Raw genomic sequence first — 461,373 nt, 5'->3', positions numbered from 1 at the left:
AAATAGAGGCCGAACATGGAACCGCAGCGGTTGAGGACCAGGGGAACTCCGGCCATTTGGGCGGCCTGACGCAATCCTTCTTCGAGTTGGGCTCCCAACTGCTCCAGCCGCTGGTAAACCGGGTTGGTGGCCGGGGGATGGGTTTCCACCCCCAACTCTTCCAGGGCGGTGATCCCGGCGGCCATGGCGAGCGGGTTGCCGCTGAGGGTGCCGGCCTGATAGACGGGCCCCAGCGGCGCCAGATGATCCATGATTTCGGCCCGACCGCCAATGGCCCCCACGGGCAGTCCGCCGCCGATGATCTTGCCGAGGGTGGTCAGGTCCGGTCGAATGCCGAAGCGTTGCTGGGCTCCGCCCGGGGCCAGGCGAAAACCGGTCATCACCTCGTCAAAGATCAGTAGGGCGCCTTCTTTTTCAGTGATTTGACGGAGAAACTCCAGCCAGCCGGGCCGGGGCAGGAACAGGCCGGCGTTGCCGGCCACGGGCTCGAGGATGATGGCGGCGATCTGTCCGGGGTAGGCGGCGAAGGCCGCCCGGACGGGTTCGGTCTCGTTGTAGGGCAGCACCAGCGTGTGTTTGGCGAAGTCGGCCGGGACGCCGGCACTGTCGGGATGGCCGAAAGTGAGCGCGCCGCTTCCGGCCTTCACCAGGAGCGAATCGACGTGGCCGTGGTAACAGCCGGCGAACTTGATGATTTTGTCCCTGCCGGTGAAGCCGCGGGCCAACCGGATGGCGGTCATGCAGGCTTCGGTCCCGGAATTGCACAAGCGGACTTTTTCGATGGTCGGAACGCTGCGGCAGATGAGCTCGGCCATGCGGACCTCGGCGGGGTTGGGGATCCCAAAGCTGGTCCCGCGCGCCGCGGCCGCCTGAACCGCGGTGACGATGCGCGGATGAGCGTGTCCGAGGATGGCCGGGCCCCAGGTCAGCACGTAATCCACATACTCATGACCGTCCACATCCCACACGCGGCATCCGGCGGCGCGCTCCACGAAGAACGGGTTGCCGCCCACGGCGCGGAAGGCGCGTACGGGCGAGTTGACCCCACCGACCAGCCATCTTTGTGCCGCGGTGAACAGTTCATCGGATCGGACGCGTGATCGCATAGCGAGCGCCAGACTACCCGTGTCGGCGGCGCAACTCCACGCCGAAAGGAGGTGCCGGCCGGCGCGGCGACTGAGTTGCCTCACCCAACAGGACCGGTATTCCGGACTTGCGCCCCCCGGCTGCGTCGGGGTAGAGAGCGACCGGACCAGTTTCCAAACAACCGCCAACCAACTGCGAACCCTGCGTGCTTGAGCTTATGGCTTCACGTGTGACCCCTTCCGCGGCCCGCGGCATGCGCCGGCGGGAATTCTTGAAACTGGGCGCAGCCGGCCTGGGGGCGACCGGCGTTCTGGCAGGTGCCCCGGCAGGATGGGGCGCGGCGCAGCCGGTGGCGCGTCGGCCGGACCGGCAGGCGGGTTGGACGCTGGTTTACGAAGGGGAGCGACTTCGTCGTGTGGCCTTTCCCCTGGGGGGCTTTGGCGCGGGAATGCTCTGTTTGGAGGGGACCGGCGCCCTGTCGCATGTGTCGCTGCGGCATCGGCCGGAGATCTTTCATGAGCCGGTCACGTTCGGCGCCGTGTGCATTCGCGGGGAAAAGCCGGTTGCGCGGGTATTGGAAGGGCCGGTGCCGGACTGGAAAAAATTCGGGCAGCCGGGCTCGGGCAACGGGGCGGCGGGCACGGCGTTTGGTCTGCCACGGTTCCGGGGGGCCCGGTTCGAGGCGCGGTTTCCCTTCGCCAGGGTGACCCTGTGGGACGCGCAGGTGCCCTTGCGGGTGCAGATCACGGGTTGGAGCCCGTTCGAGCCGGGGGATGCGGACGCCTGCAGTCTCCCCGTGGCCGCGTTGGAGTATCGGTTTATCAACCCAACGCGTCGGCCCCTGGACGTGGTGTTCAGCTGGAGCGCGCGGAATTTCATGGCCGTGGGACGGAATCCCCACGCCGTTCGAGCGGTGCCTGGCGGCTTTCTGTTGGAAGGGATCGCGCCCAAGGAACGAGGGTGGGAGTCCGGCGCCTTCACCGCCACGGTGGACGAGCCGGAGGTGCATGTGAACCATGCATGGTTTCGCGGCGGTTGGTTCGATCCGCTGACGATGGCCTGGAAGGACATTGCGGAGGGACGTTGCGTGGACCGGCCGCCGGTCACGGACGGCACACCGGCGCCCGGCGCCACGCTGTTCGTGCCGTTTCGACTCGAGCCCCGAGCGACTCGCACCGTTATCCTCCGGTTTGCCTGGTACGTCGGCGAGACAAACCTTCGCTACGGACGCGACCCCGAGGGTGCACCGCCCGTGGATCCCTACAGGCCGTGGTACGCCGCGCGGTTCAGCGGCATCGGCGAGGTGACGGAATACTGGCGGCGGCACTACGCCGACCTCCGCGAACGGTCGCAACGGTTCAGCGACTGTTTTCATGCCTCGACCCTGCCGCCCGAGGTGATGGAAGCTGTGGCGGCCAACCTCACCATCCTGAAGTCCCCCACGGTGTTGCGGCAGGCCGACGGACGGCTGTGGGCGTTCGAGGGCTGCAGCGACAACAGCGGGTGTTGCCACGGCAGTTGTACGCACGTCTGGAACTACGCGCAGGCCATCCCGCACTTGTTCCCGGCTTTGGAACGCACCCTGCGCGAAACGGAGTTCGGCCCCTCGCAGGATGAACGCGGCCATCAACAGTTTCGCAGCAACCTGCCCATCCGGCCCACGGTCCACGATTTTCATGCCGCCGCCGACGGACAGTTGGGCGGGATCATGAAGGTGTATCGCGAGTGGCGCATCAGCGGGGACACGGAGTGGCTGCGCCGGCTCTGGCCGCGCGTGCGCCAGTCGTTGGAGTATTGCATCGCGACCTGGGACCCGCACCAGCGCGGCTGGCTCGAAGAACCGCATCACAACACCTACGACATCGAGTTTTTCGGACCCGACGGGATGTGCACGAGCTTTTACCTGGGCGCGCTGCGGGCGGCGGTCGAGATGGGGCGGGCGTTGGGGGAGGAAGTGCACCGCTACGAAACCCTGCTGGCGGCGGGTCGCCAGCGCATGGAAACCGAGCTGTGGAACGGCGAGTACTTCATTCAAAAGGTGCAATGGTCGCCGGGGGCGGTGCTGCCGGGGGCCGACTCGCCCGAGGCGGCCGAACTCATCCGGCGCGAGGGGCCGAAGTACCAGTACGGCACCGGCTGTTTGTCGGATGGTGTGCTGGGGGACTGGCTGGCGCGGATGTGCGGAGTGCCGCCGGTGCTCGACGAGGCCAAGGTACGCCAGCACCTGCTGTCGGTGTACCGTTACAACCTGCGGGAGGATTTGACGGATCATGCGAATCCGCAGCGGCCGAGTTATGCCTGCGGTGCCGAGGGCGGTTTGCTGCTCTGTACCTGGCCCAAAGGAGGCATGCCCTCGCTGCCGTTTGTGTATTCCAATGAGGTCTGGACCGGGATCGAATACCAGGTGGCCTCTCACCTGATCCTGCTGGGCCATGTGGCCGAGGGCTTGCACATCGTGCGCACGGCCCGGGCGCGCTATGACGGCCGGGTGCGAAACCCGTTCAACGAGTACGAGTGCGGCCACTGGTACGCGCGGGCGTTGTCGAGTTATGGCCTGTTGCTGGCGCTGAGCGGGGCCCGATACGATGCGGTCACGCGAGTGCTGCATCTGCGTCCGCGGCTGCGCGGGGATTTTCAATGTTTCATCGCCACGGCCACGGGCTACGGCCTGGTGGGTGTACGCCGCGGGCGGCCCTTCCTGGAGGTGCGCGGCGGGCGCATCGACGTGGCCGAGATCAGGCTGGAGCGATAGAGCGACCCGGACCAGGGCATTGCGGCAGGGCGCAACGCCCCCCGGGCCGCCGGCCCGGCGATTGGTGGGCAGGGACCGCGGGGTGGCGACGGCGCGGGGAGACAACCCCCAGCGCCCGGCGGACCTTTCGAGTCCGGGCGCCGGAGTCGTGGGTCCCAATCCCCAACCGACCCCCGGACCTCTTTGAAGCGTCCGGGCGGGTGCGAAGGCCGGACTGGGCTGCCTGGTTCGCCGGGACGCGCGGCCGGCGACACAGGGGTGGACGAGGAAAAGCGGGTTGACCGGCGCGGTTCGTCGGCTAGCATGCTTGCTTAAGTTTCTGGCAAGGACAACAAGGAAGACAAAACGAAACCTATGGCAGTCAAAGTTGCGATCAACGGATTCGGCCGGATTGGACGGCTGGTGTACCGCGCGCTGGTGGAGCAGGGCATGGTGGGCCGGGACATTGACGTGGTGGCGGTGGGCGACATTGTTCCGGCGGACAACCTGGGCTACCTGCTGAAGTACGATTCCACCCAGGGGCGGTTTCAGGGCACCATCGCCTCGGAGAAATCCAGCCCGGACCGGCCGGATGACGACATTCTCATTGTGAACGGCCACCGGATGCAGGTGGTGAGCGCCAAGGATCCGTCGCAGTTGCCGTGGAAGGATCTGGGGGTGGACGTGGTGATCGAGGCCACCGGCCTGTTCACGGACGTGGAGAAGGCCAAGGGTCACCTGACGGCCGGGGCCAAGAAAGTGATCATCACCGCGCCGGCCAAGGGGGATTGCCTGACCGTGGTCATGGGGGTCAACCATGACAAGTACGACCCGTCCCGACATCACATCGTTTCCAATGCTTCCTGCACCACCAACTGTCTGGCGCCGCTGGTGTACGTGTTGCTGAAGGAGGGCTTCGGCGTCGAAGAGGGCCTGATGACCACGGTCCATGCCTACACGGCCACGCAGAAGGTGGTCGATGGCCCCAGCAAGAAGGACTGGAAGGGCGGCCGCACGGCGGCGATCAATTTGATTCCCTCCAGCACGGGGGCGGCCAAGGCGGTGGGTCTGGTGCTGCCCGAGGTCAAGGGCAAGCTGACCGGGATGGCGTTCCGGGTGCCGGTCCCGACGGTGTCGGTGGTGGATCTGACCGTGCGCACGGTGAAGGAGACCAGCTATGCCGAGATCAGCGCGGCCATGAAACGGGCCAGCGAGACCTACCTGAAGGGCATTCTTGGTTACACCAACGAGGAGGTGGTCAGCACCGACTTCATCCATTGTCCGTTGTCCTCGATCTACGATGAAGGCTCGGGCATTGAACTGAACAAGCGCTTCTTCAAGCTGGTGAGCTGGTACGACAACGAGTGGGGCTACAGCTGCCGCGTGGGCGATTTGCTCAAGCACATGATCCAGAAGGGCATTTGACGCGGGGCACACCCACAGCCTGCGATCCGCCGGCGGTCCCCCGGGGCCGCCGGTCTTTTTTCCTCCGGGCCGGCCGGAGATTCGGAAAGGGGGCCGGGGCAGTCGGAGTGTTCCGGACGGGCGGTTTGAGAGGCTGCTCCGCCCGGGCGCGGCATGCTGAGGCGGCGCGTGCGAAAAGCCTTGGCATGGGCGGTTCGGCAGCGGTATCAAGTGCGCCGTCCGAATCGTTCGGATCTCGCCCGTGAAGATCCGGACCGTCGTCACGTTCCGCCCGGCGCATCGGTTCCTCTACGACCTGGAGCGGTAGTGAAGGACGTGTGGGCATGAAAGAACCCCTTTTTTTTGCAGCTGCGGTGGCGCGACCGCTGTCCACCGAGTGGGAGCTGGTTTACATTTGGAGCCAGGCCCGGCCCGAGGGCAAGGTCATCATCATTTGCCTGTTCCTGTTTTCGATCATGGCCTGGTCGGTCATGATTTCGAAAGCCCTGCAGATGCGGCGGGCGCGGAAGCTCAATCAATATTTTCTGTCGGCCTTTCGATCGCAGAAGCGCTTGTTGGAGTTGTTCGATCGGCGCGTGGAGGCGGAGGGATGCCCTTTGTTTGTGGTGTATCAGGCCGGTTGTGCCGAACTGGATGCACGCCTGCGGGGGGCCGATGGGGAAACGCGGCGCCGGCATGTGTCGCTGAAGGGCATGGAACATGTCAAACGCGTCCTCGAGAATGCGGTGGCGCAGGAGGCCTTGAAACTGGAATCGGGTTTGATTCTGTTGGCCATTGCGGTGAGCGGGGCCCCGTTTCTGGGGCTGTTGGGCACGGTTTGGGGCGTGATGAGCACCTTTGCCGGCGTGGCGCAGCAGGGCACGGCCACGCTGACGGCCATGGCGCCGGGGGTGGCGGCCGCGCTCATCACCACGGTGGCCGGTTTGTTGGTGGCCATTCCCTCGATGTTTGGTTACAACTGGCTTTTGCATCACCTGCGGGTGCTGACGGTGGAGCTGGACAATTTCGCCCAGGAGCTGGCGTCGAAGATGGAAACGGAGTTTTTGGCCGAGGATTGATGCGGGGCCGGAGGAGCCTGCCATGCGCCGGTTCAGTCAACGAACGCACCTGGTCACGCTGAGCGAGATCAACATCACGCCCTTGCTGGATCTGGCGTTCGTGTTGTTGATCATCTTCGTAATCACGACCCCGTTGCTGGAGCAGAGCATTCCGTTGAAACTCCCGGAGGGCGGGCAGCCGGACCGGCCGCTGGATCCGCGCCAGGTGCGCACCGTGGAGATCACCGCCCAGGGCGTGTATTATCTGGACCGGAGGCCGGTGCGACTGGATCAGCTGGAGGCGCAGTTGGCGCAGGAGTTTCGCGTGAACCCGAACCTGGTGGTGTACATCCGGGCGGACGAAAGCGGGCCGTATCGACATGTGGCGGCCCTGTTGGACCGGTGCCAACGGCATGGGATCACGCGGTTTTCGCTGCGGACCGAACCGGTACGACGATGATGGATCGGTGGCAAAGGCGCGGTTTGATCGTGTCGCTGGTGCTGCACGCCCTTTTGGCGGCAGTGCTGGTGTTCGGACCCGCCTTCCGGGCGCGGGGTCCGTCCGTGCCGGATTTGCCGATCCTGGAGATTCTGCCGGCGCGGTTGGTGGACGAACCTTTCTCGGGCGGCGGCCAGCCGAGGGCGCAGCCTCCGCCGCCGGCCCCGCCGGTCCCCGAGCCCCAACCTCCCCCACCCCGGCCTGCGTCGCAAACTCCGGTTCAGCCATCGCGGCCGACTTCCCCGCCGGAACCCTCGCCCAAACCTCAGCCGACGCCGCCCGCGCGGCGGTTGCCGGAGGTGAGCACCAAGCTGGTCACGCGGCCGCGGGCGACTTCCCAGGCAGAACGCAGTGTTCGCGACGCGGCGGCGGAGCAGGCACGTCGCGAGGCCGAAGCCGCGGCCCGCGCACGCCAGGAGGCCCTCAATCAGGCGCTCAGCCGCCTTCGCGATCTGGCCAGTTCCGGCGCCGAGGTGGCGGTGCCGGGTCCGGGGGGAGAGGCCTATGCGAATTACGCGCAGTATGTGAAGACGGTGTACACGCGGGCCTGGTTGGTGCCGCCGGACCTGGACATCGAGGATGCCACCGTAACCACGTCGGTGACCATTGCCCGCGACGGTACGGTGGTGTCCGCGCGCATTGTGCGCGGGTCGGGTCATCCCGCCGTGGATGCTTCCGTGCAGCGGACGTTGGAGCGGGTGCGCACGATCGGGCGTGAGTTTCCCGCGGGGGCCAGGGAGGACCAGCGGACTTTCACCATTCATTTCAATCTCAAGGCGAAGCGTTTGACCGGATGAAGACACGCACGAACCAGGGATGGTGCAGTGGGTGGGGGCTGGCCGTCTTGTTTTGTGTGACGGCGGCAGCCCAGGAGATCGAAATCCGCAGGGAGTTGTTGTGGCAGCCGGGGACGGCCCGGCCCGTGCCGATTACCCTGACCGGATTCGAAGGGGAGGTTGCTGCGGTGTTGCGGTTCGATCTGGAGGTGGCGGGTTTCCAGATCGTCGGTCCCGATGCCGCCCAGTATGAGTTGCGGGGGAATCGGACGGGGACCGGGTTGCAGGGCACGCTGGTGGATCGGGTGTCGCAGGCGGCGTTGTTTGCCCGTGCGTACAGTGGGGCCTCGTTGCGTCAACAGGCGCATGCTCTGGCGGATGATGTGGTGTTGGCAGTGACGGGTCGGCCCGGGATTGCGCAGACGCGGATTGCCTTCAAGGTGGAGAGCGGGGGGACCAGCGAGATTTACGTCAGCGATTATGACGGGCATGGTGCCCGGCCGGTGACGCGGGACCGGAGTCTGGTGGCTGCGCCCTGTTGGGTGCCGGGTCGGCCGGTGCTCTACTACACCAGCTATAAAAGTGGCAGTCCGGATATTTTGCGGCATGACCTGACGACGGGGCAGCGCCAGGTGGTGGCGGCTCATCCGGGTTTGAATACGAGCGCGGCCATTTCACCGGACGGTCAGCGCATGGCCATGATCCTGAGCAAGGACGGGGCGCCGGAGCTGTACGTGGCCCGAGCGGACGGCAGCGATTTGAAGCGCCTGACGTTCAGTCGAGAAGACGAGTCTTCGCCGACGTGGTCGCCGGACGGGCGCTGGATCGGCTTTGCCACCCGCCAAGCCGGGCGCCGGATGCTGGCGCGGATTTCGCCGGGTGGTGGGGAGCTTCAGCGGATTGGGACGGCCGGGGTGGCCAATCCGTCCGAGCCGGACTGGTCGCCGGACGGTAAATGGATTGCTTTCACCGCACAAATGGGGGGGTTCGAGATCTGTGTGGTGCCGGCGGAGGGCGGGGCCGCCACCGTGCTGGTCAGCGGGGAGGATCCTTCCTGGGCGCCGAACTCGCGCACGTTGATTTTTACGAGGCGACAGGGCGATCGGCGCGTCCTGTCTTTGCTTGACGTGGCCACCCGGCAGGTCAAGGATGTGGCCCGGGTTTCGGGTAACAGTTCTCAGCCCAGCTGGGCGCGGTAGGTCGGCTTTGAACCAAACACACATGAAAACGGCGAAATTTTTGCAGATGGGGGTGGCGGCCCTGGTACTGGTGGTCGCGGTGGCGGGCTGCAAGCAGAATCCGGCAGGGATCACACCCCTGCCCCCGCCGGCCCGGGTGGGGCCGAGCGAACCGGCGCCCGGTGGGATCATTGGAGGGCCGGTCGGGCCCGGGGTGACGGAAACCGAGCTGCCCAGTCCGGTGGGTACTCCGTTGCCGCCACGAGGTTCGTACGACGGCTGGCCCGAAGACCGGGAGACCTTCAAAGCGCAGACCGTGTACTTTGACTTTGACAGCTCGGTGATCAAGACCTCGGAGCGGCCCAAGATTGACGTGGTGGCCGCCCACTTGAAGGCCAATCCCTTCCATGCCGTGAAGGTGGAGGGCCACTGCGATGAACGGGGCACCGAGGAGTACAACCGGGCCCTGGGAGAGCGACGGGCCCTGGCGGTGCGAGAGGTCCTGCTGGCCGCGGGCATTGCCCCGGAGCGTATCGTCACCATCAGTTACGGGGAGGATCGTCCGGTGGACCCGGGACACAACGAAGAAGCGTGGCGGAAAAATCGTCGGGCGGAATTTGTGTTGCTGACGCCGCCGCGGTGAGTGGGGAAAGGGCGGGGTTGGCCGCGGGGGGCCGAATGCGGTTGCCCCTTTACAAGTGGCAGGGTTGATCTAGAGTGCGTCCGGGGACGCAGAACGGTCCTGCACCTTCCCATTCGTGCGGAGGCTTGCAGGGCGGCTTCGCGTCGGACTCAGCAAGGGCAACGCAGAGCGAACAGCAGAAACCGGGTCGCAGGCAAAGGGAAAGCACGGTGCAGATATGACGAACGGGATCATGTTGGCGTTCCTTGGATGGCCCGAGATTGTGGCCATCCTGGCGATCGTTTTGCTGCTGTTCGGGGCCAAAAAGCTGCCGGAACTGGCCCGCGGCCTCGGCAAGGGCATTCAGGAGTTCAAGAAAGCCACGCAGGATGTGCAGAGCGAGCTGGAGCGGGCGATCGAGGAACCGCCTCCGCCGCCCCGGCCGGTCCCGCCGCCGACTCCGACTTCCACCTCCGGTCCCGCCTCTCCGACTTCGCAACCGACACAACCGCACAACCCGCCCACGGCTTGAGTCCGGGCAACTGTTGGTGCTGACAGGCTGCGATGGCCGACGAGGCAGACGAGACGTTTTACGACGAGGAGGAAAGCGAAGGAGGTCCGGTCAAGCCCTTTCTGGAGCATCTGGAAGACCTGCGCTGGACACTGATCAAGGTGTTTACCTCCTTGGCGGTGGCCATGCTGGTCTGTCTGGTTGCAGGGGATCATCTGGTGCGGTTTTTGACCTACCCGCTTCAGGCGGCGTCGCGTTTCTACACGCCGCCGCCGGGTTCGCTGGTCACCGTCCATTGGGGCACCAATGTGCTGGCGCGGCTGGACCGATCCACCCTCGGCCAATGGTTACCCGGTTGGTCGACGAACGTGCAGGCCCTGAACGTGGTGCCCATGCACGTGAACGGCCAGTGGGTGCTGGCGCTGCAGCCCGAGGCGCAGTCCCCCGTGCCCGAACAAGATCCGTTCGTCCTGCTGAAGAACTACAGCCCGATCAGCGCCTTCATGGTCGCCATCAAGTTGGCGTTGTACGGAGGGCTGGTCCTGGCCCTGCCGTTCATGTTGTACTTCATCGGACAGTTCGTGTTGCCCGCCTTGAAGGTCCACGAGAGACGTTTCGTGCTGCGCGCGCTGGGCGTCGGGGGCTTTCTGTTCCTGCTGGGGATGGCCTTTTGTTACTTCGTGATGTTGGAGGTGGCGCTGGGGGCGACGGTGCAGTTTTCCGCCTGGTTGGGGTTTCGTGCCGACGAGTGGCGGGCCGAGGACTACATCACCTTTGTCTGCATGTTCATGTTGGTGATGGGCGTGAGCTTCGAGTTGCCCATCGTCCTGCTGGCCCTGGTGAAGATCGGGCTGCTGGATTATGAAAAGCTGCGCAACTTCCGACCCTACTGGGTGGTGGCGGAGCTGGTGATTTGTGCGTTCCTGACTCCCTCGGGCGATCCGTTCACGATGTTCCTGATGGCCATTCCGGTGCACATCCTTTACGAGATCAGCACCCTCATTGCCTGGTGGTGGGCGCGCCGGGAACGGCGTCTGCAGGCCACCGGCGCGGAATGACCGGCCGGAAAGGGGGTTGACGGCGGCCGCGGCCGCGGGATGGCCCAGGGCCCGGGGACCCGAACTCGAACCTTGCCGGTTTTGGTGGGACAGCAGAGAGGCCCGACGGATTTGCCTCGATGCAGCCCTCCTTCTGTCCATTGTTTGGACGGAGCTGCCCAAGGCCTGAGGGAAAAAAGTGCCGGTCGAAGCAGCGGCCCGGAGCGGCTTGCAGCGGGACCGGCAGGATTTCCTGGCGGGCGAGGTTCTGCTGTTTTTGCGAGGAAATGCTCCCCCGGCTGCGTCCGTGGCTTCCTGTGGCTTGCACCCCGGAGAGTCGAAAAGGCTGCGTGGCGTTCGCACTCCGAACGAACGGCGGCCAGCGTCCTGCACACAAGCGGGTTGGAACGCGGGTTGCTGCGTGAGCTGACACTGAAGCGACGTGTCTAGTGCCCCGCGGCCGGGCGTGACTCGGGTCGGGCCTGGCCCGGGGCGGAGACTTGCGCAGACGAAAGACCCGTTATGCCGGCGTATGTGTACGTGGCCCGGGACAGTGTGACCGGGAGGGAAGTTCGAAGCGTGGTGGAGGCAGCCTCGGAGCAGGCCGCGATTGCTGCGTTGCTGAACCGGAACCTGTTGGTGCTCTCCATTCAGGAGCGCGTGGGCAAGAAGGGGCGCACCGCCGGGGGACGCGTGGCGTTGCAGGACCTGGTGTTGTTCACGCGCCAACTTGCCACGATGATCGACGCGGGCTTGGCGATGGTGCAGTCGCTGCAGGCACTGGCGGAACAGACCACCAACAAGGTGATGCGGGATGTGATCCGGGACGTTTGTGCCCGGGTGGAGAGCGGCGACAGTTTTTCCGAGGCGTTGCAGAAGCATCCCAAGGTGTTCAGCCGCCTGTACGTCTGCATGGTGGCGGCCGGGGAAAAGGGCGGGTTGCTGGCGGAGATTCTGGCCCGTTTGGCCACCTACCTGGAGAACACGGCGCGGCTGCGCAAAAAGGTCAAATCGGCCATGATGTACCCCACGGTGGTCACCATTGTGGCCATCCTGATCACGATCTTCCTTCTGGTGAAGGTGGTGCCGGTATTCGGCGAGATTTACAGCAGCTTCGATGCGAAACTGCCGGGCCCCACCCAGTTCATGATCGATCTGAGCCAGTTTGTGAAACGCTACATCCTGCTGTTGCTGGTGGGCGGGGTCGCGCTGGCCTATGGGTGGTTGCATTTCATCAAGACCCCCGTGGGCCGGCGCTTTTGGGACGCGTACCGGATTCGCATGCCCATCTTCGGGGTGTTGGCCCACAAGATCTGCCTGGCCCGGTTCACGCGGACGATGGCCTCGCTGATTCGCAGCGGCGTGCCGATTCTGGAGGTGCTGCAGATCGTGTCGCAGACGGTGGGCAACGTGGTGATGGAAACCGCGATCAAGGCCGCCGCCGTGGACATCGAGCGGGGCGAGGGCATTTCGGCCGCCCTGGCGAAGCACCCGGTGTTTCCCGCCATGATCATCCGCATGATGACCGCCGGGGAACAGACCGGCAAAATCGACAACATGCTGGAGCGGGTGGCCAACTTCCTGGACGAGGAGGTCGAGACGGCCCTTTCCGGCCTGACCTCGCTCATCGAGCCGATTCTGATTGTGTTTCTCGGCATCGTCATCGGCGGGATGGTGATCTGTATGTTCCTGCCGATCTTCAAGATGTCGGAGATCGTCAGTGGCACCGGCCGCCGTTGAGCGGGGCGAGCGACCGGAGACCCTGCGGCGCGGGGCGACGACCCTCCGGCAGAGAAGGTGGGAAGAGGAGCCGGGCCGAATTTACCCCGCCAGCTCCGGTCGGGCCAGGGCGCGATCCAGCCGTTCCAACACCCGGGACCGACCCAGCACTTCCATCAGGTGGTACAGGCTGGGACCGGCGGTGCGCCCGGTACAGGCCAGGCGGAGTGGGTGCACCAGCACGGCGGGTTTGACCCCCAACTCGGCCGCCACGGCTTTCAGGGTGGACTCCAGCGTGGTCGCATCGAAGGCGGGTGCATCCGCCAGGGCTTGTCGCAGCCGGCGCAGTCGGGGCCCGTTTTCGGGCACGAAATGTTTCGCCGCCGCTTCCGGGTCGTAGTCCACGACGTCCCGGAAGTAGAATCCCCCGTAGTCCGGCAGTTCGCAGAATCGTTTGATCTTGCCGTAGCAGGTGTCCAGGGCCGCCTTGACGTAGGCAACCGGGTACCGGGTCGTGTCCAAGCCTGCCCGGGCCAGCGCGCGCACCCCGAGTTCATAAAACCGTTCCACGGGCAACTCGCGCATGTATTCGCCCTGCAACCAGAGCAGCTTCTCGGGGTCGAAGCGCGCGTTGTGCCGCAGGACCTGGGGAAGGTCGAATCGCTCGATCAGTTCGGGCAGGCTGAGCTTTTCGCGATTGTCCTTGGGAGACCAGCCCAGCAGGGCCAGGTAGTTGACCAGGGCTTCGGGCAGGTAGCCCTCGTCGCGGTAAAAGTGCACCGCAGCACCCCGGTCGCGTTTGCTCATCTTGGAGCCGTCGGGATTCAGGATCAGCGGGATGTGGGCGTAGTGCGGTGGCTTGACCCCGAAGGCTTCGAACAGCGCGATGTGTTTGGCCGTGTTCACCAGGTGATCTTCACCGCGAATCACGTGGGTGATGCCCATCTCCAGATCATCCACCACGTTCGTGAGGTGGAAGACGGGCTGCCCGTCGGATCGCAGAATGACAAAGTCCGGGTCTTGTTCCTCCCGATCGGTGAGGCGGCGCACGACCTCTCCGACGATCAGGTCCCGGATGACCACCGGCTCGCGCTTCATGCGGAACTTGACGGCGCCGTCCTGTTCGTAGGCCAGGCCGCGGGACAACAGGGCTTCCACACGCTGCAGGTAGAGGTGCTTGCGCTGGCTCTGGAAGTAGGGTCCGCGATCCCCCTTGCAGGGGCCGGTGGCCTCGCCGGTCAGGGGCCCCTCGTCCCATTCCAGGCCCAGCCAGCGCAATCCGTCGAGGATCACCTCCACGGCCTCCTGCGAGTTGCGGGCGGCATCGGTGTCTTCGATCCGCAGGATGAAGACGCCGCCGTGGTGCCGCGCAAACAGCCAGTTGAACAGGGCGGTGCGCGCACCTCCGATGTGCAGGTACCCTGTGGGACTCGGTGCGAATCGGACTCGTACCTTCATCGGGGCGATTTAATCATGCCGGCCCCGGGGGCACACTTCGAAAATCGGAGCTTTTGAGCGCGGTGAAGTGCTGCGCCCCGGTCCCCTGCGCAATCAGCGGCTCAAGAGGTTTCAGGCGCTCTGCGGCTCCCTGCGGGGCAGCACCCGCCGGGGGATGCACCGCCCGGGGACAAATCCCGGCCCGCTTGTGCACCGGCTGTTGGTGCGGTGAGCTACAACATTACGGTCGAAAACGACCGCAGGTTCGATGGCCAGGGGTGCCCTTGGCATCCGATGCGGGCCCGAGCCTGCCCGCGTGCCTACCCGCCGGTGACGCACACGTCGGCACCACGCAAAAACGCAGTTCTTTCGGTTCAAACGCCTCGCGACCCGGCTTCCGCAAGGGTCACATCGGGGGAGGTCCAGACCCCGGTTCCCCATCCGACCTTCCGTGGTGACTCCCGCGCCAACGGACAATTGGCGAATACGTTCGCCTTTTGATCGAGCAAAATCTGGCATTGACGGCTGGCCGACGTGGGCTAAGGTTGGCTCGGTGACCCCGCAGGCAGGTCACGCGCGAACCATGTCAATGCAACCGGCCAACAGCCCGGACCGCCGGTGCCGCAGGGCGGCCTTCACCCTGCTGGAATTGTTGCTGGTCATCGGCATCCTCGGCGGTTTGACGGCCCTGCTGTTTCCGGCCCTGGTGCGGGCCCGGCAGCAGACCCAGGCGATTGCGTGCATGAACAACAGCCGTCAGCTTGCGCTGGCCTGGCAGATGTACGCGGACGATCACGACGGGGTGTTGGTGCCCAATCTCCACGGTTCGGAGACCCGCCGCGGCCGGAATCCCAACAACTGGGTGAGCGGGTGGATGGATTGGACCAGCAGCAGCGACAACACCAACACCACTTTCCTAACCGATCCCTATTATGCGCGGCTGGCTCCCTACACCATGCGATCGGCCCGCCTTTACAAGTGCCCGGCCGATCAGTACCGCAGCCGCCAGAACCCGGGCCCGCGCGTCCGCAGCATTTCCATGAACGCGGCCCTGGGCGCGGGCAACAAGACCAATTTCGCCGGTTGGGTGCCTCCCTTCTTTTTTGCCCTTCGGCTGACGGACATTCAGACACCTCCGCCGGCCCTGGCCTGGCTCTTCGTGGATGAGCATCCCGACAGCATCAATGACGGCTGTTTCTTCCTGAATCCCTGGCAGAGCGGCAGCGACGCCTCCTGGCGCGATCTGCCGGCCAGTTATCACCGCGGCGCCGCCGGGTTTGCCTTTGCCGACGGACACGCCGAAATCAAAAAGTGGGTGGACCCGCGCACGCCGCAGCCGGTGCGGATGGGGGACTTCCCGGGCCTGGCCGTCCCTCACAGCGAGGACTACGAGTGGATGGCGAATCGGACGCCTCGCCAGTAGGCGCGCCCGGAGCCGTATTGGGCCGGTTTCTGACGGATCCGGGGTTTTTGGTTCGAACGCGTTTCTCCGGCTGCTTTTGGCCTTGCAAGTGCGGGGTGCATCCTTTTGCCGCGGACACGATGCCCGGTTCATCGAGTGGACCGGCCCGGGCCGGTGTGGGCAGCGTGGGAGGGAGATGGCCGGGCCCTCCACGGGCTTGAAATCGGCGGGGCGATCCCTATCGTAAAGTTCGCCGGACCGGGCTGAGGCGATCGACACGCCCCCGCTCCCGAACGGGTCCGGCCCGGCGCCTCGACGATCATGCCCAAACGGGCCAAAGTCTGGTTGTCCATCGAGCAAGTCCGGCAGGCTGCGGAGGCCGGCGATCCGGAGGCGCAGTGCTATTACGCCATCTGCTTTCAGACGGGCCACAACGTGCCGGTGGATCATCGCGAGGCCGTCAAGTGGTTCCGGCGTGCGGCCGAACAGGGCAACGCCACGGCGCAATGTTACCTCGGGTACTGCTATCAGACCGGTCAGGGCGTGGATCCGGATCCGGTGGAGGCGGCCCGATGGTTCCGGGCCGCGGCCGAGCAGGGGGATCCGGCCGCCCAGTTCAATTTGGGCGTTTGTTACGAGACGGGCAGCGGGGTTCCGCAGAGCGACGAGGAGGCATTCAAGTGGTATTTGGCGGCGGCGGAAAAGGGCGAGCCACAAGCGCAGTTCAATGTGGGGGTGTTTTACGAACAGGGGCGCGTCGTCAAACAAGACTATCGGCAGGCGGTCAAATGGTACCGATTCGCCGCCGAACAGGAGTGTGCTCCGGCCCAGTGCAATTTGGGCCTGTGTTACGAATTGGGACGCGGCGTGCCGCAGAACACGGATGAAGCGGTGCGATGGTTCATTCGGGCCGCGCGCCAGGGCGACAAGACTGCGCAGCACAACCTCGGGCTTTATTACGCGCGCGTGGAAGCGATTCCGGACCTTGACGACCCGCGTTTGAAGGAACTCTGGAGCGGCTCGGGCGAGGGTGGCTCGGAAAGCGGTCAGTGATCTTCCGGTTTTCTCGGCCGCGGGCGAGCGGGTCCCTGCGGTGCTCACCAGGCTGTTTGCCTGTTGATTCTGAGAACGACGCGTGGTGGGGAGCTGTTCGCTTTTCAAAACCTTCCCCGGCTTGCGTGGCGATGACTCCGGCGGGTTGGGACCCTGGGGGACGCTTACGGGGGAGCTCGGCGTGCGTCAGAGTGTCAGTCGATGGACCCGGGGCTTCGGGCGGTCAGAAGGGCCGAGGGGACAAGGCTGGAAGGGAGGGGCCACCGCAGCATTGAATCCGGACCGCACGCTTGGTTTGCTGGGCCGGTACGGGACATGAAAACCAGACGGGTAGCCATAGTGGGAGCGTCGGGGTACTCCGGCGAGGAACTCGTTCGACTGTTGTTGGGGCATCCGGGGGTGGAGCTGGTGGCGGTCACGTCGCGCCAATACGCCGGCCAGACCCTGGCCCAGGTCTTTCCACGGTTTGCCCACCTGGCCCGGGCTCGTGAGTTGCTGTTTCAGGAGCCGGATGTGACCCGACTGGCGGCGGAGGCGGAGGTGGTCTTTTTGGCACTGCCGCACGGGGTCGCGGCCGAATTTGCCCGGCCTCTGCTGGAGGCCGGTCGGGTCGTGATCGATTTGAGCGCCGACTTCCGATTGCGAGATCCGGCGGTGTACGAGGAGTTTTACGGACACGCCCATCCCGCGCCGGAGTTGCTTTCCCGGGCGGTATATGGCCTGCCGGAGCTTTACCGGGAGGCCATTCGGCAGGCCCGTTTGATCGCCTCGCCGGGCTGTTATCCGACGAGCATCCTTCTGCCCCTGGTGCCGTTGCTCAGGGCCGGACTGATCCGGTCCGACGGGATTGTGGTGAACTCGCTCAGCGGGGTGAGCGGCGCGGGCCGAAAGGCCGAACTGGAGTATTTGTTCTGCGAATGCGCCGAAAGCCTGCGGGCCTACGGTGTGCCCAAGCACCGGCACCTGTCGGAAATCGAACAGGAGCTGTCCCTGGCGGCGGGGTCCCGGGTGACGATCCAGTTCACGCCCCATTTGGTGCCGGTGCGGCGGGGCATCCTGACCACAATCGTAACGACGCCAACCGCTCCGGTGGGCACCGCCAGCGAGGTCTTTGCGTTGACGGGACGGATCGCGGCTTGTTACGCGGATGCGTACGGGGCCGAACCGTTTGTCCGCGTCCTGGAGGGCAAGGCATTGCCGGACACGAAGAACGTGGTGGGCACCAACGTCTGCGAGCTGGCGTGGCGACTGGATGGGCGCACGGGCCGGCTCGTCCTGATCAGTGCCGAGGACAACCTGCTCAAGGGCGCCAGTGGTCAGGCGGTGCAATCCATGAACCTGGTCTGCGGATTCCCGGAGACGACCGGGTTGATGTGAATCCTGCGGTGCGGTGGGATCCGGCGGATTACGCCGCGCATTCGGCGATCCAAGAGGCCTGGGGGCGCGACCTGCTGGCTCGTCTGCCGTTACGCGGAGAGGAACGGATCCTGGACGTGGGTTGCGGCGATGGCCGGCTCACGGCCGAGTTGGCGCGTCGGGTGCCCCGGGGCTTTGTGCTGGGTGTGGATGCCGCCCCGGAGATGATCGCCTGGGCGCGGGCGCACCATCCGCCAGAGGCGCTGCCCCAACTGCGCTTCGAGCGTCGCGACGCGTGCGATCTGAACGGGCTGGGGCTTTTCGATCATGTGATCTCCAACGCCACGTTGCACTGGGTGACGGACCATTCTGCGTTCCTGCGTGCCGCTGCAGCCTGTCTGCGGCCGGGCGGCGGACTGTGGGTGTTTGCCAATGCACGGGGCAATGCGCAGGTCGTCTTCGAGGCCCTGTGCCGGGTGATGCGACGCAGGCCCTGGCGGGCGTGGTTCTGGCCGGTGCCGCGCCCCTGGGTGTTTCACGAGCCCGCCCGCTACGAGACCTGGCTGAGAGAAGCCGGCTTTGAAGGGATCCGCGTGGCCGAAGTGCCGCGGCTGGAGCGGTTCCCGGGCGCAGCGGAATTGGCGGCCTGGTTGCGGACGACGTGGCTGCCGTACACCCAACGGGTCCCGGAGCCCGTTCGAGCCCCGTTCATCGAGGCCGTGGTGGAGGAGTACCTCCGCCGTTGCCCGGTCGGGCCGGATGGGTCGGTCTCCGTGGCGATGAGGCGGCTGGAACTGGAAGCGGTTCGGCGGTGTGGGCCGGACCAGCCCGCGTAAGCACGAATCAGGGCGCCGGTAGCGATTCCAACAGCCGGGCCAAACCTTCGCGCAGGCCGACACGGGGTTGCCAGCCCAGTTGGCGCAGGCGAGTGACGTCGGCCACCACGAAGTCGAAGGGATCGGGTGCGGCCGGCTCGTTCCAGCGCAGCAGCTCGGGTCTGCCCACCAGATCCGCCGCGGTGCGCGCAATCTCCAGCACCGTGACGCCTTGGCCCGTGCCCCAATTGATCGGACCTTCGATCCCCGACTCCAGCGTCAGCAGGATTGCCTCGGCCAGGTCCGTGATGAAGATGTAATCCTTCCGACTCTGCGGCGTTTTGAGGGTCACGGGCTGGCCGCGGCGAAGCTGTTGCAACAGCCAGGTGCACAGACGAGCCGGATGTTCGCCCGGTCCGTAGGGATAGAACACCCGCCCCCAGACGAATCGCCAGCCGGATTCTCGGGCCCGGGCTTCCAGGGCCTCGCGCAGGGCGTTCTTGGCACGGGCGTACGGGGTTGTGGGGGCTATCGGCGTGTGGACTTCGGACAGCGGGGCGTGGGTGATCTGGTACTCGATGCATGTGCCCACGCCCACCAGGTGACGCGTACCCCGCTGTGCCAGCTCCTGGAGAAACGCCAGGCTCTCGCGGAAAAGCACCTCGTTCTCAGGCGAGTCCAGGTACACCCCCGGTGTGGCCACCCACGCGGCGTGCAGGCAGACCTCGGGCGCAAAGGTTTCGATGGCGGCCCACGGGGGGTCGGCCAGGGTTCCCTCCAGCCAGCGCAACCGGTCCGAAGGCGGCAGGTCCGCCGGCCAACGGCGCCCCGGCCGTTTCAATCCGGCAACCGTGTGGCCCCGGGCCAGCGCGGCGCGAACGCAGGCGGCCCCGATGAATCCGTTGGCGCCTGTGATCAACAGCCTCATGCAAGTTCGGCCAGCAAGGGCAACTGACGGTCGCGCTCGGACAGGATGGGGTCGGGCAGGGGCCAGGGGATTCCCAGCTGCGGATCGTTCCAACGCACGCCGCGGGCCAGCTCGGGCACGTAGAATTCGGACATGTGGTAGAAGACCTCGGAGTTATCCTGCAGGCACTGGAATCCGTGGGCGATGCCGCCGGGCACGTAGAGCATGCGCCGGTTTTGTCCGGTCAGTTCGAAGGCTTCCCACTGGCCGAAGGTGGGCGAGTCCCGACGCAGGTCCACCAGGACGTCCCAGATGGCGCCCACGGCGCACCGGATGAGTTTGATCTCGGGTTTGGGCTCGGCCTGGTAATGCAGGCCGCGGATGGTGCCGCGGCGGCGGGTCAGCGTGAGGTTGCATTGGGGCCAGCGGGTGTTGAGGCCGCGCTCTCCGAATTCGCGCTCGCAAAAGGTGCGGGCCAGGAACCCGCGTTCATCCTCGCGCGGTTCCAGGTCGATGATCCACACGCCGGGCAACCGTGCAGGTTGGAACTTCATACCGTCAGACCACGCGCACTTCGGGGACGGGAAGGATGAACCGACCGCCGGCCTGGCGGTAGGCGGCCTGCTGGGCCAGGATTTCATCCGCAAAATTCCAGGCCAGCAGCAGGGTGTAATCCGGGCGCTCCTCGAGCAATGCACTCGGCGGCCGGATGGGCAGATGCACTCCGGGCATGAGCCGACCCTGTTTGTAGGGGCTGCGATCCGCCACAAAGTCGAGGGTCTCTCTGCCGATGCCGTAGTAATTGAGCAGCGTGCTGCCCTTGGCCGCGGCGCCATACGCCGCCAGCCGTTGTCCGCGGGCTTTCAAGTCCCGCAACAGGCTGCAGAGCTCCGTCTTGAGCCGGGCCACGCGCCCGGCAAAACCTTCGTAGTACCCGAGCGAAGCCACACCGCGCTGCTGTTCATCCGCCAGCAAATCCGCCACGCTCCGGCTGACCGCATGGTCCCCGCGTCGGCCCGCAAACAACCGCAGCGACCCGCCGTGGATGGGGATGCGCTCCACATGAAAGATTTCCAGTCCATGCCGCTGAAACAGGGGGATCAACGGGGTGAGCGTAAAGTAAAAGACGTGCTCGTGGTAGATCGTGTCGAACTCGGTGCGTTCGATGAAGTCCACCCCGTAGGGAAACTCCAAAATGACCCGGCCGCCCGGCCGGAGCAACGTGGCCAGCCCGGCCACAAAGTCGTTGGTATCGGGCGCGTGGGCGAACACGTTGTTGCCCAGCACCAGATCGGCCGAGCGACCCTCGGTCACCAGGCGCCGTGCCAGGTCCAGACCGAAGAAGGCTTCCAGCGTCTCGATCCCTTTTTGTCTCGCCACTCGGGCGATGTTGGAGGCCGGTTCGATCCCCAGACACGGTACCCCGGCGGCCACGAAGTTTTGCAGCAGGTAGCCGTCGTTGCTGGCGATTTCGATGACGAAGCTGTGTCGACCGAGGTGAAACTCGCGGATGTACCGCTCGGCGGCCTGCCGTGCATGCTGCAGCATCGCATCCGAGAAAGACGAAAAGTAAAGGTACTCGGAAAAGAGGGTCACGGGCGGAACCAGGTCGGTGATCTGGAGCAGCCAGCAACGAGGACAGACCGCCAGGCGCAGGGGAAAACGGGGCTCCGGTTTGTCCAGGTCTTCGGGCCGCAGCAGGTTGTTGGCCAGCGGCTGGGTACCGAGATCGAGGATCAGCACCCGGTCCGGGGCCCCGCAGGAACGACAGCAGCGATCGGTCGTGTTCATGGGGTGCGTGCCCAGGCCAGTCCGAGCCGGTGAGCGTCGGCTTCGTAGGCGGCAATTTGTTCGAGGCTGAAGCCGGCCATGTCGGTGTGGCCGTCCACGTGCCGGCGCCGGTACCACCGCACGGTTTCCTCCACCGCCCGGGCAAACGTCCAGACCGGGCGCCAGCCCAGGAGCGCCGCCGCTTTCTCGATGGCCAGGCTCAACAGGGTTGCCTCGTGGGGGGCGGCCGGGTCAGAAGCGTCCACCCATTGGCCGGGCCAGTGCCGGAGCAGGGTTTCGACCAGTACCTGCACCGGCTGTTGGGCGGTGGGGTCGGGACCGAAATTGAAGGGACCGATGAGCGGGGAATCCGGCGGGGTCTCTGCGAGTCGAGCCGCCAGCCACAGGTACCCGCTCAGGCATTCTAGGACGTGTTGCCAGGGCCGCACGGCCCGGGGGCGCCGCACGGGAATGGGCCGGCCCTCCAACAGGGCTCGTACGCAATCCGGGACGATCCGATCCGGTGCGTAGTCCCCGCCGCCGATCACATTGCCGGCGCGCGCCGTGACCACCGGACCCAACCGGGGGTCGGGCCGGAAGAAGGAGCGGTACCATGCCAGGGCCACCAGCTCGGCCGCCGCTTTGCTCATCGAATAGACGTCGTGGCCGCCCAACGGGTCGTTCTCGCGATAGGCATACACCCATTCGCGGTTTTCGTAGCACTTGTCGCTGGTGACCACTACCGTGATGCACCGTTGACCGCACATGCGCACGGCCTCCAGCAGGTGCGCCGTACCCAGGGCGTTGGTTTGGAACGTTTCCAGGGGCTCCGCATAGGAGCGGCGCACCAAGGCTTGGGCCGCCAAATGAAAAACCACCTCCGGCCGAACCTGTCGCACCACGGCGACCACGGCCTCGGCCTGCCGGACGTCGCCCCTCGTCTCACTGGCGAAGGTCTCCGGCGGCAACAGTTCGTAGAGATTGGGTTGGGTGGGGGGCGGCAGGCTGAATCCGTGGACTTCGGCCCCGAGCCGCCGCAGCCACAGGCAGAGCCAGGCGCCTTTGAATCCGGTGTGTCCTGTCACCAGCACGCGTCGTCCGGCGTAAAACCCGGCAAACATTTCCGCCGACTCCTTCACGCCGTCACCAAACCTTCCAGGGGGCGCGCCCCGAATTCCACAACTGCGTCAGCAGTTGCTGTTCGCGGTAGGTATCCATGCACTGCCAGAATCCGTCATGCCGCCAGGCCGCAATCTGCCCCTCGGCGGCCAGTCGCTGCAGCGGCTCGCGCTCCAGCACGCAGTTGTCGTCGGTCAGGTATTCCTCGATGCGGCGGTCCATGACGAAGAAGCCGCCGTTGATGTAGCCGGTTTGTTTTTCGGGTTTTTCGTTGAAGGCGACCACGCGGTCGCCCTCGATCTCCAGGTCGCCAAACCGTCCCGTGGGATGGACGGCGGTGATGGTGACGATTTTCTTTTGCCGGCGATGGAAGGCGATGGAGGCGTTGATGTCACTGTCGGTCAGGCCGTCTCCGTAGGTGCAGAGAAAGGTGTCCTCTTTGATGAACCGGAGGGCACGTTTCAGGCGGCCTCCCGTCTGCGTGTGCAAACCGGTGTCCACCAGCGTGACCACCCAGTCCTCCTCGTCGTGCTGGTTGTGGTATTTGATGCGGGGCCGCGGTCCCAGCCGCAGCGTGACATCGCTGGTGAACCACTGGTAATTGCGAAAGTACTCCTTGATGATCTCCCCCTTGTAGCCCAGGCAGAGGATGAACTCCTTGTGCCCGTAGTGGGCGTAGGTCTTCATGATGTGCCAGAGGATCGGTCGATCCCCGATCGGCACCATGGGCTTGGGACGAAACTCCGTTTCTTCGCGCAGTCGCGTGCCCAACCCGCCGCAAAAAATCACCACTTTCATGGATGCTGCTGTTGCCCGCCCGAACCATTGTCGGGCCGGGGCACAAGGTTCAATACTCGCCGCCGCCCGGCGAAACAATCCCGGAAATCGCGCCGGGTCCGCAGGTGGCGGCCCGGTTGGCGCATGGTACCGCACGCAGGGCCACCGGGGCAAACCGCCTGCGTGAAAGCGCACCGACTGCCCGGCCACGGGACTCGCGCCCCATTCGGTCCATCCGATCGGGCGCACTCCATGGGAGAGCGGGCGTTCTGCCCGGGGGGCTCTGGCGGGCCGGATCTCCACGTGGCTCGGTCGGACTGTCTTGCGGCGGGCTCCGACCCGCTCCGCCCCGGGTAGCGCCGGCTTGACCCTGCCCCGGGGTCTCGCCTCCACTGAGCAACGTTCACATGGCAACCGCAGCCTCAGAGCCCGGGCCGGACCGATCCCGCTTGGCATTTTGGATGCGACGCCTCTGGCAGTCGGCCGTTGCCTGGTCATGGGTGATGAACGGCTTGCGCCTGACCGCCGGACTGGTGGTGTTGCCGTTGCTGGCCACGCGGCTGTCCAAGCCGGACTTCGACACCTACTTCGTGTTCCTCAGCCTGGCGGCCCTGGTTCCGATCCTGGATCTGGGGTTTTCCTCCAGCGTGGGTCGCGCCGTCAGTTACGCCATGGGGGGGGCCCGGCAGCTGCGCGCCCAGGGGTTCGTCCCCGAACCCGGTGCCGTCGGCCCCAATCGAGTGCTGCTCTGGCAACTCTTGCACACCACCCGGTGGTTGTACCGGCTGCTGACCCTGGGCGCCCTCGCCTTTCTGGCGGCCCTGGGGACCTGGGCCGTCAGCAAAGCGGTGGACAAGACCAGTTCCCCTGCCCTCACCTGGGTCGCCTGGGGCCTGACCCTGCTCTCCATTCTCTGGGAGATCTACAGCGGCTGGTGGAATGTCTTCCTGCGCAATCTGGATCGTGTGCTCAGCAGCACGCGGCAGGTGGCCCTGGCCCAGACCATCAAGATTGCCCTGAGTTGCGGTTTGTTGGTGGCGGGGGGCGGCTTGCTCAGCGTTCCTCTGGCGGGTTTGGTGGCGGCCTTGGTCCAGCGGTACCTGGCGCGGCGGGAAGTGTTGGCCATCTTGGGCCCCGAACCCGGGGGGACCGATTCCCGGACGGTGCGGGAGTTGATCGCGGTGCTGTGGCCCAACAGCTGGCGCGTGGGCCTGCAGCTCTTCAGCAATTACCTGGGCAGTCAGGCCAACACCCTGGTCTGCCTGCCCCTGCTCGGGTTGGCGGCCAGTGGTCAGTACGGGTTCACCTTGCAGCTCATCACCCTTTGCTCAAGTATGGCCCAGGTGTGGACCACCGTGAAATGGCCTTACCTGGGACAGTTGCGCGTCCGCCAGGATCTGCCCGCCATGCAACGGGTGGTCTGGCCCCGGCTGTGGTTGCAATATGCAACCTACCTCTTGTTGGCCGGCCTGGTGATCGGATTGGTGCCCTGGCTGTTGCAGGTGGCCCAACCGGACAAGAGCCTTCTGCCCATGCCATGGTTGGCCCTGCTGGCGCTGCACGGCTTTTTGGAGATGAATTACGTGTTCTGGGGCACCCTGATCAGCACGGAAAACCGCACCCCCTTCACCTGGCCCATCATCGTCTCGAATTTGAGCAGTTTCGTCCTGGTGTTGACGCTCTTGAAGACCACGTCGCTGGGCCTCGGGGCTCTGGTGTTGGCACCGTTGATCGTGCACGGTCTCTACAACCACTGGAAATGGCCGAGGGAGGGCGCCCGCAGCCTGGGAACCACGTTTTGGCGCTTTCTGCTGGGCGGTCCCGGCGGGGTGGACCGGGCCCCGCAAACTGCGAGTTGGACCACGGTCGGTGGACCGGACAAACTTTGATCGTAGATTGGCAAAAAACGGCAGGCCACCGGAGCGCCCTGGGGTAGGTTGAACCGTGCAGAGAACGGCATCCGCTGCCCGCACAGGGCCCCGAGAGCCCGCAGCACAGGGCCTGCTGGGCGGGCCGGCGGCCGGGCCCCGTTTTTCGTTTGGAGCGACCCATGAGCGAAAAGAAATACATGGCGGTGGACGGCAACGAGGCCGTGGCCTACGTGAGTTACCGGCTCAACGAAGTGATGTGCATCTATCCCATCACGCCCTCCTCACCCATGGGCGAGTGGTGCGATCAATGGGCCGCGGAAGGGAAACGGAACCTCTGGGGGACCATTCCCACGGTGGTGGAGATGCAGAGCGAAGCGGGCGCGGCCGGGGCCCTGCACGGGGCGCTGCAGACCGGCGCCCTCGCCAACACCTTCACCGCCTCGCAGGGGCTGCTTTTGAAGATCCCCAACATGTACAAGATCGCGGGCGAACTGCTTCCGACCGTCTTTCACATCAGTGCCCGCACCGTGGCCACCCACGCGCTGTCCATTTTCGGCGATCACAGCGACATCATGGCCGCGCGGGCCACGGGGTTTGCCATGCTGGGCTCGGCCTCGGTGCAGGAGGCCATGGACTTTGCGCTCGTCGCGCAGGCGGCCACCTTCCGCGCCCGGGTGCCGTTTGTGCATTTCTTCGACGGCTTCCGCACCTCGCATGAGGTGCAGAAGATCGAGGTGATTCCCGACGAGGTGATGCTGTCGCTGATGGACATGGAGGCCATCGAGGCCCATCGCCGGCGGGCGCTCTCCCCGGATCACCCGGTCCTGCGCGGCACGGCGCAAAACCCGGATGCCTACTTCCAGGCGCGCGAAGCCTGCAACCCCTTCTATCTGGCCTGCCCGGACATCGTCCAAACCGTCATGGACGAGCTGGCCCGGAAGGTCGGCCGGCAATACCACCTGTTCGACTACGTCGGGGCGCCGGATGCCGAACGCGTGATCGTCTTGATGGGGTCCAGTTGCGAAACGGCCCACGAAACCGTCGACTATCTGGTGGAACGGGGCGAGAAAGTGGGCATCGTCAAGGTGCGGCTCTTCCGGCCGTTCGACATCAAGCGTTTCGTTGCTGCTTTGCCGCCGACGGTACGGGCCATTGCCGTGCTGGACCGCACCAAGGAACCCGGCTCGGCCGGTGAGCCGCTCTATCAGGATTGTCTGGCAGCCCTGCTGGAGGCTCAGCAAAACGGTTGGGCACCTTTCCCGCAAATGCCCCTCGTCGTCGGGGGCCGCTACGGGCTTTCCTCCAAGGAATTCACTCCGGCCATGGTCAAGGCCGTGTTCGACAACCTGGCCGCGGCCCGGCCCAAGAATCACTTCACCGTGGGCATCCACGACGACGTCACCCACACCAGCTTGGACTACGATCCGAACTTCTCCACCGAGAGCGACGACGTCGTGCGCGCCCTCTTTTACGGTTTGGGGGCCGACGGCACCGTGGGCGCCAACAAGAACTCCATCAAGATCATCGGCGAAGAGACCGACAACTACGCCCAGGGTTATTTCGTGTACGACTCCAAGAAGTCGGGCTCCATGACCGTGTCCCACCTGCGTTTCGGTCCACGGCCCATTCGCTCGACGTATCTGATCAGCCGGGCCAATTTCGTGGCCTGTCATCAGCCGGTGTTCCTGGAGCGGTATGACGTGACCGCCCCGTTGGTGGAGGGGGGCACGTTCCTCCTCAACACGCCCTACTCGAAGGAAGAGGTCTGGGATCATTTGCCCCGGGTGGTGCAGGAGGGGCTGATCCGCAAGAAGGCCCGTTTTTACATCATCGATGCCACCAGCGTGGCCCGCGCCAGCGGCATGGGCGGCCGCATCAACACGATCATGCAGGTTTGCTTTTTCGCCCTGGCCGGCGTGCTGCCCCGGGAACAGGCCATCGAGAAAATCAAGGAGGCCATCCGCAAGACCTACGGACGGAAAGGCGAGGAGGTCGTCCGCAAAAACATTCAGGCCGTCGAAAACACGCTGGCCAACCTGCACGAGGTGCCCGTGCCCGACCGCGTCACCAGCACCCGGGAATTGCTGGGCGGCGTGACCCCGGACGCGCCCGATTTCGTGCGGAATGTCCTGGGCAGGCTGGCCCTGGGCCGGGGCGATGAACTGCCGGTGAGCGCCTTCCCGGTGGACGGCACCTTCCCCACCGGCACGGCCCGCTACGAGAAACGCAACATCGCATTGGAAATCCCCGTCTGGGACGAGAAAGTCTGCATTCAGTGCGCCAAGTGCGTGGCCATCTGTCCCCATGCCACCATCCGCATGAAGGTGTACGACGCCAAGTACCTGGAAGGTGCGCCGCCCACCTTCAAGAGCACGGATGCCCGGAACCCGGACTGGAAAGGTCTCAAGTTCACCTTGCAGGTGGCCCCCGAGGACTGCACCGGCTGCGCCCTCTGCGTGGAGGTTTGTCCGGCGCGCAACAAACAGGAGCCCAAGCTCAAGGCCATCAACATGCGTCCGCAGGCCCCGCTGCGGCTCCAGGAACGCGAAAACTGGGAGTTTTTCCTGCGCCTGCCCGATCCCGACCGGCGCACCGTCAAGCTGGGGCAACTGCGCAGTCAGCAGGTGCTGCCGCCCCTGTTCGAATTCAGCGGCGCCTGTGCCGGTTGCGGCGAGACGCCCTACATCAAGATGCTCACCCAGCTGTTCGGCGACCGCCTGCTCATCGCCAATGCCACGGGTTGTTCCTCCATCTACGGAGGGAACCTGCCCACCACCCCGTACACGCAGGATGCCCACGGGCGCGGACCGGCCTGGTGCAACTCGCTGTTCGAGGACAACGCTGAGTTCGGCTTCGGTTTCCGCATCAGTCTGGACAAGCAACGCGAATTTGCCTGCGAACTGGTGCAAAAGCTGGCCCCGGTCTTGGGGGACGATTTCGTGCAGGCCCTGCTCGAGGGCAGCAGGGCCCGGGACGAAGCGGGCATCTACGAGCAACGCGAGCGCGTCGCCGCCCTCAAGGAAAAGCTCAAAAGCCATCCCTCCCCGGAGGCGCGCCTCCTCCTGCCCATCGCCGACACCCTGGTTCACAAGAGCGTCTGGATCATCGGCGGCGACGGCTGGGCCTACGACATCGGCTACGGCGGCCTGGACCATGTGCTGGCCATGAACCGCGACGTCAACGTCCTGGTGCTGGACACGGAGGTTTACTCCAACACCGGCGGTCAGATGTCCAAGGCCACCCCGCGCGGTGCCGTGGCCAAGTTCGCCGCCGCCGGCAAGTCCACCCCGAAGAAAGACCTCGGACTCATCTGCATGACCTACGGCCACATTTACGTGGCCAGCGTGGCGATGGGGGCCCGCGACGAGCACACCCTGCGGGCCTTCTTGGAGGCCGAATCCTACCCGGGTCCCTCGATCATCATCGCCTACAGCCATTGCATCGCCCATGGCATCGCCCTCGACATGGGGGTCGGCGCCCGCCAGCAAAAGCTCCTGGTGGATTCCGGCCAGTGGCTGCTCTATCGCTATGACCCGCGCCGCGCCGCCGCCGGAGAGAACCCGTTGCAGCTCGATTCACCGGCAGCCCGGGCCAAACTCGAAGAATACCTGTTGAGCGAAACACGCTTCAAAATGCTGCTCAAAAGCAAGCCGGAAGAAGCCAAGCGACTGTTCGAACTGGCCCAGAAGGACGCCGAGGCGCGTTGGAAGTTCTTCGCCTACCTGGCCTCGCGCAAGGTCAACGGCAACGGACATGTCGAAGAACCGGTGGCCCCACCGGCCAAGGTTTGAGCGGATTCGCAGGGACGGCTCCGGTGCTGCCGGAGCCGTTCCGAGGTTTGGACCCCCCCGCCCCAACACACGCCTATGGACCTGAAAACCACCTACCTCGGTCTGTCGCTGGAACACCCCCTCGTTCCGTCGGCCGGACCCTTGACCGAGAAACTGGAGGACCTGAAACGCCTGGAGGACGCCGGGGCGTCCGCCGTGGTCCTGCACTCGCTGTTCGAGGAACAACTCCGTGCCGAAAGCGCCGAGCTGGACTATCACCTCTCGCATGGCGTCGAGTCGTACCCTGAGGCCCTGACCTATTTCCCGGAACCCGCCGAATTCCGTCTGGGACCGGAGGATTACCTCGAACTCATCGCCCGCGCCAAACAGGCCCTCCGCATCCCCGTCATCGCCAGCCTCAACGGATCCACCCTGGGCGGCTGGACCGAATACGCCCGCAAAATCCAGCAGGCCGGCGCCGACGCCCTGGAACTGAACATTTACAACATCCCCACCGATCCGGACCAGAGCGCCGAGGAGATCGAAAACACCTACGTCGAGATCGTCCGTGCCGTCCGTGCCGCTGTCAGCATTCCGGTGGCCGTCAAACTCAGCCCCTTCTTCACCAACTTTGCTCACGTGGCCAAACGCCTCGTGGCCGCGGGCGCCAATGGCCTGGTGCTGTTCAACCGCTTCTATCAACCCGACATTGACCTGGAAACCCTCGAGATACGGCCCAATGTGCTCCTCAGCACCCCGATGGCCATGCGCCTGCCCCTGCGCTGGATTGCCATCCTGTACGGCCGCCTGTCCGCCAGTCTCGCCGCCACCAGCGGCGTGCACCGGGCCACCGACGCCATCAAACTGCTCATGGCCGGGGCCGACGTCACCATGATGTGCTCGGCCCTGATCCGGCACGGCCCCCAGCACCTGGCCACCGTCAAACGCGACATGATCGCCTGGCTCGAGGAGCACGAGTACGAGTCCGTCGCCCAGCTCAAGGGCAGCCTCAGCCAAAAGAACTGCCCGGACCCGACGGCCTTCGAACGTGCGCAGTACATGCGCGCGCTGACCACGTATCCGCTGCCTCCCGCCAGGCTGAGTTAGCCGCTGCTCGGTAGCCGCCGCGGTAACGCGGCGGACTTCTGCTGGTGGAATTTCCGCTGACTCTCTTCGGCGGCTACGGAATCCGCGGTAGCCGCCGCCGTCAGGCGGCGGACCTGGACTCCGAGCGCGAACCTCCCGCGGCAGACGGAAGCCATCGCGGGAACCCAGTGGGCGATGGGTTGATCCGCGGAGTTCCGTCGGCGGCCAAGCAAGCGGGCGGCGGCCACGGAGTCGGGATTTGCTCGCCGCCTCTGTCAAGGGAGTCGGCCTGCGCAGCCTTGCTGGCAGGCCGGACGTCTCTTCCGCATCGCAGACCTCCCCGGGTTGTGCTTCCATCCACCCCGTGGAAGTCATCTTGCGCCCGACGGCCGAAGACGCTGCCCGGCTCGTGGCTCACGTGATTGCGCACGAGTTGCGCGCCAATCCGCATCTTGTGCTCGGCCTGGCCACGGGCCGGACCATGGAACAGGTGTACCGCGAACTGGTGCGCCTGCATCGCGAGGAAGGCCTGGATTTCTCCCTCTGCCGGACCTTCAACCTCGACGAATTCGTCGGACTGCCCCCGGACGACCCGCGCTCCTACCGGCATTACATGCGCCGGCACCTGTTCGCGCACGTCAACATCGATCCCCGCAACACGCACCTGCCGGATGGCATGGCGACCGATTGGGAGGCCGAGTGCCGGCGGTACGAGGCCCTCATCCGCCGCGCCGGCGGCATCGACCTGCAACTGCTCGGCATCGGCCGCGCGGGACACATCGGGTTCAACGAACCCCTCTCGGCCCTGCAGTCCCGGACCCGCGTCAAGGCCCTCACCCCCGTTACCATCGAGCAAAACGCTCCCCTCTTCGGCGGAGCCGAACACGTGCCCCGCCGCGCCATCACCATGGGCGTGGGCACCATCATGGAAGCCCGCCGGTGTCTCCTGCTGGCCACCGGCGCGGAAAAGGCCGAAATCATCGCCCGCGCCGTGGAGGGCCCCATCACCAGCATGGTCACGGCTTCTGCGCTGCAGCTGCACCCCCGTTGCACGGTCGTGCTGGATGAAGCGGCCGGCGCGTTGCTTTCCCAAAAGGACTATTACCGCTGGCTCTACGAAAATGAGCCGGAATGGGAGTGGTACCGCACCCATGGATTTGCCTGAGACCGGCGGGGCTCATCTCGGAGGCGGACGCTGCTGCAGCAGGTGATGCGCTCCCGCATGCGCGGGATCCAACTCCAGCACCCGTGCGGCGGCGGCGCGAGCCTCGGCCCATCGCCCGATCCGGGCCAGGACGGTGGCCCGGGCATAGGGAATGCGTGGATCCCGGGGCTCCATGGCTTCCGCCCGGCTCAGGCACTCCAGAGCCGCGCCTTCGCGCCCCATCCCGGCATGAGCCAGCCCGAGATTGTACCACGCCGCTGCATGGCGGGGGTTGAGTTGCGTGGCCCGCTCCAGCGCCTCCGCACTGCGGTCCGGACGCCCGGCCTCGTTCCATGCCAACCCCAGGCGATACCACCATTCCGCCTCCCCGGGCGCCAGCCGACAGGCCTCCTGCAACTGCTCCACCGCCGCTTCCGGTTGTCCGAGCGCGCTGCAAACGACGGCCAATGCGGCCCGCGGGGCAGCCGAATGCGGGTCCCAACGGATCGCGCGGTGCAAGGCCTCCCGCGCCAACTCCCATTGGCCGCGGTCCAACCAGAACAAGCCCTGCAGGAACTGTCCGATGGGTTGATCCGCGTGATGCGCCAGAGAATCCAACAACTCGCGCCCGGCGGGTTGGTTCGTGTCCAACGTCGCCCGGAGCGCCCACGCTGCCGCGATGCGCACGCTGCGTGCCGGATCCACCAGGGCCCTTTCCAGCAACGCCCTCGCGCCTGCTGAACCTCCGGCCAGCCCCTCCTCCAACACCCGCACCGCCGCGGCACGCACCAACGCAGCCGGGTCGTGCAGGCAATTGGACGCCACTTGGAAAACCTTCTCATCCTGCGCTGCGGCGGTGAGAAACCCCAGGAGGACCGCGCGCCAATAGGCGTTGGTTTCCCTCTGCACCCACTCCAGCACCCCGGGCAGGACGGCCGGATCTCCGGCCCGGGCCCCCGCGATCAGTTCGGTACGACGTCGCTCGGGGCGCGCCAACCGGATGCCGTACCACCGTTCCGCATGTTCGAGGGCCCAGGCGGCGCTCTGATTCGTGTGACACCGGTTGCAGGTATTCGGAATGCCGAAACGCACGGTCAGCCACGGATCCGGAATCGTGAAACCGTGATCGTGACGCGGGTGCCGTTGCATGTACACCGTCTGCGGCATGTGACAGGCGACGCACTGATCGCCGGGCGAACCCGGCGGATGCCGGGAATGGGTCGTCACATCCACGGGCGGCGCCCGGTGATGCGCCCCGGGTGCATGGCAGCTCAAACAGAGCAGATTGCCCGGGCGCCGCAGCCGGCCGCTGTGGGGATCGTGACAATCCACGCATCGCACCCCGGCCGCGTGCATTCGGCTCCCCAGAAACGCCGCCCACTCGAAATTCTCCTCCCTGACCTGGCCATCCGGATGGAACACGTCGGATCCATCCACCGTCGCCAGCCGGAAATGGTCCTCGTAGGAATCGCCGGGGCGGAAACGCCCGGTGAGATCCGTGTGGCGCGCGTGACAACTGGCGCACGTCTCCATCTGGCGCCGGGGCGATGTCTTGCGCAGAGTGGGGTCCGGGGATGCGCCCGGCCGTTGTTGCTGCCACAGCACGTGCGCACGCATGGGGCCGTGACAGGCTTCGCATCCCACCCCGCGTTCCGCCATCACCGTGGCATACCCGTCCTGCGCCGGATCGTAATTCTTGCGCACCGCCGTGTTGTGACAGTGCGCGCACATCGAATTCCAGTTCATCCCGCGGCCCGTCCAGTGACCCCACTCGCCCGGCTGACGATCTTCCGCCCCGAAGACATGAAACCATTCCTGCCGTGCCGGGTCGTACGCCAGTTCCGTGACCTGCAGTCGGCCGCCGGGGAAAGGCACGAGATACTGCACCAACGGGCGAACGCCGAGGGCGCGACAGATGGCAAATCGATTCGTGGTGCCCTCGGGACCCTGCACCAGCAACCAAAGACCGTTGCTGGCCACAAACCCCGAGACCTGCGTTCCGTGCGGCAGCCACCGGGGAGGATCGAACGGTTCGCGATCCCGCACCGGATGCAACTCCCGCTCTGCCCGTGCGTGATGCGAGAAATACCACGCGTCGTAGATTTCGCGGTGACACGACTGGCACGCGGCCGAACCCGCGTACGGCGCCAGCGCAACCCTGTCGGCCGCTGACAACCGGGCGGGCGCCTCCGGCGCCCCGGAAGTTGTTCCGGCGAATCGCTCGGGCAGCACCGGCACCAGCAACCATCCAAGAGCGAGGCAGCCCGCCGGCAACCAGCGCCACCCGCCGCTGGCCCGCCTCCTCTCCTGATCCTCATGCCCCGGACGTCGCATCCGCTGCGCCGAAGAGTCGGCCTTGCCACGGCCGTGCTGCTCCGCGGCGTTCCACCTTACGGCCCGCGCGGGTGCTTTTCCAAGCCCGGGGGTGAAGATTCATGCCGCGGGAACGATCCGATTCCTTTGCCCCTGCTCGCGGCTGCGCAAATGTTCCTGCGCGGTTTCTGGGCGCGGCCCCGGGCGGAACGACCGCGCCCGCGGCGGGAGTGAGCGCGGTTGCTCTGGGGTGCTCGGCCAGCAAATCCGCTGACGGTGCGCTCCCTGCCCGCGACCGTTTTCCGGCGCGGCCCAGGAGCCCCGCTGACACGAGAAAAATTTTTTTGAGCCTACCCCAGTATTTGACCGACCCCCTGAGGTAGGCTCGGAGGCATGAAAATGCGAAAACGATGGTTGGGAATGTGGAGTTGGCACCCGCGTGTGATTGCGTGTTGGGGCACTGCAAAGCTCGTGCGCGAGCCCGATGGACGATATCGCCTCCACGGCGGCACGCCCGCCGACCGCCAGGCCGCCCTGGAATGGATCTCCTTCTTTCTCCACGAAGCGTTGGTGGCGGTGGAGCACGGGAGGCGGGCGCACTCGAGCACCGCCTCCTCTTGGGCGAAGGTTGACAACGTGCGGAACCTTTCCTAATCAACCTGTTGTACATGGCGGCCAGGGGAGACAACCCGGCCACGGACCGCCCGGCACCTCGCGGGGCTGCCGGCGGATTGCGCAGTTTCAGCCTCTCGGTTCCCGAACCCCCCGTCTATTATGCGCACACCGCCGTGGACGCCGAGGGACGGCCGTTGCCCGAGAGCTCCGGACGCTGGCAGCCGCTGGCCGACCATCTTCGCAACGTGGCGGCCCTGGCCCGCCGGTTCGCCGAACCGCTCGGCCTGGCCGCCGAGGCCGAACTGGCCGGGCTGCTGCATGATCTGGGAAAATACCGGCCAGAGTTCCAGGCCTACCTCCGGGGCGAACGCGCCGGCAGCAACGAAACGCAGCATGCCGTCTTCGGTGCGTCGTGGGCTTGGGCGGCGGAGTTGGTGGCCGCGCCGTGCGCCGTCGCCGGCCATCACGCTGGACTTCACAACCGCCACGAGCTGGAACCCAATGTCACCAAGCCGCAAGTGACAAGCGCGGTCCAGACGCTCGTCGAAAGACTCCAAACTGAACTCGGCCCGCTGCCAAAACCTCCCGGAATCCCCGCTTTTCTGGAAAACTCTGCCCAACCCGAACTCGCCGCGGACGTTTACGTCCGCTTCCTCTTCTCTTGCCTCGTGGATGCTGATCGGCTCGACACCGCGCACTGGCCCGACCCGGTGCCGGAGGATCGTCCTCTCGACGCTTCCGCGCTTCTCGCCCGCGTGTTGGAGGAGCGCGACCGTAAGCAGGCCGCTAATCCCAACAGTCCCCTCGCCGTGCTGCGCAACCGCGTTTTCGACCGGTGCCTCGCCGCCGGCGCAGAGCCGCCCGGTTTCTTCTCGCTCACCGTCCCGACCGGCGGGGGCAAGACGCTTGCCTCGATGGCCTTCGCCCTCGCGCACGCCCGGGAGCACGGGCTGCGGCGCGTTATCGTCGTCATACCCTACCTTTCCATCATCGAGCAAAACGCTGCCGAATACCGCCGCATCCTCGGCGATGACGTCGTGGCCGAACTGCACTCTGCCGTGGAACCGCCCGCCGACGTTTCCGAGCAGGAAAAAGACCGCCTCGAGCTTGTCGCAGAAAACTGGGACGCGCCGATCATCGTCACCAGCTCGGTTCAATTCCTCGAAACGCTCTTCGCCGCGTCGCCTGCGCGCTGTCGCAAGCTCCACCGCATGGCACGCTCGGTGGTCATCTTTGACGAAGTGCAAACGATGCCCTTGCACCTGCTTGCGCCCACGTTCAGCGTCCTGCGCGAGCTGCAGCGCAACTACGGCGTGAGCTTCATATTCAGCTCCGCAACCCAGCCCGCGTTCCGCAAGTCCCCCAGCTTGCCTGACGGCTTCGGCCCGGACGAGCTCCGACCAATTCTGAGCGAAGCCGAACAGCGTGAAATCTACCGTGCACTGCGCCGCGTCCGCTACCACCTCCCCAGGCGTAACGAGCACGGCCGACCTGAATCCCTTGACTGGCCTGCTCTGGCAGAACGTTTGGCCGCTACGCCCCAGGTGCTCTGTGTCGTCAACCTTACCCGCCACGCTGCCATGCTGTGGGAGGAACTCTGCGGCCGCCTGCCGGAACGCGAACGTCCCATCCACCTCTCTGCGGCCATGTGCCCGGCCCACCGGCTGGCGCTCATCTATCTCATCAAGCGCCGTCTCAAATCCGGCCAGCCCTGCCGTGTCGTGTCCACGCAACTCATCGAAGCCGGCGTGGACGTGGATTTTCCGGTCGTCTGGCGTGCGTTCGGCCCGCTGGATGCCATCGTGCAGGTCGCCGGCCGCTGCAATCGCGAAGGCCGTCTGGCCGCTGGCGAAATGCACGTTTTCCAACCCGTCGAAGCCAAGCTTCCCGGCTTCCTTTACGAAGCCGCCGCCGGCCAGGCCGCGATCCAACTCGACCGCCTCGCGTCGCGCGGTGATGTTGAGGAACTGCTCGCTACCGACCCCACTGTCTTTGCCGAATACTTCCAGGCCCTCTGGCAAAGCGTCCCAACGGACAAGAAGAACATTCAGGAAGATCGAAAGCAGCTGCGCTTCCGCACCGTGGCGCATAATGCCAAGGTCATCGACGATGACAGCCGCCCGGTGATCGTGCCCATCGGCAAGGCCCGGCGCATCATCCGCGAACTACGCGACCGGCAGGACCGGCCCGGCCACCCGCGCTTCACCCGGGACGACCTCCGCCGTCTTCAGCGTTTCATGGTGAACGTGCGCTCGCACCGCTTTCGCGAGCTCAAAGCTCGGCAACTCATCCGCCCTTTGCTGCCGAACCTCGACCTCTTCGTCCTCAATGAGGGGCTTTACCACCGCGACCTCGGCCTTGTAATCGAGCACCGCCCGCTGGAAGACTTCTTACTATGAGACCACACAACCGCATCACCCTCCGGGTCTGGGGCGATTTCGCCTGCTTCACCCGCCCCGAAATGAAAGTCGAACGCGTCAGTTACCCGGTTATGACGCCCTCCGCCGCGCGCGGCATCCTCGAAGCCATCTTCTGGGAGCCGCAGATGTTCTACCTCATTGACACCATCCACGTCGTCAAACGCGGCAGATGGGTCTCCTTCCGGCGCAATGAGGTCATCAAGGTCATCAGCCTCGACAGCGCGAAGACCTGGATGAAAGAGCCAGAAAAGACGACGCCCATCCAGGCGGGTGGCGGTGCGGATGACGGTACCCAGCGGAACATGCTTGCCCTGCAGGACGTCGAATACCTCATCACTGCAGAAGTCCGCACCACACCACTCGCCGACCGGCCGGAGGACAAATGCGAGAAGTACCTCGACGAAATCGAGCGCCGTGCCCGCAGCGGCAAATGCTTCCACCGCCCCGGATTGGGCATGCGAGAATTCGCCGCCGACTTCGAGTGGGAGGACAACGCCGAAGCCGCCTACGAACGCCGCCTCGCCGAACTGCGCGACGAAGCCCGACGCGCGTCCCTGCCCGAACCGCAGCCGATGACCGAGGACCTCGGACTCATGCTCTATGACGTCTTCGATCCCCGCGAACGCGCCCAAGGCTTCCGCTGGTTGCGGCCCGACGAAATCGCCGCCCGCGAGCGCGAGTTTGAAGCCTCACTCGCCGGCTTGACAAAAGGCGAGCAGACCAAGCGCCGCAAAGAATTCGCCGCCAACCCGCCGCGCTGGTCCCGCCCGCCCATTCAACCCCGCGCCGCCTTCTTCCACGCCCGCGTGCATCATGGAGTCATGCGCTGCCACCCCGAAGACCCCGAAGTGAAGATCCTCTTCCCCAGCAAAGGAGGACGCTGACCATGCTGCTCAAACATCTCTACGACTTCGCCCAGTCCAGAAAGCTGCTGGATGATCTCGCGTTCGCACTCAAACCCGTTCGCTGGCTTATTCACCTTGATCAAAACGGGAATCTGTTAGGCCAAGGACCGCAGGAAACCGAAGGCCAACGAAAGAACAAGGGGCGAGAATACAAGGTGCCCAAGACCAGCCGTGCCACGAATTCCGGCACAGTCGCCGATTTTCTTGTGGACGACATCGGGGCCATCTTTTGCCTCAGCACCAAGCCTGGCGAACCGCCAAACGAACGCGCCGCGGAGAAGCTGAAGCAAAAGCACCAAGACTTCTGGCGGCAAATCGAAGAGGCAAAGGAAGCAACAGGGGATGCCAGATTCGAGGCATTGTTGCGCTTCAAGAAATCTCTGGCTGGAGGTCCACCTACCTTTCTGCGTTTGAACGACGAGGGCACAGGGTGGCTGGTTCGCACTGCCAATGGAATCGAAAAGCCGCTCGGAGACGACCTCTTCAGTTTCGTAGTGTCCGGCAAAGGGGCGGAACCGCTGTTCGAAGACGAAACCGTTCGTGACCACTGGAGAAAGGTTTTCGCCGTCGAGATGCAGAACGCTGAGCAGGAAGCGGAGCGCGGTCTGTGCTTGGTGACTGGTGAGCTTGACGTGCCTCTTGCCCGGACTCACACACCAATGGTCACCGGCTTGCCCAAGCCCGCGAAAGGCACCGGCGCCGGAATCGTTGGCTTTGAAAGCCCGTCATTCCGGTCTTATGGCTTCGAGAAGAGCTACAACGCGCCTACATCCATAGCCGCTTCAAAGGGTTACCTGTTGGCCCTTCAGTTCCTGAGCAAGCATCAAGATCACTGGCTTTCGCTCGGTCCGGCGTGGCTTTGCTTTTGGGCGGTTGAATCGGAGCAGGCATCCAGTCTCTTTGCACGGCTGCTTCGGCGACCGGACCCGCTTACGGTCCGGACGTTCATGTCGTCACCGTGGAGCGGGCTGGAGAAGCCACCACCGGCGACCGATAAGTTCATTGCCATCACCCTGACGGCAGCCGGACCGCGCATTGTCATCAAGGACTGGCTTCAGATGCCCCTGGTCGATGCCGCAGAGAATTTTCGAAGGTGGTTCCAAGATCTGACGATTGGCGATGACGCCGATACGCCCCGGACGCCCGTCGCTGACGAAGAACAGCCCGCCCCTTTGGCCGTTAGGCGGTTGGCCGGTTGCGTGGCACCGCTGACGCTCAAGGACGGACGCTTGGTGCCGGATTACGAGGTGTTGCAACCTGACATTGCCGCCCAACTCTACCGTGCCGCCCTCGAAGGCACCGCACCCTCGATTTCCCTCATCAAACCCATCCTCGATCAACTTCACTCCAAACTCGTTGGCGATAAAAACTATCAACTCGTTTACGACCAGAGCCGCTTCGCGCTGCTCAAACTCATCCTCAACCGCAACCGAAAGGCAAACACCATGACCATCGAACCCAAACTCATTCATGACACCGACGACCCGGCTTACAACTGCGGTCGCCTGCTCGCCATCCTTGCCGCAGCCCAGGACAAGGCGCATGAGTACAAACTCGAAGGCCCGGGCGTGGCCGAGCGTTATTTCGGCACCGCCTCGGTCTCCCCCGCCAGCGTTTTCCCGCTCCTGTTGCGCTTGAACCGGCATCACCTCAACAAAATCGCGAAGTCCGAGCGCTTCGCCGGTCACGAGCGCTTCATCAGCGAGCAAATCCAGCAGGTGCTGACACTTTTCAAACCCGAGAAACCCGGCCAGCCGCCGGCTTTCCCGCGCACTCTCGATCTCCAGGCCCAGGGCCGGTTCGCCCTTGGCTTCTACCAGCAACAAGCAGCCGACGTTGCCGCACGTCAGGCCGCCCAAGCCCAGAAAAACAACAGTTCAACATCCAACGCCGAAACCACCTAACCGATCCGCATGAACACAGTCATGAACAACAACATCCTCACCAATCGTCACGACTTCCTGCTCCTGTTTGAAGTCGTCAATGGCAACCCCAACGGCGATCCCGACGCCGGCAACCTGCCGCGCCTCGATCCCAACACCAACCGCGGCATCGTCTCCGACGTCTGCCTCAAGCGGAAGGTGCGCAACTACGTCGAACTCTTCCCGCCCAAACGCGTGAGCGACGCCGCCAACGGCTACAACATCCTCATCAAGCAAGGTTCTGTGATTGAACGAGCCCAGCAGGATGCGATCAAGGCAGCCAAAGACGAAGGCTCCATCGCCGGGTCTTCGCACGCTGAACGTGCCAAGAACTGGCTCTGCCGCGAGTTCTACGATGTGCGCACCTTCGGTGGCGTTCTCTCCACCGGCGACGACGTCTTGAAAGGCTCCGCTTACGGTCAGGTGCGAGGTCCGGTACAGTTCACCTTCGCCCAGTCCTTCCACCCCATCACGCCCTTGGAGGTCACCATCACCCGCTGCGCCGTGACCAAAGAGGAAGATGCCGGAAAAGAACGGACCATGGGCAACAAACACATCGTCCCCTATGCCCTTTACGCCGCAAAGGGCTACGTGTCACCTGCCTTCGCCGAGCGCACCGGCTTTACCAACGCGGACCTCGAACTGCTCTTTCAGGCCCTCCTGAACATGTTTGAGCACGACCGCTCCGCTGCCCGCGGCGAAATGATCGTGCGCGGTCTCTACGACTTCGAGCACGTCGGCACGCAGCACCCCAACAACGCCGAGCAGAACAAAAAGGAAGCCCGGCTCGGCTGCTACCACGCCCACAAGCTCTTCGAGGGGATCAAGGTCACCCTGCGCGAAGGCAGGGCCTTCCCCGAATCCTTCGCCGACTACGAGGTCAAATGCGAATGGACCGAGCAGAACCTGCCCAGAGGGATTGTTCTTCACCTCCGCCACGAAATCGGCCCGGACGGCAAACACCGCACCATCGGCCCCAAACATGGTTGACGTGACCGGTCCATTGCCGGCGCGGATCCCTTCTGGTGGAGAGCGGGAGTTCATCCCGCTCTCCGCCGTCAATCAATACCTGTTTTGCCCTCGCCGAGCAGCGCTGATTCACCTCGAGGGTATTTTCAAAGACAACGAGCACACCCTCCGCGGCGACATCGTCCATGAGCACACCGACCTGGCCGGCTACGAGGTCGCCCGGGGCGTCCTGCTCTGGCGCGCCCTGCCGGTGTGGTCCGAACGGCTCGGCCTTTCCGGCCGGTGCGACATCGTGGAGGTTGAGCTGCGCTCGACCCCGGCGTCTCCGAACGCCGAACTGCCGAACCTGAAATCGGACGCCATCGCCGCCCTGAAACCGGTGGAATTCAAGCTGGGGAAACGACGCCGTTTCGAAAACGACGACGCCCAGCTCTGCGCCCAGGCCCTGTGCCTCGAGGAAATGTTCGGCATCCCCGTCCCCCGCGGCGCCATCTTCCACGCCGACAGCAAACGCCGCCGCGAGGTCGAGTTCACCCCCGAACTGCGCGCCGCCACCGAACAGGCCGTGGCCGAGTTGCACGCACTCTTCGCGGCCTTCCACAGCCGCGGTCCCAACACCCCGATGCCCAAACTCCCCGCCGCCGTCTGGCGGCCGGCCTGCGAGGAATGCTCCCTCTTCGACCTCTGCCTCCCCCGCGCCGTCGCGGAACCCCGTCGTTCCGAGCGGCTGCTCCGCGACCTGTTCGAGACGCACGATCCGAAAAGCTGAAACGCACGCTGACCCATCGCTTCCACCCCGAACCCGCAAAGCACCCGACCGTGGACGTTGCCCAGAACACCCTCTACCTGACCACCCCCGGCAGCTACGTTGCGCGGGATCACCTTACCCTGCGGGTGGAAGTTCCGGTGTACCCGGAGGATCTTCCCCCCGAAGAACGCGTCCGCGAACGCGCCTCCGACTGGAGGAAGGTCTCCATCCCCATTCACCACCTCGAATCCATCTGCGTGTTCGGCTCCAGTACCATCAGCCCTCCGGCCCTGCAGCTCTGCTGGGAACAGGGCGTGGCTGTCAACTTCCTGAACGACCTTGGCCAACTGCAGGCTCGCAGCGTGGGCGTGCCCGACACCAGCGTCACCCTGCGCCGCACCCAGTTCCGCGCGGCGGATGACCCGGGCCGCTGCGCCTCCATTGCCCGCCAGATCATCGCCGGCAAAATCCAAAACGCGCGCAACAGCCTTTTGCGGGCCGCCCGGGAATCCGATCACCCCCGGGAGCAACAGCGCCTCGGCCAAACGACCGAAGCCCTCGCCGCCCACCTCCGGGCCCTGGGGCAATGGCCGCAAGACCAGCTCTGCCGGCCCGACGCCCTCGATCGCCTGCGCGGCGTCGAGGGGCAGGCCGGCGCCCTGTACTTCAACGACTTCTCGCTCATGCTCAAACAACAACGCGACGCCTTCACCTTCATCACCCGCAGTCGCCGCCCGCCCCGCGACCGCATCAACTGCCTGCTTTCGTTCCTCTACGCGCTGGTCCGCCACGACTGCGTGGCGGCCCTCACCAGCGTGGGACTCGATCCCTTTGTGGGCTTCCTCCATGCCGAGCGACCCAACCGACCCGCCCTGGCCCTCGACCTCATGGAAGAATTCCGACCCTGGCTTGCCGACCGTCTCGCCCTCACCCTCATCAACCGTCAACAAATCGGCCCGGAGGACTTCGTTCAGCGCGACGGTGGCGCCGTCGAACTCACCGACGCCGGTCGAAAACGCATCCTCAAGGCCTACCAGGAACGCAAGCAGCAACGGCTCACCCATCCGCTCCTGGATCAGGAGTTCCGGATTGCCCAGATTCCATTCGTTCAGGCCCGCATCCTCGCACGCCACTTGCGGGGCGACCTGCCCGACTACGTTCCCTTCGTGCCCAGATAACCCCCGGCCCACCACCGCCATGCTTGTCCTCATTACCTACGACGTCTCCACCGCCGAAAAGGCGGGTCTGGCCCGCCTGCGCCGCGTCGCCCGCGCCTGCCAGGATTACGGTGTGCGCGTCCAAAAGAGCGTCTTCGAATGCCTGGTCGGGCCCAGAGAATGGACGGAACTACGACACCGACTTCTGCAGGAGATCGATCCAAACCAGGATTCCTTGCGCTTTTACTTCCTGGATGAGGCTGCCAGGACCCGCATCGAGCATCACGGGGTGGACAAGCCCCTCGATCTTGCCGAGCCCCTGATCTTTTGATTCTCATCACCCACGGGCGTGAGCGCGCGTGCTGTCAGAATCCGGGACGGCAGCCTGTTGGTTGCGTGCAGGGACACGCACGGGTGGCCCGGGCAGGTCCGGAAGCAAGCGGTGGCGCGAACCCTCAGTGACGGCCTACCCCCTGCCGGTTCGCGAGATCCGATTTCGGGCCGTGCCACGGCCATCAGCGAGCGCTCCTTGACAGTTTTTGAAGAACCTTTCCTCATGAATGGGGAGGGTTCGCGACATTCTGCCCGGAACCTCTTGGGCTGGAGGTTGTTGGGCCTGCCAGAGTCGCCGCGCGTTCACGCGCGCGGCGCGGATTGAAACGCGCTGTGGCGGGCGCGGGTGCAGATGTCTCGTAGGGTCGCCGCGCGTTCACGCGCGCGGCGCGGATTGAAACGAAGCACTATGTCGCCAACGTACACGCTGCCGGGGGTCGCCGCGCGTTCACGCGCGCGGCGCGGATTGAAACCTCCTTGTACCACGCGACCCACGCGCGCGTGGTAGTCGCCGCGCGTTCACGCGCGCGGCGCGGATTGAAACCTGGAGGCTCCTGGGGCCTATGGTAGGCTCGCTAGTCGCCGCGCGTTCACGCGCGCGGCGCGGATTGAAACTGAGTGCATGACGCTTTCCATCGCGCTGGTGGCGGGTCGCCGCGCGTTCACGCGCGCGGCGCGGATTGAAACTTCGATGGCCGTTACGATCGCCACGTAACCCTTGGTCGCCGCGCGTTCACGCGCGCGGCGCGGATTGAAACTGGCAGCGAGAAGCTGATGGTGACGCTGGGCGTGGGTCGCCGCGCGTTCACGCGCGCGGCGCGGATTGAAACCGGGACTTCGCCCAAGACCTGTTCGACCTCGGCCCGTCGCCGCGCGTTCACGCGCGCGGCGCGGATTGAAACACCCCATTCCCGGAAACCCAGAATCCGGTCTCAGTCGCCGCGCGTTCACGCGCGCGGCGCGGATTGAAACTCGAAGACACCGGTGAGAAGAACGAACCGGGTGGGTCGCCGCGCGTTCACGCGCGCGGCGCGGATTGAAACACGCGGTGTTCCGTGGGATTGCGCAGGCAGTGAGTCGCCGCGCGTTCACGCGCGCGGCGCGGATTGAAACCGCCCAAATCACCGGCCTCATCTCGAAGGAGCCGGTGTCGCCGCGCGTTCACGCGCGCGGCGCGGATTGAAACTCGGCGGTTGCGGCCCTTGAGAATCAGGGATTTGCGCGTCGCCGCGCGTTCACGCGCGCGGCGCGGATTGAAACAGGCACCGCAACGAGATGGGCAAGCCGTTGACGGAAGTCGCCGCGCGTTCACGCGCGCGGCGCGGATTGAAACATGATCTGCAGGGCTCTGGAGGCGGAGGTTCGTCGTCGCCGCGCGTTCACGCGCGCGGCGCGGATTGAAACTCATGTCCTGATGCGCAGTTCATCAGTCGGGACACGTCGCCGCGCGTTCACGCGCGCGGCGCGGATTGAAACGCGATATGGTTGACCGTGCCCGACTGCCATTACGTGTCGCCGCGCGTTCACGCGCGCGGCGCGGATTGAAACCGATTTGCCAAGGGACGCCGCAAATGCGCGCATGGTCGCCGCGCGTTCACGCGCGCGGCGCGGATTGAAACTCATGGATCTTGAGATCTATGAGATGCGGGCCCAGTCGCCGCGCGTTCACGCGCGCGGCGCGGATTGAAACTAGCTTGCGCACTTGATCAGCAATTTCGCGCAGGCGTCGCCGCGCGTTCACGCGCGCGGCGCGGATTGAAACTCCAACGTTGCCACGGCGCGAAGCTGGTATCTGCCAGTCGCCGCGCGTTCACGCGCGCGGCGCGGATTGAAACCCGCAAAATAGTGGAACATTAGTCTCATCGCGGCGTCGCCGCGCGTTCACGCGCGCGGCGCGGATTGAAACTTTGAGGCTCATTGTGTTGACTCGTGGGTTCTTGCGTCGCCGCGCGTTCACGCGCGCGGCGCGGATTGAAACTTTTCGTAACGGCTTGTCGGTTGTTCAATAGAGAGGTCGCCGCGCGTTCACGCGCGCGGCGCGGATTGAAACCCTGGCCGGGCGTGTCCCGGATGCCACCCCGTGCGGTCGCCGCGCGTTCACGCGCGCGGCGCGGATTGAAACATGTAGTGGATGCAGTCTGCTTATGACCACAGTAGTCGCCGCGCGTTCACGCGCGCGGCGCGGATTGAAACTGGTGCCTGCGTGCGAGCCCCGGCGGACCGGGGCGTCGCCGCGCGTTCACGCGCGCGGCGCGGATTGAAACCCCTGGTAGTCGGACCGGACCGGGGCGGAGCCCCGAGTCGCCGCGCGTTCACGCGCGCGGCGCGGATTGAAACCGGCTGCACCATTGCAGCCGGAGCAGGTATTTGGGTCGCCGCGCGTTCACGCGCGCGGCGCGGATTGAAACTCCCACAGGCACCATTGCCTGTGAGGCAGGCCTGGTCGCCGCGCGTTCACGCGCGCGGCGCGGATTGAAACTTGGCACGGTTGGCGGGCGGCACAGACCGTACCAGGTCGCCGCGCGTTCACGCGCGCGGCGCGGATTGAAACTGTCGGCCCCTGCGGTCAACGGGCAGCCATTTCTGGTCGCCGCGCGTTCACGCGCGCGGCGCGGATTGAAACTGTCGGCCCCTGCGGTCAACGGGCAGCCATTTCTGGTCGCCGCGCGTTCACGCGCGCGGCGCGGATTGAAACCTAACGGCTGCAGAAATGCCATCGATGCTAAACGTGTCGCCGCGCGTTCACGCGCGCGGCGCGGATTGAAACATTCGGGCTGTACGCGCTCCAGGCCACCCGTCGGGTCGCCGCGCGTTCACGCGCGCGGCGCGGATTGAAACTCATGCGACCTCCAGATTCAGTTCGATTGCTTGTGTCGCCGCGCGTTCACGCGCGCGGCGCGGATTGAAACCCCGTTGGCACGGGTGCATTTCCAGATCAGTCGTTGTCGCCGCGCGTTCACGCGCGCGGCGCGGATTGAAACACCAGTGCGTGCGGCTCGATCGAGGGTGGTCGGGAGTCGCCGCGCGTTCACGCGCGCGGCGCGGATTGAAACTGCTGGATCGACGAGATCGAAAAAGCGCTTGCTGGGTCGCCGCGCGTTCACGCGCGCGGCGCGGATTGAAACCGCACCACCACCGCCGCCACCGGCAGGAACGCGCCAGTCGCCGCGCGTTCACGCGCGCGGCGCGGATTGAAACGTCAGCGCGCGGCGGATCCGCATTTCGGATTCACCGGTCGCCGCGCGTTCACGCGCGCGGCGCGGATTGAAACGTATTCATGCGGCCCGTAGGCAAGGTCCAGTCGGGTCGCCGCGCGTTCACGCGCGCGGCGCGGATTGAAACAAGAGAAAATGTGAGAGCCGGCGCAATCTCTTCTTGTCGCCGCGCGTTCACGCGCGCGGCGCGGATTGAAACCTTGTCGCCTCCTACTGGCTACCGGCCCGCGGCGGGTCGCCGCGCGTTCACGCGCGCGGCGCGGATTGAAACCAAACTTTCCACAAGCGCGGCCATCCTTTGACCGAGTCGCCGCGCGTTCACGCGCGCGGCGCGGATTGAAACCTTATGGGATGGGGGCTTTTGCGGCATTGGACCGGTCGCCGCGCGTTCACGCGCGCGGCGCGGATTGAAACCAGAATCGCATCCAACTCGACCAGATTGGGATGCGTCGCCGCGCGTTCACGCGCGCGGCGCGGATTGAAACGCTGACAAGCACGAACTTCCCGTCGCCGTACATCAGTCGCCGCGCGTTCACGCGCGCGGCGCGGATTGAAACGATTGCGTTTTGATCGGGCCGTGGAGCGCAGGCACGTCGCCGCGCGTTCACGCGCGCGGCGCGGATTGAAACTTCCCCATTCCGGATGAATCCAGATCCAGGGGGAGTCGCCGCGCGTTCACGCGCGCGGCGCGGATTGAAACCTGGACTTCCTGCTTCAGCAACTTGGATCGACTGGTCGCCGCGCGTTCACGCGCGCGGCGCGGATTGAAACCCATCCGGCAAGTCGTCATTCGTGGCGCAACCGCAGGTCGCCGCGCGTTCACGCGCGCGGCGCGGATTGAAACGTTCTCGACCGGCAGACCGATGCCGGGCACCGTGAGTCGCCGCGCGTTCACGCGCGCGGCGCGGATTGAAACTGGGGGAGGGGCTCTCGAATGATGTTCCTTTCGCGTCGCCGCGCGTTCACGCGCGCGGCGCGCGCATCCAGCTCAGCTGTTGAGGATTTCGAGCGCGATGTCGTTGCGTTCGTCGGTGATGAAGGGGATGCCCGTTTCCCGCTCCGTTTCGCGGTTGGCGGAGACCAGGTCGCTGCGATCCAGCGCGGCCAGAGAGAATTTCCGGGCACCGGCCATGAGTTGCTGGAGCCCCGCGGCCAGTTTGTCGGACAGGGTCCAGATGGCGATGGCGCCGAACGGGATGTTTTTCATTTCCTCTTTGCCGACCTTGCGTTCCACCTCGTAGTAGCCGGCGAAGATCTGTTCGGGGGACTGGCCCAGGTCGCGGACCGAGGCGGGCAGTTTGTCCCAGTTGCCGTGGACCTTGTCGGTGCGGACGAGTTGACCGTCCACGATGACTTCGCGTTCTTGACCCCGCAGGACGCCCTCGATGTTGGAGCCGAGGAAGCCGGGGATCATCAAGGCGCGGCCCATGCAGACGAGCCTGGTGAACGGCGCGCCCAGGGCGAGGGCTTTGAAGATGTGATCTTCGCGCGCCAGGCCGCCGGCGAAGGCCATGTCGACGGGCCGCTGGCCCTTGTCGGCGAGGATCCTGGCATATTGCCAGGCCTTGGCGTGAAGGAGGAGCGAGGGCACGCCCCAGGTTTCCATCATGTTCCACGGGCTCATGCCGGTGCCGCCGCCGGAGCCGTCGATGGTGAGGAGGTCCAGGCCCGCGTCGCTGGCGTATTTGATGGCCATGGCGAGTTCCTCCATGCCATAGGAGCCGGTTTTGAGGGTGATGTGCCGGTAGCCCAGGCGGCGGAGGTGGTCAACGGTGGTCATGAAGTTCTCGCGGACGGCCTCGCGACTGTGGCGGTCGGTGTAACCGAGTCGGCTGTGACGGGCGAAGGCGCGGATGGCGCCACGTTCAAAGGCTTCCTTGACGCCCGGCTGGTTCGGGTCCGGGTCCAGGACGTAGCCGCGGTCGGCGAGCAGTTTGGCGTATTCGTAGGTGGTGACCTGGATTTCGCCGCCGATGTCCTTGGCGCCCTGACCCCATTTGAGTTCGATGACGATTTTGTCCCCGTACTTGTCGATGAGGTATTCGGCGACGCCATTGCGGCTGTCTTCGACGTTCATCTGGACGATGATGGCGCCGTAGCCGTCGTAATAGCGGAGGAACGTGTTCACGCGGCGGTCGAGTTCGGGGGAGTGCTTGACGCGGCCATTTTCGAAAACGGCCTGGCGATCGACGCCCACGACATTCTCGCCCACGACGATGGGGAACCCGACGAGGGCGGCACCGACGGCGAAGGATTCCCAGTATTTTGCGGCGATGAAGGTGGAGCCGAGGGCGCCGGTCATCCATGGGACACGGCAGCGGATTGGTTGGTGACGGCCGAAGCTGGTCTCGATGTTGACGTGGGGAAACACGCAGTCGTCCACGGTGTCGCTGAGACCGGGGGCAGGCCGTAGGCGCCGTAGAGGCGGCCCTGGATGCGCAGGGAGTTGTAGCCCACGCCGATGTGCCAGGTGTTGCCGCTGCCGGCGGTGACCATGCCGAAGTCGCGGGGATAGAGCAGTTTGCGGCCGACCATGCTGGCGAGCCAGGTCTCGCACTTGCCGGTACAATCGGCGCGGCAGAGCGTGCAGAGACCCGATTCGGTGGGATTGCCGCGGTTGGCGGTGCCGAGGACGTCGTTGCTTTTGCGCCAGTCGATCATGGCTGAAGGTTCCGGTTGGGGTTTCTGGTTTCGAAAGCTGCCAATGCAGATGAGCCGACTCGCTCTGGCTGGTTGGGCTGCCAAACGAGCTGCCCTTGGTGATTCGGATTCAAACCCGGACGTTGCATCAGTTTCGGCCAATGACCTTTCGGCAAGGTCGTTCGAGGGGCAACGCACGTTTTGGCCATTTTCTTGACATTTTTTGCGAAATCGTGCGGATGCGACGGGCAGGGCCGGCTGGGGCCCCCAGCGTCTTTGGGCGACGGGTGGTGAGCAGCTTTCTGGAGAATGCGACGATGGGCGGGCCGAGCGGGCCTGCCGCTGGCCTTGGCGGAGATCCGAAAGGGTGTGCCGGGGACATCGGCGCTCCAAGCCGGGGCGGCGGGCGGTCCCAAGGATTCGGGGCCGGCGCTGAATGCGATGGCCTCGAACCTGGCGGGTGCGAGGCTGCGCATTCCCCGGGCCGGGGCGGCGCGGGATCGTTGGAAATGAGGACGTGACAAGCCGAGCGGCCTTGCGCAGATTCAGAAGCGGTTATGAACACGAAGAGCTCTCAACCTCGCCGAATCAGCCGACGTGAATTTCTTTCGACTGCTGCAGCAGCGGTGGCCTTTCCGACCATCATCCCTGCCAGTGCGTTGGGCGGGGCCGGGCGGCCCGCCCCTTCGGAACGGATCACCATGGGCATCGTGGGCTGGGGCATGCAGGGGCCCAGCAACACGCGGGCGTTTTTGAACGAAAAGGACTGTCAGGTGGTGGCCGCGTGCGACGTGCACAAGGGACGGTTGCAGGCGGCGGTGGACACGATCAATCGCCACTACGGGAACAAGGATTGCAAGGCTTACACGGATTTCCGGGAGATGTTTGCGCGCAAGGACATCGATGCGGTCATGCTGGCGGTGCCGGATACCTGGCACGGGGTCATGTCCGTGGAAGCCGCCCGGCAGGGCAAGGACATCTACGGGGAGAAACCGCTGGCGCGGACCCTGGCCGAGCAACAGGCGATTGTGCGGGCGGTCCGGCAGCATCAGCGGATCTGGCAGACGGGCTCGTGGCAGAGGTCGGAACGCCATTTCCGGTATGCCTGCGAGATTGTGCGCAACGGGTTGATCGGCAAGATCCGGCGCGTGGAAGTGGGGTTGCCGGCCGGGCATACGGATTTTGCGCGGACCCTGGAGGCGTTCCAGCGGAAGATGGCGGCCATCCCGGGCGCGCCACGGAATCCCGCCGAGGTGGTGGAGGGCACGGAGGCCTGGAAGGCGGCGGTGTCGGATCCGCCTCCGGAGCTGGATTGGGACATGTGGCTGGGGCCGTCCCAAATGGAGCCCTACATCGAAGTGCGGGTGCACATGAACTGGCGCTGGAACTACAATGTGGGCGGTGGCCAGTTGCTGGACTGGATCGGGCATCATTGCGACATTGCCCACTGGGGGCTGGGCGACGACGACCGCATCGGTCCGCTGGAGATCGAGGGCGTGGGCGAGTTCCCGCCGGCCAAAGCGATCTGGAACACCTGCACCCGCTACCGTTTGGTGGCGAAATATCCGGGGGACATCGAGGTGGTGATCGCCGGCGGGCATCCCGATATCCGCAGCGGCACCAAGTGGATCGGCACGGATGGCTGGGTGTGGGTGGACCGGGGCAACCAGTTCGATTCGTCGAATCCGGAGTGGAATGACCGGCGTTCCCTGCCCGAGGATGTGCGGAAGGTCAAGTTGTACGAGTCGCCCGGCCATTTCCGAAACTTTTTGGACTGCGTGAAATCGCGCAAGCCGACCATCACGCCGGTGGAGGTGGCGCACCGCTCGGCCATTCCGGGTCACTTGGGTTTGATTGCCCTGTTGGTCGGGCGGAAGATTCGGTGGGACGGAAATCGGGAACAGATTCTGGGCGATTCGGAGGCAAGCCGGCTCATGCGGCGTCCGCTGCGCGAGCCGTGGAAGCTCTGAAGGCCGGTCGGCGTGAGGCGCGGCGCGATTTGGGTGGCGATTTTTTGGTGGTTCACCGCGCCAGGGGGTGTGCGCCCCTTTCGGTGATCCTGGCGCCGGCGGGGCGGGGCCGCTGGTCCCGGGAAATTGCGCACGGCCGTTGACGGGACCCCTCACCGGCTCGTCTCGAATGCTGTGTCCGCCTCCTGAGGGCGGCGGCACCCCGGCTCCGATCCGTAGCCGCCAACGTGAGTTGGCGGATGCCCCCTGCTCCACCGCCTCGCTGCATGATCCCCGCTTCAGGGTGACGGTCGGGCCAAGTCCGCCGCCTGACGCCGGCGCCGACCGAGCTCCAACTCCGTAGCCGCCGACGGGAGTCGGCGGAGAGTCCTCCTACAGAGCCTCCGCCGCCTCACGGCAGCAGCTGCCGGAAGCGCCAAAAAGACTTCTGCGGGGTTCGGGCATCGAGGGCACGGGCAGCGAGAGGCTTTGTTTCTGTGAGTGCGGGGATCCTGGTAGAGAGCGGGGTTACAGCCAGGGTCGGAGTCCCTCGTGGCGGATGCGCCAGCGGCCGTTCGTGGGGAAGCCGGGAGCGTGGACCGGCGGTGCACCGGTCCAGCCGGCGGCCATCAATGCCACTGCGGCCAAGAGGCCCCCGTTGCCGGGAAGGTAGGCGGTGAGGCCGGGGCGTTGGTAGTTGTGGCCGTTGGGATGATACCGATTCTTGACCACGGGCAGAAGGAGGGCTTCCACGGCCAGCTCGGGTTCCCCCGAACGGGCGGCCGCCATGGCGGTGAGAGGAAAATCCCAGCCCCAGCAGCGTTCCCACTGCCAGGTTTCCATCACGCGACGAACGGTGCGACGCATCATGTCGCGGTCCACGCCTTCGCCGGGCAGCATGCCAAGGGCACCGAGGAGGGCCGGGTGTTCCCAGTTCCAGCGGGTGTAGGTGTCGGTCATGCCTTCCTGCATCAGGTAGAGCCCGTCCGCGCTGGGGAGCGGAGCCAGGCCGTGAAGCACCGCCTGCCAGCGCGGCTCGCGGGGCAGGCCGAGTCGGCGACGCCAGAGCTGCGCGGTTTGCAGGCCCCAGCGCCAGTAGGCCAGCTCGAAGGTAGGGTTTCGGGTCGTGCGCGGATCGGTGTTTTCCGAGACCGTTTTGAGCGGGGGCCCGAGCACGTAGCGACCCGTGGCCCGGTCGCGTCGGGCAAAGGAGGCCATGAACTCGGCGGTTTCGAAAACGATGTCCCGCCAGGTCTGCAGCGTGCGCGGATGGGGATGCTGGCGCCAGCAGAGCTCGGCGTAGTAGATGGGATGGGGCTGCTGCCAGATGAGCAGGGGGCCGACCGGCGAGGGGCTGTCGCGACCCTCGGGCCCGACCATTTTGGGCCAGCGCGCGCCGCGGTAGCCCTGTCGTTGGGCCAGGGCACGGGCTTCAGGGAGGATGCGATGATAGAAGTCCAGACTGCGGGCAAAGAGGTCGAAGCGATTCCAGGCGACGAAGTGGACGGCGTGCCACCAGTGCATTTCGAGGTGGAACTTGCCGTACCAGCTGTTGAAGAGCAGGCCGGTTTCGGCGGGCGGCAGGGGTCCGGCGCAGTGCAGGGCGGTGTTGTACTGGGAGAGGATGATGCGGCGTTCGAGCTCCTCGGCGCGTGGATCGGTGCTGCCGTCGAGATCCACGGCGCCGCCGGTGGGCCAGAATCGCGTCCAGTGACGGGCGGCAGAGGTTTGGGTCGCGAGGACCGTGGGCAGGCGGCGGGGCAGGGGTTGGGGACTGAAGGCCAGCACGAAGCGCAGGCGCGGGCCGGCCGGTCGAAGGAGCCATGAATGATCCCCTGCGGGGCGGAGTTCGGCCGGGTCCTCCCAGGCCCACACCACGTGGTAGCGCGCGTCGTCGAGGGTGCGCAACAATCGCAGTTGGTTGGGGCGCCGGGCCTCGACCTCGGTGAAATGCCGATCGGGCGCGGACCAGTCGGCCATGGCGACGGAGGGGGAGCCGTAGGGGAAGCGGAGGCACAGGGCCAATGCGCCGCGGGTGAAGGCCGGGGCTTCGATTTCAAAGGCCAACGCGTCGAGCTCGGGATGGCAGCAGGAGCGGACGAGAACGGGTTGTCCGTTCCACTCGAAGCGGCTGGTGAGCAGACCCTGCCAGAGGTCCAGGTGCTGGTGGCAGTGGTGCAGGTCCTCGGGCGCAAAGGGCGCCTCGGGGCGGTCGGGGCGGCTGAAGCTCAGCTGGCCCAAATGGAGCCGGTGGGGATTCTCCCGCAGCCAACGGTAGAGGGTTTCCTGCCCGGTCGATCGGGTGGCGTAGGGCACTTTGCGGCCGTCGGTTTCGTATTCCTCGTAGAGGAAGTCGTCCGGGTTCACGCCGGGCGGGGGCGGTGTGGTGTGCCAGGCCCAGTGGGCGGTGGTGCAGAGGGGAAAGTCTTTCTCGCATTGGGGTGCGAACGTTTGCAATCCGGTCAGATCGGCGGTGAACGCAAACCGGCCATTGCCCACGCTCAGTGCGGCAAAGGGATCGAACCGGTGCACATGAGGTTCGTGCCGGCGCACGACGGCGCGGCGGTCGATGGATTCCCCGGCACTCGCGGAGCGTGCCAGCGTGGCCGCCCAGGCGGTCATTCCGGCCACACCCCGAAGAAAGTCGCGTCGGTTCCAAAGCGGCATCACGGAGCCAACATGCACGACCGAGCATGGCCGGCCAAACCGGAAATGCCGAACCCCGGTCGAGCGAGCCACGGGTCGGCTCGGTTTGGACTGTGCAGGCGCCTGTACAATGGACGCAGCCGGGACAGGGCCCCTGCGATGCGGTGGGTGGGGAACCGGCGCCCGCTGCGGCGCCGGTGGCGGCTGTGGAATGCAACCCTGTTCGGCGTCGGCAGCGGGACTTGCCGTGTTCGGAGCCGGTGGTGCGTGGCGAGGACGGATGCGGGTTTGGAATTGAGCCGGGATCGGCGGCTGCGTATGGGAACGGGCTTGTGACGGGAGACTACGAGGCACGATTTGGTGGAATCCGGCGCCTGCTGGGCGCAGCGGCGCAGGAGCGGCTGCGGCGGGCCCATGTCTGTGTGGTGGGCGTGGGCGGGGTGGGCTCATGGGCGGTGGAGGCGCTGGCGCGAAGCGGTATCGGGGGGCTGACGTTGGTGGATTTCGACGAGGTCTGCATCACGAATGTGAACCGGCAGTTGCCCGCTCTGAGCGGCCAGTTCGGCCGGCCCAAGGTGGAGCTGTTGGCCGAGCGGGTGCGGTTGATTCAACCCGAGGCCGAGGTGCGGCCCTGGCAGACGCAGTTTACGGCGCGGACGGCGGCGGAGATCTTGGCGCACCCGTACGACGTGGTGTTGGACGCGATCGACCGGCCTGCGCTGAAGGCATTGCTGATTGCCGGTTGTCGGGAGCGAAATCTGCCGGTGGTGAGCTCGGGCGGCGCTGGAGGGCGGCGGGACCCGACACAGGTGCGGGTGGAAGATCTGGCGCGGGTCACGCATGATCGGCTGTTGCAAGCCACGCGCAAGTTGTTGCGCACGCGACACGGGTTTCCGCGGGTGCCGGGTCGGCCCATGGGCGTCTGGTGTGTCTATTCGCCCGAACCTCCGGTGTTTCCCCAGCCGGACGGCTCCGTGTGTGGGCAGCCGGCACCCGGCGTGGATTTGCGTTTGGACTGCCGCAGCGGCTACGGCACGGCCTGTTATGTCACCGGCGCGTTCGGGTTTGCCGCGGCTTCCGTCGTGGTACGGTTGCTCGTGGGCGAAGTGTGGGGGACGCACAACGCGCCGAACAGGCGATGAAAGTTGGCCTCCACCTGAGCGGCGAGGGTTTCCATCGGCATTTCTCGGAGCTCCGCAGCAAATTGGTAAACGGCGGGCAGATTGGCCGGATGATTCAGGAGCCGCCCGGTTCGAGGATCTGTCCACGCGTACCGTTGGCGCTCGGGAGGAAGCGGTTGGTCCGGAGCGTCGGTTTCGATGAGTAATCGCTCCAGGGGCACGAGGCGGAAGACTTCCTGCTGGCGGGTCTTGCGCGGGTGGGCGAAGTAACCGGGCAAGGAAAAATACGCGCCCAGGTCGGCCAAAGGCTTCACCATTTCCGCGGGCCCGCCGTAGCTGTGCAAAAGGAACCCGCAGGCCGGCCGGCGATGGCGTCGGAGCAGCTCGTAGAGCCGTCCCCATGCCTGGAGGCAATGAATACTGACGGGCAGGTTTCGTTCGGCCGCCAGCTCAAGCTGGGCGAGAAACACCTCCTCCTGACCCTCGTACGGCAGATCGGATTTCCAGCGATCGAGCCCGATTTCCCCGACGGCCGACGGGGCGGCGTCGAGGTGCCGTTGAAGCGCCTTCAGCCAAGCGTCGGTTCGCTCTGCCACGTACCAGGGATGATAGCCGAAGCTGGGCAGCACTTCGGGGTAGGTCCGGGCCAGGGCGAGAACGTCCGGCCAGTCCTCTTCGCAGGATCCGTTGACCACCATGCGGACCAAGCCGGCCTGCCGGCAGGCTTGCAAGAGGTCGGCCTGGCGGCCGGCGAAGCGCTCGTCTTGAAGGTGATTGTGGGCGTCGTACAGGCGCATGGTGGTGATTGCCCGGCCGCGCCGCTCCGGGCCGCCGCGGTCTCATCCCCCATTCACTGGGGCACCAGCGTGACCTGGAATTCCAAGTGGGCGGTCAGCGGAGTGTCCGGGCGGATCAACACATTGGTGACTTCACAGGTCAGGCGCACGGTGCGTTGGCCCTGGCGATCGGCGGCGCGACCGCGCACTTCGAGCAGGGCCACGCGTCCGGCCGGCAGACGAAGTTCCCCGGGAAATGCAAGGTCCGGATCCTCGGCGCGGAACCGGAGCTCGTAAGGAATGTCCGAATCGTTTTGGATCTGGACATAGGCCCGGCCGGTCCCGCGGACGCGCACTTGCGGGGTCAGGATGCGGAGGGAGCGTTCAAAGATGGGCCGGACATGTTCATCGCGCCCGATGAGCCGGTGGCCGGCCAGGACGGCCGTGCGACGGGCAAAGAGCGCTTCGCGGATGGCGTCGAGGCTGCGTTCCCGGGCGAAGACCAGCGTGACGGGCCGACGGTCTCCGAGGTGCAGGTCATAATCGAGGCCGATGGGGTTGTGGATGTCCGAGTTGCTGAGCATGGTGAGGTTTTTCTCCAGACACCAGGCGTGGGCCTCGGGGTAGTAGTCGCGCTCGTTGACAACCTCGATGCCGTGGAGCTGGTCCTGAGCCAGAAGCTGGTCATGTTCCGGGTACCACCGGGCGCGGCCGTCGGGCTGTTGAGCGCGCCATCCGGGGTGATTCCAAAAGATAAAAGCGCCCTGCCGACGCGCCTCCGCAAGTGCGTCCCGCCAGTCGGGCACGTCCAGCCTGGTGGCGTCCTTCAGGAAAATGGCGTTCAAATGTCCCGGCGGCATGGAGCGGGTGATTTCGGACCCCGGGATCACGAGGAGCTGAAGGGCCTCGCCGTGGCCGCGGGCAATTTGGTAGGAGCGGTTGTGGGCCGTGGGGAGGTCCTTCTTGTGAGGCTGATGTTCGATGTGGTCCGTGATCGCGATGGCATCCAGGCCCTCCCGCCAGGCCTCCTCCGCGCGGATGTCCGGCCAAACCTTGCCGTCGGAAAAGACGGTGTGGGTATGGAAGTCACACTTCAACGTGAGGAAGCCGGGCAGGTCGGGGACGCGCAGCGGCGCGCGGGCGCGGTCGTGACCGTGGGATGGGTGCGTGAGACCGAAGTTCAGGAGCAGCAATGAGAGGCAAAGGAGTCTTCGCATAATCGCTCGGCCGCAAATTACACGGGATCCTCGGACCGTCAACGCGCGAGGCCGGCAGTCGAGAGAGGTCGGCCCGTTTCCGGTTTTCGGGCATCCTCGACATCGATGGAGTTTTGGACCTGCTCGGCGTGGAGAAGAGAGCGTGGAGAAGAAATGAAGGCAGAGGGTATGTCGTCGGAATTCCTGAATCCGGATCTCCAAAAACAGATGCAGCCTGCGCGCTCTGCGGATCGCACCGGTCCGTCCACGCGCCAAAGTTGGATTTCCATCGGCGGCCCGGGGCAACGCTCTGCGAATGCAGGACCCAGGGAACCACGGCGTCCTGAATGGACACGACCCGGTGACCCCATCGCGCGGACCGGACGTGCCCATACCGAATTCCGCCTCGTCAGGGCGGAACGAATTGGGGAATCCGGTTCCCCGACGCGCTGCCTCGGGCGGGTGGATGGACAGACAGGGCGTCAAGAGCGCCGCAGGCTCACCCATTCGCCCCGGAACGAAGCGGTTCGGCTGCCCGAGGCGCCTCTTTGAATCGGCGTCTCTGCGCCCGGTTGAGGGAAAATCCAAGGTGCGCCGAGGAGGGCGAAACGTTTCCGGTCCTGAAAGGATTGCGTGGAGAAGCAATTGCAGAGGCGGCGTGGGACAATTGTCGTTTGCCGCGTTGGTGCAGGCAGGACCCCGACGCCGCAGATACGCTCTCGAAGCGCATTTCAGTTTTTGAACCCTGCGGAGGCTCAGTGGCCTGTCGGGCCTCCCGGGTCCGGGGAACTCTGCGGAAACCGGCATTTGCTTCGGGCAGTCCAATCCCCGGGACCAAAAACGGAAATGCGCCCAAGAGGGGTCGAGGCGGATCGGTTGTTGGGTTGTCACCGAACCGTAACAAAATCGTCAAAAAGCTGTCATCTTGGCGGAGGAGGTTGGGGTGGGATCCGGAAAGGTCCCGGGCTGCGGGTTGGTGCCCGTGCGGGAGTTGGTTCCCGGAACCAATCCCTCGGCCGTGGCCGGCCGGGTCCCAAGCCCAACTACGTGGCAAGGAAAGGTGACATGATCATGAACACGATTCGATCCGGCACGGTTCACGCAGTGAGGACGATGCCCTCGTTTGTTTCGCCCTCCGCTTGGAGGCAGCGCAAATCCCGGGCCTTGTGGGCGTGGGGTTGTTTGATGGTGGCCGTGCATGCGATGGCGGCGCCGGTGAAGGTGGATCCGAACCTTCCCGAATACGAGCGGGTCCCCGGGGTTTCGGGCAATCTCAACTCGATTGGCTCGGACACTCTCAACAACCTCATGACCCTGTGGGCGGAGGGGTTTCAGGCGGTGTATCCGAACGTGCGCATTCAGATCGAGGGCAAGGGCTCGTCCACGGCACCCCCGGCATTGATCGAGGGCACCGCGCAGCTCGGTCCGATGAGCCGCGAAATGAAAGGGACGGAACGCGACGCCTTCGAGCGGAAGTACGGCTACAAACCCACCGAGATTCGCGTGGCCATCGACACCCTGGCCATTTATGTTCACAAGGACAACCCGCTGGCCAGTCTTACTCTGGAGCAGGTGGACAGTTTGTTTTCCAGCACGCGGAAGCGCGGTGGGCCGCCCATCGAACGCTGGGGAGACCTGGGGCTGACCGGCGCCTGGGCCAGTCGGCCCATCTCCCTGTACGGCCGGAACAGCGCCTCGGGCACCTACGGCTTCTTCAAAGACCACGCCCTCCTTGGCGGCGACTTCAAGCCCACGGTGAAGGAACAACCCGGGTCCTCGTCGGTGGTACAGGGCGTGGCCAGTGACCTTGCCGGGGTCGGGTATTCGGGAATCGGTTACATCACCAGCGGAGTGCGGGCCGTTCCGCTGGTGGGGCCCGACGGCCAGCCGCATCCTCCGACTTTGGAAAGCGCGCTGAACGGGACTTATCCCCTGGCGCGCTTCTTGTACATCTATGTCAACAAGCCGCCGGGGCGGCCGTTGGATCGGTTGACCCTGGAATTTCTGCGGTTCGTCCTCTCCAGGGCGGGGCAGGAGGTGGTCGTCAAAGACGGTTACTACCCCTTGCCCGCTGCGTTGGTGCAGGAAGAGCTGAAAAAACTGATGGACTAATATCTCCGGGCGCCACCTCGCAGGGGTGCCTTTCCCGAGAATGCCCGAAGCCGTTCTGCCACCCCCGACCCGGGCGCCACTGCCGCAGCGCTACGAAACGGCGCGGAGCACACTGTGGTGGGACCGGTTCATGAACCGGTTCATCACCGTGGGGGGCGTGGCCATCATCACGGTGGTGTTGGGCATTTTCGTTTTCATTCTCTGGCAGGTGCTGCCGCTGTTTCGCGGGGCCACTGTGCAGACTCTGCAAGTGGTGCCCGCGTCGGACACTGCCGAGTATCTGGCCCTCGGTTTGGATGAGTATGGCGAGATGCCGTTCCTGCTGGACCGGCGGGGACGGTTGCATTTTGTGGAGTTGAACCGGCCGGGGCAGCACCGGGTGCATCCGCTTTTTCCGGAAGACAACGTGGAGGTAACGGCCTGGCGTTATCACCCCGGCCGGCAGGAACTGCTCTGCGGGACGCGGGATGGGCGTCTGGAACGGATCGAAATCCGGTATCGGACGGTGCATGGTGGCGGCGAACGTCGGTTGGACCCCGACGTGCAAGTGCAACTCCTGCCCGCCCTGGCCAGGCCGGGCCATCCGGTGCGCGCGGTGGACTACGGAGACAGCGGGACGGACAAACTGGTGGCCCTGGCCCAGGAAGTGGAGGGGCGTTTCGAGGTCCGTGCCGCCCTGTTGACGCAGACACGCGGCCTGCTTGGCGCGGGCCAGGTGCGCGTGGAGGCGACCTTCGATCTGACCGACCAGGTCCCCGGCCGCCTCACTCACCTGTTGGTCAACCGGATGGCCGATGCGATTCTGATGGCCACGGCGGAGGGGGAGATTCTCTACTTTCACCGCGAGGGGAGGGCCCTCCGGTTGCGGCAGCGATTCCGTCCCTTCGAAGACTGTCTCCGTACCGAGATCGTGTTGATGGACTTTTTGCTGGGGGACGTAACGCTGGTCCTGGGCAATGCCGAGGGGCGCGTGCGGTTGTACTCGCTGTTCCGGCCCGGGGCCGAGGGCGACCGGGTCTTCGGGCGCACCAAGCAGTTTCCCGATCTGGCGGGCCCGCCGGCGTTTTACTGTGCCAGTCAGCGCAACAAGGCTTTCGTCATCGGTCAGGGAGCCGAGGTGCGTCTCTGCTATGCCACCACGGAGAAGGTACGGTGGCACACGGACCTGGAGGTGCCGGTCCAACTGGCGGCGCTCAACAGCAAGTACGATCGGCTGGTGTTGCTGGATGCGCAGCAGAATCTGCGTGTGTACCGCCTGGAGGATCCGCATCCCGAGGCCAGTTGGCGCGCCTTTTTTGGCAGGGTTTGGTACGAGGGGGCGGATCGGCCGCGGTTTGAATGGCAGTCGACGGGCGGGTCGGATGCATTCGAGCCGAAGCTTTCGATGGTGCCGCTGATGGTGGGCACCTTGAAAGGGACGTTTTACGCGATGTTGTTTGCGGTCCCGGTGGCGCTGCTGGCGGCGCTGTATGTTTCGCAGTTTGCGCCACCGGAGTTTCGGGGCGTGGTGAAGCCGACGATGGAAGTGATGGCCTCGCTGCCGTCGGTGGTGCTCGGTTTTCTGGGGGCGTTGTGGTTGGCCCCGCGGTTGGAAACCCGCGTGCCTTCGGTGTTGTTGATCCTCGTCCTCGTGCCGCTGGCGGCCCTGGCGATGGGGGCGCTCTGGTCGCGTTTGCCCGTGGTGTGGCGGGCCCGGGTGCGGCCGGGGTACGAGTTTCTGGCCCTGGTGCCGGTGCTGGGTCTGGCGGGTTTGGCGGGTTGGATGTGGGGGCCCGTGTTGGAGCGATGGTTGTTTGTAGTGACCGACCCCGCGACCGGCGAGCGGGTGGCGGATTTTCGGCTCTGGTGGCCGGCGTTTACGGGGGCGGATTTTCAGCAGCGCAACTCGGTGGTGGTGGGATTTGTCATGGGATTTGCCGTGATTCCCATCATCTTCACGCTGGCGGAGGATGCCCTGTCCAACGTGCCGGCCACCTTGCGCAGCGGATCGCTGGCGCTCGGGGCGAGCCGCTGGCAAACCGCCCTTTACATTGTGCTTCCCACGGCCTCCGCCGGCATTTTCTCCGCCCTGATGGTCGGGTTGGGCCGGGCCGTGGGCGAGACGATGATCGTGGTGATGGCCACGGGGAACACGCCCATCCTGAGTTTCAACCCGTTCTCCGGGATGCGGACGTTGTCGGCCAACCTGGCTGTGGAGCTGCCCGAAGCGCCGCATCACAGCACGTTGTACCGCACCCTGTTTCTCGGGGCGCTGCTGTTGTTCGTGTTCACGTTCGTCATCAACACGGTGGCCGAGATCTTGCGCCAACGGTTGCGGGATCGATTCAAGACGCTCTGAGCGATGCAAGGCCGAGGTCCATGGCAGGAACGCGTGCGGGCACCCGGGGAGCCGTGGGTTTGGTTTACCGCGGTCGGGCTGACCGTGGGATTGGTAATGATTCTCGGGTTGCTGGGCCTGGTGCTGGTGCAAGGGCTCAAAGCCTTTTGGCCCCGGCGCGTGGTGGAAATCACCCTGAAGGCGGACAGCTCGCCCCAGTTTCGGGGCTCGCGGGTACTGGCGGGCGAGCGGGTGCTGGAGCGGCGCAAGAGGCACCCGGCGGTGGAGGTGGCGGGGCCGTCGGAAGACCGCGAGTGGCAGTTGTTTTTGGGCAACAAGGACGTGTACGGCCAGGCCTTCCGCTTCGTGGACGTTGCGGACGTGGAGCGGGTGCGTATGCCCTCGGGATTGCTGCGGCTGGAGCGCACGGAGTACGGACCGTTGTTGGCCTATCCGGTGGCACTCGAGAGTCCGGGGGCCGAACCGCTTCCGGCAGAACACCCGGCCTTTTTGGCCACGTTGCAGCAGAGGATCGAGGAGGCCCATCAGCGCCGCGGCGAGATCCGGCGGCTGGAGAAAAGGGAGATCGGCGAACTCAATCGGCAATTGGAAAAGCTGCACTGGCGGCTGAGGGCGCTGGAACGTCGGCAGGCCGGCGGCGGGGACGTGTCCGCGGAGCTGGCCGGGATTCGTCAGCGTCAGCGGGAACTGGAGGCCGCCTACGAAACGTTGGCCGGCCGTGCACGGGAACTGCGTGCGGCGCAGGAGCGGGATCGGCTGGTATGCCGTCTGCCCACCGGGGAAGAGCACCGGGTGCCGGTGGGACGCCTCCTTTCGTTTTACGCCCCGAACGATCTGGGGTGGTTCGGACGGCTGCAGGTGTTTGCCACCAGGCTGCGGGAGTTTCTGACGCAGGAGCCGCGGGAGGCCAACACGGAGGGCGGCATTTTCCCGGCCATTTTCGGCACGTTTGTGATGACCGTGCTGATGAGTCTGGCCGTCACGCCGCTGGGCGTGGTGGCGGCGTTGTACCTGCGCGAGTATGCGCGGCAGGGCTGGTTGACCCGTGCGGTCCGGATTGCGGTCAACAATCTGGCCGGCGTGCCCTCCATCGTGTTTGGGGTATTCGGGCTGGGGTTCTTTGTGTACGTGCTGGGGGGACAGGTGGACCGGCTGTTTTTTGCAGAGCGCCTGCCGACTCCCACCTTCGGCACGGGGGGCCTTTTGTGGGCCAGTCTGACGCTGGCGCTGATGACGGTCCCGGTGGTCATCGTGGCCACCGAAGAGGCTCTGGCGGCCGTGCCCCGCAGCACACGCGAAGGTTCCCTGGCCTGTGGCGCTTCGCAATGGCAGACCATCCAGCGGGTGGTGCTGCCCGCGGCTGCTCCGGGCATCCTCACCGGCCTGATTCTGGCCATGGCCCGCGGGGCCGGCGAGGTCGCGCCGCTGATGCTGGTCGGGGTGGTGAAACTGGCGCCCGAACTGCCGATCAACACCACGTTTCCCTACGTCCACCTGGACCAGAAATTCATGCATCTGGGTTTTCACATTTACGACCTGGGGTTTCAATCGCCGGACAGCGACGCGGCGCAGCCGATGGTTTTTGCCACGACCCTGTTCCTGTTGGCCCTGGTGGTGGTGCTGAATCTGACTGCCATCGGCCTGCGGAATCATCTGCGGCGGAAGTATGCCTCCGGCGCCTTTTGATTTGAGATGGTTATGCCGGTTCTGACATCGTTGACCCAGCCACAAGCCATGGATGCCGATTCTTTCCAAGGGACCGCCCCGGCCGGAGGCACGGCCGTGCGTTTGCAGACGGCGGAGCCCCGGGGCCAGGCGGATACAGCCCCGGGTTACGACCCGCGGTTGATCGAAATCGAGCACTTCGACTTTTTCTACGGGCCGCAGCAGGTGCTTTTCGATGTGAATCTGACGATTCCCGAACGGCACGTGACGGCCCTGATCGGTCCGTCGGGCTGTGGCAAGACCACGCTGTTGCGCAGCCTCAACCGGATGAACGATCTGATCGAGGGGGCGCATCATCGCGGGGACATTCGCATCCGCGGCCGCAGTATTTTCGATCCTCACCTGGAGGTGATTGCACTGCGCAAACGGATCGGCATGGTCTTTCAGAAATCGAACCCTTTCCCCAAGTCGATTTTCGAGAACGTGGTTTATCCGCTCCGCGTGGCCGGGGTGCGGCAGCGGGCGGTGTTGGAGGAGGTGGCGGAGCGGAGTCTGCGAGCGGCCGCGCTCTGGGACGAGGTGAAGGACCGGCTGCACAGCAGTGCCCTGGGGCTGTCCGGGGGCCAGCAGCAACGCCTTTGCATCGCCCGCGCCATTGCCAATCAGCCCGAAATCCTGTTGATGGACGAGCCGTGCTCGGCACTCGATCCGGTGGCCACGGCGCGGATCGAGGAGCTCATTCTCGAACTGAAGCGCCAGTTCACCATCGTCATCGTCACGCACAACATGCAGCAGGCCGCCCGGATCTCGGATTTCACCGCCTTCTTCTATCTCGGTCGGCTGGAGGAAGCCGGCCCCACGCACAAGATCTTCACCAGTCCCAAATCCAAACGGACCGAGGATTATGTCACGGGCCGATTTGGCTGAGCCGGAGTCCATCCATGGAGGTTCCTTTTGAGCGCGAATTGCAGGAGCTGAACGAACGCCTGTTGACCATGGGCAGCCTGGCCGAGCAGGCAGTCCACCGCGCTTTGCAGGCCTTCGAGCAGCGGGATCCCGAGCTGGCCACGCAGGTGCGCGATGCTGATACGGTTCTGGATCGGTTGGAGATCGAGGTGGACGAACGCGCCATTGTTTTGTTGTCCAAGGCTCCGCTGGCGCGGGACCTGCGGATGGTCACCATGGCCATGAAAATCTCCCAGAACCTCGAACGCATCGGGGACGAGGCGGCCAAAATCGCCAAGCGGGCGCGCGCACTGGCCAGCGAGCCTCCGGTGCGGATCGACGTGGACCTCCATCCACTGGCCTGGGAGGCGCGCACGATGCTCAAAAACGCATTGGACGCATTTGTGCGACGGGATCCGGAGGCCGCCCGGGCGCTGATCCCCCGGGATCAGTCTGTGGACGCCGCTCACAAGGCCGTGCGCGAGAAACTGGTGAGCTACATGCAGGCCCATCCGGAGGCGGTTCCCCAGTGTCTGGAGGTGCTGACGGCCGCCAAGTGCCTGGAACGAATCGCCGACCACGCCACCAACATCGCCGAGGATGTCGTCTATCTTTGCGAGGCCAGTGACATCCGTCACCTGCCCAAGACGGGAGCTCCACCCGCCCCGACCGAATCATGATCGGATCATGAGCGCCAAACCGTGCATCCTTGTCGTCGACGACGAGCCGGAGACGCTCGAGTTGGTCAGTTTGCATCTGCGCCAGGCCGGCTTCGAGGTCCTCACCGCGGAAGATGGAGCGGCCGCGTTGGAAAAGGCTCGGGCTCGTCTGCCGCAACTGATCGTGCTGGATCTCATGCTGCCGGAAACGGATGGTTTGGAGGTGTGCAAACGGCTGCGGCGGGATCCGGCCACGGCCGGCATCCCGATTTTGATGCTGACTGCCCGCGCCACCGAGGTGGATCGCGTGCTCGGCCTCGAACTGGGAGCGGACGACTATGTGACCAAGCCGTTCAGCCCGCGGGAACTGGTGCTGCGCGTCCGGAAGCTCCTGGAACGGAAAGGCCCGGGCGAGCCCGCCGAGGTTCTGCAGTTCGAGGACCTGGTGATCGACGTGCCGGCGCATCAGGTGACCGTGGCGGGGCAGGTCGTGCATCTGACGGCGACCGAGTTCAAGCTGTTGGCCACCCTGGCGCAGCGTCGCGGCCGGGTGCAGAGCCGGGAACAGTTGTTGCGCGACGTCTGGGATTACGCCCCGACGGTGGACAGTCGCACGGTGGACACCCATATGCGGCGGCTGCGCGAGAAACTGGGCCCGGCCGCGCACCATCTGGAAACGGTTCGTGGAGTCGGTTACCGGTTCGCCCCTTGAGCACCTCGATGGCGTGGGCCATGATACGTCCATGGGGCTTGCCGTCCTGTGTGCGGGCTTGCTCGTGGCGCTGGTGCTGCTGCACCTGGGCTGGCGCCGCCGCTACCGCGAGCTCCGGCAGATCCATGAACAGACCGTCCAACGCTGGGCCCGGTCCCACACGGAGTTTGTTCAAGAAGCTCAGACACGCTTGACCGCGGTGCTCAACACGCTGGCCGAAGGCATTCTGCTGTTGGATGAACATCACCGGGTTTTGCTTGCCAATCCCGCCTTTCGATCACTGTTCCAGCCGCCCGCCGCTCCGGAGGGCCAACCGCTGCTGGCGGCCCTGCGCTGGCACGAGCTGGATGAACTGTCCCGCGCGCTGTCGCCTGAACAGCCCGCCCTGACCCGGGAACTGGCCTGGAGCGGTCCTCCCGAACGCTGGCTGCGGGTCAGTGCCGCCGCCCTTTTCGATGCCGCGGGGAAACGCCTGCACACCATCCTGGTGTTCAGTGACCTGACCCGGCTCAAACAACTCGAACGTGTCCGACAGGAGTTTGTGGCCAATGTGAGCCACGAGTTGCGAACCCCGCTCTCGCACATCAAAGGGTATGTGGAAACCCTCCTGACCGGCGCGGCCAGCGATCCCGCCCTCCAACAACGCTGCCTTCAGACCATTGCACGCAACGCGAACCGTCTGGAGCTGCTGATCGAGGACCTCCTCACCCTGGCGGAATTGGAATCCGGTCAGGTGGCCCTTCAACCCCGCCCGATCTCGTTGCCGGATTTTGTCGGCAAAATCCTGCAGGACTTTCAGCCGCGGGCGTCTGCCAGGCAGATCCAATTGGAATCCCAGGTTCCCCCTCTGCGTGTCCGGGCCGATCCACTGCGCCTCGAACAGGTGCTGGCCAATCTGCTCGACAACGCCATCAAGTACGGCCGGCAGGGCGGCCGTGTGTGGGTCCGAGCCCGGACCTCGTCGGACGAATGGGTGGAGGTCGCCGTGGCCGACGACGGCCCCGGTCTGCCACCGGAGGCCTGCGAACGGGTGTTCGAAAGGTTCTACCGGGTGGACAAGGCCCGTTCCCGCGAGCAAGGCGGTACGGGGTTGGGCCTGGCCATCGTGAAACACATCGTGCAGCGGCACGGCGGTCGCGTTTGGGTGGAAAGCCAGCCGGGCCGCGGCGCGACCTTTTATTTCACCCTGCCGTCTGCGCCGGAACCTGCGGTCGCGGTTACGGAGTCCCCTGCTGTCGCCGCCGCCCCTTCTGCAGCTTCAAAGGTCGCCGGTAATGGGGGCCTTTCCGGGGGCGACACTCGCGAATAGCCACCGGCAACGCGGTGTCGGCCCCAACCGGGGGCGACCTCGCAGTCCACTTCCCGGGAGGCCGGCACGGAAGGGGAGCTCTTCGAGGGGGTCGAGTCCCGGGCTGGCTTCGCGGAAGCAACGGGTTCATCGTAAAAGTGCGGAGTGCGGGACCGGAACATGGGGAGGGCCCATATGTACTCGGTGTTGGCCGATGCGGTGTTGGCGGTGCACCTGGCCGTGGTCGTGTTCGTGGTCGGCGGGTGGCTGGCCGTTTGGGTGGGGGCGTGGTTGGGCTGGAGCTGGATTCGGTCTCCGGCGTTTCGCTGGGCGCACGCGGTCATGCTGGGTTTGGTCATCGTACAAGCGTGGTTGGGCCGGCTATGTCCCCTGACGCAGTTGGAATCCTGGCTGCGCCTGCAAGCCGGCCAACCGGCCTATCAACAGACGTTTATGCAACACTGGGTCCACCGGTTCCTGTTTTACGATGCGCCGTTGTGGCTGTTTGCTGTGCTTTACACCGGGTTCGGACTTTTGGTGCTGTGGACCTGGTGGAAGGTTCCGCCCCGGGCCCGGGTGGAGCCACGCCCTCCGGACGCCCCTGGCCGGAGAACTTGAGTCTCTTGGGCGCGCATTCGGTTTTTGAGCCGCGGATTCCAGCGCTCCGGGCAAAGGCCCGTTTCCCCGGGTGTGCCATGCCGGGGATGCCCGGAAATTCCGCCGCGCTTCCGGGACTGTCTGAAATGCGCCGGCCGGGGGCAGCCGCCGGCCGCGTATTGGCAAGAGACTGAATCATTTGCTACGGTCCGGACGATGACCCGGAAGCCTCTGGTGCTGGTCACCGCCGATGTCGATCGGCGCGGGGTGGAGTTCGGAGACCCTTCGCTGAGTTTGTCGTGGGCCTATGGACTGGCCCTGGAACAGGCGGGGGCGCTGCCGATGGCCCTGCCGCCCGTGGCGGAGGAATCCTCCGTGGTGGAACTGGTCGCCCGCTGTGACGGTGTGCTGCTGACGGGCGGCTACGACATCAACCCGAGGCTCTACCGTTCGCGCGTTCCTTCCGCTTTGCAAAAGACCTTGAAACTGACGCCTGATGGCGGGCGGCGCGACTGGGCGGAATTGTTGGTCCTTCGCGAGGTCTTTCGACAGCGCAAACCCTTGCTGGCCATTTGCCGGGGACACCAACTGCTGAACGTGGCGTTGGGGGGGACGTTGGTGCTGGACCTGCCCACGCAGCGACCGGGCGCGTTGAGGCATTACCAGAGCCGGCGCAAGAACGATGTGGCGCATGACGTGCAATTGACACCCGGCTCGCTGCTCCACACTATAACCGGTACGCAGGTGCTCGGGGTTAACAGCACCCATCACCAGGCCGTGGACCGCGTCGCCGGCCTGTTACAGGTAACGGCCACCAGCTCCGATGGTGTGATCGAGGGCTTGGAACTGGCAGGGACGTACCGCCATGCCCTGCCATTTCTTCTTTCGGTCCAGTTCCATCCCGAGCGGCTGCAGGACCGTTACCCGGGTCACCGGGCGATCTTCACGGCCTTTGTGCAAGCCTGCGCGGCCAATGGAAACCGGATGCTATGAAGGCAAGAATCCTCCTGGTGGATGACGACCCGGACATGCGGGAGCTGGTCGGCTCCTTTCTGTCCCAGAACGATTACGAGGTCCAGACCACCGACAGCGCCGCCGGCCTGCGCAGCCTGCTGGACGGGGAGGCGCCGGACGTCGTTCTGCTCGATTACAAGTTGCCGGAAACGCCCGGAGCCGTTCCCCAGGACATCGGCCTCACCCTCATGCCGGGCATCCGGCAGCGCTGGCCCGAAACCGAAATCATCATCTTGAGCGGTCACGGCACCCTCGACGTCGCCGTCGAGGCCGGCCGCCTCGGTGCCTACACCTTCATCAGCAAGCCGTTCGAGCTGGGCAAGTTGATGGCCGACCTGCAGTGCGCCCTGGAACACAAGGCGCAGCAGGCTGAAAACAGTGCCCTCCGCGATGCCCTGGCCACCTTCAGCGGCCTCAATTCGCCCATCTTCAAGAGCGCCGCCATGCAGGCGGTCATCCGCACCGTGGAACGCATTGCCCCGACCGATGTGACCGTCCTCATCACCGGCGAGAGCGGCACGGGCAAGGAAGTCATCGCCGACCTGCTCCACAGCCTCAGCAAGCGCAACAAAAACCGCATCATCAAGGTCAACTGCGCCGCCCTGCCGCGCGAACTGATCGAAAGCGAACTGTTTGGCTCCGTCAAAGGGGCCTACACCGGAGCTCACACGGACCGCGAAGGCCTGTTTCGCCAGGCCGAGGGCGGCACCCTTTTCCTCGACGAAATCTCCGAGATGCCCGTGGACACGCAAAGCAAACTGCTGCGGGTCCTGCAGGACCAGGAGGTCCGGCCCATCGGAAGCAAGGTCACGTACAAAACCAACTGCCGCATCATCACCGCCACCAATCGCAAACCCGAGGAGGCCATCAAAGAGGGCAAATTGCGCGAGGACCTCTACTACCGCATCAGCACGGTCTCCATTCACCTGCCCCCCCTGCGGGAGCGCCGGGACGATATTCTCCCGCTGGCGCAGGCTTTCCTGCGCCGGTTCAGTGCCCAGGCCAACCGTGTCATCAATGGATTCACTCCGGCGGCCATCGACAGGCTCTTGAACTTCGACTGGCCCGGCAACGTCCGTCAGTTGCAGAACGAGATTCAACGCGCCGTGCTGCTCAGCGACGGCCCCATGATCGACGCCGCCGATTTGTCCATTGCACGGTCCCCGGACGACACAGCCGTCTCCCCCGACACCAATTTCACCCTTCTGGAGGGCGTCGAGCGCAACGCCATCATCCAAATGCTGAAAGCCACGGGAGGGAACAAGGTCGAAGCCGCCCGGCGGCTCGGCATCGGCCGCCAGACCCTCTACAACAAAATCAAGGCCTACGGGATCAAGATCTGAGTCCCTGCTTGTTTTCGTGGTTCACGACCTGTAAGCCCCCTCTGAAATACTTCCGATGGCCGGCTGGTGCACAGGGCGCAACATCGAGCCGGGGCCACTTGACTCTTGACCCGGCCGGAGCTCCTGCCGGAACGGCTGCGCGGCGCTTTCAATGCGCGCATCCGCGCTTGCGCCGCGTTCCGTGGCCCACATCTCCAACCTGTGGCGCCCGTTGCGCCGGGGACCCCGCCTGGTGGCAAGGATGGCGCGGCGGCACCCGGCGGTCGCAAACAAGCGACTCCATGCGAACCAAGGTCAGCGAATGCGCAGGCTTGTCTGCTCCGGCGGATTACTTTTTGGACCGCAGGAACTCGGACAACTTCTGTGCGTCGCTCACCTGGGTCTCGATCTTCAGGAGGCGCGTGATGAAGTAAACGACCGCAATGGGGATCGTAATCACGAAGAAGCCCAGCAGCGTTAGCAACAGCCAGCTTCCGTGCCATTCGTAGCGGGTGACCTTGTCCATGGATGAGTTTTTGGATTTGATGAGCTCCCGGGCGCGCCCTGTCGGACTCGAGCCGACTTCCCGCAAGGCGGCCTGGTGCCCCCACGGGCGCGGGCCAGGTGTCTGACAGGGATCATTCAATCGTTCTCCGCCATCGTCAATATCTTTAGTCCCGGAGTCCGGGAAAGCCCGCGCGCCTCATGAGCCCGGCTTGGGAGCCTCGGGGTCATGAGCCCCAAAAACGCAGCTCCGACACCTCCTGCAGGTCCGGCGTCGACGTCCCAAAGCCCTTGGGCGATCCCTCCGGCCGGGGTGTGCCCTGGTCTGAACCTTCCCGTATGCACACCGACCGCCACTGACGCCGCCAGCAGCTGGTCGCCCTTGCCCGCCACGGCCCTGAAGGCGCCGTCCGCCACGGTCCAAGGTTTTGCCAGGAAGCAGGCGACGCGATGCGGGGCGACAGACATCGGCCGGGAGCTCCGAACGTGAAAGGGAATTGACCGGGAAATGGGGGCGCCCCAGTCTGGCGTCATGAACCGAGTCCTCTCCCTTCCGGTTGTCCTGACACTCCTTTTCTGGGGACATGCAATCCTGACCGCGTCGGGAGCCGCGCAACGGCTGAGCCGCGCTGCCTTGCTCGACAAAATCCGCGGCGGCTGGGCGGGCCAGATGATTGGTGTGGCCTACGGAGCGCCCACCGAGTTCCGGTCCTGCGGGCGCATCGGCGAGTGGGAACTGCGATGGGAGCCGGGGATGCTGGAGAACGCGCTCCACCAGGATGATCTCTACGTGGAGATGACATTTGCCAAGGTCTTGGACGAGGTGGGGCTGGACGCGACTCTGCAGCACTTTGCGGAGGCCTTCAAGACTTCCCGGTATCACCTCTGGCATGCCAATGCTGGCGCCCGACGCGCGCTGAATCAAGGGATCGCCGCGCCCTGGTCGGGACATCCCCGGTACAACTTTCACGCCAATGACATCGATTTTCAGATCGAGTCGGACTTCATCGGGCTGATGTGCCCGGGCTTGCCCCGGGAAGCGATCCGGTACTGTGATCGCGTGGGCCGGGTCATGAACTACGGCGACGGCTTGTACGGCGGGATGTTCGTTTGCGGGATGTACGCGGCGGCCTTCTTCGAGCAGGACCCACGTCGGGTGGTGGAGGCCGGACTTCGGTGTCTTCCGGCGCGGAGCGAGTATGCCCGCCTGATTGCCGACGTCCTCCGTTGGCATGCGGAACATCCCGCGGATTGGCGCCGGGTGTGGCATCGGATCGAGGAGAAATGGAACCGGGACGATCCCTGCCCGGATGGCTTCCAGCGGGATTTCAACATCGACGCCAAGCTGAACGGGGCGTACATCGCCCTGGGACTGTTGTACGGCGGAACTGACTTCGAACGCACGTTGGAAATCAGTACCCGGTGCGGACAGGATTCGGACTGCAATCCGTCCAACGCCGCAGGCATTCTCGGGGTCATGCTCGGATATGAACGCATTCCGGAGAAATTCAAGGCGGGCCTGGAGTTGCTGGTGGACCGGAAGTTTGACTTCACGGACTACTCTTTCAACGACATTGTTCGATCCACCGAGGCGCGGGCACTGGAGCTGATCCGCCGCACGGGCGGGCGGGTGACGGAGACCGAGGTCGTGATCCGAACCCAGCGCCCGCGCGCCCCGCGGCTGGAGCAGTGGTCGCCGGGAATTCCGGATCGGCGCCTGTCCGTGCAGGATGCCGCATGGACCTGGTCGGGCGGGTGGCGGGACGGGGACGGCGCCCGGGTGAGTGTAGAGGCGGGCGACGAAGCCGTGTTGCAGTTCGAGGGCGTGGCCGTGGCGATTCTGGGCCGACTGACGCAACGCGGAGGTCGCGCGGAGGTGTATCTGGACGGCAAGAAACAGGATCTTCTCCTGGACGCGTACATCGTACCGAACACGCACGACAATGTCCTGTGGCAAATCCACGGCTTGCGGAACGGGCGTCACACACTGCGGATCGTAACCACGGGCGCGGTCGATCCGCGCTCGCAAGGCCGGGAAGTGGCCATTCGGGAGGCCCTGGTGTACCGGGCGCGGTGACGGCCGCCGGCGCGGGAGCCGGTTGCCGGGACGGGCGCAGGGCGGGATCGATCTCTGACGGGGCGGGGAGCATTGCCCGGAGACTTTCGCGGGGGCCTGACCAGGGAGGACCTGGGTTTTGCAGCCCGTGGGACGCTTGTCCGGAGGCTGTTCTTCACCCGGGCTTCAAGGGTCGACTCATCAGATTTGTACCGCGGAATCGCCATGGGTTTGTAACCGGGGACCGATTCGCGGCTCTAGCCCCGTGACTCGAGCAGAAAAAAAGCCGAGGAAAGGATGAAGCGTATGGTGCGCGAAGTGAATGAGATGGAGTTCGAGGCCGAGGTGCAGGGCGCCGACCGGCCGGTGGTGGTGGATTTCTATGCACCCTGGTGTGGGCCGTGTCGGATGCTGGCCCCGGTTTTGGAGCGTTTGGCGGCCGAGTGGTCCGACCGGATTCGCTTTCTCAAGGTCAACGTGGACGAGGCGCCCGAACTGGCGATGCGGTATGGCGTGACTGGCGTGCCCACACTGATGATGTTTGCCGGCGGCCGCCCGGTGGATCAGATCGTGGGCCTGGTCCCGCCGCGGGCCCTGGAGCAGTGGCTGGCTCAGGGCGTGTTGGCGCATGCGGCACGGTCGTGAGGTGGGTTTGGAGAACCCCATGATCTGGCGTGTTTTCCTGGGCGCGGGGGTGGGGGCCCTGCTGGGCTACGGCTGGTACAAGCTGGTGGGCTGCAGCACCGGGGCCTGCCCCTTGACGAGTCACCCGGTCATCAGCACGGTTTATGGTGCAGTGCTGGGTGCCCTCGTGGCCACCAGCCTGCATTGAGCAACCCCTTCAGACGGGAGGAACGGGTTATGGAACGAATCATTCGACGGTTTGCCGGCAGCTTCATTTTGCTGAGTTTGCTGCTGGCGCAGTACCACAGTCGGTACTGGCTCTGGTTCACTGCCTTCGTGGGGCTGAACCTGCTGCAGAGCTCCTTCACGGGGTTCTGTCCGTTGGAGAAGCTGCTGCGGCGGCTCGGCGTGGGCAGTGAAAAACCGGCCGGTTCGACCGGCACGCCGGCGACCGCCACGGCTTCGGCCGGCGCCGGCGGAGACTGCTGCAGCCGATAAAAAGGAGTGACGCGCGTGCGGCCCAAGCTTGTCCTTGGGCCGCACATTATTCCCGAGAGTTATGGAACGAACGACGTCAACCCCGAGGCTTTTGTTGTTGTTCGCCCTGGTCGGGGCGTGGGTCGGATGCGAGAAGCCACCGGCCGCCCCGGGCGACGGAACGACGGAACTGCCGGTGGTGGAGGTGCGCACGCAACGGGTGGAACGCCAGCGACGCTGGGCCACGGAAGAGGTGGTGGGCACGGTCCGACCCAGATTGCGCGCGGTCCTGGAGGCCAAGGTGAGCGGGCGGATCGAAGAGATGCGCGTGGTGCCGGGGCAGTTGGTTCGGGCGGGGGAGTTGCTGGTGCGTTTGGAGGATCGGGAGATTCGAGCCCGACTGGAACAGGCGCGGGCACTGCATGAGCAGGCCGAGCGGGACTTTCGCCGGCGCGAGACGTTGTGGCGGGAGCAGACCATTTCAAGGGCCGAATATGATGCGGCGGAGGCACAGTTGCGGGTGGCCGTTGCGGCCCTGCAGGAGGCGGAGACGCAACTGGCCCACACCCGGATCGTCGCGCCCTTTGACGGTCGGATCACGGCCAAACATGCCGACGTCGGGGACCTGGCGGTTCCGGGACGGCCGCTGGTGGAAATCGAGGATCCCCGGGCGCTGCGGCTGGAGGCGGATGTGCCGGAGGCTTTGCTGGAGAAGGTTCAGTTGGGGCAGCGCCTGGAAGTTCGCATCCCGGCGGCGCAGGTGACCCTGGAGGGGACGGTCAGCGAGATCACGCCGGTGGCGGATCCGCGGACGCGGACGTTCCCGGTGAAGGTGGACCTGCCGCCGCAACCCGGGTTGCGCAGCGGTCTTTTCGGCCGTCTGGTGATTCCGGTGGCGGAGGTGGAGGCGATCCGGGTGCCGGCGCGGGCGGTCCTTGTGCGAGGGCAGATGGAGTTGGCGTATGTGGTGCGCGGGGAGCGTGCGGAACTGCGGCTGGTGAAGACGGGCAAACGCCTCGCGGAAGAGGTCGAGGTGGTCTCGGGCCTGGCGCCGGGCGAGGTCCTGGTGGTGGAGGCGGATCAGCCCTTGCGGGACGGCCAGCCGGTGAGGGTCAAGTAGCGGGTCGATCGCGGAGGCGGGGAGTGCGTCGGCGGACTTCTGGGTAGAGCCATGGCAACGCAGCAATCCAAACCCACACCTGCGGTTCACTCGGGTCCGGGGCTGGCCGGCGGCCTGGCGCGGGCCTTCATTGATTCGAAACTGACGCCGCTGTTGGTGCTGACGTCGGTGTTCCTCGGCGTGTTTGCCGTGGTGCAGCTGCCGCGGGAGGAGGAGCCGCAGATCAAGGTGCCGATGATCGACGTAATGGTCTCCATGCCGGGCGCTTCGGCCAAGGAGATCGAGGAACGCGTCACGCGGCCGATGGAGAAGCTGCTCTGGGAGATTCCCGGCGTGGAATACATTTACTCGACGTCGCGGGAGGGGGAGAGCCTGGTGATCGTGCGGTACAAGGTGGGGTCCGACCCGACCGAGAGTCTGGTGAAACTGACGGAAAAGCTGCGGTCGAATTTCGATCGGATTCCGCACGGGGTCACGCAGCCGCTGATCAAGTTGAAGTCGATTGATGATGTGCCGATTCTGGCGCTGACGTTCCACAGTCCGCATTACGACCACCTGACGCTGCGCCGGTTGGTGGCCCAGGTGGATGACGCTGTCAAGCAGGTGGAGCAGGTGGCGGAGACGATGATCATCGGCGGGGCGCGGCGTCAGGTGCGGGTGCTGTTGGATCCGGTGCGGCTGGCGGCGCGGAATCTCAGTCCGGTGGGTTTGATTCCGATGCTGCAGCAGGCAAACCGGCAGTACCGGGCCGGCGGCCTGACGGGGGAGGATCGGGAGATCCTGATCGAGACGGGTGGATTCCTGCGCAACGCCGAGGAGGTGGCGCAGGTGGTGGTGGGCGTGCACGGGGGCAAGCCGGTGTACCTGCGCGACGTGGCGGAGATCGTGGACGGTGCGGAGGAGCCGAGCCAGTATGTGTTGTTCGGGTACGGGGCGGCGGGGCGGCCGACGGGGGCCTCGACGGAAGAGGAACCGGCGGTGACGTTGACGGTGGCGAAGCGCCCGGGGGCCAACGCCATCACCGTGGCGCGGCGGGTGCTGCGGAAGGTGGAAACGTTGCGGGGCACGCTGATCCCGTCCGATGTGTCCATCACGATTACGCGGCACTACGGGGAAACCGCGGCGGAGAAGTCCGATGAACTGCTGCTGCACATGGCCATCGCGGTGTTCGGCGTGTCGCTGTTGATCTGGCTGACGCTGGGCTGGCGGGAGGCGGGGATTGTCGGAATCGCCATTCCGGCCACGCTGGCGTTGACCTTGCTGGTGTTTTATCTGACCGGCTTCACCCTGAATCGCATCACACTGTTCGCGTTGATCTTCAGCATCGGGATTCTGGTGGACGATGCGATCGTGGTGGTGGAGAACATCGTTCGCCACTTCCATTTGCCGCAGAACCGGGGCCGTTCCTGGAGTGCCATTGCCATCGAGGCGGTGCAGGAGGTGGGGAATCCGACGATCCTGGCGACCTTTGCGGTGATCGCGGCGGTGCTGCCGATGGCGTTCGTCGGCGGGCTGATGGGGCCGTACATGCGCCCGATCCCGATCGGCTCGAGTGCGGCGATGTTTTGGTCGTTGCTCATCGCCTTCATGGTGACGCCGTGGGCGAGCGTGCGGATTTTGCGGTGGGGGCGGAAGTATCGGCAGTTGACCGAGGGCGCACCCGTGGGGTCGGGGCCCGCGTCGCATGCCGGGCATCCGGAGGACCTGTTCACGCGGCTCTATCGGCGGTGGATGGGGCCGTTGATTGCGCACGCTTCGTGGCGGCATGCGTTTCTGGGGCTGGTGGTGCTGTTGCTTCTGGCCGCCATGGCCACGGTGCCGCTGGGATGGGTCAAGGTGAAGATGCTGCCGTTCGACAACAAAAGTGAGTTTCAGATCATTTTGAACATGCCGGAGGGCAGCTCCCTGGAGCGGACCGCCCGGGCGGCGCGGGAGATTGCCGCGGCGATCCGGAACGAACCGGAGGTCACCGATTACCAGATCTATGTCGGGACTGCCGCGCCTTTCAATTTCAACGGGCTGGTGCGGCATTACTTCATGCGCCGCGGGGCGCACGTTGCGGATCTGCAGATCAATCTTCTGCCGAAGGGCCGGCGCCAGGCGCAGAGCCATGACATTGCGAAGCGGGTGCGGCCCCGGGTGGCGGCCATCGCCGAGCAATACGGTGCGCGGGTGGCGGTGACGGAGGTGCCCCCCGGGCCGCCGGTGTTGCAAACCCTGGTGGCGGAGATCTACGGGCCCACGGAGGAGGACCGTTTGCGGCTGGCGGAAGAGGTGCGGGCCATTTTCAAGCAAACGCCCGGGGTGGTGGACGTGGATGCCTACATCGAGGCCGACCAACCAAAGGCGCGGTTTGTGATCGACAAGGAGAAGGCCGCGCTTCACGGCATCAGCGCCGAGACGATTTCCCGAACGCTGCAAATCGCGGTGGGAGGGCTGTCCATCGACCTGGTCCATCAACCCCGGGAGAAGGAGGATGTGAATCTGGTGTTGGAGTTGCCGCGTTCGGCCCGCACCTCGCCGGAGGATCTGCTGGCGTTGTGGGTGCGCTCGGGGGACGCGAACGCGTTGCCGGAGCCCGGGGGCACGGCCGGACCGCCACCGTTGATTCCGTTGCGGGAGTTGGTGCGGATCGAATCCACCGTGGCGGACAAGAGCATTTATCACAAAAACCTGTTGCCGGTGACGTACGTGATCGGGGACGTGGCCGGCGAGGCGGAGAGCCCGGTGTACGCCATTCTCAAGATGAACCGGGCCCTGCGACAGCTGGATACTCGGGCCTTCGGCGGCGACGGTTCTCCGCTGCGCATCTACAATGCGACGTTGCCGTTCACGGACCAGCAACCGGCGATCAAATGGGACGGCGAATGGCACATTACCCTGGAGGTCTTCCGGGATCTGGGCCTGGCCTTTGCCGCGGTGCTGGTGCTGATTTATGCCCTGATGGTGGGTTGGTTCCGGTCCTTCCTGACTCCCTGGGTGGTGATGGCCGCCATTCCATTCTCTTTGATTGGGATCCTGCCGGCCCACGGGGCCATGGGCGCGTTTTTCACGGCCACCTCCATGATCGGGTTCATGGCCGGGGCGGGCATCGTGGTGCGCAACTCCATCATCCTGGTGGATTTCATCGAGCAACGGCTGGCGGAAGGCATGCCGCTGGCGGAGGCGGTGGTGGATGCCGGAGCCGTGCGGTTTCGGCCGATGCTGTTGACGGCGATGGCCGTGGTCGTGGGCGCGGCCGTGATTCTGGCGGACCCGATTTTCCAGGGGTTGGCGATCTCGTTGATGGCGGGCGAGATTGCGTCGCTGCTGGTCAGTCGCATGGCGGTGCCGGTGCTTTACTACATGGCCTACCGGCACGTGTATGAGAGGCCGGCTCCGGTGGACGCGTAGGCATCGCGGGAGAGCGACGGTCCGGAACGGTGGCCAACCTCACAGCTCGGGCAGCCACCGCAGGCGGGCTTCCAGTTCGTCGGGGGTCAGCCAGCGCAGATGCGGAGGCGAGGCTGCGCCACCCGTGACGGCAGCCCGTGGGGACGCAGAAGCGGGTTGCAGTTCGTACCAGGCTTGTCCGCTCAGGCGCTGGACGCGCACGGGGCTGCAGCGGCAAATGAGCGCGGTGATTCGGTTCTGGTGGGACACGTGCACGATCGGACCCATCGGCATCGGCGCGTCGTCGAATGTCTCCACCACCACGGCCCGCGGCGGGGAGGACAGAGGCATATCGGATTCTGCGGCAAAATGCCGCGGCGGGGTGGCCGGGCCGAACGACTGCCGGGCGGCTTCTTCCCAGTGACGCGCCACGAAGAGGCGTGAGGGCTGGTCTTCGGTCCCGGGCAATTCCCAGAGCACGGGCTGACCACGTGTGCCCAGGAGAATGCGAAAGGCCAGCCAGACCGTTGCGGGTCTCCCGGCGCCTTCCCGGCTGCGCGGGCCGGGGGATTGCCAGAAATAGATGAGCTGCGGCCAGGGACGTTGATGAATCGTCAGCGATTGTTCCTCGACCCAGAGGACGCGCGGCGGGTTCGGGGGCCGGCCTCGCGCGGGGTCCGTTTCCAACACCAGAAGTGGCGCGAACAGTCCCGGCAAACCGCCTTCATTGGAGGCTTCGACCGGCTTGACCAGCCAGGCTTCGGCGAAGGTTTGGCGGGCTTCCTGTCGCGCAGTTTCGCTCGGATCAGATCCGCCCAAGGGCGGTCGGGACGTCTGACATCCGGCCGCGCTGACGAGGAGGAGAAGGGCCGTGGCGGCGGCGGCGATCCGCATGGGGGCTCGGTTCGCGCTCCTCATGGGGCCTGGACGTAGCCGTGGGCGCGAAACCAGTCAATGGCTTCGGCGAAGGCTTCGCGCGGGGGTGTTTGGGGCAGTCCCAATTCCCGGATGGCCTTGGCCGGATTGAAAAACATTTTGTACCGGGCCATGCGGACGCCGGCCAGGGGAGCCCGCGGGGGTTGGCCGGTAAAACGAGAGCGCACCTCTTCTGCACAAGCGGCCAGGAAGGCCACCCACCAGGGAATGCGCCAACGGGGTGCGGGTAATCCCGTAAGTTCGGACAACACCTGCAAGGTTTGCCGCAGTGTCCAGTTGCCCTCCGCGTGCCCCAGGATGTAACGCTCGCCCACCCGGCCGCGCTCGGCGGCCAGGATGTGGCCCACGGCGACGTCGCGCACGTGAACCCAGTTCAGCCCCGTGTCCACGTAGGCGGGCAGCGCACGGTTCAGGAAATCGAGGATGATGCGGCCGGTCGGTGTGGGTTTGACGTCGCGGGGACCGATGGGCGCACTGGGATTGACTATCACCACGGGACTTCCGGCCCGGGCGAGTTGGAGGGCCAGTTGTTCCGCCTGCCATTTCGAGAGTTTGTAGGGGTTGCTCATTTGGCGGATGCTGACGGGGGTGCTCTCGTCGGACGGCACGATGGAACCGTGGCGCGGTCGGGGCAGACCGATGCACCCGACGGTGCTGGTGTAGACGATGCGTTCGCAGCCGGCCCGCGTGGCGGCCTCCAGCACGATGCGGGTGCCTTCGACGTTGGTGGTGAACATGGGTCGGTAGTCCCGCATCCAGAGGGCGTAGGTGGCGGCCACGTGAAAGCACCAGTGGCAGCCCTGGACGGCACGCGTGACGGCCTCGCGATCGGTCACGTCGCCTTCGACCAGCTCGCAAGCGGCGCCGTCCAGGCCCCTGCGGTTGCTGCGCGGGCGGACGAGGGCCCGCACGGTGTGGCCCCGCGCCAGCAGTTCGTGGACGAGGTTGGCACCGACGAACCCGGAAGCCCCTGTCACCAGGCATTTCATGCGATGGGCAGTGTGGCGCAAACGCCCCTGTGAGACCAGCCGGAGCCACCGGCGTGGACACGGCGGGGCGGTGTGGGGCTGGAACCGCCTCAGGCGTTGCTCTTGGAGGGCGGGACCTGGAGGGGGGCCCCGGGCTGGCCGGTGGCACCGTGAGTCGGAGAGACCGTGCCGGGAGCCAGGGGCGGCGGCAGGACAGCCCCACCCGGCTCGGTTTGCCGTGCGGGATCGAGCAGGGCGTCCAGCTGGCGTTCGTCCAACCCGGACAGTTCCAGGGCCACTTCGCGGACGGTGCGACCTTCTTCCTGGGCGATGCGCGCGATTTGTGTGGCTTTGTCGTGGCCCAGGACAGGGGCCAGAGGCGCGCAGAGGGCCAGGCTGCGCTCCAGGATCTCGGAACAACGCTGGCGGTCGGCCTCGATGCCGGCCACGCAATGTCGGGCGAAGGCCTGGGCGGCAGGGGCAAGCAGTTCGATGCTCAGGAGCAGGTTGTAGGCGGCCACGGAAATCATGGTGTTGAGCTGGAACTCTCCGAAGGTGCCGGCGGCGGTGACGGCGGCGTCGTTGCCAATGACCTGGATCCCGACCTTCAGGACCGTCTCGCAAAGGACGGGATTGATCTTGCCGGGCAGGGTGGCGGTGCCCGGGGTGGCGGCGGGCAGCTTGATCTCGCCCAGGCCGCTGCGGGGACTGGAGCCGAGCCAGCGGAGGTCATTGGCGATCTTGATCAGTGTCACGGCCACGCTCTTGAGCGCGCCGCTGGCCTCCACCAGGGCATCGAGGTTGGACTGGGCATAGAAGTGATTGTGCGCCTCTTCCAGGGCCAGTCCGGTCTCGCTGGCGATCCCGGCGATGGTCAAACGAGCGAACTCGGGATGGGTGTTGAATCCAGTGCCCACGGCGGTGCCGCCCAACGGCAAGGCTCCCAGGCTTTCCTCCACGTTCCAGAGGCGATCCACGGCGTGTTCCACTTGCGCGGCGTACCCGCTGAATTCCTGGCCCAGCCGGATGGGGGCGGCGTCCTGCAGATGGGTGCGCGCGATCGTCAGGATGGGATGAAACTCCCGCGCCTTGCGATCCAGGACGGTGTGCAGCTCGTTCAAGGCCGGGATGACCTGATGGACAATGCCGTCCAGGGCGGCCATTTGGACGGCGGTGGGGATGACGTCGTTGCTGGACTGGCCGCAGTTCACGTGGTCGTTGGGGTGGACCAGTTTGTCCCCCAGTTTGCCACCCAGCAGTTCGGTGGCACGGTGGGCGATCACCTCGTTGGCGTTCATGTTGACCGAAGTGCCGGAGGCGGTCTGGAAAATATCCACCACGAATTGGTCGTCCCAGCGGCCCTGGATGACTTCCTGGGCGGCGTGTTGAATGGCCTGGGCGATGCGCTGGGGCAGGAGCCCCAGCCTTCCGTTGGTGATCGCCGCGTGTTTTTTGATCAAACCGAGGGCGCGAATAAAGGACCGTGGAAACCGCAGTCGGCTCACCGGAAAACAATGGAGGGCCCGGGCCGTGTGCGCGCCGTAGTAGGCATTGGCAGGAACCAACATTTCCCCGAGGGCATCCGTTTCCACCCGATACTCCGTGTCCATGCCCCGGACTTTAGCGGCTTCCGAGTCCCTGAGCGAGCCGAATCGGGCCGGACCGGTCTCTCCCCCGTGTTTTCACCGAATCCATCGAGGGGCCGAACGGGATCGCGCCTTCAGCGCGCCGTGGGTTTGTCCCTGCGGGGCGCGTGCACCTGCCCGGGGCAACGCCCCCGGGTGACCGGACTCTGCTTTTTCCCTGCCCTGAAGGGGCGCAAGTCGGTGTTAGTACGGCCGGCGTTCCCGACGGGATCGCCGGGTGGCACCCTCTCAAGGCGCGGGGCATTTTCACGGGACCGGGTTCTTGCGGCGTTGCCCCGGGCTGACGGAGTGGCCATGCGCCTCCGTGCCGCGGATGGGCCCCCGGGATCCGTCCACCGTGAAGGGCGCACATTTATTGAGCCGCCGATTCGAGGATTCGAGGGAAGCCCCGTGCCCTTCGCCCCGGGCCGATCCGTGTCGATGACGTTCGGATTTCTCCCGAGCTTTCGGAGGTTTTCAAACCGGAAACGCGCCGGCAGTTTGGGGCTCCGGGGGTTTGCTGTTTCTGGCCGGACCGGGATGTGGTACATGAACGGCGTGTATCTCGCATATTACGGGCTGAGCGAACCGCCGTTCGACCTGACGCCGAATCCGCGGTTTCTGTTTTACAGCGCGAAACACCGCGAGGCGTTCAATCATCTGCTGTACGGCATTCGCGAGCGCAAGGGGTTCGTGCAGTTGACGGGAGAAGTCGGGGCCGGCAAGACCACCCTTTGCCGGGCGCTGCTCGACCAGTTGGATTCCCGCCACTACTCGACGGCGCTGATTCTCAATCCCGTGCTGAGTCCGGATCAGTTGATGCGGGCCATTGCGACGGAGTTCGGGCTCGATGTACACGGGGGCGATCGACTGGACGCGCTGCAGGCGATCAATCGGCATTTGCTCGAACTGACGGCCCAGGGGCGGGAGGCCGTCCTTTTCCTTGATGAGGCGCAGGATTTGACGGACGAGCTGCTCGAGCAGGTGCGGCTCCTCTCCAACCTGGAAACGCAGGATCGCAAGTTGCTGCAGATCGTGCTGATGGGACAGCCGGAGCTGCGGGACCGCTTGAACGACCCGCGGCTGCGGCAACTGCGTCAGCGGATCACGGTGCGGTATCATCTTCGGCCGCTGACGCGGACCGAGGTGGCACGGTATGTACAGCATCGACTGACCGTGGCCGGAGCGAAAGGAACGCCCTACTTTACCCTGCCGGCCCTCTGGCGGGTGTATGCCTACAGCCGCGGCATTCCGCGCCTGGTCAACGCTGTTTGTGACAAGGCGCTGTTGGCCGGTTTTGTGTATCAGACGCACCGGATCGACCTCGCTTTGGTGGGACGGGCGATTCGAGAACTGGAAGGTCACATTCGCGCATGAGCCTGATTCACGATGCCCTGCGCCGGGCGCAGGCACAGCGTCCGGGCGGTGCCTCCGGAGCCCCGCCGGAGCCGTCGTGGCAGCCCGTGCCGCCACCGCCGCCGCGGCCGCGGCCCTGGGGCTGGGTGCTTTTGGGGATGGTGGCCGCGTTTGGAATTGTGCTGATCTGGGAGGGTTGGCGGGGGGAACGCTCCGACCCAGGACCGCCACGGCCCGATGGCACCGGCGAAACCGACGGAGCCCGGTTTGCCCCGACAACCGCGGCCAGTCCGAGCCCTGGGGACCGGGGATCGGGCGCGGTGTCGCGTCCAACCGGAGCCGGCGGGGTGGAGGTTTCGGGAGCGATTCCCGACTCCGGTGGAACCGGGCCCGGCGGAGCCGAACGGCCGGTTTCCGTGGAGGTGGCGGGTTCGGAACTTGCCGCGCCCACCAATGTCGGCACCGGGGCCGCAGCGGTTTCACTGCCCGAGGCCGTTTCCGTCCGCGACCTTCCGGGCACCTCTGCCATTCCCGCGCTGCGGCTGCAGGGGATTCTCTATCATCCGCAGCGGCCGCTGGCGGTGATCAATCAACGCACGGTGGGCCCCGGGAGCGAACTGGCCGGCTGGCGGGTGGAACGCATCGAGCCGGAGCGCGTCATTCTCGTCGGACACGGTCGGACCAACGTGTTGGAACTTCCCTGAAAGGAAGGGACGGTGCAGGCTGGGGCCGTATGAAGCTGTTGCAGAGTTACTTGGAACGGTCGCCCACCACGGCCCGGGTCATGCCGTTTTTCATCTTTTTGCTTTTGACCGCGGGGCAGGACTTTTTCGGCAGCGAAGGACGCTACTGGATGTACCTCTTCAAAACGCTGGTGGGCGCGTGGATGATCTGGGAAATGCGGCCCCTCGTGGCCGAGATGCGATGGGCCTTCAGCTGGGAGGCCGTGGTCGTTGGCGTCATCGTGTTCGTCCTCTGGGTGGGGCTGGATCCTTGGGTTCCCAAGAATCACCTGTTCTTCAAGCCGAGCGAGGGCGGATGGAATCCGCACGAGGTCTTTGGTCAGGATTCCTGGCAGGCGTGGGTGTGCATCGTGGGACGGATTCTGGGCTCGAGTCTGGTGGTGCCGCCGTTGGAGGAGGTGTTCTATCGGTCCTTTCTCTATCGGTGGTTTGTGCGGGTGGACTTCTGGAACCTTCCGCTGAACCATCGGCACGTGCTTTCCTGGGGGGTCACGTCCCTGGTGTTCGGCCTGGTGCATTATGAGTGGCTGGCGGGCATTTTGTGCGGCTTGTTGTATCAAGGGTTGGTGTTGCGCAAGAACCGGTTGGGGGATGCGATGACGGCCCACGCGATCACCAATTTCCTCCTGGGTTTGTGGGTGGTGAGTCGGGGCGCGTGGGGGTTCTGGTGAACGGTGCGGGCCCGGCCGGCAGTTCGATCGACCGGATGAATGGGTGCAATTCCTCCGGCACTCTGGATTTCGACGGGCCACCGGCCCCGGGCAGGTGGCCCACTCCGCCCTGTGTGCTTTACGAAGACGAGCACATTCTGGTGGTGCACAAGCCGACCGGCTGGAGCACGCACGCCCCGTCGCCATGGTCCGGGGAGGGTTTGTATGAGTGGCTGCGGCACCGCGAACCGCGGTGGGCGAACCTGGCCATTGTGCAGCGCCTGGACAAGGACACCAGTGGCGTGATGGTCTTTGGCAAAACGGCCGCGGCCAACCGGAGTCTCACCGAGCAATTCGTCGAGCATCGGGTTCGGAAGCGCTACGTGTTTTGGAGCCACCGGCGCCATGCCCGCCCGAGTGTGACGATTCGTTCGAGTTTGGTGCGTTCCGGTGCGCGCTATCTCAGTGAGCCGCCCCGGCCGGGTCAGCCGGTGGCCGAGACGCGGTTTGAATGGACGGAGCCCCCACTGCGGGTCTCCACACCCGCCTGGGCCGAAACGGCGCCGGGGTCGGACCTGGAGGTCTGGCCCGGAACCGCGTGGCCGGTGACGGGACGGACGCATCAGATCCGCGCACAGGCGGCCGCCGCGGGCTTTCCCATACTGGGAGACCGTCTCTACGGGGGGTTGCCGTGGCCGCGCCTGTGTCTGCACGCGGCGGGATTGGAGTTCCGCCATCCGGTTACGGATCGGCTCATGAAGTTCGAGGTGCCGGCGGATTTCTCGAGCTGGCCGGCCCTGGCATTGCGGCAAGCCTGCATCGAGCCCGTTCTGACGGACGCCTACCGGTTGGTGCATGGTGCGGCCGATGGCCGACCGGGTTGGTACGTGGACCGGTTGGGCCCTTACCTTTTGTGCCAGAGCGATCAGCCCGTCGCGGGAGAGCCGTGGCCCTGGCTGGCCGCCTCGGTGGGCGCTGCCGCCGTGTATCACAAGCTGCACCGGCGCCGGCTGGAGGGGCTGGGACCGGCAGAAGCCGCCCCGCGTCCGTGGTGGGGCCGGCCGGCCCCCTCGCGCTTCGTCATCCGCGAGAACGGACTGCGGTTCGAGCTCAGCTTCGAGGAGGGTTACTCGGTGGGACTGTTTCTGGACCAGCGCGACAATCGGCGGCGGATTCTGACGGGTCATGTGGCCGCGCATTTCCCGCTGTGGGGATCCGGCTCCGGCAGTCCGGAGGAGGCTCGGGAGGTTTTGAACACGTTTGCCTATACGTGCGGTTTTTCGGTGGCCGCGGCCCGCGCCGGGACGCGGGTGACCAGCGTGGATTTGTCGCGCAAGTATCTCGACTGGGGCCGACGCAATTTCGAGCTCAACGGGCTGGACCCGACGGGTCACGAGTTTGTGAATGGCGATGTGCGCGACTGGCTGCGTCGGTACCGGCGCCGGGGCCGGCGGTTTGATCTGGTGTTGCTGGATCCGCCGACGTTCTCGCGCTCCAAGACGGGGGGAGTGTTTCGTGTGGAGAAAGATCTGGCGGCGGTCGTAGCTGCCGCCGCCGGGTTGGTGAGGGCCGGGGGCGTGCTGTTCGTTTCTTCGAATGCGGCCCAATGGCCGGCCCAAGAATTTGTCGAAGCCGTCCGTGCGGGCGTGCAAGCCACGGGCCGGCCCATTCGGCAGGAGCACTATGTGTCGCAGCCTCCGGATTTTCCGGTGCATCCGGAGGAGCCGGCTTATTTGAAGTGCCTCTGGCTGCGCCTGGATTGAGCGAAAAGCCCGCCCGCGGGTTATGGGACGGCCCGCCCTTCTCCGGAGTGGATGAGGACAGACTTATTGCCGCTGTCGCAGGACCTGGTTCTCGTAGGCCCGCACCTCCTCCAACCAGGCTTCGCCCACGGGCACGCCCTGTTGGGCGCAATAGTAATCCCACACGGCGCCCCAGGGCAGGTGTTTGGCCTCCTCCATGAGGGCCAGGCGGCCCGTGTAATCGCCCGCGCGTTCCAGGGCCTGATACTGGGGCCACGGTTCCAGCAGCGCGAACAACAGGGCCCGTAACAGACTGCGTGCGCCGATCACCCAGGCCGCTACGCGGTTGATGCTGGCATCGAAGAAATCCAGCCCCAGGTGGGTGCGATCCAGGTACCGCCCCCGGACGAGCTCCTGGGCGATGGCCAGCAGGTCATCGTTCACGATGACGACGTGATCGCTGTCCCAGCGCACGCCGCGGCTGACGTGCAGCAGGATGCCCGGCACGTAGCACAGCACGGACGAGATTTTGTCCGCGAGACTTTCCGTGGGGTGATAGTGACCGGCGTCCAGGCAGAGCAACTTGCCCCGGCTGACGGCGTAGCCCAGGTAGAACTCGTGCATGCCGACGGTGTAGCTCTCGGCGCCGATTCCGAAGAGTTTGCCCTCCACGGCATCCAGGTTGTGCCGCGGGGACAACGGCTTGCGGAAGACCTCGTCGAGGGCCTCCAGGAGCCGCTCGCGCGGACCTCGTCGATCCGCGGGCAGGTCCTTCATCCCGTCGGGGATCCACACGTTGGTCACGGTGGGGGTGCCCAGCGCGCGGCCCATGGCCGCGCCGATTTCCCGACAGCGCTGGCAGTGCTCGATCCAGTATCGTCGGATCGACCGGTCCGGATGGGACAAGGTAAAGCCGTCTGCCGCCAGCGGGTGAGCGAAACAGGTCGGATTGAAATCGAGCCCGATGCCCAACTGGCGGGCCCAGTCGATCCAGCCCCGAAAGTGCCGGAGTTCAATCTCGTTCCGTTCCACCTTGCGTCCCCCGAACTCCCCGTAGATGGCGTGGAGATTGAATCGGTGGCGGCCCGGGATGAGGGAGAAGGCTTTCTCGGCATCGGCGCGCAATTCGTCCGGCGTGCGCGCCCGGCCGGGATACGCCCCCGTAACCGCCAGGCCTCCGCCGGGGGCGTCCGCGCCGCCCTCGAAACCGCGCACGTCATCTCCCTGCCAGCAGTGCAGAGAGACGCGCAACTGTGAAAGGGTCTTCAGGGCTTTTTCCGTATCCACGCCCAGGGCTGCATAACGTTCCCGGGCCAGCCGGTATGCCTGTTCGACGCGTTTCTTCGGTTTCATGAACGCATTCTTCCTCCAATCCGTCGCGGCTGTACGCGCTCGAGGGTCCCTGAGGCGCCGGGGGGCTGAACCCGCCCAACCCCTTGGGACCGGAATCGGACCGTTCGGGCACGGCACACCAACGTTCCCGTGCCCTTGGGCCAAAGCCAGCTCAAAGTTTGGACTCTCGGAACCCCGGAGCATTTCCGTTTTTGCGCCCCGAATTGAAGGGTCCCGAGGAAGGGTCGTTTGCCATCGGTTTTGCCCTCGCAAGACCTGAGGATCCGCCGGGCTTTCGAGGCTTTTCAGAGCCCGTAGTGCACCATGGGACGTCCGAGTGCCGGAGCCCGAGGGACCCACGCCCAAGAGACATGTGGCCCGGCCGGAGTTGTCCACAGTCCGCTGCCTTGTACGGTCCGGCTGGTTGAATGAGGAATCCTCCACACTCACCGAGGAGGAAAGACAGGGCCGGGCCCGGACGAGAACCCTCGGCGCGGCCGCAACACCGGTTGCGAGGGCGCGGTGTTGGCGCCTCTTCTGGGAGCAAGGTGGAGAACCGGGGCCCGTGCGATGGCAGCGGGAGATTCGGCTCGTCACTCGTTGAGCCCGGATCGGGGAAGGCGTCCAGACCGTCCACCGGCCGGCGGATTGCAAGCTGGTGTCCCGGGCACCCAGAGCTCGGAACCATGCACGAAACGTGCGACTGAACAGCGGCCCCATAGGTGGACGGCTGGCGGGATTTCTCCGGGGCCCGAGTTGCAAGACGCTCGCATCAGGGACATGCATTGCAGGTATGCGATGGCTTTGGTGCTGGGTTGGCTTGTGGACCGCAAGCGCCCTCGGCGGCGGCGCGGCGTCGGTGCGCTTCGAAGCGCAAACCGTGGACGATGCGATTCGCATCGGCTACGGCGTGGCGATCGCGGATGTGGACGCGGATGGGCGACCGGACCTGATCGTGGCCGATCAGCACAGGGTGCTTTGGTATCGGAACCCGGATTGGACACGACACGTGATGGCGGAGCGTTTGACGGAGCGGGATCACGTGTGTGTTGCGGCGGCCGACCTGGACGGGGACGGTCGGGCCGAGGTGGTGGCCGGTGCGGGCTGGAATCCGTCGGACACGGTGGGCGCGGGAGCGCTGTTCTGGCTGGAGGCCGGGGCGGAGCGGACCGGTCCGTGGCGGCCGCATCCGTTGCCGGCCGAACCGACGCTGCATCGGATTCGGTGGGCGCGCGACGAACAGGGGCGACAGACTCTCGTCAGCCTGCCCTTGCACGGCCGGGGCAACGATCCGCGCAGCGGGGTCGGCGCGGGGGTTCGGGTGCACCGGTACACGCCGTCCGGTCCCGGCTCAGGAGGTTGGTCGCGGGTCCTGTTGTTCGAAGCGCTCAACAAGACGCACAACTTCGATGTGGTCGCCTGGGATGCCGATCCGCCGGATGAACTGGTCGTGGCCTCGCGTCAGGGACTGTATCTCTGGGATCCGGCTCCGGGGCAACCATCCACGCTGACGCTCCTGGCCACGAATGACCTGGGTGGCATGGGCGAGGTTCGCGTCGGCCATGGGGCGGATGGCAGCCGCTTCCTGGCGGCGGTGGAGCCCATGCATGGTCATTGTTTGAGCGCGTACCGGTGGGCGAACGACCGCTGGGTCCGGACGGTACTCACCACGAACCTGGTGGAGGGGCACGCACTGGCGGCGGCGGATTTTTTGGGATTGGGGAACGACCAGATTGCCGTGGGGTGGCGGGGTCGGCCGGGTCCGGATTCGACCGTCGGCGTGGCCTTGTGGGTATCGCGCGACGCTCGGGGCCGCCAGTGGGAGATGATCCTCCTGGACGATCGAATGGCCTGCGAAGATTTGGCGGCGGCAGATTTGGACGGGGACGGCGACGTTGACCTGGTGGCCACGGGTCGGGCCACGCGGAACGTGAAGGTTTATTGGAACCGTCGTCGGTGAGACAGCGGTTGGAAGGGCGGATTCCATGCCCCGAGCGTGGCGGGGTGTTCGGGTAGCAGCCATTCAGCCAGCTCCGCCCAGGAACGGACCACGCGTTGGACGGCAGGGTTGTCCGGGACGGAACGCCCCTCCGGATTGAACCAGCAGGTGTGCACGCCGAAGGCGGCGGCGCCCGCGACGTCGGCGTTCCAATTGTCCCCGATCATGAGCACGCGTTGGAGGGGCGGTCGGCCGGACTGTTCCCAGGCGATTTGGTAGAAGGTCCGGCTTGGCTTGGCGGCGCCGATTTCCTCGGAGATCAGGACCACGTCGAAGCAGATCAAGAGTCCGGCCCGTTCCAAGCGGGGCTGCTGGACGCGCAGCAGTCCGTTCGTAAGAAGGCCGAGTCGGTATCGGCTCCGGAGCCGCGGCAGGAAGGTCTCGCACCCCGGCCACAGCATGTGCATGCGGGCGAGGGCCTCCAGGTAGCGTTCCCCGAACTCGGCGCCGTTGCCCGGCAGTTGGGCGGCGGACAGAAAACGTTCGAAACGCAGGGTTTTAAGTTCCGCCGCGGAGATCTCCGATCGTTCCAATGCCGCCCAGAGTTCCTGGTTGATCGCGCGGTAGGTTTTCAACAGCCCCGGCGTGAGCGAGTGACCGAAGCTGCGAAGGGCGCAGGCCAGTGCCTCTTGCTCGGCTCGGTCGTAATCGAAAACCACGCCGTCGGCATCGAACCACAACCACTCGTAGGGGATCTCGGTTGCGTTTCCCATCGCCTCCCTCAGGCAAGCGGTTCCGCAGTCCGTGGGCAATACGCATCAAGGGTGGGATGGGGTGGCCCGGAAAGGCTGCCGTGCGGGTTATGGCCCTGCAGGGGGATGTGGAAACGTGCGCCGCGGATCAATGGGCGAGGGCACTTCCCGTCGGGTGAGAGGTTCTGGCCGTCGGAGATGTTTAAGGAGACCCGGGCCAAGCGGGCTGGGCCCAGGTTTGGATCCCGGGATTGGAGGATCTCCAGAGACTTTGCCATTCTTTCCCATGGCTGGAATGGCCGGGCTTGGAGAAGCGGTATCGGCTGGTGGCCATGGCCGAGAAGTCGGCCGGGCTGGGGAAGGTTTTGCGCGGTCGGCCAACTCGTTTTCGAGGAGGCGGTGGACGGTTTGGACGTTGCTCTGCCGAGGGGAGCATATGGGTGGGATGGAACGGTGCCGGGAGCCCGAGGTGCGAACGGTGGCGGGCAAGCCGCACCGCTGCAAGTTTTCGGGGAGTTCACTGCCGCTGTTGGTTTGCCACACGTTTGCCGGGGTGGTGGTGTCGGGTTCATCTGCGCACGGTATTGGGGGAGCAACCGGAATGACGTGCGGCGGTTTCATGGCCGTGGGGCGGGCGCAGGCGACGAACCACTGCCAGAGCCAGTGGCGGTGGCGCGCGGCCAAGCAGAGCGCAGAGCAGGTTCCGTGCACGCAAGGAAGATGTCCGGGGTGCTTTGCGGCGCCGACGCCACCCCTGCAGGAGATGTTCTTTGCGGCCGGGGGGCTGGTAACCTCGAGGTTTCCGACCGGGAGCACAACGTATCCAGGCCTTCCCAAAGAATCTGCGAGATTCTCCTTGACCCCGCCTGCCCAACCGCGTCAGGGTGCCCGCGTGGCCTCAACTGCTACGCGAACTGCCACGCTCTCTTGTGAGACAGGAGCGGGGCGTAGAAGCGTGAACGCAAGCACCGATCGGAAACTGGAACCCTCTACAAACAAGCCGAAAGGGTGGTCTGCGCCCGCTGTCAGTTGGGGTGGGCTGAAGGTGGATTGGGGTTGAGGGGAAATGTGGGGTCGGGGTGGCGCCAGCCAGACCAGCGCTGGAAATCGGGGGCCGGGCGTGCGGGTTGCAACAGCGGCCCGGCCGAAACCGGATAACAACTCCGGCCCTGTGGCCTGAAGCGACGGTTGATCCCGGCTTTGATGTTCTGCGGCAGCGCGCCCGAATTGGCCGTGAGAGGCGAGGCGCCGCGCCCCCAGGGGATCGGAAGGCGGGCCCGGACTTGACGCCAAACCTCGAGTTCCCCGCGGCTGTTCCCGCGGCAGGGGGACAAGGCATGGAACTCTGTGAGGCGCCGCTGAGGCAGAGGATTGCTACGAAGGGCCTTGCGGTTCGCCAGGCTGTCGGCCTGCCAGACCGGGCACAAGGGCCGGTGGAATGGCTCCTGGTCGGGAACGGTGAGAGCTCATCCCGCGCGGGCAATGGGGCAGCGGTCCCACACGCAGCAGCGGTGCGGGGAATCCCATGGACGCAGCCGTTCCCACTCTCCAGCGAGGTTGCTCCACCATCCGTAAAGTGCTGGAACAAAGAGCCGGTCGGCCAGCAGTTGGAAACAACGACCGGAGAGCCTCAAAGGCTCGATGAAGACCAGCTGGTGCTTGTTGTGCCGGCGCAGATCCGGGGAGCCGCCGGCCTGATGGCGGCGCCAGGGGCTGGTGTCAGGCTGACTCTGGTGAATCACGCAATCGGGAACCCGGGGGCGCCAGCCACGGGGTTGGGCTTTGGCCCGGATGGAATCCAGTTGGCTGATCGGGGCCGGGACGCTCATCGAACGACCCGGGGGTGGCGGGCCTTTGTCTTGTTCCCACAGCAGGCGGGTGTCGGGGTATTGTATGCAACCCCTGACCTGCCCCGGACCGTGGCGGGTGCCGACCCGGCGGAAGAGATCGCAGGCAGCAGAGCGCTGGTTCTGGTCGGTGGCCGCCGCGCTCATTTCCTGTTCCGCGGCCGGAGAAAGCGCGCGGGTGACGTTGTGACGGAGCCGGACTTTGGAGAACGTAAGCAACCGGAAGCTTTGTACCGCACCGCTTGTGCCTGCCGCGCCACCAGCCCGAAGGGGGTGACCCCGTGAACGGGGCGCCCATGCCGGGCCCGAAAGCCCGGGCAGTGTTGGACCGGCCAGAGCTCCTGCAGCGGGGCGGGGCCGCAGGCATACATCGCTCATCCTGCGACAAGGGTGGCCTCCGGAATGCTCCGGCTGAAGTCATCGACCTTTTGAAAGTCGCCGGTTATGCCGACCGTGCCACAAACGAAGGTGGCGGAACGAACCCTCCCTTGAGCAGGCGTAACTACAAGGACCAATCTGGGTGAGCCTTCACCTTTTTCCCGCAACTGGCGATCAGCAAACACCAAACAGAAAGGAGACAGACAATGATGATCACGAAACCCGTGCGCCGACTGTTCGCGGCCCTCGTAGGTGCGGTATTGTCCACGTTTGTGGCGACAGCGGCCGATCTCTCCACGCCCGTGCCCGAGGCCGATGTTACCCTGGGGAAGATAAAGACCATCTTTGAGACCGCCCTGATGAAGGCCGAGTTCGACGAGGATGGTGACCTGAAGATCGAGGAAAACGGTGTCAAGACCTTTGTCCGGGTCAACAAGGAAAAAAAGTTGATTACATTTTTCTCCCTGTGGCGCCTAAAGGCCGGCGTACCGGAGGCAAAGAAGCTTGAGTTTGTCAATACGCTCAATAATCGCCTGATCTGCGTGCGCTTCTCCATGCTGAAGCCCACCACGCTTTGTTGCGACTATCAATTTCTTTACGAAGGGGGAATCACTCCATACGCCATCCTGAACAGCTACCGGATGTTCATGAAGGTCACCACGGGCGCTGTATCCGCACACGACCCTGACGACATCATCGGGTCTGACTGACAGGCCAGAAGAGTGCACGGTGCCGAGGAGCGAAGGGCCCCTCCGAGGTTCGCCCTCGCGGGAGGCGCAACGCTCGACCTTTGGTATTCGGCCATCCCGCGGCCGCTGCGCGGACCCCGCGATCATGGGGCGTGTCCCTTGTGCCGGGTTGCGGAGGTCGGGGAAAAGGCGACCTTCAAGGAGACGAAATAAGGGTCCTGGCCGTCGCCAGCCGTCTTCAGAGCGGCAGCCCTTCCGGCAGTTCTGGATGAACCTGACCGTGGAGCAGAGCCATCGCCGGGCTCCGGCCCGGCTAAAGGATCATGGATGGTGAGGTCGGCGAACGACCCATGGCAGTGATCCGTCACAATGTGCCTGCCAAAACGGAGCCGGGCCACTAACCTCCTGGCTTTGCAGTCCGGTACGCCCTGTGGCTCGGTGCTGCTCTGGAGCGGGGCGTCGCCCGGGCTTTCCCCGCAGAGGGGGCAGCTCGGATTGCCGGCGTCTTCGTCCCTGGCCGATTGCACTTTTGCCGCAGCCGCGCTGTCGTTGCGGACGAAGGGCTTCAGGCTTGCCCACGACTCGTTGAGCAGGCTGCTGACGGTGGAGTAGTCATCGCGGGTCTGGCCCGTTGGGTGCGACGGCTTGTGGCCCTTAGCAGAGAAGAGCCCGGCCACGTCGGAGGAAGGCACGCGATGGCAGCTCTTGGCCGGGGAGCTGGGATCAGAGCTGCCCTCGCTGAACACGCAGTCCGGGACCCAGAGCCAGAGCAGGTTGTAGTCGATCGGCTCGCACCAGGACGCCTTGTTCGGCCGCCGTCGAGAGGGCTCCACCGGCGGGTCTTCAGCAGTTGCTCGGCGGGGGCAGGGCCGACCCTTCCGCTCGTCCGGCTTGTCCAACAGGGGCGAGCGTTCCTTGAGGCTCACGTCCACGCGGCGCTTGATGGCGCGCAATGGGTGATTCGCCCCTGCTGCGGCGTTGAGGTTCGGGACACCGAAGAGTTCGGGCTGGATCCTGGGGGCACCCATACCTGTTTGATGGCGCCTCCGGGCATGGGGGTCCACTTCTCGTGCGACTTATTCAACCACCTGCCCGGGGCGGGGACGACGGACCCGCTGCACGGCGTTGCGATCCTCGAACCCTGGCGGCGGGACCTGCCTCGTTGGAAGACACCGCCTGTGCGTCGGTGCTTCGGCCATCCAAGGGGGCGGGGCAGCGCAGGTGGGAAGGGGCGTTGCGGAGGCAGGGGCGCCCCTCCCGTGCGCCCCGAAGCCCCCGAACCGGTTGCCGGGGGAAGGGGCACTCCGGAGTCGGGAGGCAGACCTGCTCGTCCGACGGGCCCCACTTTTTCCTGCCCACAGGGACCGGGGGTTGGGTATGCTGGACCCGGGCTATGCACATTCAGGAGCATCGCAAAGCCATTGACCGGATCGACCAGCAGATCGTCCGGTTGCTGAACGAGCGGACGCGGCACGTGCTGGCCATTGGCGAGCTGAAACGCCGGGCCGGCCAGGAGGTGTACGCCCCGCATCGGGAGCAGGCGGTGTTGCAACGGGTCTGTCGGCTGAACAAAGGGCCCATCACCAACGAGCAACTGCGGGCGATCTACCGGGAGATCATGTCCAGTGCGCTGGCGCTGGAGAAGACGTTGATCGTGGCCTACCTCGGACCGGAGGCGACCTTTACGCATCAGGCCGCCATTCAACGGTTCGGCTCGAGTCTGAAGTACGTGCCGTTGAAGACCATTGCCGATGTCTTCCACGAGGTGAGCAAGGGCCGGGCGGACTATGGTGTGGTGCCGGTCGAGAACTCGACCGAGGGCGTGGTGACGCACACGCTGGACATGTTTGTGGACAGCGACCTCAAGATCGTGTCGCAGATCGTGCTGCCCATTCAGCATTGCCTGCTCAGTCGCTATCCGAAATCGAAGATCCGCAAACTGTTCGCCCATCCCCAGTCGCTGGGCCAGTGCCGCGCTTGGGTGCAGGCCAACCTGCCCAAGGTGGAGATCATCGAAACGTCCTCCAACGCCCGGTCGGCGGAGCTGGCCCGGCAAACGCGGTATGCGGCGGCCATTGCCGGCGTGTTGGCGGCGGAAAAATACCGGCTGCCGATTCTGGAGTACGACATCCAGGACAACGCCACCAACGCCACGCGGTTTCTGGTGTTGGGCCGGCAGACGACGCCGCCGACGGGGAACGATCGCACCAGTCTGATGATCAGCGTCACGCACAAGGTGGGCGCGTTGCACAGTGCGCTGGCGGCGTTTCGCCGCTGCCGCATCAACATGACCAAGATCGAGTCGCGCCCCAGCCGGCGGAAGGCCTGGGAGTATTTCTTCTTCATCGACGTCGAGGGCCATGCCGAGGAACCGCGACTGGCGCGGGCCCTGAAGCTGCTGGCGGATCATTGCAACTTCGTGAAGGTGCTCGGGTCGTATCCCAACACGGAGTAGGGAATTCCGCGGCGCCGCGCGAAGGCCGTGCCGGGCTTCGCCGGTTTGCGGGAAACGGTTTGACCGTGGCCCTCCGCGCCGCCGGCACCGGGAATGCACGGCGCGCGAGCGTTTGCCCCGCCCGGCGGTTTCGAAAAACTCGCAGATCCCGCGGTTGTCCCCGGCACGGGGCCTGCGCTCGGCGGGAATCAGAGCCCGGTGGGTTCTTGAATCGAGGGTGCGGGCGCTGGGCGGGCGTCGGCGACCGGGAAGGCCGCCTTCGGATGGGTGAACACGCCCGGTGACCCGGGAGGAGCGTGGGTCGCGCAGCCTGCCCGCGCCGGAAGGTTTCCGTGTGTGCGGTGGGTCGTTCTCGCGGCACTGCGCAGCGGACGCGGCTCAATCGCGGGCGTTCGCCGCATCCATGGGGCTCGATTCTCCACTTTGCACGGATGCCCAGGAGCACGTAGCGTGGTCCGATGATGTTTGCGTCGCGAGAGGAAGCGGGACAGAGGCTGGCGGAGTTGCTGGCCGCACGGGGGCTGGAGCCGGACTGGGTGCTGGGACTGCCGCGGGGTGGTGTGGTGGTGGCCGCGCCGGTGGCAGAACGCTTGGGGGTGCCGCTGGACACGTGGGTGGTGCGGAAAATCGGGCATCCGGCGAACCCGGAGTTTGCATTGGGGGCCTTGGCGGAGCCGGATGTGTTGTGGTTGGACCGGACCCTGGTGGGACTGGACCCGGCGTTGCATCGGGCCCTGGCCGGGGTGGTGCGTGAGGAACAGCGTCGCCTGGAGGAGTACCGACAGCGTTGGCATCCGTACGGGGTGCCGGCCCTGCGGCGGCGTCGGGTGCTCTTGGTGGACGACGGCTTTGCCACGGGGGCGACCGCGTATGCGGCGGCCCTGGCGGTGCGCAAGCAGGACGCGGAGCAGGTGATTCTGGCGGCGCCGGTGGCCGCTCCGGACACGGTGGAGCGCCTGGGTCGGGTGGTCGACCAGGTGCATGTGCTGTGGCAGGATCCCGCATTTGCCGCGGTGGGGCAGTATTATCAGTCCTTCGAGCCTCCGGGGGAAGAAGAGGTGCTCGACTTGTTGCGGCGACTGGGGCAACGGTGAGGCGATTCTCATGCCGGAGCTGCCCGAGGTGGAAGTGCTGGTGCGGTTTCTGCAGCCCTGTTTGGTGGGCTCGTGGATCCGCCGGTGTCAGGTGCTCCGGGCGCGGGCGGTGCGGCCGGCGGCCCCGGAGGAGGTGGCCCGACGCCTGCGAGGAAAGCGCGTGGCGCGGGTGGGACGTCGCGCCAAGTACATCGTGATGGACTTGACCACCGAGGACAGCAAACCGGCGGGCCGGGTGCTTTTGCATTTGGGGATGTCCGGACGGGTTTGGGTGGAGGCGGCGGGTGGTCCGTTGCCTCTCCATGCCGCGATGGTCTGGGAGCTGGACGGAGACCGGCGTCTGGTGTTTTCGGATCCGCGGGGGTTCGGCCGGTGCGGTTTGGACGAGTCGGTGTTGACGCGTCTCGGTCCGGAGCCGTTGGATCGAACCTTCAACGGGCGGCAGTTGCGCCTGCGGTTGGGCGAGTCGCGGCAGGCTGTGAAAGTGCGGCTGTTGGATCAGGCCGTGGTGGCCGGGTTGGGGAACATTTACGTCAGCGAGAGTTTGTGGGTGGCGCGGATTTCACCCTTTCGGTCCGCCCGAGACTTGACCGAGCGGGAATGTGGGCGGCTGGCCTCCGCGATCCGGCGGGTGTTGCAGCGGGCGATCCGGTTGGGGAGCACGGTGCCGTTGGATTGGGCCCGGGGTCGGGGTGACCGGTTGTTTTACTTCGGGCGGGCCGAGGGGAGTGCGGTCGCGGTGCAGGAGCGGTTCGCGGTGTACGATCGGGAGGGGCAACCCTGTCGGCGGTGTGGCGGGGCGATTCGGCGGGCCGTTCAAGGAGGGCGAAGCTCGTATTATTGCCCGCACTGTCAGGTCTGAGGAGGCGCGACAGTTGGGGGAGCGGAGCAGGCTTCGGTTTCCGGCTCCACGGCCGGACGGGGCTTGGCCAGGCCGAGCAGTTCGGCCCGGTGTTGGATGAACTGTGCCAGGACGCTGACAGCGATCTCGTGAACGCCGATGGCGTGGATGGGCAAACCCACGGGACAAACGACGCGGTCCAGTTGTTCCGGAGTGGCAAGCTTTTGACGGAGGAACTGCTCGCGGATGAGCCGGGCCTTGCGGCGGCTGCCGATCATGCCAAGGAAGGCGAAGGGCTGGTGGATCCATTCGGACAGCACGAGGGCATCATGTTGGTGGCCGCGGGTGACGATGAGACCGAAGGTGGGCACCTGCGGCAGGGGACGGCTGAGCAGTTCATGCCAGGGGCCGACTTCCAGGCGGGTGGCGGGCGGAAAGAAATCGTAATTGGCCAGGCCGGGCCGGTCGTCGAATACGGTCACCGTGAAATCCAGCTGGAGCGCCAAGGGGGCCACGGCCTGGGCCACATGGCCGGAGCCGGCGATCCAGAGGGCACACGGCGGGCTGACGGTTTCCTGGTAGAGCCAGGATCCTCCTGCTGCGTCGATGCGCTGGATCGAGAAGTCCTGGCGAACGCCCCACCGGACGGGGGTGGAAGTCTGGGCCAGCTCGGCCCACAAAGGGCCGGCCTGGCTGGCATGGGGCAGGATCAGGCCGAAGACACGGCCGCCGCAGATCAGGCCGTCGTCCCAACCGAAGTCATGGTCAAGGAGCAGGTCGAAGGTGTCGGGCTGACCGGTCTGAAGGGCGCGGCGCGCCCGGGCGTGGACTTCGGCTTCGAGGCAGCCGCCTCCGAGGGTGCCGATGATGCGGCCGTCGGGGAGGAAGAGGGCCTTGGCGCCGGTGCGTTGAGGGCTGGAACCCTTCACGCCGGCGATGAGGCCGAGCACGAAGGGTTGGCCGGCGGCGGAGAGCCGCGCCATTTCCTCGTAAATGCGTCGGGTGCTCATGGGGGGAATCGCAGGGGCGCAGGCGCGGGGTTAGAACAGGGTGTTGACCAGCATGCTGACGACGCTGAGGGGACCCTGGTCTTCGAGACCTTCGGTCGCCTTGTCGAGCTTCTGCAGGGTGAGGCGCGCGTTTTTGTAGAGGGCTTCGTCGTTGACGAGTTTCCCGACCGAGCCGTCCCCACGGTTGATCTTTTGCAGGATCTCCCGGAGTTGGACCACGGCGTTGGTGGTTTCCTGGAACAGGCTGGGATCGGTGACGAGTCGGCCCAGGGTGCCCTGGCCGGCGCGGACGTCGAGAACGATTTGACGGGCATCCTGAAGGGTGGTCTGGACCGTGGCCACGGTGTGGTTGAGATTGGAAACGGTCTCGAGCGCAGTATTGTGGAGGGTGTCTTCCATCACGAGCCGGCCCAAGGTGCCCTGGCCGGAGCGGACCTGGGCGGTGATGGACTTGAGGTTGGTGAAGGTTTCGCTCAACACGCCGCTGTTCTGGCGGACGAAATCGGTCAGCGGGCCAAGGAGGTTGTCGATGCGGTCGCCGGTGAAGCTCCGGGTGAGGTTTTCGACCCCGCTGGCCACGTTGTCGAGCCGGGCCATGAGGGCGGCGAAGTCGGGTTGCTCGGCCGTCTTAAGGATGGTGCCGTCCGCGGCCCGAGGGGCTTCGGGCCGCCCAAAATCCAGGGAGACGTAATTCTGGCCCATGAGCCCGGTGAACTTGATGGTGGCGACGCACTCGGTGTTCACCGGATGATCCGGACGCAGCTTCATGGTCACGCGGACCCGGTCGCCTTCGAGTTGGATGGCTTCGACGCGGCCGATTTCGACGCCGGCCATTTTGACGCGGTCTCCCACCTTGAGTTCGAGGGCGTTTTGGAAGAGGGCATGAATCCGCGGTCCTTTGCGGAAACGTTCGACGCCGCCGGCCATTTCCATGACCAGGACGCCGGCCACGATGGCCAGGGCCACGAACATGCCCAATCGAGTTTCCAGCGAGTCTTTCATGGTGCGACCTCCTGCGGTTGACGATGAGCACGGGCCTGCAGAAAGCGTTGCAACAAAGGGTCGGGATGGGCCCGGAGCTGATCCGGCTTCTCCAGGGCCACCAGACGGCCGTCGTGGAGGAACCCAATCCGGTCGGCCACTTGAAATGCCAGGGCGCTGTCGTGAGTCACGACGATGGAAGTGACGCCGATCCGGTCTCTGAGGCTCAGGATTTCTTCGGCGATCACCTGGGCGGACAGTGGATCCAACTCACTGGTGGGCTCGTCATACAAAATGAGCTGAGGTTCCATGACCAGGGCGCGCGCGATCGCCACCCGTTTGCGCATCCCGCCGGACAGTTGGCCGGGGAGCTTGTCCTCGGTGCCCTCCAACCCCACCAGGGCAAGCTTTTCCGACACGATGCGGCGGATTTCCTCCGGCGGCCGGAGCCGGTGTTCGGCCAGATAGAGCCCGACGTTTTCCGCCACGGTGAGTGAGTTCAAGAGGGCCGCCGATTGAAAGACCATGGCCAGGCGGTACCGATCCAGCACGTCGGAGCCCTGCACCGACTGGCCATTGAGCCGGATCTCGCCCTCGTCCGGCTGTTCCAACCCGATGATGTGCCGCAGCAGGACACTTTTGCCGCTGCCGCTGGGGCCCATGATCACCAGTACCTCGCCCGGCGCCACCGCAAAGCTGATGCCGCGCAGCACCTCCTGCGTGCCGTACCGCTTGCGAAGATTCCGCACTTCGACGGCCAGACCGGGAACGGAGGCGGACGAGGGGGCGTTCATGAGAGCAACAGCCGGGTGAGGATGTAATCCGAAATGACGATCAGGACGATGGAATTGACCACCGCCTTGGTCACGGACCGACCGATGCCGCGCGGGCCGCCCCGCGTGGTCAGACCCTGGTGACAGCAAACCGTGCCGACAATTAGGGCAAAGATGAGGCTCTTGAACAGGCCGTTGGCCACGTCTTCCAATGCGACGACGTCGCGCAGGTTCTCGAAGAACGCCTGGAAACCGATGGCGATGCGCTCGTTGTACGCAGCCACCAGGGCCCCCCCAAACCAGCCGACCATGATGGCAACGAGCACCAACAAGGGCAGCGCCACGGCCAGGGCCACCAGCCGGGGCAGGACCAGAAAATGGACCGGGTCAATCCGCATGGTTCGTAACGCATCGATTTCCTGATATACCTGCATGGACCCGATTTCCGCGGCCATGGCGGAGCCGTTTCGGCCGGCGATCAGGATGGCCATCATCACCGGAGCCAGTTCCTTGCAAATGGAAATCCCCACGATCCCGCCCAGCGCCGCGCCCAGCGCACGGTCCACCAGCACCGGGCCGGTCTGCAGGGCCACCACGGCGCCGATGAAAAAGGACAAGACGCAGACCATCAACAGGCTGGCGTTGCCGATGTCGTAAAACTGTTCGAACACCTTCCGGCGCTGCCGCCACACCAGGGGCAACGCACGCACCGTGCGCCCGAACAACAGAATCATTTCGCCCAGGTTCTGAAACATGCTCGTCGTCGGAATGCGTGCTTCACTCCGAGGCTGTTCCGCCCTTCCCGGGCCCGCCGGAGACCGCATCCGCCTGCACTGCGGCCGCTCCGGCTGCGCCCGGGCCTTGCAAGGGTAACCCGAGCAGGCGCAAACGCCAACTGCCACCGCGGGATTCGTGTTGCACCAGCCCGAAGAGCAGGGAGCACTTCTGCCCCTCGGGGTCCCGTTCACTGCGGAACAGGTTCCACAACAGCGACCGACTGGAGCGGCCGGTGGCGGGATCCCGCTCCATGCGCCAGAGCGACCACAGCGGGCTGTAATTGCGTTCGATGCCCCGGTTGGCGGGCAGAATCGGTTCCAAAGGGGCCAGCACCTGCAGTCGGGCTTTGCCATCGGGCTCCTGGCGATACGTCCCCAGGGGCCAGAGATCCCGCCGCAGGCGCACCGTCCCGTCGCGGGGATCTTCGCGAAGGTCCCGGTACAGAAACAGCCCGACGCGTCTGTCGTGCCGCAGCAGATCGGGGGACTCGCTGCGTCGGCTTTGCCACAAGGGCCACAAACAAAACTGGCGCTGTTGGTTGGTGGTGACAGTGAGCCCGTAGAACGGCCAGAACCGATGCGTCGAGCGATGGGGGCCATGGCCCCGGACCACGAACGGCCAGGGAACGGCCGTTTCCTGATATCCGGTGAGGCTGTTGGTGCTGCGGGTCAGGCCCAGGGGCCAGCCCCACGAAGTGGACTGGAAGTGAGGTCCGCGGGTTGTGGCGTAAAACGGCACGATTGCCCTCTGGTGCAAAGGGCGGTCGGTCCCCAGCCCGGTTCGATGATCCACATAGAACGGCCACAGCACGAACCGCTTCGAGTGCCCGGCCACAAGCTCTTCTTCGCCCCAAAGATTGGTCCGCCAGGTGACCTGCTTTTCCTCGCGGCCGTACAGCGGCCAGAATTGCCAACCCTGCAGGCCCTCGCCATGGCGGGTGTGGAACAGCGGATAAAGCCAGTTCTCTGTGACCACATCCCGTTTGCGGGTGCGACTCCAGAGCGGAAAAAGGACCACATCGATCTCGTCGCGGAACAATCGGCGTTCCAAGTGACCGTAAAGCGGCAGCACGGCAAAGGTGTCCCGTTCGGGATCCTCGGACCGTTGCCAGAAGAGCACCGGAAACAACGTGAACCGGTCGGTGCGCCGATCTTGTTGGTCGGCGCCGCCGCTGCTGCTGAGCAATTGCAGGAATTGCCACCGATATTCCGGGCCGGACCGGTCATACGTGAACAGCGGGTAGAACACATCCACCGAGATCCGGTCCACCTCCGGATGACGCTCCATGGAAAGCAACGGATGGACGGCCCAGCGGCGTTGCCCAGGTTGGCGCTCCCAACTGAACAAGGGCCCCAGGGCTTCGGTCCGCTGCCCCTCGTGCAAGGTCAGGGGGAAATCATCCAGGAGCGGACCACCGTCCCGGGCGGACGCCAGTCCGGCCAGGCAAACAGCGGCGCTCACCGCGACGAGGTGGATCCTGCCCTGGTGGGTCGTGCGCACTCCGCCGCGTCAATTAACGGACCGTCCCTTGTGCGTCAAGCCACCGGCGTGGAACCCTCCCGCCTTCTCCGTGTCCGACGCAGTGCCGGACAAGGGTGGAACCACACACGTTCACTGAACCTGACGCACCTGAAAGACGCCGGGAGCGAGCTCCGGACCGGGCGACCCAGCCCGGCAACGAAGGCTGCGCAGTGGGAGTGCGACCTGCGCTCGTTGGGCCCGGGCGAGGCGAACCGCCCAAATCGTGAAGCGGCGAAGCGCTCCCCGGGGCGGCTCGACCAGCCCCGGCTGGCCGTGCAGGCCTCTGCAAGCTGTGCCTGCTTCCCCGTGAATCCGGTGGCGTGCGAGTCGTCTGCTGAGGAAGCTCGAGTCCGGTGATTGCGGTGAAGCTGGGCTGACACGGGCTGGTCCGGCCGGCGCGCCCCACTCCACGGCCCGGGTCTCTCGAGGTCACGGCCCGGGTTGCCCGGTCAAGAAGGTTGTCGCCGATGCGGTTGCCGGGGGTGGGTTCGGTCGCGTGGCGCGCGGGAGCGAGGCAGATCTGACAAATCTTTTGGGACCTTGTTCTGCTGGCATTAGCGCCGCGCATGGGATTCAGGACCGGGCATTTCCGCACTTGCAAGCGGGCGGCCGTGAAATGGAACGACGCGATCCGCATCGGCCCCCGTCGGTTGTTGGTTCCCGAGCCGGTCGGATCCACGGCCTTGTTGCGAGCGCTGAACCTTTTGGCAGCGACGGACCTGTTGAAGCACCCGCGGGAGAGGGAGCCGCGGTTGGGCGTGGGCGATCCAGTGAGGCTTGCACGATGGGATCGTGGCGCGGACCGCGAAGTGACCAGTCTGGATCGGGCCTCGGCACTCGCGGGTCCTGGGCTGGAGGGCGTTTGTGCCCCGGGTCCTGGATGCTTTCCGCGGTTCCAGGACCGTGACTTCGGGATTGCAGAAGCGGGAGATCGCCTTGCACCTCGGCTTTGCATTGTGCGGATTTCCTGAAGGCCTTTCATGCCACCAGCAAGGACCCTCGCTTCCCGGGATGATGCGGCCTGCCCGCCCCCTGGGATGGAGGTACGGAAGCGTTGCCGACAGCGCTGCCGCAGGCTCCCCAGCGGGGTCGGGACCGCTGGCCGGCCGGGGAAACTGCGGAGACAAGTTCGAGTGCCCGTCGCCACGGCCTCGCTGTTACGAGAACGTAGCAGGCTACACGCGGAGATGTAACCGGGCCCGGGTAGCTGAACGGTTGTATGAACGGTGAGGTTTCGAGGCATTGGAAAGGGCTCGGGCTTTTCCTCTCCTGCTTGTGGACCACGTCCATGGCAATGGCCCAGCTGGCCATTACCGAGGTCATGTCTTCGGCGTCGACGAATCATTCCTGGGGTGTGGTTCAGGGCCCGGACTTCTGGGAATTGACCAACTTCGGGACCAACCGGATCGACCTGACGGGGTATCGTTGGAACGACAACTCGGGAGGTTTGGCCGGTGCAGACGCAACGCCTTTTGAAGGTCTGAACATCGGTCCCGGGGAGACAATTCTTTTCGTGCAAAACAACATTCCGGAGATCGACACTCCGGAAGAGTTTCGAGCCTGGTGGGGGTTGCCGCCCGCTCAGCAGGTGGTCTTCTACAGCGGCAACGGGCTGAGTAGCGACGGAGACAGCGTGATTCTGTGGGGTCCGGAGGCCAGCAGGGATGAAGAGTTCGTGGATCGCGTGGACTTCGGCCCGGCGACGCGGGGGCATTCTTTCACATATGATCGACAAACGGGGTTGTTGACCGTGGTGAGTTCCAACGGTCTGGCCGGCGCGTTCAGGGCCGCATTGTCGGATGACATCGCTTCGCCGGGTACCCATGCCGGCCCGGTATCCCTGCGGATCACGCTGCAGCCCACCAACCAGGTAGGGTACGTGGGATTCCCGGTTACATTTTCCGTGGCTACGCACGGTTTGCCCCGCCCGAAATATCAGTGGGTGTTCAACGGTGACCCGATTCCGGGTGCCACCGCGGCCACTCTGACGCTGCCGGCCGTCCGGGCCTCGGACGAAGGCTCTTATCGTGTTCAGGTCACCAACGGGCTCGAGTTCATCCTCAGCTCGGAGGCGCTCCTGATCGTGGACAGCTCGCCGGCGGCTCCGAGCTTTGTGGTGCCCCCCGCGGATGTGGACGCCTACCCGGGCCAAACGGTGAGTCTCGTGGCCATGGCACATGCGAATCCGCCGCCCGAGTATCAGTGGCTGAGCAACGGGATTCCTCTCCCGGGTCAGACGGCCAATCGCCTGGTGCTGCCCCTGTCGGAAGCGTTCGGCACGGCCGTTTACACCGTCGTGGCTTCCAATCTGGCCGGAGCCCGTACCGCGTCGGCCCGGGTCACCGTGACGCCGAAACCCCGGTTCCTGATTACCGAGGTGCACTCCACTGGATCGGCAGAGTTTCAAGATTGGTGGGAGCTCACCAGCTTTGACACACGACCGTTCAATCTTAAGGGTTACCGGTTTGACGACGATTCGCGATCTCTGTCAGCAGCCGCGGTCATCACGAACGACCTGGTGATTCATCCGGGGGAAAGCATTGTCTTTGTGGAGACGACCGCAGGCAGACCGATGACCGAGGCCCTGTTTCGCTCCTGGTGGGGACTTCACGAGGGCCCGCAAGGGAGCAGGGTCGTGATCTATGCCGGCCCGGGACTGGGATTGAGCAGCAACGGCGACGGTCTCTACCTGTGGAATGCTGCTGCTTCTGCGGACGATGACTTCATTTGCGGCGTGACGTTCGGCGCCGCGGCCACGGGGCCCCGTCAGACCTTTGTGTACGACCCGGATCAACCGACCGCTCAGACCCCCGTGCCCGGGCTTCTAACCCTATGGGCTGCCGCAGAGGTCAACGGGGCCTGGGTGGCGGCCAATGGCGACGTCGGCTCTCCCGGTCGCGTCATTGCGCCCACACGTTTGCTCCTCGCAGCACCCGCCGGGGAGTCGGTCCGCCTGAGTTGGCGAGCTGTCCCCGGCCGGCGCTACACCGTTGAACGTCGCGAGTCGCTGGGCTCGGAGACCTGGACGGTCCTCAGGGAGGTGGTGGCGGAGGCTGACCTGATGTCGATCACGGATGTCCGCAGCCCGGCCGGCCACTTTTACCGATTGAGCACCATCCTTCCGTTTCCGGCACCATGAAAGATGCGTTCGCCCAACGCCCTCGGCTGATCGGGTTCACGCTGGTCGAATTGCTGGTGGTCCTTGTCATTCTGGCCATCCTGGCAGCCATGTTGTTGCCGTCGCTCTCTCGCGCCAGGGCGGCTGCGCAACGGACCGCCTGTCTGCAAAAGCTCCGCCAGTGGGGCCTGGCGCTGACCTTGTATCATCAGGATCAAGATGACCATTTCCCACGCGAAGCCGTTGGCACCTCCTCGCGCCTGAACAACTGGGCGCAAGTCAGCGACCCGACCGCCGCGGACGTCTGGTACAACGCGTTGCCGCGCGTGTTGTCCCTGCGTGCCGCAGCCGATTATGTTCACGAGCGGGCCGGCTTTTACTCCCGCGACAGCCTCTTTCATTGTGCGGCTGCCCGGTTTCCGGAATCCCCGGAGACGCTGGGGAATGTGCTGTTCTCCCTGGCCATGAATTCCAAACTCAGGAGCGGTGCGGCCCCCGTGCGCGCCTCTGCCATCCAACGCCCCTCCCAAACGGTGGTGTTTTTGGAAAACCGACTTCCCCCCGAGCCCAAGGTCGATCCGGCCCAGGCCGATAGTGACCTGGGCCAGCCGTCGAGTTATGCCTCGCGATTTGTGGCGCGCCACCGGAATCGGGGCAATCTGGTCTTCACCGACGGGCATGTCGAATCCCTCCGCGGGGATCAGGTGGTGGAGACGACCCCCGGCAGCCCAAACAAGGGCAAGGCCATTTTACCCCAAACCCGCATTGTGTGGACGCCGGATCCGGCGGCGAATCCCAACTGACCGGGCTGTTGTCCGCCCTGGTGTGGGATGGTTCCCGTCCCGGTCCGGGACCCGGAAGGCCATGTCCGGTTCATGGAGCGGCTCGACACGGGGATGCATCCGAAAGTCTGCAGGCGCCGTCTGAATGGGCGCAGAAGCGCTTCCGGGGACGAGCAAGCGAACGAGTCATTGGAATTCCGACCTCGGGTGGAAAGCCTGCCGTGCCAAGACGCCGTGGGTGCGGGCACGGGCAATCGAAGGCCCTCGACAATGTCGTCCCACCAAACTGCTGCTGTTGGTATTGCTCTGCGCTGAACGCTGAGGACCACCAGCCCCGTGGGGCGATCCTCAGGGGGCGAAACGCCGGGAGGTCGGTTCTTCCCCGGTCATGACCACGGGGCGGATCCGGCCGTCCGGTTCGAACTCCACACGGTCAATGCAAATCTGGCGCGAGCCGCGGTAGGGGCCGTCGCCCATCTGATTCTCCCAACGATGATAAACAATGAGCCATTCCCCGGTGCGCGGATGTTGAAAGAAGGCATGATGACCCGGGCCCTTGCGCGTGGCGTCACTGGTGAGAATGGCGCCCTGATATTGCCACGGACCGGTCGGCGAATCTCCCGTGGCGTAATGCACGGAATAGGAGGCGTGTCGGAAACTACCGTGGCTGTAGGACAGGTAGTATTTGCCGCGCCAGAAATGCATGAAGGCGCCCTCCGTGAAACGGGGCGGGGTTGCCACCGGGATTTCGCGGGCCAGGGAGACAAGGTCTGGTTGCAGTTCGAACACACGCAGTCGCGCGCCGGCGCTGCCTCCCGCGTAGAGGAAAAACCGACCCGATCGCGGATCGCGAAACACCATGGGATCAATGGCCTCGAAGGTGGCGTCGCCGATCAACAGCGGCCGGCCCGAATCGCGAAAGGGCCCCTCGGGCCGATCCGCCACTGCCACGCCAATCCGGGAGGGCGTGGGGTTTTGGGGCCCCACCGAGTAGTAGAGAAACCAGCGACCTTCGTGGTGCACGACGCACGGGGCCCAGGCATAGTGCCGCGGCGCGCCGTCGTCTCCAATCCACCGGACCTCGTCGAAGCGCAGGATGGGCCCGTGCCTTTGCCAGTGATGAAGGTTGGTGGAAACAAACGCGTAAAAACGGTCCAGCGCACCGTCGCTCCACGTGGGATAAATCCACACGGCGTCACCCACCACAACTGCGTGCGGGTCGGCTCCGGGGAAGAGAGGGTTGCGCGGGAGCCGGCCGGCCGAACGGGTTTCTGTCACTTCCGGCGCACGTAAGGAACCGGTCTCCGAACCCTGGCCCGGGTACTGCAGCATCATCACGAGTCCGAGGCAAATCACGGTGCGCATCATGGCCCTGGGAGTGTGGGCCAGACCGCGTGCGCAGGGCCACACTTCTTTGCCCTGCGCCACAAGGGCCTGCGGGCAGGGGACGGTGATCTCAAACGTGCGATCGGGTTGACCCGTGGTCCGGGTGAACTCGTGAAGCCCGGCGGGTTGTTACGGATTTGTAACCGAGCTGTCGACAAGCTGTGACGCCCCTGCACCACGCTGGCGGTGGATGAAGGTTGTGTTTTGGCTTGCGATGGGACTGGCGGGCTTTTGCAGCGCCGGCGCGGGCGCCGCGGCAGAGGCGGATCCCGCGGCGGCCGAGTTCCGGGCTGTTCTCGAGCAATGGATTCAGACCCGACAGTTGATTTCGAAGGCCAAATCGGAATGGGCCGCCGAGCGCGAGATGCTGCAGCAAACCCTGGCGATGTTGCAGCGTGAGGTCGAATCCCTGGAGACAGCCCTTTCCCAGACGGAAACCCAGTCCGTGGCGGTCACGGCCGAGCGCGCATTGGTGAAGCGTCAGCAGGAGTCATATGACGCGGCGCTGACACTGTTGCGGGACCGACTGGCCGCCCTGGTGCCGCGGCTGCAGCGCCTGCAGCCGAGCTTTCCCGAGCCGTTGCAAAAGGCCGTGTCCCCCTTGTGGGACCGCCTGGCGGCAGGGGGGCAGGGTGCAACTCAGTCGGCGGGAGCACGGTTGCAGACAGTGGTGACGCTTTTGAACGAAGCGGAGAAGTTCGATCAGGGCCTGACGTTGCACGCCGAATTGCGGCCCGGGCCGGACGGCCAACCGGTCAAGGTCCAGACCCTTTATCTGGGGCTGGCGCAGGCCTGGTACGTGGACCAGAACGGTCGGATCGCGGGGCGGGGAGTGCCCACTTCGGAGGGTTGGCGATGGGTGGAAGAGCCGGGATTGGGTCCGCGCGTGCAGGAGGCCGTGGCTGTTCATGAGGGGCGGCGGCCGGCCCGTTATGTGGAGCTTCCGGTGGAGGTTCAGTGATGTCGCGTCGCACGTCAGAGATTCGGAGGGCCTCTTTCAGAGTGCTGGGTCTCCTGGGGTTGGGGTTGGCCGCCGCGGCGTTCGGGCAGTCCGGCGATTTGCCCACGCTGACGAGCCGGGCCAGGGCAGATTTGGAACAGGCGCTGCAGGAGCTGACGCGGACCCGCGAGGCGGTCGAGTCCGAGCGGAGTGCACTCGTGCGCCAGATTCGGGAGTGGGAGGAGCGACTGTCCCAGCGGCGCAGCGAGCTGGATCGGGCCAGGCGTCGGGTCGACAACGAGCTGGTGGAATTGAACGCGTGGAAGGCGGAGCTGCGGGCGCGCAGCAATGAGGTGGCGGCCATCGAGGGCCTGCTGGTCGGATACCAAGAGGCGTTTGCGGGCCGTTTGCACCCCGTCGAGGCCGGTCTTTATGAAGGGCCGCTGCGGGAGTTTCAGCGGGCTCGGGCTCTGGACGGGGCTGCTCCTGACGTCCGTCTGAAGCCGCAGTTGGACCTCTTGGACGCGGCTGTGCAGCGGCTGGAGCGGCGCATGGGAGGCGACCGCCTGGAGGGGCGCGCCCTGGATGAACGGGGCCAGTTGGTCGAGGGGCAATTCGTCCTGATGGGACCCCTGGCGTGGTTCGCTTCCACCGGCACGGTTCCGGTGGCCGGCGTGGCGCAACTGCGATTGAACGCCCCGGCGCCGGAGATGGGCCGGCCGGAGGGTGTCTCCGCGGCGGGCATCCCGCAGGTGGCGTCCACGGGCCGCGGCACACTGCCGGTGGACCCCACGCTGGGCAATGCCTGGAAGCTCCAGGCCACCCGAGACTCGCTGTGGACCCACATTCAAAAGGGCGGTCCCGTGATGATCCCGATCCTGGGGTTGGGGGCTCTGGCGCTGGGCATTTTTGCCTGGAAATGGGCGCAACTGGCACGGCTGCCGGAGGTCACGCCCGACCAGCTGAAGCCACTGGTGAACGCCCTGGAGCGGGGGGATCCGGAGCGCGCGATGGTGCTTGCGCGTCAACTGCCCGGGCCGGCGGGGCGCATGCTGGAAGAGGCGGTGCAGCACTGGCGCGAGCCGAAGGAATTCATCGAGGAAATCCTGTACGAGAAGATGCTCGCCCTTCGGCCCAGGCTGGAGCGCGGGGTGCCGTTTCTGGCCCTGACGGCCGCGGCGTCACCCTTGCTGGGCCTGCTCGGCACCGTCACCGGAATGATCAACACCTTCAACGTGATCACGGTATTTGGCACCGGCGATCCGAAGACGCTGGCCGGGGGTATCTCCGAGGCCCTGATCACCACGGAGTTCGGGTTGATCGTGGCAATTCCCTCCCTGCTGCTCCACGCGATGTTGTCGCGCAAGCTCAAGGGCTGGTTGGGCCGGGTGGAACAGTTGGGAGTTGCGTTTTTGAATGCCCTGCCGGAGCCGGCCGGGGCGCGGTAGTGACGAGGCGTGGATTCGAGGAGGAACGTATGATTCCAACGATTCTCGAGACCTGGGTGCGCGGGGGCTGGGTGATGCTCCCGTTGGTGGCGGTGTCGCTGGCGATGTTTGTCGTGGGCTTGCGTCTGGTCCTGCGCATGCGCCGCCTGCCCGATCGCTGGGGCTCCGACGGCGACTGGCAGAGTTGGGTGAGGGACACGAGCAGCGCGCCCCCGGAGGTGCGCACCCTTCTGCTGGAGACCGGGATGCATCGAACGTCCGTGCCGCAACTGCACCGGAGTTTCGCCGGTCTGAACCGTGCCTGGTTGGCGCCGCTGGACCGGCAACTGGCCCTGCTGAGCACCCTGGTTGCGGCGGCTCCGCTGGTCGGTTTGTTGGGCACGGTCTCGGGCATGTTGGTCACGTTTCGCGCCCTGGCCCTCGGGGGCGGGGGCCAGATCACCGAAGCCATGGCGGCGGGCATTTCCCAGGCACTGTTCCCGCCGGAAATCGGGCTGTGCATTGCCCTGCCGGGGTTGGTGATTGCGCACTGGTGTCGGCGCCGCCGGCATGAGTTCGAGGCGTTCCTGGTGCGGTTGGAAAGTCTGGGCACGCGACAGATCCGCTCCAGGACGACGGCTCGGCCGGTCCAGACTCTGAGCCGCGAGCAGGCGTGGGTGCGTCCGGAGGCGCTCGTTGAATTGTCCGTATGAGGTATCGTCGCGCGCTGGTGGAAGCAGACGAGCTCACCGAGATCAACGTTTCACCGTTGATCGACATGGTGTTCATCCTGCTGATTTTCTTCATCGTGACCACGGTGTTTGTGGAGGAAACCGGCACGGAGGTGGACAAGCCGCAGGCGATTTCGGCCGAAACCCTCGAGAAGAACAGCATTTTGCTGGCGGTCACGGCCCAGGGAAACGTGGTTTACGCCGGCAAGGACATCGGCGTGGGCGGGGTGCGCCCCCTGGTCAGCCGGCTGTGTCGGGAACAACCGCTGCCCGTGATCCTGCAAGTGGACAAAAACGCGAACGCCGGCTTGTTGGTGCGCGTTATCGACGAAGCCAAGCTGGGCAAGGCCAAGAGTGTCAGCATCGCAACCGATCCCGCCAGCAGCTGAACAGCGAGGCCGTTGGATCCCTTCCCAGTATGAGAATTCAACGCGAGGGGGGCGGGGACTGGTTGCGCATCTGGGCCGGTGCGGCGCTGCTGACGCTGGCGGTGTTTTTGGTGTTGCCGTTGACGCAGATGGCCTCGAGCCGGGTTCAGCGGTTGCGATTATTGACGGCCGTGCAGACGGTTGCCCTGGAGTCAGAGCCTCCTTCGGAAACCCCGCCGCCACCCCCGCCCCCGGAGCCCGACCCCACCGAACCGCCGCCGCCCGTGTTGGCCGAAGCGGCGCCGAGCCTGTCGCTCAACCTGACCCTGGAGGCCGTTCCGGGCGCGGGCGGACCCTGGGCCGGAAATTCTCTCGGGATGTGGGAGCCGGTCCAGGCCGTGAGCGCTACGGAAGCCTTCCGGGTGGAAGATTTGGAGCGGCCGCCGGAAGTGTTGTCTGCGGTGCCGCCCGTTTATCCGGCGGCGCTGCGGCGGGCCGGCGTGGAGGGGCGCGTCGTTCTCTTGGTGGTGGTGGACGAACAGGGTCGGGTGGAAGAGGCACGGGTGGAACGATCCACGCGGCCGGAGTTCGAGGCGCCCGCACTGGAGGCGATTCGAAAATGGCGTTTTCGACCGGGCATGAAAGACGGTCAGCCGGTCCGCACGTTCCTGCGTCAGCCCATACGGTTCTCCGTTTCCCCATGAAAAAGTCGAAACCGCAGTTTCCCCAGTGGTGGTCGTGGCTGCAGGGGCCGCGCGCGGTCGGCGGATCCCGCGCAGACCGCAGGGGCACCCTCCGGGTTATGGCGTTGCTCCTGGCAGGGATGGTCGGGATGATCGGTCCGGTCGGGGCAGCCGAGGCCGCTCCGCGCACGCGGAAAGACTCCTCCCCGGCAAAGAAGGCGCGGGTGGAGCCGCAAACCTCCACGGCTGGTCCGGTCAGCCCCGGTTGGATCCCTTTGCCGGAGGACCACCCGCTGGCTGCTTTTTGGAACGATCCCGAGTTTTTGCGGCGCGTGGTGGGATCGTATGGATTCTTGGGCCGGTTGGAGCCTCCCTTGACGGCCGAGGAACAGGAACAGTGGCGCCAGACGGTCGTGCCGGCGCTGCGGGAGGATCCGCACAAGGCCATCGAAGTACTCAAGCCCTTGGTGGGACCGACGGCCTCGGCCCTGTTCGACTTCACGTTGGGCACCGCATTCCTGCAGGCCGGTGATCCGACCAACGCGCAGGTGCACCTGGAAGCCGCGGTGGCAAAGCACCCGGAGTTCTTGCGGGCTTGGAAGAATCTCGGCTTTGTGCGGGCGCGGCTGGGCGATGCCGCCGGTGCAGCCCGGGCTCTGGGGCGGGCCTTGGAGTTGGGAGGCGCGGACGCATCCACGCTCGGTATCTTGGGCGCCATGTACCTCCAATCGGGCCGGCCCGTGGCGGCCGCGGCGGCCACGCAGCAGGCCCTGCTTTTCAAGCCGGACGATTTCACTCTGCAACTGCAGTTGCTCCAGGCGTGGTTTGCGAGTGCCCAATATGAGCCGGCGCTGCGGCTGGTCGACGAGTTGTTGAGCACGCGGCCCGACCGTGTGGCGCTGTGGCAGTGGAAGGCACAGTTGCATCTCCAGCGCAATGAACGCAAGGAGGCGCTGGTCGCGTACGAGACGTTGCGCCGGCTCGGAGGCGCGCGGGCGGAGGACCTCTTTGCCCTGGCCGACCTCTACGTCATGTCGGACGCTCCGGAAGAAGCCGCGGCCGTCTATCGCGAGGCGCTGGCCACCGGGTCTGCTGCGGCTCCCGAACGGGCGCTGCGCGCGGCCGAGGTTCTGCTGGCACAGGGGCAGACGGCCGTGGTGGGTGCGTTGTTGGACGCCATTCATCGGGTGGAGGGGGCGTTGCCGCCTGCCGTGCAAAACCAGCGGCTCCGGCTGCACGCGCGGTGGTTGTGGGCCGAGGGCAAGGCGGAGGCTGCGCTGGAGCGCCTGGAGGAGTGTCTGAGGCGGTTTCCCGCCGATGGCCAGGCGCTGTTGCTGGCAGGTGACTGGTATGCGCACGCGGGCGATCGCGAGAAGGCCGAGTTTCGTTATCAGGCCGCCGCGCAGATCGAGGCCGTGGCGCCGGATGCCCTGGTGAAGCATGCCCAGTTGTTGGTCCGCCATCAGGAGTATCGACGCGCGGCCGAGCTGCTGCAACGGGCGCAGCGGTTGCGTCCGCGGGAGCCCGTGCAGCGTTATCTGGATGAAGTGGTGAAGCTCGCCACGTCCCGTCCCGCTTCCTCGTGAACCCCGGCCGCACCCGCATCCGGCGCCGCACGGATTCAGGAGGGGAACATGCTTGTGACACGCGTCAGCGCGTGGATTCGAAAGGAGAAGGCGTTGCATCCGGAAAGGGATTTCTCACGTGGGAGGCGCATGCAGTGCCGCGGGTGGGAATGGTTGCGATGGCCGATCCTCGTGGTCCTGGGGGTTCTTCACATCGCCGGCGCCTGTTGCGGGCAGGACACGTTCTCCACCGGAGTGTTGGAAGGTCGGGTTTTGGACAACTGGGACGGCCGCCCGTTGAGCGGCGTGGTGGTGACCCTGCGCGGGACCACCCTGGCCACGGTGACGGACCACGAGGGGTTGTACCGGCTTCGCGGCGTGCCTCCCGGCCGGCATGAATTGATTTTTTCCCGGTCCGGTTACGCGCGAACGATGGTCACGGATGTGCTGGTGGCGGAGGGACAAACTTCCCGGGTGGACGCGGCGCTGCGACCGGAGTTCTACGAATTGGAGGAGTACGTCGTGACCGCCGCGGAGATGAGCGAACAGGTCGTGCAGTTGTTGGAGATGCGGCAACGCGCGACGGTGGCCATGGACGTCCTCGGGGCCGAGCAGTTCAGCCGGTTGGCCGCCAGTGATGCCGCGGACATTCTGGAGCAGGTTCCGGGCGTAACCGTGGTGGGGGGGCGGGAGCCGGTGGTGCGCGGTCTGAATGAACGTTACGTGGGCGTCTTGCTCAACGGGGCCGAAGTCCCCTCGCCCGACCCCTACAAAAAATCGGCGCAGCTCGACATGTTCCCCGCCGGCCTCATCGAATCGGTGACCGTCACCAAAACCTTCACCCCCGACCTGCCCGGGAACTTTTCCGGCGGGGGCGTGCTTCTCAAGACGCGCTCCTTCCCCGAAGAGTTTCAGCTCCGGCTTTCGGGGGGAGTCGAGGCCAACACCCGGGCGACTTTTCGGGATGATTTTCCCCGGTATGCCGGGGGCGGGACCGACTGGCTGGCCCTGGACGACGGCACCCGGGCCCTGCCGGCGGAGCTCTCCCGACCCGGACTTCAGATTCCCCGACCGCCGGCCAACAGCGGTCTTCCATCCAGCTCCACGTATGCCGCGAGAATTCAGCAGGCCGAAACCGTGCACCACCTGACACGGCTCCTGGGACCCACGGACTTTGCACCCCGCCCGGAACACGCGCTTCCCAATCACAACTTTTCCCTGGCCCTGGGGGATACCCGGGCCGGGAAAGCCCATGCCCTGGGGTACTTCGGCGGCATCACGTATCAGCGCAAGTTTCAATATCTCGACGGCGTCAACAACCGCTACGCACCGGGCCTCCATCAGACGATCCAGCCCCGAAAACAGTTCGAGGATGTACAGGGGATCGAGGAGATTACCTGGGCGACGGTGGCCAACCTGGCCTGGCGATACCAGCAAGAGCAAAAACTCGAGTTCACATTCTATCACAATCAAAGTGCGGAGGATCTGGCCCGAACCCAGCGCGGCCGCATCAGCGACGATCCCGGCTGGGAGTTTGTGCTGCACCGGCTGCACTGGACGGAGCGGCATCTGCAGTCCTTTCAGTTGCACGGGGAACACACCCTGCCGCGATGGAGTGATGCCAAACTCGAATGGTTGGCCGCACTGTCCCGGAGCGCTCAAGAGGAACCGGATGCGCGATTCTTTCACTACCGCACCGACGGCCACCTTTTTCAGCCCGATCACCAGTCGCTCCCGACGCCCAACAAACCAACCCGTTACTTCCGGGACCTGGAGGAGAACAACCGGAGTGCCCGCGCGGACCTCACCGTGCCGCTGCGATGGGGACAGGATCGCGAGGTGGTGTGGAAGTGGGGCGGCGCATGGCAGCAGGGGGAACGCACCTTCAAGGATCGGGAAGTGTTCTACGAAGGCCTGTATGCCCCCACCGACCGGTTCCCGTTCCTGGGAGATGCGAATGCGTTTTTACCTCCCGGGAGTCTCGGCTATCGGGCCACCACCAACGCCGCGGGCCGGATCTCCTATGTCTGGAACCGATACATTCAGTTGCGGGACAGCCGGTACACCGGGGAGCAGACGGTTCCGGCCGCATACGTGATGGCGGAAGCGCCCCTGACTCGTCGGTTGCGATTGATCGGCGGCGTCCGCTTCGAGCAAACCGAGATCGCCATGGATTCCCTCAGCTACGTGGCCAACGAGACCACGGGCCTTCCGGTGAACCAGACCTCCCTCGCACGCGAGGATTGGCTTCCCGCAGTCGGGTTGATCTTCCAGCCCCGGACGAACATGACGGTGCGGCTTCACTTCAGCCAGACCCTGGCGCGGCCCACGTTCCGTGAACTGGCCGCCTACCGCAGCTACGACCCGTTGACGGACGAACTGATCGAAGGCAATCCGCGACTGGGGTTGTCCACTGTGAAGAACTACGACCTGCGCTGGGAATGGTTCCCGCGCCCCGGCGAGGTTCTCTCACTGAGTCTGTTCTACAAGGACCTGCAAAACGCCATCGAGCGCCGGTTCGTCAACATCGGTGGCGACATCGTTTCCTTCATGAACCGGCCCGCGGCCGAGGTGTACGGCGTGGAATTCGAGTTTCGACGAGGGTTGGACGTGTGGTGGACCGCCCTCTCGGGACTTTCTTTGGGCGTGAATGCAGCGTGGATGGCGTCGGAAGTGCAATTGACCGAGGATGAAGTTCGCAACCGCACGGACTTTTTGGGAGACACATCGCGCAGCCGTCCCCTTTACGATCAATCCCCGTATGTCGTGAACGCGGATTTGACGTGGGACCATCCGCGAACGCAGACCAGTCTGACCGTGGGCTTCAACATCTTCGGACCGCGGATCGTCATCGCCGGGTTGGCCACGCCCGACGTTTACGAACAGCCGGCGCCGAGCCTCGACGTGGTCCTCCGGCAGGGTTTGGGCCGTCACTGGTCCGTGCGTTTCACGGCGCGCAACCTTCTGGATCCGGCCTGGGAACGAACCTACGGCGAGGACGGCGCGGCGGTGTTCAGCCGCTATCATCGCGGACGTCTCTTTGGATTGAGCCTTTCGCGCGAGTGGTGAGCCGGACCGCCCGCGGACACGGGATCCCGCACGGGTTGTGACCGAGTTTTCACCGACCTGCCATGGGTCCGTCACGTGCCGCGGCCATGGTGGGGCCCGACATGAGCGCAAGGAAACCAAATCCAATCGACAAAGCTGCTATGAAGAAGACACGCGGTCTGCGAATGTTCGTTCGGGGTACTGCCGCGCTGGCGCTTCTGTGCTCGCTGCCGGCGCGGGCGGCGGAGATCACCGTCAGCGGTGCGTTGCACGGGGTGCACCGGTGGTACAGCACCAATGTGTATTATTTGGACAGGTTTGTGTACGTGATGGAGGGGGCGGAACTGCACATTGAGGCGGGGACGGTGATCAAGGGCAAGGCGGGTCAGGATGTGAACGCCTCGGCGTTGATTGTGACGCGAGGGGGCAAGATTTTTGCGGAGGGGACGCGGGAGCGACCGATTATCTTCACGGCGGAGGCGGACGATCCGTCGGATCCTGCGGCGCTGCCGTTGTTTGAGCGCGGGCTTTGGGGCGGGGTGGCCATCATGGGTCGAGCGCCGATCAACACGGCGATCAACGCTGCGGGCAATGCGGCCAGTCCGAAGTACGACGTGTTCGAGGGTCTGCCGGATCTGCAGGTGGATGGTCAGTATGTGCACCGGTTTGGGGGCGGGGATCCGCATGATTCCAGCGGGGTGCTGCGGTATGTGTCGATTCGGCGGGCCGGGACGGTGTTTCAGCCGAACCGGGAGCTGAACGGGTTGAGTTTGGCGGGGGTGGGGGATGGGACGGTGATTGAGTTTGTGGAGACCTTTGCGACGGCGGACGATGGGTTTGAGTTTTTCGGGGGCACGGTGAACACGAAGTATTTGATCAGTGCCTTCAACGACGACGATGCGTTTGATGCGGACCAGGGGCACAACGGCAAACACCAGTTCTGGTTTGCGATCCAGGAGCCTGGACGGAAGGACAACGGGGGGGAGTTGAACGGGGAGCCCAACGAGTCGAATGCGGGCAATCCGCCGGTGTCGAACTTTCAGGTGTGGAATGCGACGTGGATTGGGGCCGGGACGAACACGTCGGGCAACCGTGGGTTTTTGATTCGGGTGTATTCGGCGCCGCGGTTTTACAATTCGATTTTCACGGATTTTGGGGGGCCGGCGATGCGGATTGCGGATGACAAGTCGGGTCAGTATGCGACCAACGGGGTGATGGAGTTTCGGGAGAATCTCTGGTATGGGTTTACGCGGGATCCGATTTGGGAGGATGCGTATTCGGCGTTGTTTTTCCAGACGCTGGCGTTTTCGAATCGTGTGGTGGATCCGAGGTTGCGGGGGATCAGCCGCACGACCGATGGGGGGCTGGATCCGCGGCCGCAGCCGGGCAGTCCGGCCTGGGGTCCGAGCAGTTTGACGCCGCCGAGCGACGGGTTTTTCACGCCGGTGACGTATCGTGGGGCGTTTGGGGAGTGGAACTGGGCGGCCGGCTGGAGCTTCCTGTCCGCCTCCGGCGTGCTGACCAGTGAAGGCGCCACACCGCCGGGCGTCGGAGAGCCGGTGCGTCTGGAGATCGGTCGCTCCGGCGCCGGTCTGCGCATCGGGTTCCAATCTCGGCCCGAGGCCCGGTACCAGTTGGAATCGCGCCCGTCGCTCACTTCGGGGACCTGGGAGGCCAGCTCGGAGATCGTAACGGGCAACGGGGCGAAGCTTTACTTTGACGCTCCGATGCAGGGAGACGCCCGTTATTACCGGGTGCGCACGCTGCCGTGAGTTTGTCCCGGGTCGCGTGCCCGGGTGCCACATCAGGGTTCGGGAACCCGAGCGAGGAGGACCACGACGCAGCCCCGGGAGAGTCAGGGCTCCCGGGGCTGTTTGATTGTGTTGGAAGCCGGCCTGCCGCCGTGGCCGGCAGCGCTGGGCAGCACATTCCGCAATTGCAGCGGCGCCCGCCGGACTGAAGAAGTCAAAGTTCGCCGGAACCCGGGCCGGGGCCCGCACGCTGCCAGAGCGCTGTTGACCGTGGCGGACCTTCGCGTGCGGCAAATCGTGACGTCCCGGGGCGCTCCGTGGCCCGAGATCTGCCGGGCCCGGACTCCAAGGTGGGCAGGCCCTGGCGGCTTCTGAAAGAGCGCGGAGGAGAGTCCGCCGACGCGTGCGGCCAAAGAAAAGGTTGCGGATTGTGCACGGCATGGGAGAGTGAGGGCATGAAAAAGCCTTTCTGGATTGCCGTCGGCGTGGGCCTTGCCGTGATCGTGGGTGCGTTGTTGGTGGCGGGCCTGTTTTTGGATCGTGTGGTGAAGAGCGGCATTGAGACGCTCGGTCCCCGGATGACCGGGGTGACCGTGCAACTGCGGGCGGTCTCCTTGTCGCCATGGTCGGGACAAGGGCGGATCGAGGGTTTGGTGATCGGCAATCCCGAGGGCTACAAAACACCGCACGCCATTCGAGTCGGCGAGGCGCGCATGGCGGTGGTGCCGGGATCCTTGTGGTCGGAAAAGCTGCACATCCGCCTGATCGAGGTGGAGTCGCCCGAGATCACGGTGGAGATCGGGCCCGGGGGCAACAATTTGAAGCGCATCCTCGCCAATGTGGAGGCTGCGGCCGGGCCGGGGGATTCCTCGGGATCCAACGAGCGCCAGGCGGGTGCGAGTCGGAAACTTCAAGTGGATCGCTTGGTGATCAAGGGAGCGAGTTTCCGGCTCGGGGCCACGGCGTTGGGGGGCTCCGTGCCGGTGCGGTTGCCGGACATTCAGTTGGAGAATCTGGGCGCGGGTCCGGACGGCATTACCCCGGCGGAGCTGACGCAGAAGATCTTCGCCGCCCTGGTGGAGGGGACAGCGGGGGCGGCACAGCAGGCGGTGGGGACACTGGGCAAGGAAGCCGTGCGCTCGGCGGAAACGTTGGGGAAAGAGGCTGGCGAGGCGGCCGGCAAGATCACCCGGGGCCTGGGCGAGCTGTTCAAAAAGAAGGACTAACCAGAAAGCGTACGGGAGCGCCGGGCGGCATTCCTCCGGCGCTTGCTTCGGCATGCCGGGGCCGCAGGGGTTCCGGCCGACGGCTCGGCGGAACCGGCACTTCCGGCTTGTGCGGGGCGCAGTGCACTGTCGGAAGCTCCGTCACGCGGCCCATCATCGCCGATCCAAGGGCCCGGCCCCGCGCAAGGAACGTGCGTCCTGCCTTGGCCAGAGTTCACACGGCGCACGGGGCCGAAGGCCGGCTGACGGATCGTCGTGGCTCCCTGCCCGCACGGTGATGGCCGCGAACGCCGAACTCGTCCCCGGGCATGGGACGCGCCCCGGTCCGCGGAGACCGGCCCGCAGCTCCTGCGCAGGGGGCGCCGAGTTTCCGATTCACGGTTCAGTGCGCGTGTCCCGGGGCGCCAGTGGCCGTGACGCAAGCCCGGCTCCATGCGGGGCTCAAGCCTCTGCCAATCTGAACCGATGAGGAGTCGCCAGAGGCTGCTCAGAGCACGACGGGCATGCTCTGGATGCCGTTGGTACTGATCCCGCGCGGGTCGAGGCCTTTGCACCGCCGCGGTGAATGGACCAGAGATGTTGGGATCTGCATGCCGGGGAAGCCAGGGTCGGTTGTCCGGAGGCTTTCCTTTCGGCGTCTGAGTCGTCATGCTGGGGCCGAGGGCGAAAGCCGGATCCGGGCAGGCAGAGGAGAGCAGCGCTGGATGGAACGAGTTGGTGAAGTTCGAGTTTTGCCCGTGGGGAACCGGAGGGCGTTGAGGTGGCTTGCCGGGGTGCTGGAGAACTCGGCACGGGTGCGCTGGTTGTGCGCCGGCGGGGCGGACTCCGGAAATGCCAGACGCCCCCACCCGGTGCGGGGTCCGAGGAACAGGGTATGAAGGCGCAGGAGATCGTGGGGAAGGTGCGCAATCTGCCGCCGGTCTCTCAGGCGGCGTTGCGACTGGTATCGATGCTCGATCAGCCGGCCATCAGCAACGACGAGATTGTCGAAGTGCTCAAGTGCGACAATGTGCTGACGGCCAAGCTGCTGCGGGCGTGCAATTCTCCGTTTTTCGGTCTCGAGGAGCCCGTGGCCTCCGTGGATCAAGCGGTGTTCCTGCTCGGGCATCAGCAAATCCTGCACATTGTGTTGACCCTGGCCTTTGGCGGGGCGATGTCCGTGACCCTGCCGCAGCACGCTTTGGAAGCGGAGGATTTGTGGCGTCACTCGGTGACGACGGCGCAGGCTGCGGAGACCGTGCTGGGAGAGGGCCTGGACCTGGAGGTGGAACCGTCGGTGGCGTTCACGGTGGGCCTGTTGCATGACCTGGGCAAACTGGTCATGAGCCAGGTGCTGTCGGTGGAACAACTGGCCGAGATTCGGGCCCGGGTGGCATTGGCGGGCATGGCGCGGCCGGAGGCGGAACAGGAGGTGGTGGGCACCGACCACGCGGAAGTGGGGGGCGAGCTGTTGCGGATGTGGCGCCTTCCGGAGGTCTTGGTCGAGGGGGTGCGGTGGCATCATCAGCCGAGGTTGGGCCCTCCGGCGGAGCTGTCGGTGGTGGCCCATGTGGCCAACGCCGTGGCGCACCGGGCCCGGGAGGATGCCGCCTCGGGTTCTGCGGCGACGCACCTGACGGCCGAAGTCCGGGACCGATTTCGACTGGACGATGCTCGCCTGGAGGCCATGGCTCAGCGGCTTCGGGAACAGTTCGAGCGGATCGAACACCTGATGCATCTGGGCTGAAGACGGAGGCGCGGCGTTCACAGCCGCGCCAAGCAGAGCCCGAACGGGCAGCGGCAGAAACGTTGGTTTCCATTCCTGACGAGGGCGAGGGTGAACGGGACAGGGGAAGGCCCTTGCTTGGGCGTGCGGGGCCGCGCCGCTTTGCATCGCCTGCTGATTCCGGGCCACGTTAGATCAGGGCGGCAAACCCTTCATGCATCGGCGCACCTGCAGGGCTCGAAAGCGTGCAGGCGCGCGTGGGAGGGGCCTTTCAGGGCTGCGTCCGGCACGCGGACGTGAGCGGAAGGGCCGGTTTCAGGACAAGCGCGGTTGTCGCGGGGCGGCGGGTCGGTATACTGCGTCGCATGGTGCGAGTGGGGATTGGCTACGACGTGCATGCGTTGGTGGCGGGCCGGCCCCTGGTGTTGGGCGGGGTGGAGATTCCGCACACGCACGGGTTGGAAGGGCATTCGGATGCGGACGCGCTGATGCATGCCATTTGCGATGCGGTGTTGGGGGCGCTGGGCGCAGGCGACATCGGACAGCACTTTCCGAACACCGATCCGCGTTGGAAGGGCGTGCCGAGCCGGATCTTTTTGGAGGAGGCGGCCCGGCAGGTGCGGCAGCGCGGCGGCCGGATTTTGAACGTGGACGCCACGGTGGTGGCGCAGCAGCCGCGCCTGGCCCCGCATGTGACGGCGATGCGCACCAACATTGCCGCGGCACTGGGGTTGAGTCCGGGTCAGGTCGGAGTCAAGGCCACGACCAACGAGGGACTTGGTTTTCTCGGCCGCGGGGAAGGCATTGCCGCCCTGGCGGTGGCCGCGGTGGAATTGCCCGTGGAGGGAGAGCAGAGGGGGACATCGGCGGTGTGAGCGAGGCGGGGGCCGTCCCGATCGCCCGGAAGGCGCAAGCCATGGCCAAGGCCGAGATCAGTTGGAAACGCAGGGCGCCCGACGGCACCAGGCTGCAGGTGTACGCCCACCTGGTGGGGGGTGAATGGCGTTTTTACATCCGCAGCCGCCGGTACGAGAGGTGGATGCCCGTCAAGGATCCGCCCCTGGAGGATTGGCTGGCCCTGCTGGACGCGGTGCGACGGCTCGTCCCGCGCCGACGTTACCAGCCCGAGGACGAAGCGCACCTGCGCCAGCGCATTCGCGAGCGGTTTCCGGAGGTGGACCTCTGAAAGGCCTGGAACGGACCGTCGCGGTGGCTGCAGGGTCCCGGGGTCCCGCTGCGGGCTCCCTCGACGGCCCAACGGATTCCGCAGGTTCTCCCGGGGCTGACGTCGGCGCGCGGGCACGGGGCGGGCGCCGGTCGGGGCGCCCGGCCCTCCGCCGGGTCAACGGCCCATCAAATGCTCGAGCACCATCTGATCGAGCGCCGCGTAGTTGCGGTCGCGGATCAACGCCCGGGCCTGTTTCTCGTCAAAGGTTCGCGCTTTCTCGACCAGTCGGAGGAAGGTGCGCCGGCTGTTTTCCAAATGGGCCAACCAGTGCTCGACCTTGGTGGTGCGGAAGGGGTGGACGTCGAAGCAGACGTATTCGCCCTTGCGCCCGTAGCCGTTGCGTTCGAGGGCGCGCACCTGGTTGAACGCCACGCGCAGGTTGGCGCTGCCAAAGGGCTTGTCCTGATCGAACTTGAGCCCGTTCTGGTCGTTGAGGTGAATCGACCAGAGCTTGCCAAAGGCGCAGGCGAAATCGATTTCGTCCGCCGGGTCGAGGCCGGCCAGGATGGCGTGTGCGGTCTCGATGAGGCAGCCGACGCGGTCGGGGTCGTCGGTCAGTTGGGCCAGGGCCAGGGCATGCCCGATGGTGGGGATGTAGGCCTGGTCCATCGGCTCGTTGGGTTTGGGCTCGATGGCGATGCGGATTTTCCGGTCATACGCGAGCATGCGGTTGATGGCCTCGACCAGGTAGTCCACACACCGCCGCGCGTTTTTGGACTCGCGCACGTAGGTCCCCTCGCGGGCCAGCCACAAGACGATGAGGTCGGTGCCCAGTTCCCGGGCCACGTCGATGCAACGGAGGGAGCGCTGGATGGCGTAGGCGCGGCATTTGGGATCGTTGCTGGTGTAAGCGCCGTCAATGGTGCGGGGATCGAACCACAGCCGCGGGGCGACCATTTCGGCGGCGATGCCGGCGTCGGACAGTTTGCGCCGCAGCGCGCGTGCCTCCTGGCGCACCTGCGCGTCGGTCTTTTGGTCAATGTCCGGCACGGCGTCGTCGTCGTGAAACATCATCGCGTCGAATCCGATTTTTTTCAGCGCTTCGAGTTTCCATTCGAAGCTTTGCGGGGGACGCACGGGTGGGCCGTAGGGATCCTGCCCTTCGCTGATGTTCCAGGGGCCGAAACAGAATTTGTATGGTTGAGGTTTCATAGGTTCGCGGCCCCACCTTAGCCGGACGGCATGGGCTGAGAAGTCCAAAGTGGAAGGTGGCCGTGCGCGCTGGAAGGCCTCCGGGCCTTTGTTGGGACGAAGAGGTGTGCGCGGCAGGGCGGCCGTGGCCGGCGGTCTATCGGATCTCAACAGCCCCGGGAGGACGTTTCCCCGGGACGGCGGTGGTAGCCTTGCGGGGCCGTGCCGGTTCAGAGGTCATGCAGGCCTTTGAGGTAGGCGAAGATGAGCTCGGGCAGGTCGCGGCTGTACCCCCCCTCCAACAAGCTGGCGGTGGGACAGTTCAGGGACCGAATCATGCGTCCCAGCCAGTGGAAATCCTCGACTTCGAGGGTCTCGCGAGCGAGCGGGTCCCGCACGTAGGCGTCGAACCCGGCGGAGACGATCAACAGCCCGGGCTGAAACCTGCGGATGTCATCGATGGCCTGTTCCAGGGCACGTCGGTATTCATCGGCCGGTGTGGCCGGGGGCATGGGGTAGTTCCGGCAGTTGGTGCCGCGATGCTCGGTGCCGGTGCCGGGATAGCAGGGATGCTGATGGACCGAGACGTACAGGGTGCCGGGCTGATCCAGCAAAATGTCCTCCGTGCCGTTGCCGTGGTGGACGTCGAAGTCGAACACGGCCACCCGGTCCACGCCCTCGGCACGGGCCGCCAGGGCGGCGATGGCTGCATTGTTCAGATAGCAGAAACCCATGGCACGATTGCGGGTGGCGTGGTGGCCGGGGGGGCGCATGAGGCTGAAGGTGCGCTCTCCCTGCAGCGCGCGTCGGGAGGCGGTGAGCGCGGCGGCCGCGGAGCGGCGGGCGTGTTCGGCAATGTCCGGAAACCATGCCGTGTCCAGATCGAAATCCCGCGGTTCGAGCAGCCGCTCGAGGTGGGCACGGGTATGGGCCCGCAGCAATTCCGCTTCGGTGACGTCGCCGGGCTCCGCCCAGGTCAACGAGAGGTCGGACTGGCCACGCAACCGTTCCAGCGTGGCGCGGATGCGCAGGGGTCGTTCCGGGTGGCCGGGCGCGTGGTAGCCGGTGCAACGTTCATCCGTGATGATCGTCATCGGGCCGGCATTTAAGCAGAAGGCCCGGGCTGAACGCAGGCCTTTTTCTCGGGTTTTTACTCTTGTGGGGTCCGGGCCTTCGTATCGGGCGGCCTGCCGGCTCCCTCGCGTCGGAGGTGTTGCAGGATCTTTCGGGTGAGCCGGGTCATGGGACGCGCCTGGAGCTGTCGCTGCGTGAGCCAGCGGCCCTCGGGCCAGGGGCCCTGCAGCCGGCCTTCCCACACCTCCACGCGAAACCGGTAGCGGGTGATATGATGGGTCAGTCGAAACAGTGGCGCGGCCCCGATCGCTCGAATCGGCGGGTCCCCGGGGTTCACGCGGGCCGCTCCGTCAGGCTGCGGCAGGTGCCGCGGCTCGAATGTGGGCAGTTCCCAGTAACCGCCGTTGACTTCTTGCGGGGGGCGGACTCGAACCAGCCAGTGCGACCCCTGTCGCACGAGCCAGACGAGCAGAGGTCGTTCTTCCGGAGCAGGCCTTCCGGAGTTGGCGGGGTGCAACGGACCCGGGTGACGCCGAAACCTGCAGGCGCGCTGCAGGGGGCAGCTCGGGCAGCGTGGCCGCAGCGGCGTGCAAATTGTGGCGCCCAGTTCCATGAGGGCCTGGTTGAGGGCGGAACAGGGAGGGCAGGCGGGCGGGCCGCCGTGGTGCGAGGCAGGGGTGCACCGTTCCAGACGCACCGGAGGGAATTGGACGGCGCATTCCACCAACTGGCGGGCAGCCGCCCAGGCCAGCGAACTGGAAGCCTCCAAGGGCCGGCCGAGCAACCGGCTCAGCACACGGGCCACGTTGCCGTCCACGACGGGCGTGGGCTGATTGAAGGCGGCGCTGCAGATGGCGCCGGCGGTGTAACGGCCCACGCCCGGCAGGGCCAGCACGTCCTCGAATCGTTCGGGAAACCGCCCGCCATGCTGTTGCAGGATTTGGCGGGCCGCAGCCTGGAGATGCTGCACCCGGCGGTAGTACCCGAGCCCTTCCCACAGTTTCCGCAACCGGTCCGGTTTGGCGCGTGCCACCGCGGCCACGTCGGGCAGACATCGCATCCAGCGTTCCCAGTACGGCAACACCGTGGCCACGCGCGTCTGTTGCAGCATGACCTCTGCGATCCAGATGGCATAGGGATCGCGAGTGCGCCGCCAGGGCAGGTCGCGCGCCTTCGCTCCAAACCAGCACAGCAACGCGCGGACAAGCGCCCGCCGTTGCCGCGCGGTCCACGGGGGTTGGGATGGGACCGACATGGACTTGCGGCAGCGTAACGGGTGTCAGTAGGTTGCGCCAGCATGGCCGCGCCTTTGAGTCATTACACCGTGGTGCTCACCGAACGCCAGGCCGAGGCCCTCGAAGCCTACTGCCGACAGCACGGCTTCACCTTCCGGGAGGTGCCTCACGCGCGTTTCGGGGCGTTTCGTGACGATGTGAACGTCGTCTGCTACCGCAGTGGCAAGGCCGTGGTCCAGGGCCGGGGTACGCGCGATTTTGTGCAGTTTGTGCTGGAGCCGGAGATTCTCAGGGAAGCGCGGCTTGGTTACGAATTGGAACTGCAGCCGGAGCTGAAACTGGCGCGGGTGGGCGTGGACGAATCGGGCAAGGGCGACCTTTTCGGGCCGCTGTGCGTGGCGGCGGTTTACGTGAACGAGTCGGTGGTCCGGGCCTGGCAGGAGACGGGCATTCGGGACAGCAAACGGGTGGGCAGTGACGCGGCCATTCGGGATCTGGCCCGGCAGATTCGCACCACGCCGGGCTGTGTGTTCGAGGTGGTGGTGATCGGCAACGAAGCCTACAACCGCTGCTGGACCCAAATGGGCAATGTCAACCGTCTCCTGGCCTGGGCCCATGCGCGGGCGGTGGAGAACCTGCTGCACAAGGACGGTCGGTTGGAACCGTTCCCCGTGCGGGTGATCAGCGATCAGTTCGCGCGGGATCCGCGGCTGGTGCAACGGGCTCTGATGGCCCGGGGGCGTCAACTGGAGCTGATTCAGCGGCACCGGGCCGAGGCCGACCCGGCGGTGGCGGCGGCTTCGATCCTGGCGCGGGAGGCGTTTCTGGATCGGTTGACCCAGATGAGCCGCCGCTGGGGCGTAGCTTTGCCGAGGGGCGCCGGCCCGGAGGCCCGGACGGCACTCCGCGAGTTGGTGCAGCGTCACGGCCCCGACGTCTGTCGCCAGACGACCAAACTCCACTTTCGCACCGTGGCCGAAGTGCTGGGTGAACTGGGTCTGCCTCTGCCCCGGCTCCCCGCTGCGGGCCGGGCCGGGGATGCCGACTCGGGTGCACCCTCCGGGACAGAAGGCCAGGAGCCCTCGGACCTTTTTGGGCGTGCGCCCGGGGGCGGGCCCCGGTAAATGACGGGCCGTGGCATCGCATCTGCGTTTGAAGGATCAGCTTCCGGCCGAGCGACCACGCGAGCGGCTGGCGCAGCGGGGACCGGACGCGCTGACCTCGGCGGAATTACTGGCCATTTTGTTGCGCACCGGCCACCGCGGCGCCAACGCAGTCGAACTGGGCCATGAACTGTTGCGCCGGTTCGGCTCTTTGCACGCGCTGGCCCAGGCAACCGTCGAAGAGCTCCGGCAGATCAAAGGCGTGGGCCGGGACAAGGCGGTCACCGTGGCCGCCGCATTCGCACTGGCGCGTCGGCTGGTCGAGGAACGGGTGGAGGAAAGCGAACCTCTCAATCATCCCGAGGCGGTGGCCCGACTCGTGCGCGAACAGGCCCGCCTCGCCACCGTGGAGACCTTTTGGGTGGCCTTGTTGAACACCCGTCACCGGCTCTTGAAGCTGGAAAAGATTTCCCAGGGCACTCTCGACACGATCCTGGTGCATCCCCGCGAGGTGTTTCGACTGGCCATCGCGGCCAAGGCTGCGGCCCTGATCCTGATCCACAACCATCCCAGCGGGGACCCCACTCCGTCCGAGGCGGATTTGCGGGTTACACGCGACCTGGTCCGCGCCGGCCAGATCCTGCGCATCGATGTCCTCGACCACATCATCCTGGGCCGGGCCACCGCCACCCGGACCCGGGACTACGTCTCGCTGCGCGAGCTGGGGGCGTTGCATGCTTGACCCCCTTCGGACCATGGCCTCCGCCGATTGCTCCGGCGAGCTTTGGCAGGTGGAAGTACGGTGTCCGCGGTCCTGCGCCGAGGCGGTGGCGCAGGTCGTGGCCGAAACCTGGCAGGTGACCCCCGTGGTGGAGTATCGCCCGGGCCGCTCCACCGCTTGTGTGCGGGCCTTTCTGCCTTCGGCCCCTCCGGCAGATCAGTGGCTGCGGGAACGATCCGCATTGCGGCAGCGGCTCGCGCAGCTCCGCAGCGCAGGGCGGCAGCCGTGTCGTTGCACAATCCGCGCCCGGCCCCTGGCGAAGGAGAACTGGGCGGAAAGCTGGAAGCGCCACTTCCACATCCTCCGCGTGGGACCCCTGGTGGTTCGCGCCAGTTGGCAGACAACGGCCCTCCAATCCAACCAGTGCGAGGTTGTCCTGGATCCGGGGCTGAGTTTCGGCACCGGACACCATCCCACCACGCGGTACTGCCTGGAAGAACTGGTGCGCCGGCGCACCCCCGGGCTGCCGCGACCGTTCCTGGACGCCGGGACCGGCTCCGGCATTCTGGCGATTGCCGCTGCCAAACTGGGGTACCGGCCCGTGGACGCCCTGGATTACGATCCGGTTGCCGTGGAGACCGCCCGGATCAACGCGAAGGCCAACGGAGTGGCCGACCAGGTTCGGGTTCGCCAGGTTGACCTGCTGCGACTGCCTTTGCGAGGGGTGCGGTACGGGCTGATCTGTGCCAACGTCACCGCCCCGGTGTTGTTGGCGGCACGGGAACGGCTCGCACGGCGGCTGGCTCCCGGCGGATGGCTGGCCGTGGCCGGGATTCTGGATCGGGAGTTCGGCGCGGTGCAGAGGGCGTACGAGGCCCTGGGGCTGGTTTGTGTGCGTTCGCGTCGGGATGGACGGTGGCGTTCGGGCACGTTTTACAGACCGGAGGCCTGAGTCCCCGGAATTCGTGGGGCCGGGCGGCCACGCGCGTCCGTGCGACCTCCCTCAGCCCGTGCACCCGGTCGGTTCCTTGAGCCGAGCCGCCACGGTTTCCCCCAGGGGCACCGGTTCCTTGATGGATCCCACGGCTTCTGCCCGGCGCACCCCTTCCACAAAGGAGATCGCGCGCAAGCGGAGCCGATCGCCCTCGGCCTCGGCATACGCGGCCACGGGGCTCTGGCAGCCGCCCCCCATGGCCCGGAGCAACGCACGTTCCGCAGTTACGGCCTGGAAGGTGTTGTAGTGATTGAGCTGGGCGCAGATGGCCTCCATGCGTTCGTCGTCCGCGCGGATTTCCAGGCCCACCGCCCCTTGGCCCACACAGGGCAACATCAGCTCCAGCGGCAAAATCACCGCCCGCAATCCCTCCGGAACGGCGTCCCCAACGAGTCGGCCCTCGGCCGTGATCTGAAAGTTCAGCCGGCTCAATCCGGCCAGGGCCAGGACGGTGGCGTCGAGACTGTCGCGGGTGGCCAGTTTCTCCAACCGCGTGGGCACGTTGCCGCGCAGCTCGACGAACTTCAGCCCCGGATGCAACGCCCGCAGTTGCGCCTGCCGTCGGGTGCTGCTGGTGCCGATGACCGCCCCTGCCGGCAGATCGGTCAGTCGCAGATTCGGTCCCCAGCCGCGCAGCGCCGCCTGGCCCGGCACCCATTCCTCCGCAGGGCGTTGCGCCAAACTCGCAAAGTAGGCGCCGTCCCGGTACACGAGTACATCGCGTACATCTGCTCTCCGTGTGACTGCGCCCAGTTTCAATCCGGCCGGCAACTCCGTGGGCAGGTCCTTGAGACTGTGGACGGCCAGGTCGGCCCTGCCCTTGAGCAACGCTACTTCCAGTTCCTTTGTGAAAAGACCCTTGGGCAGGGAACGTCCGGACTGGGCCAGGGAGGCGGTCTGAAGTTTGTCCCCGGTGGTCTTGATGATTTTGAGTTCGAACCGGAGCCGCGGAAACGCGGCCCGGCACTGGGCCAGCACCGCGTGAGCCTGTGCCAGGGCCAGGGCACTGCCGCGAGTGGCCACCAGGATGGGACGAGACGCGTCAGGCATGGGAGGGGGCCGGGTCGCCCGGCGTGGATGGGCGCGGCGGGGGATCGAGCAGGGCGCGCACCTTTTCGCGGATGATGGCTTCGCAGCGAGCAACTTCGGCCTGGCGCTGTCGGAGATAGTCATCCGCAATGCACTGCAAGTCGTCCACGTTGTACAGGTACACATCGTCCAGCTCGTTGACCGCCGGGTCGATGTCCCGGGGCACGGCGATGTCCACCAGCAACAAGGGTCGCCGCGGCCGTTGTCGCATCCACGCCTCCAGGCGCGGGCGATCCAACAGGTAATGCGGCGAGGCGGTGCTGCTGATGACGATGTCCACCTGGGGAAAGGCCTCGGGCCACTCTTCGAACCGAATCGCCCTGCCGCCCAGGCTCTGGGCCAGGGCCTCGGCACGTTCCGGGGTGCGATTGGTGACCCAAACACGCGTGACTCCGCGTGACACCAGCGCACGCGCCACTTTTTCACTGGTGTCGCCGGCGCCGATGACCAGCACGGTGCGATCCCGCAGGGAACTGAACAGCCGTTCGGCCAGCTCGACGGCCACGGCGGCCACCGAGGTGCTCCCCCGCTGAATCTGGGTTTCGGTGCGAATCTGCTTGGCCACGTGAAACGCGCGTTGAAACGCCTTGTTGAGACGCGGTCCGGTGAACCCGCGCTGTCGGGCCAGCTCGTAAGCCTGTTTCAATTGACCCAGGATTTCCGTCTCTCCCAGCACCATCGAGTCCAGCCCGCACGCGACCCGGAACAGATGTTCCACGCTCTGCGGCTCGGTGTAGCGGTAGAGGTGGTCGGTCAAGGGATCGTGATAGTCATGGCAGCGATGCAGAAACTCCTCCAGGTCGTCGAAGGCGAGTTCCGCGGGCAGCCGGGTGGCCACGTAAATCTCCACCCGGTTGCACGTGCTGAGGATCACGGCCTCCTCGGCCACGCCCGTTTCGCGCAACGTTTGCAGGGCGGCCGGGATCCGCGCCTCGGCAAAGGCCAGTCGCTCGCGGAGTGCCACCGGGGCGGTGCGATGATTGATGCCGATGACCAGGATGCCCATGCGCAAGGATCTCCCCGCCCTCTACGGATGATGCAGCGGGGACAGCAGGTTCGTCCCCCAGAACGTCAGCAGCACGAAGCCGAAGACGCCCACCAACCCCCACGCAAACCGCCGCGAGGAAAGTCCGCGCCAATGCCAGAGCAACAGCGCGGCATACGCTGCCCACAGGACCGCGGACCACACGACCTTGGGATCGCCGGCCAACCGGGTGCCCGGCGGCGGCGTCAAACGACTGCCCAGCAGGAGCGACACGGTCAAAAGCCCCCAGCCCGTTTGTGCCAGGCGCCGCGCCACGAGTTCCAGACGCTCGATGGGCGGCAGCCGCGCCATCAGAGCGCGCAGCTTGTGCCACTTCAAATCATGGGCCTGCATCAGGTACAGCCCCGCCGCAGCCGCCCCCAGTCCAAAGGCGCCATAAGCCAGCAGTGCCAGGGCCGCGTGCATGCTTTCCAGGGCCCGGTTGGCCTGCAACACCGGGCCCGAAGGCGTGTCGAGCGCCGGCATCAGGGCAAAGACTCCCAGCGCCAGTTGCAGCGGTGCCACCAGCGCCCCCACCGATCGCATCCGGGGCCACAGTCCCAGCCCCAGGTATGCCACCATCAGACTCCAACCCACGAACATGGTGGCCTCGTAAAGATTGCGCACCGGGCAGTGCTGCAAACTCAGACCCCGCTCCAGCAAAGCCCACGTGTGCGCGACAAAACCCGCCGCCATCAAGCCGTAGTTGATCCAGTCGTCCCGGCGGAACCCGCGGCGCCAGAGGAACACCGAATACACCGTGGCCAGCCCGTAGGCGACCACGGCCAGCAGAAACAGATGCCGATCGGTCCAGGGATTCACATCCACGGCTCCACGACGCCCTCAAATGCGCTTCTCATCGGCGTCAATGAAATCCACAAAGGTCCGAATGTCATCCCGATGCGCGAGCCCGGCCTGTTCCTTGCGCCAACGCAACCGGGCCTGGCCCTCGGCATCGTCCGGTTTCGGGTAACTGAGCATTTCCTGCCGATGCGCCTCCTTGACTTCTGGCGGCACCTTCACGTGTTGTCGCACCCAGTCGCAGACCTGCCCGTCAATGATCGAATTCTTCACCACCTCCACCATCTGCTCGTGCGTCAGGCCCGCATACTTCAGCCACAGGCCGTCGAAGCCCTTGCCCAGGTTGGGCAGGTAATCCGGGTGCAGCCGCCCGGCCAGAAACAGCCGGATCTTGTCGATGTACCGGGGCAGATGCATCCACCCGTCCATCACCTCACGGGGACTGCGCGGATAGATGATTTCGCTCATGGGCCTCATCATCCGGGCCCTGGTGCCTTGCTGTCAATCCTGCCGCCCTGATCCAACCGGGGGCCGGGGCCGGGTCGGGGGACAGGACTCCGAATCCACCGGAGTCCTGCCGGCGCCATTTGACCGTCCCGCCCGTGACCTCAGCAGGCTCCTGCCGGGACCTCCGACGGTCCGCTGGCACTTGCGCAGATGCAGGACCCGGGCTCGTTGCGGTATCGTCCCACGGTTTCGGCGGCTTGCAGGAGGCCGCAACAGGGGAAGCCCCGGCGCAGATGAGTTGAAGTGACGTCGGGAGAAACTGTGGACAAGCGGTTGTCCCCTCCCCGCACGGTCTGAAAGCCGGGCGGTTTTGATGAAAACCGGCCCCGCGCTCGGCGGCGCAGCTCTCGCTGCCCGACGCGAAAGGGGCTTCGACCCTCCGGGGGCCTCGCGGCGGCAACGTTGCGCGTGCGCCGGCCGGGCGGGTCACTGATCCCGGGCGCTGCTGCGGCCGCCAAACTTGCCAGCCACGCGTCACTGGCCTTAGTTTTGCGCGCAAATGAGCGCTGGGTCGCAATTTGAGCAATACTGGGGCGTCCTGGTTCTGTTGGTGCTCGCGGTCACCGCCGTCGGGGGCATGATCGTGCTGTCGTTTCTTCTGGGGAAACGGGCGCGACGCACCCGGATCAAGGACACGGCCTACGAATGCGGCATGATCCCGGCCGGTTCCGGGCCGGGTCGGGTGAGCATTCGGTTTTATCTCGTGGCGATGTTGTTCATCCTGTTCGACATCGAGGTGGTCTTTCTCTACCCGTGGGCGGTGGTGTACCGGGAGATGTTGAGCGATCCCGCCACACGCGCCCTGGTGTTCGGCGGGATTCTGCCTTTCCTGGGTTTTCTGGGCGTGGGCCTGCTCTACGAGATCAAAAAACGTGGGTTTGACTGGCAAACATAACCCGTCCGCGGCAGGCCCCGGACGCGGCGCAACGGGCATCCCTGTCGGAGACTCCCTTTCTGGTTCCGCACGATGTCAGGCAACAAGGCTATGACAACACCGATTAAGTTCGGTACCAGTGGTTGGCGCGGCATCATCGCCCAGGACTTTACCTTTGACAATGTGCGCCTGGCCACCCAGGGCATCGCGGATTATCTGAACGCGGAGCGCAAGCGGGAAGGATCGGCGCTGTCCCGGCGCAAGCCCGTGGTCATCCTGGCTTACGACACCCGCTTCCTGGGTCGGGAGTTCGCCCTGGCGGCAGCGGAGGTCCTGGCCGCCAACGAGTTGCAACCCTTGCTGTGCAACCGCGACACCCCGACGCCCGTCGTGGCCTACACCATTCGCAAACGCCGGGCCCTCGGCGGCATCAACTTCACCGCCAGCCACAACCCCGCCGAGTATCAGGGGTTGAAGTTCTCCCCGGCCAATGGCGCTCCGGCCCCGCCGGAGATCACCCGCCAGATCGAGGAAGCGATCGCGCGACGCCAGGCCGAGGGCTGGACGTTCCGTGGCGCGGTCATCGGCACCTACCGGTGCCCGACCTTCGATCCCCAGCCGGCTTATGTGCGTCATCTCCGGCGCCTGGTGCAGTTCGATGTCATCCGCCGCGCGCGACTCAAGGTCATCGTCAACGTCTGTCACGGTACCGGCCGCGGGTACCTGGACAAACTGCTGCAAGAGGCGGGGGCTCAGGTCACGGTCTTGAATGAACGACCCGACCCGCTCTTCGGCGGGCATCATCCCGAGCCCGACGCCGCCGGGATGGCCGAGGCCGCCGCACTCGTGCGAAAGACCCGGGCGCATTTGGGGCTGGGGACCGACGGCGACGCCGACCGGTTCGGGGTCGTGGACGCGGACGGCCGATGGCTGACGCCCAATCAAGTGTTGGTCCTGACGCTTTATCACCTGGTCAGGAATCGCGGCTGGAAGGGTTGCGTGGTCCGGTCGGTCCCCACCAGCCACCAGGTGGATGCCGTGGCGGCCCTGTTCGGCGTGCCCGTGCGCGAAACCCCCGTCGGCTTCAAATACATCGGCGCGGTGATGGAATCCGAGCCGGTCATCGTGGGCGGAGAGGAGTCCGGCGGGCTCAGCATCCAGGGACACGTGCCGGAAAAGGACGGCATCCTGGCCTGCTTGCTCATGGCCGAGTTGGTGGCCACGGAAAAACGATCCCTGGGCCGAATCCTCGCCGCCCTGGAGAAGCAAACCGGCCCGTTCTACACCGAGCGCCTGAACATCCGCATCGTCCCCGAGCAAAAGGATGCCATCCTGAAGCGTCTGGCCAGTGGCCTGGACCGCATCGGCCCGTTCAAGGTGGAGCAGTTCATCACCACCGACGGCTACAAGTTCCTTTTGCCCAACCAGGAATGGGTGGCGTTCCGGGCCAGCGGTACCGAGCCGATGGTCCGCTGTTACCTCGAGGCGCGTTCCGAGCGCAACCTGGCCCGGTTGCGCGCGGCGTGTCGGAAGCTCCTGGCCCTGTAGGGCAAAGCCGCACGGCTGTCCCCCGGGCCGTGGCAATCGCCCGGCAGTCGCCTCCGCAGGGTCACACGCGTGACCGGCGACCATTGCCTCGCGTTTGTTTCGAGACGGTGTGGTCCGGGTCAAGGCCGGCAACACCTCGCGTCGGCCCCCGGAGCCAGGAGGCGTTCGTTCGCCACCGAAGCCTTCACACAGAACCGAAACCGCGGGGCCAAACCAGCCGGGAATCGACCGCACCCACGAAACACGTCGGAAGGCCCGCCGTACCGGCAACACCACCAGGCCCGTAGCACCGTCCAGTTCCGGAATCCCTCCGACCGCGCGGGGGCCTCTTCCGGGTCACCGTTCCACCCTCGCCCGCGAAACCCTCACGGCCACCAAGAACGGGCTTGCTCGCTTTAGGTTGCTTGACAGGGGTTCCTCTTCGGTCTAATCAAGGGCTGGTTGACGAACCAGGACTATGAAACCTACTGACGCCTCCTCAACCGGCCGGCTGTCCCGACGCGACTTTTTCAAAGGTCTGGGCACCACGGCAGTGGCCGCCGCGGCCGCGCAGGCCGAATCCGTCGCCCAGGAGCTGCAAAAGCTCAATGCGGAAAAGGTCCTCGGGCCCGGTCCCGTCCCGGTGACGCTCAAGGTCAACGGAAAGACCCATCGGCTCGAGCTGGAGCCCCGCGTGACCCTGCTGGATGCGCTGCGAAATCATCTGGGCCTGACGGGCCCCAAGGAGGGTTGCGACCGCGCCGCCTGCGGCGCCTGCACGGTCTGGTTGGACGGCGTGGCCATTTACGCCTGCCAAAAGCTGGCCATCGACGCCCAGGGGCATGAGATTACCACCGTGGAAGGCCTCACGCCGGACGGCCGGCTGACCCCCGTGCAGCAGGCCTTCGTCGAGCGCGACGCCCTGCAGTGTGGCTATTGCACGCCCGGCTTTGTCATGAGCGTGTCGGCCCTGTTGCGCAAGAAACCCAAACCCACCGTGGACGATGTACTGCACGCGTGCGCCGGCAACGTCTGCCGCTGCGGCACCCATCCACGTGTGTTGGAGGCGGCTTTGATCGCTGCCGGAGTTCGCCCGGTGTCCATGACCCGCACGGAGGTGATTTCCCATGTCTGAGTGGCCTGCTCAACCCAAGGTGCTCGGCACCCGTGTGCCGCGCGTGGACGGCCCGGCCAAGGTAACCGGCCAGGCGCGTTACACATCGGACGTCCAGCTGGAGGGCCTGCTGATCGGCATGATCCTCCGCTCGAAATGGCCGGCGGCGCGGATCCTCCGCATCAACCTGGACAAGGCGCGCAAGATGCCCGGCATCAAGGCCGCCGTGGCCGTCCAGGACGGCCCCCGCATCGTGCGCTATTACGGAGAAGAACTGGCCGCGGTGGCCGGCGTAAGCCGGCAGGCATGCGAAGACGCCCTGCGGGCCATCGAAATCGAGGCCGAACCTCTGCCTTTTGTGGTGCGGGAAGAGGACGCACGCAAGCCGGATGCCCCGCGTGTGTGGGAACAGGCACCCAACGCACCGCCGCCCCGCGTCCAGGAAACGGGCAACGTGGATGCAGCCTTTGCCGAGTGCGCCGCCGTCATTGAGGGCTTCTACACCACGGCCGTCCAGCTGCATCACCCCATGGAAACCCACGGCTGCACCGTCCTCTGGAACGACGAGGGCATCACTGCCTGGGCTTCCACCCAGGGCATTTTCAGCGTTCGCGACGGTCTGGCCGGCGCCCTGCGCGTCGATCAGAGCAAGGTGCGGGTCATCACCGAACACATGGGGGGCGGTTTTGGTTCCAAGTTCGGCCCCGGCGTGGAGGGGATTCTGGCGGCCCGTCTGGCCAGGGAGGCGGGTGCGCCGGTCAAACTGATGTTGTCGCGGTTCGAAGAAGCCCTGGCCGTGGGCAACCGGCCCTCCAGTTTTCAACGCATCAAGCTCGGCGCGAAAGCGGACGGTACACTGCACGCCTTCGAGTACGAAAATTATGGTACGGCCGGGGTGGGCGCCGGTCAGGCCACGGAGGGCGGTGGCGGCGGAGCGGACCTGCCGATGCCCTACATCTACCGCGTGCCCAATCGCCGCATCAAACAAACCACCGTGGCCATCAATGCCGGATCCGCCCGCGCCTTTCGCGCGCCCGGACACCCGGTCGCCTCGTTCGGCATGGAATCGGCCATGGACGACCTGGCGGTCAAACTGGGCATGGACCCGCTGGAGCTGCGCATCAAGAATGATCCCAGCGAAATCCGCCAGCGCGAATACCGCATCGGCGCCGAGCGTTTCGGGTGGAAGGAGAAATACCGCAAGCCCGGCAGTTCGCCCGGGCCGGTCAAAGTGGGCGTCGGTGTGGCCAGTGCCACCTGGGGCGGCGGGGGCAGCCGCCGTACCCAGGGCGAGGTGCAAATCAACCCGGACGGCTCGGTCGAGGTCCGCCTCGGGGTCCAGGACATCGGCACCGGAACCCGCACCGTGGCCGCGGTCGTCGCCGCGGAAGTCCTGGGCCTCAAGCCTGAACAAATCACGGTCAAATTCGGAGACACGCGTTTCCCGCCGGGGCCCGGCAGCGGCGGCAGTGTCACCAGCCCGTCGGTGGCCCCCACGGTGTTCGACGCCTGCACCCGCGCCCTTGAACAATTGCAAAAGCAGACCGGTGTACCCGATGCCCGCGGCGAGAACTGGCGTGCCGCCTGCAAGAAGCTCGGCGTGACGCCCCTGGTCGTGCAGGGGCAATGGCGCGAAGGCCTTTCCTCCAGCGGCGTCGGCGGCGTTCAGTTCGCCGAGGTCGCCGTGGACACGGAAACAGGGCTGGTCACGGTCAAGAAGATCGTCGTGGTCCAGGACTGTGGTCTGGTCGTGGATCCCCTGACTGCGGAAAGCCAGGTCAACGGCGGCGTGATCATGGGCATCGGCTTTGCCCTGTACGAAGAACGGGTGATGGACTGGCAGACCGGCGTGGTCCTGAACCCCAACTACGAGACGTACAAGCTCCCCGGCCTGGCCGATGTTCCGGAGATCGACATCGTCCTGCTCAACATGCCCGAGCGCGGCGTCATCGGACTGGGCGAGCCCGTCCACATCCCGACCGCGGCTGCCATTGCCAACGCCGTGGCCAATGCGTTGGGCGTGCGGGTGCCCAGCCTGCCCATCACGCCCCGGAAAGTCCTGGCTGCCCTGGGCAAAATCCCCGCTCCCAAATCCTCTGCCGCATGAAACCGTTTGAATACGCCACCGCTCTCACCGTCGAAAGCGCGCGTCAGTTGGCCGGCGCCAACGGTCACTACCTCGCCGGCGGGAACGACCTGCTGGGCCGGCTCAAGGACGACATCACCGAGGCCTCACGCCTCGTCAACATCAAGGCCATCCCGGGACTCAACCGCATCGAGCCCGGACCTCAAACCTGGCGGATCGGCGCCCTGGTGACCATTGCCCAAATCGAGGATCACCCGGAAATCCGCAGGGTCTTTCCCGGACTCCATCAGGCCGCCGCCGAGGTCGGTTCGCAGCAGATCCGGAACGTGGCCACGCTGGGGGGCAACCTGGCCCAGCACTCCCGTTGCTGGTACTACCGGCATCGCGACATCCAGTGCCTTAAGAAGCGGGGCCGAATCTGTTACGCCCTCGAGGGCGACAACCGTTACCACGCCCTGTTCACCGGCAACGTCTGCATCAGTCCGGTGGTCTCGAATCTGGCCATCGCGCTGACGGCGTTGGACGCCACGGCGGTGGTCTGGCGCGACGGTCAGGAACGTCGCATGACCATGGCCGAACTCTACGAGCTGGCCTGGGACAACCCCACCGCCCATCACTCGCTGCGACCGGGCGACCTGTTGCTGCGTGTGGAAATCCCCACTGTCCGTCCGCGCAGCGCCTACCTGCAGATCAGCGACAAACACAGCTTCGACTGGGCCCTCGTCAGTTGTGCGGCGGCGGCCCGAATCGAAAACGGCCGAATCCACAATGCCCGGATCGCCCTGGGCTGTGTATCGCCCGTGCCCCACCAGGTGACGGCGGCCAACCAGTTCCTGGAGGGCAAGAACCTCGACGAGGCCACCGCGGATCAGGTGGCGGACCTTTTGCTGGCCGGGGCCCAGCCCCAGGAACACAACGCCTACAAAATCCCCATGGCCCGGGCCCTGATCCGCCGGACCCTGCTTCAACTCCGAGGCTAGCGCCATGAATCCCGTCTGCCAGCATCTGCGCACCAAAAAGCTTTACATCGAGGCCGTGCCGGACGATGCCTTCAGCGATCCCGAGCTGGAACAGGCTGCCCCCTGCCATTTCTGGTGCAACCTGACCCAGACGGTGGTGGGACCCGACCAGTTGCCGGTTCACAAGAACTCCTGTCAACCGGGCCGCGCCTGTTTTGAATCTTGAACCGGCCTCCCGCTGAGGCGCAGTCCTCCCCGCTTCATTGCTGCGGTCGGCGTTCCCCGGGACATGGGGACGGCTCAAACGTGAAGGCCGCGCCCGGCCCGACTCACACGGACCCTCCGGGCAAACGTCCAAACCCACCGGAGAAAGGGTCGCGTTGCCCGCCCCGCATCCGGTCGGTGCGTCGATTGCTGAAAGCACACCGTGTCTTTTGACCGGGACCGGCGCCCGAGCCGGGCCCTCTCTGGCACCCTTCGCTGCCCGCCCTACAAGCGCAACCGGAAGCCCCCTTCAAAAACCACTTCTGCCAACGTTACGACCAGGAAGACCACGCTGATCAGTGCGTTGAGGCGGAAGAACGCCGTCTGAACCCAGTTCAAACTCCGCCGCCGCGCTATCCAGTGTTCCAACAGCACGCAAAGCAGGATCAGAAACCAGCCCACCAGATACGCCAGACGGAATCGGCAGAGCAGCCCGAACAACAGCAGCAACCCGAGCATGAGCATGTGACTCAGGAAAGCTGCGGTGAGCGCGTTCCTGGGTCCCCAGGCCACCGGCAGCGAATGCAGTCCGTGCCGCCGGTCAAATTCGTAATCTTGAAGCGAGTAAATCACATCGAACCCGGCCACCCAAAACACCACCGCCGCCGCCAGCACGACCATCCGCAGCCCGTCGAGGACCGTCAGGTCACCTCCTTTCACCGCCAGCCAGGCCCCCACCGGCGCCAAACCCAGCGCCACCCCCAGGAACAGATGCGTGTAGTGGGTGAACCGCTTCGTGACGGAGTAGAAACAGATCACGAACAGCGCCACCGGCGAAAGAACGAAGCAGAGCGGATTCAGGAACCAGCTCGTCGCCACCAACCCCGCTCCGCTCAGAGCCCACAACGCCCAGGCCGCGGGCAGCCGGATCTGCCCGGTCGGCAGGTGCCGATGCGCGGTGCGTGGGTTCCTTGCGTCGATGTCGCGGTCCACAATCCGGTTGAACGCCATCGCACACGTGCGTGCGCAAACCATGGCCAGCAGAATGAGCAGGAACGTGCGCCAGCCCGGCCATCCCTGCTGATCCCGCGCTGCCACTGCCATACCGGCCAGCGCAAACGGCAACGCAAAGATGGTGTGCGAAAACCGCACAAACGAGAGCCACTTCTGCAGCACGGCCCAGGGCCGGAAACCTCCCCGGCGCCCGGCCCCCCCCGCGGGGGCTGTCGCAGATCCCGGCTCCACCGGAACAAACTCGGTTCCCCGGTTCACTCCAACTCCTCAGCCCAACGGGGCACCAGATGATGCGGTACCCCGAGATGATCCAACACCCGCGCCACCACGGTGTCCACCACCGCCTCCACCGTCGTCGGGCAGGTGTAAAACGAGGGATTGGCCGGCAGGATCACCGCCCCGGCCTGGAGCAAAAGCTCGAAGTTGCGCACGTGGACCAGGTTCAGCGGGGTTTCCCGCGGCACCAGGATCAGCTTGCGCCGCTCCTTCAACACCACATCCGCCGCCCGCAGCAACAGGTCCTCGCTGTAACCGTGCGCGATCCGGCCCAACGTGCCCATCGTGCAGGGAATCACCACCATCGCGTCCGGCGGATTGCTCCCACTGGCAAACGGCGCGTTCATGCTGCGCGGATTGTGCACGCGCACGCCATCGGACAACCGCAACCCTCCGGGCAGCTCCGCCTCGATGACCTGCGGCGCGTACCGGCTCAACACCACGTGGATCTCGTGCTGCCGGGGATCCAGATTGTCCAACAGCCGTTGTGCATACAACGCACCGCTGGCTCCCGTGATGGCGACCAGAACCTTCATGCATCCCTTTCGGACGGTTCCACACCGGGGCCATCCGTCCACGGACAGGCCCCACGCACGCCCCGTCTGCCCAACCGACGACAACTCCCGATGCGGGGCTTCGCCATGGAGATCACCTTGCGGAGCTCAGGAACCGGACCGACGGTCGCGCCGGCTCATTGCCCGACGAAGTTCCCGCTCCGTCTCCCGCCGCTTGATCTCTTCCCGCCGATCCACCTGCGCCTTCCCGCGCGCCACCGCCAGCGCCACTTTCACCCGACCGTTTTTCCAGTACAGGGCCAGCGGAATCAGTGTGTGCCCTTTCACCGCGGCCAGGCCCGCCAGCCGATGAATCTCGTTTTTGTGCAGCAACAGCTTGCGGTCCCCCTGGGGCGGGTGATTCAACCAGCCCCCCGGACGATACTCCTCGATCCGCGCATTGCGCAGCCACACCTCCCCGTTGCGCACCTCGGCGTATGCGTCCCGCAGGTTGGCCCGCTTCTCGCGCAGGGCTTTCACCTCGGTGCCCCGCAGGACAATCCCGGCCTCCACGGTCTCCAAAATGTGGTAGTCACGCCGGGCGGTGGGATTGGCCACGATCTGCTCCATAAACTACAACTGCCAGAAGGTTGCCCCTCTGGCCAGTTGCCATCTCCCACCCCGATGGGGCGCTGCCCTCAGGTCCGACGCACGCGCTTCCGGGGTTTCTCCACCGGGCTGGATTCCTCGGGCTCGGGCAGTTCCCAACCCAGTTTGCCCTCGGCAATCTCCAGCAGCGCCACGTCGGCCGCCCCCAGGTTCTCCGCGTTGGGGACCAGGGGACGACTCAGCCCCCCTGAGCCCGACAACAACTGCCGGACCCGGCGGGAGACGATGTTGACGAGGATGTACGGATCCCCGACTTTTTCCAGTGCTCGCTTGCAAAGTTCAGCGTTCATCTTCGGCTCTCGAACCGTCCAAAGCCCAATCAAATTACAGTGCCGTCCCCGTTCTGCAACCTCAAAAGTCCGGAGCTCCGCGAACTCCCGAATCCTCGGCGGAGGAGTTCGACGCGGTTTCTGATGTTGGTGGGGGAAGGCGGCCCAACGAAGTCCATCCCGCAAAGGGGCACCCAAGGGCCCAAGTTCATCCCTCCAACGGGCCCAAAGCGCCCGGTTCGAGGGCGGGTCCGGCCAAAGCCCGAGGTGCGAAGATTGTCCGGGCAGACTTTGGCCGCACATCACGACACTCCCTTCGCACCCGGACACCGGGCCCGAGCTTCCGGACCGCCAATGAGTGGGTCGGCCCCCGCCCGACCCGCCGCCACCCCGCGGGTCGACCCGCCTCCGGCTGCGGCACCGGCGACTCATCCCCGCATGCCATCCGCTCAGCCACACCGCCGGCACCTGCACCCGCGCCTGCCGCACTCGCGCCGCCGGCAGCAGCAACACCTGCCGCAGCTGCCTCTCGAGCGGCCAGGGCTCACAGCGGTCCGGCAGGTACGGAACCTTCAGCCCGATCCCTGCATTGGAGGCCAGCGCCGCAATCGCGCAGAACATCCGGTTGGCGTTCAGTTCGGCGCAGCGCGGAGGATGCAGGTCCGGTCGCCGCAACACTTCCTTCCGTGAGTTCTCCTTGTCGCCTTGGAGCCGATGCCGATCCAAGATCACCGCCGCCCCCGTCCGGCTCGGGTCACAGGCCACAAACCGATGGTCCCAGAAAAACTCGTCGGCCCGCCGGAAATGCACCGCGGCAAACGTCTGCGGCTTCTGACATTCCTCGGGTGGAGCCGCACCCGCCAGTGTTGCTCGACGATCGCCGAGCCGACCCGCCCCCGACGCCGGCCGGCCCCATCCGTCGCGTTCCAGCGCATCACCCGCATCCGGCGGGTTTCGGTTACCGAATCGTACATCCGTCGCGCGGCGCGAAGAAGGTTCCCGTTCCGCCCCGGACTAGGGCGGCGCATTTCAGGGTTTTTGGGTCGCCCGAAGGCCGGGCTGGATTCCGGGACCTCGTCGGCACGGAGAACCTGAGGGAAAACGGCATTCCCGTGGGGTTCGCGAATCCGGGACTCCAACAGTGGGCTGCGACCAGATCCAGGCCGTGCGCCACAAGACGGATGCGCGTCTCCAACCGGACCCCGTCCGAATTGCCTCGTGCCACCCCGAGGTTCATCGCCCCCGTACACCTCCGCGGCTCAGTACTCCCTCCAAGCCGATCTGGTCGCACGGTACCGGCTGGGCAGCACGACTGATCCACCCACAGAAAGCTGACGACCCGGTAGCCCACACCACTCGAAAAGGCCGTTTGAAGCCCGCGCGCTCGGCTCTCAACCCCACGGACCACGCAGATCCAAACAGACACGAGATTTCCATTTGAAGCCAGCACGACAGCCAGTTGGTCAAGGACTCGCTCCTGAAAAAAGAGATACCGAGGCCAACGTCCGCACGATCTCCGCTCATCATTGGTCTTCTATGTGCCCTGTGTGTTTTGTGGGCTTTCCGCAAACGTGGCCCGGGGCTGCTCTTCCGAGGGCGCCGAGAACGCCGCCCGATGCTCAGCCCAGGTTGCCCGGGCTGCCGCATGGCAAAGGTCCGGCCTGCGGGCGCTCCGGAAGTTCGCCAGAGCTGCGAACAGGAGATCCTGTAAACTCCGCCGGGTGAGCTGAACCTCGAAGATTCGCCGGCGTGTCGGACACGTCCCGAGCGTCGCGGCCTCCTGCGGGCGGGAAGGCCGCGGTCGGGCAGATTGGAACCCTGCGCCTCGAGCGGGGGCACAGCCCGGGGGCGGGGTGCATCATTCCCGTCGCGTGTTCTCCGCGGGACCGGAGAACCTGCGAGTGCGACCTCCCGAGCCTGCGCAGAGGGTCCGACCCCGGACGGCCGCGACACTGGGAGCCGCCCAACTCGGGGGAATGCCAACTCGGGGGAATGTTTCGCAGATGCGAGGTCGGCCCGCGGGGGTACGCCGGGGGAACGACAGACGCCGCGCACGAGAATGCACACGGGCCTGCCCTCCTCGGGGGCAATGGATTAGACTCGGGGGGAATGATTGCTCGGGTGACATTGGAGCTGGCCCTGGGTCGGGAGTTCGATTACGCCGTGCCCGACGAATGGGCCGGCCAGGTCGCTGTGGGCTCGCGGGTGGAGGTGCCGCTGGGCCGGCGCAAGGTGTTGGGTATCGTGACCGACCTGGCCGAGGCTTCCGGGCAGGTACATCTGAAACCGATTCTGCGCGTGGTGGGAGGGCAGGCCCTGGTCACACCGGTCCTGCTGCGGCTGGCACGCTGGATGGCCGAGTACTATTGCTGCCCCCCGGAGTTGGCGTTGCGCAGCGTCTTGCCAGAGGCGGTTCGCCGACCGGAGGCCGGCTGGCGACAGCGCCTGCAAGTGCGGATGGTTCCGGCGCAGGGGCCGTTGCCCAAACTGCCGAAGCGACAGCGGGAGGTCTGGCACGTGGTCGAAGAGCGGCGTTGCCTGCCGCTGACGGAGCTGCTGGAGCTGACGGGGGCATCGCTCAGCACCGTGCGACGTCTGGAAGACAAGGGGCTGGTGGAGATTGTTCCGCAGGTCGAAGAACGCGATCCCTACGGACGGGAACAGATTCTGCCCACGGAGCCTCTGCCGTTGAACGAAGCGCAGCGGCGTGCCCTGGCGGCAATTCGGGAGGCTCTCGACCGCTTGTGTGGGCTGCAGCTCAAGCCGTCCGAAGAGAGCGAAGCCCGGGAGCCGTCGGCCGCCGGGGCGGGGAAGGAAGGCGCCGCACTCTCCAGGACGTTCCTGTTGCACGGGGTGACGGGCAGCGGAAAGACCGAGGTGTATTTGCAGGCCATGGCCGCGGCGCTGGAACGGGGACGCGGGGCCATCGTGCTGGTGCCGGAGATCGCGCTGACGCCCCAGACGGTGGAGCGGTTCAAGGCCCGTTTCAGCTCGGGACCGCATCGCACCCTGGTGGCGGTGCTCCACAGTCACCTGTCCGCCGGCGAACGTCACGACGAATGGCACAAGATTCGGCAGGGCCGTGCCCGCATTGTGATCGGGGCACGATCCGCGGTATTCGCGCCGGTGCAAAACCTGGGCCTGATCATCGTCGACGAGGAACACGAGCCGACGTACAAGCAGGAAGAGGCGCCGCGGTATCATGCACGCGACGTGGCCGTGCTGCGGGGGCAGATGGAGGGGGCGGTGGTGGTTCTGGGTTCGGCGACGCCCTCGCTGGAGAGTTACTGGAACGCCCGCCGGGGCAAGTACCGGTTGTTGGTGCTCCCGGAGCGGGTGGATCAGCAGAAAATGCCGCGGGTGCGGGTGGTGGACATGCGGCAGGCGGCCCGGGCGGAACGGGGTGTGCCCGTGTTTTCGCCGCAGTTGCGGGAGGCGATCCTGCAGCGGCTGGAGAAACGCGAGCAGGTCATCCTCTTCCTCAACCGGCGCGGGTACGCCACCGCGCTGCAGTGTCCCCGTTGCGGTTACGTCGCCCAGTGCCCCAATTGCAGCGTGGCCCTGACCTATCACCGGGCCGGACAGCACCTGCTCTGTCACATCTGCGGCGAGCGCCGTCCGGCGCCGTCCGCCTGCCCCAACGAAACCTGCCGGGACCCGGCCATCCGCTACGCGGGCCTGGGCACGCAGCGCGTGGAGGAGGCGCTGCAGCGGCAGTTCCCCCGCGCCCGTGTCCAGCGGATGGACTCCGACACGCTGAAGCGCAAAGAAGATTACCGCCGGATCCTGGCCGAATTCCGCGCCGGTCGGATCGACATCCTCGTGGGCACCCAGATGATCGCCAAGGGACTGCACTTCCCCAATGTCACCCTGGTGGGCATTGTGCACGCGGACCTGGCCCTGCATCAGCCGGACTTTCGCGCGGCCGAACGAACGTTCCAACTGTTGACGCAAGTGGCCGGACGCGCCGGCCGGGGGGAGGTGGAAGGCGAGGTGATCATCCAGTCCTTCACGCCGTATCATCCGGCCATTCAATACGCGCGCCGCCACGATTTCGAAGGGTTTTACGAGCAGGAAATGGAGTTTCGCGCCCAGTTGGAGTACCCGCCCCTGACGCGCGTGGCCCTGGTGACCCTGCGCGGACGCAACGAGGACAAGGTCAGGTTCGTGGCGGAGCACGTGCGTCGGGACTTGTCCCGGCGTTTGGAGGGGTTCTCAGAGCTGAAAATGACCGGACCGGCACCCGCGCCCCTGGAGCGGGCTCAGACTTACTATCGCTACCATTTGATGTTGCGTACCCGCCGCATGCCGGCGTTGAGTCGCGAACTTGGCGCGTGGCTCAAGGAGACCACGCTGCCCGAGGACGTGCATCTGACGGTGGACGTGGATCCGGTGAGTTTGCTGTGAATGCGCGCCGGGCTTGCGGACCGCGGCCCGCGCGGTCCCGGCCCTACAAGGCCACGCCTGCGTCGGCCAGGAATTGCCGGAAAGTGGTCGGAGCGGGGGCGGTGAAGTGCCACCTCCGACCGCGCCAGCAAAAGGACAGCTCGGCCGCGTGCAACGCGTGGTGCGGCAGGATCAACCGTGCCTGCTGGATGGCGGTCAGTCGGCCCAGGACGAAATCGAGGTAGAGGGACGGATCGCCCCCGTAGAGTTTGTCGCCCACGATCGGGTGGCCCAGGTGAGCCAGATGGATGCGGAGCTGGTGTTTGCGGCCGGTGCGAGGCCGGAGGCGCAACAGGCTGAACGGCTGTGGCGGGCCGTCCGGTGCTGCGGGGTTCGCCCCGCCGACTTCCTGGGCGGGCTCGGAATCTTTCCACCAACGGGGATCAGGTCGGTCGGGCACCGGACGAACGAACCGGCACAACACATGGAACTCTGTAATGGCAGGCGCACCGTCCGGACGCACCGTGTCCTGGATGGCGACCAGGGCATCAGGATCGCGCCCCAAGGGGGCTTCGATCCGGCCCTGGTCCTGTGCGGGATGACCGTGGACGATGCCCAGATACGCCTTCTCCACCGCCCGCTGCTCGGTCAGCCGGCCCAGCTCGGAGGCGGCGGCCCGGGTTTTGGCCACCAGCACAAGACCGCTGGTTTCACGGTCGAGGCGATTCACCATGCTCGGGGTGGCGCCGGGTCCCAAATGGGCGCGCAGACAGGCAATGAGACTGGAGCGCCCGTCCGGCTTGGTCGGGTGACAGACCAGACCCGGTGGCTTGTTCACCACCAGCAGATCCTCGTCCTCGTACAGGATCTCGAGCGATTCGTTCATGTCCCGCTCCCGGGTACATGAGCCGCCCGTTTGTGCCAACCCGCGGCCAACCCCGGGCAGCACACCAGAGTGCAACAAGACCGGCGCCTTGCAAAGGGCACGCCCTGCGGTCGGGGACGCATTGCAGGTTCTGGACACGCGCCAGAGCGGGACGGAATCTCGGGCGTCCCCGGCGCGGGAAAACCAGGGGAAAACCGCATTTCACCGGAATTCTCGAATCCCGGGCTCAAAAATCGAAATCCGTCCTGTGCGGATCCACGGACCGCACGGGCTCATCCACGCACCGAAGGCGCATCCCCCTGCACCAGCTCGTGACGACGCCCCCGGACCTCGGTCCCCCAAAATCCGTCGCGCCCTGAAAGGGCGCAATTCGGTAATTCCAACCGCGAGGGGCGGGCATATGAGCCCAGCGAGTTCTGCCCCTTCAGGGCGCGGCATACTGCGGGATCCGCCTACCCAGGGCGTTGCCCTGGGCTGAAGCATTCCGCTCCGTTGGGGCGGACGTGCAACGCGCCGAAGGCGCAGCCGTTCGTCCGCTATGGAGCGATGTTCGTTGCCCGGGGTGCGCCCCGGCGGCCCCAGGGAAGATTGGCGCAACGCGCGATTCCATGATAGAGAAGGATGCGTGTTTTTTTGGTGGCCCAGGAAGGTGCGTCCCCTGTCGCCGATGGCCCGGTTCGGGCGTTTTGTTCTGCAGGAACGGGTCAAGAGCGGCGGAATGGCGGAGATCTGGCTGGCTCGCGACGAGGCGCATCATCATTACGCGTTGCGTGTGATGCATGCGGACCTGGAGCGTCAGCGGGCGGCCCGCCGCCGTTTCCGGCACGGATGCGAGGTGCTGGCGCAACTCCAACCCCATCCCTTCATCGTCCGGTACTACGAGCACGGTCGCTGGGAGGGCCGGCATTACCTGGTGATGGAGTACGTGGAAGGGGACAATCTCAAGGAGCGATTCGCGCGGCACGACCCGGTGTTGACGGAGAACGTGGCCCAGCTGTTGCTGGACATGGCGGCGGCCCTGGAGCACATGCACGAACGGGGCTACATGCACCTGGACTTCAAACCGGAGAACGTGCTGGTGACGGCCGGGGCGAGCATTCGACTGGTGGATTTTGACATCGCGCAGCCGATCCCGCCGGCCCCGCGGCGTCTGGACCGCAATCCGGGCACGCCGGCCTACATGGCACCGGAACAACTGGCGCGGCAGCCGCTGGATCAGCGGGTGGACATCTTTGCCTACGGCGTGACGGCCTACGAGTTGCTGACGAACCAGAAACCGTTCCGCGGCAGCACGCCGGACGAGATCCTGCGGGAACAACAGAGTCCGGGTCGATTGCGGCCGCCCCGGGAGTTGAATCCGGACATTCCGCCGGGCCTGGAGCGGATTCTGTTGCGGTGTTTGCAGCCGGACCCGAACCGTCGGTACGTCTGGATGAGCCAGCTGCGGCACGACCTCGAGACGGTGTTGTACCGGTAACGGGGGAGCGACACTTTGCATCGTTCCATCTTGATGAATTGATGAGTGCGCTTGTCTCCGCGGCCGGGTGTGTCTATGTTCGGTGCCATGGAAGCAGGACTGAGCCCGGCCGCCGCGGCCCTGACAGCGCTTCTGCGCCAGCGCATCGTCGTCCTGGACGGCGCCATGGGAACGCTGATCCAGCAGCAGCGCCTTTCCGAGGCCGAGGTGCGCGGGGAGCGCTTCCGCGACCATGCCGGCAAACCCCTCCGGGGCAATCACGACCTGTTGGTCCTGACGCAGCCGGACCTCATCCGGTCCCTGCACCGTCAATACCTCGAAGCCGGTGCGGATGTCATCGAGACCAACACGTTCTCGGCCACCACCATCGGTCAACATGAGTTCTTCGGGCCCGACCCGGAGGCAGGGCGCAAGGATGAGGCCTATTTCGAGCGGGTGGTGACGGATGCACGGCTGCGGGCGTTGGTGGCGGACCTGAATCTGGCGGCGGCCCGACTGGCGCGACAGGCGGCGGACGAAGTGGCGGAGCGGACCGGGCAGCCGCGGTTCGTGGCGGGGGCGATGGGCCCGATGCCGGTGACGGCCAGTCTGTCGCCGGACGTGAACGACGCGGGGTTCCGCGCGGTGAACTTCGATCAGTTGCGGCGGGCCTACCGGGAGCAGGCCGAGGCGCTGGTGGCCGGGGGCGTGGACGTGCTGTTGATCGAGACGATCTTCGACACGTTGAACGCGAAGGCCGCCATTTTTGCGCTGGAGGAACTGTTCGAGGCGCTGGGCCGGCGGCTCCCGGTGATGATCTCGGGGACGATCACGGATCGGTCGGGTCGCACGCTCATCGGGCAGACCCTGGAGGCGTTTTGGATTTCGGTGGCGCATGCGCAACCGCTGACCGTGGGGTTGAACTGTGCGTTGGGACCGCGGGAGATGCGCCCGTTTGCGGAGGAACTGTCGCGGCTCGCGCCCACGTTCACCTGTTTCTACCCGAACGCCGGGCTGCCGGATCCGCTGTCGCCCACGGGCTTTCCGGAGACGCCGGAAAGTCTGGCGGCGCAGCTGCGGGAATGGGCGGAGGCGGGGTGGTTGAACATGGCGGGTGGCTGTTGCGGCACGACGCCGGAGCACATTCGGCAGCTGGCGCGGGCCGTGCGGGATTGTGCGCCGCGGGTGGTGCCGGAGGTGCCGCGCACGTTGCGGTTGAGCGGCCTGGAACCGCTGGTGTTCACGCCCCAGACGAACTTTGTGAACATCGGGGAGCGGACCAACGTGGCGGGTTCTCCGAAGTTTGCGCGTCTGATTCGGGAGGGGGATTACGCGGGGGCGGTGGCGATCGCGCGTCAGCAGGTGGAGTCCGGTGCCCAGGCGCTGGACGTGTGCATGGACGAGGCGCTGCTGGACGGCGTGGCCGCGATGCGGCGGTTTCTGCGGCTGCTGATGAGCGAGCCGGATGTGGCGCGGGTGCCGATCATGGTGGACTCCTCGAACTGGGCGGTGCTGGAGGCGGGGCTGCAGTGTCTGCCGGGCAAGGGCATTGTAAACTCGCTGTCGCTGAAGGAGGGCGAGGCGCGGTTCGTGGAGCTGGCGCGGCGGGTGCGCCGGTACGGGGCTGCCCTGGTGGTCATGGCCTTCGACGAGCGGGGGCAGGCCGACACGTTCGAGCGCCGCATCGAGGTCTGCCGCCGCAGCTACGAGTTGCTCACGCAACAGGCCGGTTTTCCGCCGGAGGACATCATTTTCGATCCCAACGTGCTGACCGTGGGTACGGGCATCGAGGAACACGCCAACTACGCGCTGGATTTCATCCGGGCGACCCGCTGGATCAAGCAGCATCTGCCCCTGGCCCGCGTGAGCGGCGGCATCAGCAATGTGTCCTTCAGTTTCCGCGGCAACAACGTGGTGCGCGAGGCGATGCACAGCGTGTTTCTCTACCACGCCATCCGGGCCGGCCTGGACATGGGGATCGTCAACGCGGGTCTGCTGGCGGTCTACGAGGAGATTCCGACGGAGCTGCGCGAGCGCGTGGAGGATGTGATCCTGAACCGGCGTCCGGATGCCACGGAACGGCTGGTGGAGTACGGCGAGCAGTTGAAGGCCTCGGGGGCGGCCGGAGGCGGTGCGGGACGGGGGGCCGCGGCGGACCTGGCCTGGCGGCAGTGGCCGGTGGAAGAACGCCTGAAACACGCATTGATTCACGGGATCGACACGTACATCGAGGCGGACGCGGAGGAGGCGCGGCAGAAGCTCGGCCAGCCGCTGGCGGTCATCGAAGGGCCCCTGATGGAAGGGATGAACGTGGTGGGGGACCTGTTCGGCGCCGGCAAGATGTTCCTGCCCCAGGTCGTCAAGTCGGCCCGGGTGATGAAGAAGGCGGTGGCCTGTTTGACGCCGTGGTTGGAGAAGGAGAAGGCCGCCCGCCAGGCGGCCGGGCAGGCGGTGCAACCGCAGGGACGCATCGTGTTGGCCACCGTGAAGGGCGACGTGCACGACATCGGCAAGAACATCGTGGGGGTCGTGCTGGCCTGCAACAATTACGAGGTGATCGATCTGGGCGTGATGGTGCCTTGCGAACGCATTCTGGAGACGGCCCGGGAGAAACAGGCGGACATTGTGGGCTTGAGCGGCCTGATCACGCCGTCGCTGGAGGAAATGGTGCATGTGGCGCGGGAGATGGACCGACAGGGCTTTCATCAGCCGCTGCTGATCGGCGGGGCGACCACCAGCAAGGCGCACACGGCGGTGAAGATTGCGCCGGCCTATCGGCATCCGGTCATTCATGTGCTGGATGCCAGCCGGGCGGTCCCGGTCGTGAGCCAGTTGCTGAACCCCGAGCAACGGGAGGCCTTCATTCGTCAGATTCACGAGGAGTACGAGAAGGTCCGACGCTCGCACGGGGCGCGGCAGCAGCCGTTGGTGTCCCTGGCCGAGGCGCGGGCGCGGGCGCCGCGGCTGAGCTACGAGGATCGGCCGGTGCCCGAGTTTCTCGGGATCTGCGTGTTACATCCTCCCGGCGAGGATCCGGCCGCGCTGGCAGAGCCGGGCGTGCGACATGCCACGGTGTCGCTGGCCGATCTGGTGCCGTACATCGACTGGTCGCCGTTCTTCCATGCCTGGGAGTTGCGCGGGCGGTATCCGGCCATCCTGGATCATCCACGGCACGGCGCGGAGGCGCGGCAGTTGTTTGCGGATGCGCAGCGTTTGTTGCAGCGGCTGGTGGAGGAACAGCGGTTGCAGCCCCGCGGCGTGTACGGGTTTTTCGCCGCGCACCGCGTCGGGGACGATGTGGCATTGTATCGCGATGCCGGCGCCGGCGAGGTGTTGGCCCGCCTGCATTTTCTGCGCCAGCAAATGGTCAAGGAGGACGGATCGCCCCACTGGTGTCTGGCGGATTTCGTGGCGGGACGGGAGGACGGGCCGGGGGCGGGCCCGGACTACGTGGGCGCGTTTGCGGTGACGGCGGGGCACGGCCTGGCAGAGCTGGTCGCGGAGTTCAAAGCGGCGCACGATGATTACCATGCGATCATGGCCGAGGCGCTGGCGGATCGGCTGGCCGAGGCGTTCGCCGAGTGGCTTCACGCCAGGGTGCGTCGCCAGTGGGGTTATGGTCGGGACGAACGCCTCAGCCTGGAGGACCTGATCGAGGAACGATATCGCGGCATTCGACCCGCGGCGGGTTACCCCGCCTGCCCGGATCACACCGAGAAAGCGACGATCTGGCGCCTGTTGGAGGTGGAACGGCGCGCGGGAATCCGGCTGACGGAGTCCTATGCGATGTGGCCGGGCAGCAGTGTGAGCGGGCTGTACTTCGCCCACCCCCAGTCCCGGTATTTTGCCGTGGGCCGGATTGGTCGGGATCAGTTGGAAGATTACGCGGCGCGCAAGGGGATGTCGGTGGAGGAAATGGCCCGCTGGCTGGCGCCGTGGTTGGCGGAGGGTTGAAGGCTCGGGTCGCGTTTCCGGGCAAATCTGCGCGGGGGCCGGAGCCGGCGGGCGGCCCCGGTTTGCGCTTGTGCCGGCGGGTGGGGTGTCCTTCATTGGGGGCATGCGAACGTGTTTGCAACCAGTTGGTTCTCTGCTCACAGCAGCCTTGTTGGGGATGGGGATCCTTTTTGTCCAAGGGGCGGCCGAGGATTATGAGGGCCGGTTTGCGCTCACCTTGCCTGACGGGGGCGCGGGTTGGTTGGGGATCTCGCGCACGAATGGTCGGTGGGTGGGCCAGATCATGTGGGGCGCCGGCAGTGTGGTTCCCGTGGCTTCGGTGGCCGTGGAAGGGGACAAGCTGGTGGTCACGCGCGTCCACGAGCGAAAGGAACGCGGCCCGGACGGGCGGGAAACGACGGTGCAGGAGCGCGAGGTGATCGAGGCCCGCTGGGTGGGGGATCGACTGGAGCTGACGACGCGGCGCCAGACCCGCGACGGCTGGACGGAACCCCGGCGCTTCACCGGCAAACGCATTCCACCGCTGCCGCCGCGGCCGGATTTGAGCCGGGTCCGGTTCGGCGAACCCGTGGTGTTGTTCAACGGGCGGGACTTGACGGGCTGGCGGCCGTTTGGAGGCAGGAACGGATGGCGCGCGGCCGACGGCGTTCTGATCAATGATGCGCCGCAGCCGCCCGGCCAGCACATCAGCTACGCGAATCTGCGCACGGAGCGGGAGTTCGAGGATTTCAACTTGCAGTTGGAATTGCGCCTGCCGCCCAACGGGAACAGCGGCATTTATCTGCGAGGGATTTACGAGGTGCAGGTGGCCGATTCGTACGGCAAACCGCCCAGTGCTCACGGAATGGGGGCCATTTACAGTCGGATTGCCCCCACGGAGAACGCGAGCAAACCGGCCGGCGAGTGGCAGCAGTACGATATTACCCTCGTGGACCGGCACGTGACGGTGATTCTCAATGGTCGCAAGATCATCGACAATCAACCCCTGCTGGGCTGCACGGGGGGTGCGCTATGGTCGGATGAATTGCGGCCGGGCCCGATCTATTTGCAGGGCGATCACACGAGCGTGGAGTATCGGAACCTGGTTTTGCGGCCGGTGTTGAAATAGGCGCGGCGCCGGGTGCTCGGAGACCCGGCCGCCCGGGAGCCCGCGGCCGGTTTGCATGGTGACCGGGCAGACTTTGTGGCGGACCGATCGTGGCGCAACGCGACCGTTGGATCCGCAGGAACGACAAGCAAGGAGGGATCGACTTGCGCCTCTCCTTCCATCCATGCAGGTGGGGCGGGTGGGCAGGTGTGCTTGACAGGGAAGCAGGCCGGGCTGCCGGCGGAGGCCTGCGCCCGCGGTGGCTGGACCTGACGCGAGCCTGTCTGCTGCCGGTGTTGGTCGGCGGGCTGATGGCGTGTGCGAAGGTCCCGACGCGATCGGGTCCGCCCGCGGTGCCCGTGCCGGAGCGGTTCAGTCGATCGGGCACGGCGGCGTTGCCGGACCGCTGGTGGGAAAGCCTGAGAGACCCCGTGCTGTCGGCGCTCATCGAGGAGGCCCTTCGCGCACAGCCCGGGTTGCAGGCGGTGTGGGCGCGGCTGGAGCAGGCCGAGGCGTTGGCCAGAAAGGCGGGTGCCGGTTTGTGGCCGACCGTGGAGGCCGAGGCCGGGGGCGCGCGGCGGTGGGAACGAGCCCCGACCGGGCCGGGCGGCGCGTGGGACACCCGCCCGAGTGCCAGCCTGTGGCTGGGGCTGGCGACCCGGTACGAACTGGACGTCTGGGGTCGGGTGCGGTCGGGTCGCGAGGCGGCGTGGCGCGAGGCTCGGGCCACGCGTGAACAGCTCCAAGTGGCGGCGCTGACCTTGTCGGCCCAGATTGCGCTGACCTGGTTCGAGCTGGCCGAACAACGGGCGCAGGTGGCGCTGTTGGAGCGCCAGGCGGAACTGCAGGCCAGCATGCTGACGCTGGTGGAGGCCCGATTTCGCCGGGGTCAGGTGGGCGCGCCGGACGTGTTGCGGCAGCGGCAGGTGTGGGAGAGCGTCCAGGGCAGTTTGGGAGTGGCCCGTGCACAGGTGCAGGTCCTGGAGCATCAATTGGCCGTGCTGGTGGGGCGGGTGCCGGGGACGGACCTGCCGCAGGCGCCCGCGGAGCTGCCGGTGTTGCCGCCCCTGCCGGAGACGGGAGTGCCGGCGGAGCTGTTGCAGCGCCGCCCGGATCTTCGCCAGGCGTACGAACAGTTGTTGGCGGCCGACGCGCGCCTGGCCGCGGCTGTGGCCGACCAGTTCCCGCGCCTGGCACTCTCCGCCGAGGGCACGACCTCGGGGGCGAGCAGTCGGGACCTGTTCGATCGCTGGCTGGCCACCCTGGCAGCGAACCTGGTGGCACCGGTGTTCGAGGGCGGGGCCCGTCGGGCCGAAGTCGCCTATCGGCGGGCGGTGGTGGCGGAGCGATTTCACGCTTATCGGCAGGCGGTGTTGGAAGCGGTGGCGGAGGTTGAAACGGCGCTGGTGCAGGAGCAACAATACCAGCGGCTCTTGGAGAGTCTGCAGCGTCAGTTGGAACTGGCTGACCGAACCGTGGAACGACTGCGGGACAGTTACAGCAAGGGAGCGGTGGATTATCTGCGCGTGCTCGACGCCTTGTTGACGCAGCAAAGTCTGCAACGGGCGGAGCTGCAGACACGCCGGGACCTGGTGTGGGCGCGGGTGCGCCTGTGCCGGGCGCTGGCCGGGGGCTGGGATTTGGCCCGGTCGGACGGGCCGGGGGATTGGGACGCGACGGAATCGGGCAGACCGTCCGACCGGTCCCGCGGGGAAGTGCCTGCGTCATGAGTCCACCTCACAAGTCGCCATTGTCCGTGGAGGAGACCTCCCGCCGGTTGGGCCCCGGGCGTCGGGCCTGGCGCCTGGCGCTGCCGCTGCTGGTGATGGGGCTGGGGATCGGCGGAGCGGTGTGGTTGATCCGCACGGCGCCCCAGGCGCCGCGACAGCCGCCGGCGCCGGTGGCGCGGTTGGTGGAAGTCGTCGAGGTGCGGTTCGGGCCGCAGCAGGTGCGCATCCCGGCCCTGGGCTTGGTGCTGCCGGCGCGCGAGGTGACGTTGTATCCACGGGTCGCGGGAGAGGTGGTGGCGATCCACGACCAGTTCCTGCCGGGGAGCCGGTTCGCCGCCGGCGAGGTCCTGGTGCAGATCGACCCGAGCGATTTCCGGCTGGCGGTGGCGCAGCGGGAGAGCGAGCTGGTGCAGGCGCGCAGTGCGTTGGCCCTCGAGCAGGGGCAACAGGCTGTGGCGCGGCAGGAGTACGAGCTGTTGGGCCGCGAGATTCCCGAGGCGGATCGGGACCTGGTCCTGCGGCGGCCGCAGTTGGAGCAGGCGCGGGCGCGGGTGCAGGCAGCGGAGGCGGCGCTGGAGCAGGCCCGGCTGAACCTCGAACGGACGTCGGTCCGGGCGCCCTTTGCCTGTACGGTGCGGGCGCGGATGGTCAACGTGGGCAGTCAGGTGACGCCGGCGACACCCCTGGCGACGCTGGCCGGCGCGGAGGAGTACTGGGTGGAAGCGACGGTGCCGGTGGACCAGTTGGAGTGGTTGTGGATTCCGGGCCGCAACAGTCCCACCGGATCGGTGGCCCGGATCTGGCGTGCGGCCGGTTCTCGTGACGGAGCCGCGCGGGTCGGGACGGTCCTGCGGTTGTTACCGGACCTGGAGAAGGACGGTCGGCTGGCGCGCGTGCTGGTTTCGGTAATGGATCCGCTGGCTCTGCAAGCGCAGCACACGGCATTGCCGCCGTTGTTGCTGGGGGATGCGGTGCGGCTGGAGTTGGAGGGGCGGACGGTGGAGGCGGCGGCGCTGGACCGGCGCTGGTTCCGGGACGGGGACCAGGTTTGGATCATGAACGAGCGCAACGAGCTGGAGATTCGGCCCGTGCAGGTGGCGTTTCGTGCGCCGGAGGTTCTGCTGGTGACCGGCGGGTTGCGTCCCGGGGAACGGATCGTGATCAGTGAGCTGCCGGCGGCCGTGCCGGGCCTGCCGTTGCGGCTGGCGAATGCACCGCAGTCCGACGCACGGGGGCAGGCAACCGCCTCGGTGGTCCGGGCCGATTCGCGCGAGCACCGGCCATGACCCCTGTCGCTTCCACGTGCGAGAGCCCCGCCCGGGGTCCGGTGGCCTGGATGGTCCACAACCGGGTCACGCCCAATTTGCTGATGCTGTTTTTCCTGCTGGGCGGGCTGTTGATGAGCCTGCGCATCAAGCAGGAGGTGTTCCCCGAGTTCGAGGAAGACGTGGTGCAGGTGCGCGTGCTCTATCCCGGGGCCAGCCCGGAGGAGGTGGAGCAGGGCATCATCCTGGCGGTGGAAGAATCGGTTCGTGCGCTGGAGGGGGTCAAGGAGGTGCGCGCCACGGCGGCCGAAGGCCGGGCGGTGGTGGAGATCGAGCTGCGCAGCGGCGCCAACAGTCAAAAGGCCTACACGGACATCAAACAGGCCATCGACCGCATCGTGACGTTTCCGCGCGATGCGGAGGAGCCGGAGGTGGAGCTCTTGATGCGCCGGCGCGAAGTCGTCGTGCTGGCGATTCACGGTCAGGCCAGTGAATGGACGCTGCGGAACGTGGCCGAGGAGGTGCGGGATCGATTGTTGCAGGACCCGCGCATCACGCAGGTGGACCTGCTGGGGGCGCGGAATTACGAGGTGCACGTGGAGGTGCCGCAGGAAACGCTGCGGGCCTACGGGTTGACGCTGGGCCAGATCGCCGCACGGATCGCGGCCACCTCGGTGGAAGTGCCGGGCGGTGGACTGAAAACGCCGGCGGGGGAGGTGCTGGTGCGGTTCAAGGAGCGTCGGGACTGGGCGCACGAGTTTGCCACGATTCCGGTGATCACGACGAGCAACGGTACGGTGGTGCGTCTGGGCGACCTGGCGACGGTGAAGGAGGGGTTTCAAGACGTGGACGTGGAAGCCACGTTCAACGGGCAGCCGGCGGTGAGCCTGGCGGTCTATCGGGTGGGACGGGAGACTCCCATTGGCGTGTCCGACGCGGTGCGGGAGGTGCTGGCCGAGGTGCGGTCTCAACTGCCGCCGGGCATCGAGTGCAGCATTCGCAGCGATCAATCGGAGATCTACCGGCAGCGGCTGCACCTGCTGTTGAAAAACGGGTTCCTGGGGTTGTGCCTGGTGCTGCTGTGCCTGGGGCTGTTTTTGGAGTTCAAGCTGGCCTTCTGGGTGATGATGGGCGTGCCGGTGTCGTTCCTGGGAGCTCTGTTGTTCCTGCCCGGCCTGGGGGTGACGTTCAACATGATCTCGATGTTCGCGTTTATCATGGCGCTGGGGATTGTGGTGGACGACGCGATTGTGGCGGGGGAGAACATCTACGAGCTGCGGCAGCAGGGACTGGATTTTGTGACGGCGGCGATTCAGGGTGCCCGACAGGTGGCCGTGCCGATCGCCTTCAGCATTTTGACCAACATTGTCGCATTCCTGCCGCTGTATTTCATCCCGGGGACCTTTGGGAAGATCTGGAAGGTCATTCCCCTGGTGGTGATCACCACATTTGTCATTTCGTGGCTCGAATCCCTGCTGGTGCTGCCGTCGCATCTGGCCCACACGCGGAGTCAGCCGCGCACCGGGCTGACCGCATGGTTGCACGAGCGCCAGCAGGCGTTCGGGCGCGCGTTTGGCCGGTGGGTGCACGAGGGGTTCGGTCCGTTCCTGGCCGCCTGCCTGCGGCGGCGGGTTCTGACGGTGAGCGCGGCGCTGGCGTTGTGGATTCTGGTGGTTGCCTATGTGTTGAGTGGCCGGATGGGAATGATCCTGATGCCGCGGGTGGAAGCCGATTTTGCGTATGCGGCGGCCACGATGCCCTACGGAACGCCCCTGAGCCGGGTGGCGGAGGTCCGGGATCGACTGCTGCAGGCGGCCCGTGCGGTGGCGTCCGAACATGGCGGCGAGCGGTTGGTCACCGGGTTTCTGGGCTTGATCAACCAAAACGTGGTCGAAATTCGGGTGTTCCTGACCGACCCCGATCATCGGCCCATTTCCACCTCGGAATTCACGCGGCTCTGGCGGGAGCGGGTGGGCTCGATCGTGGGCGTGCAGGCGTTGCAGTTTTACGCCGACCGGGGCGGGCCGGGCGGTGGCGCGGCGCTGACGATCGAGCTGAGTCACCGCAACATCGAGGTGCTGGACCGGGCCAGCGCGGCCCTGGCGGCGCGTCTGGAGGAATTCCCGAATGTGCGCGATGTGGACGACGGCTACACCCCCGGCAAGCCGCAGTATGATTTCGTGTTGAAACCCGAGGGGCGACAGTTGGGATTGACGTCCCAGGAGGTGGCCCGCCAGATCCGGCACGCCTTCTACGGGGCGGAGGCTCTGCGCCAGCAGCGGGGTCGCAACGAGGTCAAGGTGCTGGTGCGGTTGCCCGAAGAGGAACGTCGCAGCGAGTTCACTCTGGAGAACTTGTTGATTCGCACGCCGGCCGGACGGGATGTGCCGCTCCGTGAAATCGCGGAGGCCCGACGCGGCCGGGCCTATACCACCATTACGCGGCGGGACGGTCGCCGCACTGTCACGGTCACGGCGGATGTGGAGCCCATCAGCCAAACCTCGCAGGTGAAGCAGGCGCTCGACACCATGATTCTGCCCCAGCTGATGCGCGATTACCCGGGGCTGAGTTGTCAGTATGCGGGCCGGCAGCAGGACATGGCGGAGAGTCTGGAAAGCCTGTACGGCGGTTTTGCGCTGGCACTGATGGCGATTTACTTCCTGCTGGCCGTGCCGTTCCGCAGTTATGGCCAGCCCCTGGTGGTCATGGCCAGCATCCCGTTTGGGATCGTGGGCGCCGTGCTGGGGCATTTGTTGATGGGTTACAGTTTGAGCGTCATGAGCCTGATGGGCATGGTGGCCCTGTCCGGTGTGGTTGTGAATGGTTCGCTGGTCTTGATCGCCTATGCCAACGAGCGCCGCCAACAGCTGGGGGAATCGGCGCTGGAGGCCATCTTTCAAGCCACCCTGCGCCGGTTCCGTCCCGTGTTGTTGACCACGTTGACGACGTTCGGCGGGCTGGCTCCCATGATCTTCGAAACGTCGCGTCAGGCGCGGTTCATGATTCCCATGGCGTTGTCGCTGGGATACGGGATCCTCTTTGCCACGGCCATCTGCCTGGTCCTGGTGCCGTGTCTGTACGTGCTGATGGAGGATCTGAAGCAAGGGCTGCGCGCGGTGGGTCCACGGGCCGCGCCGGCGTCCGGCAGGGTGGAGCCGACGCCACTCGAGCCCGCCGGACAACGGGCTTGACCCACCGAACGCCCCGGGCCCGGCAGGTTCAATCCGGATAACCTTCGGGATGTTTCTGGTGCCAGGCCCAGGCGGTGGCCACGATGTCTTCCAGTTTGGGGAAGCGCGGCTTCCAACCGAGTTCGCGCATGGCCTTCTGAGCGGAGGCGACCAGCCGGGGCGGATCGCCCGGGCGCCGCGGCCGCGCAAGGGCGGGAATGCGGCGCCCCGTGACCCGTTCGCAGGTGGCGATGACTTCGCGGACCGAATAACCGTCGCCGTTGCCCAGGTTGTAAAAGCCGCAAATGCCGGGCTGCAGGGCCAGGAGATGGGCCTCCACCAGGTCCACGACGTGGATGTAATCGCGAATGCAGGTCCCGTCGGGGGTGGGATAATCGGTGCCGTAGATTTCGACATGAGGTTGCTGGCCAAGGGCCACCTTCAGCACGTTGGGGATGAGATGGGTTTCGGGCCGGTGATCCTCCCCGTGTTGCTCGGTGGCCCCGGCGGCGTTGAAGTAGCGAAAGGCGACGAACTCCAGGCCGTGGATTCGGTGGTACCAGAGAAGGATGCGCTCGAACATGAGCTTGGCCTCGCCGTAGGGATTCACCGGCCTTTGCGGCGTTTCCTCGGTGATGGGGACCTGCTCCGGCAAGCCGTAGGTGGCGGCCGTGGAGCTGAAGATGAACTTGCGCACGCCGCAGGCCCGGGCGGCTTCCAAGAACTCCAGGCTGCAAGCGACATTGTTGCGAAAATACCTGCCGGGGTGCTGCATGGACTCGCCCACCAAAATGTCGCCCGCAAAATGGAGCACAGCCTCGGGCTGCACCCGCTGGAAGGCGGCCGCGATGTGCCCCGGTTCGAAGGGCTGCCCGTGAATGAAGCCGGCGCGGGGATCGACGGCAGAACGGTGGCCCCGGGCCAGGCTGTCGTACACGGTCACTTCGTGGCCGCGATCGCAAAGCAGTTCGGTGCAGACCGAGCCGATGTACCCTGCGCCTCCTGTGACCAGAATTCGCATGGGCGGCAAGCTATGCACGGGCCGCCTGTGGCTCAACGCAAAACGGGTCATACGACCGGCCGGGTCTACCCAGGTCCACAGGGAAGCTCCGCGGGCGGCGCGCCCCCGACATGCAGACCGGCCGGGGTGCAGGCCCTGGTTCCCGCCCCCCGGTCGCGAACGGCGATTGAAGGCTTCAGAACACGGCCACGGCGCCAAGGCGCGGAAAAGGGATTGCCTTCTGACGCGGTCCATGGCACGTAAAGATCGGACTGCACCAACGTCATGGCGAAAGAGGAACCGATCGAGCTGACCGGAGTGGTGACGCAGGTTTTGCCGGGCACGATGTTTCGCGTCGCCCTGCCCAACGGGCACGAGGTGCTGGCGCACATCTCCGGCAAGATGCGGAAGAACTTTATCCGCATCAGCGTGGGCGACAAGGTCAGCGTGGAGATGTCGCCCTACGACTTGAACAAGGCACGGATCACGTACCGGCATCCCTGAAAGCAGGGGACTGACCGGAGAGCTGGCAAGGGGCCCCGCGGGCGGGCAGGCGCGCGGGGCATGTTTTTTCCATTGTGGGATTCCGCAGCGCGGCTTCAGGGCTCGTCGAGGACGCGCCGCACCAGGTGGAGGAGTTCGTCGGGGGCAAACGGCTTGGAGAGGAAGGCCTGGCCGGGCTCCAGTTCCAAAACCCGGCCGGCCAGATCCTGGCTGTACCCGCTGACCAGGATGACCTTCAGGTCGGGACGCTCCTGCTGGAGCTGGCGGGCCAGTTCCCGACCGTTCATGGAGCCGGGCATGACCAAATCGGTGAGCAAAAGCTGGACGGAGGAGCCCCGTTGGGTCCACAGGCGGAGGGCTTCTGCGGCGTCCCCGGCTTCCCAGACGCGGTAACCGTGACGTTCCAGGGCGGCACGGGCGATCTGGCGCAGACGCTCGTCGTCTTCCACCAGCAGGATGGTTTCCGAGCCGCCCCGGGGTTTGGGGCGGACGGGGAGAGACTCGTGCGCTTTTGCTTCGGCATGGAGGGGCAGGTAAATCTCGAACGTGGTACCCTGGCCGGGCGTGCTCTGGACTTCGATCCATCCGCGGTGCTGCTCCACAATGCCGTACACCGTGGCCAGGCCCAGGCCGGTCCCTTTGCCGGGCTCCTTGGTGGTGAAGAAGGGCTCGAAGATGTGAGGGAGAACTTCCGGCGGGATGCCGCAGCCGGTGTCCTGGACGCGGAGCCTCGCATACGGACCGGGACCTGTGCCCGGGTGCAGGGCGGCCCGGGATTCGTCCACGAGGACCTCGCTGGTTTCGATCATCAGTTGGCCGCCGCGGGGCAGGGCGTCGCGTGCGTTGACGGCGAGGTTCATCAGGACCTGATCCAGCATGCCGGGGTCGGCGCGCAGCCAGAGCGGGCCGGGATGGAGGACCAGTTGAAGACGGATGTCTTCGCCAATGATCCGCTGCAACATTTTGGCCATGCCGGCCACGGTCTCGTTGAGGTCGAGCAGGCGCGGCTGCAGGACTTCACGGCGGCTGAAGAGTAGAAGTTGGCGGGTGAGATTGGCGGCACGTTCGGCAGCGGCATGGATTTGGTGAAGCCCCTCCCGGAGGTGGGCGGGCAATTCTTCCGTATCGGTCAGCAGCTCGGTCTGCATGAGGATCGCCGTCAGAATGTTGTTGAAATCGTGGGCCACGCCGCCGGCCAGGCGACCGATCGCCTCCATTTTTTGGGACTGCCGCAGTTGTTCCTCCAGTTGGTACTCCCGAGTGATGTCGCGCGTGACACCGATGAATCGATCCAATTCGCCCGTGGGGCTGTAGACGCGGTAGATCCGCGATCGGACCCAGCGCAGTTGGCCGTCGGGCCGCACAATGCGGTATGCCACGTCGTACGGATCCTGGGCCGGGGGCGAGAGGGTCGTCTGGCGGACGCGTTCCTGGTCGTCGGGATGGACGTACCGGAGCCAGGCGTTGGGATCCTCGAACAAGGTCTCCGGAGGTAAACCCCAGATCTTGGCAAAGGCGGGGCTCACATAGAGAAACTGGTGAGACCGCGCGGCCCTGATCCAAAAAAAGTCCTCCACCGTGGCGGCCAGTTGGCGGAAGCGTTCTTCACTGGACGCCAGGCGTGCCTCTGCTTCGCGGCGGGCCTGCTCGCGCTCGATGGTTTCGAGGGCGAACCCGAGGTCTTGCGCCAGCTCGTTCAGCAGTTGAACTTCCTCCGCATCGAAAAAGTCCTCCGTGGCGGCATACAAATGGAACACGCCCCGAGGCCGGCCGGAGACCGGAAGCGGGAAGGCGCCCATGGCGCGATAGCCTCGGGACAGGGCGGCCTCGCGCCAGGGAGCGGCCCGGGGATCCGTGGCGATCCGGTTGCAGACCGCGTGGCTGCCGGTGGTGTAAGCGGCCTCGGACAGAGCACACCCGAGGCCGGGATCTTCGAAGATTTCCTTGACGAGGGCCAGGGTGTCCGGGCCGGCCCCGGCACTGGCCACCACCCGCGGCCGTTGTCCGGGGTCATCCGCCACCGCAATGCAGGCCATGACAAAACCTCCGACGTCCACCGCGATGCGACAGGCGCCCTCGAGCAACGCCTGTCGGTCGCGTTCCCGCACGATGAGCTGGTTGATCTGACTCAGGACAGCGTAGGTGCGGTTGAGCCGGACCACGCGGGCTTCGGCCTCTTTGCGTTCGGTGATGTCCTGGGACGCGCCGTAAATCCGAATGACCCGGGCGCCACTGTCATCGAATACGGGCTCCGCGTAATCGCGCATCCAGCGGATCTGACCCGCGGGTGTGACCCAGCGCATTTCGCAGACATCGCGCTGGCCGCTGATCACCTTGCGGGCATGGGCCAGGGCGATCGGGAGGTCTTCCGGATGAACGAGGCTCTGCCAACCACCCCGGGCGTCGATCTCCGGAATGGTGAGCCCGAAAGCCTTGACGAACGAGTCCGTGACCCACTCGCCGCGGAGGGTGCCATCGGGCAGAACGCGAAAAATGTAGGCGTAATCCGAAACCAGGTTGGCGATAATTCGGTTGCGCGTTTCGCTTTCGCGCAACGCCTCCTCGGCCTGTTTGCGTTCGGTGATGTCGAAAGCGGTGCCAATGGCGGCGGGCCGCCCCTCCCACGTGACCTGCCCGGCGGTGAAGTCGATCCAGCGTTCGGTGCCGTCCTTGCGAAGGATCTTGAATTCGTAGCGGGCGGGCACCGCCTCGCCGCGTTGCCGGGCCGGCCCGCGCTGTCGGACCAGGTCGCGGTGCTCGGGATGGACGACCTCCCAGAACCGCATGGACAGCAGTTCCGGGGCGGTGCGTCCGGTAATGGCGCAGGTGGCGGGGTTGACGTAACAGAAATACTCGCCCGAGTACACGAAAATGGCGGTGCTGGTGGTTTCGGCCAGGCGGCGAAAGCGTTCCTCGCTCTGTTGGAGGGCGTCGAACAGCTCTAGCGTTTCGGTGATGTCTTCGAGCACGTTGACCGCGCCCACGGCGCGGCCGGCTTCGTCCAGGAGAGGGGCGGCGTGGGCCAGCGCGGTCCGGCGGGAACCGTCAGGTCGTTCAATGAGGACCACGCCGCCGTGGACCGTCCGCGCTTCCCGGAGGCAAACGGCCGTCCAGTTCTCTGCGGCGGGTACGGGGGTACCATCCGGGTGCAGCCATCGGGACGAGCCACAAAACCGGTCGGCGGGATCGAGCAATCGGGGTTCACGCCCGAGCAACGCGCGGGCCTGCAGGTTGTAGTAGGTCAGAAGTCCCTCGGCATTGCACGTGTAAGCCGCGGTGGGCAGCAGGTCCAGGATGCGTCGGAGATGTTCGCTGGCCAGGGTCAATTCCCGGTTGAGCTTCTCCAGCTCTGTGCGTTTCTGCTCGAGCTTGCGGATGAGAGCTTCGGCGTGCCGTGCGCTCAGACGGGTCCCCTCTTCGGCGCGGGGCAGGGCCACCGGCAGGGCCTTGCGGGCGGCCTGTTCCATGACCTGGCGCAGTCGGGCCAGGAAGGGCTCCGGCTCGGCCGGCTTGATAATGAAGGCATCGGCGCCCAGGTCCCGAACCAACCGTTCGTCCTCCGGATTCGTGTAGGTGGCCGTGTAAACCACAAAGGGAATGCGTTGCAACCGGGGATCGGTTTTCCATTCCCGGAGCAGGGCGAAGCCGTCCATCACCGGCATGAGCAGGTCGGAGATGACCAGGTCGGGCGGATGCTGTCGGGCTTTCCCCAGAGCCTCGGCCCCGTCTCGCGCTTCTTCCACTTCGTAGCCTTGACCGGCCAGGAGGGTGCGGAGCAAGTAGAGGTTGTCCGGATTGTCATCCACCACCAGCACGCGCATAGGCCAAGAGGAACCGGAGGGTTTGATTCGGCCCGAGGGCGTCGGGAACCGCCGGGCTCGGGGCAGGCTCCGACACCGGGTCCGGGAACCCGGGCAAGATGAGTCGGGGCCGTCGCGTGGACCGCACCCCGATTTCGAGCTTGTTCGAGCGCTCAGTCATCTGTGGAGGAAAAGGAGTTGGAGTCGGAGCAGCCGCCCGCCGCGGGCGGACGCTGCAGGCAGGCCTCGAGCTGCGACACGAACGTGTGCGGGTTGATCGGTTTCTCGATGTACCCGGTGCATCCGGCCGCCAACGCCTTCTCGCAGTCGCCGGGCATGGCGTAGGAAGTCACGGCGACGATCGGGGTCCTGGCAAGTCCCGGCAACTGCCGCAATGCCCGTGCCACTTCATAACCATCCATGCCGGGCAATTGAATGTCCAAGAGAACCAGATCGAACGATTCAACCCGGGCCTGACCAATGCCCGCAGGGCCGGTGGCAGCGTGGACGACCGTGTGCCCCGCCCGCTCCAGGAGATAAGTGGCCAGGTAACGATTGGCTTCGTTGTCTTCGATGAGGAGGATTTTCATGGGAGGTGGAGGTCGAGACCGCGGCCCGCGGTGGTCCGGGAGGGTGTTGGATTCCAGGCTGATTGGACCGGCAGCATGGGGTTCCGAGAGGAGGGTCCGTCCCATCCGGCCGGACTCTGCGGCTCGGACTTCGGGCCTTGGGCTGGGGTCGGTCATGCTCATGGACCCGGACTGGTTGAAGCGCCGTCGGACGCAACTGGAGCCGGGGCTTTCCCGTGCAAGGGGAGCACCACCGTGAAGGTGCTCCCTCGACCCGGTTGACTGTCCAGATGGATTTCTCCGCCCATCAACTCCGTCAGGCGTTTGCAGATGGCCAGACCCAAACCGGTCCCTTCCGCAGGCCTGGCCAGTCGTGTTTCCAACTGTTGGAAAGGTTGAAAGAGGACGGGCCGATCCTCGGCGGAGATCCCAATGCCGGTATCTCGGACCTGGAGCACAACCGCACGGCCGTCGTCCGAAAGACGAGCCGACAGGACCACCTCACCTTCCTGGGTGAACTTGATGGCATTGGACAGCAGGTTCAGCAGGATTTGCTCGACGCGGCGGGGATCCCCGGTGGCGGCGCCAATCTCGGGGCTCAGGGCAGCGCGCAACGCCAGCCCCTTGGCCTCGGCCTGGGGCCGCACCGAGGCCACCACACGTTCGAGCAATTCACGCAAATCGTAGGGAAGGCAGCCGACCTTCAGTTCCCCGGCCTCGATCTTGGAAAGGTCCAACAGGTCATTGATCAGGTTCAGCAAATGCCGCGCGCTGGCCTGGACCAGCCCCAACTGCTTGCGTTGCTCCGGATTGAGGGGGCCGGGCAACTCCTGCAAGAGCACGCCGGTGAAACCCAGGATCGAATTGAGCGGGGTCCGCAGTTCATGCGACATGTGGGCGAGAAACGAGGATTTCAGGCGGTTGGCGGCTTCGGCACGCTCGAATTCCTGTTGCCAGGCGGCACTCAGTTCGCTCAATCGCAGCTCTCTTTCCCGTCCCCGGACGATTTCGCGCTGGAGCCAGACAAAGGCAAGGACCATGCAGCCGAGGCACAGCAGGAAGCCTGTCTGCACAAGCACAATCCACAGGGTGTGTTCGGGATGCCGCCGCAGCAGCCAAAGGCCGGCTCCGAGGGTCAGGATCAGGGCAAACGACGCCAACAGGAAACCCGCAGTCACACGCCGGCCGCGGGCCGGGGAGACCCCAGAACGGCGCAACTCGAGGGCGGGCGTCCGTTCAGGAACCATGATCGACAAGGCCACTGTAAGCCCGCAGGAGGCGAATGCAAGCCGCGACACGGGGCTCGGTGGCAGCGCGTGCGGGGCAGAACACAGGCGGCCCGCGCGGGAGAACGACGTCCGGTGAACCAGGCCGTTGCGGTTGGAGGCCGTTCGTGATCGCTTGGCGTGCATCTCCCCCGACCCGTCGCCTGCCCGTCGGAGCGCATACCTCTTCGGCGGGCAGAGGCTTTCCCCGGCCGTCGAGGACTCGAGAAACCGGCGGCCCGGTGGTTCAGGTCGGCTGCAGAGGGAAGGTCATCTGTCCCGGAAGCAAAAAAAAACGGGGCGGCGGCGTCCCTCCGGCCAATCCCGCAAGAAGCCCGGGTGGATCGGGGCCCGGGCACAATTCCGGCCGCGCCCGAAGATCCGGGCGCGAACGTCATGTCTGTCGGGGCGCAAGGATGGCGAAAAACCTTACGCGGCACGGCGCCGTGTCCCAGAATGCGGCCGTGGCAAGGATGTGGAAGCTGTTGATCGCGTTGCTGCTGCTGCCCGTGTGCGTGGGGGCTGGTCGGGCGTTGTGGCGCCTGCTCTGGGCCACCGGGAATGCGACCACGGTGTGGATGCCGTTGTTGTGCGGCGCGGCTTGCTGGTTGGTCGTGTTTCTCCTGCTGCCGAGGCCGATGTGGCTGTACGTGTTCGGTCACGAACTTACACACGCGCTGTGGGTCTGGTTGTTTGGCGGCCGGGTGAAACGGTTCCGCGTCAGCGCGCGCGGCGGCCAGGTGGTGGCCACCAAGATCAACTGGTGCATCGCGCTGGCGCCGTACTTCTTTCCGGTTTATGCGGTGCTGGTGCTGGTCGTTTTTGGGATTGGCCACCTGTTGTGGGGGTGGGGCCGTCATCCGGAGTGGCTACATTTGTTTCTGGGCGCCGCCTACGCGTTTCATGTGACGTTGACGTGGGAGGCGTTGAAGACGGAGCAGACGGACATTACGCGGCAGGGCTGGTTGTTTTCGGCGGTGATCATTTATTTGGGCAACGTGCTGGTGCTGCTGGTGGGGTTGCCTTTGCTGACGGCCAGGGTGTCCCTGGGCACGGTGCTGGCGTGGTGGCTGGAGGAGACGGCCTCGGTGTGGCGTTGGTTGAGCCGGGTGTTTTGAAGAGGAATGCAGCCTTGGGCCTCAACGACGGCCGGCGGGCCAGTGACCGAGGGGATCGGAGACGTACTGCGACTGCCGCCGGTCCGGGCTTTCCAGGGTATAGATGGCAAACGTGAACGGTTCCTGTCGGTAACTGCCGCGACGCCAACGGCGCAGGCGGTGAAGCAGGACCCAGAGCGGGGCCAGCGCTCGCATCCACCGCGGGGCGGATTGCCGGAGTCGACGCCATTCGGCGCGAGCCGCCGCTTGGCGGCTGAGGTTGGTGCCGGTCCAAGTGAACGCGGCGACGAACCGGTCCAGAACGGCCATCGGCACCTTGGCGCGCAGAAGGCGCACCATCCATTCCCCGTCGCCGCCGTATCGCCAGGAGGGATCGAGCCACAGCCCGCCCGGTTCCAACAAGCGGCGCCGAAAGAACATGCCGCAACTGTAGGTGGTGAGATGACAGGTCCAGGTATGGGGCAGCCAGGGGATCTCGACCTTCCGATGGAACAGGTAGCGGCCGTGGACGTCCACCATGACGACATGCCCGAAGATTACGTCCACCTCTGGATGGGCCTCGAAGAATCGGGCCACGGCGGCGAGAGTGCCGGGCAAATACTGTTCGTCAGCGTTCAGCCAGGCACAGATGTCTCCAGTGGCACGGCGCAGGCCCCGGTTGATCGCATCGTACATGCCCTGGTCGCGCTCCACGTAAAGGTGAACCCGCGGGTCGTGCCGCAACCAATCCAGGGTGCCATCATCGGAGTCCGCGTCCTGAATGATGTGTTCCAGGGACACCCCCTGGTCCGCCACGGAGGCAATGCAAAGCCGCAGCCAGGGCCCGGGCCGGTAGCTGGGAGTGACGATGGAAAACCGGAGGGCGCTCATGCGCGAGGGGACGCGATGCGGATGGGTCTCATGCGCCCGGGGCGTTGGCCCGCTCCGCCGGGGGAGGGGCTCAAGGAACCGTGTCGGGCACCGGTCGCAACACGCGCGCGGGGTTGCCGGCGACGATGGTTCGCGGCGGGACATCCCGGGTGACCACGCTGCCGGCACCGACGATGGCGCCCTCCCCGATGGTGACTCCGCACAAAATCGTGGCGCCGCTGCCGATGGAGGCGCGGCGGCAGACCCGCGTGGGAATCACCTGCCAGTCCTTCTCCGATTGCGGCGTGCCGTCCGGGTTGGCGGCCCTGGGAAAACGATCGTTGATGAACACAACCCCGTGCCCGATGAAACATTCGTCCTCGATGACCACGCCCTCGCAGATGAAGGTGTGGCTGGAGATCTTGCACCGGGCCCCGATGCGCGCGTTTTTCTGGATTTCGACGAACGTCCCGATGCGGGTCTCGTCCCCGATCTCGCATCCATACAGGTTGACGAAACCGTAGATCTTGACGTTGCGCCCCAGTTTGACGTCGGGAGCGATCCGACTGAATTCGGGCATGGAAGGAGTGCTCATGGCCGTTCGGGAAGCAGCATTCGGAGGGGAACCCCGCATGCAGAGGGAGATCGGGCCGCGCCACGGCCCTGCGGCGCGCCGATGGGGCGGGCCGGAGCCGTAAACATTTCTGCGGCACGGATCGGATGCGGGCTGCCGGTCATGTCGGGCTCGAGTGTTACCGGCGCCCACCGGCGCGGCAACCGGAAATGCAGGCAATGCAGTCTGCGCCGACCGGGCCGCCCCGCGCATGCTCCACGGCTCGACGCCGCGACCCAAGCGCGCCCGGCGGGGCTCATCGGAACGCAGCCTTCACCGGCCGGCCATCGAGCGGCTCGAGCGGCGTCACGTCCAACAACCACAAGGCCGTGGCCGCAGTGTCACAGGTGTTGATCGGGATGTTGAGCTGCGTACCACTGCGCACATCCCGCCCCCACGCCAGCCAGGGGATCTGCACATCCGCCGGCGTGCCCTTGGAGTGGCCCTTTTCGTGTCCGCCGTGGTCGGCGGTGACGAGGACCACGGTTCGGGAGCGAAGGCCCGCCTGCCGCAGCCCTTTCAGGATCGTGCCCAGCGCGGCGTCCACCTCCTGCAGACTTCGACGCTGTTCCGGAGATCCCCAGCCGTACTGGTGGCCAATCACGTCCGGGTCGGCCAGGTGCACGAAGCAGAGGTTGGGTTGGCGCCGACGCAGGTAGTCTGCGGCTCGGGCGGCAACAGCCCGGGCACGGTTTTTGCGGTCCCGATCCGAGTACGCGTTGTCCTCTTCGCACGCAGCCTCGTGGCTGCTGGCGTTGCCGGCAAAATCGAAATGGTCCACGGTGCCGGGTTGGAGCAGATGATGAAACTTGATCTTGCCCACGAACATGGCGGTGCTCAGCCCGGCTTTCTTGGCCGCGGCAAAGATGGTGGGCACCCGCACCACCCCGTTCGTCGGTCGCCAGTCGTTCCACGTGATCTTGTGCCGGCCCGGTGTCACACCGGTGAGCATGGAGGTGTGCGAGGGCAGGGTGACCGACGGGCGAATGGTTTCCGCTTCCCAGCTGACGGCCCCTTCCCGGGCCAGTTGCTGGAGGGTGGGCATGGACGTGTCCCGGATCACCCACGGAGCCGCACCATCCATGCTGATGATCACCACGTGTTCGACGCGCGGGGCGGCCGCGGCGCAAAACGCCGCAGCAAGCACCCCAAGGAGCCAGAGGAACGACCAACCCTTGGTTCTCATGACGCGCGCAATTTCCGGAAAAAAGCGGCCCCCGGCAAGTGAAGCTTTCGTGACGAAATCGCCCGGGGCCGGAGTCCCGACGGTCCGCGCTGAAACGAGGATCCTCGGCATCGAGGCTGTGGCTCCTCGCGCGCCGCGCTGACACGGGAGGCAGCAAGAAGCAGCCCGGTTCGCACCCGGGAACGCAAGGCCACGAAACTCTGCGGCCGGGGACAGGCAACCGACCGGGCCAGGCCGGGGGCATTTCACTCGCCGGGCGGGCTGACGCGGGCCCACGCCGTGAGAGCCCTTGACCGACAATTTGAATCTGCGACTCCCTGCCGCCCAGAATCACGACCGCATCCTGCAGCGGCGGCCGGTTGCGCAAGAGCCGCCCACGGCCGCAAGGCCGCGACCGCACGGAAACGACACGGCCTGGTCAATCGACTTCCGCACGGGGCACGCGAGGCGCGGTCGCGGGCATCTCGGCTCGCCGCTGCGCATTCTTTCACTCCGACCCAAGACCCAGCCGGGCCGCGACTTCTTCCGGGGCGAGATCGCAAATCATCACGACCTTTTGCCGGGCGTGGTGGCCGCGGTGCAGCAGCACCTGTCGGAGCGGAATCTGCAGCGTTTCCGCCAGCATCCGGCACAGGGCACGGTTGGCCTCCTCGTCCACCGGCGGTGCCGTCACGCGGATGACGAGGTGCGCCCCACGGAGTTCACCGATGTCATTTCGTGCCGCCCGGGGCAGGAGTTTCACCTGTAACAGCGTGCCGCGCGCGCAGCCCTGCACACAGCACGGCAGGCGGGAGGCAGTCGGTGAGGATTTCTCCGGAGAGCCTCCGGAACGAGTGTCTTTGGTCATGATTGCACGCACCCATCTGAACACCGTCCGGCCCGTTTTTCCACCCCGGGGCCAGGGAAAAGCGCGCCGGGCCGGATCCCTCGAGCGCCGAAGATGCGCGGGCGACCTCGGCCTGGCAAGGGCGCGCGAGCGCTCCGGACCAGGCGAATTTGTCCCTTCCCCCCGACCCCCGGCACGGATTGCGGTGAACCGCTGACCACAGGGGCGAATCGACGAGCGAGGGAACGGGGGGCAGGCCTCGGAGCCCCCGCAGACCACCCGCCCCACGACGGCAAGCGGTCTGCCAGGGCCCTGGGCCGGTCGGGTCGACCGATCGCATGCGGTTTCACGAAGCTTGCCTGGCCCGGGCATGCCGCGCGGGCCGCTTGAACCGGGCTGATCTTGGAGCGGTCGGTGTGATCCTGAACCCGGCGGGTCCTCGGAAGGGAAACCTTCCCGCGCTCGCCCAAGAACCGGCTTGCCTGCGCGACCGGTCTTTTCCACAACTGCCACGATGTTGGCCAAGGTCTATTCGGCGGTTGTCAACGGCATCGAAGCCTGCCCGGTCGAGGTCGAAGTCAACGCCGGCTGGGGCGATACCACCATCGTCATCGTGGGCCTGCCGGATGCCGCGGTGAAAGAATCGCGCGACCGTGTCTCCACCGCGCTGACCAACTCGGGCTACAAATTCCCCATGGGCCGTACCACCATCAACCTGGCCCCTGCCGACGTCAAGAAGGAGGGACCCAGCTTTGACCTGCCCATTGCCCTGGGTCTGCTGGCGGCCACCGACCAGCTTCGGGCCGACCGACTGCAGGAATACATGGTGGTGGGAGAACTGGCGCTGACCGGCGCAGTGCGCGCCGTCAAGGGAGTGTTGCCCATTGCTCTGTGCGCCCGGCAACAGCGGAAACGCGGATTACTCGTGCCCCCACCCAACGCCAACGAGGCCGCCGTGGTGGAGGGCCTGGAGGTCATCCCCGTCCAAAACCTGCGCGAAGCCGCCGCGTTCCTGGCCGGCGAAATCGCCCTGTCGCCCGTGCGGGTGGATGTGAACCGGCTCTTCGACCAACCGGTCGAGGACGATGTCGATTTTGCCGAGGTCAAGGGCCAGGAGTCGGTCAAACGCGCCCTGGAAATTGCCGCTGCCGGAGGCCACAACGTCCTCCTCATCGGGCCGCCCGGCACCGGCAAGTCCATGCTGGCCAAACGCCTGCCCACCATCCTGCCACCGCTGACGCTGGAGGAGGCCCTGGAAACCACCAAGATTCACAGCATCGTGGGCCTGCTGCGGCCCGGCCAGGCCCTGGTCACGCGCCGGCCCTTCCGCGCCCCGCATCACACCGCCAGCGACGCCGGCCTGCTCGGGGGCAATGTCAACCCAACTCCGGGCGAGGTCTCCCTGGCGCACAACGGGGTGCTTTTCCTGGACGAACTGCCGGAGTTCAAGCGAAGCGTGCTGGAAACCCTGCGTCAGCCGCTGGAAGAAGGGCGCGTGACCATCTCGCGCGCCGCCGGCAGCGTCACCTTCCCCGCACGGTTCATGCTCGTGGCCGCCATGAATCCCACGCCGGACGGCAAAATGCCCGGCGAGTCCCGCTGTTCTCCGCGCGAAATCCAAAACTACCTCAACCGCGTCAGCGGACCCCTTCTGGACCGGATCGACCTTCATGTGGAAGTGCCCGCCGTCAAATTCCGCGAAATCACCGCGGATCATCCCGCCGAACCCTCCGCCCGCGTGCGCGAACGCGTCGTGGCCGCCCGGCTCCGCCAACAGGAACGCTTCCGGGGCCGACCCCGCATCACTTGCAACGCCCACATGGGGCCCCGGGAACTCAAACAGTTCTGCGCGCTGGACGCCACCGCACTGGACCTGCTCCGGTACGCCATGAATGACCTGCAACTCAGCGCCCGGGCGTACGATCGGATCCTCAAAGTCGCTCGCACCATCGCCGACCTGGCCGGCTCGGACCGCATCCAGGCCGACCACGTCAGCGAAGCCATTCAGTATCGCACTCTGGATCGCCAAATCTGGGGTTGAGCGTCGGCTGTCCCGGGCCCGGCGTCCTCGGCGCCGGCCCTCGGGAGCCGTCGGCACGTCGCCCCCGGCCGGAGCCGTCTTCCGGGTTCGGGGTCTCAACCGGGCGGCTTGGTTCTCCGCCATTTGCACGGGTCCATCCACGCGCTGAAGGCGCAATCGTTCGTCCGTGATCGGTGCGACCTCATTGCCGCAGGCGGGCCTCGGGCTGGTGAATTCCGCCCCGTTGGGGCGGACAGGCGACGCGCTGAAGGCGCATCGATTCGTCAGCCCGGGGCAACCCCCGGGAACTCGGGGCCCCCAGAGCCATCGCGCCCTCAAAGGGCCCAACGCTGTGATCCCAATCGCGAGGGGCGGGCGTGGGACCGTGCGGATTCCTGCCCCTTCAGGGCACGAGGAATTACGGCGATCCGGTTGCCCGGGGCGTGGCCCTGGGTTGGCGAATTCCCGCCCCGTTGGAGCCGTCACATGGCGCGCTGGAGGTGGAATCCGGATCGAGGTGATCGGGTTGCTCAGGACGCCTCTCTGGCATGAATTTGCGGGGGCTGTTGTGGAGGAGCGTCGCTCGATCCCCGGCGCAGGCAGGGCCCTCAGTGCCCCAAATCCGTTGTCCGGCGCGTTTCTGGTTTTGGACACCTTTGAAGGCTCGGGGAGATGAGGGGCAATGCGTCCTCTGGCGCGATTCCCGGCCGCAGAACATTGACACCGCAAAGCCCCTGCGGCAGCCTCGGCGCATGGCAAAATCCGCGCTGGGCCGCGGTTTGGGCGCCCTGCTGGGGACCTCCCCCACGGCAGCGCAGCCCCCCACAGGCACGGACGCATCCCGCCCGGATGCGTCGCCGAGTGCCCTTCCGCCGAGCCCGCCGGCGGCTGAACCGATCCTGCGCGTGCCTCTGCAGCTCATCCGACCCAATCCTCTCCAGCCGCGTCAGGAGTTCAGTCCCGAGTCGTTGGAGGAACTGGCCGAGTCGATCCGGCAACAGGGGATCCTTCAGCCGTTGGTCGTGCGCCGCCGGGGCGAGGGTTACGAACTGATCGCCGGCGAACGCCGATGGCGCGCCGCCCAGATGCTCCAGCTCGCCGAGGTCCCGGTGATTGTTCGGGACGTGGACGACCGGACCGCTCTCGAGCTGGCGCTCATCGAAAACCTTCAACGCGAGAATCTCAATCCCATCGAAGAAGCCCAGGGCTTCGCGCAGCTGCTGCACCAGTTTGGGTTCACCCAGGAAGAAGCGGCGCAACGGGTCGGCAAGAGCCGGGCCGCTGTGGCCAATGCACTGCGTCTGCTCAAATTGCCGCCCGGGGTGCAATTGTACCTCCGCACCGGCCAGCTGACGGTCGGACATGCCAAGGCCATCCTGGGCCTGGAAGAGGAGACTCTGCAGAAGGCCGTGGCCGAACGTGTCGTGCGCGAGGGGCTCAACGTCCGTCAGACCGAGGCCCTGGTGGCGCGCCTGGTGGCCGAACAGCGGTCCGGTCGGTCGCGCCGCTCCGAGCGTCCTCCGACCGATCCCCAACTGGCCCGCTTAGAAGACCGGCTGCGCGAACGGTTGGGTACCCGCGTCCGATTGCGGTACCGGGACGGCCGCGGCGCCCTGGAAATCGCTTTCTTTAGCAACGAGGAACTGGAACGGGTCCTGCAGATCCTGGGCGTGGCCCCTGATTGATCCGGCCGGTTCCCTTGCACCCAACCGACCATGAATCAGAACACCCCTGAACTTCGATCCCAAACTGCGGCCGCTCTGGAATCGGCACGGCCGCGCCTGTCCCAACTGCAAGCCTTCCTCGGCCTGGACGGCTTCGTGGACGAAATCCTTCACGTGGTGGACAAGCGCTACAGCGCCGAGCGTTACGATCGCACCCCCACCATTGCGCGTCTGGCCGAGCGACTGGCCGCCGCGGCGGGCAAGAGCACCAACCTCGAGCTGGTCACGCAGCTGACCAAGCTCGGCGGCAACGGCCCCATCATGGGCAATGCCCTGGCCCAACTGGGACTCCGCGTCACCTACGTCGGCAACCTGGGTTACCCCAATCTCCACCCCGTCTTCGAGGAGTTCGCCCGCCGCGCCGAGGTCCATTCGATTGCCCCGCCCGGTCTGACCGACGCCCTCGAGTTCGAGGACGGCAAAATCATGTTGGGCAAACACTCCTCGCTCAAAGAAATCACCTGGGAGAACATCGTGCAGCGCTACGGTCGCGACCGGTTCGCCGCCAAGTTCGCCAGCGCTGATCTGGTGGCCTTCGTCAACTGGACCATGCTCCCCTACATGAGCGACATTTGGGCAGCCGTGCTGCGCGAGATCTGCCCTCAATTGCCCACCCACGGCCCGCGGCGCACCCTGTTCTTCGACCTGGCCGACCCCGAAAAACGCACGTCCGAGGATATCCGACGAGCCCTGGACCTCATTCTGGAGTTCCGCCGGTATTTCAACGTCATTTTGGGCCTCAACGAAAAGGAAGCCTACGAAATCGCGCGCGTGTTCGGCCTGGAGCGGGGCGACGGATCCCGTGCTGCCGTGGCCGCCCTGGCCCGGGAAATCCACCAACGGGTGCCCGTCCACACCCTGGTCGTCCATCCCGTCGCCTACGCACTCTGCGTCAGTGAAGGCCGGCTCAGCATCGTGGACGGTCTTTACACGACCAAACCGCGCCTGACCACCGGCGCCGGCGACCATTTCAACTCCGGCTTCTGCCTGGGCAAACTGCTGGGGTTCAGTGACGACCAGGCCCTCCTCACCGGGGTCACCACCAGCGGCTACTACGTGATCAAGGCCCAAAGCCCCACCGTGGACGATCTGATCCGTGCCCTTCGAAACTGGCCCTCCACCACCAGCGGGCCCTATCTTTTCTGAGTCGAAGGCCATGGTGCTCGAAGTCGTCCAATACGGCCATCCGATCCTGCGCCAGAAGGGGCGGCGCATCGAGCGCATCACGCCCGACTTGCGCCAGCTGATCGCGGACATGTTCGAAACCATGTACGCCGCGCACGGCATCGGCCTGGCCGCCCAGCAGGTCGGACAGGCCCTCCAACTCACCGTGCTCGACCTGCGCGACGTCACCGATCGCCCCTCCACTCTGGAACTGGACGGTCAGCCCGCCGACCCCGCCTCCCTCATGCCGTTGGTCCTCATCAACCCCCAAATTCAGCCCCTGGCGCCCGAAGTCGTCGGCCCCGAAGGCTGCCTCAGCTTTCCCGACATTTACGCCGACATTGCGCGCCCGGAAAAAATCGAGGTCCGGGCCCTCGACGGCGAAGGCCGGCCGCTGCACTTCCGTTGCGGCGGGCTTTTGGCCCGAGCCATCCAGCATGAATATGATCACTTGCAAGGCATCCTGTTCATCGACCGGATGGACCGCGCCACCCGGCAGCGCCTGCAGCCGGAACTGGAAGCATTGCAGGCCCGGACCCGTGCCCGCCTGGCACGGGCCGCTGCCCGAACATGAATCTCCCTTGAGGCCTCGCGAGAGCGGCATCCTCGCCGGGCCCGGAGCTTGACCGCCGTGGGTTCGGGCATGGGGCGGATTGTCCTTTTGGAGCACATGAATCGGAAAGGCTCACGCCAACCAAACCGCCGCCCTCGGCCCCTCTCGCCAGACGGCACCTGCACTCGGATCGATCCACCGTTCCGACCTCGGTCCGTCCTCCGCCCTGGCTAACCACAGTACCCGCGGCCCATGGAACCTGCCGTCGTCCACCGCCCCCGGAACCTGGACTGGAAACGCGCGGCCGCGTTGCTTTATGGCGACTGGGGCACCAGCAAGGCCTACGTAATCGGCCTGGCCTTTCTGGCCGCCGGCTACGCGGCCCTTCCTCTCATCGTGGCGGTGTGTCTGTTGGCCGCGGTGGTGGGCTACTGTTACACCGTCATTTGCCGCGAGTTCCCCGATGGCGGCGGGGTCTATTCTGCCGCCCGGCTGCAAAACCGGTTCCTTGCGGTCATGGGTGCGCTGTTGCTGGTGGCCAACATGACCGTCACCGCAGCCCTCAGCGGCTGGGCCGCGATGACCTACTTTGGCGTGCCGCAGGAATGGGTGCGGCACACGACCATGCTCGCCATCCTGATCATCGGCTTCATCAACTACTTCGGGCCCAAACACACCGGCAGCCTCGCTGCGCTCATGGCCCTGCCGATGGTGGTTGTGGTCGCATGCATCATCTTGTTGAGCCTTCCCCACCTGACCCCGCGGTACTTGGAGCCGTCCCACGATACTTTTCTGCACAACTGGATCGCCTTCGTCGGCATCATCCTGGCCCTGAGCGGCGTCGAGGCCATCGCCAACCTCACCGGGGTCATGCAACTGGACCCGGGGGCCACTCCGGAACAGCCGCGCGTCGCCCGCACGGCTCGCAAGGCCATCCTGCCGGTTGCGCTGGAAGTGGTCCTGGCCACCGTCCTGCTCGGGTGGGCGATGCTCTCGTTGCCACCGGAGCTGGCCCCGCAGATGAAGGAGCGCTGGGAAGACATGGTGCGCTTCCTGGGCGAGCATTACTGCGGCCTCTGGTTTGGCCCGATGGCCGCCCGCGTGTTCGGCGCGTTGGTCGGGCTGGTCATTGGTCTGCTCCTGCTCAGCGCGGTCAACACCGCCATCGGCGCCCTCATCGGCCTCTTCTACATGATGGCCCGCGACGGCGAGATGCCGCGCGCCTTCGGCCGGCTCAATCCTCACGGCGTGCCCTGGTGGCCGTTGGCGCTGGCCGTCGCCCTGCCCCTGGCCACCACCTCCGTGGCCACCGACCTGCAGATGCTGGCCGGCTTGTACGCCATCGGCGTGGTCGGCGCCATCGCGGTCAACCTGGGCTCCTGCACGTTCAACCGCGGCCTGACGTTGCGGTGGTACGAACGGCTGATCATGGGCCTTGCCTTTTTCATCCTGTTTGCCGTGGAGATTACCATCGCCAAAACCAAACCCGATGCCCTGTTCTTCGCCTGTTGCGTGGTGGGGCTGGGGCTGAGTCTGCGCTTCTGGGCCCATCGCCGCGCCGGACTGCGCACCGTCATCGTCAGCGAACCGGTCGCGGCCGCCGTGGCCCCGGAAGCCATGCCCAGGTTCGAATTCAAACTCAAACCCGGCCAAAACCTCATGGTGGCCGCCCGCGGCCTCACCCCCGTGTTGCGCTTCGCCCTCGAGGAGGCCCGACTCCGACAGGCCAACCTCTACGTCCTCTACGTCAAAACCATCGCCGTCGCGCCCCCGGGCCAGCCCAGCCTGCCCGACAAACCCCGTTGGCAGGACGATCCCGTGGCCGCCCCCATCATGACCACCATGCTCACCCAGGCCGAGCCCCTCGGCGTCCGCGTCGTCCCCCTCTACGCCGTCAGCGACAACCCCGCCGCCACCATCCTCGACCTGGCCGCCACCCTCGGCGTGGACATGCTCATCCTCGGGGCGCGGACCCGCCGCACCCTCGTGCAACTGTTCCGAGGGGACGTCGTCAACGAGGTCTCCCGGCATCTGCCCGAAAACATCGAGCTCGTCATCCACGGATGAAAGCGCATCCACACCCTTCCCTGCGGTCCCTTCGGTGGCCCGCCCTCTGCGGCCTTGCCCTCCTCGGCATCCTGCTTCAGGCCTGCACGCGGCACGGGCTTCAAACCCGCTCGGCCCATGTCTCCCCCGAGCCGTCCCTGGCGGCGGTGGCCGAACGCTGGTTCCGCATCGGAGTCGGTGTCCACGACGCCCTTCCTCAACGCCCCGAGGATCACGTCCTCCTGCTGCGCCACTTCCGCGTCGTGACCCCCGAGAACTCCCTGAAACCGGCCGCCGTGCAGCCGCGGGAGAACCAGTGGCGCTTTGCCACCCCGGATGCATTCGTCAACTTCGCCGCACGCCACCGGCTCCAGGTGGTCGGTCACTGCCTGGTCTGGGCCAAGGACGATCGCACACCGTCCTGGTTCTATCCCCCGGGGGACACCCCGGCCGATCGCCAGCTCCTCCTGCAACGCATGAGCAACCATATCCACACCGTCGTCCGGCGCTATCGCGGACGCATCACCGAGTGGGACGTGGTCAACGAGGCTCTCGACGACGGCAACCACTGGCTCCGACCCTCCGGCTGGAGCCGTCTTTGCGACGACGAATTCATCGCGTGGGCCTTTCGTTGGACTCATCAGGCCGACCCCCAAGCCCTCCTCATTTACAACGACTACCACAATGAACTGCCGGCCAAGCGCGAAAAGTGCCTTCGCCTGCTCCGCCGCCTTCGCGAGCAAAACGTGCCCATCCACGCCGTCGGCCTCCAGGGCCACTACGAAATCGATCAGGTCCCCTTCGAAGAACTCGAACGCACCTTCGACGCCCTCCGTGCCCTCGGGCTCAAAGCCGTCATCTCCGAACTCGACATCGACATGATCCCCCGCGCCCGCTGGTGGGCCGACGGTGGCCGATACCGCGAAGAAATGGCACGCCTCGACCCCTACCGGGACGGCCTCCCCCCGGAACTCCTCGATCGTCAGGCCCAACAATACGCCCGACTCTTCCGACTCTTCCGACGACACGCCGACGTCGTCGAACGCGTCTCCTTCTGGAACCTCCACGACGGCCAGAGCTGGCTTAACTACTTCCCCTGGCAACGCGTCAACCACCCCCTGCTCTTCGATCGAAACGGCCGACCCAAACCTGCTTTCTACGCCGTCGTGGAGGCCCTGCGCGAGTCTTGAACCCGCCCTGGGCCGGATGGGTGGCTGCGCCTGGAAAACCCGGCAGAAATCAAGAGCCGGGGCGCCCCGTCGAGGTGCCGGCACGAGCCGGATTGGCGGCGATTCCGTTGCCGGCGGTTCCCTTCCCCAGGGCGCCTCCGTCGCTCCACTCGCCCAAGCAATCCTTGCACGAGCCCACATTACACCGCGGACCGCTGCGCTCCGCGGGAGGCTTCACGCTCCGAACCACCAGCCCACCCACTCGCGTCCCCCCAGAATCCACAACACCGCCGCCAGCGCCAGATACGGACCATACGGCATCCGACTCGACCATTCCCGTCGCCGCAGCACCACCGCCGTCAAACCCACGATCGATCCCACCAGCGAACTGACCATCAAACCGAACAACACCGCCGGCCACCCCAAAAACGCCCCGATCGCCGCCATAAACTTCACGTCGCCCAGGCCCATCGCCTCCCGCGGCAACACGAGCTTCTCGGTCCAAACCTCCATGTACACCACGCCCCCGGGATCCAACTCCTCGTTCCCGATCCGCAACCGCTCCGGACTCAACCGCACCTCCACATCTCGATAACATCGATCCACCAGCTCCACTCGCCGCGCCCACAGCCGAATCGTGTCCGTCGGCCGATAAAAAATCTCCTCGTACGGAATCTCCCGGTCCGGCAGATGCAGGGCCGTCTCCGAAAACACCACCCGCGTCGGCCCCGCCAGGTCCACCCGTTGCCGACCAAACATCAGCTTGCCCAGGCGCAGCACCCCGTACATCAAGCCCGCCCCCACGGCCGCCCCCACCATCGCTTCCCGTAATCCGGTGGCCACACTCGATTGCCCGTGCAGCGCGGGCACCAGGAACGACGCCAGCAGCCCGGCGCCCACCCCTCCCAACGTGATCTCATCCGGGATGATGTAATGCTCAAAATCAATGAACGAGGCCGCAATCAGCCCGGCCACAAACACGCCATACACCACCGCCACCACCGGGGAGCCCGGGCCATGCCTCCACCACACCGCCAAAAACAGCAGGCCCGTCAGCAGCTCGACCCAGAAATACCGCGCGGCAATCGGGGCCCCACAGTTCCGACACCGCCCGCGCAACATCAGCCATGTCACCAGCGGAATGTTCAGATACCACGGGATGCGATACTGACAGTGCGGGCAGTGCGAGGGCGGGGAGACGAGGCTCAATCCGCGGGGCATTCGATAAATGCAGACATTCAGGAAACTCCCCACCACCGTCCCCAGTACGAACGCCACCGCCGCCCACAACGGCGCCTCCGGCCCCGGCCAGTACTCCGCCCGCAGCGCTGCTTCAACCGCCATAGACGTGCTCCCGCAACGCCCGCCGCATCACTTCCACCGGAGCCGGCCGACCCGACCAGATCTCCAACGCCCGCGTTCCCTGATACAACAACATCCCCAGCCCGTTGGCCACCCGACAACCCGCTCGAGCCGCCCGCGCCAGCAACGGCGTTTCCGCAGGACGGTAAATCATGTCATACACCGCCCCCGCCCGCTCCAACGGAAACCGCGTCGGGTCCAACGGCAGGGGATCCTCTGCCCGTAACCCCAGCGATGTGGCATTGACCAACAAATCCACCGTCCCCTCCGGATACCCCAACGTCACCGCACAGCCCGGATAACGTGCCCGAATTTCCTCCGCCACGGCAGCGGCCTTCTCCATCGTGCGATTCACCAAAAACAGCTGCGCAACCCCTTCCGCTGCCAACTTCAACGCCGCCACCCGGCCCGCCCCGCCCGCCCCCAGCAACAACACCCTGCTCCCCTTCGCCTGCCATCCCAACTCCTCCTGCAACGCCTGCACGAGCGCATCCGCATCGGTGTTGAAACCCTGCATGCGGACCTGCTCCGGCTCCGCTTCGGCACTCCATTGCCCCAGCGGCTCCCAGTGCCCGTCCGCGCGCAGCCCTTCGAACCGCACCGTGTTGACCGCGCCCCACAAACGCGCCGAGGCATCCAGCACATCCATCATCTCGACCGCCAACACCTTGTGCGGCACGGTCAGGTTCACCCCCACAAAGCGCATCGCCGCCGCCCCTCGCAGGGCCTCCTGCAACTGCACCGGCGGCACGGCAAAGGCCAGATAGCGCCAGTTCAGACCCAGCGCGGCCAGCCCCGCATTATGCATCGCCGGCGAAGCCGAATGCCGCACCGGAAACCCGTACACCGCGCAATAACGCGTCGAAGCATCGATGGGTCGCGCAAACACGTCCGGCACGGCGCCGCAATGTACGACCGCCCTCGCCCCGGTGAAAGGCAAAACCCCGTCGGCCCGACCCGGGAACCAAGCCGCGGCATGCCCGGTAGCTCGCCGCGCATTCCTGCAATCCTTCCCTCCTGCATCCAGACCGCTCGAGGCTCTCGTGGCTCAAAGTTGCGCCACCCCTGGAGGCGCTGCGATGGAAAGGACGAACCGCTGCACCGCAAACTCCACCCAGCGCTGCCGCCTCCCAACCTTCCCGCCCATGCCCAATGCACCTCGGCGTTCACTGCCGTGACCGATCGATCCTCGACCCTTCGCCACCACGGCGGCCGGCATCCATTCAAAACCTTCATCTGCGGCTGCCGCCCAACCGTCGCATCCCCGCTCCACCAGCGCCGCATGCCGGCGCGTTTGAGGACTTGAACAGCTCCAAAAGCCCGGCAGAACTTCGGACCGCCTCGGCTCGAGAATGCCGTTGGACGAGGGCATCGCCTTGAACCCGGAGCTCGGACATGGATGCGCCCTGCGCTGGCCACGGGTCGCACGAGCCCATCACCGCGCCGAGAGCGCATCCCATCCGTCAGCCCGGGGCCAACGGCCCGTGCTTTGGATTCCCCCAAACCCCTCGCGCCCGGACAGGGCGCAACCCGTTGACCCCCGTCGCGAGGGCCGGGCGTGGGCACACTGGATTCCGCCCGTTCGGGGTGAGGTGAATTGCAGTTGACTGCTTGCCGAGGGCGTTGCCCTGGGCGGGGGAATTCGCCCCGATGGAGCAGCAATAAGGCGCGCGGGAGGCACAACCATTCACCCGGAATCGAGGTCATCCGGTGGCCCGGGCGCCGGGTCGGACGCATACATCCAGGCCCGCTTTGGGGTAAACCCGGGGCGCGTCGAGGGCGCGAAACCTTGCCTCCGCTTCATGGGGTTTGGTGGGAACGGATTTGCAGGGGCTTCTTTGGAGCATTTTCGTTTTGCGGCATGGGCGCCCGCGTGGGCCGCCGCGCCGCCGCTCCGTGGTGCGGTGCGTCTCACGTCTGGGAGCTCCCCGAAAGTCCGGCGCAGTTTCGGGCGTCATGGGGATGGGAAAGCCTGGGCCGAGGGCATTGCCTTGGAATGCTTGAATCTTGTGCTCAAAAACGGAAAGGTCCCCGCGCCTTGCCCCCTTTTCCGTTGCAGACTGTCATCCGCCCGGCTAGAGTCAAAGCGTCGAGCCAGCGGGAGATTGCATATGTATTTCGGCGTGGACTACTACCCCGAGCACTGGGTCTACCCCTACGGCGGCACCCCGGAAAACCCCGAAGCCTGTTGGGCCGAAGACATCGCCCTCATGCAGGAAGCCGGCTTCAACGTCGTGCGCATGGGCGAATTCACCTGGGGATTGCTCGAGCCCGAGGAGGGAAAGTACGACTTCGCCTGGATGCGGCGGGTCATGGACCTGATGCACCAGGCCGGCATCCGCGTCATCCTGGCCACCCCCACGGCCGCGCCACCCTTGTGGCTGACACGCAAACACCCCGAGATCCTCCCCCTGGACGAGTCCGGCCTCACCCGCCATCCCGGCACCCGTCGCGCCGTCTGCCTGTGCAGCGACGCCTTCTGGGACTATTCCAAAAGAATTGTCACCGCCATGGCCCGGGCCCTGGGCGATCACCCGGCCCTGCTTGCCTGGCAAATCGACAACGCCATCGGCGGGCACGACACGGAGGAATCGTTCAACGAAGCCTCCCGCGAGGAATGGCATCTGTGGCTCAAAGCCAAATACGAGACGATCCAGCGCCTCAACGAGGCCCTGGGGCTGCGCCACTGGGGCCAGATCGTCTCGGACTGGGACGAGGTCCCCATGCCCCAGCGCGCCCCGGCTCCGCACAACCCCGGCCTGGTTCTCGACTGGCGCCGTTTCTGCAGCGACACCATCGTCCAATACGTCCGCATGCAGGCCGAGCTGCTTCGCCAACTCACCCCCCACGCCCCCGTCACCACCAACCTCAAACCGGCCGTGTTCCGGTTCGACCACTTTGACCTGGCTGAAGTGCTCGACTTTGTCGGGATCGAAAGCGCCGCCGTGCTGCGCCCCCGCTCCGCCGAAACCGCCTTCGACATCGACCTCCTCCGCTCCCTCAAGAAAACCGGCATCCGCACCCCGGACGGGGAGACGGGGTTTTGGGTCCTCGAACACAAGGCCGGACACGTGACCTGGCAGGACCTCAACTCCCTGGTCCGACCCGGGGTCCTGCGCCTGTTCACCTACCAGCTCATCAGTCGCGGTGCCGACGCCATCCTCTTTTTCCGCTGGCGTCAGCCCCGCTTTGGCCCCGAGCAATTCCACGGCGCGGTCTTCTCGCATCACCGCCGCAAGGAAAACCGCGTGTTCCGCGAAATCTGCCAGATCGGCGAGGAAATCAAACTCCTGGCCCCCGTGCTCAAGGGCACCCACGTCGTCGCCGAAGTCGCCATCCTCTTCAGTCACGACAACGACTGGGCCCTCCAGGAACCCACCCATCCCAACCGCCATTTCCACCTCCGCGACCATCTCCGGCTCATCTACACCGCCCTGCACGACCGCAACATCCCGGTGGAATTCGCGCGGCCGAGCGAGGACCTGACCCGCTACAAACTTGTGTTCGCCCCTTCGCTGTTCCTCCTCTCTTCTGCCGAGGCCGAGATGCTCAAGTATTACGTCCAGAACGGCGGCACCCTCGTCGGCACTTTCTGCACGGGCCTGGTGGACGAACACCACGTCGCCCCGGACACCGGCTACCCCCGCGAGCTGACCGACCTCTTCGGCCTTGAAGTCCTGGAATTCGACGCGCTGCCGCCCGACGAAGAAAACCACCTCAGCTTCAAGGGCGGCTTCCAGACCAGCCACCTCCACTCCGCACGCATCTGGTGCGACATTATCGAACCCAAGGGGTGCCAGATCCTCGCCACCTACACCAAGGACTTCTACGCCGGCAAACCGGCCATCACCCTGCACCCCTACGGCAACGGCCGCGCCATCTATATCGGCACCCTCTCCGGACCCGCCTTTTACGCCGACCTCGTCAACTGGCTTCGCAGCCTCTGCGGAATCCATCCCCTGCTCAAGGTGCCCGAGGCCGTCGAGGTCAGCCTCCGCCAAAAAGACGACGTCAAAGTGTATTTCCTCCTCAATCACCACAATCAGCAGGTCCGCATCCAGTTCCTCAAGCCCATGCACGATTACCTCACCGGCACCACGCTGGTCGGCAGCTACGACCTGCCGCCCCACGGCGTGCTGGTGCTGGACGAACATCCCGCCCCTGCCAAACCCGCCTGAAGCCCGCCGTTGCCGTCGCCCCGTCATGCGCCCTGTTCGCCCCCAGCCCCCCTTGGGCCCACCGCCCCGAACACCACGGCAAACGGCCCTGGCCCAGTGGCGACGCGTGGATCTCTCCGATCTGGAAGACACGCTCCAACCCCGCTTCCGCACCCCGGCCGAGGTTCTCCCCAAGGTCCTGGCCGAACTCCGACTCGACCAACGCCGCCAGGAGGCCGAGATCCTCAAAGTCTGGCAAACCCTGATGGACCCGGAGATCGTCGCCCACGCACGCCCCACGGGCCTGCTCAAAAACGGCACCCTCCTCGTCAGCGTGGACAACAACGTCTGGCTGGCCGAAATCGTCGGTTATCGGCGGCACGACATCCTCCGGCGACTCCAACAGGCCTTTGGCGCCAATCGCATCCGCCGCATCTCCTTCCGGGTCGGCGGATGACCCGCCGCCTGCGCCGGTCCCTGCCGTGGCTCCCAAAAAGGAATTGGCGGAAACCGTTTCTCGGGTCATGATCCTTGCCAACATTGGGGTAAACAGCATGAAAACGTTGCTCCAGAACTTGATCCGGCTCCAACAACTCGAGCTGGAGGAAATTCAGGTTGCCGACGCCACTAGGATCATCGCGGATCTGCGCAACCAGATCCCGACGCAGATTTTGGGTCACTACGATCGGCTCATGGCTCGTGGCAAAAAAGGCATCGTCCCTGTTCGGGGCCAGGCCTGCTCGGGCTGCCACATGCGCCTGCCGATCGGCACCATCTCTGAACTCATGAAGGCCGAGGACATCCAGCTATGCGATTCCTGCGGCCGCTACCTTTACCTGGAAGAGGTCGTCGGCATCACCGCCTCCGGCGCTGCTCCTGAAACCGCCGCCCCGACTCCGACTGCCCAGCCGAAAAAGAAAGCAGCACGCAAAAAAGCCGCTTCCACGGCCGCATCCGCCAAACCAGGGCCCCGCAAAGGCCGCGCCGCCAGGAAAACCTGACACCCCTCTCTGTCGGCACATCCGGTCATCCCGCTCCGCTGCACTCCCCGAGCCCGGGTGCCCTCAGCTTTCCCGCGTCCACCCCAGCGCGCCCCCTCCTGCAGCTGCCCCGCGCGTTTGCCTCAGGGGACCACGCGCACCCGATAAAACCGCGCACCGTTGGTCGCGCCGCTGTCGAGGACGTGGACCCGTTCTGCAATCGCGGTCACCGGCACACCCACCGGGAACCATTCCGCGTCGTCCAGGCGCTCTTTCCATTCCACCTGGTAACGCAAACCCGGGATGGCCCCCCACTCCAGGCGCCGTGCCCCATCTCCGGAAACCCGCACGGCCAACTGCGGCCGCGGCCGCACGGTCACCCGGAGCCCTTGATTCGATGCCAGCGGGGGCACTCCGTCGTCCGTGACCGTCAAGGTGACTTCGAGTTGGCGGCCAGCCCACGCATCCGAAGTTTGCCATTCCAACCGGCCCGAGACCGGATCCAGCACCAACCCATCCGGCACCGGCGGGGTCACACCGAACCGCAACCGTTCCACCGGCGTGTCCACATCGGTCGCACGCAGAACCACCAGCACGCGCATCCCTGCATGCACCACCGGGTCGGGTAACGGGTCCAACACCGGTGCATCGTTCACAGGCCGTATCGTCCACAAAAAGGTATTGGTCACCGCCTGACTCTCATCCTCCGCCACCAGATACACCCACGTGGACCCCGATGCGTCGGGCTGGGGGTACAGATCCAGCCTCCTTTGCGGTCCCGAGCCCGACACCACGATCCCTGTCGGCGCCACCAGGGTCATGTCCGCGGCATGCGCCCAAATCCGCACCTGCTCCAGGGGCGTGTCCGAATCCTCCACGGTAAATCCGAGGCCCAGCAACGGAACGTCCTCCTCGGTCACCTGATCCGGGATCTGCGACAGCACCGGAGGCAACGCCGGGGCCCAACCACAGCAGACGCGTTGCGTGGCGGTCAGTTCCAAGCGCCACCCAAACGTCAGCTGCCCGGTATCCCCCGCCGCGTCGTCCCATAGATACAGAGCCCAGGTGCCGTTCGGATCCGCGCCGCCAAAGTCGCTCAAGCGAAATCCCACCCTCTTCGATGGCCCGGGGTCCACCTGCGGATCACTCTCCGGGTCATACGCCGAGGGCTGATTCGTTCCGGTCCGCAGCGGTCCCTCCGCCGGCCAAATCCCCGGCGCTGCATCGTCAAACGTCAAGGTCCCGCTGGCATTGGTCCCGTTGCCCGCATCCGAGAGCAGCCACACCGCCTGCCCCTGCGGCCCCACCAGCCACACATCCAAATCCCCGCCAAAGCCATGGGACAACCCCGTCAATGTCACCCGTACCCGTGACAGCCGGCCGGTCATCCCACTGACCGAAAGGGTCGAGGGAAACAACGACGCCGGCCCCTGGGTCCCCGTGGCCGGGATCGTCAACGGCGTGGTGTTGGCTCTCGTGACCACTTGGGTTTGGACCGCACCCAACACCATGGCCCGACTCACCGTCCCCAGGAGCCGACCGCCATCTTCCAAGCGCCATGTCGGCCGGATCATTCCTCCGCATGGCCCCGTGGCTGTGAACGTGAACGGGCGGCTGACACTCTGGCCCCCCGCCACTCGCCCATACACCTGGGCCGGCCCCGGGGCCACCACCCCGTTTCCCGCCAACAACGTGACCACGAGATTCGTCGTCGGGATCAGAACGTTGTTCCGCAGCGTCAACTGCACGGTCACCGTCTCTCCCGGGTCCGCGGCCCCATTGGCCGGAAGACAACTCTCCTCCGTCACCGTGACGGACCAGATCTCCAACGCCGGGGTTGGCTCCGGCGGCAGGATCGTAAAGGGCCCGTCACTTACATCGAAAAACGGTTGCTCCACCGCTTCCACCTTGACCCGGGCCAGCGTCGTGTGGATCGGCGGCAGCGGCACCACTTCCACTCCGTCATTCGGAGTGCGCAACGCCAACGGATGAGGAAAGCTCTGGCCGTTGTTGGTCGAAAGCCATACATTCACCCAGGCCGCATTCACCGGAGCGGTCGCAGTCCCTGCCACGTCCCACGTCACCGTCAGGGAATTCGATGCACTGCCCCCACCGTTGGGCGAAACCACGCGAAACGGCCCCGCGCCGTCCGCAACCCACACTTCGGTCTCCGCCCCGGCCACACCGCCCCGACCGTCGCGCGCCGTCACGCGAAACCGCATCGTCCTGCCCACCCAGGGCAGCTTTTCCGCCAGATTCGTCTGGTTCGCCAGAATCGTGCTCAGCTCCGGGAACACCCGAACCGCATTCGTGCCCGGCCGCACCGAGCGAAACAACGGACCTTGCGAAGTGTCCGTCGCATCCAGGGTCGCCGCCGGTCCCAGGTCCATCTGTTCCCAACAAAACGTGACCTCGTCCCCGTCCGGATCCGCGCCCTCCGCCGCCAACACGAATGGTGTCCCGCGAGGGATCACCCGCGTCGGTCCTGCATTCACCCATGGAGGCTGGTTTCCATCGAGCATGCGAGCTCCGCAACCGTTCCCCGGCCCGCTCGTGAGACTCTGCAGAATCTGATCCAGGCTCGCCGCATGGAAATACAGGTCGCTCCGAAACTGCACGTTGTCGCCCTGGCAGTTCCCCGCATACGCCATGAGCGTCGAACCGCTGCCCGGCTCGTATGCACTGGAACCATCCCGATTGCCTCCGCAGGTCCCCCGAACTCCGTTGAACGTGTGCCGCGCCCCGAACTGATGCCCGAGTTCATGGGCTACATAGTCCACGAACAACGGATCGTTGCTGTTCCCCAATCCCGTCTGCCCACGCGCCTTCAACCCGGGACGACACACCCCCGACAAAGTGGCCAATCCCCCGCTGGCCCGACTCAATACATGACCCACATCGTAATTCGCATCGCCGATGACCCGATCCACCGTGGCTTGATTCTCGTCCAGCAGCGCATTCGCGTTGTTGCCGGTGTAGGGGTCCGTGGCCGCATTGGTGTACACCAGACGGTCGTTGTCGGAGACCAGGACAAAGCGAATCCCCAGCTCCACCTCGTAAATCGCGTTCAACTGATTCACCAGGATCGCCAGCGCCGCCATTGCGGATTTGACCGTGCCTCCATGCGCCGCCGTCCATTCCCCCGTGGCCGCCAATGCCAGCCGATACACCCGCAAAACCCCGCCGTACGACGGCGGCCCGTAACCGGCCGCGATCAGCGGCGGCGCCACAGTCTCGCAAATCCATTCCCCCGGCCCGTCCAGCACATCCGACCGCGCATACACCCGATGCAGTGCCGGCCCACTTCCCGGCAACGGCTCCACCACCACCCAGCCATCCCCCTCCCGCCACCGCGCATGCACCCCCGCCCCCGTCACACTCATGCGCCCTATCAATGCCCGGTTGTCCAGCCCGGTAATCCGATACGTCTGCACCTCCGGATACCGCATCGCCAAGGGCCACTCCATGACGGGCGAGGCCACACACTCGACCCGCGTCATCGAGCCATCCGGCCGCGGCAACTCCACGATTAGAGGTTGCTTTCCCGCCTCGTCGCCAAACTCATCAGGCGCCCGGGCCACCCACTCGTACCATGCGAACCCCGCCAGCTCGAATACCGCACCTTTCCCCGGCGCCAACCTCAAGCCATCCTCCGAAACCACCTCTGCCAACTCGGGCCGCAGCCGCCACGTTCCCTCCGACCCCGGGCCCACGGCCGGCAGATCCCCCCACCCGCCGCCTTCCAGCAGCACCGCCGCCAGGGACGCCCAAAAACACCACCGGCCCGGCCTCATACGCGGAACTCCTCAGAACCCAACCTGATCCTCCATCGGTGCTTCGGCGCCATCTTTCCGATTTACAACGCGCCGCATGCCGCAAGGCAACCGCCTCCGCCAACCGCCCGCTTGGATTCGTCTGGCGCTCAGAAGCCCGACGCCTGCAGCGCCCGCTCCAGACCTCGCAACACCACGGAGGGGAACACCCCCAGCCCCACCACCCCCGCGGTCGTCGCCCACAAACTCACGCGCACCTCCCATGGCAGCCGCCATCGCTCCATCGGGCCATCCCCGGGCGGCCGCACCCATGCCTGCTTCAGTACTTGCAGGTAGTAGTACAACGACACAGTGCTCAGCAGAATCGCCACGGCCACCAACCACAACAATCCCAACCGAACTCCCGATCCCAGCGCCGCCACGAAGACGTAAAACTTCCCGAAGAACCCCGCCAGCGGCGGGATGCCCGCCAACGACAACAAGTACACCGCCAAACACACCGCCACCTCCGGGGACCGCCGGCTCAGCCCCGCAAAATCCTCCAGACGCACCGAGCCGCGCCTTTGCGACTCGACCAGAGAGACAACCCCAAAGGCCCCCACCGCACTCAATCCGTAGGTCGCGACAAAGTACAACAAGGACGCGAGTCCCATGCGGGTGTTCGCCATGACCGCCAACAATGCATACCCCGCATGGGCCACTGCCGAATACGCCAGCAACCGCCGCACATTCCCCTGCACCAGCGCTGCCACGTTGCCCCACACCATGCTGACCACGCTCAATGCCGCCAGCACCGTGCCCCACCCCGCGACCCATTGCCCCGGCACAGCCCCGCCGCCCCCCTCGGGCCACCCCACCATCAACAACTTCGCCAACGCATAGAACGAGGCAACCTTGGAACCGGAGGCCACCAGGGCCGCGCTCGGCGTGGGCGCGGCCTCATACGCATCCGGCGCCCACAAGTGGAACGGCGCCGCCGCCACCTTGAACCCCAGTCCCACCAAAACCATCACCAGCGCCACCCACACCGCCGCCGCGTTGGACGTCCCACCCAGCGCCTCTCCCATCGACCGCAACTGCACCGTCCCCGTAAGCCCGTACAACAAACTCATCCCAAAAAGCGTAAAGGCCGCCGCCACACTGCCGAACAGGAAGTACTTCAGAGCCGCTTCCACCGCGGCCGGTCGCTCTTTCTCGAAGCCCACCAGCACGTACAACGTCAGGCTGGTGAGTTCCAACCCCAGAAACACCAGCAACAAATCCTCCGCCCCCGCCAACACCAGCATACCCACCGCCCCCAGCAACACCATCGCCAGATACTCTCCCACGTGTTCCGTCCGCGCCCCGGCCACGGACAAACCCACCGTCAACAACGTGAGAATGAGCACCACTCCCTTCACCCAGGCCGTCAGCGCATCCCCCGCCCAGCCGGTTACTGCGCCCGCTCCCGCCTCCGATCCCCCGAACAACCACAACGAGATTCCCGCGGCCACACACCCCGCCGCGGCCACCAGCCCGCCCACCAGCCAACGCACGCGGCGACCCGCCTCCCGCAACGCCACCAGGTCCGCACCCAACACCGCAAGGGCGGCGCCCAACACCACCAGTTCCGCCAGCGCCCCCTGAATCAACGCACCGTAGGACAGGCCGCTCATTCCTGCCTCCTCACCACAAACCGCCCCCCTGCAACGTTCCGAACACCGGACCCCGCAGCACCGGCCCCGCAACCTCCGTTACGATCCGGGGAAACAATCCGAGCCCGATCACCCCCGTCAGAAGCAGCACCGTACCCCAACGTTCCGCACCGGTAATTGGTCCCCATCCCTCCGGAGGCGCCACGTGCAACCCGTCAGCCGGTCGCTCCCCGAAAAACGCACGCTGCATCGCCCGCCAGACGTAAGCCGCCCCCAACACCACACCGGCCGCCGTCACCCAAACCCACAACGGCCAAACCTGCCACACCCCCAGCAGCACATGCACCTCCGCCATGAACCCGCTGAACCCCGGCATCCCTGCCGACGCCGCCCCGGCCAGCACAAAAGTTCCCGCCGCAAACGGCAGCGCTCGTCCGAGCTCCATCCGTTCCAACTCCGACAGTTCCCGCGTGTGCGCCCGGTCGTACACCATCCGTCCCACCACCGCGAACAACAACCCGGCAATCAAGCCGTGCGACACCATCTGCAACACCGCGCCGTGCCATCCCGCCTCTGTCAGCGTCATCAGGCCCAGGATCACAAACCCCATGTGACTCACGCTCGAATAACCGATCACGAACTTGAAATCCCGCTGCACCAGCGCCACCAGGGCCGCCCACACGATCCCCACGACCGCCAACAACCCGAACACCTCCGGCCACGAACCCAGCCCCAACACCCGTGGCCCCCAGGGTCGCAGCGCGTCCGGAAACATCGGCATGGCGACTCGAAAACAGCCGTAGGCTCCCAGCTTCATCACCACCCCCGCCAGCAACATGGAAGCGGCCGTCGGCGCCGCCACATGCCCGGTGGGCGCCCACGTGTGCCACGGCCAAAGACCGGCCAAGATCCCAAAGCCCAGAAACATCACCGGAAAGGCCCACATCTGAAATCCGCGGGGATAGCCCGCCGCCACCAGATCCGCCCAGGCAAACGACCGCATCCCCGCCCACACATACGCCGCCAACAACGCCACCAGCACCAGCGCGCTGCCCACAAACGAGTACAGCACCAGCTTCATCGCGCCGTACTCGCGCCGCGTCGACCCCCAAATCGCGATCAAAAAATACTTGGGCACGATCGCCAACTCGTAGAACACGAACAGCAAAAACAAATCGAAGCTCAAAAACACGCCGTACACTCCTCCCACCAGCCACAGATAGAAGGCGAAGAACTCTCGCACCCGCTCCCGCACGTTCCAGGAAAACAGCACCCCTGCCACCGCGGCCACCCCGGTCAGGGCCACGAGCACCGCACTCAGACCGTCCGCCGCCAGGTGATAGCGAATCCCCAGCTCCGGCACCCAGGGCACGTCCACCAGCGTGATCAGCTTTCCCCCTTCGCGCCCCACCTGCCACGCACCGGTCAGTCCCAGCGCCGCCCCCGCCAATGCCGCACCCAGGGCCGCCCGGCGCACACCTCCCTCGTACCGCGCCGGCCACAACCCCACCATCAGCGCACCCAAAAACGAAACGTAGATCGTCCAGTCCAACATTTCGGTTCACCCACCTGATACCTCGTCAGCAGCCCGGGTCCCGGCCGGCACGGACTTTACCGGCTGCGCCCCGCTTCCACAACAGCGTTCCCTTCCCCCTCCGGAAACGCTCGCGCATTTCGATCCCTTGGTCATGAAGCCCGCGGCCATGACCCGGCACGCGATCGGCAGCTCCTGCGCGCCCCCTTCATGGATCGCGTATTAACTCCCGAACGAAATGGCCGGTCTCTCGGCAAAGTCAACCAACTCCCCGGAACGCTTCCGCGTCCGCACCGGGCTCCCCTTGGCTCTCTCACCCATCCGGCGCCCGCGCGCGCAACACCGTTTCCCAAGCGCGATCGCCCTCCCCAGCCGGGGCCGCTTCTGCGTCGAAGGCCCACGCTCCCTGCCGCGGGTTCGGTCTCGTGCTTCCCAACCGGAGGCAGGGAATGGCCAGCGCAGTGCAAATTCCCTCCGGACCCAAACATCGGCGCCGCCCGCCTGCACCGGGGTTCTTTCCATCTCTCACAACTCCGTCGCACCCCTTCGCCGCCGACGGGATCACGGTGCCGCCGCCCTTGCTTTTTGCTGGCAACTCCCGCCCCGGCGGCCTACGTTTTTCGTGCCAAATCAGGGATCCGGAGCTGACCTATGGACATCGTATTCAACTGCCCCAATTGCGATCAGGAACTCGAGGTGGACAGCTCGGCCGCCGGCGCCCAACTGAACTGTCCCTCCTGTCAGGCTCTCATCACCGTGCCCGAACCCGAATCGCCGCTGCCCAAACCGGAAAGCCCGGCCAAGGTCGAACCCAGCATCATCAACCCGATCGCGGCCTCGGCGGCAGCACGGCAGGAACTGCACTTGAAAGTCCCCATCCGGGAGGGCCCGTCGGAAGTACTGATCGAAAAGCCCAAACCCCCGTTGGAAGCCGCCGCCAAGGGCGACAAAAAAATCCGCATCAAAACGATCCGTCACACCGACTGCATCGAGGTGGGACACGACCGGTTCGACGAGACCGTCACAAACTTTCTCCAGAAGGTGGGCGAGGACAACATCATCAGCCTCACTCCTCTGACCTACACGCACCTCGACATCGGGACGCAGCGACTGCTCACCGACTACGCGATCATGGTGGTGTACCGCGGGTAGGAGCGGCCCGGGAAGTGCAGGGTTTTCGGGAGTTGCCTGCGGGAGAGCAACCGGGTCAGTGCCGCCTGCCCGTTGCGGTCCTGCGCCGGACTGCTTGCACGCCCGTTCACGGGGGCTGCCAGACTTCCACCCGGAAAAACCCCGCCGGGCCCGTCGCCTCCATGGGAATCTGGAAACAGTAGCATCCCGGCCGGCCCGGGTCGGGTTCGCATGCCGCCCACCAAAGCGGCCGCCACCGCCATCCGCCGCCGGGTTGGAGGCCGGTCGAGTGCAGCAGGCCCAGCCGACTCCATCCGGTCAGCCGCGGTTCCACGGCGATGCGCAACCATCCGGGCGGATCCTGCGCAACCGCATGGACCTGAACGGCACCCGGCAGGCTCGTCACCCGCCACGTGGCCACCGTCAGCAACACGACGTGCGTAGCTGCCCGGCCGGGCGCAAGATCTCCCAAATCCCACGCCAACGCGCCACTTACGTAGCGGCCCTCGGGTGGGGCAAAAAAATCGAGCCCGTTCAATGCATTTGTCTCCACACTCCAATGCACCCCGACCGACGGCTTGCCCATGATGTGACTGTCCACCTGCACGCGCCCGTAGTACCCGACTTCCCAGGCCGCAGGCGCCCGCGCGGCATGCAGGGTCAGCACGTCGTGCAATAACACCGCCGTGTCCGTCCGCGTGTCCCGGGCCACCGATCGACCGTGCAACGTCAAGTCGTACCGGTACTCCCCGAACGAGCCGCCATATTCGCGGTCGTCGTACACGCCGCTCATGCTCTCCAGCCCGTGGACAAACTGGAACCAACGCACGTTCCGCAAAACCGAGCTCGTGCGGTTCGAAACCACGCAGGTCTGCCGGAACACATACCGGTCGGTCCACATAAAACGGCCCGGCCAATCGCGGCTTCTCGGCACGATGCCCGCGGCAATGCCCTCGCCGCTGTCCATCATTTCGTACCACAGGGTGATCCGCACTTGTCCGTTGGTCACGGTGGACTGAAACACCGGGAATCCCCAGGCGTTGGTCGGACTACCCCGGCTGACCGGCGCCACCCCCTGTTCCACTCCGAAGTCGGAGTTCGAGATCCAGTCGGGGTAAAACCACTGCGGTTGCAACCAAATCGGGCCCACCGGGCCGGCTTCGCTCTCGTATCCCACCGCTGCCGCCCATTCGCCCGACAGGTACTCGCGCCCCACGAAGCCCGGTCGCCGGTCCAGCGCAAAGTCTGCGTAGCCGAAGTCCGTCACCAGGATCTCCCACGTGGGGCTGCTGACCGCCGTGCCCACGATCGGGTCCGCGTACGCCCCCGTGCAGGTTGCCCAGCACAGGATCCCGACCCACCCGGTCCATTGGCGCAGACTGCCCTTGGCCCGCTGACCATCCATCCGGGTCTTGATACCAGCCCCGGCCCGCCTCTCGCAAACGGTTTCCATGGCCTCGTCGCCTTCCAAACCCAACGTGCTCGAGCCCCGGCTGAAAAAAACGACGGCTGATCCCGGCCACGCCCCCGGCTGAGAGGCGGGGATCCACCCGTTGGCCGGCGGGAAGCGAGAGCCCAGGCGTTCCAGCAGGCCACCGGATGAAAAACGAGCCGGGCTCAAAACGACACGCTCTCGGGGTGCGGCACGGACGGTCCCGGCCCCCTCGATCGTTACGCCTCCCTGCCCGGCCAACGAAGACCGGCGATTGTCCACGGGAACGAGGCATGCCCGGCCGCGCGCGGGCCGGCCGCGTCGCTCCGACAAACGTCCGACCCGGGTCCGGACTTGTCAGCCGGCCGCTCCAGGTGTTTGCTGCTGCGCAATGAAGGCAGGCGCATTATTCGCAAGGACGGCCCCCCCCTCCGCCGCGGCGATCGCAGGCTTCCTCTGGCTCTTGTCTGGCGGCTCGGGCCCGGCGGCCGAAGAGTTCCGGCCCCTGTTCGACGGTCAAACGCTCCAGGGCTGGGTCCAGCGGGGCGGAAAGGCGAAGTACAGCGTGGAGGACGGTTGCATCGTGGGGCGGACCGTTCTGAACACGCCAAACAGTTTCCTCTGCACGGAAAAGACCTTCGGGGATTTTGTGTTGGAACTGGAGGTCCGGGCCGATCCCCGGTTGAATTCCGGCATCCAGATCCGCAGCGAATGTTTCGATCACCCCACGGAAGTGGTTTTCGGCCGGGAAACGCTGCGCATCCCCGCGGGGCGGGTCCACGGGTATCAGGTGGAAGTCGATCACAACCGAAACCGGCGGTGGAGCGGCGGGATCTACGACGAGGGCCGACGTGCCTGGCTCCAGCCCCTGACCGACAAGCCCCGGGCCGGCGCGGCCTTTCGCTTCGGTGACTGGAACCACTACCGCATCGAATGCCGGGGAGACTCGATCCGGACCTGGGTCAACGGCGTGCCCGCAGCCGATCTGATCGATTCCATGACCCTGAGCGGATTCATCGGCCTGCAGGTCCACGCGTCCACCGAGGCGGGCCTGGAGGTGCGGTGGCGGAACCTGCGCATCCGGGAGCTGGGCCGTCACCGGTGGGAACCTCTGTGGGACGGCCGCACCTTCAACGGTTGGCGCCCGATTGGCCAGGGCCGCTGGACCATCGAAGACGGCGTCCTGCACGGCACGCACAGTCGGGACCAGGCCGAGTACGGCCATCTGATCACCGAACGCCGTTTCACCAACTTTACGGCCCGCCTGAAGTTCAAGGCCCTCAAGGGCAACAGCGGCTTTTACTTTCGCGTCGAGCCCACCGGGTTCAGCGGCGTGACCGGTTTCCAGGCCGAGATCGATGCCGAAAAGGACGTCGGCGGCCTCTATGAAACCAACGGCCGTGCCTGGGTCGTCCAGCCCAAACCCGAGGATGTGCAGAAATGGTTCCGGCCCGGCGACTGGAACACCCTGACCGTGAGCGCCCACGAGGGTCGCATCGTCGTGCACGTCAACGGCTACAAAACGGCCGAGCTCATGGACGACCCCGGCCGCCGCGAGGGTCACCTGGCCCTCCAGCTCCACGGCGGCCAGGATTGCGACCTTTTCTTCAAGGACATCGAATGGCTCGTGCCCGTCCCGTGAATCCGGGCTTGCTCACGCAAGGGTGCTTCGGTTTTTTGAGGACATGAGCAGAATGGCGCGCATCTGTGCCGGCCTCGTCGGGTGGGTCGGCCTCGGCATCAGTCTGGCACTGCTGATCGCCAGTTGCGCGCAGACTCCCCGCGAAGCGGCCCCGAGTCAGGGAGTCCGTCTTGTCGCGTTGCCAGACCGGGTGCGCGTCGAGATCGCGGGCCGGCCGTTCACGGAATACTTCTTTCGGGACGTGCCCAAGCCGTACTGCCATCCGCTCCGCGGTCCGCAAGGACTCGTCATGACCCGACACTGGCCCATGAAAGAAGTCCCGGGTGAAGACCGGGACCACCCGCACCACCGCGGTTTCTGGTACGCCCACGGCAGTGTCAACGGCGTGGATTTTTGGACCGAGGGAAACAACCGGGGCCGCATCGTGCATGACGAGTTCCTGCAAATTCAGTCCGGACCGCGCACCGGTCTCCTGCGTTCGCGCAACCGCTGGGTGGCGCCGAACGGCCAAACCGTCTGCAGCGACGAGCGCACGCTGCGATTCTACGCCACGCCAGACTCCGCCCGGGTGTTCGACTTCGAGGTTACTCTCCTCGCCACGCACGGCCCCGTCACATTCGGGGACACCAAGGAGGGGACGTTGGCGGTGCGCCTGGCCGAAACCATGCGTGTGCGCCCCAACAAGGCCCATGCGGGTCGGCCTCCCGGTCGCATCCTCACCAGCGAGGGCCACCGGGACACCGAAGCCTGGGGGAAGCGGGCCGCGTGGTGCGATTACTCCGGCCTGGTGGAAGATCGCCTCGTCGGACTGGCCATCTTCGATCATCCGGACAACCCCCGGCATCCCACCTGGTGGCACGTGCGCGATTATGGTTTGTTCGCCGCCAATCCGTTTGGCCGACACGATTTCGAGAACCTGGCGGATGCCGGCGCCGGGAACCTGGTCGTCCCCGCCGGGGGCAGGGTTACATTCCGTTACCGGCTTTACCTTCACGAAGGCGACGCTGCCCGGGCCCGGGTGGCCGACCAGTACGCCGCGTGGATCGCCAACCGCACGCAACCCTGAATCCGCTGTCCCTGTCCCATGCAACCCCCGAGCAAAACCCAGCCTATGATGAATCGACGGACCTTCCTGAAACAGTCGTTGCTGGCCGCCGCTTCTCTGGCCGCCGCGTCGGGCTGCAAGACCGCGGCGCCGCGCCCCCGCGCCCGCATCCTCGGCGCCAACGAAACCATCCGCGTGGCCGTGGTGGGCTTCGGCGGCCGCGGCCAGGATCACATCAAGGGCTTTCGTGCCCTGCCCAATGTGCGGGTTACAGCCCTTTGCGACGCCGACCGCGAGATCCTGGAACGCGAAGTCCGCAGATTCCGCGACCGCGGCGAATCCGTGGAAGCCTACACGGACATCCGGAAGTTGTTGGAAAGCGCGCCGGTGGACGTGGTCAGCATCGCCACGCCCAACCACTGGCATTCGCTGGCGGCCATCTGGTCCGTGCAAGCCGGTAAGGATGTGTACGTGGAAAAGCCGGGCTCCCATAATGTGTTCGAGGGCCACCAGCTGGTCGAAGCCGCCCGGAAATACGGGGCCATTGTCCAGGTCGGCACGCAATGTCGCTCCTCGGCCGGACTGCGCGAAGCCGTGGCCTGGATCCGGGCGGGCAATCTGGGCCGCATCCTGCGCGTCCGGGGTCTTTGCTACAAGCGCCGCGACAGCATCGGCCTCACGCAGGGCCCGCAACCCATTCCCGCCTCGGTGGATTACGATTTGTGGCTGGGGCCGGCCCCGTTCAAACCGTTGCGTCGCGCCCGGCTGCACTATGACTGGCACTGGTTCTGGGACACGGGCAACGGCGACCTGGGCAACCAGGGCGTGCACCAGATGGACATCGCCCGCTGGATCCTGGGGTATCAAGAGCTTTCCCCTGCCGTGCTGGCCATCGGCGGACGCCTGGGGTACGTGGACGACGCCGAAACCCCCAACACCCTCATCGTCTTCCACGATTACAAGCCCGCTCCGTTGCTGTTCGAAGTCCGCGGCCTGCCGGAAAAGGCCGGCTCGAATCGCATGGACGACTACCGCGGGGCCAGCATCGGGGTGGTGGTGGATTGCGAGGGCGGCAGCGTGGTGATCCCCAGTTACACCCGGGCGATCGTTTACGACCGCGCCGGCAAACAAATGCGCGTCTTCGACGGCGGCGGCAATCACTACGCGAATTTCATCGAAGCCGTGCGCAACCGGCGGCCCGAGCTGCTGCATTCGGACGCCCTGGAGGGCCACCTGTCGGCTTCCCTCTGTCACACGGCCAACATCTCCTACCGCCTCGGCCGGACCGGGTCGCCCGAAGCCATTCGCGATGCCATCCGGAACCTGCCCGAAGTCCAGGAGATGCTCGGCCGCATGGAAGAACATCTGGCCGCCAACCGGGTGAACCTCCAGCAGACACCCGTGGTCCTGGGCCGTCTGTTGCGCATGAATCCGCGCCGGAAAACCTTCCGCGGCGATCGCGAGGCCAACGCCCTTCTTACCCGCGAGTATCGCCCGCCGTTCGTCGTGCCCAAACGGGTGTGAAACCTGTGGGACTCCCGGCGGCCCGCCGGCCCGTTCAGTTGCTGCCGGCCAGGTACGGAATGCTGAGTGGCCCCTGCGGCAGCGCGGCCACGCGGGCATCCGCCGGTAACTCTGCGAGCAGGGACCGCACCGTGGCGCTGATGTCCCGGCACGGCTCCAGGTGCGCCGCCCGCACCACGTCGTCCGGCAGGGAGCTGTACAACAGCACCCGCGCCCGCTGTTGCACCAGCGCCTGAATCTGCGCCTGCCACTGTTCCGGCCGCTCGAATCCCGGACTCGCCAGCAACCGCAACACCTCTTCCGGTCCGCGCACACTCCGCAACAACCGGTCCAGGGGACTGCCCGCCGGCACTCCCTCCCGGCATTCGGCCGCCAGGATCAACGTGCCCCCGGGTTTGATGATGCGCGCCCCGGCGCTCATGCCCTTGACCCCCTGATACAGGTTCAGATCGAGCGGGTATCCGCTGTTGGTGGTGACCACGATGTCAAAGGGTGCCTCGCAGCGGTGCATGGCCGAGGCCCGCACAAACTCACATCCCACGCGGTGGGCCCGGAACAAATCCCCCGCAAACACCCCGGTGATCTGTCGCTGCTCGTTCAAGGTCACGTTCAACAGGAAACTCGGTCCCACCCGGAGCGCCACCTTGCGAATCTCTTCCCAGATGGGATTGCCGTCCAACACGCCAAACGTGGCGTTCGGATGACCGATGTTCCGCGCCCCGTGGTTGCCCATGATGGTGCGCAAGCCGGCCACGCCCGGCATGATCCCCTTGGGCCCGCCGCTGAACCCGGCGAAGAAATGGGGCTCGATGAAACCGGTCACAATCCGCAGATCCGCCTCCACGGCATGTCGGTTGAGCCACACCGGGGTTCCGTTGGGCAGGTCCCCCAGATACACCAGGTCCTCTTCTTTCTCGCACTCGTGGTTGACGACGCGATACCGGGCCACCACGGCCGGTGTCAGCATCCGCTCCAGTTCGGCCCGCGTGTTGGGTCGGTGCGTGCCGGTTTGATTCAGGAGCGTGACGTTTTCCGGGGGCACAAAGGAGAGATACTCCAGGAGCCACGGAATCAGACGGTGATTCGGAGTGGCCCGTGTGATGTCGGTGAACAGGATGCAGATTTTCATCCCCGGCCGAATCCATTCCCGCAGGGGCGGGGCCTCGATCGGCCGTTCCAGGGCCTCCCAAACCGCGCGGCGTTCATCCGGTAACCCCGGTTGATGTCGCGGCTGAATCACGGTGGTCCGATCGTCCGGCAGTTCCACCGTCAGATATCCTTCTCCATAGGCTAGCGGAACCTTCATGGCTGTGGCCTCCCCTGGTCGGGCGGCACTGAACCCTGCGCGGAACGTAGCACGGGGCCCCGGGGCCGGCAAAAACGCGCGCGCCGAACCCGTGGCCCGCCCCCCTCGCCCGACACTTCACGAGCCGGTCCGCGTTTCCGTCAGTTTCTGGAACCGTGCAAACGCTTCTTCCCAAACCTCCGGCCGGCGCGGCTCGTACTCGCCCAGTTCCACGGATTTGCGCACCGTCTCGCGCATCTCGGCCAGCGACTTCAACTCGCCCCGCGCCCGCATCTGCGTCAGCACATTTCCCATGGCCGTCGCCTCGGCCGGACCCGTGATGACCGGCCTCTGGCAGGCATCGGCCGTGAACTGGTTCAACAATCGATTTTGCGACCCGCCCCCGACGATGTGAATGACGTCCAACCGACGGCCCACCAGTTCCTCCAACCAACCCAGCACCTGCCGATACCGCAGCGCGAGACTCTCGAATGCACAGCGCACCAGCTCGCCCTCGCTCCGGGGCACCGGCTGACCCGTCTCCTGACAGAATTCCTGGATCGCCCGGGGCATGTCCGGGGGATTCAGGAACCGCGGATCATCCGGGTTGACCAGCGACCGCAGCGGGGCGGCTTCACTGGCCCGTTGCACCAGTTCCGGGTACGTGAAACTGCGTCCCCGGGCCTCGAACGCCCTCCGGCACTGCTGCACCAGCCACAAGCCCATGATGTTCTTCAACAGGCGGTAGGTCCCGTCCACACCGCCCTCGTTGGTGATGTTCACCTCCAACGCCCGCTCCGTCAGCACCGGCCGTTTCACCTCCACCCCCATCAGCGACCAGGTGCCGGAGCTGATATAGGCCCAGGTCAGCTTGCCCGTGTCGCGCGTGGGCACCGCAGCCACCGCCGAGGCGGTGTCATGGGCCGGAGGCGCCACGACCTCCACGCCGTCCAGCCCCGTTCGCGCCGCCACGCTGGCCCGCACCCGGCCCAGTTTGGTGCCGGGCGGCACAATCTCCGGCAATAACTTGACCGGCAGCCCCAGCTTTTTCAGAAGGCCCTCCGCCCAGGCCCGCCGCTGCGCGTCCAGACACTGCGAGGTGCTGGCGATCGTGAACTCCGCCACTTCGGAACCGCACAACGCCCAGTGCACAAAGTCCGGCATGAACAACAACCGGCGGGCCGCCGCCACCACGTCGGGATGCTGCCGTTGATGGGCCAACAGTTGAAACAGCGTGTTGAAGGGCAGGAATTGCAGCCCGGTCTGTTTGAAGAGGTCCGCGCGCGGCACCTTGCGGAACACCCGCTCCATCTCCCCTTGTGTCCGCGCATCCCGGTACGCGTACGGCAGGCCCAACAACTCCCCGTGACGCGACAGCAACACATAGTCCACCCCCCAGGTGTCGGCGCCCACGGACACCACGCGTCGGCCGTGCTGCCGTGCTGCCATGCCCAACCCCTGCTGAATCTCCTGCCACAACCGCAGCACATCCCAGCGCAAACTCTCCCCCAGCCAGACCGGCCCGTTGGCAAACCGATGCACTTCTTCCAGCAGCATCCGCTTGCCCGTCCAGCGACCCGCCATCACGCGGCCGCTCTCCGCTCCCAGATCCACCGCCAGATACACTTGAGAGTTCATGCCCTTGGCCATGGCTGCCTCCCTGTCTCGCGAACGCCCCCCTTCAACGCGAGCCGCCCTTCAATGCCCAGGGCGCGGTCACAAACCACAACACCGTCCCAACCAACATCCAGGCCTTCATCGGCCCTTCGCCCAGCCGCTGTCCCAGGAACAGCAACGGAGCCAGCACGGTCAGGGCCAGTGCCGCAAATGCCAATCCTTTCATCGCCCGTTCCATCGCTGCTTCACCTCCCGACGAAGCCCGGCTCCGGCCGGTTCAGCCACTTCGCCAACACCAGGTACAACGCTCCGGTGAGCGCATACACCGGCAGCGTCAGGTACGAGGGGAACACACCCCAGCCGAAGTACGCCGCATAAAACAGCGCCAGCGGAATCAGCCACGCCAGCAGCACGGCAAGGTTGAACGATCGACCCGTGCGCGCCGCCCAGTCCTGCACCAGACCGAACCGCCGCGCCAGATACACCTCCACCAGGATCACCGCGCCCACCGGCGCCAGGGTCGTGCCGTACAGGCCCACGAAATCCAGCAGCTTCATCGCCACGGCGGGAAACATCCCCGCCAGCGTGCACACGATGCCGGCCAGGAGCGTTCCCGTGGCGCGCGACATCCTCGGGTACAACGATTGAAACGCCAGGCCCGCCCGGTAAATCGTCGGATTCGCCGTCGTCCAACCGGCAATGATCACGCAAATCAGCCCGGCCCAGCCCACGGCGTCCCACACCATCGGTCCCGGCGCCATCCCCTGGGCCGGGTCCACCCCCTTGTGCCGGACCCAGTACACCAACAGCAGCGCCGCGCAGATCCACGCAATGTAATGTCCCAAAAACATGCCGGCCGCCGAGGCCCACCCGTAGGACGGCTTCCGCGCAAACCGCAGAACCGACAGGTCCGACATGCCGATGTGCATCGCCGCGTTGCAAAACCAGGCGAAAAACACCACGCCCCAGAAGCCGATCCGGCTTTCGTGGCCGGCCGGGGGCGTCAGCAACTCCACCAGATTCAGGCTCCCCAGCTTGCCCAACATCACCAGCCCGCAGGCCACGAACACCAAAAACATCCAGGGCGCCGCCAGATGCCCCACCCGCGCCACAAAACCGTAACCCCGAATCGCCACAAACGTCATCGCCGCGCCCAAGGCCAGCACCGTCACGCACCACGCCACATTCGTGGGCATCGTGTCCTGAAACGTGGGCATCCGCACGTTTTCGAAGGGAACCCCGACGGCCGTGGCCGACACCGTCACCATCGCGCCGGCTAGGAAACAAAACAGAATCCCGTTGGCGAGATTGTACAGCACCACCAGCTTGCGCCCGCAGATGCGCTCCAGCTGATAGTACAGCGTCAGCCGGTAACGGGTCGCGATCGGCGCCGTCACATACCGCCAGCTCAGCACCGCCAGCAAATTCCCCACCAGCAGCCCGGCCAGCAGATCGAACGCACTCACCCCCCACGCCACAAACAACGGGCCGATCATGAATTCCGTGCCGGCCGTGTGTTCGCCCGCGTACATCCCCCAAAAGGCCGTCGGCCCCTTCAACGCAGACTCCGGCACCGGTTCTCGTTCGTACTCGTCCCCCGGATGCGAGGCCGGGGCGGTGCTTGGCGCTTTCGCTTCGCTCATGGTTGGCAAAAAAGTGTCCGGATCGCAGTCCCGTTCAGCTGCACCCGCACTCGCGCATGTTCGGGCGCGCAGCATAACGGAGCACCGAGAGATTGACCAGCCCGGAAAACGCAGCCGTCGTTCCCGGACACGGTCCCGACCTGGCAAACCCACGCAGAGGGCCCTCCTGCCACCCCGAATCGTGCAGTCAGACCCGCCGGCTCCCATGACCCGCGCCCTCGGCCCGGCGCAGCCGTCCCCGACAGAACTCGTCCTCGCGCCCGGGACCCGCCCGGCTGCCCACCTGCCGACTCCAGCCATGCCGACGGTTGCCAAGCCCCCGGCCCCGGCCTACGATGCTCCGGACACCTGCGGCCGGCGGGGTCGCCGCGTCTCATGGCGGAATACAAGGTCACATTCGAGGTCTTCGAGGGCCCGCTCGATCTCCTCCTTTACCTCATCAAAAAGGAGGAGGTGGACATTTACGAGGTCAACCTCACCCGTCTGGCCACTCAGTTCCTCGAGTACCTCGATTTAATGCGGGAACTCGATCTCGATGTGGCCGGCGAGTTCATCGTCATGGCGGCCACCCTGATCTACATCAAAAGCCGCGAACTGCTCCCGGTGGATCAGCAAACCACCCTGGAGGACGAAGAGGAAGGGCCCGATCCTCGTTGGGAACTCATCCGCCAGCTCGTCGAATACAAAAAATTCAAAGATGCCGCCGCTCAACTCCAGGACCTCGAGCACCGACAGGAAAGGGTTTATCCCCGCAGACCTGCGCCCGTGGAAATTGCTCCCGCTCCCGTGCCGCCCGCTGCCCGCGCTTCGTTGTTCGACCTGCTTGCCGCGCTCCAGCAGGTTCTCAAGCGACTGGCTGAACGGCCGCAAGCCGAGGAAATTGTCGACGACCCCTGGACTGTCGCCGGTCAGATGCAACACATCCTCGCCGTGTTGACCCAACGTCCCCGGATCACCTTCAGCGAATTGTTCCAGCCCATGGCCCATCGCTCGCAGATCGTCGCCACCTTCCTGGCTCTGCTGGAACTCATCCGACTTCAACAGGTCGCCGCGATGCAGTCGGAGGCCTTCGGCGAAATCGAGCTGGTCCGACGCCAGCCGGACCCTGACCTGGGCGCCCCATCCCGCGTCATCCCTGATTCCCCCCTGCAAGAGCCGAGCCCGGCGCCGGCGCCCGTCACGCCCTCGGAAAATCCGCCCTGTCCAAGAGCGGAACCCTCTTCAACTTCTGCTTGAGCATGGAACTGAGATCGATCTTGGAAGCGCTGCTTTTTGTGTCCCAAAAGGCGCTGTCCCCGCGCGAAATCAAAGAGGTCCTCGCTCAAACGGCCGCCGCGGAGGATGCGCCCCCGGAGGCCCGCCCCTGGCGCAAAGTCTCGGAGGGCGACATCGAGGCGGAGTTGAACGCTCTGGCCACCCAATACGAGCAGGCCGGACACAGCTACGGCCTCGTTTGCGTGGCGGGGGCATGGCAGTTTGTCTCCAAGCCCGAGTTCGCTCCCTGGATCCGCACCCTGGTTGGCGTCAAAGCGCGGCCCCCGCGCCTGTCCCAGCCCGCCCTCGAGACCCTGGCCATCATCGCCTACCGCCAGCCGGTCACCCGGGCAGAAATCGAACAAATCCGCGGCGTCAACGTGGACGGCGTGATGCAAACCCTCCTCGAGCGTGGCCTCATCCAGGAACTGGGTCGCGCTGAAACCGTCGGGCGGCCCATGACCTACGGCACCACGGACCTGTTCCTCGAGTACTTCGGCCTGCGGAGCCTGGAAGACCTCCCCGCGGCCGATGAACTCCGCCGATGGACGCCCCCCGCACCGGTTGCGGCGGGTTCGGAAAGCGCCCCGGCCGCTTCGAACACGGAGACGAGTTCCTCCATGGCGGATGCCCGGCCGGCCTCAGAAGCTGCCGCCCCAGAGTCCTCCGCCTCCGGAACCGAGGGCCCATCCCCGCAGCTGTTGTCCCCCCACACCTCTCCACTTTCTGAGTCCACCTCTGCAGCGGCGTCAGACTCCATGGTGGCTCCGTCTGACCCGCCCCGATCCTGACCGGTCAGCCTGGCGATAGCCTCCTTGGCGTTGAGCCGGTCCGTAGCCGCCGCCGTAAAGCGGCGGACCGGGGATCCAGAATGCGAACCAACGCTCACCATGGATCTCCACCGCATGAGCACAGCGGATGACGAGCTGATCCGCCGGCTCCCGTCGGCGGCTAGGAATGTTGAATGTCCTGTAGCCGCCGCAAGGCGGCGGGCGCAGGATCCATCCCAACCGTCTCTCGGGATTCGTAGCCACTGCGGGAACGCGGTGAACCTGGGCTGAACCGCCGCCAGAAGTCCTTTAGTAGCCGCCGCGGGAACGCGGCGGACGATTTCGCGGATGAGCTTTCTTGCGGGCCCGCATCGACAGCCACGGATCGGGAGTCGGTAGCTGCCGCCATTAACGCAGCGGAACCAAAATCCGAGTCCAAACCATGGGTCCGCACAGCAGCCACCGGGCGATGCGGCAGACCATGCGCCGAAAGAAGCCCTGCCGTTCCCCAGAGCACCGGCCCAGGCCGGTGATTGAAAGAAGGGTTTCCGATGTGGAATACCTTTCCCCGGCTGCCAGAGGGCCAACCCCTTGCCGGTTCCTGTCCACGGCCCGGGCTCGGGCCTCCTCTTCAGGTGGCCCGCCCCGCCGCCTCCGGCGGGGTCGCTTCCTCTGCGGGCGGAAGGGCAGGTGGGCGGAACAACAACGCCAGGGCCCCGGCTGCCAGCACGGAAATCACCGTCGGAACCAGAAACATCGCCCGATAATCCGTCAGACCGTCCCGGGTAAAGACCTCCTGCCGCAACCACGGACAGACAAAATTCGCCGCAATGTTGCCAAAGCCGAAGATCATCATGTTGAACAACCCCTGCGCACTGGCCCGACTGTCTTTCGGGAAATACGCGTCGACAAAGATGTACACGGTGGCGAAGAAGAAGGCATAGCAGATCCCGTGCAACATCTGCACCAGGATGATGAACACCTGGTTCTGCGGGAAGAAAGCGTACACGGCAAAGCGGGCCGTATGCCCCAGAATCCCCAGCACCATGGTGGTGCGCCAGCCCAGCCGTTTCAGCGTCACGCCCAGGATGAGCATGGTCAGGATCTCCATGACCTGACCGATGCTCATCACCGGCATGATCCAGTTGCCCGGAATTCCCGGCCCGCCCTGTTGCGGCTCGGTGGCCAGGAACAAACCGGTCCAGTTGAAATACGCGTACAACAGAAACGCGTCCACAAAAGTCACCAGCCAAAGCACCAGCACGTAGGGCTTGCGCAGCAGGCGCATTGCCTTGAGCCACGCCAGGCGGTCCGCGGTTTCGGCCGCCTTTTTCGGGGGCGTGTGGGGCAGGGTCAGGCTGTAAGCGGCCAACACCAGGGAGGTCACTCCCGCCACGATGAACGTGGAACGAATGGCCTGGAACAGCTCGGGCCCCGTCAAGCCGTGACCGAGCACCGTGCTCAACCACTCGATCCACCCCTTCGGCTGCGCCGCGCGCACCGCCTCCCAGTCCACCAGAATGAACGTAAATGGCCAGGCGGCCAGCACCCATCCGATCGTTCCCCCCATGCGGACCGGACCGAACTCGCGCTGCGGATCCTTGATGTGCGCAAAGGCAATCGAGTTGCAGATCGAAATCGTGGGCACATAGAGGAGACAGTGGACCAGCATCAGCAGGAAGAACGGCCAGAAGGATTTCGTGAACGCCAACCCCAGCATGGCCAGCCCGCCCACCAGATGACTGAAGGCCAGGAACCGTTCCGCGGCAAAGTTGCGGTCGGCAAACTGGTTGCTGAAAAACATCCCCACGATCGCCGCCAGCGGAAACGCGTTCAGGATCCAGGACTGTTGCAACGGACTGAATCCAAGGCTGGGCAGATAGGAGTAAATCAGGGGCAACCATGCACCCCAAATGGCAAACTCCAGAACCATCATGCCGAAGAGCTTGAGGCGGACGGGACTGCTCATAAGCGCGGCCAGCTTAGGCTGTCGCTCGGGCACGGAGCAAGCTCCGGCCCGTCCCCGCTTGCATCTCTCCCGCCGCATCCATGCTGGTTAGCCGGATCCGGCGGCACCGAACCACGGGACAGCGCCACCTCCGCGCCCAGCTCCGGTCCAAGGACCGAAATCCCAGCGCGGATCTCGGGCCACTCCGACTTCAGCGAAAGGGACGCCTGCCGAGCAGCGTCAAAGATCGCCCGTGGCCCTCGCAAAAACCATCGGAGACGACGGTGCACCGGCCAACCGGAACCGACGCTTGGGGGAGGCCGGACGCCTCGATTTCGCCCCCGGTGCAAAACAGATTGAAGCCCCCCGGCCCGAACCGGCATGTTGGAGCCCGCCGCAAGGGCGGCAGAGACTCATTTCACAACCATGAGCGTGCTGAACCTCAAACCGGCAAACGCGTGCACATACGACCTGGTGGCACTGGGCGAGATCATGCTCAGACTGGACCCCGGCGAGGGCCGGATCCGCACCGCACGGTGGTTCCGCGTCTGGGAGGGGGGCGGCGAATACAACGTGGCCCGCGGACTGCGCCGCTGTTTCGGCCTGCGCACCGCCGTGTGCACCGCGTTCGTGGACAATGAAGTGGGCCGCCTGCTCGAGGACTTTGTGCTGCAAGGGGGCGTCAGCACACAGTTCATCTTGTGGCGGCCGTTCGACGGCGTGGGCCGGGCCGCCCGCAACGGTCTCAACTTCACCGAACGCGGCTTCGGCGTCCGCGCCGCCCTGGGGGTGTCCGACCGCGGCCATTCCGCCGCCAGCCAGTTGCGGCCCGGCGACTTCGATTGGGACGACATCTTCGGACGCATTGGCGTCCGCTGGTTCCACACCGGCGGCATCTTTGCCGGGTTGAGCGAGAGCACCGCCGCGCTCACCCTGGAAGCGGTGCGGAAGGCGCGCGAGCACGGGGTCGTGGTCAGCTACGACCTCAATTACCGGCCCAGCCTGTGGAAGGCGGTCGGGGGCCAGGCCCGCGCCCGCGAGGTCAATCGGGAAATCGCCCGTTACGTGGACGTCATGCTGGGCAACGAGGAAGACTTCACCGCCTGTCTCGGCTTCGAGGTGGAGGGTGCGGACGCCGAGCTGCTTCACCTGGACGTCACCGCGTTCCGGCGAATGATTGAACGCGTCGTTCGCGAGTATCCCAACTTCAAGGCCGTGGCCACCACTCTCCGCGCCGCCAAAACCGCCACCCGCAACGATTGGGGCGCCATCGCCTGGGTCAACGGACGCTTCTACCAGAGCCGGCCGTACCCCGATCTGGAGATCCTCGACCGGGTCGGTGGCGGCGACAGTTTCGCCTCCGGCTTCATCTACGGACTGATGACCTCGGACGATCCCCAGCGGGCGGTCGAATACGGGGCCGCCCACGGTGCGCTGGCCATGACCACCCCCGGCGACACCTCCATGGCCTCGCTGGCCGAGGTGGAAAAGCTGGTGGCCGGCGGCAGCGCCCGCGTCCAGCGCTGAGGGCTTCCGTCCCCCGAGCGGTGGGTCGCGCGGACCGAACCGGAGCGCCAACGCCGGTCGTTTCCCCGCGTCCCAGCCGGCCCCGCATGCCCGGCTGGTTGGCCGCGGCCCACGAAGAGTTGCCTCCCCTTCCACGGCCTGTCAGTCTGACCTCGACAGGGGCCGGCTGAGCCGGCCGTGACCGCATCAACCATCACGCCACGACACCGCCAACGACCATGAAACCGCCACGTTTCCTCGAGCTCGCTCTGACGGGCCTGGTCTTCCTCCAAACCGCCTCTGCTGCCGAACCGCCCTTCAATGGCATCGGCGTGCATCTGGGCAACCTCTTCCGTCTCTCTCATGCCCAATCCCGGTCCATCAGCCCGGAGAATTTCACCGGGGAAAAAGGCAGGGGCGGCATGTCCATCGACGGCCCCGCCCGCGACGCCGCCCGCGATTTGGGCCAGGGATGGAAGATCTCCCCCTACGTTCGGCTGGCGCCCGGGACCAACTTTGTCCTGGCCGACATCCAGGGTCCGGGTTGCATCCAGCACATCTGGCTGACGCCGGCGCCGCTGGATCGAACTCGTTTCATGATCCTGCGCTTTTACTGGGACGACGAACCCGAACCTTCCGTGGAAGTGCCGTTGGGCGATTTCTTCGCCTGCGGGTGGGCACGCTACTGCCAGATCAATTCCCTGGCCGTGTGCGTCAACCCGGGCAGCGCATTCAATTGCTACTGGCCCATGCCCTTCCGGAAACGCGCCCGGGTCATGCTGGAAAACCTCAACGACGGCCCCATCACCATCTATTATCAGATCGACTATGTGCTGACCGACGTCCCTGAAGACGCCGCCTATTTCCATGCCCAATTCCGGCGCGAAGATCCCCTGAAGGAACCGGGCATTTACACCATCCTCGACGGGGTCGAAGGCCGGGGCCATTACGTCGGCACCTACCTCGCTTGGGAAGTGCACAGCACCGGCTGGTGGGGCGAGGGGGAGGTAAAATTCTACATCGACGGCGACCGGGATTTCCCCACCATCTGCGGTACCGGCACCGAGGATTATTTCTGCGGCTCGTACAACTTCGACACCGTCGGGCCGGACGGAAAACGCCGGTACACCGAGTTCTCAGGGCCCTACACGGGCCTGCCGCAGGTAATCCGGCCCGATGGCCTGTACGACTCCCAACAGCGGTTCGGGCTGTACCGCTGGCACATCCCGGATCCCATCCGATTCCAGAAGGATCTCCGCGTCACCATCCAGGCCCTGGGATGGCGGTCCGGAGGCCGTTATCTCAAGTTGCGCGACGACATTGCCTCGGTTGCCTACTGGTACCAAACCGAGCCGCACAAACCCTTCCCCAGGCTGCCCTCCCGGGACGATTTGGAATTGAAGTGACCCGTGCCCGCCCACGCGGGGCCGTGCGCCCGGGCCAATCGGGGGCCGGGCTGCGCCTCAGGGAGCCGCCCCGCAGGCGCACGCCTCCCGATACACCTCCACGTAAGCGGCGGCCGTCCGATCCCAGCTGAAGTCGGCGTTCATCCCGTTGCGCTGATAGCGTCGCAACAGATCCGGATGCTGATACAGGACCAGGGCCTTGCGAATGGCATGGGCCAGGGCGGCGGCACTGTATTCGTGGAATTTGATGCCATTGGCTCGCGCCACCGATTCCCGCGCATCAATCACGCTGTCGTCCAGCCCCCCCACGGCCCGCACGATCGGTACCGTGCCGTAGCGGAGGCTGTACATCTGGTTCAACCCGCAGGGCTCGAAGCGCGACGGCATCAGATAAAAATCACAACCCGCCTCGATCCGGTGCGCCAGGCCGGCATCGAATCCGATGCGCACGGCCACCCGGTCGGGATAACGCGCCTGCAAGCGCCGCAGCGCCTCGGCATACCCCGGGTCCCCGCTCCCCAACAACACAAACCGCATGGGCGCCGCCAGCATCTCGTGCAGGGCCGGCAGTAAAATGTCCAGCCCCTTCTGCTCCGCCAGGCGCGTCACCGACCCGAACAACGGCAGCGGCGGCTCCACCGGCAATCCCATTTCGCGCAACAGCGCCGCCTTCACCACCGCCTTGCCGCTCAGATCCCGCACCGAGTACGAGGCCGGCAGATGCGGATTCCGTTCCGTGTTCCATTCCTCGTAATCCACCCCGTTGAGGATCCCCCGCAGATGCGCCTGCCGCCGGCGCAGCAACCAGGCCAATCCCTCGCCAAATTCCTCCGTCAAAATCTCGCGGGCATAGCGCGGACTCACCGTGGTCAGACGATCCGCCGTGGCGATACCGGCCTTCAGGCAATTCAATTGACCATACGCCTCGGCGCAATCCGCCCGGAAATAGTCCCAGGGCAGATTCGTCAACGCATAAGTCGCCCCGGGGAAAATGCCCTGGTAGGCCAGGTTGTGAATCGTCAGACAGGTGCGCGGCGCCGTGGCCCAACCTTCCCGCGTGCGCAGGTGCATCAGCAACAACGGGACCAGGGCCGTCTGCCAGTCGTGCACATGCACCACCTCGGGTTGCCACGGGAGGTAGCGCGCCAGATGCACCACGCATTTGCAGAAAAAGATGAACCGCTCGGCGTTGTCCGCGTAATCCACGCCGTTCTCGTTGTACAGCCCCTCCCGGTCGAAATACGCGCCGTGCCCGATGAAGTACACCGTCAGGCCGGGCTGCGGCTCGTGCACCCACAGCTCCGCGTCCACGCGGCGATCGCCCAGGGGCAGATCGAAGCGCCAGTCGCGCCGTTGCAGGTCCGGGAAACGCTCGCGCACGCCGCGAAACAACGGCTTCACGATGCCGACCCGGTGACCGGCTCGGGCCAGCGCCCGGCCCAGTGCCCCGGTCATGTCCGCCAGCCCGCCCGTCTTGGAGTAGGGATGCACCTCGCTGCTGGCCAGCAGCAGCCGCAACGGAGTGGATGCGGAAGCGCGGGGCTCGCTCACGGGACAATCTGTTCCTCCTGAAAAAACGGCTGCAACGCCGCCGGGATCCGCACGCTGCCGTCCGCCTGCTGATAGGTCTCCACCAGCGCCACAAACAACCGCGCCAGCGCCGTGCCACTGCCGTTCAAGACATGAGGATGCCGATTCTGCCCCTGCGCATCCTTGTAACGAAGCCGCATCCGACGGGCCTGAAAATCCTCGCAGTTGGACACACTGGAGACCTCCAGATAAGCCCCTTGCCCGGGGGCCCACACCTCCAGGTCATAGGTTTTGGCGCTCGCAAAGCCCAGATCCCCCGTGCACAACAGCACCACTCGATAATGCAAGCCCAGCGCCTGCAACACCCGCTCCGCATGCCGCACCATCTCCTCGTGCGCCTCATAGCCGCGCTCCGGGGCCACGATTTGAATCAGCTCCACCTTGTCGAACTGGTGCATCCGAATGAGCCCCCGCGTGCCCACGCCCGCAGCGCCCGCCTCACCCCGAAAACAGGGCGTGTAGGCACAGTAACGCAGGGGCAGATCGCTCTCCCGCAAAATCTCCTCCCGATGCAGATTGGCCACCACCGTCTCCGCCGTGGGGATCAGATACAGTTTCCCCAGCTGCGCCGGGTCGTCCCCTTCGGCCACCCCGTAGTACTGATCCTTGAACTTCGGAAACTGGCCCACGCCCTCCAGACAGGCCGGCCCCACCATCAACGGCGGCCACACCTCCGTGTATCCATGCTCCCGCGTATGAAGCTCCAGCATGAACTGAATCAGCGCCCGCTCCAGGCGCGCGCCCCGGCCCGTGTAAAGCGCAAAGCCACTGCCGGAGACCTTGGCCGCCCGCGCAAAATCCACCAACCCCAACCGCTCGCACAGCTCCACATGCGTCCGGGGCGCGAATCCAAACGTCGGACGGTCGCCAAAGGTCCGCACCACCGGGTTGTCCGCCGAGGATCGCCCCATTGGCACACTTGCATGCGGGAGGTTCGGCATCCGCAACAACAGCGCGTCCCGGGCACTGTCCACCTCCGCCACCGCGCGATCCAGTTCGGCTATCCGATCGCCCAGCGCGCGGGTCTCCTGTTTCCGCGCCTCCGCCTCGGCCGTCTTTTGCTCGGCCAACAGTCGCCCAATCTCCTTGGAGACGCGATTGCGCTGGGCCTTCAGCGATTCCACCTCGGCCAACAGCTTGCGCCGACGCTCATCCAGCGCCAGCAACTCATCCACCAGGGCTTCATCGCCCCCGCCCCGCGTGGCCAGCCGTTGACGCACAAAATCCGGTGCCTCTCGAATCAGCTTGATGTCGAGCACATGCGCATTATAGGAAGGCCCACCCGAGCGGCAAGGAACCTCCCGCCGACGCGCTCAACGTCCGGCCCCGCGCGTCACCACGGGGACCTTGTGCCACCGGCCGTTCTCCCAGTACACCACCCCTTCGGAGGTCGTCCGGCGCGCCGGGATGCCCACCGAACGCAGACCCGCCACACACAACAGTTCAAACCCGCGGGCCGTTGCCCAGCCCAGGGACCACATGCGCCGCAGATCGCTATCTTCCCCCCACCAACCGGTGCCCACCTGGCTCCGGAGATACCCCACCACCACTCCCACAGCGCTCGAAATGGTCGGCTCCTTTCGCACCCGCGGATACAACCGCTCCCACAACCACCGCCGCCACTCCAACTCACCGTCGTCTTCATCGCTCAGCCGCGGGTCCAGTACCCAACGTTCTTCCACCTCCTTCGGCAAACCCCACGGCAGCAGCAAACGGTTGTATGCCACCAAATGCGCGTGTTCCCACGCCACACGCCACGGCCGGCCCCGCCAGTCCATCCGCCGCATCAACCGGTCCCAGTCTGCCCTCTCCTCGTCCGCGACCAACCGTTTCCGCGCCCACCCGGCCGTCCCTTCATCGGCGGGCGATTGCAGCAGCCCCCAATGCAGCCCGTGCCAGACCAGCGCAGCGAGAGCCAGCAACAGGGCCCCAACGCGTATCACCCGCAACGTCCGATTCAGCCCCGAGCCCTCCACGGCTCGACCCGCGCCCGGGGAAGGTCCGGATCGCGTCTTTTCTCGCTTCAGCCACACCCCCATGCCGATCGCCCATGCCAGGGACGGCAGCAACCCCATCCACCAAGGTCCGCGATCGACCGGCGCGGTCCACGACATCGCGTGGCGAGCGACCTCTCCGTATCCCCACAATCGCCAACACGCCTCGCCGGCGACCCGGAACAGGAGCCGATCTTGGTCCAACCCCACATGCGCAAGCGGCATCACATGCGTCACACCCACCCGGGCTCCCGTGCGGCGCAATTCTTCCTGCCCCTCCTCCAACGAAGACTCCGCGCGCCCCGGCGCCCAGCCGCCCCAAATCCATTCGCCAGATCCCAAACGGCTCCAGACATCGCCTTCTTTGTCCGAATCCCGAAACATCGCCAACATCGCCAGCAATCCCGACGTTGGCCCCGACTCGACGCACACCCAGGGATCCGCCAAGTCCTCCCTGGCAAGAAAACGCAGGACCGCCGCTGCCGCTCCGCCGTGGGCCACCCACACGGCGCGTCCCCCGCCACACTCCCCCCAACCCAACAACCACGCCTTCACCGCGGCCAGGCTCCGCATCGCCTCCGCTTCATCCCCGGCATTCAACGGGACTGCAACCACCCGCAAGCCCACTCCTGCCAACTGCACCGCGTGCGCTCCCCACGACGGCCACGACTGCCCCGGCTCCGGCGCGTAAATCACCCACGGCCCCTTCGGCCCCGCACCCCGGGGCTCGACCCACCAAATCTCCCGCCGCCTTCCCGCGTCGTCCCGGAGCCGCACCCTTTGTCTCTCGAATTCGTCGCCGCCTTTGGCCCAAACCCATAACCCGGCCCAGGCCAACCCAATCAAGCCCATCCACCACACACGCCAACCTGTCGGCAATCCCGGCGAACGGTTGCCTTCTTGCAACCATCCGAAAGCCGACGCCAACGCCAACAACGACCACACCCACGCCCCGGCGCCCACCGTTTCCAATCCCGGCCAAAAGCAGAATCCAGTGAGCAATACGGCCGCGCCCGCCAGCGCGGTCCCTGCCAAACGGCGACCTGCCTCCTGCTCCGCCTCAGTTCCCCACGGCCCGCGCTCGATTGGCCGTCCCAGGGTCCCCGCGGCCATTGCCAGCAAAACCAACCCCGGCCAGCCACATTGCACCACCAGCGACAGATAGGCGTTCTGTCCGATTGCCCCGAAATCCGCCGGTCCGTCCCTGCCATACCATGAACGGTGCACGGCCCCGGGCGAGATCCAACCCCAACCCCATCAAAAGACCGGCCTCGTTCGGATGTCCCCAAAACCCCGACCACCTTTCCACATCCCGATACCGAATCGGCGAACCCTCCGGAGACGTCCTTGTGCCCAGAAAAGCCAGCCAGCCCACCAGCAACCCCAACAGGTACAACCCGCGCCCCAACCGGGGCCGCTGCCACCCGCCCCCGACCCACCACCACATCCCCCAGCCCAATGCCGCGCCCGCCAGCCATGCCACATAACCCACGGCCCCTCCGGCCTCCCTGTAACTTCGGACATAACTCACCCCGCCCCAAAGCAGTGCCAGCGTCAGCCATAGCCAGCCATCTCGCCACCGGACTGCTTTTCTTGCCTGCATTCGCCACGCAATCACCCCAAAACCCGCGAGATACAAGGCCAGTGTGACGGAAATCATCCATTGCGTATGCGGGTCGGCGACCCAGGCCCACAGATCTCGAAAGTGCTCCGCCCCCGCCGGGCTGACCGCTCCCCGGCGGGCGAGGGGCTCGAACGTCAACGCCAACCCGACCGCCCCCGCCCAACCTGCCCCGGCCAAAATCCCCTGCCCGAGGCGCCCACCGGCCAAAGCCCCGCTCCTGCCCGTCACGTCAGAGTTACCTTCCCGCGTTCGAGGATCGACGCCCATGGTCATGCGCACGACCCGCCTGTTTCAACCGGTTGTGCCGAATGCAGGTATCCCGCGATGGTCGATTCCTTTGGCCTTCCCGCTCCCGAGATATCCAAAACTCGGCGAACTCTGACATCGAGCCCTGCGTAAACGGGCAGCCCGGCTTGTCAGTAACGGTGTTCCTCCCGGGATCGAGCGGCCCCGCCCGGCCGGCTCGGAATCCCGCTCCTTTGCCTTCCACCCCACCACAGCCTCCGGGAAAAGGCCGGCGCCCACAAGAGCGGGCGCGCTCGGAAACGAACTGATTCTGCGCCGTTCATGCTTCCGCTCGAGCCCCACTGCCCGCGTCCGGTCGTCCGCGAGCGCCCCGAGTTGAAAGGCCACGACGCACGGACTGCGCCACCGGCTTCCGGGCGGTTCTGCGACGGGCGCTGGCGACGGCGCCAGGTCCTCACCGCCCAAAGACAAAATCCAGAGTCCACAAGGCCCGCTCACGTAAACTGGCCCGGGCGCGGATCACATGACCTCCGTGCGGATGTACGTACCACTCCAAGGGCACACCTGCGCGACAAAATGCCACCTGCTGTCGCTGAAGTTGCGTGCCCAGCCCTTCCTCCTCGCCATAGGTGGCCAGAACCCGACGCGTCAGCCCGGCCCGCGGCCCCGGGAAAGCCACCGGGTTGAACAGCATGATCCCTCGATACCGAGCGGGATACATTTCCGCCAACGTGCTTACCACCGCCGTGCCGGCACTAAATCCAAACAGGTACACCCGATCCACATCCACCGACGGATGTTCCCGCATCAGTCTCTCCACGGCCAGGACGTGATTGGTATGGTCGTACACGGTTTCGATCCGGCTCTGGTCCCATCGATATTTTACCAGGACCACATAGGCACCGGCTTGCGCCAGGGCTTGTGCAGATACCGCATGGGCAATGGGCGTCCACTCGTAAGCCCCCAACCCGATGACGAGCGGATACTTCCGACCTCGCTGGTAACCCGCCGGCGGCAAAAGATCGAAGGACGCCCAATGACCGGCGCCCCGGGGTGCGCGCCCGGCCAACACCGGCTGCAGCGCCGGCAGATTCACCCCCGGCTCCAGCGGCCACCACACGCACGTCAGACGATCCGTCGCGGCTTCATACCGCCACAACCCCGGAGGTTCGTTCGAAAGCGACCCGTGCAGGAACAACACCCGACCCCCTTGCGCCGCGCACAGCCCGTACACCGCTTCCATCTCCAACACGCGGGTTGTGCCTCCCCACCAACCGGTGTGCACGACGGCACGAGGCCGGTTGTTGCGCACACTCCGATAGGCCCATCCCTCCGATCCCTGTAGCCAGCACCCGTCCAAAACCGATTCCTCGTCCACCAATACACGACTTTGCGCACCCCCGGATGCACGCGAACCCCGCACCGCCACCAACTGACTCACCGTCATGCGGTTGGTACGGTAGCTGTACGTCACCAGATACCAATCCCGGACCGGGTCATGATCCAACGCAGTAATCTGGCCACGGTCGTCCCTCCACACCGCCTGCCACCGTCCCGTGCCCAGATCGCCCTCCCACACCGACGTCCTGTCCGCCCACGCAATCCGATCCGGTCCGATCACCCGAAACGCGCGCACCTCGCCGGCGTGCACCGGCAAAAGCCATTCCTGCCCACCCCGCCCTGCGCCCGGCTCAAAGGAATGCTGCTGCAACCTCCCATCCGAGGTTACACACAGCCATCCGCGTCCCTCCATCCATTGCATCCCCACAGGTTTGCCACCGGGATTCATCGTCCGGACACGGCCTCGGTCGGCGTTCCACACCTCCATCAATCCGCCGATGCAGTAGGCCAGTTCCGGTCCGTTCGAGCGCCAGCCCAACAACTGGGTCAAATTGGCGTGGTATCGCCCATCCGGCGTTTCGGCCAGTGACCGGGATCGGCCGTCCCGCAGATCCACGACGGCGATCTCGATCCCGCGTTCCGTGGTACGGACCAGAGCCGCCCAGTTTCCGCTTTCATCCACCAGCGGCGGTTTTTGCAGGATACTCACATGCCCCAATGCCTCTGCGACCGCGATTGCCTTCCGCGGATAGGTGGCCCACACCCACAGCCGCCGTCCCGTCACCGCCAAACTGCACAGGACCACCAATGCCCCGAACACCGCCCACCGGCTCCCTGGACGGCCCATCTTCCGTCCCCGACACCCAAACGGGGCCTTAAAAACGCCGCACTTCATACTGTTCCCCGGGATTCCTTCGCAGGATTCTCCGCCGGATCATGCACCGCCGCAAGTCCGCCCCCACTTCACCAAGATCCCGCCTTCCCCCAGGTCTCGTTGCTTCCGGGCTCGTGTCGCTCTCTCGCCCCGGCGGAGCCACCCGACGTCCGTCGCCCCGCACAACTTTCCCCGGCAGTGTCCGATTTGGGACTCGGCCCGGTCTCAATTTCATTGCGGCTCGGAACGGCCCGGCCCCAGAAACCGCTGAGCGGAGAACCTCCTCAAGATGACAGCCGATCCTGAGATTTTCTGGTCGCGCGCTGCCAGGTGCGAGATACCCAAACCCCCAAGGGCACCAGGGCCAGTGCGCAAAAGATACCCAAGAGTACGGCGCGTCTGCTCCGGGAAACCTCAGGCGGGAGACTCCCCGCGTCGAATGACACCCCTCCGTGCCCACCTCGCCAGGTGTAAAACCGTGCGCGTTGGGCCGCCTCCTCCAAACTCGGCCACACCCCGTTGGTCACGTAATACTCTCCGTGCGCCACCCCCGGCCGCCCCTCCGCAAGTCGGTAGTCCACCACCCGCGCCACCCCTTCCATTCGTGGCGGGCCCACGTGAACAACCCGTTCGAGGAGGTTCGTGATAACTCCCTCAACTCTGCCTTTGAGCGCCGGGGAGCCCGAGGCCTGCGAAGCCTGATCCCACTCACGATACACCAACAGCTCGAATCGGCGAGGAATCCAAAGGCCATGGATCTGCGCCCAATCGCTCGCCCGGTACTCTCCCCCCAGGGCGCCGGGTCGAAGGAAGTCCAAAGGCCGATGTCTCTGTTCGGGACGCTGGCGGAACAGCTCCGGGTGAAAGGGTGCATTGCGCAGGCGTTCCTCACTCACCCGGAAGGCCATGCGAACCGGCAGGGGATAAGCGTCGTTGGTCAAAACGCCTTCCGCCTCATACGCATAGGCAGCCGGATCGCTGCCTGCCGCTCCAAATGGAGGGATCAGGTCCCGCAGGCTACGATCTTTGAAGTAGTGCCCCGAAGCCCACGCAAACCACACTGCGTGCGTCCAGGGATCGAAACCCCACCGGTCATGGACTGGGTGCACCGAGAACAACTGGAGCGGTGGGCGACGGCCATCCGACGGCAGCCTGGGCATTCCCACAGTTACAACGACCGAGGCCCCATCGGATCCATACTCCACGTAATCCGAGTGACGGAACCGACATCGGATAAACCAGCACACATTCGAGACCGCCACGGTAAAGTGCGCACTTCGCGAGGGTTCCCCGGTGTCCTCGAAAACTGAGCCGACCAGGTGCATCGTGGCCACTCCCTCGGCCTGAAACTGCACCTCGGCCGCGTCCGAAAAGCTCCCCGCCCAGCCGACGGCCATGGCGAAGATCCAAAGCCCCACCATCGCTCCTCGCGCCCTTGTTGAGCACGCGCACACATGACTTACCGCTGCCCGACGGAACTCCCGCCGCGCCAAAACCGGGCCTCCGGGACGCCACCCGCTCCGTGCTCTCATAAAACCAGATCACTCACAGCCTGTCGAAGCACGCTCCTGCGGGTAAAATCGCTTTTCCGCACCCATCGCCAGAAGGGGTCGCTGGACAAGACGAAGCCCCGTTCACGAACATGCTATGAATCTCGCGTTGCCCGAGGGGTAACCCTCTCGGGCCAAGTCCTCTCAGCTGCACCCATTGCTCGCTTGGGTGCGCTCGGTAACGGGCCACCAAGCGCCACACTGGCACCCTCCCTGAGCACCTACGCAGTTCGCTTTTTCCACCCAACTCCAGCACGGCCCCGCGGGCGGATCGCACGCAGAATCCCCCTCCACGCAGTCGTGGCATCCATCGAACACGAGCTGATAACACGAGCCGACGCAGTTGGACGGACAGCCCTTGAAAGTGTTGAGCCGCGCGACGCACTCCTCCTTGCCAGGAATCGCTACACTTTGGCCCACCAGAGTCAACAGTCCCATCAGGCCGCCCAGAATCAGGATCGGCCGTCCATCTTCGCAACAACCCTTTGGATCATGCGCATTGCCTCCTTTCCTTTGCGCGGTTCGTTTTACCCGAGGTCTCGCGAGGACATCCCTTCGACTTGCTCGCCTGGCGCGCAGTCCTTACCCGCTCCGTTCGAGCTCTCCGGGAGGAACATGAGCATCCATTCCCATGGACAGATCAAGATGACAGCCCGCTCCATCACATTGGCCCTCCGGCCCGGCGGGCCCAATGCCCCGCCGTCGTCATGCAGGCCGCATGTTTGGGCCTCAGAACTCTGCCTCCAGAGTCTCATTAGCGGGTATTGTTACTGCTCTTCTACTCCCGGCCGGCACCATCCGCAAGGGGCAAAATGAGGACAAAAGCGGAAGTGCAAAAAAGGCGACAACGTCCCGGGGCGTCAATGCGGGGTTTGGGCTGCGGCTCTCCGGCCTGGATGGATTTGCCGGACTTGCCAGCAGGCTTGACCGTGCCCGGTTACCCCCGGCAGGGACTCCGACAAGGTCCCGCCACCCGGCGAGCCCGCAACGCTCCGGCCAGCCATTGCACATCCACCCTACGCGGATGAATCCGGCCGCGCCAAACTGCTTGGACCGCCGCGCGAGGCCGGGCCGCCCGCAGGCGAACACCACCTTCCCTGGTCGGGGTTTTGCCAGAGCCGGGACCCCCGGACCTCTCGCTAACAGGCCGCCACCTTGCCCTATCGCGGACCCCCACCGGGTTGGGGACACAAAGAGGATGCCGGGCGCTTGTCAGGGCGACGGAACGTACCCCTCCGACCGAAATCACACTTCAGCTGGCAACCCGCGTCCGGTGTTGGCGCAGCTGTCCCTCGAGTCAGGCCGTCGAATACTTCCCGCCCTAAAAGGGCGGAACTCGGGGTGAGGATGCCCGCCCCTTGCAAGGCCCACGGAGTTACGCCCTTTCAGAGGGCGGTGGGTTTTGCAGACCGAATACCCGGTGTCTTGGCCCGGGCTCCCGAACTGAATGCGCCTGCGGCGCGGGGTTGAGCGCGCGCGATCTGTGGGCAGCGGCGGGCGCGATTCGTTTGTGAGTCCCGAACTCAGAGGTCCCCGCGGGATGCCATGGCCCCTCGGCTTTCCCGTGCCCGGGAGGCTCCCAATGCCCCCGCTTTCGCGATGTCCAAAAGCTGAAATGCGCCGGTGCCCCTTGTTCCTCGCCACGTTGGGCTTGACCATCCCCACCAGCAGCGCCACGAGCAATCTTGGGCTGCGCGACGTCCGGGAACGCCCCGGGTCTCCGCAGAGCGAAGGGATAACCCGCAGACCCTCCTGCCGTGGCGGCGGGACAGAGTCCGTTCGCAACAGCATACCGGGCACACGAGGTCCGGAAAAAGGCCCGGGAACCTGCTCGCGAGGAGGGGTCATGAGGAGGCAACGCCGGGTCGGAACGGCGCTGGTCGTGGCGAGCGCGGCCACTGGTCCATGGCTGTTGGCAGCCTCCCAATCCCTCGGGCAGGGCCGGGGTTCAGAGGTGACCCAGGATCCCCTTCTGCCCCTGTTGGAGGCTGTACGGTCCAAGCAGCTTCTGGAGGGCGGCCCCTTTTTGGTTGCTTGCCCGGGATGAACCGCCCTGGCCCGTGTTACCGCCGATGGGGCGAGACTTTGCGCTGCCCGTGTATGCGCTCCAGGATCCCGGACACTATGTTGTCGATGATCGGTCGGTCGATTATGCGGCCCTGGTGGAGCTGGACAAACTGCTGAGGGAGGCCGAGCAACGGCTCGGCCTCGTTCGCCCTTCGGACGTGGGCCCCGCCGTGCGGTTGCCGCGAAGCTCCATCGGAGGTTCGGGAAACGGGATCCAGCCTTGCGGAGGGCCGGGCGGTGAACGGGATCTCTGGCTGGAACTTGTGACTGTCACGAATCAGGCGGGCTGGTTCAGGATCCACACGCCCGAGGCCGGTGCCGCATACGATCTGTTCGCCACCACCAACCTGAGTCCCTTCGGGGCAGAATTGAACCTTACGAATTGGAGCTGGCTGCAGCGGACCTTGCCGTACCAGACCAACCTGCTTCTCACAAACCTGACCGCCCCGCGATTTATTTTCGGCTTGCCCGGACCAATGATTTCGACGGTGGGGGCCTGTCGGATGCCTTCGAGCAGCGGATGACCCACACGGACCCGGAGGATCCGGCGGATGACCGGATCGGTCCCGGGGTGGGGATCGTGGTGGTGGATTCTGTGACGACCGAACAGCCGGCGAACCGGACCGCCCGGTGGCGGGTGTGGCTGCAGGGCGGTTACCTGGGCCAGCCCCTGATCGCGGCCTGTCGGCTGAGCGGCTCAGCCCGCTTGGGGACCGACTTTCAGCTGGCGCCGGCCACGCCCAATCCCACGGAGGTAGGGGTCACGCTGCCGCCGGGTCAGCCGGCTGTGGAGATCGCCCTCGACACGGTCCAGGATCTCGAACCGGAGTGGACGGAAACCGTCACCCTGACCCTGACGACCAACGCCAGTCCTTGCGAGATCGAGCCCGGCCAGTCCTCTGCCACCGTGTGGATTCTGGGGCCCTACACCAAAACGTTCATCACGGTGGCCGACTTCAACCACGGCGTGCGGATTGGCTTGCTGGCGGCTCAGGGGTTAGGAGACGGGCAACTGCAGTTCCAGTCCCAACTTCCCTCTCAATTCCCGTTCCTTGCGGTGGCGTGCTCAGGTCAGGGTACCCTCGTTCGGATCAACACCACCAACGGACAGGTCGTGGGCGAGTATCTCACCGCTCCGGCAGGGCTGCCGCATCCGCCGGATCCCTCTCGCACAACCGTGGATCAGTTCGGTAACATTTGCGTGGCCAACCGAAGAGACACGCTGGAGATCCGGGGTAGAGGGTACGGCTCCATGACCCGGATCGGGCTGACCCTCGGCGGCAGTCGATTCTCCAAAAGCAACGGCGCGTTCTATCCCGACCCCGACGGGCTCTACATCGCGCTCTCCAATGCAGGGTACAACACCTGTCTCGACCGCGACGGCGACGGCTTCACATACACCTCGCAGGGGTTGGCCGACATTTTGCCCTGGACCAACCGTCGGGACCCGGCCACGGGTGTGGATTCGGCCGGTGGCGTGTCGAGTGCCGAGGACGAAGCGATTACCGCGTACGTCCGCGTGCCTTGTGTCGGTACCAGGACTGTGGCCGTGGACAGGAGGAATGAGATTTGGGTGGGCGGCTTTTAGCCTCCGAACCCCACCTGCAGGTCGACGGACTCATCCCCTCGTCATTGTGGGAAATGGTGGTGCATTCCGGGGCAGATGGCTACGGCGGCATGGTCGATGGTGCGGGAAACCCATGGTCCTCCGAGCGGGGCTGTAACATTCTTCTGCGCGTGCATTTGCCCGTAAGCCGTCCCCCGGAGGAAAGCCGGGACGGGGAGTGGTTGTCCGCCGAGGGCATCTGCAGGTATGGCATAACACTCGATCCCATCCGGCCTTACCTTTGGCAGCGTAGTGGCGGCAGCTACGTGTGCTGCTGGCACACCATCGGGACTCCGGTGACTTACAACCAGGGCCGGGTCCTGCCCCATGAGCACGGCGGCCCCAGTTCCCAGAGCCTGGTCGTCGATTCCCGGGGACATGTCTGGGTGGCCCACGGGCACCACGGCAACACCACTGTGGGACACTTGGCCCCCAAAACGGGGCGTTGATCAGTTTGGTCCCGCTCCGCTTGCCCGAGTCGCAGGCAGAGTACTTCTCCAACCGCGGCTTGTCCGGGGCCCCGGTTTCACCCGGGCTGAAGCGCACTTGATCTCCACTCGTGCGATGCGACGCCTCATCCGGGCCTGCCTCCGGATGGTTTCTCCGCGCGGTGGATCGATGACTTGCAGACACGCACCTGGGGCCTGCATACCATCGGGGTCGCCACCGACCCCGGAGCCGGCATCGAGTGGGCAGAAGAGATTTCTCCCTGGAAAACGACGCTTGCGAATCAACGGCGGCACGGATGCCTTTGGAGAGTTGGGCCCTTTCCGGGAGCCTGCGCAGCGCCCTTGAAAAAGCCGTCCGGAATTCATTGCCCAACCGGGCTGAGGCGGCTCGGCACCCGGGATGGGTGTGGCCGCTTGTGACCAGCCAGATAGACTTGGACAGGAACCGATGATGCCGGAACAGCGATGGCCGCAAGCTGCCTAACATTGGCGATGGATTTTATGCACAGAAGCCTGGGCGGTGGGCTTGATGATCATTTCGTCGATGCACACGTGGGGCGGGCGGCTGGCGATCCAGACCATGGCCTCGGCCACGTCTTCGGCGGTGAGCGGCTGAAGCCCTTCGTACACTTTTCGGGCGCGCTCGGCGTCGCCCTTGAACCTCACCAGGGAGAACTCGGTCTCGGCCATTCCGGGATCGAGGGAGCACACCCGAAGTCCGGTGCCGCAGAGCTCCAAACGCAGTGCCCGTGTAATCTGTCGTTCCCCGGCCTTGGCGGCGCAATAGGCGGCGCCGCCCTCGTAGGCTTCGTGACCGGCAACCGACCCGATGTTGAGGATCACCCCACCCGGATGGCCGAGCATCAGGGGCAGGGCCGCCCGCGTGACCCGGAGCAGACCCAGGACATTGGTTTGGAGCATGGTCTCCCAGTCGCTGTCCTTGCCCTCGGCGACGGGATCCAGGCCGAGGGCGCCGCCGGCATTGTTGATGAGCACATGGAGGGGCTCGGGGTGGGCGCGACCCGCGCCGAGGCGGTCGCGCACCCACGCGAAGAAGGCCTCCACGCTGTCTGTTTTGGTGACATCGAGGACGTGGGCGTGGGCCTCCGGGGCACCCGCGGCCCGTGCTTCCGCTGCGACCTGCTCCAGTCGTTGCAGGCGCCGGGCTCCCAGCAGGAGTCGCGCACCCACGGCGCCGAAGGCACGCGCTGCGGCTGCGCCGAACCCGCTCGAGGCGCCCGTGATCAACACCCACTGCCCGCGCAATCGGTCCTGCATGCGGCCGTTGTACGGAAAGCGAGCCTGTCCGGCAACCCGGGAGAAAGAGTTTCAGTGACCGATTCTCTCGACGGCAGCTTTTTCGTGCCGGCCAGCGCACGCGGGCTCCGATCGAAGCACCCTGAAATCCGGAATCGATGAGTAGAAACCGGTGCAGCAGGTGGCTCTGATCGAAGTCCGCTTCCGGGAGGTTCAAGGGAACCGCCGCTTCGAAAAGTGGCACGGGCTTTCCTCTTCAAGCTCGCGGAACCGTCGGGCTTCCGCCGGGTTACCTGACCCGGCCTTCGGTTCTGGCGAGCCTCGGTGCCCATGCCCGCAGGGATGGCCTGATCTCCGCGATCGTGAGCGCCCTGCGTCCTCGTGCGTCCCCGAGTCCGGTCGATGTTCAACCGCGGGGTCGCTTGCGCCGACACACCCGCGGGGCGCCATCGATTTCCCCGGCCAGGTTGCTCTGTTGCGCTGGCAGCAGACCCCGGGGCTGCTACTCGAAACGGTGCTGGGTTGGTGGCTTCGGCCCGACCGGACTTACCGAGTAACGTCGTGAGCCCCGGGAGTTTTGCTCGGGGGATCCGTTCGACCCCCACGGTCTGGACCGGGGTCGCCGCGGATTTCCAACACTGAGTCCGAAGGTCCGCGGCCCGCCGTATTGAAACTCCACGAGCCTTACGGGGAATTGCCTCCGTGCTCACTCCACCAATCGGGCCCGATAGTACCGCGGGCTGACCCGGCTGGCCACAGGGTCGTAAAAGAGTGAACCCGTCTCGGACGTTTGGAGACGGCCAATCTCCGTCCAATCAAGCAGGTTCGTGGAGGCTTCCACGGCGTACCACCGCCCCGGTTCTCCCCACAAGACGCCCACGAATTCCCCTTCTTCTGACCAGCCCAGAGCCTCGAGGCGCGGCGGTTCCACCACTTGGAGACGGGCCGGATCGCTGCGAACGGCGCCCACGGCATTGCGGACTTCCACGGTGTAATCGCCGGCGTGGGCATGGCGTACAGGATCGATCACCAGCAGGGGGGCAGTGGCACCTTCGATGGGTTCGCTCCCGAAGTACCACTGGTACATGAGCGGGGGATCTCCGGTCGCAGCCACACGGAATTCGAACCGTGTGCCGGGCACTGCGAATCCGCCGGAGGGAGGCAGCGTGATGACGGGTGGGGCCTGCACCGTTAATTGGGCCACGGCGCTGGTGCTGCCGGCCGCGTTCGTGATCAGCACGCGGTAAATGCCCGCATGGAGGGGAGCCGCAGCCGAAATCCGGAGCGTGGCCGATGTCTCCCCCGGCAAATCCAGGCCGTTGTGTTGCCATTGATACGACAAGGGCATGGTGCCGGTGGCCAGGACCGTGAAGAGGACTTCGTCGCCGACTTTCACGATTTGGTTGGTGGGGGCGGCCACGATTTGCGGCGGCACCCAGACAACGAGTTCGGCGGGCGGGCTGAGCACGAAGCCGAAGTCGTTGGCCACGCGGACCCGATAGGACCCGGCTGCGTTGGTGGATGGAATCGCGAGGACGAGGATTTGATTGGTGGCGTTGGGCAGGGGCTGGTTGTTGTGGAGCCACTGGTATCGCAGGGGCGGTGTGCCGCTTGCTTCCACGGTGAATTCAACCGTCTCACCCAGCACAGCAGTTCGGGATTGCGGGGGCGTCAGGATGATGGGCGGGTCACCGGCAGCGGGGTCGTTCGTCCGGCCCGGGGTGGGAGCTTCGGCTTTCCAATGTGCCGGGTCATTGCCATAAAGGTCCGGTCGAATTCGTTGCAGGGAGGCACCGCCTCCGGCCGCTGCGGAGGGCCAGGGCGCGGTTGGTTGATACTGCACGCGGTCCACCGGGTAGTAGGGGACGAAGCCGGCGTCAGGGTGCGGCGGGGCCTGGGGAGTGTCGGGGCGCAACAACTCGAGAGGCTCGCCCTCGTTGGCCAGGCGGCCTGTATAAGGGCCCAGGATGGAGGTCGCGTTGGTGCCGTAGCGGGCCCGGAAAAGGCCCAGCATGCTGGCATTGGTTTGAGGATCAAAGGGGACCAGCACCACGTAACTTCCTGCCGGCATCACGAAATTCGGCGGGAATTCGTAACTGATCGCATTGGCCAGGCGCCAGCAGTTGCTCGGAAAGGCGGGGTCGTAGAGGGGCACGTTGGTGGAGGCCAGGTTATGGAGTTCGACAAACTCCAGCAGGCTGCTTTCGGCGGCGTTGGTGTCATCGAAGGGGTGATACATGATCTCGTTGATGACGACGGGACCGACGAGCGGCGGTGCATTCGAAGCTCCCTGGCCGGCACGGAACTGGGCGACATTCGTCGGCTGGAGCACGCCAAAGGTTGGATGGGTCAGCAGTGTGAAATCGAAACCCTGGCTGGTGGGGTGGATGCCCCAGGGGATACCGTTGGGGGCGGGACCGAAGGTGGCCGAGGCGCGATAGCCGGTCAACTCGCCCGAGGGCGTGGCCTGGAAAAGATGGACGGCATCGCCGCGGGCGGAGTTGAAGCTGAACCGGGGCGGAGCGTCCTGCTCGCCATCGGGCGATCCAAAATCCACCTGGTAGAACGCCCGATAGCCGCGGGCCGGCAGAATGGTACCGTCGGGAATGCGGTAGCGTTTCGGATCGCTTTCGCTGTCGCTGAGGAACCAGCCGCTCAGGTCCACCGGCGAATCGGTCGGGTTGTACAGCTCGACTGCATCTTCGTAGGGTGGGTCGGTGTGGGACAGCACCTCGTGGATGATGACGTTGGTAAGGAGCAGGTGGTTGGCGCTGTTGGGGGACGGGACTTCGAAGGCAACGAGGTTTGTGCCGCCATCGGGCAGGCGTCCCTGCGAAAGGCCGGCAGCCAGGAAGCCGAAATCCACGGCATCGACCAGTTGCAGGTCGGGGCTGTACAGACGAATGCTCTCGCCCATTCGGTCGAGGGCGAATGGCAGGTGATGGGGCCCGGCCCCAGGGTTCCCGTCGGCGTACAACCGGACCCAACGATGGCCACCAATGAAGCTCAGAGGGCCGAGGCGGGCGCGGGTGCGGAGGGGCAAAGCGGGTGAGTCTGTCAGGTACAGGCCGGTGAGACTGACCGGTAAGGAACTGGTATTGTAAAGCTCGATCCAGTCGGGCTGGCCCGGACTCGCGGTGCACCATTCATTGATCCGGAGGGCGCTGACCGGACCCAGGATGGCGGGAGGGGCGTTGGAGGCCACGGGTGTGACTGCGGACAACAGGGCCCAATCGACCTCGGTCCGTCCGATGGGCAGGTCCGGGACCTGGAAACCGTACTCGACGCGATCCAGCACCTGTCCGAGGGCGTTGAGCAAGAGGACCTCGCCGGCCTCTCCGTCCAGGTTGAATCCCGTGTTGTGGGCAGCCGCGGGTACCCTCGTGGCCGGGCGCGAGCCGTCGCACCAAACGACGAGATAGCCGCCCGGGGGCAGGCTCAGGCCCGGCGGAAAGGCCCAGCGATCTGCCTCCCTGGTGGAGCGGGCCAGTGCCAGACCGTCGAGGCTCGCCGTGCCGGGTCCCGGGTTATAGAGCTCGACAAAGTCTGCGTACTCGCCCCACGGGCTCAGGACGGCGCGGCTGTTGCGGGCCAGGATTTCGTTCAGGCGTGGTCCGGTCCAGGTGGCGAGATAGTTGGACGCGCCCGGGCTGGCGGTGCCGGGGAAACGGGTGACGGACGGGGAGCCATCCGGGTACCTTCCTTCCGAGATTCCCTCGGGTTGCGGACCGTACGTGAGGCGGTCAATCAGCTCGGCGCGGTCCGTGTACAAGGCGAGGGAATCCCCCTGGGCCGGCAGGGAGAAGCCGAGAAACTCGGGGCCGGCACCGGCGGCGGCCTGCAGCTGGACGAATCCGCCGGGCGCGACAAACGAGAGCGAACGAAGTTGGGTCAGGGCGTTGCTGGTGGCCACATAGAGGCCCTGCAAGCGGACGGGCAGGGAAGCGCGGTTGAACAATTCGATCCAGTCATTGGCGCCCGGCACCGGGTTGGCGAGCCACTCGTTGAGACACAGGTTCGTCTGCGAGGCCAGGGGGGCCGCCTGGTTGGGAGCCCCGGGGGTCGGCAGCGACAGCCGCCACTCCTGATCCACGCGGCTGAGTGTGTAATCGGTCAGTTGCAGGCCGAAGCTCACCGCATCCACGCGGTTGGTCGCAGCGTCATAGAGAAACAGGGAATCGCCACGGCGACTCAGGGCAAACCCCGAGTGCAAGCCCGGTGTGTTGGTCCGGTTGTCACACCACACCACCAGGTATCCGACCGGGGGGATCGTGGTGCCCTCGGGGAAAATGAATTTCCGTGGATTGCTGTCATCCGTCAGGCTCCAACCGCCGAGGTTCACAGGGAGGTGACTACGGTTGTAAAGCTCGACCCAGTCGGGTCGGTCGCCTTCATGGATCACACTGCCTCCGTTGTCGGCCATGATCTCGCTGATCTCCACGGCGGCGGCTGGACCGGGAAGCGTCGGGGGCAGGCCGGGGCTCCCGTACATGCGGGAGCTGGCCTGCCAGGAGGCGGGCGCACTGGGATCGCCGCGCGGGTCCACCATTTCGAGACTGGCACCGCCGCCATCGGCCGCCAGCGGCCAGCCGTCCTCGTCGTCGTAGGTCACCACCAACACGGGATTGCCGTTCCGATCGAGCAGGGTGATGCGCTCCCCTCCGTTGGAGAGGTTACCCCGGTAGTACCCGAACACCGGTACACCCGGGTAACGCGCAGCGAACGCCGCCGGGTTCGCGTTGTTGGCCAGAACCAGAATGCCCCCCGGCGGCAGCACGGTCCCCACGGGAAACACAAAGTCGATGCCGTCGAAGCTGAAACCGCTCAGGTCCACGGCCCGGGAGCCCTGGTTTTGCAATTCGACAAACTCATAAGCCTCGCCGCCCGGCGGGTTGTAATTGATTTCCGTGATGGCCAGGGGCAGCCCAAGTTCGGCAACCACGAAGGTCGCTTCGTTCAAAGCGCTCCAGGTGCCTCCGGCCAGGACCCGCGCCTTGATGGTGACGGTGCTCTGCAACGGAATCGGTCCACTGTACGGCTGAGCATCCGCGGCGATGGTCCCGGAGTAATAGACTCGGGGGTCCGTGCCGTTGGTGGTGTAATAGATGGTGCCCGTGCCCGGATTGTGCAGATACAGCCATGTGCCGCGGGCGACCGGTCCGCCCGCGGTGATCGTCCCCGAAATGCTGCCCAGCCGAAATTCCGGGGCGTCCACGCCTGGGTACAACCCCGCACTGCGCAGTTGGTTCAGGACGGTGCCGGGACGGTTGACGAAGTACGATGTGACCATCCGCTGGTTTTCGGGCAGCCAGTGGGTCTCGCGGGTGTAGAGAACGTAGGTGCCGTCCTGCCACGGATGCACATCGCGTCGGTAATCACCCCACCGACAGGACTCGGCCACAATGGGTTTGTAGAGGAGATTGGACCAGTAGAACCAGCGGGCCAGGTTGGCCTCGCGGGTCAGGGCGCCGCCCGGGGCGATCAGGTGCTTGTGGACGCGGTCGGCAAAGTCGAGTCGGTACTGGGGGTTGTCGCGCAGTTTGGTGTGCAGGCCGGCGGGGACGTCCGTGTTGGCGACCCGGTTGATATCCTCGTTCAGCAGAATGCATTCGCCGTCCCACGGGAAGAACTGGAACGTGCCCCCCGGACGCCGGGGCCGGACCGCGTGCCAGTTCTTGTTGAATCCCCAGTCCTGGTGGCCGACGAAGAAATGCAGCAGGACATAGTCGATGTACTGGGGCACGTCCAGGTATTGTTTCATCCGCTCGTAATTGGCGTTGTCGGTCAGGTTGGTGATCGCCAGCATGGCATTGTAGGCGGTGGCGGTGCCGGCGCGCAGGATGCCCTGGTCGTACGCGTCGTACTCGTCGTCGTCCCCGCCGTAATACGCGGCTCCGAAGTGCTTCGTGGGTTGCTCACTGAGATCATACACGCCCCAGTAGAGACCGTTGAGGAAGAGGTGGACGTAGCGGTTGTGGCTGGCGATCCGACCCATGTCGCGAAAGGCGTGCTTGATCCAGGCATCCCGGAATCGGGTGGCACGGCTTCGCTGATAGGCGCCGGCGCCGTTGTTGGGGCTGTCCGACCAGTGGCGCCAACTGGTGTTGAAGTCCGGCCGCAGGACCACGTCGTCGAATCGGGTGACGGGGGACTCCGGAAACAGGGGGTGGTCCAGTACGGCGGGCCCGAAATCTCCGCGAAAGTTGAGCTTGAAGCCGTGTTTGGGATTCTTGCTGGGCTCGCGACTGGCATTGCCGTGGGCCTCGATTCCGGCGGTCGTGGCGAAGGCGGTCCGCCCGTCGGGCAGGACCAGTTCAACCGAGCAGGGTTTGTTCGGGAAGGATTTGTTGACGACGTTGGCCGCCCAGTACAGTCCGGTGGACTCGAAGAGATCCGCCGGGTTCATCACGATGGACAGGACCGGCAGTTCGAGGAGCCCGTCTTTGAGGTCCTGGAGTTTGGTGGGATCGATCGGAGCGCCGGGATTGTTCGGGTCGGTGCGCAGCGGATCCCAGTCCATTTCATAGTCGGCGGGGACGATGTTGTTGGGAAAGGTGTTGTAAGTACCCCACGTGGTCGGAAATCCCGGGGGGTTGGTGGGTTGTCGCACAACGGCTTCGAGGAAGAGGTAGGTGTGCGTGACGGTGCGCGAAGGAAGGTACCCGGGAGCGAACGCGGCAACGCGGAGAGTGGTCGTGTTGGTGATGCGGAGGGGGCCGGTGTAGACCCACCCCGTGGTCGCGGTGGGCTCCCGGCCGTCCAGCGTGTAGCGGACGGTCGCCTCGGGCAGGGGACAAGTGATCCAGAGGAAGAACGGCTCGGTGAACCAGCCGCGCGCCACATTCACGTGGGGTTCCGGCGTGATTCCGGTCAGGGTATTGGTGCTGTTGGGGGCGCCGGGAGTGGGGACGGGCATGTACGCCCACCGGTCCTCCGCGGTTCGGCCGTAGGCGATATCGCTGCGTTGCTCGGGGTAGGAGGGGGAGAAGACCGAATGCGGGTGGGGAGGATAATCCGGCGGATGGAGCGCCAGGTATTCCCCGTAATCGTTGAGTTGGAAATTGAGGTGCATGCGGTTGCTGCCCGCCGGTGTGCGGCGGTCCTTGCCCGAGGCAAAGACGACCAGATACTGTCCGGGGGCCAGGGTCACCGCTGGAAAGACCCACTTGCCGGGCTCGTCGGGATCATCCGTGAGTGACCAGCCCAACAGGTTCACGGTCTGGGGACCGCGGTTGTGAAGCTCGATCCAATCCTGAGGTTCGCCATCCTCGTCCCGCAAGCCGGTCACGTTGACGGCGACAAACTCGTTGATAATCACATCCCCGGCCTGGCCGGAAGAGTCCAGTTGAACGGACCAACTTCCTCCGGCAAAGCCGTTGGCGGGCAGGGCCTCGTCGGTGATGCCGTGACCGGCGGCCCACTGGAATTGGACGGAGCCCGGGTTGGGGGAGTCGAACGCGAACACGTAAGGTCCGGGGCCGAAGCCAACCACGCTGCGGGCGGGCTGGCCGTTCACGAGCAGGTCAGCGGCGTCCACGCCCCGGACCGGTTCGTTGAAGAGGACTTCGATCGAGGAAAGTTGGCCCACCCGGGCTCCGGGCACGGGAGTGAGGCGCTGGACCAACGGAGGGGAGGTATCCGCCACAAAGTACGTCCATTGAGCGGAGGCGTCGGTGGCGTCAAACGGCTGCCCGGTCAGGTCGGTGATGCCGTGCCCTTCGTCCCAACCAAAGGCCACCCATCCCGGGGGCGGCGGGGCAAACTCGAATACGTACACATTGGTCCCCGGCCCCCCGAGCAAGCGGTCGGCCGGCTGCCCGTTGACCCACAGATCCGGGGCGTCCACGCCCGTGACCGGTTTGTTGAACGTCAGGATCACATGGGTCAGGGCGGGGACCGAGCTGCCCGGGGCGGGCTCGATGTTGAGCAGGACGGGCGGCGTCGCGGGGGTTTTGAAGTGGACCAGCAGCTGCGCATCCCAACGCAGATCCGAACTGCTTCGCGTCACGTTGAACACCTGCACCGCCAGAACGTTTGTGCCCTCGCGCAAATAGGAACCGGGCGAAAGCAGCACGGGGAAGGACTCGAACGTGCCGGCCTCGTGAGCCGCGGAGGCCAGATTGGTGTAAACGGGGTTCGCAGGGGTCACGTTGGCCCGCGCGATCTCGGTGCCGTTGATCCAGGCCACGAACCCGTCGTCGTAATTCGCCAGCAACTCCAGCCTGTCCACCTGGCTCAAGTTCGTGATCACAAAGCCGGTGCGCAGGAAGAGACAGCTGTAGTTATTGCGCATGTCGCTCAAAAGGGTGCCGCCGGTGAGCCCTTCGCCGTAGTGGAACGGCGCGCTGCCCACCGTCCAGCCCGCGTCGTTGAAGGCGACCTGCCGCCAGGCAGAGATCGGGTTGGAAGCCTCGTTGGTGCCCTTGCGCCAGCGCCAGGCTGCCCCGGTCGGAATCAGCGTGACGGACTGTGCCTGGAGGGCCACTTCTGCCGCCATCCAACACAAAGCCACCGCCAGCAAACCGGATTTCGGGAATCCATGCGAAGATCGTGCGGAGGGGATTCCCTGCGGATTCCCTCCGCCACCCGTGGCGGAAACCGGGCTTTCCTCGAGCGGAAGGTTTTTCGAGGTTGCCATGTCCACCGGAATGTATTCAGGTCGAATCCGCGCTGCCATCGGATTTTCGACCGGGCCGGGAGGGGTTGCGGACGGGTCCTTTCGACGGCCCCGTGGCCGAAGCCCCTTGGAGGAACGCACGGCAGGCCACGCAGAATACCTGTCTGCGCCAGCTGGCCGTTGAGGCAACTTCACTGCCGGGGCGAACGTTCGGAGACGCATTTGACGGGCCCACGCCATTCACGGCCGGCGGATTGGCAAGCGCCAAGAAGCCGTCCGATCCAAGGACCTGCCGGCTCAAAGGGGTACCCCTCGTGGGCGGCGGGGACTCCTGCCCGCACATGCGTGCCCCCCCCATTGCGCCCGAGTCGCGCGCGCAAGCGAATCAGAACCTCGTGGAATGGGCCTCCGCCGAAGTTTCAGAGGGCAGCGGACGCACGGGGAGCGGCCTGGCGTTGTTCGGTGTCCCGGACCCGGGCGGACGGGCCATTTTCTACACCTCGGTCAGATACAGTTTCCGGTTTCGCCAAAGGTAGAGCCCCCCGCTCCAAAGCGTCAGCAGCACTGCGGTCCACACGGCGCACAGGGCCAAAAGCGGCAACCACGGCTGAAACCACGTGGCAACCGCCACGGGCCACTCTCTGGCCGCCTGAAGGGTTAGAAGCGCACCGAGGGCCAGCATCTGGCTGGTGGTTTTGTGCTTGCCGTAACGTTCCGCGGCCAGGACCAGGTTCTTGGCTGCTGCCAGGAGTCGCAACCCGGTGATGGCCAGTTCCCGCGCGACGACCACGATGGCCATCCAGGCGTGGACCTGCACGGGCACCTGGGGATCGAGCCGTCCGCGCTCCACCATCACGATGAACACGGAACAGACCAGGACCTTGTCCACCAGCGGATCCATGAGGATGCCGAAATTGGTGATCTGGCCGCGCTCCCGGGCGATGCGACCGTCGAAAAAGTCGGTGAGGGCCGCGGTGGCGAACAGGAGCAGCGCGGCGGTGTCGCGCAGGGGCAGCGGCCACTGCAGCAGCAGAACCAGCAACACCGTCATGCCCAGGCGGGAAACGGTGAGTTTGTTTGGCAGATTCATCCTCGGGGGATAGTTGGGGCAAAGGCGGCTGGGCCTGCAAGCTTCAAACCCCGGAAACTCCGAGCCCGCGCCGGGGCGAGATCCATTGGGGGAACGCGGGGAACCTTCGCATCTTTTGTGGGCATCTGCCATCTCCCGGGCAGGTCGCGGCAGGTGTCGGAATCCATCCAGCTTTCCCGGGAAGGGCGGCGGTGCAGCTGTCACTCTCGGACCGCGCGCTCTTCCCCACGGCCAGGGGACGGAAAGGTCTGAAGCAAGCGCGCCAACGAACCCGGCGCATTTCAGGTTTTGGCGACGGCCAAAAACTCGGGGGAAGTTTCGAGGGTCCTCGACAGGCGAAGGCCGAGGGAAAACGGGCAATGCCCCTGGCATACCTGCGTCCGGGCCTGAAAAATGGAAATACACCTCAACGAGACTTTCACCCCGTGCGCCCGGGAGGAAACAGAGAAGCGGAGGAGGGTTCGGGTGCCGTACCTTACATGGTTCTGTGGACCCCGTCACTCGTGGGATTCATGCCGAGTCGGTGGGCGACATCTTCGAAGTCCGGGTCGACCGCATGGATTTTTTCCCATTCCCGGCGGGCCCGGCGGGTTTCTCCGAGCGCCTCGTATACCAGGGCCAGCTCGTAGTGCACATGCAGCAACAGATCGCCCGGCCGATCCTTTTTCCGCCGCAGGGCCTGCTCCAAGGTGGTCCGGGCCGTCTCCATGAGCCCGAGGGTTCGCAACGCGCGCCCCCGGTAAAGCAACAGTCCGGTGTGAAGGGCGGTCTCATTTTCCACCTCTTCGGTGAGTTGAAGGATTTGGCGGCAACAAGACGTTTCGCGCCCCGGAAACGTCCACAAGAGCTCTGCCAGCGACAGGCGAACCACCGGATCGTGCGGGGTCATTGCGAGCAGCTGGTTCAGCCGATGCACCGCTTCGTGCCACTGCCCCATCTGTTGATGCGCTTCGGCCCAACCGAGAAGCACGGCAGGCAATCCCGGCATGAGGTAGATCACCAGTTCCTTTGTGACGGGCAAACCCACGCTCATGCTGAGTCCGTATTTGGCGAAAAGCCTTCCGAGCTCCGTATGCCGTTCCGCGGCGAGGCCAAAAAGGTGCGCGGCCCGGGACCAGTCCTCCTGCTTCAAACACAGAAACGCCGCCACAAACGCTGCATCCGGCAGGTGAGAGGCTCGTTGCAGGAGGGTCAACCCTTCCCGGTCATTGTCCTCGTGAATTTTTCGGAGCCCGTCGATAAAGTCTTCCTCCTCCTGCGGAGTGACGAGCCGTTTGAAAAAGCCCAACTTGAGGCGACTTCCCACGGGCGGCAGCGTCGGCGGCACCGAGGAACCGGAAGCGCCGGCACGGGAGGGACTCGCCCGGGAGGTGGAAACCGTGTAGAAGATCCCCGTACCCGGAAGCCCTGCAGTGACGCGAGTCCCCCGTGGCCCCAAAGTGATTTTGGCACCCGGCGGCCCCAGGGATACCGACATGCCCGACAGGCTGAAGTTGAGCGACAGCCAGGGCGTGATTCTCACGCGCCTCCAGAATCGCAATCCCATGGCAGCCTCACCGAGTTCAGCATAGCGAGCAGGTGTCGGAAGAAAAGGACCGGCGGGCCATATGCAGGCGCCGGTCGCAGGCATGCGCGTCCATGCCCTGCCGGCTCGGGAAAGCCGGTGCTTTGAGAACCGCAGCGTTCCTCCCGCCACCGGTCGGGGGGCCCGATGAAGGGGGTCAGGGCGTCGGTTCGGTTCCTGCAGCCACCCGGCCGGCGCGCAGCCTCAGCATCTGGCAAGGGGGCGAGAGGGGATTACGGTTCTCTCTTCAGGTGAGCCGGCGGTTCCGCGCCCGGATGTCCCCGGGATGTATCGAGCCGGGGAAGCAGGCCTGAGTCAGGGTGCAAGCGACTTTTTGGATCGGGCACCGCGGCGGGCGGGATGGGTGGGGAAGCAGTTCGGGCGAGCCATTGTCACGGCGCGGTGTCTTCCCCCGTCAGCCCCTGGGCCGCCATCCAGGCCCGGGCTGCGTCGGGGTCACGAGCCAGCCAGCCTTGGGCAACGCGGTGAATCAGTTGCTGACGCAAGGCTGCGTCCTGCACCTGGTCAATCCACCGGGTGGCCATTTCCGGCCATTGCGATGCCAGCAGGGAGACATAAGCAGCCGTCGCCCCATCGCGAATCGGGCCGGTCGGGAGGGACCGAATCCATTCGCCAGCTTGCGCGGGAGCGGCTTCAGCCCAGGAGGTTATGACATCCTCCATGGCCGCACTCTGGAGCTCGGGGTCGCCCAGACGCTGCAACCATTGAGCCGCGGCCGCGGGATCATGCTGGGCCCATTCGGTGGCGACCAAGCGCACGGCGGCCGGGTCCAGGCCCTCCAGTGCGAAGGATTGAAGCAGCGCGGCGGCCTCTGCCGGAGACTCCTCCGCCACCACCGTGGCCAGGCTGAACAGGAACCTGGAACGCTCGGGTCCGGCGCGGAGTTGGTGGAGTTGCGCCAGGGCACCTTCTCGATCGTTTCGCGCCCAGACATGAGCCACGCGGGCCAAAACGTCTTCCTGCGTTTGTCCCTCGAGCCGTGTCATGACCAGCTCGAACGCCTGTCGCGGGGCGCTGTAGGCCAGCTCCGTGGCGGCCGCAGCCACCAAGGGTTCCTTGACTGCGCCCGGCGGAAGTGAGCCCAGCCATGCCAGAGCACTGGCCGAGTCTGTCCGAACCCAATGTGCCATGGTTCGTTCCAAGACCCGAGTCTGGTCTGCGCCAAGCTGCAAGGACAGGGCCCACTGGAGGGCTTGGACGGGGTTGGCTTCGGCGAGCACTTCTCCGACCGCCTCCAGGGCAAGGGACCGGCCCGGGCCGGGAGGCAGCGACTGCACCCACTCAATGGCCTTTTCAGGTTGTTGGACGGCCAGGGCCCGTGCAATGACCGGCAGGGTTTGCCAAGAGGTGCGGGTTGGGGAAAGCTCCGGCACCAGGGTTGCGGCCAGTTCGGGGTGTTCCGCGGCCAGCGCCAGGGCCACGGCCTGCATCGCGTGCTCGCGCTCGGCGCCCGGGGCCATGCCGCGCACGAGGGTCATCGCTTGTTGCGGGTCCGAGAGCGCCAACTGCAGCAGGGCTGCCTCCGTGACTTCCCGCTTGGTCCGGCTGGACGGGAGTCGTTGGGCTGCTTGCAGAGCGGCGGTCGGGTCTCCCTGGGCCCACAAGTGAAGGACGTTGGCGATCAGTTCGGTTTTGACCGGGCCGTCCGGAAGGTTTTGCAAATGCTCGAGGGCGGCGCCCGGGTCTGCGTTGGCCCAGCTTGGGATCAAGTGACGCATGGCGTTGTCTTGCGCGGTTCCAGGGGGCAGGGCGGCGAGAAGGCGCAGGGCTGTTTCGATGTCCTGGTTGGGCCACATCTCGACAAGAGCGGCAATGGCTTCATTACGAACAGGGCTTTCGCCCATGGCCTGCACGAATTCGGCTGCCTGGTCCGGGGCGTATTCGACCCAACCGCTGAGGATCTGTCGGATGGCGCGGTTCCGCTCGGGGCCGCCGCTCAGTTGTGCGGCCCTCGCCAGGGCCTCGACCGGCTCCGTCATTCCCCAGGTCCGGAAAATGGCCTCCATGACCTGGATCCGCTGGGAGTAGGGCAGGGCGAGTTGTTCGGCCCGGCCCAGGGCCTCAGAGGGATTCTGTACGGCCAGGGCTGCAAAGACTGCCGCATAACTGCCTCCGCGAAGCGGGGAGGGCAGCAGCTCGACCAACGCCAGCGCCCGGTGGGGATCCGAGATGCACAACGCGTGTACGGCCTCGGCCAAAAGTTCGTTGCGCAGATCGGAGGGAGGGAGCGTCCGCAGCCATTCCACGGCCGCGTCGGCCTCGCGGAAAAACCACTCGCGGGCTGCGGCCACGATCCATTGGTCGCGCAGGGGCGCCATGGGCCAACGGACCAGGAAATGGAGAACCGCTGCAGGATCCACCGCGATCCATCGTCCCAGCAAGGCATCCCGCAGGGACCGTTGCAGCGGATGCCGAAGCAGGTCGGCGACGGCTTCGGCCAGCCACTGCAGCTGAGCCCCGTTCAGCGCGGCCAACGTGCGGTCCCATTCTCGGGTGCGTTGCCAGACACCTCGGGCGCATTCGGCACGGATTCGCGCGGCCAGCAGACCAAGGTCCGTGGCGGTCTGCCCGACTCCGAGAGCCCCGCGGGCTTCTTGCGGCGGGCCGGCCTTCGTGAGGTCGGCGGTTTCCCCGGGCGGCGGAGCTGGCGCAGCGTCCCGGTGCATGAACCGGTCGGTCATCCATGCGCCCGCCAGCACGCCGGCAACGAAGGCACCCAGAGTGGTTGTCCAGCGACGCATGCGCAGGTTCTGCTTTCGGGAGAGGATCGGGCTCGCGGGTCGGCGTTGGACGGACCCGCGAGCCCTGCCTCCACCCCTGACGATCCCGATCCCTCCTGTTTCCGAACTGCCCTACTGGCAGCTCACAGTGACGGAATTCCCGGACCCACCGGTGATGCTGTAGCAGCCGCCGGCGTTGCCCTGAACGGTGCCCGCGCGAACATGGGTGTTGTAGGAGTCCTGGAGCCAGATGCCGATGCCGCTGCAATTGCGGATGTAACAGTTGTTCACCGTGGCATCCCGGCTCTGGGTCAGGCTGAAAATGCCCCGGCCACAACGATTCGCGTCCACATAGTTGACCGTCCCGCGCTGATTGGAGTTGGCAACCCGGAAACCGGCATAGCCTCCGCCATAGTTGCAGTTGTAGGCATAGACCGAGCTGCCCGACCAGTTCACCGTGTTGTTCAGCAGCAGGCCGCAACCGGCCGAGTTGTTGGCCGTAACCGTGCTCCAGTAAAACCCGTCCACGGTGTAGGTTTCGCACCCGTGCGCGGTGGGGCCGTTGGCCGTGAGGCTGTTGATGTTGATGTTGCGGGAGCCGCCGCCCTTGCTGTCGTCGAACCGGTAAATCAGCCCGCCCGAGACGTCGCAACTGCATCCGCTGAGGGTGAGGTTGTTGCTGCTGCGGGACCAGATGCCGTAGCGGGGAGAGCCCGTGATGCGCTGGTTGCGGATGGTGATGTTGTTTTTGCGGTCGAGCTGAATGACCGAAATGGTGCCGCTTTGGCCCTGGGATTGCGTGCCTCCGTAATCGAGCGTCAGGCCGTCGCGGGGCGAAACGCCGTATGTGGCGTCGCACGTGCCGCTGTTGCGGATGTAGATGGTGCCGGAGGTCATGTTGTCACTGCAGGCCTGAATGGCCGCGTTGTAACTGGTGCCGGTGTAAACCGTTCGCCCGTCGACGCGTCCGGTCCAGGTGCTGCCGGATCGGGTGACATAGGCGGTCGCGGCCTCCGAGGAAACCAGGCTCAGGCACAGGACCGCGCTGCTCCAGAGCCGCAGGGAGTTGCTGAGTGTCGGGTTTTTCATAAGTCGTGCCGTACTTGCGTTCCAGTGCTGATGCGCCGATCTCTAACAAGAACGTCGAATGTTGGGAATGGCCAATTCTGGTCATCCGAGGAGCCACCAGGGGAGCAACAGGCCGCGGAGATCGGGTTCTTGGACGTCCGTTCTCGCGACAGTTACAAGCGGAGCGGCAGGCGCATGGAAGCCGACCATGGCTCTCGGAAGCTCCGGGGCTTCGGGATGCCCGCCCGTTCTGTTGCGTGCTCTGCGGCGTGGCGTGGGACTCCGCGTGCTCTCTGACATGCCTCTGGGATTATTGCGTCCTCGGCGGCTGCCGATCCCCAGCCGTCGTTCTGTAAGCCATCGAGGGAGAAAGACGAGAGGTTGGCGGGTGGCGTGTCCGCCGACTGTCGTCGGCGGCTACGAACTTGGGGGTAGCCGCCGCCGCAAGGCGGCGGACCTCCGGGATCCAGAGGCAAACTCACGCTTCGGAGTGTCGGGGTGCTGAAGGACACGTTTCAAAAACTGCCCTGGCAAACTGGCCAATTGCGCGGGCGCAGACGGGAACGGGGCGCTGTCCAACAGCTGGGTGGCCAGTGTGTTGATGCGGTAGATCATCCGTCGATCCGCCGGCTTCCTCCGGCGGCTACGAATTGGAGGTAGCCGCCGCAAGGCGGCGGACCTGGAATGCAGACCCCCGGCCCCGACGTCCCGGCCGGTGGATCGTCGGCCGGTCCCGCTGACTCGGATCATCCTTTCCTGCCGGGTTCGTTGCCGGGTCGGCCCGGGTCGGGCCGATCGGGTGTGGCGGGCCAATGGGCGTACCGTGCCACGGCCTGCCAGCGGGACCGGACGTGCAGTTTCTCGTAGATGCGGCGGATGTAAGTGTTGACCGTGGGCAGGCTGATGCCGAGGGTGTCGGCGATTTCCTTGTAAAGATAGCCCCTGGCCAACAGGTCCAGCACTTCGCGTTCGCGGGGCGACAGCTCGGCGGTTTCATTCCAGGTCGGCCCCTCGGCGGCACGGGCGGGGGGCTGTTGTTGGAAGGACTGGACGACCTTGCGCGCGATGTTGCTGGTCATGGGGGATCCCCCGGCATGCACTTGTCGGATCGCAGCCAACAATTCCTGGCGGGGTGTCTGCTTCAGGAGGTAGCCGGTGGCGCCCGCTTTGAGGGCGTCGAAAATGTGGTCGGCGTCCTCGTACACGGTGAGCATGACGAATTGGGTGTGGGGCATTAGCGGCTTGAGTCGGCGCACGCATTCGATGCCGTTGATGCCGGGCAGGTTGATGTCGACCAGCACGACGTCCGGCTTTTCCTGGGCCAGGGTGCGCAGCGCGCTTTCTGCGGTGTCGTGTTCGCCCACGCACCGGAAGCCGTCGGCGCGCCGGATCCACTGGGCCAGGATCTCCCTGGCCGGCGCGTCGTCTTCGATGATGGCCACTGCGATGCTCACGGTTGTCAGGAGCCTAAGCCACGTCGGGGGCGCGTCCCTGTCGTCAATTCGCATGACAGGGCGATGCGGCGCGCTTCGGAGTACCGGGGGGAACGAGGGGGTTGGGCGTCATGCTGGTTCAATGGCCGCGGACGGGCACGCGGAAGAGGATCCGAGTCCCTCTTCCCGGGGTGGATTCGATATGGCAGCTCCCACCGATGTCGGCCAGTCGTTGTCGCATGTTGTGCAAGCCGTTGCCCCGCGGAGAGGAGGAGTCGGGCCCGGTCGGGCCGGGCGGGGGCAGGTGGAAGCCCCGCCCGTTGTCTTCGACCTGGAGCACAAACCCGTGGGCTTCGGTTTCCAGGGCGATGCGGACTTCCGCCGCGCCCGAGTGTTTGACGGCGTTGTGGAGGGCTTCTTTGAAGGCCAGAAAGAGGTTGTGCCGCACTTCGGCGGTCAGGGGCCAGGCGGGCAGGTGCACGGGCACGTCGAGCCGGCATCGGACCCGGGCGGCGGCCAGGAATTCCTGAGCGAAGCGCCCCAGGTAGGTGGCCAGGCTGTCGAGCGTGTCGTGCTGGGGGTTGACCGCCCAGACGATTTCGTCCAGGGCCCGCGTGAGCTCGCGGGCGGTGGTATAGATCCGGTCCAGTCCTTCCGCGACGGTTTGGGGGTCATGAAGTTCGGCGCGTGCGGTTTGGCTGAGCAGGGTAATGCGCGTGAGGCTGGCGCCCAACTCGTCATGCATGTCTTTGGCGATCCGGGCCCGTTCCCGTTCCAGGGCCTGTTGACGTTCGAGACGTTCGAGCTTGCGACGCAGGCGGGCCCGGGCAATGCGGGCCACGCCGATCGCCACGGCTCCCGCGCCGGCCAGGGCCGCGCCCAGGCGGAACCACCACGTTTGCCAGACAAACGGCTCCACCACAAAGGCCACGCGGGCGCCGGTGGAGTTCCAGATGCCGTCGTTGTTACAGGCAATGACATGGAACACGTAGTCGCCGGGGGGCAAATATTGATAGACGGCGGTGCGCTCGGTGCCCGCCTCGGTCCAGTCCCGGTCCACGCCCGCCAGCCGGAAGCGGAAGCGGACTTTCTCCGGGGCCGTGAAGCTCAGGCCGGTGTAGCGGAATTCCAACCGATGTCGGCCCGGCGGGATTCGCACGGCGTGGGCCCCTGCTGCCGGCTCGGCGGTCAGGCGTCCGTTCACGCGGACTTCTTCGATGACAACCGGCGGGGGTTGTCGGTTGATTTTGACCACGTGCGGGTCCACGCCCACCAACCCTTTTTGGGTGGCAAACCACAGTCGGCCGTCCGCGGTGCGGCAGCCGGCCGGTTGCAGACCTCCCGAGCATTCCAGGGTCGGCATTCCCTCGCCTCGTCCATACACCAGGCTCCGGAGCGGTTCTGTGCTGCCGCTGGCCACCCGGTCGAGTTCGGCTTTGGCGACCCGGATCAGGCCGTTGTAACTGGCCAACCAGATGGATCCGGAGTCATCGGGGGCAATGTGACAAATCACGCCGCTGGGCAGTCCCTGGCTTGGTCCCACTGCGGCAAAGGCTTCTTGAAAGAACCGGACCAGTCCGTCGCCGGCCGTGCCCAGCCAAAGCGCCCCCTGCTCGTCCCGCCACAGGGCCTGCACGTAATCGCTGGGCAGGCCGTCGCTTCGACGCCACTGGCGCAGCTGCCCCTGGTGGAGGCGCCCCAAACCTCCCCCCGACATGCCGAACCACACGGCGCCGTCCGGGGTGCGCAAGAGCGTGCGGACATCCGGGGCTTCCAAACCTTCCGCTCGCCCGTAACGGCGTGTTTGGCCCGCCCGATACTCGATCAACCCCTCGCCCGTCCCCAGCCAAACCGTCCCGTCCGGGTCCGGCAGGATGGCCAACACCGGCGGCGTCAAGACTTCCAGTCCGGCCGGGGGAGCGAAGCGGCCGTCGGCCTGTTGCACGAACACGCCTCCGCCCCAGGTGCCCACCCACAATTGGCCCGAGGCATCCTCTGCCACGGACCACACAAACAGATTTGAAAGCCCGGATTCGACGGCGAATCGTTCCCACCGACCTTCGTGCCAGCGGTACAAACCCGCGCCCTCCGTCCCGATCCAAAGCGCGCCCCTGCGGTCAGCCATGACGCACAACACGGCCCGGCCCTGCCAACGATCCGGGGGGGCCGGGGTCCACACCTTGCTCGGTCGGACGGCCACCAGGCCTGCGCTTCCCACTCCGGCCCACAAGTTCCCCTCGTGGTCTTCACACAGGGACCGCACCCAGTCCTGCGGCAGGCCGTTCGTTCGGGTAAAGTGCAGCGCTTGTCCCCGAGGCGGCACCAGGAACAGTCCCGCTTCGGTCGTGGCCGCCGCCACGGTGCCGTCGGAAAGCTCCAGCATCACCGGAACTCCCGTGGAGTACCACGGAGCCCGGTTCCGGGTTTCCTGCCACCGGCCCTCGGCCCAACGTGCCAGCTCACCGCTGTACGAAACCCAGAATCCTCCGCGCCGGCTCGCACAGATCCCTTGCACGAATCCGGGTTCGCCCTCTTTTTCGAAGGCCACTGGCGCAACTTCTCCCCGCCAGAGGCGGGAGACCCGGCCGTTTCGGGCGATCCAGACCTCCTTGTTCGCGCCTCTGGCCACGGAAACCAGCCCCCGACCTCCGCCCGTTTCGGGGAGCAGCCGCCGACCATCGGACACCCGAACCAGGAGTCCTTCCTCGTCCACGAGCCAGATTTGCTCCTGCTCGTCGGCCACGATGGCCAACACCTTGCCCGTGCCCCAACCCGGGGGCACCGGCACCGGGCGAAACCGCCCCGATTCACGGATGGAAACCGAACCGTTTTCGTGTCCAACCCACAGACGTCCCTCGGCGTCCTCGTACAGCGCCGTCACCCGGCTGCTCGACAGACCCGGCGTGTTTCCCGCGTCGAACACCACGAAGCGCACGCCGTCAAAACGCACCAGGCCCGCGTAGGTGCCCAACCACAAGTACCCCTCGCGCGTTTGCGCCAACGCCGCCACGGAACTCTGCGGCAAGCCCTCGTCGGTCCCCCAGACCTGAAAGAAATACGCGGGTGCCGCCTCCTCCACCGCTCCGAGTCGGATCCCCAGCAACCACACGAGGACGGTCCACCACGCCCGTCGCCGGGCGCAGGCTCCCCGGAATCCAGCGGTCCAGGCCAGATCCGTCTGACGCGTCCGGAACACCCCGCGATTCTGCGGGCCCGACTGCCTGGCGGCAAGGAGCCATTGGGTGGGTACGGGGCACGATCCGCGTGGCACCGAGGCAAGAAGTGATCAACCGCCCGCCCCAAAATCACCGGATCCGTGCCGACCCAGAGCTCCATGCCATGTCGGGTGCAGCTGGGAGCCGGGCCCTTCCCCGCGCGTTGGCGGGTCGGCCCGCCAGCCGAACGAGCCTGCGGCGAAACGACCCATCCTCTGGACTCGAGACGCTCAGCTCCTTCCATGCGGCGGCGCTTTCGATTCAATCCCCTGGCCCGACGCAGGGGTGCGGGGGCATCTCCGGCTTCTTCGATGCCTGGGAAACGGTTGCGCGCTGCGGCGGAGGCGTCGGAGCCGGGTGAGTCGTGCGGGGCTTTCTCGGCGCACAGAAACTCCCCACCCGCTCGTCTCCGCTTGCGTGCAGCGGAAGGGGAGGCCAGGGGCGAGCGTGCCAGGGCAGGACACAACCCGGATCGCCCGAAGCTTGATCAACAAGGCTCCAACGGAGCAGCACCGCCAAATGACGCGGCGGCATTCGCGATTGTGATGATTGGGTTACGGAGGCATGGATTGAACACGCGGCTCTTGCCAACCGGCTGGCCGGTGGGCCACCTTGGGCGCGGCGCATGGCGACCCAACCGGCAAGTATGCAGCAGGAACGGCGCTTTGTATCCGTGACCCTGCCCTGGGCCGTGGCAGGTGTGGCGTTGGTCCTCTACCTCTTCACCCTCAACCGGGGTCTCACGCTCGGCAACCTCCTGTCCGTGGCAGGGCTCACCGGGCTCCAATGGCAACCGGGCCTGGCCTCTCCCGTGTACACCCTGTTGACATACCCATTGCGATGGTTGCCGCCGGGTTGGGTGCCGATTCTGTTGAGTCTCTTTTCCGCCCTTTGTGCCGCGGGAACGCTGGCGCTCCTGGCTCGTTGCGTGGCGCTTCTGCCCCATGACCGGACGCCGCTGGAGCAATTCGCCGTGCGCAACGAGTGGGGATTGCTCACGGGGCGCCGCGCATGGATCCCGCCCGTGGTGGCGTGTGCCGTGGCGGGCTTGCAGTTCACCTTTTGGGATCGTGCGCGTGACGGCGGTCCGGAAATGTTCGATTTGCTGCTCTTTGCCTGGGTCGTGCGATGTCTGCTGGAGTATCGGCTGGATGCGCGGGAGCGATGGCTGGACCAGGCGGTGTTCGTGTACGGGCTGGGGATGGTGGAGAATTGGGTGCTGATCCTGTTGCTGCCCGGCTTTCTGGTGGCCCTGGCGTGGGTCATGGGCTGGTCCTTCTTCCGATTACGCTTCCTGGTGCGGGCCTGGCTGCTGGGACTGGCAGGGTGTTCCTTCTACCTGACAACCCCGGCGCTGGCCAAACTGCATCCGGAGATGACCGTGCCGTTTTGGCCGGCGTTGCGCATGCTGCTGGTGGAACAGAAGAACCAGTTGGTGGGGCATCTCCTCTATGCGCGGGAGGCGCTGGGACTGGTGGCCCTGTTTTCCCTGGTGCCGCTGGTGATTCTGGCGCTGCGGTTCCGGCCGTTGAGCGGAGACATCAGCCGGGTGGGCTCGGGCTTGACGACGTTCAGTTTCCATGTGTTGCGGGGGATGTTCCTGGTGGGAGGGGTGTGGGTGGCGCTGGATCCGCCCGTCAGTGCGTCCCAGGTCGGCCTGGGCCCCCAATTCCTGCCGCTGCACTGGTTGACGGCATTGGTCGTGGGTTACGCGACAGGGTATTTCCTGCTGGTGTTTGGAGAACGCCGGCGTTCGTTCCGGTGGACACCGGCGCAGGTGCGACGGAACCGTGCCGTGGTGCTGGCCGTCTGCGGGTTGGGTTGGGTGGCGGCAGGTCTGCTGTTTTACCGGAGCTATCCGGCCATTCGCACAGCGGACGGGCGATGGTTGCGGGAGTTTGCGCTGTTGGCGCGCTCGAGCCTGCCCGAACAACCCGCCGTGTTGTTGAGCGATGACCCGCGGCGGTTGTGGCCGGTCCAGGCCCTTCTGCAACAGCGTTCGCCGGGCGCGGCCCACGTGGCGGTGGACACCCGGCTGTTGACGTTCCCGGACTATCACGAGGCGTTGCGGCGCCGGACGGACGGTCTTTGGCCTGCGCCTCCCACCAACGCGCCCCCGGGTCCGCTGGATCCGCTCTGGTTGATCGACCGGCTGTTGCGCGTGTCCGAGGCGCGTCCGGTTTATTATCTGCATCCGAGTTTCGGGTACTACTTCGAGTATTTTGCCCCCCGGCCGCACGGTTTGGTCTGGGAACTGCGCCGATACTCGCCGGAAGAAATCCTGCCGGAGCCGTGGGAGACAGCGCTCGTCGAAGAAAACCAGCGTTTTTGGGCGCAGGCGGCCGAAGGTGCGCTGGCGCAGTTGCGGCGCGGCCTGGGTCGGACCGGCCCCACGAACCTGTTGGACCGGGTTCTGTTGCGGTTGCGAGTGGGCCGACCCGTGTTGCCGGACGTGCGGCTGCTGGCGGTGTTCTACTCGCGCTCGTTGAATTGGTGGGGGGTGCAATTGCAACGGCTGGGCCGCTGGAAGGAGGCCGGGGACTGCTTCGCGCGCGCGCTCGAGTTGAATCCGCAGAACCTCGTGGCGCAGGTCAACGCGGAATACAACCGCAGCCTGCTGGCGGGCAGGCCGACGCGAGTCACGTTGACCGGGCCGGTGGAGGACCAGTTTCGGATGTATCGAAACTGGGACCAGGTCATCGGCGAAAATGGTCCCTTCGATGAACCGACCTTCTGCTACGAGCAGGGACGGGTTTTCGCGCAGGGGGGCCTGCTCCGCCAGGCCCTGGTGGAGTTCGAGCGGGTGCGGCAACTGGTGCCGGACGACCTGCCCTCGCGGTTGTGGTTGGCGCATTTGTATTTGACCGTGCGGCAACCAACGCGGGCGCTGGAAGTGGTGCGCGAAGTGACGAGTCAACCGGCCCGTTTTGGTCTGACCCTCACGAACCAGATCGAGCTGCTGGGGCTGGAAGCCACTGCGCGCTTTGCCTCGGGCCAGCGGGAACAGGCCCACGAACTCCTGGCCCGCGCCGTCGGCACCGGCCCGACCAATCACTATTTGCTGGCGGTCTGTGCGCAGGTCTATCTCCGGGCCGGGGAATGGGCGCGGGCGATCGAGTTGTTCGACCGACAACTGCAGGTGCTGCCCGGCGACACGGATGCCATGATGAACAAGGGCTATGCCTGCCTGCAGGCCGGCCGGTACGACGAAGCGGTCGCAGTGCTCGATCAACTGCTGCGCGTGCAGACCAACAACCACCCCGCAATGCTGAACCGCGCCATCGCCCACCTGCGACGCGGCGCACTCGACGAGGCCTGGCGGGATTACCAGTACCTGGCGGGCCTCTACCCGCAGGCGTATCAGGTGCAATACGGCCTGGGCGAGATCGCCTGGCAGCGCCGCGACACCAATGCGGCCATCCAACACTACGAAGCCTACCTGGCCTCGGCCCCGCAACAAACCGCCGAGGCTTCCAATGTGGTGGCGCGGCTGCGGCTCTTGAAACCGGGATCGCCCTGACCGCCCCCATGCGCGTGGTGCACGTGATCACCCGCCTGATCGTGGGCGGGGCCCAGGAAAACACCCTGGCCAGCGTGCTGGGCTTGCGCCAGCGACACGGCTGGGAGGTCAAACTGATCTCCGGCCCCACCCGCGGACCGGAGGGTTCCCTGGAACCGGTGGCCGCGGCGGTACCCGGACTTCTGGAGATCGAACCCTCATTGATCCGTCCCCTGCATCCCTGGCAAGACACGCGGGCGTGGCTGCGGCTGACGCAACGCTTTCGGCACTGGCGACCCGACCTGGTGCACACGCACAGTGGCAAGGCCGGTTTCGTGGGGCGCCTGGCGGCCCGGCGCGCCGGCGTGCCGGTGATCGTGCACACCATCCACGGACCCTCCTTCGGGACCTTTCAGGGCCCACTGGCGAACTGGATCTTTCGCACCGCAGAACAGTGGGCCGGCCGGGTCACCACCCACTTCGTCGTCGTGGCCGAGGCCATGGCCCGGCAGTATCTGGCCGCTGGCATCGGCCGACCCGACCAGTACACCCGGATTTACAGCGGCTTCGATCTCGAGCCGTTTCTGCAGGCAAGGAACGATCCGGAGCGCCGGGCGCGGCTGGGCGCGGGCCCGCAGGATCTGTTGGTGGGCAAGGTGGCGCGGCTGTTCAAGCTCAAGGGACATGACGACCTGTTGGACGTGGCGCCCGCGCTGGTGCGAAAAGTGCCGCAGCTGAAGTTCGTATTCCTGGGTGACGGGGCCTGGCGGGGACGTCTGGAGGCGCGCGTCCGTGCGCTGGGCCTGGCGGAGCACGTACGTTTCGTCGGGTTGGTGCCGCCTGCCGAGATTCCTGCCTGGATGGGGATCCTGGACGTGGTCGTGCACTTGTCGCGACGCGAAGGGTTGCCGCGCGCACTGCCCCAGGCGCTGGCGGCCGGCAAACCGGTCGTGGCCTACGCCTGTGACGGGGCGCCGGAGGTGTGTCGGCCCGGGGAAACCGGTTTTCTGGTGACCCCGGGAGATCGGGCCGGTTTGGAGCAGGCAATCCTGCGGCTGCTTCAGGACGCAGGGTTGCGGCAGCGGTTGGGACAGCAGGGCCGCGCATGGGTGCGACAGCATTTTGACGTGCAAACCATGGTGGACGCGTTGCATGCGTTGTACGTGCGGTTGTTGGGTCGGGCACCGCAAAAGGATTGACCATGGAGACGCCGTGGAATTTGTTCGTGCCCGCGGCCCTGATCGCCTGTGCGGGCAGCGCCCTCAGCCTGCCCTTGTGGCGGCGCGCGGTGCGCCGGCTGGGCATGGTGGACGATCCCGGACAACGAAAGATCCATGCCGAGCCGATGCCCCTGGCCGGCGGGCTGGCCGTGTTGACGGGTTGGTTGTTGGCCCTCGGTGCAGGGGCGGCCGCCCTGTTCACGGTCTGGTCCGATCCCACCACCTGGGCGGCTCTGTGGCACGGGGTCAGCCGTCGCGCCGGGCAACTGGCGGTGCTGGTCGGCGGGGCCCTGGCCATGACCCTGCTGGGGGCATTGGATGACCGCCATGAATTGCGGCCGGGCGTAAAGTTTTTGGGGCAATGGCTGGTCGCCAGCGCCGTGGCCCTGGCCGGGATCCGCATCACGCTGTTTGTGCCCAGCCCGTGGTTCAGCTACCTGGTCACCGTGCTGTGGATCCTCACCCTGGTCAACGCCTTCAATTTCACAGACAACATGAACGGGCTTTGTGCCGGGCTGGGGTTGATAGCCTCGTGGTACTTCGCTGTCTTGGCGGCGCGGCAGGGACAGTATCTGGTCGCGTGCTGCGCATTTGCCGTGTGCGGAGCGCTGGCCGGTTTCTTGCCGTGGAATTTCCCGCGGGCTCGCGCTTTTCTGGGGGACTCGGGCAGTCACCTCGTGGGTTACTGGGTGGCCGTGCTGGCGATCCTGCCGCACTTTTACAGTGAACTGCATCCCCGCTGGCACGCAGTGTTGTCCCCGCTCTGGGTGTTGGCGGTGCCGCTGTCGGATCTGGTGCAGGTGGTGATCAGCCGGTGGCGGAGGGGCCAGCCTTTTTACGTCGGAGACACGCATCACTTCTCGCATCTGCTCGTGCGGGCCGGCCTGAGTCCGACGCGTGCCGTGCTGGTGTTGTGGGCAGCCGCAGCAGGGACCGGTGCAGTGGCGTTGTTGTGGTAAAGGCTTACGGGCCGGAGCGCGAGGCGGGCCATTGGAATCCGGCCCGGCGAAGCCAGGGCTCCAGCTGGCGGAGCGAGCGGATGGCATGCGGCGCGGAGGACTGCGGACGGCGCCCCAGCAGGACCGCCTGAAATCCGGCCCGCCGGGCAGCCTCCACGTCCGCCACCGGCTCGTCACCGACGTGCAGGATTTGATCGGGCGGCAGTCCCAGCGCATCCGCGGCATGCAGGAAGATCGAGGGGGAGGGTTTGGCGAAACCAATTTCCGCGGAAACGACGATCACATCGAACCCCGATTCCAGCCGCAGGGCCCGCAGCAGGGGACGCAGACGCAAATCCCAGTTGGAGATCAGGCCGAGTTTGACGCCCCGGCGGCGGAGGCGCATCAGCAACCGGGGGAAGGCCGGATCGACCCGCCATACGTCGGGGTGCCGAAAACGTTCATACAGTTCACCAAAAAAAGTTCGGCTGGGCGGAACCGGGAGCAGCCCGGCGAAAACGGCATCCACCACTTCCATCCACCGGGCGCGGGAATGATCGAAGTCCGGTCGGGCCCGCCAGGCTTCCTGAAAGCGGCGCGTCAGATCGCGGGCCGAAAAGTGCCGGCCGGTCCACGCGGTGGCGACTTCGGCGTAAATGGCGCCGACGGATGGCCAGGGGTGCAGCCAGGTGCCGCCGGCGTCGAACGTGATGGCGCGGAGCAAAGGTTTTCGCGCGGCCACGGGGCGGTCGGGCTCACCGGGTGTGGTGGAGGGCGAAGGCCAGGCGATCAGCGGCTTCTTCGATTTGCTTGGCGGTGGGTTTGCCGGCGCCGTGACCGGCGCGGGTTTCGATCCGGATCAGAACCGGCGGGCCACCGCGGACCTGGCATTCCTGGAGGCGTGCCGCGAACTTGAAGCTGTGAGCGGGAACCACGCGATCGTCGTGATCCGCCGTGGTGATCAGGGTGGCGGGATACCGGGTGCCGGGCCGCAGGTTGTGCAGGGGCGAGTAGGCGTAAAGGTACCGGAACGCCTCGGGATTGTCGGCGCACCCGTATTCCGAGGTCCAGGCCCAGCCGATGGTGAACTTGTGGAACCGGAGCATGTCCATGACGCCGACGGCGGGCAGGGCCACCGCGAACCGGTCCGGCCGCTGCGTCATGCAGGCGCCCACCAACAGACCGCCGTTGCTGCCGCCGGCGATGGCCAAATGCCGCGGGGAGGTGTAGCGCTGAGCGATGAGCCACTCGGCGGCAGCCAGGAAATCGTCAAAGACATTTTGCTTGTTCTGTTTCATGCCCGCCTGGTGCCAGGCCTCACCGTATTCGCCGCCGCCGCGCAGGTTGGGCACGGCATACACGCCGCCCTGTTCCATCCAGACCAGATTGGCCACGCTGAAACCGGGGGTGAGGCTGATGTTGAACCCCCCGTAGCCGTACAGCAGGGTGGGGTTGCGCCCGTTGCGCACCAGCCCCCTGCGGTGTGTGATGAACATCGGCACGCGCGTGCCGTCGCGACTCGTGTAAAAGACCTGGTGCGTTTCGTAGTCGTCCGGATTGAAGGCGAGCCGGGGTTGACGCCAGACGGAAAGCTCCCCGGAGGGGAGATCGTAGCGGTACACCCGGCCGGGCACGGTGAAGCTGGTGAAGTGAAAGAAAAACTCGGTGTCTGAGCGCCGGCCGTTCAGAGCGCTGACGGTGCCGAGCCCCGGCAGCGAGAGCTCGCGGTCCGGTCGGCCGTCTAGGTGGAAGAGCCGGATCCGGCTGGAGGCGTGATGCAGATACTCGGCCACGAAGCGCTCGCCGATGACCTGCACGTTGCGCAAGGTGTCGTCGGACTGGGGAATGATTTCCCGCCAGTGCCGACGGTCGGGCTGGCGAATGTCAATGGCGATCACGCGACCGCGCGGGGCCTCCAGGTCGGTGCGGAACCAGAAAATGGGGCCGTCGTTGTCGATGAAGGTGAAGTCGGCTTCGAACTGCGGAAGCAGCTCCACCACGCGCGCCGCGGGATCCTGAAGGTCCAGGTAAAACACACAGTTCTTCGGGTCGGTGCCGCGGGTGACGGTGATGATGAGATAGCGGTCGTCCTCGGTGACCTGGCCGTAAAAGCCCCATTCCTTTTGATCGGGCCGGTGATAGACCAGCCGGTCCTCGCTTTGCGGGGTGCCGAGGCGGTGAAAGTAGAGTTTTTGAAAATAATTGACCCCGGTGAGCCGTGTTTTCTCGTCGGGCTCGTCGAACCGGCTGTAGAAGAAGCCGCTGCCGTCCTTGCGCCAGGAAGCGCCGCTGAACTTGACCCAGCGGACATGGTCGGGCAGATCGCGGCCGGTCTGCACGTCGCGCACGCGCCATTCCTGCCAGTCGCTGCCGGCCACGGACTGACCGTAGGCCAGCAGACGCCCGTCCTCGGTCGCGGTGGCTCCGGTCAGTGCCACCGTGCCATCCGGGGACCACTGGTTGGGATCGAGCAGGGCCCGGGCGGGCCCGTCGAGGCTGTCGGTCACGTACAGGACGGACTGGTTCTGCAGCCCGTCATTCTTGCTGAAGAAGTAGAGGTTGCCCCGGCGCACGGGCGGGCTGTAGCGCTCGTAGTTCCACAGCTCGGTCAGGCGAGCCCGGAGGGGTTCACGCTCGGGCAGGCGGGCCAGGTAATCGAACGTGACCCGGTTTTGGGCTTCCACCCAGGCTTTGGTCTCCGGGGCATGGTCGTCCTCGAGCCAGCGGTACGGGTCTTCCACAGGCACACCATGATAGAAGTCCACCACCGGTTCCTTGCGGGTGACGGGATAGGGCAGATGCGGCGTCACGCAAGCCGCGAGGGCCACCAGGATGGCAACGGCCAAAAGACATTTGACGGTCCACATGGCGGCAGGAGATTGGCCCGCAACGCTGCCGGACGTCAAAGGTTTCCGTGACGCGGCCGGGGGCGGCTTGCGCGATCCATCGGTAGCGAAGCCCGCGGTCCGGACGAGGACACGCGGATGAACGCAATCCAGGACCCCGGTCGGCCCTCCGACCCTCCGCGCGCAGGAGCCAAGTCCGGACTTTACGGATTGCGATGTTTCGAAGAAAAAGAGGGGGCCGTCACGCGATGAAAAAGGTGTTGCGTGCAGGGATTTGGTTGGCCGTGGCCCTGGCCGGTGCGGGGGCGTACGTGACCATGGCGTGGCCGCGGGGGGAACCGGTCAATGCTTCGACGATTCTTATCGCGGCGATCTGCTCGTATGCGCTGGGCTACCGATTCTATTCGAAGTGGCTGGCGACACGGGTGCTGGCGTTGAACGACCGGCGGGCCACCCCGGCCGAGATGCACGATGACGGCAAGGATTTTGTCCGCACTCACAAGTGGATCGTCTTCGGGCATCACTTTGCCGCGATCTCGGGTCCGGGCCCGCTGGTGGGGCCGGTGTTGGCGGCGCAGTTCGGGTACCTGCCCGGAACCTTGTGGATTCTGATCGGGTGCGTACTGGGCGGTGCGGTGCAGGATTTCGTCATTCTGTTTTGTTCCATGCGCCGTCGGGGCCGGTCCCTGGGAGAGATGGTGCGGGACGAACTGAATCGGCCGGCCGGGTTGGTGGCGTTGTTGGCGATCCTGGCCATCATCGTGATTCTGCTGGCGGTGCTGGGCCTGGTGGTGGTGAAGGCGCTGGCCGAAAGCCCTTGGGGCGTGTTCACCGTGGGGGCGACCATCCCGATTGCCATGTTCATGGGCGTGTACCTGAGGTTCTGGCGGGTGGGCCGGGTCCGGGAGGCGTCCGTGCTCGGGATGGTGGGATTGTTGTTGGCGGTGTGGGGCGGCAAATGGGTGTACGAGCATCCCGCCGCCTCGGCGTGGTTCGGTCTGTCGGACCTCACGCTGGCCTGGGCGATCATTGGCTACGGCCTGCTGGCAAGCGTTTTGCCGGTGTGGTTGTTGCTGGCCCCGCGCGATTACCTGAGCACGTTCATGAAGCTGGGGACGATTTTTCTGCTGGCCCTGGGCATTCTGGTGGTGCTGCCCGATCTTCAACTGCCGCCGGTGACGGCCTTCATCGACGGATCGGGGCCGGTGGTGGCCGGCAAGCTGTTTCCGTTTTGTTTTATCACGATCGCCTGCGGCGCCATCTCGGGGTTTCATTCGCTGATCTCCAGCGGCACGACCCCCAAGCTGATTACGCGCGAAAGCTACGCACGACCGGTCGCTTACGGCGCCATGTGTTTGGAATCGTTCGTCGCGATCATGGCCATGGTGGCCGCCTGCACGATGGAGCCCGGGGTTTATTTCTCGATGAATCTCAAGGGCGATCCGGAAGCCGTCGTGGCCCGCGTCAGCGCCGCCGGGTATCCGGTCACCGTCGAACACATGGAGGCACTGGCGCGCGAAGTGGGCGAGCACACGTTGTTCGGCCGCACCGGGGGAGCCGCCACCCTGGCGGTGGGGATGGCGCAAATCTTTGCACGCGCCGTGGGGCATCACCTGTTGGATCTCTGGTATCACTTCGCCATCATGTTCGAGGCGTTGTTCATCCTGACGACGATCGACGCCGGGACCCGCGTGGCGCGGTACATCCTGCATGATTTCCTCGGTCATGTGTGGCGCCCCTTGGGCGATACGCGGAACCTTGCGTCCAACCTTCTCGTAAGCGGCCTCATGGTCAGTGCCTGGGGATACTTTTTGGTGCAGGGCGTGCGCGATCCGCTGGGCGGGATCAATTCCCTGTGGCCGCTCTTCGGCATCGCCAATCAGATGTTGGCGGCCATCGCGTTGTGTCTGGCGACGACGGTGATCTTGAAGCTCGAACTGCGGCGGAGGCACCAGCCGGATCCCTCCCCCCCGGATGAGCCCACCCCAATGCGCCCCGGTCGGCCGTGGCTGGCCCTGGTGACCCTGGTGCCGCTGGTGTGGCTGGTGAGCGTGACCTTCACGGCGGGCATTCAAAAGATCGCCCACCCGGATCCACGCATCGGTTTCCTGGCGCAGGCACGCGAGCTGGCCGGTCAGCGCCCCGCCCTGGAGGCCGCGTTGGAGGCGGCACGCGCAACAGGCGACGCGACGGCGGTGGCCGCAGCCGAGAAAGCGTTGCGCACCAACCGCGTGTTGCAGTTCAACAACCGCCTGGACGCGGTGGTCGCAGGCGTCTTTCTCACGTTGGTCGGGTCGGTCCTCTTGTTGAGCGGATGGGAATGGTGGCGGCTGTGGACAGGTCGCCGCCCGGCCCAGTTGCAGGAGACGGCCCCGGTGTGGCTGCCTGCTTGGGCCGCGAGGGAGCGGTCGCAAGCGGTGCCCGTGAGTGTGGCGGGGGCGACGGCGCTGGCGGTGGCTCTCACAAAGGAACTGTCCGGCGAAGCTGCGCTGGAACGGGCGCACGCGCGGGCCGCTGCCGCCTCAGCCGTCTGCCCGTGCGAGCCCTGCCGCGTCTCGTCGACGTCCACAGGCCGTGTTCCCGTGTCGCGTGAACTTTATGTGCAGGTCACCGAGGATCGATTCCGTGGCGTGCGGCGGTGTTGTTGAGGCGCAGCTTCCGCAGGGGCGGAGCCGGGCGTGCAGGGGCGGCCCAGGGGAGACCCGCCACACGCGCGGTCGACGTGCGGCCGGCCGGAAGGCGTTTCGCGTTGCGTTGTTGGGGATGTTGTTATGCGGCCCGGGGGTTGCGGCAGAGCCGAATTACGATGAAAGCCGGGTGCCGGCGTACACGTTGCCCGATCCCCTGGTTTGCCAGGACGGCACCCGCGTAACCAATGCGCGGATGTGGGAGCGACGTCGTCGTCCGGAGCTGTTGTGGTTGTTCGAGGAACAGGTGTACGGTCGGGCGCCCACCCGTCCGCCGGGCATGTGGTGGGAAGTGGTCAGTGAAGATCGCCAGGCCCTGAACGGTCGGGCCACCCGCAAGGAGGTGACCATCTGGCTGCGGGGAGATCGCGGGGGCCCGACGTTGGAGCTGCTGTTGTATCTGCCGAACGGACCGCGCGGACGCGTGCCGGTGTTTTTGGGGCTGAACTTCATGGGCAACCACACGGTGCACCCGGACCCCGGCATCCGGATTCCAACCAAGTGGGTTCCGGCGGACCGCGCCGGCACGGTGGTCGACCATCGCGCGACCGCGGCCGGCCGCGGGTCCATGGCCTCGCGATGGCCGGTCGAACGGTTGCTGGAGCGGGGGTATGGTCTGGCCACAGCCTACTGCGGGGACTTGGAACCGGATTTTCCGGAGGGCTGGAAGCTGGGCGTGCGCGCGGCGTTGAGCCCGGCCGGTACGAACACCGTGTTCGCACCGGAAGCGTGGGGCGCCATTGCAGCATGGGCCTGGGGCCTGAGTCGGGCGATGGATTATCTGGAGACGGATCCGCGGGTGGACGCGCGCAAGGTGGCGTTGATCGGACACTCGCGCCTGGGCAAGACGGCCCTGTGGGCCGGAGCCCGGGATCCTCGATTTGCACTGGTGGTGGCCAATGAATCCGGCGAGGGCGGTGCCGCTCTGGCCCGGCGCCGGTTCGGCGAGAGAACCGCCGATCTCAACCGGCGTTTTCCGCACTGGTTCTGTGGCAATTTCAAACGTTACAATGACCGGGAAGACGACTTGCCGGTGGATGCGCACCAGCTGATTGCCCTCATGGCACCACGACCCGTTTATGTTGGCAGCGCGGCCGAGGACCTGTGGGCCGATCCGCGGGGCGAATTCCTCGCGGCTCGGGAGGCGGGTGTGGTGTACCGCCTTTACGGTCGGGAGGGAGTCGGTGTGGAAACCCAGCCGCCCTTGCACCAGCCCGTCGGCCAATTCATCGGCTACCATATCCGCGCCGGCCGTCACGAACTGACGGCGTGGGACTGGGAACAGTACATGAACTTTGCCGACCGCCATTTGCGTCGCCCATGAGCGAACTCGGCCCGACGGGAAGCCTGCGGCGTTTGGGATTGTTCGGGGGCAGTTTCGACCCGGTGCACGTGGGTCACTTGCTGGCGGCACGGGCGGCCATCGAGGAACTGGGGTTGGATCGGCTGTTCTTCATCCCGGCCGCGCAGTCGCCCTTCAAGGCCGGACAGCCTCCGGTGGCTCCGCCCGCCGAGCGCCTGCGTTTGTTGCGGCTCGCCCTGGCCGGCCAGACGGATTGCCTCGTGGACGACTCGGAGATCCGTCGGGGCGGCATCTCGTACACTGTGGAAACCTTGCGGGAGTACGCACGGCGGTATCCCGGGGCGGAGCTGTTTTACCTGGTCGGGGCGGATCATGTGCCCACCTTGCCGCGCTGGCGCGAAGCCGAAGAGGTGGCCCGGCGGGCACGGTTTGTGGCCCTGATGCGGCCCGGACAGCCGGCGCCAGTATTCCCGCCCCCGTTCCAGGGCGTCAGTTTGACGGGCTTCCCGGTGGGCGTGTCCTCTTCGCAGATCCGCGAGCGGGTGCGGACCGGGCGCCCCATCGAGGGCCTCGTGCCTCCGCCGGTTGCCGAGGCGATCCACCGGGCGCGGCTTTATCTTTGACCCCATCCATGGCAAGTTCTCCCACAACGATGGATTCCCGAAAACTGGCCCTGCTGTGTCGGAAACTGGCAGACAACAAGAAAGCCGAAGACATCGTCATCCTGGATCTGCGCAAGCTCTCCTCGATCGCAGACTACTTCGTGATCGCCTCGGCCACCAGTGAGCCGCATCTGCGGGCGGTCATCGAGGAAGTGACCGAAAAACTCGAGCAGGAGCATGGCTTGCGTCCGTACGGGGTGGACGGGCATCACACCACCGGCTGGGTGGTGCTGGATTACTTCGACGTGATCATGCACATCATGCGAGCGGACGTGCGCGCGCACTACGACCTCGAAGGGCTCTGGGGCGACGCACCCCGGGTTCGCACGCGCACGCGTCGCAAGGTGGCGTCCTGATCCCCTGCGAAGCGCGCCGGAAACACCGGAGCCGGCAGCCGCATTCAGCGGAACGGAGAAGCCCCCGGCAGGTGCACCCGCGAGGCGGTCCCGGCGGTTTTCCGCGAAAACAACGGCCTCAAAAACCGTACTTGGCCAACTCCTGATCGAGCTGACGCTGGAATTCCTCGATGTCCTCTGCCGAGGGCCGGTACCCGGGCTTTTCGGTGGCCAGACCCAGCCGGCCCATCTGGTCCAGATACCAGTCGGCCGTTTGGCCGTCGCTGAAGGTGACTTTGCCGCTGATGACCGCGCCGGGCCTGGTGAGTTCGTCGACACTGATGCGCACACGGCGCGGGCCGGCGCCGGCCTTCTCGGTTTCCCGTCCGGCGGGCTTGGCCGCTTCCGTCGTTTCCGGCTCGGGATCTTTGACCTGGAGTTTGAGGTCATCCACCAGCAGGCGCACCTCCATATAGGTGAGGCGGATGCCGAACTCCTTGGCCAGCCGGTCCTGCACCTCGGAGAGTTTGGCGCCCTGGTTCAACCATTGCGCCACCTGTTTGCGTTGCTCCTCGGTCAAATTCACGTTCATAGGTTGTCTGGTCCGATTGTGGCCGAGAACGGCCTGTTGAAAACGAAATTCTTCCCTTTCGGCCCCCGGAGGACGCGGCGGGACCCGGCGTTGCGGCTCAGACCTGTCGGGTCCAGCGCAACCCGAGCTTCAGCAACCGGCGGACGTCCGTGTCCGTGGCGGCCTCGGCGTAAATGCGCAGGACGGGTTCCGTGCCCGAACCCCGCAGCATGAGCCAGGCCCCATTGTTGGCGATCAGTTTGATTCCGTCAAAGGTCTTGACCTCCGCGACGGGCCAGCGCCCGAGACGATCGGGCGGCGCATTGCGCAGGCGGTCAAGAAGCGCGGCCACACGGGCCTGTGGCAGGTGCAGGTCGTGGCGGCCATACCGGTGGGGACCGAATTGCCGTTCCAACCCGAGGAGAACCCGGCGAACCGGCTTCCGTTCACAGGCCAGCAATTCCAACAACATCAGGCCGGCAGCCAGACCGTCGCGTTCCGGTATGTGCCCCGGCAGACCCATCCCCCCGCTCTCCTCGGCCCCCAGCAGCACGTCGCCCTTGATCATTTCCGGACAGATGTATTTGAAGCCCACGCCGGTTTCCAACAGGGGCAACCCCCAGGCCGAGCACATCTTGTCCACCATCGACGTCAGGGTCAGCGCCTTGACCACGCGGCCCTTCAACCCTCGATGGCAGTGCAAGTGATACAGCACCAGGCAAACCAGTTGATGCGTGGTCAGAGGGCGGCCGCGGCCGTCCATGGCACCCAGGCGATCCGCGTCCCCATCGGTCACCAGACAGAGATCGTGCGGATGACGCCGAAGAAAGGCGGCCGCCGGACCGTAGTTGGCGGGAATGGGTTCCGGGTTCAGACCCCCAAACAGCACATCGTGCTCTGTGTGGAGGGACGTGACCTGGCAGGTCGTGCCTGCCAGCAGGGCCTCGAAAGCCCCGGCCCCCGCCCCAAAAAGCGCGTCGTGGGCCACGCGCAAACCGGAACGGCCAATGGCGGCAAAGTCCACCAGACGCCGCACGGTCCGGACGTGAGGCGGCTGCAGGTCCACGCGGCGCAACCGGCCCTGACGTTGTGCCTCCGCGGCCGCCAGGCGGCGAACAGGCGACCGATCCAAGTAGCTTTCCACGGCCCGACACGTCTCGGGATCCGAGGAACCGCCGTAATGGGATTTGAGTTTGAATCCGTTGAAGATGGCCGGATTGTGGCTGGCGGTAATCATGACGCCGCCGATGCAGCGCCGGTCGCGTACCGCCAGAGAGACGGCCGGAGTGGGAGTGGCCATCGAGGTCAACAACACCTCGTACCCGTTGGCCGCGAACACCTCGGCGGCGCACTCGGCAAACCGATCGGAGAAAAACCGGCGGTCGTAGCCCACGACCACGCGGAGGTCGCAGCCGGGAACAGGATGATCGCGCCAGTAATCGGCCGCTGCCTGGGCCACGCGCGCCACGTTGGCAAAGGTGAACCCTTCCGCAATCACGGCGCGCCAGCCGTCGGTGCCGAAACGAATCTGGGTGCTCATGATCCGTGCCGGAGAGAGGAGCCCAGGGCCGCAGGGGAGTGGGAAGGACTCGGGGCCGGATCCCGGCCTTCCGCCGTTCCCGCCCGTGCCAGCCGCACGGCACGCCGGAGCTTCATCACGGCCGCCTTCAGGTTGCGCTGGCCGAACAGGGCCGTGCCGCTCACGAAGACATCGGCCCCGGCGCGGGCACATTCTGCGGCTGTCTGCGCATTGATTCCGCCGTCCACCTCCAAGTGGAAGCGATACCCACCCTCGCGCCGCCAGCTGTCGGCCTGCTGGATCTTGGGCAGGCACTCGTGAATGAATTCCTGGCCGCCGAAGCCGGGATTCACCGTCATGATCAACAAGGTGTCGATCTGCCCCAGGAAGGGTCGCACCAGACTCAACTGCGTGGGCGGGTTGATCGCCAGCCCGGCTTTGAGGCCCATGCTGCGGATTTTCCACAGGAGCGATTCCACGCGTGCGCCGAGCTCCACATGCACGGTGAGCTGGTTGGCACCCGCGTCGGCAAACAGCGGCAGCAGGACCTCCGGTTTGCTGCACATCAGGTGCACATCGAAAAACGTGCGCGTCAGCGGCCGCAGCGCTTTCACCACACCCGGCCCGAACGAAAGATTCGGAACGAAATGGCCGTCCATGATGTCCAAATGCAGCCACTCGGCCCCGGAGGCCTTGTGACGGGCAATTTCCCGGGCCAGGCGACCATAATTGGCGGCCAACAACGACGGCGCGATGATCATGCCACCCCCAACTTGAGAAATGGGTCCGGCCGAGTCAATGACCCGGAGTCCGGCACTCATCAGGCAACCCGGAAGCGGAGTTTCTCCAAGAAGGCCGGTTCGCGGGACGATGGGGCAAGGCTTCCCGCCGTTCGGTTCCACGGCGCGGAGTTCGTTGGGCTTCATTCCGATGACCGGAAAGGCGCTGCGATGTGCATGGGGAAACGAAGCGGTGCAGGGCACGATTCACGAGACTTGCCTGGTTGTGCGCAACGGGCGCGCGCCGCCGCGGCCCGCAGCAGGAATTGCGAGGGGAGGAAGCTTTCGGACCACGGGTTGCGAGTACGCAGCAGCTGGATTCCGCGGCCAGCAGAGTCGCGCAGCCGCCAATGAATGCGGTTCCGACTCTCCTGCGCAGAGCACCAGGGGTGGGCGCGCCCCGCTGGCCAAGAGGATCCCATCCAGCCGGCGTGGAGCCTGCAGCTCCGGCTGAAGGTTCGCGCTCTGGAGAAGCCGCGAGGCGGTCGGATCACATTGGCCGGCTCTGTTCTCAACATGCTGATGATCAATGGGTTGAATGGAAGGAAGCGGATCTGACTTGCAGCCTCATCGAGGAGCTCTAACTTTCGCCCGGCCAGCTACAGCAGGCCTGGCACGCGCGCAACAAAGTACGCCACTTATGACCCGCGTTGGTCGAAGCCGTACGGTTCCACCGTTCAACCGGCCACCCCCTTCGGTCTGCTTTCGCCGTTCGGACCAATGGCAGCGGGTCCTCGGGGCTTGGAGGGTCTTCTTCTCGGCGCTGCTTGCGGCAGGCTTGGCGCGGGCCGACCTGGTCGTTCCGCTGGAACCTCCGGACGGCGCGACCAATGTGAGCCCGGACACGCGCCTGGCCGTGGGGCTGGACATTGGCCTGTTGTCCGGCACGAATGTACGGTTCTACGTCCGGCCCGCCGTGCCGCGGCAAGACTTCACGATCGCGGCTCTGCCGGACACCCAATGCTACACGCGGCAGTTCAACGGCGGGACGATGGCGATGTTTCTGAGCCAGATCCGGTGGATTCTCGAAAATCGCGAGCGTTCCAACATTGTGTTCGTGGCGCACCTGGGAGACATCGTGGATCGTGGGGATCTGGAGGAATGGGAATGGTGGAACGCCACCAATGCCCTGTACCAACTGGAAGATCCTTTGTTGACGGGACTGCCTGACGGTATGCCTTACACCGTCGCTCTGGGGAATCACGATGGAAGCCGGGCGGGCGGCTACGTCAACTACGCGCGATTCCGTCAGGATTCCGTTTTTTACAATCGTTATTTTGGCGTGGAACGGTTTCGGACCCGACCCTGGTACGGTGGACATTTTGGCCAGAACAACAACAACCACTACACCCTGTTCAGCGCGGGGGGCCTGGATTTCATTGTGTTGACCCTCGAGTTTGCCGCGGGCACCAACGCCTCGGTCATGGCCTGGGCCCGGGATGTGCTCGCCCAACACGCAGATCGGCTGGCCATCTTGGTAAGTCACTCGCTGCTTTATGCCCAGGGCGTCGGAAACACGGACTTTCGCCAGCGCTGGTGGAGTCCGGAGGGCCAGATCATTTACGAAGCGATGAAGACCAGCTCCAATCTGTTCCTCATGCTTTGCGGACATGATCCGGTAACGGGCTATCGGATCGACACCCACGAGGGACGGAAGATCATCACGGTGCTGAGCGACTTCGAGAACCTCAGCGGCGGCAGCGGCTGGATGCGGCTGTTCCGGTTTTCCCCGGCCCGCAACGAAATCCGCGTCCGCACGTTCTCACCCTGGTTGAACCGGTTCGAGGACAGCCCGCCGCATGATTTCACATTTTTCGTGGATCTCGGTGGGTTTCGGGTGATCGGGCTGCAAACGAACGTGACGGCACCGGTGGTCATGAGCCCGCCCATGTCTCAGTGGCCCATCCGCGCCGCGAACCAGGCGTGGGAATGGTTTGCAGAGGTTGAGGCCGGCGGTCGCTCGTTCCGCACACCTGTCCGCAGCTTCCAAGTGGCCTCCACGGTTACCAACCCGGTGCCCTCCGCTCCCCTCATCCTGGCCCTGCAAAGGCTCTTGGATGGCCGCTTCGTCCTGGTTTGGCAATCCGTGGGCGGCCGGCGATATCGCGTGGAATACAGCGATGGCGACGACAACGGCTCTTTCAACGGCACGTTCCGCGAGATTGTGCGCTCCCAGCTCGAGGAAACGGATGCCGGACCTCCGGGTCTGCCCGGGTTTATGGTGTATGTGGACGATGGCCGGGATACGGGCGGGCCGCCGCGCGCTGGAGCAAGATACTATCGCGTGCGAGTGGTTCCCTAGCCTGCTGTTCCCGGCCGGGCCCTTTCGAACGATGCGCCATCGCCTGTTTCACTCCTGCCTGAAAGTCCCGGGGGCATCCAGCCCATCCTCGTGGATGTCTCCGAGGCATATGCGCCGGGTTCGGGAGCAGGGTCCCCCACGGAAAGGGCTCCTGTGGCATTGGATTCTGGTCATTGCCCTGGGGCTGGCAGGTCCCACCCGGGGCCAGACTCTTCTTCTCGAATGGGTGGCCGATTACTCCCACACATGGCGGTTCCAAACGAATCGGATGGACGGAGTGCCCTGGAGGGATCCTGGTTATGACGATTCTTCCTGGCCCAGGGGAGCAGGCCTCTTCTTCATCGAGGAGGCTGACTTGCCGGCTGCGAAACTCACCCCCCTGCCCGCCCGACCGGATACCGGGCGGCCCTTCTTCACCTATTGTTTTCGCACGTCGATTGTCCTGACCAACGTCGAGTCCCTGGCCGGGATGCAATTCGAACTGCTGGCAGACGACGGAGCAGTGGTGTACGTCAACGGACACGAAATCCAGCGGGTGCGCATGCCCCCGGGGCCGATCCTTTTTACGACACCGGCGGCGCCAGAAGTAACGGATGTGACCAGCCCGGACCGTTTCTTTGTGCCATGGCCGGTTTTGGCGGCTGCCAGGGTTCGGAATGGCACCAACTGGTTGGCCGCGGAGGTGCACCAGGGCAACGAGTTGAGTTCGGATGTGGTCTTCGGCCTCCGGATCGGGGGGAGTTACGATCCGAATCTGCGTCGCCAGGTTTGGTTGGTGCAACCACCCGACGGAGCTCAAGGGGCATGGAATGCAAGCTGGCTGTTGGAGGCCGTCGTGACAGAGTCCTTTGGCCCGGTGGAGCGAGTGGAGTTTCTGGTGAACGGAGAGTCGCTGGGCAACGCCACTGCGGCACCTTTCACATGGGCTTGGACCCCCGGCCAGCCCGGGGAGGCGACGCTGGAAGCGGTGGTACACAGCCCGGACGGCCGGATCGCCCGCAGTGAGCCCGTCCGTGTGGAGGTCAAACCGCCTCCGGCGCCGCGCGTCGTGCGGGGCCCCTACCTCCAGTCCGGCGCCTGGGACAGCGTGGTCGTCCGCTGGCGAACAGACGCGCCGACGCGCAGCGTCGTCCGATACGGCACGAATCTGCAGAGTCTGGATCGAGAGGTGCGGGGCACCGCTTGGACAACGAATCATCAGGTGCGCCTGACCGGTTTGCTGCCTGCGACGCGATACTATTACGCGGTGGGTTCGGACGACGGGCTGCTGATCGGACCGCACCCTCTGCAGTATTACCAGACGGCACCACCGCCCGGCACGCCGGGCACATACCGGATCTGGGTCATCGGAGATGCCGGTGCGCCGTGGAATGATCAGGGCCCTCAGTTGGCGGTGCGCAACGCCTTTTACGCATACAACGGCCAGCGTCATATCGATGTCTGGCTGCAGCTGGGCGACAACGCCTATCCCTGGGGCACGGATGATCAGTATCAGATCGGCCAGTTCGACATGTATTCCAATTTACTGGCTCGGACGGTTACCTGGCCGGCATTGGGCAATCATGACACCGCCAACGCCACCACGTTCAGCACGAATTATCCCTACTTCGAGATCTTCACCCTTCCCACCGCCGGCGAAGCGGGAGGCGTGCCCTCGGGGACACCCCATTGGTTCAGCTTCGATTACGGCCACGTCCACTTCATCTGTCTGGACTCCATGACGGCGGATCTGAGCTCGAACGCTCCCATGGCCCGGTGGTTGCGTGCGGACCTGGCCGCCAACACCAACTTCTGGGTCATTGCCTACTTCCACCATTCACCGTACAGCCGCGGCCATCGCAATTCCGACACGGATCCCAACATGCGAGCCATGCGGGAGAACATCGTCCCAATTCTCGAAGCGGGCGGGGTGGACCTGGTGCTGGGCGGCCACAGCCATTCCTACGAACGAAGTCCCCTGTTGGCCGGGCACTATGGCCCGTCTGATACTTTTCAATCGGAAATGGTGCTCATGAGTGGAAACGGATCGGACCGCAACGGTGGGCATCCGTACATCAAACCACCCGGCAGGAGCAGTACCCCGCAAGGAACGGTGTACGCCGTGGTGGGCAGCAGCGGCATGCTGCGCGCCGACGCGCCGCTGAACCATCCCGCCATGCAGGTGAGCCTGGCCGTGCTCGGCAGCGTAATCCTCGAGGTCCAAACCAACCGCCTGGACGCCTGGTTTCTCCGGGAGACGGGCGAGATCGCGGATCATTTCGCCATCGTCAAGGCGTGGCAACCTCCGCGCCTGGGGCCGGCCACGGCGGAGGCGGCCGCGGGCCGATTGGTGTTGCGCGCGGAAGCCGTACCCGGGCGGCTCTACACGTGGGAAACGGCACAAGACCTGACGTCAGCCCGCTGGTTGCCCGGGGGAAAACTGCGGGCGGATGACGCCGGTCGCGTGGAGTGGGAAGTACCCCTTGCGCTGGATGGCCCGACGCGCTTTTTCCGGCTTCGACAGTGAACCGGATGGATCGAAGCCCCCTGCTCAGCCCTTCCGCGGCTCTCCGAAGGTTTCGCGCAAATACTCCAGGCTCCGCCGGGCGATCTCCTCGGCACCCTCATCGAACTTGAACACTTCCACGGAAACGTAGCCATCGTACCCGACCTCATGGAGGGCGGCTGCGATGGGACGGTAATCCACGTCGCCAAATCCCGGACCCTTCAGATTGCGGTCGTTGGCATGAAAGTGCACAAAGTGCGGCCACGAAGACCGGATAATGTCCGGGATGGGGCGGTCCTCGGCGCACATCGCTTTGACGTCCAAAATGATGCGACAAGCCGGAGAAGCAAAACTTTGCGCAAACGCGATGGCTTCGGCCGCCGTGTTGAGGAAATTGGTTTCCGCAGGCGACAACGGCTCGATGCACAAAATGACGGCGCGCTCTTCCGCCTCGCGAACAGCGTCCTGCAGGGTCGCCCGGGTCCATTCCCAGGCCTGCTCTCGGCTGACCCCCGGCTGGAGACTCCGCTGCTTGGGGGAGCCGAGCACCAGCACGCGCCCGCCCAGGTCGGCACAACAGCGCACCAGCTCCACAAAGTATCGGCCCGTGCGTTGCCGCAGGGCCGGATCCGGATGATTGAGATGGAGCCCCTCCGGTTTGACCAACAGCCAGTGCAGTCCCACCACCGCCAGCCCGTTTCGTGCCGCCAGATCGCGAATCCGCCGTCGATCCGTCGGACCGAGATCGGTGACCGACTCGGCCAGGGTGAACGGAGCCAGTTCCACTCCGTCATACCCCGTCCGCGCTGCATGCGCCAACGCGTCCTCCAGCGTCCAGCCCTGATAGATTTCGTTGCAGATGGCAAACCGCACAGCGGCATGATTGGAGCCGCCACGCCGATTTCAAGATTGATCCACCGTCCCGCCGTGCTAAAGGTGGAATTGGAAGCCCGGCCGGTCGAAGATTGGCTGCCGCCGGGTGCGCCGGGAAGCGTGTATGGCGAAACTGATCGTCAAAGGGCCCAACGGCCGCGATGAGGTCCTGACCCTCAAACCCGGCATCAATCGCTTCGGCCGCTCGACCGCCAATGATTTTGTGGTCTTCGACAGCACCGTTTCCCGGTTCCATTGCGAGATCGAGGTGCGGGACGACGGCATGTGGGTGCGCGACCTGGACTCTGCCAACGGCACCTTCGTGGACGATGTCCCCGTGACGGAACCGGTGCAGCTGCGGAAGGGCCAGATCCTGCGGCTGGGGGATGTGCGGATGGAAGTGCGCGAGGCACCCGAGCCGCCGCGACCCGACGAGATACCCATGTGCTCCATCCATCCCAGTTACCCGGCCAGCATGCAGTGCACGCAGTGTCACCAGGTGTTTTGCGGGAGCTGCGTGCACCTGATTCGCCGCCTGGGAGGTCAGTATCTGCGGCTGTGCCCCAAATGCAGCGGCCATTGTGTTCCTCTGACCGTGGTCCGCAGCACTGCGAAGGGTTTCCTCCAGGGCATGATGGAGCGGCTGCTGAAGAAGCGGACGCTCCGCCACCCGTTCCAGGGCGAGTAACCCTGCCGTGCGTCTGCCGCCGACCACTTCCGGTCCATCGGCTTTACCGATGCCGGTACTCTTGCATCAGGTGGAGAATCGCTTCCCGGAGCCGAAACAAATCCTTTTGCAGTCGGGCCGTTCTGGCTGCGGACAACCGGCCGCTGCTCGCCGCAAGCTGAAAGAAACGATGGCTGTCGTGCAGGGAATGGAGCGCGCGCTTCAGACAGGCCACGATCAGGCTCCCTTCCAAATCCGGTTCTCCCAAAGCCACGCCGCGGAGGGCGGCCCGCAGACGGCCTGCCGTGACCCGGCACTGGACCAGTAACGCCAGGGTCTCGGGCCGCAACAGAAGGCCGTCGTAGCGAAACTGCGGTTGAAAGGAGCGCTCGATTCGTCGGCACAAGATCTGCCACTGCCGCTCCAAGGGGTGGAGAATCTCGCCCTCGGGGGTGCGCACCCAGTCCTTGCCTTCGCGAGCCGGATCCGGGTCGGCGGACACCTCTTCGATTTCGTCGGGTTCAGCCTCCTCCTCGAAGGCATCCGCGCCGAGAGAATCGTCCTCCCAGCCCATGGCGCGGGCGATGCGGGCCCGGCCCTCGGGAGAGTCCCCGTAGCGTTCGAGCAAATCGTTGTATTTTTCGCCCCGCGCCTCGCAAACCTGCAGGAACCGTTCGTAATCGAACTCGTCCCATTCTTCCTCGGGATCCTTGACCGTGCCGTCCAGAAATTCCAGCAGCGCATCCCATTGAGACAGGTAGGCCTGCCAGGCGGCTTCCACCTGACGTTTCCGCTCGGTCTCGTCCTCTCCGGTGGGCTGCCAGGTCGGCCGTGTGTAGCGCATTTTAAAATCAACCACCTGCGCCACCATGCGGCCTGCCTCCGGCGTAAACCATTCGAGGTACAAACAGAACGTCGTGCGGGTTGGGGGCGGGTCGGCGTGGTCCGGCCATTTCAAGAGAGTCTTCAGCGGCACATCAGGCACCTCGATTTGACGGCGCGCGGTCAAATCCCCGGCATGGCCCCGTTGGACGTCAGGCAGGTCTTCCAGCCCGGCGATGGGCATGGCGAGCCGACGAGAGTGGAAATGAACGAGACGCCCCGCCAGGTCGGAATGCGCATTGCCTTTCAGGTCGAGCTCGAGGGGACGCGCCCGTCCACACAACCAAAGTTTGCCCACCACGCGGCCCTTCTCGCGGTTATCCAAGAAACCGCGTTTGACCGCATCTCCGATTCGGAACGCCATGACCCAACCCTAGCACAGGCAGAACCAACGGCGCAAACGTTCTCGCCGCAATCGCCGGGCCGCGGCAAGCTCGCGACGTCGGCTGCCGTCCGGCCTCCACAGCCCCCAAGGGGCCGCTGAGAGGCAATGATCGCGCATCACCGGCTTGGCAAGATCAAGGCAGCAGCACCTGCCCCTGCGCCTACCCGGTCTTTCCCGGCTCCCTTGCGAAGGGTGCGGGGAGAAGTGCGCGGGCAATCGTAACCAGATCCGGGCATCCGCTCTGAGCGGCCGGAACCACGCGGTTGTGGCAGAATGACCCGGCCACGCAGTCGTGAACCCTGACGGCCGTGTGCAGATTGTGCGCTCTTCAGTCACCAGTGAGAACCGGCAGCCAGGCACGGCAACTGCCGGGGAGCTGGATCGGTTCTGACTTCCCGGACCGGGCTCCGGCCCGGTCGGGCTCTGCCACTGGCCAACCGGAAAGCCCGATTTTCCACACTCGGCGGCCCGGGGCTCGCGGCCTCCACCGGGCTGTCGCCCGCCATTGGAGTGGACACCTTGGTCCACAAAACCATGGCCGGCGGTCAGGGATCCGCCGTCCACCCCGGACGTTCCGGAGATGAGCCCCGGTCCACTGCCGCGATCGGGCACAATCCCCCTTGCCAATGCGCACATGGGCGTGCCACGCTTCGTTGGCATGAAAAAGCTGCTGGTTTTATTGCTGTTGCCGGTTTTGCTGGGCGGATGCACCGCCACGTTTACCAATTTGACCCCCCGGCAGCAGCCGCGGAATGCCAATCATCTTTACCCGGTCGAAGTGGCCTTCCGCAGTCGACAGCAATCGCTTCGCTGGGAGACCATCGATCCCAAGGTCCTCGTGGGATCTGAGTCGTATCCCTTGCGGCCCGTCCCCTTGGTGCGCAACCGGTGGGAAGGAATGATCCCCGTGCCGCCGGGGACCAATCTGATCCATTACCGCTACCGCTTTGACTTTCTCTACAACGCCATGGGCGGTCCTCAGCCCGACAGTGCCCTCTCGCCCACCTACTCCCTCCAAATCGTGGACTGAAGCACTGCCGAAGGCTCCGGGGCTGGCCTACCGCGGGCGAGCGTCCTGTCGCCCGTGCTGAGGCGCATCGGGTCCTGAGAGTCCTCTGCGGGGTCGTTCACAAAGGAGAGACTTGGCCATCCGGAAGCTCGGCAAACGGCTCACAGCGGTTTGCCATCGCAGGGATGCACGCCGGTCTGACGAAGCACGGGTGGTCGGCACGAGTCAGGCGCGACTCCTCTCCTTTTGCCCCCAGGTCCGCCTCACCCGCGTGCTTCGTTTGGCCTCCGACGATCCGGGCCGGAGCGAGGAAAACGCAACCCTTTCCCGGGAGCCTTGCAGGGACACGGACGATCTGCTCCAAGGAGGCCCGACGCGCAGCGCGGAACAGGGCGGCCCTTGCCGGATGCGAATTCGCACGCGATCTTTCCCGCCCAAATTTCAAACCGGCGTGCACAAATTCGAGGAGCCGCAGAGGCCGCTCTGGAGATATCCTTCGGGCGAAATGAAGCTTCTCTGGTCCGACGGCGGCAATCGATTCCGACCGGATCTTGCGGCAACCAGCCTGAGGATCCTTGGCACAATGCGTCTGCGGGCAGGGGTCCCGTGGTGCCTGGCTCTTTTGGGATGGGTCGGCGCCGGGGGAGGCCTCGGACTGAACCCCACCCAAGCCGCGGAACCCGGCCCTCTCGCCCCGCCGCGCCCGAACTTCGCCCCGGTCGGTTTTGCCCACGTCGGCGCCCCGGTCACCGGCGGCGACGGATCCGAACCCATTCGCGTTCGCAGCGTGCAGGAACTGCAAGCGCTGGCCGGCACGGACGAGCCCCGTGTGTTGCTCCTCGAAGGCACATTCGAACTGAGGCGCCAATCGGTGCGGGTGGGGTCGAACAAAACTTTGCTGGGTGGGGGCGAAGGCGCGGTGCTTCTGGGCGGGGCCCTCTATTTGCGCAACGCCACCAATGTCATCCTCCGCAACCTCATCCTCCGGGACTCTCCCGAGGACGGCATCAGCCTCAGCGGTGCCCGCCGGGTCTGGGTGGATCATTGCACGGTCATGGACTGCGGGGACGGGTTGATCGACCTGACCCACGGCACGGACGAGGTCACCATTTCCTGGTGCCGATTCGGTTACCAAAACCTCAAGAACTCCCATCGACTCGCCAGCCTGCTGGGCGCCAGCGACCGCGACCGCGCCTGCGAGGGACGGCTGCGCGTCACGTATCATCACAACTGGTGGGACGCCGGTTGCCTCGAACGCATGCCGTCCGTGCGCTTCGGCCGCGTGCACGTGTTCAACAATTATTATCGGGCGCCGGGCAATCGTTATTGCATTCGCTCCCGGCTCTTTGCCGAATGTCGCATCGAATTCAACTGGTTCGAGGACGTTCGGAATCCATGGGAACTGATGGTCACCACGGGGGACACGGGCCGAATCTTCGCGGCGGGCAACGTGGAGGTGAACACCCGCTGGGAGAATCCCGGCGGCAATGTGAGATTGGTCAGCGGCACCGACTCCGTGTTCGCCCCGCCCTATCCATGGCAGCCGGATCCACCCCAATGGATACCGTGGCTGGTGACCAACCACGCCGGGGCCGGTCGCGGTCCGTTCGCCCGTTGAGGCTCCGCCTCCCAGCCACAGCAACCGCCGAGAGTATCTTGCTTGGGAACCCACCTCGGGCGGTGATGCGGCCAAGACCGTCTCACGCCCGGCCGGGCGCACGCAGGACCCGCGATCTTGCGGCAAGCCGGTGCCCCGAAACCTGCGGCGTCTCAAAACTCACACCCCCGGCCGGTTCAGTTGCAACTCGGCCTCCCGCACCAGGTCCATCACCGCTTGCGGGGAGGGAGCCGCCAACAACGCCTCCCGCAAGGCCGCCTGCCGCAAAAGGCGACTGATCCGCGCCAGCATCGCAAGGTGAATCGTCAAATTCGGCGCCAGCAACAGGAAAAACAACCGAACCGGCCGACCGTCCACCGCCCGAAACGCCACGCCGGCCGGGTGCCGTCCGAAGGCCAGTTCGGGTTCGGTCAACAGATCGGGCAGAGCCTGCCGGGCATGGGGCAGCGCCACGCCATCGCCGATACCGGTGCTGTGCAGCTCCTCGCGTTCGCGAAGGGCCTGAAACAAACGTTCCTGCCGCTCCGGGGCTCCGGCCAGACTCGGAATCAGCCCCACCAGTTCCCGCAGCACGTCATCCCGGGTTTGCGCCCGGAGCTGCAAGCAAATGCGTTCCACGCTCAGCAAAGCGTGCAGTTGCAGGCCGGCGCCAGACAACCCCTGCATGGGATGCCATGCTAGCGATTCCGGCCCGGAGGAAAAGCCTCTTCCCGGCCACGGTCCCTTCCCTTCGCCGCGCCCATGGTTTTGGACCCACGGAAGGCTCGGCGGCTTTCGGGGTGTCCCCGGCGCGGGAAAGCCGCAGGGAAACGGCCTTCCCCTCGGATGGCTGACCTCGGGGCGCCAGAGGCACAAAGCGTCCATTCCCCCTCGGCAATGTCCCTGGCCGAATCTAGCCGGGGACGTCCAGGGGGCGGCGGCCTGTCCGGACCGGTCATTGTCTGAAGAAGCCCGGCGAATGGACCCGGCGGTTTTCCGACGCGACATTGCCCAGATTTTGGCTATATTGGCGTCCATATGAGCGGCAGCAATCCGGTTACCCTGACGCGCGACGTTGAGGCCGCCCTGGTGCCCGTCGGCACCAAGGTCACCCTCATGAAGGGAGAGCAGGCCTACATCACCCAGTCACTGGGTGGCAGTTACACCGTCATCGTCAACGGCAACATGTTCCGCATCGAGGGCAAGGACGCCGACGCCCTGGGGTTGCCGGTCCAGACCCAGACCGTCGCCACCGGCAAGCCCATGACCCGGGAAGAGGTCGAAAAACAGGTCTGGGAAGTGTTGAAGACCTGTTACGATCCGGAAATCCCGGTCAATATCGTCGACTTGGGCCTGGTGTACGATTGCGTGGTGACCCCCATCGAGGGCAAGCCGGATACCTACCGGGTGGACGTGAAAATGACGCTCACGGCCCCCGGCTGCGGCATGGGACCCATGATCGCGCAGGACGCCCAGAACAAGATCCTCTCCATCGAGGCCGTCGAAGAGGCCAACGTGGAAGTGGTCTGGGATCCCCCGTGGAATCAATCCATGCTCTCGGAAGCGGCCAAGTTGCAATTGGGACTGTTGTGAGCGTCTCCCCCTCTCTTCCCACGGAACCCGCCGTGGCGCGCCCGAGCGCCGCCGAGGCCTCCAGTGCGGTTGCGCCGGCCGCCCCGAAGCCGGCCGGCCCCGCGCCGGATTGGCGCCGGTTGCGCGAGGATTTTCCCATCCTGCACCAGACCGTCCACGGCAAGCCGCTGATCTACTTCGACAACGCCGCCACCAGCCAAAAACCGCGCGTGGTGATCGAAACCCTGCGCCGGTATTACGAGCGCGACAACGCCAACGTTCATCGCGGCATCCACGAACTGAGCAACCGCGCCACTCAGGCCTACGAGGCCGCCCGCGCCCGGGTGGCCCGGTTCCTCAACGCCCGCTGTCCGGAAGAAATTGTCTTCACCCGCGGCACCACCGAAGGGATCAACCTTGTGGCTCACAGCTGGGGGCTCCAGCACTTGAAGCCCGGCGACGTGATCCTGCTGACCGAGCTGGAACACCACAGCAACCTGGTGCCCTGGCAGCTGGTGGCCGAGCGAACCGGGGCCAAGCTGGCCTTTGTACCGGTCACCGGCGACGAAGGCATCGTGGACGCGCGGCGACTGGAGGAACTGCTGGCGCCCCCGGTCAAACTGTTTGCCATGGTGCACGTGTCCAATTCGCTGGGCGTGGTGAATCCCGTTGCTGATTGGTGCGCCCGCGCCCGTGCCCGCGGCATCGTCACCCTGGTGGACGGGGCCCAGAGTGCCGGTCACATGCCCGTGGACGTGCAGGCCCTGGGCTGCGACTTTTTCGTCTTCTCCGGTCACAAAACGTGCGGGCCGACCGGCATCGGCGTCCTGTATGGTCGCCAGGAGCTTCTGGAAACCCTCCCTCCCTACCAGGGCGGCGGCGAGATGATCCTGTCGGTGGAATACCACCGGACCCTCTTCAAGCCCGCGCCCCATCGGTTCGAGGCGGGCACGCCCGACATCTCCGGGCCCATCGGTCTGCACGCCGCGCTGGACTATCTGGATATGATCGGCCGGGAACGGATCTGGCAGCATGATCAGGAACTGGCCCAGTATGCCTATGACCGGCTCGCCGCCCTCGGCGGCGTCCGGCTGTTCGGACCCAAACGAAATCGGGCCGGCCTGGTGAGTTTCCTGCTCCAGGACGTCCATGCCCATGATGTGGTCACGTTGGCCGACCGGGAAGGAATTGCCCTGCGCGGCGGCCACCATTGCACCCAGCCGCTGATGCGCAAGCTCGGGGTCGAGTCCACCGCCCGCGCCAGCTTCTACTTCTACAACACGGTGGAGGAAGTCGATCGGTTCATCGAGGTCATCCAGGCCATCCAGCGCTTTTTCGCGCGATAGAATCGCTCCAATGCTGCGGACGCATGCAGCACCCGGAATTGCAGCTTGTTCCTCCCCGATGTGGTCCACACATGCCCGTGCTGGCGCAAACCCTCGGGAGCCGGCCCACGCGTCTTTTGATATTTGGCATAAGGAATGCTCTTGTTGAAAGCGGATGGCGGTTGAGTAGGGTTGAATCGGGACTGATGCGTGCGGTCGGGCCCCACGCAGGCCGACAGCCCCGGCTGCCGCAACGGCGACAAGGCAACGACTTATGCGGGTCATCCAGCCCTGCTGCCGCGCGCGCCTGACGGCGGACGATCTGGCCTTTGTCCAGACCGTCCTCGCCGCCGACGAGGCGCAGCGCACCAAATTGAGCGAGTTGCTCGCAGACGAAGAGGCCCGGGACATGGTGCTGGACCATCCGGCCCTGTTGCGGGCCCTGCTCGAAGCCCCCCGTTGTCTGCCCGTCTCGGCCCGCCTCTACTTCTACGTGCTCGTCCGCCATGTCCTCCGGCGCCTGGGACTCGAAGACCGATTGGTGGCCGATTACGTCGCCGAACTCCTGACCGAGTTCGCCCGGACCGAACGGTGGCGCAAGCCTCTGCCCGACCGGGACCTCGGCGTGGACTACCTTTACGAGCTGCTGGCCGCCTTGCGCGAAGTGGATGACACCACCGCCTTCCTGCTGCGCACCCACCTGGCCAATCACACCCTCTTCCTGTCGGGCCTGTTCGCCTCTCACTTGGAATATCGGGTGCAGCGGCGCGGCGCCCCCGGCCTGCGCTACTATGAGGAGGTGGGCCGCGCCAGTTACCGCGCAGCCCGGGACCATCGCCTCGCCCATCAGTACGGACTGAGCGGGGTCTTCGACACCCTGGCTGAGCAGTTCACGGTCGCGCGCCAGGCCCTGAGTGACCTTTCCGACCGGTTGCTCAGTCTGGAAGGATTCGATCGCAGCCTCGAACAGGCCCTGCGAACCTTCGCCACCGAAGAGTCACAGTCGGCCAATTGAGGTCGGTGGCCGCCCCGTGCCCCTGCTCCGCAGCGGTCCGACTCCTGCAGGCGGGGGCCAAACACCGTCTCTTCCCAACCCGTCGGCTGCCGCGTTCCGCCCCCTTCGCACCGAACTCCACCACGCTCCCGACCTTCTTGATTCCGGATCGAGCCCGGGTGCAGAGTGAGCCTCATGAAAGCCTCAGTGTGCCTCTGGATCTGGCTCGCCGTGGTCGCCGCCCGGGCTGTCGATCCTCCGTCCCGACCGGTGCTCCCCAATCAAGACCGTATCCGACCCTACGCCGCCAACCCGCGCTACTGGCAGTATCAGGGCCGGCCCATCCTGCTCCTGGGAGGTTCCAAGGACGACAACCTCTTCCAAATCCCCGATCTGCAACCGCACTTGGACGAAATCCGTTCCGCGGGCGGCAATTACATCCGAAACACGATGAGCGACCGACCCGACGGAGGATTCGAAGTCTATCCCTTCCATCGCCGCCCCGACGGGAAATACGACCTCGAACACTGGAATCCCGAGTACTGGAATCGCCTAGCCCGAATGCTCCAATGGACCTGGGAACGCAACATCATCGTTCAGATCGAGGTCTGGGACCGATTCGACTACGCCCGCCGCAACTGGGAACTCCATCCCTACAACCCGCGCAACAACGTCAACTACACGACCGCAGAATCCGGCCTGGCGGAAGAGTACCCGGACCATCCCGGCGCCAACCGGCAGCCCTTCTTCTTCACCACCCCGGACCAGCGCAACAATCAAGTCGTCTTCCGCTACCAAAAACGTTTCCTGGACGAGCTGCTCCGCCACACCTTGCCCTGGCCGCATGTGCTTTACTGCATCGACAACGAAACCTCCGGCGATCCCGCCTGGAGCGCCTTCTGGGCCCGTTACATCCGTGAGCAGGCTCGCGGCGCCGGCGTGGACGTCTTCATCACCGAAATGTGGGACGACTGGGACATCCGCAGCCCCATGCACCGAAACACATTCGACCACCCCGAACTCTACGATTTCGCCGATGTTTCCCAAAACAACCATCAAAAAGGCCAGACGCACTGGGACCACTTCCAGTGGGTTCGCCATTACCTGGGCTCCAAACCGCGTCCCATCAACACCGTGAAAACCTACGGAGCCGACACCGGTCGGTACGGCAACACGCGCGACGGGCTGGAACGATGGTGGCGACACCTCATCGGGGGCGCGGCCGCCGTGCGTTTTCATCGTCCCGATTCCGGCCTGGGCCTCGGCCCCGAAGCCAAAGCTGCCCTCCTCGCCGCCCGCAAGCTGGCCTCCCTCTGCCGGTTCTGGGAGCTGGAGCCAACCCTCCAGCTTCTGCGCCAACGCGAGCCCAATGAAGCGTACCTGGCGGCCCGCCCAGGCAGCGTTTACGCCCTGTATTTCCCCGACGGCGGCGCAGTCGAACTGGACCTCCGGGGGCACGACGGCCCGTTCACCCTGCACTGGATCAGCATCGCCACCGGCGACTGGGGCCCGCGCCACTCTCTTCATGGCGGCGACTGGGTGCCCATACAAACGCCGGGGCCGGGCCACTGGGCTGCCTGCTTGGCCCGTCAACCGTGACGACGTCCCGCCCTGGCTCAGCCCGGGCCGGCCCCTTGCCTGGACCTCGGATCTTTCCCGATTCGGTTCGGCGAAACTTCTCGGGCTGCCGCCCGATCGGTTTCAACGACGCCATCTCCCCGAGCCGCGTTCCTTGCGCCCCGCCACCCTCGCGTTGCGGGCCCGTTCACTTTCGCCCCGCCAGGCGGACGTTGGGGCCCCGCCTCCACCCAGAGCTGCATCGCGGTCCGCTTGACACCGTCCAGCCGGGATTCCTAGGGTGCCGTCGGTCGGGTGCAAGCTCATGAACAGCATCGGTACAGCTCAAATCGGCGACGGCTACGTGACCCTGGTGGTGTTCCTGATCGCGGCCCTCTTGTTCGCCCTGGTGCCCCTGGGGCTGGCCCGTCTCTGGGCGTGGCGCTTCGCCCCGCCCAAGCCGGGCCCGGTCAAAAACGGTCTCTACGAATGCGGCCTCGAATCCCATGGGGACGCTTGGCGCCCGTTCAAGAGTTCCTACTATCTCTATGCCATCGTGTTTTTGGTGTTCGATGTGGAGATCGTGTTTTTGCTCCCCTTTGCCGTGGCCTTTGGAGGTCTTCCCCTGGGCGCGGTGCTGGCCATGATGCTGTTTTTGCTGCTCGTGGTGGAGGGCCTGGTTTGGGCGTGGAGCAAAGGGGTGCTTCGATGGGCTTGAACCCTTGCGGCGTCCACCTTGGCCGGCGCCGTCGGGCCGGTGCCTTTCCGAGTTCGGTTTGAGTCACCGCGCCTTTGCGACTACGTTGAGCCTGCCATGGATCCGGGACTGCGCAGCGAACTCCAACGGCACGGCATCTTCGTGACGACCCTGGAGCAGCTCTACAACTGGGGTCGAAGCAACTCACTTTGGCCGCTGGGATTCGGCCTGGCCTGCTGCGCCATCGAAATGATCGCGGCCTCCATGGCACGATACGATCTCGCTCGATTCGGCGCCGAGGTGTTCCGACCCTCGCCGCGTCAGGCGGATCTCATGATCGTGGCCGGCACGGTCACCAAAAAAATGGCACCCCAGGTGGTCCGCCTCTACAACCAAATGGCCGAACCCAAATACGTCATCGCCATGGGCGCCTGCGCCATCTCCGGCGGTCCGTTCAAGCAGGGCTACAACGTCCTCAAGGGCATCGACCGCTACATCCCCGTGGACGTCCACATCCCCGGCTGCCCGCCGCGCCCGGAAGCCCTCATCCACGCCCTGATGACCCTCCAGCAACGGATCGCCGAAGAATCCCTGACCGGACCGGATCGCCCCCGCCATTTGCGCCCCGACCAACCGGGCGAGTATCCCGTGCCCGAATTCGGGCCGCACGATCTCGTTCCCCCCAAGAACCCGGAGATTTGGCATCCCCCGGCCATTCGCCGACCCGCCTGAACCCAATGGAACCTCTGGAGTCCATCCGCGACCGCATCCTGGCCGCCGTGCCCGCGGCCCGCGTCGAAATCGTTCCCAACCCGTCCCCCTCGGGTCAGCATTCGTTGCTCGTGGACCCTGAGCACGCGCTGGCCGTGGCCCGCTTCTTGCGCGACGACCCGGCCCTGCGTTTCGATTACTGCTCCAACGTGACCGGAGTGGATTGGCTGGACAAAGAAATCACGGAAAAGGTCCGCGTCCGCCTCCGGATCGAAGGCGAGGAACGCGAGGTCGAGGAAACCCGCAAACACATCCGGCCCGGCTACCTCGAGGTGGTTTACCACCTCTACTCCATGACCCTCCGTCACGGCCCCCTGGTCTTGCGCATGCGGACAGGCAACCGAACCGATCAGGTCCGACTGCCGTCCCTGACCCCCGTCTGGCGCAGTTGTGAGTTTCAAGAACGTGAAGTCTACGACCTCTTCGGCGTCATTTTCGAAGGCCATCCCGACCTGCGCCGAATCCTGATGTGGGACGGCTTCCAGGATTACCCCATGCGCAAGGACTACGTCGAACCGGATGATTACGAATACGAGCCCACCCCGCACGGCATCGTCGCAGAAAAGGCTCGACGCCACCAAATCCTCGTTGAACCGAAGACACCTCCGGGCTCTGCGGCCCCGCCGGGTTCCACCACTGGCTGAGCTCCGGCCTTCTACAACGCCGGCCGGGTGCACCTCCGCTCGCGGACGCGGGAAGCGGTCTTTTGTTTGGCCAATCCTCCGGCACTGGTGGCCCCTGCCTCGCCAGCCGCGTGACTGCAACCGGTTCCGGTGCGTGGACCGCATCCAGCGCGGAAGTCGGCACCTGACCGCGGACGGGACTGCTCGACCAGGCGGCCCTGACGCTCCAAGAGGCGTCCATTGACCGCGGAAGCGGGCAAATTAAGCCCCTCCGCGGCAAGGCTGTACTTGGCTCGATCAAGCCCACGTTCCCCGAACCCTCCGTGGAATCCCTCCGCCCGGCCTGTGGACGGCTCCGCGCCGGCCCACTGCTTGCATCGCGCCCCGGTCCGCGGCATACGTGTGGGGGAAAACGGCACATGCAAACGGTCATCGCCAACGGCAAACCGATCGAGGCCCAACTGCCCTGTTCCCTCGAGGAATTCCTGCGGGCGCAGGGTTTGCCCCCGCGAAGCGTGGTCGTCGAACACAACGGCGAGGCCGTTCCGCCCAGCGAATTCCCGCGCCGTCAGGTGCAGGCAGGAGACCGGCTGGAAATCGTTCGCATCGTTGCCGGAGGTTGAAGCCCGCCCGGCCGGCGCGCGACTCCTGCGGCCGGGAGCCGGCCGTTCCCGTCCACTCCCTCGGGCCGGCACCCCCGGGTTGGGTCAGGTCCCTGCGGGCACACCCCGGCAAAAGGCTGGAGCTCGCAAAACGTACCCGCAGCCCACCGCTTTGCCGCCGCCATTCCGGGAACCCTGTTTTGCGAACGACGTCTGGAGGTTTCGGCCCCAGTTTGCCCGGCGCCCCAAAACAGAACCTCGCGCAGCCTCTCGAGCCGCGCGAGGTTCATTCGAAAGCCAAAAGTTTTATGGTGCGCATGGCAGGACTCGAACCTGCACGGATTGCTCCACTACCACCTCAAAGTAGCGCGTCTGCCAATTCCGCCACATGCGCACCCTTGCGCCTTTATTTAACCACGCCCCCGCCCCTCGCGCAAGGCATCCGTTGCCTGGGCCAAGCGCCTGCAAAGGTCCACAGGCCAGGGAGCCCACGAACCTGTCTCAGCCGATCCACGAGGAGGCGGGCCAATGTCCGACACTAGGATGGGACGGACATGCCATCCGGCGCCGGGCCCCTCCGGTCGCCGCAGCCTCGCCTTCCGATTTGCGCGGCAGACCATGCCGGAATCTCCACCTGCGCACCAAGAGCTCGCCTTCCGGCCGAACAATATCGGATGGACCCCAGGTGCAAACGGGATCCTCTCCGCCCGGCTGGCCGTTGCCCGGACTTCACAACCGCGGATGAGACGGGTACAAAACCAGCAGTTCTATGCCACACGATATCATCGACAACCGGGAATCCCACCTGGCTGATGCGGTCCGACCCCTTTTGGACCAGTCCGAACGTGCCCATTTCGCCGTCGGTTACTTCTTCCTCAGCGGTTTCAAAGCCATCGCCAGCGAGTTGGAGAACATTCAAGAGCTGCGCCTGTTGATCGGGAACACCTCCGGTCGTTACACCATCGAACAATTGGCGGAGGCACACAGCTCCGTGCAATCCCTTCAACAACAGCAACGAGCCGCTGTCTTTCTGAGCCCCCAGCAACGTGCCCAGCGCCTGGCCGCCGCGGAACGCCTCCTGCGCGAGAGGCTGGAAAGACTCGACCAAACGGACGCAGATCAAGCCCTGGTCCGCCAGTTGGCGCGGATGGTTCGGGAAAGCCGCCTCAAGGTCCGCGTCTATACGCGTGGCCGGCTCCACGCCAAGGCCTACATCTTCGATTACCCGGCCGGTCGGTTCGAACGGGGGATCGCCATCGTCGGGAGCTCGAACCTCTCGCTGGCCGGTCTGCACGACAACACCGAGCTGAACGTTGTCGTGCACGGCAATGCCAATCACGAGCAGCTCTGCCGGTGGTTTGACCGACTCTGGGACGAAGCCGAGCCCTTTGAGCAGCGCCTGATGCGCCAATTGGAGGCGTCCTGGGCCCTGAACGACTCTGTCACTCCCTACGAACTTTATCTAAAGGTGCTCTACCACCTGACCAAAGACCGGCTGGAAGAACCCGATGTGGTCCTGCCGTTGGATTTCCCGCCCCTGGCAGATTTCCAATGGGCCGCGGTCAAGAGCGCCCTGCGCGTGCTCAAGCTCCGCAACGGCGTGTTCATCAGCGACGTCGTCGGCCTGGGCAAAACATTCATCGCCGCCGCCATCCTCAAATGGCTGAAGATGCGCGACCGTCAACGCGCACTCATCATCTGCCCGGCACACCTGGTGGACATGTGGCGGGAGCGATTCGTGGACCGATACGACCTTGGGGCCGAGGTCCTCAGCCTGGGCATGCTCAGCCAGCCGGATTTTGACTGGTCCGCCGAGCGCTTCCAAAACAAGGACCTCGTCCTGCTCGACGAATCGCACAACCTCCGCCACAGCGACACCCTCCGCTACGAACGGCTCTTCCAACTCGTCCGCGGCCTGGGTCTGCCCATGATTCTGCTGACCGCCACTCCCCGCAACAGCCGCGCCCGCGACATCCTGAACCAAATCCGACTCTTCACGCCCGACGACCGCATCGACCTCGGGGTCGAGCCCCGCTCGCTGACTCAGTACTTCAAACTGGTCGAGGAGGGGCAGCGTGCCTTGCCACCGCTGCTGCAGCACTTCCTCATTCGCCGTACACGCAAACACATCCGCGAACACTGGCCGGATGCCAAAATTGATGGAAGACCGGTCCGCTTCCCCGACCGCGTGCTCAAGACCATCGACTACAGCATCGAAAAAACCTATGGCGGCTTTTACAAACGCCTGCGGGACCTCATCGAGCCCCCCGATCCGACGCGTGGCAAACACGAGGGCCTGACCTACGCCCGCTACGCCTTGCACCACTACGTGCTCCCGGAAAAGCAGCGTCTGAATCCCTACAAGGATCTGGCCCGCGCCGGCAAACGCCTCCGCGGGTTGATGCGCACCTTGCTCTTCAAGCGGCTCGAATCCAGTGTCGAGGCCTTCCGCCAGACCCTGGCCGGCCTCATCGAGCGGCACGAGATCTTCCTCCGCGGGCTCGACAACGGTTTCCTGATCGCCGGCGAAGAGGTCGAAGACCTCCTCAAGGGCATCGAACCCGGCGACGCCGAACGCGACGACCTGCTGGCCGAGCTGGAAAAGCTCAGTGAAAAGTACGACCTCCGCGACTTCCGAATCGAGGATCTCCGCCGCGACGTGGAAGCCGACCTCGCCACGCTCCGGGAAATGGCCAGACACGTCGACCCCATCACCCCGGAACACGACGCCAAACTGCAGCGACTGCTCCAGTGGCTCGGAGAAGAGCCGTTGCTGCGCACTCACAAACTGTTGATCTTCACCCAGTACATCGACACAGCCCGCTACCTCACAAAGCAATTGCGCGAGGCCGGCCTCCGGCCTCCGGAGACGATCGAACATGCCGACAGCACCCGCGCCGACCTGCAAACCCTCGTCAACCGCTTCGCTCCCATCGCCAACGAGGTCAAGGCGCCCGTCAAGAATCCCATCCACATTCTCGTGGCCACCGATGTGCTGAGTGAAGGACTCAACCTCCAGGATGCGGCCCTCATCCTCAATTACGATCTCCACTTCAACCCCGTGCGGCTCATCCAACGGTTCGGCCGGATCGACCGCATCAACTCCCCCCACAAAGAGATCTACGCCTTCAACTTCCTGCCCGAACTGGAGCTCGAAAAGCACCTGCACCTGCGTGAGATCCTCCGCGCCCGCATCGACGAAATCCACCGCACCATCGGCGAAGACGCCGCCATCCTCGAACCCGACGAGCAACTGAACCCCGAGGCCATGTATGCCATCTACGAGGGCGACGGCAAAAAGCTCGAGGCCATCGAAGACGAACTGGAGAACGCCGTGGACCTGGAGGTTCAGGACGCCGAGGACCTCATGCGCCGCATCCAGCGCCAGCAGCCCGAGCTTTTCAACCGCATCGTCGCGCTCCCCAACGCCATCCGCTCCGCCAAACGCCGGACCGCACCTCCCCGGGACCCAACCCGTTGCCCGGCCCTCTTCTTCTACGGTCAGGCCGGCGATTTCCAACGCCTCTGGCTGGCGGACGCCCACGGCAACATCCTCACCCAGGACAACCACTCCGCACTCACCGCCATTGCCTGCCCACCCGACGAGCCGCGTCAGGCACTTCCGCCCGATTACAACGCCCTGGTCTCGAAACTCAAGGCCCGGTTCGAGCAGGAATACCAGGAATACCTGGCCGCCGGAGGCACGCCCCAACGACTCTCCCCTGCACAACGCTGGGCACTGGAGGTCATCCGCGACGCCTACCAGAGGGCGACCGGCCTCCCGAGCGCGCGCTCCGACCCACGGCTCAGCCCGGACCGGCTGGAAAGCCTGCGCCGGCTCTGGAGCGTGACCCCGCTGGATGGCAGGGCTGAGTTCGCACTGCGCGGGCTGCGCCAGCAAAAGCTCACGCCGGAAGAAACCCTGGAGCGACTCAAGACCCTCGCCTTCGAGCACAAACTCGATGCGCTGGCCGCGCAACGAACCGAAACGGCCGAAATACCCACCGAACCGATCATCATCTGCACCGAGGCACTGGTATGAGCCGCCCTTGGTAAAATTGACCCAACCATCGTTTTACCATACGGTTCGCTGTATGAAAAACCACGCTTTCAGCAAAACGGCAGGTGTCCGTGCCCAAGGAATTGTGTGACCAACTGAACCTGCAGCCGGGCACCCGGATCGTCTGGGAAATCCAGGAGGGCAAACTCATCGGATATCCCCTGCCCCGCGAAGGCTGGCGTGCACTGGTTGGCAAACGCAAGCGCGGGCCGAATCTGACGGCCCAACTGCTGGCACAAGGAAGACGCGACCGTGCCCATGAAGACCGCAAGCTGGCTCGATAGCAGCGCCCTGCTGACCCTCCTGCAGGATGAACCGGGAACCGACACGGTCACCGCCCTGCTCGAAGCCGCGGAAAAAGGCAGCGCCACGCTCCTCCTCTCCACCGTCAGCCTCACCGAAATCGTCTCGGTCCTGGCCAGGACCTTCGGCGAAAAAGCCGCCCGCGACGACCTGCGCCTGATCCGGGAGATGCCGATTGACATTCGTTCCCCCACTCAAGACGACTGCATCGCCGCTGGTTGGTTACGCACCCAATTCAAGCTTTCCACCGCCGATGCCATCACCGCCGCCCAGGCCCGGGCGGCGGGGGCCGAACTTGTCCACAAAGATCCTGCACTGGAAGCGGTTCCCGAACTCAAACAGCGCAAGCTGCCCCATATACCGACCAAAGGTTGACCATGCCCGCGTCCCAGCAAACGCCCGACCCTGCCGCGCAACAGCGCGTGTTCAACCGCCTGAATGCTCCCATTCGCACGCGAGACGATTTGTTGCATCTGTTCGTCACCGACCTTGGGTTCACGCACATCGAGCAGCCCATCCCGGTCCGGGAAGACACCTTCGGCCGCGGTCAGGTTCTGGAGTTCGCCCGACAATGCCGACCGCTCCGCCTGGCCGGCCACAACGGACTCGAAATTCTGTACGCGGAACTCGATGGTGACCGACTCGACTACACCCGCCAACGCGTCCTGGCCACGCAGCTGTTGAGAACATTTCCGGACGCACTCTTTGTCTTTGCCCGCAAGGCCACCCTCGGCCAGCCCGAGGGCGCGGAAGTGCACCTCGTCAACGTCAAGGGCACGGACAAAAAGATTTTCCGCAGGTTCAAGCTCGGTCCCGGCCAGAAGTACCGTACCGCCTCTGAACGCCTGGCCCTGTTGGACCTGACGAACGAGCCGGACCTGAGCCTCTTGGAGTTGCGCCACCGCCTCGATGACGCCTTCGATGTCGAAGCCGTCACCGAGGAGTTCTTCAAACATTACAAACGTGTCTTTGCCGACCTGCAGGACCGCCTGACGCGTACATCACGTGACAAGGTCTGGGCACATGATTACGCCCTGCAGCTGCTCAACCGCCTGATGTTCCTTTACTTCATCCAGCGCAAACGCTGGCTGGGCGACGACCCGAACTTCATCACCAGGTTTTGGCGTACCTACAAAACCTCCGGCCAACCCAAGAATACGTTCTTCGAGCAGTGGCTTTCGGTCCTGTTCTTCGAGGCGTTCAACAACAAGTTCCAGGCAGGCAGACAGGACCGCAAACATTTCCCGGACGACATCCGCAAGGCTCTCGCCCAAGCGCCGTTCCTGAACGGCGGCCTGTTCGCACCCAACCAACTCGATGACGCCTACGACCCGAAACTGCCTGACGAGTTCTTCGAAATGCTCTTCGACCGCTTCGAGGGCACAAGCCCCGGCTTCCTCGAACGCTACAACTTCACCATCACCGAATCCACACCACTGGATGTCGAGGTTGCCGTTGACCCCGAAATGATCGGCAAGGTCTATGAAAGCCTCGTCAACATCACCTTCGAGGGCCTCACCGAGGAGGACCTGCGCGGCTCAGCCGGCATCTTCTACACACCGCGCGTCGAAATTGACCTGATGTGCCGGCTCAGTCTTGTGGATTGCCTCGCCAACCACATCGGCGCGGACAAAAGACCGCTCTTGTACGACGCCGTCTTCGCCTACGACCCCGCCGACAAAGAATCCGCCGACGCTGCCCTCACCGCCCAAAACTTGTGGCCGGAGCTTAACCGCCTGTTGCACCAAATCACCGTCTGCGACCCCGCCTGTGGCAGTGGCTCGTTCCTTGTGGGCATGTTGCTTGTGCTCGACGATCTCCAAGCGCGCGCCAACGCACAACTCGGCATCGAAGAAACGCCTTACGAACGACGACGCCGCATCATCGGTGAACAACTCTACGGCGTGGATGTCATGGACTGGGCCGTCCATGTGGCTGAACTACGTCTCTGGCTGCAACTGGTGGTCGAAACCGAACTCGAACCGGCCGAACTCAAGTTCCGCCCGCTGCTGCCCAATCTCTCTTTCAAAGTCCGCTGTGGCGACAGCCTCGTGCAGGAAATCGGCGGCATCAACTTCGGCCTCCACCGCACGCACCTCGAGATCCCGGCCCCGCTCAAAGGCCGCATCACACTGCTCAAAGGCAAAAAACTCCGCTTCTACCAGGGCGAACCCGGCCTGCGCGAAGCCGACCTCAAGGCCGAGGAACTCGCCATCTTCCGCGACATGCTTGACCAAAAACGCATCGCCCTGCAGAAGGAGATTGCCGCGCTCACACGCCAGATCGAACGCGCGCCCGAACAAATCGAAATGTCATGCATCGCTCCCACCGCCGCCCGACAGGAGCGCCTAAAACTCGAAACCACCTGGCGCGCCGAACGCGACGAGAAAAAGGCCGAATTGCGCCGCATCGAACAAGCCCTCAACGCCCTCCGCCAGACCAAGACCACCCCATTCGTCTGGGACATCGCCTTCGTCGAAATATTTGAGGGCGATACCGGCGGGTTCGATATCGTCATCGGCAATCCGCCCTATGTGCGGCAGGAAATGATCGCACCACCCACACTCGACCCCGCCGACTTCGGCGGCGAAACCTCCGACCGCTGGAAAGAGCAAAAGAAGGCCTACAAGGCCAAGCTCCAGGAATCCGTCGCCGCTGCATGGCCGAAATTCTTCCGCTACAAACCCGGCAGCGACACCTACCGCAAACCCGACGGCAAAAGCGACCTGTACATCTACTTCTACTTCCACGGCCTGTCGCTGCTGAACCCGCGCGGCAGTTTTTGCTTCATCACCTCCAATAGCTGGCTCGACGTTGGCTACGGCGCAGACCTGCAGGAGTTCCTCCTCCGCCACAGCCACGTCAGATTCATCCTCGACAACGAAAAGAAACGGTCCTTCAAACAAGCCGACGTCAACACCATCATCGCCCTGCTCGCTCCGCCCGACGACAAGCGCGAGACCAGCCTCGACAAGACCGCCCGCTTCGTCATGTTCAAAGCACCGTTCGAAGGCGTCCTCGACGCCGATACCTTCAAAACGCTCGAAACCGTTACCGAACGGCAGAGCACCGACCGCTGGCGCATCTGCGTCCGCCCGCAACGCGAGCTGCTCGAAGAAGCCTTGGTGCGCGACGAAGACGAAGAGGGCGACACCGTCGGCAAGATCAAGACTATCCACATCAAAACCGCCCGTTACGAAGCCAACAAATGGGGCGGCAAATACCTCCGCGCACCGGAGATCTTCTTCACCATCCTCGAAAAGGGCAAAGGCAAACTCGTCCGCCTCGGCGACATCGCCGAAGTGCGACCGGGGTGCTATTCGGGGATCAACGATTTCTTTTACCTAGACCGCCAATATGCGAAGCATTTGGGAATTGAAAGCCAGTTTCTCAAGCCGATCATTCGTAGCCCCAGCGACGCAACGTCACCGCTAGTCTCTTCGGCAGACCTAGATACTGTAGTCTTTTCCTGTGACTTGAGTAGTCAAGAATTGAAGCCCTTCAAGGGCGCTCGCAGTTACATTGATTGGGGAAGCCGTCAAGTCACGCGCGCCCGGCAGAAGACCGCGGCAGGGATTCCTTGGCCCAAAACGGAGACGGTGAGGCGAAGGACGCCCGGCTGGTGGGCGATTCCAAAAGACAATCTTGAGCCGACGCGCAACTTTCTGCTGTATGTGCACAATGAACGATTCATCGCACCGTTAGCAGATAAACCCGTGGCCAGCGACCGCTGCTTTCATAGGATTTTCCTGCAAGACCATCGTCGCGAGAATATTGTCGCAGCGTTACTCAATTCCACGCTGACGTGGCTAATGATTTGCATCCACGGACGGTGGGGGTTGGGGCAGGGCGCGATGAAGTTCGAGACCTCAGACGCGAGAAGGCTTGTCATGTTGAACCCGTCCGTTGTGCCTTCGGACATTGCCTCAAGGCTGGTCGCCCGCTTCGAGGCGTTGGGTCGTCGAGTTATTGGAGTGGTAGACGACGAAGTGCAGCAACCCGACCGTCGGGCGTTGGACGATGTGGTGTTTGAGGTGTTGGGGTTGACGCCTGGCGAGCGCGAGGCCGTGTAGGAAGCCGTCGTCAACCTCGTCCGCGCCCGCCTCGAAAAAGCAAGAAGTGTGTGAACTCGTAAGGGAATATGGCATACGAAGTTGATTTTCTGCCCGTTGGCGAAGGTGAAAGGTGTGGCGATGCCATCGCACTACGCTTCGGCAATCTTGCCGGCAGCCGCGATCAGCAACAGGTCTGGGTCATCGACGGCGGAACGAAAGAATCCGGCCAAGCACTTGTTGGCCATATCAAGAAATACTACGGGACGGATCGTGTTGATGTGGTGGTCTGCACGCATCCGGACTCGGATCATGCCTCAGGCCTTTCCGTCGTGCTTGAACAAATGAGCAAAGTTGGCGTTCTCCTGATGCACCAGCCCTGGAATCATGCGGAGGACATTCACCACCTGTTTGACGATGAGCGCGTCACTCGATCACGGATCGAGGAACGGGTTTGGCGAGCGCTTCAAGACGTCCGCGAACTAGAGAAGATTGCCACAAGGAAAGGCATCCCGATTCGGGAGCCTTTCTCGGATGATTGCAAGTTTGTGTTGAGTCCCAGCAAAGCTTTCTACGAGCAACAGTTGGCAAATTTCCGTTGCATGCCCGAAGTCGCCAAGAAGACCCAAATGCAGCGATTGATCGAGGCGTTGTTTGCCAAGGCAAAGGAGGCGGCAAGAGCCGCTGAGACGTGGTTCAAGGAGACTCTGGCCGACCCGGAGCCGGACGCCACCAGCGCTGAAAATAACTCATCCGTAGTTCTTTTGCTTGAGCTTGATGGGGAGCGATTCCTGTTCACAGCCGATGCAGGTGTGCCTGCATTGACTGAGGCAGCAAACCGTGCGGACGCGCTTGGAATTGACCTGAAAAACGTCCGGTTCATCCAGGTGCCGCATCATGGCAGCAAACGCAACGTTGGTCCGACCATCCTTAATCGGATTGTCGGCCCAATCAAACAGACCGAATCCTACGACAAAGCAGCATATGTTTCGGCCTCCAAAGACGGTCAGCCAAAACATCCGGCCAAGAAGGTTGTCAACGCGTTCAAGCGGCGCGGTGCACAAGTTTACGCAACCCAAGGAGGACGCTTTGGCATCACAGCAGCGACGCGCCGCAACGGCAGGGATGGAGCAATGCAACCCCGTTGCCTTTTTACGAGGAGGTTGACGAGTAAACCATGATCGCGCGTTTCGACCTATACGATTTCGTGGCCAACCTAATTCCCGGGCTGGTGTTCCTCTGGTGCGTCCAAATACTGGCCGGTTTGTTCGGCTGGACGCCGCCGCTGGATTTCACCGGCGGGCTGGCGGAAACCTCCATCCTCATTGCGCTGGGCTACATCACAGGGCTGTTGCTCCAGGGCGTAAGCCAGAGCGTTGTCGAAAAGTACGTCCTGAAACCGCTCTGGGGCGGTTTCCCTTCCGACCGCTGGCTGCTGCCCGATGACGATCATTTCTCATCTGACTACAAGGCGCGCTTGCTGAAGCTGATTCATGAACGTTTCCAAGTCGCTACCGAACCCGAGCTACCGCCCAATTGCCCGCCCGACCGCGCGCTCCAGTTGCGCCTGAAAAAGAACCGCGAGTTGTTTTTCCTGTGCTACAACCTGGTTGGACAAACCAGCCAACGTCCGCTCTCGTTCACTGCTCAGTACGGGCTTTTCAGGGGTCTGCTGACCATGTTCGCTCTCCTTACCTTGTGTTCAATAGTGGGGATTCTTTGCGCACTGAGCGTTCATGCCGAGCGTGCAACCAGTTTTGGAATTTGCGCGGCGCTGTTTGCTGCTGCTGCAGCGATTTCTTATGTCCGTTGCCGTAAACGCAGCGAAGACTTCGCACAATCCGTCTTCGACCTTTTCATGGCCGCCGCATGTGGTGGCCGCGCTGGAGAAGATCATTGTGAGGCAAGAACCAAGGCCTGTCAGAAAAACGAGGCATGAACGAACAAGTGTAGTTGGTAGAGGCTATGGAAATCGGGATCGAAGGCCATCGAGGAAACCACGAAGCGATAAGCGGATAGTTAGTTGCGGCATGACAAACCGATTTTTCGATGAAAGCAAGGAGCAGTCCTTGGTCAAATCGGCCATTGTGTCGAAGTATTTTTGGGCTTGGGCGAAAGTCATCATGCCTCGGGTCAAGAACACCGTGAGGAGAATCGCGTATATCGATCTGTTCGCCGGACCGGGCCGATACAAAGATGGTACGAAATCAACGCCGCTCCTCGTCTTGGAAAAGGCAATCAACGATCCAGACATGTGCGAAATGTTGGTTACCGTGTTCAACGACAAGGACGAAGACAATTCGCGGTCCTTGAAGCAAGCGATCAATGACTTGCCGGGGATCGAGCGTCTGGAACACAAGCCAAAGGTGATGAACCAAGAGGTAGGCGCGGAACTGGTGAAGGTGTTCCAGCAGTTGCGGCTTGTCCCAACGTTATTCTTCGTTGATCCGTGGGGCTACAAAGGTCTGTCGCTGCAACTGGTGAATGCAGTCGTAAAGGATTGGGGATGCGAGTGTATCTTCTTTTTCAACTACAACCGCATCAACATGGGGCTTAATAATCCATTGGTCGAAGAGCACATGAACGCCTTGTTTGAGAAGGCGCGGGCGGATGCGTTACGGTCCGAACTTCAAAACATGTCTTCGGCAGACCGCGAATTGACCATCGTCGAGAAGCTTTGCGAGGCGCTGAAGCCGGCACGCGACCGGTACGTGTTGCCGTTTCGGTTCAAGGATGATCGTGGTAGTCGGACAAGTCATCACCTGATTTTTGTTTCGAAAAGCTTTCGCGGCTACGATATCATGAAGAACGTGATGGCTGGCGAAAGCTCCAGAAAAGAGCAGGGCGTGGCATCATTTGAATACAGCCCTTCCGATAAACGGTATCCGTTGCTCTTCGAGATGAGTCGTCCACTCGAAGACTTGGAGGGAATGCTGCTGCGGGACTTTGCGGGACAGACAATCCAATTCGACCGGCTATACAGGACGCACAGCGTTGGCAAACCGTACATCGAAAGCAACTATAAACAGGTCCTGAAAAAACTGGAAGAATCGGGTACAATCACTGTCAGTAAGCCCGGCCAGAAACGGCGCAAGGGGACATTTGCTGGCGACGTGATCATCACGTTTCCGCCACGAGGAGGTTGAGATGTCGTTAAACTCATCGATCGAATGGACGGAGGCGACGTGGAACCCGGTGACGGGCTGCTCGAAGGTCAGCGCGGGCTGCAAGAACTGTTACGCCGAGCGGCTGGCCCTGCGGCTGCAAAGGATGGGCAATGCCCGCTATCGGAACGGGTTCAATGTCACGCTTCATCCCGACCTGATCGACCTGCCCAAACGATGGCGGGAGCCGCGGCTGATTTTCGTCAACTCGATGAGCGACCTCTTTCATGAGGCGGTCCCGCTCGAGTTCATCCGACGTGTGTTTGCCACCATGCGGGCCTGTCCCCAGCACACATTCCAGGTTTTGACCAAGCGCAGCGCTCGCTTGCGGAAACTGGCCGGGCAATTGGACTGGCCGCCCAACGTGTGGATGGGGGTCAGCGTAGAAGACGCCCGCGTGCTTCATCGCGTGGCCGATTTGCGCACCGTGCCGGCGGCGGTGAGGTTCTTGTCGTGCGAGCCTCTGATCGGTCCGCTGGACGATCTGCCGCTGGAGGGTATCCATTGGGTGATCGTCGGCGGAGAGTCGGGCCCGGGGGCGCGCCCCATGAAAATCGAATGGGTTCGTTCGATCCTGCGGCAGTGCCGGAAGGCAAACGTCCCGTTCTTCTTCAAGCAGTGGGGCGGGGTCCGCAAAAACTTAACCGGGCGCCTGCTGGAGGGACGCACGTACGACGAAATGCCGCAGTGGGCGATACACGGCAGCAGGGAGGAGCCGGTCGGGCAGTGGACACATCCAGACCGCCAGGGTATCCTGTGGCACCTGGCCTGAGGGGGCGATGGGTGCTTCCATTCCAGCCAACGTGACTCCCGCCGTGCTCGAGTGGGCCCGGCGCGAGGCCGGGTATGAGGATCCGCAGCCCGTGGCAAAACGGCTGGGTGTCCGTCCGGAACGGCTTCTGGCATGGGAACGCGGCGAGTCAAAACCGACGCTGCGGCAGGCACAGACCCTGGCCAGGATTTATCACCGGGCACTGGCGGTGTTCTTTCTTCCCGAAAAGCCCTCATCGCCGCCGCTGGCCGCGCAGTATCGTCGGTTGCCCGGAATCCAACCCGGCAAGGAATCGCCCGAGCTGCGCGTGGCCATCCGGGTCATGTGCCAGCGACGTGAAGCCGCCATTCAATTGAGCGAAGAGTTGGGGTATTCTCTGCCCGAGTTCCGTGAAGTTGCCCGGCTGAGCGAATCCCCACTCGACGTCGGTCGGCGACTTCGCAGTGCCTTGCGTGTGAGTGAACAGGAGCAGCAACAGTGGCAGAACGAATGGCAGGCGTGGCGAAGGTGGCGAGAAGCGGTTGAAAACCTTGGCGTGTTTGTCTTTCAGTTCCCCAAGGTCGACTTGCAAGAGGCGCGCGGAATTACACTGCCATTGTTTCCAGCGCCGGTTATTGGCATTAACACAAGGGAAACTTCCGCCGGCGCGCGCTCGTTCACGCTTATGCACGAACTGGTGCATCTGGCACTGGCGTTGGCTCGCGAAGAGGACGTGGCGCTGCGTGACCAACGATCCGAAGTGGACTGGCAGCAGGTGGAACGCTTTGCTGAGGAAGTCGCCAGCGCCGTGCTCATTCCGCAGCCCATGCTGGAGGAAGCGCTGCGACAGATCTCGGTTCGACGGGACACCCGGGATGTGCAGCGTGTCCGGCAATTGGCCGCACGCTTCCGGGTGACGCCCCTGGCCATGGCAACGCGGCTGCGCGCCGCCGGGCAGTTCACGTGGACGGGCTATCGCAGGTGGAAACAGGAATGGGACGCATGCGTGGCGCAGTTGCCGCCGCGGCGCGGCGGTTTCGCCACACCGGCGGAGAAAACCTTGGGCCGGGCAGGTCGGCCGTTTGCACAATTGGTGCTGGAGGCGCTAGACAGCAACCGGATCACAGCCGTGGAGGCGTGCCAGTATCTCGACCTGCGATGGGATCACCTGGAAAAACTCCGCATGGAACTGCGCGTCGGCCCCGGTGCAACCCGCGAACCCCTCGATACGGGCGATTGAAAAGAGCACGTTGCCCATGTATTCAGTGGACACCAGCGCGTTGATGGATTGGCAGGCGCGTTTTTATCCAACGGACGTTTTTGTACGGCTGAAAGAAAGAATGGAAGCACTCATCGCCGCCGGAAAAATGCGAGCGCCTGCGATCGTCCGTGAAGAACTCAATGCCGTGGGCCCGCCCGCATTGATCACATGGGCCAAACAACAGACCCGCTTGTTTGTTCCCATGGCCGAGTCGTTGCAGGCCGAGGCGAGAGCCATCCAGGACAGATACCCCGAGTTGGCGGACGCCGGGTCGCCCCATGAATCCTACGATCCCTGGGTCATCGCACTGGCCAAGTTGAACAAGTGGACCGTGGTCTCGCAGGAGACTTCAGCCAACGAGAAGCGCCGGCCCGCGAGGACCTATTACATCCCCGATGTGTGTCGCGATCTTGGCATACCGTGCATCAACCTGCTCGGGCTGATGCGAAAGGAGCGTTGGACGTTTTGAACGGCCCTCACCGCGCCTGATCTGCGCCTGAAAAAGAGCCCGGAGTAGTTCGATCTCATTTACCACGCCGTTGGCCAGACCAGGTCCACGCCCGCGGCGCGCTTCAACGCCCATTACGGCCTGTTTCGCGCCCTGCTGAGGATGTTCGCGCTGCTGACCGGATTCCCGCTGGCCGGTACGGTTTGGGCCGCGTGGCGGCAACGGGCTCGACTCGCGCCATTTGCCGTGCGGATGGTTCTTTTTGCCCTCGCAACGCTGATTGCCTACCCGCGTTGCCGCAAGCGCAGCGAAGATTTTGCACAATCCGTCTTCGACCTCTTCCGAGCCGCCGGGAGCGGACATTCGGTTTCGCAGAAAACCTCGTAAGTCGGAACAGCAGAAGGCCGGGGAGCTCGAAAGGATGTCTCGCGCCCGCACCTTGCCGGCCTGTTCACGTGCTTCTCGAAAAGCCAGAGGCTTGCCAGAAACCGCGACTGCCGTTCGGCAGTACTGTCCTCGAGCCCGCGGCACCTTGTGCCTGCCCGACCTGCAAACTCCAAGGTTCCACGGTGCAAACGCAGCCGCGGAGGAATGCTTGGTTGGGTGCCCGCTGCGCCATGGCGGCCTGGCGGGCGTGTTCGATCGTGCCGCTGTCCAGGGCAAGGAACCGGGCTGATTTTGTTCAGGCGCAAGCAATCATTGTAAAGGCCGATGCGACACAAAGTGCTTTACCCGGACACGCACACCACCAGACTTTGAGAATGTGCTGGAGAGCAACACCGGACATCACCATGAAACCATCATCCCTTGCCCTGCTCGTCATCGGTTTTCTTGCGATTCCGTCGACACGCCTGCAGGTGCAGGCCACAGTGCGGGTATTTGCCGACAAGAATGCTTTTGCATACGCACTGGGGGAGGCTCCCCAGTCACGCGTTACCTTGGATGACCTTCCCGAGGGACCCATTTCGGGGACGGAATTCACGAGCGCCGGGTTCGTCTTCAGCTCACCCCTTCCTCCACCCGCCGGCCAATTGGAGGTTGCACCCGCCGATTTTTTCTGGGGCAGTCCGTACTTGAATATCGGCAAGCGACCGTATGCGGCGGGAGACGACGGTGAAAACGATTCGCTCAACATCGACATTCTTGGCGAGTGGACGGCAGCCGCGCTGGAATTCGTCGATGCATGGTTCCCGGGGAACGCGGTCACAACGATCACCTTCTACGGGCGCTCCTCCAACGTGCTGTATACCGTCAGTGCGCAAAACAGGAGCCTGTCTTTCATTGGCGTCATCGCCGACGAACCCATCCAATGGATCCGTATCAACGAGGCAGCCAATGACGCGGATGACGTGGGTTATGACAACTTTTGGCTTGGCAACCCCGCACCTGTCGCGGTGGACGCTCCCGCACTGGGCATCGCCACCGTGCCGGAGGGAGTGATTCTGCGTTGGCCGGCGTCTGTCGGGGATTATCGGCTCGAGGCCAGTGACTCCGTCGAAACCGGGGCATGGGAGCCGGTCCAGGAAGCCGCGGTGTTCGAGAATGGCTTCATGACCGTGATCCTTCGCGCTGACCGCGAGGTCCGGTTCTTCCGGCTTCGAAAGGCAGATTGATCGTGGCAGGTGTTCCGAGAGCGAAGACACAAGGGCCCCTCGCTATGCACCCACACGTCGAGGGCTTGAGGCCCGCGTCGCCCCGGGCGTGCAGCCGGCCGGCGACGTACGTATGGGGATTGTATCTGGCGGCACGGAGTCTGGGGCGGACGGGTTGGTCGCGTTCGGCGGGTCGAAATTCCACCGGGCAGACGTCATGCGTTGGTTCCTTTGTTTGGAAGCGTCGGCTGCGGCCGCCCGGCCTCACGGGACGGACTGTTAGGGGATCCTTTGCAGCTCGAGCAGGCGGCGGTAGGTGGGGTGGGACAGCGCCAGGGCTTCCGGGGCACCGTCGCCGGTGATGCGGCCGTCTTCGAAGACCAACACGCGCCGGGCCAGGCTGATGGAGCTGAAACGGTGCGCAATCAGGATGGTGGTGCGACCCCGAATCAGGTCGCGCAGGGCAGCCTGGACCAGCGCCTCGCTCTCCGCATCCAGCGCGCTGGTGGCCTCGTCCAGGATCAGAATCGGCGCATCCTTCAGAAACGCACGTGCAATGGCGATGCGCTGGCGTTGTCCGCCCGAAAGCGTGGCGCCGCGTTCCCCCACCACGGTGTCATACCCCCGGGGCAGCATTTCAATGAACTCCGCCGCTCCGGCGCGCCGGGCGGCCTCGCGCACGGCTGCGTCGTCGGCATCCGGTCGGCCGATCCGGATGTTTTCGGCGATGGTGGCGTTGAAGAGAACGGGAGATTGAGGCACGAACGCGATGCGCCGGCGCCAGGCGTGTTTGTCGAATTCGCGCAGGTCCACGCCGCCGCAGGTGATCCGCCCGCTGGTGGGATCGAAGAACCGGGGGATCAACAGGGCGAAGGTGCTTTTGCCCGCGCCGCTGGGGCCCACGAGCGCGACCGTTTCCCCGGGCTGGATTTGCACGGTGACCCGTGACAGCGCCGGAAGCGCCTCCGCCCCGTGGGCATTGGGATAGTGAAAGCTGACGTCTTCGAAAGCCAGGGGCGCGTCCGGCGGCGGCAACGGGCGCGGGTGCGCCGGATTGGGCAGCGTGTCCCGGGCCGTCAGGATTTCTTCCAGTCGCTCGAGCGACGCCTGTCGCCCCTTCAGCGCGGCGTGGAGCGAACTCAGTTTCTTGACCGGCTCATAGGCAAGGTAGAGGGCCAAAGCCAGCGAGCTGAAGGTGGCAAAGTCGATGCCGCTGCGGACGCCCAGATACAGGGCCACCATGAGACCGCAGGTGGCAATGAACTCGATGGAGGGTCCCAGCATGGCCTCGTACTTCACCGTTTTGAGGGACAGGCGCAGGATTTCGCGCAGGCGTTCGGCGAACCGGCGGCAGAGTTGTGATTCCAGGTGGTAGGCCTGAATCTCCACCGGAGATTGCAGCGCCTCGGTGACCACGGCTGCCAGTTCCCCGCTCTGACGCGCAACCATCCGGGAGCGCCGCAACAGGCGGCGCGTCACCAGACGCAGGGGAATCACACAGAGCGGGATGGTGGTCAGGGCCACCAGGGTAAACAGGGCGCTGCGCTCCATCACGGAGATCCAGACCAGATAGCCCAGTGCCGCCACCAGCACCAATGGCTGCTTAATGGCGTCGTTGCTCAACAGGAGGATCAGGGACCGAATCTGCTCCGCGTCATTCACCAGTCGGCTGACCAGGTCGCCCGTCTTGTGCACCTGATAAAACGCCAGCGGCAGACTTTGAAGACGCTCGAACGCGGCCCGGCGAAGGCCCTCCAGAAAGATGAATCCCGCCCGGTTGATCCAGTACCGGTTCAGGAACGCGCACAGGCCGCGCAGGAGAAAGACCACCGGCATGCCCAGGCAGGCCAGCAACAGCAGTCGTTCCTGATAGGACTCCCCGAAAAGCGCGCGCGCGGTGTGCACCACCCAGGGCGACGCTTCCTGCTCCCGACCGAAGAAGATCGGGAGCACGGTCTTGAGCATGGCGGGCAGCCCGGCGCCGCTCAGGGCGGCGAATCCGACGCCGGCCAACAGCCCCGCCACCAGATGAGGCCAGGCGGGCCGGACCAAGGGCCACCAACGCCGCAATCGCGATGGCCGTTGCGTCTCTCCGGTGCCGGGCTCTGCCGTTGTTTGCGTCGCTTGCATGGGACATCCCGCGTGGCGCTCCGTGCCCGGGCCAGAGTACGCATCCCGACCGACGGGGACCAGCGCGTTGTGGTCGAAGCGCACCGGATCGGGGAACGAAGCAGCGGGTCCGGTGTGTCTGCAAAGCGGCTCGGGGTTCCGCAACGCCGCCAGGCTTCAAGCTCCGACGTTGCCCGACGCCTTCCATGCCTGCAACACCGCATCCATCACGCGGTCCACGGGAGAGGTGTCGAGGCGCTGGTGTTCCGGGTGGGCGCGCAACCACGCGACCGCGTTCCGAATGCCCTCGCGGAAGGGAACGCGACACCGGAAGTCCGGAACCAACCGGCGCAGTTTCGAGTTGTCGAAGATGGCTGGTTGGGCTTTGTCGCCCTTCAACGGGCCGGTCAATTCCGGGCAGACCCGGCAGATGAAGTCGGTGGGCACCGGCACAATGCGCGGCTGAACGCCGACGGCCGCTGCGATTTCGTGATAGATCTGGTTCCAGGTAAGCACTTCGTCGCTGGTAATGTGGAACGCCTGGCCCAGGGCAGCGTCCTGCCCGATCAAACAGGCCAGCCCCACGGCAAAATCTCCCGCCCAGGTGAGCGTCCAGGGATTTTCGCCCTGATCGGGCACCCACACGGCCGCGCCGCGTTCCAGTCGGGCAGCGAAGGCGTATCCGGCACTGGAGACCGGATTGGGGATCCAGCGCTCCGAATAAGTGTGCGAAGGCCGCACGATGGTGACGGGAAACCCCTCTGCGCGCCACCGACCCAACAACCATTCCTCGCAGGCCTGCTTCCTCTGTGCGTAGTCCCAGAACGGGTTCCCCAGCGGGGTCTCCTCCGTGATGGGCAACCGCGGCGGCGGCTTGGCATAGACCGTGGCCGAGCTGATGAACACGTACTGCCGGATGTCACGGAACAGCTCGTGGTCCAGGGCCACGTCGGCGACTTCGTACCCGATGAAGTTGATGACGACATCGATGGACCGACCCGCCAGTGCACGGCGCATCCCCTCCGGATCCTTGCGATCCGCCACCACGGCCTCGAATCCGGCCGGCACGGGACTGCGGCCACGGGTCAACAAGATCACCTGATGCCCGCGGGCCCGGAGTTCGGCTGCGCAGGCCGAGGAGAGATTTCCTGTTCCGCCCAACAACAGAATCCGCATGCCTTTTACCCTGCCGCAGGGCGAAACAAAGAAACAATGCCAAAACGTGTGCGGGGGTGGGATCCGGACCACCCCGAGCGAGGGCAGATCGATCCGGTGCGTGATCGCACAGGGCCGGGGAAACGTGTCTTCGTCCCTATTTCGCGGGGTTTGCAGATCCCATCGCGGGCGCGGCGGATCCCCTGCAGCGCACCTCGGCAAAAGGGCGGTCCGGTGGGGGCAACAATCGGGCCCCGACCCGAGCCCGGGGAAGCGGCGATTCAATCTACCGCGCGGCGAATCGCCTCGGCGATTTCCAAAAACGCACGGGCCGCGGGATGGTCGGGCGCGCCGACCACCACCGGCAGGCCGCGGTCGCCGCCTTCGCGGATTTCCTGATAAATCGGGATTTCTCCGAGGAAGCGCAGACCTTGGCGGGCCGCTTCGGCCCGGCCCCCGCCGTGACCGAAGATCTCGATGCGCTGGCCACCGGGGGCCTCGAAAAAGCTCATGTTCTCAATGATCCCCACAATAGGCACGTTCACCTTTTGGAACATGGCAATGCCCTTGCGCACGACGCCCACCGACGCCGCCTGCGGTGTGGTGACCACAATGCCGCCGTCCAGGGGCACGGCTTGACACAGGGAAAGTTGAGCGTCTCCGGTGCCCGGTGGCAGGTCCACCAGCAGGTAATCCAGCTCGCCCCATTCCACCACCGTCAGGAACTGCTGGATGGTTTTCTGGATCATGGGCCCGCGCCAGATGACGGGCTGGTCGTCGTCCAGCAGGAAGCCGATGCTCATGAGTTTGACGCCGTGCCCGACCGGCGGCACCAACATTTCGCGGGCGCTGAGGGTGGGGCGCTGCCGCACGCCCATCATCAGCGGAATGCTCGGGCCGTAAATGTCGCAATCCAGCAGGCCCACCCGCGCTTGCAATCGCTGAAGTGCGCACGCCAGGTTGACCGCCACGGTGGACTTGCCCACGCCGCCCTTGCCGCTGGCCACCGCCAGGACACGACGCACGCCGGGCACACGGGTTTGATGCGCCCAGGGATCGGGACCGCCGGCCCCTGCCGCCGCCGGCTGGATCAGTTCCACCACCGCCTCGCGAACGCCCGGCAGCGACTCCAACAGCGCCTGACTGTCCTCGCGGATTTTCCGTCCCGCCTCCACGTTGGGCGAGTTGAGATGCAACACCACGTGCACGCGATCCCCATCGACCCGAATGTCCTGCACCAGACCAAACGAGACGATGTCCCGACTGTAGCCGGGGTACTTTACCGACCGCAGTGCTGCGCGAATGTCTTCCGCCGACAGATTGTTCATGCGCGAACTCAACTTGCCAGCGTTTCCCCGGATGGCAAGAACCCGCAGACGTGCGTGGAGTCGGTTGACCGGCCAAGAGGCGGAAGAAACTTCGAGCTCAGACGGCCGGGATCAAACGCCGCGCCACCGCGGGTGCCCGGCCAAAGAATCACTTGCGAACTTCACCACAACGATCTCGAGTGGCCGAGCCCTTGCGGGGTTGCGCCCCGTCCGCCAAACCGCCCCGGCAAGTGAGGCGACCGACGCGCCGGCATCGCGGACAGGGACGCCCGGGGCTACCGGGCCGCTCCATAGCCGGTCCAAAGGAGTTTGCCATTCGAAAGTCCGGGCGGGATGCGCTTGCACCTCACCGGCTTCTCGTGGGGTCATGCGTTCGCCGGGTCAACCGTCGTGTTGGCAACCGCCCGTGTCGCGAGCGGCCTTTTCGGGGCATTCGCAGCGGCGGCCACCCGAAGCCGCGGCCGCGGGTTTGGATTTGAACCGGGCCCGGCCGATGCAGTAGCGTCGCGGCGAGGCCGGGCGGGCGGGAGGATCGGCCCGGCGCGCCCGTCCGGAGGTGGGATCGAAAGCGGCAAAGCCTCGAGCGCCCTCCAGGGGCGGTCGGCAGCCCCCGGCCCGCCAGCAGGTGAGCATGAGCAAAGTGGCGACCCGATCTCGATTGCGCACGCTGGATTACTCCGTGGTCCAGCAGTGCATGCATTGCGGATTGTGCCTGCCCACGTGCCCCACCTACGACGCGACCAAGGTCGAGCGCCACAGCCCGCGCGGTCGGATTGCCTTGATGCGGGCCATCGCGGACGAGCGGTTGGACCTGACCCGCACCTTCGCAGAGGAGATGTATTTTTGCCTGGGGTGTCTGGCCTGCATGACCGCCTGCCCCGCTGGTGTGAACTACGCCGAGTTGTTCGAGCAGGCGCGGGCCGAGATCGAGGAACGCCGGATTTTGGACAACCCCTGGCGACGGTGGGTTCGAGCGGTCACCATCCGCTGGTTGTTCATGGCGCCGGGGCGGCTGCGGTGGGCGGCGCGCCTGCTGCGACTTTATCAAGAATCCGGGCTGCAGACCCTCGTCCGGCACAGTGGCCTGTTGCGACTTCTACCCGCGCGGTGGCAGGAGCTGGAAGCCATGACACCGGAGGTTTCCCCGGCATTTTCGGACGAACTCATTCCGCCGGTGATGCCCGCGCGTGGACAGACCCGATATCGGGTGGCCCTGCTCACCGGATGCGCGCAGGACGTGCTGTTCAGCGAAGTGAATCGTGACACCGCCGAGGTGCTTGCCTGGAACGGCTGCGAGGTGCACACGCCGCCCCACCAGTACTGCTGCGGTTCCCTCCACGCTCACAACGGAGAGCTCGCCCTGGCCGCCGAACTGGCGCGACGCAATCTCGATCAGTTTCCGCCCGACCGTTACGACGCCATCCTGAGCAACGCCGGCGGGTGCGGGTCGCACCTCAAGCACTATGGACGCCTGCTGGCCGATGATCCGCGGTACCGCGACCGGGCCCGGCTCTGGGATCGCAAGCTCAAGGACGTGCACGAATGGCTGGTGAGCATCGGTTGGCGCAGGCCGCCCGAGGGACAGCCTCCTCTGACCGTGACGTATCACGAGTCGTGCCACCTGACGCACGGCCAGAAAGTCGTGGAAGCGCCGCGTGTGTTGCTCCGGAGTATTCCCAATGTCACCTGGGTGGAGTTGCCGGAGGCCAGCTGGTGCTGCGGCAGTGCCGGCATCTACAATCTGATCCAGCCGGAGATGGCCCGGCAATTGTTGGAGCGCAAGCTGCGGAACATCCGGGCCACCGGCGCCATGGTGGTTGCCAATGCGAACACCGGGTGCCTGTTGCAACTCATCCAGGGCGTCCGGCGCGCCGGCATGCCCGTGCGCGTGGCGCACCCCATGACCCTCCTGGCGGAGGCGTACCGGCGCGGGAACGGTGCTCCCGAAGGCCCTGCGGGCTGAGGGCACCGGCCGCCCGGCAGCCTTCCTTCTCGGTCGGCCGGCTCGCACACGCAGCGCCGGACCCGACAGGTCGACTCGAAACAAAATGTGGTGCGCGCGAGAGGACTCGAACCTCCACTCCTTGCGGAACCAGATCCTAAGTCTGGCGCGTCTGCCAATTCCGCCACGCGCGCAACCGGCCCGCTTTCACCTTGCCCAAGGACTGCGCCGGGCTCAAGTCCCGCGCCGCCGTTCGGAAAAGGCCGGGCGCATTTCACGTTTTTGCCCGGGCGAGGGCGGTGCGGAGCCGGGGGGAAGACACTACGAATCCAACTTGGCTGTCTGCTGGGGTTTGTTCGTGCGCTCTGCCCCACGGCCCGGCCCTCGGTTGCCAAATCTCCGCCCGGTTTGTAAGAGCCACGCGACGCGCCGAACGGGACACCAATCCGTGTCAGACCAGGGCAACCCGCCGGCAACTTGAAGCGCCGAAGGCGCGTCGATTCCACAGCCCTGGGCAACGCCCCGGGAATGCGGCCCGCAAAACCCATCGAGCCCTGAAAGGGCGCAACCCGGGAACCACCCTCGCAAGGGCCGCACCTGTCCCACCGAATTCCGCCCCTTCAGGGCGGAATGAATTGTGCGAACCCGGCTCCCCAGGGCGTTGCCCTGGGCTGATGAATTCCCGCCCTGTTGGGGCGGAGAGATGGCCGGCCATGGGCGCCAAGCCTCTCCGATCCTCGATGTGTTTGCTGGAAAGGAGTTCGCATCGCGTCGCTGGAAATTGTCGCTTGCTGCCCTGTCACAGACAGGGCTGTTCACCTCGTGCATGGGCTGCGCATGGATCACGCGTGCGAATCAAGGCGCTGAAGGCGCATCGATTCGTCAGCCCGGGGCAACGCCCCGGGAACTCGGGGCCCCCGAACCCACCGCGCCCTGAAGGGGCGCAACTCCGCGATCCCAATCGCGACGGGCGGGCAGGTGACCGTGCCGAGTCCTACCCCTTCAGGGCGGGGGGAATTGCGGCGTCCGGTCACCCAGGGCGCTGCCCTGGGCTGGAGAATCTCCGCCCCGTTGGGGCGGACACACGGCGCCCCGAAGGCGCGAAGCCTTTTCGACTCCTGGGGAGCTTCGTGGGGATGAATCCCCGGGGGCTGGTGTGGAGACTTTTTGCTGGCAACCTCGCTGCAGAGGAGGCCCCCCGGGGTCGCAAGTCCGCGGTCTGGCGCAAGTCCGGTTTTGGCGGCCGTACGAGGTCGGCGTTACTCCGGGCGTCTTCGGCATGGGAAAGCCGGGACGAAAAGGCCTTCAGTCGGGATCCTTGCACGCGGTGCTCAAAAACGGAAATCCGCGCGAAAAGGCCCTGCGGGCCTTGCCCGGTCCGGTTTGTGCATGGCGCGAACGCGGTTCTTCCCGGCCCGCCCCCGGTGACGGGCTCATTGGGCGGGTTCGGGGGCTCCACTTTTCCTGTTGCCGGGTCCTGCGCCCCGCTTCCAGCATGAATCCATGACGAACGAACCGCTGCTGAGGCTGGACCTGCCCGGCATCCCCAAACTGCGCAGCGGCAAGGTCCGCGAGATCTTCGATTTGGGCGACCGACTGCTGCTGGTGGCCACGGACCGCATTTCCGCGTTCGACGTCGTGTTGCCCAATGGGATCCCCCGCAAGGGCGAAGTCCTTACGCAAATCTCCTTCTTCTGGTTCGAACGGTTTGCTTCGCAGGTCCCGAACCACTTGCTGGCCGGCCCGGAGGCGCCGCTGCCCGCGCCGTTGCAACCCTGGGCCTCCGTGCTGGCCCGGCGCTCGATGCTGGTCCGCAAGGCCCGACCCCTGCCGGTCGAGTGTATCGTCCGCGGGTACCTCGCCGGCAGTGCCTGGAAGGAATACCGCCAGACCGGGACGGTGGCCGGTCTTCGCCTGCCACCGGGCCTGCGTGAATCCGAGGAACTCCCCGAACCCATCTTCACCCCATCGACCAAGGCCGAAACCGGGCATGATCAAAACATCTCGTTCGACGCCGCCTGCCAGCTGTTGGGCGCCGATTTGGCCCGGCGGGTGCGGGACCTGAGCCTGCAGATCTACACCGAAGCCCGCGATTACGCCCGCAGCCGCGGCATTCTCATCGCCGACACGAAATTCGAATTCGGCCTGGAGGGGGATCGGCTTCTCTTGATCGACGAGTTGCTCACTCCCGACTCTTCGCGGTTCTGGCCCGCCGACCAGTATGAGCCCGGACGGCCCCAGCCCAGCTTCGACAAGCAATTCGTGCGGGACTACCTTGAAAGCCTGGCTTGGGACAAAACCCCGCCCGGACCGGTGCTGCCTCCGGAGATCGTCGCCGCCACCAGCGCCAAGTACCTGGAAGCCTACCAAAGGCTCACCGGCCGTTCGCTGTAGCCGTGCTCCTGCCAACGCCTGCGCCGGGGTCGCCCGGGCCCTCGCGCTCCGTTTTCTGCGCCGGCTGCGCGGGCCGTCCAGCTGAACCGCCCCCGCCGTAGAAACCGCCCCGGCGCCCCGGAGAGATTGGCCCGTGGCCTACTCCCCGCCCCAAATCCGCCGGATGTGCTCCACGCCGGCCCGCACCTCCTCCACCGTCAAAGCCGGGCTCAGTTCGAAGACCTTGATGTGTTCCGGACGCACCCACGGTCGCAGCGCGGCAAAATCCACCTGCCCCGTGCCGGGCGGACAATGGTCCCGACAGGGAGGCCGCACGTCGTGGATGTGGAACCCGGCCAGCCGATCGGCAAACGATTCCAGATGCAGCATGTGCTGGATCAGCCCCAGCTCTTCCTTGATCTGCGCGTGCCCGGTATCGTGCCAGTAGGTCACGGTGGGTTGCGCGAACTCGCGGAAAAAGAAGAGCAAATCCGTTTCGAACGGGATTTCCTCCACCGCCTCGCGGTTTTCGATGCCCAGGCGCAACCCGCGCGCCTCGGCCTCCGGAATCAGACGCCGCAGGGTTTCGTAGGCCCGCTCGACAAACGGTTCCTTTCGGGCCTCCCGGCGCTCCACCGCTTCGGCCAACAACGCCTCGTAGCGGTCGCTGCCCCGTTTTCCGTCGGCCAGCAGCTCCTTCAACCGGCGGGTGTAATCCTTCATCTCCACGCTCCCCATGTGCAACACCACCAGCGGGGCGCCCACCCGAACGGCGAAATCGAAGGTCTTCAGCGTGGATTTGACGGCCAGCTCCCGTTCACGGGCCGACTCGGCGGAAAACTGGAACAGGTTGGGCGCCGCGTGGGACACGCCCATGGGCAGCGGACAAAAATTGTGCAGGCTGGAAATGCGGATTTCCCCGGCGTCCACCGCCTGCAGGATGCCCTCCACCAAACTCAGGCGGATCCCGTGGCTCAACTCGGCATACTCGAAGCCCAGCTCGCGAATTTCCCGCAGCATGGCCCGGCCATCCGTATGCCGATGTGAGTTCCAACAGGTGGAAAACGAATACATGCCTCACGCCTCCGCCGGGCCCTTTCTCCAGCCCCGGGCTCCGGTCCGAAAAACAAAAAACCGGCCGGCCCCGTCCGCCACGGGCCCCGGCCGGCGCCACAACGTCGGGCGCTCACATTTCCGCGTACCGCGCATTGAGCATGGCGGCGAAGCGTGCCGCCTTCTCCTTGCGCCGACGTCGTTCGCTCGGCTTTTCGTAGTGCCGATGGTTGCGGACGATGCGCAGGATGCCTTCGCGGTCCAGCTTCTTCTTCAGCCGCCGCAAGGCCTTGTCAATCGGTTCGCCTTTTTTCAGTCGGATCTCGCTCAAGGTCAATCACATCCTTTCCAACGACCCCCGAAGCCGGCCGCTGCACCCGGCCGGCCCCGGTCTCCGGTCAAGGGGCGCTCACCATAGGGCGGCCCCGCCGCTTCTGTCAATGCTCAAAATCCCACCAGCGCCGCTGAAGACCGCAAGCAGACGACCGTCCCCCGGCTGCCTCCCCGCGCTGCCCCGATCGCCCGCCCGAGAGGGGGCCTGGCGGCCGGGCCCGGGCGCGACTGGCAATGTCCGCCCCACCCTCCCCGGCTGCGCTTCGACCGGTGCGGCCCCAGCCAATCCGGGACCCGCCGCTCGGGAGAAACGCCCCGCTGCGGGATCCATGGGGCGAACCCCGGCGGGCGCCCTCCCCGGGCAATGGCCGACGCTCGGGGTGGAAATCAACCGGCCATGTGCCAAACCGGCACGTTTCCGACCCGGGGAAGGGCGGGCCCAGAGCAATGCAGGCCCGGCCCCCACAGGCGAAAACGGACTTCAGACTCCCGACCCGGGCCAGCGGGGCCCTGTGCGATTCCGGCACAATGTCACTGATCGTCGATAGACTCATTGCCGACATCAGGCCGAAGCTTGGCGTATGGCAAAGCGCGATCCGCTTCTGGCCGCCTTCGGCCTGAGAGTGCGCCAGCAGCGCGAAGCAAAGGGCCTGACCCAGGAACAACTGGCGGAGAGAGCCGACCTCGACCGCACTTACATCAGCGACATCGAACGCGGGTCGCGCAACCCCGGCATCAGGAACGTGATTCGGATCGCCCGGGCTCTGGGCATCCCCACAGCGAAACTGTTGGAGGGGGTGGACTGATGGCGCGCCGCCGATCCGCGAATCTGAACGAGCCTTCGCAAGTACCCGCCCTGCCCAATTCGAACCATTCTCGCCGGTGGGAGAAGGACGGGAAGCCGGGCGCACGGCCGTCGCTCACGTGCTTGGATCTCTTTTGCGGGTGCGGAGGGTTCAGTTTGGGCATGGAGCGGGCCGGCTTTCGCACCCTGGCGGCGGTGGACGTCATCGTGGGCGGTCCGCCCTGTCAGGGCTTCTCGAATGCCCGACGACCGTCAAAGGTCTGTTGCACCACATTGCCTCAAGAACTCGGCAGTCGAGTCGAACCACTCAGGCGGACGAGTCTCGTCTTCGACACTGCCTTCGGGCACCCAGATGACGAGCCCCTCCCGCGCTCGTGTTAGCAAGACTCGGTATTTGTTCCGGATGTACTCGCGGGTCGTCGGCTTCTGCACCGATTGCCACGTGGATCCTCTGAACTGGCGAAACTCCCAAGTGTTTCCGCCCCAGCTAAAATCGCCACCCCAACAAACGCCGACCCAATCAAGCTCCAGCCCCTGACACTCGAATTCTGTCAAAGCGACTTCCAGCCAGTTCGACGAACGCACATCGTCAGGCTCGGCGAGGAACCATTCCTGGAACGGGAAGGAGCTGCGAAACCCGGACGACACTTCAAGCCCATGCGCGCGCAGCCGCAGGGCCCCCGAACTGGCCAGCAGGCCGCACCGCCTGTACCCCCGGGTCTTTTGCTTCAACCAGCGTCGGGCCTCGTCCAAAGAGCGGGTGAGCTTGATCGGGAAGCTGGAGACTTGGGCGGCGATCTGGGCGGCTTGTTCCGTATGACCGTTGACCACAGCGTTCACCCACTCGGCTACGGCCTGGGCCCGAAACGATCGCACAGCGACTGGAAGGTGCAAGTAGCGCTCCTGACGGACGGAAAGCGAACCGGCCTCGCCGTCTGGAAAGAGGCGGCTGCCTGCAACGCTTGGACCCCCTTCCAAGGCTTCCGGTGATGCCACCACCTCCCAGTGCGGAAAGCGTTCGCGCAAAGCTCGACCCCATTCGGCCAACCCAGCCTCTCCGTCGTGGATCTCTTGTCCCCCACCGACGAGGGCGATGATGACCGCCCAATCGGGCCATCGGTCCATGATGCTTAACATCAGCGCAGGCTCCGAGAGAGCCGGTCCCAAATGGTTGCGTTCCTCCGAGGTGGCTCGACGGAGCAATTCCTTGCGGACCTTTTCCGCGTCCCAAGCGCGTTGGGCTTCGTCGAACACCACCACCCGCTCGGGTGGAGGCCGCCCCGGGGCACGGTACGCCTTTAGGAAGCCATGGACGCTTTGGATAAAGGTCCTGGCGCGCCGGCGGGACTCGGCCAACGTTTCGCGTGTCCGACGGTGATGGTCCTGCGCTAGCGCCTCGATGAGCACTTTAACCAGCGGGCCGTTTCCTGAGAGAAACGCGCCGACAGGGCGCCCGTCGCGGAGCAGGTCGGGACTGTGAACGACATTGAGTCCGGCCAGCGTCTTGCCTGCGCCCGGCACCCCGGTCACAAAACAGACCGCCTTGCGGCGTTCTCTTTGTGCGCGTTGGACGGCATCCACCAATACGTCTGTGGTCTTGGTGAGGTTGTAGGCGTCGGTGTGGGCGTGGGAGATCTCCCGCACACTCTGACCGGCAAAGAGCATTTGGGCGGCTTCGACGATGTTCGGGATCGGTGCGTAGGCCGACTCATCCCATGCCGCGAGGTCGATTTGGCCGCCCCGGATGGCAGTTTCATGGACATGCGCGACGGCGAGCAGCGTCCGAGAAAGGGTGACATCTCCCGTGATTTGAACCGGCTGAACGAGGTCGGCCTCGTCTGGGTCAAGCTGGAGCTGGAAAAGGGGGGACCCGGATAGTACGGCGACGGGAACGATCCGCCTGTTTCGGCTTTCTGCGTGAAAATCGCGTAGTTCGATGGCGTAATGTTCGACTTGTCGCTTGGCCGCGGAAGCGCTGCCCGTGGCACCGGTCTTCAACTCGAGGATGATCACCAACTGGCCGGCAAGGAGGACGCAGTCGATCCGGCAATTTCGTCTGGGGATCTCGTATTCCAACAACAAGCCCCATCGCCGGGCGGTGGGGATGCCCGCAGCCACTTCGCGCAAGGCGTCCCGTAGCGCGGTGACCGTCCGTTCCCACGAGACGACAGTGGCCGTGCGCATATTAGAAACCGCATGCCGACTTTGCAGATGGAGCTGACCGATGACAGTCGCCGGGTCCGCATTCAGAAAGTCGGAAACGGACGCTCGGTAGAAGGCGGGCATGATTCACTTCTCCATCCCGAGCAGCCAAGCGGGCGAGACCCCAAGGACTTTGGAAAACGCCAGCACTTCTCTGTCGGTCACGTAACGGTGACCGCGTTCGATTCGGGAGATGGCGATGCGATCGAGTTGGATGCCGTAGGCGGCCAGCTGACCCGAAAGCTCGTCCTGTGTCAGGGGCGGATTTCGGCGGAGACGTGCGATTTTGACACGTGCCCCTACCAAATTGACCGGTTCTTTTCGAGTCATTGGGCGGCCAGTTTACGAGACTTGGCCGCCTGAAGTGTGCTGGTTTAGCACATCACCCAGTGCGGATGAAACTGTCCCCGCAAACCGATGCCCTACCTCACAACCGCGACTTCAACTGTAATGCCGATGCCGATCGAAAGCCGCCGGTTTCCCGCACTCGATCGGGCGGATTCTCCGTTCGCTGCGCCGTTTGCAACCAGATCCGGATGACCATGCCGGACGTCTTTATCGGAAGCCAACGGTCGGAGGTCATGGCCCGAATCCGGTCGCGCGGCAACCGCGACACGGAGCTGGCCCTGGCCCGCTTGTTGCGCGCCCATGGTCTCAAGGGGTGGCGACGTCACGTAAAAGTGCCGCTGCAAAGGGCCCCGCGCGGCCGCGGGTCGCGCGCCGGCTTTGTGCAGATCGACTTCGTGTTCCCCGGACCGCGGGTGGCCGTTTTCGTGGACGGCTGTTTCTGGCACGGTTGTCCCAGGCACTCGCCGCCCGCGCGGTGGCTGAAGAAAAGTTCCATGCCACTGGTCGCCTGCGAGAGCCCGGGCGCGCAGCGCACCCGCAGAACCGGCAAGGCCTTTTGGCGGCGGAAACTGGCGGCCAACATGGCACGCGACCGGTTCGTCACCCGACAGCTGCGGCGCCAGGGCTGGTGTGTCATCCGCGTTTGGGAGCACGAACTGGCCGCAGCCGGGCCTGTGAAGTCGGGTCGCGGGCCGCTGCGCGTGGTGGCGCGGATCCGGCGCGCCCTCGCAAACAGGTCCAGCGTTGGCCGGGCCGGCGGCAGCTCTCCCGGGTTGGGGCGCTGAGGTCCCGTGGCGTTGCCCTTCGCGGCGTCCGGAAAGAGGGATCGAGCCTCTTGTGCATCCGCCCGGCCCGTCGCGACGCCGGGGGACCGGGATCCCTTCCGCGTTCGGCTCGGCCAGGGCCGTTACTCGGAAACCTCCTCCACCAGGGCTTCCGCCCGGCGTCCACGACGGCCCTGCGGAATCTCCGGCAACAGCAACAAGGTGCCGGCCAGGATGAGGGCCACGCTCAAGCCAGCCACCTGGCCCACGGTGCAGTGGTTGATCAGCAAAAAAGCCACCACCGGGGCCAGCAGGCCCCGCAGGCCGGTGAAGAAGGTGTGGACGCTCATGTAGTCGGCCACCTGTCCCGGCGGCGCAAATTTGGTCACCCACAGGCTCCAGGCCACGTCCCCGCCGGCATTGGCCACGCCGAAGAGGATCGCCGCCGCCAGCAACCCCGCCAGGGAATCGCTGGTGAAGAACGTTCCGATGCCCACGGCAAAGCCGAGGTTCAACGCAATGCGGAGCACGAAAAAATTGGCCCGGTCGAACAACCAGCCCCACACCGGACTCATCACGAGCCGGGCCAGGTTGGGGACCACGCCGGTCAGGAAGGCGACGCCGGCGACACTCAGCGGTTCGCCGCCCACGGTGACCCCGTGACGTTCGTTGGCCAGGTACTCCACCCGCAACGGCAGCATCATGAGATTGCCGAAGCCCATCAGCATCCACATGACCAGGGTGCGTCGGAACAGCGGGTCCGTGCGCACGAAGCGGAGCGCCTTGAACGGGTGCGTGCCTCCCGAGCGCTCCAGGGGCCGGGAGGGACACTGAAACAGGGCCCAGGCTGCCAACAGGAACGCCCCGGCAAAGACCACCAGCAACCACGGATAGTATTGAATGCGCCCGGAGAGGGCGCGCCCGGCCAGCTCGCTGAACACGGCGGCCACCGCGATGCGGATCATGATCGCCCGGGAGAACAACTTGCCGCGTTCGTGCTCCGGGTAGTTGTCCTGAAACACCTGCGTCATCAGGGGCACGCTCAGGGCCAGACAGGCCACGGCCAGCGTGGCGCCCAGTACATACACGGTCAGGGACGGCACCAGCGCCATGATCAACAGCGCCAGCGCCCCGCTGAGGGCCAGCGCACCCGCCGCGCGGGCCACGGGCCAACCGGCCCGTTCGACCCGGCTCACCCACCAGGGGGACAACAGGAAGCCCAGGTTGCCGCCGCCGGCCACCAGCGCCTTGGCCAGTGCCCCGGCCTGGAACCAGCGCACCGCGATCAGCAGCAGAAACGTGGTGCCCGCGGTTTCCAGAATGCCCCCGGCGACCGCCCGCCACCGCTCGTAGTAAAACGTTTGCGCCCGGCGATCCGCAGGGCTCATCGTTTACCTCCAAGGGTCCCGGGGCCACGGGGCGCAGCCTCCGGCCGCTCCCGTGCCACGGCGCTGCAGAATGCATTGGCAGGTTTCCATCCGCGCAGAGGCACTCGTACAAACCTCCTGGCGTCCCCTTCGCGAAGTGGATCCCGCACCGCCCGCGGAGACATCCTTCCCTTCAACCGCGGTTGCCCTCGCCTGTGGGCAGTCGCACCGCCGGGAAGTACACGGTGAAGGTTGTGCCCCGGCCGGGCACGCTGTGCACGTGCACCACGCCACGGGCGGCCCGGACCAGCCGCTGCACGATGTTCAGGCCCAGCCCGGTGCCCTGGTGACGCTCCTTGGTCGTGAACCACGGGTCGAAGATCCGGCTCAGAATGTCCGGGGTCATGCCCGGCCCGTTGTCGCGCACCTGCATCGCCAGCAAGGGGGGTGTGTTGTCGAAGCTCTCCATGTTCACGAACCGGGTCTGGGGCGTGTCCTTGAACTGCGACAGATCCAGCGGCCGCGACAGCACCTCGCCGCGGACTTCGACCCTGTGCGGGTGGGGGGAGCACTGGAAGGCGTTGACGATCAGGTTCAAAAGCACCTGGATGAAGTCGGTCCCGTTGGTTCGCACCGCCACCGGCTCGTTCACGTTTTGCAGGACGAACTCGTGCCGCTGGGAACTGGGATGCACCCGCACCAGCTGCGCCAGATCCCCCAGCAACTGATCCACATGACCGCTGAGGGCGTCCTCGCCCGATCGCCGCAGGTAGCTCAGATACCGGCGCGAGATCTCGATGCAGTTGGTGACCTGCCGGGTGATCACGCGCAACCTCTCCCGGAGGAACTCGAGATCCTCCGCCTCCAGACGCTGGGCCTGGCTGAGCCGCTGGTTGAGCAACTGCAGGAACCCGGAGATCACCGTGAGCGGTCCGTTGATGTCGTGAATGATGCTGGCATAGATTTCGCCCCGCGTCTGGGCGATCTGCTCGGCGATGCGTTGATTCTGCAGCTCGGCGCGCAGCGCCTCCAGATGCTCCGTGTTGCTCCGCAGCTCACTCTCCAGGGTGTGGCGTTGGAGGGCCCGCTGGACAGCGGCCCGGATCGTCGCCACGTCGAAAGGCTTGTTGATGTAGTCGCAGGCCTGCAGCCGCAACGCCTGGCGCAGCGTCTCGGTGGTCTCGTAGGCGGTGATCATCACGACCTCGATGCCGGGATTCACGTACTTCAGGCGCTCCAGCACCTCGATGCCGGACATGCCCGCCATCCGAATGTCGGTGATGGCCACGTCCACGGGATGCTGCTGCGCCAGCGCCACCGCCGTCGGACCGTCCGGGGCCAGCAACACCTCGAACTCGTCCTTGAAAATCACCTGGAGCGACTGCCGCGGCCCCTCTTCGTCGTCCACGATCAACAGCACCGGTTTGCGCCGTGGCAGCGCATTCACCGGCGCCGTCCTGGCCGCATCCGGTAACATGGTCGTCTTGCTCATGTTGCGCCCCTGCCGTCGTCGGGCGCCCGCCTCCCGGTCCTCTTGACCCGCCCGCGCATGCCGGGATCATACCCGTGCAGGCCATCGGCTCAAGCCCTTCCTTTGACCGTCCCAACCCGGCCCGGCCAAGAAATGCATATCCCAAGGCATTTTCGTGCAGGCAAGAAGGGCTGCAGAAAAGCCAAGCCAGGGAAGGCGTCCCGCCGTGCGCCAACCCAGGGTGTTCGTGTGAAGGCGTTGCTTGGACTGACGTTATCCGTGTTCCTCACCGCCACCGGTCTTGCCGGTCAGGGGATGCCCAACCCTGCCCCGGTTCCCGTGGACCGGTCGAACAAGGACTGCCTTGACTGCCACTCGGACCCCGACCTGACCAGGACCAACGCCGTCGGCCGCGTGATTTCCCTGTTCGTGGACGAGGCCCGGTTGGCGCGCTCCGTGCACCGCACCAACACCTGTGTCAGTTGCCACGTCGGAGTCACTCTCCAACACCCGGACGACGAACGGCCGGTGGGGCCCGTGGACTGCGCCCGTTGTCACGCCGCCCAGAGCGAGACCTTCCACGCCAGCGTCCACGGCCGCGCCCTGCAAGCCGGCCGGGCTGAGGCCGCCACCTGTCAGGATTGCCACGGAGGCCACGAAGTCGTGCCGCCCACCGACGCGGCGTCGCCCCTCCATTTCACCCGGCAGCCGGAAACCTGCGGAAGTTGTCACGACACCGAAGCGGCTGACTTTCTGGCCGGCATCCACGGAAAGGCCCTGACCCGGGGCATCCGGGAAGCGCCCACGTGCACGGACTGCCACAGTGAACATCGCATCGAGACCCTGCGCGGAGCCGCCCCTCAGTACATTGCCCGTGACGTCTGCAGTCGGTGCCATGCCTCGGAGCGGATCAATACGAAGTTTCGTCTGCCTTCGGATCGTGTGGAGACCTTCTTTCAGAGTTACCACGGGTTGGCTGCCCAGTATGGCCTGCCCGTGGCCGCCAATTGCGGCAGCTGCCATGGCTACCACAAGGTCCTGCCTTCGACCGACCCGGAGTCTTCCATCCATCCGGCCAACCTGGTTCGCACCTGTGGCCAGTGTCATCCGGGAGCCACGGAAAAGTTCGCCCTCAGCCGGGTCCACGTGGACGTGCGCGGCGTGCGCGGTGGTCCGGATGTGGGCAGCCGCATCAACTGGTGGGTTCGCCGCATTTACCTGGTCCTGATCGCCTGCACGGTGGGGGCCATGTTGATGCACAACGGGCTGCTCTTCTGGCGCAAGCTCTGCCACCGCCTCCGCGGGCATCCCCGGACCGTGCTGCGCATGGATCGCGTCCAACGATGGCAGCATGGGCTCCTGGCCAGCAGCTTTTTCGTCCTGGCGATCAGCGGATTTGCTCTCAGCTATCCCGACTCCTGGCTGGCGCACCTGCTGGGTAACAGCGAACCGTTTCGGCGCTGGGTGCATCGATGGGCGGGTGTGGTTTTGTTGCTCACCGGCCTCTGGCATCTTGTTTACATCTCGGTCTCGGCCGAGGGTCGGCGCCTTCTGCGCGACTTGCGGCCCCGCGCTCGGGACTTTCGCGATCTGGTGGGGATGATCGGCTATTTGGTCGGGCGCCGGTCCCAACGTCCGCTCATCGGCCGGTTCGGTTACACGGAGAAATTCGAGTACTGGGCCGTGGTCTGGGGCACCGTCCTCATGGGAGTCACCGGCCTGCTGATGTGGTTCAAGTTGGAGGTGACCCAATGGCTGCCGCGCTGGGTCGTGGACGTGGCCCTCACCATCCATTTCTACGAGGCCATTCTGGCCTGTCTGGCCATCGTGGTCTGGCACTTCTACCACGTGATCTTCGATCCCGACGTGTATCCGGTGAACCCTGCGTTCTGGGATGGCCGCGTCTCGGCCGAGTGGTATCGTGAGGAACACCCGCTGGATCCGATGTGTCCGGCGCCTTCGCGGTCCTCCGAGGCGGCCACGGCGGCCCCTGTTGGGGCGAGCACGCCGCCGGCCGGTACCCCTTCCGAATCGGGCCCGGTGGAATCTAAGCGTGCCTGAATCGTCGCCTGCAGATGCTCCAAGACAACTTAAGTTGGCTTTTTGACAAAACTTGCGTAGGCGCTTCCGCCGGCCCCGGCCCACAGTGGGAGTGCGTAAAGGGTCGGTCGGATCTGGAACCAAGAACAACCGAATCGTATATGAAAGCTCAACGGCTCAACCGGCGCGGTGGTGTGGCGTGCGTGGCGCTGGGTGTCTGGGCGGCTTCCTGGATCGCAATCCAGGCCCAGAGCCCGATGCTGGTGCCGCGTCCCCTGACGCACCAGGACATCCACGATTATGGTCTGCCTGCGAACATGCAGGTTTCCGGCGGGCTGGACACGGTGGGCATTGGCCAGCCGGTGTACCTGGATCTGTTGCTGCCCAAAAACCTGACCAACATCACCGGCATCAACTGGGAGCTCACGCTCAAGCCGGTCGGCAGCACCGACACGCTCCAACCCAGTCCGCTGGGGCCGAACGTGCCGGCTTACGAGCCGCGTGCCCAACTGGATTACAACGTGGCGGACCGGCGCCTGCTGAAGCCCACCGTGGCGGGTCAGTATACCGTCCAGGTCACCGTCAGCACGGCCACCACCAACCTGGTCCTGCAGCGCAACGTTTCCGTGGGCACCTACCTCGGCGCCCACACCTGCGCCCTCTGCCACAGCGGCGGGGTCATCGCCCAGGACAAATATCATCAATGGCAACAGACCGCCCACGCCACGTTCTTCACCCGCGCCATTGACGGGTTGGAAGCTCCGTACTACCGCGCCAGCTGCATCCAGTGCCACGTGGTCGGCTACGATACGGATCCGGCCGCTGTCAACGGGGGCTTTGACGACGTGGCCGCGCAGTTGGGCTGGACGTTTCCTTCCCGGCTGACCAATGGCAACTGGGCGGCCATGCCGCAGCAGCTCAAGAACCTCGCCAACATCCAGTGCGAGAACTGTCACGGTCCGGGCAGCGAGCACGGCATGGCCCTCGGTCAGACCAACGTCTTCAACTGGCCGCGCATCAGCGTCAACTACAGCTCGGGCGATTGCGCCCAGTGCCATTCGGAGGAGCCCTACCACGTATATCCCTTGCAGTGGGCGAATTCGCGCCATGCCGTGGCCGTGCGCGAGGAACGAACCGCTTGTGCCGGCTGCCACCAGGGTTTGGGATTCATCGACCGGATGAAGGGCGTGCCCGAGGCCCAGCGGCGCACCGCCTACGAGTCGATCAACTGCACGGCCTGTCACGACCCGCATGATGCCACCAACCCGCACCAGCTCCGCGCGATGAGCCCCATCACCCTCAATGACGGATTCACCGTCGTGGACAAGGGCGGTAAAGGGCTCTTGTGCATGCACTGTCACCAGGCCCGCCGCAACGCCACCAACTACGTCGAGGTCACCGCCGGCAGCTCGGTCTTTGGTCCGCACCACGGCCCGCAGGCCGACATGTTGGTGGGGGCCAATGCCGTCACCTATGGCAAGGTCATCCCCAGCTCGGCCCATTACCAGGTGGTGCAGGACAGCTGTGTGACGTGCCACATGCAGGACACGGCCCGGACCGATCCGGCGCACCTCCAGGTCGGCGGGCACACTTGGAAGATGGCCTGGGACACCGGCAGCAACCGGGTCGAACTGGTGCAGGCCTGTGTCCAGTGCCACGGCGACATCGATACGTTTGACTTCAAGCGGCAGGATTACGACGGCGATGGCATCATCGAAGGCGTGCAGACCGAGGTGAAGGGTCTGCTCGACAAACTGGGCATGATGCTGCCGCCGCTGGGCCGGCCCGAGGTGGCCAGTGACACTGCCACCCGGCAGAAGTTCACCCGACCGCAATTGCGGGCGCTCTACAACTACCTGTTCGTGTTGGAGGACGGCAGTTACGGCATTCACAACCTCAGCTATGCCGTCGGCCTCCTGAAGGCTTCGATTGCCGACCTGAGCGGCGACGCCAACAACGATGGTCTGCCCGACTGGTGGCAACAGGCCTACTTCGCCGGGATCAACGATCCCATGGCCGCGCCCAACGCCAGCCCGGCCGGTGACGGCATCCCCAACTGGCTGAAGTTTGCCCTTGGCCTCGATCCGCGCGTGGCCGGCATGGTGCTGCCCGACGGCGTGGTGTTCGTCCAGGGCAAGAACCTCGGCGGGGGAGATGACAAGGTCCGCATCTACACGGCGGCCGAAATCACCTTCGACACCCAGGTCGGCAAGCGCTACCAGATTCAGGCCGTGTCGACCCTGGGCGGTGGCTGGCAAAACATCGGCGAGCCCATCGAAGGTACCGGCCAGCCGGTCAGTTACCTGACACCCACGCGGGGCAACGTCCAGCAGTACTACCGGGTGGTCGAGCTGCCGTAGAGCTTCCACGCACCACACACACCCGACCGCAACAGCACCCCTCCCTGGCCTCCGGGGAGGGGTGCTTCATTTCCCACCCAGGGCCGTCCGCCCCCGGGTGCGGAGCCGACGGGGCATCCGGGCGCGGCGGTTGGAAAAACAAAAGCCCCGGAAAGAGCTGTAAGCCGAATTCTGTCTGCTCCGGGGTCATCCCCCGGAGGAGAGTATCATTTGTCTGAGCGGCCAGAACCCGGGACGCGTTCCGCTTGGGGCGGAACCGAAGCGGGCCACTTCGACGTCCCCTATTTGGCCTTGCACCCGATGGGGTTTTCCGTGCCTCGTCGCTTACGCTCCGAGCGGTGGGCTCTTACCCCACCTTTTCACCCTTACCGGTGCGCCTGCCCGCAGCCTTCCGGTCGCGGACGGCGCACAGGCGGTTTGTTTTCTGTGGCACTGTCCGTCGGGACGCCTCGCGGCGTCGCCGCCCGCGTGTACCCTGCCGGCCCCGAGGACTCGGGCGCAGGTTACGCGGCATCGTGCCCTGTGGTGTTCGGACTTTCCTCCCCCGGCCTTGCGACCGGGAGCGATACTCCGCTCTTTCCGGGCTGGTGATACTTTACACTCTGGCCCGGCCAACCTCAATCCCGCCAGAACTGCGGGTGGTGGGGGCTGCGGCCGGGGCGGCAGGTTCCCGAACCGGCTTCCGGACTGTCGCAGAACCCCATGACCCACGGTTTTGGGCCTGCGGTGGGCCGCCATTGACGAAGCCGTCCGGTTCGGGAGGCCATGGAAACCCCACCGGACGGGATTCGGTGGGACGGGGCCGCCCGGCTCGGAGCACGGAAGCTCGCGGCGCCCTCAAGTCAGAATCGCCAGGTCAGGGTCAGGGCTCCGAACTCGCTGAAGTCGGGCTGGCCCTTGAATTCGCGTCCCCAAAACACGTAGGCAAACGCGCACTGGAACCGGCCCAGGTATCCCACGGCACCCACTTCGGCCGCCGGCACCCACCATTCCTTGTCCACGCTGGGGCTGTCTTTCCACGTGTTGCCGTCCAACGTGATGTTCCGCGCCACGGCGTTGCCGTTGAGACCGCCAAACACATACGCGCCCCAGCGCGGGGGCGCCTGCTCCGTCCTCGAAGACCGCGGGGGCGGCAAGTGGACCATGCCCCGCATCAGGGTGGTGCCGAAGTCGTCAGGGATTCGATAGCCAACCCTTACCTGTCCGCCCAGTTGAACCTGGGTGAGCACGTTGCCCAGCATGAGATTGCCCACGGGCAGAGCCTCAAGCGCGAATCCTTGTGCCTCTCCCCACAGCCGGTATTTGCGGCGGTGCTCGTAAACGAGGTTGAGGATCGGCTCGTTGTGCAGTTGGCTGCCCCAGCCTTGCGGAATGCCGCTGCCCACGCGTTTGTGCACCCACTTTTGCGTGTCTTCTGCCAGGGACCACGGGCCCACCACACCGCTGATGACCTTGAGCCCGTGATATGCCGGTCCTCGCGCCCAATGGAGAGAGGCGGCTGCGTAGAGCAGTCCGGCGTACGGACGGTCCCGGGGATCCGGGATCACTCGCTGGGTATCTGAGGGCGTGACCATGATCTGTCCGGCCTCCCAGCTCAGCGCGGTCAGGTCGGACTCCCAACCGCGCCGGTCGCACCACTCCTGCAGCCACCGCGGTCCCAGGCGAAACAGGGCAAGGGAGATGCCGTCGGTGTAAAAGCGGTCCGTACCGCTGAACGTGTCGTTCTCCCATCGCAGGGAAAACGCCCAGTTGTCTGGCGGGTCAGAGGCAGCGCCGACCGGCCCGGCCAACAGTGCCGGGATGGCGAGCCACGACACAATTGGGATGCTCGAAAACCTGCGGAGGTTCATGGATTGTCTGGCCATGGCCAACAGGCGGCCCTTTGCGCGCTCGAGGCGCCACATCCGTGCGGTTGGGCCGGGGCAACTCTCCCGACAGCCCGTGCGTGCACGATGCCTCCCGGGCGAGACCCTCCCCTCAAGGTTCCACCCCGACGGCCTCGGCCCTGACACCGCCGCTGCGTCCTCAAGAAACTTTGAGCACGCAGTTTTGGGACCCGAACGGATTCGGCACGCGCAGCGTGCACTCGGGGTCATCCTGCCATTCGCCGTCCACGATGAAGCGGTAGTGGTACGTGCCGGGGGGCAGGTTCACCGTGACCGTCCAGATCCCGTCCGGGCCCTTGTGCATCGGGATGGCCTGCTGTTGCCAATGGGTGAAGTCCCCCGCCAACAGGACGCTCATCGCGCCCGGGGCATTGTAGCGAAAGGTTTGGCCCGGGGGTGTCGCAGGCTTGGAGGCCGTCTTGGCCGTGGTTTTGCGGGCTCGTTTTGTCATGGCTGAACTCCTCCGCTCGATTGGTTGGATGGCCTTTGTGCGGCCAGTCACGGCTCGAACATCCGGTGGTCCTCGTCGAGCTCACCGAAGGCACTTCGGCCATCAGCCATAGCATTCCCCAGTTCGGCCATCCCGGCAAGCATGGAGCTGTGACAAGCTTGCTACGCGGGGCATTTCAGGTTCTGGACACCCCGAAAAGGTCTGCGGGATTTCGGGCCTCGCCGGTGGGAGAAGGCCGAGGGAAAAGGGCCATTTCCCAGATTCTTTGGATTCGGGACTCAAAACTTGCAGTGGCCCCTCCGCCGTCCATTTCATCCCACGGGCCTCTCCACGCGCCGAAGGAGCATTCACTGCGATCGCGCGGGGCAACCCCCGGGGATTCGGGCCGCAAAACCCACCACCCCCCTGAAAGGGCGTTACCCGAGGCCCCCTGGTCGCGAGGCCCGGGTGCGCCGCAGTGAATTCCGCCCCTTCAGGGCGGGGGGGGTGGAATTGCGGCGTCCGGTCCCCCAGGGCGCTGTCCTGGGCTGGTGAATCTCCGCCCGTTGGGGCGGACCCACAACGCGCCAAAGGCGCAAACGACTCACCCGGTATCCGGGCCATTCCACTCTCCCACGGCCCGGCCCTCGGTTGCCAAATCGCCGCCCGGTTTGTAAGAGCCACGCGACGTGCCGAACGGGACACCAATCCGCGTCAGACCAGGGCAACCCGCCAGCAACGTGAAGCGCCGAAGGCGCGTCGATTCGACAGCCCGGGGCAACGCCCCGGGGACTCGGGCCCCAAAACCCGTTGCGCCCTGAAAGGGCGCTACTCGGTAAGCGCCATCGTGAGGGCCGAGCCTGCCCACCCGAATTCCGCCCCTTCAGGGCGGGGGGAATTGCGGCGTCCCGTCCCCCAGGGCGCTGCCCTGGACTGGAGAATCTCCCCCCCGTTGGAGCGGACACACGGCAGGCTGTGGGCGCGAAGCCTCTCCGATCCTTGAAGTTTGATGGAAATGAATCTGCATCGCGGTGCGCCGCGAGGTTTGTTGCTTGCAGCCTTGCCGCAGGCAATGCCGGCGCGCCCCGCGGATCCACTGCCCATGAATTGCACGGGCGAATCAACGCGCCGCAGGCGCGAAACCTTTTCGACTTATGATGGGTTGGGCGGGAAGGAATCCGAGGGGGTTGCTTTTGGAGATTATGGCTTGCAACGTTGGCGCAGGCAGGGCCCGAGTGCTGCGCGTCGACGGCCCGGCGCATCTCAGATTTTTACGCAGCCACCAAAAACCCCGCGCGATCCCTCGGAAAGCGTCGGCATGGCGAGACGGGGCAAAAACTGCCTTTCCTCGGGCCCCCTGAAGCCGCGGCTTAAAAAACGAAATGCGCCGCTTGCTCCCTGGGTCTCCTGGGCCGAGACAGGCACATCTTGGGCCGGCAAACCTTGGCCCTTGAGACGTGCGCCCCGGATTTCCCGCGTCGCTGCGGGGCCGGCGGCCCCTCACGGCCTTTGCACCTCAAAAGGCGGGCTGGCCAGGGGGATGTTCTGCCGGGTTCAATGGTTCTGTCCCGCCCGGGCCGGCCGTGAGACTGCCGGCAGCCGTCGAAAACTCGGTCCGAGGAACCCGACGCGGTGTCCGCTTCGAAGCATGCCCCGGTTCGCTCGGCCCGTCGGGGCTTTTCAAGCCCATGACTCTGGCTTACGTTAAGTGGTGCATTCGATCATGCCGAGCGTTTACATCAAAACCTACGGCTGCCAGATGAACGTGCGGGACAGCGAGGCGCTGGCGGCCCGGCTGTTGGCCCGCGGCTACACGCTGGCCCCGTCCGAGGAGCAGGCCGACGTCGTGCTGCTGAACACCTGCAGCGTGCGCGATCATGCCGAGCAGACAGCCTTGAACAAGATGCGCGCCCTGATCGCGGAGCAGCGCCGCAGCGGCCGGGACGTGGTGCTCGGGTTCCTGGGTTGCATGGCCCAGAGCCGGGGTCGGGAGCTCATCGATCAACTGCCCGGGGTGGACCTGGTGGTGGGCACGCAGAAACTGCATCGGACCCCTGATTATTTGGACCAGTTGCTGCGGGGGCAGACCGCCAAGGTGGTGGACACGGCGCCGGAGCCGGGCAGCGAGGCGGCCATTCGGGAACATCTGGTCGGGGTCAACGGGCATGCCCCGGTGACCGCCTACGTGAGCATCATGCAGGGGTGCAATCAGCACTGCACCTTCTGCATTGTGCCCCAGACGCGCGGGCCCGAACGCAGCCGCAGCATTCGCGACATCGTGGCGGAGTGCCGGGAACTGGTGGCGCGGGGGGTCAAAGAAATCACGCTTCTGGGCCAGATCGTGACCAGTTACGGGCGTCGGCCCGGGCCGGATGGCCGACCGGGTTGGTTGGCACCGGAGGAACCGTGGCCGCAACCGGAGCCCGAAGGCCGGCCTCCGCGCTCTCCGTTTGTGCGGTTGCTCGAGGCCATCCACGAGATCGAGGGGCTCGAACGCATCCGTTTCACCGCGCCCCATCCCAGGGGTTACGGAGACGATCTCATCGAGGCCTACGGACGCCTCCCCAAGCTGGTCGAAAGCGCGCATCTGCCCGTCCAAAGCGGCAGCAACCGGATTCTCAAGCTCATGCGCCGGGGTTACACCCGGGAGCGATTCCTCGAAATCGTGGCCAAATTGCGGGCGGTGCAGCCCAACATCGGCCTCAGCACTGATGTCATTGTCGGTTTCCCCGGCGAAACCGAGGAGGACTTCGAGCAGACGCTCGACCTGTGCCGCCAGGTCGAGTTCGATCACGTGTTCCTCTTCAAATACTCGCCCCGGCGCGACACGCCGGCCGCCTCCATGCCCGGAGCGCTGCCGCAGGAAGTCATCGAGGAGCGCCACGCCCGCGCCTCGGAGCTCATCAACGACATTGCCCGTCGCCGCTATGCCGCCCTGGTCGGCCGCACGGTGCAAATCCTGGTCGAAGGCCCCAGCAAAAAGAATCCCCACCGCATGATGGGCCGCACCCGTTGCAACAAGATCGTGGTCTTCGAAGGTTCGGAACGGCACCGCGGCCAGTTGTTGGACGTCCGCATCGTGCGCGCCGGTACCTACACCCTTTACGGCGATCCGGCCATCGTGGGGTTCGACCCGTCCGTGTCCAGGGTGACGTCGCGGGAGCCCGGTGTGGCGGTGGTTTGACCCGCGTCTCGCGCGGCCGTCGCGGAGTCGCCACCCGCCCCGGCCCGCGTCCGGACGCAGATCGTCCGCCCCTTGCCCTGCGTGCCCGGGTTCGGCCCTGTGCTTCTTCGGTCGCGGCCCGGCATTGCTTTCCCCGCGCGGAATTCGCAGAGTGTTCCCGGGGAAGGCACCTGCCATGAACACGGAAGTCCTCTACCAAACCCGCCTGCGCCGGTATTTGACCGCCCTGAGGAACGAACAGCCCGACTGCATTCCCATCCGGCCCTTTGTCGCAGAATTCGTCGCCCGCCATGCCGGATTCACCTGTCAACAGGTGGTGCACGATTATCGCCTGGCTTTCGAGGCCACCCTGCGGTGCGCGCGCGATTTCGATTGGGACGCCGTCGTGCCCAACATGGTGTATGTCTGGACGGGGCTCACCCAGGCGGCCGGACTTCGCTACTACGGCATTCCCGGCATCGGCATGCCGCCCAACGTGGGGTTCAACTACATCGAACCGCCCGAAGATCAAGCGTTCATGCGCGCCGACGAATACGACGCGTTGATCGCGGATCCCACCGGCTTTCTTTACGACGTCTGGCTGCCGCGGGTTTCCACGGAAATTGTCCGGCCCGGTCAGCCGGCCACGCGCCGGAGCCATCTGGCATTGGTCAAAAGCGCCATGGCCATGATGGAGTATTTCACCGCCTTCGGGCCGCAATGTGCCCGCTTGCGGCAGGAGTGCGGCACGGTCTCCGCCATTGCCGGCATTTTCAAAGCCCCGCTCGACATCCTGGCCGACAAACTGCGCGGGTACGTGGGGCTGGTCATGGACCTCCACCAACAGCCCCGTCAGGTGTTGCGCGCCTGCGAAGCCCTCATGCCGCACCTGACCCATGTGGGGTTGACGACCGCGGACCCGGCCCGCCAGGTGCCCATCGGCTTCTGGATGCACCGCGGCTGTGTCCCCTTCATTTCGCCGCAGCATTTCGCCTCTCATTACTGGCCCACGCTGCGGCCCTGCATCGAGGAATTCTGGCGCCACGGGCATCAGACCCTGTTCTACGCCGAGGGCAAATGGGATCATCACCTCGACGACTTCGCCACCCTGCCCGAGCGCAGCATCGTCTTTCACGTGGACCAGGGCGACCTGTGGTTGGCCCATCGGAAACTCCACGCCAAATTCGCCCTCAGCGGCGGCGTGCCCAATGTCCTGCTCAGCTACGGGACCCCCGAGGAACTGGAGGATCTGCTTCGCAAGATCTTTGCCGAAGTGGCCCGCGACGGTGGGTACATCCTCGATGCCGGCGCCATCATGCAGGACGACACCAACCCGGAAAACCTGAAGTTCCTCACGCGCTTCGCCCGCGAACACGGGGTTTACTCCGGCCGAAGTCACTCCGAGGCCGCACTTTCCGAGCCGCCGCGGCGGCCGTGCGATGGTGCCGATCCCTCGGGCCTGCGCGGTCTGCAGGGCCATTCTGTGGTTGGCCCGGCCCCCGGCACGTGTCTGTCCTGGGAGGTCAAACGCGCGGAATTGCCCGAGCTCAGCGGCGACCTGGAGCTGCTGGAGCGGGTCTGGAAACAGGTGGACGCCCACGGTTACACTTACATCTGGCAGCTGCTGCTGAGTTTTTGATCCTGCCTTCTGCCCCGGCGCGCGCCGCCACGGCCCCTGTGCCGGGCCGAAGTCCCGCCCTTCCTCCGCGGGGCCCGGAGGCGGGGTCTTCGAGCCGGGAGGTTCCGACCCCAATCCACAAAACGGCTTGAGCCGCAGGATGTCGCACCCACAATGGCCGCCATGCAAAACCGCCTCCGGGCATGGACCGGATTGCTGCTCTGCCTGACGGCCGGCTGCGCCGGGCCCACCGGCGATCGCACGCCCTCGGAGCGTGCGATCACGCTGCTTCCGCCGCCGGCTCCCGCCACCCCGGAAACCGTACCCACACCCATGCCCGCGGCCAACCTCCCGACCTGGCAGTCCCTTTCGCAATGGACCGCTGCTCGCGGATGGGAGGCGCCCCGTCCCTCCGCCACCGTTCCGGTGGTGACCTACCGTCTCGTCACGGGACCCCATCAGTGGGAATTCCACGCCGGCAGCCCGGTCGCTTATTGGAACGGCATCCAGATCCGGCTGGGCTTCGCCCCGCAGTGGCTCGAGGGAGACCTTTGGCTCCACGGGCTCGATTTGGCCAAGCACATCGAGCCGCTTCAACAGCCGCTGCGCCTGAGTCTGCAACAACCCCCGCGCATTGTGCTGGACCCCGGCCACGGCGGCAGCAACACCGGCACCCGCAGTGTGGTCACCGGCCAGTGGGAGAAAGAGTACACGCTCGACTGGGCCTTGCGGTTGAGCAGCCTTTTAACGGCCCGGGGCTGGGCCGTCACACTCACCCGCTCCAATGACGTGGACATTCCCCTGACCGCACGGGTGGCCATCGCCGATGCGGCCGATGCCGACGTGTTTCTCAGCCTGCATTTCAACGGGGCCGCCGGCACCAACCACGCCGGGGGGTTGGAAACGTATTGTCTGACCCCGGTGGGGATGCCCTCGGGGATCCGGCGGGAGTTCGAGGACGATCCCCAGCTGGTCCATCCCAACAACGCGTTTGACGAGGCCAGTTTCCAGCTTGCGGTCCGCCTGCATCGGGCCCTGTTGGAACACACCGGGCTGGCTGATCGTGGCGTGCGCCGGGCCCGGTTCATGACGGTCCTGCAGGGCCAGCGCCGGCCGGCCGTGTTGCTCGAGGGCGGCTATCTCACGCACCCCGAGGACGCCCGACGGATTGCCGACCCTGCTTTCCGCCAGCGGCTGGCCGAAGCGGTCGCCTCCGCTCTTCCATGAGATCCAAACGCTTGATCGTCGTCACCGGCGGAGCCGGTTTCATCGGCTCCCATCTGGTGGAACGTCTGCTGGCCGAGGGCTTCCGGGTGGCGGTGGTGGATGACCTGTCAACGGGACGCCCCGAGAACCTGCAGGCCGTGGCCCATGATCCGGGCCTGGCAGTGGACTGGGCCCCGGTGTCCCGATCCCGCGCCCTGCGTCGATGGATGCGTCAGGCCTCTGCTGTCTATCACCTGGCTGCGGCCGTGGGTGTGGAACTTGTGGTGCGCGATCCCATCCGCGTCTGTCGGGTCAACCTCCACGAGACCGAGGCCATGCTGGAACTGGCGGCCCCGCGGCGGGTGCCCGTGCTGCTGACTTCCACCTCCGAAGTTTACGGGCGGAGCGCCCGACCCGAGTTCGGCGAGGACGACGATCTGATCATCGGCCCCCCCACGCACGCGCGCTGGACCTATGCCTGTTCCAAGCTCATGGACGAGTTCCTGGCCATGGCCTACGCCCATGAACGCGGCCTTCCCATCATCATCGCGCGGATCTTCAACACCGTCGGTCCCCGCCAGACCGGTCAATACGGCATGGTCCTGCCCCGCTTCATCGAGGCTGCCAGGGCCAACACACCACTGCGCGTGTACGGCGACGGCCGACAGACTCGGTGCTTCTGCTGGGTGCTCGACACGGTGGAAGCCCTGGTCCGGCTCCAGCACTGTCCACAGGCGCGCGGCCAGGTCTTCAACGTGGGAAGCACCGAGGAGGTCAGCATCCTCGAACTGGCCCGGCGCGTGATTCAGCTGCTCGGTTCGCGCTCGCGCATCGAACGCGTCCCGTACGCCCGCGCCTACGCCCCGGGATTCGAAGATTTGCGCCGCCGGCGCCCCCGGATTGCAAAGCTGGTCCGCTATACCGGGTTCCGCCCCCGCACCTCGCTGGACGAAATCATCCGGCGGACCGCTGCCGCACTCCCCGCGTAGGGCCGTCGCCGCCGGGCGGGCGGTTTGGCTTGAAGTGTTCCCGTCTTCGAAACGGCCGCGTCCCCGGCAAACCAAAAGAAAACAGCCCACCTCCTGGCGGGCCGTGCGATTCTCGGACCGGGAGCAAGAGATCGGCCAATCCGCGGCCGATCCGCAAAATCAGTGACAGCCGCAACCCGAACCGCAGCCGCAACCGTTGATATCTTCCTCGGTCGGCATGCGGCCCAGTTCCAGCGTCAAAGAGACCTGCTGCTGGATCGCCTGGCGCATCTCCTCGAGCTCCGCCTGCGCATCCAGAAAGCCGCGGGCCACTTCGTTGGCCAGCAGGGCCTCGCGGGCCCGCTCGAATCGATCGATCTCTTCCTCGGTCAACGGCTCGCCATATTGCTGTTTTCGCCGCAGTTCCTGGCCCTGTTGGACCACGCTTTCGTACTGGGTCCGGGCCTTCTCGTCGTCGAGGAAGGCCTGGATCCGTTGCTGCGCGGACTTGAAGCCCGCGTCCTCCAGGATCGTTTCACACAGTTCGCGGGTCTTTCGCCCGATCGCGTCGCTCTGGCTCATGGTGTCGTTTTGCACGAATCGATGTCTTTCCTTCTGCCCCGGGCGCCCTGCCCGCCGGCAACGTTGGCCAAACATAGAGGAGTTTGGACGAAACGCAATGGCACAAAACAAGACCGGGACGGACCCTGCCGCAGGTTCCGCATGCCCGGGACCGGGTTTTCGAACCTGCACTGACCTGCCCGGAAGGCGGTTTGCCCGCCTTTGAGCCTCATGTGCGCGGCGGGCAGGGGTGACGAAACCCGGCAACAATCGGGGCGCATTTCCCCTGCCGACGCTTCTCCGGCTTCCGGCCCCCGCTCCATGTGGCGAAAGCGCTGGCTGGGGCGCCCGCCCATTCCGGTTCCAGCCTGTGGGCACCTCCTGTGCGTATGCCGACTTTTAGAACGCAACCTGCGCGCCAAGTGTATTGGGGAAGCCGGAGAGTCACCTGGGCTTCCGGGAGCATTCGAGTTCGGCGCGAGTCGTGCCCCGCGTGCTGATTGTCCGAGTTCGACCAACCCCCGGCTCTTTCGAGCATCACCCTTCCATCACCAACACGCGCCTGCATCCCTTCGCAGCCCTGATTCGGAAGCAGGGGGAACTGCGACAAACGTTCTCCGGCACGCGCCGGGTTGGAGCACTCACGGACGGGAGCGGAAGGATCCAAAGTGCCGGGCGATGAATTGGACGCGGAGGAGACGGACGCAAGTGACAAGTGGCCGGCGAAGGCATTGGCAGTCCGTCAGCATGTGGTGCAGTTCAGTCCTGCTCAGACCCACGCCGAAGGGATGACCCGAGGAATTCAGGAAGCGCAGCAGCTGCTGCTTGTCGTTTCTCCCGTTCTGGGCACCTTCGTCCGATCGCTCGGCCATTTCGGTCGGATTATTTATCCGAGATGCCCATCGCGGAAGACCACGTTCGCGCCGCTCTTCGCATGAGTGTCGGGCCGAAAACCGGCCTACAAACTGTCGGGGGTGCTACGGGCGCAGTATGATGGCTTACGCGAGATGTCGCGGCCGTTACTGTCACAGCAAGCGACCCTGGCGATGACCGCGATCGCTCTCAACCAAGGCCCTTGAGAACCTCACGCTCTAGCAAGGCCCGACACGCTCAGATCCGCCACGGCTCATTGGTTGCAGGGTGCGGCTCATGTGAAAGGGGCTTCTGTTGATGTTCGAGTCACAGGGTAGCCCGAGGAAGAACGGGTTTTTTAGCTCAGTCACATGTCGGAGCCATCGAAGGTAAGCGACAAAACGCCGTTTTGTCTCTGACAGCACGGCAAAATACTTTGCCGGCCAGGCGCGGCGGCTGAGCAACCTGGTACCCATGTCCCAACGAATGGCCGGTGCGGACCATGCATTATCGCAGGCATAGCGAGAATGGTGACGCCGATTCGACGTTGACTGCCTTCTAGCGGGATGTTGAAAAAGAGCCACGTTTCCTCAGAACGCCGCACAAGTCGTTGATTTGCCAGGAGAGTTCATCAACGAGAAACGTCTTCAACAATCCTGCTAGCCCGACGAATAAACAATGCTGCCGGCGACAACGCCATTGCGGAGCAAGCACTTGCAGGTGCAATTCCCCTGGCTTTATGCCAGCTCGGCACGTCGTTTGCATGTCACTGGCTTCTGAGGGAGATCCGAGCAGGAACGCGGATAATCCATCGCAGACGCCTCACCGTCTACGCGCGCTGCGATAGTGTCCCCGAACATACGTCCCATCCCTCCGAAAGTACCCCTTTACATAGACGGTCTTGGGCACTCCATACGCATTCCGCTGACCGTAATAGCTGCCGTTTTCAGCTACGAACGGGCGCACGGGTGAAAGAGCTCGCGAAGGGCTGAGCAATCTCGGAGAGATGGTGTTCGGGGGTACCGTGTAATCCGCACGCGTCGCTGCCCTTGTCGTGCCAGACACAGGCGTTTGCGCCCCTGCCCGTGGCAGCGCAATTGCCGAAGTAGAGACGTCCGTCAAACGCTGAGAGTTGTTGGCAATACCGGATGCTGGATTCCTCCATCCGTAGGGGCACAAGCCGCCTGGGTGATAGTGGGCAGTCATCCCATGATGGAAGTGATACTCGCCTGTGAAGTGGTTGTAGTGCCCACCCCGAGAATCTGTTGCCCCTGGATGCCCGAGTGCAGGGAGCTGCACGCTGACACACACGAGTACTTGCAGGATTGTTCTCATTGGAGAGATATCGTGCGCGTAACGGGATGATGGTGCGATGTAGAGGTATATGTAACAGCGGCCTTTCCTGCGATTACCGCCGGCTTGGCGAAGGCGTAATCAAATGTGGCAGGAGGGTACTCACCCTTCCCCGGGATTGTAATCCGTTGTGGAAAGGGGAGCTCTTCAAGTCCGGACGCAAATCCGTTTTGGTACAAGAGTGTCAGCGTGCTCTCACTCGCGAACACCGGCTGGTCAAGTGTAGTATTGAAGTCGCCCGCGACGATGAGCACCTTGACTTCAGTGGACAATTGCGTGGAAACACGTGGAATGTGAGCCATGAGCTGTTCTGCTGCGAGCTCCCTTTTTAAGATGTTGAATTGATGCGTAGGTTCAGCGTGCCGCGTCGACAGGTTGCTTTTCAAATGAATACCGTAAACACCAATATCGTTGGTGCGTAAACGAAAGGCAGCAAAAGAAAAGCCCCTCGGTGGGTCTGCGAGAGCAAATGTGCGCCAGTTGTCAAACCAGGCCGCATTGGCAGGGGGCCGCGAAAGAATAGCAATCTGTTGTTGCCCAACCAATCCCGCAAACTCGCTGAGCTGGGAACATACAGCGACTTCATACGTTAGTGGTGTCAACTGGCGGACGAGGTCCTGGCATGCTTTCAAGTCGCGCACTTCTTGCAACACCAGAATATCGGCATTGAGCGCTTTAAGAAGTGGCGCAACAGAAGCCACCATCGCCTGTTCGACTTCTAGCGAAGCCCGCCCACTGCGGACGCCGCTTGGCAACCATTCCAGGTTCCAGGTCAAAACCTTAACGATTCCGCCCTGAGCGGCAGAGACCGCGACGCAGAGAAGCAAGATTAACCGCCACAGATTTTGCATGGGATGCCGTCATTCGGACCGCAGGGCCTTCCCTTTGTTGTCCCGTAATAGCGACATGAACTGTTATGGCGTTTGCCGCTTGAAATGGTCAACCAATGGGAGGTCGGTTGGGCTGAACTTCCGGGCGCGGGGCGTTGCGACGATACCGATGGAACTCTGACAGCATCTGCGGGTCTTGCTTGTGGTTGGGCCCTGGACGCGACGCCGCTTTGCCTCTCGGAAAGCAGGCTTCGCAAAAGCTGGTTCTCGCGCTTCAACGCCTCGTTTTCGGCTTTCAGTCTTTCAACCTGCTTTTGGAATTCCCAAACGGAATTGGTTTCAGCGGCGAGGCCGTGGCCTTGCAACAGAACCAGTCCACACGCGAGGAGCAGGAGCAAGCCATGCGCTTTCATAATCCACTATTTCGACTCTAAAGGCGATTTGTCAAGCACAGGCCGTGTGCGTGCAGGAAAACGGGTACGTCTTCTTCGACTAGCATCAAGGGCAATTACGGCGGCTTGGGTCTGAGGCGGGATTGGGGGCTTGAACTTCCACCTGTCCGACCAGTGCTTGGGTTGGGCCTGCAGTTGTTTGAGCTGCAAAAGCCGAACGGCCCGCATCGGAGGCCAACTGCGGCCCTGGCGTTTGAAGCCGCGGTTGATCCCCACTTCGGTGTTCTTCTCCGCTGTGCCCGAGCCGCTGCTCGCTGGGGGACGGTGTGGAGTGTCGTGGCGTGGATCGTTGGCAGGGCCGCCGGCCCACCTCTTCGAGCGCGTTGCATGCGGAGCGTATCGGACGCCGGTGCTGGTGCACGAGGGGGACGATCCCGTGGCGCGAGAACGATTGAGGGACACGGTGCACCGGCGGGTGGGGGAGGAATTGGAACTGTTCGAGGCCGGAGGCGTGGCGTTCAATCCGGAAGCCGTGAGGACGGGTCGGCAGATGCCGGTGTTCTTCGCCATTGCCGTGAAAAATTCTGGGGTGCAACTGCTGGTGGACGGGTTCCTGCGGTTTGGGCCGCCGTCCCAACCGCGTCGGGTCCGCAACGGTTAGGTGCAACCGGCCAAAACGCATGTTTCCGGGTTCATTTTCAGGGTCCAAGCCAACACGGATCCGCAACATGGGGACCGCTTGGCCTTTGTGCGGGTATGTTCGGGAAGGTTCAAACGCGACATGGTCGTGCACACGCGGACGGGACGGCGGGTGCGTTTGGCCAGTGCACATCGGTTGTTTGGCCGCTAGCGGGAGACGTTAGAGAAGGCATACGCGGGGGATGTGGTGGGTTGGTGGGACATGAAGGACTTCGAGCTGGGCGACACGCTGAGGGCGGGGCGGGACGTGGCTTACGAGGAACTTCCTCAGTTTGCGCCGGACTGCGTTGTGGTTTTGCACAGTCCGAGTACGAGCCAGTTTATACGGTTTTGGGGAGACCTGCAGCAGGTTGTTGGAGCAGGAAGTGGTGCAGGTGTTCAAACTGCCCCGGAGCAGGATGCGCCCGCCGCTGCTGGGGGGCGGTAGGGCCGCTGCAGTTCGAGGTCTTGCAATACCGGCTGCAGCGGAAGTACAGGGTGGAGACGCGACTGCAGCCGGCTCCGTGGGGGTGTTGCGATGGCTGGCCGACCCGCAGGCGACCGTCGCGGAGGCAGCTTTGCCCGCGGGAGCGCGCCCGGCCCGGGACATGGCGGGTCTGCCGGTGATCCTGTTCCCGGACGAGTGGTTTTGCCGGTATGTTATCGACCGGGATCCCGAGGTGCCGCTGAGTGCGCTTCCACCGTGTCAGGTGCTGGCGCGGCCGGTGGTCATTTGATTGCGTAAGTCTCAGGGTCACCCGCTCGGTAATGGAGCGGCACGGTTTGTCGGCTGTTCAAGGCGCTTCTGCTGGCGTAAAGTCCCGCCGGCGATGAATCCACAACTTTTGATGCTGGAGGAGCGGATCCTGAAGACGCTGCGGCGAGCGGGGGCCAGGCCGTGGACGGCGGCGGAGTTGGCGCGGAGGATCGGTCCTCCCGCCGTGGCGTCGGCGGAGTTCGAGGCCGCGCTGAAGGCGTTGGAACAAAGCGGCCGAGTGGTGCGGATCAAGGGCGACCGCTATGTCCTGCCCCAGGCTGCCGATCTCATTCCGGGTCGGATCCGGATCAACCGGCAGGGCAAGGGATTCTTGCAGCCGGACGACCCGCACTTGCCGGAGATTCTCATTCCCGAGCACGCCACCGGGACCGCCCTGCACGAGGATCGGGTGTTGGTGCGGCGAAACGTGCGGCCGAAGGGGCTGCGGTCGGAGGCGCCGGAACCGGTCACGGGCGAGGTGGTGCGGATTCTGGAGCGCCGGCGGACGCAACTGGTGGGCACCCTGCAGCGCAGCAGCCGGTTTTTCTACGTGATTCCGGACGATCCGCGGATTCCTCATGACATTTACGTGCCCTCGCCCCGGGTGGGCGATCGGACGGCGCGGCTTGGGGACAAGGTGGTGGTGGCGTTGCGGGACTGGCCGTCGCGCGAGACCAACCCGGAGGGTGACCTCGTGGAGATCCTCGGGGCTCCCTCGGATCCGGGCGTGGACATGCTGGCGGTGTTGCGCCAGTACCAGTTGCCCACGGCCTTTCCGGCGGCGGTGCGACGCGAAGCCGAGGCGTTCGGGACGGAGGTGCGCCCGCAGGAATTGCGCGGCCGCGTGGATTGCCGCGGGCAACTGGTGGTCACCATCGATCCGGACGACGCCAGAGACTTCGATGATGCCATTGCGGTGGAGCGACTGGCTGATGGGCACTGGAAGCTCTGGGTGCACATTGCGGATGTGTCCCATTACGTGAAGCCGGGGACCGCATTGGACGAAGAGGCGCGGCGGCGGGGCAATTCCACCTACCTGGTCGACCGGGTGATTCCCATGCTGCCGGAGGTCCTGAGCAACGAGTTGTGCTCGCTGAAGCCCGGGGTGGACCGCCTGACCAAGTGCGTGGAATTCCTCTTGTCGCCCGACGGCCGCGTGTTGCAAAGCCGGTTTTATTCGGCGGTGATTCATTCCCGGCATCGCCTGACCTATGGCGAGGCACTGGAACGGCTGCGCCGCCCGGCCACCGATCCATTGGGTCGGATGCTGCACCAGGCTCATGAACTGGCGCAGCGGTTGCGGCGCCGGCGGTTTGCCCAGGGCGCCCTGGACCTGGATTTTCCGGAGGTCAAGCTGCGGTTGGACGAGCGGGGCCGTGTGGTGCGAGTGGAGACGGTGGTCCACGACATTGCGCATCAGTTGATCGAGGAGTTCATGCTGCTGGCGAACGAAGCCGCGGCGCGTCGGCTGCGGCAGTCGGGCCGTCCCGCGTTGTACCGCGTGCACGAGCCTCCGGACCCGGCCCGGCTGGAGGAGTATCGCCAGGAGGTGTTGAGCCACAACGTGCCGTGCGGCCGGCTGGACGACCGGGCGGAGCTGCAGCGACTGCTGGAGCGACTCAATCACCTGCCCATCGGCCCGGCCCTGAAGGTCGGGCTCCTGCGGTCTTTGATGCGGGCCCAGTACGCCACCGAACCGGTCGGCCATTTCGGGCTGAACAAGAAGGACTACACGCACTTCACCTCGCCCATTCGTCGGTACGCCGACCTGGTGGTGCATCGGGCCCTGTTCGAGCCGCGGGCACTGCCCCCGTTGGTCGAGCTCGAATCCCTGGCCGAACACCTGTCCACGATGGAACGAAACTCGGCCGATGCCGAACGGGACAGCCGCGAGGTCAAACTTTTTGCCCATCTCGAGGAGCAGCTGCGCTCGGGTCGTCCGACCCCCTACCCCGCCATGGTTACGGATGTGCGCAATCATGGCTTTTTCGTGGACCTGCCGACGCTGGGCCTCAGCGGATTCGTTCCGTTGTCGGCGATGAAAGACGACTTTTACGTGTTCGACAGCGCGCGGAACCAGCTCCAGGGACGTCGCACGCGGCGGCGGATTCGCCTGGGAGATTCGCTGTCGGTGGTGGTTGCCCGCGTGGACCGGTTCAAGAAGCAAGTGGACTTTGCGCCGGCGGCTCCTTCTGCCGGTCGTGCGCGTGAGCGGCGACCACGCCGTTCCGAGTCCGCAACGCGCGCCGAAACCGCGCACGTCCCACGGTCCCAACGGCGCTCGGGGAAACCGGCGCACGGCGCCGGTCCGGTCGGAAGCTCCGGTCCTCCACGAGCCGGGCGGCGGAACCGCGGCCGAGGACGACGCTAAAAAGCACCGAGGAGCGCTCCGGGGGAGATCGGCCCTTGTTGCGGAGACGCCGGGGGCCGCGGCCCGGGCGGCCGGCCGGGCGGTGTGGCCGGGACGAGGTCAGCTCGAGAGCGCCGGCTGTGCCGGGGCACTCGCACGAGCCGCATCCCTCCGCGCTTGTCGGAGTTCCTCGGCCCCCCAGCGGAGCAGACGCTCCGTGGTCTCCCAACTGATGCAGGGATCGGTGATGGACACGCCGTAGCGCAGTTCGTGCACCGGACGCGGGAAGGGTTGATTCCCCTCGAACAGGTTGCTTTCCAGCATGAGGCCCACGAGGGAAAGGGTGCCCTGGCAACGTTGCCGGATGACGCTGCGCCACACGTCTTCCTGGCGCGCCGGCACCTTGCCGGAATTGGCATGGCTGCAGTCCACCATGATCACGGCCGGCAACCCGGCGGCCGTGAGCTGTTCTTCCGCGACGCGGATGCTTTCCGGATCGTAGTTGGGACGCTGCCGGCCTCCGCGCAGCACGATGTGGCCCCAGGGATTGCCCGTGGTGCGCACGATGCTGGTGATGCCCTCCTCGTCCACTCCCAGAAACGCGTGCGGATGCCGCGCCGCCTGCATGGCATCGATGGCCACCTGCAAACTGCCATCGGTGCCGTTCTTGAACCCAACCGGCATGGACAGGCCACTGGCCATCTCCCGGTGGGTTTGGGATTCGGTGGTCCGGGCCCCGATGGCCGCCCAGGAGACGAGGTCGGCGATGTATTGGGGCACGATGGGGTCGAGGAATTCCGTGCCTGCCGGCAGGCCCATGCGGGTGATCTCGAGCAACAGCGCCCGGGCGCGACGCAGTCCGGTTTCGATGTCGTAGGTGCCGTCCAGGTGAGGATCGTTGATCAGCCCTTTCCAGCCGATGGTGGTGCGGGGTTTCTCGAAGTACACCCGCATGATGATTTCGAAGGTGTCCTGCAGATCCCTGCGGAGCGCCACCAGCCGCCCGGCGTATTCGAGGGCGGCCCGGGGATCGTGAATGGAACAGGGCCCCACCAGCACCAGCATCCGCGAATCCACCCGCTCCAAGATGCGCTGGACCGCCTGCCGTCCCGCCACCACGGTTGCCGCCGCCTGCTCATCCAGCGGCAGCTCGGCCAAGAGAGCCCGGGGCGGCTGCAGCCGGATGAGTTCGCGGACATGCACGTTCTGAATGCGAACCATACGGCTTACATTATCCGGTTTTGGCGGTCCCTGCAAAAGCGGGAATTCGAGGCAGACGGGGCAGTCCGGCATGATTCGAAGAAGGGAGCTTTGGGGGGGCGTTTTGATGGCCGGGGGCGCGGGGATCCCTGAGCTGTCCGGGCGATCGATCCGATGGGGCATACGACCGCGGTGGGGACGGGCCCGGGAGAGCTTGTGGCGCAGGGCGTGGGAATCGAGAGACGCGGACCTTTGGGTGTTCCGTTGGTTGTCGGCCGCCAAGGAGCACGCCGCTGGTCGGACTGGCGCGCCCGCGCTTTCAGTGTCGCTGCGGGTCCACCGGACTTTCGGCCGGTGGCCGCGGGACCTCGGAGCGACGGGCTCCTCTCTCCCCTGTGAGTTCTTCGTACACGGCGAGCGTGCTCCGGCACATGGCTTCCAACGTGAAAGGAGGGACAATGGGACGCGGCTCGGGAGGCGCGAGCAGGAATTTTCGAGTGAGTTGGGCGGCCGTCTCGATGTCGCCGGGCGGCACGGCGCCCTCGGGGAACAACGCCCGGAGTTGTTCGCCCACGCCGCCGTGGTCGTACCCGATGACCGGTCGTCCCAGCGCCAGCGCTTCCAACGTGGTTCGCCCGAAGGATTCCGGCCGGTTCGACAGGGAAAAGACCACGTCCGAAATGGCCAGGATCTCGCGCACGTCGGAGCGGTGTCCCAGAAAGAAGACCGAGCCTTCCAGCCCCAGCCGTGCAACGAGGGCATGCAGACAGCGCAGGTACTTTTCTTTGCCCGGGGAGGCACCGCCGAGAATCAGCCCGGCGACCGGGGCAGTTTCCCCGCGGAGACGCGCAAGCAATTGAAGGAAGTCTTCGTGCCCCTTCAGACGGGTGACCCGCCCCGGCAGGGTGAGAAGCCGCCGTCCAACCAAGTTGGGGAAGTCTCTCTGCCACTGTTCGCGCCAGGCCGCGTCGGGTTGATACCCGCGGGGAAACTCCGCGGGGGAGATTCCGCGGGGAATCACCCGGATGCGGGCCGGGTCGGTGCGCGGGTAGTGTTGGAGGATGTAATCGCGGATGCTCTGGGAGACTGCGATGACCCGTTCCCCCCGGGTCATGATGGCCGAGTAGGGATTGACCGTGTAAAAGCCGTGCACGGTGGTGACCAGGCGGGGGCGTTGTGGGGCCGGCAGACTGCGCCAGGCCAGCCACCCCAACCAGGCCGGCCAGCGCGATCGCAGGTGCAGGATATCCGGTTTCTCGGTGCGCAGGAGACGTCGCAACCTGGGCAGAAGGAGCAACCCGCCCGGGCCCTTGCGGTGAACGGGCAGCGTGAGGTGCCGGACCCCGGCAGCTTCCAGCGCCGGCACAAGGCGGCCGCCGTGGGAGATCACCAGCGCCTCGTGACCTTGTTCGACGAGGTAACGACCGATTTCGAGGGTGCCCCGTTCAACGCCGCCTTCGTTCAGTGCGGGGACAAGTTGCAGGACTTTCACGGCTGTCTTTCCGGGAACAATCGGGTCAGGACCAGGTCCGCGCAACGGCCCGTTTCGTGGAGGGGTCGGGGCGGGGGCAGGCGTCGACCTTGTTGGCGCCAGGTGGTGTAGAGGGTGGCGTAGCCGTCGAGCACAAGGGCGTCCAGGCCGCGCACCGGACCGCTGTTGGGGGCGTGGACCGGAGCGGGGAGCAATCCGACCCGGGCTCCGGTCGTGACCGCTTCGAACACCATGGAGATGCTGTCGGCGGTGACCCAAACCTCCTGGGCCAGCAGCAAATGATCCATGAGCGTCGAGGTGGGCGTGGTCTCGCGCGGTAGCGGTTGGACGGGCACTCCGGCCTGGACCACAGCCGTGAGAAAACCGGCGGGTGTACGGCGTGAATCGGCGGCGAACCATTGCAGTTCGGGTCGAGCGGCGCAGACTTCGCGGAGGCAGTCGATCAATGCCTCGCCGGCCCATCCGTGGCTCCGCGAGGGTCCGCCCAACAGGATCAAGCCGCGGAGTTGTTTGGGGGGCAGTTGTTCCGGAATCCGGTTCAGGCCTCCGCGGATGGGGACGACGCGGGGCGAGGCCGGCGTTTGGGAGAGGTCATGGGCCGGCACCAAACAAAGGTCGAACAGGAAGGCCGGCCAGGTGGGTTTCATGATGACCACCGATTTGGCCCGGAGCTTTCGGGCGGCCAGCCAGAGGGCCAGGTGGGTTTTGTGGCCGGCCCCGATGAGGAGGTCGGGTTTGGGCCCTGCGGCATGCAGGGCGGTCCACCAGCGGAGCGGTGGTCCGCCCGCGTCGGGGAGTCGCAAGGTTTCGATGGTGGCGCCGGTTCGGCGGGCGAGGGCTTCGGCCAGGCCCAGGCTCTGGTTCAAATGGCCGGGTCGGCCGTCGGAAAGGACGCGGATGTGTCGGGGCCGGCGAGGCGGGGCCTGTGTGGGGGAGGGGGGAGCGATCGGGACGACCGCGTTCACGGGCGGGGTGGGGCCGCGGGGGCTAGCGGCCGTAGGCGAGTCGTTCGGCCAGCCGCTCCGGCAACCCGGCGGCGCGGATTTTTTTCTGGGCGGTGGCGATGTCGTAATCCAGGCGCCGCAGCTCCACGGTGCCTTCGTCCACGTCGTACACGACGTAGGCGGCCTTGGGGTTGCCGTCGCGGGGCTGGCCCACGGCGCCCACGTTGATGAAGTACTTCTTGCCGGGCTCGATGCGGAACTTGGAGTAGGTGCCGCCGCGCACCATGCTGTCGCGCACGAAGGCCACCGGCACATGGGTGTGGCCGAAGAAACAGACGGGCGTGTTTTGGTAGGGGAAGCTGGCCGCGGCTGCCAGCTTGTCGAACACATACCCCCAGCGCTGCGGCGCGTCCAGGGTGGCGTGGACAATGGTGAAATTGGTCACCATGCGGACGTAGCGCAGGTCCCGCAGCCATTGTCGGTCTTCCTCGCTCAGCTGCTGACGCGTCCACATGACGGCCTCGGCGGCCAGGGGATTGAAGCCTTCGGCGTTTTCGTCGATGGAACAGTATTCGTCATGGTTGCCCTTGACGCAGGGCATCCCCATCGAACGGATGATTTGCAGGCATTCCCGCGGGTTGGCGCCGTAGCCCACCACGTCACCAATGCAGGCGTAATGCGTGCATCCCTGTTTTTGTGCATCCTCCAGGACGGCCTGAAGGGCCTCCAAGTTGCCGTGAATGTCCGCGATAATGGCAAACTTCATTGCTGCTCGTTCCGAGCCTTAACCTACGATCCGAAAGCCTTGCAGGCCACCGACAGCTTCCGACCAGGTCACCTCTTCGCGTTGGATGAACCGGTCCAGGCCCGCCTCCCGGATGGCCCGGCGAAACGCCTCCAGTTCCTCGCGGGTGCCTTCCGCGATGAGTTCCACGCGGCCGTCCGGCAGATTGCGGACGGTGCCGGTGACCTCGAATCCCTGGGCCACGCTTTTGGTGGTGTACCGGAATCCCACGCCTTGCACGTGCCCGGAATAGAGCACCTGCATGCGGTATCGGTTGGTCCCACTCATTGGCTCGTCGCTACCCAATTCGGTTTCCGGAATCGCGCTCCGAGGAACCGCGAAAACGCAATTCCAGCCTCTGGATGAAGCCACAACTGACCGGCTGGAGGCAACGCTTTTCCCGGGGCAGGGATTGTCGGGAGTTCCCGCCCTCTGCGCGGTGGCCGGCACCACCGGGGGTGGCCGCCCTTCGAGGACTGGCGGAGGCGGGGAAGCAATCGGCCCCGGGACCCGCGACGGGTTGGGTCCCTGTTTGCGGGGCTTCTCAGCTCGGAGAGGCGAAGGTTTTGCTTGTGAGCGGGACGGTTCCATATCGAAAAGCGTGGGCCCGGGGATTCGCCCGGGCGGCGGGTGGGAACGTTGCGGTCCGAGTGCAGGGGCACAACGCCCCGCGGGTGGCCGAAACCGGGCGCACGTTTGAGTCGGGTCGGTTGCAGTGGTAAGACTGAAGGACATGAAGCGGGGCAGAGAGGTTTGGGAGGCGGCGGCCCGGAATGCGATCGTGGTGCAGGGCGCGCGGGAGCACAATCTGAAAGACCTGACGGTGGTCATCCCGCGCGGGTGTTTCGTGGTGATCACCGGGGTAAGCGGCTCCGGCAAGAGCACATTGGCCTTTGATCTGCTTTTTGCGGAGGGACAGCGCCGGTTCCTCGATTCTCTCAACGCCTATGCGCGGCAATTCGTGGAGCAATTACCGCGGCCGGATGTGGATCGCATCCTGGGCCTGCCTCCCACGGTGAGCATCGAACAGCGTACCAGTCGCGGCGGCGGGAAAAGCACGGTGGCCACCGTAACCGAGGTGCACCATTTTTTGCGGTTGTTGTATGCACGGCTCGGGGTGTTGTACTGCCCGGACTGCGCGCAACCGGTGGAGGCGCAGACCCGACAAGCTCTGATCGAGCAGCTGCGTCGCGAAGCGCGTCGGCGCGGTGCCCTCAGGTTGCTGGCTCCGGTGGTGCGGCATCGGAAGGGGTTCCACGCAGAGGTGGCGCAATGGGCCCTGGACCACGGGTACCGACAGTTGCGGGTGGACGGGCAATGGTGCGATGCCGAGCGGTTCCCGCGGCTGGATCGGTACCGGGAGCACGATGTGGAGATAGTGGTGGGGACCCTGGATCCGCGGCGGATTCGGGTCGGGCCCCGGCCAAACGAGGGCGGGACGGCAGAATCGGCCGAAGCGCTGGTGGATCGAGCATTGGACCTCGGGCGCGGCCTGCTGCTGGCGGTGGACGGCCACGGGGCGGTGAGCGTTCATTCGATCGAACGGGTTTGTCCCGGCTGCGGCCGGTCCTATCCGCCGCTGGATCCCAAGCATTTCAGTTACAACTCGCCGCTGGGATGGTGCCCGCGTTGCCGGGGCTTCGGGGAACTGTTTTACCTGCCGGATGCGGAACGCGGGGCGGATGCGGATCAGGTCGAGGAAACGTGGTGGAGCTGGGCCACGGAGCGTGAGGTCTGTCCCGAATGTGAGGGGGCCCGGTTGAACCGACTGGCGCGGGCGGTGCGTTTGCCCGTGGGGAGGGTGGAGCCCGGGGTGCCGGAGAATCCGACGTTGGTGGATCTGGGCCGGCTGCCGGTGGAACGGGCGGAGTCGTTCTTTCGTCAGGTGCGGTTTTCGGGTCGGGCGGGGCAGATTGCGCGGGACATTCTGCCGGAAATCCGCGTGCGGTTGGGCTTTCTGCGCGAGGTGGGGTTGGGATATCTGCACCTCGATCGGTCGGTTCCCACGCTGTCGGGGGGCGAGGCGCAGCGGATTCGGTTGGCGGCACAGTTGGGTTCCAATTTGAGCGGGGTGTTGTATGTGTTGGATGAGCCCACCATCGGGTTGCACCCGCGGGACAATGAACGGTTGCTGGCCTGTTTGGAGCGGCTCTGCGCGCGGGGCAATTCCGTGGTCGTGGTGGAGCATGATGAGCAGACGTTACGGCGGGCCGATTGGCTGATTGACCTGGGACCCGGAGCGGGCGCGGAAGGGGGCCGGGTGGTGGCCACGGGGCGACTGGGCGACATCCTCCGGCATCCGCAAAGCGTTACGGGGCGTTGTTTGCGGGAGCGGCGGACGTTTCCCCTGCGAGGGGCGCGTCGGTTCGTGCCCTGGCCGCCTCCGGACCCGCCGGCCACCGAAGGGGAGGGCGTGACCTGGCTCCAACTTTGTCATGCGCGCAAACACAACCTGCAGGATTTGACGATTTGGATTCCGTTGCAGCGGCTGGTGGTGGTGACGGGGGTCAGCGGCTCGGGCAAGAGCACGTTGGTGCGACACTGTTTGTTGCCGGCGCTCCAGCGGGCGCTGGCCGGCCGCAAGGCGGCGGGCACGGGAGAATCGACCGCAGCGGAGTCCGAGGGATTGCCGTTGCTGCGCGGCGCAGAACATGTGCGCGCGGTGTACGAGGTGGATCAGTCGCCCATTGGCCGGACGCCGCGGTCCATCCCGGCGACCTACGTGGGGTTTTTCGACGAGATTCGGGCGTTGTTTGCCCAGACCCCGGAGGCGCGCATGCGGGGGTATGGGCCGGGCCGGTTCTCGTTCAACAGTCCGGAAGGACGGTGCCCGGCGTGTCAGGGAGCCGGTCAGGTCAAGCTGGAGATGAATTTTTTACCCACGGCGTATGTGCGTTGCGAGACCTGCGGGGGCACGCGCTTCAATCCCCAGACGCTGGACGTGCTGTATGCGGGACGAAACATTGCGCAAGTGCTGGATCTGACGGTGGCGGAGGCGCTCGAGGTGTTTGGGGCGGTGCCCTCGATTCGGCGCGCGCTCGAGGCGTTGCGGGACACGGGCCTGGGGTATCTCAAACTGGGCCAGACCAGTCCCACGCTCAGTGGTGGCGAGGCGCAGCGGGTCAAACTGGTCACGCATCTGTTGAGCGGGTTGCGCGGCCCGGGCGAGGGGAGGGGTCCTCAACCGCTGTCTGCGGAGCGAACGGCCCGGCGGCGGGGGAATCTGTTTCTCCTGGAAGAGCCCACGATCGGCCTGCACGCGGCGGATGTGGAACGTCTCTTGCACGTGTTGCAGCAGCTGGTGGACGCGGGCCACTCGGTGCTGGTGATCGAGCATCATCCGGAGTTGATTGCCGAGGCCGACTGGGTGATCGATTTGGGGCCGGAGGGTGGCGATGCGGGCGGACGTCTGGTAGCCTGTGGGCCGCCGGAGGTGATTACGGCCTGTCCGCAGAGCCACACCGGCCGGTTCCTGCGCCCGCTGCTTGATCGGGGACGGTCGAACGGGGGTCGGGGGAGGAGGACCTCCCCGGCGGGGGAAGGCTGAGAGCGATTTGCGGTTCGGGCCACAGGGAGGCTCGACCCGCTGCAGCACGCAGGGCGACCAGCGCGTTGGTCCGGTGCCTGCGGCGACGGTCGATGCAGTGCAGCCCGGGGGCAGTCGCTCGGGGCCGCGATTGGCGAAGTGCAGGGCGAGCGTCCGGGATGACGGCGGTTGTAAGGAGATTCGTGTTCAGCGTGGCGCAGAGCGCAGTCGGCCGGGCGGGCCTTCCCGGAGTGCGATTGCGCCCCGGGGCCTTCACTTTGGTGGAATTGCTGACGGTGGTGGCGATTGTGGGCATCCTGGCCGGCCTGTTGTTACCGGGCCTGCAGCGGGCACGCCGGCTGGCGCAGCGGGCTGCGTGTTTGAACCAACTTCGCCAGCAGGGGCTCGCGTGGCGGATGTACCTGGATGAAAGCGGAAGTCGCTTTCCCGACCGACGGGATTTGAAGGTGCGGTTGCCGGGCGGGTATCGGCCATGGTCGGACTGGCCGCCCAGCGACCCGCGGTCGGGTTGGGCCGCGGTGGTCTTGAAGGCCTGGGTGCCGGAGCGAGGGGTCTGGGATTGCCCGGGCGCGCGAGCCTCGGTGTGGGCGGGATTGCCGCAGGTGGCGCAGGCGGGGGGACTGGAGTCGAACGCACCGGTGGTGCGGTACTGGATGTGGCGGTTCGATCGAGTGGACGAGCCGGTTCCGCCGGACAATTTCTGGGGCCGGACGGAGTCGGATTGTCTGGCACTTTTGCGGGTGTCGGGCAATCCGATGGTGGGCCAGCCGCAGGGACCGTCGGAGGTGGAGCTGGTGGTGGACGTGTACTTTCCGGGGACGGTGGCCACCGTGGCCCCGGAGTGGCAGGGGCGCAGTGCGCATGCGGGTGGCCGGAATCGATTGATGTTGGACGGGCACGGCCATTTTTTGCGGGACCGGCGACTGTCGGGCCAGTGAAACGGTTCGGAGGGCCGGGCTCACGGGGTTTCTGGAGACGGGGAAAACGCCCGGGTGGGAAACTCAGCCTCGGCCTTGTCAAACAGACGGGACACCACCGAGACTGCCGGCCGGGGCGGATCGGAAGCGATTTCAGGAGCGAAGGACGGCCAAATGGAGCCACAAGGCGTGGTGAGTGAAGAGAAGGCGGCGGAGCGGGCTCGTTGGATTCGGGCGCAGTTGCCGCCGGGCGGTTTGTTCGCCGGGGCCAGCTGGCGCGTGGGCCCGACGCCGTTTCTGCTTTCGCGCGAACTGGCGGCGCAGTTGGAATCGCTGGGGCGGGTGTTGTTGCAGTTTTATCGCGCGGCGGACTTGCTGTATCGGCAGTCGGTGGCGGGAAGGCAGCCGGCCTGGGTGGCGGAATTGCTGGATCAGGGGAAGCCACCGGAACTGATTGCATGGCAGCGGCATGCGGGTTTTCGGCATGAATTGCCGCGGGTGATTCGGCCGGACGTGCTGCTGACGGCGGAGGGCCCGCGGATCACGGAGCTGGACAGTGTTCCGGGAGGGATCGGGCTGACGGCCTGGCTGCAGGAGGTCTATCACCGGCCGGCGGGAGAAGAGCCGGCCTGGCACCTGTTGGGTGGCGGAGACGGCATGGTGCGGGGATTCGCCGGCATTTTCGGATCGGCGCCGCGCGTGCACATCGTGGTCTCGGAGGAATCGGCGATGTACCGGCCGGAGATGGAGTGGTTGGCGGGCCGGTTGGGGGGGCGATTTGCGGTGCGGGATGTACGGTACCGGGAGTATGCCCCGGGGGATGCCGTGTACCGGTTTTTCGAGTTGTTCGACCTGGAGAACGTGCCGGTGGCTCGGGAGTTGTTCGATCGCGGGGCCCGCGGGGAGCTGCGCATCACCCCCCCGCCCAAGCCGGCGCTGGAAGAGAAACTGTTGCTGGCGTTGTTGTGGAATCGGAATCTGCGGGAGTTTTGGCGCAGGGAATTGGGGGCGGCGTTTTTGGAGCGCCTGCAGGGCTGGGTGCCGTACACGTGGGTGGTGGATCCCGCGCCGCTGCCGCCCCATGCGGCCATTCCGGAGCTCGGGCTGACGGATTGGCGACAGTTGAAGACGCTGTCGCAGCGTCAGCGGCAACTGATTCTGAAGGTCTCCGGGTTTGCCCCGCATGCGTGGGGAGCGCGAGGGGTTTATCTGGGCAGCGATTTGTCCCTGGAGGATTGGTCGGCGGCGGTGGAGCGTGCGCTGGCGGAGTTTCCGCGGAATCCGTGGGTGTTGCAGCGGTATCATGCTCCGGCGCGACAGCCGGCGCAGTGGTTTGATTTCGATCAGGGACGGGTGGTTTCATTCGAGGGCCGGGTGCGGCTGTGTCCGTATTATTTCGTGACGGGCGAGCGGGAACGGGCCCGCGCGCACCTGGGCGGTGTCCTGGCGACGATTTGTCCGCTGGACAAAAAGATCGTCCACGGGATGAACGAGGCGGTCGAGGTGCCGGCGGCGGTGGGGGTATGAGTGAGTGGGTGCAATTCGGGCTGTTGGCGTTCGGATCCCTGTTTGTGATCGTCGATCCGGTGTCCACGGCGCCGGCGTTTTTGGCCATGACACCGGAGCACACGCCGGCGCAACGGATCCAGATGGCGCGGTTGGCGTGCGTGGTGGCGGCCGGGGTGTTGGTGGTGTTCGCGGCGGCGGGTCAGTACATCTTCCGGTTTCTCGGGATCACGCTGCCGGCCTTTCAGATTGCGGCCAGTATTGTGTTGTTGATGGTGGCGCTCGACATGTTGAAGGCGCAGCGTTCCCGGGTGCAGGAAACGCGCGAGGAAACCGAGGCCGGCGCAAGCAAGGAGGACATTTCCGTCACGCCCCTGGCCATTCCCTTGCTGGCGGGGCCGGGCGCGATTTCCACCGCCATTTTGTTGCAGAGCCAGGCGGAAGGCTGGGTGCAACACGGCGTGTTGTATGGTGTGATCGTGCTGGTGATGCTGGCCAGCTACTGGATTCTGCACGTGGCGGCGCAGAGCAGTCGGTTTCTCAATCCGATTGCGCTCAACATTTTGTCCCGGATCATGGGTTTGCTGCTGGCAGCGGTGGCGGTGCAATTCATGGTGAACGCACTGAAGGCCCTGAGGGCGGAGCTGGGGATGGGATGAAAGGAAAGGGATCAGCCGATACGGAGACGGTTCGGACGCGTCCACGATGGCGTGACCCCGCGCACGGCTGCGTTTTCCCGGCCGCCCTGGAGGGTCGGAGCTGACGGGTTTCCAAAAGGCTCGCATTGGGAAACAGCATTTGCCTCCGCCGGCGAGCCGTGCTTTGCTGGAGGCGACAAACCGCCAACGAAAGGACTGCCATGAACCGCCAGCGATTGACTCGACGTGAGTTTCTCACCGCCACGGCTGCGTTGGCCGGGCTTGCCCTGTGCCCGACGGCCTGCCGCACGACCGGTTCCACGCGGCGAACGGCGACCGATCTGGTGCCGTTGGGGCGCACCGGATTGAAGATCAGCCGACTGGGCGTGGGCACCGGCACCAACGCCGGCGAAGTGCAACGGAGCCTCGGGCGGGAGGGTTTCAACCGCCTGATTCGTCACGCCTATGACCAGGGCGTCACTTACATCGACACCGCCGACGCGTATCGGACGCACGAGTACGTGCGCGAGGCGATCCGCGGGTTGCCCCGGGAACGACTGTTTCTCCTGACGAAGATGATGGGGGTGCCGCAGGATCCGATGAAAGAACTCGACCGATTTCGCCGGGAACTGGGGGTGGATTACCTGGACTGTGTGCTGGTGCATTGCGCGACCAGTCCTCGCTGGGATACGGAACGGCGACGGGTGCTCGATGCCCTGACGGAGGCGAAGCAAAGAGGAATCGTGCGTGCCGTGGGGGTCTCCTGTCACGGCCTGCCGGCGTTGTGTCGAGCCACGCAGGTCGAGGGGCTGGACGTGCATTTGGTGCGTTTGAACCCGCAGGGCCGGCATGTGGACGGGCCGTCCGAACGTTGGGACGAGAGCGGCGACGCCACCCATGTGCCACGGGTGGTGCAGGAGATTCAGGCGATGCGGGCCAGGGGCCGCGGCGTCATCGGGATGAAGATTATCGGGAACGGCGAATTTCGTTCGCCGGCGGATCGGGAGCGGTCGATCCGCTATGCCATGCAGAGCGGCCTGGTGGATGCGGTCACGATCGGGTTTGCCAGCGCGGCCGAGGTGGACGAGGCGATCGAGCGGATGAACCGGGCGCTGGCGGAGGTGTAAAGGCGCGGGGGCCACGGCCCGGGCACTCGAGCGGGCCGGGCGTTGCGAATCCGGCCAGGGCGGCGCAGTGCTTAGGGGGAAGGTCGCGGGCGCTTCCGAGGGAAACACAAGCCGCCCGGCGGTGGTCCGGGCGGCGGTCGGCACACGAGAGGAAAGGTGACGTTTTCGGTCGCCGGAGTGGCGAGGGTCAGCTCCCGGCGGGTGGCGGATTCTCTGTGGGCGCCGGCGAGGGCTCCGCGGGCGCTGGTGCGGCTGGTTGGGCCGGAGCGGCGGATGCCGGGGCCGAAGGCGGCTCGCTGGCGGCTGGCGCGGTCTGTCCGGCTTTGGCCTGGCGCGCCAGTTTGGCGGCCAGTTTCTTGCGCTTGATGTAGCGCTGGCGCCGACGGCGTTTGAGAATCTTGTTGTATTGTTTGCTCATAGGTCCTTTACAAGCCCGCCTGAATGCGGTTGTTTGGGCCGGTCAATATGAATGGGCCGAGGATGCGGTTCAATCTCTATTTGGGGGTGGGTTTGGCGTTGCTGGCCGTGACAATGGCCTGTCAGAGCCCCGAGTCGCGCAGCCGGAAGGAAATCAGTACGTTGCGCGTTCATCTGGAGGTCCGGCCCGAGCCCACGGGTCAGACGGAGACGGTGACGCTGTTTCGGGAGGATCCGGTCAGCCTGACCATCGAGAAGTCGCCTTTCCTCACGGAGGTGCATGTGGCGTCGGCGAAGGTGGTGGATGCCTTCGGGGTGCCGGCCATTCAGATTCAGCTGGACCGTTCCGGCACCTGGCTGTTGGAGCAATACACCACGGCCTACCGGGGGCGACGCATGGTGATCTTCAGTCAGTTTGGCGAGCGACCGGACCAGGCGCGATGGCTGGCGGCGCCCTTGATCAAGCAGCGGATCGGGGACGGATTTCTGGTGTTCACGCCGGATGCGAGTCGCGAGGAGGCCGAGCGGATCGTGCGGGGCTTGAACAACCTGGCGGCGCAGCGGAAGAAACGGGATTTCTAACAGGTCATGCGCGGCGGTCTGGTGTGGTTGGGGATCCTGGGGTGGGTGGCAGGAGCCGTGGCGACAGGACCGTTTCGGCTGCCCACGCCCAACCAGGCCCTGTTCGAGCCCGGGGGCGAGGCACGCTTCTTCGCCCCCACACCGGGCCGGACCTGGGTAGCGGGGACGTTCGGCTGCACGCGGAGCGAGGGCTTTCAGCTGCACGAGGGGATCGACATTCGTTCCGTGCAGCGGGATCGTCGGGGCGAACCCACCGACCTGGTGTATGCGGCGGCGGACGGCACCGTGGCATACATCAACACGAATCCTTCTTTGTCCAACTACGGCCGGTACATCGTCCTGCGCCACAGCGTGGACGGGCTGGAGGTGTACACGTTGTACGCGCATTTGCGGGCCGTTGCGCCGGACTTGCGCCCGGGCCGGGAGGTGCGCGCCGGTCAACCGATCGGCACCCTGGGTCGGAGCACCAACACCCGAACCCCCATCAGCAAAGATCGCGCGCATCTGCACTTCGAAATCGCGCTCATGATCTCCGACCGGTTCGACGCCTGGTTCCGCCGCACCGAGCCCCGGGAGCGGAACGACCACGGGAATTTCAACGGGCGCAACTTCCTGGGTCTGGACCCGGTGGCGGTCTTCCAGGCACAGCAGCGTGAAGGGCCACGGTTCTCGTTTCGCAGGTTGGTGCAGGAACAGGTGCCGTTGTGCACTGTGCAGGTGCGACAGGGAGAGTTTGGCTGGGTCCGGCGCTACGCCGCCCTGGTGGAGCCGGCTGCGGTTCGCACAGCCCCGGTGGCCGGATATGATGTGACTTTTAATTTTTCCGGTTTGCCGTTTCGCCTGGTGCCGCGGAGCGCAGCAGAATTGCGTCCGGGCGGGAAGTACGTGCTTTTGCAGGTCAACGAGGCCGAGGTCAACCGGTGCCGCTGTCAGGCCCTGGTGACGCGGCAGGGAAACCGCTGGGCCTTGAGCCCGCGCGGCCTGGGTTTGCTGGATTTGTTGACCTATTGAGGCCTTCCTAGGGTCTGGTGCGAGCAACCTCCCCGCGTCTGCTCCACAGGCCCCGGAAATGCGAGCCTTCAAGAGCGAACCCTTTCGCCGGTGCTCGATCTGCCGGCGGGCCACATTTGTGTGAACGGCGGGTTGGTCCAACCGCGTGGGACGCCTCTCGGTAAAACCGACGGGATGGTTGCGTCTGGGCGAGAAAAATGGCGACCCTACCGGGACTCGAACCCGGGCTACCACCGTGAAAGGGTGGTGTCCTAACCGCTAGACGATAGGGTCGAGCGTCGCTCAGAAATATATCCGGGCCGGCGTCGGTGTCACGAAAAAACTGGGCACCCGCGTGGGTGAGGGGGATCTCCCCTGTGGGCACTTCATTTCAGGACCCGGGGAAAACGCCGTTTTTACCGGGGCTTTCTCGTGCTGCGGACATTCGCGATCGCGCCGAGCGTCTGGGGCGTGTCCAGAATCCGAATGGCGCCCGAATGCGGATCTGCGGTGCCGATGGCCGTGCCTGAGCCAGTGCTGCAAGGGACAATTCGCCAACGCGGCCCCTGCCCGTTCCATGCCAGCAAGCCCCATCAAGGGCCGGAGACGGTTCGAGCCTGCGACGCGGCATGGGTTTGCCTCAGGGGGACGTCAAGGCGCCAGCCTCATGAGGCGCTTGGGCAACCAAATTGCCCACGAAACCGCGCGAATGGTTGCCCTCCAACACGCCTTATGGTTGCCCGAACATAGTGTGAACTCACCAGCCCAGGGCGAGACCCTGGGGAACCGGGACGCCGCGATTCACCCCGCCCTGAAGGGGCGGAATTCGGTGTGGGCTCACCGGTCCCCGCGAGGGGCGTCCTCGAGTGGTGCCCTTTCAGGGCGCGATGGGTATGGGGGCGCGAAGTCCCCGGGGCGTTGCCCCGGGCTGGTGGAGGGGATGCGCCTTCAGGCGCGGATTGATTCGTGCCATGCATGGACACCGGAATGCGCATTTCCGCTTTTGGAGAACTGGATTCAAGGCTTTCGGGGCAGTGCCCGTGTTCGTCGGTGTCCTGCTGCCGAGGACGCGCGAAGAGTCCACCGATCTCTCGGGGGGTGTCCGAAACCTGCGATGTGCCGCGTTGCCGTGTTGGAACCGAGGTTGCATCCGGGTCCGCCCGGCTTTGAAAGGCCGGAGTGTTCCGTGCCGCCGAGAAGCGAAAGTGGCACGGCGAGCTGCGGAGGTTCGACTTGGGCGGGCCGGCGATGCGCTCTGAGATTCCGGGGGCCGGTCTGCGCGAAACTGGGAGGCGGGTCGGCAGGCCGGCGGGGCCCTTTGTTCCGCAGTGAAATCGGACCATTTTCGCGGAGCGAAGGACACGCCCGGCGCCGGCATCGTGCCGGGGTTGTGCGGTACCGCCTGGCGGGGAGACTGGGGCTGGAGAGGATCGCCGCATGGACTCTGCCCGGCGGCTTCGGTGGAAGGAAAAAACTCGTTCGGAGGCGGGTGCTGGGGAATGTTGAGGTGCGGCGGATGAACCGATTCTTCACCCAGCCGTGGTGGTGGTGTGTGCTGCCGGTGGCGGCGGCCTGGGTGATCTGGCTGCACCGGAGCAGCGACGCGTTGTTGTCAGTCGCGCGGCGACGCTGGGTGCTGGGGTTTCGATTGGCCGGAGTGCTGTGTGTGGTGTTGGCATTGGCGGGGTTCCAATGGCCCCGGCGGGTGGGAGAGATGAACGTGGTGTTTTTGCTGGATCGCTCGGACAGTTTGACCCCGGACGAGCAGCGGGTGGCCTGGGCGGAGCTGGACCGTTGGCTGTCGGACAAGCCGAAGGGGGACCGTGCAGGCGTGGTGGTGTTTGGCCGGGATGCGGCGGTGGAGTTTTTGCCCACGGAGTCGCCGCGTTGGGACCGGCCGCTGGCCGTGGTGGACACCACGGCCACCGACCTGGGCGCTGCCGTGCGCCTGGCCCTGGCCACGCTGCCGGAGGCGGGGCAGCACCGGCTGGTGATCATGAGCGACGGCAACGAGACCCAGGGCCGCGTGCTGGACTGGCTGCCCCAACTGCGGAATCGCAGGGTCAGTTGTGATGTGCTGGTTTTGGGCAGGGAGCGACCGGGGGACGGTCGGGTGGAGCGGGTGGAGGTGCCGGCGCGGGTCGGACGAAACGAGCCCTTTGATTTGAAGCTCTGGGTGTACAGTCCGACGCAAACCGTGGCGCGGCTGCGGTTGTACGCCAACGACCAGCTGGTGGCGCAGCCCACGGTGGAATTGGCGCCCGGGAAGAACCTGTTCCGGCTGCCGCAGCGGCTGGAGCAACCCGGATTCTATCACTTCGAAGTGTTGTGTGATGTGCCGGGCGATTTCCAGCCGCGCAACAATCGAGGGTACGGATTCGTGATGGTGGAGGGCCCCCCGCGGGTGTTGGTGTTGCACACCACTCCGGAGGGCGAGTTGGGTCCGTGGTTGAAGGCACTGGGGACGACGGGGGCGGAGGTCACGGTGCGTCCGATCGAAGCGGCGCCGCCCGATTTGGCCGGCTGGTACGGGTTCGACGCCGTGGTTCTGGAGAATGTGGCTGCGGCGAACCTGCCGATGAGCAGCTGGCAACAATTGCAGCGGGCCGTGGCGGATCTCGGAGTGGGGCTGATCTGTGTGGGAGGCGACCAGAGCTTCACGGCAGGGGGATATCGGGGGACGCCGCTGGCGGAGCTGTTGCCGGTGAGCATGGAGTTGGAGCAATGGCGTCCGTTGCCGGTGGTGGCGTTGATGCTGGTGTTGGATCGCTCCGGCAGCATGCTGGGCGAGAAGCTCGAGATGGCCAAGCGTGCGGCGATGGCTTCGATCCTGGCGTTGGGGGAGCGGGACTGGGTGGGGGTGCTGGCCTTCGACACCCGGCCGTACGAGGTGGCACCGTTGCAGCCGGCGGGGCAGCGCCGGACCTGGTTGGCGCAGCTGGCCCGGGTGCAAGCCGAGGGCGGCACCTCCATCTATCCGGCGCTCAAGGAGGCGTACCGCCAGTTGGCGCGCGCGCGGGCGCATTTGAAACATTGCGTGGTGCTGACCGACGGCATCACGCAGCCGGGGGAGTTCGAGGCGCTGACCCGTCAAATGCGACGCGAGGGGATCACCGTGTCGGCCGTGGGGGTGGGAGAGGACTTCGATCGACCGTTTTTGGAGCAGCTGGCCGCCTGGGGTGGGGGCCGGTTCTATGCGGCAACGGATCCTGCGGAACTGCCTCAACTCTTCTTGCGAGACACGGCATTGCTGCTGCGCGCCGCCTTGGTGGAGGAAACGTTCGAGCCCCGTCGAATCTTCGTTTCGGAACCGCTGACCGGTTTGCCGGGGGAAGGCTGGCCGAAGCTGCACGGTTACGTTGTCACTGCTCCCAGGGCACGCGCGGAGACGCCGTTGCGAACGCATCAGGGCGATCCCTTGTTGGCGCACTGGCAGTTCGGGTTGGGCCGGGTGGTGGCCTTTACCTCGGACGTGCGGGCGCGGTGGGCGCGCGACTGGCCGGCGTGGCCGCAGTTTTCGCAGTTCTGGGCGCAGCTCGTGCAGTGGTCCTTGCGACGGCTGGAGACGGGTCCGTGGACCGCGCAGGTGCGGGCCGAGGGCGAAACGATCCGCGTCTGGACGGAATGGGACGGGGCGGATGAACCGGCTGATGCTGCGGTGCGATTCGAGGCGGTGCTGGTGCGGCCGGACGGGTCCCGGGAGACGCAGGAGATGCGCGCGACCGCCCCCGGTCTGTTCGAGGCGCGGTTCACGGCCGGGCCACCCGGCGCGGGCGCGGTGCAGGTGCGGCAGTGGGACGGGGACCGCCTGCGCGCGGCCGAGACGCTCGGGTTTGCCACCAGTGATTCGCCGGAGCTGGCGCGCACGGCGCCCAACCGGGCCGTGTTGACGCAATTGGCGGAGGCGACCGGGGGCATGGTGCTGGCGCCAGGGCCCCAGGGAGACAACCCGTTTGGGCACCACCGGCAGCCCACGTGGGCTGTGCGGCCGCTGTGGCCGACGTTGCTGCGTCTGGCGCTGTTCTTGTTTGTGTTGGACATCGCGCTGCGGCGCCTCCACTTCGAGCGCGAGGATTGGCTGGCCCTGCGTCGGTGGGTGGCTCAACGACTGGCCTGGCCGGCATCGCGAGGCGCGGCGCGAGGGGAGCCGGTGGCTGAACCGGCGCTGGCCTCGCTGCTGGCGCGCAAGGAAGCGGTGCGCGGGCAATGGGCGCAACCGTCGGGCGCGAGCTCTCCCGCCGCGCCTGTGAGCTCGGGTTTGGCTCTGGCGGAGCGTGAACCTCCGAGGAAGGGTGTGCCGCGGGTAGCGACCGGGACGGCAGTGCCATCTGCGGGGGATTCGGAGGTCTCCTCGACGCCGGTCGCGTCCACGCAATCTCCCGGCGCACGGCCGTCGGCGGGCGTGGATCGGGAGGAGGCGGTGCTGGAACGGCTGCGGCAGGCGCGTTTGCGTGCGCGGCAGAAGCTGGGCGGGCCTCCGGATTCGGCGTCAACGACGTAGGGATGCCGGCGGGCAGACGCGGGGGACGCGAATGTTCAGTGGTCGGCGAGCGGGCCGAGGCGCAGGAGTTGCATGACGGGTTGGGAGGCTTGATCGGAGGCGGCCAGGTCCACGAACCACTCTGCGACCCAGTCGTTGTGGCCGTCGGGGTCCACGAGCATTTGCTGGACGGTCCAGGCGCTTTGGTCCTCGGCGGGCAGGATGTAGGTGTGCCGGCGGTTGCGGGCTTCGGGGTCGAGACAGAGCCGGGCGTGTTCTTCGAGGTAGGCCTCCCACGTTTGCTGAAGGCGTTGAGGGGTCCATGCTTCCCCGCGGGCATCGAGGGGGCGGTCGAGATGGCCGAGGGCGGTGTCGAACTGGCGCGTGCTCCAGGCCCGGAGGAATGCGAAGATGCGGTTGCGCACCAGGCTGGTGAACGTGGCGCGGTCGGCCGTGAGGCGGGTGGGGGCCGTGGCGAGGAGCGCGGCGACCGGCTGGCCGGTGATGCGCGCGCGTTCTTCGGCCAGGCGTCGCTCGTATTCCGGGTCGCGCATCTGTTCCCACTCTTCCAAGAGGCTGGAGTCCACGGTGCGGATCATGGTGCCGAAGTAGAGTTCCATTTCGCGGACGGCCTCGGTCTTGGCGGGTTCGGGCACGGTTTGTTTGAGGACCTTGTACACGCTGTGAAGGTGACGCAACAGGAGACCCTCGACGCGTTGGAGCTGGTAATCGCGGACGTAGTCGTCGAAGGAACGGAAGGTTTCGAACATTTCGCGGGCGATGCTTTTGGGACGGATGTTTTCCTGGCCGACCCACGGGTGGCGGGAGGCGAAGGCGTTGAAGGTGCCGTAAATGAAGTCGCGGTTGGGTTTGGGGTATTCGAGTTGTTCGAGCCGTTCCATGCGTTCCTCGTAGGGGACGCCCTCGGCCTTCATGGTGGCGAGGGCTTCGGCCCGAATGCGTTCGAGCTGGCGCTGGAGGATGGGTTCGGGATCTTCGAGGATGGCCTCGACCAACGTGAGCAGGTCGAGGGCGTATTGGGGGGAGTTGGGATCGAGGATGAGCAGCGTTTCCAGCAGGTAGAGGGAGAGGGTCTGGTCCAGGGAGAAGTCTTCCTGGAGTTCGACGTTGACGCGGAGTTTGGGCAGGCCTCGGGCATCGCGTTGGTCGGGCGGCACGATTTCGATGACGTTGCGATTGAGGAGGGAACGGAACAGTTGCCAGGCGCGTCGGAAGTGCTCGCGTTTCTGGCGGGGCGAATCGTGACAGCGCCGGATGATTTGTTGCAGGGCGCGACAGCCGTCTTCGTCGGGGCGGCTCAGGACGTGCAGGAGCATGCCCGGGGTGACCTGGAAACGGGAGGTGAGTCGTTCGGGGGGCGCGTGCACGAGGCGGTGAAAGGTCTTGATGTCCCAGGTGATGTGGTTCGGATTGGGCGCCCGTTTTTTGGTGGGTTTGCGGCCGTCCCGGGCGGCCTTGGCTTCGAGTTTGCGGTTTTCGATGACGTGTTCCGGGGCCTGGACCACCACCCAGCCGCGGTCGTCAAAGCCTTTGCGGCCGGCACGACCGGCGATTTGGTGGAAGTCGCGCGCGCTGAGGAGCGTTACTTTTTCGCCGTCGTATTTGCAGAGGCGGGTGAAGAGGACCGTGCGGATGGGGATGTTGACACCGACGCCGAGGGTGTCGGTGCCGCAGATGATTTTGAGCAGACCGCGTTGCGCGAGGCGTTCGACCAGGACCCGGTATTTGGGGAGCAGACCGGCGTGATGGAGGCCGATGCCGTGGCGGAGCCATTTTCGGATTTCCGGGCCGTAGGGGGAGTTGAACCGAACGGTTTCCAGTTCGGCGGCGATTTGTTCCTTCTCGGTACGGGAGCAGAGGTTGAGGCTGGTGAAATCCTGGGCGCTTTCGGCCGCTTCGGCCTGGGTGAAGTGAACCACGTAGATGGGGGCTTTGTCCTCGGCCAGGAGTTGTTCGACGGTTTGGGCCAGGGGGCGTTCGGACCAGGTGAACTCGAGGGGCACCGGGCGTTCGGAAGCGGCGATGGTGACCGTGCGGTTGCCGGTGAGCCGGGTGAGTTCCTCTTCGAAGAAACGGGTGTCGCCCAGGGTGGCCGACATGAGAAGGAAGCGGGTGTGCGGCAGGGTGAGCAGGGGCACCTGCCAGGCGACGCCACGGTCCCGATCGGCGTACCAATGGAACTCGTCCATGACCAGGTCGTCCACGGGCGCGCGGGCGCCGCGTCGCAGGGCGATGTTGGCCAGGATTTCTGCGGTGCAGCATAGGATGGGTGCATGCCGGTTGACGGAGGCGTCGCCGGTGGAGAGGCCCACGTTGTCCGGGCCGAACTCGCGGCAGAGATCCCGCCATTTTTCGTTGACCAGGGCTTTGACCGGGCAGGTGTACACGGCGCGGCGTCCGCGCGCCAGGGCGGCAAAGAGCATGGCCATGGCGACGAGGGATTTGCCGGAACCGGTGGGGGTGTTGAGGATGACGTTGTGGCCCTCGAACACGGCGAGCAGTGCCTCTTCCTGGGCCGGATAGAGGGTCAGCCCCTTGTCGGCCACGTACTCGAGGAACCGATCCAGCAGGCTTTCGCTGGACGGGTTGTCCGGATCTCGCACCAGCAGATCGTACAGGGTCAATCCCATGTCGCAGGATGAAAGTAGGAAGAAGCGGGTCGGGGAGCGAGTCCGAGGGTGAGGGAGGTGGCTTGCTTGTCTGCGGTTTCCGGAACGAGCTCCAAGCGTTTCCTCCGCCCGCCGCCTCATTAACCCGCAGCGACGATCGGCCTGCGGATGATTCGCCCGGCTTCGACTGCGCCGTCAGAGACCTGGCAGAGGGCCCGGCTGGGAGAATGGCGGGTTCCTACTCGGGACCGGTAAAGCGTATCGACAGGCTTCGCCCCTGGCGCAACGGCCCAAAAGGGTGTGACGTGCGAAATCGTGGCCGCTGCCGGCTCCTGAAGCATGCCGGTCGCCGTGGGGAACGGGCAGCGGCGCCGGCGTGGCGCACGGGTGCGACTGCAATCGTTCAGCGGTCGGGTTCCTCGGCGTTGGGCGGCGGGTTGGGTTCGCCCTGCCAGTCCTCTGCGAGGGCCAGTTTTCTCAGGTCCTCATAACTGTGATAGCCCACCAGCACCGATTGAATGATGCCCTTGCGGTCAATGAAGAAGGTGGTGGGAATGGCGGTGACGTTCTTGTATGGCGGGGCCAGGGGTTCGGCGGCGCGTCCCACGGTGTAAGGGACCTGCTGTTTCTGGACGAATCGGCGGAGGGTGTCTTCGTCCTCGTCACTGACGCCCACGATCACGAGTTGGTCCCGGGAGGTTTCCCGGTGGAGCCGGGCAAAGTGCGGAATCTCTCGGACGCACGGCGGGCACCATGTGGCCCAGAAGTCGAGGATGACCCTGCGGCCCTGCAGCTCGGAAAGCTTGATTTGCCGGCCTTCCAGGGTTTGGACGGTCAGCTCCGGAGCTTTGACGCCCTGCCAGGCTTCGAAGTCGGGTTCCACGGTCCGGGCCGGACCGGCTTGCGAAGCGATTCGATTCCAGAAGGTACCGAACCAGGAGAAGTACGCGATGCCGAGGACGACGCTGGCCAGGAGGGCGACGCCGGAAAGGACGGTGCCGGACAGCGCCATGCCCCGCCCGGAACGCCGCCGGCTCAACTGGAGAAGACCGGTGATGAGCCCTGCCAGGCCGAACACGCCCCCCACAAGGATGGGGCTGGTGCAGAGGGCAAGAATCCCCAAAACCAACGTGGCTACGGCAAGTCCGACGCCATGCTCCGCAGGTGGGGAGGCGGGAGGGACAGTGAGTTCACTGTTCGGATTCATGGTTCAAAAGGGAATGTTGCAGGTTTGCGTGCGCAATCCGAAGCGTAATCGATTTACGGCTCTTTCGCCAGCCCCAACCACCCCCGGAGCCGGCCGCGTCAGCCGGGAAGGCAAACGCAGATGCCAACCGGCTTGGATGAAACCGTGCGGGTGGGTGTTCCGCGGTCCGGCGAGGTGACCAGTGGCCTTCTCACGGGAGACGCGATCCGCCGCTCATTTCTCCGGCGGCCGAGATGCCAGGGATCCGGGGATGGACCTGACCCGGCAGGGAGCTCTGCGGCGCAGCGGCCGGGGGCAGAAAGGCTGGAGACGAACCTGAGGCCGCGACAGCACCTCAGCCTGTGAAGACGTGGAAGTTCGTGGCCGGGATCGAAGCCGCGTGCGTGCGTTTCCGACGGGCAGGGACCGTGCGTTCCAGGATCGAAACCTGGTGAAAACCGGGCCGATCGAGCGTTTCCTGGTGATCCTGGAGTTCAGCGGAGTTCTTTTCCGAATCCGGGGTGTTTCGCCAGCCCTGGCTGGACCGGGTCCTGGGCGCGGTCAATGGGCAAAGGGACAAACGGGCTGAAGCCAGACGTCATGCGGCGTGCCCTCCGGGGTGTGCCTGTCGCATCTTTTTTGTTGCCATGGGCCGGTGGGGCTTGGCATGAGCGCTAATGTGAGCACTTTTTTGCTCGGAATCGCCGGGCTCGGGTTGCTGGTGGGGATGGCCACCGGTGTCCGGGCGCCGAGGTGTTGGCTGGGTTCGGTCCTGGCGGGTGCGCTGTGCGCACTCGGCGCGTCGGTTTGCACTCTTGTTACGGGGCAAGTTTGGGAGTGGGAGTGGGCCGTTGCGGTGGGCGGCCAGGTTGTGCATCTGCAGCTGGACGCGCTCAGTGCGTTGTTTCTGGCACTGCTGAGTGTGGTGGGGGGTGTGGGGACCTTGTACGCCCGGCAGTACTGGACCGACCGGGAGCATCCCCGGTCGGCCCCGGCGGGGCGGGTTTGGTGGTGTGTGCTGTTGTTGGGTTTGGGGTTGGTGCTTTTGGTGGCGAACGGCCTGCATTTTTTGATGGCATGGGAGTTGTTTGCGATTGCGGGCTACTTCCTTGTGACACTGGATCGGCGGTCGCCGGCGGTTCGTGAGGCGGGCTGGTTGTATTTGGCGGCTTCCCATCTGGCGACGGTTTGTTTGTTTGCGTTTTTCGGGTTGTGGGCGGCGCGGACGGGCAGTTGGGAGCTGGGCCCTGTGCGGGAGCGCGTGGAGTTGGCGCCCTTGTTTTGGCTGGCGCTGGTGGGTTTTGGGGTGAAGGCGGGTGTGTTTCCGCTTCATGTCTGGTTGCCGGCCGCTCATGCCAACGCGCCGAGTCATGTCTCGGCGATGTTGTCGGGGGTGACGCTCAAGATTGGCGTTTACGGGCTGGCGCGGTTCAGCGGGTGGCTGCCGGTCCCGGAGTCTGCCGGCTGGGTGGTGGCCGTGTTGGGGGCGGTCAGTGCGGTGTTGGGCGTGGCGTTTGCGCTGGGGCAGCATGATTTGAAGCGTCTCCTGGCTTATCACAGCGTGGAAAACATCGGGATCATTCTGTTGGGGTTGGGCATTGGCATGGTGGCGGCGGGACAGGGAGAAGCGTTCTGGGGCCGGTTGGCTCTGGCCGGCGCGCTGCTGCACGTATGGAATCATGGCCTTTTCAAGTCGCTGTTGTTTTTGGGGGCCGGCTCGGTCGCCCACGCGACCGGCACGCGGGAGATGAGCCGGTTGGGTGGGTTGTGGCGTCGCATGCCGTGGACCGCGGGGTTGTTTGGCCTGGGGGCGGCCGCGATTTCGGCGTTACCGCCCCTGAACGGGTTTGTGAGCGAGTGGCTTTTGTTTTCCGGGCTGATGGAGGCAGCGCTGACACGCGGGGCCGTGAGCTGGCTGGCCATTCCTTCGGTGATCTTGTTGGGCATGACGGGGGCGATGGCCGTGGCCTGCTTCGTCAAGGTTTGCGGGGTGGTGTTTTTGGGATCGCCGCGATCGCCGTTGGCGGCCGGGGCACACGAGTGTGGGGGTTGGATGCGGGGGGCCATGCTGGTGTTGGCGGCGGCCTGTGTGGCGGTGGGGTTGATGCCCACGGTGTTTTGGGGTGCAGTGGCGGAGGCGGTCGCGGTTTGGCAGCCCGGATGGACAGGAGACGGGGCTCCGGCATCGCTGGCCGCCGTGGGGCGAATGCATGTGGCGTTGGTGGTGTTGAGCGGTTTGGGGGCCGGGCTGCTGGCGTGGCGGATGCACCGCCACGGGATCAGGCGGGCGGTCACCTGGGATTGTGGTTATGCTCTCCCCACGCCGCGGATGCAGTACACGGCGGGTTCGTTTGCAGCGATCCTGACGCAGTGGTTCGCATGGATCTTGCGGCCTCGACGGGTGGAGCAGCGACCGGAGGGACCGTTTCCGCGCCGGGCCAGGTGGGAAACACATACGCCGGAGACGGTACTGGAGTTCGTGGTGGAACCGATTGGCCGGCTGGTATTGCGGGCCGCCCTGGCCCTGCGGCAGCTGCAGCATGGCCGGGTGCAGGCCTATGTGGGGTATTTGGTGGCCGGACTGCTGGGGCTGGGTCTGCTGGTCTGGGGTATTGCCAGGCAGGGTTGGCAGCCATGTTTTTGACGCTTCCTCAAATCGCGGAGTCACTGGGCGTTTCCGAGGGTGTGATCGAGGACTGGATTCGTCATGAGCGCATGCCGCACATGCGGGATGGGAACCGGGTTTTGTTCGACCGGGCCGAGGTCCTGCAGTGGGCGGCGGCACGGGGGCTGGCGCCGCGGGCGGGCTTTTTGGTGACGGAAAACGGTCCGTTGGTGAGTCGTTGGAGCCTGTCGGAGTTGTTGCGCGCGGGCGGGGTGTGGCGGGGCGTAAAGCCGGGGGATGTCCTGGACGTATTGGCGCGGGTGCTGGACCGGTTGCCGGGCGTCACGGCCCCGGTGAGACGCTTGTTGGAGTCACGGCTCCGGGCCGCTGGGGGGATCACGTGGGCTCCGGCGGGAAACGGGATGGCGCTGCCGCACCTGAGTCAACGGGTGGTCCTGGGCGCGGGCTCGGGGTTGGTGGCGCTGCTGCATCTGGAGGAGGGGTTCGAGGCGGCGGGGCCGACCCCGGATGGTGTCGCCGTGCAAAGGATGTTGTTTTTCGTGGCACCGACCCCGCGAGCCCATCTGGATTTGCTCGCGCGATTGAGTCGGGCGGTTGCCAGTGGGCCGTTTCGGCAGGCGCTGCTGGCCGGGGCGGGCGATGAAGCTCTGTTGGCGGCTGCTGCGGAGGTGGACAGGGGCGGCCCAGAAGTCGGAGCCGGGACATGAAAGGAGAGCGAGAAACTTTGTGGATTGAGCCGGGCAAGCGGGTTCGCGGGTCCGGCGGGTGGTCCGGCCCGTAGCCGCGAGACCTGGTGACCGGGAAAGGAGCCGATGAGAGAAGGAAGCCTCGAGTGGCTGGCACGACTGGCTGTATGGGTGCTGATGGCGCCGCTGCTGCCGGGTGTGATCAACAAGGTCAAGGCCTGGGTTGCCGGCCGTCGTGGTCCGCCGGTGCTGCAACTGTATTACGATCTGGTGCGTCTGTGGCGCAAGGAATCGGTGCTGAGTGAGGCGGCCTCACCCGGCTTTGTGGGCGTGACCGTGGTGGCGTGGGTGGCGCTGCTGCTGGCGGCGTTCCTGTTGCCGCTGGGGCCGTGGGGAAGCGGCACCGGCTTTTCCGGGGACGTGGTGCTGTGGTTGGGTCTGCTGGCGCTGGCTCGCTTTTGCCTGGCGTGGGGGGCCTTGGAAACGGGTTCTTCGTTCGAGGGCATGGGTGCGGCGCGGGAGGTGAGTTTTGCGGTGCTGGCCGAGGCATCCTTGTTGGCGGCCGTGCTGACCCTCGTGATCCAGAGCCAGAGCCTGAGTTTGGCGACCCTGTTGTGGCCGGCCGCGGGCGCTGCCGCGGGGTTGTGGGCGGCGGGGATGTTTTTCGTGTTGCTGGCGGAGAACTGCCGTGTGCCCTTCGACGATCCCAACACGCATCTGGAGTTGACGATGATTCACGAGGTGATGGTGTTGGATCATAGCGGGCCATTGCTTGCGGCGGTTTTGCACGGGGCGGCGCTGAAGTTGATGATGTTTTCCGTGTGGCTGGTGGAGGCGGTGCTGCCGTTGGGTACGCTGCGAGGGGGGGCGGCCCTGGCGGCATTGGCAGGGGGCGTGCTGGTTGTGGCAGTGGGGGTGGGCCTGGTGGAGTCGTTCATGGCCCGGGCGGCCTTCCGCCGCGTGCCGTTGTTGCTGACCACAGCCTTTTTGTTGTGTGTGTTTGCATTGCTGGTGGCGTGGAGGGGCCGGGTGTCATGAGCGGGGTGGTGAACGCGCTGATCGGGGTGGTGATGGGGCTCAACCTGTGGGCCCTGGGAACGAGCCGCCTGCCCACGCTGATCGCGGTGGTGTCGCTGCAGGGAACGCTGCTGGGGGCGCTGCCCTGGTTGATGGAGCCGGGGGCGGATTGGCGGCTGAGCGCGGTGGCACTGGCAACGGTCGTGGTCAAGGGTTGGGTGATTCCGCTGCTGTTGCGGCGTGCGATGCGTGCGGCTCATGTGGATCGCGAGGTGGAGCCGTTTCTCGGATTTGTGCCGTCGTTGTTGTTGGGGGCCGGCGGCACGGTGGCGGCGCTGGTGTTGGCCGGTGCCATGCCGGTCCTGGAGGAGCACCACGGCAGCTTGTTGGTGCCGGGATCGCTGGCCTCGCTGTTCACCGGATTGGTGTTGCTGATGGGGCGGTCCAAAGCCATGGCGCAAGTGTGCGGCTATTTGATCCTGGAAAACGGCATTTACCTGTTTGGGCTGCTGTTGATTCGGTCGATGCCCCTGCTGGTGGAGGCGGGCATCTTACTGGATGTCACGGTGGGGGTGTTCATCCTGGGCATTGTGGTGGACCGGATTCAGCGGGCTTTTGATTCGCTGGACACGCGCAAGCTGACGGTGTTGCGAGAATGAGAGAGCGGCTTTTGGTGCTGGTTCCGCTGGTGGCGGCGATGGGTGCGGCGGTCTGGCCGCACGAGCGGACACGCTCGTGGTGGTTGCCGGCGGCCGGGGGGCTGCACACGGCAGTGGCGCTGTGGTTGCTTTGTGCGCCGCCGGAGGTGTCGCCAGGCGGGTGGTGGGGCTTTGATGCATTGGCGCGGGCGATGCTGCCGGTGGTGTCCCTCCTGTTCCTGTTGTGTTCGTGGTACGCGGTGACGTATCTGAGGTTGCGCCAGGAGCGGCCGAACCGCGTGTTTGTGGCATCGTTGCTGGCCGTGCTCGCTTTGGTGAGTGCGGGGCATCAGGCGCGGCATTTGGGGCTTTTGTGGATTACCACGGAGGCGGTGACCCTTGCCGCGGTGCCCCTGTTGCATTTCAACGGCACGCCCCGGGCCTTCGAAGCCACGTGGAAGTATCTCCTGGTTGGTGGTACGGGGATTGCCCTGTCGTTGTTGGGCTCCTTTTGTCTGGGCTATGCCTCTCTGCACGGCGCGGGGCGCGGGGATCTGACCTTTGACGGGCTTACGGCGGAAGCGGCGCAACTGTCGAGGCCCTGGCTGTTGGCGGCATGGGTGTTGATCCTGGCAGGTTACGGAACGAAGATGGGACTGGCCCCCATGCACACATGGAAGCCCGATGCCTACGGTGAAGCACCCGGGGTGGTGGGGGCTCTGTTGGCCGGGGCGGTGACAACCGTGGCGTTTGCCGCAATTCTGCGGGTGCGGGCCGTGGTAGAGGCAGCGGGGGCTGGTGCGGTGGCCGACCGCAGCCTCGCGGTGCTGGGGCTGTTTTCCCTGGGGGTGGCCGCGCTGATGCTGCTGGGTACGCGGGATTTCAAGCGAATGCTGGCCTATTCGAGTGTGGAGCACATGGGGATTCTGAGTGTCGGGGCGGCCATGGGTCGGGCCGGGCTGTGGGCGGCGTTGTTTCATGTGTGGGCGAACAGCCTGAGCAAGGGAGCCCTGTTTTTGAGCGGGGGGAATTTGCGCCGGGCCGGCGGCGGGCGGACCATGGATGAAGTGGCCGGTTTGTCGATGGTGACGCCGATGTCCGGGGGGATTTTTGTGGCGGGCTTGCTGGCGGTCACGGCCTTTCCACCCTTTGCTCCGTTCTTCAGTGAGCTGCGGGTCCTGCGAGCGATGTTGGAGGAGGGGCACGGTCTTGCGGCGGGGGTGTTGTTGGGGGGGCTGCTGCTGGCGTTCCTGGGGTTGACGCGGGTGACGTTGGCGGTGTGGGACGGCCGGCCCCGGCTTCGTTCGCGCGAGGTGGCGCGCCGATACCCGGAAACACCGGGGGTGATTTGGCCCTGCCTGGTGTTGCTGGGATTGTCGTTGTGGCTGGGCGTGGCGACGCCGGACGTTTTGCAGGAGGCATGGACTGCAGCGGTCAACCAGTTCCACCGTTGAGATGAAGGGATCAAGTCCTTTTGCATGGATGGTGAACGGGACCGCCACGGCACTGTCGTGCGTGCCGGAGTGCGGAATGACGGATTTGGTGGAGGCGACTGCGAAGGAGCTGGACCGCGGGGCACGGTTGTGTGCGTGGTTCGGAGTGGCGGAGGGTCCGAAGACCCGGGTGGTGGCGGTGCTGGCGTATGACGCCGATGGTGTCCTGGGGGTGGCCTGGAGCTCTCCGTTCCGCGGAGCCTATCCCTGTTTGACCGTGCGGCATCCGCAGGCGCACTTGTTCGAGCGGGAGTTGTGGGAGCAATTCGGAGTGGAGCCCGCGGGGCATCCCTGGTTGAAATCGGTGCGGCGCATGGGGCCGGGGGCTCCGCTGCAGGGGACGTTTTTCCAAGTGGAGGGTGCCGAGGTTCATGAGGTGGGGGTGGGCCCGGTGCATGCAGGCATCATCGAGCCCGGGCATTTTCGGTTTCAGTGCTTTGGTGAGGAAGTGCTGCATTTGGAGATTGCGCTGGGCTATCAGTATCGGGGCGTGGAGGAGGCCCAGGTCGGTGGGCCGCACGGCAGGACGCTATGGCAGATGGAGACGGTGGCGGGGGACACGACCGTGGGACATGCCACCGCGTATGCGATGGTGAGGGAGGCGCTTTCGGGGGTGGAGGCGCCGTTGCGGGCCCAGTGGTTGCGTGCGGTGGCACTGGAGCTGGAACGACTGGCCAATCATACCGGTGACCTGGGGGCGTTGGCGGGGGATGTGGCGTTTCTGCCGACCGCAGCCGCCTGTGGTCGACTTCGGGGGGAGTTTCTGAATCTGACGGCCTTGATTTGCGGGAATCGGTTCGGGCGCGGACTGGTACGGCCGGGTGGATGTCGTTGGGATCTGGAACCGGAGCGATCGGCAGCGTTGAGGAAGAAGTTGGCGGGCGTGCTGGAGGAGGTGGCGGAGGTGGTGGGCTGGTTGTGGGAGGCAAACTCGGTGCGCGCGAGGTTCCAGGGGACCGGTCGGCTGGAGTTGACGCAGGCGCGCTCGCTGGGCCTGGTGGGAGTGGCGGCGCGGGCTTCGGGGTTGGTGCGTGATGTCCGATTCGATCACCCGGCCGGATGGTATCGCTTTGCGCAACTGCCGGTGGCGGTCTGGCCGGATGGCGATGTGTATGGTCGGGCCAAGATTCGGGACCTGGAGATTCAGCGTTCCGGGGCGTTGTTGTTGCAGCAGTTGGAAGCGGGCCCGGAGGGAGAGCTGAAGACGGAGGTGGGGCCTCCGGGACCGGACGCGGTGGCGGTGGCCCTGGTGGAGGGCTGGCGCGGCGAGATTTGTCATGTGGCGGTGACGGGGCCGGATGGTCGTTTTCGGCGGTACAAGATCGTGGATCCCTCGTTTCACAACTGGACGGGATTGGCCATGGCGATGCGGGGACAGGCCATCTCGGACTTTCCGCTCTGCAACAAGAGTTTCAACCTGTCGTATTGCGGTTTTGATCTTTGAGTGTGTTTACGTTGGAAACCATCCTTCATCGGTGGCGACGCGGGTGCGAGACGATTCCTTATCCGGACGGACCTGCGCCGGCGTTGCCGGATCGTTACCAGGGCGCACTGCGACTGGACCCTGCCCGATGTGCCGAGCGCTGTCGCGAATGCCTTTCGGTTTGTCCCACGGAAGCCCTTGTGACCCGCGATGGCGGGCGCGTGGGACTCGATCTGGGGAAGTGTATTTTTTGCTGGCAGTGCGTCGAGGTGTGCCCGACGAAGGCGGTTGCACCGACCGGCGATTTCCGGATGGCCGTGCGCCGGCGGGAGGATCTTTGGCTGGGGGCGCCGGGTCGGGAGGAGCTGCGCCTGGCCACGGCGCTGGACGAAAAGTTGAGGCGTCTGTTGGGGCGGTCGTTGCGGTTGCGCCAGGTGAGCGCCGGCGGTTGCAATGCTTGCGAGGCAGACACCAATGTGCTCGGCACGATCGGCTGGGATTTGGGCCGGTTTGGGATTCAGTTTGTGGCCTCCCCGAGGCATGCCGACGGTCTGCTCATCACGGGTCCCGTGAGCCGGAACATGGAGCTGGCGCTGCGCAAGACTTACGAGGCGGTTCCGGAACCCCGGATGGTGATCGCGGTGGGGGCCTGTGCCATTGCCGGGGGGCCGTTTCGAGGGCACGCAGAGGTGTGCGATGGCGCGGATCGGGTCGTGCCGGTGGATCTGTACATTCCGGGCTGTCCGCCTCATCCCCTGACGATTCTGGACGGTTTGTTGCGGCTGGTGGGGCGGCTGGAGGAAAGGTGCCGGCGGGGCGCGTGAGGGCCGGAGGGGAAGAAGAGCCCGGGTGCGGGCCAGGGGGCGTGGATCGGAAGAATCGGGCGCGCCCGGCAAGGTGGGGTGGATTACGAGGGAGCCGGGGCGCGGACGTGGGCGGGTGCTTCGCCGTCGGCTCTGGGGGGCTCGGCGAGCTTGCGGGTGATGAGTTCGGAGGCGTCCCGCATGTCGTAGGGTTTGGCCAGGACGCTGACGTTGAGTTGGGCCAGGCGAGCGCGCAAGGGTCCGTCCAGGTACCCTGACGCCAGCACCAGGCGAACGTGGGGCCAGCGTTGGGCGACGGCTTCGATGAGTTCGAGGCCGTTCATGCCGGGCATGCTGTAGTCGGTAAACAGCAGATCCACCGGCGGGTTGGCGGTTTCGAGGATGCGCAGGGCTTCGGGGCCGCCTTCGGCCACCAGGACTTCCAAGCCGGCGGCCTCCAGGAAGCTGCGGGTGAAATCGCGCAGAAGGTCCAGGTCGTCCACCACCAGGACACGGCCACGGCCCTGGACCAGGGGCGCCACGGAGCGTTCCGGCAGGGGGGCCGGGGCTTCGGAAGACAGGGGCAGATAGAGATGGAAAGCGCTTCCCTGGCCGAGGGTGCTTTCCACCTCGATGAAGCCGCCGGCTTCTTCGGTGATGCGTTGGACGATGGGCAGGCCCAGGCCGGTGCCCTTGCCGCGGGCCTTGGTGGTGAAGAAGGGCTCGAAGATGCGGGGCAGGAGGTCCGGCGGGATGCCGGTGCCGGTGTCGCGCACGGTACAACGGGCGAAGAGGGTGCCGGGGTGGAGATGATGGCGTTGGGCCTGTTCCGGAGCGAGTTCGACGCGGGCGGTTTCGAGGGTGATGGTGCCGCCGTTGGGCATGGCATCCTGGGCGTTGACGCAGAGGTTGAGGATGGCCTGGCTGGCACGGGTGGAGTCGATGCGCACGGGCAGCGGATCCGGGCTGGTCAAGGTTTGGAGGGTGACATTGCCGCGGAGGGTCCGGCGGGCCAGCACAAGGGCTTCCTGGAGCAGCTGGTTGAGGTCGAGGACGGCGCAGTTGTCGGGGGTTTCCCGGCTGAAGGAGAGGAGCTGCTGGGTGATGTCGGCGGCACGGGCGGCGGCCAGGTCGATTTGTTCGATCTCGCGGCGGAGTCGGCTGTCGGCCTGGGTTTCGCGCAGGAGCAGGCCGCAGTTGCCGCGGATGGCTTGGAGGAGGTTGTTGAAGTCGTGGGCAACGCCGGCGGCCAGCGTGCCGATGATTTCCATTTTTTGGGCCTGGAAGAGTTGCTGCTGGAGTTCGTGGTAGTGGGTTTGATCGGTGATGTTGCAGATGAGGCCGCGGACCTGGGAGCCGTCGATCCAGGGGGAGACCTTCACCAGCCAGTGGCGTCCGTCGGGGCTTTGATAGCGGTTGTCGGCGGGCCGACCCGTTTGGAGGACTTCGCGGAAGACGCGTTCGAGTTCGGCGCGCCGGCCTGGGTCGGGCACGTAATCGAGGAGGTTGCGGCCGAGGAGCGGGGGCACGTCGATGCGCAGGCCGCCGTGTTCGGGTGGCAGGTGACGCCACCCGTCATTGGCGTGGGTGAGCCGGAAGTCGCAATCGAGGCTGTAGATGGCGCCGTCGAGGGATTGGAGGATGCTGTGGATGAAGTCGCGCTGGACGCGGAGTTGTTCTTGGAGCTGGATGCGGACGGTGATGTCCCGTTCGCAGGCCACATAGCCCATGAACCGGCCGGCCATGTCGGAGATGGGCGAGATGGTGGCCTCGACGTGGTAGGGGGTGCCGTCGCGGCGGACGTTGACCAGTTCGCCGATCCACTCCCGGCCCTGGGTGACGGTGTCGAGGTAGGCCTGAACTTTTTCCTGTTCGAAGGGGGCGCGCAGGAACGCATCCGGTCGGCCCAGGACCTCTTCCATGCTGTAGCCGGTGGTGGTTTGGAAGGCCGGGTTGACATAGGTAATGCGGAGGTCCGCATCGGCGAGAAAGAAGACATCCGGGGTGGCGTCGATGGCGGTGATCAGGCGTTGGATGTGGGCCTCGAGGCGGAGGCGCCGGCTGACGTCTTTGAAGATGAGGAGGAAGGGGTCCTCGCCGAGGGGAATGATTTCCACGTCGACGGGCAGGTGGGGCGCGCCTTCCCGCAGCGTGATGACGGAGTGGAGGATGTCGGGCCGGGCGGGCTGACGTTGCAGCAGCAGTTTGAGTTTTTGGTCTGCGGGCGGGGCCAGCCACTGGAGGATTTGGAGGGGGGGCGAATCGGCCGTGGCACCGCCGTTCCAGTGGAAATGTTGTGCGGCGCGGCGGTTGAATTGCAGGACTCGACCGTCGCGGTGGCACACCACCTGGGCATGTTCGGCGGCCTCGAAGGCGGCCTGCCACCAACGGCAGACCACCTCGGGGGCCGGTCTTGGGCATGGATCCGACCGGTGCAACATGCGATGCAATCCCGTGCGCCGGTGGCCTGATCAGCAGTAGACCACCAGCGATTGGGTTATCGGCTGGATCCGGTGATGGTTAAGGAGCTTTTCGATGAAGGTGGCGTTGAGCCGTTGGCCTTCAGGGATCAGGAGCAGGCCGTTGGCGGTGTAAACGCCCCGCGCGAGGACCATGCCGGGTCGGAGCTCCGACAAGGAAACTTCGCGTTCCCGGCGGGGCAGTTCGACGGTTTGCAGGGCCTGGAGGAAGATGCGGACCGCCTCGGGGTCGAACGCGGTGCCGGCTTCCTGTTTGATGCGTTCGGTGGCGTCGGTGGGCGGCAGGGGGCTGGAGGCGTAGGCGACGGCGACGGCCAGGAGCCGTGCCAGCCAGGGAATGTTTTCTCCCACCAGTTGGTCGGGGTAGCCACTGCCGTCGTAGCGTTCGTGATGAGCACGGATGATTTGTCCCACCTGGTCGAGATCGCTGGTGAACCCGGCCAGTTCCTGGCCGAGGATGGGATGTTGCTCGATCAGGGCTTTTTCCGCGGGGTTGAGGGAGTGGGGATCGTCCTGCCAGCGTCGGATGATCTGGCGGGGCACGCCCACCAGGCCGATGTCATGGAGCAGTGCGCTGCTTTCAAGGACGCGGCGGTCCTGGGGCGAGAGCTGGGCGATCTGGGCCATGGCCTTGCAAAGGGTGGCGACGCGTCGCGCCTGGCTGCCCAGGGAGGGGTAGAAGGTTTGCATGGTGTGAACGCAGAGCTCCAGCGAACGCATGAGGTTGCGCTCGAGGGCGGCGTTCATTTGGGCCAGCTGTTCGTTTTGCTGCGCGACCAGTTTGACCTGTTGTTCGAGGGAACGGTTCAGCTCGACGAGCTGTTCGTTCATCGCCTGGGTGGCGGCCTGGAGGTGGGCGTTCTGGCAGATCAGTTCGTAGCGTTGGACCGCGTTTTTGACGGTGGCCAGGAATTCTTCGCGGAGCCACGGTTTGACGATGAAACGGTAGATTTCGCCCTTGTTGATGGCTTCGATGACGGTGTCGAGACTGAGGACGGCGGTGATGAGGATGCGGGTGGCAAAGGGCTGGAGTTGGCGGGCCCGGGCAAGCAGTTCGAGCCCGGACAGGCCGGGCATGCTCTGGTCGGTGATGATGACGGAGAACTCTTGTTGCTTGAGGAGTTCGAGCGCGGCCAGAGGGTCGGCCTCGGTGACGACGTCGTAGGGGGTGCGCCGGAGGGTTTCGCGCAGGGCGGCCAGGACGATTTCCTCGTCGTCCACGACCAGGATCGGGGGCGGGGTGGTTTCGGATTCGAGTTTGGGCTCGGCAACGGGGTTCATGGGTTCAAGGGGCATCCAGAACGGAACGGAGTCGCTGCTGCCACTCGGCAGCGGGCAGATCGGCTGGCAACACCAGGTCCACTCGTTCCAGCAGGGCGGTGTCCAGCTCGTCCTGGTTGCAGGCGGTCAGGAAAAAGGTTTTCAGAGGCAGCTTCTCGGCGCGGACGCGGTCCAGCAACTGACCATGTGGCCGCCCGCCCTCGGTGCAGAGGACCATCAACCCGGTGAACTGGAAATAGGGGGAATGGAGGAGTTCCAGCGCCTCCGATTCGGAGTGGGCCGGCGCGACGTAGAGACCGGTTTCGCGGAGGCGGGCGACCAGTTGATCCAGGGCGGTACCGGGTGGGCCGAGGACGAGGAGGGTGTGACGGACACCGCGCAGGGGAGAGGAGGAGGGCGCGGAGGATTGGGGCTGCGCGTCCAGCTCGGCCTGCGGGAACCAGAGATGGAAGGTGGTGCCCTGGTTTTCGGCGGTTTCGACGGAGATGGCGGCGCCGTGGCGCTCGGCGAACAGCCGGGTGTTGTAAAGGCCCAGGCCGGAACCTTTGCCCAAAGGCTTGGTGGTGAAAAAGGGATCGAAGATGGTGTGGAGCAGGCGGCTGGGAATTCCCATGCCCGTGTCCTGGACGGCCAGGCCAATGAGCGGCAGTCGCGGCCACTGCCCCTGCAGGGGTGTCATGGGCGGCAGCTCGTGGTGGATGGAGGTGCGAAAGGTCAGTTGCCCTCCGTTGGGCATGGCCTCGGCGGCGTTGAGGGCGAGGTTGACCAGCACCTGGCGCAGTTCGACGGCATCCAGATAAACAGGGCACTGGCCGGCTGCCAGCTCCACGACCACCTTCACGCGCCGCGGCAGCACCTTGCGGAGGATCTCGGCCATGGAGCGAACGATTTCATTCAGGTCGTGGAAGTTCTTTTCGCCGGGCATGCCCTGGTGCAACTGGCGGAAGCGATGGGCCAGTTGGCTGGCCTCCATGGCGGTGGTGCGGATGAGTTCCAGACCTTCGCGCAGGCGGCTGTTGGCTTCCAGTTCGGCCTGGTAGGTTTCGCTCAGCGAGATGATGCCGGTCATGATGTTGCAGAAGTCGTGGGCCAGGCCGAGCGTGAGGGTGCCGAGGGTTTCCTTCCAGGACATCGTGAGCAGGCGGCGTTCGGCCACGGTTTGCCGGGTGATGTCCAGCCAGAGACCTTCATAGCCCAACAGGAGCCCGCCGGAGGTGCGGAGAGGTTGGCGGTATTCCCAGAGGTAACTGACGCGACCGGTGTGGAGATGGCGGATGCGGTAGGTGAGGACACCCCCTTGTTCGGGCCAGTCGGCGCGGCGGAGGCGGTGGAGCAGCATCTCCGCGTCGGCTTCGTGCACGACGCGCCAGAAATAGTCGGAGCTGCGTCGCCATTCGCGGGCGGGCACGCCGGTGAGTTCCTCGACGCGGGGGCTGATGTAGCTGAAGCTGAAATCGGGGCGCTGACTGAACAGGATCCCGGGCCACCGCAGATTGAGGTTTTCCAGTTGGGCTTCGGCCCGCAGCAGTCGTTGATAGGCCTGATGCGCGGCCACGCGCCCCCAGCGTTCCGGGGGGAAAAGGCTTTCCCATTCTCGGGCGGGAGGCAGGGCGGATTCGAGGCGGACGAACCAGTCCGGCCCGTGGCGACAGACGTCCACCACCAGGCGTTCCGGTCCGGGCGGATCTTCGGCAAACAGCTCGATGCGATCGAAGTCGGCGGCCGTTTGGAGAAAGTCGGAGAATGCGCCCTCCCAGGCGCGGTGGCGTCGGCCCAGCAGCGAGGGCAGGGAGCAGCCGGGCAGGTCCCGGGGCGGGATGCCCAGCCAGAGGGCCAGACTGTCATTGGCGCTCTGGATGCGTCCGTTGGCATCCAGGACGACCAGTCCGTTGTCCAGCAGGGATGGAAGGTTGGTGCCCGCCAGTGTTGGGCGTGCATTGAACTCCGAGCCGGGGTCGGAGTGTCCTGGTTGCCGCTGTCTGCCGCTGACCGCCTGCTTCATACACTGGCTTTGGTCCGCGGAGGTTGTCCGGCCTCGCCGCAGGTGCCGGTCACGACCGCGAAAGCGAGTTCTGCGCCTCGATCCGGAGCCGCGGGTGCGCAGGCCCCATTGGGCCCGCATGGGCCGCCGCGGTCTCACGGCTTGCGCCGGTGCAAACTCATTTCCAGCGTTCCCACTGCCATTTCTGACAGATTGGGGCCCTGGGAACAAGTAACAATTTCCGGTTGTGGGCGGCTCGGGGGGCACCTGACGGCGCGCGGTGGCCTCGGGCACGGGGACCGGGCGGTCCGCGTCGGGCATGGGTTGGAGGCCGTGGGAGGAAAAAGCAGGAGTTCCCGCAAAAGGGCCCCCGGAGCGGCCAGGCGCCGGGTGCAGGGGCGGTTCATGAGAGGGTTCGCTGGAAGGTGGGGTGTCTGCAGCCCGCGCGTCCCCGACCGGGCCCGGCGGGCGACGTTTTCGGCTGTTGCCGGGGCGGTCTTTGCTTTTAAATGCCGGGTGCCATGTCATGGTTGGATGAGCTGGAACCATTGAAGCAACAAGCGTTGGCCGCGTTTGCGTCCGCGCAGGACTTGACCGGTCTGGAGCAGGCCAAGGCGGCGTGGCTGGGCAGCCACGGGCGGTTTACGGGGCTGATGAAACAATTGGGCTCGCTGCCCAAAGAAGAACGCCCGGCTGCCGGCCGGGCCATCAACGCGGCCAAGGCGGAGTTGGAACAGGCCCTGGCCGAGCGGCGGCGTCAATTGGAGTTGGAAGCGGCGCGGCCCAGGGTGCCGTTTGACTTTACCCTGCCCGGGCGTCGTCGGCCGGTGGGCCGCCTGCATCCCTTGACCCAGGTGGTCGAGGACATCGTGCGCAGTTTCCGACGGCTCGGGTTTGCCGTGGCCGACGGCCCGGAAATCGAGGATGAGTATCACTGCTTCGATGCGTTGAACACGCCGGCGGATCATCCGGCGCGCGACACGCAGGACACGTTTTATCTGCCCGATCCTCCGGGCCGGGGAGGGCGCTGGCTGCTGCGCACGCACACGTCCAGTGTCCAGATTCGCGTCATGGAAAGTCAGGCGCCCCCGGTGCGGATCATCGTCCCGGGTCGCGTGTACCGGCGGGACAATGCCGATGCAACGCACAACCCGACGTTTCATCAAATCGAGGGGTTGTATGTGGACCGGGGAGTCACGGTGGGCGACCTCAAGGGAACGGTGGAATTCGTGTTCCGCGAACTGATGGGGTCCGATGTGCGCATCCGGTTTCGGCCGCATTACTTCAGTTACACCGAGCCGAGTTATGAAATCGATTTCAGCAACGCGCTGACCCGCAAGATGGGACGGGAATGGCTGGAGATTGCGGGCTGCGGAATGGTCCATCCGGTGGTGTTCGAAACGGTCGGCTACGACCCCGAGGTGTGGACGGGTTGGGCCTTTGGCTTCGGCATCGAGCGCATTGCCATGTTGCGATACGGGATCACCGATATTCGGCTGTTTTACGAGAACGATTTGCGGTTTTTACACCAGTTTTAACCGCGCAGGATGAGAAGACCACCGGGGCGGGCACGGGCCGGTGGGCCTCACCGAATCTTGCGGTTTCCAATCAACACGAGGGAGGGTCGGTGCAGGGAGGTGCTCTACGTGATCCGGGGGGGAGGAGCCCTGGTCCCGCCCGCGTCCGGCGGTGGACGGCGAGCGGGAGCCTGGTGGGGATGCTGCTGTGCTTTGCGGCGATCTGCGGCGTGGCCCAGGTCGATCCAGAGCTCCGGGAACTTGTGCAATTCGGCTACAACCAGGCCCTCGCCGGCCACGCTCCGTTTTCCGGTTACGCCTTTTACTATCGAAATCAACCGGGATTTCTGACGTCGAATGCGACGCTGCGACTGGCGGTGGCACCCGTGTATCTGGACAGCGAGCTGGCCTGGCGCGGGGCGCTGGGGCCGCGGACGCATTTGGCCCTGGGATTGGCCGGGGGCGGGTTTGCGGAGAGTTACAACGAGATTCGCCGGGGCCGTTACATCGAGGCGGAATCCTTCCAGGGGCACGGAGGCTCGGTCTCGCTGAGTCTGTATCATCGGCTCGATCCGGACTGGCGCGTGCCGCTGCACGCGGTGGTGCGGGTCTCGGGCCATTATGTGGATTATGACGAGAGCGACGAGACGGCTCCGGAGTTTGCGGTGCCCCCGGATCATTTCGAGTGGCGGGTGCGGACGGGACTGCGATGGGGCGGCCGGGAACCCGTCCTGTTCCCGCGGTCGGCACTGGAATTGTCGGTGTGGCACGAGTGGGAAGGCCGCAGCGAGCCGGGTCGGTACGGATTCGGCGGAGATCGGAGTCTGGAGTCTGCGGTGCAGCGTTGGTGGGCCCGGGCGACGGTGGCGCATACGCGGCGCAACGGACTGCAGTTTTCCGCCGGGGTTACGGCGGGCGGGAGTGCGGACGCCGACCGGCTCGGGTCGTATCGGTTGGGCGCCCTCCTGCCGCTGGGAGCCGAATTCGCACTGAGCCTGCCGGGTTACTTCTATCAGGAACTGAGCGCGGAAAGCTTTGTGCTGGGCAATGCGGCGGTGTTGTGGCCGTTGGATGAACGGCGGCGGTGGCACTGGACGGTGATGGGCGCGAGCGCCTGGGTGGATGATCTGCCCGGGGTGCCGGTGGCGGGCCGGTGGCACCACGGGGTGGGCCTGGGGCTGGTGTATCAGTCGGCTGTATGGCAGGTGGCGCTCGGCTACGGGTACGGCGTGCGCGCGTTGCGGTCGGACGGTCACGGCGCGCACAGTGTGGGTCTGTTGATCCAGGCTGACTTGCGGCGAAGTCGCGCGGCCCTGTTGGGCCCGGGGAGTCCTTTCCGGTCGCGCGCCCTTTTCCGGTGGCTGGGTGGGCAGTAATCCCCGCCGAAAAGACGCGAGGTGTTGGCCGGTGGGGAGGCTGAACCGTGGCTCCCCCGAAAGGGTGACTTGTGCCGTCCGGCTCTTCTGAGGAGATTTAAGCGCCATGATTGTCACGGCGACGCCAGGGACGAGCCGGATGAGGAGTCTGTTGCGCTGGGTCGGATGGTCCACCGGGATTTGCTCCCTTGCGGCGTGCGCACAAACCCGGGTTTTGGAGGGGGGCACGCACACGTACCCGGGCCTGACCAATGTCACCGTGGTGGTCACAGGGCGTTGTGAGCTGCGCTTGACCAGTGGCGTTCAGCCCCTGGTGGGTTCGGTGGTGCATCTGGATTCTCCCGACGCTTATTTGGTGTTCACGGCCCTCCGCCCTTCGGCCGTGGGCGCCGGACTGCTGTCGCAGATTCGAATTGCCGGCGCCGGCGCCGTGGTCAACAGCAACTGTCGCGTGGTCCCTTATGGCGACGGCGCGGTCGTGGTGCCGCACGGCAGTTCCTTTCGTCCCCTGGAGGTCTTCACCGGGCCGCATTTCACCGGGGCTTCCACCTCCCTGACGTTTTATGTTCATCACCGGGGACCCGGATTGGGGGCGTTCGAAGGGCGGATCGAATCCTTTCGGCTCAAACGCGGCCACGCCGTGACACTCGCCGAACGCGAGGATGGCACGGGTTACAGCCGGAACTACGTGGCGGCGGATGGGGACGTGGAGCTGGGCGTGCTGCCGCCGCAGTTGAGCGGCAAGGTGCGCTTTGTCTACGTGGTTCCGTGGCGGTGGACTTCGAAGAAGGGTATCGCGGGCGACATCGAGGCCGGGCTGAACGTGGGTTGGAAATACAACTGGAACCTCAACCAGAACTCCGGTGCGGACGTGGAGTATGTGCCGATCAAGCAGAACCGCTGGTGGCCGAGCCTGGCGCAGGACTGGCGAAGCCGGGGCTCGGTGCATTTGTTGGGCTACAACGAGCCGGACCGCCCCGACCAGGCGAACCTGAGCGTGGCGGAGGCCCTGGCGGCATGGCCGGAGTTGCTGGCCACCGGCCTGCGCGTGGGCTCGCCCGCGCCCTCCGATGGTGGCCGCAGCAGCTCGCTTTATCCCTTCCTGCAGCAGGCGGACGCCGCCGGTTTGCGGGTGGATTTTGTGGCGGTCCACTATTACTGGTGTTGGAACCCGGCCGATCCCGCAGGCGCGGCCAACCAGTTTTACAACTTCCTCAAGGCCACCTACGACCAGGTCAGGCGTCCCCTTTGGATCACCGAGTGGAACAACGGCGCCAACTGGACCAGCTGCGCGGATCCCACCTTCGCGCAGCAGGCGGCCTGTATTGCGGCGATGATTCAGATGCTGGAGGAAACGCCGTGGGTGGAGCGCTACGCGTTGTACAACTGGGTCGAGGATGTACGCCGCGTGAAGTGGGACGACGGTTCCCTGACCTCGGCAGGTGCGGTGTACCGCGACCAACCCTCGCGCATCGGGTATCTGCAGGTGGCGCCGGAACCGGGGACGCGTGGCATCGGCCAGTACTCGTTCGACGACCACGTGCGGGATGAATCGGGACATGCCAACCATGGCGTGACCACCGGCAGTCCGGTCTTCACCAACGGCGTGCGGGGCCGGGCCCTGGTGTTCGACGGGGTGCAGACACGGGTGAGCCTGCCGCCGGGGATGGTGCGGGCCAATGGCTTTTCCTTCGCCGCCTGGGTGTATTGGCGGGGCGGAGGCAACTGGCAGCGCATCTTCGATTTCGGCAACAGCACGACGCACTACATGTTTCTGACGCCGCGCAGCAGTGCGGGCACCTTGCGGTTTGGCCTGCGGAACGGGGGCACGGAACAGATGGTGGAAACGGCCGGGTTCCCGGCCAACCGGTGGGTGCACGTGGCGGTCACGTTGAGCGCCAGCAGTGCACAGATTTATGTCAACGGCGTGCGCGTGGCTTCCAACGCCACCTCCATCACACCGGCTGCCTTCCAGCCGCGATACAATTTCCTGGGACGAAGTCAATGGCCGGCGGACCCGCACTTCAACGGGTTCATGGACGAGGTTCTGATCACGGACTACGTCCTCACTGGAGAACAAATTGCCCGGCTGATGACCAATCAGCCGCCGCAATTCCCGAACCGTGTGTTCGACTTGGGCACGGTGATCCAGGGGCAACCGTGGACGGCCTCCCTGGCGGGGTCCGCCCGGGATCCGGATCCGGGAGACAGCCTGGTGGGTTTTCGCAAGGCTGCCGGACCGGACTGGGTGCAGGTGGGCCTGGATGGACGGCTCAGTGGAACCCCCGGCCCCTCGGATGTCGGTCCCCAATACATCACGGTGCGCGTGACCGATCAGGCCGGCCTGAACGATTACGCGGTGGTGAAGGTACAGGTCCAGGCCGTGTTCGGCAGTGGACGTTGGGCGGTGGACGCGGACGGTCTGTGGGGAGATCCGTCGCGGTGGAGCGAGGGGCAGATCGCGCACGGACCGGGGCAAACCGCCGACTTCAGTACGTTGAACATCACCTCGCCCCGGACAGTGTGGCTCGACAGCCCGCGCACGATCGGGACGCTGCGTTTCGGAGATGTGAGCGGAGGGCAGGGTTGGAGTTTGCAAACGACCAACGAGGCCATCCTGACGCTGGACTCCGGCAGCAGTGCCCCGCCGGCCATCGTGGTGACGAACCTGGTGACGCTGGCCGTGCCGTTGGCCGGTACCAACGGCTTCGCCAAATCGGGTCCGGGTCTGCTGATCCTGGCCGCAAGTAACAGCTTGTCCGGTGCCGCTTATCTGGACAGCGGCAGCAGCAGTGCGGCAGATGGGCGCGTGCGGGCGGCACATCCCGCTGCGCTTCGCCATTTGAGCCGGATCTTGTTGCGCAACAACAACAGCGGCAGTTCGACCCTGGAATTGGAAGGCGGAGCGGGCGGCATCGACGTGCCGGCCACCGTGGTGGTGAATTGCCGAAATCACGCCACACCGGCCGTTCGAAATCTGGAGGGGACCAACCAGCTGAACGGGCCGGTGTACCTGGAGGTCGGCGGCGACCGGGTGGTCTTCCAATCCGACTCGGGTCTGCTGGTGCTGGCCGGCCCGGTGCAGTACATCGGCAGCCTGACCGGAGGGCGGAACCTGGTGTTCACGGGCTCGGGGCACCACCGCGTGACCGGGCCGATTCGTGCATCCACCAATGGGGCACCCCTGGGATTGATCAAGAGCGGCGCGGGCACGCTGACGTTGGCGGGCACGCACACGTACACGAACACCACGAGCGTCCAGGGCGGCACCCTGTGGGTGAACGGCACGCTGGGACCGGGCCCGGTGGTGGTAAGTGCCGGGGCCGCGTTGGGCGGCACCGGGGTCATCCCGGGAGCGGTCACTTTCCAGGCGGGGGCGGTTTGTGCGCCGGGTGCGAACGAGGTGGGACGGCTGACGTTGTTGCAACCGCTGAGCCTCCCCGCGGGGAGCACGTTGTGGATTGCGGTGGATCCGCTGCTGCGGACCCAGGCCGTGTTGCGCGCACTGGGTGGGTTGTCCGGTACGGCGACCTTGGTGGTGACGAATCGCACCGGGGAACCGGGCGCCTTTCGGGCAGGGGACGTTTACGAGTGGTTCGAAGGGGTGGATTTGCGGGTGACCTTTGCCTCCGTGACCCTTCCTCCGTTGCCCCTCGGGTTGGCGTGGGACACGAACCAAATCCATCAGGGCCGCATTCGCGTGGTGCGTTCGGGGGTTTCCGAGCCGCCCCGGGTTCAGTGGGAGGCGGTCCCCGGGTCGGGCGCGTGGCGCATCCAATGGCCCGCAGCCTACCGCGGCTGGATTTTGGAGACCAATGCGACCGACCTGACCAATCCCGCTGCCTGGTTCCCGCTGCCCGATTCGGCCTTTACGCAGGAATGGGAAGTCCGGCCGACGGGCACTTCAGGCGGGGTGTTTTACCGACTGCGGGCGCCGTGAGGCTCGGGGCGGGTCGTGTCGGCCCCGGCTGGCGGTCCTGAGGGACCAGGGGGCACGGCCTCGCCCAGCAGGCACTGCAAAACGGCGATGGCGTCCCGATAGTCCGGGATGACGACGTCGGCGCCCACGCCGCGCAAGCGCTCGCGTTTCCAGGGATCGAACCGGCCGGAGCCGTTATGGGCTTCATCGCTGGCCACGGCCACGGCCAGGCCTCCCACGGCCCTGGTGTTTTCGATTTCCACGTAGCCATCGCCAAAGGCCAGGAGTTGGGCCCCGGTGATGCCGTTTTCGCGGAGGATGCGCTCGATGACCTTTTGTTTGCTGAAGGACTGATAATCGTCGCGGGCTCCGTAGATGCGCGGACCGAAGTAGTGCGCGATGTCGAGCAATTGCGCCTCCTCGCGCACGAACGGTTCGTCCGTGCCACTGGCCAGGTAGAGGGTGAACCCGCGGGTGACCAGGTGTTCCAGAAACGGCCGGGCGCCGTGGACGAGGTACGTGTCCGGGGGCGTTTGACGGTGGCGCAAAGCCTCCTTGCGATGAGCGATGCGCGCTTCCAATCGGCGCAGATACTCGTGCTTGTACCAGAGCGGGTCGCGCGGAACCCCGCCCCGTTCGCGGATGCGTTCCGTCAACTGGATCATCTGGTAGATGGTCTGCTTGCCATTGAGCCGCATGATGTCCTCGTAGGCCAGACGGCGTCGTTCTTCTTCGGTTTCGCCCGGCAGGGGCGGCAGCCACTCCACGAACAAGGGGACCATGACTTCGGGCCAGCCCTGGCGAATGAGGGAAAGCGTGCCGTCGAAATCGAACAGCACATGCGACAGGCCGGGACGCGGACGGAATTCCGGGCTGAACTCGACGGGGCCGATGAACTGGACGGTTGGGGGCATGGTGGACACGGCTCGGGGGAGAATCGGCAGGCACCCTAACGGGCGGGTGGGGACGCGCCGTCGCGGTTGGGAGGGGAAGATCGGGCCGCGGGCGGGATTTGATCGGGGTCGGGGCCCGGCAACGGCACGGGGGCGCGGAGTTTCTTGTAAAGCCAGGCTTCCACCGGGCGCAGGGGGCGGAGCCATCGGTAGAAAGGCGAATAGATGAGACGAATCCGGATCACCGACAACAACATGGTGAGCGAGGTGCGGAAGAGTCGGACCTTGGAGCCCAGTTGATCGGTCCATTCGGTGGGCACTTCCAGGATGCGGCAGCCGGCGCGTTTGAGGCAGTAGAGGAGGTTGATGTCGAACGCCATATCGGCGATGGTCAGGTTGGCGTGGATTTTCTGGACGGCCTCCCGGCGCATGACCTTGGCGCCGCACTGCGTGTCGCGGATGTTCATCCAGAAAAGGAGCTGCACGATGGCGTGGAAGACGCGACTGGCGAAGCGGCGCCGGCTGCTTTGGGGGATGTGCAGCACGGCCCCCGGAAGCCAGCGCGACCCGATCACACAGTCGGCCTCGGGCAGTCGGCGTACCAGGGCATGAAACGCGGCGGGCGGGGTGGCCCCGTCGGCGTCGACATAACCAATGGCCTCGGCCTGACCGGCCAGTTTGAGTCCTTCAATCAACGCGCCACCCTTGCCGATGGGATCGGGAAACTCCAGCCAGCGGATGCAAGGATGTTCGCGGGCGACGCGTTCCACCACCCCGCGGGTGTTGTCGCGGCAGCCGTTCAGCACCACGACGATTTGGAACGGGGCGGTATAGTGTTGCTCGAAATACTCGGCGTACCGCCGCAGGACCGGCTCGATGCGGCGCTCCTCGTTGTAGGCCGGAATCAGAAGCAACAGGCTTGGTTCGGGCGTGCCCATCGAGGGGCAGGTTGCGGAAAACCGTCGGGATTTGCAAAGCCCGCCTGTGGGAGGTCGGTGGGTCGGGAGCGGGGGTTCCCGGACGTCGACCGGGGGAAACCGGGCCCGGGCAGTGCAGGCGCGGGCCCACGCAGGGAAGGACCGGTCAACGCGGCGCAGGAGGGTGCGGCCCTGCAGGAGCTGGCCGGGCGATCAAGGCGTTGGTGCCGGGGTCCAGCCAGGCCGTCAGACGGAAACGATCGTGCTGCAGACACCAGGCGACGTCGTCGTGGAGTTCCGGCAGGGCCAGAAGCCGCCGCGCGTTGGCGGAGTGCTGCAGGGCCCCGGACAGGTCCGCTCCTGCCCCGCGCCATGCCCGCCATGCCACAGACGCCGCATCGGTCAGATGAGACTCCAGGTTTGCCCTGCTCCACTGTTCGATGAAAGCGCCCGCGGCCAGCACGTCTTCCAGGGCCGGGTCCGGGCCGGTCCCGGCACAGATCAGCAAGACGCGATCGGGTCGCAGGGCCCGCACGGCCTCCACGGTGGCGGTGAGGTTGAGGAGGGCTCCGGCCAGAACCGCGGGCGCGTGCCGACAGGCATGGAGAGCGCGGCTGCCGTTGGTCGTGGTAAAAACGATGGTGCGGTCTTGTACGCGCTCCCGGGTGAACTCACGGGGGGAATTGCCCAGGTGAAACGCGACCCCCCCGGTCGATTCGGGCCCCGGGCGCAGGCCGCCGCGTTCGCCGGCCAGCAGCCATTCGGGATGCTGGCGATGGAGAGCCACGGCTTCTTCGAGCGTGCCAACCGGGAGGAGGGCACGCGCGCCATGGGCCAGGGCGGTCACCGCCGTGCTGGTGGCACGCAGGATGTCGAATACCACACAGGCGGCCCCGGCCAGGTCTGTAGAGGTCAAACGTTCCCAGTCCGCGGGCCCCAGGCGCGTGTCCAACACGGATCCCATGACCGCGGGCTCCCGGGCGCGCAGGAGCGTCGAAGGGGCTCAACCCAGGAACGCCGCGTGCACGGCGCGCATGGCGTGCTCGGCACGGGCCAGATCGATCACCACCGAGATCTTGATCTCGCTGGTGGAGATCATGTCGATGTTGATGCCCTCCCGGGCCAGCACTTCGAACATGCGGGCGGCCACGCCGCTGTGGCTCTTCATGCCCACGCCGACGATCGAGAGTTTGCCGATGTTTTCGTGGGCCAGGATTTGACGGAACCCCAGTTCGGGCTGGAGTCCCTCGATGACGTGACGGGCCTTGGCCAGGTCGGCCTTGTCCACGGTGAAAGACAGGTCGGTGGTGGGCGGACCGTCGCCGTGGCTGATGTTTTGAACGATCATGTCCACATTGATGGCGGCGTCGGCCAGGGCCCGAAAGATCCGCGCAGCCACACCGGGCCGGTCGGGCACGCCCACCAGCGTGACTTTGGCCTGGTTTTTGTCCAGGGACACGCCGCGCACCACGATGCCTTCCATGCTTTTGGTTTCCTCTTTCACGATGGTTCCCGGGTTGTCGTTGAGACTGGAACGGACTTCAAAAACCACACCGAATTTTTTGGCGAACTCGACCGAGCGGCTTTGCATGACCTTGGCGCCCAGGCTGGCCAGCTCGAGCATTTCGTCATAGGAGATCTCCTCCAGTTTGCGGGCGGTGGGCACGATGCGTGGATCCGCGGTGTAAACGCCGTCCACGTCGGTGTAAATCTGACAGAGGTCCGCCTTCAGCGCCGCCGCCAGGGCAATGGCGGTCAGGTCCGACCCGCCCCGGCCCAGGGTCGTGATCTGGCCGTCCGGTGTTTCGCCCTGGAAGCCGGCGACGATGACGACGGAACCGGCATTCAGCAATTCGCGCACGGCCTTGGGGGTGATGTTGCGGATGCGTGCCTTGGTGTGGATGCCGTCCGTGACGATGCCGGCCTGGGCGCCGGTGAGAGAGACGGCCGGGATCCCGAGGGCATGCAGGGCCATGGCGGTCAACGCAATCGTCTGTTGCTCGCCCGTGGCCAGCAGCATGTCCAGTTCGCGTTCGTTCGGCAGCGGGGTGATTTCCTTGGCCAGCCGGATCAGGCCGTCGGTCACGCCGCTCATGGCGGACACGACGACGACCAGCTGATCGCCGCGTTGATGGTAACGGGCGATGCGCCGGGCCACGTTTTTGATGCGCTCGGTGTTGGCCACCGAGGTGCCCCCGTACTTCTGAACGATCAACGCCATACTTTGACTTCGGTGCGGCCGCCCGGGTTGGACAGGTTCCGCCCGATTCGGACTTCCCACGCTACGTCAACGGGCCGGCGTTGAAAAGATCCGAAAGCGATGTCCACGGACAGCGCCGGTGATTTCATCGATTGTCGATGGCGCGGGGAAAGATGAAGCTCGGCCCCCTGCAGCCTGTGACTGAGCTCGTGTCAAGGACGGTGCCTTCCACCGTCTCCGTGGGTGTCACCGCCACGGTCATCGGTGGCTTCCAGAACGTCCATGGCCCGCAACCGCCGGGCCAAAACGGCCCCCGCGCCGCAGGTCCGCCTGTACGTGCAGGCCTCGGCTGCCGCCCAACAGGCCGTTCCGGCCCAACACCGCCCCGCTGCCGAGCCCTGCGGTGGGGCTCCCTCCACGGACTCGCGACCTTCGCGACCGTGGAGCTGCCGATGCGGGTGGTCCGGGAGAAAGCCTCCGGCCACTACGGCACTTTGCCCAGGGCCCTGTTCTGCACAAAGCCACGCGCCTGCTTTCCACGGCCCTGGAACAGCAAGCCGGTGCGACGTCCACCGAACAGACCTGTCGTCCGGCCGCGTGCAGCCTGTTCCGCATCGGCATCCGGCTCAATGTCTGGAGAGTCCGGTACCTAGTCCAATGCCGCGGGCAGTGCCTGCGGGGCGAACGAGGGGAATAGCCGCCGCCCTCCCCAGGCCCGGGACGGTCTGGCGGTCCTGACCAGCGAAGCGGATCCGACCCGGCCCAGGGCCCGGCTGCACGACCGAGGCGGGCCGGCGCGGTAGTTCCGGCTCCATCTTGGGTCTCCATGACGCCGGCCGGCAGGGGCTGGCTCCGGTCGGGGCTCCCTCACCCTGCGCCTGCAAAACAAAGCTGCTGGTCTCCACTGCGCCCCTGGCGCTATCGGGTTGCCGTTTCCAACAGTGGGCTGACCCACGCTTTGCCCCGGCGTGCTACGTCCCCTTGAGCAACGGCGAACGACGGCTTGGAATGGGGGGGGCATCGGCTTGCGCCCTTTCCTTGCGCGGTGGGTGGGGGGAGGTCACTCCGACGGCGTAGCCCGGGCTGACAAAGGGCGTGGACCTCCAGCGCGTGGGTTGGCCCTTGGGAGCAAGGGACAGCGGAGGGCGCATTTCAGTGTTCGGGCCGCGGATTCGAGGATCCCAGGGCAACACCCGGTTTCCCCCGGCTTTTCCCGGGCCGAGGACGGAAAAACTCCGTCCGGCTTGCAGGGGTGCCAGCATCAGAAACGCGCCGCGTGGCCAAAGGAAGTGCAAAAGGCACTTGCGTCCATCCGTGCATTCGCCTATTGTCGGGGCTCTGTTTTACAGAAAGGACTGGCGATATGCGACGTCCCCGAGGCGTAAAAACGAGAAAGGCCGTGGCCAAGCGGTTCAAAATCACCGCCACGGGCAAGGTCCTGCGATCCCGCGCAGGCCGACGGCACTTGTTGCAGGGCAAGAGCCCCAAGCGCCGCCGTTCCCTGCGCAAGCAGGTTTTGGTGGAGTCGGCCGATGCGGAACGGGTGCTGGCCAATCTGCCCTTCAGCCACCGCGGCTAAACGCTTTTCCTCCTGCCATTGACCAGGTTCCCCTATGCGAGTCACCAACGCCCCAGCCTCCCGAAAACGCCGCAAACGAATGATCCAGGCGGCCAAAGGCTACCGGATGCGGCGTTCGAAGCTTTACCGGTACGCGTCCGACGCGGTTGATCACGGCCGGCAATACGCCTACCGCGATCGTCGCACCAAGAAACGCAATTTTCGGCGTTTGTGGCAGATCCGGATCAACGCCGCCGTGCGCGCGGCGGGCATGACCTACAGCCGGTTCATGGAGGGACTCAAGGCGGCTCAATGCGCCCTGGATCGCAAGATCCTGGCCGACCTGGCCGCGCAGGATGCGCCGGCGTTTGCCGAGCTGATCAAGCTGGCCCAAAACGCCCTGCAAGAAAAGCGGGCCAGGCTGGCTCAGGCCGCCTGACCAGCCGGGCGGGTTGCCCGGTTAATCTCTTCCGATGGCGGTCCGGGCCGTCCATCGGAGTTTTTCTTTAGAAGAGGTCGCCGCAGCGGGTTCTGGATTCGGGGTGACCGGGGACTGGGGCCGTGGAATCGAGAAAAGGCCCGTGCCGCCGCCGGCGGCGGGCTGGTCGTCCCATGGCAAAGGCAAAGCAAACCGGCCGGGAGCCCGGCCGGATCACGCACGGGTGCACTTCATGATCCATCCCACCGCCATTGTGGACCCGGAAGCCCGACTGGATCCGACCGTGACCGTCGGGCCTTATGCCGTAATCGGGCGGGACGTCGAGCTGGGCCCGCACTGTATCGTCGGGCCGCATGTGGTGTTGTGGGGACGACTCCGCGCTGGCGCGCACAACCGGTTTCACGCCGGGTGCGTCATCGGGGATGCCCCGCAGGATCTGAAGTACAAGGATGCGCCCACGGGTCTGGTGATCGGCGACCACAACGTGTTTCGCGAGCATGTGACGGTGCATCGCAGCAACCGGCCCGAGGAGGACACCCGCATCGGTTCCCACAACTTCCTGATGGCCCATTGTCACGTGGCGCACAACTGTGTGCTGGGCGACCACGTCATTGTGGCCAACGGTGCGTTGCTGGGGGGCCATGTCATCGTGGAAGACCGCGCGTTCATCTCCGGGAACTGTCTGGTGCACCAATTCGTGCGCGTGGGCACGCTGGCCCTGATGCAGGGCGGGTCCGCCATCAGTCTGGACCTGCCTCCCTTCACCGTGGCCTGGGGCGACAATGCGTTATGCGGTCTGAACGTGGTCGGCCTGCGTCGCGCCGGGATCTCCGCCGGGGAACGACTCGAACTGCGCCGGCTGTATCGCCTGCTGTTCCGCCAGGGCCTGCCCCTGCGGGAAGCCGTGCAGCAGGCACGGCAGCGGTTTTCCTCGCCTGCGGCCCAAATCCTCCTGCAATTCGTGGAGAACAGCCGGCGCGGTCTGTGCCGTCATCTCTCGCGTCAGCGGCCCGGCGGTGCGGAGGCGGAGGCCGAAGCGGAGCCCCCGGAGGACTCCGCGGGTTCGAGGGGCTGATCGGGCGATCCGCCCGGGCCGGCCGCCGCCCTTCAGCGACCTGCGGTGGCGGAGCCGGAAATCGGGCGCAATCTCACCAGCAGGTCCTTGGCTTCCACCATGTCCCCGCTGGCCACGAGGATCTCCGCCACCTCCGCGTCCATCGGGGCCTGCACGGTCGTCTGCATCTTCATTGCTTCCAGGGCGAGCAGTTTGTCGCCCTTGCGCACGGTGGCGCCCACGGTGATGGGCAGGGCGGTGATCACACCGGGGATGGGGGCGCCCACCTGCCAGGGATCCTGGGGATCGGCCTTGGGTCGGGACTTGACCTTGGGCTGGACCGACTTGTCCACGACGGTGATCTGCCGGGCCATTCCGTTGAGCTCGAAGGCCACCACGCGTTTCCCCTCGGCATCCGGTGGCCCCACGCTGATCAACCGGATGAACAGGGTCTTGCCCGGTTCCAGATCCACACTGATCTCCTCGCCCGGCTTCAACCCGTAGAAAAAGGCCGGCGTGGGCAGGACCGACAAATCATCGTATGTGGCCAGCATCCTGGCGAACTGGAGGAACACCTCCGGATACATCAGATAGCTGTACACGTCGTCGGTGCTGACGTCGCGCCGGAGCTTGGCCCGGAGCTCCTCCCGCACCGCTTCGAGGTCGATGGGCTGCAGGCGCGCGCCGGGTCGACCGCGATACGGCTTGCGGTCGCCCAACACAATCTTCTGCAACTTGCGGGGCCAACCACCGGGCGGCTGCCCGAGCCCGCCCATCAACATGTCCACGACCGATTCCGGGAACGACAGGCTGCCGGGCTTCAACTTCAACACATCCGCGGGCTTCAGCCCGCGGCTGATGAGGAAAATGGTCATGTCGCCCACCACCTTACTGCTCGGGGTGACCTTGACGATGTCGCCGAACAGTTGATTGACCTCGGCATAGGTGCGCTCGATTTCCGGCCATCGATCCAACAGGCCCATCGCCGCTGCCTGTTCCTTCAGGTTGGTGTACTGACCGCCCGGCATTTCGTGAACATAGACCAACGCGCTGCCCGACCGCGGCGAGGTGTCGAAGGGGGCGTAGAATTCGCGCACGGCTTCCCAGTAATCGGCCAGTTCGTTCAGCGCATCCAGGTCCAGTTCCGTGTCCCGTTCCTGACCTCGCAGGGCCGCGACGATGGAGTTCAAACAGGGCTGGCTGGTCGAGCCCGACAACGGTGCGATGGCCAGATCCACAATGTCCGCTCCGGCCTCCACTGCCGCGAGCACGCTGGCCGAGGCAATGCCACTGGTGTCGTGCGTGTGGAAATGAACCGGCAGACCGATCTCCTCCTTGAGTGCCTTGACCAGCGCCCGGGCCGCGTACGGCTTGCACAATCCGGCCATGTCCTTGATGCCGAGGATGTGCGTGCCCATCCGTTTCAGTTCCCGCGCCAGCTTCAGGTAGTATTGGAGCGAGTACTTCGTCCGGCGCGGATCCAAAATGTCCCCCGTGTAACAGATTGCCCCCTCGCAAAGGGCGTGCGTTTCCTGCACGGCCTCCATGGCCACCTTTAGATTCGGCAGGTAATTGAGCGAGTCGAAGATGCGAAACAGATCGATGCCCTGTGCCGCGGCGTGTTTGACAAATCCGGCCACCACGTTGTCCGGATAATTGGAGTAACCCACGGCATTGGCGCCCCGGAACAGCATTTGGAAGCAAATATTGGGAATTTGCTCCCGCAGTCGCCGCAGACGCACCCAGGGATCCTCGTACAGGAACCGCATGGAGGTGTCGAACTTGGCCCCGCCCCACATCTCCAGGCTGAAGAGGTTCGGCACCCGCCGGGCCAGCACCCCGGCCACGCGCTCCATGTCATACGTGCGCAGCCGGGTGGCCAGCAGGGACTGATGCGCGTCCCGGAACGTGGTGTCCGTGACCAGGGTGCGTTTCTGGGCAAGGATCCATTCCGCAAATTTCCGCGGTCCCCACTCCAGCAAAAGTTGGCGGGTGCCGGGGGGCGGCGGCTGGCGCAGATCGCACTCGGGAACCCGCGGGCGCGGCAGGGACCTGGGTTGATACCCCTTGGCCTGGGGATTGCCGTTGACGATCACTTCGCCCAGAAACGTCAGCAGTTTCGTGGCACGATCCCGCCGCGGGGTGAACCGGAACAATTCGGGGGTGGTGTCGATCATCGTGGTCGTGGCCGCCCCGCGTCGGAACACCTCATGATGGATCACGTTCTCCAGGAACGGAATGTTGGTCTTGACGCCCCGGATCCGGAATTCCCGCAGCGCCCGATCCATGCGCTGGCACGCGATCTCGAAGGTCCTCCCAAACGCCGTGACCTTCACCAGCAACGAATCGTAGAAAGGCGTAATCACCGCCCCGGCAAAGCCCATCCCGCCGTCCAACCGCAAACCGAATCCCCCGGCCGACCGGTAGGTCAGAATCCGGCCATAGTCCGGCGCGAAGTTGTTCTCGGGGTCTTCCGTCGTAATGCGGCACTGGATCGCGTACCCCATGCGGGGAATCTCCTCCTGGGGCGGGACCCCCACCTCCGGGTCCCACAGGGACTTGCCCAGGGCAATGAGGATTTGGGAGCGCACCAGATCGACGTTGGTGATGACCTCGGTGACGGTGTGCTCCACCTGAATGCGGGGGTTCATCTCAATGAAGAACCATTCCCCCCGGTCCATGTCCACCAGGAATTCGATCGTGCCGGCGTTGTCGTAGCGGATTTCGCGAGCGATCCGGACCGCCGCGTCGCAGAGCTCCTTGCGCAGGCTTTCGTCCAGGCCCACGGCCGGGGCCACTTCGATCACCTTCTGGTGCCGCCGTTGGACGGAACAGTCCCGCTCATGCAGATGCACCACGTTGCCGTGCTGATCCCCCAGGATCTGAACCTCGATGTGTTTGGCCCTCGGAATGTAGCGCTCCAGGAAGACGGCGGGGTTGCCAAACGCCTTGTGCGCCTCGGCCTGGGCCTCCTGCAAAAGCGATTCCAGCTCGGAGGCCTTTCGGACCACCCGCATCCCGCGGCCGCCGCCGCCGTAAGCCGCTTTGATCATCAACGGGAATCCGAGCCTGCGGGCCCACTGAAGCGCCGTGCGCCGGTCGCTCACCGGCTCCGGGGTGCCCGGCAGCGTCGGCACTCCCACTCGCTCCGCCAGGGCCCGTGCGGCGGTTTTGTCTCCCATCAATCGCAGCAGTTCCGTCCGCGGGCCCACAAAAATCAGGCCTGCCTCCCGGCAGGCCTGCGCGAAATCCGGGTTCTCCGACAAAAACCCGTACCCCGGATGCACCAGGTGTACGCCTTTCTCCCGGGCCAGATCCACAATGCCCTGGATGTCGAGATAGGCCCCCACCGGCCCCTTGCCGGCGCCGACCATGTACGCCTCGTCGGCCTTGAACCGATGAATGCAAAACCGGTCCTCTTGGGCGTAAATGGCCACGGTCCGGAACCCCAGCTCCGTGGCCGCCCGGAAGATCCGGATGGCGATCTCGCTCCGGTTGGCAGCCAACAGTTTCAGTGGTTGTGCGGGATTTGCGTTAATGCCGCTCATGAGCGTTCGTGGATGCCTTCGACGGGGCTGCATTTTGGAGCTTCCCCCGCATTCAAACAACCCTGAACCGATTCGGCCCGTTCGCCATCGCAGGATCCATTCCCCCAAAGGCACACCCTCTTGCGCCCTCGCGGCGGACGTCTCCCTGCCCACGGCGGTCGGTTCCGCACCGGAGCAGCCTCGTCCCTCTCCCGGTCGAGGTCGTCCACTCCCCGCGCCGCGGGGCTTCGGGAGCCCATTGGCCACTGCGGAGCTCGGAAAGGGCCGCCGAGCGGAACACCCCGCCCCCGCGCCCTGAATCCGGGCGGCAGCCGGGCCCCAGCCCGGTTCAGTGCACCCACAGCAGCAGCAACATTCCCGCGGCCAGCGTCACCAGTGTCACCGGAATGCCGAAGCGCGCATAGTCCCAAAAGCCGACCTCGCAATGACCTCGCGCCGACTCCACCACGATGATATTGGCCACCGACCCCAGGATCGTCAGATTGCCGGCAAACGTCGTGGCCAGCGCCATGACCTTCCACATCAACGCCGGATCGGCAAAATGCTGGATCCACTGCCCCGCCACGAGGACAAAGGGCACATTGGAGAAAATGTTCGATCCCAGCGCGGAAAACCAGGCCAGGTGCCAGGCCTGACTGACCGGATGCTCTCCGAACAGGGGCCGCACCCAACCGTACATTTGGCCGGGCAGTCCGGTCCGGTTAAAGCCCTCCACCACCACAAACAAAGCGGCGAAGAACACCAGCAGGTGCCAATCCACCAGCTTCAGCACCTCGTGCGTGTCGCGCCGGGCCAGCACCATGAGCACCGCCCCGCCGCCCAACGCGGTCCAGGCCAGATCCCACCCTGCGAGAAAGCCGCCGAACACGGCCGCCAACACGGCAAAGGTCAGGGCCACCAGCCGGCGATCCATCGGCGGCACCGGCGTGTCCGGCACTCGAATCACCGCCGACCGCAACTCCCGCCGAAAGCCCCACCACAAGATCCCGAACTCCACCGTCATCCCCACCACCGCCGCCGGCAGCAGCGACCGCGTGAACTCGAGAAACGAAAGGCCCGACAGCGAGCCGATGATCATGTTCTGCGGATTGCCCACCAGGGTGGCCACGCTGCCCAGGTTGGCACTCATCGCCAGCGCCAACAAATACGGCGGCAAGGGAAGTCCCCCGCGCACGATGACGGCGACCACCAGCGGCGTCATCATCAGACACACCGTGTCGTTCACCAGGAGGGCCGAGGCCACCCCCGAAGTCATTACCAACCCCGCCAACAATCGCACCGGCGTGCGTGCCCGACGCAGAATCTGATCCGCCGCCCATTGAAAAAAGCCGGCCATGTGCAGATACGCCGCGATCAACATCATCCCCAGGAGCAGCACCAGCGTGTCATAATCCACCGCGCGGTAGGCTTCCTCCGGGCTGAGCACTCCGGCCGCCACCATCAATACCGTGCCCAGCACGGCCGCCGCCGGTCGGTTCAAGGGCAACACCTTCAGCCGCCGCCCGCTGATGAGGAGATACGTCAGTGTGAAGATGGCGATCGCCAACAGCTCCGTTTGCAGATCCATATCCTCGCTGCCGTGATTGCAGTTACGGCCGCCGCTTTAACTTGCGGTGCTCCCTCCCGCCTCTCGGGCCGACTCGCTTTTCCCGTCAGTCCACCCGGCCTCTCACCGGGCCGCAACCCCCGACCGCGTCGGCCGCCCCACCCGTCGCAGCGCACCGTCGAAATGCGCCTCCGCCCCCGGTCGCAGTTCCACGCGTGCCTGCTGCGCTCCATACATCAAGACACACGAGCGCCCGGGCCGGCTGCGGACCGTCACCGAACTCAGCCGACCTTCCTCCCAGGCCAGGTCCACCTCGAATCCCCCGCGCGCACGCAACCCCCGGACATGGCCGGTGGGCCAGGCCGACGGCAGCGCCGGCAGCAAATGAAGGATGAACCGCCCCTCCTCGTCCCGCAAATGGCTTTGCAGCAACATCTCGGCAATCCCGGCCGTGGCCCCGAAGTTGCCGTCGATTTGGAACGGCGGATGCGCGTCGAACAGGTTGGGATACAACCCGCCATCGGCTCGACTGCCCACCGGAGCCAACAAGTTCCGCAGAATGCGGTATGCCCGGTCCCCGTCCAGAAACCGCGCCCACAAGTTCACCTTCCAACCCATGCTCCAACCGGTGGCCTCGTCCCCCCGGAAGTTCAACGACTGCCGCGCCGCCTGAAACAGATTTGTCGTGCGCCAGGTGATCTCCCATCCCGGATACACCGCCCACAGATGCGAAACGTGCCGGTGTTTGTTGTTGGGATCGTCCTTGTCCTCCAGCCATTCCTGCAACTGGCCCAGGCGACCGATCTGGTTGGGCGCAATCCGGGCCCGCAACCGATCCAACTGCGCGGCCAGGGCCGCGTCCGTCCCCAGAATGCGCGCAGCTTCGCTCACCGCGGCAAACAACGAACGGATGATCTGGTGATCCATCGTCGGGCCCATCACCAGCCCTCCCTGCTCCGGCGAATTGGAGGGCCCGCTGATCAGCCAGCCCGTGCGCGGGTCTTCCACCAGGTAATCCACAAAAAACAACGCCGCCTCACGCATGATGGGATACGCGCGCCGGGCCAGAAACTCCCGTTCCTGGCTGAACAAATAGTGCTCCCACAAATGCAGGCTCAACCAGGCCCCGCCCGTGACCCAGATGCCGTGGTTGCTGTGATTGATGGGCGCCGTCCCCCGCCACAGATCGAAGTTGTGATGCAGCACCCAGCCGCGGGCGTTGTAGTGATTCCGGGCCGTCCGTTGTCCGGACACCACCAGGTCCTCCAACGCATCGAACAGCGGCTCGTGACACTCCGGCAGACTCGTCACCTCTGCCGGCCAATAGTTCATTTCCACGTTGATGTTGCAGGTGTATTTGCTGTCCCAGGGCGGGCGCAGGCTTTCGTTCCAGATTCCTTGAAGATTCGCCGGCTGGGTGCCGGGACGGCTGCTCGCCAGCAAGAGATATCGTCCGTATTGAAACACCAGCGCCGCCAGGCCGGGATCGTCATGGTCCCGTGCCCGCGCCAACCGCTCATCGGTGGGCAGCGCATCGCCCGGGCCGCGTCCCAAATCCAGCGAGACCCGCTGAAACAATGGTCGATGTTCGGCCACGTGGGCGCGGCGCAGCGCCGCGTGATCCCTCCGTTTCAGCCGCTCTAGGACGGTGGTGCAACGCTCGGAGGGATCGGCCGACACGTCCTGGAAGTTGCGGAAACTCGTGGCGGCGGCCAGCAGCAGCGTCGCCGAACGCGCCCCCTCCACCCGCACCCGATCCGCCTCCACCGCCACACGGCCCCCCTCGGCGCGGACTTCCAGGACGGCTTCAAACCGCAACGGATTTCGGATCTCCAGCCGGTTCCGCTCATCGTAATCGCGGACCCGACCGCGCAACACCAATCGGCGGGGCGCCATGGCCGCCACATGGGCATTGGTGTGGGGACAGCGAAAACCGGCCTCGAACCGCAACGCCCCCGGCCGGTCTGCCCGCAGATGCACCACCAATACCTGATCCGGCGCGCTGGCAAACACCTCCCGCTCGAACGTCACGCCCCCCACCCGGTACCGCACCCGCGCCACGGCCTCCTCCAGGTCGAGTTCGCGGCGATAGGACTCCACCGGACCGTGTTCGGGGAAACGCAGCCACAGGTCCGCGAACGGTTGATAGGGCATCTGGCGCAGCGGCACACTCATGAATTCCCGCATCGCCAGCTCCTCGGCCTCCCGCTGGCGTCCTTCGAACAACAACCGTCGCAACGTTTCCAAATGCCGCCAGGCACCCGGACGGGAGTAGTCTCGCGGCTCGCCCAACCACAGCGTGTCCTCGTTGAACTGGATCCGCTCCTCCTCCACTCTCCCGAAGACCATCGCCCCCAGCCGTCCGTTGCCCACCGGCAGAGCTTCGGTCCACACCCGCGCCGGTTGTCGATACCACAACACCCAGCTGCCGGGCGGCGGCTCCTCCGCTCGAGCCGGCCCCCCCACCAGTCCAGCCCAACCCATCCCCAGGCACGCCACGCAAAGGATCCAGGTCCGCATGCCCCGCATCATGAAAAACCCGTGCCATCGCCTTCCAGCAGAATCCTTCAGGACGTTTCCCCTGTTGAAGCAACGACGAACCCCGATCGGATCTGACCAGCCCAGCGGATGAACAGGCGCACGCGAGCCGTGACCGTCGTCAGTCTGCCTCCCGCGATTCCCGGTGCCCGGGACTTTGCCAATGGCTGCCCCGCATCGAGCGCAGTTCCCAACCGCTCTTGGCCACCCGGATCTGCACCGCCCCCTCGCGGCTCGAATACCATACCGGCACCGGGGCTTGGGCCAACACCGTGCGCACCGGGTCCGACTCACGCAGGGGTGACCCGGGGCGACCATCCAGGACCACCACGAACTCCGGTTTCACTCGAGACAACAGCGCCGGCAACCGCCCGGGGTCGCTCGCGCCCCCCAGGATCAGCAATTCCGCACGCAGATCGTCATGCCGTGTCAGCAGGCGTTCCTGACCCTCTCGACCCAGGGCGCCAAGCCACAGAACCCGCACCTCGTGCCACCGGCCCAACAAAACAAGCGCCCCGTCCGCCGCACGCGTGAATCGATCTTTCTCGTCCGGATGCAGGACCCGCCACGGCCCCATCGCCTGGCCCTGCGTCACGGACCGCACTCTCCCCGGTGTCTCTTCCAACCGACGAACGACCTCGCGATACACTTTGGAGCGCGCGTCCGTGGCCGGGATCCAGACCGTGTTTACCCCGGGCCGCTCCCCCAATCGTGCCGCCCCGCCCACAGAATCCGCCGAGCCATGCGCCAACACCAGCGCCGGCACCCGGTTCATTCCTTGCGCCCTCAGAAACGGTTCCACCAGAAAGTCAACGTCCTCGTCCCGTCCACAGTTGATCAGCCAGGTTCCTTCGCGGCCCGGACCTTCCACCCACAACACCGCGGCCCGGCTCGTGGGCAGTGCGGTCAAACGCACCTCCCGGGATTCTTCCCACCTCTGCCAGCCCAACCAACCCAGCCACATCGCTGCGACGACTGCCCAGCCGACACGACCACGGGCGCTTTTCCACCCGCCGGTCAGCGCCCAGACGCACAAGGCGTAGTAGCCGGCCACCTCCAGAGCGACCGGCCGTTTTACGAACCAGCTACCCCCGGGCACGGCCGCAGCCCACTCGCTGGCCCGCAACATCAACTGCATCCACAGCCACGCACTGTGATTGAACAACTCCGCCAAAGGCGCGGCCCACCCTCCGCACACCCAACTGCCCACGCAGCTCGCCAGCGCGAGACTCGAACATGGGACCACGACCAGGTTCGCCATCAAAGTAATCGGCGTCACGATGTGAAAGTGCCAGGCGATCAAGGGCAGCGACCCCACCCAGGCGGCCCACGAGGTGCCCCCGGCCAATGCGACGGCCCGGAAAGCCGGCGCCAACTTCTGACGCAACCCACGGCGAGCCTCCGCGGGGACATACGGATCCGCCTGCAACCATCGCTGGATCCAGAGGTCCACTTTCGGCAGCCAGAGCGCCAGGCTGGCGACAACGGCAAAGGACAGTTGAAATCCCGCGTGAAACAACTGTTCCGGCTGCCACAGCAGAATCAGCGCCGCCGCCAGCGCCAGTGCGTTGAGCAAATCTCCCGGACGTCCCAGGGCCCAGCCGGTCACCATCACCGTGGTCATGATCGTCGCCCGCACCGCGGAGGGTTGCCATCCGGTGGCAGCGGTATAAAACCAGATCATCGGAACCACGAGCCAGGCACAGAGCGGACGCGCGATTCCCAGGACCCGCAACCCGGTCACGAGCATCCCGCTGAGGAGGGCAATGTGCAGCCCGCTGATGGCGAAGACGTGCATCGTGCCCGAGCGCAAAAACGGCTCGGAGACTTCGTCCGTCAGCGCCGTCCTCCAGCCCAGCGTCATGGCCCGCAACAGTCGTATGGCCACATCGTCCGGCTGGCCCCGCTGCAGCTGGCGCGTCGCCCACGCCACAAACCGGTCTGTCCACGGCTCCGGAACTTTCTCCCCCCAGCACCGCCAATCCGATTCCGAGGTCACCATGAGGCGGTAATACACCCCGCGCCGCTCCAAATACGCCCGGTAATCCAGCAGACCCGGCGCCGCCGCTTCCGGCGGAAACTCCAACACGCCCTGCACCTCCACCCCCTGGCCCCCGTGAAAGCCCTGCCCCAATGCGGCTGGCGTCAGTGCCAAAACCCGGCCCTTGGCCGGCTGCCATTCCCCGCCCAACCGTACCGCTTCCACGTCCACAAAGGCCGCGGTCCGGTACGCTTCCTGTCCCTCGGCGATGCGCAATCGCAGCGTCGGTGTCTCCGCCAGGTGACCGCGCAATGTGGTCAGAACCGGGACTCGTTCTCCGACGACCGCGCGCAGATCGTGAGGCGCAAGAGGCACCGTCCGCTGCGTCAGGTTCAACGCGCCGAGCACCCCCACGAACAAGGGCAGCAACCACGCCCGTCCTTCGCGCCAAAGCCAGCACACCCCCCAAAGCCCCAGCGCCGCCACCCAAAGCCAGGTCAGCGAGGGCTCGACACGGTCCGCGAGCCAAACCCCCGTTGCGTAAGCAAGCGCCAGCCCTACTGCCGGGCGTCGCATTGCCGGAACCAACCACTCAATCCGGGGTCACCGAGCCGGACAGCGCCTGCTTTTCCGCAGGAGCACCGGCCCGCCCTGCGCGCCGGTGCCAGACCGAGTACACCCACCGGGCCCCCAACAACCCGCAAAACGCACCCACGGTGTCCACCAGCACATCCCACGGACTGCCCTCTCGGTTGGGCACGAACGTTTGGTGATACTCGTCCGAGACGGCGTACGCCACGACCACCGCCAGGGCCCACGCCGCCGCTCGCCAGCTCCAGGGCCGTGCATCTCCGCGCTGTGGCCGCCACAAGGCCCGCCAGACCAGCACCGCCAGCACCGAGTACTCCACGAAATGCGCCACCTTCCGCACCACCAGCACCGCCAAATCGACCCGGGGCTCCGACCAGTGCGGGAACAGCCAGCGCACCACCGGCGCGATGATTCGCGAGGTGCGATGCGACGACGCCTGGTCGCTGGACGCCGTGAAGATCAACGCCATCCAGATCCCCACCGGCAACCAGTACCACAACCACGTCCGCACCCGTTTCACGGCCGCACAGAGAACCAGCAGACACCCGCTCGAGCAAGCCGCTACCAACGTCCGGATCCGCCCCACCTTGCGCGCATTACCGCGGCAGGGAGCATCGAGGTCGGCCAAAAGGGCATCTCGGCAAAGTGTCGGAACCGTCTGTCGCCCACGGAACCCATGCAAATGCCTTCGAAGAATCGAGGGTCGCTTTCGAAACACTCCGCTTTCTCAACAGCCTGTCGGAGGAGCCGCGTCAGGGCAAAACGCCCGGCCGCGCGCACGGCAGACCGTTCGCTGCGAGCAGCTCCGCTGACATCGGTAGCAGGAGTTCTGCCTCGGAAGTCCGCGCAAACTTGCAGGCCGCTCCCCGCCATGGAGCGTCTGCTCTCCGGGGAACCTTCGATTCGCAAAGCCGACTGACTCGGCACCGAAGAGCCTTGCCGGCAGAACAGGGGCAACCGGCCACAAGGCGGGCCGAACGTGCGACCGCGCCAAGCGCCGCGCCCACGCTTGGAGGCCGTGCATCCGCACCCGCGCGCGCGGCAGGGAATCCTTCGGCAGCTCGGGGTGTCAGCCGGGCGCGCAGGCAATGGGTCCGTAATGAGCCTGCCGCAGCAAGCGCTCGGCCGGCGGTTCAAGGGCACCGATGCGGAAGCGGCCCGGGGCGTTTTGCCCCGGGATCGTTGCACAGCCGCACATTCGAGGACGGTCCCGAGTCTCGCGCCAGACTCGACTTCGGCTCCCGTGCTTAAGGTGGGTTGGACCCGGGTGACAAAGACGTTCCGGCGCCGCCGCCCGGGCGCAAAACAAAGGTCCCTGCACGGTCTTTGCGACCGCGCAGGGACCCATCGGGAGTGGGAGTGCGCCACGCTCTCTTTCCCGTGCCGGCATTAGGCGCCGCGTTGGGCTGCCGGCTTCCCGACGCTATTCTCCGCGGCAGGGCGGAGTTGTCGGCCTCATAGCAGGGCCGTCCCGGGCCTTGCGGCCCCGGGATTGTTGAGTGAGGCTTTTCAGCTCGCTTCAGCGAGTGGTTGCGCCACCCGCTTGCGAACCAGGCCAAGACACGCTTGCGAGGCATCGCGTCTTGACCACTTGGCGCCGGGGCGGCCACCGCGGTTGGCGGTGCGTTGACCCGGTGCCACGGGTCTCGCCTCTTACCTCTCAGGTTGCCTTTCCCTCGCAAGGCAGCGGTGCCCTTTTCGACATCGCCACCCTTTCGGAAGGTTTTCACGGGAACTGCCCGGTCCCGTGGCCTCCCCGATGCGGACGCCCTTTTTGTCTCCCTTTCGGGAGTTTTGTTCGGGCGGCCTTGCGTCACCGTGGCCGCCAGGTTCGCCCGCACCGTGCTGGTACGCAGTAGCAACCGTGAACCCTCGGGGTAACTGCGATTCGTCCGAGGCCGAAGCCCACCCGGACTACTTGACTCGGCTCGGAGCGGCTTCCGGGACACTCCTAACCGCCAAGCTCCTAGTTCGCAGTACCGGCGCGTGCGACCGCGCCAGAGGAGCCGGTGAATCCTGCCTCCACGCCAGTGCGGTTTCTCGCACCCGTAAGAGGGGTCGCTCCCACCAGCCGGGAACGACCTTTCCCCGGTCACCCGGGATTATCCTCGAGACGAACCCCGCGGCGTTGCCGCCGCAGCCGGTCGCCTCTGTTCTTTCAATGAACCACGGCTACTCTACCACGGTTCACGGGATCTCCAAGGGAATCTTATGCACCGACTTATTCACCGCTGCATCGCTGGTCGAAGAGCCGGGGAGGCGCTCAACGGGCCTTCTGGCCGTGCGTTTGCGCGCACGCGAAGAAGTTATTCACCGAACCGGCCGGGCGGGCCTTCGGCCACAGTGAACAACTTTTTCCTGCGTCTTCCCGGCGTCGATCCCGCAAGTCCCGTCGGGGACTGGCGTTTCGGTCGAGCGGTTCGCGCGACCGGCTTTCCGCGGCACGTCCTCATCGGTTTCGCGTGCATTTTCCTCGGACTCGGCTCATTTTCGGGCCATGCGAGTGATCGGCTTCCTGATCCTGGTCGTGCTGGACCTCGGGCTCCTTGTGCCCCGGGATTCCATGGCGCAGGATCCAAAGGGGCCCGCCCCGGAGGATCCCGTTTACCTGTTCAGTACCTTCCGCGAACCGGAACAGGACGGGCTGCGCTTTGCCTACAGCACGGATGCCCATCACTGGTCCAACCTGCCGGGCCTGTTTCTCGAGCCCCGCGTGGGCGGGGGCATCCTGCGCGATCCCAGCGTGTGCCGCGGTCCCGACGGTCGATGGCATGTGGTCTGGACCAGTGCCTGGCGGGGCGACCGTGGGTTTGGCTATGCACAGTCTCGAGACCTTGTCCACTGGTCGGATCCCCGGTTCATCCCGGTGATGGAACACGAGCCGGACACGGTGAACGTTTGGGCGCCCGAGCTGTTCTACGATGCTCCGCGGAACCGTTTCATCATTGTCTGGGCTTCGACGATCCCGGGTCGATTCCCCGACCATCTGGAACCGCGAACCAACAATCATCGGCTGTACTACACCACCACAAAGGACTTTCAGGAGTTCACGCCCACACAGCTTTTCTGGGACCCTGGTTACAGCGTCATCGATGCGCAGATCGTCTTCGTGGATCCCGGATATGTGTTGGTGCACAAGGACAACACCCGGCCCGAACGCCGCCTGCGGGTTGCGTTCGGTCAGTCTCCGCTCGGCCCCTGGCGTGACATTTCCCCTCCCCTGACCGCTCCCTTTACCGAGGGACCCTCGGTCCTCAAAGTGGGCGCGGAATGGATCGTTTATTACGAGGCGTATCGGGATCGGCAGTATCGTGCCCTCAAAACGCGCGACTTTCGTTCGTTCCGCGATGCGACTTCCGAAATGACCTTTCCTCCCGGGCTCAAGCATGGCACGGCCTTTGTGGCGACGCGACGGGATCTGGAGCGTTTGCTCCAGGCCGGGGCACGGAAGGGTGAGCCGACGCCGACCCGGCGGTGAAGCCATGGGGGAGCCGCGGCGCTTGCGTGTCGGACTCGTCACCCTCCACACTGTCGCCCGTGACCGAACCGGTTGGTCCTGTAAAAACCGCCTCTCCACGATCGGGCGTCCTGCGACCGGCCTCTGCACGCGCCGCGCGCCGAGCCTGCTCGTTGTGGACCGCCCTGAAGGTGCTCGTGATCGGAGGGTGTCTTCAACCGGCGGCAGCCGCACCGGCGCACTGGGACGTTCGCGAGTTCGGTGCGCGCGGCGACGGCGTGACGTTGGACACCGCGGCCATTCAGAACGCCATCGACGCCTGTGCGGAGGCGGGCGGCGGCGTGGTGCGCCTGCCGCCCGGACGGTATCTGAGCGGCACGATTCGCCTGCGCAGTCATGTCACGTTGGAACTGACCGCAGGTGCCCGCCTGGTCGGGACCACCAACCTCCACGCGTACGCCCATCCGAGTCCACCCTCCGACGCTCCCGAAGCCCGGTGGGGCAAATGGCACCGTGGTCTGATCATCGGGGAGAACATTCAAAACGTCACGCTGCGCGGCCCCGGGGTGGTGGACGGCAACCGCGTGTTCGATCCGACCGGGGAGGAAAAGATGCGGGGGCCGCACGCCATCGTGCTCATGCACGCCCAGGATGTCACACTGGAGGATCTCACGATCGAAGACGCGGCCAACTACGGCATGTTCTTCATGGTCAGCGACAACGTCACTCTGCGTCGGGTCCGTTTTGTGGGAGGCTGGGACGGGGTGCACTGGCGCGGCACGCCGGACCGTTGGTGCACAAATGTGAACCTCTTGAACTGCGAGTTTTACACGGGGGACGATGCCATCGCAGGCCGCTACTGGGCCGGAACCCGAATCATGCATTGCGTGATCAATTCTTCCTGCAACGGCCTGCGGTTGATCGGGCCGGCGTACGATCTGACCGTGGCCGGCTGTTCGTTTTTCGGCCCCGGCCGACGACCGCATCTGACCTCCCGAGAGCAGCGTCGCACCAACATGCTCAGCGGGATCCTTCTGCAACCCGGGGCGTGGGATGCCACCCGCGGCCGGCTCGACGCCGTCTGGCTGGTGGACAATACGATGCAACAAGTGGCCTCGCCGGTGACGTTGTGGACGAGACCGGGCAATTCCGTCGGCCGCGTGGTGGTGCAGGGTCTCGAAGCGATCGGCGTATATCGCGCGGCGTTTTCCGCGGAACGCTGGGGGCCCGAAGCCATCGAGTCCGTGGTGTTCCGCGGGGTGCGCGCGGAGTTCACGGGGGGCGCTTCTGCGGACGCGGCGCGGCGTCCGGTGTCCTCGCCGGGCGTGGATGCGCGTCCCCTGCCGGCCTGGGGCTTCTACGCCCGCGGCGTTCAACGTGTGGAACTGGATGACGTCCAGCTGAGGGCCCTTGTTCCGGATTCCCGGCCCGTTTTGCAGGCCGATCAAGTGGAGGAGCTGATTCTGGGCCGCTTCGACTTTTCCGATCCACCGGCAGGGGTGGAGCCGCTGGTGCTCAACGAGGTCAAACGCGTCCTCCGGCGCCGCATGCCGGCGGCCGGCGGGTCCGAGTGACCCGAGGTGTCCTGCCGGACGAGGCGGCCGGCCCGGGCCCCGGTGGAGAAAAAGGCCCGCTCGATTGACGCGGGGTTTGCACCGGTTCGGGCGCCCTTTTCCCCGAGAGTGTCGCCCGGCCTTCCCGGGTTCGTCCCCAAAAGAGACCGTGGCTCTCACTTGCCCCGGAAGGATCGTGTGTTAGAGTCCCGCCAACGTCATGCAAAGAGAGGTTTGGGAGGTGCGAGCCTGCAGACTTTTGCGGGGGATCGTCGCTGCCTGTGTGACCGGGTGTCTGATCCCTGCGACGCTTTCCGCTGCCGTCTTCACGGTCACAACCACCGCCGACAGCGGCCCTGGAAGCCTGCGCCAGGCCATTCTGGATGCCGAGGCAACCCCCGGTCCGGACACGGTGCGCTTTCAACTCGCCGGGGCCGGCCCGTTCACCCTCGGCCTGCAGAGTCCGTTGCCGGCCATTCGCGAGCCCCTGATCCTGGACGGCTCGAGCCAGCCCGGCTACAGCGGGACGCCGCTCATCGAGCTGAACGGTTCGGCGGCCGGAGCCAACGCCCATGGGCTTTACCTCCTGACCTCCAACAGCGTGATCCGGGCACTGTGCATCAACCGCTTCAGCGGCGACGGGATCCGCATCGAATTCGGGGGCAGCAATGTGGTGGAGGGCTGTTACATCGGGGTGACGCCCGACGGCCGTGCCGCTGCCCCCAACGCGCAGGGCGGCGTCACCGTACGCACGTCGGGCAACCGCATCGGCGGCACCCAACCGCATCAACGCAATGTCATCGCCGGAGGCAACCAGGGCGGCATCTTCCTGCTGGACGCACCGGCCTCGGGCAACGTAATCCAGGGCAATTACATTGGCGTGGACGCCACTGGGACCAATGCCCTCGGCAACGCGCAAAACGGGATTCTCATTTCGGCCGCTGCGGGCAACCGGGTGGGCGGCCGCGAGCCCGGGGCGGGCAACGTGCTGTCCGGGAACGGACAGGCGGGCGTTTATCTGATGGGCCCGGCGGCGCTGTTCAACCGGATCGAGGGCAATCTCATTGGTCCCGATGCCACCGGACGCCGCGCGCTTGGCAACCTGCACGGCGTGGTGATCCTGGGTGGAGTCAGCAACCGAATCGGCGGACTGGAGGCCGGCTCGGGCAACGTGATTTCCGGAAACCGGTCCAACGGCGTTCACATCACGATCGGCTTTGGCGGCGGCGGATCGTTCAACGAGGTGTTGGGCAACCGCATCGGCACCGACATTTCCGGGACCAACGGCCTGCCCAATCGCGGCCGTGGCCTGGAAATCCATCGGGCTTCGTTCAACCGGGTGGGCCCGGGAAATGTCATTTCAGCCAACGCGCTGAGCGGGATCGCAATCACCGGGACCGGTGCCGTCTCCAACGTGATTGCCGGGAATTTCATTGGAACGGACGCCACGGGACTGGCGCCGCTGGGCAACCAGTTCGATGGCGTGCTGCTGCAAGGGGTTTCCTCCAACCTCGTGGGGGGCACGGTTGCCGCGGATCGCAACGTGATTTCCGGCAATGCCGCCTATGGCGTGTATGTGAACGGCGCCGCAGCCCAGGGCAACCGCATCCAGGGCAATTTCATCGGCACTGACGTCCAGGGACGCCAGCCCCTGCCCAACGGGTTGTCCGGGATTCGCGTGGACGGCCCCGCCAACCTCGTTGGGGGCGAAGTGGCGGGCGCCGGCAATGTCATCAGTGGCAACCTCGAAAACGGCGTGTTTCTGGTGGAGCGCAGTGCCTCCAACAACGTGGTCGCGGGAAACATCATCGGGCTGGACGCCTCGGGCCACACGACCCTGGGCAATCAGGTGGCCGGCATCGGCATCACCAACGCCCCGGACAACCGCATCGGAGGCGGCATTCCCGAGGCGCGCAACTGGATTTCGGCGAATGCCGACAGCGGCATCTATCTCCAGGGGCCGTGGGCCACCCGCAACCGGATCCTCGGCAATTACATTGGCACCGATCGCACGGGCATGTTGGCCCGCGGCAATGTCCGAGACGGGATCTCGGGATATGATGCACCCACCAACCATGTGGGCGGCATCGCGGCCGGTGAAGGCAACGTTATTTCGGGCAACGGATGGAATGGCCTTTACCTGACGGGGCCCGGCACGCGCGGCTGGGTGATCCAGGGAAACTACATTGGCGTGCAGGCCGACGGGTGGAGCCCGCTCGGCAACACCTATCACAACGTGGAGTTTCTCACCAACAGCTCCCACCACCTCATCGGCGGCCCCGCTCCGGAAAGTTACAACCGCATCGGCTGGGCCCGGAGCAGCGGTTGGGACGGCATCCGCATCCGCAGCGGCTCCACCAATGTCACTGTGTTGGGCAATAACATCTTCAGCAACGGTGGCACGGCCCCCAATGGATTGGGCATCGACCTCGGCAACGACGGCGTGACGGCCAACGATGCGTGCGACTCCGACGGTGGGGCTAATTTCCAGCAGAACTTTCCCGTGTTGACCCAGGCGGTCGCCTCGGCCACAACGCTCGCCGTGCGGGGCTGGCTCGAAAGTGTCGCCGGCCGGACTTACACCCTGTACTTCTACGCCCACCCCACCAACGAACCCTCGAGCCACGGCGAGGGGATGTTCCCTCTGGGGCAGGCAGTGGTCACCACGGCGGGGAATTGTCGCGGCGTGTTTTCCGTCACCCTGCCGGTGTCCGTCCCAACGGGCATGTGGTTGACCGCCACCGCCACCGATGCCCAGGGGCACACTTCCGAATTCTCCCAGGCGATTCCCGTGCAGTCTGCGCCGCGCGTGGAGGTCCGCCGTTTACGGGCCTCCGGAGAGCTGGAGTTGCGGTGGTCGGCGGTCCCGGCCGGCTTTGTGCTCCAGCAGACCACCAATTTGACGCCTCCGGTGATCTGGTGGCCGGTCACCAACGCACCCGCCTTGCAGGACGCCACCTACCGAGTCGTCCTGCCGGCCCTGCCGTATCCGCAGTTCTTCCGACTGGTCCTGCCGTAAGATACGCTGACGCCCGTCTGTTGCGGCCCGGGCGCTGGTCCGTTCCGGGGGGCGTCGGCAGGGGTGCGACGAGCAAAGGGCCGACCCCGCAACTGCCGTGACACCTCTGGCCTGATCCCGGGCCGACCGGGACGCGGCCCCAGCAGTCCAGAGAGTGAAGCTGGCAAACCAAACGCGTACCACGGGTTCAGGGACCCCCGCCGAGGCGGTCAGGCGATCCGGCGATCGGGAGCCCCGCCTGTTGTCCCTGCACCGGAGGTCAGCCCTGCTACACCCGAACCATGCCCCTTGCCATTCGGCCGTCTTGCCATGCTCGCACCGAAGGTTGGGAGGCAGTCGGAAACGCACTCGGGCCGGCAGCAGATGGCCAACGCGGGCGAGGGCGAGGTGCCAGGGTGCACCGCTTGCATGAGCCGGCTTCCCTGCGAAGTGCCCGGTGGCCGGCCCGGCGGGGCTGCATGCTCAAGGTCCCGTCTCGAACCGAACCTTCCAGTGAAGAATCCCGGTTTCTGTCGGATGCCAGAGCACGCGGGCCAGGCCGTCCTCGGTCGTCATTTGCGCAGGCGCCCGCGCCGAGCCATCGCCCGGGAGAGCCTCCGCGGCCGCGACGCGCCAACGTCCCGTCGGCTCGGGTAGCACCATCCGGATCTCGTACGGGTCGGCAGCCACGACGCGGCTTCGACCGGACAACGTACGTGTGGCAGGGTCCCATGTTTCTTCGAGGACGTCCACAATCCCCTGGGTAACGTGGCGGGAAGTGCTGAGCAATTGGGGGTGATCGGCTCGAGGCCGCAACGCCAGGATGCGACAGGCGGCCGCGGGGACCTCGATTCGGAGGCGTTCTTGCAGGGGCGGCAGACGTTGTCGGTCCCAGAAATCGAACACGTCGTAAACCGTGTCGGGCCGCAGGTCGAGAGACTCAATGGGTTCGTCCACGGACCAGGGCTGACGGGTCCAGTTGAACAGGCCCAGCACCAGGCGCGGAGGCACAGAGCGGTCGTCCTTCAGAAGCCAAATCCGGGCAGGTTCGCGTTCGAACAGATCGGCGGGTCGGGACCGGAGTCCGTGTGGCGGGAGCGTGCGTTTGAGGATGTCGAGCCGTTCCGGTGGCAGCTCCGGTAACCAGTCGCTGTTCATCCAAAGATGGCCGCTGAGGGCCACCCAGGAGCAAAGCAGTCGCGCCTGCTCCAATGGAACCGTGGTTCGGACATACACCGGGTCCGGGTCATTGTACCAGATCCGTCCATGGAGGAAGTACTGCCGGGAGCTGAAGAGGGGACCGCGGAGAAGTCGCTCCCAGTCCGGTCCGTTGTCCGGCCCCCCGCGCATGGCATCAACCAGTCCGATGGCGCCGCCGTAGGAACGCATGTTCTGGGGGCCGTTGCAACCCAGCAGGAAAACGTCCGGACCCGCAATGGCACGAACCAGGCGCAGGCCCTCCCGGTACGCTTCGAGGTTGGAGCGGTGAGGATCGTGGAAGACGGCGTCGCCCATGTGATCTTCCTTGTAGCCGCTGTTGATGTATTGCTGTCGGGTGGCCGTGCCGGTCCAGAGTCCGTCAAGCTTCAGGTACCGGAAGCCCCATTCGTGGACGATGCGCCGGGTGACGTCGGCCACGTGGGCCCGCGCGCCCGGGTGAGTCAGATCCAGACAGGTCCCTCCCCAGGCCGTTTCGTAGGGTTGACCATCCTCGCGTCGGACAAACCAATCCTGATGCGACGCGAAGAACGGATCGTACCAGGTACCGGCAAAGGGCATGAACCAGAGACCCGGGATCAATCCCAGGGCGCGCAGACCGTCGGCGGCGGCTTTCATGCCGGAGGGATAGGGCCCCTGCGGGTCGTGTGTGGTGAAGTTGCGGCGCGGACCGTTGGTGGACACTCCCGCCTGCCACTTGTCGTCGATCTGCACCACGCGGAAGCCGTACGGCGCGAGCTCCCGGGCGGCGAACTCGGCCAGTTGCCGGAGGTGCACCTCGTCGGAGGCGCCGCCATGGGGGCGAGAGTACCAGGTGCAGTAGCCGGCAGGTTGCGGGGGCAGGCGAATCCGATACTGCCGTGCCACGGCCTCCGCCCATTGTTCCAGGCCCAGCCGCGCGTCCTCGAACCAGCCCACGGCCCAGGTCTCCGTGACGACCGTGTCTCCGGGACGCAGCGCCACGCGACCGTAGTCCAGCCGGGCGCGAACGCGAACGGTCTCCCCACCACCGTCAGTGAACCACACACCACTTGCGCGGTCGTGGGTGAGCCAACCACAGACGAGACCTTCGCGCGACCGGGGTCGCACCACTGCGAGCCATACATACGAGCCGGGATTCCGATCCGGATCGGCCAATCCTCCGGTGCCCAGGACCCGCCAGGGTTCCCGTCCCGATGCAACCGTCAGGAGCCCTTGCCAAAGCTCGATTCGCCGAAGTGTCCCATCCGAAAAGGCCTCGGCTCCAAAAGTGGCCAACCCCAGGACCAGCGGCAGGCCCGGATGGAGGCGGACCTGGAACTTTGCGTGACCCGGCATCGACAATTCCAGGGCCTGCCCTGTCCCGAAGACGGGATCTTCGATCGTGTAGAGCCGCGCCGGGTTGCCGGCACTTTCCGGTACTCGGATCTGAAGGAAGGTCTCTGGAGGCGCGCCTCGGGCCAGAATCAACTCCCCGCTGGTTGGAACCCAGCGCACGTCGAGCACCTCATTCGTGATCCGGGCTTGCTGCGCGCCTGCCGTCTCCAGACCGGCACAAGCCAGCCACGGCACCAACATTATGCCGGCGCACTTCATGACACGTGCAACCTTACGGGTTTCTCGCATGCCAGGGGTCTCGAATGAACGTATGAGCCTCTCGAAAGACGGTTGCGCGGGGTTCCGGCCGCTCGGACCTACTCCAGGCCACGATCCGTGAGTTCCTCTTCGCTCAACCCCAGATAATGCCCCAACTCGTGGAGATAGGTCGTCCGGACCTCTTCTCGGTAAACCTCTTCGTCGCCGCCGGCAAACTCCCACAGGTTCAGAAGGAACAAAATGATTTGAGGCGGCAACGGCACCTGGCCTTCCTCGGCGAAGGGCGCTCCGGAGAACATGCCGAGCGTGTCGGGCGCATAGCCTTCTTCCAACAGCGCCCGGCCGGGGCGCCGTTCCAGCGTCACCGGAACGGCGCGGGCGCGCGCCCGCAGCGGTGCGGGCAAGGCTTCCAGTGTCGCCTCCACTTCTCCGATGGCCAGACGTTTCAGCTTGTCCCAGCAAGGCTGCATGCCGTTCTCAATCGATGACCGGTGGGCCGCGGCGAGCAAACAACTTCCGGGTCCGATCCGGCGCCGCCGCTCGTCCGCACCTTTTGCGTTCCCAGCAAAACGCCAATCGTCCCGCGGGGAAAGGTCTTTTGTGGTCTGCCGGACCATGCGAACGCCTCGCACACCCTCCCGTCCGGCGCCGGTCTGAATCGTCAAAGGCAACCCCGGGTCTCCTTATGCTGCGACTCTACAGCCCGTACCCTCGCGTCCCACACCCGCACGAGCCCGGCCTTCGCGGCTCGCGCCTCTTCCACGGCGTCGGCTCATGGGGCGAGCGGCTCCGCCGGCGAGGGGACTTCCGTGCGGAGCCGCCCCCCCGTCGCATGCGGAAGACATCGCGCCACGCGTGCCTGGGGGAACGGAGGCATCGGCTGACAAGTCGGGCTCGTCCTGCAAAGTCGCCGGAGGGTTGTCCGAGATTCATCGGGTCGACGGCAACGCTTGCCTCCGTTCCCGCGTCGTCATCCCGTGATCCGACAGAGTGGGGCAGCGAGGTCCCGTCGACTTGCACGCCGCGAAGCGGACCCGGGTCCGGCCAGCCGCGGTCGGACTCGCTGGGGGCTCACCTGTTCCATGCGAGCCTCTCGAGGGACACGAGCATACGTGCACGCGCGATGAACCCTCCCCGGAACGGCTTGCTCTCTGGGACGCAGCCCGGCGTTGCCGCGGCTCCGGGGGTTGTGAGAAGCTGGGCCCGACGGACGATGCACCCGAACCTGGCCGTGGGTGGCGCGTCACGGGAGTCCTCATGACTGCGAAATGGATTGCGCTCGGTTTGTCCCTGGCAATTCCGGTGGTTGCGGAAACCGTCTGGCTCGACACCCTCGATCTCTCGACTTTGCGGCAGGGATGGGGCACGCCCCAAATCAATCGTTCCATACGTGAGCGGCCCTTGCAGATTGCAGGTCGGACGTTCGAGCGAGGCGTGGGCACTCATGCACAGAGCCGGTTTCGGCTTCACCTGGATGGGCAGGTGGATCGGTTTCGGGCGTGGGTGGGAGTGGACGATCATGCGCAGGGACCCGGTTCGGTCGAGTTCCAGATCCTGGGCGACGATCGCTGGCTGTTTCGCTCGGGGGTGATGCGACCGGGAGACGCCGCCCGAGAAGTGAACGTGGATCTGCGCGGCGTCCGGGTGTTGCTATTGCGGGTGACGGACGGCGGCGATGGCATCAGTTACGATCATGCGAACTGGGCGGAGGCGCGGTTCGAAGTGCGCGGGTCTCCACCGCGACCCGAGCCGGTGCCGGAAGAGAAGCCCTACCTGCTGACGCCGCCGCCGGGACCGGCACCTCGGATTTGCGGCCCAACCGTGTACGGAGCCCGGCCGGCTCGGCCGTTTTTGTACCGGATCCCGGTGCAGGGCGAGCGCCCCCTGCACTTCCGGGTTTACGGGTTGCCGCGCGGTTTGCACGTGGACCCGCGTACCGGAATCGTGAGCGGTACGACGCCGGCGGGCGCCGGGACTTACGACCTGACCTTCGAGGTCCGGAACCGTCACGGCGTTGCCTGGCGCTCCTTCCGGCTCATCCTGGGCGATCGGCTGGCGCTGACCCCGCCGATGGGCTGGAACCCCTGGTATGCCCACTATGACCGCATCACCGACTCCATCGTCCGCGAAGCCGCAGAGATCCTGGTCCGGAGCGGTCTGGCCGATGTGGGGTATCAGTATGTGAATCTGGACGACTGCTGGATGAACGCCGAGCAGCACGGCGATCCCCTCCGCGTGGGGCCTTTGCGGGGTCCGGCGGGCCGGATCCTGCCCAATGCTCACTTCCCCGACATGCGCGCCTTGACCGACTTCATCCACGCCCGCGGGCTGAAAGCGGGGATCTACGCCTCGCCCGGCCCCCGCACATGCACGGGCTTCGCCGGCAGTTTTGGCTTCGAGGCCCGGGACGCCCGACAATTGGCCGAGTGGGGCTTCGACTTCCTGAAGTACGACTGGTGCAGTTACAGCGAGGTCGCCCGCACGAATCCCGGCCCGGAACTGGAGAAGCTGCAACAACCCTATCGTCAAATGGGCCGGCTGCTCCGAGAACAGCCGCGCGACATTGTCTTCAATCTCTGTCAGTACGGCATGGGCGAGGTGTGGAAATGGGGTGCGGAGGTCGGCGGTCATGCCTGGCGGACCGGAGGCGACCTGGGGTTCGAGCTGGATCAATTGTTCGAAGTGGCCCTCCGGAACATTGCTCTGCGCGAGCACCAGAGACCCGGCGCGTGGAACGATCCCGATTACATTCAGATCGGCTGGATCGGGGATGCACGTTCGGCCGGGCCGCCCCGGCCGTGCCCCCTGACGCCGACCGAGCAGTACGCGTTTCTGTCCCTGTGGGCGCTGATGGCTGCCCCGCTCTTTTACAGCGGAGACCTGACGCGGCTGGACGTGTTCACCCTCAACGTGCTGGCAAATCCCGAGGTCATCGACATCAACCAGGATCCGCTGGGGCTCTGTGCCCGCCTCGTTCGCCAGGACGAAGCCACCTTCGTCCTGGCGAAGCCCCTGCAGAACGGAGACGTGGCCGTGGGACTCTGCAATGCGGGAGAATGCGCGGCGACCGTTGCCGTGCAGTGGACGGAGATTCCGGAATTGCGGCTTGTGCAACGTCCCGGCGCGGGAGAACCCGGGGCCCGACAACTCGTCCGGCTGCGGACCCGCGCCCCCGTCGTGCGGGACGTGTGGCGGCATCAGGATCTCGGCCGCTTTCCCGGGGGCTTCTCTGCCCGGGTGCCGCGCCGGGGCGTGATGCTCCTGCGGGTGTCCCCACCGGGATGAACCGACGGCGCCCGGAGTCCTCCGCGCCCATCTCAGGGGGTGGCCTCAACCCGGCGGCCAGCCCATTTTGCGTCCTCCGAGGATGTGCCCGTGCAGATGCGGCACCGCCTCGCCCGCGTTCGGGCCGCTGTTGAACACCATGCGCCAGCCGCTTTCGGCCAATCCCAACTGCCGGGCCACCTCGGCCGCTTTGACCATCAGGTGCCCCAGCAACGGGGCGTCCTCCGGGGTCACCGAAGCCAGGTTCCGAATCGGTTTGCGGGGCACGATCAGTACATGGGTCGGCGCCTGCGGATTGATGTCGCGAAACGCCACCACGTGCTCGTCCTGATACACGATTTGCGCCGGCAATTCGCCGTCCGCGATTTTTTGAAAGATGGTCTTGCTCATGGTGTTCTCGTGCGGCTTTTCCTTTTGTGTTCCAGGCCCCTCGCACCGGCCGGCCACGCCGGCGCCATGGGCGTGTTCAGGGTCAGTCCACCACCAACAGGCACTCTCCCGGGGCCGCCTCGCGCAAGCAGGCCCGTAAATAGTCCACGATGCGGTCGCGCAACGCCTCGCATCGCGGACACCAACGGCGCGCCCCGGCCAGGCGTTTCACGCAGGCGCGCAGGCCGTGAAACTCCACCCGGCCCGGCGAACGCTGCAACTGCATTCGAACCGCCCGACGCAGCTCGGGAAAGAACAACAATTCAGTCCGCCCGGCCGCCTCTGCCAACAACCGCAGATCGGCCGACGGGACCCGGTCGGCGGGAACCTCTGGCGAGGCGCCGGCCGGCCGCTCCAGATACTCCCGGATCACCTGTTCCAGCGCCTGACTGAATTCCTCCGGCGTGACCGTGTCGCGCGCCTGCTCGTGGCGAAAATAGTGGAACACGGCCTTGACCATTTGCTCCAGGTACTCGTGATCCACCCGTTGGCAGCCCTGCCCGGCCAACAGCGCAGTGATCCGTTCCGCCGAATAGGGGATCCGTTCCCCGCTCGACAGTTCGAACAGCAGATAATCCGTGGCCAACAGAATCATGACGTCCCCTCCAAGCGGCGTACCTCCTGAACAAAATCGGTTGCCTCCTGAAACCGGCGGTACACGCTGGCAAACCGCACGTAGGCAACCTGGTCGAGGCGTCGGAGTTCCTCCATCGCCAGTTGACCAATGACCTCGGCCGGCACCTCCCGGTCGTATCGTTCTTGCAGGGCCTGCATCACCCGCTCGATCAGGGCCTCGACCGCCTCGGTACTGACGGGGCGTTTTTGGCAGGCCTTGGCGATGCCCGCCGCCAGCTTTTCCCGCGAAAAGGGTTCGCGCCGCCCGTCCCGCTTCAACACCACCAGGTTCTCGTGTTCGATGTGTTCGTACGTGGTGAACCGGTGTCCGCAACGGGCGCACTCGCGCCGTCTCCGAATGGTCGCCCCTTCGCGTGAGGTGCGGGAATCCACCACGCGGTCCTCGAGACATCCGCACTTGGGACAGCGCATAAGCGGCCGCTACAGCCCGTAGCGGCTTCCTCCACTTAGCACCCCAACCGCTGGGGTGTCAAGCGATGTGTGCAGAAACTTCACCGCCTTTGGCACAGAATCCGCTAAGCTGGGGCGCAACCCACCATCCTGCCGGAAGGTTCTCCGGAAACCGCGCAAGCGGACTTCTGCTTCCGCCCTCTCCACTGGGAGCCGATCCCATCAGCCCGGGGAGAAAGGGCCCCTTCCAAGACCCGGCCACCGGAGAATCCACACCCTGGGCGGGCCGCGTCGTCACGAAGGCGCCCGGTTGCTCCATTCGGCCAGGAACCCGTCGCAGCCCCAGGGCACCCCGCCTCAGCTTGTCCATTCAAAACGACCTGCAGGAACAGCGTCCCAGACGGTCGTGCTCTTCAAGCAAGGGACGCTCTTCGCAAGGGTCCGAATGCGTCACGGCAGCCGAAGGCGAGAGTTCACCCTCCTCGATGGGCTTCCCAGCTTTTGGTGCTGCTCTCTTTCCGCCGGGTCTTGCCCATGCCCGACCGTGGTGGTTCGAAGCTTGGATCAGTCCACGGGGGAGCGGCCCTGGCCGGGCTCGGTTCTGCCCCGAACTTGGCCGTTTTCATTCGGTGGCTGGCGGGGCATCGGCGGGCGCAGCCCACTCCTTGCGGCGGCATGCATGGGTTTGGGCTCAGCGACGAATGCAACCCGAACCAGTTTCGTGGGCACATTGGGGGGACCTTGCGTCCGGTTGCGGGAGAAGATCCTGGATGGTCCCTTCGAGGTCGGCCTCGAGGAAAGACTTGAATTCCGGGCGAGCTGCGATAGGGTGAGGAGGGTTGCGCGCTTAGCTCAGCGGTAGAGCATCAGTATCACACACTGGGGGTCGCAGGTTCAAATCCTGCAGCGCGCACCATCTTTTTTTTGACTCCTTGAGCCCGGGGGCTCCGGCGGCTCACGGCGGCCGTCAGGATCCCTCGCGGCACGCGCGGGGGACGCAGCGATTCCGAGCCGACCTTCAACTCGCCGGGAGCCGGGTGAGTTGGAGGCAAGTGGTGGGCCGGAGTTGAGGCTTGCGAGGTCATCGGAACCGTCGTAAGGTGGAATACACTCGAGGGCGCACCCGTAGCTCAATTGGATAGAGCATCTGACTACGGATCAGAAGGTTCCAGGTTCGACTCCTGGCGGGTGCGCCAGTTTTTGCTGAGGCAACGGTTGCCGCCACCGCAGGTGCCGATTCCACCGGGGGTCGATGGCTCGCACCGCCACAGCCGGGCCGGGCGTTTGTCGAAGATTGTTTTGGCGGCGCAGCGGTGGCGTGACCGTGTCCGGTGCGTTCGCCATTCTCCAGCCAGCGTCCAGGGCCCCTTTGGCAAAAACCCGACCCGCCCAAAGGTTCACGGTACGCCGCAGGGGGTCAGGGGAGCCCTTGGATGCGTGCCCCGGTGTGCGTATGGACCTCGCCAAGCTGCAGCAGCCCGGGCGGCCCTGAAATCCATGCGACACGGTCCTGCTCGCTTCGTTTCCGGTTTCGAGCCCGGCGTCCGTCAGGGGGAGTTGTGCGGCCCGCCGAACCGTGCCGGGATTCGGGGGCCGCGCCACTGCGGGCGTTAACTCGCGGAATTTCCACTTTGCCACCCTCGATGGGCACCTAGAATGAGGTCATGGATGTGAGCACCTTCCTGGGACAGTTCCCGGCTCGGCGCATGCGCCGGTTGCGACAGACACCCGCGCTGCGTCGTCTGGTGGCGGAGACCGGCTTGCAACCCTGGCAACTGATCTGGCCGCTGTTTGTTCGCCCGGGCCGCAAGGAACGCCGTCCGGTCTCTTCCATGCCCGGGGTGTATCAGTTGTCGGTGGACGAGGTAGTCCGGGAGGTGGATCAAGCCGTGTCGGCTGGCGTGTCCGCCGTGCTGTTGTTCGGCATTCCGGATCGCAAAGATGAAAAGGCCAGCGGCGCATATGCCCCCAAGGGAGTGGTCCAGCAGGCCATTCGCGCGCTGAAACGGGAGTTTCCCGATTTGATCGTGATCACGGACGTTTGCTTGTGCGAGTACATGTCGCACGGGCATTGCGGTGTGGTGGAGCAACGCAGGGGCAGGGTTCGGATCGCCAATGATCCCACCCTGACGCTGTTGGCGCGCACGGCCGTCAGCCATGCCGAGGCCGGAGCGGACATGGTGGCCCCGAGCGACATGATGGACGGGCGCGTGGCCGCCATTCGCGCGGCGCTGGACCGCGAGGGATTCGAGGAAATGCCCATTCTCTCCTATGCGGCCAAGTTCGCGTCGGCCTTTTACGGGCCGTTTCGGGAGGCAGCCGAATCCGCCCCAAAGTTTGGGGACCGCCGCAGTTACCAAATGGACCCGGCCAACGCGCGCGAGGCGCTGCGCGAGGTCGCCCTGGATGTGGCGGAGGGAGCCGACCTGGTCATGGTCAAGCCCGCGCTGGCCTACCTCGACATCCTGCACCAGGTAAAAACGACCTTCGGGCTTCCGACCGTCGCTTATGCGGTGAGCGCGGAGTACTCGATGATCAAGGCCGCCGCGGCTCAGGGTTGGATCGACGAACGAGCCGTCACCCTGGAAACACTCTTGGCCATCCGACGTGCAGGCGCGGACCTGGTGATCACCTATGCCGCGCCGCAAGTCGCACGGTGGCTCCGGGAGGGCTGAGCTCCGCAGGCGGCGCGACGGTCGGTTCTGGAGCTTTTCCAACTCCTGCCCCTCGAGCAGGCACTGGCTACGGAGGTTGTCCCGACAAAGGCGGTGCGGCGCGGCCGTCGCAGCGCAGGAACTCCCCGAGTGCATCCCCCTATCCAAGTCGCTTGCGCTCGGACTGACGCGCCGGACCGCGCCAGGTTGCAAGGGAAACCAAATCCGGCTTCGGCAAGAACGGCTGCCATGCGCACTTCGAAGCGAGGCCCTCCCAAGGGCGGAGGGACAAAGGGTGCCCAACCCGCGGTGCTCGAACCGGGGTATGGACCCGCCAACGTTACCGGATGGTCAAATACCCCCAAACCAGCAGGCCAATGATGATCAGGCCGACCACCGCAAAGACCGCCCAAAAAAGAAGGCCGGTTTTGTCCTCCTTCTTGGCGAACCCGGTCTTTTTGAGGTCCGCCGGGCGCGCGCCGCTTTCCAATTCGCTGAGACTGACGCCGCGCGGGATGGGGGAGGTTTGTCCCAGGGGCTTTTTCGGCGGCGCCCCCGGCGCCGGAGGGGCGCCCGGAGCAGAGGTGGGCGCCGGACTGGGCGCCGGGGCCGCAGGGGCGGTCGTGCTCGCTGCTGGAGCAGTCACCGCCGTAGGTGCAGTATCCTCCTCCAAACGGAGTTCGACTGCGCCCAGCCGCAGGATTTGGCCCGGTTTCAAAACCGCCTCCGTGACGGGTTCGCCATTGATGAAGGTGCCGTTGGTGGACTGCAAATCGCGGACCACAATGTCCTGTCCGCGGATGTAGATCTCGCAGTGGTGGCTCGAGACGGACGGCTCCGGAATTTGAAAGGTGTTGTCCTCCAGGCGGCCGATGGTGATTTTGTCACCCTTCAGCTCGTGGGTACGACCGGCGAATCCCTCTGAGAGGACAACAAGTTTGGCCATAAACGCGTCAGCTTACCCGTGCGAGGGCGATTATTGCCGGGGCCGGTCTCAAGTCAAACCCTATTCCCTCCGGAACTGCGTGCGCACCTCGCGACCCTCGATCGCAACTCTCAAGGCCACGAGCCCCGGCGCCAAGAACCGCTCCAACACCTCCTGCATGCCGGGCGTCGGCGTCCCAAAGGCCCCCGGCCAACCTGCGGCGATCATGTGACCTGGCCGCCCCTCTGCCGTAATGCGCGCCGGCTCTCACCAGCTCCGCCGACAACACGTCGCCCGCGGCTGCTGCTTCGCTTTTCAACCGCCCGCCGACACATCGGTGGCTCTCGCAACGCCGACCGCGACCGACGCCACCAGCGCGGCTGACTCTTCTCCCTCACTGAACTTTCGCGTGCATCCGAAACGACCTTCACCCAATCTCTTGAACCTTCGAAAACAAGGTCGTTGCCCCGGGGTCACGGCACCCGCCGGACGCTGAACGAAGGCAGTTGCAGACACGGCCCCTTGCGAAAGCGCGCGCAGGGGTCCCACAAATCCACCCCGACTTTTAAGCGAGATCTTCTCGAAGCCTTCCCGGACGCACGGCGCGGGCAATCGCCGCAAAGCTCGGGCTCACCGTTCGTCGGGCACCGGAGGATCCCGAAAAAGCGGATCGTGCCGCCCACGCATGAAGGCAAAGCGCGTGCCGGGCGTACTGCAGGCACGAAACCGGTTTGGCGAAACGGCCGTTTTCCACTACTGTTGGGCACGCAATTTCGGGGCATGAACGCAGCTCAAACCAGCTTGGGGAACCGCCCGTCGGTTGCCGTCGTGGGTGCGGGGATTACGGGTTTGACCGCGGCTTTCGAGCTGCAACGGCACGGCGTGCCCGTGACGGTGTACGAGGCGACGGACCGCGTCGGAGGCGCCATTCGCTCCGTGCGTGTCAATGGATTCCTGGCGGAGTTCGGTCCGAACACGATTTTGGAAACCTCGCCCCGGATCACCCAATTGGTGCGGGATGCCGGCCTGGCGGCGCGGCGGCTGGATCCGGATCGGCGGGCGAAGGCCCGCTACATCGTGCGGGACCGGAGGCCCGTGGCACTCCCGAGCTCGCCGCTGGGGTTTTTCACCACGCGGCTTTTCAGCTGGCGGGCCAAGTGGGCCGTGTTGCGCGAGCCGTTCGTACCCGCGCGCCGCGACGATCAAGAGGAGAGCATCGCCGATTTCGTGCGCCGGCGGCTGAACCAGGAGTTCCTCGATCACGCCATTGACGCACTGGTGGCCGGCATTTACGCGGGCGATCCGGAGCGATTGTCCGTGCAACAGGCCTTTCCGAAACTGGCAGCCCTGGAACGCGAATATGGATCCCTCATTCGGGGCCAGATCCTGGGAGCACGGGCCCGCAAACGCAGAGGCGAAGTCGCCAAGGACCGCGCCCCCAAGTTTTCCTTCGACGAGGGCCTGCAGGTTCTGCCGGACACATTGCGCGAACGCCTGGGGCCCGCGGTGCGTTTGCAATGCACGGTGACGCGGCTCCGGCGCGCGGGACACCGCTGGCAGGTCACGGTGCGGACCGCCGAAGGCGAAAGGGTCGAAGAACACGACGCGGTGCTGCTGGCCGCGCCGGCATTCAAACTGGCGGAAATCCAGTTGGACACCGAGCGGGCAGACCGTCTGACGTTCCTCGGGGAGATTCGGTATCCGCCGGTGGCCAGCGTGGTGCTGGGGTTCCGACGGGAGGACGTGGCCCATCCCTGCGAGGGATTCGGCATGTTGATCCCGCGGGTGGAGGGGTTCCGCATTCTCGGCACGATCTTTTCGTCGTCCCTGTTTCCGAATCGGGCCCCGGCCGGACATGTCACGCTGACCAGTTATGTGGGCGGGGAACGGCAGCCGGAGCTGGCGGGTCGGCCCGCCGAGGAGTTGTACGAAATGACCTGTCAGGATCTGGCGGTGTTGCTGGGTGTGCGCGGTCGGCCCGTGTTTTGTCACCATTACTACTGGCCCCGGGCCATCCCGCAGTACAACCTCGGTTATGGTCGCTATCGGGCGGAAATGACGCGCCTGGAGCTGGAACACCCGGGTCTGTTCTTCGCGGGTCACTATCGCGACGGCATCTCGCTGGGCGACTCGATCCTTTCCGGTCTCAACGCGGCCGAACGGATCCGCCAGTTTTGCCGGAACCTTGTCCCCGTTGTCGCATGAAACGAGCCGTACTGCTGATGAATTTGGGGTCCCCGGACTCTCCTTCGGTGCCGGATGTGCGTCGGTATCTGGACGAGTTTCTCATGGATCCCCGGGTGATGGATGTGCCGTGGCTGCTGCGCCGGTGGATCGTGGGAATGATTCTGATCCGGCGGCCGAAACAGTCGGCCCATGCGTACCAGACCATCTGGACCCCGGAAGGATCGCCCTTGATCGTGATCAGCCGGAATGTGCAGCGGAAGTTGCAGGAACGGCTGGGTTTGCCCGTGGAGCTGGCGATGCGCTATCAGAACCCCTCCGTGGAAAGCGCCGTGGACCGGCTGTTGGCCCGGGGCATCGAGTGGGTCCATCTCATCCCGCTGTTCCCGCACTATGCCATGTCCAGCTACGAAACCGCGGTGGTGAAGGTGCAGGAGGTGATGCGCCGGCGGGCACCCCGCATGCGGTTGACGGTGGAGCCGCCGTATCCGGATGCGCCGGATTACATTGCCGCGCTGGTGGAAAGTGCGCGCCCGTACCTGGATCAGGGGTACGATCATCTGCTGTTCAGTTTCCATGGCGTGCCGGAACGCCAGATCCGCAAGAGCGATCCGACCGGTCGTCACTGTTTGCAGGTTCCGGACTGTTGCAACGTCCCCAGCCCGGCCCATGCAACCTGCTACCGGCACCAATGTTTCCGGACGGTGAAAGCCTTTGTGCAAGCGGCCGGCGTGCCGGAGGGACACTGGTCGGTGGCTTTCCAGTCTCGTCTGGGGCGCGATCCCTGGCTGCGTCCTTACACGGACGAAGAGATGACCCGCCTGGGACGGGCCGGCGTGGGGAAACTCGTGGTCATTTGTCCGGCATTCGTGTCGGATTGTCTGGAAACGCTGGAGGAGATCGGCATGCGCGGGCGAGAGACGTTTTTGCAGTCAGGGGGCCGGGAGTTTGTTCAGATTCCGTGCCTGAACGAGCATCCACGCTGGATCGAGACCCTGGAGAACATGGCGCGGCGCGCGTTTGCCGGATCGGAAGCAGAGGCGCGGGCCGGAGCGGCCGCGGGCCCCGGGGTCAACAGGGCTTGATCGCCCGGTGCAGGCTCATGGCGCCGCCCAGGAGGTTGCGCATTTCCAGCGGCTGACAACCCAGCTCCTGGAGGGCCTGCAAGACGCCAAGCTGGGCCGGATACGACTCCAGCGATTCCAAAATGTAGGCGTAAGCGGCGCGGTCCCCGGCCAGCCACTGTCCCCACAGCGGGACCACGAAGCGGAGGTAGCCGAAGTAGATCTTGCGCCACCACGGATGCGCGGGTTTGCCAAAATCCAGGATCACCAGTCGTCCCCCCGGCCGGCAGACGCGCAGCATTTGGCGCAGTCCCTCCTGCCAGTCGGCCAGGTTCCGCAACCCGTAGGCGATGGTTACGGCGTCAAAGCTGTTGTCGGCAAAGGGCAGATTCAATGCATCCCCGTGAACGAATTGGATGCGGGCCGCCCGGGCGCCGCGGCGTGCCGCACGACGACGGGCAATCTCCAGCATCGCCGCACTGAAGTCCAGGGCCACGACTTCGGCTCCGGTGGCGGCCAGTCGCCATGCCACGTCGCCCGTGCCACAACAGACATCGAGGGCCCGCTGTCCGGGGCCCACGGCCGCCCACCGCACCATGGTGCGTTTCCACAGGCGGTGCAGGCCCGCACTTTGCAGGTCGTTGATCAGGTCATAGCGTCGGGCGATCGCATCAAACAGCGCCCGAACGCGCTCGGCACGGGACGGTGGCGGAGCCGGAGCGGACGTGTTCATGAGCTTTTTTCCGGCGCGGGCCGCGGGGGCAGCCCCCTTCGGACATCTGCGACGCTGTGAAAAGTCCGTTGCGGACCCGGCGGCGATGGGGTATAGCACGGGTGGGCGGACGGCGCACGTGGGCTCGCACTATGAAGGGCAAAAAGATTTTGATCCTGGACGACGATCCGGTGGTGGTCAAAGCCCTCGGGATCAAGTTGGAAAAGCAGGGGTACACCGTTCTCAGCGCCACCAATGCCGAATCGGCCCTGCGCAGCGTCCGCACCGAAACGCCGGACCTCTTGATCGTGGACATTCATCTGCCCGGCTCGCCGATCGAGGGACCCGAATGGAGCGGGTTCACCCTGGTGCAGTGGTTGGAGCGACTCTATCAGGACTGGCGCAAGCCCGTGATCATCATCTCCGCCGACGACCCGGCCAGGCACCGCGAAGCCACGCAGCGCGTGGGAGCGGTGGCCTATTTCCAAAAACCGGTGGATCATGATGCATTGCTGGCGGCCGTGGCCTCCGCGTTGAACACCTCGGCTTCTGCACAAAGCTAGGCCCCTTGGAACCCGGCCGGTTCCGCGGAATCCGCCGGCAAATCCCTCGGCTCAGCCCGGCGGCCCGCCAAACGTACGTACTGCCGGTACCCTGCAGCCCGGGCCAGGGCCAGCGCCGCAGACCAGTCGGCGGCCACTTCCTCCGGGGCATGGGCATCCGAGCCGAAGACAATGGGGACGCCCGCGCGACAGGCAGCCCGGAGGATGGGCAGCGAAGGGTACATCTCGCGGCAGGCCTTGCGCAGGCCCGCGGTGTTGATCTCGATGGCGCATCCCGTGCGTCGAGCAGTGGTGAAAAGGGTGTCCCAAAGCGGCGCACACTCCGGGGGCGGTGCATGACCGAACTTCTTGGGCAGGTCCACATGACCGAGTACGTCGAACAGACCGCTGCCGGCGGCGGCAATCAGACGCTCCAGGTAGGCCTGCCACACTTGCACCGGTTCGGCGGTGTTCCAGCGCGCCTGCTGGTGCGGGTTGTCCACTGCCCAGTCGTCGGTGACGTAATGCACCGAGCCGATGAGATAATCCCAAGGATGTCGCCGCATCAGGTCCCGGATCCATTCTTCCATGCCCGGGAGGTAATCGACCTCCAGGCCAATGCGGATGACCACCTCCGGGACGGCTTGTCGGGCGGCCTCGACATCGCGGAGGTACACATCCAAGTCGGCCTGCCGCATGCGCCAGTCATCGAAGTCATCGCGGGGCATGGGGGCATGATCGGCAAAGCCGATCTCCCGCAGCCCTCGTGCCCGGGCCTGCCGGGCATAGGCCACGGGCGTGCCTGTGGCGTGTCGGCACAAGGGCGTGTGCATGTGATAGTCCGGCGGCCAATCCATGAGGCGCAGTGTCAACGTCCGCCCGCCCGGGCGCAAGCACGGGGCGTCGACGAGCTCCTGCGCTTGCGGAACCGTCTTCTGCGAGCCGGGGCCGGTGCGCGGAAGAACAGGGTCCGCCGGTCCTGGCCCGGAGGGCAGCGGCTCCGCCCCGGAGGTCTCGACTTGGAGCCGGCATGGATGGTCAGGCCCGAAGACCGGGGCAACGGGTACAACCTCGGAACCCGGGGGTTCAGGCAGGAGGACTTTGTGCCGTTGCGTAACCGGAGGCTGGTTGTCAGACCCTCCAAATGCCGATAGATTGTCGCGCGGTGCGTGGTAGCCACCGCCCGATACGATGAGTTTTTGGAACATTCTCTATATCGCCGCTGCGGTCGTGGTCCTGTTCGGCGCAGCGGTGTTCGTGCATGAGTTTGGGCACTTCTGGATGGCCCGGCGGCGCGGCTTGAAGGTCGAGGGCTTTTCCATCGGCTTTGGCCCGAAGTTGTTCGGCTGGACCCGGGACGGTGTGGAGTATGCGTGGCGCCTGATCCCGGCCGGGGGCTATGTGAAGCTGCCGCAGATGACTACCGCGGCCTTTTTGGAGGGTCAAACCGAGGACGGGCAACCGCTGCCTCCGGCCTCGCCGGCGTCGAAAATCCTCGTGGCCGCAGCCGGGCCCATGATGAACATCCTGTTCGCCTTTGGGTTGGCCACGGTGATCTGGATCGTGGGCCTGCCGGTCCCGGTGAACCCCCCCATCGTCGGTTACGTGGAGCCGGATTCGGAGGAGGCCCGGCTGGGCATTCAACCGGGAGACCGTGTGGTGTTGGTCAACGGGCAGAAGATCCGCTCCTGGCAGGACATCAATCTGGCGACCGCGCTGGCGCGGACGAACGTGGTTCCGGTGGTCACGGAACGCAACGGCGTCTTTTTCACCAATCACCTCACAGCGGTGGTCAACGAAACGTTCGGACTGAAGCTGCTGCGACTGGAGCCCCGCGATCATCCGGAAGTCATCGAAGTGTTCCCGGACGGCGCCGCCGCCGAGGCGGGCCTGCAGGCCGGGGACCGGATCGTGGCCTTCGCCGGGGTGCCGGTGGTCAGCCGGGAGCAGTTGATCGAATTGATCCGGAAACGCCCGGATCAGCCCAGCGAGATCCGGGTGGAACGTAAGGGCCAAAAACTCACCCTCACGGTCCAACCCCGCAAGGATCCCGTCACCGGCCAGGGCCGCATTGGCGTGAGCATCGGCAGCAGCTCCACCCAGGTGTACGTGGTGCAACGACCCGGACCGACCCCATGGGAGCAGGTGAGCGACGTGGTGGACAAGACCTTCAAGACCCTGGCCGCGCTGATTTACTCGAAACAAACCGGCGTGGGGGCCAAGGACCTCAGCGGCCCGGTGGGGATCCTGGCCATGTTGGCCGGCTGGGTGAACACGGATTACCGGCTGGCCCTCAGCTTCCTGGTGCTGTTGAACGTGAACCTGGCCATTTTGAATCTGCTGCCGATTCCGGTGCTGGACGGCGGCCACATTCTGATGGCCCTGGTGGAAAAGATCCGGCGCCGGCCGCTGAGCGTGCGGGTGGTCGAAACCACCACCACTGCTTTCGCCCTATTGCTGATCTCTTTCATGCTCTACGTCACCTTCTTCGATCTGAAGCGAATCCCGTTGTTCAGTGCCTGGTTCAAGGCACGGCATCAAATCGAACAGACGACGCCGGAACCCCCGGCTTCGGAATCGATCGCGCCATGAGCTACTGTCCCTCCCCCTACCGGTATCAGCGGCGGCGCAGCCGCGAGATCTTTCTCGGCGACCCGCGGGACGGTGGCGTGGTCCTGGGCGGGGACCACCCCGTGGTGGTGCAGTCCATGATCACGGCGGACACCATGGACACCGAGGCGTGTGTGCGCGAAACGCTGGCCTTGGTGGAGGCAGGCTGCCAGGTGGTGCGGATCACGGCGCCCACGGTGCGAGACGCGGCCAACCTGCGCAACATCGTGGCCGAGCTGCGCGCGCGCGGCTGCAAGGTCCCCATCGTCGCCGACATCCACTTCAAACCCGAAGCCGCGATGGAGGCGGTCAAATGGGTCGAGGTCGTCCGCGTCAACCCCGGCAACTACGCCGATTCCAAGAAGTTCGTGGTCAAGGAGTACACCGACGCGCAATACGCCGCCGAACTGGCCCGGGTCGAGGAGAAATTCACGCCCCTCGTTTTGGAATGCAAACGGCTCGGCCGCGCCCTGCGCATCGGCACCAACCACGGATCGTTGTCCGATCGCATCCTCAACCGTTACGGAGACACGCCGCTGGGCATGGTGGAGAGCGCCCTGGAGTTCGCCCGCATCTGCCGCAAGCATGATTTCCACAATTTCAAGTTCTCCATGAAGGCCTCCAACCCCAAGGTGGCCATCCAGTGCTATCGATTGCTGGTCGCGCGGCTGGCCGCCGAGGGCGACGACTGGAATTACCCGCTCCACCTGGGGGTCACCGAGGCGGGCGAAGGCGAGGACGGGCGCATCAAGAGCGCCATCGGAATCGGCGCGCTGCTCTGCGATGGTCTGGGCGACACCATCCGGGTCTCGTTGACCGAGGACTCCGTGCATGAAATCCCCGTATGCCGTGCCCTCCTGGAGTGCGTGCCGGCATTGACGCGTCCGGACCTGCAGGTGCCCACGGACGAGTTTCCGTTCGATCCCTACCAGTACCAGCGGCGGCCCACGGTCGAGGTCGAACTGGCCCCCGGGATCCGGTGCGGCGGCGACCAAACCATTCGCGTGGTGGTGCCGCGCGCAGCCTGGATGACCTTGCAATCTCGCATCTCCCCGCGGGCCGACGTGCGACCCGAAGCCGTGTACGAGGACCTCCGAATCCTCGAAGTGGACCCGCGGGAGCCGTTCGAGGTGCCGACCGATGCCCTCCTGGTCACGGTCAAAGATTTGCCGGAACTGCCGGCGCTGGCGGCCTTCCGCCTGTTGGCGTGGCGATTGAACCGCATGGGGCGGCGCAACCCCATCCTCCTCAAGGACACACTGCAGGTGCCGCAGCCGCCGTTGGACGCCCAAACCGCCCTGCTGCGCAGCTCCATTGTGTTGGGTGGGCTGCTGGCCGACGGGATCGGCGACGCCATCCTCGTGCGCAACGAAGCCCATCCCGAGGCCGCCCTGCGCCTCGGTTACAACATCCTGCAGGCCGCGGGCTGTCGCACCTTCAAAACCGAGTACGTGGCGTGTCCGTCCTGTGGGCGCACGTTGTTCAATCTCCAGACCGTCACCGCGCGCATCAAGGCGCGCACGTCGCACCTCAAGGGGGTCAGAATCGCCGTGATGGGGTGCATCGTCAACGGGCCCGGAGAAATGGCCGATGCCGACTTCGGTTATGTGGGCGGCGCGCCCGGCAAGGTCAACCTGTACGTGGGCAAAAAACCCGTCAAATTCAACATTCCGGAGGAAGAAGCCGTGGACCGACTGATCGACCTCATCCGGGAACACGGCAAGTGGGTCGATCCCGAGCCCGCGCAGGGCTCTGCAGGTACCGATTCGCCCTCGGTCACATGTTCCGTTTCCTCTACGGCCTGATTCTGGGTGCGCTGGTCGGGGCCGGGGTGACCTGGTGGTTGCTGGCCCCACCGGAGCCGGCCCGGTGGGAACAGTGGCGCGAAGACCTGGCCGCCACGGGGCTGGGATTGCGCGACGTGGTGCAGGAAAAGCTCCAGCTCCTGCATTTGACGGCGACCAACATTCAGGAGGAACTGGCCCGACGCGGGCAGGTGGTGCGTCGGGCGGCGCGGGACCTGGGCCACCAGGTGGCTGACGCCGCCACGGACGCCCGGATCGTGGCCGCCATCAAGGCCAAGTACGTGGCCGACCCCCGGCTTTCGGCCCTGCGCATCTCCGTCCAGTGCGAGGGCGGCCGCGTGACCCTGTCGGGTACGGTGGATTCTGCGGAAGATATCGGGCGCGCGGTTCTGCTGGCCATGGAGGCCGACGCTCGCGTGCGCGAGGTGGTGTCGCAACTGCAGGTCAGGCAGTAGGTGTCTGTCCTGCGGGAGGGCATGCCGCGGATTGGAGCCCCGGACGGGACCGTCTCGGGGAGGCGTGGCCGGCGACCAGGGCCGGCAAGGAGTGGCATGAGCCAAACGGACAAATCCAGCCCCGTCCGTCCGGTGCCCGGTCCGGGGTCACTGGAGCCGGATACGGACGCACCTGCGCTACTGGAGCGGCTGGTCCAATGGGCGGAACAGTCCGGTGCCAGCGACATCCATTTCCAACCCGCAGAGAACTGCGTCCGGGTCTTTTTCCGCCTGGACGGAGTGTTGACGCCGGTGACGGACCTGCCCGGGGCCCTGGCAGAACGGCTGAGCGGTCGCATCAAATATCTGGCGCGCTTGAAAACGTGGCAGACGGCCCTGCCGCAGGATGGGCGAATCGATCACTCCGAGGTGGGCACGGCGCACGACATTCGTGTCTCCACCTATCCCACCGTTACGGGCGAGCGGATCGTGCTGCGTCTGTTCCGGAAAGCCACCCTGCCTGACCTGCAGGGCCTGGGCTTTCCCGAGGCTGCGCGCAAGGAACTGGAACACTTCCTCCAACGCCCGGCCGGGCTGCTACTGTTGACCGGCCCCGCCGGCAGCGGGAAAACCACGACCATCTACGCCTGTCTGCAGCACCTGGTACGCACGGGCAACCGACACATCATCACCATCGAGGATCCGGTCGAACAGATCCTTCCCGGGGTCACCCAAACGGAGATTCAAGAGGCCCTGGGGCTTGACTTTGCCCGGGCCGCCCGTCACTTGTTGCGGCAGGACCCGGAGGTTTTGGTGGTGGGCGAAATCCGTGACGAGGAAACCGCCCAGATCGTCGTGCGGGCGGCACTGACGGGCCACTTGGTGTTGTCCACTTTGCATGCCGGTTCTTGCCGCGGGGTTCTGGAACGACTCCGGTTGATGTGCCGGGACGCCTACACCGCGGTTTCTGCGGTCGAGCTGATCCTCAACCAACGCCTCGTGCGACGCCTTTGTGGGCAGTGTGACGGACGGGGGTGCGACGCGTGCATGCAAACCGGATATCGCGGTCGAATCCCGGTGGTCGAGTGGTATCGGGTCACGGAATCGGCACGGGCCCGGTTGCGGGAGGGAGACTGGGCCGTGGTGGCGCCGGACCCTTCGCTGGCGGATGCCGCGCGTGGACTGATTGCACGCGGCTGGACCACAACGCAAGAAGTACAACGCGTGGTCGGGCCATGAACCTGGAACAGTTTGCTTTTTTGAACCGGCAGTTGGCCGGTATGCTGCGTGCCGGATTGCCGTTGGAGGCGTCGCTGCGCCAGGTGGCGCGCGACCTGCAAAAGGGCCCCTGGCGCGCGGAATGGGAACGCCTCGAGGCCGATCTGAGCCGCGGCCTGCCGCTGGCCCGGGCCCTGGAGCCCCGCGTGTTTCCGGAGCTCTACAAGCGGCTTCTCGTGGTGGGGGCACAGGCTCGGGACCTGGCGGCTGTGCTGAACCTGTTGGCCGATTATTACCTGGCCCAATACCAACTCTGGCTCCGTTTGAAGGGACTTTTGGTTTATCCCCTGCTGGTGCTGTTTGGGGCCTTCGCGCTTTCGTGTCTCCTACACTTCCATTTCGTGCCACTTTGGCTGGACCTGGCCACGGAGGGGCTCGGGAGTTGGAGGGGCAATGAAGATGCGGCGGGGGAACCATCCCTGCGGTGGATTGTGGTTGGTTCCTGGGGTGCATTTCTCTTGCTGGCGTTGTTGTGTGCCGGTGTGTCTCTCGTGCTCGGGTCGCGCCGGCTGCGTGAACGTCTCGCCTGGCACCTGCCGGCCTTTCGGGAGTCGTGGGTGGCGCAGACGGCCTCCTCGCTGGCCCTCCTGTTGAAGGGAGGCGTTCCCCTGGCGGAGGCACTGCCTTTGGTGGAAGGGCTTTTCACGGATCCGATCGCCCGGGCCGATCTTGCCCGGTGGCGTGAACGGTTGGCCCGGGGCTACGCGCGCTTCGCCCAAGTGGCGGAGGGAAGCCAACGGTTTCCGCCATTGTTCATCTGGATGGTGGCAGGCGCGGGCGAAGACCTCGCGGCCGGGTTCGAGCAAGCGGCAGGCTTTTACGAAGAACGCGCCCGTGCGCGGGCCGAACAGCTCCTCGCGGTGACCCTGCCCGTGCTGGTGATCGTGACGGGCGGCATTGTCCTGCTGCAAGCCAGTGCCCTCCCCATGACCCTGCGGGCGTTGTTCGTGGACGTTCAGGTTGCACCCTGAGGAGCGTGGTTGAGGAAGAGCGGACAGCCGGCAACTCAAGGGCGGTTTGGAATCGGTTTCATGGACGCGTTGTGGGAGGCATGGCAGCAGTGGATGATGGACCTTCGGGTCGGCGGTGCGGCCTCGCTTCTTTTTCGGGCGTTCTTCCCGGCTCTGGTGGTTCTGGGACTGGGCGCGATTCTGGCGATCGTGGTCTGGGTCGTCTCGCGCGGGCCGGCCCGGCGGGCCAGGACGCTGCTTGTGCTCGGGTTGCTCGAGCACCTGGTGCGAGCGGGCCGTCCGATCGAAACCGGGCTGGGAGAGGTCGGGCAAACGGGCGATCGGGGCCTGGGGAGGCAACTGGGTCGTTTGAGCTACTGGCTGCGGTGTGGCGTACCGCTCCAGACCGCACTGGAACGAGAACGCCGTCTGCTCCCGCCCGAGGTGCAGGCGGTCTTGCGCGCCGGATTGCAGTTGGGCGATCTTCCCCGCGTTCTCCCGGTCTGTCGCCAACTGCTGGACCGTCCCCGGTCGCGGCTCCTGGGCTCCATGATGTACGTGGCCTGGGTGGCCTTCGGCCTTGCCCCGCTGGTTTCAGCGTGGATCCTCGTCACGGGCCGCTACATCGTGGATCACTGGAACCAGCTCACGGGGGAGTTTGGAATTGCGCAGCTGGATTACGGTTGGTGGTTGCGGTGGGGATGGCTACTCACTGCGGTTTGGTTCGCGTTGGGAGTGATCATGCTGGGCTTGATCCTGGGGGGTCCGTGGATCCGAGGATGGATGCAGCCCGCCCGATGGCCCTGGTGGGATGCCATTTTATGGCGACTCCCCTGGCACCGAAAACGGGTGCTCCGAACGTTTTCGTTGGTGCTTGGAACATTGCTGGACGCGGGCATGCCGGAAGCACAAGCGGTTCGGACGGCTGCAGAATGTACGGCCGATGGAATGGTCCGGCTTCGCGCCGTTGCGGTGGAGAAGGCCCTGGCTCAGGGGCAGCCCTTGCCGGCGGCGCTGCGCAAGCTGGAGGACCGGGAAGAACTCTGCTGGCGCCTCACCAACGCGGCCCGGACCCGAGAGGGGTTCACCGCGGCGCTGCGCGGCTGGCAAGAAACCCTGGCCGCCCAGGCGGCCGCCCAGGAGCAAGCCGCCGTACAGCTGGCCCTTACCGGCTTGATCCTGGTGAGCGGGGTTTGGGTGGCGGGGAATGCGTGGATGCTGTTTGGCGCCTTGGTGCGCCTCGTGGAGGCAGCGGGATGAAGCCGTGGCAGAGAGGTCGGAGCCGGGCCGGGACCGGCTCGAGGCGACGCTCGCGCGGGAGCGCGTTGATCACCGAGTTGCTCGTGGCGATGGCGCTGGTGACGGGTGCCCTGGTGCCGCTCAGCCTGGTCGTGGTTCGCGACATGCGCGCCCTCCGGGCGGAGTACCATCGGGCTGCCGCCATGGAATTGGTGAGCGGGGAGTTGGAAGTCTTGCGGGCCGGGGCTTGGCGGGCCTGGCCGGAGGGAGTGCACGAATACCCCGTGTCAGGTTGGGCGGTCACCAACCTGGCCGAGGGCCGTTTCACATTGACGCGCGCCGGACGCTTGCTGCGGCTGGAATGGGCGCCGGCGCGGCGGCAGGGTGCGGGCCGCGTTGTTTACGAATGCGAATTGCCATGAATACGCCGGTGTCACCGCCAGCCCCGAACCGGCCGGTGCGAGGCGCCGCTCTCATCGAGCTGGTGGTGTACATCGCAGTCGCTGGCGTGATCCTCGTCGGATCCATGAAGGCTTTTTACGAATGTTTCTCCGCTTCCCATCGACTTCGCGAACAAGCCCAACGGATCTCCCAGGCGTTGCGGGCTGGAGAACGGTGGCGGGCGGACGTGCGCCTGGCCACCGGGCCGCCTCAATTGGAGTCCATGCCCGGCGGCCAGCGGATGACCATTCCGCAGGCAAACGGAAGGGTGCAGTACGAATTCGGTCCCGAAGGCGTGTACCGGGCAGGTCCGGAGCATGCAGGGCCCGTGCTGGTGTTGCGGAACGTGGCGGCCAGTCAGGTGCAATCCGAGCTGCGGCACGGTGTCGCGGTCTGGCGGTGGGACCTGGCGCTGGTGCCCGATCGACGTTCCACGAGGCTCCGGCCGGTGTTCACCTTCCTCGCCGTGCCTCCCCAGACCCCATGAAACCTTTTGCTCCAAGCATGCAGAGCGGAAAAGTCCTCTGGCGGCTTCCGGCGAAGCGAGGGGAACACGGTTTTGTCTGCGTGGCCGTGGTCACGCTGATGTTGATCATGACCACGCTGGTGGTCGGCAACAGTCGCGTGCTGCACCAGTTGCGGAAGGAAATCCGCTGGATCGAACAGCGCCATCGGACCCTTCTGGCGTTTTCACCCACCAATGCACCGGCCGGGACGGTCACCCCGCGGGATTCGGACGCGCCGCCTCGGCAATGAGGGTTCCCCAGCCCTGGGGCGAAGAGTGCCCAAAGACGGGCAAGCTTCGTCGTCCGGGCCGGCACAACCTGGCTGTCGCCGGCGTGGCGATCGAACGCTCATCCGACCGGCAGCCCGGAGGGTCCTCAACCGAGCCCGGAGGAGGGTTGGCAAATGCTATGAAACACCAAGTGTGTTTCCGGGCTCAGAGGGGGCTTTTTCGTTTTTGAGCCGCGGCTTCGACGATGCCGGGTCAATGCCCTTTTCCCTCTATCTTCCCGAGCCGCAAGCACCAGAAACTGCGCCGCGCTTTCCGCGGGGTTCAGAACCGAAAGCGCGTCGGACAGCGGACCCGCGGCGCCAACGGTCCTGTCAGGGCGAACGCTGCGAGCGGCTATCGTCCAACGCAGCCGCCGCAGATTCATTTCCACCCAACCCATCGAGGGTCGGAGAGGTTTCGGGCCTTCGGCGCCCCGTGGCTTCGCCCGCGTGATCCATGAGTTGGGCATCACCATGTTGGCCACGGGGGAGGCGCCGGACGGCGTGGGCCTTGCCTGTCTCAGCGTTCTGAGGGGCAATCCTCGAGTCCAACGCCATCCAAATCGAGTCCAGCTGAAACGCCCCACGACCCGGATATGTTTTGTGCCTTCGGCCCGTGGCGCGTCCGCCCCATCGGGGCGGGCATTCATCAGCCCAAGGTAACCCCTTGGGTGACCGGGTTCCGCAATTCGTTCCGCCCTGAAGGGACCGAATTTGGTGCAGGCACGCCCGGCCCTCGCGATGGGGTCGCGGGTGACGCCCCTTCAGGGCGCACTCGGTTTTGCGGGCCGGTTTGCCGGGGCGTTGCCCCGGGCTATCGAGTTGAATGCGCCTGCAGCACGTGCACTGGCCCGCGCGATCAAGTGGACAATGGAGGGTGGATTTCCGTGTTTGAGCCTTGAATGCAAGAATCCCGGCGGACGCCGTTTTCCCACGGTTTTTCCCACCGATGAGGCCCGACCTTGCGCCGGGCTTTCGGAGGTGCCCAGAAGCTGCAACGCAGGGGCTCGGGTCAAGTTCCGGGCGGCCCTTGCACTGGTTTCCGGCCGGAGTAGGGTGAGTCATGGAAGTCTCTCAGACCATTGTTTGTCCGCACTGCGGCCAAAAGTTCGACCTGGTCATCGACACCAGCGAAGGATTCCAGCGCTTCGACACCGATTGCGAAGTGTGCTGTCGGCCCCTGGAGATCGTGGTGGAATGCGAACCCGGACTGATCATCAGTCTGGACGTCGTCCCCCAATGACGTACAGTCGGCGGGGATGACACCGGACAAAGTGCTTTGGGTTTACATCGTGTTGTTGGTGGTGGGCGGGCTGATTGGCTGGCTCAAGGCAGGCAGCAAGATCTCGCTGGTGGTATCGGTGGTGTTTGCCGCGGCGCTGAGCGCCTGCGCGATGGGCTGGGTGCAGTTGCCGTGGGGGCCGGATCTGTTGCTGGTTTGCCTGCTGCTGCTGTTCGCGTGGCGGCTGCTCAAAAGCAAGCAGTTCATGCCCTCGGGGCTGATGCTGACGCTCACCGTCGTGGCTCTGGCCCTGCGGCACTGGCGTTGGTAGGGCTGCTTCGCTGCAGCGGGGGATCCGTCCGGTTTGGGGGCCGGGGTTCGTGCATGGACCCGAGGCGCTTGGTTGCCCGGGAATCGCCCGCCCGCGCTTTGCACGAGGGCGCCTTGCGGGTACCGAGGAGGCAACTCATGCCGCGGCATGAACCCTTCCCGGGCCGGGCGACCTGATCTTTGTTCGGATCGCCGGGCTCATGGCCCGGATGGATCCGCGGTCGCCAACCGGAGACACCCTCCTTGCGGGTTCAGCGATCTGCCGGATGAGCCGCGGGCGCTCGCGGGGCGTTGCGCCACGTGCTCACGGGCCGTTGGTGCCGCGGGGAAGCCGTCCTGCAAAAAGCGAGTGTGAAAGCTTCCCGATCAGTAACGAGCCCTTTCCCGGGAAAACCGTTCCCTACGGCCCATCGCAGGCCGGCGTGGTTCGCGCAAGGTGCTCGGAGAAGGAACCGACTTATCCGCGCAATTCCTGTTGCAGATGGGGGGTGTAGAGCCGGGGCTCCAGCAGGAACGAGTCGTGCCCCTTCTCCGAGTGCACGGTGATCCAGATGCACGGCACGTGGGCCCGTTTGAGCAGTTGCACCAGCTTTTCCTGCTCGGACCTCGGAAAGGAGAGGTCCGAGTCGATGCTGAAAACCAGGTATTTCTGACTGCGACAGCGCTCGAAGGCGCTGGGCAGGTCGGCTGCGCCGGCCTCGGCCGCCAGATCGAACCATTGCCACGCATCGAGAATGCGCAGATAGGTGTTGGCGTCGAAGCGCTTCACGAACTTGAGCCCCTGATGGAGCATGTACGACTCCACCGGGTGGTTCATTTCGTACCACCCGTGGGGGGGCTTGTGGGGGACGACCTCGCTCCGGGCGCGTTCGCTGAGCATCTCCAGAGAGACGAAGGTCTTGTGGGCGATGCGCCGGGCCAGGGCCAGTCCGGTTTCGGGCGGCGGTCCGTCGTAGTAGTTGCCACCACGAAAGTTCGGGTCGCTCTCGATGGCGGTGATCTGCTCGAAGTTGATGATGCGGTGGTAGATGGTGGTCTCCGGCCCGGTGCCGATGGGCACCACGATGCGGACGCGGTCGGGATAGCGGGTCGCCAGGGTCAGGGCGAGGAATCCGCCGATGGAGGCTCCGATCACAGCGTGCAACTGGCGCACGCCCAGCTCGTCCAGAAGGCGCATCTGCGAGTCCACAATGTCGCACATGCGCAGCACGGGGAAATCGGCGGCCCATCGCCGGCCGGTTTTTGGGTTGATGGACGCCGGGCCGGTGGAACCGTAGCAGCCTCCGAGATAGTTCACGCACAGCACGCAGAACAACCGCGTATCCAGGGCCTTGCCCGGTCCGATGAAGGCGTCCCACCAGCCAATGTGGTTCTCTTCCGTCCACCGCCCGTCCACACCGGGCACCTCCGGATTGTACCCGGCGGCGTGTTGGCTGCCGGTCATGGCGTGAAAGAGGAGGATCACGTTCGACCGGTCGGAGTTCATCTTGCCGTACATCTCGTAGGCAAGGGTGAAATCGTCCAATTCCCCGCCCACGCGCAGTCGCAGCGGATGCTTGCGGTCGCGGAATCGGATGAACCGGGTTTGGACTCTGGGCAGTTTTTGCATGGCCAGGGAACGCCGGCCTCCCGGGGTCCCGAGGCTTCACCCGGCAGACGAGCCGGGGTGGCGTGGGCTCCCCTTGGGAGCGCGGCTCAGGCCGCGGAGCGGGTCAGGGCTTGATCGAGGTCTTCCAGGATATCGTCGATGTGTTCCAGTCCCACACACAGTCGAACCAGATCGGGCGTGATACCGCCGGCCCGTTGTTGTTCCTCGGTCAATTGGGAATGGGTGGTCGTGGCCGGATGAATCGCCAACGACTTGGCGTCTCCCATGTTGGCCAGGTGCGAGAACAACTTCAGGGAATCGATGAATTTCTGGCCGGCCTCGCGGCCACCCTTGATCCCGAAGACGACCACCGCCCCGCCCTTGCCCCGCAGGTACTTCTGGTTTCGCCCGTACTCGGGGTCCTCGGGCAGGCCCGGGTAGCGCACCCAGCTGACACGCGGATGTTCTTTGAGCCACCGAGCCACGGCCAGTGCGTTGGCGCAATGCCGTTCCATGCGCAGGGGCAGCGTCTCGATGCCCTGCAAGAACATCCAACTGTTGTCGGGAGAGATGCAAGCCCCCAGGTTGCGCAGCGGCACGGTGCGCATGCGGAGGATGTAGGCCAGCGGCCGCAGGGGGTCCGGCAGGTCCAGGCCCCAGCGCAAGCCGTGATAACTGGTGTCGGGCGTGGTGTAGAGGGGATGCTTGCCGGCGGCCCAGGGAAAGCGGCCGCCGTCCACCACCACCCCGCCGATTCCCACGCCGTGTCCGCCCAGCCATTTGGTGAGTGAATGGACGACGATGTCCGCGCCGAAATCGAGCGGACGGGTCAGATACGGGGTGCTGGCGGTCGAATCCACGATCAATGGCAGGCCGTGCGCGTGTGCGATCTCGGCCACCGCTTCCAGGTCGGTGACGTCCAGGGCGGGATTCGAGAGGGTCTCGCAGAACAGGGCCCGGGTGCGGGCGTCGATGGCCGCGGCGAAGTTTTCCGGCCGGGTCGAGTCCACGAACTTCACGGTAATGCCCAGGGTGGGGAGGATGTCGTTGAACATTGTGTAGGTGCCGCCGTAGAGGTTGCGGGCCGACACGATGTTGTCGCCTGCCTGGGCCAGGTTGATGATCGAATAGAACACGGCGCTGGTGCCGGAGGCCAGGGCAAGGCCGCCCAACTCGGGGGCTCCCTCCAACAAGGCCATCCGCTTCTCCAACACCTCGGTGGTTGGATTCATGATCCGGGTGTAGATGTTGCCCAGTTCCTTGAGGGCAAACAGGTTGGCCGCGTGTTCGGTGCTCTTGAACACGTACGACGAGGTGCGATGCACCGGGACACCCCGGGCCAGCGTCACCGGATCCGGCTGCGTACCCCCGTGCAGGCAAAGCGTTTCCAGCTTCATAGGGGCCGCAGCTTACTCGAACCCAGGATGGCAGGCAACGTCCCCCGAGCCGGTGCAGTGGGAAGCGCTTTGCAAAGCGCCCGTCAGGCCCCCTCCCGCGGCCCCGTCCAACAGAGAGTGTCGCGGCCGGCTGCCGGCCCGGCCCGGATGGCTCGTGCCGGGCTGCGAGGACCGTGCCAGGTTCGGAGTGGGTTGGGATCGGGGCAGCAGCGGCAACCGACTCCTGCCCGTCCTTGCGCGCCCGCGTTTGCGAATCCCACCCCTTGCCTGGCGAGGGGGCTCAGGGCGGTGTCAGCGCCGGTGAGGCTGGCGCGTTGGTGCCCGTGGCCGCCGGGGCATTCGTGGCAGGCGTCGTGGGTGCGGCTGCCGTTTCGGCGGGCAGGTTCAGCTTCGTACGCAAGACGGCCCGCTCCTCTGCGGAGAAGGGACTTTCCCGGGGGTCCAGCAGGCGGCGAAGGACTTCGCCGGCGATTTCCTCGAAGGGCGGCAACCCGATGCGCGCCTCCGAGCCCTTGATTTTGCTCATGTACGAGTCGTAGACGAGTCGCGCCAGCCGCTGATAGGCGTAGGCCTCGTCGTCCAAATCGAGGATCAATCGGGCATAGGCGTGCGCAAGCATGCCCTCCAAGTGGGCCTTCACCCGGATGCGATCGGTTTCGCCGACGTCCTCGGTGACACGGGCCACGGCGTACTGGTCCAGCGTAACATTGCGCGGGACAGAGTCCGGTTGTCCCTCGAAGAGCGGTTTGTCGGGGTACAGCCGGGCCAGGTATTGGAACCATTGGTTGGCCTCGGTCTGCCGACCGGCCGTGTACAAGAAATACACCGCGTCGCGCAGAAAATTCCGGTGCGCGATCCGGATGTTTTCCCGGTTGGCCGGGTCCTCCTCCATGGCCTTTTCGTACGCGTAATTGACCTTGGGGATGATGTCGAGGTTCGGACCGAATTCGAACCGACGGTTGATGTAGTCCGGGATGAGGCGGCCCCGGTGGAAGCTCATGAGCATGGACTGAAAGATCACCCGGCGCAGACGAATCAGATCGTTGGTGTTGACCCGTCGCAGGTTCTTTTCCGCCACGTCCAGTCCCTTGGCGGCCCAATAGATGGCATGGGCTTCCGGCAGGCGCCATTCCAGCGGACCGAATTCCTCGTCCACGCGTTTGAGGAAGGCGGGATCCATCTTGTACTTCTCGGTCAGCAACCGGACCCGCTCGCGATCCTCCTCGGTTTGGGGATTCAGCAGCGCATCGAAGTTGGGCCGCTCCATGCCGAAGATCTGGCTCATTTCATTGGCCCACTGCTGTTTGTAATACATGTGGGCGTCGTCAAGGATGTGACCCATCTTGTGCTGAAAGATCCAAGCGAGCTCGCGGTAGAGGAGCGGTTCGTAAGGGTTGTATTTGAGGGCCTCGTCCCGGAGCAGTTCGAGCCCCGCCTTGACCCAGCGCCAGCGGTCGGGATACACGCCGAACTCGGTTTCTTTGAACTTCACCGAGATGTTGTAGGCCATGTTCCACGCCTGCACGGCCCAGACCTGGACAAAGTGAGGTTCCAGCTTGGTGATCCAGTCGGCCAGCTGTTTCATTTCAAAAAACTTGTCCTGGTCCTGCAGCTCCATCATCCGGACCCAGAGCAGGTTGGAAATCAGGCCCCGGAAGCCCCCGAGGGCCACGGTGGTGAACGCGAGCAGGGGCGGTGCATTCTGCAGAGGTTCGGTGCGCGTCAGCCCCAGACGGTCGCGGTCCAGGTTCATGGACCGCTCCACCTGGGCCACGCCGGTCCACAGCAGTGCCGCCACCAACAGGAGCGCGACCTTTTTCCAGCGCGAGGGCATGCCGTCGGTTCTCATGGGCACGGACCGAGCATGGTTGAATCCGGGCCGGGCAGGGGCCGACGCCGGCCTGGCAGAGGCGCGCTTGCGCGCCGCGGCAGTGGAGGGAAGGCCGGTCTCATTGCATCGGACTCGCGGTGGCCAGTTCCCTGCGGTGGAAGGCCCAGATGCCGGCGGCCGCCAACAGGCCACTGAGCAGAACCACAATCTGCCCCACCGCCCGGGCCAGCTCGGTCCACGGAACACTCCGGCCGGTGCTCAGGGCGTCGATGGGGGCAAAGCCCTTGGCCAGTTGGATCACCCACCAAAGCCCCTGGAACACCGGCACTCCGATCTTGTCGATCCAGGTCTGCGAGGGGGCCTCGGCCTCGGCGTCCCACCCCAGCAGAGAGCCCTCGGTGATGACCGTGCGAATCGTCCCGCTGCTGAAGACCAGCACGAGCATGGCCAGCGAGGCGAAGGCCGCCACGGGGAAGGAAAGAAAACTGGCCGCACTCAGACCCAGCGTGGCCAGCAGGATCATCCAGCAGAAAATGATCCCCAATCCCCGCAGGTAGTTCAGCAGAAACCCACCCTGCCAATAAAGCACTTCAATGCCGTCCTCCAGCGGAAACAGGAGGGTGACGTTGTTGGGATTGAAAAAGGCGATCGTCAAGACCCCTTTTTCGTCCATGAGATCGGGCGGGATCTCGAATTCGTGGAAGGTGTCGGGAGCCAGGCTCATGGGGTCGCTGCGCCATACCCGCGGTGTTTCCGGAACCCCCACCTGCCAGAGCCCGGTGAAGGTTCCGGTTTCGGAAGCGACGGCTGCGTTGAACTTGATGCGCAGGTGCATCGGCCGCCCCTGCACGAAGAGCCGTTGCAAGCCGAGGTCCACCTGCCAAATCTTGACGTAACCGGGCGGGACGATCTGGTACTCGGCCTTCACCTGTTCCTCGATCTGCCGGCGCACCTCGGCCAGGTCCACTTTCAGGTGGGGTTGCTGTGCCAGCCGATCCCGCAGCCGCCGGTCGGTTTCCGCCGCGATCTCATTGCGGAAGTCAGGTGGGCGCGCCGACCCGCGCGCGACCAGCACCTCCTTGAACAGCACGGCCTGTTGGTCGGCCGGCAACTTGCCCGCACGGTAGAGCAACAGGGCATAGACACAGGCGCCCGCGAGGAGGAGGAGCACGCCGTTGAGCGTCACCAGCCCGAGCCATTTGCCCGTCCAGATCTTCCACCGCGCCACCGGTTTCACCGCCACCAGTTGCATCTGGCACTCCTCAATGTCGCGGGCGAGCGTGCCACAGGCCAGCCACAGCGTGCACAATCCCAACAGCCCCGAGATCGCGCTCAACGTGTAGGTCAGGAGAATTTGCGTAAATCCGCGGGCGGTCCCGTCATCTTTCAGGATCAAGGGCAGCCCCACCACGGAAGCCAGGAGCAACACGGTCACCACCCAGAACAGGCGGAAGCGGAAGGCGGCCTTCCACGTCAGCACGGCGATGGCCCAGATGGGTTTCATGCGACTCTGCGAACGTCAAGGTCCGACCGAGCCCGGCCGTGCGTGATCGGACCGGTTGCCACCGACGGCGCTGCTGCCTCCATGGTCTCCTTGCCACGCATGGCCCCTCCGGCCGGTCTTCATCCCTTCGGTTTACCCAGCAAATTCGCGAGTTTCTCGTCGGCCCTGGCCAACGCCTCTTCTTCTGCGGGCGCGGCCGGCGCTGCGGGCTCTTCCCCCCGGGGTTCGGCCGCGGCCGCGAGTGTCTCGAGCCTCTTTTCGTCCACCGCGGGCTCCACGGGTGCGGCTTCGCCCGCCTGAGTGGGCGCCCGGGTGGGCAGCGTCAGTTTTTCCAACAACCGCTCGCCGGCGGGCGCGGGCTCCGTCTCCCCGCGCAGGTACGGGGCCACCCGGGCCCCGGAAACGGCCCCGCTGGTCTCGGTGGCCGCTTGTCGCGCGCGTTCCACGACCTCCAGGAAGAAGCTCTCCAGGTTTTGCGTGGGATTCTCCACGCGCACCTCGGCCTCGGGGCCCACTTCTTCCCGAATGGTCGCCAGCACGCGTTCCAAGGTGGGGCGCGACAGCACCGGCGTGGTAATGCGCAGCCGGTCGGGCTTGCGGAGCAGTTCCTTCAGCGGGCCGATGGCCTGCACGCGGCCGCCGTAGAGGATCAGGACCCGATCGCAGACATCCTCCACATCGGCCAGCAGGTGGCTGCTCAGGATGACCGTCTTGCCGCGGCGCGCCAGGGTGAGAATCAAATCCTTCATTTCCCGGCAGCCGATCGGGTCCAGGCCGGACGTGGGCTCGTCCAGGATGACGAGCTGCGGATCATTGATGAGAGCTTGTGCCAGGCCGATCCGACGTTGCATGCCCTTGGAGAATTCGCCCACCGGTCGGGACCGCACCTGGCTGAGCCCGACCATTTCCAACAGCTCTTCGGTGCGACGGGCGCGTTCCCGTGCCGGCAGTTCAAACAGCCGCCCGAAGAAATCCAGCGTCTCGCGCGCATCCAGATACCGGTACAAATACGATTCCTCCGGCAGGTAACCGATTTGCTCCTTGGTGGCCACATGGCGCGGAGACCGACCGAGGACCTGGATCTGACCGCGCGTGGGATACAGCAATCCCAACAGCAGCTTCACCGTGGTCGATTTGCCCGACCCGTTGGGCCCCAGCAGGCCGAAGACCTCGCCGCGGTACACATCGAAATCCACGTCGTCCACCGCGCGGGCCTTGGGACGGCCCCAAAAGTCGTAAAAAATCTTGGTCAATCCGCGAACGGACACCACCACCTCCGGCTTTTTGCCGGTGCCGGGGGCGGCTTGGGATTGGTCGATGGTCGCAGTCATCCTTTGTTTCGCACCGCACGGAAAACATAGCTGCCCCACCGACTTGCGTCATCCAATTTCCCTTGGCCCGCGGCCGGCCGGGGTCGGTGTGGAACGTCTTCCCCGCAGGGTCGGTACGGGTGCGGCAGAAAACCGCGCCACCGGATTGACCGCCAGTGTCGCGGCCGCCCCGCCGGCGCGAAATGCCTCGACAAGACGCACGGTCCGGCACCCGCCAAGCCGGGCCGGTGCAGCGGTGAAGGATCCGTGGAACGGGCATTGGGAGGGCTCGAGCCGACGGTGTTGGCAAGTTGCCGGTTCCGGTTGAACGCCGGCGAACCCTCCATATACTAAACGACTGCCGGGCTGGCCCGGGCTTGCACGGATCAGCGTGGGAGTTCGCAACCGGTCCGGCCGCGGCCCCGGGCCCGTATGTGGGTCGGCCGGGAGCGGGAACGGAGAAAGAACGGAGGAAACGAGACATGTTTTGGCTGATCTTTTTGGTCACGCTGGTGTTGTCCTTGTGGGCAACAGCGCGGGTGAAGGCGACGTACCATCGGTACAGTCGCATGTTAGTGAGCTCCGGTTTGACCGGAGCAGAGGCCGCCGCGGCCATTCTGCGCCGGGCCGGCATCACAGATGTGGAGATTGTCGCCCACAATGGTTTCCTGGGGGATCATTACGATCCCATCCACAAACGGCTGGTTTTGTGTGAGGAGAATTTCTACGGACAATCGCCTGCGGCCCTGGGAGTGGCGGCGCACGAGGCCGGCCATGCCCTGCAGCATGCCCAGGCCTACAAGCCGCTCCAGTTGCGCATGGCGGCGGTGGGAATTACCACCTACGCCAGTCAGGTGGTGACCTTCCTGCCGCTGCTTTTCATGTTCGGCGGTGTGATCGAGCCCATGGTGGGGCTGATGCTGATGGCCCTGGCATGGGGCGTGATCATGGCGTTCAATTTGATCACCCTGCCCGTGGAGTTCGATGCCTCGCGCCGGGCTCGTGCGCTTCTCACCACCTCGGGCATGATCCGGACGGAGGAAGAGGCCGAAGCCGTCCGCCGGGTCTTGAATGCTGCTGCCTGGACCTACGTGGCGGCGTTCGTAACCTCGTTGCTCTACTTCCTCTACTACGTCCTGCCGCTGTTGACGGGCGGCCGCTCGCGGGATTGATCCCAGGGCGGTCGACCCGCGCGTCCGCGCTGATCCCACGGGCGGAGAAGACCGCCTTCGGCGCCTTCACGGCGCGACTTCGACCCGATAGAACCACGCCGCGCCGGTGCGCGAGGCCGGAAGGGTGTAGCGCAGAATCGAACTGGACGCCCGAATCCAATCCCCAAGCGGTTCCCACGGGGTCGCGTCCGTGCGACCCCACAGCCGATAAGCCCTACCCGGCACGGCGTTCCATGTGAGCCGCAGACCGTCGGTGCCCGGCAAGAGGTCGGCCCTGAGCGCCAGGGCCGAGGCGGCGTTGGTGGGGTTGGTGCCGGCGACGAACTCGGCCCAGTCGCTCATGCCATCCCGGTCGGCATCCGAGCCGGTGCCGCGTTCCGGATCCGGCCCTCCAAAGTAGGCCATCTCGTAATCGTCCGGAAGGCCATTGGCATTGGTGTCGAGGAACGTGTAACGGCCCTCCAGCACGAGGGTCTGACCGGAAACCAGCGTGTTGGTTTGTGGGGCTGGCGTGAGGTGCCAGGGAAGATCGGCGTACTCGACGATGTATTGGCCGGGCGGCGCATTGCTCAACACCGCATAAGCCCCGCGCATGCGGCGTGCCACCGGCCCGGACAGCACCCACTCCGCCTGGTGCAGGTTGTTGCTGAAGACCAGCACGCCGGGATCCACCTGGTGAACGGTGATGCTGACATCGTCCACCAACCAGCCGGGCCGCGGAATGGCGTCGAACGCGAACGAGAGCATCTGGTAGGCGAAGACCACGTTGATCATGTGCCCCACGAAAGGCGTGAGGTCCACTTCGACCCGGGTCCAGTTCTCTGCCTCGAATCCGTACTGGGCCACGGCGATGGGGGTGCCGACGCCGTTGGTGATGATGTAAACCGTGCCGGATTCCCAGATGTCCAGTTCATCGCGCGGGATGAAATCGTAACTGTGCCAGAACGTCAGCGTGGCCGTGTTTCCGCCCCCGAGATAGATGGAGGGGCTGATCAGGAAGGTTTCCATGTAATCGTAGGCCTGGCCGCGGAGGCTGGTTCCCCAGGCCCACGGGGGCGAGTGCGCTTGAGTTTCGTGTCCGTTGTCCGGCCGGCCGCGTTCCCAGCCGGAGACGGACTCGTCACTGCTGTAGACCGTCCATGCCGTGTTCGTGCCGTTCATGTCATCGACAAAGGGCGGAAGCAGCGGTGCGAGCGTGCGGAAGGTGTAGAGATTCCCGCGATTGTCATCCGTGCCGAGATTCCCCGCCGCATCCCGGCTGACCACGCGATAATAGTACACCGTGTCGGGGCGCAGCCCGGTGACGGTGACGTCATGCCGGGTGGAGGGAATGGGGTCGTAGGCGGTGCGCCCCAGCAGGGGCGATTCTCCGAACTGCACGAGCGCGTCGGCTGGCTCATCGGTTTCCCACGAAACGGTGGCCTGGACGTATTCGGGTTCGTGACGGGTATCGGAGACCGCCGGCGGTTGTGTGTCCACTTGTGCGGTGGCCACCACTTCTCGGCCGATGGAAGTGTCCTGGTAGCGAACCCGAAGGAGATCGCCGTGGCGGGCGCGAAGCCGGCCGGGCCCGGCCGGGTCGGTAACCGGGATCAATGCGAGTTCTCCCCGGAAAACGCCGGGTGTGACGGTTTCCTCCAACCAAAGTTCCTGTCCACCGGGGTCGGTCTCCGTGCTGACCTGCACGGAAAGGCGGCCCTGGCCGCGCTGGTCGGGGTCGCCCAACTCCAGCCCCACCAGCGCGGGCAAGGTGTAGGCCGTCCGATCGAGCCTGAGACTGGCTTCGCCCTCGGCGCCGGGCGCCAAGAATCGGAGGACGTTTCGCATCAGTTGGACACGGTCATTCTGGCCGTTCTCCAAGGGCACCGCGTCCAGCGGGAAGGAACAAAACACCAACCGGCCCTGCCCCGGGGCCGGATTTCGCGGCCACCGCAACCCCACCACGCCGCCGAAACCGTCCCCCAGCACGGGCACCGCTTCCGGAGACGGGCTGAACGTGTCCGAAATGTCGCTGATGAACCCGGCCCACAATTCCTCGTACACGGAGTAGTCGAGGTCCACCTCCAGACCCTCGCCCACCGGATCGCCCAACCCCACGATCGACGGCACGGTCACGTCCTCTTCGAACGCATCGACGTGCAGGACGTCGCGATTGAAGGCCGGTCCGAACGTCTCCACATTTCGCGTCAACAGTTCCATGGAAGCGACGAACAGGGCACCGCCCGCAGCGAGATAGTTGCTGATCAACAAACCCTGGGCCGGGGACCATCCGGTGAACTCTCCCACACGCCAGATCACGGCGCGATGGGCCAGCAGCGCGGCCAGAGGCGGATCCCCCCGCTCCGCCACGACCCAAACCTCGTACTCGGCTCCGGCCTGCGACAGCGCCATTGTGTAGCCGTCGAGCGGAGGGGCTCCAAAGAACGGATCATCGTAGCCATCCACCAGCAGCACCGGAGGGATCGACGGGATGACCACGGTGAACAGTTGACCCCCGTTGTTCTCCACGGCCAGGTTACCGGCTTCATCGGTGGCTTCCACTTGATAGTACCAAGTGGTGCCGGCCGGCAGGGCGCCCAACAAAACCGTCGGTTCCGTGGACCACTCGTCGGCCCCGGCTTGCAAAGTGAGCGGTGGGTTTGTGCCGTATCGCACCAACCCCCAGACGGGTTCGTCGGTGGTCCAGTGGATCGTGACCACACCGAAGTTCACCTCGCTTTGCACGCTGCGGATCCGCGGGGCGACCAGGTCTGCCAACGCAGTGACCACCCGGATGCGGCCCTCGGACTCGTCCAGATACCGGACCGTGATGACGTCCCCGTGTCGAATCTGCAGTTGCCCATCCGCGGTTGCCGGACCGGTGACGGTGGCGACGTGGCCGGTGAAGGAGCCATGGGCATCCGCAGGGACCAGTGGGACGATTTCCCCTTGCGCCTCCGTACTGCTTTCCACTTGCGCGGTCAGCCGGGGCGCACCCGCACGGTCACTGTCGAAGATCCGGATGTGGATCCGGCCCGGCGCAGTGTACGCGGTGCGGTCCAACTGCATGGAGGCGACCCCGGGAGGAATGAAACGACCCGAGATGACCAGCGCAAAGTCCTGATCGACCTCGGGCGTGTCGCGACGCGCATCTTCCGGGACGCGATGGGCCCGCACGCGAATGGTGTAAGGTCCCGGAACCGGATGCTCCAGGTACACACATTCGACATTGTTGCGACGGTCCGCGGCAGGCGGGTTGGGCACCGACTCCCCCTGGTGGAACGCGTTGCCGAGGAAGCGAACGCCACGCGGGTCGATGACCTCCAGATCCAGGTCGTTCACCAGGGCCGGCAGGACAAAGGGCGCCCCGGGGACATCCGTGTACGCCATGGTCACACGCAGCGGCTCCGATCCATCCACGGGAACAACCTGCTCCCAGGTCTGATCCGTGGCCAGGGGAACCGACTGGTCGAAAAAGCGGAATTCCCTCTCTCCCCCGAGCAGCCGGGCCACATTCAAGCGACCCCACCCCTCGTCGAAATTGGGCACGGGCGCGGTGCCCAAGCTGTCGTCCATGTCATCGGCCGAGTTGATCAACGCCGCCTTGACCAGGGCCGGCGAGGGAGTCGCGTTGGAGAAATGGTGTCGGTAGTACTGCACAAACAGCGTAGCCGCACCGGAGACGTGCGGGCCGGCCTGACTGGTGCCCCCCATGTACACGTAGTGCTGCGAGATGGGCAGCCAGGCATTCTCGTCCGGGGCTGCCGCACTGGCCAGCGACGCGATCCACGTCCCCGGAGCGACCAGGTCGGGTTTGATTCGACCATCCTCGCAGGGCCCCCGACTGGAAAAATCCGCCATGGCGTCGGCCCCGCTGTCATAGAGAAACAGGTCGAACCGATCGTTTTGACACGCCCCTGTGGCGATGACGTTCTTGGCCACGGCCGGGGATCCAATGGTGCGGGCGCCCGGGCCGGCGTTCCCGGCGGAAAACTCGAGGATGTAGGGTTGGTCGCCCAGTCGCAACGCGTCCGCATCCCGCACCAGTTCGTCGAATTCCATCGCGCTGACATCATAACGACCGCCGGTGTCGTCCCCCCAACTGTTGGACCCGATCACCGCTCCGGCTCGCACCGCGTCCCGCGTCAACCGCTCGAAACTCGGCGGCGGCTGGTAGAGACCCAACCCGTCAAAGATGCGTTGCGTTACGATGCGCGCGCCCGGGGCCACGCCCAGCCCGTACAGTTGACCGTTCTCGTCCGTTTCCCCGGTGGCACCGTCTCCGGCGATGATGCCCGTTACGTGCGTCCCGTGGCCGTGTTCGTCTGCGGCATCGGACAGGCTGCCGTAGTAAAAAAACGCCGGGGTGCGTCCCCACAGGTCGGGATGCATCGTGGCGGCCTCGCCCAGGGCAAGGCCGCTGTCCGCCACGGCCACTGTGACGCCGCTGCCATCCCAACCCAGCTGCTGGGTTTGCAGCCGACCGGGCCCGCCGTCGCCGGCGACAATTTTGGAGGATACCTCGTCGTACAGTCGCATCCGGGGAGCAGGCTCCACCCACAACACAGCCTCGGAGGCCGTCAGGTTGGGCAGCTCGGAGGCCGGCACTCGACCCCGCAACACGACACCGCTGCGGAGCCGGTTTTCCTGGATGAGAAGCTGAAACCGCTGCCGCAGGGAGGCGACCGTGCTTGCGTCCACGTCCGGCGCCAGCAGGACCGTGGTTTCCACCACGGACGGCGCCGTTGCAGCGGCCAACGCCGGGTGCAGCTTGTGACGCGCCCGATACGGCCCGATCCACTCGACAAAGGGCAGGTTTCGCACCTCTCCGGCCGGCACCTGCGCGCACCGGACGACAAACGCGTCCTCGGGCACGTAGCGCAGGATGCGCAGCCCGAGCTGCTCCAACGCGGCGCGCCAGTCGGCCCGGGGGGCCTGCTTGAGCTGCACCAGATACAGTCCGTGGAGCCGCGGCTCCTGCCCCGGCACCCCCGCGGCCGCCGTCAACTCCGGAGAACGGTTCGTGCTCGGGTCGAAGGGGTCCGTTCGCAAGTGGATGGGCTTGGCTTCACACCAAAGGCCGGCGCCGGCGGCCAGGCCCAGGATCACCGTCACCTCCCAACAACGGTACACGAGCCGAAAGCGGTTCACTGCGCGACAATACGCCAGGGGCGGCCCCCCGGCAAGGCACCGCGGCCCTGGTGAGCGAAGCCCTCCCGCCAGCGCCTGCCTGCCACTGGGCGCCCGACCCGCAGCCGCTCAAAGGACAACGTCCTCCGCAACCCACCGGGTGGAATCCACGCCGGCAGAGTCTCCGACAGAATGCCCGGCGGTTTACACCCGCCTGTCCCGCGTGTCGCGCTCCCCCGGGTAAAGAGCCCGGCGGCTGTTCGAAATCGACGCGGCGCTGCGGCTGCAGGCTGTTTTGTCGCTGGTCAAGCGGGAGGGGTGGGGTACTTTGGGGGTGGGTATGCAGGGTGGTTTTGACACGATTGAGTCGGTGTTGGCGGATTTGCGCCGGGGGCGCATGGTCATTGTGGTGGACGATGCGGACCGGGAGAACGAGGGGGATCTGGTGATGGCGGCGCAGTTTGTGACGCCGGAGGCGGTCAATTTCATGGCCAAGTACGGGCGGGGGTTGATTTGCGTGCCGACGACGGCCGAGCGGCTGCAGCAGCTGGGCATTGACAGCATGGTGCGGGAGAATCGGGACAGTTTTCGGACGGATTTTCAGGTCAGTGTGGATGCGGCCCGGGGCATTACGACGGGGATCAGTGCGGCGGATCGGGCTCGGACGATTCAGGTGCTGGCCGATCCGACGGCGGTGCCGGAGGATTTGGTGCGGCCGGGGCATGTGTTTCCGTTGCGGGCCAAGCCCGGGGGGGTGTTGCAGCGGGCGGGGCACACGGAGGCGGCGGTGGATTTGGCGCGTTTGGCGGGGCTGCGGCCGGTGGCGGTGATCTGCGAGATCATGAACGAGCAGGGGCGGATGATGCGGCTGGGGCAGTTGCGGCGGTTTGCGCGGCGGCATCGACTGAAGCTGTGCACGATAGCGGATTTGATCGAGTATCGGCGGCGGCGGGAGAAGTTGATCGAGCGGGTGGAGACGGTGGGGTTGCCGACGCAGCTGGGGCGGTTTCAGCTGCATTTGTACCGGTCGCGGCTGGACGGGCAGCATCATGTGGCGTTGGTGATGGGGGAGGTGGCGGGGCGGCAGGGGGTGTTGGTGCGGGTGCACAGTGAGTGTTTGACGGGGGATGTGTTTGGGTCGTTGCGGTGTGACTGTGGGCCGCAGTTGCGGGCGGCGATGGAGCGGATTGCGCAGGAGGGCTGCGGGGTGTTGGTGTACATGCGCCAGGAGGGGCGGGGCATTGGGTTGGAGGGCAAGATTCGGGCGTATCGGTTGCAGGAGCAGGAGGGGTTGGACACGGTGGAGGCCAATGCGCGGCTGGGCTATCCGATGGATTTGCGGGAGTACGGGTTGGGGGCGCAGATTTTGGTGGATTTGGGGCTGCGGACGATTCGGTTGTTGACGAACAATCCGAAGAAGCTGGTGGGCCTGGAGGGCTACGGGTTGGAGGTGGTGGAGCAGATTCCGCTGCGGGTGGGAGCCAATCCGCACAATGCGGGGTATTTGCGGACCAAGCGGCAGAAGATGGGCCACTGGCTCTGAGGGGAGGGGGCGGGGATGTTGCGCAGGCGGCAAGCAGCACGGGTGCGGGGGGCCGGGGGGTGGTATGTCATCGTGGCCTCGCGGTACAACCGGCGGTATGTGGAGGGGATGGTGGGGGCGGCGCGGGCGCAGTTGGAGGCAGCAGGGGCAGAGGTGACGGTGGTCCGGGTGCCGGGGGCCTATGAGATCGTGTTGGGGGCGGAATTGGTGGCGCGGGGTGGGTTGGGCCGGCGGCCGGCGGCCATTGTGTGTCTGGGGGTGATTTTGCGGGGCGAGACGATGCATGCAGAGCTGATCGGCCGGGCGGTCACGGACGGGCTGATGCAGGTGGGGTTGCGGCACGGGCTGCCGGTGATTCACGAGGTGTTGTTGCTGGAGAACGAGGCGCAGGCGCAGCGCCGGTGCCTGGACCGGCGCTACAACCGGGGTCTGGAAGCCGCCCAAACCGCCCTTCAAATGGCACGCCTGGTCAAGCGCTTGGAGGGATCGAAGCCGGCCCAATGAGAGGGCATCGGCAACGGCCTTCCGAGAAGCGGGTCGAGGAGTGTGTGAACGCAAGGGTCCTCGCTTTTGGATCCTCGTTCTCCCTGCAGCATGGCACCAAAGGGTAGAAGAGATTTTTGCAAAATTGCAGTTGACAATTTCCGGTGGCGGGGCGAAAAGTCTGGACGTGAACAGATCCCGATCCAACTGAGTCGAGTGCAGGGCCGCGACAGGGCGGTTCTGTGCTTCGTTCGGTCGGTTCGAGATCTGGAATCTGGTAAGACCCAGTTGGGCCATAACCCGAACCAACAACCAAACCCTGACGAGAATGCGCGGATCAACGAAACCTGACGCGCAGTGGTGTGGACCTATGAAACCGACGCACAAACTCTGGGCTGTCTCCTCCCTCTTGGTGGCGCTCACGGCCGGAGCCCAAACTTGGACCGGCCAAGATGTAGGTAATCCGGGCATTCCGGGCTCCCACACGGGTACCCCTCCCGGCCAAATGACCGTCACCGGCGGTGGGGCTGATATTTGGGGTACCTCAGACCAGTTTTACTATGTTTACACCACCGTGGATGGGCATTCGTGGGATGCGAAGATAAGGGTCCACGATCTGCAAGGGCCGGACTGGTGGACGAAATGCGAACTGATGGTTCGTGTTCCGGATGCCAGCGGCTTGCCGCAGGGTCCGGACCCGTTCATCGCCGCCATGACCACGCGTAGCGCGGGCCAGAATCAGGTGGCTCCTCAATGGCGCGCATCGCGTGGAGGGGATGCTGATTGGAATACCTTCAACCAGACGGTTGCCCCCACTTATCCCAACACTTGGCTTCGCCTGACGCGTCAGGGCAGCGTGATCACCATGTGGTACGGCACCGACGGGGTCAACTGGACCAAGTATGCCGACATTGACACCGCCAGCACCCAGTTCGGATTCGGTCAGCCCTTCCCCGGGCGGGTCCTGGTGGGCGTCGCCGTGACCGCCCATAACAATGCCGACTTGGGCACGGCCACCGTGTCGGACCTGAGCGTGACCGTGTCCCCGGCCGCTCCGAATCTCCAGGTTGTCCGCGATTTGCAGAATCAGACGGTTTACTCCCATACGACTGTCACTCTGACCTTCCAGGCCACCAACGCGGCGATTGCCAACGGCTCCCTGGGTGTCGGCGATTACCAGTGGTTCAAGAACGGTCAGCCGATTGCCAACGCTACCGGGCCGACGTATTCGTTCGTGGTGGCGCCCGAGGACAACAATGCCCAGATCTATTGCCGGGCCGTGCTGGGCAGCGCCTCCGTGACGAGCACCGTGGCCACGCTCACTGTGCAGGCCCCCACGGAAATCGTTGGCATGCTCAAGTGGGAGTACTATCCGGGCGTGAGCCTGTTCGGGATCCGAAGTGGTGCTCATGGCCGACCGGCACAGATTCGGGCTCTGACCGCGTTCGATGGTCCCCAGAACTTTGCCGACAACTACGCCAGCCGGATCAGTGGACTGTTCGTGCCGCCGGTCACGGGGGACTATGTGTTTTTCATCGCTGCGGACGATGATGCCGACCTGTATCTGGGCACCAACGCCAGCCCGGCCAGCAAACGCCTGATCGCCCAACAGGAGGGTTGGTCGGGCCGGAACAACTGGATCACTCACGGCGGCGGTGGCAGTGCGATCGCCTGGTCGCAGAAGCGCTCCGACACCTGGAGTCCGGACGGTGGCATGAACCAGCCGTACAACGCGGGCATTCCGTTGGTGGCGGGGCAGAAGTACTGGATCGAAGCCGTTCATCGGGAAGGCGGTGGCGGAGACAATCTGGGCGTTTACTTCATCCTCAAAAGTTCGAGTGACCCGGTGGATGGCGAACCTTCGAACCTGACGAATGGCGTCATTCGGATGCTGACGTGGACGCCGACGACGCTGACGATCACGCGGCAGCCGCAGTCGGTGACGCAGTGGGAGGGCCTGGATGTGACGTTCAGCGTGGAGGTCTCGACGGACGCGGAGCTCACGCCCGCGTACCAGTGGCAGCGCAACGGCGTGGACATCCCCGGACGCACCGGACCCACGCTGACCATGACCGCCAACATCGCGGACAACGGTGCCCGGTATCGTTGCGTGGTCAGCATCCCCGGCACGGGATTGACCGTGACCAGCGACGAGGCTACGTTGACGGTTCATCAATCGGTTTTCATCACGGGCATCGTCCGACGTGAAGTTTGGGGTCCGAACAACAGTTCCGTCACCCGCGTGATGGTCGAGAATGGTCAGGCCGGACCTCCGAATATTCGCGACTTCATCACCGCTTTTGACGTGACCGACTGGGCGGACAACTACGTCCAGCGGTTGAGCACGTGGTTCGTACCGCCGACGACCGGTCGGTATGTGTTTTACCTGTCCTCCGATGACGACAGCGACCTGTTCCTGAGCACGGACGAAAACGAGGCCAACAAGCGGCTGATTGCACAGCAGAGCTCGTGGAATGGAACCCGTGCATGGCAGTCCGGGCTCAATGTCACCCAACGCAACTCGGATACCTTCGTGGCCCCGGACGGGAGCATGCCCGGCCAGGGCGGCATCCCGTTGACGGCAGGACAACGTTACTACATCGAGGCCGTGCAGCACGAGGGCGGCGGTGGAGATAATATCGCCGTTTACTACACGCTGTATGGCGAGCCGGCGCCTACGGATGGGACCCCGTCGAATCTGCGGGGCAACGTGATCGGGCTGAAACTGCCGGCGCCCACCTCGTTGAGCATCACGCAACAGCCGCAGAACACCACGGTGCGCGCCTGGCATCCGGCGGTCTTCACCATTGGGGTGGCCACGGATGCGATTTATCCGCCCACCTATCAGTGGCGGCGCAACGGCCAGCCGATCGCCAACGCCACCAGCACCGTGTACTCCTTCGTCACCTCGACCAACGACAACGGGGCGACGTTCGACTGCGTGGTCACGCTGTCGCAGTACGGATCGGTGACCAGCCAGGTGGCCACGGTGACGGTCCTGACCGACACGGTCTTCGTGCCGGGCCAGGTCAAAGAAGAGTTCTTTGTCGGCGCAAGCTTCGATGACGTGCTGTACGGGAACGTTGGGTTCCCGACGGTCGTCAGTAACTGGACCATCTTCGAGTCGCGCACGAATATCGCCGACAACTTCACACGTCGGGTGAGCGGGTTCTTCATCCCGCCCCAGACCGGCGACTATGTGTTCTTCATCAGTTCGGATGACGAGAGCCGGCTGTTCATCAGCACCAACAGCGATCAGCCGGCGGCCAAGGTGTGGGTGGCGCACCAGCGTGACTGGAACGACGCCCGCATGTGGGTGTCTGGCAATAATGCCAGCCAGCGTCGTTCGGACCAGTTCACGCCGGACGGTGGGGCCAATTATCCGTATGCCCAAGGCATCCGCTTGGAAGCCGGTCGGCGTTATTACATCGAGGCGATCCAGCGGGAAGGCGGCGGTGGGGACAACCTGGCCGTCACCTTCAAGCTGATGAATGAGAACGATCCGGTGGATGGCGATGCGCCGCTGCTGACCGGGAATGTGATCGGGTACATGGCCGAGCCTGCGCCGGTGGAGCCGCCGGTGCTGACGGTGGGGCGGCAGGGCGACAATGTGGTGATCTCGTGGAGTCCGGCCGGTGGGCGGCTGGAGAGCAGTCCGGTGCTCGGGCCGGGAGCGGTTTGGACGACGGAGACGACGGCCAATCCGGCGGTGATTCCGATCACGGGCACGGCCAAGTACTTCCGGGTGGTGCGGTAGGCGCGGCGAGTAAGCCGGTCTCCCAAACCAGCCGCTAACAGGTTACGCGGGGTCGGGTCGGCGAGAGGCGGGCCCGACCCCGGTTCGTTTCTGCGCGGCCCCGGGATTTGAGATCGGATTCCTTGTTTCGGTCGTGCGCCTGTCCGGTGGCACGCGCTCCGTTCGAGGTCAAAGTGAGCCGTGGTCCGGAAAACCGGGACCGACGAACATCGCTCGCTTTGAGCCCTTGGAATCTGTTCGCAGCCGGAATTCCTATCGGTAGGGAAGGTTGCGATTTCTCGAGGGTGAACCGCCCTGGCCCCCCGGTTGCAAAAGCCCCAAAGCCGTGGACCGCCCTGTCACAAGGAATGGGTCCGCAGGAAATCCCACTCTCGAAGGCACCGTTGCAGCGACTTGCCAGCTTTTTATCGCGTGAAAAACTTTGGGGCGTAGGGAGTCGGCAGCGAACACGATTCGTTCGGCACGGCTCGCCTCTCCTGGGCATCTGTGACTCCGCAATCCCTCGAGGTCCCGGTGGCCAATACCCTGCGCGGCGAACCTTCGGCCGAAAGAAGAAACCACCGGGTCGGCTCGAGCTTCTGAAAGAAGACGTGTTGCTTCGAGAAACGGGCTTTGGGAATCAACGGCGTGCGAAAGCGTTCTTGGTGGTCTGGAGCTTCTTCAACGGCCCACTGGCGCGCGAAGGCACGCTGAATCCGACAGCTACAGTCTCGGGGCAGTACCTGGGTTCCCTTGTCGACGATCGGGGGTGGCCCGGCATTCCGGAGTATCAACGCGTCGGAACCCGCGAACCAAAAACCAGCCGGCGCGACTGGCGAAAGGGCCGCACGATCGCCGACCGGGGATTTTTTCCGCATTGCGAAACGTGCGAGACCGGTCCAGGGCTTGCCTGGCGATCTCCAGAGAGCAGCCAGGGTTCCGAGATTCGCTGCTCCCGGAGAACAACTTTTCGGCCCGCGCGTTCGAGACGGCGCTCCGGTGAGTCAAGCAGTCCGGGCTGGAGCCCCAACGCCGATCCATGAAATATCGCCGGCTGGCAATGACTCCACGCGTTTCAAGTACTCGGGGTCGACACGTTCCCAAGATGCACGGCCCGGAATGAAGAACGCCACAGTATGGGCTGGAGGGGCTCCTGCGGGCGCCTAAAGGCCCAATGTGGAAACGGAGTCTCTGGTCACACGCTGGGTACGGAAGCTTTGTTTCGAGCACGGATCCCTCGATTCCGGCGAGGCGCGCTTGCTCACGGGGCGGATCCGGCAGAACGGGGCATTCTCTCGATACTCCAGCAAAGAACGGTTGACGGCCCAAGGGCGCGCCGATGGCGCAACGCGGCCCCCTTGTGCCATGGGTTGCGCTCGTTGTCGTTTCGGCCAATTGGGTTTGGCAGATACCCTGCCGGCGCTGGCAGGGTACGGAAAAAAACAGCTTCGGTCGGGGAATTGCCCCTCCAGATCAACGACCTGCAAGCGGCATGTGCAGAATCGGGCTGTTCCAATCCCGTGCCGCGGGCCTCTCGAGAGGTCCTGGGCCTGCTCCGCAGAACCGCCGGGCTTTCCAAAAACAGTGGTTTCCCGAAGGAGATTCGTGTCGTACGACCATTGGCGGCGCCGCGCACAGACCCGGCTTACGTAACTTTGTAACGCTAATGCGCAAGAGCGGAGCCGCGCGAGCTCATGCCGATGCCCTGGCGAAACGCTGCGCAGCCAGCCGTCCACGAGGGCCTGCCCCGCCCCGGAGGCCAAGCAAGCGCCAGCCGCCGGACAATGGAGGGCACTAATCCGGCCAACTGCCTACGCTTGCGACGCGGAAGGGGATGAATTGGTCATGCTCTGCGACATGCACGTCGAGGGGCTCCCGGCCATGAGCCCGTAGTGCTACAGACTCTGCTGAGGTTCGAGCGGCCCCGCGACGGGGACTGCCGGGGGCTGGAATTCCAGCAGCTCGGAACCCGGGCGTGGAGGACATCGTTCGGCTTCGTGCGTTTATCGGAAGGGAACAGGAAGCGTGTGCATGGCCACGAACGCGGGTTTCACGGCTCTTTGATCTCGACGAGGTCGTATGAGAGCTCCCAAGACGGAGGATTGCCTCCGGGACCCTGCAGGTAATGTTCGAACCAGCCCAGCATGCGCAGGTGATAATCGTACCGGGAAGCGGCGCGCCGGTTGCCGTGTCCTTCGCCGGGATACAACACCAGCCGGACCGGGGCCCGGCTCCGCAGTTTGAGGTGGCGATACATTTCCAGCGATTGGCTGACGTGCACCCGCGGATCGTCTTTGCCATGAAGGATCAACAGGGGTGTACGGCAGTTACCGGCGTGATAGATCGGGCTGCGTTCCAGGAGGAATGCCCACTGTTCCCACGGCCGGCGCAGCGCATGCACCAGATATTCCTCATCGGGAATGTCCGTGGTGCCGACCTTGGAGACCTTGTCACTGATGCCCACGAACATGACGCCCGCGGCGAATCGCTCGGAGTAGCGCGTGACACACCAGGCAGTGGCGTAGCCTCCGTACGATCCTCCCGTGACCCCCACGCGATTCGAGTCGGCCACTCCGATTCGAATGAGATGGTCCACCGCGTCGATCAGGTCGTCAAACTCACGACCGGCGGCATCTCCCTGGCCAAGCTTGGAGAAAGCCACGCCCCGCCCGGTGCTGCCCCGATAATTGGGATAAAACACCGCCATGCCGCGCGCTGCGGCGACCTGGCCGGGTAAACTGTAGCTTGTCAGCCATCCGTGGCGCACGTGGGCCTCGGGTCCACCATGAACCGAGAGAATCAGAGGTACCGGTGTGCCCGCGTCCTCCAGGGGACGGATCAGGATACCCTCCAGCTCCAAACCGTCGCGGGCGTTCCAACTGACGACTTCCTGTCGAGCCAACCGGCGTTCGGCGAGCCACGGGTTGCCGTCCGTGACCCGGCGTGCGGTCGCCTCCCCGGCATTGAGAAGAAAAAGCTCGGCCGGATGGACCGGGCTGCTGCCCACCAGGGCCACCAGGGGCTTCTCGCCGCCACACGAGATCGTGTCAAAAACCGGCCCCTCGGGACCGAGTCGCCGCTCGCGGTGAACCCGGGGCCCGTCCCACCGCAAATCGTAAATGACGGAACGAACTCCCTCACTACAAAGAGCGAGCAGGCGATCCTCGGCGACCCACGCGCAGTCCTCCACCTGTCCGGCGTAATCCGGAATCAGATCGCGGAAGGAGCCGGTTTGTAGATCGACCTCCATGAGCCGGCCGGGCGATGGATCGTGTTGGTCCTGCGCCGCGATCATGACCAGGCGCCGGCCCTCCGGGCTCCATCGAAACCGTCGGAGCTTGCCCGGATTGTCCACCCGCACGAGGACGTCGCCGGTGCGTGCGTCGATGATGCGGATCCGCTGCCGCACATACGAATCATCCACGGCAGGCGTTGGTGCCAGGCTCACGGCGAGTTGCTCGTGGCCCGGCCGCCATTCGACCTGGTGCACGTGACCCTCCAGAGGCAACGGGGAACTTCCCCGGGTGTCTGCGAACAGGGTGAGGATCCACAGACGCGCATAACGCCAGTCCTCCTCGAAGACCTCCTGGTTGAATCCCTTGTCCTTCTGCTTTTTGCGGGTTTCGGGTTCCGGCTCGGCGGCCACCACGGCCACCCGGTGGGCGTCCGGCGCAAGTGCATAAGTGGCAAGGTCGCTCTTGAGCTCGATGGCCTTCCGTGCCTCCCCGCCGTCGATGGGGATCAGATAGAGGGCCTTGTGCTTGTCGTCACCGCGCTTGGCCAGAAAGGCGATGTGCCGGCTGTCGGGCGTCCAGTCGATCTGGCTCAGGTCCACGCGGCCGGTGACGAAGGGTCGCTCGCGACCCGTGTCAGTGTCATACACCCACAGCTCGGACCACGCAGGGCCGTCCGGATCCTGCTCGAGGTCGCGCGGCACCTGTCGAAGAAAGGCAATCCAGTGGCCGTTCGGGGACGCGCTTGCAGCGGTGACTTGCTGAATTCTGGCGACGTCGCGGGGGGTCAGGCCCTGGGCTTGAAGAGAGCCGGGAGCTTCGGGGGAGGCTGTGGCCAGAGCTCCGGTCAGTCCGAAGGCAACGCAGGTCCACCGTATGTTCATGTCCTCATCCTCGGACACCGTGTCCACGATCGCAAGCCGGCGTCTCCGGTTACTCGGGAGGGTCCGAATGTCGGCGTGCGGGCGACGGGATTCGGCAGAAATAAAGTCGGACCGGGCCCTCGGAGCGACTTGCCAGAATGGTTTCCGGGGCGATCTCGTACAGAGCCGGCCACGTGTACTGAAATCGTACCGGCCAGGGCTCGCCTCCCACCGGCAGCCAGGTCAGGCCCCCATTGGTGCTGATGGACAGGGTGTTTCGACAGGAAGTCAAAAGCAGTCGCCCGTCCCGGAGCGCCAGGACCCATGGAGCGGCCTCGTGACCCGGGATGGGAGTCCCAAGGCCGGGCGGCCATCGTTCGCCGTCTTCCGACCGCTTGACGTGGACCTGGCCCCGGCCCAGACCGACCACTTCGTACACGAGCAGGAAGTGTCCATCGTGCGTGCGGGTGACCACGCCCATGCCCGGCCTGAGGCGGCCGCCTCCCGGCTCTTCGACAATGCGATGCTCGGGCCCCCAGGTGCGTCCCCCATCCGGGGAACTCTTCTGCGAGAGGACCTGACTGTAGCCCTCGTGTTTCTCACTCGAATAGATGACGCTGACGCGCCCGTCCGGTAGCGAAAAGAGGAACGGCTCCCAGAGACCCCGTTTCTGCTGCGCAACGGGGCCTTCGATGGCGTCGATGCAGGACCAACGCTGCCAGGTACGCCCCTCGTTGGTACTGGCATACACGGGAAGTTCGTATGATTCACCTTCGTGGAGGGAGCGGGCCGCCAGCAGGAGTGTCCCGTCGGATCGCAGAAGCAAATGGCCGTTGTCGACCAGACGACCCGGCTCGCTCACGCGGGCCAGGGGGGTCCAGTCCCGGCAGTGGTTGGTGCTGATGAGGATCTCCAGGTGGCTGGTGCGGGGTGCCGGGAACCGGGTGAGAACCATCCACCAGCGCCCCTTGTCGTCGGGAGCCAGTCGTCCCCACGCACCGCGGCCCATGTCCACCGGCTCAGGGCCGGTTTGGGCGCAGACCTGAAGAGCCAACCCCAACCCCACCAGATGGGGAAAGCATCGCCACACCCGAGAAGACTACCGATCATGCTCCGCGCGCGTCGAGCCGACAAAGTCCGGCCACTCCGGGGTGGCGCAGCCCGATTATTGGGCACCGCATTCAAGGACCCCACGAGAATGCCACCTTGCCTCGTCCTTCCCGAGTCGGCCACGGCGGGAATTCCATCGAGCTTGCGGGGCGAGCCAACACCTGAGAGACATGGCTCTCGGCCCAGTCGGTTCCGCTTCCGTGAGATTCCTCGCGTTTGCTGTCACCGGGGACAGGAATCGTGGGGCCGTGGTAACTGTGCCTGTGGTTGTAAAAAGGGGCGCCCTGAAGAGGGCTCTTCACAGGTGCTCAGGCGCGAGTGTCTTCGGGTTTGCTTGCAGGCTGGTAGGACCATCCAAGGGATGGATCCGTGCGCAAGCACGCGGTCGTGTGTTCCCGATGCAGTGGACAAGCGATTCAACCCCGGGCCTCGCCCCTGCGCGGTCTGCGACGCAGGAATCCATCCAAAAGCGGCCAGGCCGGACCGATCTCCTCGACGAGTATGGCCCAAGGCGGATGGAGGTAGACTGTGGCCTCTCCCGTGATGCTGCATTCCTTTCTGGGCGGATTCCTACGAGGCCGGCGGAGTGGACCCGGATTTGCCCCCCGCACCGGATGGACTCTCCTCCCGTGTCAACGGGATCGACCCGCCCGGGCCTCGATGACGTCGGGTGATAACCGAAAGTTCCGAAGGCTTGCGTCGCGTGTACTTTGCAGGTCCTGACGTGGCGGTGGCAAGCGGCCCTCCACCGAAATCGGAACGAGTCACCAGACGATGCGCAGCCGGTAATAGCGTTGGGGAATGTTCGCGGGGACCGTGTCGGCAACTTCAACCTGGTTTGTGCCCACCGGCAGGGGAGACGCCCATACAGGAACCCAGACGCCGCTCGAGAGGCCGTCGGTGGTCTCCAGCACATAGCCCAGATCCGGTTCCACGGCAAAACGGAGACGCACTCGCCGACCCTCGGGGGTTTGTTCGACCTCGGGCCGCTGTAAACGTGGCCGCACGGGGGGTTGGGCGGTGAACCGGAACAGGAGAGTTTCATTCGGATTGCCCACCAGATCCGTGACGGCCCCGGTGGGCAGACTCAGCACGTGAAGTGTCGCGGGCCGCCACGGTGTTTGCGGCACGATGGTGAGCGTGTGGTCTTGGAGGGTGACCTGGACCGGGATCTGATTCATACCCGCTTGCACAACCCATTGACCCCACATCGCGCCGGGCCGAATCGGTTCGTGGAACCGTAGCGTGATCGGAGCCGTCCGACTCACATTCGTACTGTTGGCGACCGGCACGGTGTTGGTGAGTTGCGGGGGACGCGTGTCTTCCAGCAGAGCGAGGACACCCGGCTGCGACATGGAGAAGATCCACCCGTTCGTGCTCAACAGGACGTTCGGCACCGGCATCCACACGGCGCTACCGTTGGTTTCCACCACCTGCCAGACCCGGGTCTGTTCCAGGGCTCGATTGGTAAGGTTCAGCGTGAATTGTACCGGGCTGGACGGAACCAACGAGGTTTCACGGGCGGCATCCCAAAACGTCAGCCCGATGGGCTGTTTGGCAAATGCCCAGTCGCCGGACAACGCGGGCAACCGGGTGGTGTCGGGGATGGCCTCCAGGAAGCCCACGGGCTGCACGGCCTGTGGGAAGGCGTCAGAGGGCACCGCCACGTGGGCCAGGGGAGTGTTTTCTTCGGCCAGGGTGATGGAAGTTGCGGAATCAACAGGTTCTCCCGGAAGGGAACCGGCGCGGAGCAAAACCCCCAAACGCCGCCCCGCGGTAAGTCGGACGCCATCCGGCCTCAGCACAGTGGCGGTCAACAGCATCGGACCGGTAACCTCGGCAGGGAGGGACCAACTGGCTTCCGCCCGGCCGGAGGCGTCGGTGGTGGCCGTGGCCACGGGATTGGTTGTGAACAGCGGCGCATGGAAATGCACCGTCCAACCCCCCAGCCCGTTGAAGCCGTCCGTCACCTGCGCTCGCAGGTGAATGACCGACCCGGGCGCGGCGATCGCGGGAGACACGTCCAGAGCCAAGACCGCCGGAGGCGCGGCGGTTACGGTCACCGTGAAATTCGTGACGAGACCGTGACCCGCGAGCTGAACCGTGGTGCTTCCGGCTTCGGCAGCCTGAAGGTCCAATCCGGATTCCGTGGGATGTAACAGGGCCACGTTGGTCGGGCTCGCCGTCCACACCAGCTCTTCCCACGCCACAGGCACGGGGAGTCCGTCTGTGCCCACCAGCACCGGCCGCAGTCTCACCCGTCCGCCCGAAGCCAGGTGCAGATGCCCGATTGGCTCTCCGTTCTCGTCGCGCAGCTCCCAGCGGGCCGGCGGTGGCAGGTCGCTCTCCGGGGAGGCCTGAATCGTGTCGCTGTCGGAAACCGTGAGCTGAACCGAACGGACCGTCCCGGGGCTGATGGTGCCCGACCACGACCCGTTCGTTTGGAAAATGCCTCCGGCCTGTTCCTGACCGACCTCCACGCGATACGTACCGGAGCCGGTGCCGAAGAGCAACAGGCGGTAGTGGGCCGGAGCATCGGGCAGATACAGCACCTCGGGTTGGTCCGGACCCGCCGCCTGGGCCAAAGCGCCGGGAATCTCGGCATGCAACGTGCCCGATGCATCCCAACCCGTGCGGCGGCCCCACGGATCCACGGCCATCAAGTGCACGGGAGAATGCACCCGAACCTGAAAACGGCCCGCCTGAGACAGGGCGAATCGAATCCCCAGGACGGTGTGGGCGGTGAGAGATCCGTCCTCGCTGATGCCCTCGGCGGCCAGGATTCCGCTTGCGACCTGGGCCACCGGCAACATTTGATTCACGACCTCCAGGACCGCGTCGATGGCCTTCACCCAGGCTGCAAAGGTTCCGACCGTGACTGCGGTCAGAGCTGCTTTGGCCCAGTTATCCCAGTCGTCCAAAACCCCGTTCAAGAGCTCCAGCCAGAAGCCGTAGCCGAACTCCCCGGTGGTGACCTGCCGGAACCACTGGATGTCGGCTTGCAAACGTTCGACGGCCAGGCCGACGGCGCGATCGGCCTGGGCATAACTGAAGGCATTTTGGGGGAACCGCCCCGCGTCGGCGGCCAGGGCCGCCTCGAGGAGGGCCCGCCCCAGTTCTCGTCGGAAGCCCAGGGCCAGATACTGCCGCAACGCCTCGCGAAGTTGCGCATCGAGTTGCTCGAGCGAGTTGTTCACGGAATTCAGGCGGCGGCTTACTTCGGTGGTCGCCAACCTGCCCAGTTTGGAGTCCAGTAACCAGCTCTCGATCTGCTCACCCACCAGCTCGTTGAGTTGATTGTTCCAGTACAGCATCAGTTGCAGGAAGAGTTGGCGAACGAGGCGCGGTTCGGTCCCGCTTTTGGCCAGGCGCACGGCCACCTGACTGTACAGGCTGTACGCGGCTTGGTTCAGCCGGCGCTTCAGCTCCAGCGTTTTGCGTTCCGCGGCCTCCAACATGGCGAGCTGATCCTGCAGTTTCCGCAGACGCACCGGATCGCTGCCCGATTGCGTCAGTCGTTGGATCTCGTCGTTGAGTCGACCCTTGATGATCTGCAGCACGTCGATTTTCTTGACGGTCTCCTGGAGAAGCCGGGTCAGGAGTCCGCAGGAGCCCTCCCAGATCTGGTCCGCGGCGAACTCGCTGACTTCCTGCGCGGCTCGGGTGCCCTCGTAAGCCACCCACGTGGCCAAATGCAGCCGCCGCAGGGCCTCCTCGTCGTAGCTGGATGTCCGGGGCTGCGACTGCAGGCGTTGCAAAAACGCCTCGATGACCGGAGCCGGATTGGTGGGCGATTCGAGGGAAAACCACGTTTCGGCAGAACCGCGCTGAAGATATTGGCGCACCGGCGGAAGGTAGATGTCCTTCAATTTGGGAAGCACACTGAGGCTTGCCAGGTAGAGCGGCTCCGCCAACAGGTGCTCCTGCGTCCCCGGCACCCAGAGGATGGGATCCGACTCCGTCAGGGTCATCGGGGGCGGCGTTTGGGGACCGCGGACATACACGGTATAGAGTTGTGCGCCCTGCACCGGCAGGACGAAATCGCCCTCGGCATCTGTTCGTACGGTGAATCCGGGATTGAAAGAAGGAGTGAAGCTCACCTCTGCTCCGACGACCGGGGTCAAACCATCGCCCTCCGGGTCCGAACGATCCGCCCCGGCATGGCGACGCACCACCCGGCCGCGCACGACCTCCTGACTTACGAAGACGTGGGCCGTGGAGGTGCGGCCCCCGGGGAGTCGTACGGTGAAGTCGAAAGCGTAGGGAAGTGTTCGCCCTTCAAACCAGTCGGCGGGGGGTGGCTGCCAGTAGAACGAGTAGTGCCCGTACGTGTCTGTTTGGCGGGGTTCCTGCAGGACCAATTGTCCCACGTCGGGACCCTCGACGCTCACGGGCTGAGCCGCCCATGGTTGATCCTCCTCCCGTGCCTGGACGAGCAGCTCCACCCAGGGACGGTTGGTCGGTGTCAGTTGAACCAGTCGCAGGGCAGGGGGGTTGGCTACAAGTTGCACCACGGCCTCGGGCGTGTCAGAAGGCGTGCGCCAGGGCAAAGAAAGGTCCGCATCAATGTCAAGTGATGGATCGATCCATGGCACGCCGCCTTCTCTTACGGTCATTTTAAAACGTTGCGTATCGAAGTCGGCGTTTGCCCACAGGAAAAGCTTGTTGTCCACCTGCCATTGCCGGAGGCCGGAATAGCTCCGGGTGCCAGGGGGACACGGATCGACCTCGGACGCGGAGATTATGCTGCTCGATCTGAGAGTGGGAGCACGCACACTCTGATATTCGATCCGGGCAGGAGGTCGGAAGCGGGCGCGGATCTCCACGGGCCCCAGCGCAGATCCGTGAACCTGATGAGATCCCGCCCGGGACCACGCAAGGTGGAGCGAACCCACGTGTTCGCCATCCGTGCCAAAGGGATTGATGCCGCCGGTTGCGACGACCGTTCCCGGGGCATACGTCAACTTGATATAGAATGGATTCGGAGTTTCGCAAGTTAAGGATCCGCTCACGACGTAACAGTCGCCACAACCCGGAAAACACGGAATACACTGACTTTCGATCCAATCAATGAAGGGCTCCGTATTCGTTAGTTTGAAGAGCTCGTAGGAGATGACACCGTTCGATGACCACTGCTCATTGAACTGTTTCATTGCATACAGGGTGGCCAGGTAGCCTCCGCTGCTCAGGGGGCGCGTTCCCAAGAGGTAGGCGGTTAGCAAAGCCTCATTGTCCGAATTCGCCAGGACGATTCTTCCCATGGACTGCAGGGGGTCGGGCCCTGCCTCCAGACGCAACTCCCGCCGTCCCCACTCCTCGCCGTTTTCCCGGAGAAACACGGCGACCACCTTGCCGGCGTCGCCCGGCCGTGCGTCGGCCCGGGCACGCACCCCCAGCGCCCATGTGGGGCCCACCTGGTAGGTAAAATACTCGCCCACCCGAACGCCGGGGATCAGGCGCGTCCGAAACTCCGGCAGGGGATGATCCCGATTGTCCCAGGCAAACAACTCGAACGGGCCCTCGGTGAAAACCAAGAAGCCGGACGATGGTGCGGAGCCGTAAAAGCTCAACATGAACTGCACGATGCGGCTGTCCAGCCCCGCCAGCAACAAATCGACGCCCGGCGGCAGCAGAACTCGACTGCGGTCGCGCAAGCTTGTCTCCCAATCCATCTCCTCGGCGAACAAGAAGTCTGGTGCCATCAGCCACCAGGAACCGGGGGCGGCGTTTTGGTAGTGCGTCAAACCGCTCTCCGTGCGCAGGGCATGCCGGACCAGAACCAGCAGCACGCCCGGCGGTGCGGTCAGGGTCTGAACATTGGCCTGGGTATCGATCACGCGCAATCGCGGGGAGTAAAACAACCACCGGTCGGTGCCATTGGTGTTGATCAGGGACTCGGGGATCCTTAGCACGACACGAAAAGATGGCTTCCCCTCGGCGTTCGTCAGGTAGCGGTAGGAGTGAATGATCAGGGGGGACCAATCGATCCCGGGATCCATCTCCACCCGTTGCAGGCTGGGTCGGAGCACCTCGTAATCCACACGGTACTCCACCGTTTCTCCGGCCGCCGCTGCCACGGGCGCCATGCCGCCCCGCACGATGCGAATCAACTGGGTGTCGCCGTCCGCCCGAGAGGAGACCGGGGCCAGACTGACAAGCACCCACAACATGGCGCCGGCCAGCCTGCCAGCGTGGTGGCGAGGGTCGATGCGATTCCGTACGATTGAGTGGATGCGGCCCATCGGTAAGCTCAAGAGATGCAACATATTACCCACGCGCATCCTCTTTATCGCAAGCCTGGGATCTGTCAAGGGGGGCGTTCCGGCCCGGACGAGCGATGCAGCCGCCCGAGAGGAGACACCTGGGGGCGCAGTGGCTCCCGGGTGATGGGCTGGAGGAGCCACCGGAGTGGCCGCGGGTACGCGGGCAGCGTCTGCCGGGGAGTCCCCGCCGATTTCCATCCGCCGTTTCGGGTTTGGAGGCTGGTTGCCGCTGCCGTCAGACGGCCGACCCGGGATCCGAATCCGGACCGAGCCCCACCAGGGGGCCCTCGGAGCAGGGGATACGAACTTTGACCCTCGACCTCCGTTGGTGCCTGCTGCATCCAAGTCCGCTGCCCTCGTCGGGTGGCTATTTCCCAGAGCTTGCGCCCTGCTCGGGGCCGTTCGCGACGGTGCAGGATCGACCCGCGCTTCGACGGGTCAGGGCAGGTGGCCGGAAGTGGAATCGGGTCCCTTCAGGGCTCGGGTGCGAACCCGGTACTCGGCTGCCGCTTTGCTAAAGGCCGCGCCGGTCGAATCGCCGGGGTGTCGAACAAGACCACCCTTCGAAAAGTCCTGGTGCAACGCGCGGATTCAGAGGGGCGGGTTCTCGAATCTTTGACGGCCCGCGGAATGAAGTTGCTCCCCGGTTGAGGAAACGAGTGATCGAGCCCGCTTGGGAAATCTGCTGGTTGTCCGCTTTTCCACCTGGCAACGTGCGGACTTCCGCGAAGCCCTCTTGACAACTCTTTTTTAGTACATAAGCGGCATGAGAACGAAATAGTTGTGGCGCATGGTCCTCGCGAAGGTCTCTCGCGTCTTCAACTCCCCGGCGGCAATGCTGGCGGCAGTGCTGCTGG

Annotated in this window: 323 protein-coding genes, 5 tRNA genes, 1 other RNA gene, 4 pseudogenes and 1 CRISPR repeat array (2 of these 334 running past the window's edge); of the genes and pseudogenes, 198 read left to right on the top strand and 135 right to left on the bottom strand. The window is 65.4% G+C overall.

All coding sequences use genetic code 11. From position 1 onward, the window contains the following. Positions 1 to 1,106, bottom strand: the 5' portion of a protein-coding gene (gene hemL, locus ACPDIT_RS05440) for a glutamate-1-semialdehyde 2,1-aminomutase (RefSeq protein ID WP_423442158.1). Its footprint begins 202 nt before the window's first position; the window shows 1,106 of its 1,308 coding nt (coding positions 1-1,106); it begins with the start codon at positions 1,104 to 1,106; its stop codon lies beyond the left edge, outside the window. Between the two features lie 197 nt (positions 1,107 to 1,303). Between hemL and ACPDIT_RS05435 the strand changes: the two genes are divergently transcribed. The 10 genes from ACPDIT_RS05435 to ACPDIT_RS05390 all read left to right on the top strand — a co-directional run bounded on the left by ACPDIT_RS05435 (position 1,304) and on the right by ACPDIT_RS05390 (position 12,642). After that, positions 1,304 to 3,838 (top strand): GH116 family glycosyl hydrolase, encoded by a 2,535-nt coding sequence (locus ACPDIT_RS05435; protein ID WP_423442157.1) that lies wholly within the window; start codon positions 1,304 to 1,306, stop codon positions 3,836 to 3,838. Positions 3,839 to 4,192: 354 nt separating this feature from the next. Next, positions 4,193 to 5,242 carry a type I glyceraldehyde-3-phosphate dehydrogenase gene (gene gap, locus ACPDIT_RS05430; RefSeq protein WP_423442156.1) on the top strand — a complete coding sequence of 350 codons (1,050 nt, stop codon included), beginning with the start codon at positions 4,193 to 4,195 and terminating at the stop codon, positions 5,240 to 5,242. A 323-nt stretch (positions 5,243 to 5,565) separates the two neighbouring features. After that, positions 5,566 to 6,300, top strand: a complete 735-nt coding sequence (locus tag ACPDIT_RS05425) for a MotA/TolQ/ExbB proton channel family protein (RefSeq protein ID WP_423442155.1) — start codon at positions 5,566 to 5,568, stop codon at positions 6,298 to 6,300. Between the two features lie 22 nt (positions 6,301 to 6,322). Next, positions 6,323 to 6,739, top strand: coding sequence for an ExbD/TolR family protein (locus tag ACPDIT_RS05420; protein WP_423442154.1), 417 nt, complete (start codon positions 6,323 to 6,325; stop codon positions 6,737 to 6,739). Then, positions 6,736 to 7,575, top strand: coding sequence for an energy transducer TonB (locus tag ACPDIT_RS05415; RefSeq protein ID WP_423442153.1), 840 nt, complete (start codon positions 6,736 to 6,738; stop codon positions 7,573 to 7,575). Before ACPDIT_RS05420 ends, ACPDIT_RS05415 begins: the two co-directional genes overlap by 4 nt. Beyond that, entirely contained in the window at positions 7,572 to 8,753 is a 1,182-nt protein-coding gene (locus ACPDIT_RS05410) for a biopolymer transporter Tol (protein WP_423442152.1), read from the top strand. Before ACPDIT_RS05415 ends, ACPDIT_RS05410 begins: the two co-directional genes overlap by 4 nt. A gap of 22 nt (positions 8,754 to 8,775) precedes the next feature. Then, entirely contained in the window at positions 8,776 to 9,375 is a 600-nt protein-coding gene (gene pal, locus ACPDIT_RS05405; protein WP_423442151.1) for a peptidoglycan-associated lipoprotein Pal, read from the top strand. A 232-nt stretch (positions 9,376 to 9,607) separates the two neighbouring features. Then, on the top strand, positions 9,608 to 9,886 hold the full coding sequence (locus ACPDIT_RS05400; RefSeq protein WP_423442150.1) for a Sec-independent protein translocase subunit TatA/TatB: 279 nt from the start codon (positions 9,608 to 9,610) through the stop codon (positions 9,884 to 9,886). A 32-nt stretch (positions 9,887 to 9,918) separates the two neighbouring features. Next, positions 9,919 to 10,923, top strand: coding sequence for a twin-arginine translocase subunit TatC (gene tatC, locus ACPDIT_RS05395; RefSeq protein ID WP_423442149.1), 1,005 nt, complete (start codon positions 9,919 to 9,921; stop codon positions 10,921 to 10,923). 501 nt (positions 10,924 to 11,424) lie between these two features. Beyond that, positions 11,425 to 12,642: a type II secretion system F family protein gene (locus ACPDIT_RS05390; protein WP_423442148.1), complete on the top strand. Its 1,218-nt coding sequence runs from the start codon at positions 11,425 to 11,427 to the stop codon at positions 12,640 to 12,642. Between the two features lie 81 nt (positions 12,643 to 12,723). Here the strand turns inward: ACPDIT_RS05390 and ACPDIT_RS05385 are convergent, their stop codons facing one another. Then, positions 12,724 to 14,079, bottom strand: a complete 1,356-nt coding sequence (locus ACPDIT_RS05385) for a glutamate--tRNA ligase (protein ID WP_423442147.1) — start codon at positions 14,077 to 14,079, stop codon at positions 12,724 to 12,726. A 562-nt stretch (positions 14,080 to 14,641) separates the two neighbouring features. Here ACPDIT_RS05385 and ACPDIT_RS05380 point away from each other — a divergent pair. The 4 genes from ACPDIT_RS05380 to ACPDIT_RS05365 all read left to right on the top strand — a co-directional run bounded on the left by ACPDIT_RS05380 (position 14,642) and on the right by ACPDIT_RS05365 (position 18,705). Next, the gene (locus ACPDIT_RS05380) at positions 14,642 to 15,481 is read left to right on the top strand and encodes a type II secretion system protein (protein ID WP_423442146.1); all 840 of its coding nucleotides are present in this window, start codon (positions 14,642 to 14,644) and stop codon (positions 15,479 to 15,481) included. A 300-nt stretch (positions 15,482 to 15,781) separates the two neighbouring features. Continuing rightward, on the top strand, positions 15,782 to 16,513 hold the full coding sequence (locus ACPDIT_RS05375; protein ID WP_423442145.1) for a tetratricopeptide repeat protein: 732 nt from the start codon (positions 15,782 to 15,784) through the stop codon (positions 16,511 to 16,513). Positions 16,514 to 16,828: 315 nt separating this feature from the next. Beyond that, positions 16,829 to 17,890: an N-acetyl-gamma-glutamyl-phosphate reductase gene (gene argC / locus ACPDIT_RS05370; protein WP_423442144.1), complete on the top strand. Its 1,062-nt coding sequence runs from the start codon at positions 16,829 to 16,831 to the stop codon at positions 17,888 to 17,890. Next, positions 17,887 to 18,705 (top strand): class I SAM-dependent methyltransferase, encoded by an 819-nt coding sequence (locus ACPDIT_RS05365; protein ID WP_423442143.1) that lies wholly within the window; start codon positions 17,887 to 17,889, stop codon positions 18,703 to 18,705. Before argC ends, ACPDIT_RS05365 begins: the two co-directional genes overlap by 4 nt. A 7-nt stretch (positions 18,706 to 18,712) precedes the next feature. Here ACPDIT_RS05365 and ACPDIT_RS05360 read toward each other — a convergent pair whose 3' ends face one another. Genes ACPDIT_RS05360 through rfbF form a run of 5 tightly spaced genes read right to left on the bottom strand, consistent with a single transcriptional unit; the run spans position 18,713 to position 23,278 of the window. Further along, positions 18,713 to 19,612 carry an NAD-dependent epimerase/dehydratase family protein gene (locus ACPDIT_RS05360; protein WP_423442142.1) on the bottom strand — a complete coding sequence of 300 codons (900 nt, stop codon included), beginning with the start codon at positions 19,610 to 19,612 and terminating at the stop codon, positions 18,713 to 18,715. Next, positions 19,609 to 20,145, bottom strand: coding sequence for a dTDP-4-dehydrorhamnose 3,5-epimerase (rfbC, locus tag ACPDIT_RS05355; RefSeq protein ID WP_423442141.1), 537 nt, complete (start codon positions 20,143 to 20,145; stop codon positions 19,609 to 19,611). Before rfbC ends, ACPDIT_RS05360 begins: the two co-directional genes overlap by 4 nt. Before the next feature lie 4 nt (positions 20,146 to 20,149). Then, positions 20,150 to 21,382 carry a methyltransferase domain-containing protein gene (locus ACPDIT_RS05350; protein WP_423442140.1) on the bottom strand — a complete coding sequence of 411 codons (1,233 nt, stop codon included), beginning with the start codon at positions 21,380 to 21,382 and terminating at the stop codon, positions 20,150 to 20,152. After that, on the bottom strand, positions 21,379 to 22,500 hold the full coding sequence (rfbG, locus tag ACPDIT_RS05345) for a CDP-glucose 4,6-dehydratase (RefSeq protein ID WP_423442139.1): 1,122 nt from the start codon (positions 22,498 to 22,500) through the stop codon (positions 21,379 to 21,381). The genes ACPDIT_RS05350 and rfbG overlap by 4 nt, the downstream gene beginning before the upstream one ends. A gap of 4 nt (positions 22,501 to 22,504) precedes the next feature. Further along, positions 22,505 to 23,278, bottom strand: coding sequence for a glucose-1-phosphate cytidylyltransferase (gene rfbF, locus ACPDIT_RS05340; protein ID WP_423442138.1), 774 nt, complete (start codon positions 23,276 to 23,278; stop codon positions 22,505 to 22,507). A gap of 440 nt (positions 23,279 to 23,718) precedes the next feature. On the opposite strand from rfbF, the gene ACPDIT_RS05335 reads away from it, so the two are divergent. The 4 genes from ACPDIT_RS05335 (at position 23,719) to nagB (ending at position 31,149) form a co-directional block, all read left to right on the top strand. Next, positions 23,719 to 25,146 carry a hypothetical protein gene (locus tag ACPDIT_RS05335; RefSeq protein ID WP_423442137.1) on the top strand — a complete coding sequence of 476 codons (1,428 nt, stop codon included), beginning with the start codon at positions 23,719 to 23,721 and terminating at the stop codon, positions 25,144 to 25,146. A 161-nt stretch (positions 25,147 to 25,307) separates the two neighbouring features. Further along, complete coding sequence (gene nifJ, locus ACPDIT_RS05330; RefSeq protein WP_423442136.1) at positions 25,308 to 28,919, top strand: pyruvate:ferredoxin (flavodoxin) oxidoreductase; 3,612 nt, start codon at positions 25,308 to 25,310, stop codon at positions 28,917 to 28,919. 75 nt (positions 28,920 to 28,994) lie between these two features. After that, entirely contained in the window at positions 28,995 to 30,005 is a 1,011-nt protein-coding gene (locus tag ACPDIT_RS05325) for a dihydroorotate dehydrogenase-like protein (RefSeq protein ID WP_423442135.1), read from the top strand. 343 nt (positions 30,006 to 30,348) lie between these two features. Next, the gene (gene nagB / locus ACPDIT_RS05320; protein ID WP_423442134.1) at positions 30,349 to 31,149 is read left to right on the top strand and encodes a glucosamine-6-phosphate deaminase; all 801 of its coding nucleotides are present in this window, start codon (positions 30,349 to 30,351) and stop codon (positions 31,147 to 31,149) included. 12 nt (positions 31,150 to 31,161) lie between these two features. Here nagB and ACPDIT_RS05315 read toward each other — a convergent pair whose 3' ends face one another. Then, positions 31,162 to 33,462 (bottom strand): tetratricopeptide repeat protein, encoded by a 2,301-nt coding sequence (locus ACPDIT_RS05315; protein ID WP_423442133.1) that lies wholly within the window; start codon positions 33,460 to 33,462, stop codon positions 31,162 to 31,164. 372 nt (positions 33,463 to 33,834) lie between these two features. Here ACPDIT_RS05315 and ACPDIT_RS05310 point away from each other — a divergent pair, with 372 nt between their 5' ends. From ACPDIT_RS05310 to cas2, 8 genes are all read left to right on the top strand, one after another. Further along, complete coding sequence (locus ACPDIT_RS05310; protein ID WP_423442132.1) at positions 33,835 to 34,095, top strand: hypothetical protein; 261 nt, start codon at positions 33,835 to 33,837, stop codon at positions 34,093 to 34,095. A 134-nt stretch (positions 34,096 to 34,229) separates the two neighbouring features. Next, positions 34,230 to 36,455 (top strand): CRISPR-associated endonuclease Cas3'', encoded by a 2,226-nt coding sequence (locus ACPDIT_RS05305; RefSeq protein ID WP_423442131.1) that lies wholly within the window; start codon positions 34,230 to 34,232, stop codon positions 36,453 to 36,455. Continuing rightward, entirely contained in the window at positions 36,452 to 37,360 is a 909-nt protein-coding gene (cas5c, locus tag ACPDIT_RS05300) for a type I-C CRISPR-associated protein Cas5c (protein WP_423442130.1), read from the top strand. The genes ACPDIT_RS05305 and cas5c overlap by 4 nt, the downstream gene beginning before the upstream one ends. Before the next feature lie 2 nt (positions 37,361 to 37,362). Further along, the gene (cas8c, locus tag ACPDIT_RS05295; RefSeq protein WP_423442129.1) at positions 37,363 to 39,285 is read left to right on the top strand and encodes a type I-C CRISPR-associated protein Cas8c/Csd1; all 1,923 of its coding nucleotides are present in this window, start codon (positions 37,363 to 37,365) and stop codon (positions 39,283 to 39,285) included. Between the two features lie 21 nt (positions 39,286 to 39,306). After that, on the top strand, positions 39,307 to 40,293 hold the full coding sequence (cas7c, locus tag ACPDIT_RS05290; protein ID WP_423442128.1) for a type I-C CRISPR-associated protein Cas7/Csd2: 987 nt from the start codon (positions 39,307 to 39,309) through the stop codon (positions 40,291 to 40,293). Then, the gene (cas4, locus tag ACPDIT_RS05285; protein WP_423442127.1) at positions 40,286 to 41,041 is read left to right on the top strand and encodes a CRISPR-associated protein Cas4; all 756 of its coding nucleotides are present in this window, start codon (positions 40,286 to 40,288) and stop codon (positions 41,039 to 41,041) included. Before cas7c ends, cas4 begins: the two co-directional genes overlap by 8 nt. A 50-nt stretch (positions 41,042 to 41,091) precedes the next feature. After that, complete coding sequence (cas1c, locus tag ACPDIT_RS05280) at positions 41,092 to 42,198, top strand: type I-C CRISPR-associated endonuclease Cas1c (RefSeq protein WP_423442126.1); 1,107 nt, start codon at positions 41,092 to 41,094, stop codon at positions 42,196 to 42,198. 19 nt (positions 42,199 to 42,217) lie between these two features. Beyond that, positions 42,218 to 42,508 (top strand): CRISPR-associated endonuclease Cas2, encoded by a 291-nt coding sequence (cas2, locus tag ACPDIT_RS05275; protein WP_423442125.1) that lies wholly within the window; start codon positions 42,218 to 42,220, stop codon positions 42,506 to 42,508. Between the two features lie 293 nt (positions 42,509 to 42,801). Continuing rightward, positions 42,802 to 46,641: direct repeats of the CRISPR family, unit length 37 nt; unit sequence GTCGCCGCGCGTTCACGCGCGCGGCGCGGATTGAAAC. Positions 46,642 to 46,713: 72 nt separating this feature from the next. On the opposite strand, the pseudogene ACPDIT_RS05270 reads toward cas2, so the two are convergent. Beyond that, positions 46,714 to 48,386: pseudogene (locus tag ACPDIT_RS05270) on the bottom strand (glutamate synthase-related protein). Between the two features lie 536 nt (positions 48,387 to 48,922). Between ACPDIT_RS05270 and ACPDIT_RS05265 the strand changes: the two are divergent. After that, the gene (locus ACPDIT_RS05265) at positions 48,923 to 50,335 is read left to right on the top strand and encodes a Gfo/Idh/MocA family protein (protein WP_423442124.1); all 1,413 of its coding nucleotides are present in this window, start codon (positions 48,923 to 48,925) and stop codon (positions 50,333 to 50,335) included. A gap of 507 nt (positions 50,336 to 50,842) precedes the next feature. Here the strand turns inward: ACPDIT_RS05265 and ACPDIT_RS05260 are convergent. Further along, entirely contained in the window at positions 50,843 to 52,981 is a 2,139-nt protein-coding gene (locus ACPDIT_RS05260; RefSeq protein ID WP_423442570.1) for a glycoside hydrolase family 65, read from the bottom strand. Positions 52,982 to 53,292: 311 nt separating this feature from the next. Here ACPDIT_RS05260 and ACPDIT_RS05255 point away from each other — a divergent pair, with 311 nt between their 5' ends. Continuing rightward, on the top strand, positions 53,293 to 54,102 hold the full coding sequence (locus ACPDIT_RS05255; RefSeq protein ID WP_423442123.1) for a tRNA threonylcarbamoyladenosine dehydratase: 810 nt from the start codon (positions 53,293 to 53,295) through the stop codon (positions 54,100 to 54,102). Here ACPDIT_RS05255 and ACPDIT_RS05250 read toward each other — a convergent pair. Both ACPDIT_RS05250 and ACPDIT_RS05245 read right to left on the bottom strand, forming a co-directional pair. Beyond that, entirely contained in the window at positions 54,003 to 54,878 is an 876-nt protein-coding gene (locus ACPDIT_RS05250) for a TatD family hydrolase (protein WP_423442122.1), read from the bottom strand. The two genes, ACPDIT_RS05255 and ACPDIT_RS05250, sit on opposite strands and share 100 nt — an antisense overlap. A 53-nt stretch (positions 54,879 to 54,931) precedes the next feature. After that, a complete protein-coding gene (locus ACPDIT_RS05245; RefSeq protein WP_423442121.1) occupies positions 54,932 to 56,074 on the bottom strand; it encodes an Sb-PDE family phosphodiesterase in 1,143 nt (380 codons plus the stop codon). Between the two features lie 1,164 nt (positions 56,075 to 57,238). Between ACPDIT_RS05245 and ACPDIT_RS05240 the strand changes: the two genes are divergently transcribed. The 10 genes from ACPDIT_RS05240 (at position 57,239) to ACPDIT_RS05195 (ending at position 68,726) form a co-directional block, all read left to right on the top strand. Continuing rightward, positions 57,239 to 58,165, top strand: coding sequence for a PstS family phosphate ABC transporter substrate-binding protein (locus ACPDIT_RS05240; RefSeq protein ID WP_423442569.1), 927 nt, complete (start codon positions 57,239 to 57,241; stop codon positions 58,163 to 58,165). A 40-nt stretch (positions 58,166 to 58,205) separates the two neighbouring features. Beyond that, positions 58,206 to 60,503, top strand: a complete 2,298-nt coding sequence (locus ACPDIT_RS05235; protein ID WP_423442120.1) for an ABC transporter permease subunit — start codon at positions 58,206 to 58,208, stop codon at positions 60,501 to 60,503. Between the two features lie 3 nt (positions 60,504 to 60,506). Continuing rightward, positions 60,507 to 62,189: a phosphate ABC transporter permease PstA gene (gene pstA / locus ACPDIT_RS05230; RefSeq protein WP_423442119.1), complete on the top strand. Its 1,683-nt coding sequence runs from the start codon at positions 60,507 to 60,509 to the stop codon at positions 62,187 to 62,189. Between the two features lie 12 nt (positions 62,190 to 62,201). Further along, complete coding sequence (pstB, locus tag ACPDIT_RS05225) at positions 62,202 to 63,095, top strand: phosphate ABC transporter ATP-binding protein PstB (protein WP_423442118.1); 894 nt, start codon at positions 62,202 to 62,204, stop codon at positions 63,093 to 63,095. A 14-nt stretch (positions 63,096 to 63,109) separates the two neighbouring features. After that, positions 63,110 to 63,793, top strand: a complete 684-nt coding sequence (gene phoU, locus ACPDIT_RS05220; protein ID WP_423442117.1) for a phosphate signaling complex protein PhoU — start codon at positions 63,110 to 63,112, stop codon at positions 63,791 to 63,793. Positions 63,794 to 63,800: 7 nt separating this feature from the next. After that, a complete protein-coding gene (locus ACPDIT_RS05215) occupies positions 63,801 to 64,484 on the top strand; it encodes a response regulator (RefSeq protein WP_423442116.1) in 684 nt (227 codons plus the stop codon). 31 nt (positions 64,485 to 64,515) lie between these two features. Further along, positions 64,516 to 65,793 (top strand): sensor histidine kinase, encoded by a 1,278-nt coding sequence (locus ACPDIT_RS05210; RefSeq protein ID WP_423442115.1) that lies wholly within the window; start codon positions 64,516 to 64,518, stop codon positions 65,791 to 65,793. A 174-nt stretch (positions 65,794 to 65,967) separates the two neighbouring features. Then, positions 65,968 to 66,390, top strand: coding sequence for a DUF2784 domain-containing protein (locus ACPDIT_RS05205; protein ID WP_423442114.1), 423 nt, complete (start codon positions 65,968 to 65,970; stop codon positions 66,388 to 66,390). A gap of 195 nt (positions 66,391 to 66,585) precedes the next feature. Continuing rightward, positions 66,586 to 67,362, top strand: a complete 777-nt coding sequence (locus ACPDIT_RS05200; protein WP_423442113.1) for a gamma-glutamyl-gamma-aminobutyrate hydrolase family protein — start codon at positions 66,586 to 66,588, stop codon at positions 67,360 to 67,362. Next, positions 67,359 to 68,726 (top strand): sigma-54-dependent transcriptional regulator, encoded by a 1,368-nt coding sequence (locus ACPDIT_RS05195; protein WP_423442112.1) that lies wholly within the window; start codon positions 67,359 to 67,361, stop codon positions 68,724 to 68,726. The genes ACPDIT_RS05200 and ACPDIT_RS05195 overlap by 4 nt, the downstream gene beginning before the upstream one ends. A gap of 328 nt (positions 68,727 to 69,054) precedes the next feature. Here the strand turns inward: ACPDIT_RS05195 and ACPDIT_RS05190 are convergent, their stop codons facing one another. Further along, positions 69,055 to 69,231: a hypothetical protein gene (locus ACPDIT_RS05190; protein ID WP_423442111.1), complete on the bottom strand. Its 177-nt coding sequence runs from the start codon at positions 69,229 to 69,231 to the stop codon at positions 69,055 to 69,057. A gap of 510 nt (positions 69,232 to 69,741) precedes the next feature. On the opposite strand from ACPDIT_RS05190, the gene ACPDIT_RS05185 reads away from it, so the two are divergent. The 6 genes and pseudogenes from ACPDIT_RS05185 (at position 69,742) to ACPDIT_RS05160 (ending at position 76,879) form a co-directional block, all read left to right on the top strand. Further along, positions 69,742 to 71,286 carry an ADP-ribosylglycohydrolase family protein gene (locus tag ACPDIT_RS05185; RefSeq protein WP_423442110.1) on the top strand — a complete coding sequence of 515 codons (1,545 nt, stop codon included), beginning with the start codon at positions 69,742 to 69,744 and terminating at the stop codon, positions 71,284 to 71,286. Between the two features lie 267 nt (positions 71,287 to 71,553). Then, positions 71,554 to 71,910, top strand: a pseudogene (trxA, locus tag ACPDIT_RS05180) (thioredoxin); the annotation flags it as partial. Between the two features lie 19 nt (positions 71,911 to 71,929). Next, entirely contained in the window at positions 71,930 to 72,097 is a 168-nt protein-coding gene (locus ACPDIT_RS05175) for a DUF6132 family protein (RefSeq protein ID WP_423442109.1), read from the top strand. A 29-nt stretch (positions 72,098 to 72,126) separates the two neighbouring features. Next, on the top strand, positions 72,127 to 72,387 hold the full coding sequence (locus ACPDIT_RS05170) for a YgaP family membrane protein (protein WP_423442108.1): 261 nt from the start codon (positions 72,127 to 72,129) through the stop codon (positions 72,385 to 72,387). Between the two features lie 61 nt (positions 72,388 to 72,448). Next, on the top strand, positions 72,449 to 73,486 hold the full coding sequence (locus ACPDIT_RS05165; protein WP_423442107.1) for an efflux RND transporter periplasmic adaptor subunit: 1,038 nt from the start codon (positions 72,449 to 72,451) through the stop codon (positions 73,484 to 73,486). A 51-nt stretch (positions 73,487 to 73,537) separates the two neighbouring features. Continuing rightward, entirely contained in the window at positions 73,538 to 76,879 is a 3,342-nt protein-coding gene (locus ACPDIT_RS05160) for an efflux RND transporter permease subunit (RefSeq protein WP_423442106.1), read from the top strand. Positions 76,880 to 76,918: 39 nt separating this feature from the next. On the opposite strand, the gene ACPDIT_RS05155 is transcribed toward ACPDIT_RS05160, so the two are convergent. The 3 genes from ACPDIT_RS05155 to ACPDIT_RS05145 all read right to left on the bottom strand — a co-directional run bounded on the left by ACPDIT_RS05155 (position 76,919) and on the right by ACPDIT_RS05145 (position 80,372). After that, positions 76,919 to 77,776, bottom strand: a complete 858-nt coding sequence (locus ACPDIT_RS05155; protein ID WP_423442105.1) for a hypothetical protein — start codon at positions 77,774 to 77,776, stop codon at positions 76,919 to 76,921. Then, positions 77,773 to 78,783 (bottom strand): hopanoid-associated sugar epimerase, encoded by a 1,011-nt coding sequence (gene hpnA, locus ACPDIT_RS05150; protein ID WP_423442104.1) that lies wholly within the window; start codon positions 78,781 to 78,783, stop codon positions 77,773 to 77,775. Before hpnA ends, ACPDIT_RS05155 begins: the two co-directional genes overlap by 4 nt. Positions 78,784 to 78,872: 89 nt before the next feature. Then, positions 78,873 to 80,372 (bottom strand): class II fumarate hydratase, encoded by a 1,500-nt coding sequence (locus ACPDIT_RS05145; RefSeq protein WP_423442103.1) that lies wholly within the window; start codon positions 80,370 to 80,372, stop codon positions 78,873 to 78,875. A gap of 564 nt (positions 80,373 to 80,936) precedes the next feature. Here ACPDIT_RS05145 and ACPDIT_RS05140 point away from each other — a divergent pair. From ACPDIT_RS05140 to ACPDIT_RS05125, 4 genes are read left to right on the top strand one after another with little or no spacing between them, the layout of a single operon-like run. Next, positions 80,937 to 81,764: an ExeA family protein gene (locus ACPDIT_RS05140; protein ID WP_423442102.1), complete on the top strand. Its 828-nt coding sequence runs from the start codon at positions 80,937 to 80,939 to the stop codon at positions 81,762 to 81,764. After that, a complete protein-coding gene (locus tag ACPDIT_RS05135; protein ID WP_423442101.1) occupies positions 81,761 to 82,447 on the top strand; it encodes a hypothetical protein in 687 nt (228 codons plus the stop codon). Before ACPDIT_RS05140 ends, ACPDIT_RS05135 begins: the two co-directional genes overlap by 4 nt. Before the next feature lie 29 nt (positions 82,448 to 82,476). Beyond that, on the top strand, positions 82,477 to 83,157 hold the full coding sequence (locus ACPDIT_RS05130) for a CAAX prenyl protease-related protein (RefSeq protein ID WP_423442100.1): 681 nt from the start codon (positions 82,477 to 82,479) through the stop codon (positions 83,155 to 83,157). Positions 83,158 to 83,192: 35 nt separating this feature from the next. Further along, positions 83,193 to 84,899 carry a class I SAM-dependent methyltransferase gene (locus tag ACPDIT_RS05125; protein ID WP_423442099.1) on the top strand — a complete coding sequence of 569 codons (1,707 nt, stop codon included), beginning with the start codon at positions 83,193 to 83,195 and terminating at the stop codon, positions 84,897 to 84,899. Positions 84,900 to 84,962: 63 nt separating this feature from the next. Here the strand turns inward: ACPDIT_RS05125 and ACPDIT_RS05120 are convergent, their stop codons facing one another. After that, on the bottom strand, positions 84,963 to 86,231 hold the full coding sequence (locus ACPDIT_RS05120; RefSeq protein WP_423442098.1) for an L-rhamnose isomerase: 1,269 nt from the start codon (positions 86,229 to 86,231) through the stop codon (positions 84,963 to 84,965). A gap of 772 nt (positions 86,232 to 87,003) precedes the next feature. On the opposite strand from ACPDIT_RS05120, the gene ACPDIT_RS05115 reads away from it, so the two are divergent. Next, positions 87,004 to 88,170, top strand: coding sequence for an FG-GAP repeat domain-containing protein (locus ACPDIT_RS05115; protein ID WP_423442097.1), 1,167 nt, complete (start codon positions 87,004 to 87,006; stop codon positions 88,168 to 88,170). On the opposite strand, the gene ACPDIT_RS05110 is transcribed toward ACPDIT_RS05115, so the two are convergent. Continuing rightward, on the bottom strand, positions 88,149 to 88,922 hold the full coding sequence (locus ACPDIT_RS05110) for a YjjG family noncanonical pyrimidine nucleotidase (protein WP_423442096.1): 774 nt from the start codon (positions 88,920 to 88,922) through the stop codon (positions 88,149 to 88,151). The two genes, ACPDIT_RS05115 and ACPDIT_RS05110, sit on opposite strands and share 22 nt — an antisense overlap. Before the next feature lie 1,445 nt (positions 88,923 to 90,367). Then, positions 90,368 to 90,967, bottom strand: a complete 600-nt coding sequence (locus tag ACPDIT_RS05105; RefSeq protein ID WP_423442095.1) for a hypothetical protein — start codon at positions 90,965 to 90,967, stop codon at positions 90,368 to 90,370. 365 nt (positions 90,968 to 91,332) lie between these two features. On the opposite strand from ACPDIT_RS05105, the gene ACPDIT_RS05100 reads away from it, so the two are divergent. Further along, entirely contained in the window at positions 91,333 to 91,836 is a 504-nt protein-coding gene (locus ACPDIT_RS05100) for a YbjN domain-containing protein (RefSeq protein WP_423442094.1), read from the top strand. A 122-nt stretch (positions 91,837 to 91,958) separates the two neighbouring features. Here ACPDIT_RS05100 and ACPDIT_RS05095 read toward each other — a convergent pair whose 3' ends face one another. Beyond that, entirely contained in the window at positions 91,959 to 92,843 is an 885-nt protein-coding gene (locus ACPDIT_RS05095) for a hypothetical protein (RefSeq protein WP_423442093.1), read from the bottom strand. Positions 92,844 to 93,208: 365 nt separating this feature from the next. Between ACPDIT_RS05095 and pheA the strand changes: the two genes are divergently transcribed. The 3 genes from pheA to mutM all read left to right on the top strand — a co-directional run bounded on the left by pheA (position 93,209) and on the right by mutM (position 96,226). Beyond that, positions 93,209 to 94,270, top strand: a complete 1,062-nt coding sequence (gene pheA / locus ACPDIT_RS05090) for a prephenate dehydratase (RefSeq protein WP_423442092.1) — start codon at positions 93,209 to 93,211, stop codon at positions 94,268 to 94,270. Positions 94,271 to 94,728: 458 nt separating this feature from the next. Beyond that, positions 94,729 to 95,364 carry a phosphoribosyltransferase gene (locus ACPDIT_RS05085; RefSeq protein WP_423442091.1) on the top strand — a complete coding sequence of 212 codons (636 nt, stop codon included), beginning with the start codon at positions 94,729 to 94,731 and terminating at the stop codon, positions 95,362 to 95,364. A gap of 10 nt (positions 95,365 to 95,374) precedes the next feature. Next, positions 95,375 to 96,226 (top strand): bifunctional DNA-formamidopyrimidine glycosylase/DNA-(apurinic or apyrimidinic site) lyase, encoded by an 852-nt coding sequence (mutM, locus tag ACPDIT_RS05080; RefSeq protein ID WP_423442090.1) that lies wholly within the window; start codon positions 95,375 to 95,377, stop codon positions 96,224 to 96,226. Here the strand turns inward: mutM and ACPDIT_RS05075 are convergent. Genes ACPDIT_RS05075 through ACPDIT_RS05055 form a run of 5 tightly spaced genes read right to left on the bottom strand, consistent with a single transcriptional unit; the run spans position 96,217 to position 101,246 of the window. Next, positions 96,217 to 97,215 (bottom strand): XdhC family protein, encoded by a 999-nt coding sequence (locus ACPDIT_RS05075; RefSeq protein ID WP_423442089.1) that lies wholly within the window; start codon positions 97,213 to 97,215, stop codon positions 96,217 to 96,219. The genes mutM and ACPDIT_RS05075 overlap by 10 nt on opposite strands. 30 nt (positions 97,216 to 97,245) lie before the next feature. Continuing rightward, entirely contained in the window at positions 97,246 to 98,217 is a 972-nt protein-coding gene (locus ACPDIT_RS05070; protein ID WP_423442088.1) for an MlaD family protein, read from the bottom strand. Further along, entirely contained in the window at positions 98,214 to 98,990 is a 777-nt protein-coding gene (locus ACPDIT_RS05065) for an ABC transporter ATP-binding protein (RefSeq protein WP_423442087.1), read from the bottom strand. Before ACPDIT_RS05065 ends, ACPDIT_RS05070 begins: the two co-directional genes overlap by 4 nt. After that, entirely contained in the window at positions 98,987 to 99,724 is a 738-nt protein-coding gene (locus ACPDIT_RS05060) for an MlaE family ABC transporter permease (protein ID WP_423442086.1), read from the bottom strand. Before ACPDIT_RS05060 ends, ACPDIT_RS05065 begins: the two co-directional genes overlap by 4 nt. A gap of 22 nt (positions 99,725 to 99,746) precedes the next feature. Continuing rightward, positions 99,747 to 101,246, bottom strand: coding sequence for a hypothetical protein (locus ACPDIT_RS05055; RefSeq protein WP_423442085.1), 1,500 nt, complete (start codon positions 101,244 to 101,246; stop codon positions 99,747 to 99,749). Positions 101,247 to 102,555: 1,309 nt separating this feature from the next. Between ACPDIT_RS05055 and ACPDIT_RS05050 the strand changes: the two genes are divergently transcribed. Then, positions 102,556 to 104,406, top strand: a complete 1,851-nt coding sequence (locus tag ACPDIT_RS05050; RefSeq protein WP_423442084.1) for an immunoglobulin domain-containing protein — start codon at positions 102,556 to 102,558, stop codon at positions 104,404 to 104,406. Next, positions 104,403 to 105,188 carry a DUF1559 domain-containing protein gene (locus tag ACPDIT_RS05045; RefSeq protein ID WP_423442083.1) on the top strand — a complete coding sequence of 262 codons (786 nt, stop codon included), beginning with the start codon at positions 104,403 to 104,405 and terminating at the stop codon, positions 105,186 to 105,188. The genes ACPDIT_RS05050 and ACPDIT_RS05045 overlap by 4 nt, the downstream gene beginning before the upstream one ends. 327 nt (positions 105,189 to 105,515) lie before the next feature. Here the strand turns inward: ACPDIT_RS05045 and ACPDIT_RS05040 are convergent, their stop codons facing one another. Continuing rightward, positions 105,516 to 106,535, bottom strand: a complete 1,020-nt coding sequence (locus tag ACPDIT_RS05040) for a family 43 glycosylhydrolase (RefSeq protein ID WP_423442082.1) — start codon at positions 106,533 to 106,535, stop codon at positions 105,516 to 105,518. Between the two features lie 208 nt (positions 106,536 to 106,743). Between ACPDIT_RS05040 and ACPDIT_RS05035 the strand changes: the two genes are divergently transcribed. The 12 genes from ACPDIT_RS05035 to ACPDIT_RS04980 all read left to right on the top strand — a co-directional run bounded on the left by ACPDIT_RS05035 (position 106,744) and on the right by ACPDIT_RS04980 (position 121,183). Beyond that, positions 106,744 to 107,514 (top strand): DUF3450 family protein, encoded by a 771-nt coding sequence (locus ACPDIT_RS05035; protein ID WP_423442081.1) that lies wholly within the window; start codon positions 106,744 to 106,746, stop codon positions 107,512 to 107,514. A 41-nt stretch (positions 107,515 to 107,555) separates the two neighbouring features. Further along, positions 107,556 to 108,941, top strand: a complete 1,386-nt coding sequence (locus tag ACPDIT_RS05030) for a MotA/TolQ/ExbB proton channel family protein (RefSeq protein ID WP_423442080.1) — start codon at positions 107,556 to 107,558, stop codon at positions 108,939 to 108,941. 29 nt (positions 108,942 to 108,970) lie between these two features. After that, positions 108,971 to 109,633 (top strand): MotA/TolQ/ExbB proton channel family protein, encoded by a 663-nt coding sequence (locus ACPDIT_RS05025; protein ID WP_423442079.1) that lies wholly within the window; start codon positions 108,971 to 108,973, stop codon positions 109,631 to 109,633. Continuing rightward, positions 109,630 to 110,040 carry an ExbD/TolR family protein gene (locus ACPDIT_RS05020; protein WP_423442078.1) on the top strand — a complete coding sequence of 137 codons (411 nt, stop codon included), beginning with the start codon at positions 109,630 to 109,632 and terminating at the stop codon, positions 110,038 to 110,040. The genes ACPDIT_RS05025 and ACPDIT_RS05020 overlap by 4 nt, the downstream gene beginning before the upstream one ends. Before the next feature lie 29 nt (positions 110,041 to 110,069). Beyond that, complete coding sequence (locus ACPDIT_RS05015) at positions 110,070 to 110,723, top strand: energy transducer TonB (protein ID WP_423442077.1); 654 nt, start codon at positions 110,070 to 110,072, stop codon at positions 110,721 to 110,723. Beyond that, on the top strand, positions 110,720 to 112,288 hold the full coding sequence (locus tag ACPDIT_RS05010; protein ID WP_423442076.1) for a tetratricopeptide repeat protein: 1,569 nt from the start codon (positions 110,720 to 110,722) through the stop codon (positions 112,286 to 112,288). The genes ACPDIT_RS05015 and ACPDIT_RS05010 overlap by 4 nt, the downstream gene beginning before the upstream one ends. Positions 112,289 to 112,417: 129 nt before the next feature. Further along, on the top strand, positions 112,418 to 115,336 hold the full coding sequence (locus ACPDIT_RS05005; protein WP_423442075.1) for a TonB-dependent receptor domain-containing protein: 2,919 nt from the start codon (positions 112,418 to 112,420) through the stop codon (positions 115,334 to 115,336). Positions 115,337 to 115,476: 140 nt separating this feature from the next. After that, positions 115,477 to 117,087 (top strand): T9SS C-terminal target domain-containing protein, encoded by a 1,611-nt coding sequence (locus ACPDIT_RS05000; protein ID WP_423442074.1) that lies wholly within the window; start codon positions 115,477 to 115,479, stop codon positions 117,085 to 117,087. 434 nt (positions 117,088 to 117,521) lie between these two features. Continuing rightward, the gene (locus ACPDIT_RS04995; protein ID WP_423442073.1) at positions 117,522 to 118,292 is read left to right on the top strand and encodes a hypothetical protein; all 771 of its coding nucleotides are present in this window, start codon (positions 117,522 to 117,524) and stop codon (positions 118,290 to 118,292) included. Between the two features lie 874 nt (positions 118,293 to 119,166). Continuing rightward, entirely contained in the window at positions 119,167 to 120,018 is an 852-nt protein-coding gene (locus ACPDIT_RS04990; RefSeq protein ID WP_423442072.1) for an HDOD domain-containing protein, read from the top strand. Positions 120,019 to 120,362: 344 nt separating this feature from the next. Further along, positions 120,363 to 120,872, top strand: a complete 510-nt coding sequence (gene ispF, locus ACPDIT_RS04985; protein WP_423442071.1) for a 2-C-methyl-D-erythritol 2,4-cyclodiphosphate synthase — start codon at positions 120,363 to 120,365, stop codon at positions 120,870 to 120,872. After that, entirely contained in the window at positions 120,869 to 121,183 is a 315-nt protein-coding gene (locus ACPDIT_RS04980; RefSeq protein WP_423442070.1) for a hypothetical protein, read from the top strand. Before ispF ends, ACPDIT_RS04980 begins: the two co-directional genes overlap by 4 nt. 156 nt (positions 121,184 to 121,339) lie before the next feature. On the opposite strand, the gene ACPDIT_RS04975 is transcribed toward ACPDIT_RS04980, so the two are convergent. From ACPDIT_RS04975 to ACPDIT_RS04965, 3 genes are all read right to left on the bottom strand, one after another. Further along, positions 121,340 to 122,377 (bottom strand): TIM barrel protein, encoded by a 1,038-nt coding sequence (locus ACPDIT_RS04975; protein ID WP_423442069.1) that lies wholly within the window; start codon positions 122,375 to 122,377, stop codon positions 121,340 to 121,342. 209 nt (positions 122,378 to 122,586) lie between these two features. Then, positions 122,587 to 123,450, bottom strand: coding sequence for a histone deacetylase family protein (locus tag ACPDIT_RS04970; protein WP_423442068.1), 864 nt, complete (start codon positions 123,448 to 123,450; stop codon positions 122,587 to 122,589). Between the two features lie 56 nt (positions 123,451 to 123,506). Next, the gene (locus ACPDIT_RS04965) at positions 123,507 to 124,685 is read right to left on the bottom strand and encodes an A/G-specific adenine glycosylase (RefSeq protein WP_423442067.1); all 1,179 of its coding nucleotides are present in this window, start codon (positions 124,683 to 124,685) and stop codon (positions 123,507 to 123,509) included. 42 nt (positions 124,686 to 124,727) lie between these two features. Between ACPDIT_RS04965 and rnhC the strand changes: the two genes are divergently transcribed. From rnhC to ACPDIT_RS04950, 3 genes are read left to right on the top strand one after another with little or no spacing between them, the layout of a single operon-like run. After that, on the top strand, positions 124,728 to 125,789 hold the full coding sequence (rnhC, locus tag ACPDIT_RS04960) for a ribonuclease HIII (protein ID WP_423442066.1): 1,062 nt from the start codon (positions 124,728 to 124,730) through the stop codon (positions 125,787 to 125,789). A 10-nt stretch (positions 125,790 to 125,799) separates the two neighbouring features. Continuing rightward, complete coding sequence (gene radC, locus ACPDIT_RS04955) at positions 125,800 to 126,510, top strand: RadC family protein (protein WP_423442065.1); 711 nt, start codon at positions 125,800 to 125,802, stop codon at positions 126,508 to 126,510. Positions 126,511 to 126,523: 13 nt separating this feature from the next. After that, positions 126,524 to 127,441 (top strand): 50S ribosomal protein L11 methyltransferase, encoded by a 918-nt coding sequence (locus ACPDIT_RS04950; RefSeq protein ID WP_423442064.1) that lies wholly within the window; start codon positions 126,524 to 126,526, stop codon positions 127,439 to 127,441. A 51-nt stretch (positions 127,442 to 127,492) separates the two neighbouring features. Here the strand turns inward: ACPDIT_RS04950 and hemC are convergent, their stop codons facing one another. Genes hemC through ACPDIT_RS04930 form a run of 4 tightly spaced genes read right to left on the bottom strand, consistent with a single transcriptional unit; the run spans position 127,493 to position 130,865 of the window. Beyond that, positions 127,493 to 128,533 (bottom strand): hydroxymethylbilane synthase, encoded by a 1,041-nt coding sequence (hemC, locus tag ACPDIT_RS04945; protein ID WP_423442063.1) that lies wholly within the window; start codon positions 128,531 to 128,533, stop codon positions 127,493 to 127,495. Then, the gene (gene hemA / locus ACPDIT_RS04940; RefSeq protein WP_423442062.1) at positions 128,526 to 129,578 is read right to left on the bottom strand and encodes a glutamyl-tRNA reductase; all 1,053 of its coding nucleotides are present in this window, start codon (positions 129,576 to 129,578) and stop codon (positions 128,526 to 128,528) included. The genes hemC and hemA overlap by 8 nt, the downstream gene beginning before the upstream one ends. Before the next feature lie 21 nt (positions 129,579 to 129,599). Next, positions 129,600 to 130,418, bottom strand: a complete 819-nt coding sequence (gene ccsA, locus ACPDIT_RS04935) for a cytochrome c biogenesis protein CcsA (RefSeq protein ID WP_423442061.1) — start codon at positions 130,416 to 130,418, stop codon at positions 129,600 to 129,602. Positions 130,419 to 130,439: 21 nt separating this feature from the next. After that, complete coding sequence (locus tag ACPDIT_RS04930) at positions 130,440 to 130,865, bottom strand: DUF5069 domain-containing protein (RefSeq protein WP_423442060.1); 426 nt, start codon at positions 130,863 to 130,865, stop codon at positions 130,440 to 130,442. 538 nt (positions 130,866 to 131,403) lie between these two features. On the opposite strand from ACPDIT_RS04930, the gene ACPDIT_RS04925 reads away from it, so the two are divergent. The 6 genes from ACPDIT_RS04925 to ACPDIT_RS04900 all read left to right on the top strand — a co-directional run bounded on the left by ACPDIT_RS04925 (position 131,404) and on the right by ACPDIT_RS04900 (position 137,690). Continuing rightward, positions 131,404 to 131,799, top strand: a complete 396-nt coding sequence (locus ACPDIT_RS04925) for an NADH-quinone oxidoreductase subunit A (RefSeq protein WP_423442059.1) — start codon at positions 131,404 to 131,406, stop codon at positions 131,797 to 131,799. Positions 131,800 to 131,889: 90 nt separating this feature from the next. Continuing rightward, positions 131,890 to 133,326 (top strand): phosphoglucomutase/phosphomannomutase family protein, encoded by a 1,437-nt coding sequence (locus tag ACPDIT_RS04920; RefSeq protein WP_423442058.1) that lies wholly within the window; start codon positions 131,890 to 131,892, stop codon positions 133,324 to 133,326. Positions 133,327 to 133,783: 457 nt separating this feature from the next. Further along, the gene (locus ACPDIT_RS04915; RefSeq protein ID WP_423442057.1) at positions 133,784 to 134,440 is read left to right on the top strand and encodes a (2Fe-2S)-binding protein; all 657 of its coding nucleotides are present in this window, start codon (positions 133,784 to 133,786) and stop codon (positions 134,438 to 134,440) included. Further along, on the top strand, positions 134,433 to 136,526 hold the full coding sequence (locus tag ACPDIT_RS04910; protein ID WP_423442056.1) for a xanthine dehydrogenase family protein molybdopterin-binding subunit: 2,094 nt from the start codon (positions 134,433 to 134,435) through the stop codon (positions 136,524 to 136,526). The genes ACPDIT_RS04915 and ACPDIT_RS04910 overlap by 8 nt, the downstream gene beginning before the upstream one ends. Then, on the top strand, positions 136,523 to 137,485 hold the full coding sequence (locus tag ACPDIT_RS04905) for an FAD binding domain-containing protein (RefSeq protein ID WP_423442055.1): 963 nt from the start codon (positions 136,523 to 136,525) through the stop codon (positions 137,483 to 137,485). The genes ACPDIT_RS04910 and ACPDIT_RS04905 overlap by 4 nt, the downstream gene beginning before the upstream one ends. Before the next feature lie 4 nt (positions 137,486 to 137,489). After that, complete coding sequence (locus ACPDIT_RS04900; protein ID WP_423442054.1) at positions 137,490 to 137,690, top strand: hypothetical protein; 201 nt, start codon at positions 137,490 to 137,492, stop codon at positions 137,688 to 137,690. Between the two features lie 263 nt (positions 137,691 to 137,953). On the opposite strand, the gene ACPDIT_RS04895 is transcribed toward ACPDIT_RS04900, so the two are convergent. From ACPDIT_RS04895 to ACPDIT_RS04880, 4 genes are all read right to left on the bottom strand, one after another. After that, the gene (locus tag ACPDIT_RS04895) at positions 137,954 to 138,844 is read right to left on the bottom strand and encodes a UbiA-like polyprenyltransferase (RefSeq protein ID WP_423442053.1); all 891 of its coding nucleotides are present in this window, start codon (positions 138,842 to 138,844) and stop codon (positions 137,954 to 137,956) included. 92 nt (positions 138,845 to 138,936) lie between these two features. Then, positions 138,937 to 139,494: a UbiX family flavin prenyltransferase gene (locus tag ACPDIT_RS04890; RefSeq protein WP_423442052.1), complete on the bottom strand. Its 558-nt coding sequence runs from the start codon at positions 139,492 to 139,494 to the stop codon at positions 138,937 to 138,939. A gap of 126 nt (positions 139,495 to 139,620) precedes the next feature. Continuing rightward, positions 139,621 to 140,082 carry an SsrA-binding protein SmpB gene (gene smpB / locus ACPDIT_RS04885; protein WP_423442051.1) on the bottom strand — a complete coding sequence of 154 codons (462 nt, stop codon included), beginning with the start codon at positions 140,080 to 140,082 and terminating at the stop codon, positions 139,621 to 139,623. A 68-nt stretch (positions 140,083 to 140,150) separates the two neighbouring features. Beyond that, positions 140,151 to 140,411 carry a DNA-directed RNA polymerase subunit omega gene (locus tag ACPDIT_RS04880; RefSeq protein ID WP_423442050.1) on the bottom strand — a complete coding sequence of 87 codons (261 nt, stop codon included), beginning with the start codon at positions 140,409 to 140,411 and terminating at the stop codon, positions 140,151 to 140,153. 2,088 nt (positions 140,412 to 142,499) lie between these two features. On the opposite strand from ACPDIT_RS04880, the gene priA reads away from it, so the two are divergent. Then, complete coding sequence (gene priA, locus ACPDIT_RS04875; protein ID WP_423442049.1) at positions 142,500 to 144,797, top strand: replication restart helicase PriA; 2,298 nt, start codon at positions 142,500 to 142,502, stop codon at positions 144,795 to 144,797. A gap of 43 nt (positions 144,798 to 144,840) precedes the next feature. On the opposite strand, the gene ACPDIT_RS04870 is transcribed toward priA, so the two are convergent. Further along, the gene (locus ACPDIT_RS04870; RefSeq protein ID WP_423442048.1) at positions 144,841 to 145,662 is read right to left on the bottom strand and encodes an RluA family pseudouridine synthase; all 822 of its coding nucleotides are present in this window, start codon (positions 145,660 to 145,662) and stop codon (positions 144,841 to 144,843) included. Positions 145,663 to 146,287: 625 nt separating this feature from the next. Between ACPDIT_RS04870 and ACPDIT_RS04865 the strand changes: the two genes are divergently transcribed. The 6 genes from ACPDIT_RS04865 (at position 146,288) to ACPDIT_RS04840 (ending at position 158,345) form a co-directional block, all read left to right on the top strand. After that, positions 146,288 to 147,139, top strand: coding sequence for a serine/threonine-protein kinase (locus ACPDIT_RS04865; protein WP_423442047.1), 852 nt, complete (start codon positions 146,288 to 146,290; stop codon positions 147,137 to 147,139). Between the two features lie 87 nt (positions 147,140 to 147,226). Then, positions 147,227 to 151,072: a methionine synthase gene (gene metH / locus ACPDIT_RS04860; RefSeq protein WP_423442046.1), complete on the top strand. Its 3,846-nt coding sequence runs from the start codon at positions 147,227 to 147,229 to the stop codon at positions 151,070 to 151,072. Positions 151,073 to 151,175: 103 nt separating this feature from the next. Then, positions 151,176 to 152,180: a 3-keto-disaccharide hydrolase gene (locus tag ACPDIT_RS04855; RefSeq protein WP_423442045.1), complete on the top strand. Its 1,005-nt coding sequence runs from the start codon at positions 151,176 to 151,178 to the stop codon at positions 152,178 to 152,180. 188 nt (positions 152,181 to 152,368) lie between these two features. Continuing rightward, complete coding sequence (locus ACPDIT_RS04850) at positions 152,369 to 153,889, top strand: efflux transporter outer membrane subunit (RefSeq protein WP_423442044.1); 1,521 nt, start codon at positions 152,369 to 152,371, stop codon at positions 153,887 to 153,889. After that, entirely contained in the window at positions 153,886 to 155,175 is a 1,290-nt protein-coding gene (locus ACPDIT_RS04845; RefSeq protein ID WP_423442043.1) for an efflux RND transporter periplasmic adaptor subunit, read from the top strand. Before ACPDIT_RS04850 ends, ACPDIT_RS04845 begins: the two co-directional genes overlap by 4 nt. Further along, the gene (locus ACPDIT_RS04840; RefSeq protein ID WP_423442042.1) at positions 155,172 to 158,345 is read left to right on the top strand and encodes an efflux RND transporter permease subunit; all 3,174 of its coding nucleotides are present in this window, start codon (positions 155,172 to 155,174) and stop codon (positions 158,343 to 158,345) included. Before ACPDIT_RS04845 ends, ACPDIT_RS04840 begins: the two co-directional genes overlap by 4 nt. A 28-nt stretch (positions 158,346 to 158,373) precedes the next feature. Here the strand turns inward: ACPDIT_RS04840 and galE are convergent, their stop codons facing one another. Next, positions 158,374 to 159,345, bottom strand: a complete 972-nt coding sequence (gene galE, locus ACPDIT_RS04835) for a UDP-glucose 4-epimerase GalE (RefSeq protein ID WP_423442041.1) — start codon at positions 159,343 to 159,345, stop codon at positions 158,374 to 158,376. Between the two features lie 264 nt (positions 159,346 to 159,609). Between galE and infA the strand changes: the two genes are divergently transcribed. Next, the gene (gene infA / locus ACPDIT_RS04830; protein ID WP_423442040.1) at positions 159,610 to 159,828 is read left to right on the top strand and encodes a translation initiation factor IF-1; all 219 of its coding nucleotides are present in this window, start codon (positions 159,610 to 159,612) and stop codon (positions 159,826 to 159,828) included. Between the two features lie 95 nt (positions 159,829 to 159,923). Here the strand turns inward: infA and ACPDIT_RS04825 are convergent, their stop codons facing one another. From ACPDIT_RS04825 to ACPDIT_RS04815, 3 genes are all read right to left on the bottom strand, one after another. Further along, a complete protein-coding gene (locus tag ACPDIT_RS04825) occupies positions 159,924 to 163,649 on the bottom strand; it encodes a PAS domain S-box protein (protein WP_423442039.1) in 3,726 nt (1,241 codons plus the stop codon). 152 nt (positions 163,650 to 163,801) lie between these two features. Then, positions 163,802 to 164,218, bottom strand: coding sequence for a response regulator (locus ACPDIT_RS04820; RefSeq protein WP_423442038.1), 417 nt, complete (start codon positions 164,216 to 164,218; stop codon positions 163,802 to 163,804). A 158-nt stretch (positions 164,219 to 164,376) separates the two neighbouring features. Continuing rightward, the gene (locus ACPDIT_RS04815; protein WP_423442037.1) at positions 164,377 to 165,444 is read right to left on the bottom strand and encodes a sensor histidine kinase; all 1,068 of its coding nucleotides are present in this window, start codon (positions 165,442 to 165,444) and stop codon (positions 164,377 to 164,379) included. A 482-nt stretch (positions 165,445 to 165,926) separates the two neighbouring features. Between ACPDIT_RS04815 and ACPDIT_RS04810 the strand changes: the two genes are divergently transcribed. Then, positions 165,927 to 166,580, top strand: a complete 654-nt coding sequence (locus tag ACPDIT_RS04810; RefSeq protein WP_423442036.1) for a hypothetical protein — start codon at positions 165,927 to 165,929, stop codon at positions 166,578 to 166,580. Between the two features lie 21 nt (positions 166,581 to 166,601). Here the strand turns inward: ACPDIT_RS04810 and ACPDIT_RS04805 are convergent, their stop codons facing one another. From ACPDIT_RS04805 to ACPDIT_RS04790, 4 genes are all read right to left on the bottom strand, one after another. After that, positions 166,602 to 167,450 (bottom strand): glycosyltransferase family 2 protein, encoded by an 849-nt coding sequence (locus ACPDIT_RS04805; protein WP_423442035.1) that lies wholly within the window; start codon positions 167,448 to 167,450, stop codon positions 166,602 to 166,604. Between the two features lie 70 nt (positions 167,451 to 167,520). After that, positions 167,521 to 168,024 (bottom strand): acyltransferase, encoded by a 504-nt coding sequence (locus tag ACPDIT_RS04800; RefSeq protein ID WP_423442034.1) that lies wholly within the window; start codon positions 168,022 to 168,024, stop codon positions 167,521 to 167,523. 274 nt (positions 168,025 to 168,298) lie between these two features. Next, positions 168,299 to 169,228 (bottom strand): alkaline phosphatase family protein, encoded by a 930-nt coding sequence (locus ACPDIT_RS04795; protein WP_423442033.1) that lies wholly within the window; start codon positions 169,226 to 169,228, stop codon positions 168,299 to 168,301. Between the two features lie 487 nt (positions 169,229 to 169,715). Continuing rightward, a complete protein-coding gene (locus ACPDIT_RS04790; protein WP_423442032.1) occupies positions 169,716 to 170,075 on the bottom strand; it encodes a DUF167 domain-containing protein in 360 nt (119 codons plus the stop codon). A gap of 493 nt (positions 170,076 to 170,568) precedes the next feature. Here ACPDIT_RS04790 and ACPDIT_RS04785 point away from each other — a divergent pair, with 493 nt between their 5' ends. The 6 genes from ACPDIT_RS04785 to ACPDIT_RS04760 all read left to right on the top strand — a co-directional run bounded on the left by ACPDIT_RS04785 (position 170,569) and on the right by ACPDIT_RS04760 (position 178,751). Then, on the top strand, positions 170,569 to 172,095 hold the full coding sequence (locus ACPDIT_RS04785) for a YifB family Mg chelatase-like AAA ATPase (protein WP_423442031.1): 1,527 nt from the start codon (positions 170,569 to 170,571) through the stop codon (positions 172,093 to 172,095). 731 nt (positions 172,096 to 172,826) lie between these two features. Further along, positions 172,827 to 173,759 carry a ParB/RepB/Spo0J family partition protein gene (locus ACPDIT_RS04780; protein ID WP_423442030.1) on the top strand — a complete coding sequence of 311 codons (933 nt, stop codon included), beginning with the start codon at positions 172,827 to 172,829 and terminating at the stop codon, positions 173,757 to 173,759. Between the two features lie 30 nt (positions 173,760 to 173,789). Further along, on the top strand, positions 173,790 to 174,944 hold the full coding sequence (locus tag ACPDIT_RS04775) for a PfkB family carbohydrate kinase (RefSeq protein ID WP_423442029.1): 1,155 nt from the start codon (positions 173,790 to 173,792) through the stop codon (positions 174,942 to 174,944). 10 nt (positions 174,945 to 174,954) lie between these two features. Beyond that, entirely contained in the window at positions 174,955 to 175,536 is a 582-nt protein-coding gene (def, locus tag ACPDIT_RS04770) for a peptide deformylase (RefSeq protein WP_423442028.1), read from the top strand. 231 nt (positions 175,537 to 175,767) lie between these two features. Then, positions 175,768 to 177,582: a universal stress protein gene (locus tag ACPDIT_RS04765; protein ID WP_423442027.1), complete on the top strand. Its 1,815-nt coding sequence runs from the start codon at positions 175,768 to 175,770 to the stop codon at positions 177,580 to 177,582. Further along, the gene (locus ACPDIT_RS04760; RefSeq protein WP_423442026.1) at positions 177,579 to 178,751 is read left to right on the top strand and encodes an endo-1,4-beta-xylanase; all 1,173 of its coding nucleotides are present in this window, start codon (positions 177,579 to 177,581) and stop codon (positions 178,749 to 178,751) included. The genes ACPDIT_RS04765 and ACPDIT_RS04760 overlap by 4 nt, the downstream gene beginning before the upstream one ends. 213 nt (positions 178,752 to 178,964) lie before the next feature. On the opposite strand, the gene ACPDIT_RS04755 is transcribed toward ACPDIT_RS04760, so the two are convergent. Both ACPDIT_RS04755 and ACPDIT_RS04750 read right to left on the bottom strand, forming a co-directional pair. After that, on the bottom strand, positions 178,965 to 180,074 hold the full coding sequence (locus tag ACPDIT_RS04755; protein ID WP_423442025.1) for a prepilin peptidase: 1,110 nt from the start codon (positions 180,072 to 180,074) through the stop codon (positions 178,965 to 178,967). Beyond that, positions 180,064 to 180,990 carry a shikimate dehydrogenase family protein gene (locus ACPDIT_RS04750; protein WP_423442024.1) on the bottom strand — a complete coding sequence of 309 codons (927 nt, stop codon included), beginning with the start codon at positions 180,988 to 180,990 and terminating at the stop codon, positions 180,064 to 180,066. Before ACPDIT_RS04750 ends, ACPDIT_RS04755 begins: the two co-directional genes overlap by 11 nt. A 1,213-nt stretch (positions 180,991 to 182,203) precedes the next feature. Here ACPDIT_RS04750 and ACPDIT_RS04745 point away from each other — a divergent pair. The 3 genes from ACPDIT_RS04745 (at position 182,204) to ACPDIT_RS04735 (ending at position 185,250) form a co-directional block, all read left to right on the top strand. Continuing rightward, a complete protein-coding gene (locus tag ACPDIT_RS04745; RefSeq protein ID WP_423442023.1) occupies positions 182,204 to 184,270 on the top strand; it encodes a beta-galactosidase in 2,067 nt (688 codons plus the stop codon). Positions 184,271 to 184,376: 106 nt separating this feature from the next. Beyond that, positions 184,377 to 184,706, top strand: coding sequence for a DUF721 domain-containing protein (locus ACPDIT_RS04740; protein ID WP_423442022.1), 330 nt, complete (start codon positions 184,377 to 184,379; stop codon positions 184,704 to 184,706). 97 nt (positions 184,707 to 184,803) lie between these two features. Next, complete coding sequence (locus ACPDIT_RS04735; protein ID WP_423442021.1) at positions 184,804 to 185,250, top strand: zinc ribbon domain-containing protein; 447 nt, start codon at positions 184,804 to 184,806, stop codon at positions 185,248 to 185,250. 122 nt (positions 185,251 to 185,372) lie between these two features. Here the strand turns inward: ACPDIT_RS04735 and ACPDIT_RS04730 are convergent, their stop codons facing one another. The 3 genes from ACPDIT_RS04730 to ACPDIT_RS04720 all read right to left on the bottom strand — a co-directional run bounded on the left by ACPDIT_RS04730 (position 185,373) and on the right by ACPDIT_RS04720 (position 192,191). Next, on the bottom strand, positions 185,373 to 189,023 hold the full coding sequence (locus ACPDIT_RS04730) for a reprolysin-like metallopeptidase (protein ID WP_423442020.1): 3,651 nt from the start codon (positions 189,021 to 189,023) through the stop codon (positions 185,373 to 185,375). Positions 189,024 to 189,151: 128 nt separating this feature from the next. Then, complete coding sequence (locus ACPDIT_RS04725; protein WP_423442019.1) at positions 189,152 to 190,657, bottom strand: NADH-quinone oxidoreductase subunit N; 1,506 nt, start codon at positions 190,655 to 190,657, stop codon at positions 189,152 to 189,154. A gap of 10 nt (positions 190,658 to 190,667) precedes the next feature. Further along, on the bottom strand, positions 190,668 to 192,191 hold the full coding sequence (locus ACPDIT_RS04720; RefSeq protein ID WP_423442018.1) for a complex I subunit 4 family protein: 1,524 nt from the start codon (positions 192,189 to 192,191) through the stop codon (positions 190,668 to 190,670). Between the two features lie 630 nt (positions 192,192 to 192,821). Between ACPDIT_RS04720 and ACPDIT_RS04715 the strand changes: the two genes are divergently transcribed. Then, a complete protein-coding gene (locus ACPDIT_RS04715; protein ID WP_423442017.1) occupies positions 192,822 to 193,322 on the top strand; it encodes a hypothetical protein in 501 nt (166 codons plus the stop codon). Positions 193,323 to 193,428: 106 nt separating this feature from the next. On the opposite strand, the gene ACPDIT_RS04710 is transcribed toward ACPDIT_RS04715, so the two are convergent. Beyond that, on the bottom strand, positions 193,429 to 194,754 hold the full coding sequence (locus ACPDIT_RS04710; RefSeq protein ID WP_423442016.1) for a hypothetical protein: 1,326 nt from the start codon (positions 194,752 to 194,754) through the stop codon (positions 193,429 to 193,431). A 442-nt stretch (positions 194,755 to 195,196) separates the two neighbouring features. Between ACPDIT_RS04710 and ACPDIT_RS04705 the strand changes: the two genes are divergently transcribed. From ACPDIT_RS04705 to ACPDIT_RS04695, 3 genes are read left to right on the top strand one after another with little or no spacing between them, the layout of a single operon-like run. Further along, on the top strand, positions 195,197 to 196,375 hold the full coding sequence (locus ACPDIT_RS04705) for a 3-keto-disaccharide hydrolase (RefSeq protein WP_423442015.1): 1,179 nt from the start codon (positions 195,197 to 195,199) through the stop codon (positions 196,373 to 196,375). 43 nt (positions 196,376 to 196,418) lie between these two features. Beyond that, complete coding sequence (locus tag ACPDIT_RS04700; protein ID WP_423442014.1) at positions 196,419 to 197,441, top strand: PmoA family protein; 1,023 nt, start codon at positions 196,419 to 196,421, stop codon at positions 197,439 to 197,441. Positions 197,442 to 197,486: 45 nt separating this feature from the next. Continuing rightward, entirely contained in the window at positions 197,487 to 198,944 is a 1,458-nt protein-coding gene (locus ACPDIT_RS04695; RefSeq protein WP_423442013.1) for a Gfo/Idh/MocA family protein, read from the top strand. Between the two features lie 34 nt (positions 198,945 to 198,978). Here ACPDIT_RS04695 and larA read toward each other — a convergent pair whose 3' ends face one another. The 4 genes from larA to ACPDIT_RS04675 form a co-directional block, all read right to left on the bottom strand. Continuing rightward, on the bottom strand, positions 198,979 to 200,250 hold the full coding sequence (larA, locus tag ACPDIT_RS04690; protein WP_423442012.1) for a nickel-dependent lactate racemase: 1,272 nt from the start codon (positions 200,248 to 200,250) through the stop codon (positions 198,979 to 198,981). 117 nt (positions 200,251 to 200,367) lie between these two features. Further along, a complete protein-coding gene (gene rhaB / locus ACPDIT_RS04685; RefSeq protein WP_423442011.1) occupies positions 200,368 to 201,867 on the bottom strand; it encodes a rhamnulokinase in 1,500 nt (499 codons plus the stop codon). Positions 201,868 to 201,910: 43 nt separating this feature from the next. Beyond that, the gene (locus tag ACPDIT_RS04680) at positions 201,911 to 202,072 is read right to left on the bottom strand and encodes a hypothetical protein (RefSeq protein WP_423442010.1); all 162 of its coding nucleotides are present in this window, start codon (positions 202,070 to 202,072) and stop codon (positions 201,911 to 201,913) included. A gap of 19 nt (positions 202,073 to 202,091) precedes the next feature. Further along, positions 202,092 to 203,489 (bottom strand): purine-cytosine permease family protein, encoded by a 1,398-nt coding sequence (locus ACPDIT_RS04675; RefSeq protein ID WP_423442009.1) that lies wholly within the window; start codon positions 203,487 to 203,489, stop codon positions 202,092 to 202,094. 375 nt (positions 203,490 to 203,864) lie between these two features. On the opposite strand from ACPDIT_RS04675, the gene ACPDIT_RS04670 reads away from it, so the two are divergent. Together ACPDIT_RS04670 and scpB are read left to right on the top strand one after the other, a co-directional pair. Further along, on the top strand, positions 203,865 to 204,725 hold the full coding sequence (locus tag ACPDIT_RS04670; protein ID WP_423442008.1) for a segregation/condensation protein A: 861 nt from the start codon (positions 203,865 to 203,867) through the stop codon (positions 204,723 to 204,725). Between the two features lie 2 nt (positions 204,726 to 204,727). Beyond that, on the top strand, positions 204,728 to 205,534 hold the full coding sequence (gene scpB / locus ACPDIT_RS04665; protein ID WP_423442007.1) for an SMC-Scp complex subunit ScpB: 807 nt from the start codon (positions 204,728 to 204,730) through the stop codon (positions 205,532 to 205,534). Between the two features lie 610 nt (positions 205,535 to 206,144). On the opposite strand, the gene ACPDIT_RS04660 is transcribed toward scpB, so the two are convergent. Continuing rightward, the gene (locus ACPDIT_RS04660) at positions 206,145 to 207,482 is read right to left on the bottom strand and encodes an MFS transporter (RefSeq protein WP_423442005.1); all 1,338 of its coding nucleotides are present in this window, start codon (positions 207,480 to 207,482) and stop codon (positions 206,145 to 206,147) included. Between the two features lie 405 nt (positions 207,483 to 207,887). Here ACPDIT_RS04660 and ACPDIT_RS04655 point away from each other — a divergent pair, with 405 nt between their 5' ends. Continuing rightward, positions 207,888 to 208,988 carry a PfkB family carbohydrate kinase gene (locus ACPDIT_RS04655; protein ID WP_423442003.1) on the top strand — a complete coding sequence of 367 codons (1,101 nt, stop codon included), beginning with the start codon at positions 207,888 to 207,890 and terminating at the stop codon, positions 208,986 to 208,988. Between the two features lie 218 nt (positions 208,989 to 209,206). Further along, a complete protein-coding gene (locus ACPDIT_RS04650; protein WP_423442001.1) occupies positions 209,207 to 210,373 on the top strand; it encodes a glycoside hydrolase family 172 protein in 1,167 nt (388 codons plus the stop codon). A gap of 57 nt (positions 210,374 to 210,430) precedes the next feature. On the opposite strand, the gene glgA is transcribed toward ACPDIT_RS04650, so the two are convergent. The 6 genes from glgA to ACPDIT_RS04620 form a co-directional block, all read right to left on the bottom strand. Further along, positions 210,431 to 211,924, bottom strand: a complete 1,494-nt coding sequence (gene glgA, locus ACPDIT_RS04645) for a glycogen synthase GlgA (RefSeq protein ID WP_423441999.1) — start codon at positions 211,922 to 211,924, stop codon at positions 210,431 to 210,433. Continuing rightward, the gene (gene serS, locus ACPDIT_RS04640) at positions 211,921 to 213,222 is read right to left on the bottom strand and encodes a serine--tRNA ligase (protein ID WP_423441997.1); all 1,302 of its coding nucleotides are present in this window, start codon (positions 213,220 to 213,222) and stop codon (positions 211,921 to 211,923) included. Before serS ends, glgA begins: the two co-directional genes overlap by 4 nt. 54 nt (positions 213,223 to 213,276) lie before the next feature. Beyond that, a complete protein-coding gene (locus tag ACPDIT_RS04635) occupies positions 213,277 to 214,992 on the bottom strand; it encodes a hypothetical protein (RefSeq protein ID WP_423441995.1) in 1,716 nt (571 codons plus the stop codon). Positions 214,993 to 215,017: 25 nt separating this feature from the next. Next, a complete protein-coding gene (locus ACPDIT_RS04630) occupies positions 215,018 to 215,848 on the bottom strand; it encodes a hypothetical protein (RefSeq protein ID WP_423441993.1) in 831 nt (276 codons plus the stop codon). Positions 215,849 to 216,281: 433 nt separating this feature from the next. Beyond that, positions 216,282 to 218,015 (bottom strand): hypothetical protein, encoded by a 1,734-nt coding sequence (locus ACPDIT_RS04625; RefSeq protein ID WP_423441992.1) that lies wholly within the window; start codon positions 218,013 to 218,015, stop codon positions 216,282 to 216,284. Between the two features lie 311 nt (positions 218,016 to 218,326). Continuing rightward, the gene (locus ACPDIT_RS04620) at positions 218,327 to 219,463 is read right to left on the bottom strand and encodes a hypothetical protein (protein WP_423441990.1); all 1,137 of its coding nucleotides are present in this window, start codon (positions 219,461 to 219,463) and stop codon (positions 218,327 to 218,329) included. A 2,189-nt stretch (positions 219,464 to 221,652) separates the two neighbouring features. Here ACPDIT_RS04620 and ACPDIT_RS04615 point away from each other — a divergent pair. The 3 genes from ACPDIT_RS04615 to ACPDIT_RS04605 are packed head-to-tail and all read left to right on the top strand — an operon-like array spanning position 221,653 to position 223,714. Then, complete coding sequence (locus ACPDIT_RS04615; protein ID WP_423441988.1) at positions 221,653 to 222,183, top strand: hypothetical protein; 531 nt, start codon at positions 221,653 to 221,655, stop codon at positions 222,181 to 222,183. Beyond that, positions 222,180 to 223,247 carry a hypothetical protein gene (locus ACPDIT_RS04610; RefSeq protein ID WP_423441986.1) on the top strand — a complete coding sequence of 356 codons (1,068 nt, stop codon included), beginning with the start codon at positions 222,180 to 222,182 and terminating at the stop codon, positions 223,245 to 223,247. The genes ACPDIT_RS04615 and ACPDIT_RS04610 overlap by 4 nt, the downstream gene beginning before the upstream one ends. 53 nt (positions 223,248 to 223,300) lie before the next feature. Next, the gene (locus tag ACPDIT_RS04605) at positions 223,301 to 223,714 is read left to right on the top strand and encodes a hypothetical protein (RefSeq protein WP_423441984.1); all 414 of its coding nucleotides are present in this window, start codon (positions 223,301 to 223,303) and stop codon (positions 223,712 to 223,714) included. Between the two features lie 480 nt (positions 223,715 to 224,194). On the opposite strand, the gene ACPDIT_RS04600 is transcribed toward ACPDIT_RS04605, so the two are convergent. From ACPDIT_RS04600 to ACPDIT_RS04565, 8 genes are all read right to left on the bottom strand, one after another. Next, positions 224,195 to 224,992, bottom strand: a complete 798-nt coding sequence (locus ACPDIT_RS04600; RefSeq protein ID WP_423441982.1) for an SDR family NAD(P)-dependent oxidoreductase — start codon at positions 224,990 to 224,992, stop codon at positions 224,195 to 224,197. A gap of 685 nt (positions 224,993 to 225,677) precedes the next feature. After that, positions 225,678 to 233,609, bottom strand: coding sequence for a lamin tail domain-containing protein (locus ACPDIT_RS04595; RefSeq protein WP_423441980.1), 7,932 nt, complete (start codon positions 233,607 to 233,609; stop codon positions 225,678 to 225,680). Between the two features lie 472 nt (positions 233,610 to 234,081). Further along, positions 234,082 to 234,678, bottom strand: coding sequence for a CDP-diacylglycerol--glycerol-3-phosphate 3-phosphatidyltransferase (gene pgsA / locus ACPDIT_RS04590; RefSeq protein ID WP_423441978.1), 597 nt, complete (start codon positions 234,676 to 234,678; stop codon positions 234,082 to 234,084). A gap of 475 nt (positions 234,679 to 235,153) precedes the next feature. Next, on the bottom strand, positions 235,154 to 236,224 hold the full coding sequence (locus ACPDIT_RS04585) for a DUF4236 domain-containing protein (protein ID WP_423441977.1): 1,071 nt from the start codon (positions 236,222 to 236,224) through the stop codon (positions 235,154 to 235,156). Positions 236,225 to 236,634: 410 nt separating this feature from the next. Beyond that, positions 236,635 to 239,004, bottom strand: a complete 2,370-nt coding sequence (locus tag ACPDIT_RS04580) for a hypothetical protein (RefSeq protein WP_423441976.1) — start codon at positions 239,002 to 239,004, stop codon at positions 236,635 to 236,637. Positions 239,005 to 239,115: 111 nt separating this feature from the next. Further along, entirely contained in the window at positions 239,116 to 240,072 is a 957-nt protein-coding gene (locus tag ACPDIT_RS04575; protein ID WP_423441975.1) for a right-handed parallel beta-helix repeat-containing protein, read from the bottom strand. Positions 240,073 to 240,797: 725 nt separating this feature from the next. Next, the gene (locus ACPDIT_RS04570; protein ID WP_423441973.1) at positions 240,798 to 241,505 is read right to left on the bottom strand and encodes a response regulator transcription factor; all 708 of its coding nucleotides are present in this window, start codon (positions 241,503 to 241,505) and stop codon (positions 240,798 to 240,800) included. 118 nt (positions 241,506 to 241,623) lie between these two features. Continuing rightward, entirely contained in the window at positions 241,624 to 244,680 is a 3,057-nt protein-coding gene (locus ACPDIT_RS04565; protein WP_423441971.1) for a two-component regulator propeller domain-containing protein, read from the bottom strand. A 644-nt stretch (positions 244,681 to 245,324) separates the two neighbouring features. Between ACPDIT_RS04565 and ACPDIT_RS04560 the strand changes: the two genes are divergently transcribed. From ACPDIT_RS04560 to ACPDIT_RS04550, 3 genes are read left to right on the top strand one after another with little or no spacing between them, the layout of a single operon-like run. Further along, complete coding sequence (locus ACPDIT_RS04560) at positions 245,325 to 248,219, top strand: tetratricopeptide repeat protein (RefSeq protein ID WP_423441969.1); 2,895 nt, start codon at positions 245,325 to 245,327, stop codon at positions 248,217 to 248,219. Between the two features lie 8 nt (positions 248,220 to 248,227). Further along, positions 248,228 to 249,397: a glycosyltransferase family 4 protein gene (locus ACPDIT_RS04555; RefSeq protein ID WP_423441967.1), complete on the top strand. Its 1,170-nt coding sequence runs from the start codon at positions 248,228 to 248,230 to the stop codon at positions 249,395 to 249,397. A 2-nt stretch (positions 249,398 to 249,399) separates the two neighbouring features. Continuing rightward, complete coding sequence (locus ACPDIT_RS04550; protein ID WP_423441965.1) at positions 249,400 to 250,377, top strand: MraY family glycosyltransferase; 978 nt, start codon at positions 249,400 to 249,402, stop codon at positions 250,375 to 250,377. Positions 250,378 to 250,381: 4 nt separating this feature from the next. Here ACPDIT_RS04550 and ACPDIT_RS04545 read toward each other — a convergent pair whose 3' ends face one another. After that, the gene (locus tag ACPDIT_RS04545) at positions 250,382 to 251,098 is read right to left on the bottom strand and encodes an HAD-IA family hydrolase (RefSeq protein WP_423441964.1); all 717 of its coding nucleotides are present in this window, start codon (positions 251,096 to 251,098) and stop codon (positions 250,382 to 250,384) included. Between the two features lie 13 nt (positions 251,099 to 251,111). Next, a complete protein-coding gene (locus tag ACPDIT_RS04540) occupies positions 251,112 to 253,223 on the bottom strand; it encodes a prolyl oligopeptidase family serine peptidase (RefSeq protein WP_423441962.1) in 2,112 nt (703 codons plus the stop codon). Between the two features lie 227 nt (positions 253,224 to 253,450). Between ACPDIT_RS04540 and ACPDIT_RS04535 the strand changes: the two genes are divergently transcribed. From ACPDIT_RS04535 to rsfS, 4 genes are all read left to right on the top strand, one after another. Continuing rightward, positions 253,451 to 255,850, top strand: a complete 2,400-nt coding sequence (locus tag ACPDIT_RS04535) for a carbon starvation CstA family protein (protein ID WP_423441960.1) — start codon at positions 253,451 to 253,453, stop codon at positions 255,848 to 255,850. Positions 255,851 to 255,965: 115 nt separating this feature from the next. Then, positions 255,966 to 257,213, top strand: a complete 1,248-nt coding sequence (locus ACPDIT_RS04530; protein ID WP_423441958.1) for an acetylxylan esterase — start codon at positions 255,966 to 255,968, stop codon at positions 257,211 to 257,213. Next, positions 257,210 to 257,815 carry a nicotinate-nucleotide adenylyltransferase gene (gene nadD / locus ACPDIT_RS04525; RefSeq protein ID WP_423441956.1) on the top strand — a complete coding sequence of 202 codons (606 nt, stop codon included), beginning with the start codon at positions 257,210 to 257,212 and terminating at the stop codon, positions 257,813 to 257,815. The genes ACPDIT_RS04530 and nadD overlap by 4 nt, the downstream gene beginning before the upstream one ends. A gap of 29 nt (positions 257,816 to 257,844) precedes the next feature. After that, complete coding sequence (gene rsfS, locus ACPDIT_RS04520) at positions 257,845 to 258,210, top strand: ribosome silencing factor (RefSeq protein WP_423441954.1); 366 nt, start codon at positions 257,845 to 257,847, stop codon at positions 258,208 to 258,210. A 118-nt stretch (positions 258,211 to 258,328) separates the two neighbouring features. On the opposite strand, the gene ACPDIT_RS04515 is transcribed toward rsfS, so the two are convergent. From ACPDIT_RS04515 to rpe, 3 genes are all read right to left on the bottom strand, one after another. Next, a complete protein-coding gene (locus tag ACPDIT_RS04515; protein WP_423441952.1) occupies positions 258,329 to 258,781 on the bottom strand; it encodes a hypothetical protein in 453 nt (150 codons plus the stop codon). A 97-nt stretch (positions 258,782 to 258,878) separates the two neighbouring features. Continuing rightward, the gene (locus ACPDIT_RS04510) at positions 258,879 to 260,300 is read right to left on the bottom strand and encodes a phosphoglucomutase/phosphomannomutase family protein (RefSeq protein ID WP_423441950.1); all 1,422 of its coding nucleotides are present in this window, start codon (positions 260,298 to 260,300) and stop codon (positions 258,879 to 258,881) included. Next, positions 260,297 to 261,040, bottom strand: a complete 744-nt coding sequence (rpe, locus tag ACPDIT_RS04505; protein ID WP_423441948.1) for a ribulose-phosphate 3-epimerase — start codon at positions 261,038 to 261,040, stop codon at positions 260,297 to 260,299. Before rpe ends, ACPDIT_RS04510 begins: the two co-directional genes overlap by 4 nt. Positions 261,041 to 261,836: 796 nt before the next feature. Between rpe and ACPDIT_RS04500 the strand changes: the two genes are divergently transcribed. Together ACPDIT_RS04500 and ACPDIT_RS04495 are read left to right on the top strand one after the other, a co-directional pair. Continuing rightward, a complete protein-coding gene (locus ACPDIT_RS04500) occupies positions 261,837 to 263,360 on the top strand; it encodes a metallophosphoesterase (RefSeq protein WP_423441946.1) in 1,524 nt (507 codons plus the stop codon). 94 nt (positions 263,361 to 263,454) lie between these two features. After that, positions 263,455 to 265,866, top strand: coding sequence for a metallophosphoesterase (locus tag ACPDIT_RS04495; protein ID WP_423441944.1), 2,412 nt, complete (start codon positions 263,455 to 263,457; stop codon positions 265,864 to 265,866). A gap of 24 nt (positions 265,867 to 265,890) precedes the next feature. Here the strand turns inward: ACPDIT_RS04495 and ACPDIT_RS04490 are convergent, their stop codons facing one another. Beyond that, a complete protein-coding gene (locus ACPDIT_RS04490) occupies positions 265,891 to 266,718 on the bottom strand; it encodes a sugar phosphate isomerase/epimerase family protein (RefSeq protein WP_423441942.1) in 828 nt (275 codons plus the stop codon). 124 nt (positions 266,719 to 266,842) lie between these two features. Between ACPDIT_RS04490 and ACPDIT_RS04485 the strand changes: the two genes are divergently transcribed. Next, positions 266,843 to 267,406, top strand: coding sequence for an FHA domain-containing protein (locus ACPDIT_RS04485; protein WP_423441940.1), 564 nt, complete (start codon positions 266,843 to 266,845; stop codon positions 267,404 to 267,406). A gap of 43 nt (positions 267,407 to 267,449) precedes the next feature. On the opposite strand, the gene ACPDIT_RS04480 is transcribed toward ACPDIT_RS04485, so the two are convergent. Then, complete coding sequence (locus ACPDIT_RS04480; protein WP_423441938.1) at positions 267,450 to 268,631, bottom strand: hypothetical protein; 1,182 nt, start codon at positions 268,629 to 268,631, stop codon at positions 267,450 to 267,452. Positions 268,632 to 269,310: 679 nt separating this feature from the next. Between ACPDIT_RS04480 and ACPDIT_RS04475 the strand changes: the two genes are divergently transcribed. Further along, a complete protein-coding gene (locus ACPDIT_RS04475; protein WP_423441936.1) occupies positions 269,311 to 269,682 on the top strand; it encodes a hypothetical protein in 372 nt (123 codons plus the stop codon). Between the two features lie 766 nt (positions 269,683 to 270,448). Further along, positions 270,449 to 271,279 (top strand): pectate lyase family protein, encoded by an 831-nt coding sequence (locus tag ACPDIT_RS04470; protein WP_423441934.1) that lies wholly within the window; start codon positions 270,449 to 270,451, stop codon positions 271,277 to 271,279. Between the two features lie 159 nt (positions 271,280 to 271,438). Here the strand turns inward: ACPDIT_RS04470 and ACPDIT_RS04465 are convergent, their stop codons facing one another. Further along, entirely contained in the window at positions 271,439 to 271,945 is a 507-nt protein-coding gene (locus ACPDIT_RS04465) for a PTS sugar transporter subunit IIA (RefSeq protein ID WP_423441932.1), read from the bottom strand. Between the two features lie 351 nt (positions 271,946 to 272,296). Here ACPDIT_RS04465 and sufT point away from each other — a divergent pair, with 351 nt between their 5' ends. From sufT to thiS, 8 genes are all read left to right on the top strand, one after another. Further along, positions 272,297 to 272,851 (top strand): putative Fe-S cluster assembly protein SufT, encoded by a 555-nt coding sequence (gene sufT, locus ACPDIT_RS04460; RefSeq protein ID WP_423441930.1) that lies wholly within the window; start codon positions 272,297 to 272,299, stop codon positions 272,849 to 272,851. A gap of 119 nt (positions 272,852 to 272,970) precedes the next feature. Then, a complete protein-coding gene (locus ACPDIT_RS04455) occupies positions 272,971 to 274,176 on the top strand; it encodes a cysteine desulfurase (protein WP_423442568.1) in 1,206 nt (401 codons plus the stop codon). 253 nt (positions 274,177 to 274,429) lie between these two features. After that, complete coding sequence (locus ACPDIT_RS04450; protein WP_423441928.1) at positions 274,430 to 275,170, top strand: hypothetical protein; 741 nt, start codon at positions 274,430 to 274,432, stop codon at positions 275,168 to 275,170. A 174-nt stretch (positions 275,171 to 275,344) separates the two neighbouring features. Next, on the top strand, positions 275,345 to 276,748 hold the full coding sequence (locus ACPDIT_RS04445; protein ID WP_423441926.1) for a hypothetical protein: 1,404 nt from the start codon (positions 275,345 to 275,347) through the stop codon (positions 276,746 to 276,748). A 283-nt stretch (positions 276,749 to 277,031) separates the two neighbouring features. Beyond that, the gene (locus ACPDIT_RS04440; protein WP_423441924.1) at positions 277,032 to 277,424 is read left to right on the top strand and encodes an NADH-quinone oxidoreductase subunit A; all 393 of its coding nucleotides are present in this window, start codon (positions 277,032 to 277,034) and stop codon (positions 277,422 to 277,424) included. 96 nt (positions 277,425 to 277,520) lie between these two features. Beyond that, positions 277,521 to 278,135: an NADH-quinone oxidoreductase subunit B gene (locus ACPDIT_RS04435; protein WP_423441922.1), complete on the top strand. Its 615-nt coding sequence runs from the start codon at positions 277,521 to 277,523 to the stop codon at positions 278,133 to 278,135. A 5-nt stretch (positions 278,136 to 278,140) separates the two neighbouring features. Further along, positions 278,141 to 278,818 carry an NADH-quinone oxidoreductase subunit C gene (locus ACPDIT_RS04430; RefSeq protein WP_423441920.1) on the top strand — a complete coding sequence of 226 codons (678 nt, stop codon included), beginning with the start codon at positions 278,141 to 278,143 and terminating at the stop codon, positions 278,816 to 278,818. Between the two features lie 398 nt (positions 278,819 to 279,216). Next, positions 279,217 to 279,420 carry a sulfur carrier protein ThiS gene (gene thiS, locus ACPDIT_RS04425; RefSeq protein WP_423441918.1) on the top strand — a complete coding sequence of 68 codons (204 nt, stop codon included), beginning with the start codon at positions 279,217 to 279,219 and terminating at the stop codon, positions 279,418 to 279,420. A gap of 288 nt (positions 279,421 to 279,708) precedes the next feature. Here thiS and ACPDIT_RS04420 read toward each other — a convergent pair. Next, positions 279,709 to 279,793: transfer RNA gene (locus ACPDIT_RS04420), tRNA-Leu, on the bottom strand. Positions 279,794 to 280,168: 375 nt separating this feature from the next. Here ACPDIT_RS04420 and ACPDIT_RS04415 point away from each other — a divergent pair. The 11 genes and pseudogenes from ACPDIT_RS04415 (at position 280,169) to ACPDIT_RS04365 (ending at position 295,051) form a co-directional block, all read left to right on the top strand. After that, positions 280,169 to 283,441, top strand: a complete 3,273-nt coding sequence (locus ACPDIT_RS04415; protein WP_423441916.1) for a helicase-related protein — start codon at positions 280,169 to 280,171, stop codon at positions 283,439 to 283,441. A 74-nt stretch (positions 283,442 to 283,515) separates the two neighbouring features. After that, positions 283,516 to 283,743 (top strand): annotated as a pseudogene (locus ACPDIT_RS04410) (AbrB/MazE/SpoVT family DNA-binding domain-containing protein); the annotation flags it as partial. Then, positions 283,718 to 284,137 (top strand): PIN domain-containing protein, encoded by a 420-nt coding sequence (locus ACPDIT_RS04405; protein ID WP_423441914.1) that lies wholly within the window; start codon positions 283,718 to 283,720, stop codon positions 284,135 to 284,137. The pseudogene ACPDIT_RS04410 and the gene ACPDIT_RS04405, both read left to right, overlap by 26 nt. A 2-nt stretch (positions 284,138 to 284,139) precedes the next feature. Then, positions 284,140 to 287,835, top strand: coding sequence for an Eco57I restriction-modification methylase domain-containing protein (locus tag ACPDIT_RS04400; RefSeq protein ID WP_423441912.1), 3,696 nt, complete (start codon positions 284,140 to 284,142; stop codon positions 287,833 to 287,835). A 68-nt stretch (positions 287,836 to 287,903) separates the two neighbouring features. Further along, positions 287,904 to 288,995 carry a ComEC/Rec2 family competence protein gene (locus ACPDIT_RS04395; protein WP_423441910.1) on the top strand — a complete coding sequence of 364 codons (1,092 nt, stop codon included), beginning with the start codon at positions 287,904 to 287,906 and terminating at the stop codon, positions 288,993 to 288,995. After that, positions 288,992 to 289,753 carry a hypothetical protein gene (locus ACPDIT_RS04390; protein ID WP_423441908.1) on the top strand — a complete coding sequence of 254 codons (762 nt, stop codon included), beginning with the start codon at positions 288,992 to 288,994 and terminating at the stop codon, positions 289,751 to 289,753. Before ACPDIT_RS04395 ends, ACPDIT_RS04390 begins: the two co-directional genes overlap by 4 nt. Positions 289,754 to 289,844: 91 nt before the next feature. After that, positions 289,845 to 290,960, top strand: a complete 1,116-nt coding sequence (locus ACPDIT_RS04385; protein ID WP_423441906.1) for a three-Cys-motif partner protein TcmP — start codon at positions 289,845 to 289,847, stop codon at positions 290,958 to 290,960. Between the two features lies 1 nt (position 290,961). Next, entirely contained in the window at positions 290,962 to 291,750 is a 789-nt protein-coding gene (locus tag ACPDIT_RS04380; protein ID WP_423441904.1) for a DUF5131 family protein, read from the top strand. A gap of 7 nt (positions 291,751 to 291,757) precedes the next feature. Then, complete coding sequence (locus tag ACPDIT_RS04375) at positions 291,758 to 292,969, top strand: ImmA/IrrE family metallo-endopeptidase (RefSeq protein WP_423441902.1); 1,212 nt, start codon at positions 291,758 to 291,760, stop codon at positions 292,967 to 292,969. Positions 292,970 to 292,985: 16 nt separating this feature from the next. Next, positions 292,986 to 293,459 (top strand): DUF4411 family protein, encoded by a 474-nt coding sequence (locus ACPDIT_RS04370; RefSeq protein ID WP_423441900.1) that lies wholly within the window; start codon positions 292,986 to 292,988, stop codon positions 293,457 to 293,459. Between the two features lie 596 nt (positions 293,460 to 294,055). Then, positions 294,056 to 295,051, top strand: coding sequence for a hypothetical protein (locus tag ACPDIT_RS04365; protein ID WP_423441898.1), 996 nt, complete (start codon positions 294,056 to 294,058; stop codon positions 295,049 to 295,051). A 258-nt stretch (positions 295,052 to 295,309) separates the two neighbouring features. Here the strand turns inward: ACPDIT_RS04365 and ACPDIT_RS04360 are convergent, their stop codons facing one another. The 3 genes from ACPDIT_RS04360 to ACPDIT_RS04350 all read right to left on the bottom strand — a co-directional run bounded on the left by ACPDIT_RS04360 (position 295,310) and on the right by ACPDIT_RS04350 (position 299,622). After that, positions 295,310 to 297,160 (bottom strand): ABC transporter ATP-binding protein, encoded by a 1,851-nt coding sequence (locus ACPDIT_RS04360; RefSeq protein ID WP_423441896.1) that lies wholly within the window; start codon positions 297,158 to 297,160, stop codon positions 295,310 to 295,312. A 156-nt stretch (positions 297,161 to 297,316) separates the two neighbouring features. Continuing rightward, positions 297,317 to 298,315, bottom strand: a complete 999-nt coding sequence (locus tag ACPDIT_RS04355; protein ID WP_423441894.1) for an NAD-dependent epimerase/dehydratase family protein — start codon at positions 298,313 to 298,315, stop codon at positions 297,317 to 297,319. A gap of 260 nt (positions 298,316 to 298,575) precedes the next feature. Then, the gene (locus ACPDIT_RS04350; protein WP_423441892.1) at positions 298,576 to 299,622 is read right to left on the bottom strand and encodes an Mrp/NBP35 family ATP-binding protein; all 1,047 of its coding nucleotides are present in this window, start codon (positions 299,620 to 299,622) and stop codon (positions 298,576 to 298,578) included. A 631-nt stretch (positions 299,623 to 300,253) separates the two neighbouring features. Between ACPDIT_RS04350 and ACPDIT_RS04345 the strand changes: the two genes are divergently transcribed. After that, on the top strand, positions 300,254 to 301,585 hold the full coding sequence (locus ACPDIT_RS04345; RefSeq protein WP_423441890.1) for a (Fe-S)-binding protein: 1,332 nt from the start codon (positions 300,254 to 300,256) through the stop codon (positions 301,583 to 301,585). 88 nt (positions 301,586 to 301,673) lie between these two features. Here ACPDIT_RS04345 and ACPDIT_RS04340 read toward each other — a convergent pair. Further along, positions 301,674 to 301,758, bottom strand: a tRNA-Leu gene (locus tag ACPDIT_RS04340). A gap of 1,309 nt (positions 301,759 to 303,067) precedes the next feature. On the opposite strand from ACPDIT_RS04340, the gene ACPDIT_RS04335 reads away from it, so the two are divergent. After that, a complete protein-coding gene (locus ACPDIT_RS04335; RefSeq protein WP_423441888.1) occupies positions 303,068 to 303,958 on the top strand; it encodes a phosphoribosylaminoimidazolesuccinocarboxamide synthase in 891 nt (296 codons plus the stop codon). 138 nt (positions 303,959 to 304,096) lie between these two features. Here ACPDIT_RS04335 and ACPDIT_RS04330 read toward each other — a convergent pair whose 3' ends face one another. Together ACPDIT_RS04330 and rpsU are read right to left on the bottom strand one after the other, a co-directional pair. Beyond that, on the bottom strand, positions 304,097 to 305,011 hold the full coding sequence (locus ACPDIT_RS04330) for a sugar phosphate isomerase/epimerase family protein (protein ID WP_423441886.1): 915 nt from the start codon (positions 305,009 to 305,011) through the stop codon (positions 304,097 to 304,099). 112 nt (positions 305,012 to 305,123) lie between these two features. Then, a complete protein-coding gene (rpsU, locus tag ACPDIT_RS04325; RefSeq protein WP_165106150.1) occupies positions 305,124 to 305,321 on the bottom strand; it encodes a 30S ribosomal protein S21 in 198 nt (65 codons plus the stop codon). Between the two features lie 583 nt (positions 305,322 to 305,904). Here rpsU and ACPDIT_RS04320 point away from each other — a divergent pair. Beyond that, on the top strand, positions 305,905 to 306,129 hold the full coding sequence (locus ACPDIT_RS04320) for a helix-turn-helix domain-containing protein (RefSeq protein ID WP_423441884.1): 225 nt from the start codon (positions 305,905 to 305,907) through the stop codon (positions 306,127 to 306,129). Next, positions 306,129 to 306,290 (top strand): annotated as a pseudogene (locus ACPDIT_RS04315) (hypothetical protein); the annotation flags it as partial. The gene ACPDIT_RS04320 and the pseudogene ACPDIT_RS04315, both read left to right, overlap by 1 nt. A 90-nt stretch (positions 306,291 to 306,380) precedes the next feature. On the opposite strand, the gene ACPDIT_RS04310 reads toward ACPDIT_RS04315, so the two are convergent. Then, positions 306,381 to 308,414, bottom strand: coding sequence for a DUF2075 domain-containing protein (locus ACPDIT_RS04310; RefSeq protein WP_423441882.1), 2,034 nt, complete (start codon positions 308,412 to 308,414; stop codon positions 306,381 to 306,383). Positions 308,415 to 308,417: 3 nt separating this feature from the next. Next, positions 308,418 to 308,660, bottom strand: coding sequence for a helix-turn-helix domain-containing protein (locus tag ACPDIT_RS04305; protein WP_423441880.1), 243 nt, complete (start codon positions 308,658 to 308,660; stop codon positions 308,418 to 308,420). A gap of 212 nt (positions 308,661 to 308,872) precedes the next feature. On the opposite strand from ACPDIT_RS04305, the gene ACPDIT_RS04300 reads away from it, so the two are divergent. After that, positions 308,873 to 309,463 (top strand): very short patch repair endonuclease, encoded by a 591-nt coding sequence (locus tag ACPDIT_RS04300; RefSeq protein ID WP_423441878.1) that lies wholly within the window; start codon positions 308,873 to 308,875, stop codon positions 309,461 to 309,463. Between the two features lie 122 nt (positions 309,464 to 309,585). On the opposite strand, the gene ACPDIT_RS04295 is transcribed toward ACPDIT_RS04300, so the two are convergent. Both ACPDIT_RS04295 and ACPDIT_RS04290 read right to left on the bottom strand, forming a co-directional pair. Next, positions 309,586 to 310,830: an MFS transporter gene (locus ACPDIT_RS04295; protein ID WP_423441876.1), complete on the bottom strand. Its 1,245-nt coding sequence runs from the start codon at positions 310,828 to 310,830 to the stop codon at positions 309,586 to 309,588. A gap of 172 nt (positions 310,831 to 311,002) precedes the next feature. After that, entirely contained in the window at positions 311,003 to 312,301 is a 1,299-nt protein-coding gene (locus tag ACPDIT_RS04290; RefSeq protein ID WP_423441874.1) for a sensor histidine kinase, read from the bottom strand. Between the two features lie 228 nt (positions 312,302 to 312,529). Here ACPDIT_RS04290 and ACPDIT_RS04285 point away from each other — a divergent pair, with 228 nt between their 5' ends. Together ACPDIT_RS04285 and ACPDIT_RS04280 are read left to right on the top strand one after the other, a co-directional pair. Further along, positions 312,530 to 314,341 (top strand): cytochrome b/b6 domain-containing protein, encoded by a 1,812-nt coding sequence (locus ACPDIT_RS04285; protein WP_423441872.1) that lies wholly within the window; start codon positions 312,530 to 312,532, stop codon positions 314,339 to 314,341. A 140-nt stretch (positions 314,342 to 314,481) separates the two neighbouring features. Further along, the gene (locus ACPDIT_RS04280) at positions 314,482 to 316,680 is read left to right on the top strand and encodes a multiheme c-type cytochrome (RefSeq protein ID WP_423441870.1); all 2,199 of its coding nucleotides are present in this window, start codon (positions 314,482 to 314,484) and stop codon (positions 316,678 to 316,680) included. A gap of 144 nt (positions 316,681 to 316,824) precedes the next feature. On the opposite strand, the gene rnpB is transcribed toward ACPDIT_RS04280, so the two are convergent. The 3 genes from rnpB to ACPDIT_RS04265 form a co-directional block, all read right to left on the bottom strand. Further along, positions 316,825 to 317,262: RNase P RNA component class A (rnpB, locus tag ACPDIT_RS04275), an RNA gene on the bottom strand. Between the two features lie 260 nt (positions 317,263 to 317,522). Further along, positions 317,523 to 318,497, bottom strand: a complete 975-nt coding sequence (locus tag ACPDIT_RS04270) for a lipid A deacylase LpxR family protein (RefSeq protein ID WP_423441868.1) — start codon at positions 318,495 to 318,497, stop codon at positions 317,523 to 317,525. Between the two features lie 208 nt (positions 318,498 to 318,705). Beyond that, on the bottom strand, positions 318,706 to 319,017 hold the full coding sequence (locus ACPDIT_RS04265) for an isoamylase early set domain-containing protein (protein ID WP_423441866.1): 312 nt from the start codon (positions 319,015 to 319,017) through the stop codon (positions 318,706 to 318,708). A gap of 1,702 nt (positions 319,018 to 320,719) precedes the next feature. Here ACPDIT_RS04265 and ACPDIT_RS04260 point away from each other — a divergent pair. From ACPDIT_RS04260 to ACPDIT_RS04245, 4 genes are all read left to right on the top strand, one after another. Further along, positions 320,720 to 322,180, top strand: coding sequence for a MiaB/RimO family radical SAM methylthiotransferase (locus tag ACPDIT_RS04260; protein WP_423441864.1), 1,461 nt, complete (start codon positions 320,720 to 320,722; stop codon positions 322,178 to 322,180). 175 nt (positions 322,181 to 322,355) lie between these two features. Continuing rightward, positions 322,356 to 323,798 (top strand): uroporphyrinogen decarboxylase family protein, encoded by a 1,443-nt coding sequence (locus ACPDIT_RS04255; protein WP_423441862.1) that lies wholly within the window; start codon positions 322,356 to 322,358, stop codon positions 323,796 to 323,798. A 162-nt stretch (positions 323,799 to 323,960) separates the two neighbouring features. Continuing rightward, a complete protein-coding gene (locus ACPDIT_RS04250; protein ID WP_423441860.1) occupies positions 323,961 to 325,004 on the top strand; it encodes an N-acetylmuramoyl-L-alanine amidase family protein in 1,044 nt (347 codons plus the stop codon). Next, on the top strand, positions 325,001 to 325,972 hold the full coding sequence (locus ACPDIT_RS04245) for an NAD-dependent epimerase/dehydratase family protein (protein WP_423441858.1): 972 nt from the start codon (positions 325,001 to 325,003) through the stop codon (positions 325,970 to 325,972). The genes ACPDIT_RS04250 and ACPDIT_RS04245 overlap by 4 nt, the downstream gene beginning before the upstream one ends. A gap of 159 nt (positions 325,973 to 326,131) precedes the next feature. Here ACPDIT_RS04245 and ACPDIT_RS04240 read toward each other — a convergent pair whose 3' ends face one another. From ACPDIT_RS04240 to ACPDIT_RS04230, 3 genes are all read right to left on the bottom strand, one after another. Continuing rightward, positions 326,132 to 326,533 (bottom strand): YlbF family regulator, encoded by a 402-nt coding sequence (locus ACPDIT_RS04240; RefSeq protein ID WP_423441856.1) that lies wholly within the window; start codon positions 326,531 to 326,533, stop codon positions 326,132 to 326,134. Between the two features lie 1,653 nt (positions 326,534 to 328,186). Beyond that, positions 328,187 to 328,699 carry a YHYH domain-containing protein gene (locus ACPDIT_RS04235; RefSeq protein WP_423441854.1) on the bottom strand — a complete coding sequence of 171 codons (513 nt, stop codon included), beginning with the start codon at positions 328,697 to 328,699 and terminating at the stop codon, positions 328,187 to 328,189. Next, the gene (locus ACPDIT_RS04230) at positions 328,696 to 329,568 is read right to left on the bottom strand and encodes an endonuclease/exonuclease/phosphatase family protein (protein ID WP_423441852.1); all 873 of its coding nucleotides are present in this window, start codon (positions 329,566 to 329,568) and stop codon (positions 328,696 to 328,698) included. Before ACPDIT_RS04230 ends, ACPDIT_RS04235 begins: the two co-directional genes overlap by 4 nt. A 702-nt stretch (positions 329,569 to 330,270) precedes the next feature. Between ACPDIT_RS04230 and ACPDIT_RS04225 the strand changes: the two genes are divergently transcribed. The 4 genes from ACPDIT_RS04225 to rnr all read left to right on the top strand — a co-directional run bounded on the left by ACPDIT_RS04225 (position 330,271) and on the right by rnr (position 333,745). Continuing rightward, the gene (locus tag ACPDIT_RS04225) at positions 330,271 to 330,600 is read left to right on the top strand and encodes a hypothetical protein (protein ID WP_423441850.1); all 330 of its coding nucleotides are present in this window, start codon (positions 330,271 to 330,273) and stop codon (positions 330,598 to 330,600) included. Then, on the top strand, positions 330,601 to 330,789 hold the full coding sequence (locus ACPDIT_RS04220) for a hypothetical protein (RefSeq protein ID WP_423441848.1): 189 nt from the start codon (positions 330,601 to 330,603) through the stop codon (positions 330,787 to 330,789). Positions 330,790 to 331,147: 358 nt separating this feature from the next. Beyond that, positions 331,148 to 331,354 (top strand): hypothetical protein, encoded by a 207-nt coding sequence (locus ACPDIT_RS04215; RefSeq protein WP_423441846.1) that lies wholly within the window; start codon positions 331,148 to 331,150, stop codon positions 331,352 to 331,354. Between the two features lie 93 nt (positions 331,355 to 331,447). Further along, positions 331,448 to 333,745, top strand: a complete 2,298-nt coding sequence (gene rnr, locus ACPDIT_RS04210) for a ribonuclease R (RefSeq protein ID WP_423441844.1) — start codon at positions 331,448 to 331,450, stop codon at positions 333,743 to 333,745. A gap of 99 nt (positions 333,746 to 333,844) precedes the next feature. On the opposite strand, the gene ACPDIT_RS04205 is transcribed toward rnr, so the two are convergent. The 5 genes from ACPDIT_RS04205 to ACPDIT_RS04185 all read right to left on the bottom strand — a co-directional run bounded on the left by ACPDIT_RS04205 (position 333,845) and on the right by ACPDIT_RS04185 (position 338,432). Then, positions 333,845 to 334,945 carry a 3-deoxy-7-phosphoheptulonate synthase gene (locus ACPDIT_RS04205; protein ID WP_423441842.1) on the bottom strand — a complete coding sequence of 367 codons (1,101 nt, stop codon included), beginning with the start codon at positions 334,943 to 334,945 and terminating at the stop codon, positions 333,845 to 333,847. Positions 334,946 to 335,243: 298 nt separating this feature from the next. Next, positions 335,244 to 336,416: a glycosyltransferase family 4 protein gene (locus ACPDIT_RS04200; protein ID WP_423441840.1), complete on the bottom strand. Its 1,173-nt coding sequence runs from the start codon at positions 336,414 to 336,416 to the stop codon at positions 335,244 to 335,246. Beyond that, complete coding sequence (locus ACPDIT_RS04195) at positions 336,413 to 337,381, bottom strand: ELM1/GtrOC1 family putative glycosyltransferase (protein WP_423441838.1); 969 nt, start codon at positions 337,379 to 337,381, stop codon at positions 336,413 to 336,415. Before ACPDIT_RS04195 ends, ACPDIT_RS04200 begins: the two co-directional genes overlap by 4 nt. A gap of 22 nt (positions 337,382 to 337,403) precedes the next feature. Then, on the bottom strand, positions 337,404 to 338,126 hold the full coding sequence (locus ACPDIT_RS04190) for a metallophosphoesterase family protein (RefSeq protein ID WP_423441836.1): 723 nt from the start codon (positions 338,124 to 338,126) through the stop codon (positions 337,404 to 337,406). Positions 338,127 to 338,144: 18 nt separating this feature from the next. Next, a complete protein-coding gene (locus ACPDIT_RS04185) occupies positions 338,145 to 338,432 on the bottom strand; it encodes an acylphosphatase (protein WP_423441834.1) in 288 nt (95 codons plus the stop codon). Positions 338,433 to 338,877: 445 nt separating this feature from the next. On the opposite strand from ACPDIT_RS04185, the gene ACPDIT_RS04180 reads away from it, so the two are divergent. The 5 genes from ACPDIT_RS04180 to ACPDIT_RS04160 all read left to right on the top strand — a co-directional run bounded on the left by ACPDIT_RS04180 (position 338,878) and on the right by ACPDIT_RS04160 (position 345,879). Then, positions 338,878 to 341,691 carry an excinuclease ABC subunit UvrA gene (locus ACPDIT_RS04180; RefSeq protein ID WP_423441832.1) on the top strand — a complete coding sequence of 938 codons (2,814 nt, stop codon included), beginning with the start codon at positions 338,878 to 338,880 and terminating at the stop codon, positions 341,689 to 341,691. 158 nt (positions 341,692 to 341,849) lie between these two features. Then, complete coding sequence (locus tag ACPDIT_RS04175) at positions 341,850 to 342,629, top strand: type II secretion system protein (RefSeq protein WP_423441830.1); 780 nt, start codon at positions 341,850 to 341,852, stop codon at positions 342,627 to 342,629. A 153-nt stretch (positions 342,630 to 342,782) separates the two neighbouring features. After that, positions 342,783 to 344,135 carry a hypothetical protein gene (locus ACPDIT_RS04170; protein WP_423441828.1) on the top strand — a complete coding sequence of 451 codons (1,353 nt, stop codon included), beginning with the start codon at positions 342,783 to 342,785 and terminating at the stop codon, positions 344,133 to 344,135. Beyond that, entirely contained in the window at positions 344,132 to 344,773 is a 642-nt protein-coding gene (locus tag ACPDIT_RS04165; protein ID WP_423441826.1) for a MarC family protein, read from the top strand. The genes ACPDIT_RS04170 and ACPDIT_RS04165 overlap by 4 nt, the downstream gene beginning before the upstream one ends. Before the next feature lie 200 nt (positions 344,774 to 344,973). Next, complete coding sequence (locus ACPDIT_RS04160; RefSeq protein ID WP_423441824.1) at positions 344,974 to 345,879, top strand: aldo/keto reductase; 906 nt, start codon at positions 344,974 to 344,976, stop codon at positions 345,877 to 345,879. A gap of 187 nt (positions 345,880 to 346,066) precedes the next feature. Here ACPDIT_RS04160 and ACPDIT_RS04155 read toward each other — a convergent pair whose 3' ends face one another. After that, positions 346,067 to 346,297 carry a hypothetical protein gene (locus ACPDIT_RS04155; protein WP_423441822.1) on the bottom strand — a complete coding sequence of 77 codons (231 nt, stop codon included), beginning with the start codon at positions 346,295 to 346,297 and terminating at the stop codon, positions 346,067 to 346,069. Positions 346,298 to 346,359: 62 nt separating this feature from the next. Between ACPDIT_RS04155 and ACPDIT_RS04150 the strand changes: the two genes are divergently transcribed. Beyond that, the gene (locus ACPDIT_RS04150; RefSeq protein ID WP_423441820.1) at positions 346,360 to 346,878 is read left to right on the top strand and encodes a SecDF P1 head subdomain-containing protein; all 519 of its coding nucleotides are present in this window, start codon (positions 346,360 to 346,362) and stop codon (positions 346,876 to 346,878) included. 6 nt (positions 346,879 to 346,884) lie between these two features. Then, positions 346,885 to 347,889 carry a M23 family metallopeptidase gene (locus ACPDIT_RS04145; RefSeq protein WP_423441818.1) on the top strand — a complete coding sequence of 335 codons (1,005 nt, stop codon included), beginning with the start codon at positions 346,885 to 346,887 and terminating at the stop codon, positions 347,887 to 347,889. Between the two features lie 198 nt (positions 347,890 to 348,087). On the opposite strand, the gene ACPDIT_RS04140 is transcribed toward ACPDIT_RS04145, so the two are convergent. Beyond that, positions 348,088 to 348,162 (bottom strand) — tRNA-Glu (locus tag ACPDIT_RS04140). A gap of 1,222 nt (positions 348,163 to 349,384) precedes the next feature. Here ACPDIT_RS04140 and ACPDIT_RS04135 point away from each other — a divergent pair. Then, a complete protein-coding gene (locus tag ACPDIT_RS04135; RefSeq protein ID WP_423441816.1) occupies positions 349,385 to 352,369 on the top strand; it encodes a VWA domain-containing protein in 2,985 nt (994 codons plus the stop codon). Between the two features lie 35 nt (positions 352,370 to 352,404). Here ACPDIT_RS04135 and ACPDIT_RS04130 read toward each other — a convergent pair whose 3' ends face one another. Together ACPDIT_RS04130 and ACPDIT_RS04125 are read right to left on the bottom strand one after the other, a co-directional pair. Continuing rightward, the gene (locus ACPDIT_RS04130; RefSeq protein WP_423441814.1) at positions 352,405 to 354,999 is read right to left on the bottom strand and encodes a DEAD/DEAH box helicase; all 2,595 of its coding nucleotides are present in this window, start codon (positions 354,997 to 354,999) and stop codon (positions 352,405 to 352,407) included. Positions 355,000 to 355,381: 382 nt separating this feature from the next. Next, positions 355,382 to 356,185 (bottom strand): redoxin domain-containing protein, encoded by an 804-nt coding sequence (locus ACPDIT_RS04125; RefSeq protein ID WP_423441812.1) that lies wholly within the window; start codon positions 356,183 to 356,185, stop codon positions 355,382 to 355,384. A 646-nt stretch (positions 356,186 to 356,831) separates the two neighbouring features. Here ACPDIT_RS04125 and ACPDIT_RS04120 point away from each other — a divergent pair. The 7 genes from ACPDIT_RS04120 to nuoB all read left to right on the top strand — a co-directional run bounded on the left by ACPDIT_RS04120 (position 356,832) and on the right by nuoB (position 364,871). Further along, positions 356,832 to 358,808, top strand: coding sequence for a proton-conducting transporter membrane subunit (locus tag ACPDIT_RS04120; RefSeq protein ID WP_423441810.1), 1,977 nt, complete (start codon positions 356,832 to 356,834; stop codon positions 358,806 to 358,808). Further along, positions 358,799 to 359,497: an excisionase family DNA-binding protein gene (locus ACPDIT_RS04115; RefSeq protein WP_423441808.1), complete on the top strand. Its 699-nt coding sequence runs from the start codon at positions 358,799 to 358,801 to the stop codon at positions 359,495 to 359,497. Before ACPDIT_RS04120 ends, ACPDIT_RS04115 begins: the two co-directional genes overlap by 10 nt. A 105-nt stretch (positions 359,498 to 359,602) precedes the next feature. Beyond that, the gene (locus tag ACPDIT_RS04110; protein WP_423441806.1) at positions 359,603 to 360,514 is read left to right on the top strand and encodes a respiratory chain complex I subunit 1 family protein; all 912 of its coding nucleotides are present in this window, start codon (positions 359,603 to 359,605) and stop codon (positions 360,512 to 360,514) included. After that, the gene (locus tag ACPDIT_RS04105; RefSeq protein ID WP_423441804.1) at positions 360,511 to 361,152 is read left to right on the top strand and encodes a hydrogenase; all 642 of its coding nucleotides are present in this window, start codon (positions 360,511 to 360,513) and stop codon (positions 361,150 to 361,152) included. The genes ACPDIT_RS04110 and ACPDIT_RS04105 overlap by 4 nt, the downstream gene beginning before the upstream one ends. Beyond that, complete coding sequence (locus tag ACPDIT_RS04100) at positions 361,149 to 362,585, top strand: complex I subunit 5 family protein (RefSeq protein ID WP_423441802.1); 1,437 nt, start codon at positions 361,149 to 361,151, stop codon at positions 362,583 to 362,585. Before ACPDIT_RS04105 ends, ACPDIT_RS04100 begins: the two co-directional genes overlap by 4 nt. A 1-nt stretch (position 362,586) precedes the next feature. After that, the gene (locus ACPDIT_RS04095; RefSeq protein ID WP_423441800.1) at positions 362,587 to 364,068 is read left to right on the top strand and encodes an NADH-quinone oxidoreductase subunit C; all 1,482 of its coding nucleotides are present in this window, start codon (positions 362,587 to 362,589) and stop codon (positions 364,066 to 364,068) included. A 2-nt stretch (positions 364,069 to 364,070) separates the two neighbouring features. Then, the gene (gene nuoB / locus ACPDIT_RS04090; RefSeq protein WP_423441798.1) at positions 364,071 to 364,871 is read left to right on the top strand and encodes an NADH-quinone oxidoreductase subunit NuoB; all 801 of its coding nucleotides are present in this window, start codon (positions 364,071 to 364,073) and stop codon (positions 364,869 to 364,871) included. Positions 364,872 to 364,954: 83 nt separating this feature from the next. Here nuoB and ACPDIT_RS04085 read toward each other — a convergent pair whose 3' ends face one another. Genes ACPDIT_RS04085 through ACPDIT_RS04075 form a run of 3 tightly spaced genes read right to left on the bottom strand, consistent with a single transcriptional unit; the run spans position 364,955 to position 370,613 of the window. Then, a complete protein-coding gene (locus ACPDIT_RS04085) occupies positions 364,955 to 367,291 on the bottom strand; it encodes a PAS domain S-box protein (RefSeq protein ID WP_423441796.1) in 2,337 nt (778 codons plus the stop codon). Between the two features lie 30 nt (positions 367,292 to 367,321). Next, positions 367,322 to 368,611, bottom strand: coding sequence for an HD domain-containing phosphohydrolase (locus ACPDIT_RS04080; RefSeq protein WP_423441794.1), 1,290 nt, complete (start codon positions 368,609 to 368,611; stop codon positions 367,322 to 367,324). A 4-nt stretch (positions 368,612 to 368,615) separates the two neighbouring features. Beyond that, entirely contained in the window at positions 368,616 to 370,613 is a 1,998-nt protein-coding gene (locus ACPDIT_RS04075) for an ATP-binding protein (protein WP_423441792.1), read from the bottom strand. 500 nt (positions 370,614 to 371,113) lie between these two features. Between ACPDIT_RS04075 and pheS the strand changes: the two genes are divergently transcribed. From pheS to ACPDIT_RS04060, 3 genes are all read left to right on the top strand, one after another. Further along, entirely contained in the window at positions 371,114 to 372,130 is a 1,017-nt protein-coding gene (gene pheS / locus ACPDIT_RS04070) for a phenylalanine--tRNA ligase subunit alpha (RefSeq protein WP_423441790.1), read from the top strand. 179 nt (positions 372,131 to 372,309) lie between these two features. Next, complete coding sequence (locus tag ACPDIT_RS04065; protein ID WP_423441788.1) at positions 372,310 to 373,485, top strand: hypothetical protein; 1,176 nt, start codon at positions 372,310 to 372,312, stop codon at positions 373,483 to 373,485. 139 nt (positions 373,486 to 373,624) lie between these two features. Then, positions 373,625 to 377,425 (top strand): LamG-like jellyroll fold domain-containing protein, encoded by a 3,801-nt coding sequence (locus tag ACPDIT_RS04060; RefSeq protein ID WP_423441786.1) that lies wholly within the window; start codon positions 373,625 to 373,627, stop codon positions 377,423 to 377,425. On the opposite strand, the gene ACPDIT_RS04055 is transcribed toward ACPDIT_RS04060, so the two are convergent. The 4 genes from ACPDIT_RS04055 to ACPDIT_RS04040 all read right to left on the bottom strand — a co-directional run bounded on the left by ACPDIT_RS04055 (position 377,404) and on the right by ACPDIT_RS04040 (position 381,435). Next, the gene (locus ACPDIT_RS04055) at positions 377,404 to 378,318 is read right to left on the bottom strand and encodes an HAD family hydrolase (RefSeq protein ID WP_423441784.1); all 915 of its coding nucleotides are present in this window, start codon (positions 378,316 to 378,318) and stop codon (positions 377,404 to 377,406) included. The two genes, ACPDIT_RS04060 and ACPDIT_RS04055, sit on opposite strands and share 22 nt — an antisense overlap. 35 nt (positions 378,319 to 378,353) lie before the next feature. Continuing rightward, a complete protein-coding gene (locus tag ACPDIT_RS04050; protein WP_423441782.1) occupies positions 378,354 to 379,235 on the bottom strand; it encodes a dolichyl-phosphate beta-glucosyltransferase in 882 nt (293 codons plus the stop codon). 145 nt (positions 379,236 to 379,380) lie between these two features. Then, the gene (locus ACPDIT_RS04045) at positions 379,381 to 380,178 is read right to left on the bottom strand and encodes a 2-phosphosulfolactate phosphatase (RefSeq protein WP_423441780.1); all 798 of its coding nucleotides are present in this window, start codon (positions 380,176 to 380,178) and stop codon (positions 379,381 to 379,383) included. A 39-nt stretch (positions 380,179 to 380,217) separates the two neighbouring features. Beyond that, entirely contained in the window at positions 380,218 to 381,435 is a 1,218-nt protein-coding gene (locus ACPDIT_RS04040) for an aspartate kinase (RefSeq protein ID WP_423441778.1), read from the bottom strand. A 1,342-nt stretch (positions 381,436 to 382,777) separates the two neighbouring features. On the opposite strand from ACPDIT_RS04040, the gene rpmI reads away from it, so the two are divergent. From rpmI to lpxA, 3 genes are all read left to right on the top strand, one after another. Further along, entirely contained in the window at positions 382,778 to 382,993 is a 216-nt protein-coding gene (rpmI, locus tag ACPDIT_RS04035) for a 50S ribosomal protein L35 (protein WP_423441776.1), read from the top strand. A 34-nt stretch (positions 382,994 to 383,027) separates the two neighbouring features. Beyond that, positions 383,028 to 383,411 (top strand): 50S ribosomal protein L20, encoded by a 384-nt coding sequence (rplT, locus tag ACPDIT_RS04030; RefSeq protein WP_423441775.1) that lies wholly within the window; start codon positions 383,028 to 383,030, stop codon positions 383,409 to 383,411. A 232-nt stretch (positions 383,412 to 383,643) separates the two neighbouring features. Next, positions 383,644 to 384,486, top strand: coding sequence for an acyl-ACP--UDP-N-acetylglucosamine O-acyltransferase (lpxA, locus tag ACPDIT_RS04025; protein WP_423441774.1), 843 nt, complete (start codon positions 383,644 to 383,646; stop codon positions 384,484 to 384,486). Positions 384,487 to 384,518: 32 nt separating this feature from the next. Here the strand turns inward: lpxA and ACPDIT_RS04020 are convergent, their stop codons facing one another. From ACPDIT_RS04020 to ACPDIT_RS04000, 5 genes are all read right to left on the bottom strand, one after another. Beyond that, positions 384,519 to 388,013 (bottom strand): pyruvate carboxylase, encoded by a 3,495-nt coding sequence (locus ACPDIT_RS04020; RefSeq protein WP_423441772.1) that lies wholly within the window; start codon positions 388,011 to 388,013, stop codon positions 384,519 to 384,521. 328 nt (positions 388,014 to 388,341) lie between these two features. Beyond that, entirely contained in the window at positions 388,342 to 389,580 is a 1,239-nt protein-coding gene (locus ACPDIT_RS04015) for an SLC13 family permease (RefSeq protein WP_423441770.1), read from the bottom strand. A gap of 102 nt (positions 389,581 to 389,682) precedes the next feature. Continuing rightward, the gene (locus ACPDIT_RS04010; protein ID WP_423441768.1) at positions 389,683 to 392,079 is read right to left on the bottom strand and encodes a glycoside hydrolase family 95 protein; all 2,397 of its coding nucleotides are present in this window, start codon (positions 392,077 to 392,079) and stop codon (positions 389,683 to 389,685) included. A 139-nt stretch (positions 392,080 to 392,218) separates the two neighbouring features. Further along, positions 392,219 to 394,654 carry a ComEC/Rec2 family competence protein gene (locus tag ACPDIT_RS04005; RefSeq protein ID WP_423441766.1) on the bottom strand — a complete coding sequence of 812 codons (2,436 nt, stop codon included), beginning with the start codon at positions 394,652 to 394,654 and terminating at the stop codon, positions 392,219 to 392,221. A 16-nt stretch (positions 394,655 to 394,670) separates the two neighbouring features. After that, a complete protein-coding gene (locus tag ACPDIT_RS04000) occupies positions 394,671 to 395,189 on the bottom strand; it encodes a VanZ family protein (RefSeq protein WP_423441764.1) in 519 nt (172 codons plus the stop codon). A 1,977-nt stretch (positions 395,190 to 397,166) separates the two neighbouring features. On the opposite strand from ACPDIT_RS04000, the gene ACPDIT_RS03995 reads away from it, so the two are divergent. The 3 genes from ACPDIT_RS03995 (at position 397,167) to ACPDIT_RS03985 (ending at position 402,698) form a co-directional block, all read left to right on the top strand. Beyond that, the gene (locus ACPDIT_RS03995) at positions 397,167 to 398,147 is read left to right on the top strand and encodes a glycoside hydrolase family 43 protein (RefSeq protein WP_423441762.1); all 981 of its coding nucleotides are present in this window, start codon (positions 397,167 to 397,169) and stop codon (positions 398,145 to 398,147) included. A gap of 152 nt (positions 398,148 to 398,299) precedes the next feature. After that, the gene (locus tag ACPDIT_RS03990; protein WP_423441760.1) at positions 398,300 to 399,700 is read left to right on the top strand and encodes a glycoside hydrolase family 28 protein; all 1,401 of its coding nucleotides are present in this window, start codon (positions 398,300 to 398,302) and stop codon (positions 399,698 to 399,700) included. 199 nt (positions 399,701 to 399,899) lie between these two features. Further along, a complete protein-coding gene (locus ACPDIT_RS03985; RefSeq protein ID WP_423441758.1) occupies positions 399,900 to 402,698 on the top strand; it encodes a beta strand repeat-containing protein in 2,799 nt (932 codons plus the stop codon). Positions 402,699 to 403,160: 462 nt separating this feature from the next. Here ACPDIT_RS03985 and ACPDIT_RS03980 read toward each other — a convergent pair whose 3' ends face one another. Both ACPDIT_RS03980 and ACPDIT_RS03975 read right to left on the bottom strand, forming a co-directional pair. Then, complete coding sequence (locus tag ACPDIT_RS03980; protein WP_423441756.1) at positions 403,161 to 405,470, bottom strand: glycoside hydrolase family 36 protein; 2,310 nt, start codon at positions 405,468 to 405,470, stop codon at positions 403,161 to 403,163. A 98-nt stretch (positions 405,471 to 405,568) separates the two neighbouring features. Next, a complete protein-coding gene (locus tag ACPDIT_RS03975) occupies positions 405,569 to 405,940 on the bottom strand; it encodes a metallopeptidase family protein (protein ID WP_423441754.1) in 372 nt (123 codons plus the stop codon). A gap of 787 nt (positions 405,941 to 406,727) precedes the next feature. Here ACPDIT_RS03975 and ACPDIT_RS03970 point away from each other — a divergent pair. Further along, a complete protein-coding gene (locus ACPDIT_RS03970; protein WP_423441753.1) occupies positions 406,728 to 408,755 on the top strand; it encodes an NPCBM/NEW2 domain-containing protein in 2,028 nt (675 codons plus the stop codon). A 45-nt stretch (positions 408,756 to 408,800) separates the two neighbouring features. Here the strand turns inward: ACPDIT_RS03970 and ACPDIT_RS03965 are convergent, their stop codons facing one another. The 3 genes from ACPDIT_RS03965 to nrdR all read right to left on the bottom strand — a co-directional run bounded on the left by ACPDIT_RS03965 (position 408,801) and on the right by nrdR (position 410,231). Beyond that, the gene (locus ACPDIT_RS03965) at positions 408,801 to 409,145 is read right to left on the bottom strand and encodes a histidine triad nucleotide-binding protein (RefSeq protein ID WP_423441751.1); all 345 of its coding nucleotides are present in this window, start codon (positions 409,143 to 409,145) and stop codon (positions 408,801 to 408,803) included. Positions 409,146 to 409,227: 82 nt separating this feature from the next. Then, positions 409,228 to 409,779 (bottom strand): hypothetical protein, encoded by a 552-nt coding sequence (locus ACPDIT_RS03960; RefSeq protein WP_423441749.1) that lies wholly within the window; start codon positions 409,777 to 409,779, stop codon positions 409,228 to 409,230. Further along, a complete protein-coding gene (gene nrdR, locus ACPDIT_RS03955) occupies positions 409,776 to 410,231 on the bottom strand; it encodes a transcriptional regulator NrdR (RefSeq protein WP_423441748.1) in 456 nt (151 codons plus the stop codon). Before nrdR ends, ACPDIT_RS03960 begins: the two co-directional genes overlap by 4 nt. Before the next feature lie 820 nt (positions 410,232 to 411,051). Here nrdR and ACPDIT_RS03950 point away from each other — a divergent pair. The 3 genes from ACPDIT_RS03950 (at position 411,052) to hemB (ending at position 412,885) form a co-directional block, all read left to right on the top strand. Further along, positions 411,052 to 411,126 (top strand) — tRNA-Val (locus ACPDIT_RS03950). A 203-nt stretch (positions 411,127 to 411,329) separates the two neighbouring features. Next, positions 411,330 to 411,406: transfer RNA gene (locus ACPDIT_RS03945), tRNA-Arg, on the top strand. Between the two features lie 468 nt (positions 411,407 to 411,874). After that, positions 411,875 to 412,885 (top strand): porphobilinogen synthase, encoded by a 1,011-nt coding sequence (hemB, locus tag ACPDIT_RS03940; RefSeq protein WP_423441746.1) that lies wholly within the window; start codon positions 411,875 to 411,877, stop codon positions 412,883 to 412,885. A 319-nt stretch (positions 412,886 to 413,204) separates the two neighbouring features. Here hemB and ACPDIT_RS03935 read toward each other — a convergent pair whose 3' ends face one another. Further along, positions 413,205 to 413,810: an FHA domain-containing protein gene (locus tag ACPDIT_RS03935; RefSeq protein WP_423441744.1), complete on the bottom strand. Its 606-nt coding sequence runs from the start codon at positions 413,808 to 413,810 to the stop codon at positions 413,205 to 413,207. A 60-nt stretch (positions 413,811 to 413,870) separates the two neighbouring features. Beyond that, the gene (locus ACPDIT_RS03930; RefSeq protein ID WP_423441742.1) at positions 413,871 to 414,017 is read right to left on the bottom strand and encodes a hypothetical protein; all 147 of its coding nucleotides are present in this window, start codon (positions 414,015 to 414,017) and stop codon (positions 413,871 to 413,873) included. A gap of 552 nt (positions 414,018 to 414,569) precedes the next feature. On the opposite strand from ACPDIT_RS03930, the gene hemG reads away from it, so the two are divergent. Together hemG and hemH are read left to right on the top strand one after the other, a co-directional pair. Further along, positions 414,570 to 415,994 (top strand): protoporphyrinogen oxidase, encoded by a 1,425-nt coding sequence (gene hemG / locus ACPDIT_RS03925; RefSeq protein ID WP_423441740.1) that lies wholly within the window; start codon positions 414,570 to 414,572, stop codon positions 415,992 to 415,994. Further along, entirely contained in the window at positions 415,991 to 417,058 is a 1,068-nt protein-coding gene (gene hemH, locus ACPDIT_RS03920) for a ferrochelatase (protein ID WP_423441738.1), read from the top strand. Before hemG ends, hemH begins: the two co-directional genes overlap by 4 nt. On the opposite strand, the gene ubiE is transcribed toward hemH, so the two are convergent. Next, positions 417,045 to 417,770 (bottom strand): bifunctional demethylmenaquinone methyltransferase/2-methoxy-6-polyprenyl-1,4-benzoquinol methylase UbiE, encoded by a 726-nt coding sequence (ubiE, locus tag ACPDIT_RS03915; protein ID WP_423441736.1) that lies wholly within the window; start codon positions 417,768 to 417,770, stop codon positions 417,045 to 417,047. The genes hemH and ubiE overlap by 14 nt on opposite strands. 131 nt (positions 417,771 to 417,901) lie before the next feature. Here ubiE and ACPDIT_RS03910 point away from each other — a divergent pair, with 131 nt between their 5' ends. Continuing rightward, positions 417,902 to 418,312: a response regulator gene (locus ACPDIT_RS03910; protein WP_423441734.1), complete on the top strand. Its 411-nt coding sequence runs from the start codon at positions 417,902 to 417,904 to the stop codon at positions 418,310 to 418,312. On the opposite strand, the gene ACPDIT_RS03905 is transcribed toward ACPDIT_RS03910, so the two are convergent. After that, entirely contained in the window at positions 418,309 to 419,148 is an 840-nt protein-coding gene (locus ACPDIT_RS03905) for a histidinol-phosphatase (RefSeq protein WP_423441733.1), read from the bottom strand. The genes ACPDIT_RS03910 and ACPDIT_RS03905 overlap by 4 nt on opposite strands. A gap of 334 nt (positions 419,149 to 419,482) precedes the next feature. On the opposite strand from ACPDIT_RS03905, the gene rseP reads away from it, so the two are divergent. From rseP to ACPDIT_RS03850, 11 genes are all read left to right on the top strand, one after another. Next, complete coding sequence (gene rseP / locus ACPDIT_RS03900) at positions 419,483 to 420,883, top strand: RIP metalloprotease RseP (protein WP_423441731.1); 1,401 nt, start codon at positions 419,483 to 419,485, stop codon at positions 420,881 to 420,883. Continuing rightward, complete coding sequence (gene ispG / locus ACPDIT_RS03895) at positions 420,880 to 422,706, top strand: (E)-4-hydroxy-3-methylbut-2-enyl-diphosphate synthase (protein ID WP_423441729.1); 1,827 nt, start codon at positions 420,880 to 420,882, stop codon at positions 422,704 to 422,706. Before rseP ends, ispG begins: the two co-directional genes overlap by 4 nt. Continuing rightward, on the top strand, positions 422,682 to 423,161 hold the full coding sequence (locus ACPDIT_RS03890; RefSeq protein ID WP_423441728.1) for a BON domain-containing protein: 480 nt from the start codon (positions 422,682 to 422,684) through the stop codon (positions 423,159 to 423,161). The genes ispG and ACPDIT_RS03890 overlap by 25 nt, the downstream gene beginning before the upstream one ends. 96 nt (positions 423,162 to 423,257) lie before the next feature. After that, positions 423,258 to 424,379 (top strand): GspE/PulE family protein, encoded by a 1,122-nt coding sequence (locus tag ACPDIT_RS03885; protein WP_423441726.1) that lies wholly within the window; start codon positions 423,258 to 423,260, stop codon positions 424,377 to 424,379. Beyond that, the gene (locus ACPDIT_RS03880; protein ID WP_423441724.1) at positions 424,376 to 425,389 is read left to right on the top strand and encodes a type II secretion system F family protein; all 1,014 of its coding nucleotides are present in this window, start codon (positions 424,376 to 424,378) and stop codon (positions 425,387 to 425,389) included. Before ACPDIT_RS03885 ends, ACPDIT_RS03880 begins: the two co-directional genes overlap by 4 nt. A 60-nt stretch (positions 425,390 to 425,449) precedes the next feature. Further along, the gene (locus ACPDIT_RS03875) at positions 425,450 to 426,628 is read left to right on the top strand and encodes a type II secretion system F family protein (protein ID WP_423441722.1); all 1,179 of its coding nucleotides are present in this window, start codon (positions 425,450 to 425,452) and stop codon (positions 426,626 to 426,628) included. Positions 426,629 to 426,717: 89 nt separating this feature from the next. Next, complete coding sequence (locus ACPDIT_RS03870; RefSeq protein WP_423441721.1) at positions 426,718 to 427,029, top strand: hypothetical protein; 312 nt, start codon at positions 426,718 to 426,720, stop codon at positions 427,027 to 427,029. Beyond that, positions 427,026 to 427,535 (top strand): pilus assembly FimT family protein, encoded by a 510-nt coding sequence (locus tag ACPDIT_RS03865; RefSeq protein ID WP_423441719.1) that lies wholly within the window; start codon positions 427,026 to 427,028, stop codon positions 427,533 to 427,535. Before ACPDIT_RS03870 ends, ACPDIT_RS03865 begins: the two co-directional genes overlap by 4 nt. Positions 427,536 to 427,552: 17 nt before the next feature. Continuing rightward, on the top strand, positions 427,553 to 427,804 hold the full coding sequence (locus ACPDIT_RS03860) for a hypothetical protein (protein ID WP_423441717.1): 252 nt from the start codon (positions 427,553 to 427,555) through the stop codon (positions 427,802 to 427,804). Positions 427,805 to 428,885: 1,081 nt separating this feature from the next. Continuing rightward, positions 428,886 to 429,065 (top strand): CPXCG motif-containing cysteine-rich protein, encoded by a 180-nt coding sequence (locus ACPDIT_RS03855; RefSeq protein WP_423441716.1) that lies wholly within the window; start codon positions 428,886 to 428,888, stop codon positions 429,063 to 429,065. A gap of 16 nt (positions 429,066 to 429,081) precedes the next feature. Then, complete coding sequence (locus ACPDIT_RS03850) at positions 429,082 to 429,375, top strand: TMEM14 family protein (protein ID WP_423441715.1); 294 nt, start codon at positions 429,082 to 429,084, stop codon at positions 429,373 to 429,375. A 456-nt stretch (positions 429,376 to 429,831) separates the two neighbouring features. Here the strand turns inward: ACPDIT_RS03850 and metX are convergent, their stop codons facing one another. From metX to ACPDIT_RS03825, 5 genes are all read right to left on the bottom strand, one after another. Further along, positions 429,832 to 430,983 carry a homoserine O-acetyltransferase MetX gene (gene metX / locus ACPDIT_RS03845; protein WP_423441714.1) on the bottom strand — a complete coding sequence of 384 codons (1,152 nt, stop codon included), beginning with the start codon at positions 430,981 to 430,983 and terminating at the stop codon, positions 429,832 to 429,834. 86 nt (positions 430,984 to 431,069) lie between these two features. Further along, positions 431,070 to 432,359, bottom strand: a complete 1,290-nt coding sequence (locus ACPDIT_RS03840; protein WP_423441712.1) for an O-acetylhomoserine aminocarboxypropyltransferase/cysteine synthase family protein — start codon at positions 432,357 to 432,359, stop codon at positions 431,070 to 431,072. A gap of 280 nt (positions 432,360 to 432,639) precedes the next feature. Further along, entirely contained in the window at positions 432,640 to 434,208 is a 1,569-nt protein-coding gene (locus ACPDIT_RS03835; RefSeq protein WP_423441708.1) for a hypothetical protein, read from the bottom strand. 100 nt (positions 434,209 to 434,308) lie between these two features. Next, complete coding sequence (locus ACPDIT_RS03830; RefSeq protein ID WP_423441706.1) at positions 434,309 to 435,694, bottom strand: ABC transporter permease; 1,386 nt, start codon at positions 435,692 to 435,694, stop codon at positions 434,309 to 434,311. A gap of 119 nt (positions 435,695 to 435,813) precedes the next feature. After that, positions 435,814 to 437,025: an ABC transporter ATP-binding protein gene (locus tag ACPDIT_RS03825; RefSeq protein ID WP_423441704.1), complete on the bottom strand. Its 1,212-nt coding sequence runs from the start codon at positions 437,023 to 437,025 to the stop codon at positions 435,814 to 435,816. Between the two features lie 461 nt (positions 437,026 to 437,486). On the opposite strand from ACPDIT_RS03825, the gene ACPDIT_RS03820 reads away from it, so the two are divergent. Next, a complete protein-coding gene (locus ACPDIT_RS03820) occupies positions 437,487 to 438,176 on the top strand; it encodes a zinc metallopeptidase (RefSeq protein ID WP_423441703.1) in 690 nt (229 codons plus the stop codon). Positions 438,177 to 438,242: 66 nt separating this feature from the next. Here ACPDIT_RS03820 and ACPDIT_RS03815 read toward each other — a convergent pair whose 3' ends face one another. Next, positions 438,243 to 443,306, bottom strand: a complete 5,064-nt coding sequence (locus tag ACPDIT_RS03815) for a S8 family serine peptidase (protein ID WP_423441701.1) — start codon at positions 443,304 to 443,306, stop codon at positions 438,243 to 438,245. Between the two features lie 319 nt (positions 443,307 to 443,625). Here ACPDIT_RS03815 and ACPDIT_RS03810 point away from each other — a divergent pair, with 319 nt between their 5' ends. The 3 genes from ACPDIT_RS03810 (at position 443,626) to ACPDIT_RS03800 (ending at position 449,068) form a co-directional block, all read left to right on the top strand. Next, positions 443,626 to 444,828, top strand: a complete 1,203-nt coding sequence (locus ACPDIT_RS03810; protein WP_423442567.1) for a bifunctional 3,4-dihydroxy-2-butanone-4-phosphate synthase/GTP cyclohydrolase II — start codon at positions 443,626 to 443,628, stop codon at positions 444,826 to 444,828. A 15-nt stretch (positions 444,829 to 444,843) separates the two neighbouring features. After that, positions 444,844 to 445,332: a 6,7-dimethyl-8-ribityllumazine synthase gene (locus tag ACPDIT_RS03805; RefSeq protein WP_423441699.1), complete on the top strand. Its 489-nt coding sequence runs from the start codon at positions 444,844 to 444,846 to the stop codon at positions 445,330 to 445,332. A gap of 349 nt (positions 445,333 to 445,681) precedes the next feature. Beyond that, the gene (locus ACPDIT_RS03800) at positions 445,682 to 449,068 is read left to right on the top strand and encodes a PA14 domain-containing protein (RefSeq protein WP_423441698.1); all 3,387 of its coding nucleotides are present in this window, start codon (positions 445,682 to 445,684) and stop codon (positions 449,066 to 449,068) included. 2,029 nt (positions 449,069 to 451,097) lie between these two features. Here the strand turns inward: ACPDIT_RS03800 and ACPDIT_RS03795 are convergent. The 3 genes from ACPDIT_RS03795 to ACPDIT_RS03785 form a co-directional block, all read right to left on the bottom strand. Next, positions 451,098 to 453,164, bottom strand: a complete 2,067-nt coding sequence (locus tag ACPDIT_RS03795) for a prolyl oligopeptidase family serine peptidase (protein WP_423441696.1) — start codon at positions 453,162 to 453,164, stop codon at positions 451,098 to 451,100. A 49-nt stretch (positions 453,165 to 453,213) separates the two neighbouring features. Continuing rightward, positions 453,214 to 454,233, bottom strand: coding sequence for a sialidase family protein (locus ACPDIT_RS03790; protein WP_423441694.1), 1,020 nt, complete (start codon positions 454,231 to 454,233; stop codon positions 453,214 to 453,216). 784 nt (positions 454,234 to 455,017) lie between these two features. Next, the gene (locus ACPDIT_RS03785; protein WP_423441692.1) at positions 455,018 to 460,423 is read right to left on the bottom strand and encodes an Ig-like domain-containing protein; all 5,406 of its coding nucleotides are present in this window, start codon (positions 460,421 to 460,423) and stop codon (positions 455,018 to 455,020) included. Between the two features lie 883 nt (positions 460,424 to 461,306). Between ACPDIT_RS03785 and ACPDIT_RS03780 the strand changes: the two genes are divergently transcribed. Then, positions 461,307 to 461,373, top strand: the 5' end (the start) of a protein-coding gene (locus ACPDIT_RS03780) for a hypothetical protein (RefSeq protein ID WP_423441690.1). 122 nt of this gene lie beyond the right edge of the window; 67 of the gene's 189 nt are visible here — the first part of the coding sequence; it begins with the start codon at positions 461,307 to 461,309; the stop codon falls past the right edge of the window.

The organism is Limisphaera sp. VF-2 (assembly GCF_049537125.1).
In the GTDB taxonomy this organism is placed as follows: Bacteria; Verrucomicrobiota; Verrucomicrobiia; order Limisphaerales; family Limisphaeraceae; genus Limisphaera.
This window is presented reverse-complemented; position numbering and strand designations above follow the sequence as displayed.

Bases quoted from the DNA above. Each gene is read 5' to 3' on its own strand.
- ACPDIT_RS05435 (WP_423442157.1), top strand. From the start codon at position 1,304: ATGGCTTCACGTGTGACCCCTTCCGCGGCCCGCGGCATGCGCCGGCGG.
- gap (WP_423442156.1), top strand. From the start codon at position 4,193: ATGGCAGTCAAAGTTGCGATCAACGGATTCGGCCGGATTGGACGGCTG.
- ACPDIT_RS05425 (WP_423442155.1), top strand. From the start codon at position 5,566: ATGAAAGAACCCCTTTTTTTTGCAGCTGCGGTGGCGCGACCGCTGTCC.
- ACPDIT_RS05420 (WP_423442154.1), top strand. From the start codon at position 6,323: ATGCGCCGGTTCAGTCAACGAACGCACCTGGTCACGCTGAGCGAGATC.
- ACPDIT_RS05415 (WP_423442153.1), top strand. From the start codon at position 6,736: ATGATGGATCGGTGGCAAAGGCGCGGTTTGATCGTGTCGCTGGTGCTG.
- ACPDIT_RS05410 (WP_423442152.1), top strand. From the start codon at position 7,572: ATGAAGACACGCACGAACCAGGGATGGTGCAGTGGGTGGGGGCTGGCC.
- pal (WP_423442151.1), top strand. From the start codon at position 8,776: ATGAAAACGGCGAAATTTTTGCAGATGGGGGTGGCGGCCCTGGTACTG.
- ACPDIT_RS05400 (WP_423442150.1), top strand. From the start codon at position 9,608: ATGTTGGCGTTCCTTGGATGGCCCGAGATTGTGGCCATCCTGGCGATC.
- tatC (WP_423442149.1), top strand. From the start codon at position 9,919: ATGGCCGACGAGGCAGACGAGACGTTTTACGACGAGGAGGAAAGCGAA.
- ACPDIT_RS05390 (WP_423442148.1), top strand. From the start codon at position 11,425: ATGCCGGCGTATGTGTACGTGGCCCGGGACAGTGTGACCGGGAGGGAA.
- ACPDIT_RS05385 (WP_423442147.1), bottom strand. From the start codon at position 14,079: ATGAAGGTACGAGTCCGATTCGCACCGAGTCCCACAGGGTACCTGCAC.
- ACPDIT_RS05380 (WP_423442146.1), top strand. From the start codon at position 14,642: ATGTCAATGCAACCGGCCAACAGCCCGGACCGCCGGTGCCGCAGGGCG.
- ACPDIT_RS05375 (WP_423442145.1), top strand. From the start codon at position 15,782: ATGCCCAAACGGGCCAAAGTCTGGTTGTCCATCGAGCAAGTCCGGCAG.
- argC (WP_423442144.1), top strand. From the start codon at position 16,829: ATGAAAACCAGACGGGTAGCCATAGTGGGAGCGTCGGGGTACTCCGGC.
- ACPDIT_RS05360 (WP_423442142.1), bottom strand. From the start codon at position 19,612: ATGAGGCTGTTGATCACAGGCGCCAACGGATTCATCGGGGCCGCCTGC.
- rfbC (WP_423442141.1), bottom strand. From the start codon at position 20,145: ATGAAGTTCCAACCTGCACGGTTGCCCGGCGTGTGGATCATCGACCTG.
- ACPDIT_RS05350 (WP_423442140.1), bottom strand. From the start codon at position 21,382: ATGAACACGACCGATCGCTGCTGTCGTTCCTGCGGGGCCCCGGACCGG.
- rfbF (WP_423442138.1), bottom strand. From the start codon at position 23,278: ATGAAAGTGGTGATTTTTTGCGGCGGGTTGGGCACGCGACTGCGCGAA.
- ACPDIT_RS05335 (WP_423442137.1), top strand. From the start codon at position 23,719: ATGCGACGCCTCTGGCAGTCGGCCGTTGCCTGGTCATGGGTGATGAAC.
- nifJ (WP_423442136.1), top strand. From the start codon at position 25,308: ATGAGCGAAAAGAAATACATGGCGGTGGACGGCAACGAGGCCGTGGCC.
- ACPDIT_RS05325 (WP_423442135.1), top strand. From the start codon at position 28,995: ATGGACCTGAAAACCACCTACCTCGGTCTGTCGCTGGAACACCCCCTC.
- ACPDIT_RS05315 (WP_423442133.1), bottom strand. From the start codon at position 33,462: ATGCGACGTCCGGGGCATGAGGATCAGGAGAGGAGGCGGGCCAGCGGC.
- ACPDIT_RS05310 (WP_423442132.1), top strand. From the start codon at position 33,835: ATGAAAATGCGAAAACGATGGTTGGGAATGTGGAGTTGGCACCCGCGT.
- cas5c (WP_423442130.1), top strand. From the start codon at position 36,452: ATGAGACCACACAACCGCATCACCCTCCGGGTCTGGGGCGATTTCGCC.
- cas8c (WP_423442129.1), top strand. From the start codon at position 37,363: ATGCTGCTCAAACATCTCTACGACTTCGCCCAGTCCAGAAAGCTGCTG.
- cas7c (WP_423442128.1), top strand. From the start codon at position 39,307: ATGAACAACAACATCCTCACCAATCGTCACGACTTCCTGCTCCTGTTT.
- cas4 (WP_423442127.1), top strand. From the start codon at position 40,286: ATGGTTGACGTGACCGGTCCATTGCCGGCGCGGATCCCTTCTGGTGGA.
- cas2 (WP_423442125.1), top strand. From the start codon at position 42,218: ATGCTTGTCCTCATTACCTACGACGTCTCCACCGCCGAAAAGGCGGGT.
- ACPDIT_RS05265 (WP_423442124.1), top strand. From the start codon at position 48,923: ATGAACACGAAGAGCTCTCAACCTCGCCGAATCAGCCGACGTGAATTT.
- ACPDIT_RS05260 (WP_423442570.1), bottom strand. From the start codon at position 52,981: ATGCCGCTTTGGAACCGACGCGACTTTCTTCGGGGTGTGGCCGGAATG.
- ACPDIT_RS05250 (WP_423442122.1), bottom strand. From the start codon at position 54,878: ATGCGCCTGTACGACGCCCACAATCACCTTCAAGACGAGCGCTTCGCC.
- ACPDIT_RS05245 (WP_423442121.1), bottom strand. From the start codon at position 56,074: ATGCGAAGACTCCTTTGCCTCTCATTGCTGCTCCTGAACTTCGGTCTC.
- ACPDIT_RS05240 (WP_423442569.1), top strand. From the start codon at position 57,239: ATGGTGGCCGTGCATGCGATGGCGGCGCCGGTGAAGGTGGATCCGAAC.
- ACPDIT_RS05235 (WP_423442120.1), top strand. From the start codon at position 58,206: ATGCCCGAAGCCGTTCTGCCACCCCCGACCCGGGCGCCACTGCCGCAG.
- pstA (WP_423442119.1), top strand. From the start codon at position 60,507: ATGCAAGGCCGAGGTCCATGGCAGGAACGCGTGCGGGCACCCGGGGAG.
- pstB (WP_423442118.1), top strand. From the start codon at position 62,202: ATGCCGGTTCTGACATCGTTGACCCAGCCACAAGCCATGGATGCCGAT.
- phoU (WP_423442117.1), top strand. From the start codon at position 63,110: ATGGAGGTTCCTTTTGAGCGCGAATTGCAGGAGCTGAACGAACGCCTG.
- ACPDIT_RS05215 (WP_423442116.1), top strand. From the start codon at position 63,801: ATGAGCGCCAAACCGTGCATCCTTGTCGTCGACGACGAGCCGGAGACG.
- ACPDIT_RS05210 (WP_423442115.1), top strand. From the start codon at position 64,516: ATGGGGCTTGCCGTCCTGTGTGCGGGCTTGCTCGTGGCGCTGGTGCTG.
- ACPDIT_RS05205 (WP_423442114.1), top strand. From the start codon at position 65,968: ATGTACTCGGTGTTGGCCGATGCGGTGTTGGCGGTGCACCTGGCCGTG.
- ACPDIT_RS05200 (WP_423442113.1), top strand. From the start codon at position 66,586: ATGACCCGGAAGCCTCTGGTGCTGGTCACCGCCGATGTCGATCGGCGC.
- ACPDIT_RS05195 (WP_423442112.1), top strand. From the start codon at position 67,359: ATGAAGGCAAGAATCCTCCTGGTGGATGACGACCCGGACATGCGGGAG.
- ACPDIT_RS05190 (WP_423442111.1), bottom strand. From the start codon at position 69,231: ATGGACAAGGTCACCCGCTACGAATGGCACGGAAGCTGGCTGTTGCTA.
- ACPDIT_RS05185 (WP_423442110.1), top strand. From the start codon at position 69,742: ATGAACCGAGTCCTCTCCCTTCCGGTTGTCCTGACACTCCTTTTCTGG.
- ACPDIT_RS05175 (WP_423442109.1), top strand. From the start codon at position 71,930: ATGATCTGGCGTGTTTTCCTGGGCGCGGGGGTGGGGGCCCTGCTGGGC.
- ACPDIT_RS05170 (WP_423442108.1), top strand. From the start codon at position 72,127: ATGGAACGAATCATTCGACGGTTTGCCGGCAGCTTCATTTTGCTGAGT.
- ACPDIT_RS05165 (WP_423442107.1), top strand. From the start codon at position 72,449: ATGGAACGAACGACGTCAACCCCGAGGCTTTTGTTGTTGTTCGCCCTG.
- ACPDIT_RS05160 (WP_423442106.1), top strand. From the start codon at position 73,538: ATGGCAACGCAGCAATCCAAACCCACACCTGCGGTTCACTCGGGTCCG.
- ACPDIT_RS05155 (WP_423442105.1), bottom strand. From the start codon at position 77,776: ATGAGGAGCGCGAACCGAGCCCCCATGCGGATCGCCGCCGCCGCCACG.
- hpnA (WP_423442104.1), bottom strand. From the start codon at position 78,783: ATGAAATGCCTGGTGACAGGGGCTTCCGGGTTCGTCGGTGCCAACCTC.
- ACPDIT_RS05145 (WP_423442103.1), bottom strand. From the start codon at position 80,372: ATGGACACGGAGTATCGGGTGGAAACGGATGCCCTCGGGGAAATGTTG.
- ACPDIT_RS05140 (WP_423442102.1), top strand. From the start codon at position 80,937: ATGAACGGCGTGTATCTCGCATATTACGGGCTGAGCGAACCGCCGTTC.
- ACPDIT_RS05135 (WP_423442101.1), top strand. From the start codon at position 81,761: ATGAGCCTGATTCACGATGCCCTGCGCCGGGCGCAGGCACAGCGTCCG.
- ACPDIT_RS05130 (WP_423442100.1), top strand. From the start codon at position 82,477: ATGAAGCTGTTGCAGAGTTACTTGGAACGGTCGCCCACCACGGCCCGG.
- ACPDIT_RS05125 (WP_423442099.1), top strand. From the start codon at position 83,193: ATGAATGGGTGCAATTCCTCCGGCACTCTGGATTTCGACGGGCCACCG.
- ACPDIT_RS05120 (WP_423442098.1), bottom strand. From the start codon at position 86,231: ATGAAACCGAAGAAACGCGTCGAACAGGCATACCGGCTGGCCCGGGAA.
- ACPDIT_RS05115 (WP_423442097.1), top strand. From the start codon at position 87,004: ATGCGATGGCTTTGGTGCTGGGTTGGCTTGTGGACCGCAAGCGCCCTC.
- ACPDIT_RS05110 (WP_423442096.1), bottom strand. From the start codon at position 88,922: ATGGGAAACGCAACCGAGATCCCCTACGAGTGGTTGTGGTTCGATGCC.
- ACPDIT_RS05100 (WP_423442094.1), top strand. From the start codon at position 91,333: ATGATGATCACGAAACCCGTGCGCCGACTGTTCGCGGCCCTCGTAGGT.
- ACPDIT_RS05095 (WP_423442093.1), bottom strand. From the start codon at position 92,843: ATGGGTGCCCCCAGGATCCAGCCCGAACTCTTCGGTGTCCCGAACCTC.
- pheA (WP_423442092.1), top strand. From the start codon at position 93,209: ATGCACATTCAGGAGCATCGCAAAGCCATTGACCGGATCGACCAGCAG.
- ACPDIT_RS05085 (WP_423442091.1), top strand. From the start codon at position 94,729: ATGATGTTTGCGTCGCGAGAGGAAGCGGGACAGAGGCTGGCGGAGTTG.
- mutM (WP_423442090.1), top strand. From the start codon at position 95,375: ATGCCGGAGCTGCCCGAGGTGGAAGTGCTGGTGCGGTTTCTGCAGCCC.
- ACPDIT_RS05075 (WP_423442089.1), bottom strand. From the start codon at position 97,215: ATGAGCACCCGACGCATTTACGAGGAAATGGCGCGGCTCTCCGCCGCC.
- ACPDIT_RS05070 (WP_423442088.1), bottom strand. From the start codon at position 98,217: ATGAAAGACTCGCTGGAAACTCGATTGGGCATGTTCGTGGCCCTGGCC.
- ACPDIT_RS05065 (WP_423442087.1), bottom strand. From the start codon at position 98,990: ATGAACGCCCCCTCGTCCGCCTCCGTTCCCGGTCTGGCCGTCGAAGTG.
- ACPDIT_RS05060 (WP_423442086.1), bottom strand. From the start codon at position 99,724: ATGTTTCAGAACCTGGGCGAAATGATTCTGTTGTTCGGGCGCACGGTG.
- ACPDIT_RS05050 (WP_423442084.1), top strand. From the start codon at position 102,556: ATGGCAATGGCCCAGCTGGCCATTACCGAGGTCATGTCTTCGGCGTCG.
- ACPDIT_RS05045 (WP_423442083.1), top strand. From the start codon at position 104,403: ATGAAAGATGCGTTCGCCCAACGCCCTCGGCTGATCGGGTTCACGCTG.
- ACPDIT_RS05040 (WP_423442082.1), bottom strand. From the start codon at position 106,535: ATGATGCGCACCGTGATTTGCCTCGGACTCGTGATGATGCTGCAGTAC.
- ACPDIT_RS05035 (WP_423442081.1), top strand. From the start codon at position 106,744: ATGAAGGTTGTGTTTTGGCTTGCGATGGGACTGGCGGGCTTTTGCAGC.
- ACPDIT_RS05025 (WP_423442079.1), top strand. From the start codon at position 108,971: ATGATTCCAACGATTCTCGAGACCTGGGTGCGCGGGGGCTGGGTGATG.
- ACPDIT_RS05020 (WP_423442078.1), top strand. From the start codon at position 109,630: ATGAGGTATCGTCGCGCGCTGGTGGAAGCAGACGAGCTCACCGAGATC.
- ACPDIT_RS05015 (WP_423442077.1), top strand. From the start codon at position 110,070: ATGAGAATTCAACGCGAGGGGGGCGGGGACTGGTTGCGCATCTGGGCC.
- ACPDIT_RS05010 (WP_423442076.1), top strand. From the start codon at position 110,720: ATGAAAAAGTCGAAACCGCAGTTTCCCCAGTGGTGGTCGTGGCTGCAG.
- ACPDIT_RS05005 (WP_423442075.1), top strand. From the start codon at position 112,418: ATGCAGTGCCGCGGGTGGGAATGGTTGCGATGGCCGATCCTCGTGGTC.
- ACPDIT_RS05000 (WP_423442074.1), top strand. From the start codon at position 115,477: ATGAAGAAGACACGCGGTCTGCGAATGTTCGTTCGGGGTACTGCCGCG.
- ACPDIT_RS04995 (WP_423442073.1), top strand. From the start codon at position 117,522: ATGAAAAAGCCTTTCTGGATTGCCGTCGGCGTGGGCCTTGCCGTGATC.
- ACPDIT_RS04990 (WP_423442072.1), top strand. From the start codon at position 119,167: ATGAAGGCGCAGGAGATCGTGGGGAAGGTGCGCAATCTGCCGCCGGTC.
- ispF (WP_423442071.1), top strand. From the start codon at position 120,363: ATGGTGCGAGTGGGGATTGGCTACGACGTGCATGCGTTGGTGGCGGGC.
- ACPDIT_RS04975 (WP_423442069.1), bottom strand. From the start codon at position 122,377: ATGAAACCTCAACCATACAAATTCTGTTTCGGCCCCTGGAACATCAGC.
- ACPDIT_RS04970 (WP_423442068.1), bottom strand. From the start codon at position 123,450: ATGACGATCATCACGGATGAACGTTGCACCGGCTACCACGCGCCCGGC.
- ACPDIT_RS04965 (WP_423442067.1), bottom strand. From the start codon at position 124,685: ATGTCGGTCCCATCCCAACCCCCGTGGACCGCGCGGCAACGGCGGGCG.
- rnhC (WP_423442066.1), top strand. From the start codon at position 124,728: ATGGCCGCGCCTTTGAGTCATTACACCGTGGTGCTCACCGAACGCCAG.
- ACPDIT_RS04950 (WP_423442064.1), top strand. From the start codon at position 126,524: ATGGCCTCCGCCGATTGCTCCGGCGAGCTTTGGCAGGTGGAAGTACGG.
- hemC (WP_423442063.1), bottom strand. From the start codon at position 128,533: ATGCCTGACGCGTCTCGTCCCATCCTGGTGGCCACTCGCGGCAGTGCC.
- hemA (WP_423442062.1), bottom strand. From the start codon at position 129,578: ATGGGCATCCTGGTCATCGGCATCAATCATCGCACCGCCCCGGTGGCA.
- ACPDIT_RS04930 (WP_423442060.1), bottom strand. From the start codon at position 130,865: ATGAGCGAAATCATCTATCCGCGCAGTCCCCGTGAGGTGATGGACGGG.
- ACPDIT_RS04925 (WP_423442059.1), top strand. From the start codon at position 131,404: ATGAGCGCTGGGTCGCAATTTGAGCAATACTGGGGCGTCCTGGTTCTG.
- ACPDIT_RS04920 (WP_423442058.1), top strand. From the start codon at position 131,890: ATGACAACACCGATTAAGTTCGGTACCAGTGGTTGGCGCGGCATCATC.
- ACPDIT_RS04915 (WP_423442057.1), top strand. From the start codon at position 133,784: ATGAAACCTACTGACGCCTCCTCAACCGGCCGGCTGTCCCGACGCGAC.
- ACPDIT_RS04910 (WP_423442056.1), top strand. From the start codon at position 134,433: ATGTCTGAGTGGCCTGCTCAACCCAAGGTGCTCGGCACCCGTGTGCCG.
- ACPDIT_RS04905 (WP_423442055.1), top strand. From the start codon at position 136,523: ATGAAACCGTTTGAATACGCCACCGCTCTCACCGTCGAAAGCGCGCGT.
- ACPDIT_RS04900 (WP_423442054.1), top strand. From the start codon at position 137,490: ATGAATCCCGTCTGCCAGCATCTGCGCACCAAAAAGCTTTACATCGAG.
- ACPDIT_RS04890 (WP_423442052.1), bottom strand. From the start codon at position 139,494: ATGAAGGTTCTGGTCGCCATCACGGGAGCCAGCGGTGCGTTGTATGCA.
- smpB (WP_423442051.1), bottom strand. From the start codon at position 140,082: ATGGAGCAGATCGTGGCCAATCCCACCGCCCGGCGTGACTACCACATT.
- ACPDIT_RS04880 (WP_423442050.1), bottom strand. From the start codon at position 140,411: ATGAACGCTGAACTTTGCAAGCGAGCACTGGAAAAAGTCGGGGATCCG.
- priA (WP_423442049.1), top strand. From the start codon at position 142,500: ATGATTGCTCGGGTGACATTGGAGCTGGCCCTGGGTCGGGAGTTCGAT.
- ACPDIT_RS04870 (WP_423442048.1), bottom strand. From the start codon at position 145,662: ATGAACGAATCGCTCGAGATCCTGTACGAGGACGAGGATCTGCTGGTG.
- metH (WP_423442046.1), top strand. From the start codon at position 147,227: ATGGAAGCAGGACTGAGCCCGGCCGCCGCGGCCCTGACAGCGCTTCTG.
- ACPDIT_RS04855 (WP_423442045.1), top strand. From the start codon at position 151,176: ATGCGAACGTGTTTGCAACCAGTTGGTTCTCTGCTCACAGCAGCCTTG.
- ACPDIT_RS04845 (WP_423442043.1), top strand. From the start codon at position 153,886: ATGAGTCCACCTCACAAGTCGCCATTGTCCGTGGAGGAGACCTCCCGC.
- ACPDIT_RS04840 (WP_423442042.1), top strand. From the start codon at position 155,172: ATGACCCCTGTCGCTTCCACGTGCGAGAGCCCCGCCCGGGGTCCGGTG.
- galE (WP_423442041.1), bottom strand. From the start codon at position 159,345: ATGCGAATTCTGGTCACAGGAGGCGCAGGGTACATCGGCTCGGTCTGC.
- infA (WP_423442040.1), top strand. From the start codon at position 159,610: ATGGCGAAAGAGGAACCGATCGAGCTGACCGGAGTGGTGACGCAGGTT.
- ACPDIT_RS04825 (WP_423442039.1), bottom strand. From the start codon at position 163,649: ATGCGCGTGCTGGTGGTGGATGACAATCCGGACAACCTCTACTTGCTC.
- ACPDIT_RS04820 (WP_423442038.1), bottom strand. From the start codon at position 164,218: ATGAAAATCCTCCTCATCGAAGACAACGAAGCCAATCGTTACCTGGCC.
- ACPDIT_RS04815 (WP_423442037.1), bottom strand. From the start codon at position 165,444: ATGGTTCCTGAACGGACGCCCGCCCTCGAGTTGCGCCGTTCTGGGGTC.
- ACPDIT_RS04805 (WP_423442035.1), bottom strand. From the start codon at position 167,450: ATGAGCGCCCTCCGGTTTTCCATCGTCACTCCCAGCTACCGGCCCGGG.
- ACPDIT_RS04800 (WP_423442034.1), bottom strand. From the start codon at position 168,024: ATGAGCACTCCTTCCATGCCCGAATTCAGTCGGATCGCTCCCGACGTC.
- ACPDIT_RS04795 (WP_423442033.1), bottom strand. From the start codon at position 169,228: ATGAGAACCAAGGGTTGGTCGTTCCTCTGGCTCCTTGGGGTGCTTGCT.
- ACPDIT_RS04790 (WP_423442032.1), bottom strand. From the start codon at position 170,075: ATGACCAAAGACACTCGTTCCGGAGGCTCTCCGGAGAAATCCTCACCG.
- ACPDIT_RS04785 (WP_423442031.1), top strand. From the start codon at position 170,569: ATGTTGGCCAAGGTCTATTCGGCGGTTGTCAACGGCATCGAAGCCTGC.
- ACPDIT_RS04780 (WP_423442030.1), top strand. From the start codon at position 172,827: ATGGCAAAATCCGCGCTGGGCCGCGGTTTGGGCGCCCTGCTGGGGACC.
- ACPDIT_RS04775 (WP_423442029.1), top strand. From the start codon at position 173,790: ATGAATCAGAACACCCCTGAACTTCGATCCCAAACTGCGGCCGCTCTG.
- def (WP_423442028.1), top strand. From the start codon at position 174,955: ATGGTGCTCGAAGTCGTCCAATACGGCCATCCGATCCTGCGCCAGAAG.
- ACPDIT_RS04765 (WP_423442027.1), top strand. From the start codon at position 175,768: ATGGAACCTGCCGTCGTCCACCGCCCCCGGAACCTGGACTGGAAACGC.
- ACPDIT_RS04760 (WP_423442026.1), top strand. From the start codon at position 177,579: ATGAAAGCGCATCCACACCCTTCCCTGCGGTCCCTTCGGTGGCCCGCC.
- ACPDIT_RS04755 (WP_423442025.1), bottom strand. From the start codon at position 180,074: ATGGCGGTTGAAGCAGCGCTGCGGGCGGAGTACTGGCCGGGGCCGGAG.
- ACPDIT_RS04745 (WP_423442023.1), top strand. From the start codon at position 182,204: ATGTATTTCGGCGTGGACTACTACCCCGAGCACTGGGTCTACCCCTAC.
- ACPDIT_RS04735 (WP_423442021.1), top strand. From the start codon at position 184,804: ATGAAAACGTTGCTCCAGAACTTGATCCGGCTCCAACAACTCGAGCTG.
- ACPDIT_RS04730 (WP_423442020.1), bottom strand. From the start codon at position 189,023: ATGAGGCCGGGCCGGTGGTGTTTTTGGGCGTCCCTGGCGGCGGTGCTG.
- ACPDIT_RS04725 (WP_423442019.1), bottom strand. From the start codon at position 190,657: ATGAGCGGCCTGTCCTACGGTGCGTTGATTCAGGGGGCGCTGGCGGAA.
- ACPDIT_RS04720 (WP_423442018.1), bottom strand. From the start codon at position 192,191: ATGTTGGACTGGACGATCTACGTTTCGTTTTTGGGTGCGCTGATGGTG.
- ACPDIT_RS04715 (WP_423442017.1), top strand. From the start codon at position 192,822: ATGGACATCGTATTCAACTGCCCCAATTGCGATCAGGAACTCGAGGTG.
- ACPDIT_RS04710 (WP_423442016.1), bottom strand. From the start codon at position 194,754: ATGGAAACCGTTTGCGAGAGGCGGGCCGGGGCTGGTATCAAGACCCGG.
- ACPDIT_RS04700 (WP_423442014.1), top strand. From the start codon at position 196,419: ATGAGCAGAATGGCGCGCATCTGTGCCGGCCTCGTCGGGTGGGTCGGC.
- ACPDIT_RS04695 (WP_423442013.1), top strand. From the start codon at position 197,487: ATGATGAATCGACGGACCTTCCTGAAACAGTCGTTGCTGGCCGCCGCT.
- larA (WP_423442012.1), bottom strand. From the start codon at position 200,250: ATGAAGGTTCCGCTAGCCTATGGAGAAGGATATCTGACGGTGGAACTG.
- rhaB (WP_423442011.1), bottom strand. From the start codon at position 201,867: ATGAACTCTCAAGTGTATCTGGCGGTGGATCTGGGAGCGGAGAGCGGC.
- ACPDIT_RS04680 (WP_423442010.1), bottom strand. From the start codon at position 202,072: ATGAAAGGATTGGCATTTGCGGCACTGGCCCTGACCGTGCTGGCTCCG.
- ACPDIT_RS04675 (WP_423442009.1), bottom strand. From the start codon at position 203,489: ATGAGCGAAGCGAAAGCGCCAAGCACCGCCCCGGCCTCGCATCCGGGG.
- ACPDIT_RS04670 (WP_423442008.1), top strand. From the start codon at position 203,865: ATGGCGGAATACAAGGTCACATTCGAGGTCTTCGAGGGCCCGCTCGAT.
- scpB (WP_423442007.1), top strand. From the start codon at position 204,728: ATGGAACTGAGATCGATCTTGGAAGCGCTGCTTTTTGTGTCCCAAAAG.
- ACPDIT_RS04660 (WP_423442005.1), bottom strand. From the start codon at position 207,482: ATGAGCAGTCCCGTCCGCCTCAAGCTCTTCGGCATGATGGTTCTGGAG.
- ACPDIT_RS04655 (WP_423442003.1), top strand. From the start codon at position 207,888: ATGAGCGTGCTGAACCTCAAACCGGCAAACGCGTGCACATACGACCTG.
- ACPDIT_RS04650 (WP_423442001.1), top strand. From the start codon at position 209,207: ATGAAACCGCCACGTTTCCTCGAGCTCGCTCTGACGGGCCTGGTCTTC.
- ACPDIT_RS04630 (WP_423441993.1), bottom strand. From the start codon at position 215,848: ATGGGCGTCGATCCTCGAACGCGGGAAGGTAACTCTGACGTGACGGGC.
- ACPDIT_RS04625 (WP_423441992.1), bottom strand. From the start codon at position 218,015: ATGGGCCGTCCAGGGAGCCGGTGGGCGGTGTTCGGGGCATTGGTGGTC.
- ACPDIT_RS04620 (WP_423441990.1), bottom strand. From the start codon at position 219,463: ATGGTGGGGCTTTGGATCTTCGCCATGGCCGTCGGCTGGGCGGGGAGC.
- ACPDIT_RS04610 (WP_423441986.1), top strand. From the start codon at position 222,180: ATGACCCACACGGACCCGGAGGATCCGGCGGATGACCGGATCGGTCCC.
- ACPDIT_RS04605 (WP_423441984.1), top strand. From the start codon at position 223,301: ATGGTGGTGCATTCCGGGGCAGATGGCTACGGCGGCATGGTCGATGGT.
- ACPDIT_RS04600 (WP_423441982.1), bottom strand. From the start codon at position 224,992: ATGCAGGACCGATTGCGCGGGCAGTGGGTGTTGATCACGGGCGCCTCG.
- ACPDIT_RS04595 (WP_423441980.1), bottom strand. From the start codon at position 233,609: ATGGCAACCTCGAAAAACCTTCCGCTCGAGGAAAGCCCGGTTTCCGCC.
- pgsA (WP_423441978.1), bottom strand. From the start codon at position 234,678: ATGAATCTGCCAAACAAACTCACCGTTTCCCGCCTGGGCATGACGGTG.
- ACPDIT_RS04585 (WP_423441977.1), bottom strand. From the start codon at position 236,224: ATGGGATTGCGATTCTGGAGGCGCGTGAGAATCACGCCCTGGCTGTCG.
- ACPDIT_RS04580 (WP_423441976.1), bottom strand. From the start codon at position 239,004: ATGCGTCGCTGGACAACCACTCTGGGTGCCTTCGTTGCCGGCGTGCTG.
- ACPDIT_RS04575 (WP_423441975.1), bottom strand. From the start codon at position 240,072: ATGAAAAACCCGACACTCAGCAACTCCCTGCGGCTCTGGAGCAGCGCG.
- ACPDIT_RS04560 (WP_423441969.1), top strand. From the start codon at position 245,325: ATGGCGACCCAACCGGCAAGTATGCAGCAGGAACGGCGCTTTGTATCC.
- ACPDIT_RS04555 (WP_423441967.1), top strand. From the start codon at position 248,228: ATGCGCGTGGTGCACGTGATCACCCGCCTGATCGTGGGCGGGGCCCAG.
- ACPDIT_RS04550 (WP_423441965.1), top strand. From the start codon at position 249,400: ATGGAGACGCCGTGGAATTTGTTCGTGCCCGCGGCCCTGATCGCCTGT.
- ACPDIT_RS04540 (WP_423441962.1), bottom strand. From the start codon at position 253,223: ATGTGGACCGTCAAATGTCTTTTGGCCGTTGCCATCCTGGTGGCCCTC.
- ACPDIT_RS04535 (WP_423441960.1), top strand. From the start codon at position 253,451: ATGAAAAAGGTGTTGCGTGCAGGGATTTGGTTGGCCGTGGCCCTGGCC.
- ACPDIT_RS04530 (WP_423441958.1), top strand. From the start codon at position 255,966: ATGTTGTTATGCGGCCCGGGGGTTGCGGCAGAGCCGAATTACGATGAA.
- nadD (WP_423441956.1), top strand. From the start codon at position 257,210: ATGAGCGAACTCGGCCCGACGGGAAGCCTGCGGCGTTTGGGATTGTTC.
- rsfS (WP_423441954.1), top strand. From the start codon at position 257,845: ATGGATTCCCGAAAACTGGCCCTGCTGTGTCGGAAACTGGCAGACAAC.
- ACPDIT_RS04515 (WP_423441952.1), bottom strand. From the start codon at position 258,781: ATGAACGTGAATTTGACCGAGGAGCAACGCAAACAGGTGGCGCAATGG.
- ACPDIT_RS04510 (WP_423441950.1), bottom strand. From the start codon at position 260,300: ATGAGCACCCAGATTCGTTTCGGCACCGACGGCTGGCGCGCCGTGATT.
- rpe (WP_423441948.1), bottom strand. From the start codon at position 261,040: ATGATCATCGCGCCGTCGTTGTTGGCCGCCAATTATGGTCGCCTGGCC.
- ACPDIT_RS04495 (WP_423441944.1), top strand. From the start codon at position 263,455: ATGTCTCCGAGGCATATGCGCCGGGTTCGGGAGCAGGGTCCCCCACGG.
- ACPDIT_RS04485 (WP_423441940.1), top strand. From the start codon at position 266,843: ATGGCGAAACTGATCGTCAAAGGGCCCAACGGCCGCGATGAGGTCCTG.
- ACPDIT_RS04480 (WP_423441938.1), bottom strand. From the start codon at position 268,631: ATGGCGTTCCGAATCGGAGATGCGGTCAAACGCGGTTTCTTGGATAAC.
- ACPDIT_RS04475 (WP_423441936.1), top strand. From the start codon at position 269,311: ATGAAAAAGCTGCTGGTTTTATTGCTGTTGCCGGTTTTGCTGGGCGGA.
- ACPDIT_RS04465 (WP_423441932.1), bottom strand. From the start codon at position 271,945: ATGCAGGGGTTGTCTGGCGCCGGCCTGCAACTGCACGCTTTGCTGAGC.
- sufT (WP_423441930.1), top strand. From the start codon at position 272,297: ATGAGCGGCAGCAATCCGGTTACCCTGACGCGCGACGTTGAGGCCGCC.
- ACPDIT_RS04450 (WP_423441928.1), top strand. From the start codon at position 274,430: ATGCGGGTCATCCAGCCCTGCTGCCGCGCGCGCCTGACGGCGGACGAT.
- ACPDIT_RS04445 (WP_423441926.1), top strand. From the start codon at position 275,345: ATGAAAGCCTCAGTGTGCCTCTGGATCTGGCTCGCCGTGGTCGCCGCC.
- ACPDIT_RS04440 (WP_423441924.1), top strand. From the start codon at position 277,032: ATGAACAGCATCGGTACAGCTCAAATCGGCGACGGCTACGTGACCCTG.
- ACPDIT_RS04435 (WP_423441922.1), top strand. From the start codon at position 277,521: ATGGATCCGGGACTGCGCAGCGAACTCCAACGGCACGGCATCTTCGTG.
- ACPDIT_RS04430 (WP_423441920.1), top strand. From the start codon at position 278,141: ATGGAACCTCTGGAGTCCATCCGCGACCGCATCCTGGCCGCCGTGCCC.
- thiS (WP_423441918.1), top strand. From the start codon at position 279,217: ATGCAAACGGTCATCGCCAACGGCAAACCGATCGAGGCCCAACTGCCC.
- ACPDIT_RS04415 (WP_423441916.1), top strand. From the start codon at position 280,169: ATGCCACACGATATCATCGACAACCGGGAATCCCACCTGGCTGATGCG.
- ACPDIT_RS04405 (WP_423441914.1), top strand. From the start codon at position 283,718: ATGAAGACCGCAAGCTGGCTCGATAGCAGCGCCCTGCTGACCCTCCTG.
- ACPDIT_RS04400 (WP_423441912.1), top strand. From the start codon at position 284,140: ATGCCCGCGTCCCAGCAAACGCCCGACCCTGCCGCGCAACAGCGCGTG.
- ACPDIT_RS04395 (WP_423441910.1), top strand. From the start codon at position 287,904: ATGGCATACGAAGTTGATTTTCTGCCCGTTGGCGAAGGTGAAAGGTGT.
- ACPDIT_RS04390 (WP_423441908.1), top strand. From the start codon at position 288,992: ATGATCGCGCGTTTCGACCTATACGATTTCGTGGCCAACCTAATTCCC.
- ACPDIT_RS04385 (WP_423441906.1), top strand. From the start codon at position 289,845: ATGACAAACCGATTTTTCGATGAAAGCAAGGAGCAGTCCTTGGTCAAA.
- ACPDIT_RS04380 (WP_423441904.1), top strand. From the start codon at position 290,962: ATGTCGTTAAACTCATCGATCGAATGGACGGAGGCGACGTGGAACCCG.
- ACPDIT_RS04375 (WP_423441902.1), top strand. From the start codon at position 291,758: ATGGGTGCTTCCATTCCAGCCAACGTGACTCCCGCCGTGCTCGAGTGG.
- ACPDIT_RS04370 (WP_423441900.1), top strand. From the start codon at position 292,986: ATGTATTCAGTGGACACCAGCGCGTTGATGGATTGGCAGGCGCGTTTT.
- ACPDIT_RS04365 (WP_423441898.1), top strand. From the start codon at position 294,056: ATGGCGGCCTGGCGGGCGTGTTCGATCGTGCCGCTGTCCAGGGCAAGG.
- ACPDIT_RS04360 (WP_423441896.1), bottom strand. From the start codon at position 297,160: ATGCAAGCGACGCAAACAACGGCAGAGCCCGGCACCGGAGAGACGCAA.
- ACPDIT_RS04355 (WP_423441894.1), bottom strand. From the start codon at position 298,315: ATGCGGATTCTGTTGTTGGGCGGAACAGGAAATCTCTCCTCGGCCTGC.
- ACPDIT_RS04350 (WP_423441892.1), bottom strand. From the start codon at position 299,622: ATGAACAATCTGTCGGCGGAAGACATTCGCGCAGCACTGCGGTCGGTA.
- ACPDIT_RS04345 (WP_423441890.1), top strand. From the start codon at position 300,254: ATGAGCAAAGTGGCGACCCGATCTCGATTGCGCACGCTGGATTACTCC.
- ACPDIT_RS04335 (WP_423441888.1), top strand. From the start codon at position 303,068: ATGACGAACGAACCGCTGCTGAGGCTGGACCTGCCCGGCATCCCCAAA.
- ACPDIT_RS04330 (WP_423441886.1), bottom strand. From the start codon at position 305,011: ATGTATTCGTTTTCCACCTGTTGGAACTCACATCGGCATACGGATGGC.
- ACPDIT_RS04320 (WP_423441884.1), top strand. From the start codon at position 305,905: ATGGCAAAGCGCGATCCGCTTCTGGCCGCCTTCGGCCTGAGAGTGCGC.
- ACPDIT_RS04310 (WP_423441882.1), bottom strand. From the start codon at position 308,414: ATGCCCGCCTTCTACCGAGCGTCCGTTTCCGACTTTCTGAATGCGGAC.
- ACPDIT_RS04305 (WP_423441880.1), bottom strand. From the start codon at position 308,660: ATGACTCGAAAAGAACCGGTCAATTTGGTAGGGGCACGTGTCAAAATC.
- ACPDIT_RS04300 (WP_423441878.1), top strand. From the start codon at position 308,873: ATGCCGGACGTCTTTATCGGAAGCCAACGGTCGGAGGTCATGGCCCGA.
- ACPDIT_RS04295 (WP_423441876.1), bottom strand. From the start codon at position 310,830: ATGAGCCCTGCGGATCGCCGGGCGCAAACGTTTTACTACGAGCGGTGG.
- ACPDIT_RS04290 (WP_423441874.1), bottom strand. From the start codon at position 312,301: ATGAGCAAGACGACCATGTTACCGGATGCGGCCAGGACGGCGCCGGTG.
- ACPDIT_RS04280 (WP_423441870.1), top strand. From the start codon at position 314,482: ATGAAAGCTCAACGGCTCAACCGGCGCGGTGGTGTGGCGTGCGTGGCG.
- ACPDIT_RS04265 (WP_423441866.1), bottom strand. From the start codon at position 319,017: ATGACAAAACGAGCCCGCAAAACCACGGCCAAGACGGCCTCCAAGCCT.
- ACPDIT_RS04260 (WP_423441864.1), top strand. From the start codon at position 320,720: ATGCCGAGCGTTTACATCAAAACCTACGGCTGCCAGATGAACGTGCGG.
- ACPDIT_RS04255 (WP_423441862.1), top strand. From the start codon at position 322,356: ATGAACACGGAAGTCCTCTACCAAACCCGCCTGCGCCGGTATTTGACC.
- ACPDIT_RS04250 (WP_423441860.1), top strand. From the start codon at position 323,961: ATGCAAAACCGCCTCCGGGCATGGACCGGATTGCTGCTCTGCCTGACG.
- ACPDIT_RS04245 (WP_423441858.1), top strand. From the start codon at position 325,001: ATGAGATCCAAACGCTTGATCGTCGTCACCGGCGGAGCCGGTTTCATC.
- ACPDIT_RS04240 (WP_423441856.1), bottom strand. From the start codon at position 326,533: ATGAGCCAGAGCGACGCGATCGGGCGAAAGACCCGCGAACTGTGTGAA.
- ACPDIT_RS04235 (WP_423441854.1), bottom strand. From the start codon at position 328,699: ATGAGAACAATCCTGCAAGTACTCGTGTGTGTCAGCGTGCAGCTCCCT.
- ACPDIT_RS04230 (WP_423441852.1), bottom strand. From the start codon at position 329,568: ATGCAAAATCTGTGGCGGTTAATCTTGCTTCTCTGCGTCGCGGTCTCT.
- rnr (WP_423441844.1), top strand. From the start codon at position 331,448: ATGAATCCACAACTTTTGATGCTGGAGGAGCGGATCCTGAAGACGCTG.
- ACPDIT_RS04205 (WP_423441842.1), bottom strand. From the start codon at position 334,945: ATGGTTCGCATTCAGAACGTGCATGTCCGCGAACTCATCCGGCTGCAG.
- ACPDIT_RS04190 (WP_423441836.1), bottom strand. From the start codon at position 338,126: ATGAAGTTTGCCATTATCGCGGACATTCACGGCAACTTGGAGGCCCTT.
- ACPDIT_RS04185 (WP_423441834.1), bottom strand. From the start codon at position 338,432: ATGAGTGGGACCAACCGATACCGCATGCAGGTGCTCTATTCCGGGCAC.
- ACPDIT_RS04180 (WP_423441832.1), top strand. From the start codon at position 338,878: ATGAAGCGGGGCAGAGAGGTTTGGGAGGCGGCGGCCCGGAATGCGATC.
- ACPDIT_RS04175 (WP_423441830.1), top strand. From the start codon at position 341,850: ATGACGGCGGTTGTAAGGAGATTCGTGTTCAGCGTGGCGCAGAGCGCA.
- ACPDIT_RS04170 (WP_423441828.1), top strand. From the start codon at position 342,783: ATGGAGCCACAAGGCGTGGTGAGTGAAGAGAAGGCGGCGGAGCGGGCT.
- ACPDIT_RS04165 (WP_423441826.1), top strand. From the start codon at position 344,132: ATGAGTGAGTGGGTGCAATTCGGGCTGTTGGCGTTCGGATCCCTGTTT.
- ACPDIT_RS04160 (WP_423441824.1), top strand. From the start codon at position 344,974: ATGAACCGCCAGCGATTGACTCGACGTGAGTTTCTCACCGCCACGGCT.
- ACPDIT_RS04155 (WP_423441822.1), bottom strand. From the start codon at position 346,297: ATGAGCAAACAATACAACAAGATTCTCAAACGCCGTCGGCGCCAGCGC.
- ACPDIT_RS04150 (WP_423441820.1), top strand. From the start codon at position 346,360: ATGCGGTTCAATCTCTATTTGGGGGTGGGTTTGGCGTTGCTGGCCGTG.
- ACPDIT_RS04145 (WP_423441818.1), top strand. From the start codon at position 346,885: ATGCGCGGCGGTCTGGTGTGGTTGGGGATCCTGGGGTGGGTGGCAGGA.
- ACPDIT_RS04135 (WP_423441816.1), top strand. From the start codon at position 349,385: ATGAACCGATTCTTCACCCAGCCGTGGTGGTGGTGTGTGCTGCCGGTG.
- ACPDIT_RS04130 (WP_423441814.1), bottom strand. From the start codon at position 354,999: ATGGGATTGACCCTGTACGATCTGCTGGTGCGAGATCCGGACAACCCG.
- ACPDIT_RS04125 (WP_423441812.1), bottom strand. From the start codon at position 356,185: ATGAATCCGAACAGTGAACTCACTGTCCCTCCCGCCTCCCCACCTGCG.
- ACPDIT_RS04120 (WP_423441810.1), top strand. From the start codon at position 356,832: ATGAGCGCTAATGTGAGCACTTTTTTGCTCGGAATCGCCGGGCTCGGG.
- ACPDIT_RS04115 (WP_423441808.1), top strand. From the start codon at position 358,799: ATGTTTTTGACGCTTCCTCAAATCGCGGAGTCACTGGGCGTTTCCGAG.
- ACPDIT_RS04110 (WP_423441806.1), top strand. From the start codon at position 359,603: ATGAGAGAAGGAAGCCTCGAGTGGCTGGCACGACTGGCTGTATGGGTG.
- ACPDIT_RS04105 (WP_423441804.1), top strand. From the start codon at position 360,511: ATGAGCGGGGTGGTGAACGCGCTGATCGGGGTGGTGATGGGGCTCAAC.
- ACPDIT_RS04100 (WP_423441802.1), top strand. From the start codon at position 361,149: ATGAGAGAGCGGCTTTTGGTGCTGGTTCCGCTGGTGGCGGCGATGGGT.
- ACPDIT_RS04095 (WP_423441800.1), top strand. From the start codon at position 362,587: ATGAAGGGATCAAGTCCTTTTGCATGGATGGTGAACGGGACCGCCACG.
- ACPDIT_RS04085 (WP_423441796.1), bottom strand. From the start codon at position 367,291: ATGTTGCACCGGTCGGATCCATGCCCAAGACCGGCCCCCGAGGTGGTC.
- ACPDIT_RS04080 (WP_423441794.1), bottom strand. From the start codon at position 368,611: ATGAACCCCGTTGCCGAGCCCAAACTCGAATCCGAAACCACCCCGCCC.
- ACPDIT_RS04075 (WP_423441792.1), bottom strand. From the start codon at position 370,613: ATGAAGCAGGCGGTCAGCGGCAGACAGCGGCAACCAGGACACTCCGAC.
- pheS (WP_423441790.1), top strand. From the start codon at position 371,114: ATGTCATGGTTGGATGAGCTGGAACCATTGAAGCAACAAGCGTTGGCC.
- ACPDIT_RS04065 (WP_423441788.1), top strand. From the start codon at position 372,310: ATGCTGCTGTGCTTTGCGGCGATCTGCGGCGTGGCCCAGGTCGATCCA.
- ACPDIT_RS04060 (WP_423441786.1), top strand. From the start codon at position 373,625: ATGAGGAGTCTGTTGCGCTGGGTCGGATGGTCCACCGGGATTTGCTCC.
- ACPDIT_RS04055 (WP_423441784.1), bottom strand. From the start codon at position 378,318: ATGCCCCCAACCGTCCAGTTCATCGGCCCCGTCGAGTTCAGCCCGGAA.
- ACPDIT_RS04050 (WP_423441782.1), bottom strand. From the start codon at position 379,235: ATGGGCACGCCCGAACCAAGCCTGTTGCTTCTGATTCCGGCCTACAAC.
- ACPDIT_RS04045 (WP_423441780.1), bottom strand. From the start codon at position 380,178: ATGGGATCCGTGTTGGACACGCGCCTGGGGCCCGCGGACTGGGAACGT.
- ACPDIT_RS04040 (WP_423441778.1), bottom strand. From the start codon at position 381,435: ATGGCGTTGATCGTTCAGAAGTACGGGGGCACCTCGGTGGCCAACACC.
- rpmI (WP_423441776.1), top strand. From the start codon at position 382,778: ATGCGACGTCCCCGAGGCGTAAAAACGAGAAAGGCCGTGGCCAAGCGG.
- rplT (WP_423441775.1), top strand. From the start codon at position 383,028: ATGCGAGTCACCAACGCCCCAGCCTCCCGAAAACGCCGCAAACGAATG.
- lpxA (WP_423441774.1), top strand. From the start codon at position 383,644: ATGATCCATCCCACCGCCATTGTGGACCCGGAAGCCCGACTGGATCCG.
- ACPDIT_RS04020 (WP_423441772.1), bottom strand. From the start codon at position 388,013: ATGAGCGGCATTAACGCAAATCCCGCACAACCACTGAAACTGTTGGCT.
- ACPDIT_RS04015 (WP_423441770.1), bottom strand. From the start codon at position 389,580: ATGGATCTGCAAACGGAGCTGTTGGCGATCGCCATCTTCACACTGACG.
- ACPDIT_RS04010 (WP_423441768.1), bottom strand. From the start codon at position 392,079: ATGCGGACCTGGATCCTTTGCGTGGCGTGCCTGGGGATGGGTTGGGCT.
- ACPDIT_RS04005 (WP_423441766.1), bottom strand. From the start codon at position 394,654: ATGCGACGCCCGGCAGTAGGGCTGGCGCTTGCTTACGCAACGGGGGTT.
- ACPDIT_RS03995 (WP_423441762.1), top strand. From the start codon at position 397,167: ATGCGAGTGATCGGCTTCCTGATCCTGGTCGTGCTGGACCTCGGGCTC.
- ACPDIT_RS03985 (WP_423441758.1), top strand. From the start codon at position 399,900: ATGCAAAGAGAGGTTTGGGAGGTGCGAGCCTGCAGACTTTTGCGGGGG.
- ACPDIT_RS03980 (WP_423441756.1), bottom strand. From the start codon at position 405,470: ATGAAGTGCGCCGGCATAATGTTGGTGCCGTGGCTGGCTTGTGCCGGT.
- ACPDIT_RS03975 (WP_423441754.1), bottom strand. From the start codon at position 405,940: ATGCAGCCTTGCTGGGACAAGCTGAAACGTCTGGCCATCGGAGAAGTG.
- ACPDIT_RS03970 (WP_423441753.1), top strand. From the start codon at position 406,728: ATGACTGCGAAATGGATTGCGCTCGGTTTGTCCCTGGCAATTCCGGTG.
- ACPDIT_RS03965 (WP_423441751.1), bottom strand. From the start codon at position 409,145: ATGAGCAAGACCATCTTTCAAAAAATCGCGGACGGCGAATTGCCGGCG.
- ACPDIT_RS03960 (WP_423441749.1), bottom strand. From the start codon at position 409,779: ATGATTCTGTTGGCCACGGATTATCTGCTGTTCGAACTGTCGAGCGGG.
- nrdR (WP_423441748.1), bottom strand. From the start codon at position 410,231: ATGCGCTGTCCCAAGTGCGGATGTCTCGAGGACCGCGTGGTGGATTCC.
- hemB (WP_423441746.1), top strand. From the start codon at position 411,875: ATGGATGTGAGCACCTTCCTGGGACAGTTCCCGGCTCGGCGCATGCGC.
- ACPDIT_RS03935 (WP_423441744.1), bottom strand. From the start codon at position 413,810: ATGGCCAAACTTGTTGTCCTCTCAGAGGGATTCGCCGGTCGTACCCAC.
- ACPDIT_RS03930 (WP_423441742.1), bottom strand. From the start codon at position 414,017: ATGATCGCCGCAGGTTGGCCGGGGGCCTTTGGGACGCCGACGCCCGGC.
- hemG (WP_423441740.1), top strand. From the start codon at position 414,570: ATGAACGCAGCTCAAACCAGCTTGGGGAACCGCCCGTCGGTTGCCGTC.
- hemH (WP_423441738.1), top strand. From the start codon at position 415,991: ATGAAACGAGCCGTACTGCTGATGAATTTGGGGTCCCCGGACTCTCCT.
- ubiE (WP_423441736.1), bottom strand. From the start codon at position 417,770: ATGAACACGTCCGCTCCGGCTCCGCCACCGTCCCGTGCCGAGCGCGTT.
- ACPDIT_RS03910 (WP_423441734.1), top strand. From the start codon at position 417,902: ATGAAGGGCAAAAAGATTTTGATCCTGGACGACGATCCGGTGGTGGTC.
- ACPDIT_RS03905 (WP_423441733.1), bottom strand. From the start codon at position 419,148: ATGGATTGGCCGCCGGACTATCACATGCACACGCCCTTGTGCCGACAC.
- rseP (WP_423441731.1), top strand. From the start codon at position 419,483: ATGAGTTTTTGGAACATTCTCTATATCGCCGCTGCGGTCGTGGTCCTG.
- ispG (WP_423441729.1), top strand. From the start codon at position 420,880: ATGAGCTACTGTCCCTCCCCCTACCGGTATCAGCGGCGGCGCAGCCGC.
- ACPDIT_RS03890 (WP_423441728.1), top strand. From the start codon at position 422,682: ATGTTCCGTTTCCTCTACGGCCTGATTCTGGGTGCGCTGGTCGGGGCC.
- ACPDIT_RS03885 (WP_423441726.1), top strand. From the start codon at position 423,258: ATGAGCCAAACGGACAAATCCAGCCCCGTCCGTCCGGTGCCCGGTCCG.
- ACPDIT_RS03880 (WP_423441724.1), top strand. From the start codon at position 424,376: ATGAACCTGGAACAGTTTGCTTTTTTGAACCGGCAGTTGGCCGGTATG.
- ACPDIT_RS03875 (WP_423441722.1), top strand. From the start codon at position 425,450: ATGGACGCGTTGTGGGAGGCATGGCAGCAGTGGATGATGGACCTTCGG.
- ACPDIT_RS03870 (WP_423441721.1), top strand. From the start codon at position 426,718: ATGGCGCTGGTGACGGGTGCCCTGGTGCCGCTCAGCCTGGTCGTGGTT.
- ACPDIT_RS03865 (WP_423441719.1), top strand. From the start codon at position 427,026: ATGAATACGCCGGTGTCACCGCCAGCCCCGAACCGGCCGGTGCGAGGC.
- ACPDIT_RS03860 (WP_423441717.1), top strand. From the start codon at position 427,553: ATGCAGAGCGGAAAAGTCCTCTGGCGGCTTCCGGCGAAGCGAGGGGAA.
- ACPDIT_RS03855 (WP_423441716.1), top strand. From the start codon at position 428,886: ATGGAAGTCTCTCAGACCATTGTTTGTCCGCACTGCGGCCAAAAGTTC.
- ACPDIT_RS03850 (WP_423441715.1), top strand. From the start codon at position 429,082: ATGACACCGGACAAAGTGCTTTGGGTTTACATCGTGTTGTTGGTGGTG.
- metX (WP_423441714.1), bottom strand. From the start codon at position 430,983: ATGCAAAAACTGCCCAGAGTCCAAACCCGGTTCATCCGATTCCGCGAC.
- ACPDIT_RS03840 (WP_423441712.1), bottom strand. From the start codon at position 432,359: ATGAAGCTGGAAACGCTTTGCCTGCACGGGGGTACGCAGCCGGATCCG.
- ACPDIT_RS03835 (WP_423441708.1), bottom strand. From the start codon at position 434,208: ATGAGAACCGACGGCATGCCCTCGCGCTGGAAAAAGGTCGCGCTCCTG.
- ACPDIT_RS03830 (WP_423441706.1), bottom strand. From the start codon at position 435,694: ATGAAACCCATCTGGGCCATCGCCGTGCTGACGTGGAAGGCCGCCTTC.
- ACPDIT_RS03825 (WP_423441704.1), bottom strand. From the start codon at position 437,025: ATGACTGCGACCATCGACCAATCCCAAGCCGCCCCCGGCACCGGCAAA.
- ACPDIT_RS03820 (WP_423441703.1), top strand. From the start codon at position 437,487: ATGTTTTGGCTGATCTTTTTGGTCACGCTGGTGTTGTCCTTGTGGGCA.
- ACPDIT_RS03810 (WP_423442567.1), top strand. From the start codon at position 443,626: ATGCAGGGTGGTTTTGACACGATTGAGTCGGTGTTGGCGGATTTGCGC.
- ACPDIT_RS03805 (WP_423441699.1), top strand. From the start codon at position 444,844: ATGTTGCGCAGGCGGCAAGCAGCACGGGTGCGGGGGGCCGGGGGGTGG.
- ACPDIT_RS03800 (WP_423441698.1), top strand. From the start codon at position 445,682: ATGAAACCGACGCACAAACTCTGGGCTGTCTCCTCCCTCTTGGTGGCG.
- ACPDIT_RS03795 (WP_423441696.1), bottom strand. From the start codon at position 453,164: ATGAACATACGGTGGACCTGCGTTGCCTTCGGACTGACCGGAGCTCTG.
- ACPDIT_RS03785 (WP_423441692.1), bottom strand. From the start codon at position 460,423: ATGTTGTGGGTGCTTGTCAGTCTGGCCCCGGTCTCCTCTCGGGCGGAC.